Here is a 446,842-nt window from a genome sequence, read left to right on the forward strand (position 1 = left end):
GTTGTTGATCGCGTCGACCAGCATCGACACGCCGAGCACGTCGCTCAGCAGGATGAACTCCTGGCGCCAGTCGTCGGACATGTGCCCGGTCTCGGTCAGGAACTTGATCGCCTCCAGCCATTCGGCCTGCGTCGGCTCCATCTCCTTGATGGCCTCGTGCAGGTGCCGGATGATCGTCGCCATCAGCGCGGCCAGCCTCGGATCGGCCGTGTCGGCGATCCGCGCAATGACCACGTCGGCCGAGGTCTCTTCGGTGAAATAGCCGAGATTGTCTTCTCGCATCGTCGCTCTCCTATCGGGCCAGCACCGTGCCGAGCACCCGGCCGAGTTCGGCCTCGGGGTCGGTCGCCAGCGTGTCATGCCGCCAGCAGACATGCTGGTCGGGTCGCGTCAGGATGCAGCCGGTGTCGCCGACCTCGCGGGCGCGGGCCCAGTCGCCGGTATGATCGACATAAGGCTGGCGCGGCCCGATGACGTGGGTGTGGATCGTCACGCCCAGATCGCGCCCGACCGCCTCGGCCGCCGCGACCCAAGGCTCGCCGCCGAGCCCGGTGAACAGCGTGAACGCGCCGCCCCCGGCCAGATCGAGGGTCGAGACTTTGGCCCCGTCCCCGTCGAAGAGCCATGCATGCGGGATGCGCGCGCCGGGCCACGTGGTCGGCTGGTAATGAAGGTCCGCGTCGAGCGCGAAATCGGGCTCCATCTGGCCGTCGGTGACGATGGCGTCCGAGCTGTAGCGCTGGTTCATCTCGACCCCGTGGGCGTCGAACTCGTACTTTTTGAACGCGATCGCCTCGCGAAGCGCCGCCCGCTGGGCCTGCGCCGCGTCGGTCGCGTCGCAGCGGGCATCCATGTTGGCCTGCATCGTTTCGGGATCGTTGCTTTCGGTCAGGCCGAGCGCCTCGAAGATGGGACCGAACTCGCCGATGGACTGGTTGGCGCGGGTCACGATCTGCTTGGCCACGGGCGCGCGTTCGACCGAGTAGGTCTCCAGGAGCGCCTCACCCGCCTGCCCCTTCAGGACCGCCGCGATCTTCCACGCGAGGTTGAAAGCGTCCTGGATCGAGGTGTTCGAGCCCAGCCCGTTCGACGGCGGATGCCGGTGGATGGCGTCGCCCATGCAGAACACGCGGTCCTTCTGGAGATGCGTGGCGTAGAAGTTGTTGACGGTCCAGGTCGACCAGCTCGTGATATCCACCTCGAGCTCGGGATCGCCGACGAGGTCGCGGACCACCTTGGTGGCGAAGGCGTCGTCGACATCCGGTGGGGGCTGGTTGATGTCGTAGCCCCAGACGATCAGCCATTCGTTCCACGGCCGCACCATCCGCACGAGGCCCATGCCGATGCCGCCGACATCCGCGCCCGGCTGGACGACCCAGTAGAGGACCGACGGCCGGTGGGCGACATATCTGGACAGGTCCGCCTTGAAGAGGATGTTCATCGAACCGCCGACGCCCATCTTGCCCTCGAAGGGCAGATCGATCTGGTCAGCCACCAGCGAATTGCCCCCGTCGGCACCGATCAGGTATTTCGAGCGGATCGTCACCTCCTTGCCGCTCAGCCGGTCGAGGCAGGTCGTGGTCACACCCTCCGCATCCTGTTGGTGGCGGAGGTATTCCGTGCTCATCCGGGCCTGGGTGCCGCGCTTGCAGGCCGTCTTGAACAGCAGCGGTTCCATGAAGGTCTGCGGCAGGTCGTTCATGAAGGTGGGCGAACTGAGCAGGTGCTCGGCCTTCGACATCGGGTGGGTGCCCCAGCTCTTCATGCGGCCGATCTCCTCGCCCGCGAGGCTTTCGCAGAAGACGTTCTCGCCCATCAACTCCTGGTCGGCGGCGAAGAGGTAGGCCTCGTCCTCGACGTCGCGCCCCAGATCGCGCAGCACTTCCATCGTGCGCTGGTTGGTGATGTGGGCGCGGGGCGTGTTGGCCAGCCAGCGGTAGCGGTTGATGGCCATGTTCTCGATCCCGTAGGTCGAGAGCAGCGCCGCCGAGGCCGACCCGGCGGGGCCCGTTCCGATGATGAGAACGTCCGTGGTGATATCTGCCATGCTGGCCTCCCTCTTGGCGGTGGATCAGGCGCCGGCGGCGCCGATCGCGTCGGTGTGGTGTCGGGGCGCGCGGGTCATCGGGCGGCGTCGCGCGACGTGGGGATGTTCGGGCCGGAGAGCCGGCGCTGGATCGGGAAGAGCTGCAGGCCCGTCCGTTCGCTCAGCAGCCCCCAGAGGCCGCGGGGCGCCACGAGCATCACGGCGATGGCGAGGACGCCCAGCGTCATCAGGTACCAGCTTCCGAAATCCGCGAGCAGCGATTGGAGTGCGAAGAAGATCAGCACCCCGAGGATCGGGCCCTCGATGGTGCCGATCCCGCCGATGACCACGATGAAGATCACGTAGGCCGTCCAGTCGGTCAGACTGAAGGCCGCGTCGGGGCTGATGCGGGCCTTCTGCATGTAGATCAGCCCGCCCGCGAGGCCGGTGCCCAGCGCAGAGGTCAGGAACACGATCCACTTCATGCGGCCCGCATCCACGCCCACCGATTGCGCGGCCTGCGTGTTGTCGCGCACCGCCGCCAGCGCCAGCCCGCGCCGCGTCCGCAGCAGCCAGTAGATGCCCCCGATGGTCACGAGCGCCAGCGCCAGTGCCAGCCAATAGGCGAGGATATCGCGCGCCGCCGGGGCGCGGATGTCGAGAAGCGTCTGAATGCCCTCGACGAACCACATGTCGCGCGTCGCGTCGCGCGGCAGCGACGTGCCGGTGCCGCCGCCCAGCGCCTTCCACTGGGCGACCAGCAGGCGCACGACCTCGGCCAGCACCCAGGTTCCGATGGCGAAATATGCGCCGTTGAGGCGGAAGGCGAAGAAGGCGAAGGGCACGGCCAGCACGAGGCCCGCCAGCCCGGCCACGAGGATCGCCGGGACCGGGTCCATCCCGGCAAGGATCACGGCCGCGAACATCGCATAGGCACCGATCCCGACGAAGGCCTGCTGGCCCACGCTGACGAGGCCGCCATAGCCTGCGAGCAGGTTCCAGAACTGCGCCAGGACCAGCATCGTCAGGATGAAGAACATGTCCTGGATTGTGCCCCGCCCGGCAAAGAGCGGCAGGGCCACGAGGACGGCGACGAGCCCGATGGCGAGCGCGCCCGTGACGCGGGAGGCGGGCATGCGGGTGGTGACGGAATAGGCCATCAGTCGTTCGCCCTCGGGAAGAGGCCGCGCGGCCGCACGAGAAGGACGGCGAGGAAGGCGACATGACCCGCGAGGATCTGCCATTCGGGATTGATCGCGGCGCCGACGGTCTGCGCGACGCCGATGATGACGCCCCCCGCGAGCGTCCCCCAGAGCGAGCCGAGCCCGCCGATGATGACAGCCTCGAAGGCGTAGATCAGGCGCGCCGGGCCGATGCTCGGATCGAAGTTGGCGCGCAGCCCCAGATAGAGTGCGGCGATGGTGACGATGATCAGCGCGATGCCGGTGGCGGTCGCGAAGATCCGCGCGGGCTTGATCCCCATGAGGCCCGCGGTGGTCGCGTCATCCGAGGTGGCCCGGAAGGCGCGGCCCAGTTCGGTCCGGTAGAAAAGCTGGTTCAAACCGACGATGACGAGGATCGCGGACGCGAAGGTCAGAAGCGGCATGACGCCCAGCGCGATGGGCCCCACATCGATCGACGCGGTGGTCAGCGCGTTGGTGGGCAGGCGCTGGCTGTCGGCCGAGAAGGTCTCGAGCAGGACGTTCTGGAGCGCGATCGAAAGGCCAAAGGTCACGAGGAGCGGCGGCAGGATGTCGTCGCCCAGCGTGCGGTTCAGAAGGAACGTCTGGAGCACGTAGCCGAGCGCGAACATCAGCGGCATGGCGATCAGGACAGCCACGAAGGGCGACAGGCCGAGCAGCGTCACGAGGAGCAGGATCAGGTACGCCCCCATCACGATCAGGTCGCCATGGGCGAGGTTCACCAGCCGCATGATTCCGAAGACGAGGCTGAGCCCGGCGGCAAAGAGCGTATAGAGCCCTCCGAGCAGGATGCCCTGAAGGATGGTGTCGACCCAGATCATGCGGCGGCTCCGAAATAGGCGGCGTGGATATCGTCGCGGCTGATGGTGTCGGGGGTCCCGGTCAGGGTGATCCGCCCCTCCATCATGCAATAGATGCGGTCGGCTACGGCCAGGGCCTGACCGATATCCTGCTCGACCACGACGAGCGACGCGCCGGCCGCCTTGATCGCCGGAACGGCCTTGTAGATGTCCTTGATGACCACCGGCGCCAGCCCGAGGCTGATCTCGTCGCAGAGGAGGACGCGCGGATTGCTCATCAACGCGCGTCCGATCGCGACCATTTGCTGCTGCCCGCCCGAAAGCGCGCTGCCCGGCGATTGCCGCCGCTCGCGCAGGATCGGGAAGAGGTCGTAGATCGTGTCGAGGCTCCAGTGCCCGTCCACCTTGCGCCCATAGCGCCCGATCAGCAGGTTCTCCTCGACGCTGAGCGACGGGAAGAGCTTGCGGCCCTCGGGCACCATCGCGACACCCCGCGCCATGATTTCGTCGGCGGGCAAGGCGCCGATCGGGTCGCCATCGAAGGCGATGGCGTCGGGCGCACCCCGCAGCACGCCCGCGATGGCCCGCATCAGCGTCGTCTTGCCCGCGCCGTTGGCGCCGATGATCGCGACGGTCTCGTTTGCGGCAAGCTCGATATCGACGCCGAACAGCGCTTGGAAATCCCCGTAATGCGCCGTCAGGCCACGGGTCCGAAGAAGGGGTGCATGCGTGTCGACCATCAGACGTCGATCCCGAGATAGATTTCGCGAACCTCGCGGCTGGCCATGATCTCGGCCGGGTCGCCAATGCCGATGACGCGCCCGAAATCGAGCACCAGCAGCCGTTCGACCACCGAGGTCAGCGCATGGAGGACATGCTCGATCCAGATGATCGTCGTGCCCTGCGCGTGGATGTCGCGGATGGTGCCGATGAGCGCCTGGCATTCCGCGTCGGTCAGTCCGCCCGCGATCTCGTCGAGGAGCAGCAGCTTCGGCCGGGTCGCCATGGCGCGCGCCAGCTCCAGCCGCTTGCGCCCCAGAAGCGACAGCTGTCCCGCCGGCGTATTGGCCCGCGCGATCAGCTCGGTTCGCTCGAGGATGTCCGCGCAATCGTCGCGGACGGCCGCTTCGGAGAGGTCGCGCCCGTAGGTCGCCGCGACGAGAAGGTTTTCGTAGACGGTGAGGTTCTGGAACGGCTGCGGGATCTGGAACGAGCGCCCGATGCCCGACAGACACCGGTCCATCGCCGAGACCCGCGTCACGTCGCGCCCCTCGAACCGGATCGTGCCCGCATCGGGCGCGAGGTTCCCGGTGATCAGGTTGAATAGCGTCGACTTCCCCGCCCCGTTGGGTCCGATGATGCCCAGCGCCTGCCCCTCGGGCACGTCGAAGCTGGCATCGTCGGTCACGGTCAGCGCGCCGAAGCTCTTGGACACGGCATCAATGGCGAGAATGGTCATCGAAGGCTCCTGTGCGGACCCGCGCGGGAGGGCGCGGGCCCGGGGGTCGCTGGGGTCAGGACATGGGTTCCATCGTGCCGCCCGTCGGGATGTCCGGGTGGTCCGAATTGTCGACGATCACGAGGTCGTATCCGCCCCCGTCCTTCAGGCGCCACTGTCCGCCGACCAGCGGCGTCTTGGCGACGTTCTGCGCCGCGAAGGGCGGCAGGCCCGCGCCGTCGAACGCGATCCGCCCGACGATCGAGGACAGCTCGGTCGCGGCGATGGTCTCGGCCACGGCGTCCGGGTCGCCGGCATCCTCGGTCCGGCCCATCACGTCGGCGGCCATCTCGAAGAGCGCGTGGGCGAAGCCGATGGGCTGGGTCCACTGGCGGCCCGTCGCTTCGGAATAGGCGGCAGCCAGCTCGCCCGAGGATTGCCCCGTCAGGGTCGAGCTGAAGGGGTGCGACGGCGACCACCAGACCTCGGAGGACAGGTTGTGGCCTTCGTCGCCCAGCGCCTCGACGGCCTGCGGGAAGAGGATCGCCTTGCCAATGCTCGCGGCCATGGGATTGAAGCCCTGCTGCTTGGCCTGCGTCCAGAAGGTCGTGAAGTCCGGCGGGATCGGCACGCCCGTCACGATCTCGCAATTCGCGGCTTTGAAGGCGTTGATCTGGGCGCTGAAATCGTCCGTCAGGTTCTGGTAGCGCCCCGTGTCGGTCAGGCTATAGCCCTGCGCGTCGAGGACGGGCGGGAACCCTACGTTCTCGTCGCCCCAGGCATTTCCGTCGCCATCGTTGGGAAAGAGCGCGCCGACCGACTTGTTGGTGTCGAGTTGGTTCCACATGGCGGTGAAGACGCTGATGACGTCCTCGAGCCCCCAGAAGAAATGGAAGCTGTAGTCGAAGGGCCGCCAGGATTCCGGGTCGCCGGGATTGCCCTGCTGGCCGATGAAATAGGGCTGCCACGGGGCCACGGTCGAGATGACGGGAATGCCCTCGGCGTCGCAGGTCGTGGCGACGGGGTTCGTGGTCTCGGGCGTGGACGCCACCAGCATCAGGTCGATCTCGTCGTCGACGATCAGCTCGTTGGCGACCTCAGCGGCGCGGTTCGGGTTGGACTGGCTGTCCTTGACGATGACCTCGAAATTGGCCCCCGCCTCGGATCCGAGAAAGCCGTCGATGATGAACTGGTCGGCTTCCGAGAACGCCGCGAGCGGTCCCGATTGCGGGCTGACATAGCCCAGCCGGATGCGCGCGCCCTGCGCGATCGCGGGTGCGGCGAGGCCGCCCGCCGCGAGGGTCAGCCCCGTTGCGGCACTGGTCTTCATGAGGGTCCGGCGTGTGATCATGGTGTCCTCCCTGACGTCATGTCTCGTGCGTTAGCGTATCGGTTCGTCCCCGGCCCAGGCGGCCTGGAGCAGCGCGCGGATGTCGCCCCGCGTCACGGGGTGCGGGTTCGGATAGGGCTTCGTCGTCGCGAGGTCGGCGGCGCGGTCGAGATCGGCCTCCTCCAGTCCCAGATCGCGCAACGCCAACGGCGCGCCGAGCCCGGCGGCGAAGCGATGGAGCGCAGGCCCCGCTTGCTCGCCGCCCAGCAACGTGCAGATCGGCCGGAGTTCGGCCGCGGCGCTGCGGGCGTTGTAGGCGATGGCGTGGGGCAGGATGATCGCGTGCGTTTCGGCATGGGGCAGACCGAAGGCGCCGCCAAGGGTGTGGCAGAGCTTGTGATGCAGCGCCATGCCGACCCGTCCCAGCACCGTGCCGCAAGCCCAGGCGCCGCGCTGCGTGGCGGCGCGCGCGGCCACGTCGCCGGGCGCTGCGACCACCGCGGGTAGCCCGGTCACGAAGGCCTGCAGACCTTCGACCGCCAGCCGGTCGCTCTCGTCGGTGCGGTCTGGCGAATAGAGCGCCTCGGCCGCATGGGCCATCGCGTTAAGCCCCGACGTGACCGTCATCGCCACGGGCAAGGTCAGCACCATTTCGGGATCGTAGAGGATGGTTTCCGGCAGCACCTTCGGGTCGCTCAGCGTGGTCTTCACCCCGTCTTCGGTCTGGCCGAGGATCGGGGTCGCCTCGCTGCCCGCATAGGTCGTGGGGATCACGACCTGCGGCAGGTCGGTGCGGTAGGCCAGCGCCTTGCCGAGACCCGTGGTCGATCCGCCCCCGATCGCGACGATGCAATCGGCGCCAAGCGCGCGGAGTCGGTCCAGCGCGTCTTCGGTCACCTCCACCGGCGTATGCATCGCCGCCGCGGTGAAGAGCCCCGCCGCCCGCGTGCCCATCCGGTCCGCGATCTCACGACCCTCGGCCTCCTGCTGCGGGGTGGTGAGGACCAGCGCGCGCGTCGCGCCGAGGCGACGCATCTCGTCCGCGGCCGTTTCCCGGACACCGGGCCCGAACACGACCCGCACCGGACCGTCCGCCGCGACTTGGTGGCCAGCGGCGCTGTCGGGCATCGTGATATCGGTCTGACCTGCTCCCATGAACCGAGGCTATCATTCGAAATCGTTGGCTTGATCGAAATCGAGCGGCACAATATCACTTTGTGTTATGCAACTGGATCCAAGCCATCTCCGTCTGCTCGCCGCCATCGTCGACGCAGGTGGGTTGGTCGAGGGCGCGCAGAAACTCGGCAAGTCGCAGCCCAGCGTGTCGCGTACACTCTCGATGATCGAAGCGCGGCTGGGCTCGCGGCTCTTCGAAAAGGGCAAGCGCCCGCTCCGCCCGACGGAACTAGGCCTCAGCCTCGCCGTGCAGGGCCGCGTGATCGCCGAAGCCGCCGAGGCCGCCGGGCAGGCCGTCGCGCTCTATTCCGGCGGCAAGTCGGGCACGGCCCGGATCGCGGGCACGCCGGTCTTCATGGACGGCGTCGTCTCGAACATGATCGCCGCCTTCCAGACCGCGTTTCCGGACGTCACGATCAACCAGAGCTACGGCTATCTCGCGGATCTCACCGAACAGCTGGCCGTCGGCACCATCGACCTCGCGATCTGCCCGGTGCATCCCGACCGCGTGCCCGACGGGCTGTCGTTCAAGTCGATCCTGCCGGGGCGGAACGTCATCGCCTGCGCGCCGTCGCACCCCCTCGCGCGTCGCGCGACGCCCCGGCTCGCCGATATCGCGGCCTATCCCTGGATCGCGCCCCCGGTCGACAGCCCGCTCTACGAGGATCTGCGCTCGGCGCTGTCGGGGATCGGCGTGACCGAGTTCAACGTCAGCTTCACGGGCGGCTCGCTCACCTCGATCCTCAACGTGCTGGCGGGGTCGGAGGCGCTGACCGTGATGCCCTACTCGGTCGTGTTCATGCAGCAGCACCTGAAGACCGTGACCGCGCTGCCGATCCGCATCGACCACCCCGAGCGGGAGCTGGGCCTGCTCTGGCGGGCCGACCGGCAGATGCGGCCCGCCGTTCACCGGTTCATGGGGTTCGTCGAGCTTGAGTTCCGCGAAATGGCCCGGCGGATCGTCGAGAAGGAGAAGGCCGCACTTTGGCGGCGCTGAGGTCGGGTGAGGTTCCCCACGCGATCGTGTCTTCGCGCGCCGCCCTCGCTAGGCTAGGTCCGACCGAGGAGACCGCGCCATGCCCGACAGACCGACCCGACCCAACCGCCGCACCCTGATCCTCGGGGGCGGCGCCCTCGTCCTCGGGGGGGCGACCGTCGCCGCATGGGCGACCCGCGACCGCTTCGAGGGCGATGCCATGTCGCCCGGCGACGCGCTGGCCGCCGCGCGCGCGGGCGACATCCTCCTGATCGACATCCGCCGCCCCGACGAATGGGAGGCGACCGGCATCCCCGAAGGCGCGGCCCCGCTCGACATGCGGCGCGACGATTTCGCGGCGGCGCTCAGCGCACTCGCGGGCGCGCCGGACCGGCCCATCGCCCTGATCTGTGCGCGGGGCGTGCGGTCCGACCGGCTGTCCGCCCGACTGACCGAGGCCGGCTTCACCCGGATCATCGACGTCCCAGAGGGGATGCTGGGCTCGAGCGCCGGGCCCGGATGGCTCGCCCGCGACCTGCCGGTGGTGCGCCCGTGATCCGCGCCGCCACCCTCGCCCTCGCGCTCGCCCTGCCCGCCGCCGCGCAGGCCTGCGGCCCCGACAGCCCCTGCGACATCGAGGACGGCGTCTATCGCATCGCCCTGCCCGACGCCCCCGACGGCCCTGTCCCCGCCGTGATTTTCCTCCACGGCTTCGGCGGCTCGGGCGAAGGCACGATGCGCCAGCGCGGCACCATCGCGGCCTTCACCTCGCGCGGCTACGCCTTCATCGCGCCCGATGGCCAACCCCGTGAAGGGCGCGGGGGCCTGCGTTGGAACTTCCGCGACGACGGGCGGGCCCAGACCCGCGACGAGGATGATTTCCTGATGGCCGTCGCCGACGATGCCGCGGCGCGTCACGGGGTCGATCGCGACCGGATCGTGCTGGCCGGGTTCTCGAACGGCGCGTTCCAGGTCACCTATCTCGCCTGCCGCCACCCCGAGGCCTTCGCAGCCTATGCGCCGGTCTCGGGCGGGTTCTGGCGCCCGCATCCCGAGGGCTGCGCCGGACCGGTACGCCTTCTCCAGACCCATGGCTGGTCGGATTCGACCGTTCCGCTGGAAGGCCGACCGCTGCGCGACGGGGCCTTCGTGCAGGGCGACATCTTCGAGGGGCTGGGCCTCTGGCGGCGGGCGAATGGCTGTGCCTGGGACGATCCCGACGGCTACCGCGAGACGGGGCAGTTCCAGCGGCGCTTCTGGGAATGCGACGAGGGCTCGGCGCTGGACATGGCGCTGTTTCCCGGCGGGCACGGCGTGCCATCGGGCTGGGCGGACATGGCCGCCGACTGGTTCGAAGCCCTGCCCTGAGCGCTATTCGGCGGGCGTGGGCGCCAGCGCGTCCCGCAACTCGGACCGCCAGTGCCGCGCGCGGGTCGCGACCAGCGGCGCGCGCACCTCCTGCGGGGTGGCGAGCCAGCCCGCGAAGGGGCGCCCCGACAGATGCGAGAGCGGCACGGCGAGGACGAGGCTCGCCATGATCGGCAGAAGCCAGAGCGAGACGTAGCCGGTCGCCATCCCGGCGAGCAGGAGCGCGCCGAGCACCGTTTCGACCGCGTGGAACCGCGTGAGCGTGGCCCAACCGTGCCGCCCGCCCGATCGGTCCTGCGGGGTCCAATCGATCCGCCGCCCGGTCAACGCCGCGACCACGGCCATCGTCTGCTGCACCATCAGGATCGGCGCGTAGGCGACCGAAATCGCGATCTCGACCACGAGCGATCCGCCGAAGCGGCCGGCACCGCCGACCTGCGCCAGGGGCGTGCCCGCCGCCAGCAACGCCACCGCACCCACGAGCTTCGGCGCGAGCAGGAGGCCGTAGAGCGCGGCCATCAGCCATACATGGTTGACCGGCGACATTTCGGGCCAGCTCGGCATGGTCGGGTTGGCGGGGGAGAAGTAGTTGATGACGGACCGCTCGGCGCTGACCCCGATCATCGCCCAGAGCGTCAGGAGCAGGAACCAGAGCGGTGACAGAAGGTAGCCGATCGCCCCGTGGAAGAGGTGGAACCGCGACAGCGCGTGCAGGCCGCGGGTGCCCAGCAGGCCCAGATGCTGGAGGTTGCCCTTGCACCAGCGCCGATCGCGCAACACGTGGTCGATTAGCGTCGGCGGGGTCTCCTCGTAGGAGCCGCGCAGCCGCGGCAGGAAGCGCACCGACCAGCCCGCGCGCCGCAAGAGCCCCGCCTCGACGAAATCATGGCTGAGGATCAGCTGGTCGCCACCGCGCAGACCGCGCATATGCGGCAGACCCGCGCTGGCCGCGAAGGCCTGTACGCGCAGGATGGCATTGTGCCCCCAATAATTGCCCTCGCGCCCCGTCCAGCGGGCCAGCCCCTCGGCCAGCGCCGCGCCGTAGACCGCGTTGGCGAATTGCTGGCTGCGGGCGAAGACGGTGTCGGCGCCGATCAGTTGCGGGAAGGACTGGATCAGGCCGGCCGAGGGATCGCGGCCCAGCGCATCGGCCAGCGCGCCGATGGCCGATGCACTCATCAGGCTGTCGGCATCGAGGATAAGCATCGCGTCATGCGCCCCGCCCCAGCGGGTCAGCCAGTCGGCGAGGTTGCCGACCTTGCGGTCGGTGTTCTGCTCGCGCCTGCGATAATAGAGGGGTGCGTCGGGCATCCGGATGCGCAGGGCCGCGAAGGCATGGGCCTCCTGCGCGGCGCGGCCCGGATCGCGCGTGTCCGACAGGATGTAGAGCGTGAAGCGGTGCGCCCCCGGCTTCCGCGCCAACCGCTCTAGCATGGCGGCGGCATTGCCGAACACGTCCCACGGTGCTTCCTCGTGGACCGGCACTAGGAGCGCCACGTCGAGCGGCGTGACCGGACCGGTTTCGGGGGCCGCACGGCGCTGCATGGCGGCGGCCCCGGCAAGCACGGTCACGAAGGTCAACGCGATCCAGAAGAAGCCGACCGCGATCAGCGTCGCCAGCAGCCCCTCGGCCCAGGTCGTCCCGTCGGTCGCGAACCAGGCGAGAAACGCCCAAAGCAGCGCCCCCGTCGCGATGGCCGCCGGCAGGAACGTGCCCATCCGCCAGCGCGCGGCCACGGGATCGGGCGTCGCGCCGGGGGCGAGGTCGTCGCGGAAGGCGCGGCCGAGATCCTGACGCGGGTGGGCCAGCGGAGCTTCGGGGGGCATGCCGGTCCGCGTCATGTCGCCGTCCAGCGGTAGAGCCAGACCTCGGAGGCGGCCTGTCCGTCCCGCATGAGCTGGGCGCGGAGTTCGGCTGCGCCGCGCTCGCCCGGATCGAAGGTGAAGGCGAGGCGCGCGCCGCCGGTCTCTGGATTGCGCTGCAGGATGCCGTCGGACGTGTCCGCCTGGTTCGAGGAGACGTGCAGCGTGACGTCCGACAGGTCGCCCGAGAGCGCGGGATGGTCGGCGAAGTCGATCGCGGCCAGCCAGCGGTCGCCCTCGAAATTGCGCCCCATATGGGTGTCGCGGACCGGGGCCACGTCGGGACGACCGGGCGCGTTGCCATTGCCATGCCAGGACATGCGGTAGGCGAAGCGATGCTCCTCGCCGGCGGCCAGCGGAACGCGCGGACGCCAATAGGCTACAATATTGTCGTAGATCTCGCGATCCGACGGGATCTCGACCAGCCGGACGACGCCCGGCCCCCAGTCACCCATGGGCTCGATCCAGAGGCTCGGCCGCTCGTGGTAATGCGCCTCCAGATCGGCGAAATCCGAAAGCTTGTCGGCGCGCTGCCGCAGCCCGAAGCCAAGCGGGTTCTCGTCGACGAAGCTCGACACCTGAAGCTCGACCGGGTTGGCCAGTTGCCGCCACAGCATCTCGCCCGCCCCGTTCCAGATCGACAGGCCGTCGCTGTCGTGGATCGCGGGGCGGAAATCGTCGAAGCGCGGCCGGTTCGTCTGGTCATAGAGGAACATCGACGTCAGGGGCGCGATGCCCGCATGGTCAAGATCGACGCGCGGATAGAGTGTCGCTTCGACCTCCATCACGCAGGCAGGGCCGGGCTGGATCACGAAGCGATACGCGCCCGCGACCGACGGGCTGTCGAGCAGCGCGTGCAGGACGACGCGGTCGTCGCCCGGCACGGGCGTCTCGACCCACATGCGGGTGAAATCGGGAAACTCCTCGCCCTGCGGGTCGCCGGTGCGAAGGGCCAGACCCCGCGCGGACAGGCCGTATTGCTGCGCCGCCCCGATGGCGCGGAAATAGCTGGCACCCTGGAAGACGGCGAACTCGCGGGCATTGGCCTCGCCCGGAAAGACGTGGCGCAGGCGCAGGCCCGAGAACCCCATCGTCGCATCCACCGGCAGGTCGGGCGCGCGGTCGGTCCAGTCGAACAGGTCCATGTCGAAGGCGAGCCGGTGCGCGGTGGCGTTCTCGACCACCGCGACCTCGACGGCACGCGGGAAGTAGAGACCGGGATGAAAGAGATCCATCTCGAAGCCACGCGCCTCGCCCGCCCAGACGGCGCGACGGGTGTCGAACCAAAACTTGCGATACTGGTCGTAGGTCAGGTCGCGCCACGGCGCGGGAATCAGCGGGCGCGGTGCAAAGGGGCGCGATGCGAGATCGCGGGCCATCTCACGCACGGTATCCGCGTCGAACGGCATGGCCGAAACGTATTGCGGCATCGCGGCCAGCGGCCGGGCCAGCGCCAGCGCCGAGACGCCGGCGAGAAAGGCGCGCCGCGTCATCTCCGCATCCGCCACGGCTGCGATTTGAACCATCCGGCGGTGTAGGCGCAGAGGATCAGAAGGGCGAACACCGTCAGGTTCACGAAGGCCCAGGTCGCCGCGTTGCGCCCGATCACGTCGAGGACGAAGCCGCTCAGCCGCGCTAGAACCATCGAGAAGACGAAGACCGCGAGGCTCTGTTGCCCGACCTTGGTCACGAGGCGGATCAGGCCGTTCCAGACCCGTGCGCCCTTGCCCTGCCCGGCCGCCACGAGCCGCTGGCCGCCCGTGCCCGCCGCCGTCCAGAAGAGATAGGCGAGGCTGAGGAAATGGATGTAGTGAAGGGGTCCGAAATCCGACTTGTCGAACCACGCGCGGTTCGCCTGGCGCCAGTCGAAGATCGGATTACAGGACCCGAAGCCCGTCTCGGTGCAAGCGGTGAGCGCCGTCCACGCGTCCTTGACCGGCTCGGTCTGGAAGAAGCGAAAGCCGATCGACGAGAGCAGCATCGACACCAACACGACCGCGAGTGCGAGGCCCAGCAGCCACGCTTTTACCGGCGGCGCGGGGATCCAGCCGCGCATGAAGGCGAAGCCGGTGAAGAAGATCAGTTGCCAGCCGAAGGGGTTGAAGAACCAGTTGCGGTCCGACCACGGTTCGGCCGGAAGGGCCAGATGCAGGTGCCCGAGGCCGAGCCATTCGAGAAATGCGCCCTGCGCGAAAACCCAGACCGTCAGCGAGACCGCCGCGAGAAGCGGCAGCGACACGCGGGCCAGCGCCACGACCGCCGGCATCATCACGAGGACGACCATGTACATGGGCAGGATGTCGAAATAATTCGGCACGTAGGTCAGCGTCAGCAGGCCGATCATCTGCGGCGCGGGATCGGCGAAGAACTTCCACAGGTTCAGCGTGCCGATATACTCCTTCTCGAACGCGCCCGACGCGTCGATCGTGGCGAGGATCGTCGCGATGGCCACGAACATCGCGATATGCGCCCAGTAGATCTGCCAGACGCGGTAGCCGACGCGCGCCGTACCCATGATCCAGCCCAGCCGGTCGAAGGTGCGCCCGAAGGCGATGGCCGAGGCCATGCCCGAGCAGAAGACGAAGATCTCGGTCGCGTCCGAAAAGCCGAACCGCGCGGGAATCCAGAGCGTCCAGGCGTTTCCGGGCGTATGGGCCAGCAGGATGATGAACATCGCCAACCCGCGAAACACGTCGAGGCGCGGGTCGCGGATCGCCGCGCCCGCTGTCGCGGTCGTGGCGCCCGGCGTGGCGGCGAAGCCGGTCGCGGGTGCGGTTGTCGTCATGTCGGACAGGCCCTTGGCATCCCTCGGCATCTAGCCCGTTGCCGCACCGCGGAAAACGTGTTTCTGCGCCGCCGCGATTTTTTGGCGGCGGCTTGCCGCGTAGTTGTCCTCGGTCCCGCCGCGCCGGGCCGTGCGGTCGGCGATCAGGGCCTCGGTCTCGCCGAGGCGCCCTGCGCGCAGGCCCGCGTCGATGCACAGCCGCTCGAATACGTCGCGCTGCGCGTGGCTGCCGCCGGCATCGGGCATATGCGGGCGGGCACGGGACAGGGCCGCGAAGGCGGTGTCGTAGTCCCCCTCGCCGAAGGCCGCGACACCGCGCGCGGCATCCATCCCCGGCGTCGCCATCCGTGCGGCGACCCCGTTCTGACGACCTGCATCCGATGCGATCCGCGCGGCCAGCCGGTCGGCCGCATCGGGGCGGTGATCGCCCGCGAGCGCCAGCATGTAGTGCAGATCGGCGAAGATCAGGCAGCCATCGTCGGTCCGGCGCTCCGACAGATCGGCCAGTTCGACCCAGCGTTCGCCGACATCGACGCCCTCCAACTCCAGCCGGGACAGAAGCGAGGTCGCATTAGCAATGTCGCGGTAATCGTCGGTCTGCTCGGCCCGGACCTGCGCGTCGTAGGTCGCCAGCGCCTCATCGAGGCGGCCGAGATCGAGCAGCATCAGCGCGCGGTGCCACCAGACGTGGAAGCGGAAGTTGTTGCAATGCGCCCAGACCGCCTCGCGCCCGTCGAGCCAGCCTAGGCCCCCCGCCGCATCGCCGGTCATGTCGTGGACATGGGCCACCGCGTGCAGGCCCCAGGCGTCGTCCGGCGCGAGGTCCAGCGCCCCGTGCCCGGCCCGAATGGCGGCCCCGTGATCGCCGGTTTCCTCCAGCGCGAAGGCGTGACAGCCCAGAAGGTAGCCCCGTCCCGCATGGCCCTCGGAATGGCCCTGCAAGCAACGCTCGACGGACGCGCGCATCCCCGACGCATCCCCGATCACGAAGCGGATCGCATGTGAGAGCTTCATCAGGAGCGTGTCGCCCGGTGCCTGGGCCAACACCGCCTCCAACGCGCCGATGGCGCCGTCGTAATCCCCCGCCAGGAGCCGTTCGAGCGATGCGGTCAGCGCCCGCTCCCGGCCGTTGCCCTCGCCCTGCTTGGCGGCCACCAGCGCCTCCCCGGCGACGGCCATCCCCTCGCGCCGCCCGAGAAGCGCCATGAAGAGGCCCTTGAGCGCGTGACCCGAGGCGTGGTCGGGCGCCGCGTCCAAGAGGCGTCCCAGATGCACGGGCGTCGCCGCCCCGTGCGCGAGGAAGGCGCGGGCCGTGTCGTTCCAGTGACCGAGCGCCGCCGCGGGCAGCGTCACCGGCTGGTCGAAGATGTCGTGCAGGACGGGCATGGGGCGGCTCCGGGGCAAGTATCTCCACGGGCTTAGCCGGGGTGCCCGCGTCATCCTATAGCCGCAGGCCCCGTGTCACGGACACGTTACGAAACGCGAGCGGGGCGGCGCCCCGCCGCCGAGCCTTCGGCGCGTCATTCGGCGAAGGGATCGTCGCGCTCCAGCCGGTCGGTATGCGCCCCGAAGCGCGGCGGCGGGTGGCGATAGGTGACGGGCGTGCGCGACAGCTTCAGGGGATTGCCCACCAGCGGCAGGGTCGCGCCCCCCGGCCCCTCCATGTCGAGCGCCATGCCGCGCGCCGCGACCTGCTCGGTCTCGAACACTTCGGGCAACGTCTTGACCGGTCCGACGGGAACGCCCGCCGCCTCCAGCCCGTCGGTCAGGTCGGCCGACCGCATCGCCGCCATCGCGGGCTCCAGGATGGCCGCCAGGGCGTCGCGGTTCGCGATCCGCGCGGGGTTGGTGGCGAACCGCGCGTCCCCCGCGAGGTCGCCCAGCCCGAGCACACCGCAGAAGCGCCGGAACTGTCCGTCGTTGCCGACCGCGACGATCACGTGGCCGTCGGATGTCGCATAGACGCCGTAGGGCACGATATTCGGGTGATCGTTGCCCCGCCGCTTGGGTGCCTGGCCGGTCAGTCGCGTATTGACCGCCTCGTTGATGGTCCAGGCGATCTGGCTGTCGACGAGTGCGACGTCCACATGCTGCCCCTCGCCCGTCGCCTCGGCATGGCGGAGCGCGGCCAGGAGGCCCACGCAGGCATACATCCCGCACATCACGTCGGCGATGCCGACGCCCACCTTCATCGGCTGGCCATCGGGGTCGCCGGTCAGGGACATGATCCCGCCATAGCCCTGCGCCATGAGGTCATAGCCCGGCTTCGACGCGTTCGGTCCCGTCTGGCCGAAGCCGGAGATTGAGCCGTAGACGAGCCGCGGGTTCACCGCCGAGAGCGCGGCGTAGTCGAGCCCGTATTTCGCCAGTCCGCCCGGCTTGAAGTTCTCGATCACGATATCGGCCTGCGCGGCGAGGCGCTTGATCTCGGCCTGTCCGGCCTCGCAGGCGATGTCGATCCCGACCGAGAGCTTGTTGCGGTTGGCGCACATGAAATAGGCTGACAAATCCGTATCTTCCACGCCGTCCTTCACATAAGGCGGCCCCCATTGGCGCGTGTCGTCCCCGCCCGAGGCGGGGTTCTCGACTTTGAGGACCGTGGCGCCCAGATCGCCCAGGAGCTGCGTGCAGGTCGGCCCGGCAAGGATGCGGCTGAGGTCGAGGACGCGGACGCCCGCGAGCGGGCCCGCTGGTTCAGATGCGTCCGTCATAGGCTCTCCGGTCGATATGTGCGGCGATCAGCGTGAAGGTGTCGGCCGCCAGGGCGGTGTCCATCGCGGCGCGCAGGGCCTCGCGGTCATGGACATCGACGCCGTGGCCGCCGAAGCCCCGCGCGACGGCGGCGTGGTCGGTGCCGTCGAAATCGACGCCTGCATTGCGCATCTGGCGCTGGCGCTGTTTCAGTTCGATCAGGGCGAGCGAGCGATCGACGAAAACCACGATCACCACTGGCAGACCCAGCGAGGCGGCCGAGGCCAACTCGCCCGCCACCATCAGGAAGCCTGCGTCGCCCGTGAAGGCCACGACGGGCCGCTCGGGCGCCGCGCGCTTGGCCCCGAGCGCCAGCGGCAGCGCGCAGCCCATGGTACAGAGGCCCGAGGATTGCAGGAGCGTGCGCGGCGCGGGACAGTCCCACATCTGGCTGAGCAGGATGCGATGCGCGCCACTATCGACCGTCGCGATGGTGTCGGGCGGACAGGCGGCGCGGCAGGTCTCAATCACCGCGCCCGGCCCCCAGTCCTCGGCAGCGAAAGCGTCCTTCAGCGCCCCGCGGATCGCGGCCACATCCCAGACGGGCCCGGCCTCGATCTCGTCGCCGATGAAATCCAGCGTCTCGCCCACCGGGGCCACGACCTCCAGCGTCGCGCCGTGCATGCCGTGGGTGTTGGCCGCGTGGCAGATGTCGATGACGTTCTGCGTCTCGGGATCCCAGACCTCGCGCCAGCCGGTCCGCATCTCGATCGGGTCATAACCCGCGAGGATCACGAGATCAGCCTCGCGAAAGAGCGGCAGGAGATGGGTATCCGCCTTGGGCGAGAGCCCTGCGCCGCCAAGGCAGAGCGGATGATCCTCGGGGATGAGCCCCTTGCCCTTGTAGGTCGTGACCAGCGGCACGCCATGCGCCTCGCAGAAGCGGCGGATGGCGTCGCCCGCGTCGTCGCGGACGGCGTCGAGCCCGGCCAGCATGATTGGACGCTTCGCCTCGGCCAGCCAGTCTCGCGCCGTCTCGAGCGCGTCCACCCCGATGCTGCCCGGCGCGGTGGCGGGGCGACGGACGGGAGCATCCGACACGGCCATGTCCGCGACCGAGATCGGTACGTCGATCAGAACCGGACCGCAGCGCCCGCCCGTGCCGCCGCTGGCGATCCGGACGGCCTTGTCGGTTTGCACGGCCGCCGCTTCGGGGGCGAGTGTGAAGGTCGCGCGGGTGATCGGGGCCAGCACCGCGCGATGGTCGAGCACCTGGTGCGTGTAGGTCTCGGCCTCCGCCGCATCGACGCATCCGGTCAGCACGATCATCGGCACGCGGTCCTGATCGGCATTGGCGATCACGTTGACGCCGTTCATCAGGCCCGGCCCCACCGTCGCCACGAGGATCGCGGGCGCGCCGTCGACGTGATGCGCGCCCTCGGCCATGAACCCGGCCGCGTTCTCGTGGTGGCAGAGATGGAACGATATGCCCGCCGCCTCGAGCGCGTCGACGAGTGTCAGGACCTCGCCGCCGGGCATTCCGAAAGCGTGCCGGCAGCCGGCATCATGAAGTCGTCGGGCGAGGGCGTCTGCGGCGCGGATCGTGCTCATTGCGCCGCGATATCACTCCGGTCCGGGGCGTCAAACCCGTGGCGCGTCTGGTGTAGCCTCCTCCCGAGAACGTGACCGGCGATCTGGTTGCGCAACACTTGCGCCGTGCCACCGCCGATCGTGAACATCCGCACGTCGCGGTACATCCGCTCGAGTGGTGTCTCGCCGCCGTAGCCCCTGGCCCCGAACATCTGGAGCGCGCGGTCCACGACCCGCACCGCCATCTCGGAGGTCATCAGCTTGGCACGCGCGGCCTTCACCCGGTCGGGGAAGCGCTCGGTCGTCGCGGCGTCTTGGATCATCAGCCGTGCGGCGTGGATCTCGGTGTCCATGTCGGCCAGCATCCATTGCAGGCCCTGGAATTCGGCCAGCGAACGCCCGAACTGCTCGCGCTCCTGAAGGTACTCCGCCGCAAGGCGCGCCGCTCCCGCCGCCACCCCAAGCGCGATGGTCGCCGCCCCGACCCGCTGCGTGTTGTAGGCATCCATCAACGCGCCGAAGCCCGCATCCGGGATGACCATGTCGTCGCCAACGAAGAGGTTCTCGATGTGCAGCTCCGCCTCGGGCATTCCGCAAAGACCCATCGTGCGTTCCAGCCGCGCGACCCGCAGCCCATCGCCCCCTTCTGCCAGGAAGCCACGGATGCCGTCGGGCGTCTGCGCGAAGATCAGGTGCAGCTTCGAGACGCCGCCGCCGGTGATCCAGTGCTTGATCCCGTCGAGCCGCCAGCCGCCGGGCACCTGCATGGCCCGCGTGGTCATCGCCGTGGCGTCGGACCCAGCTCCCGGTTCGGTGATGCAGATGGCGGGCTTGTCCCCGGCCAGTACCAATCGGGCCGCGCGATGCTTCTGGGCCTCGGTGCCGTAGGCCATCACCGCGCTGAGCGCGCCCATATTGCCCTCGACCAGCACGCGCCCGGTCAGGGTGCAGGCGCCCGAAACCGCCTCGACGATCCGCACCACCTCGGTCAGGGGCAGGCCGGGCCCGCCATAGGCCTCGGGGATGGTCATCCCCATCAGCCCCGCGCGGGTCAGATCCTCGACATTGGCGTGGCAATACCGCCGCTCGCGGTCCCAGGTCGCCGCACGGTCCCGGAAGCGCGGCAGCAGCGCCTCGGCGCGGGCGAGGTGATCCGGGGGGGCGGTGTCGAGCATGGCGGGTCTCCTTGCGGGAGAATATCGACGCTGGACGTGTTCAGGACCATCGAATTAGATTGCCATCTGCATTCAAGGAACCTGAAGTTGCGCAATCGAGACCTCGCCACCCTTCGTATGATCGCCCGCGTCGGATCGTTCCGCAAGGCGGCGGAGCGGCTCAACATGACGATCTCGGCGGTCTCGATGCAGATGAAGGCGCTGGAGGCCGATCTCGGCGGCGCGCTCTTCGACCGAAGCCTGCGGCCGCCCCGGCTGACGGCGCTCGGCCGATCGGTCGCGGACACCGCGGGAGATGTGCTGGATGCCGAGACGCGGCTGCGCGCCCTCGCCCGCCCCGATGCGCGGCTGGCCGGACGCTTCCGGCTGGGCCTCGTGGCCAGCGCCGGGCCGCGACTCCTGCCCGGCTTCGTGACTCGCGCGCGCGCCCTGCCCCAGGCGCATTGGACCTTCCATACAGGCCTTTCGGAGACATTGGAGGCCGAGGTCGCGACGGGCGCGCTCGACGCGGCGGTGGTGACGGCCACGGGCGTGCCCCAGGGCGGTATGCGCCACCGCCTCCTGGAGCGCGAGCCCCTGGCGACCGCCCTGCCCGACCGCGCCGCGCCCGACCTGCCCTTCCTGCAGTTCGCGCCGCGCACGGGGATCGGGCGCATCATCGCCGACGAGCGTCCGCGTCATCCCGGCCTCGCCGCTCGGCCCGTCCTCGTCCTCGACCACGTCGCGACGATCCTCGCATTGCTCGATGCGGGCCACGGGGCGACCATGCTGCCGGCCCCCGACTTCGGACGGCGCGCGCATACGCCGCTCGAAAGGACCCGTGACTTGGTGCTGGTCACACGGGCCGGCACTATGCTCGACGCCGAGGCCGAACGGCTGGCCGCCCTTCTGGTCTGAGGCGACTTAGCGCGCCGCGTCGGCCACTGCGGCGAAGGCGGCGTCGAGTTCGGCGGCGATCGCGGCCAGGCCCGGCGCCTCGTCCATATAGGGCGCGAAGACGACCGAGGGCGGGACGTAGCTGAAGCTGGCCGTGCCGTCGGCATTCTCGGTGACGTAGATGCGGATCGGTGCCTCGATCATCGCCGCCGTCGAGAGGCGCAGCACCCGCACGGCGAAGTCGTTGTTGTAGAGGCCGATCACCCGGTTGCCGGGGATCTCGATGCCCCGCGCGGCGGCGGCCCCGGTCGGCCCCGCCATGGTCACCACGGCAAGGCCCGCGGGCTTTGCCGCGGCCCGCAGGTCCTCGACCAGCGCATCGAAGGTCTTCGCCGTCCGCTCGACCACCCAGCCCTCGCGCGGGGCGATGTCGGCGACCTCCTCGGCCGTGGTCGGGAGCGCGAGGCACAGGGCCCCGCAAAGCGCGAGCATCTGAAGACGGAGCATTGGCGGGTCCTTCTCGGGTCAGTCGCTCCGACCCTGCCCCCTGCGCCCCGCGCCGCCCAGCCCCGCGCGATCACGTCTGCGCCAGTTCCGCCCTTGCGGATCGCCTTCGCCCTGTTCTAGACCCGCCGGCGGAGCGGTGGCCGAGTGGTCGAAGGCGCACGCCTGGAAAGTGTGTAGGCGGGAAACCGTCTCGAGGGTTCGAATCCCTTCCGCTCCGCCACGCCACCATCTCGATGACTTTAGTTGGGCCTCTTTGGGCGGCCTTTTTTCTTACAGATCAGCGGCATGGCACGTCAGCTAAGCTGCACTGGATTTCGTTGGTTTTACCCTATATTCGTCTGTTGCGTGGTACGGATAGTGGTATGATCGGATGGCGCTGGACGGCAAGTTAACCAAGAAGCTCGTGTCGAATCTTGGCCCCGGCCGGCATGGCGATGGCAACGGTCTCCACCTAGTCGTCGATCCTTCCGGCGCGCGGCGCTGGATCGTGCGGGTGACGGTCAAGGGACAGCGCAATGCCATGGGCAAACCCCTGCGGACGGATTTCGGCCTCGGCAGCGCCGAACTTGTGACGCTGCCTCAGGCACGGGATCGGGCGCTCGAGTACCGCAGGATGGCGCGGGCCGGGCTCAACCCCCGCTTCAACGCGACGCGCGAGGTGCCGTCTTTCGAGGAGATCGCGGGACAGGTACATATCGAGCGTCTGCCGACCTTCAAGAACGCCAAGCATGGCCAGCATTGGATCAACACGCTGCGGGACTACGCCTTCCCGAAAATCGGCCGCATGCCGGTCGACAGTATCGGCCAGCCGGAGGTCCTGATGTGCCTGTCGCCGATCTGGACCGAGAAGCACGAGACGGCCCGGCGCCTGGCTCAACGGATCAAGATCGTGCTCGATGTGGCCCGCTCGAAGGGGTTCCGCGATGGGGAGAACCCGGTCACGACGATCAAGGACGCGGCCATTCTGCCGAGAGTTCGCGCGAAGCCGCAGCATCACGGCGCAATGCGCTGGCAGGACTTGCCGACCTTTTACGTCGCCTTGCGCGAGCGCAAAGCGATGGCGGCGCACGCGCTGATGTTCACCTGCTTGACCGCGTCGCGCACTAACGAGGTTCTCGGCATGCGCTGGGAGGAAGTCGATCAAGCCGAGCGGCTCTGGACCTGCCCTGCCGAGCGCATGAAGACCGGCGAGGCCCATCGCGTGCCGCTGACGCCGGAGATGCTTCAGATCCTCGACGAGCAGCGAGCCCTCGGGTCGGATGTCGTCTTCGAAGGTCAGAAGCGAAACCGTCCGATGTCGAACATGTCGATGTTGATGCTGCTTCGCCGGATGGGGGTGAAAGACGTGACGGTCCATGGGTTTCGCTCGGCCTTCCGCGACTGGGCGGCGGAGGCGGCGGGCGCGCCCCGCGAGGTCGCGGAGATGTGCCTCGCGCACCGGGTCGGCACAGCCGTGGAACGGGCCTACGCCCGGTCGGATCTGCTGGAGAAGCGGCGGGTACTGCTTGCGCGCTGGGCCAATCACGTATGTGGGGGCTAAGCGGATGTTCGCGCCTTTCGGGTATACATCACTCCATACGCTCTGGAAAGAATTCGTGGCTCGGCACGCCGAGCCTCTTTGTGAAGTCGCTCGAACGAAATATGCCGCGTCTGAGTCGATAGGGGACTTCATTCCGATTTCGGGTTTTGGACAGTTCGGCTCGCCAGCGGATTTCGTCGAACAGGCATTTATCGAAACGTTCGACGGCCGGGCAATTTCACTGGCCACTGCACATGGAGCGATTGGGCACTTTGCGGCAAAGGACGACAACAGTGGATTCCGCCTGCTCGACCGCCTAACGGTCTTCGAGGCCACCATGCATGTCTTCGAACACGATCCCGGAGCGATGCCATCATCGGTGCTCCATTCGGTCGGGTCCTATGAGTTCGATCCATGGCCGCATAAGTCGGAAGGCCTCGACGAATGGCGTATAGTGTACGTCGAAGGGCCGCAGGCCAACACGCCCTTCCGTCAGCTTCGCTTCCATACCCTGCCCTACACCTTCGAGCGAAACCGCTTCATCGTGCCTCGAGAACCGCCTCCTTGGGGGGACGATCTGATCGACGAGCTGTTCGCCCCACGCCTCAGGGAGCATGGAGGCCAATCCTTCGCCCTGACCGACGACGAGGCGAACGACTGGCGGCGGCGCATTCTGTCGCCTCGTTACATCAACGCTCAACGTGGTGGTTTACGTGTCACCTCTGCTCCGGGGCGGCCGTCGCGCCGCGAAGAAATCCGCTTAGCTTACCGGAGAGTCTTTCCGACCGGAGATCAATTGTCCTGGAAGCAGGCGCAAAGGGCTGTTGAGGACACAGGCGCTCCGACCGTAAGCTTGGACACCTTCAAGCGCGCCGTTCATGATCTGAGAAACAAGAAGCAACGTTAGTGCAAAACCCTTGGGCAAAAGCCCGGTACGGGTTTTGCACCTTTTGCCGCGGTTCCGACATCCATCGAATGCAGGCCAACGAACTCCTCGCAGTATCAGCGAGGAAGATCGAGCGATGCCCAGCCTATTCGACGACAATCGAACCTATGTCCTTGGGGACGCCGAACTCGAGCTGATCGGCGACCGCAACAAGCTCGCGCAATGGCGGCACAAGGGGATGGGTCCGGCCTACTACAAACTCGGCCGGAAGATTCTGTACTGCGGTGCGGACCTGAACGCCTGGGCGGAGACCCGACGCATGGTTCCCCTCGCCCGTGATGACCGAGGATCGGCACGCCGATGAGGGCCTCGCCGCCACCAGTTTGCAGCATCGCCGGGAGTACCCGCCGATGAGCCGCAACTACAACAAGATCCGGCCGAAGCTGCATCGGGTCTATCGCGTCGAAGACTTGATGGAACTCTACAACGTTAGCCGGAACACGGTGACGAACTGGGTCAATGCCGGCCTCCAGCCGTCGGACGGAAAGCGGCCCTACCTGTTCCGGGGCGCCGTCGTGAAGGCCTTCCACGAGGGCCGGCGGGAACGCGCGAAGGGTCGTCTGCGGCCGGGCGAGTTCAAGTGTCTCGGTTGCAAAATGGCGGTGGTGCCACCCCCCGAGACCGTCAGTGTGAACAGGAGCAGAACCGGATCTGTCATGCTTCAGAGCTGTTGTCCCGAGTGCGATGCGCAGCTCATGAAGGTCGCCTCCCCGGCCGATCGAGCGGTTCTGCGGGGTGAACCCATTCCAAATACCGAGCGGGACTGCGCACACGAAGGGAATCCTATGGTCCCAGTTCGTGTTGTGAAATTCCCGTCCCCCTCCGGTCCGAAGATCCATCTCCGCAATGACCGCATCATCCATCGATGGCAGGGCTATGCGGGCCGCTACGATCCAAAGACCCAGGACCGGCATCTGGCGGCCATCCGATTCATGGAAGAGCTGACGGACGGAAAAGCGTTCGCCTGCCTCGCGTGCGATAACGTCAACGGTGTCCGCGAAGCCTTGCGCTGCTCGCTCGGGGCAGCGGGTGATGCGCGCCGGTCTCGCTCGACGGTTTCGCATATGCTCTCCCATCTGCGCGCCTTCCTCGAATGGCTCCTCAAGCAATCCGAGTTCGAGCGTCTCCCGCGCGACCTGCCAGGCTATCTCGAACTCTCCCGCAAGGAGTATGCCGCCGCCCTGCCCCGGCCTTCCCGCGCCTATCCGGAGATTGCGGAGGCGGAGGGAATGCTGCGAGCGATGCCAAAGGGCACGCGCAAGGAACGCCGCGACCGCGCGCTCTTCGCGCTCGCCTTTCTCGGCGCGCTACGAGCCGATACGGTCGTCTCGCTGCGCAAGAAACACGTTCTTCGCGACCAGCGGAAGATCGTTCAGGATGCCTCCGTCGTCCGCGCCAAGAACGGCAAAAGTCAAACCATCATCTGGTTCCCGATTCCGGACCTGTTCGGCACGGTGGTCACAGCATGGATCGTCGAGCTCACCGAGCTGGGCGCGATCGCCGAGGATGCATTGTTCCCGAGTGACAGCTGGTTAAACGAGCCGAGGCGCATGGCCGCGCCGGATCGCGCCCCGATCGAACCGATGGCGACGAAGCACGCCGTCACCGGGGCCTTCCGCATTGCATGCCGGTCGGCGGGCACGAACTACACGCCACATGCCGCGAAGCATACGATCGCCGCGCTGCGCGACGAACGGCATCTTACCCACGAACAACGCAAAGCTTGGTCGGAGAACATGGGCCACGAGAGCGAAGCGATCACCGAACGGCACTACGGCAAGATGTCAGACGATCGGCGGGCAGCGCTCTTCGAGGAGATAGGAAAAGAGGGTCAGGCAGATTCGACCTTTGATCAGGATCAGAGGCGACGCGTGAGTGAACTGCTCGATGAGCTTAACAAGATAGTCCGGGGCTAGGTACCAGTAATAGGTCGCCTGTGAACGCAGCTAGTGATTTACTACGGTACGGAATGAGTAAATAATCGCGAAAATTTCGGAGCCATGAGGAGAGGCACGGTGCCACGTCCGTATTACGGCTCAATTTTACAACCGAAGCAGACCCGCTTTTTACCCCGCGAATGAATGTCATATTTTCGAGAATGCTGCGTAATGTAGTTCCAGCTAAGGCTTGCGTCGGGGCCTTACTGAATGGCTATGCACCCGAGATATAGAGCAGCCCTGGCGCTGTTGCATGAAGCGTTTGAAGGACGGGTTTATCCTTCCCAGCTATCCACCAAACAAAGCTGCACCTAATCCAAACTCCTGACGCGGCTGGGCCCGCGTGGTGCCGGCAGGATTCGCGCAGCTTCCTCGGCCGGCTTTGCCTCTCGCCGAACCGACCATTCTTCCCGGTTCCCCCAACAACCGGGGAGGTGCGTCGTGACCGACGAGCTCCGTTCCCTTCTGAACGTGTGACACAAGATGCCGCGGGAGCATCACGCCCGCGTCTACCTTGAGGGCCTGATCTGGTCGGCGGACCGCGTCTGCCCGCACTGTGGCTTAGTGCGGTCCATCCGGCTGCGTCGCATGAGCGTCCGACTAAGCCTTTACCAGTGCCGGAAGGCCGAGTGCCGCGGCACAACTCACCGTCACCATTAAGACCCCGCTGCAAGGCATTAAGCTCGACCTGCGAATCTGGATCCGCACAAAGATGCTCGTGCTGATCTCGTCGAAGGGGATCTCGTCGGTCGTCATGGTCCGCCTGCTCGGTGTGAACGAGAAAATGGGACGGAAGATGGGCCACGCGATCCGCGAGTTGATGGACGACCGCCATGGCGAGTATCCGCGCCTCGAAGGCGCGGTCGTTGTGGACAAGGGCTACCGCGGCGGCGCGCCGCGCCGAAGTCGCTGTCGGGCGCTGCGGCCGCACGCGGGCTCAGCACGACCCGGCCGATGGTCTTCGTCGCAGCCGACCGCGAAGGCCGCGCGCGCGCCGCGGTGGTGCCGGACGGCACAGGGGCGACGCTCGGGACGAAGGTTGCCGGGTGGAGCGACCCCGACACGCCTTGGCTGATGACCAACTGCAATTCCGCATACGCCGCGGTGAGCCGGCAGATGCAGGGGCATTCGGCGGTCATCCACCGCCGAGGACAGCATACCGACCCGATTACGGGCGCCCACGCGAACACGCCCGAGGCGTTGATCTCGTCCCTGCGGCGGGCGCTGGTATAGGTCTCCCACCTCCTGCCGCCGCCCCACCACCAGAACTACATCGACGCGGTTTTCTGGCGCTGGAACCTCCGCGAGCCGGCGAGCGAGAAGACCGTTTAGCGGGTTGGTGGCTATGGACGGGTGCGCACCAAGACCACCAAGATCTCGAAGCTCCTGCCGGTGGTCAAGCAGATGCGCGCTGCTACAGGGTGCGTTCGTGCGGCAGGTCCGGCGGCCGCCGTGCTACTGGCTCCGATGGCCGTGATAGAAGAAGGATGCAAGCGGTCGAGGTAGAAGGGGCGAGGGGGCGTTCCGGTGGGGCATGCCCAAACAGTACGTTCTCTAGGAATGATCGTTTCTCTGTTCTAACTGCGTCGCCGCGCGAGTTCCCGGTAGAGCGCTGCGGGCGTAACGCCGATGCCGTCGGCGACCGCTTTCCAGCCGCCTCGCTCCGGCGGGCCGTGAAGTTCGAGCCAGCCGTCGAGGCGGTCCGAGAGACGCTTCAAGCGCATCAGTTCGACGCGGCCCCGTAGCGCCTGAATCTCGAGCGCAGCGCGTTGCAGCATCCTGGCCGTGGTAGTCGGGTCGGCCATCAGCCGGTCCATGAGGACGCCGCGCTCCAACGATAGCACGGTCCCCGCAATGCGCATGACGGCGTCGCAGTGATAGCGCGGCGCGAAGAGCGACGCCTCGGCCAGCAGCGTGCCGGCCGACGCGACATGGAGGGTGAGATGGCCCCCGTCCGCCAAGGGACGCTCCAGCGCCACCGCACCATCCCGCACGAGATGGACCGTCGTCACAGGGTCGTCGCGGCGGAACAGGATCTGCCCGGCAGCCACATCGGACCGCCGGGCGTCCGCGAAGAGATCGATGAGTTCGGACATGATCCGGATCATACGTTCCTGTCCCGCCTCCAGGATAGGGTGCGACGCCATCCAATGGAGGTTCGCATGCGCACCCGTCTGCTTCTCGCCATCCTCGCCGCACCCACCGTCCTCGTGGTCACGTCCCCGCCGGCATCGGCGCAGTCGGCTCATTCCCACACCGCCGGCATGGCGCACGGGGCGGCGAGCGCCGCGGCCTTGACCGAGCCGGGCCAGGGGGCGTTCGCCGCGCTGTCAGAGGTCGTGCGGGTGCTAGAGGCCGATCCGGACACCGACTGGTCGCGGGTCGATCTCGACGGACTGCGCGCGCATCTAGTGGACATGGACCTTCTCGCGACAGGCGCGGTGGTCGAGACGACGGGCCTGCCCGATGGCCTACGCGCTCGGGCTACCGGTCCCGCGGCGGTCCTCGGCGCCCTCCGCCGGATGGTGCCCGCTCATGCGATACAGCTCCGGGCCGATCAATCCTGGACGGTCGAGGCGGTGGTGGGACCCAAAGCCGTCACGCTGAGGGTCACCGCGACCGATCCCGCGACCGTCGCCCGCATACAGGGGCTGGGCTTCTTCGGCCTGATGGCAAGCCAGGACCATCACCGCGCGCATCACCTCGCGATCGCGCGGGGCGACACGCCGCACGGGCACTAGGCGTAGCGGGCTTGCGCCGGCGCGATACCCCCAATAGGTATTGGATCGATGCGAGCCGTCCTTTGCTTTCTTCTAACCTGTGCCGTGCTCATGATGGCGAGCCTGTCGGCGTCGCACGTCTCCGCGCATGTCGGTCATGGTGGAGGGGACGACATTATGCGGATGGACCATTCGGACGATGCGTCCGCCTTGGCGGAATGCTGCGACGCGACGTCGGGGCGGACCGCGCCGGGCTGCGGGTTCGACGCTTCCCTCGAACGTGCTGCATTCGAGGTGGCGCAGACGGCAATGATCCTTGGGCACCGTATCGTGCAGGCGCGCGCGCCGGACGGTCTCGCCCCGGAGACGCCGCTCGATCCTCCGAAAATCTGAAGGCTCGCACGAGACCCTTCCAGGCGCATCGCCGCGCCCGACCTTCGATTGAGGATACGATCCCATGACCACACGCCGCAACCTGCTCGCCCTCCTGGGCGGAACGGCTTTCGCCGCCGCCTTGCCCCTCGCTGTCGGCGCCGAGATGCGCGCACCCCTCCACGTCCTCGCCGCCCCCGGCTGCGGGTGCTGCCATGCATGGGCCGACCTCGCCAGCGCGCGGGGCCACGCCGTCACGGTCGAGGAGATGACCGACCCCGACGCGCAGAAGGCTGCGCTCGGCGTGCCGATAAATCTGGCCTCCTGCCATACGGTCCGGGCTGGGGATTACGTGTTCGAGGGGCACGTGCCCTTCGCCGCGCTCGACGCGGTGCTGCGGGACCGGCCGAACATCGCGGGTCTCGCCGTGCCGGGAATGCCGATGGGCTCGCCGGGCATGGGGGACGATCCGTCCGCGCGCTTCGACGTCATCGCCTTCGGCGGTGCGGCAGGCGCGGGCCGCGTGTTCTACCGCGCCGGGACGCCGGACCCCTTCGCGGGCTGACGGCATGCGCCGGTCCATCGCCATCGGCGGTCTCGCGCTCGCAAGCGCGGCCGCCCTCTCGCTTTTCGTCCTCTCTACTTGGACGGCACGGGCGGAGATCGTGCGCCTGCGGGCGGACGACCCGTCCACCGTCGCCATCGGGGCACAGGTCTACGCCGCCGAATGCGCCGCGTGCCACGGCACCGACCTGGAAGGTCAGCCCGACTGGCGCGTGCGGGGCGCCGACGGCCTGCTGCCCGCCCCGCCCCACGACGAGACGGGACATACGTGGCACCATAGCGGCGACGATCTGTTCCGGATCGTGAAGCTGGGCCTGCCGACGCTGATCGGCGACCCGGACTACGCCACGGCCATGCCGGCCTATGGCGGCGTGCTGACGGACGACGAGATCGTCGCCGTCCTCTCATACATCAAATCCACATGGCCCGCGGAGATCCGCGCGGCCCACGACGCGAAGGTTCCCACCCGATGACCCGATCCCTCCTGCTCGCGGCGATCCTGTCCGCTGCCGCCGCGACCGGCGCGACCGCCCATGAGAAGACCGCCGCCACGACTCCGCAAGTCGGCGCGACCGTGGCCGAAGTGCCGATGCTGCACGTCGTGTTCGGAGGTCCCATGCGCGTGACCTTCGCGGAACTGACTCGCGCGGACGTGCCGGTCGCCATCACCCGTAAGGCGGGCATGGAGCCGGTCACCGAACTTCATGCAACGCCGGACGCCGCGCTGGCGCCAGGCGCCTACCGCTTCGAATGGCGCGGGTTGGCCGAAGACGGGCATCCGATGCAGGGCGAACTGCTCTTCACCGTGGCCGAGTAACGATGACGGGCCTCGCCCCCATGGACGCCTTCGCGGTCGCGAGCGCGCTGCTCAAGGCGGCGGGCTATGCCGCGGCGCTGCTCGCCATGGGGGGCGTGCTCTTCGCCGTGGCCTTCGACGACCGGGCGGAGGCGGACGTCCTGCGCCTCGCCCGCCGCCTTGCCGTCGGCGCGGCGCTGCTCGGCCTCGCGGTCCTCGCGGCGCGGTTCGGCCTGCGCGCGGCGCGCATCTCCGGGATGGGCTGGGATGGCGCAACGGATCCCACGATGCTGGGCTTCGTCTGGCAGAGCCCGCTCGGCACCGCGGCAGCCTGGCGCGGGCTGGGCGAGGCGGCGATCCTCGCGGTCCTGCTGCCGGGCATCGGGCGGTTCGCCGCAATCGGTGGTGCGGTGGCGGTGGCCTATTCCTACACGCAGGTCGGGCACACGCTGGCCGAGCCGCGTTGGATCCTGGCCGTGCTCTTGACCCTGCACCTCCTGGCTGCGGCGTTCTGGATCGGCGCGCTCGCGCCCCTCCATCGCGCCGCCCGAACATCCGACGGCGCGCCGCTGCTCCACGCCTTCGGGGTGGCGGCAGGCGTCGCGGTCGCGTTACTGGCTATGGCCGGGACGGTCCTCGCCTGGCTTCTGGTCGGCTCGCTCGAAGGGTTGTTCGGTACGGCCTATGGCTGGGGCCTGCTCGCCAAGGTCGCGGTCGTCTGCGCGCTGCTCGGCCTCGCCGCCCTGAACAAGTGGCAACTCGTCCCTGCCCTGCGCGAGGACACTCCCGGCGCGGCTGCGACTCTGCGCCGGTCCATCGCCGTCGAAGGCGCGACGGTCGCGCTGATCCTCGTTCTGACGGCGGCGATCACCACTGCGACCACGCCGCCGATCAACCTATGACAGGGGGCGTCGTCATACCGCTTGCCGCCGGCACCGCCTTTGCCGCCGCGACCATCGCTCTGCTGCGCTGGACGGGGATGGACCGGGATCGCGCGACGGGACCGCTGATGCTCGTCGCGATCGCCCTGTTCTATCCGGTCTTCGCCGTGGAGAACGGATCGCGCGCAGAGGTCGCGATCCATGCGGGCATCGCCCTGGCGTTTCTCGGAGCCGCCATCATCGGGCATCGCCGGGGCCTCGCCCTGGTCGGCATCGCCATGATGGCCCACGGCGCGTTCGACCTTGCTGCCCACGTCCTGACCGATGGGCCCGCGCCGCGCTGGTGGGGACCGTTCTGTCTCGGCGTCGATGTCGTCCTCGGCGCGTGGCTCCTGATCGCCCGGCCATGGGCGACGATCAGTCGCGAGCGCGATCGAGAAGCTGGATCAGCTCCATGAACTTCGCCCTCTGGTCCGTCCGGTCGCCCGAGGCGAGCGCATCCTCGATGCAGTGCGACGCATGATCCTCGATCACCAGCTTCTCCACGCCCTTGAGGGCGGCGCGCACGGCCGCGATCTGCGTGAGGATGTCGACGCAGTAGCGGTCCTCCTCGACCATCCGCGCCACACCGCGAACCTGGCCCTCCAGGCGCTTGAGACGTTTCAATGCGGCTTCGCGGTTCTCATGCATGGGCCAGATAAAGGCTTTGCGCCCGTCCATGTCGAGAGCGCGCGTGCCCGGCGGACCGACGGAACCGTTTCCCATAACCATCGTTCAAATACCCATAAGGGGTATAAGGAGGCCCTATGACCCATCACGACAACTCACAATCTGGCGGCTCCGGCTATGGCCGGTTCGCCGCGATGATCGCGGCCTCGACGGTCATCATGTACGGCCTGATGTATCTCAACACCTACGCGCTGGACCACGTGTTCTTCAGCCAGACGCGGATGTGGATGGCGCTCTACATGGGTGCGATGATGGCGATCGTCATGCTTGCCTTCATGCTCGGCATGTACGCGAACCGTACCATCAATATAGCGATCTTCGCAGGTGCCGCCGTGGCATTTGCGGCCTTTCTCTATCTTGTTCGCAGCCAGGATACCGTGGGGGACGTCGCATGGATGAAGGCGATGATCCCGCACCATTCCATCGCCATCATGACGTCCGAGCGGGCCGACATCTCCGACCCTCGCGTCCGCGAACTGGCCGATGCCATCATCGAGGCGCAGCGCGCCGAGATCGCGGAGATGAAGCGATACATCGCTGACATCGAGGCGAACGGCGATGCCGCGCCCGGCACGCCGCGCGCCGAGTGACCCCGCCACCCTGCAACCCGACAGCCCGGAGGCTATCATGCCCAAGGACACCCTGACCGACCCCGCAGCCACAGCGACCGGCAAGAAAGCCGTTCTTTACCGGATGGTAATGGACAAGCACACCTGTCCCTACGGGATCAAATCCAAGTACCTGCTGGAGAAGGAGGGCTTCACGGTCGACGACCGCTGGCTGGAGACCCGCGAGGAGACCGACGCCTTCAAGGCTGAGCATGGCGTGAAGACCACGCCGCAAACGTGGATCGAGGGCGAGCGCGTCGGCGGATACGACGACCTCCAGGTCCGCCTTGGCAAGAAGAATCCGAACGAGAGCGACACCTCCTACGTCCCCGTGATCGCGATCTTCGCCACGGGTCTGGGTCTGGCTCTGGCCTTCGCCACCTTCGCGGGCGTGCCGTGGTTGTCCTGGCAGGTGCTGGGCTGGTTCATCTCGATCAACATGGTCCTGCTGGGGCTTCAGAAGCTTAAGGACCTGGAATCCTTCTCGACCATGTTCCTGAACTACGACCTTCTGGCGAAGCGCTGGCCGCCCTACGGCTATATCTATCCCTTCGTGGAGACGGGTGCCGGCCTCCTGATGACGGCGATGGTCTGGACCTGGCTGTCCGCCCCTGCCGCCTTGATCGTGGCGACCATAGGTGCGGTCAGCGTGTTCAAAGCGGTCTATGTCGACAAGCGCGAACTCAAATGCGCCTGCGTCGGCGGCAACTCCAACGTGCCCCTGGGCTTCGTCAGCCTTACGGAGAACCTCGCCATGATCGGCATGTCGGTCGTCATGCTCGGGCTCCTGGTCCTGTGACCGGCATGCCTTCGACGCACGGGGTCACGGCGTGACGGCGACCCCAAGGCGCAACCTGCTGGTCGGGCTCCTCGCCCTCGGCGGCGGCTACGCCGTCCTGCGGACCGGTACGGCGGCCTATGGGCGACTGACCGGCATGGACCTCGCTTACGAGCCGATGGAATGGCCCGAGGGCTTCCGCAAGCTCGTCGCAGGGTCCACCAGTTCCGGCGGCTTCGACCCCTTCGTGGGGTTGGACGCACCGGCGACGCCAGACCGCGCGGTCGATACCGCCGCCGTGGAGGCCGATCCCTGCGGCGCCCTCTTCGGCGGGCCACTCGATTCCGGCATCGTCCCGATCGCATCGTTCTCCGACTACAATTGCCCCTTCTGCCGCGTCCTCACCCAGCGGCTCGCGGCCTATGAGGCGGCGGAGGACGGGGTGCGGGTCGTCTGGCACGAGCTGCCGATCTTGGGGGACGGCTCGCGCGCCGCCGCGCGCGCCGCGCTCGCGGCCAAGCGGCAGGGCGCCTATGTCGCGTTCCACGAGCGATTGATGCGCTCCCCCTTCGAGCCGACGGACGAATACCTCCGCGTGCTCGCGGCCGATTTGGGCATCGACGCGGACCGGCTCGCCGCGGACATGGCGAGCGATGCGGTCGCGGACGAGATCGCGACGAGCTTGGCACTCGCACGCGGCCTCGCCACGGTCGGCACCCCCGTCCTCGTGATCGGACGGACGGTGATCGAGGGCGCGCCCGACATGGATACGATCAAGCGGATCGTTGCCGAAGAGCGCGAGCAACCACCGATATGCGCATGACGAGTCATCTCACCGGGCGCCGAACGGCCGACGAGGCCACATACCCCTGTGAGGTATGTTGACACGATCCCCTATGTTCTCTAGCGAATGTGTCATGCGTGCTCTCATAGCCATTCTCGTGACGATTCGGACGACGGCCATCTTGGCCGTCATTGCCGTTCTCGCGTTTGGCTCCCTATCGGCATCCGTGTCGGCGGGGACGTATGATCATCATGCATTCGTTTCGATCGACGATCATTCGCTTCAGGGTGAGCGTCAGGCCGCGTCCTGCCCGTCCGGCGACGTTTCGGGCGGACACGGCATGGATGATGGCAACTGCTGCATCGGCACGTGCACCACGATCCTGACCGTCGCCGCACCGGTCGACGTCCCCGAACGGTTGCTTGTCCTGAGCGGTCCAGCATTCCGTCCGTTGTCCGCACGCTCGAGTTTTGTCGAGTTCGTTCGTCCGCCGTCTCTGAGCATCTGATCGCGGCCCGCACGCGGGCCTGACTTCAGATGACGGTCCCACAGCGCCGGGATCCGCTCGAGACGAGCTGGACAAGACATGACAATCAAGATTTTCGCGGTCGGGGCCTTGCCTCTGATCCTAGCCGCGTGCGGCACCTCGACGCCGTTGCCGGACGTGGTCGGCATCACGGCCCCCGCCAGCCCGACGGTCGCGGCGCGGCGCACCGGCTACGCGAACCCAATTCGTAACTACACGATACGCCCCGTGGTCGATCCGGCCGACTGGCGCGAATCCAATCGTTCGCAGGAGGGCAAGTGATGCGCCTTCTGAAGATGAGCGCGATCGTCCTGCCGTTCGCCTTGGGGGCCTGCGCCACGACATTGCCGGCGGGGATCACTGCCAGTGGAGCAGGGTTCGGCCTCGTCGCAAGCAAGACGCAAGGTGCCACCGGCAAGCGAACCGTCTGGGTGCAGAACGCGGCGCAAGCCCGCGAGGTCGCCGAAAGCGTCCATGCGATGACGCATCGCCGCACGATCTCCGCCGACACGGCCGTTCAGGTCGCCCTCCTCAACAACCGGGGTCTCCAGGCAGCCTATGCCGATATCGGGATTTCCGCAGCCGAGGTTTGGCAGCAGGCGACCCCGGAGAACCCGATCGTGTCCGTCGGACTTCTGGGCATCGGCGCGCCGGAACTCGGCCTCTTCCGAGCCCTCGAATCCGTCGTTGCGGTGAACCTGCTCGATGCCCCGACCCGCAGACGCCGGGTGGCGGTCGCGCAGGCGGATTATCAGCGCGCCCAAATGCAGGCCGTAGTCGATACCCTGACCCTGGCGGCGCAGACCCGCACCGCATGGATCGATGCCGTCGCCGCGTTCGAAACGGTGGCACTCCTGAACCAGGCCGCTTCCGCGGCGGACGCCTCTTCGGAACTGGCGGCACAGCTCGGACGAACCGGGGCGCTGAACCGCGCCGGTCAGGCGCGCGAACAAGTCTTCGACGCCGAACTCGCCGCGCAAGCGGCCGAGGCGCGTCTGGCGGCAGCGGCGGCCAAGGAGCGGTTGACCCGATTGATGGGACTTTGGGGGACGGAGGTCGACTACTTCGTTCCGGATGCACTGCCCGCCCTGCCGGGCGGCCTCAAATCGACCGCGGGGATCGAGGCGCGCGCGCTTCAGAACCGCGTCGATCTTGAAGTGGCCCGCCTGAGCTTGGCGGCCACAGCCGCTGCCTATGGCCTGACCGACGCGACGCGTGTCCTGACCGATCTCGAAGTCATCGCCGGGGCCGAGCTGGAGCGTGAGCGTGAGGACGGTGACATCGAAGAGGAGGTTACGCCGCAGGTCGAGCTGGAGTTCCAAATCCCGATATACGACAGCGGCCGCGCCCGGTTGCGCAAGGCGGAACTCTCCTACCTCCAGGGCGCGAACCTCCTGGCCGAGACGGCCGTCGCGGTCCGCTCCGAAGCGCGCGACGCGGAGACGCAGTACCGCGGCAGCTATGCCGTGGCGCGCCAATACCGCGACGTGATCCTGCCGCTCCGCCGAACGATCAACGAGGAATCGCTGCTGGCGAACAACGGGATGATCACCAGCACGTTCGAGCTTCTCGCCGACGTGCGCGAGGGGCTTGGCAGCCAGCTCGATGCGGCCGAAGCCAAACATCAGTTTTGGCTCGCAGCAGCCAATCTCGATGCCGCGATCTACGGCGGTGGCGGTGCGGGTGGCGGCGGCGGCGAGGGCGGCGGTGTCGATCTCGGCGGCGGCGGCGCGCCTCACTGAATCCCTGAACCCGACAAGAAGGAACGGATAGATGCTCAATCGACGTCAACTCCTGGGAACCGGCGCAGCAGGCGCCGCCCTCGTCTCCACCCAAGCGTGGTCTCAGACCTCGAACCGCAGCTTGCCCGAAGCTGTCCTAACAAACGCCTCGGGAACGCAGGCCCCGATAGTTCCCACCACCGGGCCCGACTACAATCCCGTCGTCACGCTAAACGGTTGGACCTTGCCGTTTCGCATGAAGGACGGCGTGAAGGAGTTCCATCTCGTCGCCGAACCGGTCGAGCGTGAGCTGGCCGAAGGCACGACGGCCTACCTTTGGGGCTACAACGGCACCTCGACGGGGCCGACGATCGAGGCGGTTGAGGGCGATCGCGTCCGCATCTTCGTGACCAACCGCCTGCCGGAGCCGACGAGCGTCCATTGGCACGGACAGATCCTGCCATCGGGCATGGATGGCGTGCATGGGCTGAGCGGGCCCGGCATTCCGACCGGCAAGACCTATGCCTACGAATTCGACCTCAAGAAGTCAGGCACGTTCATGTACCATCCGCACGCCGACGAAATGGTTCAGATGGCCATGGGGATGATGGGCATGTTCGTCGTCCATCCGAAGGACCCGAGCTTTCGCCGCGTCGATCGGGACTTCCTCATCATGTTGAACGCCTTCGATCTCGATCCGGGCACCTACGTGCCGCGGATCATGGAGATGACGGACTTCAACCTGTGGACGTGGAACAGCCGGATCTTTCCGGGCATCGATCCGCTGGTCGTAGGCCGGGGCGACGACGTGCGCGTGCGGGTCGGCAACCTGACGATGACGAACCACCCGATCCACATGCACGGCTACGACTTCAAGGTGTCGTGCACCGATGGCGGTTGGGTCCCGCCGGAGGTCGCCTGGCCAGAGGTCTCCATCGACATCCCCGTCGGCGCGATGCGCGCCTTCGATTTCAAGGCCGACCATCTGGGGGACTGGGCGATCCACTGCCACAAGTCGCACCACACGATGAACGCCATGGGCCACGACATCCCGACCTTCATCGGTGCGAACAAGACCGACGTGACCGAGCGCATCCGTCGGCTGCAGCCCGAATACATGCCGATGGGCACCGCCGGCATGGCCGATATGGGCAAGATGGAGATGCCGATCCCCCGCAACACCGTTCCGATGATGAACGGATGGGGCAAGTACGGCCCGATCGAGATGGGCGGCATGTTCTCCGTCGTGAAAGTCCGGGAGGGCATCGCGTCGGGCGATTACTCCGATCCCGGTTGGTACGACAGCCCACCGCACGAGACCGTGGCCGAATGGACCGGCGACGTGCCTGCCCCCGTCGAGGTGACCGACCCGGCGACCCGCTACACCGATCTGTCCAAGATCAGCGGCTGAACCCCAATCGAGCAGCATTCCAGGAGTCTTACGATGAAGAAGACACTGATGCCGATCGCGGTGTTCGGAGCGCTCGCCGCTCCGGCCCTTGCGGACGGCTACCACCGCGGACCGCATGACGGACCGGTCCTCCATGCCGACGCGATGGCGATCGGCCACCCGGGCAGTCCGGACCTGGTCGACCGGACGATCGACGTGTCCATGCTGGATGCCTCCGATGAGGCGATGGCCTTCGACGTCGAGGCGCTAGAGATCGAGCGCGGCGAGACGATCCGATTCGTCCTGACGAACCGGGGCGGCGAGCCGCACGACTTCGTCATGGCGACGCCCGAGGAGATCGCGGCGCACCGCGCCGAGATGTCCGGCATGCCGGATATGAACCACGAGGCGGTCTATGCCGCGCGCGTGGAACCCGGCGAGACCGCGACCCTCGTCTGGACCTTCGCCAACGAAGGCGCCTTCGCCTTCGCCTGTCTGATTCCAGGCCACTACGAGGCCGGAATGCGCGGTCGCCTGACCGTGAGCTGACCACCCCAAAACCCAACGGAAACCACGAGGAAGACCTATGAGCAGACTATTGATCCTTTCGGCAGCGATGCTGTCGTTCGCCGCGCCTACCTTCGCCGCAGGCACCCACAAGGATGGCCATGGCGATGGTCATGCCGATGAGCACCATGCCGAGATGGCGGTCGGGATGCCCGGCGATGCGCATCACGCCACGCGGACGGTCGAGATCTCCATGCTGGAGACGGATGACGGCGAGATGCTGTTCGAGCCGCGCGACCTGACCTTCGCAGAAGGGGAAACCGTCCGCTTCGTCATCACCAACGACGGTGAGCAGGAGCACGAGTTCGTCCTCGATACGCCAGAAGCCAATCAGGAGCACAAGGACCTGATGGCGCGGTTCCCCGAGATGGAGCACGACGATCCGAACGCGATCCGCCTCCAGCCGGGCGAGGGCGGCGAGATCGTCTGGACCTTCGCCAACGAGGGCGAGTTCGAGTTCGCCTGCCTCATCCTCGGCCACTACGAATCCGGCATGCACGGACCCGTCGTCGTTCGGTGAACCGCCGTCCCTTCCCCATCATCAAGGAACACACGATGAAAACGCTTATCCGATCGATCACCATGGCGATCGCTCTCGCCACCGCGCCGACCGCCATGGTGGCGCAGGAAACGACCTATACCAAGGGCAGCGTCAAAGCGATCGACGCCGAGGCCGGCAAGGTCACCATCATCCACGAGGAACTGCTAAACCTCGACATGCCTGCGATGACGATGGTGTTCCGCGCCGACGAGGAGACGTTGGCCGAACTGACCGAAGGCGAAGAGATCGAGTTCGTCGCCGAGCGCGTCGAAGGCAAGCTGACGGTCGTCGACCTAAAGGAATAATTTCGCCGCATTGCAGCCTATCGTCACGGGGTCGCCGGCATGCCCGGCGGCCCCGATCTCCGGAACGGGGCGTATCTCCTGCCTCCGGACCGATCCCGCCTATCCATGAAAGGTCATCCCTGTGACGGACATTCTCCCGATGCGCGGCGCGCTCGGACTGGTCGTACTGTGCCTGATCGGCGCCGCTTCGTATGCCGACCCCGTCTTCTCCTCGACCGACGTCGGCGATCGGCCGACGGGTCGCATCACCCAGCTTACGGACACGATGGGCGAGATGACGGTCGACTTGCCGGCCTCGACGGCCGAACGCTTGCCAGCTCGGATCGAAGAGGATGGTCCGCAGGAACGCGCGGCCTTGCGCTTCGAGCCATACCAGATGCTGGACGAACTCTTCCGTCCCGACATCGTCTTTCTGATGCGGCACGGTCCGACGGACTGGTCGCAGCGTGACATCAAGGACGTGGCGCCGACCGATTGCGCCAACCAGCGTCTGCTGACCCGAGACGGGACCGATGACATGATCGATCTCGGCCTGCTGCTCGCAGCGAACGACATCCGACCGTCACGGATCGTGACGAGCGAATGGTGCCGCAACCAAGCTACTCGGGACGCTCTTCTCGAAGGCATGTCGGTGATCGATCCTGTCTATGTGGAAGGCATCGATCTGATCACCGACCCGTCACTCAACCTTCTCCTGTCGCTTCGAGGTGCGCCCGACGTGGATGAGCTGCGCGAGCTGATTTCCGCATGGGATGGCGGTGACGGCACCGGTCCGCTTCTCGTGATCTCTCACTTCACCAACATCGAGGAGCTGACGAACTTCACCGTCTTCGAGGGAGAAATGCTGATGATCGATCCCAAGCGAAACAACCGTGTCCTGGGCTATTTGCGATTGAGATCGGCAGGCCCCGATGTGGGGCATTTCGAGTAACGTCAAAAGATGGATGCTCGGTAGGGTGCATCCGTGTACGACGCTGATATGCGACGGTTGCAATGTCGCAAAAGGGTTTGCCTCAGCATTTGGAACACCAGCCGACGAGGGTCTAGATCCAAATGGGACGCTGCGTGGCAACCGTAGCACGGCTCGTCAATGCCCCGGTCGTGGATGACGCAGCGTCCGGCTAATTGAGGTCACAAGCGTTCGTGGAGACGGTCTCAATGAATTTGCCGGTCGGGTCCGGTCCTTACGGATAGGGACCGACCCAATACTGCCATTTGCGCCAGGAAGCTGTGCTGTGGTGCGGAATCCTTAACCCGACCGCTGAGCTCACAATAGCGAGAGCAGAAGCCTAGCCGTTAAGTCCTTTGGATTGGACATCTTTAATGCCTAAACCCAAACCGCTGCAACTGATAAATCCAAAGTCATCCGAGGATTGTGAAGGGCCCCAGCTGAACAAGCCAGTGGGGCCCCATTCTGCAATTCGATAGTAGTGGCTTGATAGGTTTAGTGGACGCCTGCTCACGTCGACGTCTTCACTGACACATCAAGGTTTATAACTAATGAATGATCACCGACTGGAGTCCTCCATAGACTATTTGGTAATGAGAATTCCTATCGCCGTACTTGGATCGAGAGCTTGCCTTCTCTCGCAGATCGAAGGGCTGAGTACTTGCTCTTCCGCCAGGATCAGGCCTGACGTCTCAGACGGCGAAGCTGGGTCCGCTTAGGACTCAGATCCACGAGCCTTCGACGAGTATCATGAACGACAAGCCGGCGCAGCTAAGCTGCCTTGTCCGAGCGACACATTGCACGCAACTGCCGCGCTCTGGCGGCTTTACAGGATGTGGTCCGCATTTTTCGGCCAGCTCGGACGCATGCTGCGGTGGCGACTTCGTTGAGTGACAGTCGAAGGCTCTCGCCCGCACCGTTGACGAAAGATGCGTTCTGGACGCGTTTCTGCCTTAGTTGTGTCGCAATTCCCATGTCGGCAACAATATGCCGAAAGAGAACCGATTCGTTGCCAGCATCCTGAAGACGCCCAACTTCGGCTCTTTTCATCAAACCGATCAAAATAGACCGGCCTACCAATTATGGGCATTTTCTCATTTCGTGCACCAGATCATGTGTGAAATTTGGTATTTGTGCGGGGGCAGTGCACGCTCAAAACACGGTTAACGATCTATTAGGTTATGAGCGAAATATTGCCGGTAACATTTATTTGCCCCAACACGAGCGTCCGCGATGTGTCTCACCTGCTTCTCCATCGGCCTCGTAGACGAAGTCATCGGCTTACCTATCAGATACGCCAGAACGATCTTATGTCCCGAAAACTGCCAGGAGGCTGCGGTCAATCGTAAGTATCTGTCGACCGAGGATAGCGAGTGGCGGGACGTCTGCCCGTGTGACCCAGTGCACGCTCGTGTCGTGGAAGGGTTAAGATATATTCCGCTTACGGCTGTGATAAATCCTGCGCGTCAGGCAAGGACCCGTGGTGCAGGCGTGGTTCGAGCGCCGGCATCTGACGCGTTCAATGTGCAGATACTCGTTCATCCTATTCGGAGCAGAGCTCGGACGAAGCGTTAACGTCTGTGCTTTGGCCGCCGTCTTTACTCCGCTGAACAAAACCTGACGTATATCGAGAACATGTATGGGCTCAGGCCACAAGGCGCCAAATTAGCCAGCACAATTCGCTAGCGACATTCAGGTGCAGTGTCCGGTTCAGCCGCATGTCACCCCTAGATGAAGTGTGATGGCGACCGCCTCTATTGATGCGCCATGTCGGATATTCTGGAGAGCATTGCCAACCTGTTCAAAGAAATATCCAAACAGGAGCGCGCCTCGGCAATTCGCCATCTCTAAAAAGTTGGCAGAAGATACAAGCCGAATTACGCAAAGCAGAAATCAGATGCATCAAGCTGCGATCCATCCGCAATGCCATCCAATACGATGCCACCACTCGCCCAGTCTATTTCGCCCGCGTCGCCCACAAACCGGATCAACGTCGAGGCGCCGTTCTCATAGGAGATGAGGCGTAGATCCTCAAGCCCAGTTACGCCAGGCGAAGAGAAGCAGAGTAGATCGACCCCGAATTCGAAATCTGTAACCCGATCAAACCCAGCGTCGAATTCCGAGAAGACGAACCGGTCTGCACCCCTGCCTCCGGTCAGGCTGTCCGTGCCGGCCCCTCCAGTGAGGATGTCGTCGCCGTCCCCACCTTCAAGCCAATCCGCGCCGCTAGAGCCATTCAGCTCGTCCTGCCCGCTGCCTCCGAATAGGCTGTCATGCCCCAACCCGCCAGACAACGCGTCTGAACCCGCACCCCCTTCGATACGATCATGGCCTGGCCCACCAGAGAGAATGTCGGCCTGATCTCCGCCAAGCAGTATATCGTCCCCGAATCCCCCCATGAGCGTATCGTTTCCCTGCTCGCCGTGAAGGATGTCATCACCAACATTACCCTCCAGCCAGTCTGACCATGTGCCGCCATGAATGACATCATCTCCTGCTCCGCCCTGCAGGGTATCAGCGCCGGTGCCACCGATAAGAAGGTCCGCTCCGTCTCCGCCGCCAAGAAGATCTCCCGCGTCGCCTCCCCAGAGGGTATCGTCCCCTAGACCTCCCGAAAGGGTGTCTGACCAAGTTCCGCCAAGGAGAATGTCGGAACCCTCGCGCCCGACCAGGAGGTCCGCACCGGCTCCGCCCTCGATCCGATCCGAACCCTCTCCACCATATATCGTATCAGCGCCGTCGGACCCGTTTTGGATAACGTAGTCCGGGATCTCCGGCGCCTGGAGTGTCTCCTCGAACCTGAGCTGAACGACTTCGTAGGCGTCGAGTGTAAATGAGCCGACCCCATCGACCAGCTCAGTCAGGTCGATCCCGCTGACGATGGCGTTGCGCTGGTCGCCACCCGTATTCTCGTAGCCCACTCGGATTCCAGAGACAGCGAGCCAGCCACCCGTGAACTCGGTAAGATCGATAGTTGTCTCGATCGCGACGTTTGTGCGGGACGACAAGTACACCACACGTTCACCGGGCGTCGTTGCGTCCAGATCGTCCCGTGCCTCCCAAGCCGTTACTTCAATGTTGGAAGGCGTCTCGGGGCTTGTCCATTGGATATCAATAAGCTCGTGGTCTGCGACGGTTTGCCGAATGAGGTCGAACATCGCAGCACGGGTCGTGTTTGTGGCTATGGAAAGCCCGTCCAGCTCCAATACCTCTAGCGGCTCATCCTTGTGAAGAAGGGCATTCCGCGTATTGTGCAGCATCGGCCAGACGAACGCTGTATCGACATCCGCTTCGACGAGATTGGTGTAGTGCTCCAAGAACATCGAGGCACCATGCACGCCAAGATCAATGCCATCCTCGCCGAGGGAGAGGTTCAGATTGATGTTGTACTCACCCACCATCCGGTCGATTTCGCGTCCGAGCCACTCATCCCAACCTCCTATGCCGGAACCCGCCAAATTCTCCGAAAGCGCGCGGTCTTCCCTAAATGCGCCGGTATCGTTGTCGAACCCTCCTTCTGCAGGGTCCTTCCAGTAGAAGTTTCGTATAACGCCGTCGAGTTCGTCAACCGCGCCATTCAGCGAGGCAAAAGCGTCTTGAATTGCTACATTGGCAAGCCGCGGGTCATTGTCGTAAGCGCCGCGAAGATTTCCGGAAGCTTGAAGAAAAATATCGGCGTCCGTGCCGGCGAGATCCAAACCCGCTGAGATCGCCTTCGTCGCTTTCGCTGCAGCTTGCCCATAGGCTGCCTCCAGGCTGGCATCGCCGATCGTCCGTCCACCCCAGTATTCATTTCCGAGTTCCCAAGACCGGATCGTGTCAGGGAACTGGTTCGAGGCGGCTGTTACGAAATCCTTGAGATCGCTGAGGAACTGCTCCTCTGACTGCCCGGGTGGAGGATCAACCGGTATGACGAAGCTCACCGTGATGCCGAGTGATGTAGCCTGCCCGAGAAAAGTCGCCACGCCCTGGGGAAGTTCTCCCCCGATCAACATGCCGTCTTCGAAGACCTTGTCGGGCATACCGCCCGGATATCGGACATGGCCTACCCCGAAGTGATCCAGCGCGGATTCCGCCGCATCGGTCAGGACTCCATCGGGCCTGTCTGTGGGCGCAGAAAACGTGGGAGAACCCGTGTGGGCCTTCGGAAGAAGATTGCTCCCAAAGTGGTCCACCGAAGAGAAATTACCCGTCGAAGTCGAACTTTGAATCCGCAACATTTTCGCCTCTGGTCCTGTGTTCTCTACGGACAGAAGCCACTCCGGTCCGGTCGACATCCGGACGGCATTGTGTCGAGAGCAAGGCGAAAGATGCAGGTTTTCGGAGACTCAGACTGGACGGGACGTTTATTGTTGCAAGGACCATGCCAAACTAGCGACTACCATTTTCGTGTGTAGGCGCGACGGCGCAGTCATCATGTACCTTTGGAATGCTGGCAATCGGCCCATAGCTGCCGTTGAATAGGCCTGCTGTAACTGCGGCGCAGTTTCCCCTGACCGGAGATTGAAGGTCTACGGCTTGTGCTCTCCGAGTGATCATGGACCAATCTTGAAAGCTAGCGGCATTAGTGCGACGCGCAGCATCAGACATAATGATCCCTGGTCCCAACCATCGCCGCAGTAGATATGGAGGTCGCCTGTAGCCTGGTCTCCGACCGTTTCTCTTCTGATCGAGCCAGAGCATCTTTAGACCTTCTACGACGCCAACGCGGGACCGGTTCGTTGAACTATTTCTTGGGCTGCTCGCTGCATCCCGCTCGAAGATCAGCTCTCATCAGGCATTTTCTTTCAGCCGTTTCAGACAGTTGTTGTAATTGTGCCGCATGCGAATTGGCGAACAATAAGGCCATCCGGTCCAGTCCCCGCGCCATTGCAGGTCCCCGCGTACTGAGCTGCAACTTATGTCAAGGGTCTTAGAACCGGGTCACCCCAGTAACCGTAATCTGCAGCGTTTTCTCGTTTGGTGAAAGCTCGCTCTCGCTATTCGAAATGTCGGCCCTGCCGATGTGCACTGCGACGTCGGTAGCGTGGTCCATTCCCGCCTTGCAGATACAGCGCGGACACCTCGGTGGTTCATCGCGAGAGGCCGGATCAGTCGAGCTCAAGAGACTTCAGCACCGAAACCTCTAGACTTGAGGCACGTGCCTCATTTACCGTCGGATAAGCGGGCGATTCGGATGGGAGCCGGGTCAAGACCCGCCAACGGGAGGATAATTATGAACAAGATCAAGCTGACATCGGTCAGCGCGCTCGCCCTAGTCGGCGCGACACTCGGCACGCAGGCAGCGGCCGACGACCTGACCCTTTGCTGGGCCGCATGGGACCCCGCCAACGCCCTTGTCGAGCTCTCAAAAAACTTCGAGGAGCAGTCCGGCCACACGATGAACTTCGAATTCGTGCCTTGGCCCAATTTCGCCGATCGGATGCTGAACGAGCTGAATTCGGGCGGGCAGCTCTGCGACCTGCTGATCGGCGACAGCCAGTGGATTGGTGGTGGGGCTGAGAACGGCCATTACGTCAAGCTGAATGACTTCTTCGATGAGACGGGGATCAGCATGGACGATTTCGCGGATGCCGCCGTCTATGCCTATTCGACCTGGCCCAAGGGCACGCCGAATTATTACGCGCTGCCCGCAATGGGCGACGCGAACGGCTGGTTCTACCGCAAGGACTGGTTCACCGATCCCGAGATCATGGCCGCCTTCGAGGCCGAGGTCGGCCGCCCCCTGGGCGAACCGCAGACCCAGCGCGAGCTGATGGAGATCGCCAAGTTCTTCCAGGGCCGCGAGATCGACGGGCAGGAGCGGTTCGGCGTCTCGATCTTCACCGAGCGCGGGTCCGAGGGCATCACCATGGGCGTGACGGGCGCGCTCTACGCCTGGGGCTTCAAGTACGAGAACGAGCCGGGCAGCTACGACATGGTCGGCGCGGTCAACTCGCCCGAGGCGGTCGAGGCGCTGGAGTTCTACAAGGAGCTCTACGAGTGCTGCACCCCGCCGGGCTACACCAACTCCTACATGGGAGAATCGCTGGACGCGTTCAAATCCGGTCAGGTGGCGATGGCGATGAACTGGTTCGCCTTCTTCCCCGGCCTTTACGCGGACCCGGAGATCGGCGGCGACAAGATCGACTTCTTCGTGAACCCCGGCCAGAACCAGGCCGCCTCGACGCTCGGCGGCCAGGGCATCTCCGTCGTCGCCTATTCGGACAAGCAGGACGCGGCGCTGGAGTACATCCAGTGGTTCGCCCAGCCCGAGGTCCAGAAGCAGTGGTGGGCGCTCGGCGGCTACGCGGTGCATGACGCCGTGCTGGAGGACCCGTCCTTCGTCGACAGCCAGCCCTTCGCGGGCGACTTCCTCGAGGCGATGAAAGCGGTGCAGGACTTCTGGCAGGAGCCGACCTACGCCGAGCTGCTGCTCGCCATGCAGGAGCGCATCCACAACTACGTGGTGGCCGACCAGGGCACCGCGCAGGAGGCGCTGGACGCCCTGATCGAGGACTGGACCGAGGTCTTCGAGGACGACGGGAAGCTGTAGCGGCAGACCTCGCGCGCCCCGGGCTCGACCCGGGGCCTCGCGGAGCCGGGCAACCCGGCTCCGCGCCCCCTCCCGCCCATCGAGGCCCCGGAACAGGTCCGGGGCGTGCCGCGCCCGCGCGACCGGAGACCGCATGTCCGACACCCTCGCAGACCGCGCCGCCGCCAAGACGCCGCCCCGTGTCGCCCGCAAGGTCCGGGGGCTGAGCGACCGCGCCATCGCGTGGATCTTCGTGGCGCCGACGATCTTCCTGCTGCTGGCGGTGAACATCTTTCCGCTGATCTGGACGGTGCGCCTGTCCTTCACCAACTTCCGCGCCAACCGCCTCAACCGCGAGCCGGAATGGGTGGGTCTGCGGAACTACGAGCGCATCCTGACCGACGGCGACACGTGGCTGACGATGCAGGCCACCGCGCATTTCCTGTTCTGGACGATCGCGCTGCAGGTGCTGATCGGCTTCACCCTGGCCTACCTGATCAACAAGAAGTTCAAGGGCAACGACCTGTGGACGACGATCATCGTGCTGCCGATGATGCTGTCGCCCGCCGTGGTCGGCAACTTCTGGTCCTTCCTCTACCAGCCGCAGATCGGCCTCTTCAACTACGTGGTCGCCTTCCTGACGGGGCAGGATCCGTCGAGCTTCGACATGCTGGGCAGCGTCGACCTCGCGCCGTGGTCCATCGTCATCGTCGACACCTGGATGTGGACGCCCTTCGTGATGCTGATCTGCCTCGCGGGGCTCAGGTCCATCCCCGACTACATCTACGAGGCCGCCGCCATCGACCGCGCCTCGCCGCTGCGGCAGTTCTTCACGATCACCGTGCCGATGGTCCTGCCCTTCCTGATGCTGGCGGTGCTGTTCCGGGGGATCGAGAACTTCAAGATGTTCGACCTCGTGGTCCAGCTCACGGGCGGCGGGCCCGGCAACATCACGACGCTCACCTCCATCGACCTCAAGCGCGAGGCCTTCGAGAAATGGCGCACGGGCTACGCCTCGGCCTACGCGATCATCCTCTTCGTCACGGTGTTCGGGCTGGCCAGCATCTACGTGAAGGCGCTCAACAAGGTGAAGGAACGCTAGGATGAGCAGCTATTCCATCACCGAGCCGTCCCAGCGCTCCAAGACCGTCGCCGCGATCCTCGTCGTCACCTACGCGCTGATCACGATGGTGCCGCTGGTCTGGATCGTCATGACCGGCTTCAAGTCGCCCGCCGACGCCATCTCCTACCCGCCCAAAATCCTCTTCGAGCCGACGCTGGAAGGCTACGTGAACCTGTTCACGACGCGGACCCGCATCTCGCCCGAGGCGCTGGCCGCGCTGGACGAGCCCGCGACGTGGTACGACCGCATCGTCCGGCAGTACGACATGATCATCGCCGGGCCGTCCAAGTTCGGGGAGCGGTTCGTCAACTCCGTCGTCATCGGCTTCGGCTCGACCTTCCTGAGCGTGTTCCTCGGCACGCTGGCGGCCTACGCCTTCTCGCGGTTCAAGATCCCGCTGGCCGACGACCTGATGTTCTTCATCCTGTCCACCCGGATGATGCCGCCCATCGCCGTCGCGATCCCGATCTTCCTGATGTACCGCCAGCTCGGCCTGTCGGACACGCATCTGGGCATGATCCTACTCTACACGGCGGTGAATATCTCGCTCGCCGTGTGGCTACTGAAGGGCTTCATCGACGAGATCCCGCGCGAGTACGAGGAGGCCGCGCTTATCGACGGCTACACGCGGTTCCAGGCCTTCTACAAAGTCGTGCTGCCGCAGGCCGCCACGGGCATCGCGTCCACGGCCATTTTCTGCCTGATCTTCGCGTGGAACGAGTACGCCTTCGCGGTCCTGCTCACCTCGGCCAACGCGCAGACGGCGCCCCCCTTCATCCCCACGATCATCGGCGTCGGCGGCCTCGACTGGCCCGCCGTCGCGGCGGGGGCCACGCTGTTCCTGCTGCCGGTGATGATCTTCACCGTCGCGCTGCGGAAGCATCTCCTGCGCGGCATCACCTTCGGGGCGGTGCGGAAATGACCGGGTTCCTCAAAGGCCTCCTCCGCCTGCGCCGCGGCCCGTGGGAGTTGGTGGCCACCATCCTCATCGCGGCGGGCGTCTTCATGCTGATGCAGCCCTTCGCCCTCGCGCTCTTCACCTGGAGCTTCCTCGTCACGCTGGTGGGCACGGTGATGTTCATCGTCGTCAGCCACTTCCCGGAGTAGCGCGCATGGCCCGCATCGAGATCACGGACCTGCGGAAGGAGTTCGGCGACTTCACCGCCGTGCGGGAGTCGTCCTTCACCATCGAGGACGGGGAGTTCTTCATGCTGCTCGGCCCCTCGGGCTGCGGCAAGACGACGACGCTCAGGATGATCGCGGGGCTGGAGCTGCCCACGTCGGGCACCATCGCCATCGACGGCGAGGACGTGTCCCAGCGCCCGGCGACCGAGCGGGACATCGCCTTCGTGTTCCAGATGTTCGCGCTCTACCCGCACATGAACGTCCGCAAGAACATCACCTACCCGCTCGTCTCCCAGGGCTGGGACAAGGCACGCGTGAAGGCGAAGCTTGACGAGGTCGCCACGATCCTTGGCATTCACGACATCCTCGACCGCCCCGTGGGCGGGCTCTCGGGCGGCGACAGGCAGCGCGTGGCGCTGGGACGCGCCATCGTGCGCGAGCCCAAGGCCTTCATGATGGACGAGCCCTTGGGCGCGCTCGACGCCGAGTTCCGCGAGCGCATGGCCGAGGAGCTGCGCGCGCTGCACGACCGGATGGGCGCCACGACCGTCTACGTCACCCACGACCAGCTGGAGGCCATGCAGATGGGCGACAAGATCGTGGTGATGAACAACGCCGTGGTCGAGCAGTTCGGCACCCCGCGCGAGATCTACGACACCCCCGCGACCATGTTCGTGGCGGACTTCATCGGCGACCCGTCGATGAACTTCCTGCCTTTCGATGGTACCGTGGCCAAACGGGCGACATCCGTTGACCTTGCGGGTCGCGCGGTCGCGATCCCGGCCGCACGAGAGGGCGCCGAGGGTCGCCTCGTGCTGGGCGCGCGGCCCGAGCATATTTCGCTGACCGATGACGGCCCGCTTCGGGGGCGCGTCGTGGCCACTGAATATCTCGGCACATCGCAGGTGGTCACTCTTGAGACCGATTTCGGCGAGGTGAAGGTCCGCACCGGCGCCGACCGCCGTGCGGCCGCTGGGGAGACGGCTGCGTTGGCGATCGACGGCAAACGGGTGACGCTGTTTGACGAGAGCTCCGGTCGCGCTCTCCGCTCCGAACTGAACGAGGGGGTGGTCTGATGGCCGAAGTCCGCCTGACCTCTGTCACCAAGCATTATGGCCGCGATATCGGCGTCGAAGGGATCGACCTGACGGTGGAGGATGGCGGCTTCGTCGTCCTGCTGGGGCCGACCGGCGCCGGAAAGACCACGACGCTGCGGTTGATAGCTGGGCTCGAGACGCCCGATGAAGGCTCGATCCACATTGCCGGACGCGACGTCTCGGGCGAGACCCCGGCAAGCCGGGACGTTGCGATGGTGTTCCAGCAGTATTCGCTCTACCCGCATCTCACCGTGCGTGAAAACCTGGCCTTCCCTCTCAAGTCCCCGATCCTCAAGACGCCCCCCGATGTCGTAGAGGCGCGGGTGCGGGAGGTGGCCGAGGTCCTGCGCATCCCCCATAAGCTCGACAACAAGGCGACCGAGCTCTCTGGCGGCGAGATGCAACGCGTATCCATCGGGCGGGCGTTGGTGCGCGACCCGGCGATCTTCCTGATGGACGAGCCGCTCAGCTCGCTCGATGCCAAGCTGCGCTCGGACCTGCGGATCGAGCTGAAGCGCATCCATTCCGACCTGAAGGCGACGCTGCTTTACGTGACGCATGATCAGGTGGAGGCGATGACCATGGCCTCCAAGATCGGCGTGCTGGATCGCGGCCATTTGGTTCAGGTCGGGACCGCGCGCGAGGTCTACGAAGATCCTGCTTCGGCTTACGTCGCCGCCCGGCTGGGCTCCCCCCGGATCAACCTCTTGCCCGCCGACCTCTTCGGCGACGCACCGCCCGACGCACATGTCGTGGGGTTACGCCCCGAGCACATCACGCTGGGCCACGGGCGCGAGGCGCAGGTCACCCGCGTCGAGCATCTGGGCGATCAGACCCGCCTGCACCTCAAGCTTGCCGGGCAGGACTTCGTGACCCTGGCCGATACAAGGATCCCCGACGTGGGCGAAACCGTTCAGATCGCCCCCCGAAACCCGCTCTGGTTCGCCGCCGACGGCGCCCGTCTCTGAGGGAGGACCCCTATGCAGTTCATCAACGACAAGGCCGATCTGGTCACCGAGGCCATCGACGGGCTGATCGCGGGCTCGGGCGGGGCGCTCGCCCGCCTCGACGGCTATCCGCATATCAAGATCGTCATTCGCGCCGACTGGGATCGCTCGAAGGTCGCTCTCGTTTCCGGCGGCGGATCGGGGCATGAGCCCGCCCATGCGGGCTTTGTCGGCCCCGGTATGCTGACGGCGGCTGTCTGCGGCGAGGTCTTCGCCTCGCCCTCGGTCGAAGCGGTACTGGCGGGCATCCTCGCCGTCACCGGCGAGGCGGGCTGCCTTTTAATTGTCAAGAACTACACCGGCGACCGGCTGAACTTTGGCCTCGCCGCGGAACGGGCCCGCGCGCAGGGCAAGCGGGTCGAGATGGTGGTGGTCGATGACGACGTTGCGCTACCCGACCTGCCGCAGGCGCGCGGCGTTGCAGGTACGCTTTTCGTCCACAAGATCACCGGCGTCATGGCCGAACGGGGCGACGACCTTGACACCATCGCCGCCCGCGCGCGCGACCTGATCCCGCGCATCGCCTCCATCGGCAAGTCGCTGTCGACCTGCACCGTCCCCGGCTCCCCGCGGGAGGATCGCATCCCCGCCGGCAAGGCAGAATTGGGCCTCGGGATCCACGGCGAACCGGGGGTGGAACAGATCGACTTTAAGGGCGCAGACGATGCGGTCGCGACTATGGTCTCGCGCCTTCCGGACGGGAAAGCCGACCGCGTGGTCCTCATCAACGACCTCGGCGCGACGACGCCGCTGGAATTGTCGGTTCTGACCCGCGCTGTTCATCGCGCGGGACTGGCCGCCCACGTGATTGGCCCGGCACGGCTGATGACGTCGCTCGATATGCACGGGGTGTCCCTGTCTGTCCTAGATCTGAAGGATGACGAGGCCGACCTGCTGGCCGCGCCCACGCCGCTATCGGCGTGGCCCGGGCTGTCTGCCTTCGCCGATCCGACGATCAAGCCCCTCCCGGACGGACTGACGCCGATCGCACCGATCCGGTCGGACAATCCTCGCACTAAGTCCATTATCAGAACCGTCTGCGACCTTCTGGTCGACGCCGAAGCAGAGCTGAACGCGCTCGACGCGAAGTCCGGCGACGGCGACACCGGCTCGACGCTCGCGACCGCCGCTCGCGCCCTGAAATCGGACCTCGACGCGATGCCGCTGGCCGATTTGACGCAGCTCTTTCCCGCACTCGGGAATGCGCTCAGCCAGACGATGGGCGGCTCGTCGGGGGTGATCCTCGCGATCTACTTCAATGCCGCGGGGGACGCCTGCGCCAATGGCGCCTCGGTTCCCGACGCGTTGCGCGCGGGTCTCGACCGGGTGATGGAGGTGGGCGGCGCGCGTCCCGGAGACCGCACCATGATCGACGCGCTGGCTCCGGCGCTGGACGCCCTGCCGCGCGGACTGGACAAAGCGGCTGAGGCCGCACGCGAAGGCGCGGATGCGACGGCTCGGATCGGGCGCGCAAAGGCCGGGCGCGCCGCTTACGTGCCTGAGGCGAACCTGACCGGCCATGCCGATCCGGGAGCCGAGGCGGTGGCGCGCGTTTTCGAAGGGCTCGCCTGCGCATGACCGGCGGCGCGGGCACCTCCGCGCCGACCACGCTTGACGTGGCCGAGGCGGCGGGCGTCAGTCTCGCCACGGTCGACCGCGTCCTGAACGGCAGGCCCGGTGTGCGCGAGGCAACCGTCGCCCGCGTCCGCGAAGCCATCGACCGTATCGGATATGTCCGCGACACCGCCGCCGCCAACCTCGCCAAGCGGCGCGTCTATGATCTGTCGTTCATCCTGCCCGATACCGACAACGAATTCGTGGCCAGCCTGCGCGCCGAGATCGAAACCCGCCGCGCCCAGCCCGCCATTCACCGCACCCGGTTGACCGTCACGCCGGTCGCCGCCTTCGATCCGCAGGCCGTGGTCGCCGCGCTTGACGCGGCCACGGGCGACGGCGTGGCGGTCTTCGGGCCTGAAACTCCATCGGTTCGCGACGCCGTGCGGCGCGCACGGGTGCGCGGCCTCGCCGTGGTGGCGCTTGTCTCGGACCTGCCGTCGTCCGAGCGGGATCATTTTGTTGGCATCGACAACATCCGGGCGGGCCGCACCGCCGCCCAGCTGATGGCGCGCTTCGTCGCCGGCCCAGGCCGTGTGCTGGTCATCACGGGGTCCCGGCTTGCCCGCGATCACTTGGAGCGACGGCAGGGCTTCGATCAGGTCATGGCCGAGACGCCGGGCATGAGCGTCGGCGCCTCGCTCGAGGGTCGCGATGATCCCGAGCGGGTGAAAAGCCTGCTGGCCGAAGCGCTGACCGACGACGTGGTGGGCATCTATTCCTCGGCTGCAGGCAATGCGGGCCTGATCGCTGCGCTGGAAGGTCGGGACCTGACCGTGATTGCTCACGAACTGACGCCCACGACGCGCGCCGCGCTGATGGACGGCACGTTCGACGCGCTGATCACCCAGGATGCAGGGCACCTCGTCCGATCGGCCATCCGGCTGCTGCGGGCCACCGCCGACGGAGCGCCCTTCGACCCCGCGCAGGAACGTATCCGAATCGATATACACCTGAAAGAAAATGTGCCCGATCCCGGGCCGGAGGGAGGACAGACATGAAAACGATCAAGGGCCCGGCGCTGTTTCTTGCGCAGTTTGCGAGCGACGAGGCGCCATTTGATTCGTGGGACGGGATCACGAAGTGGGCGGCGGACTGCGGCTATATCGGCGTGCAGGTCCCCAGCTGGGACGCGCGCCTCTTCGATCTCGCCAAGGCCGCCGAGTCCAAGACTTATTGCGACGAGTTCAAGGGCCAGGCCGAAGCGAATGGCGTCGCCGTCACCGAATTGTCGACCCACCTTCAGGGACAACTCGTCGCCGTCCATCCCGCCTATGACGACGCCTTCGACGGCTTTGCCGCACCAGAGGTCCGCGGCAATCCGAAAGCCCGTCAGGACTGGGCCGTCGATCAGGTGAAGAAGGCGCTGACAGCGTCGCGAAACCTCGGCATCACCGCCCACGCCACGTTTTCTGGCGCACTCGCCTGGCCTTATGTCTACCCCTGGCCGCAGCGCCCCGCGGGCCTGATCGAGACCGCTTTCGATGAATTGGCCCGACGCTGGCGTCCAATCCTAGACCATGCCGAGGAATGCGGCGTGGACGTCTGCTACGAGATCCACCCGGGCGAGGATCTGCACGACGGGGTCACCTACGAGATGTTCCTCGAACGTGTCGGTAACCACGCCCGTGCCATGATGCTCTACGATCCCTCGCATTACGTGCTCCAGGCCCTCGATTACCTCGACAACATCGACATCTACCGCGACCGGATCGGCATGTTCCACGTCAAGGATGCCGAGTTGAACCCAACCGGTCGGCAGGGTGTCTATGGGGGCTACCAGTCATGGGTCGACCGTGCGGGCCGCTTCCGTTCGCTTGGTGACGGTCAGGTCGATTTCGGGGCAGTCTTCTCCAAGATGGCGGCCAACGATTTCGACGGCTGGGCCGTGGTCGAATGGGAATGCGCGCTTAAACACCCCGAGGATGGCGCGCGCGAAGGCGCGGCCTTCGTCCGTGATCATATCATCTGCGTCACCCCCCACGCCTTCGACAACTTCGCGGATGGAGGCACGGACGAGGCCGCGAACCGCAAGATGCTGGGCCTCGACTGACTGCGGCACGGTAGACAGGCGCTCCTTCGCCGACCGACAAAACTCCGGGCAATGCGCGCCGGACCACGTGACAAAAGGAACCGACACCATGGTCACAGGACGTAACGAACAGCTCGGCCGCCGCATCCGCCTCGGCATGGTGGGCGGCGGGCAGGACGCGTTCATCGGCGGCGTTCACCGTATCGCCGCCCGCGTCGACGACCGGTTCGAACTGGTCGCCGGCGCGCTGTCCTCAACTCCCGAACGTGCCCGTGCCTCGGCAGAGGCGCTCGGCATTGCCCGCTCCTACGATGATTTCCAGACGATGGCGCGGGAAGAGGCTGCGCGGAACGACGGGATCGAAGCGGTCTCGATCGTCACGCCGAACCACGTTCACCGCGCCGCGGCCGAGGCGTTTCTGAAGGCCGGGATCCACGTGATCTGCGACAAACCGCTGACTTCTACACTCGAGGATGCAAAGGCGCTCCATGCTGCCGCGCAAGCGTCAGACGCGCTTTTCGTCCTGACGCACAACTACACCGGCTATCCGATGGTCCGTCAGGCCCGTGAGATGGTCGCAAGCGGCGCCGTGGGGACGATCCGCGTGGTTCAGGTCGAATACCCGCAGGACTGGCTGACAGAGCATCAGGACTTCAAACAGGCCGAATGGCGCACCGATCCCACACGGTCCGGCGCGGGCGGGTCGACGGGCGATATCGGCACCCACGCCTACAATCTCGCATGCTACGTGACCGGCCTGCGCGCGACCGAGCTTGCCGCCGATCTCGACGCGTTCGTCGACGGCCGCCGTGTTGACGACAACGGTCATGTGTTGCTGCGGTTTGGAGGCGGGGCGAAGGGGATGCTTTGGTGCAGCCAGGTCGCGCCCGGAAACGAGAATGCCCTTCGCCTGCGGGTCTATGGCGAGAGGGGCGGGCTGAACTGGGCGCAGGAGGATCCGAACTATCTCTGGCACACACCTCTGGGCGAACCGAAGCGCCTGCTGACCCGCAACGGGGCTGGGGCGACGGAGGCGAACTCGCGCCTGTCCCGCATTCCGCCAGGCCATCCCGAAGGCTATCTAGAAGGTTTCGCGAATATCTACTCCGAAGCCGCCGAAGTGATCCTCGCAGCCCGTGACGGCACAGCATCGCCAGACGCCGTCCATTTCCCCGACATCGAAGACGGCTTAGACGGCGTCCGCTTCGTCGACGCATGCGTTCGATCATCGAACCAGAACGCCGCGTGGGTCGCGATGCGGGACTAGGTGGTGGGAGGCAGGTACATGGCCAATATGCCGCCGGGTAAGAGAGAGCCAACGCTTATTTCGGATCATCTTGTTCTTGAAATGGTACTTTATCTTTGGCGTTCCAACCAAAGAAGGCGGACCTTCTAGTCGAAATGCGACAGTGTCGGCAAGCGGCCCAAAGCGGACAGTCCTCCTAGCGAGATATGCTGCCGCGCAGCATTCGAATTGGCCTCCGTAGACCTCTAAGGTGGACACGGTACAGGAGACCAACGCCAACCGTGCAAGTCATATTTCGCCCAATCCCAATCGATACTATCAGCCCGTCCCACCCCGAAAGCTGATGCGGCTTTGGGCCATCCTCGCGCCTTCGTCATTTCGAAAGTTCCAGACGGAATTGCCCGCATCTTCGTAAGCGAATGGAGCTTCCTCAGACAGCGACTTAAGGCGAGACAGACCATGGGGCGTCAGACACCCATTCGTGATCTTCAAGCGATCGGTTTGGCGGCGGGTGGGTTGGCCCGGCCGGCCGATCGACCACCTTGAATGTTGGATAATCCAACACTAATGTCCGCAGCAAGGTTTCTTATCGGACACATCAGATGACGACAGCAACGAAGACCAAGAAGGCGCCGTTTCCGACGGCAGATGTTGAGTTAGTTCTACGCGACGAGCTCACGCAGGCTGCTGAAGTTGAGGCGGCGATCCAAGGCACCACACTACCAGCCTCGCCCGCAGCAGCCGCTGTCGCGGCGGTGCGGCTCGACTCCCTTGGGGTTGTCGATCTGCTTTGTGCTCTTGAACCTGTGCTGGGGTTCACGCCGAAAGATGCCACGGTTCGCACCGGGGGCTACGGGTCGATCCAAGACGCTCTTGATCACCTGATGCCGCGTCTTGAGGCGCAGTGGAGGAAGCAGGGGGCCAAAGGCTGTGAGTGACAAGGGTGGAATGGAACCGGTTGATCAAGAAGCCCGCAAGGCTCTTGGAGAGCGCCTACGGGAGGCTCGTAAGTATCTCGGGCTGAAACAGGGGGAGGTCGCCGAGTATCTCAAGATCCAGCGCACGGCGCTGTCGGAGATCGAAGCTGGCAATCGACGTGTCGAAGCGTTCGAGTTGCAACGTCTCGCGAAGCTCTATCGCCAGCCTGTGGCGTACTTCGTGGGGGAAGACGAAGCAGCGTCGAGCCTCCCGATCGATGTCGCGCATCTCGCACGTCGCGCGGCCGACTTATCGAGAACGGATCGGGACGAACTGGGCAGGTTCGCCGAGTACCTACGCGCCCGTTCCGGCGTCGAGCAGGACTGATCCAATGGCGACGCCGTATGCGAATGCCGTTCGGAAGGGCGCCTTGGCCGCGGGCAGACTACATCGTCGGTTCGGCCTTCGAGAGCGGCTGGAAGCGTCCGGCGGGTCGGTTAACGTCTTCTCATTGATTAGCCAACTCGACCTGCCACTGATGCTTCGACCGCTCGACGGGCTTCTCGGTGCCTACTTTAATGTGCCGACGAAGGGGATCCTCGTCACGACTCAGCGAAGGCTGAGCATCCAGCGGTTTACGGCGGCTCATGAACTCGGACACTGCGAGCTCGACCATCAAATCAGTCTCGATAATGAGGACAGCATGCTGCGGCGGATGCCGACGAGCTTCCAGCCGGCGATAGACCAGCAAGAAGTCGAGGCGGATGGCTTTGCCACCGCGCTTCTGATGCCGAAGTGGTTGTTGGCCATCCATATGAAGAGGCAAGGATGGACCCAACCCGACCTACGGCGCCCGAGTGTGGTTTATCAGTTCAGCCTCCGATTGGGGGTGAGCTACGAGGCGCTATGTTGGACGATGGTGCGTCTCAAGATGCTGCAGCAGAAGGATGCTCGTGCGCTTCTTCAGGTACCCCGTCGCGACCTCAAGCAGGCGCTTCTCGCTGAATATCGACCCCAGGATTATCGGGGAGATGTCTGGCTCCTGACTGAGCGAGATGCAGGGGGGCTCGTAGATGGCAGCCGGAACGATCTCTTCGTGTTGAAGCTGACCGAGCACAGCAACGGCGGATATCTGTGGAACATCGACGAGCTTCGGGCGAGCGGCTTCGTCATCGTGCAGAACAGCGTCGAGGCAGCGGATCAACGAAGCGTCGGCGATCCTGGTTTGCGGCGCGTGACCGCATTTCCGCCGGACGAGTTTCGCGGCCGGATGATCTTGGAAGAGACGCGCCCTTGGGACGCAAGCCAGCGCCTATCTCGCTTGGAGCTGGAGATGGACATGAGCGGTCCTGAAGAGGAGGGGCTGTCGCGCGCAGAGCGCCGCCGCCGTCTGGAGGCCGCGTAATGACGATCTCGACTGTAGTCGATCTACGGGATCGACTTGGACCGGTGCGCGATCAGGGCGCCCGACCGACCTGCCTCGCCTTCGCAGCGAGCGACGCACATGCCGCTTTGAGGCAGGGTTGGACGCCGCTGTCCTGCGAGTACGTGTTCTATCACGCGCAAAGACGTGCGAACCGTTCGCCTGACGAAGGCGCCTATCTGGATGATATGCTCGCGACGTTGCGCGAAGAGGGCCAACCGGCCGAGACGGGGTGGCCCTACCTTGCGAAGACTCCGATCGATCCCGCCGCATACCGACCTCCGAAAGCAGTCGGCGAACTGTATCGACGCGAAGCGGACCAACCGACGCGCAATGTCGATCTGATCTGCCACTCACTAGATTGCGGGCGCCCGGTCATCGTGCTGTCGGTGTTGACTCGTAGCTTCTTCAGTCCGCCCGCGGACCGGGTGATCGATGTAGTCGCGAATGATGAAGTGTTCCCGGTTCCTCGCCATGCGTTAGTCGCAGTCGGATACGGACGGAGCGCTTGGGGCCGGGCCGTTCTCGTACGGAACAGCTGGGGTCCCACCTGGGGCGACCACGGCCATGCATGGCTGACCGAGAGCTGGCTCGCCACGCACATGTACGACCTCGCATGTCTGACGGAGGAGTGTGATGTCCCTCGTAGTTCAGCAGCCTGATTGCATCAGCACTTGGCGAGAGGCCGTCCGTCTCGTGGATGCCGAACCCGGCCATGAAGCCCATAACGTATTGCTGGCGGTCGCAAACCCATCTGCGGGGGCTGCGCTCGATGATCCAGGGGTCGCGGCTGTAGATGCGTTCCTACGCGTTCACGATAAGTCGGTCAGAACGATCTCGAACACAATCTTTCCGGAATCTCTGTATCGGCGGCATGGGGCACCCGCGTTCTTCGACCGGTTCCATGATCGGGTCCTCCCGACCGTTCGAAAGGGAGAGCGATGGTCGGGCTATTATTTCGACCGGATGACGCACTGGCCCGGTGCACCGGGAGAGAACCCCCTGTGGGATATCGTCGACCGGATGCGCGACCCGAAGGTCGCCGCACGTAACAAGTTCGAGTTGGCGACGTTCGACCCCGCGCGCGATCTTGATCGCAGCCCCTATGGCGGTCAGTGTCTCAGCTTTTTGAGCTTCAAGCTGCTGAAAGGCCCTGACCGGGTCGCCCTGACGGCGCTCTACCGCAATCACTACTACTTGGAGAAATTGCTCGGGAACCTGATTGGCCTCGGTCAGCTGATGTCGTTCGTGGCGACGGAGACCGGTATGGAACTCGGACCGCTAACGGTCCTATCGTCTCATGCGGTCATTGACCTGCCGAAGTCTAGCGGTGGCGGCTCGACAACGCGGGCGGACCTGAAGCAGCTTCTGAACACGATAGACGGCCTCACCTGAAGGTCTAGCCCCATCACAAGCTATCGAACGAAAGCTGGGGTGCGGCTGACGCCCCCGCCGGGGGCAGCCCGTAGATCGATTGGATCCCAGCAGAAAACTCGCTTTGTCCGCCGTAGCTTGGATGCCGGACAGGAGAAACGGGGACGTCAAGATCACCGAGAGCCGCGGCGGCATCACGGCCGATCGTGACTAACCGTGCGGGCGCCAGCATATCTAGAAGTGCGACGATGAAGCAGCGGGTCGCCTCCCGTTCCAGGCGGCTGTGACAGCGGTTCGACATCGGGTCATCCCGGCCATGGGGATGAAGGGGGAAGACGTTCCAAAGCATGACCGGTCGACCGATCTGGCGGAGCAGGTTCCATGTGACGGTAGCGGTGCGCTCAGCAACGACCGGACCACGCGTCGCTCGCACAAGAGTCGCGTTCCCGAAGAGATGGCCCGCGTCGGCGAGATGAGCTTCATCGGTCAATGGGATTCCCGTACGACGACCGCCACGGTAGCCAAGGTCTCGCGCGACCCAAATCGTGTCTGCCCGCTTCGCCACGGCAGCTTCGAGACACCGTTGAAGGTTGTCTCGACGGATGCGCGCGGCATCCGGGGCGTCGTGCAGCGGACATATATCCCTGTAGGGATTAAACGTGTCGGGCAGATCGAGATGTGTGAGGGCGTCGACGAAAGTCCCGGGCGTTCTCATGGTAAGGGTTCGATGCTCAGGCGACGGTTTTCGGTGTCGAGATAGACCCTGCCACGTCGGTGTTCACGAAGATAGCGGAACGCGGCGTAGCCCTGCAGGATCGCTTCCTCCCATAGCCATGTCGGACACGCCTCGGCCTCATACCCGCTGACGAACTGACGGACCTGCTTAAGCAGGTCGAAGGGAAGCCCACCAGACTCGACGCCATCGAAGAAGTTCATCTCGACGGCCTGGCCAAAAATCCAAGTCGCGATTCCTTCCTCGATCAGCGCAGCTCGCGCTCCGTCCTCTGCCTCGTCCACTTTCGGCATGCTTTTGCGCTTTAGCTTGAAGAGCCTGCGCGTGACGGGCGACCAGCCAAGAACGGCCACATAGGCGTAATGGAAGACGTCGTGGTAGCGATAATCATCAGCTTTCATGGCGTTGTCGGTGAGACGATCGCCGATGTTGATGCCGTTACAGGTCTGGAAGACGTAGAGCTTTCCGCCGACGTCGCGTTCGAAGACGTCGATCGTCAGCGAACGGGGCAGGCACTCCTCGGGCGGCGCAGCAGCATCGAATAGAGGCGGATACGTTTTCTCGACCGGCCACCGATCCCGTGTCTTGGAGAGGTTGGCGACCGCGGCGGCTTCGAGGGTTACTCCCGCTTCGGTCGCAGCGCGGATCAAAACCCCAAGAATGATAACCAGCCGTGGCCGCAGCCGCAGCCGGTCTCGAGCGAGATCGCCAATATGCTGGTCGTCCATGAGAAGTCCGACGGCCGCTGCAAGTTCGATCAACGTCGCTTCGAATGCTGCCGTTGGGTTCTGACTAGTCGGAAGGACGGGAGGCTGAAGAGCTTCGAAGGTCAGAGGTTCCGTAGGCGCGTCGACCCAGCCGTCCTCTTCGGACGTCGCCAAGTTGGCGACGATCTCCGCGAGGGGTACACCGGCCTTCGTCGCGACGAGGTTGAAGTACCATAGGACATCCCCGAGCTCTTCGTTGACGGCCGCGGCGTAGGCTCGATACGCGATCGGGTCTCGCTGCTTCTTCTTGACCTCGGAGAGAAGGCTTCCGACTTCGCCGAAAAGGCCTAGCAATGGGAAGCTGAGCGCATCGACACCAGGCCGAACATCGGTGGCGAGTGCATTGCGCGAATAGTCTTGCACCGACAACGGTACGAAATCATCTGGCAAGATGTCTCTCCCTCAACTGCTCCGCGACCCCTCTACCACACCTCTAAGCATTGTAGCATGGGTCAAAGTCTTTTTGTTGTACGATCCCGTAGCGATGAGCGCCTGACACCAGTCTAATCTACAATAAAAGGGTCACATCTCGATAAGGAGGCCTTTGCCCTCGGCCGGGGGAAGGTCCCAGCGATAATCCCATGAATGGTTAATGATATTACCAATGGAAGCATTGTGATAGTCGCAGAGCCAATTATATTTCCGCCTAACAGCGCCGGACGGCATAGAAAGGCCGCGCTCGATAAGAGCTTTATGCTGAGATAGAAAGCCGACCATCTCTACATCTCCACTGTATCTATTGTCCGAGACGACTTTAAGATAGTCGACATAGTAGAGGCCAAGTCCATCACGCGATAAGAGGACCTCAAGCATGAAATTGTCGTGCTCAAATGATTCGACGAGGTGAGGATCTGCCGATTTCCTATTTCTCGCAATAACATCTGCATGAATAGCAACGCGCGGGTATACTACTTCCCTAGATTCCATTTCAAACGCCTCAACTAGCGCTGGCCCGAAGATTGGGCCTTCATGACCGCGGGGTATATGAACAGAACCAAAGGCGGTAGCACCTCGAACGAGGAGGCCGCGTTGTAGGCACTCGATCTGTATCTCGACAAGACTAAGAACTTCATCGTAGATTCTAGAGCCGGTATAACTGTCGTGCTCTTGGTCGGGCACAATTCGCACGATTGCGTCAGAAATAGTCTCGATGCGTGTCGCGCTTTTGTGTTCTGTATCCGTACCTTGCCGTTGGCCATTTTTGACGCCGGAGACGCGACGAAATAACTGCAAGTGCTCTGCGATTTGTGACGCAGGCTGTGTTGCCAAGAGTTCGCGGAAGCCAAGAATATCGATAAACGTGACGAGGCAGTCTTGGTATTCAGTTGCGATCTCGCCCATAGTTAGTCTCGATTTCCGGGGGTAAGCGTACGGTTGCGCGGTGAGGATGTGCTTCTATTGGTTCTAGGGGTGCGGGGATGAATTGCAGCGATACAGACTAAGTACACAGAATATTTTTTCCATTCCTTCATGCGACATAATTAGGCGCCCTCCCGGATCGGCCTGTCTAGATCGGACGCCGGTCGTGAAGCCGTAGTGCCAGCGCCAGTAAGTCGGTCCAGTCGCCGTTTCCTTTAGCTTCGATGATGCGGGGCGTGAGGGCAAGCGTAGCTGCGTATGCAGCCACCATCGTGCAAGTGGCGGGCGGCGGATCGCATGGCCTGGTGTGGCATGCGTTGGCGACCGCATACAGGCTGGCGCCAGGAGGCATTGCCTGCTTCGTACAACTTGCTGTCAAGCCAAACCTAGACTGATTGGCCTAAGGTAGTCATTGATACGGGACTCAGATCTCTCGTTCAAGCCTTGTTCCTGCAGTTCGCACCCGCAGCGAACGACCGCTTTCCGCCCTTGGCGTCTACAGGATCTTCTACGGCATTTCTGCGTCTCGAAACCTTGCCCGCACCGGCCGGTCGCCTAGGAACGGCATCTGCCTCGGCGTGGTAGAGTATGTGGTATGAGGAGTCTATTCGAAAGTGTTTCTTATCTTGTTACAGTATGTTATCAGTATTTTTACGCGGACTTCCGCTCCGCCACCACCCGCTGTTCCTGATGTCTCTCGTCGCGCCCTCGGCGGTCAGATCTTCATCGTTCCTGATGTTTGGCTGGCACGCGGACGGGCGCGGGCTTTGTCGTGGCGTCGATCCAGCCGGGGCGCGGCGCCGGGTCGCATCGGGCTGCTGGGCGGCCTTTACAAGGTATTCGAGGCCCGGCACGGAATCTTGCGCGACCCTTGCCGAGACGGCCGATCCTCACGGCCTCCCGCGTGCAGGACATTCGCCAGCACAGGTGCCGTTGAATCTGGTAAACGCCCATGGGCAGATCGGAACGGAGGAGGTCGCGCCTGGCACCCCGCCTGCGCCACGCGGCAAGTCGAAGCGGTCGAGACACCGAGGACGGGCTGATCCGGGCTGACGCCCGCCAACCGCACTCGAATCGAGTGGCTGCTATGGCCCGCCGCCCGGACGGCAGGACGGCATATCCCGCCTGTCGAGCGAAGAACCGCCGTCACGAAATCTGGGGCGTCCAACCCGTCAGCGCGTGAGCGGGCCAGGTCGGACTTCGTTAGATTCCAGAGGGCTAGGTCGTGGCGCGCACGGCTCGGATCCGCCCGCGCGGGCCAGCGTTCGATCCGTCGCAGGCGCCGTCACCGTCGATGGCACTGGGCCGTCCGGGGTCGACATTGCCTGACTTCGGGGCCGGCGATAGGCTCGAACGATCGAAATGACCGCGTTGTCTGCTGCCCTGTCGCTTCGTGTCCGCGCCACCCCTCCGGGACCGCGCGTGCCAGGGCAACCCGGTCCCCGAAGTAGTGTCACGATTATCGCCATGGGGTCCAAATCAACGCAGGTTCAGGTGGCGCCCGAACGAAGCCGGCCCGGCAGCGACGGCTGACCGTGCTTGAATGGCTCCTCCGCTGCGTCCTCGTCACGTTCCTCCTCGTGACCGGCACAGCCGTCCTCGGCCAGGATGCCGCCGAAGCCCCAACCGATTTCTCTGACTTCGATCATAGTGCGACCGGGTTCGACCTGACTGGGGCGCATCGCGGCGCGACCTGCGAAAGCTGCCATATCGACGGCAATCTCGTCGACACGCCGCAAACCTGCGTCGGCTGTCACGACAACCAGATGGTGGCCGGAAAGCCCGCCGCGCACCCGCCCGCCTCCGATAGCTGCGCCCAATGCCACACGGCGGAGAACTGGCGGCCCTTCGCCTTCGATCACAGCCTCGCGGATCGGGACTGCGTGGCGTGCCACAACGGCGCGAACGCCAGCGGCAAGTCTGCCGATCACCTCGAGACCGCCGATACCTGCGACAGTTGTCACATCACGACCACCTGGACGGATGTGCGTTTCGACCACGCCGCCGTCTCGGGCGCCTGCGCCAGTTGCCACGATGGCGGCGCCGCCATCGGCAAGCCCGGCAACCATATCCCCAGCAGCAATACCTGCGACGACTGCCACGTCACGATCACATGGACCGACGTGCGTTTCGACCATGCGGCCGTCTCGGGGGCCTGTGTCACCTGCCACAACGGCAACACGGCCACGGGCAAGCCCGGCAATCATGTCCCGAGCAGCAATAGCTGCGACGATTGCCACGTCACGACCACCTGGACGGATGTGCGCTTCGACCACGCGGCGGTCACCGGGGCCTGTGTCGCGTGCCACAATGGCGGTACGGCCACCGGCAAACCCGGCAACCATATCCCGAGCAGCAACTCCTGCGACGACTGCCACATCACGACGAACTGGACCGACGTCCGCTTCGACCACGCGGCGGTCACCGGGGCCTGTGTCGCGTGCCACAACGGCGGCACGGCCACCGGCAAGCCCGGCAACCACATCCCGAGCAGCAACTCCTGCGACGACTGTCACATCACGACGAACTGGACGGACGTGCGCTTCGACCATGCGTCGGTCACCGGCGCCTGCGTCAGTTGCCACAACGGCAGCACGGCGACGGGCAAGCCGGGCAATCATATCCCCAGCAGCAACTCATGCGACGATTGCCATGTCACGACCACCTGGACCGATGTGCGCTTCGACCATGCCTCGGTCACCGGCGCCTGCGTTACCTGTCACAACGGCAGCACCGCGACGGGCAAGCCGGGCAACCACATCCCCAGCAGCAATACCTGCGACGATTGCCATGTCCCCAGCACGTGGACGGACGTGCGCTTCGACCATGCCGCCGTCACCGGGGCCTGCGTGACCTGTCACAATGGTAGCACCGCCACCGGCAAACCCGGCAACCATATCCCGAGCAGCAACACCTGCGACGATTGTCACCGACCCACGTCCTGGACCTCGGTTTCGGTCGATCACAGCTCGGTCGTCGGGGCGTGCGTCACCTGTCACAACGGCGGCTTCGCCGAGGGCAAGCCCAGCGATCATCCCCGGTCCTCGAACGCGTGCGACGACTGCCACAACACGTCGGACTGGGATGATTGACGTCACCCGAAACAGGCCCGGCGGACGGATGCGCCGCGCCGGCGCGCTGGCCGTCCTCTGTGCCACGTTGGTCGGGGCACCGGCGGCGAAGGCGCAGTCCCTGCTGGTCGACGCGGAGGCAGGCTTCGACGCTGCCCGCGTGTGCCCAACCCTCGTGGTGCGCTTCGCCGCGCCGCTCGACCTGCTGGTGCAGTCGGGCGGCCAGGGCGCATCGCGGATAGACCTGATCCTGCGCCCCGACGGCGACGACACCACCGAGATCCTCGAATTCGATGCGCCGGTCACCGTCCCCGCGCCGGTGTCGTCCGCGGTGGCCGCCACGGGGATTGCCCTGGAGCAATCGGGGGCCGATCTCGTCCTCAACATCACCTTCGCGCGACCGGTCGTGACCGACGCGACGATGGCCCCCGATGGGCGGAGGGTGACGGTCGCGGTCGCCGAGGCCGGGGGCGCTAATGCTTGCCTCACCTCGCTGACGGGCGGCGGGGACGCGCGGCCGGTCGACCCGTCGACGCCCGCGAGCGACGACGGCGACGACGGCGACGACGGCGACCTGTCCGGGATCGAGGCCGACTTCGTCGAGGCTCGCGCGGCCATCACCGCGCAGAACTACAACCGCGCGATCCAGTTGCTGACCCGCATCCTGTCAGCGCCGGAGAACGCGCGGAGCGCCGAGGCGCAGGAGCTGTTGGGTGTCGTCCGGGAACGCAACGAGCAGTTCGCGCAGGCCCAGGCGGAATACGAGATCTACCTGGAGCGCTATCCAGACGGCGACGGCGCGACCCGCGTCGGCCAGCGCCTGACCGCACTGCTGACCGCGCGAGGCGCGCCGCCCGCGCCGCTGCGCACCGCCACTGACGGCACATTGGCGCGCCCCGACGACGACGAACCCGCAGGCGAAGACATCTCCCTTGCCCTCGATCAAGCGGCGGCGCGGCCGCGCCCGGCCACACCAGCCCGCGACACCCGCCGCCCCGTCGGCGATCCAGATGACGCAGAAGAGGAGGAGAGCCTGCCGAAGCTCGAATATTCGGGCAGCTTCACCAGCCGGTATTTCTTCCGGCAGGAAACGGCGCGCATCTCGGATTTCGATACGGCCCGCCGGTCGGTGGACGATTTCGTGCTTCAGAACTCGCTGGTGAACGGCGTGAACTTCCGCGGCGTCTACGAGACCGCCGACTACATCCTGTCATGGCGGGCGGACGGCGCGCTCGAGTTCGCGTTCGACGACGAGGAAGAGAATGTCCGCGTCTCGCGCCTCTACGTGGACTACGATCCGAAACGCTCCGATCTCTCCTATCGGTTCGGGCGCCATCTCGTCCGGTCGGGCGGGGTGTTCGACAGGTTCGACGGCCTGACCGCAAGCTGGCGCAGGGACGAGGCGTTCAGCGCCCATGTCCAGATCGGCTCGCCGGTGGACAGCGTTCGCGATCCCCTCTTCGAGTTCGACCGCCTGACCTACGGCATCAGCCTGGAGTTCGAGGAGGTCTTCTCGCACACCGACCTCAGCATCTACGCCTTCGAGCAGCGGGCGGGATCGGAGGTGGACCGCCGCAATATCGGGTTCGAACTGGAATACGAGGACGACGTCTTCTTCGCCAGCGCCGCCGTGGACTACGACATTTCTCTCGACAAACTGAACTACGCGCGGGTCTCCGCGACGCGCCGGTTCGAGGACCGGTCCACGCTGACCTTCAGTCTCGATTACGTCCAGTCGCCGACGCTCGCGCTGACCAATGCCGAACAGGGCCAGGCGGGCCAGACGCTGGACCAGTTGCTCGAGACCTTCACCCTGGCCGAGGTCCGGCAATTCGCGCTCGACCGCACCACCGCGTCGCGATCGGCCACGCTGTCCTATTTCCGGCCTTGGAACGACACCTGGCTCTTCAACGCGGATGCCACGGTCTTTCGGACCGAGGGAAATCCCGCCTCGGGCGGCGTGCCCGCGATCGCCGCGCCGGGCACGGATGTCTATGCCTCCATCGGTGTCTTCGGATCGGGCGTCTTATCGGAATCCGACGTGCTGAGCGCGTCCCTGCGCTACGCGGACACCTCGTCTGCGACGCTCGGGCTGATCGATGCCTCCTACCGCTTCAGGCCAACCGAGCGGCTGCGCGTCCGGCCGCGCCTGCGTCTGGGCCACCGCGACCTGAAGGCGAGCGGCGGCACGGAGATCTTCGCGGTGCCGACGGTGACGATCGATTACGAGGTCCGGGACAGCACCCAACTGGAGCTGGAGGTTGGAGGGCGCCTGTCGCGGACGCGCACGCCCACCACGCTCGACAACCGCACCGAGACCTATGCCTTCCTGGGGATCCGGCAGGAGTTCTGAGGCCCGCGCCTAGTCCAGAAGCGCCACGACCACCGGATTGCCGGCCGCAAGGGCCAGATCGCGGGCCCGGTGCCGATCCTGGTTGCGCAGGCCCTTGTCGGCACCCGCGTCGATCAGCATGCCGACGACCTCGCGCGCATCGGCCTGCGCGGCCAGCATCAGCGCCGAATTGCGCTTGGCGTTCCGAAGGTCGACCTCGGCCCCGGCATCGAGCAAGCTCTGGACGGCATCGGCATTTCCCTGGCGGGCCGCGATCATCATGGCGGTGTTGCCGCTGGCGGTGGCGGCGTTCACATCCGCCCCGGCCTTGAGCAGCATGCGCGCTGTTGCCGTCTGCTCGAAGCGGAGCGCCGCGTGGAGTGCCGTCTCGCCCGTTTGATCCGCTTGGTCGATCGCCACGCCGGTTTCGAGCAGGAACGATGCCGCGGGCCTATTGCCCGCTGCCGCCGCATGCCACAACGCCCCGCGCCCGTCCGCGTCGATCAGGTCGAGCGGCAGCCCACGTTGCAGGAGCATGTCGAGGATCTCGGGCCCGCCGCTCTGCGCCGCGGTCATCAGGAGATCCATCCGCAGCTCGGGATCCTCGGCCGGGAAGTCGTGCTTCAGGAGGAGCAGGGCCACCCGCGTCTGACCGGCGCCTAGGGCATGGCCCAACGGGCGCGTGCCGTCGGCATCGGCCAGATAGCTCCGCGCGCCGTGTTGCAGCAGGTGCCAGACCACCGTGTAGTGACCCGCCTGCGCCGCGAGGGCCAAAGCGGTCCGGCCCTCCGCGTCCCGAAGGTCGAGATCGGCCCCGGCTTCGACCAGGGCGACGGTCGCCGTGATCTGACCCGTCTCGGCCGCATGCATCAGCGCGGTGCGCCCCTGGTTGTCGGCGCCGTCGATCTCCGCACCCTCGTCCAGCAGGGCTTCGGTCACCTCGTCTTCGCCGCGCCGCGCCGCCTCGATCAGCAGGGTCCAGCCCAAGTTGCTGGCGATCTCGGAGACCTCGCGCTCCGTCTCCTCGACCGCCTCCGCCGACGAATGTTCCGCCTCCTTCTCGGCGACCAGCGCGCGGTCCAGCGTCGTCAGCAACCGCGCGGCCAGCGCGTGCCCCTCGGCGGCCGCGGTGGCGATCCATGTCCGGCCCGCCGTGACGTCCGGTTCGGTGCCGCGTCCATCCAGCAAGAGGTTGCCGAGGCTGTATTGCGCGTCGAGATGCCCGGCCTCGGCGGCCTGCTTGGTCAGGTCGAAGGCCAGCCGTTCGTCCTGCCGCACGCCGCGCCCATCGCGGTAGAGCGTGGCGAGGATGAAAGACGCCTCGGCATTCCCCTCCGCCGACAGGTCCGTCAGGGTCGCGGCCGCTTCGGTGTAGTTGCGTTGCCGGACCGCCGTCTCGGCCGCCTGCATCCGCAGCGCGTCGCTGGGACGCTGCTGCACGTTGGCGGCGGCAGGCGCGGCCAGCAGGACGAGCGCGAGGAAAAGTGTGGTTCTATGCAGTGCCATGTTTTGTCTCGACCGTGATTCCGATGGATTTGAGAAACGCGGTCGGCAGGATGCCCCCCGCACAGACGATGACGGCATCGTTGGACAGGCGCGTCATGTCGCCCGCCTGCTCGATCTCGACATGCGCCGCGTCGATCTTCTTGACGTTTGAGCCGAGGATGACCTTCAGGCTGCCATCCGCCTCGGCGGCTTCCAGCTTCTTGCGGTTCTTCGGCTTCACGCGCGAGAACGCGGCGCTCCGATAGGACAGGGTCACGTCGCTCTGCGGCAACTCGGCGATGCTGGTCGCGGCCTCGATGGCGCTGTCGCCGCCGCCGACCACCAGCACCGACTGGCCCTGGTACTGTTCCGGGTCGGTCAGGCGATAGACGACCTTGCTCTGCTCCTCGCCCTCGACGCCGAGCTTCCGGGGCGTCCCCCGCCGACCGATCGTCAGCAGGACGGCGCGGCCGCGATGGGTGCCCGCGGTCGTGGTGACCTCGAACCCGTCGCCATCGGGTTCGATGGCCGTGACGCGTTCCTCGAAATTGATCTGAAGGCCCGTGTCGGCGACGACCGTCTCCCAGAATTCCATCAGGGCTTCCTTGGTCGTCTCGCGGAAATTCGCCTTGCCGTAGATCGGCAGCGTAACCGGAGCCGTCATCACCAGCTTGCCGCGCGGGAAATGCGAGACGGTGCCGCCCAGCGTCTCCTGCTCGACGACGACGTAGCTCAGGCCCTTCTCCATGGCGCCCAGACCGGCCGCGAACCCGGCGGGGCCGGCACCCACAATGACGACGTCGACTGCACCCGGCGCGGCAGGAGCCTTGTGCTTCGCGATTTCGCCAAGCGCCTGCCGCCCCTGTTCGATCGCGTTGCGGATCAGGCCCATGCCGCCGAGTTCACCGGCGATGTAGATGCCGGGCACGTTGGTCTGGAAATCCGGCCCGACATGGGGAATGTCCATACCCCGCTCCGCCGTTCCGAACACCAGACTGATGGCGTCCATCGGGCAGGCCTGCGCACAGGCGCCGTGACCGATGCAATTGGCCGGCTCGACCAGTTCGGCCTTCCCGTTCACGAGGCCCAGGATGCGCCCCTCGGGACAGGCCCGCACGCAGGCGCCGCAGCCGATGCAGGTGGTCGGATCAATCACCGGATGCAGCGAGGCGGGCTGCGTCAGACCGGCGGCCTGCGCCTCCTCTTTCTGGGTCTGCGCCGTCCGTTCGCCGCGTTGCCGCAGGACCACGAAGACGACCCATACCAGCGCAAGCGGCACGGCATAGACGAGGAGTGTCGATACAGGCAGGTCGTCGGTCCTCTGCTCATTCCACCCCCAGCTCCAGCTCTCGGGCCTTGTCGTCGATCCGGGACCGGATCTCCGACGATGCCCCGAAATGCTGCACCGCGCCGAGGTAGGCCTCCCTCGCGGCCTCGGGGTCCCCCAGGACCATCCGCGACTGCATCAGCCTCATCCATCCATCCGGGTCATCCGGATCGCTATCCAGTCGAGCCTCCAGCTGATCGACCATGCCCTGGATCATCGCCTGACGATCCTCGGGCGCCATTCTCTCCGCCGCTTCGACCTCTTCCCGCGACGGGGCGGGCAGGACCGAACGGGGCGGTAAAAGCGTTTCGGTATCGGGCAGCCTGGCGGCCACATCGATGCCGTTTCGGCTAGCCAGTTCCCGAATTCGCTGCAACACGCCCGGCGCCCAGTCGGCATCGGGCCGCGCATCGTTCAGAAGCGCGATCCAGATCTCGAGCGCCCCATCGACGTCACTGGCCTGTTCGGCGGCCATTCCGGCAAAGAATCGCGCACGGGCGTCCGAAGGGTTCAGCGCCAGCGCCGACGCGAAGGCCGCCTCGGCCGCCTCGGTGACCCGACCGCTCGCGGCACGCGCCAGCGTCTCGCCATAGAGCGACCAGAGTTCCGGGTCGTCATCGACCAGCGCGACGGCCCGCCCATAGGCCGCGGAGGCCTCGGAATAACGGCCCACGTTGAAGTAGGACCAACCCAGCATCCGCCATCCATCGGCATCCTCGGGCGTCGTCTCCAGCCGGGCAGCGAGGTTGGCGATGGCCGTGTCGACGGTCCCTACGGGGGGTTGATTCGCCGGTGTGGCGACGTCGCGCGCCACCGGTTCAAGCCCCCCGGAGACCGGCAGATTGCCGCCACCGGACACGAGATGCGGCGCCGCGGGCAAATCGGGTCGGCCGATTACCGCGTAGAGCGCCGTAGCGCCGATCACCACCCATCCGCTGAGGATCGCGACCGCCGACAGGCGCACCTTGTCCGACGACAGGCGCAAGGACGCCTTGGGCTCGCGGGCCAGCGCCACGATTCGCCGCTCGATCTCGAGCCGGGCCGCCAGCCCTTCGCGCGGATCCAGCACGCCGCGTGCGACATCAGCCTCGATCTCGTCGATCTGGCTGCGGGCCAGCGCGATGGACTGGTCCGTCCCGGCGGACGGGTCCGTCCCCCGGCGCAGGAACGGCATCGCGATGACGACGGCCGCCACGCCGATCATGGCCACGAGAACGATCCAGAGCGTCATGGCGCCCCCTCCCCGTCATAGACGCGGCGGAGCACCGCCCGCTCCTCGTCGGACAAGTCATCCGGCTCCGGCACGGGCGCCACGCGGCGTCTCCAGAGGACCGAGAACCCGGCGAATGCCGCGAAGAGCATCGCCAGCGGGGCCAGCCAGAGCGCAATTGTGTAGGGCTCGAATTGCGGGCGGAGCAGGATGAACGCGCCGTAGCGGGCGACGAGGTAGTCGGTCACCTCCCGGTCGCTGTCACCGGCCACCAGCCGCTCGCGGATCAGGACGCGCAGGTCGCGGGCGAGCTCGGCGTTGGAATCGTCGATCGACTGGTTGCGGCAGACCGGACAGCGCATTTCCAGCCCGATCGCCCGCGCCCGCGCCTCGAGCGCCGGATCGGCGAGGATCTCGTCGGGTTGCACCGCATGGGCCGGCGCAGGCGCAAGCATGAGCGCCGCGGCTAGCAGCACCGCCGCCGCGACGATCAGGCGGAGGGCGTTCACGATTGTGCCTCCAGCTGCCGGACGAGCGGCCCGAGGATGTCGCGCCAGACCTCTTCGGTCAGGGCGCCGACATGGCGATAGCGGATGCGCCCCTCGGCATCGATCACGTAGGTCTCGGGCACCCCCGTCACCCCGAGCGCCGCACCGATCCGTCCATCCGCATCCGCGCCGGTCGCCCGGTAGGGGTCGCCGAGATCGCCGAGGAACACACCGCCCGCCCCCGGCGCGTCCTTCCAATTCAGCCCGAAGAGCGCGACCTCGCCCTCGGCCCCCAGCCGCGTCAGCATCGGATGCTCGCTCCGGCAGATCGTGCACCAGGAGGCGAAGACATTGATCAGCGCCACCTCGCCGCGCAGGTCCTCCGACGACAGCCCCGGCCCCGTGCCTGCCAGCGCCGGCTGCGCGAAGACCGGAAGCGGGCGGTCGAGATAGCCCGCGCCGTCCTGCCGGTCCCCACCTGCGGACCCGAATACGAGAAGACCCCCGAGCAGCAGGAACGCCGCGGGCGGGATCAGCATGGCCTTACGGATGCGGCGCGCCATCATGCCTGCACCGTCGGCGGGTGGCGGGCCCGCTGCGGTGCCCCGACGCGCATCCGGCGATCCGAGAGCGACACGAACCCGCCAAGCGCCATCGTCATCGGCCCGAGCCAGATCAGCAGCGCAAGCGGGTGATGGTACAGACGCGCGACCCATTCGCCGCGGTCGTTGGGCGCGCCGATCGCGACATAGAGGTTCGACAGGAACACGGCCTTGATCCCCGCCTCGGTCGTTGTGGTGCGGCTGACGGTGTAGAAGCGCCGCTCGGAGGTCATGGTCGCGACCGGCTCCCCGTCGCGGGTCACGGTGAACCGCCCCTCGTCCGAGATGAAGTTCTCGCCACTGACCTGCGCCACGCCCGCAAGCGTGACCTCGTACCCGGCCAGCGCCACGCTGTCGCCGGGCACCATCGACACGATGTGCTCCTCCTGGAACGCGGTGACAGCCGTGATGCCGGCGACGGCAAGGCCCAGCCCGGCATGGGCGAGCACCATGCCATAGACCGAACGCGGAATGTTGCGCGCGAACCGCGCGCTCCGGCCCGGCGAGACGTCGAAGAGCCGCGTCCAGATCGCCAGCGTCCAGAGCGATCCCGCCACCAGCCAGACCGCAAGCCCGAGGCCCGCGGCGGCGAAGGGATGCGCCCCGCCGCCCCAGACGAAGACCCCGAGTGCCGTAACCAGCGCGATGGCGGCGGGGGGGCGAAGCTGCCCCAGGACGCGGCGCAGGCTGTCGCGCTTCCACCGCAGGATCGGACCGGCGGCGACCGCGATCAGCAGCGGTATCATCAGCGGCACGAAGGTCTGGTTGAAGTAGGGCGGCCCGACCGACATCTTGTCCGGTCCCATCAACTCGACGACCAGCGGGTAGAAGGTGCCGACGAACACCGTGCCCGCCGCCACCAGAAGGAAGATGTTGTTCAGGATCAGCCCGCCCTCCCGGCTGACCGGCGCGAAGACGGCGGGCTTGTCGAACGTTCCGGCGCGCAGTGCGAACAGGGTCAAACCGCCCCCCGTCGCCGCGAAGAGGATCGCCAGCACGCCGACGCCGCGTGACGGATCGGTCGCGAAGGCGTGCACGCTGGTCAGAAGGCCGGAGCGTACGAGGAACGTGCCCACGAGGCTCAGCGAGAAGGTCAGGATGGCCAAGAGGACCGTCCAGACGATCAGCGTCTGCCGCCGCTCGACCACCAGCGCGGAATGCAAGAGCGCCGTCCCGACGATCCACGGCATGAAACTCGCGTTCTCGACCGGATCCCAGAACCACCAGCCGCCCCAGCCCAGTTCGTAATAGGCCCAGTAGCTGCCCAGCGTGATGCCGATGGTCAGAAAGCACCACGCGGCCAGAACCCAGGGCCGCACGAAGCGGGCCCAGCTCGAATCGATCCTGCCTTCGAGAAGGGCCGCGACGGCAAAGGCGAAGGTCACCGAGAACCCGACATAGCCGAGATAGAGAAACGGCGGATGGATCGCCAAGCCGATGTCCTGCAGGAGCGGGTTCAGTTCCCGCCCGTCGCTCGGCGAAGGCGACATGCGCGCGAACGGGTTCGAGGTGAAGATCATCAGCGCGAGGAACGCCGCCGAGATCATCCCCTGCACCGCCAGCACGCGCGCCTTCAGCGTCGCGGGCAGGTTGGCCCCGGTCAGCCCGAGTGCCGCGCCGAAGAGCGCGAGGATCAGCACCCAGAGGAGCAGCGAGCCCTCGTGGTTGCCCCAGACGCCCGTCAGCTTGAAGAGCGTCGGCATCGTCGAATTGGAATGCATGACGACGACCCGCAGCGACAGGTCGGTCACCGCAAAGGCCTGCACCAGCGCGGCGAAGGCCAGCACCACGAAGCCGCACAGCACCACCGATGCGGTGTTGGCGAAGGTCATCAGGTGGGATTCGCCGCGGCTGGCGCCGATCAGGGGCACGACCGCCTGCGCGACCGCGATCAGCAGTGCCAGCACCAGGGCGAATTGTCCGATCTCCGCCACCATCGCCGCACCCCCACAGTCTTAAGCGCGCCCGGCGAGACGCGTCGCATGTGACGGCTCGCCTGAGTCGCCATAATACCACCTTGCCGCCGGGGCGGTCCCCCGTCCCCTGAGCGGCGCAGACGCCTGCAGTGTTGGCGCAAGACCGCGCCCTGTCCAGAACGACCTTCGCCGCCCGCTTGCGGATTCCCGCCGGGGCCTCGCGTGAATCTGCCGGTTTGGCGGGCGCGGCGAGACGCGGAGTCGCCCGAGCGGTGCGGAGCGGCTAACGAATGGCGTTCGCCCGATGACACGCGGTCCGAGGTTCAGAATGACGATTGCCACGCCCGAGCAAAGCTTCGCGACATCGACCGCGGCCAAGCCCGGCCCAAAGCCCGCCCCAGACACGTCGCGCGGCCGCAAGTCCGGCGCGCCCGAACTGATCGTCATGCTGAGCCTGTCGGCGGCGGCGATCGGGTATGCCTGGACCCGGCGCCTCGAAGGCGATCTCACCGCGGAAACCGGTTGGGGCTATGCGCTCGGGATCGTCGGCGCGCTCGCGATGCTGACCTTGCTCCTTTATCCGCTACGCAAGCGGATCGTGAAGCTCCGGGTCATCGGCAACGTCCGAAGCTGGTTCCGGATCCATATGATCCTCGGCATCGTCGGTCCGACCCTGATCATCCTCCATGCCAATTTCGCGCTCGGCTCGCTCAACAGCTCCGTCGCGCTCTTCGCGATGCTCGTCGTCGCCATCAGCGGCCTGATCGGGCGCCTGTTCTACGCCCGGATCCATCGCGGCCTCTACGGTCGGCGCGCCTCCGTGCGGGAATATCTCGACGACATGGAGACCCTGAAGCACGAGTTCGACACCGACATGCCCGACCCCGCATGGCTGCTGCAGACGCTCCGCGACTACGAATCGTGCCGGCTGGCACCGACCCAGGCGCTCTGGACCAGTCTCGGGCGGGCGCTGAGCGGTCCCGCCTCGCGGTTTCGCCTGCGCCGGGAGGTGATGCGCCGCTACGCCCGGACCGTCGAACAAGCGGGCGGTCCGCGCCGTGATCGCAGCCAACTGGTCCGCCGCCATCTCGACAGCTATCTGCACGCCGTCGCGCGGGCCCAGTCCTTCGCGCTCTACGAACGGCTCTTCGCGCTCTGGCACCTCTTTCATCTTCCGCTGTTCGTGATCCTCGTGATTGCTGCTATCGTGCACGTCGTGGGAGTTCACCTGTACTGAATGCACGTCACCGGCCGCACCTGTCGTCACGCAGCACGCCTTCTTCTGGCCGGGGCTCTTCTGCTGACCGCGCCCTCCGCCGCACCCGCCCAGACCCTTCTGGAACGGCTGGTGATGCCCGGCGATCTAATCGAGGGCCACGCCGAGTTCGAGAGTGACTGCGCCAACTGCCACGTCTCCTTCTCGGAGGAGGGCGAGACGGCGCTCTGCCTGGATTGCCACACGGCCGTCGACCGCGACATCACCGACCGCCGCGGCTTTCATGGCCGCAGGCCCGAGGTGCTGGATCAGGATTGCCGCGTCTGCCACACCGACCACGAGGGGCGCGACGCCGATATCGTGCAGCTCGACACGGCCGCCTTCGATCACACCGATACCGATTTCGCCCTCGATGGCGCGCATGAGATCCTGCCCTGCGCCTCCTGCCATGTCGAAGGCGCGCAGTTCCGCGACGCCCCGACGATGTGCGTCGATTGTCACATCGAGGATCAGCCCCACGAAGGCCGCCTCGGGCGCGACTGCACCGCCTGCCACGCGCCGACCGACTGGGTCGAGCTGCGCCCCTTCGACCATGATGCGACCGACTTCGCGCTGGTCGGCGCGCATCAGAACATCGACTGCATGTCCTGCCATGTGGGCGAAATCTATGACGACCTGCCGACGGATTGCATCGACTGCCACCGGATTCAGGACGTCCATGCGGGGGCCTTCGGCGAGGACTGCGCCACCTGCCACATCGTCGAAGCCTGGACCGAGGTCCGGTTCGACCACACGCGCGACACGACGTTCACGCTGGTGGGCGCGCATGACGAGAGCGGCTGCGAATCCTGCCATACGACCAATGCCTACGAGACCGTCCTTGCAACCGACTGCTACGCCTGCCACGCGGAAGACGACGCCCATGCCGGTCAGTTGGGCGAGGCCTGCGAGACCTGCCACAATCCCGTCGACTGGTCCGAAGACGTCGCGTTCGACCACGACATCACCCGGTTCCCGCTCCTCGGGCTGCACACGCTCGTTCCCTGCGAGAGCTGTCATCTCGACGCGACGTTCCGCTCCGCCGAATTGGCCTGCGCAAGCTGCCACAGCGAGGATGACGTCCACGGCGACAACCTCCCGGACCAGTGCGAGACCTGCCACAACCCCAACGGCTGGGACTTCTGGACGTTCGATCACGACACACAGACCGAGTTCGCGCTGACCGGGGCGCACGAGGGTCTGACCTGCGAAGCATGCCATGCCGCGGACGCGCCCCTCGAGACGTCGCAGGACTGCGCCTCCTGCCATGCCGAAGACGACGTTCATGGCGGACGCTTCGGTCGGACCTGCGACCAGTGCCACGCGACGGACAGCTTCGAGGGGGCCCGGCTGCGCTGACCGCCGCGCAGCCCGAACCGCGCCCTACAGGATCTCGGCGATCATACGCGCCGCTTGGACGGCGCCGCCGGGCGCGACGGGTGCGGGGCGACGGGGCGCGCGAAGCTCGGCCAGCATGGCCGTCGCGATCTGTTCGGTGCCCGTCTCCGCATAGGTCATCCGCCGGCCGGCCCCGTAGCGGTCGAGCCGGGCGGCGACGTGGAAGTTCTGCTCGAAATGATTGCGAAGCGGGAAGTAGAGGAACGGTGTCGCCGCCGCCGTCAGCTCCATGCAGGTGCTCAGCCCGCCTTGAACGAGCGCCAGGTCGCAGGCGGCGAGGTGGCGATCGAGATCGGGCACGAAGGCGCGCATCTCGACGCCAGCGGGGACATCGAACCGGGCCGGGTCCAGCCGCGGCCCCGTGACCACGATCATGCGCAGATCGGCGATCCGTTCGCGCGCGAGTGGATAAGCCTCGAGAATGCGGGCGATGAGCGGCGCGCCGACGGCCGAGCCGCCGACCGCGACGATGCAAACCGGTCGCCCGTCATCATAGCCCAGCTCGGCCCGCAGGTCGTCGCGTTGCCCGAATTCGGACGGATGCCGCCCGAGGATGTAATCGGCGAACTCGTAGTGATCCGGCACCCAGTCGCGCATGCGCGGCAGTCCGTCGCCAAGGCTCAGGTCGGCGATATCGTCCCGCCCGCCCACGAAGATCGCCCGGTCACGGATCTGGGGGCGACCCTCGACATGCTCGATCATCTCGGCGTTGTAATCGGTGGTCAGCGCTGCCTCCGAAGGGCCGTTCTCCTCGAAAGGCACGAACCCGACGAAATCGGTGAGCCAGGCCATCGGCGCGCGCTTCAGGTCGGGGTGCTCGTGCCAGTGGTGGTCGACGTCCCAAGCCTCGTCGGCGATGACCACGTCGTATCGTGTCTCCTCCAGCGCCTCCTGGAAAATCATGAAGTTGAGCGCGAGGATCTCGTCCATCGAACGGATGGCCTGGAAGGCGTGAAGCTCGTGGCGGCCTGCCTCGGATTCGATATGCGCACTTTCGGAGGCGAGGCGCCGGCTCATGGGATGAACATGTTCGCCCTCGGCGCCCAGAAGGCGCGTCACGGGATCCTGTGCCAGCCAATCGATCTCGAGATCCGGGTGCAGCGCCCGCAATTCGCGTGCGATGGCCAAGTCGCGCCGCGCGTGACCGAGGCCGATGGGCGAAGACAGGACCAAGGCGCGCCGCTCGGTCGTCGCCCGCCGCTTCGGGGTCGGCGCCCCCAATTCGGCGGCGAGGAAATCGCGCATCGTCAGGTTGAAGCGGGCCGGGAAGCGGGCATGCAGGCCATGGCCCGCGTCGTCCCATTCATGGAGCGTGCCCCCCGTCAGCTCCGCGATACGGCGCGACCCATCGGGCGGCGTGATCTCGTCCTCGGTGCCGACCACGACCAGCGATGGGCATCGCACGCGACGATACATCTCCTCGTCGATCGCGTATTGCCCAGGCTCCCGCGCCTGCGTCATCAGCAGCATCTCGGGATCGCCCTCCATCGCCCAGGCGACGGCATCCTCGCGCTGCTTGGTGGAATGCGGCTCGTTCTGGACGCGGCCCAGGAAGAACTCCGCGAAGTCGCGATAGTCGCGGCGCCAGTGCATGGCGTTGTACTTGTCCCAGCCATCGGGCGCGGGTCCGGGGTCGGCATCGAACCCGGCGGCCCGGTGATCGTAGGGCGGCACGATCGGGGTCCACGCGCCGGTCGAGACGACCGCCTCGACGCGTTCGGGAAAATGGGCGGCGACCGCGAATGCAATGGCGCTCGAGAACGACAGGCCGACCAGGGTCGCGCGTTCGATCCCGAGCGCGTCCATCACCGCGGGCACGTCCTCGATGATCCGGTCGACCGCGTAACCCTCTGGCGCGTCTGGGCGGTCCGACTTGCCGTTGCCGCGCGGATCGAAGGTCACGACGCGGTGGGTCTGGGCGAAATACGGCACCTGTCCCTTCCAGCAGCGCGAATGGATTAGCGCCCAGGTCGGCACGAACAGGATGGTGCCCGGCCCCTCTCCGAATACTTCGTAGGCGAGCCGTGTACCGGGGCGGTCGACCATGCCGGTCGTGTGGGGTTCGAGTGCGCGCATGAGCCTAGTCCTTCTCGAAGCTTTCGATGAGGGTGCCGAAGCGGCGAAGGGCGCGGATCGCGGGAAAGCGATCGGCCGGATAGCCCAAGAGGATATGGGTTTCCGCGCCCATGAAGGCCGAGGCCACCAGCGCCGCGACATCGTCTGCCGCAAAGGGTCCGAGCGCGCCGTGTTCGCGCTCGAACTGGCGGACCAGCCTGAGGATCAGCTCGTACCAGCGCCGGAGCGCCGGACGCACGACGCCGCCGACCGCCTCGTCCGACCAGCCCGCCGCGATCAGCTCGTTGATGACCCGGACGAAACCGGAGGCGAGGTCCGCTTCGAGATAGTCGCAGGAGAGCGCCCATTTTCGCGACAGCGGCAGGTCCGGGTTTTCGAAGGTCGCGGCCTGACGCGCAATGAGGTCGTCGTTCATGCGCTCGAACAGCGCGAGGATCAGCCCCTCCTTCGATCCGAAATGGTAGCGGATCTGGCTCATCTGCGTGCCCGCCTTTGCAGCCACGCTTCGGGTGGAAAGACCCGCGTAGCCCTGGGTCAGGAGCACGGTCTTGGCGGCATCGAGCAGCACCGTCCGCGTATCGACCCGTCGCCCGGTCGTCGCCGTCATGATGTCCACCAAGCAATGCGTTGCGAGTGCGAGGTTTGAAGGCATCTTGCGACAGACATGGCGGGAGAGCCGGGATGCGTGCGTGGCCGAGTGCGGTCACGCGCCACCTGACGAAAGGCTTCGCAGGGCACCACAGTGGTCCGACTCTTGGTAATCGGCCTGCTGGCCGCACGTTCGGCTAGGGCCATGCAGCATACGGTCACGCAGTGGGCGGCACCATCACATCCCCTACCGATCATCGGGCCACAATTCGATGGCATCATCGGCTCCTCCTCTGACGGCCCCTCGAGACGTTATTCGTTCGAACGAACTAAATCAAGGCCGGCCGAGGTCCGCCCCCTCGCCCTTTCATCAATCGTCCGGCCGAATCGTCCGCCACTGGATCTCAAGTCGGCACACGACAACCGGGGGCTTTCCTGGCCCCATGGGTGCGTTCACCTCACCCACGAACCGTCCCGGTGATACGCACCGCCTCTCCCGCTCGAACCCGATATCCGCGAGGAGATGGGGCGCTGCGGCCGCCAGCCGCTCCACCTCCGACCTCGTGACCGCATCGAGGTCCGGCGCCCTCTTCCACCGCCACTGCAAGCGGTAAAATGCCCTAGCCCCTTCCAGAACGCACACGCCCATACCGCCGAGCCACCGCATCGCATATTCCTATCGTCAAACGCGATCAGACCGAAAGGCAGGCTTGATGGCAAACCAGACTTCGTCCAGTCTAGGATCACTAAATATCACCCTACAGAACTCTATGCGCTTGCCCTCGCTCAACGCCCTCCGCGCCTTCGAGGCTGCTGCCCGCCATGGCGGCTTCGTCGATGCGGCAGCGGAGCTTCATGTCACCCGAGGCGCGGTCAGCCGCCACGTAAGGGGGCTGGAGGCCGATCTCGGCGTGGCGCTCTTCGCGCGGCAAGCGCAGGGCGTGCGCTTGACGGCGACCGGCGCGCGCCTTCTGCCGGTGTTGACCGAGGCGTTCGGCCACGTCGGTCGCGAACTTGACCGCATCCGGGCGGACGCGCAGGACCTGCGCATCCTCTGCCCGCCGGCCACGTCGGTCCGATGGCTGATCCCACGGCTCGACGGGTTTCGCCGCGCGCATCCCGATCTTCGCGTCCGTCTGACCACCGGCTTCCACGGGCAGGACGGCTTCGACGCGGCGGAATACGACGTCGCCTTCTCGGTCGAAAGCTGGCTGGCGCGCTCCGACGCCATCGTCTCGCAGACGCTCTTTCCCTTCCGGCTGACCCCGGTCTGCGCGCCGCAGTTCCTGGCCCGCACGGGCCCACTCGACACGCCAGCCGACCTGGCACGCTGCGAACTCCTGCACGAGACGCCGCAGCGGCACGACTGGACCGCCTGGGCGCGGGCCTTCGATCCCGGGGGCGCGTTGGACCTGCGGGGCGGCCTGGAGTTCCCGAACCTCGATACCGCGATGCGCGCGGCCGTCTCGGGGGCCGGGGTCGTGATGGCCGACCTGGTTCTCTGCCGGGAGGAACTGGCCTCGGGCGCGCTGGTGACGCCCTTTCCGCGGATGGTCTGCGACGGGCCGTTCGGCGGGGTCTCGCTGCTGGCCGCGCGGGACGCCTGGCACGAGCCGAAGGTCGCGCGGTTCCGCGACTGGGCCGTCGCCGCCGCCGAAGACGAGGCGCCGTTCGAGCCGCAATTGTCGGACGGATAAGGACCGCGCCACCCAAGCAGCACCCGGACGGTCAGAGGCCGGTCCGAGGTCATCGCCTCTTCGTTGCGCTGGCTTCCCGACGAACGCGCGGCTTGCGCGACCGAAGCATGTCGTGAAATAATGATCTATATTTTCACGGAGTCGAATCCATGTCAGCCTTGGGTGCCGATCTGCGGGCGTTGCGACAGTCTCGGGGCCTGACCCTCGCGGCGCTGGCGGACCGGCTGGATCGCTCCGTCGGCTGGATGAGCCAGGTCGAGCGCGACCTCTCGACGCCCGACGATGCGACCCTCGCGCGGATCGCCGAGACGCTGGACGCTCCGCTCTCGATGCTGACCGACCGCGCGGCCGGCGAGGTCGTCCGCGCCGACCGGCGTCGGCCGATCGGCGAGCGGGTGCCCGGCCTGACCGAAACGCTGCTGTCGCCGGACCTGACCGACGGGTTCGAGGTGATCCATTCCACCTTCCGGCCCGGCGCCCGGAGCGAGGGGCGCGTCTCCCGGCACACGACCGAGATCGCGCATCTTCTGTCGGGGCGGCTGACGGTCTGGCTGGGAACGTCGCGCCACGACCTCAACGCCGGGGACACCATCCGCCTGCGCGGGCAGGCTTTCCGCTGGAGCAACCCGCATCCCGAGGCCGCCGTCGCGATCTGGATCATCAGCCCCGCCATCTACACCCAAGGAAGCACCGCATGACCGAGACCGCCCGCGTCGTCATCATCGGCGGAGGCGCGGTCGGCGTGTCCTGCCTCTACCACCTGGCGTTGGCGGGCTGGACCGACTGCACGCTTCTGGAGAAGAACGAGCTGACGGCCGGGTCCACCTGGCACGCGGCGGGCAATTGTCCGACCTTCTCGACCTCGCTGGGGATGACCAAGCTCCAACGCTATTCGATGGAGCTTTACCGCGGGCTGGAGGCCGCGACGGGCACACCCTTCACCTATAACGTCACGGGCGCCGTGCGGTTGGCCCATACCGCCGACCGGATGCGTGAATTCGAACATGTCGCCGCGTGGGGCCGGAAGCTCAAGATGCCGACGGAAATGATGTCCGTCGACGACATACGGGACGCCTATCCCTTCCTCGAGACGCACGACCTCGCCGGCGGCTTCTGGGACGCCCATGACGGCGATGCGGACCCCGCCTCGCTGACGCAGGCCCTCGCGGCGGGGGCGCGGCAACTGGGCGCGACGATCCATCGGTTCCGCCCCGCGACGGGGGTCAGCCGCAACCGGGACGAATGGGTCGTCCATACCGACAAGGGCGACATCCGCTGTGCCTATGTCGTCAATGCGGGCGGCTACTACGCACAGCGCATCGGTGAGTGGTTCGTGCCCCATGGCGGGCGGCGGGTGCCGATGACCGTGCTCCAGCATCAATACCTGCTGACCGAGGAGATCCCAGAGATCGCCGACTGGACGCGGACGCATGGCCGCAAGCTGCCGCTTTTGCGCGACCCGGACGTCTCCTACTACCTGCGGCAGGAGAAGACCGGTCTGAACCTCGGACCCTACGAGCGTGGGGGCCAGCCCTACTGGACCGATGGCTCCATGCCCGAGGACTTCTCGTTCCAGCTCTTTCCCGACGATCTCGAACGGTTGGAGCCCTATATCGAGGACGCGATGGCGCGCGTGCCGCTTCTGTCGACGGCGGGTATCGGAAAGGTCATCAACGGTCCGATCCCCTACGCACCCGACGGGTTGCCGCTGATCGGCCCCATGCCGGGCGTGCCGAACGCGTTCGAGGCCTGCGTCTTCACCTTCGGGATCGCGCAGGCGGGCGGCGCCGGCAAGCTTCTGACCGACTGGATCGTCGAGGGCGCGCCGGAATGGGATGCCTGGGCGATGGATCCGCGCCGCTTCACCGGATGGGCCGATCAGGACGCGGCGGACGCGATGGGGTTGCAGGTCTATCGCCACGAATACGCGCTGCACCATCCGTTCCACGCCTGGCCCGAGGGGCGCGACAAGCGGCTGTCGCCAGTCCATGACCGGATCGTCGCGGTGGGCGGCCAGATGGGCGCGTTCGGCGGTTGGGAGCGGGCGCTCTGGTATGCGCGGCCGGGCGACGACACCACCGAAGTTGCGACCGAGACCTTCGACCGCGCGGGCCCGTGGTGGGGCGCCGTGGCCGAGGAGGTCGCGGCCGTGCGCGACGGGGCGGGCGTGATCGACATCTGCGGCTTCACGCGCTTCGACCTTGAGGGAGACGGCGCCGCGGACTGGCTGGCGGGTCGCATCGCCGGACGGATGCCCCGGACGGGACGCATGGGGCTTGCGTATTTCGCAGATGCGCGCGGTCGTTGCCTGACCGAGATGTCGGTGATCCGCCGCGACGCGGACGCCTTCACCCTGATCACGGCCGCCGCGGCGCAATGGCACGACCGGGACGTCCTGCGGGACGGCCTGCCCGACGGCCTGACCCTGGCCGACCGGACTGAGGCGGTCTCGACCCTACTCGTCACCGGCCCCGAGGCCCGCGCCGTCCTGACCGCTGCCGGGACCGAAGCCGATCTCGCCCTGCCCTGGCTCTCGCACCAGCGCGTCGAGGTCGCGGGCCGTCCCGCCATGCTGGCGCGGGTGTCCTTCGCGGGCGAGCTCGGCTGGGAGATCCATGCCGGGCCCGAGCACATGCCCACCATCTGGGATGCCGTCACGGGGGCGGGCGCGCAACCCTTCGGTATGATCGCCCTCGACTCGATGCGGATCGAGAAGGGCTGGCTGTCCTGGAAGGGCGACCTCTCGACCGACTACACCCTCGAAGAGCTGGGGCTCGAACGGTTCATGACAGATCCGGGCACGCCCGCGCGCCGCCTCGTCCTTCTGGCGCATGAGGGCGAGCGCGAGCCGCCCTACATGGCCAACGTCCTCTCGGACGGGGAGATCGTGGGCGAGGTCACCTCGGCCGCATATGGTCACCGCGCCGGGATGCCCCTTGCGCTGGCAATGGTGCCCCTGGCGCAGGCCGGTCCCGGAACGAGACTGTCGCTGGACATCTTCGGTGAGCGCGTGGCCGCGCGGGTGCTGGACGGCCCTGCCTGGGACGCCGATTTCGCGCGGATCCGGGCATGACCGCCCTGCCCGCCTCGGCCCGCGCGGTCGTCATCGGCGGCGGCGTCATCGGCTGCTCGGTCGCCTACCACCTGGCCAAGCTGGGCTGGAACCCGGTCCTCCTGGAGCGCAAGCGCCTGACCTCGGGCACGACCTGGCACGCGGCGGGCCTGATCGCGCAACTCCGTGCGACGCCCGCCATGACCCGTCTGTCGCGCTACAGTCAGGAACTCTATGGCACGCTCGAAGCCGAGACCGGCCTCGCGACCGGCTTCCGCCGCTGCGGGTCGATCACCGTCGCACTGACCGACGACCGCCGCCAGGAGATCGCGCGGCAGGCCGGGATGGCGCGCGCCTTCGGCGTCGAGGTCGAGGATATCGGCCCGACCGAGATCGCGGCGGCCTATCCCCATCTCAACCTGGAGGGCGTCCGTTCGGGCGTCTGGCTGCCGAAGGACGGTCAAGGCGATCCGACCGGCATCGCGCTGGCCCTCGCCAAGGGCGCGCGGCAGGCTGGGGCGACCATCGCCGAGCAGACGGAGGTCAGGGGCGTACGCAGCACGGGGAGCCGTATCACGCATGTCGAATGGCAAAGCGGTGCCGAGACGGGCGTCATCGCCTGCGACCACGTCGTCAATTGTGCGGGCATGTGGGGCCGCGACGTGGGCGCGATGCTGGGCGCGCCGGTGCCGCTTCAGGCCTGCGAGCATTTCTACGTCGTGACCGAGACGATCGAGGGCCTCGGCACGCTGCCCGTTCTGCGGGTGCCCGACGAATGTGCCTACTACAAGGAGGATGCGGGCAAGATTCTGCTGGGCACGTTCGAGCCCGTGGCCAAGCCATGGGGGCCGATCCCGCCCGCGTTCGAGTTCGACCAGCTCCCCGAGGATATCGACCATTTCGAGCCCATCCTCCAACGCGCCATCGCGCGCATGCCGATGCTGGCCGAGGCAGGCATCCACACGTTCTTCAACGGCCCCGAGAGCTTCACGCCCGACGATGCCTACCATCTTGGCCCCTGCCCCGGCACCGACAACGTCTGGGTCGCGGCGGGCTTCAACTCCATCGGCATCCAGTCGGCAGGCGGCGCGGGTCTGGCGCTGTCGCAATGGATGGAAGATGGCGACATGCCGTTCGACCTGAAGGATGTCGACATCGCGCGGATGGAACCGTTCCAGGCGAACCGACGGTATCTGCGGGCCCGCGCGTCCGAAAGCCTCGGGCTCCTCTATGCCGACCATTGGCCCGCACGGCAGAAGGCTACGGCGCGCGGCGTCCGCCGCTCGCCGCTCCACCGCGAGCTTCTCGACCGGGGCGCGGTGATGGGCGAGCTTGCGGGATGGGAGCGGGCCAACTGGTTTGGGCACGAGGGCGCTTCGTACGAGTACGGCTGGGGGCGGCAGACATGGTGGCAGGCGCAGCGCGCCGAACATCTCGCACTCCGCGCGGGCGTCGGCCTCTACGACATGTCGTCCTTCGGCAAGCTGCGGATCGAGGGGCGCGATGCGCCCCGCCTCATGGCGCAGGCCTGCGGGGCGGATCTCGACGTGCTGCCGGGGCGTATCGTCTATACCCAGATGCTCAATACCCGCGGCGGGGTCGAGGCGGACGTCACCGTGACCCGGCTGGCCGAGACCCGCTTCCTGATGGTCACGCCCGCGGCCACGCGCCTGCGCGACGAGACGCGGCTGCGGCGGCTCGCGGCGGGGATGGAGGTGGCGATCACCGACGTGACCGCGGGCGAGGCCGTGATGGCGGTCATGGGGCCGCGGGCGCGCGATCTTCTGGCCGCCGTCGTGGCCGAGGACATGGACGACGCGGCCCATCCCTTCGGCACCGCCTGCGAGGTCGAGCTGGGCCTCGGCCTCGCCCGGCTGCACCGCCTGTCCTATGTCGGCGAACTGGGCTGGGAGGTCTATGTCTCGGCGGACATGGCCATGCATGCCTTCGAGACGATCCTCGACGCCGGGCGCGATCACGGGCTGACGCTTGCGGGGCTGCACGCGATGGACTCGCTCCGGCTGGAGAAGGGCTTCCGGCATATGGGTCACGATATCACGCCGGCCGACCACGTGATCGAGGCGGGGTTGGGCTTCGCCTGCCGCAAGACCGGCGGATATGTCGGGGCCGACGCCGTGGACGCGATGCGCAGCACCGGCCCGCCCCGCCGGCTGCTGCAATTCCGTCTGGACGATCCCGAGCCGCTTCTGTTCCACGCCGAGCCGATCCTGCGGGACGGCGAGGTCGTGGGGCATACGACCTCGGGCGGCTACGGCCACAGCATCGACCGGGCGATCGGTCTCGGCTATGTCCCCTGTCCCGACGAGACGGCGGCCGCGGTGCTGGCATCGACCTACGAGATCGAGGTGGCGGGCGTCCGCGTCCCCGCAACTGCGTCCCTGAAGCCGATCTTCGACCCCAAGGGCGAGCGGATGCGGGGCTGACGCCAGATCAGGGGACAGGAAGGCCCATCGCGGCACTTCGGCGCGCGGGCGCGTTGCCCGTTGTGGCCGCCCCCGAGGCTGCTAGAACGGGCCGCGATGATGTCTGATGATGCCAATCCGGCGCGACGCTGGCTCCCGATCGCGCTGGCCCTCGCGGCCTGCCTTGCGCTGGCGGCCGGGCTGGCCGCGTGGACGGGACGCTCGGCGGCGTCCGCGCCCCTGCCCGCGCCCGGCCTCGGGGCACCGGTGACAGCGGAGGGCCTGCGCGGGAACGGGTATTACGTGACCGTCGCCGTGCTGGAGGCCGTCTATGCCGCCTTCGCGCAGACCGACGAGGCCGCGATCTACGACGGCTTGGCCGAGGTCGCGGCGGCGGAGGCGCTGGAGGCGCTCTATCTCGAACGGGCCGGGGCGCTGGCGACCGGGGGATTGCCCGACCAGGTGGTTCATGAGTTGAGCCTGACCGACGGCACCTGGCGCATCGCCGACGGGGCCATGACCGCCGATGTCCGCTGGGCCGTCCTGGGCGAGGTCGGCCATTCCGAACACACCCATATGCGCGGCAATGCCTATGGCGCCGAACTGACGATCGCTCCTGCCGACGGTGCGTGGCGCCTGACGGAATTTAGCCTGACCGAGGTGGACCGCACCGGGGCCGGGACGCTGACGACCCTTTCGGAGGCGGACCAGCCGGCATCCGACGACGCCCCCGCCGTGGCGCCGCCGGGATGATCTCGGTCCGTGACTTGCGGTTCGGCTATGCCGGGGGGTTCGCGCTCGACGTGCCCGAACTCGACGTCGCCGCGGGTGAGCGGGTGGCGATCGTCGGGCCGTCGGGCTCGGGGAAGACGACGCTCCTGAACCTCGTCTCGGGGATCGCCGTGCCGCGCGAGGGCCGGGTGACGCTGGACGGCCAGGAGGTCGGCCCCCTTTCGGACCGGGCTCGCCGGGCGCTGCGTGCCGCCTCCATCGGTTTCGTGTTCCAGGAATTCGCGCTGGTCGATTACCTGACCGCCGAGGGCAACGTCCTCTACCCCTACCGCGTCGGCGCCGGGTTGCGGCTGGATCGCGATGTTCGGGATCGGGCCCGCGCGCTGCTGGCCGATTTCGGGCTGGGCGAGAAGACCCGCCGGCGACCCGCAGAGCTCAGCCAAGGCGAGCGGCAGCGCGTGGCGATCGCCCGCGCCCTCGTGACGCGTCCGAAGGTCATCCTGGCCGACGAGGCGACGGGAAATCTCGATCCCGCCAACAAGGCCGCGGCGCTGGACCTTCTCTTCGCGCAGGCCGCCGAGACCGGCGCGGCCCTTCTTTGCGTGACCCATGACCACGAGCTTCTGCCCCGCTTCGACCGGGTGATCGACTTCGCGGATCTGAGGATGGCGGCATGAACGCGGTCTACCTCGCCGCCGCCAACCTGCGGTTTCACTGGGCGCGCACGCTGGTCCTGATCATGGCCGCGGCACTGGTCTTGGCCGTGCCCGTGCTGACCCGCGCGCTGCTGGCCCAGGGCGAGGCCGCGCTGACCGCCCGCGCCGAGGCGACGCCGCTCCTTCTGGGCACGCGCGGCAGCCGGTTGGACCTCGTGATGGCGGGGGCCTATTTCACCGACGACCTGCCCGAGCCGACGACGATGGCCACCGCCGAGGCCGTCTGGGACTCGGATCTCGGCATCCCCGTGCCTCTGCATACGGCGTTCACCTCGGACGGGGCGCGCATCGTCGGCACGACGCTCGACTATTTCGACCTACGCGCGCTGGATCTGGCCGAGGGCCGCCCCTTCGCGCTTCTGGGCGAGGCGGTGCTGGGCTCGGCCACGGCCGCCCGACTAGGGACCGGCAAGGACGCGACGATCCTGTCGGATCCCGAAAGCCTCTTCGACCTCGACGGGGCCTACCCGCTGGAGATGACGGTCGTGGGCGTGCTGACGCCCACGGGCACGCCGGATGACGACGCGGTCTTCGTGGACATCAAGACGGCCTGGGTCATCGCCGGCATCGGGCACGGCCATGACGACATCATCGCCGAGGGCGAGGACGCCGCTGCGGCCGCCGCCCGCGTGGTTCAATACGCCCGCATCACCGAGGCCAATATCGACAGCTTCCACTTCCATGGCGACCCGGCGGATTATCCGGTCACCGGCGTCATGGTCGCGCCCCATGACGCGCGCGCGGCCACGATCCTCCGGGGCCGCTATCTCGACGCCGACGGCCCGGTGCAGGCGGTCGTGCCCTCGGACGTGATCGACGCGCTGGTCGCACGGTTGCTGCGCATCGCGTCGCTGGTGGACGCGGTGACGGTTGTGGTGGGCGCGGCCGCCGCATTGGCGCTGGGGCTGGCGCTGTTCCTGTCGTGGCGGCTGCGCGCGCCCGAGATGCGCACGGCCTTCGCACTGGGCGCCGGGCGCGGCATGATCGCGCGGCTGGCACTGGCCGAAGTGGGGCTGATCCTGCTGGGCGCCGTATTGCTGGCGCTGCCACTTGTCATTGCACTGCAATCATTTGCGCCTACCATTGCCGCACGCCTCATCGCACTTGGTTCCTGAAGGAGATCGCATGTTTCGCCTCGCCCTTGTCGCCTCTCTCGCCGCCGCCCCCGCGGCCGCGCATTACGGCATGATCATTCCGTCCGATCCAATGCTGTCGCAGGAGGACGGGCGCGCGATCGACCTGACGCTCTCGTTCTCGCATCCGTTCGAAGAGGACGGCATGGTGCTGGAGCGGCCCGAGGCCTTCACCGTGACACATGACGGCACGACGACCGACCTGCTGGGCGATCTCTCGGAGGCCACGGTCATGGATGAGCCGGGATATACACTGACCCACGAACTGGATCGGCCCGGCACCCATGTCTTCGCCATGACGCCCGTCCCCTATTGGGAGCCCGCTGAGGACGCGTTCATCCAGCATTTCACCAAGACCTACGTCTCAGCCTATGGCGACGACGAGGGGTGGGATGCCGAACTCGGGCTGCGCACCGAGATCGTGCCGCTGACCAAGCCGTTCGGTCTCTGGGCGGGGAACGTCTTCCAGGGGATCGTCCATCTGGACGGCGCGCCTGTGCCCTATGCCGAGGTCGAGGTCGAATTCTACAACGAGGGCCAGGGCGCCGGCGTCCCCTCAGACCTGATGATCACCCAGACCGTCAAGGCCGACGGCAACGGCGTCTTCACCTACGCCGCCCCGGCAAGCGGCTGGTGGGGCTTTGCCGCGCTCAACACCGCGCCCGAGACCATGGCCTTCGAAGGCGAGGACAAGGCCGTCGAGCTGGGCGCTGTGATCTGGGTCCGCTTCGAGGAATGGATGTCCCGGTGATCCGCACTGCCCTTACATTTGTATTCCTTCTGGCCCTGACGGGGCCGGCACTTGCCCACCGCGTGAACGTTTTCGCGTCGGTCGAAGAGGACACCGTGACAGTCGAGGCTCGATTCTCGACCGGGCGCATCCCGGTCTCTGGGGAGGTGCGCATCGAGGATGCCAATGGCCAGACCGTCGCGACCTACCCTCTGGGCGCGGACGGCACGATGCAGTTCTCGCTCGCCGGACTTCCCTACGAGGACGGTCTCGCCATCAGCGTGCGAACCGGCGACGATCACGAGGGGTACTGGCTGCTGACGCCCGCCGACATCACCTCGGGGGGCGAAGGGTCGTGATCCGGGCCCTCGCCGCGCTGGCCGTCCTGAGCGGGCCTGCATTCGCGCAGGATCGCCCCGTCATCGTCGCCGACAGCTATCCCGTGGCGTTCTTCGCCGGCGCGCTGGCAGGCGATGCGGCCGAGGTGCGGCTGGCCGTCCCCGAAGGGCGCGATCCGTCCTCCTGGCGGCCCGGCCTGTCCGAGATCGTGGCCATCCAGGCGGCCGACCTGATTGTTTTGAACGGCTCGGGCCTGTCGGACTGGACGACGCGCGCGGCGCTGCCCCGGTCCCGCACCGTCGACACCGGGCGCGGCATAGCGGACGACCTGATCGCAACCGACACCATCACCCACAGCCACGGGCAGGAGGGCAGCCACAGCCACGAGGGCGTGGCGACCCATACCTGGCTCGACCTCGACCTCGCCGCACGGCAGGCCGAGGCGCTGGCCGCCGCGATGGCGCGCGCCCTGCCCGACGCGCCGGTCGCGGCCAATCTCGACGCCCTGCTGGCCGATCTGGATGCGCTCGACGCGACCGGCGACGCGCTTGTCGAGGGCGCGCCCGTCCCCGTGATCGCGAGCCATCCCCGATACGAGTATCTCGGCCGCGCCTACGGCCTCGACATCGCGGCGCTCGACTGGACGGCAGGCGTCGCGCCGGACGCGGCGCGACTGGCCGCCCTGAAGGCCGCGCGGGCCGAGACCGGCGCGCGCATCTTCATCTGGGAGGCCGAACCGCCCGAAGCGGCCCGCGCGGCTGTCGCGGCCCTCGGCCTCGCGCAGGCGGTCATCCCGCCGCTCGCGACGCCTCCGGCCGAGGGCGACTTCCTTTCGGCGTTCCGTGCGGGCCTGGCCGAATTGGCCGCTGCATTGGACGCGCTCGGCTGAGCCGACGGTCGCCGCCTGCGATGCGCGGGGGGCTGATGCGACAGCGATTTGCGGCCGCGTGACCGACCTGTCGATCTGCCAAGAGCTTACGTCCATTCCGACACGGCAATCGACGCTCCGGCCTGCACTCGCCCGGAACGCGAACACCACTCGCCTCAGCCGAATTTTCGTTGTAGCTCAAGCGACATGACCATCGTCGAAGACCCCATCGAACTCGAACAGACCAACACGCATGAATGCCCGATCATCGGCATCGGCGCCTCGGCGGGGGGGCTGGAGGCGATCCGCGACATGTTCGCCTCGGTCGGCGCAGCCAGCGACCAGGCCTTCGTGATCGTCCAGCATCTCGACCCCACCCATGTCAGCATGATGGCCGAGCTGATGGACCGCCATACCGGGCTCGAGGTGCGCCAGATCGAGGGCGGCGAGCGGGTGCAGCCGGGCCGCGCCTACGTGATCCCGCCGGGTGCCTCGCTCACGATCGACGACGGCGTCCTGACGCTCAGCCCATTCGACGAGCCGCGCGGCGTCCGGCGTCCGATCGACGACTTCTTCCATTCGCTCGCCCGCGACCAGGGGCCGAACGCGGCTTGCATCATCCTGTCGGGCACCGGCTCGGACGGGTCGGCGGGCCTGCGCGCCATCAAGGAGCGGGGTGGCATCTGCGCCGTCCAGAAGCCCAGCACCGCGCGGTTCGACGGGATGCCCATGTCGGCCATTGGCACGGGGCTGGTGGATTTCATCCTGCCCGTCGAGGAGCTGTGCCCGCGCCTCGCCGCCTTCTTCGAGAACAAGGAGGAGACCGAAAAGGCCGCCGAGCTCTCCTCCTTTGTCAGCGATCACGTTCAGGAAATCTGCCGCGCCCTGCAAAAGACGGTCGGGCATGATTTCACGGGCTACAAGCCCTCGACGATCATGCGCCGGATCGAGCGGCGGATGCACGTCCTCGAGATCCAGGAGGCCTCAAATTACCTCAAGCGGATCGAGGCAGACGAGCAGGAGTGCGAAGCACTGTTCCGCGACCTCCTGATCAACGTCACCAACTTCTTCCGCGACCCGGACATCTTCGAGAAGGTCCGCGAAATCGCAATCGCCGACACGGTGCGACGGGCCGAAACCTCGCGCACCATCCGCGTCTGGGTGCCCGGCTGTTCGAGCGGCGAGGAAGCCTACACCATCGCCATCCTCTTCGCCGAGGAGATCAAGGCGCAGGACAAGGTCTGCGACGTCCAGATCTTCGCCACCGATATCGACGAGCAGATGCTCTCGCAGGCCCGCGAGGGGCGCTATTCGCTCAGCGGACTCAAGCACATCCCGTCGGGCATCCGCGACGGCTACGTCTACGGGAGCGAGGGCCATTTCGAGATCACCTCCGCGATCCGCGACATGGTCCATTTCTCGACCCACAGCCTGATCAAGGATCCGCCCTTCTCGAAGCTCGACTTCGTGTCGTGCCGCAACCTGCTGATCTATCTCGGGGACGAGATCCAGAAGGCGGTGATCCCGCTCTTTCACTACGCGCTCAAGCCCGACGGCTACCTGCTCCTCGGCTCCTCCGAGAGCATCGGGTCGTTCGACGATCTCTTCGAGGCGGTCGATCAGAAGGCGCGGATCTACCGCCGTCGGCCGGGCAAGCGCGCCTATCCCCGAAACTTCCCCATCAGCACCGGCTATCCCGGCGACGGGACCCCCCAGCGCCGGGCCCGGCGTCCGAGCCACGCGCAGGAGCCGGTGGTCGCCAACGCGGCCAGTGAGAAGCTCCTGTCGGCCTACGCGCCCGCGCATATCATCATCGACCGCCACGGGGACATCGTGACGAGCCGGGGCAAGCTGACCAAGTTTCTCGATTTCCCGTCCGGCGAGCCCACGCGCCACCTTCTGTCGCTTGCCCGCCGCGAATTGCGCGACGCGCTCTCGCCGCTTCTGCGGCGCGCGACCGAGACGCAGAGGCGGCAGGCGCGGCAGGGCGTCGAGATCCGCTCGGAGTTCGGTGTCCAGACGGTGGACATCGTCGTCGATCCGATGGCCGACGGCACGGTGCTGATCGTCCTGCCAGAAGCGGATGCCTTCCGCCAGGAGATCGCCGGGGATGTGGTCGATGCGCCCGAGCCGGTCGATGTCGTCCACGACCTGGAGGAGGAGCTGCGGCTGACCCGCTTCCGCCTGCGCGCGACCGTCGAGGATCTCGAGACCGCGAACGAGGAGCTCAAGAGCTCCAACGAAGAGATGATGTCGATGAACGAGGAGCTGCAATCCTCGAACGAGGAACTTTCGACCGTCAACGAGGAGATCAAGTCGAAGGCCGACCAGTTGGCCATCCTGAACGCGGATATGCGGCATTTCCTCGAATCCACCGATTTCGCCCTGGTCGTGGTCGACGAGGCGCTGCAGGTCCGCAATTTCACCGCCAGCATCACCGAGATCTTCCCGCTCAACGCCGGCGACCGGGGTCGCAACCTGACGGAGGTCCGGTCCTTCGTGGATGACGACCGCATCTTCGAGGATTGCCGCGTGGTGCTGGAGACGGGACGTCCCGTGCAGCGCCTTGTGGTCCGGAACGACGGCACGAAGACCTATTCGATGAAGATCCGCCCCTACCGCACGACCCCGGAGACGATCGAGGGCGCGACGCTGACCTTCTCGGACGTATCGAACCTCGAAGAAACGAAGCAGGCGCTCGAAACGCAGTCCGAACGGTTGCGGATCGCGATCTCGGCGGCCGGGATGGGCGTGTGGGATTTCGAGACCGAGAGCGGCAAGACCAATGTCGATGCGACCATCCGCGAGTTCTATGGCATGCCCCCGACCGGCGAGCCGCTGCTGTCGGATTTCCTCGACGTGATCCACGAGGACGACCGGGACGAGGTGGCGCGCACCCTGTCCGAGGCAGGTGAGAGCGGTGCGCCGTGGAACAACTCCTTCCGCGTGCCCAAGCCCGACGGCAAAACCATCTGGCTGCAGGGATCAGGCCGCGTCGTCGAGACCCGGGGCACGCAGAAGATGTTCGGCGTCAATTTCGACATCACCGAGCAGAAGGAGGCGTTCGAGGCCCGCGACCTCCTCCTGCGTGAGATGAACCACCGGGTGAAGAATCTCTTCGCCGTGATTTCCTCGATGGTGAGCCTCGCGCGGCGCGACACCGACGATCCCGACCGCATCGTCACCCGCGTCCGCGACCAGATCAGCGCACTGGCCGCCGCACATAACATCACGCAGCAACGCCAGAGCTTCCGGACCATCCCGCTGCCGGAGCTGGTAGAGGCCATCATGTCGCCCTTCCGCGCGACCCACGCGATCGCGCTCGACGGCCCCCAGATCGACGTCTCGACGCAGGTCATCACGCCGCTGGGCCTGATTCTGTTCGAATGGGCGACCAACGCGTCGAAATACGGCGCGCTGTCGAATTCCGACGGCCGGGTGACGATCAAATGGTCCGTCCAGCCCCTGCCCGAGGGCCAGAGCGAAGTCGTCATCGGCTGGAGCGAAACCGGTGGTCCAGCGGTGACGGAACCGGACGCCGACCGACTGGGTTTCGGTTCCAGACTGATCGAAAGCTCTGCCCGTCAGCTCGACGGCCAACTGGCGGACAAGTGGCGAAAGGACGGGGTGCAACGGACCCTCGCCTTTCCCCTCAGCGGGCTGGACTGATCGGCGGCACGGCAACGACCGGGACGGGACATGCTGACGGGACGCAAGATTTTGCTGGTGGAGGACGAAGCCTTCATCGCGATGGACCTCGAACACCAACTGACCGACCAGGGGGCGATCGTCGTCGGCCCGGTCGCTACGCTGCGCAAGGCCGAAGATGCCGCCCGGCACGCAGAGATCGACGCCGCGATCCTCGACATCATGCTCGGCCGGGACGAGGTCTTTCCCGCGGCCGACATCCTGCGCGATCGCGGGGTGCCCTTCCTCTTCCATTCCGCTCATGCCGAGCTAGACCGTATCGAACGCGCCTATCCCGGCGTGGGTCTGGTCCAAAAGCCGGGCGGCCCGAACGAGTTGATGCGACGGCTCGCGGCCCTGCTCGACGCGCGCGCCGCCGCCTGAAAGAAGGACCGCCCGGTCGCGGGCCTTGGGGCCCTGCCTCAATGACCGTTCTGCACGAGCGCGCCGAGCAGTAACCACGCGGCGGCCAGGCACGCGACGGTGCGGACGGTGTTCAACCGGGTCCAGCGGGGTCCGTAGACCGTCGCCCACCAATCCCGCGCCTGCGGCGTGGATGCATCCATCCCGGCCAGCCGCTCGTTCAGCGGCACGTTGCCCGCCGCCGTCACCGCGAAGCAGCCGACGAGGTAGAGCACCGCCGCCGCCACCGGGCGCAGCGGGTCCGTCGCCGCGACCCAGCCGCCGATCGCGAGCACGAGCGAAAGCGGCACCATTCCGAGAAACAACGCTATGAAGGCGATGCGGAAGACCTCGCGGTTGATCGACTGCATCGCCTCCGCGCCACCCGAGGTCCGCCCGAGGGCGCGCATGATGAAGTCCGAGAACGCGAGGAATACGCCGCCAAGCACGGCATAGGCCAGGATCGCGAATTGCGTGAGGGTGAGAAGCCAGGGGTCCATATCGTATCTCCTTGGGTGGGGGTCAGGCCATGCGGCGCGTGCGGCGGGGCAGGAAGGCAAAGGCGAGCCAGAGCGCGATCGCGACCTCGGCAGCCAGCGCGGCGAGGATCTCGCTCGGCGGCAGCCCGTCGATGGCGATGCCGACCAGCCGCCCGAGCGGGTAGCCGAGATAGACGATGGCCGCCGCGATAAGCGCGGTGGGCCGCATCGCGGCATCCCGCAGGCCCGCGAGCATCGTGAGGCCTAGCGCGGCTAGGCCCGCACCGGGCGCGCGCAGCTCGCTCAGAAGGGCGGGATCGGGGCCGATAACGATGCCGGAGCCCGCGAGAAAGGCCGCGGGCGCAAGGGTCAGCGCCGCACCGATCGTGGTGGCGACGGTGCCCGCGGCGCCGAGGGCGAGGGTCTGGGATAGGATCATGCGATTTCTCCTTGATGACGACGGCGCGGACCGGACGCCCGCGCCGCTGGGGTCAGGCGGCGACGGGCGACCAGGCGCCGGCGCGCGCGGCGCGGGCCGCGTAATCGGCGAAGTCGGTGGCGGGTCGCCCCAGCGCGCGCTGCACGCCGTCGCTGACCTGCGCGTTGCGCCCGTCCAGCGTCTCACGCGCGATGGCCGTGAACACGTCGGCCACGTAGGCGCCCGCACCCTGGGCCAACCCCTCGTGAAAGTCTTCGAAGGTGATGGGGACGTGGCGAATCGGCCGACCCGTGGCCCGCGTGAGGGTCTCGGCCATCTCGGCGAAGCTCATGCAGCGCGGGCCAGTCAGCTCGTAGAAACGGCTCTCGGTGCCGTCATATGCCAGCGCCTTCGCGGCCACCTCGGCAATGTCCTCCACGTCGAGGATCGGCTCGACCACGTCTCCGCCGGGCATCGGCAGCACGCCCGAAAGGATCGGGTCACGCAGATACCCTTCCGAGAAATTCTGCGCGAACCACGCACAGCGCAGGCGCGTCGTCGGCACGCCCGCCGCGAGCACGGCCTCTTCGCCCATCCGGGCATGATGCTCGCCGCGCCCGGACAGGAGGACGAGGCGCTCGACGCCCACCCCCCGCGCCGTCTCCGCCAGCGCGCCCACGGCCTCCACGGCGCCGGGAAAAGCGAGATCGGGGAAATAGCTGATGTAGGCCGCGCGCGCGCCGTCGAGGGCCGGCGCCCAGGTCGCGCGATCCTCCCAGTCGAACGGGGTCTCGCTGCCCCGCGCGCCGCGGCGCACGGACACACCCGCGGTCTCGAGGCGGTCGGCGATGCGGCGGCCGGTCTTGCCGGTGGCACCGATGATCAGGGTGGGTCGGGTATCGGTCATGGTGGTCTCCTGTCCATGTCGGGGATCGACGGGGACGGGATGCCACGGGACGCGGGGGTGCGGCTTGACCCGGCGCGCCCGCCATTTGACGCGCGGCGTCAGCCGCCGCGTCGGGCCGCGCGAAAGGCCGCGGGGGGTACGCCGCGCCAGCGCCGGAAGGCCCGCGTCAGCGCGCTCTGCTCGGAAAAGCCGGCAAGGAAGGCGATCTCGGCCAACGCGTAGTCCGAATTGACCAGCAACCCCTCGGCCAGGTCCTGGCGCACGCGGTCGACCAACCCGCGGAACGAGATGCCCTCGGCCGCCAACGCACGCTGAAGCGCCCGTTCCGACCGGCCCATGGCGGCGGCGATGCGCGCCAGCTCGGGGACGCCATCGCTCAGGGACCGCTCGACGGCGCGCCGCACGTCCGAAGGAAGGTCGTCGCCCGCGCCGCGCACCCGGTCGAGGGCCACATCGAGCTGGGCGTCGAGATAGGCCGAGAGCCCTGCATCCCCCAGCCGGTTGGGTCGGTCAATCAACTCGCCCGACAGCAGCAGCCCATCGCGATCGCTGTCCCAGGTCACCGGGCCGCCGAACCAGCCCGCATGGGGCGCGGATGCACCCGGCGCCGGGTGGCGCAGATGCACCTCGAGCGGCTGCACTGCGCCGGGGGCGACCTCGCGCATGATCGTCAGCGCCGACGCGAGCGTGGCCTCGTTCGAGAGCCGCAGCCCCAGTCGCCGAGCGCCCGCGCGGTTCAGCATGAACCAGGCGCCCGGACCCTCGGGGCGGACCTCGAACTCGGCGACCGAGGTCAGCACCCGCCAGTAGCGGGCCGCCCGGCGAAAGCTGTCGCGCAGAGTCGGCGCCGTCTTCCAGGCCAGCCCGAACGCACCGTAATCGTCGCAGCGCATCGTCGCCCCCACCCGCAGCGCCATGTCGGTCGCATTCGGCAGGTCCCGGGCGATCCGTTCGAGCAGGTCGTAATAGGCCGTGTCCGCGATCATCGTCGCGACATCCGCCCGCGCGTCGGGGTCCAGCCCGACGGCGCGCAGGTAGGCAGGCCCGCCCGTTCCGCCCACGGCGGCGACGACCTTGCGCAGGTAGAGCGACGTCACGGAGCCCATGGGCCGCAGGCTAGCCGAGCCGTCTTGCGCTGTCATCGCAGGGATGTGGTGCGCCCCCCCGGCAGGCCGCGACGCCCCGGCCATCACACGCTATGACCGTCGCGTCCCCACGACCGCAGAGGAGCTTCGCGATGCCGTCCCCCACCCCGACCCTTCACATGCTCTGCGGCAAGATCGCTTCGGGCAAATCCACGCTCGCCGATACGCTGGCCGCCCGGCCGGATACGGTTCGCCTGTCCGAGGATGACTGGCTCCACGCGCTCTATGGCGACGAGATGCACAGCGTCGTGGATTACGTCCGCTGCGCGGCCAAGCTGCGCGCCGCCATCGGTCCGCATGTCGCGGACCTGCTCGGGGCGGGACTGTCGGTCGTGCTCGACGTTCCGGCGAACACGATCGAGGCCCGCGGCTGGATGCGAACGATCCTCGACGCCAGCGGGTCGGCCCATGCGCTCCATGTGATGACCACCTCCGACGCGACGTGCCTTGCCCGCCTGCGCGCCCGCAACGAGGAGGGTGATCACCCCTTCGCCGCGACCGAAGCGCAGTTCCACCGCATGTCCGCGCATTACGTCCCGCCCGGGCCCGAGGAAGGCTTCGACATCGTGCTGCACGAGCCCGACCAGGCCTGACGCGCGAACCGGAGGTCATGCCACGCGGGCGCCAGCGACCGGTCGGACCGGCCGCCTCCCGCCCCTCTGCTCTATCGACATTGACAAAGTACGGGTCTGCCGCGCCTACTGGTATTCTGGACGGACCAGTATATCAGTTGTCCGGATCAAGGGAGGATCACATGAAAGCCATCCGTTGCGCGGCCCTCGCCGCCAGCCTCGCCGTCTCACCGGCCTTCGCGCAGGACGCGAGCTACCCCGAGCCCGAGCGCGGGACCTACGTCATCGAGAATTTCGAGTTCGAGACCGGCGAGGTGCTGCCGGAAATGAACGTCAGCTACCTGACCATCGGCGACCCGGCGAACCCGCCGGTGCTCATCACCCATGGCACGACCGGCCAGGCCCAAAGCATGCTGGGCGACGCCTTCGCGGGCAATCTCTACGGGCCGGGCCAGCCGCTCGACGCGTCGAAATACTACCTGATCCTCGTCGATGCGATCGGCGCGGGGCAGTCGTCGAAGCCGTCCGACGGCCTGCGCGCGGACTTCCCCGAGCAGACGCTGATGGACATGGTCAACGCCCAGAAGATGCTGCTGGAAGATCACATGGGCATCGACCGGCTGCACGTGAAGATCGGCTTTTCGATGGGCGGGATGCTGACCTGGACGTGGCTGACGGAATATCCCGATTTCATGGATGGCGGCGTACCCATCGCCTCGCTGCCGGGGCCAATGGCAGGGCGCAACTGGATGATGCGCCGGATGGTGATCGACGCCGTGCGCGACGACCCGGCCTGGATGGAGGGCAATTACGAGGAACAGCCGCCCATGCTGCGCTACATGTCGGCCTGGTTCGGCATCGCGACCTCGAACGGCAACCTTCGCCTGCAGGAGATCGGGGCCACCCGCGCCGACGCCGATGCCTTCGTGGACGAACGCAAGGCGCAGCAGAAGGTCGGCGACGCCAATGACGTGATGTACATGTGGAACGCATCGCGGAACTTCGATCCGACCCCGAAGCTGGGCGACATCACGGCAGACGTCCTCGTGCTCCTGTCGCAGGACGACGAGCGCAATCCCGTCGAGCTGCCGATGCTCGAGGAGAACATGGCCAAGATCCCCAATGCCGAGGTCTATATCGTGCCCGAGGATGCCGAGACGCGCGGCCACGGCACGACCTACAAAGCCAGCTACTACGCGGACGTGCTGGCCGAGTTCATGGCCGGGCTGCCGAATGCGCCCGAGTGACGGCACCCTTATAGGATCGAACGGGGCGTCGCCCGGCGCCCCGTCATCCCCGCGTCAGGTGGCTCGCTCGCGCCGACCGTCGAGAAAGGCGCGGGTCGTCTCGTAGATGCGGGTCGCGTGGGTCTCGACCGCGGCGACCGCCGCATCGGCATCCCCGGCCCCGAGGGCGTCGAGGATCGCGCGGTGATCGGCGATGCTCTGGCCCACGGCTCCGGCGCGCGCGACGATGCGGCGCCGGTGGTCGAGCAGATGATTGTAGAGCGACATCGCCATGTCCGCGAAGACCTCGTTCCCTGCTGCGCGGTAGAGAATCGCGTGGAACTCCCGATCGCACAAAAGGAACCGCACCGGATCGCCGTCGCATTCCGTCTGCGCGTCGATCGAGGCGCGAAGCGCGGTCAACGTCTCGGGCGACATGCGCGCGGCGGCGGAAGCGGCGATCCGGCGTTCGATCAGCAGACGCGCGGCGTGTACGCTTTCCAGATCGTAGGGCCCGGCCCAGTCGATGGCCGACACCCCGGCGAGGACGGCGGAGACGTCGGCTTTGGCGACGCTGGTCCGCGCGCCGTGAGCCACGCGCAGAATGCCATGCGCCGCGAGGATCGCGATGGCGCCCCGGATGGTTTCACGACTGACCGAGAGCGAGGTCGCAAGCTCGCGCTCGCCGGGAAGCTCGTCGCCGACGGCAAGCACGCCCGACGCGATCAACGCCGCCAGCTTTTCGGCAATGGCTGCGCGCACCGATTGGCGCGAGACCTGCCCCATCAGCGCCTTGGTGTTCTCCGGCGGCAAGCGTCGAACCTGACCCATGCGTCGCGTGTCCTTCTCGTGCGTTTCAGCGGCGGATAACAGACTTGTCGCGGCGGGGGTAGCGCGGGGTCGGCGGGTTGGAACGCCGCCTGAGGCCTCCCTTCCACGCCTTGGCGACCACTGCCCCCCGGTTCGCCACATTGACTCGCCGACCCATGTGGTCCACTGTTCGGACCAGTAGTCCAAGGCCGCCCCGGCGGTCGTTGTCGGGAGGGAGGCCCCGCATGGATGCCCACCCCCTGCTTGCGGCGGACGGGTCCGGCCTGGGCCACCTGCCCCGGCGGTCCATGAAGGACGCCATCGCCGAAAAGCTCGCGACGCTGATCGGATCGGGCGCGCTTTCGGTGGGCGACCCGCTGCCTGCCGAGCGTGAACTGGCCGCCGCCATGGGCGTCAGCCGCGAGACGATACGGGGCGCGTTCCTCATCCTGTCGACGCGCGGGATCCTGTCGGTGGTCCAGGGCGCGCGCACTACCGTGGCCTCGGACGATGTGGGTGATCTGGGCCTCGCCGCCATGCCGCAGTCGCAGGTGACGGCCTACGGGCTCGACGACGTGCATGACGCCCGGCTCCTGGTCGAGGCGCGCGTCGCCCGGCTGGCGGTCGAGACGATGCAGGCGGACGACCTGGCGCGGCTGGACACGCTGATCGACGCGCAGAATGGCGCGCGTGACGACCCGGTCCGCTACCTGATCCTCGACCGCGAGTTCCATACGATCATCTACCGCGCCAGCGGCAATGCCGTCCTCTCGGACATCGCCGCCACGCTCTATTCCTACCTGCTCGGCCATCGTCGCCGGGCCGTCGCCCGACCGGGCGCCATCGATCGCAGCATCGCCGATCATCGCACAATCCTGGACGCCCTCGGCGCCCGCGACGGCGATGCCCTGGCCCACGCATTCGGCGTCCACGAACGCCGGATCTACGAGACGACCCGCCAGCTTCTGGGCGAGACGGGTCGCAACGACCAACACGGAGGAGACATCATATGATCAATCGCAGAACCTTTGCGAGAACCGCATCCGCCGGCCTGACCGCGGCCGTCCTGGCATTCGCCGCCCCGGCCAGCGCGCAGGACAACGGAGAGCTGGTCTACATGACGCCCGGCCTCGACCTCGCCTTTTGGCGCTACGTGTCCGAAGGCGTGAAATCCGTCGCCGAAGAGAACGGCTACGGCTTCTCGGCGCTCGACAGCACCAACGACCCGCAGACCCAACTCCAGAACGCGCAGGACGCGATCGCGCGCGGCGTCGCGGGCATCGTGCTCTCGCCCACCGACAGCTCGACCGCGCCGGCCGTGCTCCAACTGGCGCAGGACAGCGGCATCCCCGTCGTCATCGCCGATATCGGCACCGATAGCGGCGAGTTCGTCTCGGTCATCGGGTCGAACAACTACGAAGGCGCAAACGGCGTCGGCGAAGCGCTGGCCGCGGCCATGACCGAGGCCGGCAAGACGGACGCGACCGTCGGCATCGTCGGCATCAGCCAGGCGCGTCTGAACGGGCAGGCCCGGACCAAGGGCTTCAAGGACGCGCTGACGGAAGCGGGGATCGAGGGCGACGCGGGATTGCAGCAGATGCAGGCCTACACCGCCGACGAGACGTTCAAGTTCACGCAGGACATGATCACGTCGAACCCCGGCATGGGCGCGATGTTCGTCCAGACCGACGGGCCCACGCTGGGCGCGCTCCGCGCGATCAAGGCCGCGCGGATGGACGGCGACGTGCTGGTCGCGGCCTTCGACGGCATCCCGGAATTCGTCCCGCTTCTCCAGTCGGGTGAACTGGTCGTGTCGGGCATGCAGCAGCCCTACCTGATGGGCGTCCGGTCGGCCGAGGCGATGGTCGAGCATCTGGGCGGCGGCACCCCCGAGAAGGAGATCACCGTTCCGATCCTGATCGTGACGTCGGCGAACATCGAGGAGATGCTGCCGACGATCAAGGAAACGGTCTTCGCCAACGAGATCGAGTGACGCTATCGTCCGGGGCGCGGCAATGGCGCCCCGGACAATCTCGGACCCGCGATGAAAGATGCTCAGACACAGCCGGACCCCGCGGTCCGTGCCGACGCCCTTCTGGTCGCGCGGGGCGTGTCGAAGAATTTCGGCAAGACGCAGGCACTGACCGATGCTGCGCTGACCCTGCGCCCCGGCGAAGTCGTGGGCCTGCTGGGCGCCAACGGCGCGGGCAAGTCCACCCTGTCGCGCATCGTGTCGGGCCACATCCAGCCGTCGGGCGGTGAGATCGCCTTCGACGGGCGGCCCCTCGCCCTGTCGTCGACCCGCGACGCACTGCGCCAGGGCATCGCGCTGGTGGCGCAGGAGACGTCGCTCGCTCCCGATCTCTCGGTCCTCGAGAACATCTTCCTGCCCGATCTCGCCACGCCCGGCCGCCTGTCGTTCCGGGCGATGCGGCGAAGGGCCAACGAACTTCTCTCCGGGCTCGGGCACGAGCATGTCCTGCCGCTCGACGCCGAGGTCCGCACCCTTTCGGCGGCACAGCGGCAACTGGTCGAGATCGCCAAGGCGCTCGCCCTCGACGCGCGGCTGGTCATCTTCGACGAGCCGACGGCCTCGCTCTCGGCCACCGAGGTCGACCGCCTCTTCGACATCATGGCGCGGCTGCGCGACGGTGGGCACGCGCTTGGCTTCGTGTCGCACCGGCTGGAAGAGGTCTTCGCGATCACCGACCGCGTCACCATCCTGCGCGAGGGCCAGGTCGTGGCCGAGGACGTGGCGACCGGCACGCTGAGCCAGGGCGATATCATCCAGCACATGGTCGGCCGCGACATCGGCGCGATCTACGCCGCGCGCCGGGCCCCGCCCGAGGCGGCAGCCGACACCGTGTTCGAGGTCCGCAACCTGCGTGCAGCACCTTGGGTGCAGGACATGAGCTTCTCGGTCCGCAGGGGCGAGATCCTGGGCCTCGGCGGGCTGGTCGGCGCCGGTCGCTCCGAGGCGATGGAGGCGATCTGGGGCCTGCGGCCGCGCCAGGGCGGCGAGATCCTCGTGCGGGGCGAACCCGCCCGGCTGAGAAAGCCCGCCGACGCCGTGCGCGCGGGCCTCGGCTTCGTCGCCGAGGACCGCCGCGCGCAGAACATCGTCCCCGACCTCAGCGTCCGCGAGAACCTGATGATCGCGCAGATGGGCCAGCATCGCGGCTTCGGGCGCGGCTACGGCAAGCGGGCCGACAAGGTGGCCTCGCTGATCGCGGACCTGGGCCTGCCCCCCGACCGGCTGGACCAGAGCCTGCTGAACTACTCGGGCGGGATGCAGCAGAAGATCATCATCGCCCGCTGGCTCCTGACCGAGCCGGACATCCTGATCCTCGACGAGCCGACCAAGGGCGTCGATATCGGCACGCGCTCCTCGATCTACCGGCTGTTGCAGGACGCCGCCGATCGCGGGCTGGCCGTCATCGTCATCTCCTCCGATTTCGAGGAACTGCTCGGGATTTCCGAGCGCGTGGTGGTCGTCTCGGACGGCGTCACTATCGCCGACCTTCCCGTCGCGCGCCTGACCGAGGAGAAGCTGACGCTCCTGGCCGCGCCCCGCACCTCGACCGCGCGCAATCAGGCGCTTCTGCGCGCTTTGGTCGAGGTCCATGGCGGGGACGCCTTCTGGGCGCTGCTCGACGGCGAGGAGACGATCTGCCTCGCGCAGGCGGGAGACCGGCTCGCCGGCATGGTGCCGGGCGAAGCCGCGCTGGCCGAGGAAACGGCGATCCCCGAGGCGATCCGGGCGCGCGGGCCGGACTTCACAGCCGATGGCGACCGCCGCACGCTCCTGACCCAGATGACCGACAAGCGTGGCCACGATCTCGGCTGGATCGGCGTGACGCTGCCCGCAGCGTCCGACCCGCCCGACCCGGATGCCATCCGCCGCCGCATCGCCACCCTGACCGACCCTGCCGAAGAGGTATCCACGTGACCGACGCGACCCCCGCCGACACGCAGCAGGCCGGCGGCCCGAGCCTGATCTCGACCATCCTGCGGAGCCTCGAATTCCGCATGCTCTGCCTCGCGCTTCTTCTGGCGGTGGTGCTGTCGCTCTCGTCGGAGTTCTTTCTGACCGAGCGCAACATCTTCAATATCCTCGACCAATCGGTGGTCATCGGCATCGTCGCGGTGGGCATGACCTTTGTGATCTTGACTGGCGGCATCGACCTGTCGGTCGGCGCCGTGTTCGGGCTCACGGGCATCGTGCTGGCGCAGGCGTTGCAGGTCATGCCGATCCCCATCGCCATCCCACTCGCCGTGCTCGCTGGCGCGGGCATCGGGCTCTTCTCAGGCGTGCTGGTGGCGGTGTTCGGCCTGGCACCCTTCGTGGTGACGCTGGGCGTCATGGCCATCGGGCGCAGCCTCAGCTTCATCTTCTCGGGACAACGCTCGATCTCGGGCCTGCCGCCCGATCTCGACGCCATCGTCTACAGCACCTTCCTCGGCATCCCGACGAACGTCCTGTTCCTCCTGGCGCTCTACGTGCTTGCCTGGGCCTACCTGACCTACACGAAGGGCGGGCGCACGATCTACGCCATCGGCTCGAATTTCGAGGCGGCGCGCGCGGCGGGCCTTTCGACGATGTTCTACTCGATCCTGCCTTACGTCGTATCGGGCGCACTCGCCGCCGTCGCCGTGACCTTCAGCCTGGCACAGGTGATGTCGGCGGACCCCCTGGCGGGCAATGGGCTGGAGCTCGATGCCATCGCCGCCGTCGTGATCGGCGGGGCCAGCCTCTATGGCGGGCGCGGCTCGATCATCGGCACGCTGCTCGGGGTCCTCATCATGGTGATGATCCGCAACGGCCTGAACCTGATGGGCGTGTCCCCCTTCTGGCAGGGCACCGCCATCGGCTCGATCATCATCATCGCCCTTCTGGCCGAGCGTCTCATCAACTGGCGCTCCGCCCGCAGCTAGGAGCCTTCCATGTCCGATCCATCCCGCGCCATCGCGCTCTACGGCACCGACGAGACCGTACCGCCGCCCCGCATCCTGCGCGCGGGCAAGCTGTCGGCCGAACTCGAAGCGGGCAACCTGCGCTATATCCGCTGGGACGGGCACGAGGTGCTGCGCGCGGTGTCCTTCATCGTTCGCGACAAGGACTGGGGGACGTACAACCCGGAGATCTCGGGGCTCGAGATCACCGAGGATGATGGCGCCTTCACGGTTACGCTCCACGCCGTCGCGGGCGACGGGGACCAGAGCTTCGCCTATAACGCGCGGATCGAAGGACGGGCCGACGGCACGCTGACTTACCACGGCACGGGCGGGACCGAGGACGGCTTCCTGACCAACCGCACGGGCTTCGTGATCCTGCATCCGATCGACGGCATCGCGGGCGCCCCGGTCACCATCGAGCACACCGACGGCGAGACCGCCGAGAGCCTGTTCCCGGAAATCATCGACCCCGTCCAGCCGATGATGGACCTGCGCGCGCTGAGCCATACCACGCCCGCGGGGCTGAAGGTCCGCGTGCTGATGGAGGGCGACACCTACGAGATGGAGGACCAGCGGAACTGGACCGATGCCTCCTACAAGACATATGTGCGGCCCCTCGCGCGGCCCTGGCCCTACCGGATCGAGCCGGGCGAGCTCATCGACCAGACGATTACCGTGACCGTCACCGGCACGGCGGCGACAACCGAGACCGGCGGCGCGGTCAAACTGCGACCGGGCGCGGAGGTCGGGCCACTGCCGCCCCTGGGTCTCGGGCTTCGGCCCGAAAACACAGCGACGGCCAAAGCGGCGGCCGGGACGCTTCGCGCCCTCGCGCCCGCCTACATGGTGCTGCACCACGATCCCCGCGCCGGGCACGACCGCGCGACGCTTGAGGCCATGCTTGACGTCGCCCGCGCAACCGGCGCCACGCCGTGGCTGGAAGCCGTGATCGAGGCGACCGACGATGCGGGCGCCGCAGCCGAGATCGCGGCACTGGGCGCCACGGCCCAGGACCTCGGCCACCCGTTCCACACCGTGCTGGTCTCGCCCGCACCCGACCTCAAATGCACGCTCCCCGGCTCCATCTGGCCCGACGCGCCCGATGCAGCCACGCTCTACGACGCGACGCGGGCCGCCTTTCCCGAGGCCCGGATCGGCGGCGGCATGTTTTCCTATTTCACCGAACTCAACCGCAAGCGTCCGCCCGTGGACCGGCTGGACCTTCTGTCCTTCACGACCTCGCCCATGGTCCATGCCGGGGACGACCGTTCGGTCATCGAAACCCGCGAAGCACATCCCGCCATCGTCAAGTCCGTCGCAGAGATCGCGGGGACGACGCCCTGGGCCGTCGGTCCCTCGGCCATCGGGATCCGCGACAACCCCTACGGCGCGTCGGCCAAGGACAATCCGGGCAATATCCGCCAGGCGATGAACTGGAACGATCCGCGCCAGCGCGGCCTCTTCGGCGCGGCCTGGGCGCTGACCTATTTCGCGCATTTCGCCGAAGGCGGCGCGTCGTCTATCGCATTGGGGGCCGCGACCGGGCCGTTCGGTGCGATCGCGGCGCCGTCTGAGTTCCCGAAGCCCTGGTTCGACGGGGCGGGCGGCGTCTATCCCGTGTTCCACGTCCTCCGCGGTCTCGCCCGGCTGGAAGGAGCCGCGATGCACACGCTTGATCTTCCGGCCGCGGGGCCCGTCGCGGGGCTGGCGGTGCAGACGGATAACGGGATGGAAATCTGGGTCGCGAATGTCGGCCCCGAACCCGTCGAAGTGGCGCTCGCCGACGACGCCGAGATGCGGGTTGCCCGTCTCGATGCAGGCGGCTTCGCCGCCGCCGCCGCCAACGCGGCGATCATGGACGACCTCTCGCCCGCCTCCGGCGCGCTCACCCTCGATGCCTTCGCGATCGCGCGGATCGTGACCGGGTCCTAGCGCACACGGCCACGACCCCGACGGAACGCTTCGACGCCGGCCTCCGATCCCGGATCGCCGGCGTCTTCCTGCGACCTTAACCAACCGCACGCGCTTGTTATTCGACCTTCACGTCACCGTCGCACTAGCGTGGTCGGTGAGCTTTCGCACCAAGTCGCCCGACCCTGCCACAGGTCGACCGCCAGCCCCATCGACCGCGCCCAGACCGAGGATCGCCCATGACCCCCCTTCCCCATCCGTCATCGCTTGCCCCGTCCGAGGCGCAGACGCTGCTCGAGCGGACCCGCGCGCGCACGGCGGCCCTTGCCGCACCGCTGGCGCCCGAGGACATGATGCTGCAATCCATGGAGGACGCCTCGCCCGCGAAATGGCACCTCGCGCATACGACATGGTTCTTCGAGGAATTCATCCTCAAGCCACGCGTCGCGAATTACGTCTCGCCGGACGATCGCTTCGCCTTCCTCTTCAACTCCTACTACGTGCAGGCCGGTCCGCGTCATGCCCGCGACAAGCGGGGCCTGATCTCCCGTCCCGGATGCGAGGCGGTCGCCGATTACCGCGCCCATGTCGAGGATGCGCTCGCGTCCCTGCTGGCTGCAGCGCGCGACGATGCCGACGAGATCGCCGCGCTGGTCGAGCTGGGCTGCCATCACGAGATGCAGCATCAGGAACTCCTGGTGACCGACCTTCTGCACGGACTGAGCTTCAATCCCCTCCTGCCCGTCTACCGCGAGCCGAAACCGCTCCCCGTCACCTCCGAGACGCCGTTGACTTGGACCCGGCACGACGGCGGGCTTCGTGAAATCGGGCATGACGGGCGCGGCTTCGCCTATGATTGCGAGGGGCCGCGCCACCGGGTCTTCCTTGAGCCCTACGAGATCGCGGACCGACCCGTGACGAACCGCGACTGGATCGCCTTCATGGAGGATGGCGGCTATGGCGATGCCCGGCACTGGCTGATGGACGGCCATGCCGTCCGCGAGCGCGAGGGCTGGGACCACCCGCTCTATTGGTGGCGGCAGGACGACGCGTGGTGGACCTACACACTGCGCGGCCCACAACCCGTCGCGCTCGACGCCCCGGTCGTGCATGTCAGCTACTACGAGGCGGATGCCTTCGCCCGATGGGCGGGGTCGTCCATGGAACGGGGCGCGCGCCTGCCGACCGAGGCCGAGCACGAGACCGCCTTCGCCGATACCGCCATCGCGGGCAACTTCCTCGACGAGGGCGACGGTCTTGGCATGATGCGGCCGATGCCCGGGCCCGGCATCTGGGGCGGGGTGTGGGAATGGACCGCCTCGCCCTTCACGCCCTATCCCGGCTTTCGCGCCCCCGACGGCGCGCTTGGCGAGTACAACGGCAAGTTCATGGTCAACCAGATGGTGCTGCGGGGCGGCTCCTGCGCGACGCCGCGCGACCAGATGCGCCCGAGCTACCGGACGTTCTTCTACCCGCACCAGCGCTGGCAGATGATGGGCCTCAGGCTGGCAAGGGACGCATGATGGACGGCGCACCGCTGCCGCACACGAACCCGGACCTGCTGCGCGATGCGCTGGCGGGATTGACGGCCCCGAGAAAGAGCCTGCCGCCGAAATGGCTCTACGATGCGCGGGGTTCGGCCCTTTTCGAGGCGATCACCGAGCTGCCGGACTACGACCTGACGCGCACCGAGATCGCGATCCTGCGGGCCGAGGCCGCACGGTTGGCCCGCCTCGTGCCGCCGGGCGGGGCGCTTGTCGAGTTCGGCTCGGGCGCCAGCACCAAGACGCGGATGCTGCTCGACGCGGGGCCGCATCTCGGGGCCTATGTCCCCGTCGATATCTCGGAGGCGTTCCTTGCCAAGACGGCCACCGCGCTCTGCCACGACTATCCCCATCTGGCGATCCATCCCGTCGCCGCCGATTTCACCGCCCCCGTGGCGCTGCCCGCAGAATTGGCGGACCGTGCGAAGGTCGGCTTCTTCCCCGGCTCGACCATCGGCAATCTCGACCCCGCCATCGCGGCCCGCCTGCTGGCCCACGCGCGGGGATGGCCGGACGTCCGGGCCTTCGTGATCGGCGTCGATCTGGTCAAGGACGAGGCCGAGATGGTCGCCGCCTATGACGACGCTGCGGGCGTGACCGCCGCGTTCATCACCAACATCCTCATCCGGCTCAACGCCGAAGCGGCGGGCGAGTTCGACCCCGGGACCTTTGCCTATCGCGCGACCTGGAACGCGGCCGCGGCCCGGATCGACATGGAACTGGTGTCGCGCCGGGCGCAGACGGTCCGGCTGGCGGGTCGCGAAATCCCCTTCGCCGCGGGGGAGCCGATCCACGTCAGCGCCTCGCGGAAATACACGTCGCACAGCCTCGCCGCCCTCGTGTCCGAGGCAGGCTGGCACTTGGACGAGATGCTCACCGACCCGGAGAACCGCTTCACCGTCGCCATCCTCGCCCCGAGGGTGTGACCGCCGACGCGACCTACCGGATCTGCTCGACCAGGGTCAGGCGATCCGGCATCTGCCAGCTTTCCACGATGACGCCATCCTCGATCCGGTGGACGGCGATCGCGCTGAACTCGACCGCGCGCCCGGTCGCCGGATAGCCCAGCACCTCGCCCGAATGCGTGCCCCTGAGCGTGCCGATCACCGTGACCACGTCATCGGCGAAATGCAGGCTGTCGATCTCGAACGAGATGTCGGGGATGCCCGCGATGTAGCTGTCGATCTCGTCGAGATAGCTGTCGACCGTGCGGTTCGGGCGGGACGGCGACTCGCCGTGGACGAACCAGGCATCGCCCAGCACGCGCTCGAACTGGGCATCGTCGCGCGCGTTGAGCGCCGCGTAATACCGCTCGATCATGTTGAAGGCCCGCTCCTCGCCCAGAAGCGGCGAGGCCAGCGCGTCGGCGAAATGGCCGACATCGGGCGCCGCAGAACGCAGGCGAAGATAGCCCAGCACGAGGTTGTCGCGCTTGGGATCGACCACCAGCACCTCGCCCTCGAAGACCCGGAACTGCGTCAGCTCCTCGATATTGGTGTAATGCGAGACGATCAGAAGCGGGCCGGACCGCTCGGGATCGCCCTCCCAGGCCGAGATACGGTCGCGCAGGGGCGTCACGTCGGGCGACCCCTGGAGCGAAAGCAGCAGGTTCAGGTCGGGCGTCGTCTCGACCGGCATGGCCTCCGAAATGGCCGGATCGATCTCGGCCATGCCTTCCAGCAGGCTCTCGACCGTCTGCTGGTTGCGGCACCACTCACTGACGACGATCCGGGCGGGCACGACGCCGTTGGACGCCAGAAGCGCGCCCATATCCACCATGTTCGCGCGCCCTTCGGCCGCCATCACCCGCTGGTTGGCGCAATCCGTCGGCGCGACATTCGGCTCGTCCAGCTTGGACCAGTCCGTCGGCCCGTGGCGCATGAGGAACACGAGATCACCGCGCGTGAAGATGTCGACGAGCTGTTGATACGGCTCGAACCGCAGCCGGTCCTCGACCTCGCGCGGGCCGGCGGCTTCGACACTCATGGCCATCTCGCCCATATGGGTCGAGATCTGGGTGACGTTCGGGCGCGCGGCCTCCTGCGCGGAGGCGAACCCCGCTATGGTCAGGGCGGTGACCAAGGCCAGCGGCCTGAGCGGGTTCCTGATCCGTATCATGCGGTCAAATCCTTCGATGGTTTCACCAAGGGCCGGCGCCCCGACAGGCAGGGCGACGGCGCCGGGGAACGGTGCGTCCACGCCGCCCTCCCCGCATCATGCCGGCAGAATGGCCGCCCCGCGCGTCAATGTCGCGCGCAAATTGCGGGCATCGCGCCTTGGGCCGTGGCAGGCGGCCCGCACCCCTCCCCCCGCGGTCAGGCGTCGGGTGCTTCGGTCCCGTTCCATCCGGCCACGACAGCGGGCGCGCGGTCGCCCCGGATCTCGATTGCATCGAGCGCGGCGTTCAGCTCGCCCAGCTCCGCGTCGGTGAATGAGACCTGCGCGGCGGCGATGTTATCCCGCAGATGAGTGACCTGCGTGGTGCCGGGAATGGGAACGATGTCGGGCCCCTGCGCCATCAGCCAGGCCAGCGCGATCTGTCCGGGCGTTGCCTCCTTCCGCGCGGCCCAGTCGCGGACAAGATCGATCAGGACCATGTTCGCGGCGCGGTTCTCGGAATCCATCCGACTGGTCAGCGCGCGGAAATCGCTCGGCGCGAAGGTGGTCGCCATGTCGATCGCGCCCGTCAGGAACCCGTAGCCCAGCGGCGCAAAGGGCACGAACCCGATGCCGAGCTCGGCGCAGAGTGGCAGGATCTCGTCCTCGGGGCTGCGATAGAGCATGGAATACTCGTTCTGCACCGCCGCGACCGGCAGGATGCCATGCGCCCGGCGCAGCGTGTCCGGCCCCATCTCCGACAGGCCCCAATGCAGGACCTTGCCCTCGTCCATCAGGTCACGGACGGTTCCCGCCACGTCCTCGATCGGCACGTCGGGGTCGACCCGGTGCTGGTAGAGCAGGTCCACCCGATCCGTGCCCAGCCGCTGTAGCGAGCCGTCGACCGCGCTCCGGATGCGCGCCGGGTCCGAGATGACGCCCGCGATGCCGCCGGTCGCGGGGTCGATGTCGAAGCCGAACTTCGTCGTGATCTGCACCTCGTCCCGGACGGGCGCGATGGCCTCGCCCAGGATGCGCTCGCATTCGAAGGGGCCGTAGACCTCGGCGCAGTCGAAGAAGGTCACGCCCTCGTCGAAGGCGGTGCGGATCAGGTCGATCATGTCGCCCCGGTCGGGCACGATCGTGTGGAACGTGCGGTGCATGTTCTGGACCCCGAGGCCCAGTTCGGACACCTCCAGCCCGCCCAGCATGCGGCGGCCCGGCGCGGCCGTTTGCTGCGCGCCGGCCGCCCCCGCGCCGAGGGTGGCAGCCGCGCCGACGGCGGCAACGCCGGTCAGAAGGGCGCGGCGGGTCGTGTCGAGATCATCATCGCTCATGTTCGGTCTCCTTGGGTTGGATGGGAGTGGCGCGCCTCACCAGGGGATCGGCGCGCGGTTGCGGAAGAAGCCGCCGGACGGACCGTCCGACGGCAGCGTGGCGAGCCAGAGGGCGGTGTCCGCGCCCTCGGCCGGAGAGCGCGGCGCAGCGGCCCCGCCCATGCGCGTGCGCACCCAGCCGGGGCACATGGCATTGACCTTCACGTCGCCCCGCGCCCCGCGCGCGGCGAGGACCGTCGCGGCGTTCAGCGCGGCCTTCGAAATCGCGTAGGCGGCATGGCCCGACGCCAGCCCCTCGCCAAAGGACCCGCCGCCCGAGGACAGGTTCACGATCCGGCCATAGCCGCGCGCGGTCATGCCAGGTGCCATCCCGATCGCTGGCGGGTTCCCGTTGGTGGCAATGGTCCTAGCATCGATGCTCCTGCGCCGAGGACGTCGCGGTTCGAGCCGGAGCTAGGCCCCGCGATGCGCGTGACAGGTGAGCGGGCGCCAAGATCGGAGGATCGGGACAGGCGGATGCGATATTCGGAGAATTGGGACGGTCGCGCGCGGAAATTGCCGCTATGATCGCACCGACCCATGGTTGGACGCAGCGTAGATATCGATCTCGGCGGAGCATCCGCTGCCTGGTTTCGCATGCCCGCGACGACCGTCGAGCCCCATGCGTCGAATACCGCCGCGAACTCGCTCGGGATGTCGTTCACGGGGCATCGGAAGGCCCTGGTCCAGCGCGTCTCGGGCGCGCGTGACGAGATCGACGTGCCCTCCAACGCCGCCTTCGTCACGGGCGGCGAGGCCTTCTCGTGGGTCCGCGTGGGAGAGCCCTACGAGGGGGTGGAGATCACGCTCTCGCCCGCCCTGATCGCCGAGATGGCGCGGGAGCACGGCGTCTCCGCCGCCAACCCGCTGGGCGATCTGGTGATGGCGTCGGACCCCGTCTTCTGGGCCGCGGCGATCCGGCTCCGGGCCCATGCGCTCGGGGTCAATATGCTCTCGGATCTCGAGGCCGAGGCGATCGGTCGCCGCATGCTCGGACATATCATCTGCGAACGGTTCGGCGGCCGGACCCGCCGGCGGAACGCGCGGCCCCTCGACCGCACCCGGCTCGGTCGCGTGACGGGACATATCGACACCCATCTGGGCGAGCGGCTGTCGGTCTCCGCCCTCGCCGCGACCGCCTCGATGAGCGTCAACCACTTCCACCTGGCCTTTCGGCAGGCAACCGGGCTGACGCCCCATGAATTCGTCACCGCCCGGCGGGTGGAGCGCGCGCAGGCATTACTCCGATCCGGCCGGACGCGGGCACAGGTCGCGCGGACGGTCGGCTATACTGCGGGACACGCCTTTCGGCGGGCCTTGAAGCGGTTCGGCGGCTGAGGCGCGACGCCGCCCCGGGTCAGGCGATGTCCGACATGAATCAGGTCGGACAATGCGCGCCCGCGTCGATCCATGCCTGCGTCAGCTGACCGAACAGCTCCTGCGTGCCCGGCGCGGGGGTGCGGCCGTCGCCCGGCTCCCACGCCCAGCCCACCAGACCGTCCTCGGCATTGTGCTCGTGTATCTCAGCCAGCGTACGGTCGCCGTTGCGCGCGGGGTCTTTCAGCTGCACGCAGATCTCGGCCACCGACAGCCCCGTCCAGCCCATCGACGCGGGCGCGATATGCCAGGGCTCATGTCCCGGGATCGACCCCTCGCCGCTGACATAGGAGAGGTTCTCCGCCCCGTGGCAGGTCGTGCACTGCATCCCGACGGCGCCGAAATCGGCGACGCCGCGGACGACCGGCGGCTGGTGCGGCTCCATCAGGTCGCCCTGCAGCGGCGAGGCGCCGACCGGGTGGCAGTTCATGCAACGCGGATGGGTGATGACCTTGGCCATCTCGCCGAACAGCGCGGCCGCCCGTGCTTCGTCCCCTTCGATCCCGGCGAAGGTGTCGGGTCCGGCCAGTTCGGTCGCGAGGTCCTGCGCGGCGGCGGGCGCCCCCGCGAGAAGGAGCGCCGCAATCCATGTCGTGATCTTCATGGGTGTCTCCTCAGACGCTGTTGGCGCGGAACGGCAGGCGGGTCGACATCGAGCCGGTCAGCGCGCGCCAGGCATTCGCGACGGCGGGAGCGATGGGTGGCGTACCCGGCTCGCCCACGCCGGTCGGCGGTTCCGGACTGTCGAGGATCGCGACCTCGATCTGGGGCATCTCGTTCAGGCGCAGGATGCGGTAGTCGTCGTAATTCGACTGCTGCACGACACCCCCCTCGCCCAGCGTGATCTCGTCGAAGAGCATCGAGCCCAGCCCGTAGCCGATGCCGCCCTCCATCTGCGCGCGCACCACGTCGGGCGTCACGGCCAGGCCGCAATCCACGGCGCACCAGACGCGCGTCACATGCGGGATGCCGGTGCCGCGATCCTCGACCTCGGCGATCTGGGCGACGTAGCTGCCGAAGCTGCGCACGACCGCGACGCCCATCCGGCGGTCGCCGCTCCCGGGTCCGTTCCAGCCGGCCATCTCGGCCACCCGCTCCAGCACGGCGCAGTCGCGCGGCCGGTCGCCCTTCATCAGGTCGAGCCGTCCCTGCACCGGATCCTTTCCGCCCGCGACCAGAAGCTGATCGAGGAATGTCTCGACGGCGTAGCCCGTGTGCGTATGCCCGACAGACCGCCACCAGAGGACCGGCACGCCCGCCTCGACCTGCTTCCAGCCCATCCGGGTGGCGCCCAGATCGTAAGGCAGGTGGTTCGACCCTTCGAAGGCCGTGGGGTCCAGCCCGTCCTGCATCATCATCTCGAACGCGCTGCCCGCGATGATGGACTGGTTGGCGATGTTGTTCTCCCAGCCGACGACATTGCCATCGGCATCGAGGCCGCCGCGCAGACTGTGGACCGTCAGCGGGCGGTAATAGCCGCCGCGCATGTCGTTCTCGCGCGTCCAGACCAGCTTGTAGGCACCGGGACCCGCGGCCTTGGCCACGTTCGCCAGTTCTGCGGCGAAGTGGTTGTCGGGCGTGGCGCGGCGGCCGAAACTGCCGCCGGTATACATCGTGTTGATCGCCAGCGCCGACTGGTCGAGGCCGAGCACCGCGGCCATCGTCCCCTGGCTGGTCGTGGGGATTTGCATCCCGGACCAGATCTCGGCGCCGGTCTCCGTCAGCTCGATCACGCCGTCGAGCGGCTCCATCGCGGCATGGGCGAGGTAGGGGAAGACGTATTCCGCCTCGAGCACCTGTGCCGCGCCGTCGATGGCGGCGTCGACATCGCCCGATTCCTCGAAGGTCAGGGGATCCTCGCGCAGCGCGGCCGAGAAGTCCGCGATCATCTGCTCGGAGGAGCGAGTTTCGGCGCCGCTCTCGTCCCATTCGATCACCAGCGCGTCGCGCCCCTTGAAGGCGGCGAAGGTATTGTCAGCATAGACGGCCACGCCCGACGGCACCCGTCGGACGGCATTGACGCCTGAAACCGCCAGCGCGGCGGCATCGTCCACCGCGCCGACCGTGGCGCCGAATTTCGGCGGATGCGCCATCGCGACGACCTGCATGCCGTCTCGGAAGACGTCGATGGTGAACTTCGCCGTGCCCTTGGTCTTGGCCTCGGAATCGAGGCGCATGACGCCGTCGCCGCCGACCAGCGTGAAATCCGCCGGGTCCTTCAGTGCCACATCGACCGGCACCGGCGCGCGGGCCGCGGCCTGGGCCAACTCGCCGAAGGTGGCGGATCGGCCGCTCTCAACATGGGCGACGACCCCCTTCTCGACCGTGATGCCAGACGCGGCCACGCCCCACGCGTCGGCGGCGGCCGAGACCAGCATCGCGCGCGCGGCCGCCCCGGCCTGGCGCATGGTCATGTAGCTGTTGGACAGGCCGGTCGAGCCGCCCGTCCCCTGGATGCCGAAGGCGGTGTTGGCATAGATCACCGGGTCAGACGGCGCCTGTTCGGCCCGCATCTGCGACCAGTCGGCATCCATCTCCTCGGCCACGAGGATCGGCAGGCCCGTATTCGCGCCCTGTCCGATCTCGATATGCTTCACGAGGACGGTGACGGTGTTGTCGGGCGACACGCGGATGAAGGCATTGGGCTCGAAACTGCCGTCCTCCGCCACGGCGGGCGCGGTCTGCGCCCGGCCGCGTCCGGCAAGATGCAGCCCGAGGATCAGGCCCGCGGAGCCGGTCAGGAAACTCCGGCGCGAGGGCGTCGGGGCGAAGGCGAGTTTGGTCAGGGGATGCATGGCTCAGGCCTCCAGCGCGTCAGAGGCCTGGCGGATCGCCTGGCGGATGCGGACATATGTGGCGCAGCGGCAAAGATTGCCGGCCATCGCCTGGTCGATCTCCTCGTCGGTCGGCTTGGGGATCTGCTGCAACAGGGCCGTGGCGGAGACGACCTGCCCTGACTGGCAATAGCCGCATTGCGGCACGTTCACGTCCATCCACGCGGCCTGCACGGCCTCGGCCTCGGGGCCGTCCAGCGCCTCGATGGTCTGGACATAGGCGCCGTCCAGCGTGCCGATCGGGGTGACGCAGGCGCGCCGCGTCTGGCCGTCCAGCAGGACGGTGCAGGCCCCGCATTGCGCGATGCCGCAGCCGAATTTCGTACCGGTCAGGCGCAGCTCGTCGCGAAGCGCCCAGAGAAGCGGCGTGTCGGGATCGAGGTCCAGCGTCACGTCCTTGTCGTTCACGGTGAGGTTGATGCTCATGGAATGCCCTCCGAGGCTCATCGGGGAAGACGGTAGACCGCGCGGCGGCCGCTTCAACCGAAGGCTGCACGTTCGGCACGGACCCGCTCTCGCCGCGCAAGGGTCGGCACAACCCGAAGAAAAGGACTGCTGGCCCATTGGACCGGCTCGACGCGAATTCGAACAGTCGGCGGGTGGGGTTCGCCATCGACCGGTCACCGCCGCCGGCCCCCAGAGACCTCACGCTTCCGCCTTTCAGGAAGCCAAGCGGGATTCCAACGCATGAACCTCGCCGCGTAATGGTCTGACCTGGAAGGAAAGTGGCGCACCCATCAGGATTCGAACCTGAGACCTCTGCCTTCGGAGGGCAGCGCTCTATCCAGCTGAGCTATGGGTGCCTGTTGGGCGGAGTAGCCGAGAGCCCCGCCCCCCGCAAGTCACTTCGCCAGCCGCGCCATCACCGAGCGGGCGGCGCGCAGGCCCGGCATGTCGCCGCCGCGCCCCAGCCGCTCCATGGTCAGGGCCAGCGCCTCGCGCTGACGCTCGCGCTCGGAGGGGATCCGCATCAGCCGCGCGAGCGCGTCGCCCACGGGTCCGGGTCGACAGGCGTCGCCGAGGAATTCGGGCACAGCGCGCGTCTCGCTCACGAGATTGACCAGCGTCACCGTATCGACCCGCAGGAGCCGTGATAGGATGCGGCGGCTGAACCAATTCATGTCGTAGGCGATCACCATGGGCGTGTCGCTCGCCGCCAGCTCCAGGCTGACCGTCCCCGACGCGGCCAGTGCCGCGCGGGCCGCCCCGAAGGCCGCTCGCTTGGCCGTCGGATCGGAGGTGACGATCGGCCTGCCGCGCCAGCTTCGCGCCGCGTCGCGCAGACCCGCCTCGAGATGCGGCAAGGTCGGGACGACGACGCGCGCGTCGTCCGGCAGCTTGGCCAACGCATCGCCGAAGACCGGGGCCAGCCGCGCGACCTCGCCCCGACGCGACCCCGGCAGCACGAGCGCGACGGGTGCGTCGCCCAGGTCATGCTCCGCCCGGAACGCCGCGATCTCGTCGGCGCTGGCCTGCTGCTCGGCCACGACGGGGTGCCCCACGAAGTCGCAGGTCATGCCCGCTGCCTCCATATAAGGCGGCTCGAACGGCAGGAGCGCCAGAACATGGTCGACGACCCGCGCCATCCGCTCGGCCCGCGCCGGACGCCAGGCCCAGACCGAAGGCGCGACGTAATGGATCACCGGCAGGTCGGACCGTGCCGCCTTGGCGCGCGCGGCGACCCGCAGGCAGAAATCGGGGCTGTCGATCGTGATCAGCGCGTCGGGGGCGGCGGCGGCGACGGCGGCGACGGCCTGATCGCGACGGCGCAGCAGGTCCGGCAGGCGCGGCAGCACCTCGGCCAGCCCCATGACCGACAGCACCTCCATCGGAAACAGGCTCTCCAGCCCCTCGGCCCCCATCAGGGGCCCGCCGATCCCGCTGAACCGGATATGGGGGTCGAGCGTCTTGAGCCCGGCCATCAGCGCCGCGCCCAGCTTGTCGCCGGAGGGCTCGCCCGCAATCAGGAAGAGATGTCTCACGGGCTCCACGATGCGAGGAACAAGCCCGTCGCGCGCAGTTGGGCCGCGACATCCTCGCGCTCCAGGACGAGCACGCCGCCCGCCTCCACCGCGATGCCGTTCAACCCCGCCGCGGCCGCTGCGCGCACCGTCTGTGGCCCGATCGCGGGCAGGTCGATGCGGCGGTCCTGACCGGCCTTGGGCGCCTTGAAGAACACGCCACCCTCGGGCCGCGCGAAATCGGGCATTCCCTGCGCGGGGCCGCCGCCCGAGAGCCAGTCCGCCGCCCCGCCAAACAGGTCGCCGCCGAAGATCCCGCCACCGGAGGCGGGGCGCGGCGCGGTCGGACGTCGTGCGAGGCTCGCCAGCATCCAGTCCGTGCCCGGCGCAGCCTCGACGGCCAACACCTGCGCGCCCGCGACGACACAGCCCTGCCCGATGTCGAGATCGGCGAGGCCGCGATGCACTTCCGCCGCCCGCGCGATATCCGAAAGATCCCCTTCGGAGGGCGTGCCGGTCAGTGGCAGGTCCAGCAGTGCGGGCATCAGATCCTGCGCGCCAACGACCTCCAGCCCCGCCTCCTCGAAGAACGCGATCACGGTGCGGAGCGCCGCGTCATCCCCGGACTGCAGCGCCTGCATCATGCGGGGCACCAGCGGCATCGTCGCCGCATCGACCGCGCCTGCCTCCAGCGGCGGCCGGGCGATCCGGCCCGCGAAACAGACCCGTGTCACACCATCGGCGCGCAGGTCGGCGATGAAGGAACCCAGCGTCTCGATCCGAAAGCCGCGCGATTGGCCGACACCGGTCGGCGCGAACCCGTCGAGGTGGCAGGCGAACCAGTCCGTGCCCGCCAGCGCCGAGGCGAGGGTCCGGGGCAGCGCCCCCTGCCCCGCGATCAGCGCCGTGCGCGTCACTTGGGCACCAGGAACGACCGGTCGCTGGCGCCGGTGATGAACTCGACCATATCCTGCACGTAGGAACTCTCGCTCTCGTCACCCAGACGGCGCGCGCGTTCGAGGAACGTGCCCTCGCCCTGCTTCAGCGTCAGGAACGCGACGCGCAGCGCTTGGATGTCCGCCCGCGCCACGCCCCGCCGCTTGAGACCGACGAGGTTCAGACCGTCGAGCTCGGCCCTCGGACCGATGACGAGGCCATGGGGCAGCACGTCGTTCGTCACCATCGACAGCGCGCCGATAATGGCGCCCTTCCCGATCCGCACGAACTGGTGGATGCCCGAGAGGCCGCCGATGATGACGTCGTCCTCGACGATGCAATGACCGGCCAGCGCAGTCTGGTTCACAACGATCACGCGGTCGCCGACGACTACGTCATGGGCGATGTGACACCCCGCCATGAAGAGCCCGTCATCGCCGACCTTCGTTATCCCGCCCCCGCCCGCCGTGCCGGTGTTCATCGTGACATGCTCGCGGATGCGGTTGCGCGCGCCGATCACCAGCTTCGTCTTCTCGCCGCCGAATTTCTTGTCCTGCGGGATCTCCCCGATGGACGCGAAGGGGAAGATGACGGAGCCAGCGCCGATCTCCGTGTCGCCGGTGACGACGACATGGGACTTGATCTCGACCCCGTCGGCCAGGCGCACCTCCGGCCCGATGATCGAAAACGGACCGACCACGCAATCCGGCCCGATCGCGGCCCCGTCCTCGACCAGGGCGGAGGGGTGGATGCGGGCGCTGGCGTCGATCACTTCGGCAGGTCCATCATCGCGGTGAAATCGGCCTCGGCGGCCATCTCGCCGCCGACGCTGCCCACGCCGCGGAAGCGCCAGACCTTGGCGCCTGGCTTGCCGCGCGTGACCTCGATCTTGAGCTCGAGCACGTCGCCGGGGATGACCTTGCGGCGGAACTTCGCGCCGTCGATCCCCATGAAATAGACGAGGAAGTTCTTGTCGGCGAGGTCGTTGGACACGCCCACCATCACCGCCGCCGTCTGTGCCATCGCCTCGATGATTGTAACGCCCGGCATGATCGGCGCGCTGGGGAAATGACCCTGGAAATGCGGCTCGTTGAAGGTGACGTTCTTGATGCCCGTGGCACTGGTGTTGGCGACGATCTCCTGCACCCGGTCGACCAACAGGAACGGATAGCGATGCGGAATGATCCGCTGGATCATATGGATGTCGGCGTCCGTGGCGATCTCGTTCATGCGGGGCTCCCTTGGGTCGCGTCGGATTTACGTGCGGGCGTCGGGGCGCGCAAGCGATGGCGGCTCAGTCGTCGGGGGCCGGGGCCGCATCGGGTGCCGGCACCTCCTCCGGCACGGCGGGCGCATCGGGGACGGGGCGCGGCTGCGGCGGCGCGGTCTCGACCTGCTCGCCTTCGCCCAGAACGGCATCGACCCGTTCGGCAGCCAGCGCCGTGATGTCGACCTGGTCGCTGCTGGCCAGCACGAAGCGGCGATCGAGGATCACCAGCGCGCCCGTCTCGCGCGCGAGATCCACCAGAACGGGGTTCGCCTGCTCGAAGAAGATCGCCTGCGCGCGCTCGTTCTGCTGGGTGATCGCGCGGGCCTTGGCATCCTGCGTGGCGCGGATCTCGTTGACGCGGCTGTCGAAGGCCGCGGCCAGTTGGCGAAACGCGTCCGGCGTCTCATTGGCGCGGCGGGCGGTCAGCGCCTGCTCCTCGGCCTCGAGCGCGGCTTCGATCGCGCGGTTCTCCTGCGACAGCTCGTCCGAAGCGGCCTCGATATCGCGCGCGACGCGCTGGCCGAACCGGCTGTTCTGGTAGAGCGCGTCGCGATCGAGCACGACGACCGCCGATTGGGGGATGCCGACCTGCGGCTGTGGCATCGCCTGTTGCGCGCTCGCCCCGCTTCCGAGGCCAAGCGCCAGCGCGACCAGGAGGCCGCGCATCAGAACCGCGTCTGGATCGTCAGGTCGAAGGTCTGCTCGCGGTCATAGGTGCGCTTGTTGATCGCCCGCGTGAAGTTGAAGCGGAGCGGGCCGATCTGCGTGTCCCAGAGCAGGCCGACGCCGACGGCGGAGTTCAGAAAGAAACTGTCATCCACCGGGTTCGCGCCCGCGGGGCCGCCATTGACGTTGTCGAGGCCCCAGACCGACGCCATGTCGACGAAGGCCGCACCCGAGAGGCCGTATTCCTCGGGGACGAAGCCAAGCGGGAACTGCGCCTCGAAGCGGGCGGCGACGAAGAAGTTGCCGCCGAGCGCGCCGTTCGACGCGTTGAGGTCGCGCGGGCCGATGCCGCCGGATTCGAAGCCCCGGATGATCGACTGGTTGTTGAAGAAGCGGTTGCCCTGGGTCGAATTCGTGCCCCCGCCCGAGATCAGCGCGCCGCCTTCGAGGGTCGCGGCCAGCACGACCTCCTCGTTGCGGACGGCCGCCTGCCCGGTCAGCTCGAAGGTGTTCTTGACGAATTCCGCGTCGCCGCCGAGGCCCGCGAATTCCTGCCCGAACTGGGCGCGGATGCCGCGCGACGGGTCGAGACCGCGCCCGATCGTGCTGTAGGAATAGTTGTAGAGCACCGAGGACGTGGTCGTGCTGCCGAGATCCTGCACGAGGATGTCGGACAGGACCGTCGTGCCCGAGCGCGGGCTGAGCTTGTCGTCGGTATAGGTGTAACCCACGAAGAGCCGGCTGAACTCGCCGACCGGGAATTCCAGTCCCGTGCGGAAACCGGCGGTGCGGGTGTTGAACGTCAGGCTGGCGCTGTCGGTCTCGGTGTAGAAGATCGAGAAGGACAGCGCGAGATCGCGGTTCAGGAAGAACGGCTCGACGAAGGTCAGGTTGGACGAGGAACTGGTCGAGCCGGTGTCGAAGGCGAAGGAGAAGACCTGTCCGCGTCCGAGGAAGTTGGTCTCCGAGAAGCTGAGCGACACGCCCGCGCCGCTCTGCTCGGAGTAGTTGAGGCCGAAGCCCAGCGAGCCGGTCGGCTGTTCTTCGACATCGACGTCGACGATGACCTGCTCGGGGCCCGTGCCCTCGCGCGCGGTCACGTCGGCCTGGCTGAAATAGCCCAGGGCGCGGATGCGTTCGGCGGTGGCGCGGATCTCGCGCGGGTTGAATGGATCGCCTTCGACCGTGTCAAACTGGCGACGGATGACGCGGTCCAGCGTCGTCGCGTTGCCCTCGATGTCGATCCGCTCGACGAACAGGCGGTCCCCCCGCTCCAGCACGAAATCCACATCCAGCGTCAGGTCGCGGTCATTGCGGGTGATCTGCGGCACGGCGCGGATGAAGGTCAGACCCTGGCGCGTGGCCAGAAGCTCGAGCCGTTCGATCGTGCGCTCGATCGCCTGCGGCGAGAAGATGTCGCCCCGGTCGACGCGGATTGCGTCCTGGTATTCGGGCACATTGATCTGCGGCAGGTCCGAGACGGCGTTGACCTGACCGAAGCGGAACTGCTGCCCCTCCTGGATGCGGAAGGTCAGGAAGTAGGCGTCGCGGCCCGGCGCCAGCTCGGGCGTGGCCGAGAGAAGCTGGAAGTCGGCATAGCCGCGCGACAGGTAGAAATCGCGCAGAAGCTGGCTGTCGAAGGCGATCCGGTCGGCGACGAAGGTGTCCGACCCGATCAACGCCCGGAAGATTCCGGCCTGCGTCGTCTCGAGCACGCGGCGCAGACGGCGGTCGGAATAGGCGCGGTTGCCGACGAAGCTCAGGCGCTCAACCTCCGAGACGCGGCCTTCGGACACTTCGAAGACGAGGTCGACGCGGTTGTCGCTCCGGCGGATGATCTTGGGCTGCACCGTGGCCGACAGGCGCCCGGCCTGCGAATAGGCCTCGGTGATGCTCGCGGCATCGCGCTCCGCCACGGCGGGATTGTAGACGCGGCGCGGCTGGCTGGTGACGAGGGTGCGCAGGTCATCGTCGTCGATGCGGCGGTTTCCCTCGATCGAGATGCGGTTGATGGTCGGGTATTCCTGCACGATGACCAGCAGGTTCCCGCCCTGCGGCACGATCTCGACCGTCTCGAAGAGGCCCGAGGCCTGCAAGCGCTGGAACCCGTCGTTGAGCTGTCCCGCGCTGACGGCGGCCCCGCGCGCGACGCCGAGCTGCTGCAGGATCGTGGCATCCTCGATCCGCTGGTTGCCCTGGATGTCGACCGTGTTGAAGCGGAAGGTCTGCGCCTCGGCGGCGATGGCGCCCATGAGGACGAGAGCCAGTCCGATCAGGGCGATACGAAGTGTCGAGAGCGTGTTCCGGATCGAAGCCATCTGCCCCCGACCGACCCCGTCGAGGGCCTTGCCGTCGTCAACCATATCCGTCCCCACCGTCCCAACTCGTCTTGCGTCGAGTCACTACCGAAGGGCCGGTAGGTTGTCAAAGCGCCAAAGGCCCCGCGGAGGGGGCCTTCGACACGATGTGTGTTCTCGCGATGTCGGGCCGGGGGGAGCCCTGTCACGCCCGTCTCAGAAGGACTGGACCCAACCTGCCAGGACCATGGCGGCCGCGATCGCGAAGACCGACAGAAAGCGATCGATGTTCAGGCCCATGAAGACCGAGAGACCACGATATCCGTTCTGCATATGCCGCATGTGAATCACCCTTGAGGTTGGTCCTCACGGGATGGCGGCGAAACGGGGCGAGATTGGGGCGACCTTTGGGCCATTTTGTTGCCCGGCGGCGTCCCGCCCGCTTAAGACGGTGGCGTGACCCGTCAGGGACAGGTCAGGTCGTTCCAGAGCGCGAAGACCATCAGCGCACCCATGATCGCGAGGCCGAGCGTCATCAGCACCTTGACCGCGCCGTCCGAGGGCGGCTTGCCCGTCACCGCCTCGTAGGCGTGGAACACGAGGTGCCCGCCGTCGAGCACGGGAATCGGGAAGAGGTTCAGCATCCCCACCGCCGCCGACAGGACCGCGATGAACCAGATGAAGTTCGAGAAACCCTGGCTGGCCGCCGCGCCCGAAATCTCGGCGATGGAGACCGGCCCCGAAAGATTGCAGGTGCTGATCTGGCCGGTGATGATATGGCTCAGCGCCGAGATCGACCCCGCGAGGATGTCCCAGGTCTGGGTCACGCCGTAGCTGACCGCCTCAAGCGGGCCGGCACGTTCAGTCACCGGATCGAAGAACAGCGCGCCCGAGATGCCCATCAGGTAGCGCGTCTCGAACCCGCCCTCGGGCAGCGGCAGGTCCATGCTGCGCGGCGCGATCACGAAGTCCAGCATCTCGCCGTCTCGCCAGACCGACAGGGCCAGCGGAGCGCCCTCGCCCGCAGCGACCGCCGATTGCAGCTCGGCGAAGGAGTGGATGCCGGTGCCGTCGACGGCGCGGATCACGTCGCCGGGCCGCAGGCCGATATCCCAGGCCGCGGATTTCGGCTGCACCACCTCGACGCGGGCCGGCATCGGCAGGGCGGCATCGACGGTGATGATCGCGCCGTCGCGGCGCACCTCGTAGGGCACGGTCGGCGCCGCCGGAAGGTCGCGCGCGGCCTGCGTTAGCTCGGACATGCTGGCGACGGGCTGGCCCGCGATGGTGACGACCTCGTCGCCCTCCTGAAGCGTGACGACCTCGGTCGGGAGGGATTTCAACTCGCCGACCACCGCGTCCTCGACCGCCTGCCCGGCAAAGAGCACGAATCCCCCGAAGACCAGGATCGAGAGAATGAAGTTGAAGACCGGGCCCGCCGCCACGGTCGCCGCGCGCCGCCAGAGCGACGCGCCGGTCATCGTGGTGGCCCGCTCGGCCTCGGACATCTCGAAGACGGTGCCATCCGCCCCCACCGAGGCCGCGTTGGCGTCGCCCCGGAACTTGACGTAGCCGCCCAAGGGCAGCGCGGCAAGCTGCCACTTGGTGCCGTGCCGGTCCATCTTCGACCAGATCACCGGGCCGAAGCCGATGGAGAAGACGTCCGCCTTGATCCCGCACCAGCGCCCGACGATGTAATGGCCGTATTCGTGGATCGCGACGATGATGGAGAGCGCGACGACGAAGGCCGCAAGCGTCCCGATGACGCCACCGAATTGCGGGATGAGGCTGGCTTCCATGGAAATTCGTCTTCCTGCTCAGGTCTGGGCGATGGCGCGGGCGCGCGCCCGGGCATCGCGATCTGTTTGAAGCACCATATCGAGGCTCAATTCGGCAGCATCAAGGCAACCGGCGCGATCCATCGCTTCGAGCACCTGCTCCACGACCGGCGCCATGTCCGTGAAGCGGATCGCGCGGTCGAGGAAGAGATCGAGCGCCGCCTCCTTGGCCGCGTTGAACGCCGCGCCCGACAGCCCGCCCCGCCGCATCACCCAGCGCGCGAGGTCGAGCGCGGGATAGCGCGCCGCCTCGGGGGAATGGAAATCGAGGCAGGCCACGCGCGCCAGGTCCAGGCGGTCGACCGGCAGGTGCCGCCGCTCGGGCCAGTTGAGCGCGTAGCCGATCGCGTGGCGCATGTCGGGCGCGCCCAGATGCGCCATCAGCGCGCCGTCGGCGAACTGCACCAGCGCGTGCACCAGGCTCTGGGGGTGGATCACCGTGTCGATGCGCTCGGCGGGCAGGCCGAAGAATTCCTTCGTCTCGATCAGCTCCATCGCCTTGTTGAACATCGAGGCGGAATCGATCGTGATCCGCTGGCCCATATCCCAGTTCGGGTGGGTTCCGGCCTCCTCGGGGGTGGCCTCGGACAGCCGTTCCAGCGGCCAGTCGCGCAGGCCGCCGCCCGATCCGGTGATGATGACCTGCTCGACCGCCGCCCGGTCCTCGCCGACCAGCGCCTGGAAGACGGCCGAATGCTCGCTGTCGACGGGCAGGATGGTCGCGCCGTGGCGCGCCGCCTCGGCCAGCAGAAGCGGCCCCGCGCAGACGAGGCTCTCCTTGTTGGCCAGCGCCAGCGTGGTGCCGTGGCGCAGCGCCCGCAGCCCCGGCACCAGACCGGCCGAACCGACGATGGCACTCATGATCCAGTCGGCGGGCCGGTCGGCGGCCTCGGCCAGCGCGTCCGCCCCGGCCGCCGCCTCGACACCGGAGCCTGCCAGCGCGGTCCGCAGATCGTCCAGACGGTCGGCATCCGCGGTCACCGCAACCTCGGCGCCCAGTCGAACCGCATCCTCCGCCAGACGCGCGACATTGCCCGCCCCCGTCAGCGCCACGACGTCGTAGCCCTCGGGGTCGCGCGCGATCAGGTCGATGGTGTTCTGCCCGATGCTGCCCGTCGCACCGAAGATCGAGATGCGCCGCATCAGACCCCCGGAATGGGCGGGAATTCGGACAGGCTCTCGATCACCAGCAACATCAGGGCCGCGCCCAGCATCGCGTCGAACCGATCGAACAGCCCGCCATGACCGGGCAGGAGGTGCGAGCTGTCCTTGACGCCCATCTTCCGCTTCACCGCGCTTTCGGCGATGTCGCCCATCTGCGCCATCATGGCGAGGGCGACCGAGATGCCGATCGTCTCGGCGCCCGCATCCTGCCAGACCATCCAGACGACGCCCACGAGCCCCGCGCCGATCCAGCCCGCGATGGTGCCCGACCACGTCTTCTTGGGGCTGACGCGCGGCCAGAACTTGGGCCCGCCCAGCATCCGCCCCGCGAAATACCCCGCCACGTCCGACATCACGACCACCGCGATCAGCCACAGCATCCAGACCAGCCCGAAATTCGTCAGATGCTCGGTCAGGCTGAGCCCGGCCAATACGATCGCCGCCGAGAAGCTGACCACGATCCGGCGATGGGCGCGGATGAAGGCTACGGCGACCATCGGGACCGCCATCAGAAGCGGCAGCGCGAATCCGATCGGCAGGAAGTTCGACGCGAACAGCGCACCACCGCCCACGAACGCCATCAGCCGAGCCCGCTTGGGCCCGGTGCGCACCATCGTCGCCAGCTCCCAGAGCATGAGGCCGACGCAGATCGAGATCAGCGCCGCGAACCAGACGCCGCCCAGCCAGATCGCGACACCGCCCACGCCAAGCAGAAGCACCGCTGTCGTCAGCCGCGGCGCGAGATCCTGGAACCGGCCCGCGACCTGCGGCTCGACCAGGGGCACGTCGCCGAAATCGAGCAGCGGCGGTTCGGCTTCCGGCCGGTCCGGCGGCACCTCGTGCAGGCGGTCCTCGTCGGTCACGCCCGGACGCCCCCGAAGCGGCGGTCGCGCCCGCCGTAGCGCGCCAGCACCTCCTCGAAGCGGGCACGCGTGAAGTCGGGCCAGAGCGTGTCGACGAACTCGTATTCCGCATAGGCCGACTGCCAGAGCAGGAAGTTTGAGATCCGCGCCTCGCCGCTCGTGCGGATCACGAGGTCCGGGTCGGGCAGCACATGCGTGTCGAGATAGCGCGGCAGCGTCTCGTCGCAGACATCCTCGGGGTCGAGCCGCCCCGCAGCCACGTCGCGGGCCAGCCGCTTGGTCGCGCGCGCGACCTCGTCGCGGCCGCCGTAATTCAGCGCGATCGTCAGGTTGACCTTCGCGTTATGCGCCGTCAGCGCCTCGATCCAGTGCATCAGGTCGCGCAACTTCTTGTCGAGCCGCACGCGGTCGCCGATGAACCGAACGCGCACGCCCTCCTTCAGGAGGTTCTGCGCCTCACCCTCGATATAGCGCCGGAAAAGGGTCATCAGACCCGAAACCTCGGCCTGCGTCCGCTTCCAGTTCTCGGTCGAGAAGGCGAAGATCGTGACGTACTCGACCCCGAAATCCGGACAGGCTTCGACGATCTCGCGGACCCGGCGGGCGCCCGCGCGGTGCCCCAGAAGACGCGGCCGCCCCCGCTGCTGCGCCCAGCGGCCGTTGCCGTCCATGATGATCGCGACGTGGCGCGGGCCTGTGGGGGCGTCGGTCATGGGCGGGTCCTCGGGTCGGCGGTCGGTCGGGGCGGCTTAGCATGAATGGCGCAACGGATGGTAAATCCCGTCGGTGAGACGCCGGTCGGCGGCGTCTCAGACCTGCATGATCTCGCCCTGCTTGGCCTCCAGCGCATCGTCCACCGCCTTGATGTAGCGGTCGGTCATCTCCTGGACCTCCTGCTCCCACATCTTGCGGTCGTCTTCGGGCGGATCGCCCTTCTTGATCTGGTCCATCCCGTCGCGGCGGACGTTGCGCACCGCGACGCGCGCGCCCTCGGCGTACTGACCGGCGACCTTGGTCAGGTCGCGGCGCCGCTCCTCGTTGAGCTCGGGGATCGGCAGCATGATGATCGTGCCGTTGAGTTGCGGGTTGATGCCCAGCCCGCTCTCGCGAATGGCCTTCTCGACCTTGCCCACGAGGCTCTTGTCCCAGACGTTCACGGTCACCATCCGCGGCTCGGGCACGTTGACGGTGCCGACCTGGTTGATCGGCGTGGGCGAGCCGTAGGCGTCCACCATCACCGGCTCCAGCATCGAGGCCGAGGCGCGTCCGGTCCGCAGACTTCCGAATTCCTGCCGGAGGTTGGCCATCGCGCCGTCCATCCGGCGCTCCAGATCGGCGGTGTCGAGGTCGAAGTCGTCGGCCATTCTCGTGCGCTCCCGGTCGTTTCGGACGCTATAGCCCTCCGCGGCGCGGGTGGGAAGTCGGCAGGCACCGTTCACCGAATGTTCAGGAAGTGCTGCGATCCGTGCGCGCTCCGAACGGAGGCTGCCATGACCGTCAACATGATCTTTCTCGGCACCTTCGCCGATGTCGATACCGACGAGTCGAACTTCGTGACGGAAAACGCCCGCTCGCTCGAAGGGCGGTACGACGACCTGACCCTGACGCAGGTGGTCGAGAACGATCGCGACGGCGACGGCGCCATTCAGGACAACGAGGCGCAGGCCGGGGACTCGAACCCGGACTTCCTGAGCTACGACGTGGGCTTCGGCCCGGAGAGTTACGAACTCGACTCGACCTCCCGGTTCGAGGCTCTCGTCTTCCTCACCGACGGCACATCGCAACTGGTCGAGATCGCGGTCCTCCAGACGACCATCGGCGATGTCTTCGTGCGCGACGTCGACAACGCGCTGGATGGCCTCGACTTCCGGTCCATCGAACTCACCCGGTTCATCCGCTCGGATTTCTCCGGCTCGAGGACCGGCAACTCGATCGAGAACACGACCGTCGCCTGCTTCGCCGCGGGCACCGCCATCGCCACGCCGGCCGGGCCCGTCCCGGTCGAGAAATTGCGCCCGGGCGACCGCGTCCTGACGCGCGATCACGGGGCGCGACCGCTCCGCGAGGTGTTTCGCCGCAAACTGGCGCACGCGGGGCGGCACGCCCCGGTCGAGTTCGCGCCCGGCAGTCTCGGGCGGGGTCGGCCGTCCGCGCCCCTGTGCCTGTCACCGCAGCACCGCGTGCTGCTCGACTCGCCCATCGTGTCACGGATGTTTGGCCGGGCCGAGGTTCTGGTCGCAGCCAAGCGCCTCGTCGACGGCATCGCGATCCGGCAGGCCGACCCGGCGGCGCCGGTCTCCTACTATCACCTGCTTTGCGACCACCACGAATTGGTCCTCGCGGATGGCTGCTGGACCGAGACGCTGTTGACAGGAACGCAGGCGATCGCGGCACTGGGTCGGCTGGCGGCCTGCGGCGGTCCGGTGCGTGACATCCCGCCGAACGGGCGCGCAGACCGGCTGATCGCGCGCCACCGCCGGAACGGGCGCGCCCTCCAATCCCCGACGTGACGCCGCGCGCGCCAGTCGATCGAACGCGGTCGCCGGACCGACGCGCGGTCCGGGCTGAGCTTCAGCCCTCGACGCGCGTGTACGTCCCCTCGCCCGCGAGGATCGAGCGGAAGCCGCCCGGCGCGTCCAGCGAGAAGACGATGATCGGCAGGCCGTTCTCACGCGCCAGCGCGATGGCCGAGGCATCCATGACCTTTAGGTGCTTCGACAGGACCTCGTCATAGGTGATCGTGTCGAAGCGCTTGGCATCGGGATTCGTAACCGGGTCGCTGTCATAGACGCCGTCGACCTTGGTGCCCTTGAAGATCGCCTCGCAGGACATCTCGGACGCGCGCAGCGTCGCGGCCGTATCGGTTGTGAAATAGGGGTTTCCGGTGCCCGCCGCGAAGATCACGACGCGCTTCTTCTCGAGGTGGCGGACCGCGCGGCGGCGGATATACGGCTCGCAGACCTGGTCCATTGGGATGGCCGAGATGACCCGCGTATGCAGGCCCAGCGCCTCGAGCGCGCCCTGCATCGCCAGCGCATTCATCACCGTCGCCAGCATTCCCATGTAGTCGGCCGTCGTCCGCTCCATCCCCTGCGCCGAGCCTTGGAGCCCGCGGAAGATGTTGCCGCCGCCGATCACCATGCAGACCTCGACGCCCATCTCCTGAACGGACTGGACCTCGCGGGCGATGCGCTCGACCGTGGGGGGGTGCAAGCCGAAGCCCTGGTCGCCCATCAGCGCCTCGCCCGAGATCTTGAGCATGACGCGGCGCAGGACGGGCGTGGCGGCCTTCCCTTCGGTGACGACATCCGACATCTGAAGACCCCCGCGCAGTTGCGGCGCCACGTATGGCGGAATAGCCAAGGCGGGGCAACCGACTTGGGGGGCCATCGGATTGACGTGAAGATCGCCCTTCAAGATGCTGATACCTTTCGATATACCTGACGACCGACCGGTCCTGATCGCAGGCCCCACCGGCAGCGGCAAGTCGTCGCTCGCGCTGGCCTTGGCCGAGGCGCGGGGCGGCACGGTCGTCAATGCCGACGCGATGCAGGTCTTCGCCGATTGGCGCGTCCTGTCGGCCCGTCCGTCGCCGGAGGAGGAGGCGCGCGCGGCCCACGCGCTCTACGGCCATGTCGGCTGGACCACGGCCTACAGCACCGGTGACTGGCTGCGTGACGTGACACCCCTGATCGGCCCGGGCGCCGTGATCGTGGGTGGCACGGGGCTCTATTTCCGCGCCCTGACCGAAGGGCTGGCCGACATCCCCGCGACGCCGCCCGCGATCCGCACCGAGGCCGAGGCGCGGCTGGAGGCGATCGGGCTGGAGGAGCTGGCGGCGGAGCTGGACCCCGAGACGCGGGCCGGGATCGACACGGCCAACCCCAAGCGTGTGATGCGCGCATGGGAGGTGGCGCGCTCCACGGGTCGGTCGATCCGGGACTGGCAGGCCGACACGCCGCCGCCCCGCCTGCCGCTCGATGCGTGCACGCCGCTGGTGCTCGACGCGCCGAAGGACTGGCTGACGCCCCGGCTGGAGCGTCGCTTCGATGCGATGTTGGCCAGGGGCGCGCTGGACGAGGTGCGGGCCGTGCTGCCCCGTTGGGATCCGACCCTGAATGCGGCCCAAGCCATCGGCGCGCCCGAACTGGTGGCGCATCTGCGGGGCGAGATCACGCTGGACGCCGCCCGCGACCGCGCCGTCATCGCCACCCGCCGCTACGCCAAGCGCCAGCGGACATGGTTCCGCGCCCGCATGGCCGGCTGGACCCGGATCGACGCGACCGGGCTTTGACAGACCGGCCCGCGCCGTGATCCCCTGCCCGCGATGTCGCTCATACGCCTCTTCGAATCCCGCGACCTGACCGAGGCCGAACGTCTCGCGGGGCTGTCGCTCGAATCCGTATCGCCTCTGACGCGCCATGGCCGCTGGCGGCGCGAAACACCCCATGCCGAAGACCACCCCGTCCTGATCTGGATCGCGCGGGGCCATGGCCGCATCACCATTGACGCGCGCGCCCACGGCATCGTCGCGCATACCGCGATCGCCCTTCCGGCGGGCACGCCCTTCGCGCTGCAGCCCGGCCAGACGACTGAAGGCGTGCTGATGCGCATTCCCGAGCTTTTCGAGGCGCCGATGCCCGACAGCCCGCGCCTGCTGCGGTTGGTGGATGCGGGAACGCAGACCGAGCTGACGGGTCTCCTGGACCATCTCGCGCGGCCCGGCGACCTGGCGGTGCCCGCCGATGGGCGGGCGGCACTTGGGCGGCTGGTGCTGATCTCGGCGCTGCTGGAGCGCGAGGCCACCCGCCACGCCCCGCCAAAGGCCAGCGCGGGCACCCGGCTGGCGGCCGCCTTCGCCCGCGCCGTCGAGCGGGATCTGGGGCAGTCCAATGTCGAGGCGCTGGCCGCCACGCTCGGTGTCACGCCCACCCATCTGACGCGCACCGTCAAGACCGCCTGCGGCCTGACCGCGGCCCAATATGTCGGCGAACGCGTCATGCACGAGGCGCGCCGCCGCCTGGCCGATACCGACGCGCCCGCCGCCGGCATCGCCGCCGAACTGGGCTTCGGGTCGCCCGCATATTTCAGCCGCGCGTTCCGGCGGGTCACGGGCCAGACCCCATCGACCTTCCGCGCGGCCTCTCGCCGCACCCGCACGGTCTGAGCGATGCCGCGGCGCGGCAATCCCAGCGGTATAAAAACGACGTCAAGCGCCGTTCACAATGTCGCTTTTGAACCCTGTCAAGTCGATAAGCCCCGTTGACCGTGGGGTGCGAGTCGTCCCCTATGTGGTCCATCGCGCGGCCCGGGACGGGTTCGCGCCACCGATCCGCGTAAGACGGGTCGGCCGTGAATAACAGGGAGACGACACACATGACGAAGCACGACACCAAGATGGTGGACGGCATTCACCCCGGCGCCAAGATGTTCGCCGAGGAGCACAAGCGCGGCCTGATGGACCGTCGCGAATTCCTGACCCGCGCGACCGCGCTCGGGGTCTCGATCCCCGCGGCCTACGCCCTGATCGGCGCCACCCCCGCCCGCGCCGAAGCCCATGCCCAGCAGGGCGGCACGCTGCGGATGCAGATGGAGGTTCGCGCGCTCAAGGATCCGCGCACCTTCGACTGGACCCAGATGTCCTATGTCGCCGCCGGCTGGCTCGAGAGCCTCGTGGAGTACAATTCCGACGGCACGTTCCGCGGCATGCTTCTCGAAAGCTGGGAGACGAATGACGACGCCACGCAATACACGCTCAAGGTGCGTCCCGGCGTGACCTGGAACAACGGCGACGCCTTCACGGCCGAGCACGTGGCACACAACTTCCGCCGCTGGGCCGAAGCCGATGCCGAGGGCAACTCGATGGCGGCCCGCGTGACCTCGATCGTCGATCCCGACACCAACATGGCCGCCGAGGGCGCCATCGAGGTCATCGACGATCTGACGCTGGTGCTGAACCTCAACGCGCCCGACATCACGCTGATCCCGGGCATCGCCGACTATCCGGCGCATGTCCTGCATCCCGATCAGGACGCGACGGACCTGCTGGGCAACCAGCTCGGCACGGGCCCATATCTGAACGAGACGCACGAAGTCGGCGTCCGTTCGGTTCTGGTCCGCAACGAGGATCACGACTGGTGGGGCTACGACGCCGGCTGGGGCGCGCATCTCGACCGGATCGAGTATATCGACTACGGCACCGACCCGTCCGCGTGGCTCGCCGCCGCCGAATCCGAAGAGATCGACACGATCTACGAGAATGTCGGCGAGTACGTCGACATCTTCGACGGCATCGGCTGGGGCAAGTCCGAGGTCACGACCGGCTCGACCATCGTGATCCGTCCCAACCAGGACGCCGAGGTCAACGGTCAGAAGCCCTACGCCGACAAGCGCGTGCGCCAGGCCCTCGCGATGGCCTGCGACAACAACGTGCTGCTCGAGCTGGGCTACGCCGGTCAGGGCACGCCCGCCGACAACTGCCATGTCGGTCCGGTGCACCCGGAATACGACCCGTCGGTCACCCGCATCCCGCATGATCCCGCAGGCGCCAAGGCCCTGATGGAGGAAGCGGGCTTCGGCGATTTCGAGCACGAGCTCTTTTCGATCGACGACGACTGGCGCCGCAACACCACCGACGCCGTCGCGGCCCAGCTGCGCGATGCCGGTATCCCGGTGAAGCGGACGATCCTGCCCGGCTCGACCTTCTGGAACGACTGGACGAAGTACTCCTTCTCCTCGACCAACTGGAACCACCGCCCGCTGGGCACGCAGGTCCTGGGTCTCGCCTACAAGTCGGGCGTTGCCTGGAACGAGTTCGCATTCAACAACGCCGAGTTCGACGCCCTGCTGGCTGAAGCCAACGCCATCGCCGACGCCGACGCGCGCCGTGAGGTAATGTCGAAGATCCAGGCCATCGTCATCGACGAGGGCGTCACGATCCAGCCCTACTGGCGCTCGCTCTACCGTCACACGACGGACGGGTTCGTGGGTCTCGATATGCACATCGCGTATCTGCCCCAGCTTTATAAGTGGGGCGTCGCCGCCTGATCACACGACCGGGGCCGCACCGATGGTGCGGCCCCGCTCTTTTGGACGAGGGGCCCGCAGAAGGCTCCCGCGACGAATAATACGACCAACCGGGGGACCCTATGGGCCTGTTCATCCTGCGCCGTGTCGGAGTCATGCTCCTGACCGCGCTCTGCCTGACATTCGTGGTCTTCCTTCTGACCAATCTCGAGCCCAATCTCGAGAAGCTGGCCAAGAACCAGGCCAACAATCGCATGACGGACGAACAGGTCGAATCCTGGCTCGGCAATCGCGGCTATCTCGACGCGACCCCCATCAAATACGCACGCTGGCTGGGCCTTGCCCCCGCCTACACGCGCGAGGAAGGCGGCGAAGTCGTCTATTCCCGCTGCGCCCGGCCGGGCGTCGCCCCGGACGAGGCGCCGGCCTTCTGCGGCATCCTGCAGGGCAACTGGGGCTTCTCGACCGTCTTCAAGGCCGACGTGCTCGACATCCTCGCGGAACGCGGCGGCCAGACCGCCAAGCTGATGTTCTTCGTGATGCTGGTGATGGTGCCCGGCGCCCTGATCCTCGGGGTCCTCGCGGGCATGAAGGAAGGCTCCAAGCTCGATCGCTCGCTCTCGACCGTCTCCATCGCCACGACCGCCACGCCCGAATACGTCTCCGGCGTTATCTTCATCGCGGTCTTCGCGTCCTCCGCCGTCGGACTAAGATGGTTCAAGGGCACCGCGACATCGGCCATGGACGACATCACCTTCGCCAACTTCACCCTGCCGGTGCTGACCATCGCGCTTTACGGAATGGGCTACATCGCGCGCATGACCCGCGCCTCGATGACCGAGGTGATGACAGCGCAATATATCCGCACCGCCCGCCTCAAGGGCGTCGGCTTCGGCCAGATCGTCATGAAGCACGCGCTGCGCAACGCGCTGATCGCGCCCTTCACGGTCATCATGCTTCAGTTCCCGTGGCTCCTGAACGGCGTCGTGATTGTCGAGACCCTGTTCAACTTCAAGGGCTTCGGCTGGACGCTGGTGCAGGCCGCCGGCAACAACGACATCGACCTGCTGCTGGGCGTGTCGATCATTTCAGTCATCGTGGTTCTCGTGACGCAGCTGATATCGGATATCGGCTACGTCTTCCTGAACCCCCGCATCCGCATCGCCTGAGGAGAGACGCATGGAACCCCTCACCTGGACAGGCAGCCTCGGCGACGTGCTCGACCCGATCCTCGCCATTTCCGTCATCGCGCTTCTGGTGACGAGTGCGCTCGCCATCGTCACGAGCTTCTTCGTCACCGCCGACCGCGTCGTCATCAACCCCGACGGCACCGCCGCCATGGCCGAGGGCTTTCCCGGGCTGATCGGGCGCGCACAGACCTACGCGCTCTGGGCGACGCTTGCGACGGTGGTCGCCTACATCGTCGCGGGCATGGTCGTAGGTCACGAGGGCGCGGGCATCTTCGGCGGCATGTCGCGGGCCTTCACGCCCGTCTGGATCTCGCTCGTCGTGCTCTTCACCGCGAGCTTCCTCTACAAGCGCAAGCTCGGCCTCTACGGCAAACTATTCGACTCGACCATCGGCATGATTGGCTTCGCGCTGGTGATGTTCTGGGTCTTCACCGCCTTCTACGCGGGTGTCATGGACATGATCTTCACCCATGACCCGCTAAGCCAGGTGTCGGGCATGAAGAACGAGATCCCGGGCATGGCGCTCAACGGTGCCGAGGCGGGCGATTATCCGTTCTACCTCCTGGGCGGCGACAACCTCGCCCGCGACGTCTTCAGCCGCATGGTCCTCGGCTCGACCATCGTGATGCAGATCGCGCCGCTGGCGACGCTCTTCGCCTTCATGGTCGGTATCACGCTGGGCCTCCCCGCCGGGTATTACGGCGGCAAGCTCGACACGGTGCTGTCGTTCCTCGCCAACCTGATCCTCGCCTTCCCGGTGATCCTGCTCTTCTACCTGCTGGTGACCCCCGAAATCGTGGCGACGGGCCTGCCGAACTACATGGCGGCCGTTCTCTTCCTTTTCCCGCTGGCCTTCGTCGGCGTGCTCCTCAATTCGCGCTACCGAACGCAACCGGCGACGCGGAACCTCTATGTCGGCATCGCGGGCGTGGTGGGGCTTCTGCTCTACTTCTCGCTCATCTCCGACCAGAGCTCGCCCATCGCCCTTTTCCGCGCGTGGCCCGGCTTCCTCGATCTCTTCGACATTCCGGGCCAGGTCCTGATCGTCTTCGTGTCGGTCGTCTTCGTGAACTCGCCCACCGTATTCCGCATCGTCCGGGGCCTGACCCTCGACATCAAGACGCGCGACTACGTGGCCGCCGGCCAGACGCGCGGCGAGACGCCGTGGTACATCATGCTGTGGGAGATCCTGCCCAACGCCCGCGGCCCGCTGATCGTCGATTTCTGCCTGCGGATCGGCTATACGACGATCCTTCTGGGCACGCTCGGCTTCTTCGGCCTCGGCCTGCCGCCGGAATCGCCCGACTGGGGCTCGACCATCAACGAGGGCCGCAAGCTCCTGTCGGTCTATCCCCACGCCGCGATCGTCCCCGCCCTCGCCCTCCTGTCGCTCGTCCTCGGCCTGAATCTCCTCGCCGATGGCCTGCGCGAAGAGAGCCTGCGGGACTGACGTCGCCGATCCATACCTGTTCCGGGGGTCCGGGGGCATCGCTGCCCCCGGCGCGCTCAACCAGAGAGAACGCAAAGACATGAAGCAGAGCCCCGACTACACCGGCCCCATCCTTGAGATCGACAAGCTCTCGATTTCCTTCTTCACCCGCCTGCGCGAGATCCCGGCGGTGATGGACTTCTCCGTCGACGTGGCCCCCGGCGAAGCGGTCGGCCTCGTGGGAGAATCCGGCTGCGGCAAGTCGACCGTGGCGCTGGGCGTGATGCAGGATCTGGGCAAGAACGGCCGCGTCGTTGGCGGGTCGATCAAGTTCAAGGGCCGCGATCTGGGCGAGATGTCCGAAGAAGAGCTGCGCGACATTCGCGGCAACGAGATCGCCATGATCTACCAGGAGCCGATGGCCTCGCTGAACCCGGCGATGCGGATCGGAAAGCAGCTCATGGAGGTGCCGATCCTGCATGACGACGCGTCCGAGAAAGACGCCTACGACCTCGCGCTTCAGGTCGTCACCGACGTCAAGCTGCCCGACCCCGCGCGCATCCTCGACAGCTATCCGCACCAGCTCTCGGGCGGCCAGCAGCAGCGGATCGTCATCGCCATGGCACTGATGTCGAAGCCCGCCCTCCTCATCCTGGACGAGCCGACGACCGCGCTCGACGTGACGGTCGAGGCGGGCATCGTCCAGCTCGTGAAGGAGCTGGGCACCAAGTACGGCACCTCGATGCTCTTCATCTCGCACAATCTCGGCCTCGTGCTCGAGACCTGCGACCGCGTCTGCGTGATGTATTCCGGCGAGGCGGTCGAGGACGGGCGCATCGCCGAGGTCTTCGACAACATGCAGCACCCTTACACGCAGGCGCTGTTCCGCTCGATCCCGCTGCCCGGCGCCAACAAGAACGCGCGCCCGCTGGTGGCAATTCCGGGCAACTTCCCCCTGCCCCACGAACGCCCGCCCGGCTGCAATTTCGGTCCGCGCTGCGATTATTTCGAAGCGGGTCGCTGCGATCAGGGCACGATCCCGATGCGCGACGCAGGCCCCGGCCATCACTCGCGCTGCGTCAAGTTCGAGGAAATCGACTGGAACGCGCCCATCGCGGCGGCCATCGAAACCAAGTCGCGTGAGATCGGCGCGCCGGTCCTCAAGGTCGCAAACCTCAAGAAATACTACGAGGTCGCGGCCAACGCGCTCTTCGGCGGGGGTGAGGAGCGGGTGGTCAAGGCCAACGAGACCCTCGACTTCGAAGCCCGCGAATCCGAGACCCTCGCCATCGTCGGTGAATCCGGCTGCGGCAAGTCCACGCTGGCCAAGGTCCTGATGGGCCTCGAGACGGCGACCGACGGCACGATCACCATGGGCAATGCCGAGATCCAGTCGACCCCCATCGAGAACCGCTCGACCAAGCAGGTCGCGGACATCCAGATGGTGTTCCAGAACCCGTTCGACACGCTCAACCCGTCGATGACCGTCGGGCGCCAGATCATCCGGGCGCTCGAGGTGTTCGACTACGGCACGAACGATGCCGAGCGGCGCGAACGGATGCTCAACCTCCTCGATCTGGTGAAGCTGCCGCGCGAATTCGCGGACCGCATGCCCCGCCAGCTTTCGGGCGGCCAGAAGCAGCGGGTCGGCATCGCGCGCGCCTTCGCGGGCGATGCGCGGATCGTGGTCGCGGACGAGCCGGTCTCGGCGCTCGACGTGTCGGTGCAGGCCGCCGTGACGGACCTGCTGATGGAGATCCAGCGCGAGCACAAGACGACGCTCCTCTTCATCTCCCACGACCTTTCGATCGTCCGCTATCTCAGCGACCGCGTTATGGTCATGTATCTCGGCCACGTGGTCGAGCTGGGCACGACCGATCAGGTCTTCGCACCGCCCTATCACCCCTATACCGAAGCGCTGCTCTCGGCCGTGCCCATCGCCGACACCAAGGTAAAAAAGAAGCACATCGTCCTCGAAGGCGACATTCCCTCGGCCATGAACCCGCCGCCGGGCTGCCCCTTCCAGACGCGCTGCCGCTGGAAGTCCGAGGTTCCCGGCGGCCTGTGCGAGAAAGAGGTGCCGCCGATGCGGACCCTCGCGGGTGGACATCAGGTCAAATGCCACCTCGCCGACGACAAGCTCGCCGCGATGGAGCCCGTGATCCAGGTCGACGCCGCCGCGGAATGAACCGACGCTCCGTTCGGTGCGTTCGTTTCGCGAACCAACCGAAGAGGCGACGATGTCGGATTACAGCTGGGCCATTCCTGTCATGCGCGCGGGCTACGCAGGGCGCGGCGTCACCTATCTGGCCGTCGCGGGCCTGTCGCTCTGGGCGCTCTTCCAGGGTGGCGAGGCGCAGGGCACCGAGGCCGCGCTCGCTAATCTCTCCGACAGCGGATGGGGCGTCGCCGTGCTCTGGCTCATCGCCATCGGCCTCTTTGCCTACGCGATCTGGCGCGGCATCGACGCGGCCGAGGATCTCGAGGATTACGGCACCGACGGCGAAGGCATGATTGCCCGTGCGGGCATGATCGTCACCGGCCTGATCCACGGCGCGCTGGGCGCCGTCGCCCTGTCGCTGGCGCTGGGGCGCGGCGGCGGGTCCGGCGGCGAGGGAGGCGAAGGCGGCGTCTCATCGGTCACGGGCCGGGTGCTCGAATGGCCCGGCGGCCAGTGGATCGTCGGCTTCGCCGCGATCTGCACCATCGGCGCGGGCATCTACTACGTCATCAAGGGCTGGAAGGCGAAGTATCGCGAGAAGCTGATGGCCAACCACTTCACCCGCAACTGGGATTGGGCTCTGCGCGCGGGCGTCATGGCCCAAGGCGCGCTGGTCGGTATCATCGGCGTCTTTCTCCTCGCCGCCGCGTGGCGCGGCTCCGAGCAGGCCGCCGGCGGTGTCGGCGCGGCCTTCGACTGGGTCGCGGCCCTGCCGGGCGGCGGCATCCTGATCGTGATCCTCTGCCTCGGCCTCTTGGGCTTCGCGTTCTTCTGCTTCGTGAACGCCGCCTACCGGATCGTCCCGAAGGTCTCGGGCGGCGAGCTCACCTCGCTGAAGGACAAGCTGAAGTCGATGGCGTGATCTTCACGCCTTGTTAATCGCGCGGGCCCAGAACCCGATCCGTCGACATCAACCGAGACGACGGGTCCAATCCGGCCCGCCGGCATCACCTCCGGGGTGTGAAACCCTCGGAGCACGGATCGCGGGGTCTTTCCCGCGCCATGACCCGTCTGTCCCCACCGGGGACCGGCGCCGGTTTCCATCTTCGGGCGCTGAAACCACCGCCCCTCATGATCGAGATCGCGGAACGAGAAAGGGGGACCGACCGGCCCCCCTTCCCTGACTGCATGTCCGTATGGGTCAGCTACAACCCGACGTCCCTCCGCAGGTGTTGCACTTCATGCAGGTGCCGTTGCGGACCAGCGTATAGTTGCCGCATTCGCCGCAGGCTTCGCCCTCGTAGCCCTGCATCTTCGCCTTGGTGCGGGCGTCCATGCCGGCGGCCAGCGCGACGGTCGCCGTTTCGGTGACGGCAGCCTCGAACACGGCCTGCCCGTCATCCGAAAAGCCGGTCGAGGCGATTTCGGCGGCGACGCGGTCGGCCCCTTCGCGCAAGGCCACGAGGTCCGAGGGCAGACGCTTGCGCAGGTAGCCCGTCGAGGCGACCGACTTGAACATCTCCAGCGACTTCTGCGCGGCGCTTTCACCGAGATTGCCCAGATTGCCGTCCTCGGACTGCGCGGCCTCGGCCTCGCCGATGCTGTCGAAGGTCTGGCCCTGTGGCTTGACGTGGGCCAGGTCCTCGCGGTCGAGATAGCTCACGGCCAGCTCGCGGAAGATGTAGTCCAGCACGCTCGTGGCGTTCTTGATCGAGTCGTTGCCCTGGACCATGCCCGCCGGCTCGAACTTGGTGAACGTGAAGGCGTCCACGAACTCCTCGAGCGGCACGCCGTATTGCAGGCCGACCGACACCGCGATGGCGAAGTTGTTCATCATCGCGCGGAAGCCGGCGCCTTCCTTGTGCATGTCGATGAAGATCTCGCCGAGATTGCCGTCCTTGTACTCGCCGGTCCGCAGATAGACCTTGTGACCGCCGACGACCGCCTTCTGGGTGTAGCCCTTACGGCGCTCCGGCAGCTTCTCGCGCTGGGCCTTAAGGTACTCCTTGACGACGACCTTCTCGATCACCTTCTCCGCCAGCACCATCGCCTTGTCGTGCGGCGTGCCGCTTTCCAGAACCTCGGCGGCCTCGTCGTCATCCTCGACCAGCGAGGCGGCCAGCGGCTGCGATAGCTTCGAGCCGTCGCGGTAGAGCGCGTTGGCCTTGACCCCGAGCGACCAGCTGAGCTCGTAGGCCTTCTGGCAATCCTCGATCGTGGCGTCGTTGGGCATGTTGATCGTCTTCGAGATCGCGCCCGAGATGAAGGACTGCGCCGCGGCCATCATGGTGATGTGGCTGTCGACGCTGAGGAAGCGCTTGCCCTTCTTGCCGCACGGGTTGGCGCAGTCGAAGACGGTCAGGTGCTCGTCCTTGAGGTCCGGCGCGCCTTCCAGCGTCATCGTCCCGCAGACATGGTCGTTCGCCGCCTCGATCTCGGCCTTCGAGAAGCCGAGGTGCCGCAGGAGATCGAAGCTCGGATCGTTCAGCTTGGCCGCCGGGATGCCGAGGGTCTGGGTGCAGAATTCCTCGCCCAGCGTCCAGTGGTTGAAGACGAAGCGGATGTCGAAGGCCGAGGGCAGCGCCGCCTCGATCTTCTTGATCTCGGCCTGGCCGAAGCCGTGCCCGATCAGCGAGGTGTGGTTGATCCCCGGCGCCTGGCCCAGCGAGCCGTGGCCCACGGCATAGGCCGTGATCTCGCCGATCTGCGCCTCGCCGTAGCCGAGCTTGCGGAGCGCGCCCGGCACCGACTGGTTGATGATCTTGAAGTAGCCGCCACCGGCGAGCTTCTTGAACTTCACCAGCGCGAAGTCCGGCTCGATCCCCGTCGTGTCGCAGTCCATCACGAGGCCGATCGTGCCCGTGGGCGCAATGACGGTGGACTGCGCGTTCCGGAAGCCGTGCTTTTCGCCCAGCGAGACGACATCGTCCCAGACCGCCGAGGCGAGCTCGGTCAGGCGGGCGTCGGGGCAGCCCTCGATATCGAGGGCCACCGGCTTCACGGCGAGCTTCTCGTAGCCGCTGGTCAGGCCCTTGGCCGCGATGGCGTGGTTGCGCATCACGCGGAGCATGTGATCGGCGTTCTTGGCGTAGCCGGGGAACGGCCCCAGCTCGCCCGCCATCTCGGCCGAGGTGGCATAGGAGACGCCGGTCATCACCGCCGTCAGCGCGCCGCAGAGCGCGCGGCCTTCGCGGCTGTCGTAGCCCAGCCCCATGTTCATCAGGAGGCCGCCGATATTGGCGTAGCCAAGGCCCAGCGTGCGGAAGTCGTAGGACCGCTGCGCGATCTCCTTCGACGGGAACTGCGCCATGGCGACGCTGATCTCGAGCGTGATTGTCCAGAGCCGCGAGGCGTGCATGTAGAGCTCGTGGTCGAAGCTGCCGTCCGCCTTGAGGAACTTCAGCAGGTTCATCGAGGCGAGGTTACAGGCGGTATCGTCGAGGAACATGTACTCCGAGCACGGGTTCGAGCCGCGGATCGGGCCGTCCTCAGGGCAGGTGTGCCAGTCGTTGACCGTGTCGTGGAACTGGATGCCCGGATCGGCGCAGGCCCATGCGGCGTGGCCGACCTTCTCCCACAGCTCGCGGGCCTTGACGGTGCGGGCGACCTTGCCGTTCGTGCGGTTCAGAAGCTCCCAGTCGGCGTCCTTCTCGACGGCGTGGAGGAAGGCATTGGTGACGCGCACTGAGTTGTTCGAGTTCTGGCCCGCGACGGTGTTGTAGGCCTCGCTGTCCCAATCGGTATCGTAGGTCGGGAATTCGACCTCGGTGTAGCCTTGGCGGGCGTATTGCAGCACGCGCATGACGTAGGCCTCGGGGACCATGGCCTTCTTGGCGGCGCGGATGGCGTCCTTCAGGGTCTCGTTCTTCGCCGGATCGACGGCGTCGGCCATCGACCCGTCCCATGCCTTCACGGCGCCCATCACCTCGTTGAGCTTGCCCTGCGTCGCCTTCGAGCCCGCGACGATGGCCGCGACCTTCTGCTCTTCGACGACCTTCCAATCGATGAAGGCCTCGATGTCCGGGTGGTCCATGTCGACAATAACCATCTTGGCCGCGCGCCGCGTGGTGCCGCCCGACTTGATGGCGCCCGCCGCGCGGTCGCCGATCTTCAGAAAGCCCATCAGGCCCGACGACTTGCCGCCGCCCGACAGGGGCTCGCCCTCGCCGCGCAGGTGGCTGAAGTTGGTGCCAGTGCCCGAGCCGTACTTGAACAGGCGCGCCTCGCGGACCCAGAGATCCATGATGCCACCGTCGTTCACGAGGTCGTCGGAGACCGACTGGATGAAGCAGGCATGGGGCTGCGGATGCTCGTAGGAGGACTTGGAGCGGGTCAGCTTGCCGGTCGCCGGGTCGACATAGTGGTGGCCCTGCGCGGGGCCGTCGATGCCGTAGGCCCAGTGGAGGCCCGTGTTGAACCATTGCGGAGAGTTCGGCGCGCCCATCTGGCGGGCGAGCATCACGCGCATTTCGTCGAAATAGGTCCGCGCGTCGTCCTCGGTGGTGAAGTAGCCGCCCTTCCAGCCCCAATAGGCCCAGGCGCCCGCAAGCCGGTCGAACACCTGCTTCGAGGAGGTCTCGCCGCCGAAGCGCTCGTCCTCGGGCAGGTCGGCCAGTGCCGCCTCGTCGGGCACCGAGCGCCAGAGGAATTCGGGCACGTCCTTTTCACGCACGGTCTTCAGGCGCGCAGGCACGCCGGCCTTGCGAAAATACTTCTGGGCGATCACGTCGGACGCGACCTGGCTCCAGCCCTCGGGGATCTCGACGGCATCGAGCTTGAAGACGGTCGTCCCATCGGGATTGCGAATCTCCGATGTGGTCGTCGTGAAGGCCAGTGCCGCATAGGCATCCTGTCCCGCTTCCGTCAGTTTCCGCTCCAGCCGCATCTCGTGATCCCTTCCCAAAACTCGTTGTCTGCCTGACCGGATTGCAGCCCGGCCGATTCCCGTCATTTCCTGGGGTCCGTCCCGTCCGTCCGACCACACCGAGCGACCTGCGGGTCCATGCCCGCAAGGGCGTTTCGATCTGGCGGAGGCGGCTGCCCGGTCCCCTGCGCGGGGCCACTACATATGGTGGCACCTCTGCGCGTCCATACCAATACTCGCGTCTCTTCCGTCCGGTCAATTCGACAACAGGGGATAAATTCGAAAGAAATTTCTTGACCGATTTCGGCCCCGCGCGACTCGGTTCGCGCTGAACATCCGGCCCTCGGCGGACCCTTTTCAGACAGGGGTTTGGGGGGCGGATTTCACGTCATCCGGCGGCGCGCACGGGCCGTGGCACGGAGGACACGATGCCCCGCATACAGGTCTGTCCACAGCTTCTTCAGGAGATGTTCGGGACGGTCGCCCGAGAATCGGGCGGCGGGCGAACGGACCGAAGGAAATGGCCCCGCGATGCGACGTGCAGGTCACGGCGAACAGCCCCCGGACCCTACGCGGGATCCGGCGTCACGTGGTCGGGGCGAGAGGATTCGAACCTCCGACCCCCTGTACCCAAAACAGGTGCGCTACCAGGCTGCGCCACACCCCGCCCACGGGCCGCGCAGTAGCAGGGCGCGCGGATGGGCGAAAGCCCCCGGCGCACGCACGCGCGTGCATTACTCCGCGCAGGGCCAGGCGGCGCCGTCCTGCGGCATGACGGGCGAGCGCAGTTCGTCGCCGACATCGATCCCCAGCGTCGCGGCCATCCCGGCGTTCAGCTCCAGCACGCCGCGCGTCGGTGCGCCCGAACGGATCACCGTCTCGTCCAGGGGCACGGCGTCGGCATGGACCTTCACGACGCGGCCCGCCTCGTCGACGAAGATCATGTCGAGCGGGATGAGCGTATTGCGCATCCAGAAGCCGACCTCGCGGGTCTGCGGATAGACGAAGAGCATGCCCGACATGCGGGCCATCTCCTCGCGGAACATCAGGCCACGGGATTGGTCCTCGGGCGTCAGGGCCAGTTCCACGCGGAAGCGCACGGTCCCGAACTCGCCGCGGATATCGACGCGGTCCGGGCGGCATTCGGCCGCGGCTGTCCCGGCCCAGAGGCAGAGCGCCGCGGCTGCGATCAGGCGATGAAGAATTCCCAACGGCGCACCTCGACGGCCAGACGTCCCCGCGCGCCGTCCATGACGCGGATGCAGACTGCCTCGCCCATCTGGAGGTCTGCAAGGCCGAAGCGCCGCAGCACCTCGATATGGACGAAGACATCGTCCTCCTGGCCGAAGACATTCGCGAAGCCGAAGCCCTTGCCCTTGTCGAACCACTTCACGCGCGCCGGCTGATACGGCAGGTCGTCCGGAATCTGGCGCAGGTATTCGGGCGAATCCGGCCCGGTCTCGGGCGCCGTCAGCGACAGGATCTCGGTGACCTGGAGGCCCCGCTCGCCCGCTTGGTGCCGGAAGGTGATCAGGCTGCCATCGGCGACCGAGCTCTGGCCGAAGGCGCGTAGCACGTTGGCATGAAGCAGCACGTCGCGTTCGAGGTCCTCGGAGACCACGAACCCGAATCCCCGTACGGGGTCGAACCACTTAACGGAACCTTCATGCGCCACGGCAGTCTCGTCACTCGGCGGCTTTATCTCGTCATGGGCTGTCACGGGGGTCCTGCGGTCACGCTGTACGTATCAGTTTAGGGCAAAAAACCAGCTTTGGCCTTTAGACAACCCCGAGGAAACATGTTGCGCGAGGATTGGCCAGATGACCGCGCGTCACCGGCGTCGGCCCGCGCATTACGCTAGGTCAGGTAGCACAATTCGGAGCATGGCCCGAAAAACGCCACATTGTCAAAGCTCTGTCACGCGCCGCAATTGGGAAAGGCCGGCGCACGTCCCGACACGCGCCGATTTCTCTCAGGGATTGAGTCGAATCACATCCCATTCGGACCGGTCGGAATTGGTCCGCGTCCAACGAAAGCGGTCATGCAGGCGAAACGCCCCATCCGCCCAGAACTCGATTTCGACGGGGCGAATGCGAAAGCCACCCCAATGCGGCGGACGGGCGGGATTGGTCCCCTTCGTCGCCGTGACGCGGGCGACCTCGGCCATCAGGGCGCCCCGGCTCTCCAACGGGCGGGATTGCGCCGAGGCCCAGGCCCCGAGCCGCGATTTCAGGCTGCGCGAGGCGTAATAGGCATCGGCCTGGGCCTCCTCCACCCGCTCGACCGGTCCGCGCACGCGGATCTGCCGATGGAGACTCTTGTGGTGCATCACGAAGGCGGCCTTGGGCGTGGCGGCCAGCTCCTGCCCCTTCACGCCGTCGAAATTGGTGTAGAAGACGAAGGCGTCGGCCTCGATCTCCTTGAGAAGCACCATCCGCACATTGGGCAACCCGTCCGCGTCCACGGTGGCCAGCGCGATGGCGTTGGGGTCGTTCGGCTCGGAGACCTCGGCCTCGGCCAGCCAGCTGCGCGCCAGCGCAAAGGGGTCGTCGCCCGCGAAGATGCCGTCCCTGTCGCCCATGCCCGAGCCCTCCCGTGCGCTTGCCGCATATCGGGCAATCGCCTAAAGCCAATGCCAGCACAAGGCGGAGGGCAAGATGTCGGGGATCATGGCAGGCAAGCGGGGGCTCATCATGGGGCTCGCCAATGACAAGTCCATCGCCTGGGGCATCGCACAGGCCTGCGCCGCACAAGGGGCAGAGCTGGCCTTTTCCTACCAGGGCGAGGCGTTGAAGAAGCGGGTCGGTCCGTTGGCCGAAAAGGTCGGCTCCGACATCGTGATCCCCTGCGACGTGGCCGAGGGTGCGTCGATCGACGCCATGTTCGACGAGCTGAAGACCCATTGGGACCGGCTCGACTTCGTGGTTCACGCCATCGGGTTCTCCGACAAGAATGAGCTGCGCGGGCGCTATCTCGATACCTCGCTCGACAACTTCCTGATGACGATGAACATCTCGGTCTATTCCTTCACGGCCGTCATGCAGCGCGCCGAGACGATGATGACCGAAGGCGGCAGCGCCCTGACGCTGACCTATTACGGCGCCGAGAAGGTCATGCCGCATTACAACGTCATGGGCCTCGCCAAGGCCGCGCTGGAATCCTCGGTGCAATACCTCGCCGAAGATCTCGGCCGCGACGGCATCCGCGTGAATGCCATCTCGGCGGGCACGATCAAGACGCTGGCGGCCTCGGGCATCGGCGATTTCCGCTACATCCTGAAGTGGAACGAGAACAACGCGCCGCTGCGCCGCACGGTCACCATCGAGGAGGTGGGCGCCTCGGCGATGTACCTCCTCTCGGACCTGTCCTCGGCGGTCACGGGGACGATCCACCATGTCGACAGCGGCTACCATGTCGTCGGCATGAAGAACCCCGAGGCGCCCGACATGACGCTGGAGAAGAAGGACGGCTGAGGGCGTGGAGACCCTGACCCTCGCCCAGATCGGCGCCTTCAACGCGGCCCTCCTGATCGCCGTGCTGGGACCCGGACCCGCCTTTCTCGTGGCGGTGCAGGCCAGCCTGACGGGCGGGCGCGCGGCCGGGATCGTCACCGGCGCGGGGCTGGCCGTGATGGCCGCGCTCTGGACGCTGGCCGCCCTTCTGGGCCTCGAGGCGCTGTTCGAGCTTTTCCCTTATGCCTACACCGCGCTCCGTATCGGCGGCGCGCTTCTGGTGCTGGTCATCGCGGTGCAGGTCTGGCGCGGTGCGCGGCGACCCATCGAGACGGCGACGCCGCCCTCGTCGCGGCGGGCCTTCGCGCGGGGCTTCTTTCTGAACCTCGGGAACCCGAAGTCGATCATCTTCTCCGCGGGCGTTCTTCTGGTGATCTTCCCGCCGGACCTGCGCGCCGCCGAGATTGCCTTCATCACGCTCAACCACTTCGTCCTCGAACTCGTGGCCTATGCCGGTGTGGCCACGCTTCTGGCGCGCGATGGCGTCCGGGCGCGCTACCTCGCGGCGAAACCCCTCATCACGCGGGCGATGGCGCTGGTCCTCGGCGGGCTGGGTCTTCGGCTTCTGGTGACGACGTGACGCTCCTTGCTTTCGCCACGGTCGCCTTCGTGCACCTTCTGGCGGCGATCTCGCCGGGGCCGTCCTTCGTGCTGTCGATCAGGACGGCGGCCGCCGAAGGCTTCGCGCCGGCCTTTGGCCTTGCCGTGGGGTTCGGGATCGGGGCGGCGATCTGGGCGGCATTGGCACTTGTGGGGCTCTCGGTCCTCTTCGAACTGGTCCCCGTCCTCTTCACCGTGCTGCGGATCGGCGGCGCGCTGTTCCTCATTGCGCTGGCCGTATTGATGTGGCGGCACGCGGCCGATCCGATACCGCAGGCGGGCGAGATCGCGCCCCGGTCCATGCGCGCCGCAATCCGGCTGGGCGTTGTGACGATGTTCGCCAACCCCAAGCCCGCGATCTTCTTCGGCGCCGTCTTCCTCGGCTTCGTGCCTGCCGAGACCTCGTGGCTGGCCAAGGCGATCATCGTCTTCAACATCTTCTGGGTGGAGGCGGCGTGGTACATCCTCGTCGCGCGCGCTTTCTCGCTGCCGCGGGCCCGCGCCGCCTATATCCGCTTCAAGACCGTCCTCGACCGCAGCCTCGGCGCCGTGCTCGGCGCGCTCGGCATCCGCCTGATCGCGTCCTGACGACGCCCCACCGCCCGCTCTAGGAGATCCCGATGGCCGACACCCTGCCCCATGAAAAAGGCTTCCACATCAGCTGGGACCAGATCCACCGCGACAGCCGCGCTCTGGCCTGGCGGCTCGACGGCAAGGGTCCCGACGACGGCCACTGGCGCGCCATCGTCGCGATCACGCGGGGCGGCATGGCGCCCGCGATGATCGTCGCGCGCGAGCTGGACATCCGGCTCGTCGACACGATCTCAATCAAATCCTACGACCACCAGTCGCAGGGCGAGGCGCAGGTCCTCTCGAAGCCGGACGACGAGATGGTGGGCGACGGCACGGGCGTCCTCGTGGTCGACGACCTCGTGGATTCGGGCAAGACGCTGGAAGTGGTCCGCGCGCTCTACCCCAAGGCGCATTTCGCCACCGTCTATGCCAAGCCCAAAGGCGAGCCGATGGTGGACACCTTCATCACCGGCGTCAGCCAGGACACCTGGATCTTCTTCCCATGGGACATGGCTCTGCAATACGTGCAGCCCTATCGCGGCACCGACTGAGGCATTCGCCGGGCCAGGCGCAGGCGGATGCCATCGCGCGATCGCACGGTCAGATGCGCGACCGGGACGGGTTGCGGGCCGACCGCCTCCAGCCGGAACGCCCCGGCCAGACGCGCGAGCAGCAGCACCCCTTCGGCCATCGCGAAGCCCGCCCCGGTGCAGACACGCGGCCCCGCGCTGAACGGCATATAGGCCCGCCGTGCAGCCTCGGTCGTCTCGTCGCGGCCCCATCGGTCGGGATCGAAGCCGTCCGCGTCGGACCAGAGACGGGTGTGACGATGCAGATGCCACGGCGACAGCACGACCTGCGCGCCCACCGGCGCGTCGCGGCCCCGGAACGTCTCGGGGCGCGTCGTTTCGCGGACCATCATCGGGACTGGCGGGTAAAGACGCAGGACCTCGCGGAAGACGTCGCGCGTGAAGGGCAGTCGCGACAGATCGGCGAGGGTGAACGCGATCCAGTCGCGATCGGCCTCGGCCGCGACCCTCGTCTGGGCGGAGGGATGCGTCGCGAGAAGGTAGAGCCCCCATGCCAGCGCCGAGGCGCTCGTCTCATGGCCCGCCAGGAAGAAGATCGCGACCTGGTCAACCATCTCCTCGGGTGAGAAACGGTGGCCCGTCTCGGGGTCCGGGAAGGTCATGATCTTCGTCGCGAGGTCGTCCGGCGCGGTCCCGGTCGCGATTTCCGCCGCGCGCCGCTCGACCAGCGCCGCGATCGCGCCCCGGATGGACGCAGCCGCCCGGCGCGTGGCGCGCTTGTGCAGCCGCGGCACCAAGCGGGGAAGCGGGACGAGCGCCGCGACGTTCAGAAGGGGCTGCGTGCGCTGGTAGGCCCGAAACTCGTGGAAGACCTGCGCGGCCAGACGGTCCTCAATCGGGACCGAGAAGAGCGTGCGGAAGATCACGTCGGCCGCCGCGTATGAGGCCAGTTCCTCCACCTCCACCTCGCCCTCGGGCGCGCGGGCGATCATCTCCTCGGCCGCCGCCAGCATCGCCGGGAAGGCATCGCGCAGGCGGCCGCGGCCGAAGGCGGGGTCGATGATGCGCCGCTGCCGCTTCCACTCCTCGCCGTTCGTCACGAAGACCGACCGCCCCAGCAGCGGGGCCAGCCCCTCGCGGACGCGGTCGGATTTGGGGAAGTCGTCGGGGCGCTCTTTCAGAACCAGATCAATCAGTTGCGGGTCGTTCATCATGTAGCTTCGGAAGAACGGCGTGCGGAACTCGGCCATCCACGCGCGGTAGAGCCGGGCGGGCTGGGCGCTGAGGATGTCCTGCCGAAAGGCCCGCGCGTAACCCAGAAGGCCGATCCGTCCGGGACGCGACGCGGGCTTGGGCGGGATCACGCGGCCATCGCGGTGAAGCGGTTGACCGCCGCCGTCAGGCGCGAGGGGCTGGGCGCGCGCCCGGCGAAGCGCGCATCCAGCGTCATGGGACCAGCCGTGATGCGGAAATAGTCGTAATCGCCCGGCCGGTCGAAGGCGCAGAGATACTGGAAGTGCAGCCGGAAATAGCGCCGCTTCAACGCGTTCCAGCGCTCGGGGCTCAGGGTCTGGGTGAAGGCGGCGGAAATCACCAGCGGCCAGCGCTGCACCGCCGGGGCGACGCCCGACACCGCCACCGGATCGCAGAGCGCGAAGGCGCAGCCGTCGCCGGGCGCGGTCACGTCGACCCATGGGATCAGGTCCTGCCCGCCCATCAGGTTCAGGTCGGCGCGCAGCCGGTGCGCGTCCGGCAGGAAGCTGACCATGGGCACGACCTGTCCGAGGCTGAGAAACGCCACCCGGTCGTTCGGCACGCGTCCCGCGCGAATCAGGTCGGCGAGTACCGAGACGGCCAGATGCGCGCCCGAGGAATGGCCGACCACGAGCACCTCGTCGACATCGCTCGCGGCTGCGGCAGCGATGGTCTCGCCGAAGGCGGCCATCCGCGCCTCGAGCTCGGGCGGATTGGCGCCGCGCAAGCGCGCCGAGAACGCGTAGTCATGCATCAGGTAATAGGCGAAGACCTTCGCGTCCCGCGCCTTGAACCATCGCAGGAGCGCGATGCCGACCGCGATGCCGAGGAGCCCGGCAAGGATCGCGACGGTCGTCGGAAACCCCGCCAGGACCGGCGACAAGGCCGCCGTGAGCCCCCATGCGGCGAGCGCGCCCATGAGCACTGCCCCGACCAGTTGCGCCAGCAGGAACACCACCGGGTAGAGCGCCGCGATCACAGGCCCCTGCCGCAGCCGCATCAGCCTAAAGAGCGCGCCGGATCCGATATAGGTCCAGGCCGTCCGGGCCAGCTGCGCATAGGTGGCGGGGATCGAGTTCGACATGCTTTCCGAGACGATGTCCGACCAGACCAGCACCTCGATCCCGGTCTCGACGGTGACGCCGTCCATCCGGGCGGAGACGTCCCAGGAATAGGGCCCGTCGCCCTTCGCCTGCGACAGCTCGTAGCCCGAGATCGCGGCTTGCGCGGCTCCCTCCTTGCGGTAGAGCTCACGGTAGCGGCGGGGGTGGAAGGGGTCGAAGCCGGGAATATAGAGGACGCGGCGGCGTCGGACGGTCTGGGTCATGGCGGGCTCGGGCTTGCCGGGGTCGCACGGAGCATGGCAGATGTCCGCGGCGAAAATAAGGAGCACGCGGTGCCCGACCTCGAGATCGACGCCCTGGGCCTGCTCTGTCCCCTCCCCGTCCTGCGCCTGCGGAAACGGATGCAGCCGCTGGCGTCCGGCGCGGTGATCCTGCTCCACGCCGATGACCCGGCGGCCCATGTCGACGTGCCGCATTTCTGCGCCGAGGCCGGACACGCCTTCCTCGGGGTCGAAGGGCACGCGTTCACCATTCGTAAAGGTTAACACGCGCCATCGATGTTCCCGAAATATGCCGGGGTCCGGGGCAGCGCCCCGGCGCCCTCACTCGGCGGCCTGCGCCAGCGTCGGCCCGCCCGCGCGGATGCTGGCCAGAAGCTCCTCGCGCCGCTTGGCCGCGCGCTGCTCGGCGGCTGCCTTGACCGGGCCGAAGCCGCGGATCTGGAGCGGCAGCTCGGCCAACGCCACGATGGCATCGCGGGTATTCCGCCCCAACAGCGGAAGCACCTCGTCTATGTCGCGCTCGTATTGCGCGATCAGCGCGCGCTCCATCCGGCGCTCGGCGGTGTAGCCGAAGACGTCGAGCGGGGTGCCGCGCAGTCGCTTCAAGCGGGCCAGCCATGGATAGGCCGCCTCGATCCACGCTCCGAAGGCGCGCTTCTTCGGGCGCCCGTCCGGGCCCTCGCCCGTCAGCATCGGCGGCGCGAGGTGATAGGTCAGCGTCAGATCGCCCTCGAATGCCTCCGCCGCCTTCTCCCGCGTCGAGCGCAGGAGCCGCGCGACCTCGTATTCGTCCTTGTAGGTGAGGAGCTTGTGGTAACCCTTCGCCACAGCCTCGCGTAGCGCCGGATCGGTGATCGCGTCGAGCCGCTTGGTATAGCGCTTGGCGTAGCGGGCGGACTGATAGGCCTTCAGATGCTCCAAGCGGGCGGCGATCCGTGCCTCGGGCGTCTCGGGCAGGGCCACGACGTTCGGCGCCAGAAGGTCCGCCGCCGCTTCGGGGTTGAGGACGGCCCAGCGGCCCAGCTCGAACGCCTGCTGGTTCTTCTCCACGGCCGCCTTGTTTAACTCGACCGCCCTCAGGATCGCCTCGCGGGTCAGGGGCACCATGCCCTGCTGCCACGCGGCACCGAGGATCATCATGTTCGAGAAGATCGTATCACCCAGCGTGGCGGCGGCCAGCGCGCTCGCGTCGAACATCGTCAGTCGGTCGCGCAGCCGCGCCTTGAGCGACAGCGCAAGCTGGTCGGCGGGCAGCTTGAAATCGGCATTGCCGGTGAAATCGCCGGTGACGATCTCGTGGCTGTTGACGACTGCGCCCGTGCGCCCGGTGCTCGTCAGCGCCAGCGTCTTCGCGCCGGCGCTGACGACGAGGTCGCCGCCGATCAAGGCATCCGCCTCGCCCATCGCTACGCGGATGGCGCTGATCCCGTCGGGCGTCGCGGCCAATCGGCAATGGAGCGCGACGGCCCCGCCCTTCTGCGCCAGGCCTGCCATCTCCATCAGGCCCGCGCCTTTGCCGTCGAGATGCGCGGCCATGGCCATGACGGCGCCGATGGTCATGACGCCCGTGCCGCCGACGCCGGTGATGACGGTGTTCCAGGTGCCGTCGATCGCGGGCAGCGCGGGTTCGGGCATGTCGCCGGTGTCGACGGCGACGGTCGCGGCCTTACGCGGCGTGCCCCCCTCGACCGAGACGAAGCTGGGGCAGAAGCCTTTGACGCAGCTGTAATCCTTGTTGCAGGACGACTGGTCGATGGCGCGCTTGGTGCCGAATTCGGTCTCAACCGGCACGATGGAAACGCAGTTCGACTGCACGCCGCAATCGCCGCAGCCCTCGCAGACATCGGTGTTGATGAGGATGCGGCGGTCGGGATCGGGGAAGAGGCCGCGCTTGCGCCGGCGGCGCTTCTCGGCAGCGCAGGTCTGAATGTAGAGGATCGCCGAGACGCCCTCGACCTCCTTCATGCGGTTCTGGACGTTCATCATCTCGTCGCGCTCGTGCCAATCGAGACCCGAGGGGAAGCGCGATTTGTCGACGTCTTCCTTCTCGTCGTAGACGACCGCGATTTCCTTCACGCCCATGGCCTGAAGTTCGCGGGCAATCTGCTCGGGGGCGAGGTCGCCCTCGTTGTGCTGGCCGCCGGTCATGGCCACGGCGTCGTTGTAGAGGATCTTGTAGGTGATGTTCGTCTTCGCGGCCAAGGCGGCGCGAATGGCGAGAATGCCCGAGTGATTGTAGGTCCCCTCGCCCAGGTTCTGGAACACGTGACGACGCTTGGAAAACTGGCTTTCGCCCACCCAGTTGACGCCTTCAGCGCCCATATGGGTGTAGCCCTCGGTCGAGCGGTCCATCCAGAGCGCCATGACGTGACAGCCGATGCCCGCGCCCGCGCGCGAGCCCTCGGGGACCTTGGTCGACGTATTGTGCGGACAGCCCGAGCAGAACCAGGGCGTCCGGCTTGCGATCTCGGGGGCATTGTCGGCGCGCTTGGCCTCGGCGATGCGGTCGAGACCGGCCTGCATCCGGTCGGTGCAGCGATCCTCTTCCTTCAGCACGCGGCCCAGACGCTCGGCGATGTCGGTCGGGTCGAGCGCGAAGGCCTGCTTGAAGAGGCGGTTCCCCGCGCCGTCCTTGTAGCCATAGACGCGACGGCCCATCCGGTCGTCGAAGATCGCTTCCTTAACCTGCACCTCGAGAAGCTTGCGCTTCTCTTCGACGCAGACGATCAGGTCCAGCCCTTCGGCCCAGTCGTGCAGGCCCTTCATGTCCATGGGCCAGATCTGCCCGACCTTGTAGGTCGTGATCCCCAGCCGCTCGCATTCCGCGTCGTCGAGGCCCAGCAGGCCCATGGCGTGCACGAGGTCGAGCCAGTTCTTCCCGTGGCTGACGAAGCCGATCTTGGCCCCGGGCTTGCCGTGCATCCGCTTGTCGATCTTGTTGGCGTGGCTGAACGCCTCGGCGGCCCAACGCTTGTGGCCGAGCAGCCGCTCCTCCTGCGGAATCCAGTGGTCGTTGAGGCGGATGTTCAGCCCGTCCTCGGGCAGCGGGTAGTCCGGCGTCACGAAGGACAGCCGGTCGGGGCGACCGTCGACGACGCTGGTCACTTCGACCGTATCCTTGATGGTCTTCAGGCCGACCCAGACCCCGGCATAGCGGCTGAGCGCCCAGCCATAAGTGCCGTAATCGAGGATCTCCTGTACGCCGGCCGGCGACATGACGGGCATGTGCACGTCGATCAGGGCCCAGTCGGACTGGTGGCAGGTGGTCGAGGATTCGCCTGTGTGGTCGTCGCCCATCGCCATGAGGACGCCACCATGCTTCGACGTGCCCGCCATGTTGACGTGGCGCATCGCATCGCCCGAGCGGTCCACGCCCGGCCCCTTGCCGTACCAGAGGCCGAAGACGCCGTCGTATTTCCCCTCGCCCCGCAGCTCCGCCTGCTGCGAGCCCCACAGCGCGGTGACGGCAAGGTCCTCGTTCATGCCCGGCTGGAACGTGATGTCGTTCTCGGTAAGGACCTTCTGCGCCTTGGCCATGTTCAGATCGACACCGCCCAGCGGCGAGCCGCGGTAGCCGGTGCAATATCCGGCGGTGTTCAATCCCGCATCGCGGTCCCGCTGCTTCTGCATCAACATCAGGCGAACCAGCGCCTGCGTGCCATTCAACAGCACTTCGTCCTTGTCGAGATCGTAGCGATCGGAGAGCGAAACGTCGTGGCGCATGGATTGATCCTCCCGCCGCCTTTATAGGTCAAAGATGCTGACCCATAAAGGGGCATCTTCGTCACACCACCTTACCATTGGCGCGGTATCGTGCGAAGCACGCGTCACAGGACATACGAGGCACGCCGATGGACTGGGACAAGCTGCGAATCTTTCATGCCGTTGCCGACGCGGGGTCGCTGACCCATGCGGGCGACGTGCTGCACCTGTCGCAATCGGCGGTGTCGCGGCAGATTCGTGCGCTCGAGGATTCGCTGGCGACGACGCTGTTCCACCGGCACGCGCGCGGCCTGATCCTGACCGAACAGGGCGAGCTTCTGTTCGACGCGACGCAGCACATGACCAAGAGGCTCGACGCCGCCGCCGCGCGCATCCGCGACAGCGAGGAGGAGGTGTTTGGCAACCTGCGCGTCACGACCACGATCGGCTTCGGCTCAATCTGGCTGGCCCCGCGCCTGCCCAAGCTCTACGCCAAGTATCCCGACCTGAACCTCGACCTGATGCTGGAGGAGCGGGTGCTCGACCTGCCCATGCGCGAAGCCGATGTCGCGATCCGTATGAAGGAGCCGAGCCAGGCTGATCTGGTGCGCAAGCGCCTGATGGACATCCGCATGCAGCTCTTCGCGACGCCCGCCTATATCGAAAGCTGCGGGATGCCCGGCACCCTCCATGACCTGAGCGAGCATCGGCTGATCTGCCAGTCGACCGATGCCACGCAAGTCAGCGCCGGGGCCACACTGGTGCGCGAGATCATGTCCTACGAGATCGGGCGCACGATGACGGTGAACAACTATTTCGGCGTTCTGCAGGGCGTGCTGAGCGACCTGGGAATAGGCGTCCTGCCCGACTACTTGAGCCAGGACTTCCCGCAACTCGTGCGCGTTCTGCCGACGGTCGAATCCAACGAGGTGCCGGTGTTCCTCGCCTTCCCCGAGGAACTGCGCGGCTCGCGGCGGATCGAGGCGTTCCGCGATTTCGTCGTGGACGAGGTGGTGGCCTACCGGAAGGCCCGCCAGAGCAGCGCCGCGCGATAGCCATGCGCCCGGCGCATAGCCGGGTTGCACCGCTCGGTTCAGTTTCCGCCTTGCCGGACAGCATGGCGCACCATATTTCGGCAGATGAAGAACGGCCCCGTGCCTTCTTCACCTCCCTGTTGGACTTGGCCGGGCCTTTGGCTCGGCCTTTTTTTACGCGGTGCGCCGGATCGCGCGGCTACCCGGCCGCCGCATCAGCCGTCTCGCGGATGCGCTGGACCATCGCGCGCAGCCCGTTGGAGCGCTGCGAGGACAGGTGCTCGTCGAGACCCAGCCGCGCCAGTTCGGCTGGCGCGTCAACGGAGGTGATCTCGCCCACCGGCAGCCCGGCATAGAGGTCGTGAAGGACGGCGATCAGGCCGCGCACGATCATCGCGTCGCTCTCGCCCGCGAAGTCGAACCTGCCGTCCTCGATGCGCGGATGCAGCCAGACCTGGCTGGCGCAGCCGTCGACCTTCGTCGCGGGCACCTTCAAAGCATCGGGCAGCGCGGGGAAGGCTTTCCCCATGTCGATCACGTGCCGATAGCGGTCTTCCCAGTCGTCGAGGAACTCGAAGGTCTCGACCAGTTCCTCGAAGCGTTCCTGTGCCATGCCCGTCCCCTGCGTTCGCCGCCAGAGGTAGGCGCGCGCCCCGCGACAGTCCAGAGCGCGTGCCCACGCTTTCCATGACGATCCGTCTGGGCTAACCCTTGGCGCCAAGACGGGGACGGAGGGGCGCATGGGCCTGACGACACGGATCATCGCGGGCACGGCCCTTCTGGCGCTGGTGGGCTGCGGCGTGGGACAATCGCGGCTCAATCCGCTGAACTGGTTCGGGCGCGATACGTCCGAGACAATCGAGGTCGCGCGCGCCACCACGAGCCAGCCGGTCGTTGACCAGGTCCTGTCGCTCGAGGCTGCGCAGACGCCCGGCGGGGCGATCATCAGCACCGTGGGCCTGCCCCCGACCCAAGGCTTCTGGGAGGCCGAACTGGTGCAGGTGCCCGCCGACGATCCGGGCGTGCTTTTGCTGGAATTCCGCATCCTGCCGCCGGTCACCCGGCAACCCGTGGGCACCCAGCCCTCGCGCGAGGTGCTGGCGGGCCGGGTCTTCACGACGCAGGATTTGGCAGGCGTGCGCACGATCACCGTGCGCGGCGCGCGCAACCAGCGGTCGATCCGCCGCTGACGCCGCCCTAGCGGCGCGCGCTGGCCAGCGCGGCACCTTCGGACAAGCTGCCGAGCTTCGCATAGGCGATGTCGGGGTCGATCGTCCCGAAGCCTGCGAAGGTGCCGAAGCCGCAATCGCTCGACGCCTGCACCCGGTCCGCGCCGACGATATCGGCAAAACGCCCCAACCGCTCGGCCACGACCTCCGGGTGTTCGACGAAGTTCGACGTGGTGTCGACGACGCCCGGCACGAGGATCTTGTCGTCGGGGATTTCGGACGCGCGGTCGCGGAAGACCTGCCATTCGTGGGCATGGCGCGGGTTCGAGGTCTCGAACAGCAGATGAGACGCGCGGACCTTCAGGAAGGTCGAGAAGACCGTGTCCATCGGGATGTCGCAGACATGGGGGCCTTCGTAGTTGCCCCAGCAGATATGGACGCGCACGCGGGACGGGTCGATCCCGTCTAGGGCGGCGTTCAGCGCCTCGACATGGGTTTCCGCGATCTTGAGGAACTCGGCATCCGACAGGTCCGCGAAGAGCATGTGCCGCGAGAGCGCGAGGTCGGGGCAGTCGAGTTGCAGGAAGAGGCCCGCATCCACGATCGTGCGATACTCGTCACGCATCGCGTCCGAGAGGGCCGCAAGGTATTCGTCGCGGCTGGGATAATGGTCGTTCTGTAGAAAGAGCGAGATCACACCGGGGCTCGCCGCGTTCATGAACCCCTCCGCCGCCCCGTGCGCCGCCATCGCGGCCTTGAGGTTGGCGATGTCGGTCCCGAGCTCGCCCTGCCCCTTCGAGCGGACGTCGCCCGTGCACATGGGCCGGGCGTATTGCGGTGTCCCGCCCTCGTTCTTGAGCCGTTCGAGAAAGCCCGGAAAGCGCTTCAGGTCAGCGGGCGCATTCCGGGGGCTGTCGCCGGAAAAGCCAGTGTAGCGATCCTTGACGTAGGTCGCGTAGCTGATCTTCGAGGTCTCGCCATCCGAGACGATGTCGATCCCGGCCTCGACCTGGCGGCGCACGGTTTCGGCGCAGGCGGTGGTCATCTGGGCGTCGAAGGCGGCCGCGTCATAGGGCTCGCCCCGCTCGCGCGCAAAGATGAAGTCGACCGTCTCCTGCGTGCGCGGGAGGCTGCCAACATGGGTGGTGCGAATGGTCATGGACGTCTCCCCCCTTGCGGTCGCGATCTGGCTCGCATGGGGGCGATGCGGGGGCAAGTACGGGAGATCATTCGCAATCCTTGAATGGGGGTGATTCTGTCCCCCGTCGCTTCGATCGGAATGGATCAGCGATGGCCGACGCAGATGCCGCCACAACCTTACGTTGCGTAAGCCGCTGATAGCGAATGGGGAATCCGGCGGGGCCGTTCGGCGGATTCCGGATCATCGCAGCAGGCTGGCCAGAATTTCAGATTTTGTTAAGATTTGGGCCCTGAGGGGGCGCTGAAGGGCGAAAGTTCGGCGATTCCTTGTCACGATTGCGCGCTTGGGCCTGATCCAGTCCGACGCGATTTATTCCGCCGGGATCACCAAGAGGACATATTTCATGAACAACGCAAAATTCTACGCGACGACTGCCATCGCCGCGAGCTTCCTCGCCGGTGCGGCCTTCGCCGACGGCAACGAGGCCTTCCTCGTCCAGACCGACGACGGCAACACGGCGATGATCGACCAGACGGGTAGCAACAACGACGTCGGCACCGCGGCGCTCGTCGCGTCGCAGAGCGGCAGCGGCGCCGGCACGGGCGGCAACGACCTCGACATCCTGCAATCCGGTGACGAGAATTCCATCGGTCTCGCGGGTGGTCTGAGCCAGACCAACAACGGCCAACTGGCGACGCGCAACACCGCCTCGATTACCCAGTCCTCGAATAGCAACGAGATCGGGACCGTCAGCCAGCTTGCCAAGGGTCCGGGGGCGACGCCCGGAAACGAACTGACCGTTGTGCAGCAGACGGGCGACGACAACGTCATCGGGACGATCAACCAGGTGCGCGGCACGCCCGCCTCGAACACGATGAACATCACCATGTCCGGGTCGGACAGCAACATCACGCTGGCCCAGCAGGTGATCGGCAACAACAATATCCCCGCCATCACCAAGGCCAACCTGCTGACCATCGACATGACCGGCAGCGCCAACGGCAACGGCATTCTGACGGGTGCTGCCGCGATGACGAGCGCGACGGCCGCCGAGTTCGTGCAGAACGGCATCGGCATGTTCGCCGATATCGACATTTCGGGCACCGGCAACAATGTCGGGACCTTCCAGGCCGGGTTCGACAACACGGTCGGGACGCTGGACGTGGGCGGCACCAACAACCAGCTCGGCGCCTCCCAGATTGGCGAAGACAACGTGATCTTCGTGGCCGCCGTGACCGGCGACCTGAACAATGTCGGCGTGGCACAGGTCGGCGATGCCAACGACGCGAGCGTGACCGTCTTGGGCGATCGCAACGGCATCTATCTGGGTCAGATGGGCGTCAGCAACGAAGGCACGATCAACGTCACCGGGTCGGACAACGGCATGACGACCGCATTCACGGCGGCATCGCTCGCGGGAATGAGCTCGGGCGTGTTCGAGCAACTCGGCGATGACAACGATCTGATGGTCGACATCGTCGGCGACCTGAACGCCGCCGGCACGATGCAGAACGGCAATGACAACGGCATAATGGCCAACGTCATGGGCAATTCGAACCAGCTCGGCATCTCGCAGATCGGCGACAGCAACTTCGCGTCTGCCGTTCAGAACGGCAGCTTCAACGTGGCCGCGATCAACCAGTAATCCGGCCGTCCGGACATGCGAAGGGCCGCCCCTCGGGGCGGCCCTTTTGCGTGGCGGCTACAGGGCTCAGGCGGACCAGAGCGCCGAAGGACCGGCCGGATCGTCGGTGCCCACGATATGGTAGAGCGCGGCCTCGCCTTCCATCGACGGATAGGCCGCGTGCGGCAGCCCCGCCGGGATCGAGGCGGTGTCTCCGGGTGCGAGGCTGGCGTCGCCCGGCGCATCCCCCGCCCATTCGACGCGCCAATGGCCGCGCACGGGCATCAGGACCGACGGGCGGTCGTGTGCGTGATGATCCATGCTGGCGGAAGACCGGGTCATCAGCGCCACCTCGAAGCCCGGACGGTCGCGGATGATGCCCGTCTCGCCGATGACGGTGACCGGCGCGCCCTGTGCCAGCGCCACCATGTCCCAGTAGCGGCGCACGCCCCAGCCGACGACCTGCATGGGCGACAGCTCGGGGTAGTCCGCCATCTGCGCCTCGGTCAGGACCGGCATCGGGGCGACCCCGTCGGGCAGCGCCTGCCCGGCCTTGGTGTCGTAGAGCTTGCCCGTCTCGGCCAGAACCAGGCCGTGGTCCGCCGCGTCCTCGATCACCTGCGGGGCCCAGATGACGCCGCCGCCCGCATCGTCGCCGCCAAGCACGGCCATGATCATTCCGTAATCGGTTCCGATATTCTCGAAGCCGCGGAAGATGCCGGTCGGGATGTTGATGATGTCGCCCGGCTCCAGCACGACCTCGCCCGCGTCGCCACGCCGCCCCCAGAAGAAGCGCCAGCGGCCCGAGAGCACGAAGAACACCTCGGCGGTGCGATGCGAATGGAGCGAGTTGCGGCACTTGGGTGGCTGGCCGGCCGCGCCGATGTTGAAGCCGTGGGGCGTGGTGATGTGGACGTGCTGGTCGGCGCTTTCGCTGACGCCGCCGCCGATGATGGTGAAGTTCTCCTTCAGGTTCGAGCCGGGCGTGTGGGCGTCGATGAACGCCGTCTTGCAGGGCTTCAGCTCGCCGTAGCGGACGATCTCGGGGGTGGAGGCGGCACGGGTCATATCATCTTTCCGGTCGACGGCAGTTGGTTGAGGTATTTGGCGAAGGCGTCGAGCATGGCGTCCCAACCGGCGGCGACCTCGCCTTCGGAGGGGTGCTCGCCCAGCACGGCCATCTGGCTGGTGCCGGTCAGCACGCAGCCCGTGCCCTTGGGCGTGATGGCGATGCTGTTCTGCGCGGTCATGGTGGTCGCGCCGTTGAACACGCCGCGCCCCTGGGCGACCATCACATGGCCGGGCCGCAGGATGCGGATGGTATCGAACATCCGGCCGATCTCGCGACCGCCGGGTGCGATGAGGATCTCGCTCTCGACATCGGGATCGGCGTGGCAGGTGACATGCGACAGGCCCGATCCGGGCGGCGTCTCGAACGCGGCGCGCCCGGCCGGGTCGATCCAGGCCCGCAACGTGTAATCGGCCGCGCGATCGAAGGCGCGGCTGCGCGACACGGTGAAATGTCGAAGCACGTTCGGCATCGCTCAGCCTCCCCCGAGGTGGATCTGCTTCCAGATCGCGGTTTCGTCGTAGAGCGTGTATTCGCGCCGCAGGCCCCAGGGCCCGTATTCGGCATGGGTGATGCCCATAACATAGATCATCGCGCCGGTCGGCGCACCGAACCCGCCCCACCCGGAATGCCGCCCCCAGAGCGACCAGCGCACGGCGGCGCGCGGCGGCATCATCGGGTCTTCGCGGCCGATGACATGTTCGATGCGGAACTCGGCCTTGGGAAAGGACGCGCGAAGCTGCATCCAGAACCGGTCCGCCTCGGCGGGGCCGTGGGTCGTCACGCCGCCGGGATAGTGGAGCGTGGCGGCGCGGTCGTAGGTCTGCGAGATGACGCGCATGTCGGCGCCCATGATGCGGGTCAGCATCTCGGCTAGCTGCGCGCCCCACGGGTTGTCGTTGCCGCGTCCCGTATAGGGCCCGGCGCGGTCGCGGTCGGGGGTCAGCGGCTGGACGCAGTTCTCCGGCCCCCCTTCGCGCACGATCAGGTCGGCGGCGTAGTCGCGGGGCGTCTGGCCCAGTTGGCGCGCGATGGCGCCCTGGTCGCGGATCAGCCATTCGTCGTCGATCTGGATGCCGGTGACGTGGCAGTCGGCGAGGATGCGGTAGAGCAGCCGTTTGCCCGTCGCGGCCCCATAGACGCCGTCGCCCGCATGGGTTGCCTGGCTCAGCAGGCGGTGCGACGACAGCACGCCCTCTTCAGAGGACTGACTCCAGATGACGTCTTCACCCAGAAGCGTGCGGTCGGGAAACTCGGCCAGCGTTGCCATGGTCGCGCCGATGACATCGGCATTGCCCACGACGATCGAGGCAGGCGTGCGCACGACGATATCCTCGGAATAATAGTCGTGGAGCGTCGCGATGCCGCGATCCTCCCAGATCTCCTTGGTGATGCCGATGATGTAGTCGGGCACGTCCGCCCATCGGTCCATGTATCCGGTCATGCGCGTCCTTCCGCCGGCGCCATCGCGGGCCAGTCATCGGGTATGCGGGCCGAGCCGCGGACCACGAGGGGGCCATCGATCTCGGTGCGTTGCGGGTGGCGATCGGGCGAGGCGATCAGGGCCAGGATCTCGGCCACGGTCGCCGCGACCATCCGCCGCGCGGGCTGGCGTAAGGTCGTCAGGTCGTAGGTCGGCCAGGCGGCGGGCGCGATGTCGTCATAGCCGACGACCGAGACGTCGCCCGGAATCGAAAGCCCCAGATCGTGGCGCAGCGTGTCCATCACGGCCAGGGCCATATAGTCGTTGCCGACGAAGATCGCGTCGGGCGGGTCGCTGCGCGCCATGAGGTCGCGCGCGACCTCGGCGGCGGTGTCGCGGCGATACATGCCGTCGGGCGCGGCCAGCAGGTCCTGCCCCGCCTCGGCCAGCCCCGCGCGGAACCCGTCGAGCCGGTCGCGTCCGGTCGACGAGCCCTGCCAGCCGGAGATATGCGCGATGCGTGCGTGGCCGCCCTGGGCCAGGAACCGCGCCACCCGGCCCGCGCCCGTGCGGTTGTCCGAGGTGATCGCCGAAAGGCCCGAGCCCGCGATGCCCCGGTTGAACAGCACGACCGGCAGGCCCGCGGCGGCGCAGCGCTCGACCAGTTCGCCCGAAAGGTTGATCGAGGCCGCGACCAGCGCGTCGACCTGGTAGTCCATCAACTCGCCCACGACCCGGTCCAGGTCGGCGTCGGAATTGCCGACGGTGAACATCAGGAGGTGGTAGCCCTCGGCCTGAAGCGCGTGGGACAGCCGCTCGACCGCCTCGGCGAAGAACGGGTTGTCGAGATAGGCCACGACGACGCCCACGATCCGCGAGCGCCCCGTGATGAGGCTGCGGGCGAGGACGTTGGGCCGGTAGCCGAGCGCCTCGGCCGCCTTGCGCACGCGGGTCTCCATCGCGGGGCTGACCGACGCGCCTTCCGTGAAGACGCGGCTGACCGCCGACTGGCTGACCCCCGCCGCGCGGGCGACGTCGAGCGATGTGACCTTGCGCGCCATCAGGCCGCCGTCCAGCCGCCGTCGACCATCAGCGCGATCCCCGTCACCATCGCGCCCGCATCCGACGCCAGGTAGACGACCGCGCCCATGATGTCCTCGATCCGCCCGACGCGGGGCAGCGCGATCTTCTCCTCGATCCAGGCACGGCGCGCGGGGTCCGCGAAGGTCGCCGCGGTCAGCGGCGTGCGGATGAAGGTCGGACAGATCGTGTTCACGCGGATATCGCGCGGCCCCCATTCCAGCGCCATCGCCTTGGTCATGCCCTCGACCGCGTGCTTCGTGGCGCAGTAGACCGCCCGGTCGGGTCCGCCGACATGACCCATCTGGCTGGAGACCTGGAGGATCACGCCCGGCCCGATCATGCGGTTGGCGACGCCCTGGGCCAGGAAATACGCGGCCCGGACGTTGACCGCCATGACCGCGTCGTAATCGGCGGGCGTCGTCTCCGAGGCGGGGCCGTGGCGCGCGAGTCCGGCGGAGTTGCACAGGATGTCGTACGGCGCGGAGGCGTCCAGCGCCGCCTCGACGGCGTCCCGGTCCGTGACGTCGAGCACCAGCCCATCCGCGTCCCTACCCGCGTCGCGCAATTCGGCGACGGCGGCGTCGACCTGCGCCCCGCTGCGCGCCGCGATCGTCACATGCGCCCCTGCTCCAGCCAACGCCGATGCGCAGCCCAAGCCGATACCGCGCGACCCGCCCGGTACCAGCGCACGCCGACCGTCGAGACGGAAGGACGGCGTGACGGGAAGATCGGACATCGGAGCCTCGGGGTGGTGTGCATTCGTATGCAGACACCCTTCCCCGCGCCGGATCAAGGATATTCGGGAAACGGATGCCGCCGTCGTGCGTTCTCCGGCCGATACCCCGACCCGAGAGCCCGCGCCCCATGAGCCAAGCCGAAGATATCGTCGATGACTTGGACGAGGCCGCCGAGGGCCGGGACCGCGTCCGCGCGGGCGAGATCGCGGATACGATCGGCCATCGCGGCATCGGGGCGCTCCTGATGTTGCCCGCTGCGCTGGAGCTGACGCCGGTGGGCGGCATCCCCGGCGTGCCGACGGTGCTGGCCCTGATCGTGGCGACCTTCGCGGTGCAAATCCTGCTGGGGCGCGACGACATGTGGCTGCCCGACTGGATCGCGCAGCGCCGGATCGACAAGGGCAAGCTCGACGCGGCGGTCGACAAGATGCGCCCGGCGGCGGAATGGGCGGACCGGCATCTGGGTCGGCATGCGACGTGGCTCGTGGACGCGCCCGCGCCGCGCGTGGTGGCAGTGGCGATCCTCGCGCTCTGTGCCACGGTGCCGCCGCTCGAGGTGGTGCCCTTCGCCTCCAGCATCCCGATGGGGACGATCGTGCTCTTCGGGCTCGCGCTGACGATGCGCGACGGACGGGTGATGGCGCTGGCCTGGGTCGCCTTCGCGGCGGCGCTCTGGGGCGTCTGGACGCTCTGGCCCTAGAGAAGCTGCCGCATCCGGGCCAGCACGTCGACGCCCAGCTGGTCCCAGACATGCAGAAGATCGACCGTGACCCAGTTCTCGCGAATGAGATCACCCTCGACCCGCCAGAAATCGAGCGAACGCATGGTGATCCGCTGCCCCGCGGGCGCGATCCCCAGCCAGCCGTCGCCGGTGACGGTCATCGCCATGCCCGGCCAGGCGGTGAAGGCGGCATAGTCGCCCTGGCCGAAGAAATGGCCCGCTTCGAGCTCGGCCCGCCGGTCCGGCATCGCGTCGAGGAAGGGGATCTGGTGATGTGCGCGAAAGCCCGCGATGCCGCGCAGGTTGCCGATGCCGCCCGGCCCGTACCAGGTGCAGCGCGGATGCCAGGCGGCGGGCAGGTCCATCGCCGCCTCGCCCTCGGCGGATCGACCCAGCCGGTCGAGCATGTCGCCCACGATCCGGATCGCCGCCGCGCCGTCCCCTGTCTGGCATATGCCGTTCTGCGTCATCGGGCCGGGCACCCGGCCAGAAGCGCCCAGCGCGGGACCCATCGGCCAGACGCCCGCCGCGATCATCAGATCGGGTAGGTCCCAGATGACCTGCGCCTCGACCGCGCGATCCGCCTCGACGCGAAAGAACTCGTGGAACCGCAGCGCGGCCAGCCGACCGGTCCCCGGAATGTCGAGGAACGGGCCGTCGAAGCGCCCCGCGTAGTGCCCCGCCTGTCCCAGCCAGTCCTGCCCGTGCGCGTCGCGGCCCCTGACCGAGATATCGACCCGGCGCTCGGCATCCGGCATCGCGTCCCAAAGCGGGCCGAGCGCCGCCTCGACGAACCCCGCGCCGCCGGTGACGTCGCCGAACGGATGGCAGAGATGCACGACGGCCCCCTCGGCGAGGAACGCGCGCGTCGCGGCCTCCATCTCCTTGCGGTCGTGATCGGTCAGGTCGAGCATTCCGTCCTCTGGCCGCAAATACCTCGGAGAGCGCGAGAGGCGGCGCCTCTCGCCGGGCCGCGCGGGGCTCGATGCCCCCGCGGGGGCCGGGCTACTCGGCGGCGTCGCGATAGGGCGCGCCTTCGCCGTAGGGCACATTGATCCCGCCATAGCGCCGCACCCGGACGTTGCATTGCTCGGCATGGCCCACGAACCCCTCAAGCATGCAGAGCCGCGAGCCGTATTCGCCCACCCGCGTCGCCGCCTCGTCGGTCGTGATCTTCTGGTAGCTGTGCGTCTTGATGAACTTGCCGACCCAGAGCCCGCCGGTATAGCGCCCCGCCTTCTTCGTCGGCAGGGTGTGGTTCGTGCCGATCACCTTGTCGCCGTTCGATACATTGGTGCGCGGCCCGAGGAACAGCGCGCCGTAGCTGTGCATGTTCTCGAGATACCAGTCGTCGCGATCGGTCATGACCTGCACGTGTTCCGATGCGATGTCGTTGGCCAGCGCCAGCATCTCGTCATGGTCGGCGCAGACGATCATCTCGCCGTAATCGGCCCAGCTGACGCGCGCGGTATCGGCGGTGGGCAGGATCTCGAGCAGGCGGTCGATCTCGGCCAGGGTGGCTTCGGCGAGCTTGCGCGACGTGGTCAGCATCACCGCGGGCGAGTTGTAGCCATGCTCGGCCTGCCCCAGCAGATCCGTCGCGCAAAGCTCGGCATCGACGGTGTCGTCGGCGATCACCATCGTCTCGGTCGGCCCGGCGAAGAGGTCGATTCCGACCCGCCCGTAGAGTTGTCGCTTGGCCTCGGCGACGTAGGCGTTGCCGGGCCCGACCAGCATGTGGACCGGGTCGATGGTCTCGGTCCCGATGGCCATGGCGCCGACCGCCTGAATGCCGCCCATGACGTGGATTTCATGCGCGCCGCCCAGGTGCATCGCGGCGATCACGGCGGGGTTCGGGCGGCCCTTGAAGGGCGGGGTGCAGGCGATGATGCGGGGCACGCCCGCCACAGAGGCGGTGGCCACGGACATATGGGCGGAGGCGACCATGGGGAACTTGCCGCCGGGGACGTAGCAGCCGACCGATTGCACGGGGATGTTGCGATGCCCGAGGATGACGCCGGGCATGGTCTCGACCTCGACATCGAGCATCGAGTCGCGCTGGATCCGGGCGAAGTTGCGAACCTGCTCCTGGGCGAAGCGGATATCGGCCAGTTCGCGGTCGCTCAGCTCGGCGATCAGCGCGTCGATCTGGTCCTGCGACAGCCGGAAGCTTTCGGGCGTGTAGGCGTCGAACTTCTCCGACAACTCGCGAACCGCCGCGTCGCCCCGCGTCTCGATATCCTTCAGGATCGCCTCGACCGAGGCGCGCACCTTGGCGTCGTCCTCGGCGCGGTCGGCGTCGGATTTCGCGGTCTTCAGATGCTCGGCCATGTCGTGCCCTCCCGGTCCTCGGACTGAGGTTAGCCCTGCCTCCCGACCGGCGAAAGACCTTTTTGCATACGTTTGCAAGACCGCGCCGTCACAGCCCGCGCAACCAGCCTTCCATGGCGGGAATGGCGGTCTGCGTGCCCTGCGGCGACAGGATGTCGCCCGCGATGACATGGGCGAAGGGATCGTCGCCGTCGGGCACGGTGACCCGCTCGATGGTCACCGGCCCACCCCAGGCGGCGGCCACGGCCTCGGTCGCGGCGTGGTCGACCACCGCGTCGGCGGGCGAGAACCAGAAAAGGACCGGCAAATCGGCCCGTGCGTAGTCGAGCCCGGTGGCATGGTCGATCGCGGCCTGCATCGGCAGCAGGGCGACGGTCGGGTATTCGGTCGTCCAGTGGCGGCCATGGCGGTCGTTCTGGGGCGTGAAGCTTCGCGTCTCGCCCGCCACGAGCGGCACCCAGGATCGCGCCGCGGGCCATGACAGGAGCGCGCCCGCCGGGTTCGAGACCCGGAAGTTGGGCGAGACGAGGATCAGGCCCGCCAGCCCCTCGCGCAGGGCCGCGAGGTCGGGATCGGCGGCCAGAGCCGCGGCCAGCGTCGCGCCGGTCGAGGTCGCCATGACGACGACGCGGTCGCCGAGCGCGCGGCCCACGGCCATCGCCTCGGCCAGGTCCTCGAACCAGTCGCCCGCACTCGCCTCGGCCAACGCGGCGCCGTCCTGTCCGTGGCCGGTCAGGCGCGTGATGAAGACGTTCGCGTCCAGCGCCTCGCCCAACCGGTCAGGCACGGGTCGAAGCTCCCACCCGGTGGCCGAAAAGCCGTGGACATAGACGATGGCGAGGTCGGTGCGGCTCCCCGGCACCCCGGACCATAGGATGCGCTTGGTGTGCTCGGCGTCCACGTCGCCCACCTGCCCTTCGCGGTCGGCGAGCCAGCCCTCGACATCGTCGGGCACGAGCGCCGCGTCGAATGCGATGTCGGTGTCCACCGGCTCGTAGGGGCCGAGGACGAACATCGCCGCGATGACCACCGCCAGCGCCGCCACCACGAGGCCGAGCCCCTTCAGGATCCGTCTCATTCGCCGTCCTCCCGCGCGGGATGAGGCCCTTCAGGGGGACCTTGCGTCAAGTCGCGACGTGGCGTCCGCGGGCCGTGACCTCCTCGACCGAAGCCTCGACCAGCCGCAAGAGATCGTCGGTCGAGAAGCGATGGTCGGCCCCATCGACGAGGGTCAGGCGCATGTCCGGCCCGTCGGCATGTTCCAGCAGCCGGATGGCCGTCTCCACCGACACGTCCGCATCCGCGGTGCCCTGCAGGAAGCGGACCGGCATCGGAAGCGGTAGCGGATCACGCAGCACGAGGCGCGAGCGCCCCTCCTCGATCAGGTGGCGCGTGATGATGTAGGGGTCGCCATAGTCCGAGGGCACGGCGACGCGGCCCGTCTCGAAGAGCTGGACGCGCTCGGTCTCGGTGAACCCGGCCCAGAAGCCGTCCTCGGTGAAATCAGGTGCCGCCGCGATCGTCACGAGGCCGGCCACGCGATCCGGGTCGTCGCGCGCGATCGTGAGCGCGATCCACCCCCCCATGGACGACCCCACGAGGATCTGGGGCCCCGTGGTCGCATGCGCGATCACGGCACGGGCATCCTCCAGCCAGTCGCCGATGGAGCCCGCCTCGAAGCTTCCGCCCGACTGGCCGTGGCCGGAATAGTCAAGCCGCAGGAACGCGCGGCCATTGGCACGTGCCCAGTTCTCCAGCGCGATGGCCTTGGTGCCGTTCATGTCCGATTTAAAGCCCCCGAGGAACACGAGGCCCGGCCCCCGCCCCTCGGTCGCGTGATAGGCCAGCCTGTGGCCATGTCGGGTGATTGTCTGCATCGGCGGCCCCTCCTGCTTCGCTTCGATATAGGAGGATGCGCCGCGCCGGTCCACATGTGACCGTTTACTCACATGTCTTGACAGGTGACCCATCGGTCTCCTAATAACCTTCCATGGATTCGCTCTTCAAAGCCCTCGCCGACCCGTCCCGCCGCGATCTTCTCGACGCGCTTCGGGTCGAGGACGGCCAGACCCTGTCGCAGCTCGAGGCCGCCTCGCCGCTCTCGCGCTTCGGGGTGGCCAAGCATCTGGGCGTGCTGGAAGATGCGGGGCTCGTCACGCGCATCCGGCGCGGCCGGTTCACGCATCACTATCTCAACGCGATCCCGGTGGCCGAGGCGCTGACCCGCTGGATCGAGCCCTTCCGCGTGGCCCCGGCGGCGCGCGGCGTCCTCGACCTCAAGGCCCGGCTCGAAGCCGCGAGCCCCGCGCCCGACCTCACTTTCACCACCTATATCCGCTGCGCCCAGACCGATCTCTGGGCCGCACTGACCGAGCCCGCGCAGGTCACGTCCTATGCGTCGCTTACGCCATCGGGGCGCGATGCGGGTCTGCCCGACACCGCCCGGCTCGAGCCGATGTCGCGGATCGAAGCCACGCTCGCCCCCGAGGGGCACGCCGCCTCGCGCTATGTGGCACGCATCACTCCCGAGGGCGCGATCTGCGCGCTGACCATCGAACATTGGGACCTCGCCCCCGCCGACCGCGCCCGGGTCGCCGATGGCTGGGCCCGCACGCTCTCCGGGCTGAAGACCTGGCTCGAAACCGGGGAGGCCCTGGCCTTCGAGCCCTGACTCCCCGCCCCCGCAACCTGCGCCCCGCCCGTCGATCCGATCCCCGGACCGGCGACCGATCCCGGCTGACCTGAAAGGACACTACCATGACCAAACCCGACTACGTGATGCGGACGTTCATCCGCACGACCCAGGACGCGCTCTGGTCCGCACTGACCGATGCGGACGCGGCCGCCGCCTATCATCCGTTCACGCCCGAGGCCGACCGGGACGGCGACGCCATCGTCTACAAGCTGCCCGACGGGTCCGACATGCTTGTCTGCCGCGAGACGGAGCTGACGCCCAAGACACGCATCGAGAGCACGTTCGAGCCCCGATGGCAGCCCGGCATCCCGGTGTCGCGCTTCGTCTGGATCATCGACCCCGAGGGCGAGCACTGCCGCCTGACGCTCGAGCATTACGACATCCCCGAGGGCGGCGAGGGCTATGCCGACGGCTGGGAACGTCTGGTCGCGGGCCTCAAGACCTGGCTCGAAACCGGCAAGACCGCACGCTTCGGAGGAGAAGGCTGATGACCCCGGAACTCTGGTGGATGACCTGGACCGCGATCCTCGCCGGCTCGCTCTGGGTGCCCTACATCGTCGGCGTCAACACGGCGGGCCCGAACACCTGGCCCGAGGGAACGGACCCGTTCGTCACGCCGATGGACCCGAACCTGCAACGTCCCTGGGTCCGGCGCGCCTTCCGCGCCCATCTCAACCTGATCGAGCAGTTCCTGCCGATGCTGGCGCTGGTCCTCATCGCCCATGCGGCGGGGGTGGCGAACACCGTCACAATCTGGGCGACGGGGCTCTTCTTCGGCCTGCGCCTCCTCCACGCCGTGGGGATGATAACAGGCGTGGCCCGGATGCCCGCCCGGCCGCTGATCTTCGTGGCGGGCTGGCTCTGCATCCTCGCGGTGGCGGGGGCGATCCTGATGGGCGCGTGAACCCGGCGGGGGGCCAGGACGTTGGCTCCCCGACCACAGGAGACGCGACCATGACCGACCGTTCCGACAAGGCCCCGGGCCAGCAGCCGCTACCAAAAGGCGACGACGCCCCCGGCCCCGACAAGGCCAATCCCTTCAGCGAGAGCGCGGCCGAGCCGCAGCCCCAAGGCGGACGGACGAAATACGACAGGCCCGCGACGGGTGCCGAGGATTTCGCCATCGACGAGCTTCGCCAGAAGCGCATCCGCGGCAACGAGAGCAGTCGCGACGCGGACTGACCGGCCTTCGATGTTCCATAAATATGCAGGCGTCCGGGATCCGCATTCGACCCGCTACCCCGGCGCGCGCCGCTCGTCGCCGGGGGTCCGGGGGGCGTCCCCCGGCGCTCTCAACCCGGGCGGCCGCGGAACCCCTGCGCCACAACGAACTTCTCCGACGAATCCGACCGGGACGCGCCCGGCTTGACGTTCGCCACCTTCTCGAAGGCGACCTTGAGCTGCTTTTGGAGATCCCCTTCGGCCCCGCCCGCCAGCACCTTGGCGACGAAGGTTCCGCCCGGGGCGAGCACGTCGAAGGCCAGCTCCGCCGCCGCTTCGCAGAGCGCCATGATCCGCAGGTGATCGGTCTGCTTGTGCCCCGAAGACGCGGCGGCCATGTCCGACATCACTACGTCCGCCTTGCCGCCCAGCCACGCCTTGACCTGCGCGTCGGCCCCGTCCGCGAGGAAGTCGAGCACGTGGATCTCGGCGCCCGGCACGGGGTCGATCTCCTGCAGGTCGAGGCCGATGATGCGGCCCTGCGGCTTCTTCGCCGTCTCGCCCAGCGCGTTGATGCGCGGCACCGCCACTTGCAGCCAGCCGCCCGGCGCGCAGCCCAGGTCGACGACGCGGGCACCGGGGACGAGGAAGCCGTACTTGTCATCCAGCTCCATGATCTTGAAGGCCGCGCGTCCGCGATACCCCTCGGCCCGCGCCCGCTGGACATACGGGTCGTTGAGCTGTCGTTCGAGCCAGAGCTTCGAGCTGAGCTTGCGGCCCCGCGCGGTCTTGACCTTCACGGTCAGGTCGCGGCGTCCGCGACCGGAGGTGTTCTTGGGTGTCTGTGCCATGGGGGGCAATTAGGCCCTTCGGGCGGCCGTGGGAAGGCCCGCCCCGATCAGAACGGTCCGTCGTCCAGCACGCCATCCTTCGACATCTGCGCATAGAGCAGCCCTTCCCGCAGGCCGCGGTCCGCGACCGAGAGCCGGTCCGTCGGCCAGACGCGCAACAGCGCCTGCAGGATCGCGGCGCCCGACATGATCAGGGCGTGACGGTCGCGGCCGATGCGGGGATCGTTGCGCCGCCCGTCGGGGCCAAGTGCGAGGTAGCTGCGGATCACACGGTCGATCTGGTCGGTGGTCATGCGCAGGCCATCGACCTTGTTGCGGTCGTAACGACGCAGGTTCAGGTGCGTCGCCGCGACGGTCGTGACCGTCCCGCTTGTGCCGATGATCTGGAAGCCCGGATCGCTGTCGCCCGCGGCGTCGGCATAGGGCGAGAACTCGGCCAGGCATTCCTCGAAATGCCACGACATCAGAGCAAAGCGCGCGGCGTCATCGGTCACGTCGCGGAACTGGTCCTTCAACGTCGCCACACCCAACGGGATCGAGATCCAGTCCACCACCTTGGCGCGCGGGAACGGATCGTCGGCCGCGCCCTGGAACCCGGCATGGAGCCGCATGATCGCCCGCGCCCGGTCGTGGCGCGGCACGCGGGTCAGGTCGATCCAGACGAGTTCGGTGGACCCGCCGCCGATATCGACCACCAGAAGCTGTTCGGCCTTGGCCGACACCAATGGCGCACAGGACACGACGGCGAGGCGCGCCTCCTCTTCGGGCTCGATGATCTCGAGCGGCAGGTCGGTCTCGCGCTCGACGAGGCGGATGAATTCCGAGGCGTTGGTCGCGCGGCGGCAGGCCTCGGTCGCGACCAAGCGCATCCGCGTCACGTCATGGGTCTCGAGCTTCCGGCGGCAGATCTTGAGCGCCCCGATGGTGCGCGCCATCGAGGCGCGCGACAGGCGGCCCGACTGCTCGAGCCCGTTGCCGAGCTGGACCGATTTCGAGAAGCTGTCCACGACATGGAGCTGGTTGCCCTTGGGCTGCGCGATCAGCATCCGGCACGAATTCGTGCCGAGATCGAGCGCCGCGTAGAGCTCCGCCGAATCGGGGCGGGTCCTGTCTCTCGGTGGCGCGACGGGCGCGGGCCCCTTGCGCGACGGCGCCGCGGGGATGCGGTCGTCGTTCGACAGGGGACCGGGCCGGTCGGCCGGGTCGTCCGGTGGCATCGCCGCCTCCGCATGTCTGGTTGCCCCGACCATAGGGGGGCCGCGGGCCATCGCGCAAGCATCCTTCATGTCCGACATGAGGGATTCGATGCCCCGCGCGGCTGGCCCGCGCCCGCCCGCGGGGCTAGGTCGGAGGCGCGTGTCGCCATCGGGCGCATGCAGGTCGAATTGGGGCCGCACGCCCCGCCCCCCGCCGCTATGAGTGGGCAAAACCCGAGGGAGGGCCCGATGCCGCAGATCACTGTCGTCTATTGGCGGGACATCCCCGCCCAGGTCATCGCCGGAAGCGGCCGCAGGGCGGCGAAGGTGCAGTTGAGCGAGCGGTTCGAGCAGGCCATCGACCGCGCCGCGATGCGCTCCGGCGCGTCCGAGACCGACGCCTACCTCGCCGATTGGCGTAAGGTGCCCGAGGGCGAGGTCGACGGCGCCGATGCCGAGATCGCCGCCGCGCGCGCCGCCGAGCTGGAGGCCGATTGGAGCCCCGAGCGCCTGAAGGCCGCGGCACTGGCCGGCGGCACCGAGGCGGCCTGATGGCGATCCTCGGCTTCCGCAAGCCCGCGCCCGCGCCCGCCACCGCCGACCCGGTGCTGGCCGAATTCCTCGGCGGCAGTTCCCTCGAGGTGATGCCCCGCACCGCCGATAAGATCGACGATTTCGCCGCGATCCTGCCGCGCGGCACTCGCGTCTACATTGCCCATATCGACGGCACGCCGATCGCGGACATGGTCGCGACCGCCGCGCGCCTGCGCGCCGAGGGCATGGAGCCGATGCCCCATTTCCCGGCCCGCATCATCGCCGATCGCGCAACGCTGGACGACTGGATCGCCCGCTATCGCGGCGAGGCGGACGTGCGCCAGGGCCTGATCCTAGCCGGCGGCGTGGCCGAAGCCGCGGGCGACTACGAGACTTCGATGCAGCTTCTAGGCTCCGGCGCCTTCGACGGGTTCGAGCGTCTTCATGTCGCGGGGCACCCCGAGGGCAACCGCGACATCGACCCCGATGGCAGCGACGCGAACGTGTCCGAGGCGCTGCACTGGAAGACCGCCTTCGCCGAGCGCACGGACGCGAAGATGGCCATCGCCACGCAGTTCTGCTTCGAGGCCGCGCCCGTCATCGCCTGGGCCGACGCGATCCGCGCCGCCGGGGTCGACCTGCCGGTGCATATCGGCGTCGCCGGGCCCGCGAAGCTTCAGACGCTGATCAAGTTCGCCATCGCCTGCGGCGTGGGCCCCAGCCTGCGCGTCCTGCAACGCCGCGCGGCGGACGTGACCAAGCTCCTCTTGCCGTTCGAGCCGACCGAGATCCTGACCGATCTCGCCCGGCACAAGGCCGCCCATCCCGACTTCAATATCGAAGCGGTCCATATCTTCCCGCTGGGCGGGATCAAGACCTCCGCCGATTGGCTGCGGGTTCATGCAAAGGATGAAGAATGACCCGTACGGTTCTGGAATCGAAGACGAAAACCGTCACGATCGGCTTCGACGAGCCGTTCTGCGTGATCGGCGAGCGGATCAACCCGACGGGCCGCAAGAAGCTGGCCGCCGAGCTGGAGCTGGACGATTTCTCGACCGTCGAGCGCGATGCGCTGGAACAGGTTGCCTGCGGCGCGATGGTGCTCGACGTCAATTCGGGCGCGGTCTTCACCAACAAGATGGCCGAGGATCCGCGCTACGCCGACAACAACTTCGTCGAGCCGACGCTGATGAAGGCGCTGGTCGAGCGGGTGCAGGCGCTGGTCGACGTCCCGCTCTGCATCGACAGCTCGGTGCCCGGCGCGCTCGAGAACGGGCTGGCCGCCGCCGAGGGGCGCCCGCTCCTGAACTCGGTCACCGGCGAGGAAGAGCGGCTGGAGATCGTGCTGCCGCTGGTCAAGAAATACAACGTGCCCGTCGTGGCCATCTCGAATGATGACACGGGCATTTCCGAAGACCCCGACATCCGCTTCGCCGTGGCCAAGAAGATCGTCGAGCGGGCCGCGGATTTCGGGATTCCCGCCCATGATATCGTGGTCGATCCGCTGGTGATGCCCATCGGCGCGATGGCCACCGCCGGGCACCAAGTCTTCACGCTTGTCCGACGCCTGCGCGAGGAGCTGGGTGTGAACACGACCTGCGGTGCGTCCAACATCAGCTTCGGGCTGCCCAACCGGCATGGTATCAACGCGGCCTTCCTGCCGATGGCGATCGGTGCTGGCATGACGAGCGCCATCATGAACCCCGTTCGCGCGCAGGAGATGGAGGCCATCAACGCGGCCAACATGCTGATGAACCACGACCCGAACGGGGGCACCTGGATCGGCTTCACGCGGGTGCTCGACGCGGTGCGCGAGGGCGCGAGCTTCCCCGAAGCGGCGCGGGCCGCCCAGTCGGCGGGCGCACGGACCGGCGGGCGCCGGGGTGGGCGTCGTCGGGCCTGATGTTCGGCGATTACCCGATATTCACGCCCGGCGGGGCATCGTTCCGCCATGAACATGCGACCTGCGATTCCCCCGCCTCGCCCCGCCTTTCCCGCCACGACAGCCGCGCCGTGGCTGGCCAAGCTCTTCGGGTCCCGATCCGCGCAGTCGGGGGGCGTGGTGCGACGGTCGACGGCCTGGGTCGAACGGGAAGTGGGGCGCGCGGCCTTCGTGGCCGAGGTGCGTCGGCGCGGCTTTCACATTCTGGAAACCGGCGGGCAGTTCGTGGTGATCTGTCATCGCGGCAGCCTCCGCGTCGTTTGCTGAAGCGATTGTTCGTACGAACAATCGCGAAGATTGTTCGTACGAACAATCTCGGACACGGGGCAGCGGCGTGAAGCTCCACAGCGTCGTCTTCATGCCGTCGGGCAAACGCGGCAGCTTTGCCGCCGGAACGCCCGTCCTGACGGCCGCCCGCCAGCTCAGCGTCGACCTCGACAGCGTCTGCGGCGGTCGCGGCATCTGCTCCAAATGCCAGGTCCAGCCCGGCACCGGCGCCTTCCCGAAGTTGGGCCTGACGGTCGGTCCTGACGCACTCTCGGAGTTCAACGCGGTCGAACGGCGCTACGACGAGAAACGCGGTCTGAAGCCCGGACGCCGTCTCGGGTGCCAAGCCAAGATCCAGGGCGACGCCGTGATCGACGTGCCCGCCGAAAGCCAGGTTCACCGACAGGTGGTCCGCAAGGCCGCGTCCGATCATCCGATCACCATGGATCCGGCCACGCGCCTCCATTTCGTGACCGTCGAGGAGCCGGACATGGACGCGCCCTCCGGCGATCTCGAGCGGTTGCGCACGGCGCTGCGGACGCAATGGGATCTCGACGGTCTCGATATCCCCCTTTCCTTTCTGCGCGGGCTCCAGACGGCGCTGCGCAAGGGCGAGTGGCAGGTCACCGTCGCCGTCGATCACGACAGCGAAAGCGTCACCGCAATCTGGCCGGGCCTGCGCACCGTAGCCCCGCTGGGCCTCGCGATCGACCTCGGCTCGACGACCATTGCGGCCCATCTCTGCGACCTCGGCGACGGGCGTGTGCTGGCGTCGGGCGGCGTCATGAACCCGCAGATCCGCTTTGGCGAGGACCTGATGAGTCGGGTCAGCTATGCGATGATGAACACCGGTGGCGATGTCGAGATGACGTGGGCCGTGCGGGCGGCGCTGGATGCGCTGGCGCTCGAACTGGTTGCCGAGGCGGGCGTAGCAGCGGGCGACGTGCTCGAGGCGGTGATCGTCTGCAATCCGGTCATGCATCACCTCCTGATCGGCGTCGATCCGGTCGAACTGGGGCAAGCGCCCTTCGCGCTCGCCACCTCCGACGCGCTGCGGCTGGCCGCGTCCGAGGTCGGGCTTGCGTCGATCGGAGCGGGCGCGCGGGCCTATATCCTGCCCTGCATTGCGGGTCATGTCGGTGCGGATGCGGCGGCGGTGGCGCTGGCGCAAGCGCCTGATGAAGCGGAGGCGATGACGCTGATCGTCGATGTCGGCACCAATGCCGAGCTGATTCTGGGTAATCGCGACCGCATCCTGGCCTGCTCCTCGCCCACGGGCCCCGCCTTCGAGGGGGCGCAAATCTCGGCAGGGCAGCGCGCGGCGCCAGGCGCCATCGAACGGGTCGAGATCGATCCGGCGACGAAGGAACCCCGGTTCCGCGTCATCGGGAGCGAGCTCTGGTCCGACGATCCGGCCTTCGAGGGCACCGAGATCACGGGCATCTGCGGCTCGGGCATCATCGAGGCGGTGGCCGAGATGCGGATGGCCGGGCTGGTCGATGCAAAGGGCCTGATCGGCTCGGCCGAACAGACCGGCACGGCCCGCGCCATCCCCGAAGGGCGGACGCATGCCTACCTCCTCTGGGAGGGCGAAGACCGGCGGATCGCGGTGACGCAGGGCGACATCCGCGCGATCCAGCTTGCGAAATCGGCGCTCTACGCCGGCGCGCGGCTCCTGATGGACGTGGCCGAGATCGACAGTGTCGAACGGGTGACGCTGGCGGGGGCGTTCGGCGCGCATATCTCGCCCAAGCACGCGATGGTGCTGGGGATGATTCCAGATGCGGCGCTGGACCACGTGACGAGCGCCGGGAACGCGGCAGGGCACGGCGCGCGCATGGCCCTGTGCAACCGGGCCGCGCGCGCGCATGTCGAGGATCTGGTCCGTCGGATCGAGAAGATCGAGACCGCCGTCGCACCGCGCTTCCAGGAGCATTTCGTCAATGCCAACGCGATCCCACATGCAACCGACCCATTCCCCAACCTGATGTCCGAGGTGACGCTGCCGGAAGTCAGCTTCAACGCCGCAACTGAGGGCCGACGCCGCCGCCGCTGACGGGGCTCAGCCCAGCGTAACGACCGCGCCGCCCGCCGTTTCGGCATCGGCGGCATCATGGGTCACCATGAGGATCGGGACACCGGCGGCGCGCGCCCGGTCGAACACGAGCGCACGGGTGCGGGCCCTGAGATCGGCATCGAGCTTGCCGAAGGGTTCGTCGAGAAGGAGTGCTGCTGGCCGCGACAGAAGCACCCGCATCAAGGCCACGCGCGCCGCCTGCCCCCCGGAAAGCGTGGCGGGATCGCGGGGGCCGTAGCCCTCGAGCCCGATCTCGGCCAGCGCGGCGGCGACGGTCTCGCGCCGCGTACTTCGGCCCCCGCCGCGCGGCAGGCCGAAGGCGAGGTTCGCGGCCACGTCGAGATGGGGAAAGAGCAGCGGATCCTGGTAAAGAAGGCCGACATGCCGACGTTCGGGCGGCAGATCGCCGAGGTCGCGCCCGTCGAGAATGGCGCGCCCCGTCGCGGTGAACGGCGCACGCAGGTCGCCCATCACGAATGCCAGAAGCGTCGACTTGCCGACGCCCGACGGCCCCATGACAGTCAGGACTTCGCCCGGCGGAACGGCGGCGTCGATCGCCAGAAGCGGGCGACCGGCGCGGGCGATCCGGACGTCGTCGAGGATCAGCCCGTCAGGCATCGCGCATCCCTCGCCTGTTGCGGAAGACGAGCGCGGGCACCGCGAGCGCCAGCGCGAAGGGTGCGAGTGCCGCGAGGCTCTGGCCGAGGCCCCAGACGCCGATGGCGCGGCGGTCGCCGCCCGCCGCGAGGGCCACGGCCTCGGTCGCGAGGGTCGAGACACGGCCGCCGCCGAGGAGGAGCGTCGGCAGGTATTGCCCGACGCTGACCGCGATGCCCACCGCGGCGGCGGTCAGGACGGGGGCCAGCAGCATCGGTATCCGGATGTGCCAGAGAACGCGGTCGCGCGAGGCGCCAAGCCCGCCCGCGACACGCGCGAGCCGCGTGTCCCAGGCGCGGAAGGGGCCCGACAGGCTGAGAAAGACGTAAGGGATGACGAAGACGATATGGGCCGCAAGGACAGTCGCGATCGGGGGCTGACCGAGCCGAGCCGCAAGGACCTGGAGCCCCGGCAGGAAGGCGACCTGCGGAATGAGAAGCGGCAGGTAGAGGAGCCAGATCGCGCGCTGATCGGGGGTGAGGCCGAAGCGGTGTTCGGCCTCGAGACAGCCGATAACGAGGATGAGCGAGGCGGCGGTGGCGGCGAGCGCGATCCAGATCGTGGTGCCCGCCGTCGCGGCCATCTCGGGACCGAAGCGCATCCAGCTCCGCGCCGTCAGGGCGTCCGGCGCAAGATCGGGAAAGCGCCATGCCGCCGCGACGGACCAGAGTGCGAGCGCCCCAAGGCCACCGAGAACGGCGAGGGCCGAGAATGTGCCCAGCGCGAAGCCGGCCGCGCGCGCGGGCGCCTCGGGCAGGCCCCGGCCCGACCAGATCCAACGCCGCCCGAGGGCGGCGACCACCCGCTCCAGCCCCAGCCAGAGCGCGAGGGCGGCGAGCGTGGCGCCGAACTGCACCAGCGCGCCGGCGGCCGCGGTGGCCCGAAGCGCCAGATCCGGGTCCAGCATCCAGCGCGTGACCTGTACCGACAGGGTCGGCGGCGTGTTCGGCCCAAGGATGACCGCCACGTCCACGTTGGTCATGGCATAGACCAGCACCACAAGGACCGGCAGGCGGACCTGCGCATAGAGACCGGGAAAAACCGCCTTGAACCAGCCCGCGACGCGCCCCTGCCCCAGCGCCCGCGCGATCCGCAGGCGTGCGGCGGGGATCTGGGTCTGTGCGGCCAACATCATCAGGAGGAGAAACGGAAGCTCCTTCGCGACGAGGCCCGCCGTCAGCGACAGGCCCCAGCGGTCCTGGAGGATCAGAAGGTCCGGCGGCACCTCCCATCCGAGGGGGATGGCGACCAGCCGCATCAGCCAGCCCGAGGGCGCCACAAGGAACGCGAGCCCGAGGGCGGCGGCGGCGTGGGGCACGGCGAGGAGCGGCGAAAGAAGCCGTTCGAGCCATGCGAAGGCGGGCGTCCCGTGCCAGCCCGCGAGGATCAGCGACGCGATGGCGAGCGCCCCGATGGTCGAGAGGAGGCCAGACGACGCGCTGACGGCCAGCGCGCGCGGCAGACCCGGCCAGTTCAGCACCGCCATCAGCGGACCCGCCGAAGGCCCCTGCCCCGTCGGCCCGTAGCCCAGCGCGGGAAGGACGGTGCCCGCCACGCCCAGAAGGACCGGCCCCGCGAGCACGAGAACCGTTAGGAGGGGAAGCGGGCGCAGCATGGCGGCGCGGACCGGCGCGCGGCCGCTACTGTGCGACGCCGTAGCGGGCGACCCAATCAGCGCTTAGACGGTCGGCCCAGCTCGGGTGCGGCTCGGGCTGGGCGGGGCCGAGCTCGGCCGGCGAGAGCGTCGCGGGGCCGATATCGAGCGCGTCGAAGGCCGCGCGGTCGGCCTCGGAGAGTTTGCCCATGTCGAGGACCGTGCCGTAGCCGAGGATGCTCGGATCCTGCGCGCGAAGCTGTGCGGCGGGCGACAGGACAATGTTCGCGACGACCATCGCGCCCTCCTTGGCCGAGGAGTTGTAGGGGATGGCGAGGAAGCTCGCATTGCCGAGCGTGCCCTTGCGCAGCACCGCCGTGCGCACCGTGTCCGGCAGCTGGAAGTTGGCGATCGCGGTCGACGCCTCGCCCGGCGAGAAGCTGATGGCGAGATCGATCTCGCCATCGTTCATCAGCTGGAGCTGGCGTGGCCCGGTCTGGGGATAGGCGCGCCCTTCGCGCCAAAGGACCGGCGTCAGCGCATCCATGAAGGCCCAGAAGCTGGCCGTGACCGCGTCGTAATCGTCGCCCACCGGGGCCTGCAGCAACGCCGGATCCGCCACGAGGTCGATCAGCATCTGCTTGAGAAAGGTCGTCCCGAGGAAGTCGGGCGGCTGCGGGAAGGTAAAGCGGCCGGGATTCTGGGTGGCGAAGTTCAGGATCTCCTGCGCACTGTCCGGGGCATCGGGAAGGCGGGCGGTGTCGTGGATGAAGACGACCTGCGCCATGGCCCAGGGACTCTCGTAACCTTCGGTTGGGATGGTGAAGTCGACGGTGACGGTCTTGGCCTCGACATCGACGAGCGACCAGTTGGGCAGATCCTCGGCCCAGGGCCCGAAAAGGAGGTCCTGCTCCTTCATGGCGGCGAAGTTGGCGCCGTTGATCCAGATGAGATCGACCGAGCCGCCCTCGTCGCGCCCCGCCTGCCGTTCGGTCAGGACCGCGCCGACGGCATCGCCGGTGTCGGCGAGCTTGACGTGTTCCAGCGTCACGCCTTGTTCGGCGGCCCGGTCCCCGATCCAGGCGATGAAGTCGTTCGTGGTCGTCGAGCCGCCCCAGGCGTGCCAATAGACCGTCTGGCCCTTGGCCGCGGCGGTCACGGCGTCCCAGTCGGCGGGATCGGGATCGGCGAAGGCCGGCAGGGCGGCGAGCGTCAGGGCAGCGGTCAGAAGGCGCATGGAGAGGGTCTTTCAGTCAGGCAGGAGATGGCGCGCATTGAGGACGCGCGCCGTGGCGGTGAAGAGGCACAGCACTCCGAAGGCCCAGGCCAGCGGCGCGAAGTGTTGAGGGAGAAGGCAGAGAAGGACGAAGAAGACGATCGTCTCGGTCCCCTCGAGCAGTCCGGCCGAATAATAGAGCGACTTCTGGCCCTGCGCCTCGGTCGAGATATCGCGCTTGGCGGCCATCGCGGCGAGCCCGAGGAACGAGGTGCCGTTGACGTAGAAGGTCAGCAGAAGGAACGCCGCCGGGAGCGCGTTGGCCGGGTCCATCACGGCGAAGGCGAAGGGCACGGCGCCGTAGAACAGGAAATCGGCCCAGATATCGAGATAGCCGCCGAAATCGGTCTTGCGCGTCGCCCGCGCGACCGCGCCGTCGAGCCCGTCGGCCAGCCGCGACGCCAGAAGCGGCAGGAGCGCCCAACCGGGTGAGCCGAGCGCGATGGTCAGCGCCGCCAGTAGCCCCAGCCCCAGCCCCGCGAGGGTGACGCCGTTCGCCGTCGCGCCCCGTGCCGCCAAGGCATGGCCGAGCCGGTTCAGCGGCGGATCGATCAGGCGGCGGGCACGGGCGTCGAGCATGGGCATTGGTGCCGCGAAATCCCGCCCGCGTGCAAGGCACCTTGCCGTGAGGTTCAGGCCGGCGCGGGGATGGTGCGCGTAGCCACCGCCGCGAGGATCAGGAGCCCGGCCGAGGCGGCCAGCGCCATCGGCAGGCCGCCCCATTGATAGGTCAGCCCCGAGAGGAGCGTGCCCAGAAGCCGTCCGCCCGCATTCGCCATGTAGTAGAAGCCGACATCCATGGTCACGCGCTCGGCCCGCGCGAAGTCGAGGATGAGGAAGGAATGGAGCGACGAGTTGATCGCGAAGACCACGCCGAAGACCAGAAGGCCCGCCATGACGATCCACGTGGCGTCTGGGGCGGCGGCGTTGGTCGCGGCCAGTACGGCGGGGATCACGGCGAGCGCGGCGACCCAGGCCAGCGCGTCCGACGGCGTCCCGCCGCGCACGACGCGCGGGGCGAGCGCCTGCACGCCCCCATAGCCGATGATCCATGTCGCCATGAAGCCGCCGGTCACGAAGAAGGCGGTGCGCGGATCGAGCGTCTGGGCCAGCGTCGCGGCCAGCCAGATCGGGAGGGCGACGACGAACCAGACGTCCCGCGCGGCAAAGAGAAAGAGCCGCGCCGCCGCGAGCCGGTTGATCCTGGGATCGCGGCTGAAGACCTGCGTGAAGCGCGCCGTTGCGTCCCGCGCCGACATGTCCCGCGGCAGGGCGAGGACCACGGCGACGAGGATCGCGGCGAGCCCGGCCGCCATTAGCCAGAGCGCAGGGCCGAAGCCGACCGTCGCCAGAAGCGCGGCGCCGACGAAGAAGCCGAGCCCCTTGATCGCGTTCTTCGACCCGGTCAGTACCGCGACCCAGCGAAAGAGCCCGCCTTCAGGGGCCAACAGCTTGACCGCCGACTTGCTGGCCGTCTTGGCGAGGTCCTTGGCCACCCCCGACGCCCCCTGCACCAGCATCACGAAGACGACCGAGGCCGCGACGCTCCAGGCCGGGTCGAGCTGCGTCAATGCCGCGAGCGCCGCGATCTGGAGTGCCAATCCCGCGATCAGGGTCGAGGCCAGCCCGTAGCGCGCCGCGAGCCAGCCCGCCGTCAGGTTGGTGACCACGCCCGCGAGTTCGTAGAGCAGGAAGAGCCACGCGAGTTGCAGCGGAGAGAAGCCGAGGCCGTGGAAATGCAGCAGCACCAGCATCCGCAGCGCGCCGTCGGTCAGCATGAACGCCCAATACGCCGCCGTGACGGCCGCATAGGCGCGCAGCGAGGTCACGCGGCGATCATCCGGGCGATATCGGCCATGCGGACGGCATAGCCGAATTCGTTGTCGTACCAGACATAGAGCTTCAGATGCGTGCCCTGCACGACGCGAGTCGACAGGGCGTCGACGATCGCCGACCGCCGATCGTCTAGGAAGTCGGACGAGACGAGCGGCCGGTCCTCGACCCCGAGGATGCCTGCCATCGGCCCGGCTTCGGCGGCGCGGAAGGCGGCGTGGACCTCGTCGACGGTCACCTCCCGCGCCATCTCAAACGCGCAATCGGTCAGCGACGCATTCAGGAGCGGGACGCGCACGGCATGGCCCGTCAGCCGACCTTCGAGTTCGGGGAAGATCTGCATGATGGCCTTGGCCGACCCGGTGGTCGTCGGGATCAGGTTCATCAGGGCCGACCGGGCCCGGCGCGGGTCCTTGTGCGGCCGGTCGACGATGGTCTGGGTGTTTGTGACGTCGTGGATCGTCGTGAAGCTGCCATGGCGAAGGCCGAAGCTGTCGCGCAGCACCTGCACCACGGGGGCGAGGCAGTTGGTCGTGCAGGACGCCGCCGTCACGATGCGCTGGCTGCCATCCCAGCGGTGGTGATTGACGCCGTAGACGAGGTTCAGCGCGTCGCCGTCCTTGACCGGTGCCGAGACCACGACGTGGCGCACCCGGTCGAGATAGGCGGCGAGCGCAGCACCCGTCTTGAAGGCGCCCGTGCAGTCGAGGACCATGTCGACCCCGTCGAGATCCAGCGCCTCGGGGCGGCGATGCGCCGTCAGCGGCAGCCTGCGGTCGCCCATCACCAGCGCATCGCCCTCCGCGCGGACGGGCGTGGCCCAGCGGCCGTGGACGCTGTCGAATTCCATGAGGAGCGCGTGCTGCTCGGGGTCGTCCGACGCGTCGTTCAGCGCCACGACCTCGATCCCCTGCGGCCGGTCGATCAGCTCGCGCAGCACGAGCTTCCCGATCCGACCCAGCCCGTTCAGCATCACCCGCATGCGACATCCCCTGCTCTGCCCGCGCGCCCGCCGCTAGCGGGACCATATGACGATCTCATGACACTTTCCCCCGCGCGCCCCTGCGTGTAGCCCAGGCCCATTGGAAGCGTGGCCGAGCGGTCGAAGGCACCGGTCTTGAAAACCGGCAGGCGTGAAAGCGTCTCGTGGGTTCGAATCCCACCGCTTCTGCCAGACATCCGGCGACGATGTGTCGATCGACCCGCGCCACGCGGGGGACGCGGCATCCCGACCCCGCCGAACGATATCGGAGACATGCCCGTGCAGCCCCCGCCCATCGCCTACACGAAGCCGTCGATCACCGAGCTCGAGGTCGAATTCGCGACCCATGCCACCCGGACCGGCTGGGGGGCGGATTGCTACGCTTATATCGCGCGGTTCGAACAGGGGTTCGCCGCGCATATCGGGGCCGCCCACGCAATCGCGACGTCCAGTTGTACCGGCGCAATGCAGATGGGGCTTGCGGCGCTCGGAATCGGACCGGGCGACGAGGTCATCCTTGCCGATACGAACTGGATCGCGACGGCCGCTCCGATCGCCCATCTCGGGGCGACGCCGATCTTCGTCGATATCCGCCCGGATACCTGGTGCATCGATCCCGAACGCGCTGCCGCCGCCGTGACGCCGCGCACACGCGCCATCGTCGCCACGCATCTCTACGGCAACCTCTGCGACATGGACGCGCTTCTGGCGCTCGGAGATAAGCACGACATCCCCGTCATCGAGGATGCCGCCGAGGCGATCGGCGCGCAGTATCGCGGACGCGCGGCCGGGAGCATGGGCCGGTTCTCGACCTTCTCGTTCCACGGCACGAAGACGCTGACCACCGGCGAGGGCGGCATGTTTTTGACCTCGGACCCGGAGCTCTACGCGCGCGTGGGCACGCTGGCGAACCACGGGCGGGATCCAGCGCAGACGCGTCAGTTCTGGGCCGATGTGATCGGCTACAAGTTCAAGATGTCCAACGTGCAGGCGGCGATCGGCTGTGCGCAGCTGGAACGGATCGACGACCTGACCCGGCGGAAGCGCGAAATCCTCACCACCTACAAGGGCCGGCTCGGCCATCTTGCCGGTGTCGCGATGAACCCCGAGCCCGATCACGTCGTCAACGGCGCCTGGATGCCAACGGTCGTGTTCGCGCCCGAGACGGGCCTCACGCGCGAGCGGCTTCAGGCGGCCTTCGCGAAGGTCCGGATCGACGCGCGCGTGTTCTTCTGGCCGCTATCCGAGCAGCCGATGTTCACACCGGTTCCCGACAACAGGGTGGCGCGGGACATCTGCGCGCGGGCCATCAACCTGCCCAGCTATCACGACATGACCGCCGAAGAGATCGACCGCGTCTGTGCCGTGATCGAAGGGCTTCTGGCCTAGCCGTCCAGCCAGATCAGCCGCGCGCCCTCGGGCCGCCAGGCACTCGTATCGGCGAGGATCGTGCGGGCGCGGGCCGGGTTCAGGCCGACCACGATCGAGGCGATGTCGGCCGGGCAATCCTCGGGGGTCAGGACGGGCGCTCCCATGTGGTCGTGGCCTTGCAGATAGGGGTTTCGGTCCAGGAAGCAGCGCGGACCGCCCGCGATCCGCGTGGCGATGAGCGTGCCGTAGAACCCGGCGCCGTAGATCGCCACCGGTTCGGCCGGCGCTTCGGTGCGGAGCCGGTGCAGGATCGCGGTCCAGTCGCCGAGAACCGTGCGCAGCGCCCCTGTCTCGCGTGCCGGCACCGTGCCGGGCGTCCCGCCGGTGGCCACGACGATGAACGCACCCGCGAAGCTCGCCTGGTCGAGGCTGTCGATCCGCAAGCCGGCTTCGGTGAAGGCTCGGGTCAGGCTGGCGGCGGTGAAGTGGTTCAGGTGATCGACCACCAGAAGGTCGCCCGTGTTCGAACCGCAATCGGGGACCGATAGGAACAGGCGTCCGCCGGGTGCGAGGCAGCGGGACAGCTCGCGCAGGATTGCCACCGGATCCGGCACGTGCTCGAGGACGAAATGCGCCGTGATCAGATCGAAGCGGTCCGTCCAACCGTCGGGCAAGGCATAGGTCGCCTGCTGGTCCTCGGGTACCCAGCCGGCCCAATGCTCGGTGTAATCGCGGCTGACATCGAAGACATGCGGCCGAAGATCGGACCGCTCGGCCATCAGCCGTTGCAGGGTCGTGGCCTTGCCCGCGCCGAAATCCAGCACCTTGGCCCCGTCGGGAATGTCCAGTCCGGCGACAAGTTCGGCCTGGTAGGCCGTGCGAAACACCTGCTCGCCCGCCGCGTTCTCGTAGAGCTGGTCATGCCCGTCGATATCGAGCGAAATGCGGTACTGCGTGTCGTAGAAATCCGTCAGCTCCGGCAGATCGGGGCTTTGGGCGTGGCCGCAGTTTTCGCAGAGCCACACGCGCGTCGGCAGGTCGAGAACGGTTCGGATCGAGGTCAGCGAAGGGCCCGGATCGTCGAAGTCCGCCGCGCCGAGCGAAGCCGCGCAGACCCGGCAGGACGGCGCGCTCATGCCACCAGCTCCGGCAGGATCGCCTCGAAATCGACGCCTGCCGCAAAGGACCCGGCCCATGCGATCCGGCGGCCAATGGGGTCGTCGAAGTTGAACCAGCGGAACTGCATCGACCAGCGTGGGTGCGACGCGCGGTTCACGCCCGATTGGTGAAGGGTCAGGAAATCCATGGCAATCAGGTCTCCGGGTTCGGTCAGGGGCGCGACCTTGTCATAGGCCGCGACGCGTTCGGCTTCGCGGGCCAGACGCAGCGAATAGGCACCTGTCTTACCCACGCCCCCGTCATCCCGCTCGACCGGGATGATCCCTTCGGCATGCGAGCCGGGGCAGAGTTCGACCGGACCCAGATCGGCGGTGACGGACAGAAGCGGGCTCCAGTAGACGACCCCGTCGACGCTGCGAAGCTGGGCGGGGAATTCCTGATGCCAGAAGGTCTTGAACTTGTCCTCGGAGGGGAAGTCGATCCGGATGCCGTACCCGCCCGCCGCGATGCCCGGGTTGGCGCCGGGCCGAAGGTCTCGAAACAGCGCGTCGTTCTTCTCAAGGGCCACGAGTTGCATGAAAGCCGGGATCTGCTTGACCGCATCGTAGACCCGACCCGCCAACGCCCGATCGGCCCGCGCGATCGCCATGATGCCGTCGGTCATCGCGGCCTCGGGCGTGGCGCAATCGGCGTCGATCCCGTTCTGCGCTGCGATCAGCTCGACGATCCGGCGGATGCCCTGCCGGATCGGCTCGATCTCGGAGGCGACGTCGTAGAACCCGCGGCGGATGCAGTAGCCGTCCGTCTGGAATTGATCGCTCATCAGGGCCTCCTCAGGGTTCACCAAGAAACGTTTGCCAGTCTACGGTCCGGGGCGCCAGATGCGCCGCCCGGTCGACGGCGGGGACATGCGCGATCAGGTCGAGCGCCGTCACGTAGGGTGTGAACGCCCCATGGTCCTGCGGCCAGGGACGGACCGCGTAGTCCATGTAGCGGACGGCGATGCCGGCTGCTTCGAAGGCCGCATGATCGAGATAGTCACGCGCCCCATGTCCCGTGATGTATTCGGTCCCGCCCGCCGCCTGAACGAGCGCCAGCACCCGATCCGATCCGGCGCCGCCAATCCCCATCCCGCTGCTCCGACGGGTGACCCGTGCCGGCAGCCCGATCTCGGTCGCAACCGCTTCGGCACTTGCGATGAGGGTCTCGACCAGCGGGGCGTCCCGCTGCCACGCAAGCATGAACGTCGCCAGCGCATCGGCGCCATGGAGCGCGCGACGCCAGGTGTTCGCCACGAGCGCGCGGTGGGCGTCCCGGACTTCCGGGTCGCTTGCCTCGAGGTCGCGGATCGCCACGCCCCGGCCTTTCCCGACCAGCGGCACCGACATCCATGTTCGACCCGTCGGCGTCTTGACCTGGATCCGGTTGGTGAAACTGCCCTTCGAAAAGATCGCATCGTCGAGCCAGATCATCACATCCGCCAAGGACATCTGCGCCACGAACCCCGGCCACGGGAAATACATCGGCTGGGAGATCACGACGCGGGTCACGCCGGGAGCCGGGGCAGATCGGCTAGAAGGCGCGAGGCGGCGCGGGCATGCGCCTCATCGCAAAAGCCCGGCGTGCACAGCGTGTCGCCTTCGGGGGCACGGTCGAGATCGAACGCCGCCCGTCCAAGCCGCGTCGGATCGACGAGCCCCGCGTCGCACCAGTCGAGAAGCGCGAGCGTCACGACGACCTTCTGTCGATAGGCCAGAGCCTCGCGCCACGCCGCGTCCGCGCGTCGGGGAACCGCCGCAGCCGTCTGCGCGAGGATCGGACCCGTATCCATACCCGCATCGACGACGTGCAGCGTGGCTCCCTGGATCCGCGTGCCCGCCCGCGCCGCGTCGCCGACGCCGTCGAGGCCGGGAAAGGCCGGCAGGAGGGCGGGATGGACGTTGACGACCGGCATCCGGTCGAAGAGTTCGGGACCCACCAGCCGCGCGTAGTGCAGCACCACGACGTCGCAGCCCTCATCGCGGAACCGCTCTGCCGCCGCCTCGGAGAGCGCGGCGCGTGATGCGCCGTCGATCCGTGCGCGCCCAATACCCAGTGCATCCGCCTTGTCCTCTGCACCGCAGGCCCGATCGGTGAGCACGAAGAAGCGGGGGGCCGGCCAACCGGACAGCTCTGCCGCACGCGCGAACGCCGCCCCGCCCGCCGAGAGCAGGAAGCCGACCTTCACGATGCGTCCGGCCCCGCGATGCAGCGAAGATACCCGCCCGGCGAGGACGACAGCACGAGCTTGCCGTTGAGTTCGGCGTCGGGCTCGAACCGGTCCGTTTCGGCGAGGTAGTCGTTGAGCGCGGCCAGTGGCTCGTTCCCCTTGGACCAGTGCTTGGAGCGGTTTGCGGGGGCATCCTCGGCCTCGATATGTCCGACGAGCGTGTCGGCGACCACGAGGAAGCATCCTTTGGTGACCAGCGGCCCGTAGGCCCGGCACTCGGCCAGGACGTGATCGCGGCTGTGATCGCTGTCGAGGACGACCATCACGCGCGCGCCCTCGGGGATTTCGGCACGGACCTTCGCAAGCACGTCGTCATCGGCCGATCCGCCCTCGATCAGCGTCACACGTTTGGCCATCGGATGCGCCTCGATCGACTCGCGATTATGGGCGCGGATGTCGATATCGACGCCGATCACTTGCCCCGTGCCGAGCACTTCGAGGATCGAGGCCATGAACAGGACCGACCCGCCCCGCGCGACACCGGTCTCGATAATGATGTCGGGCTTCGTCTGCCAGATCACTTCCTGCGTGGCGATGACGTCGGCGGGCAGCTGGATGATCGGCACGCCCATCCAGGTCCAGAGGTAGGAGTAGTCGTGCTTGTCGAGCGCGTAGACGAACTCCGTCGAGCGCCGGAACAGCGCCTCGTCCGCGCCGAGGGCACGGGACTTCGCCGCCCTGTTGTCGAGGAACGCCTGCCTGTCGTCGGGATGTGTCATGTCTGGCCTTCCTGTTTTGTCTCGCCTGCGCCGGTCCGTATCGGTGCTTCGTTGCGCCGTCGCGTGTTCGTCCATGCCGCGCCGCGTGCAAGGTCACCGGAAAGGACCGCGCGGTAATCCGCTCCCAGCGCCCGGTCCAGTGCGGCGACCGCCGTCGCGATGGTGTTGACGCCGTCCGCCGCACCGTCGACCCGGATGCTGGCGAGCTTGTCGGCATTCTTGTGCCAGAGCGCGCGCGCCTGCACGAGCCAGCTTCTCGGCCGCGCCCTGGCCATGTCGAGTGCGGCATCGGTGCCGGTCGCCTGTGCGTGGGCGGTCATGACGGCCATCACCTCTTCCGCCGTGTCTGGGTCCTTCTTGCGCAAATCGTTGATGACCGTGCGATACCAATCGACATGCGCGATCCGAACATCCTCGTCCGGGAAATGGAGGCGTAGTGTCTCGAGCGTGCTGAGAAACCCCAGCGGGACCGAACCGGCTAGCGGTATGACGTCCTCGACCGGATCGGCCTGGCTTTCGGCAACGAAGGCCGCATTGGCCGAGGCATCGTGGCTGCCCTCCGCGCGGCCGCGGGCCCCGAAGCTGGTGCCCGTGCTGCGCGTTCCGAACCCGTTGAGCGAGAACGGATGGCGACAATGGAGGAACCGTCCGCCATGCTGGATCGCCCGCATCGACACCCAGGTGTCCGGGCTGCGGGCGAGGATCATCGTTCCATCGGGGGCGGCCAGCGTCTCGCGCAGGAAGCGCCGGGACATGCAGGCATGGTAGATGCCCGGCGCGGGATGGAAGCGGTGCAGCTGGCCACGCGCGAGCATCGTCCGGCGGTCCCCCAGGTCGAGTGGCTCGGGCCCGCCGAAGGTCCGTCCCCGCACCAACCGAAAGCTGCCCGCCTTCGCGCCCCGCCCGAGTGCCGGCCAGCCATAGACCGGATAGTCCCAGCTCAGCCCATCCGGCGCGTCCCGTTCGAGGATCGACAGAAGGTTCGCGAATTGCGCGGGGAGGATGCCGTCATCGTCGCCGAAGACGATCACGTAGTCGCCGCGTGCTTCCTCGAGGGCGAATTCGAAGTTCTGGCGCATCGAGACGCGGCGCCCGGTCGCGATCGCGCGAAATCGCGAGTCGGTCTGTGCGGCGATGATGTCCGGCGTGGCGTCGGTCGACGCATTGTCGCTGACGAGGATCTCGATTTCGCCGTCGGGAATGGCGAGCGCCGTGGCCAGCGCATGCGGCAGATATTCTGCCCGGTCCCTCGTGGGGATGATGACTGAAACGCGCATCCGCCCTCCTCCTCTACATGACCGCAGGGGATAGGCGCCGGGCCGATCCCGCACGACAGGTCCAGCGTGTCGTATCGACCCGGAACCATGCGCATTGCGAGATGCGGCCGAGTGCGGCCTCGACACAGATCCCTGTCAACAGCGCCCGCCTCACTCGAGCACCTGCAACGACGGGATCGCGGTGACGAAGCGGGTGCCGGCGGCTTCGAGGTCGGCGAGCTGGGCCCGGATCTCGCGTGTCAGGTTCCAGGGCAGGATCAGGATGTAATCCGGCCGATCCTCGCGCAGGGCGGATGGCGCGCGGATGGGGATGTGGCTGCCGGGAAGGAGGCGTCCGATCTTTGACGGGGCGGCGTCGCAGACGAAAGAGAGAAGATCGGGGCGGATGCCCGCGTAGTTCAGGAGCGTGTTGCCCTTGGCCGCCGCGCCGTAGCCCGCAACCCGCGCGCCCTCGGCCCGAGCGTCCAGAAGGAAGCGCAGGACGCCGTCCTTGATCGCGTCGGCGCGGGATTGGAAGGCGGCGTAGAAGGCATCGGTGTCGATCCCCGCCTCCGCCTCGGTCGCGCGCATCGCGGCGACGGACGGTCCGTCGGCATGGGCCGCGCCCGCGTCGCAGGCATAGATGCGCAGACTGCCGCCATGGGTGTCGAGCGTCTCGACATCGAAGACCCGCAGACCTTCCGCGCCGAGGATGCGCTCGACCGCGAAGAGCGAGAGATAGGAGAAGTGCTCGTGGTAGATCGTGTCGAACTGGGCCTCGGCCACGAGGCGCAGCAGGTGCGGGAATTCCAGCGTGACGACGCCGTCCGGTTTCAGCGCCGTGCGCAGACCGGCGGTGAAGTCGTTGATGTCCGGGACATGGGCGAAGACGTTATTGCCCGCGATCAGGTCGGCGGGTTCGAGCGTCTTCGCCAGCGCTTCGCCGAAGAACGCCTGCTCGACGGGGATGCCGAGGGCGCGGGCGGCGTCGGCGGTGCCTTCGGTCGGCTCGACGCCGAGGCAGGGGATGCCGGCTTCGACGAAGTTCCGCAAAAGATAGCCGTCATTCGAGGCCACTTCGATCACGTGGCTGTCGGCCCCGAGACCGAGGCGTTCGGTGATCATGGCCGCGTAGCGCGCGGCATGGTCCAGCCAGCTTTGCGAGGTCGAGGAGAAATAGGCGTAGTCGTCCGAGAAGAGTGCGTCGGCCTCGGCGAAATCCTCGGTCTGCACGAGGCGGCAGGTCCCGCAGGCCAGCACGCGCAGGGGATAGGTCACCTCGGGGCGCGAGAGGTCCGCGGGGTCGAGATACGCGTTCGAGGGCGGCGCGAAGCCGAGGTCGACGAACGGGATTTCGAGCGGCGCGCCGCAATGGCGGCAGGGTTGGGTCATAGCGGATCGACCTCGGCGAGCGGTGGCAGGTTGCGGTCGCGGTCCGAGCGCATCGCGGGCGGCAGGGGCCAGTCAAGACCGAGCGCGGGGTCGAGCGCGTCGACGCCGCCCTCGTGATCGGGGGCGTACCGTGCGGAATGGAGGTACTGCAGCTCCACATCCGTGGTGAGCGTCTGGAACCCGTGGGCCACGCCCGGCGGCACATAGACGGAATTGCGGTCTTCCGCATCGAGGGTGATTGCCGCGTGCCGCCCGAAGGTCGCGGACCCGGACCGCAGGTCGAGGATGACGTCATGCGCCCGCCCCTTCAGGCAGCGGACGAGCTTGGCTTCGGGCACGGGACCGGCCTGGAAGTGCAGGCCCCGGATGGTGCCCTGCCCGATCGTCACCGAGACATTCATCTGGACCCAGTCCGTCACCAGCCCCTCGGCGCCGAACTCGTCGTCGCAATAGACCCGCGAGAAGAGCCCGCGCGCGTCGCGCCGGGGCTCCAGCCGGACCTCGAAGGCGCCAGCGATGGGGAGCGGGTCGAAAATCATGCGGCCTCGAACGCGCTGATCTGCGCGCGGGTCTCGGTGGCGGGGTCCGCGCCCTCGTGGACGGCGCGATACCAGCCGACGGTGCGCGCGATCGTCTCCGCAAAGTCCCAGCGCGGCGCGACCCCCAGAAGGCGCCGCGCCTTGGACGGATCGAGCGACAGGAAGCCCGCCTCGTGCGGGGCATCGGGATCGGGCGTCTCGGCCCAGTCACCGGGCCAGTGCCGCAGCGCCTCGGTCACGACGTCGCGGACGGGGCGGATCTCGGCGGGATCGGGTCCGAAGTTGAAAGCGCTCGCGATTTCGGGGGCGTCCGTCGTCCAGAGGGTTTCTGCCAATGCGAGATAGCCGGCCAGCGGCTCCAGCACATGCTGCCACGGTCGCACGGCGGCGGCGTTGCGCACCTCGACGGGACGCCCGGCGGCCAGTGCCCGTGCGATGTCGGGGACGATCCGGTTGCGCGCCCAGTCGCCGCCGCCGACCACGTTGCCCGCCCGCGCCGACGCGATGCGAAGACCACCCTCGCCCGGAAAAGCCCGCCGCCAGCTTGCGACCGCGATCTCCATCGCGGCCTTGCTGGCGCTGTAGGGATCGTGGCCCCCGAGCGGATCGCCCTCAAGAAAGGCGCGCCCGTCCTCGGGGTTCTCGTAGACCTTGTCCGTGGTGACCATCACGGCGGCGCAGCGGTCATCGAGCCCCCGCAACGCCTCGAGCAGGTGGGCGGTGCCCATGACATTGGTCTGCCACGTTCGCAGCGGGTCGTCATAGCCATCGAGAACGAGCGATTGCGCGGCAAGGTGGAAGACGATCTCGGGGCGCGCATCGTCGACATGGGCGGCCAGCGCGCCCGCGTCACGTATGTCGCAGATACGGTGGTCCACGAGGTCGGCCATTCCGAGCTGATCGAAGAGGTTCGGCGCACCGTCGGGGGGCAGCGCCAGCCCGGTGACGCGCGCGCCGCGCCGCGACAGCCAGAACGCGAGCCAGGCGCCCTTGAAGCCTGTATGCCCCGTCACGAGGACGCGGCGATCCTGCCAGAACGTCGTCACGCCCAGGTCTTCCACGGGGCGTCGCCCCGCGCCCAGAGGTCTTCGAGGTGGTTGCGGTCGCGCAGCGTATCCATGGCCTGCCAGAAGCCGCCATGACGCCAGACCGAAAGCTCTCCATCCGCGGCGAGCCCCTCGAGCGGGCCCTTTTCGAAGACGCATTGGTCGCCGTCGAGACGCGCGAAGATCGACGGGTTGCAGACGAAGAAGCCGCCGCTGATCCAGCGCCCGTCGCCCTCGGGCTTCTCTTGGAACCGCGCGACGCGCATCCCGTCGAGGACCAGCGCGCCGAACCGGCCGGCGGGCTGCATCGCCGTGACCGTCGCCTCGCAGCCCTCGGTCCGGTGATGCGCGATCAGCGCGGCGATATCCACATCACCGACACCGTCGCCATAGGTCAGGCAGAACGGCCCATCGACATATTCGCGGATCCGCGCGATGCGACCGCCGGTCTGCGTCAGCTCGCCGGTGTCGATCAGCGTGACCTTCCAGTTCTCGGCCCGCTGGCGATGGACATGGCTCGTATTTGCCCCCAGGTCGAAGGTGACGTCGGACATGTGCATGAAGTAATTGGCGAAATACTCCTTGATCGCATAGCCCTTGTAGCCACAGCAGATAACGAAATCGTCGATGCCGTACTGGCTGTAATGCTTCATGATGTGCCACAGGATCGGTCGCCCGCCGATCTCGATCATTGGCTTGGGCTTGAGGTGGGATTCCTCGCTGATCCGTGTCCCGAGACCGCCCGCAAGAATGACTGCCTTCATGTCGCGTGCCCCTCCCGGGCGGGTTCAGTCGTGCCGCATCGGCCACCCCGTCCGGCTTCGGGTCTATGCGCATCGCCGCGCGGCGGAAAGGGCGGCTGCGACATTCTGACCGATGCGGGCGCCTGTCGGCCGGTCTTTGGGCTCAGGCCTCCAAGGTGATCGAGATGCGCCGGTTCGACTTTCCCTTGTTCTCGATCTTGCCGACATGCACGGACCGGATCTCGCCGGTGCTGCGGACATGGGTGCCGCCGCAGGGCTGCAGGTCGACGGGGTCGGCGCCTGAGCCGATGCGGACCAGGCGAATGTGGCCCGCCCCGCGCGGTGGCTTGACGGTAAGCGTCTTGACCAGCGCCGGGTTGGCGTCGAGCTCGGCCTCGGTGATCCATTCATCGGTGACAGGGCTGTCGGCTGAAACGAGTTGCCCGAGACGGGCCTGGATGAACTCGCGGTCGTGGATCACCTCGGGCATGTCGAAGTCGAGGCGCGACTTCTCGGCCCCGATCTGACCGCCGGTTACCGGCAGAGGCACGACGACGGACAGAAGATGCAACGCCGTGTGCATCCGCATGAACCGGTAGCGGCGGTCCCAGTCGATCCGGGTCTCGACCGTGGCGCCGACGGGCGGCAGCGGGGCTTCTTCGGCGGGGACGAGGACGAGCGTGCCGTCGGGCGCCTTGACCGCGCCCGCGATCTCGGTCCGGCCGCCCGACCAGCGCAGCGCGCCGCTGTCGCCCGGCTGCCCGCCGCCCTTGGGGTAGAAGATAGACCGGTCGAGCACGATGCCGCCTTCGGGCGTGACGCCCGTGACCACGGCCTCGACGGTCTTGAGATAGGGATCGGTGCGAAAGAGCGGCTCGGTCATGGGGTCTCCGGTCGGGGGGCTCGCAGGGCCTCGGGGTTGCGCAGCCAGACATCGCGCTGCGCGAAGGGGATCTCGATGCCTTCGGCGGCGAAGCGCTCGGCGATCTGGTGGTTCAACTCGGTGCGCGTGACGACGATCCAGAGGATGTCGCGCAGCACGACCCGCATCTGGAAATCGAGGCTGTCGGCGCCGAACCCCTCGAACGAGATCAGCGGCGGGGGATTCAGGACGACCATCGGATGCGCTTCGGCGATCTCGCGCAGGATGGCTTCGATCTTCCGCGTGTCGGTGCCATAGGCCACGCCGACCGGGACGATGAGGCGGCCCGAGGAGTTACCGAGCGTGTAGTTGGTCACCACGCCCGAGATGAGGTCCGCGTTGGGAATGATGACGTCCTGGCGGTCGAAGGTCTCGATCCGGGTCGAGCGGACGGAGATCTGGCGCACGAAGCCGTGGGTCCCGTTGACGTCGATCCAGTCGCCTAGCTTGATGGGGCGCTCGATCAGCAGGATGATGCCGGAGACGAAGTTCTGCACGATCGTCTGGAGGCCGAAGCCCACCCCGACCGAGAGCGCGCCCGCGACGATCGCGAGACCGCCGAGGTTGATCCCGGCCGCCGTGATCGCGAGCAGCGCGGCAAGCGTGATCCCGACATAACCGGTGCCCGACAGGATCGCGTTGGTGCCGCCGGTGTCGAGCCGCGTCTTCGGCAGAACCGAGCGTCCGAGCACGGCCTTGACCGCCCGCGTCACGAGATAGCCGATGGTGAAGACGAGGGCGAAGGTCAGGAAGTTCGCGGGCGAGATCTGGGTATCGCCCAGCGAGAAGCCCCGCAGGAAGGTCTGCCACCATTCGGTCAGAGTCGAGAAGCGCACGCCCCAGATCAGCGCGAGGATCGGCAGCGCGGCCACGGCGAGGGCGAAACCCACGAGCGTCGGCAACAGCGCCTCCTCGCCCGCGTCGGGGCGGCGGCGGATCGCGGCGTAGATGTCGAAGATCGCGCGCTGCGCCGTCCCGAGCACGGTCAGGAGGGCCAGCGACAGAACCGTCGACCAGAGGAGCGCGATGCCCAGTTCCACGAAGCCGAGCCCCGCGGCGATGGGCGCGACGATGGCGACGACCAGAAGGCCCCGCGCGAGAATGCTGAGGGGCCGCGCCCAGAAGCCCTCCTCGCTCTCGGTGTCGCTGCGCAGGACGCGCAGCTCCGACAGGAGGAGTTGGCCTAGCCGCAAGAGCGTGAGGCCCGCGACGACCAGAAGGGCGAAATGCAGCACGCCCAGATGGTCGGTGAGCGACAGCGACGACTCGACCGAGACCGACAGCGCGAAGAGGATGCCGAGGACGAGGACATGGAGCCGACCTTCGCGGCGGCGCGCCACCGGGATCGGCAGGAGCGTGGGGCTCGTCTCGCGCGGGGGGAATGCCTGAAGACCCAGCCAGTGCGAGCCGAAGATCACGAGCCCGACGACCGGCAGAAGGAACGAGAAGGTCGCCGCACCCGGCCCCGCGACGCCCAGCAGCACCAGGATGCGCGTGACGACGACGAGGCCGATCACCGGCAGCACGGTGCGCGCCAGCGAGATGGCGATGAGGCCGAGGCGGGCGCCGGGGCTCGTGGCCTCGTGGCGAGCGATGCGGTCGCGCAAGCGGCCCAGCCAGACCCGCGAGCGCCAGAGGAGCATCACCGCGATGAAGACCAGGATCCCGAGCTGAACCCCGCGCCCCATCCAGACGGCGCGCTCGGTCGGGGTGACGAAGGGCGCGGCGAGTTCGTCGCCGACGCTGCGGATCGCGGCCCCGAGTGCCGCGATGGCGGGCGGCCAGCGCGCCGGATTGATGGGCGGCGAGACCTGCGCCAACAGCTCCTCGGTGCGGCCCGCGTCGATCAGCGTATCGGTTTCTCGCACCAGCCCGTCGGCGCGCGAGAACGCGGCCTGCGCCTCGCGGACGGGGGCCAGAAGCGTGTCGAGCCGACCTTCGAGGTCGGCGCGCTGATCGGCGATCTCGGGCGCCTCGGTTTCGCCCTCGGCCGGCGGTTCGCCCAGCGCGGCGATCTGGGCGCGCAGCGTTTCGATGCGGGTGGCGTTCGCGCCGGTGGCCGCGTCGAAGCGGCCGCGCCAGTCGACCAGCTCCGAGCGAAGGACGGCCAAAGCCTCGGGCGCCGCGCGGCCCGCCTCGAGGACGGTCTCGGCCCGCTCGGCCAGTTCGATCCACTCGGGATCGAGCGCAATCGGGGTCTCTTGTGCCGCTGCCGCCGTCCAGACGAGGACGGCCAGCACGAGCCCGGCGAGCGCGCGGATCATTCGAAGACCGTCGGCACCTCGCGCGACGGGCCGTCCAGCCAGTCGGGCACCGGAAGATCCTTGGACCGCAGGAATTCGGGGTTCCAGAGCTTCGACTGGTAGCGCGTGCCGTAGTCGCAGAGGATCGTCACGATCCTGTGCCCCGGCCCCATCTCCCGCGCCATCTTGACCGCGCCGCCGATATTCACCCCGGTCGAGCCGCCCATGCAGAGGCCCTCGTCGCGCAGCAGGTCGAACACGATGGGCAGCGCCTCCTCATCGGTGACCTGGCAGACGAAATCGGGCGTGAAGCCCTCCAGGTTGGCCGTGATGCGCCCCTGCCCGATCCCTTCCGAGATCGACCCGCCCTCAGATTTCATCTCGCCATGTTCGTAGAAATTGTAGAGCGCGGCACCCATCGGATCGGCGAGGCCCACCTTCACGCCCTTGGGTTGCAGGACCTCGGCCACGCCCGCGACGGTCCCGCCCGATCCGGCGGCGCAGATGAACCCGTCGATCTTTCCGCCCGTCTGGTCCCAGATTTCCGGCGCGGTCGTCTCGACATGGGCCTGCCGATTGGCGGTGTTGTCGAACTGGTTGGCCCAGATCGCGCCATTGGGCTCGGACCGGGCCAGCGCCTCGGCCAGGCGACCGGAATAGCGGACATAGTTGTTCGGGTCGCGGTAGGGCTTGGCGGGCACCTCGACCAGCGTCGCGCCCGCGAGGCGCAGCATGTCCTTCTTTTCCTGGCTCTGGGTCTCGGGGATGACGATGACCGTCTTGAAGCCCATCGACGCGCCCACGAGGCTGAGGCCGATCCCGGTATTGCCCGCGGTCCCTTCGACGATCGTGCCGCCGGGCTTCAGGTCACCCCGCGCGATGGCGTCGCGGATGATGAAGAGCGCCGCGCGATCCTTGACCGACTGGCCGGGATTCATGAACTCCGCCTTGCCCAGGATCTCGCAGCCCGTCGCCTCGGAGACGGCGTTCAGGCGGATGAGCGGCGTGTTCCCGATCGCGTCGGCAAGGTTCTTGTGGATGGTCACGGGCGCGCCCCCTCTGGTTCTCCCAACGGTCTAGACCCGCCCCCCGCCGCCTTCAATGCGCATGCGCCCGCGCGTGGGCGCGCCGGAGTGCGATCCACTGCGCCGAGATGACCAGCGGCGCGTTCGCCGCCTCGCCCGACGCCACCATCTCGATCAGGTCGTCGACAGGGACGATATGGGTGCGGATATCCTCCTGCTCGGCCTCGAGCCCGTGCAGTCCCGCCGCATCCTCCGGCAAATCGCATCGCGCGACGTAGCTGTAGAGGATCTGCGCGAGGCCGCCGGGGCTGGGGTAGTAGCGCGACACGAGGTGCAGGTCCTCGGGCCGCGCGACCAGCCCCGCCTCCTCGGTCAGCTCGCGCAGGGCCGAGGCCTCGGGCGTCTCGCCCGCATCGACCAGCCCCGCGACCGGCTCAAGCAACCAGGGATACGGGTCGCCCTTGGCCAGCGCGCCCATGCGGATCTGCTCGACCACGAGGACGCAATCGCGCACCGAGTCCCATGGCAGGACGGTCGCGGCATCGGTGACGTTCGAGACGACGCGCCCGATCGGGCCGGAGCGTCCGCCGTCGAAGCGGGGATGGTCGATGGACCACTCCTCGACCCGGTGGAAGCCCTCGTAGACGTAATCGGTCGCCAGAATGCGCAGGTCGCTGGCCCGCCCTTCCTGCCCGACGGTGCGCGTACGGCGGTCGCGGGCGGCGAGGTCCATTGCATGGGCGCGGGCCTGGATGACGCCGCGCATGGCGGCGACCTCGGCCGGTGTCAGGCGGTCCATGGCGCGCATCACCTCGGCGGCGGCACGGCGGGTGCGCCCTCCATGCGCCGCACGCCAGCCCTCGAGATCCCATGCGATCCCGGATCCGGCATCGTCGGTGCGGTAGACCCGGGCGTCGGTGCCGTCGATCTCGATCGTCTCGGGGCGGCAATCGAAGGCGGTCTCGTACCAGTCGAGCCGGGCCACGGTCGCGCGGTCGAGCGGTTCGGTCAGAAGGGCGTCGGTGCCAGCGCCTGGCACGAGGACGGGCCAGTCCCCGGCAGCCGCCCGCTCGACCGCGAACCCGGGCAGCGTGACGGGCGTGCAGGCGACAGTGCGGCCCGCGACGACTTCCAGAAGGGATATCCAGCGCAACGTGCCGAACAGCACGTAGCGCGTCATCGTGCGATGCGGCCCACGAGACCTGCGATCAGGCCGATCGCGGCCGATCCCGCGAAGGCCACGACGAGGAGCAGCGGGTTCGCCGCGAGCTTGGCGTCGGCGACCGCGTATTCCATCCACGCCTCAGCGGCGAGCCCGACCTCGGTGTATTTCGAGGACAGGCTTTCCTCGAGCGTGGCATAGGCCGAATGCAGCGCGAAGGTCAGAAGGAACATGATGACCGCGCCGCCGATCCCGGCCGTGATGCAGTAGGCGAGCCGGTTGCCGCGCCCCATCGGCCCGGTCGCGGTGCGGCCAATATACTTCCACCCGACCACGAGGCCGCCCGCCGCGAGGATCTCGCGGAACCAGCCGATCCGCGCCCCCTCGGGCATCGACTCGGTCCACAGCAGATGCCCGCAATACCAGCAGAGACCGGCAAAGAGCAGAGCGGCGACCAGCTTGGCGGGGGTGGGCATCAGGCGGGCTTTCGGACGGTCATCTGGATCACGTCGCACATTCCGTATTCGAACGCGCCCGCGCAACCCGTCAGATAGAGGTTCCACATCCGGCGGAAGCGCTCGTCGAAACCCAGGGGCGCGACCTCGTCCCAGCGGGCGTTAAAGCGGTCGAACCAGCGGCGGAGCGTGATCGAGTAGTCCTTGGCCAGCGTGATCGAGCTGCCCTCCTCGAGCCCGGCGCGTGCCACTTCCTGCGTGAGGCCCGCAGGCGACGGCAGCATGCCGCCGGGGAAGATGTACTTCTGGATGAAGTCGACCTGCTTGGAATAGATCGGCCAACGGCGGTCCGGCACGGTAATGATCTGTAGCGATGCCTGACGCCCGGGGTTCAGCCGCTCGCGCAGGGTGTCGAAATAGACCGGCCAGTATTTCTGGCCCACCGCCTCGAACATCTCGATCGAGGCGATGCCGTCGAAGGTACCAGTCTCGTCGCGGTAGTCCTGAAGCTTCAGCTCGACCTTGTCGGACAGGCCCGCCCGCGCCATCCGATCGTTGGCATAAGCCAGCTGTTCCTTCGACAGCGTCAGCCCCGTGACCCGCAGCCCCCGCTCGCGCGCGGCGTATTCGGCGAAGCCGCCCCAGCCGCAGCCGATCTCGAGGACATGGTCGCCCGGCGAGACGTCCATCCGGTCCACGATAGACGCGTATTTCGCGATCTGCGCGGCCTCCAGATCCTCCTGCCCCGTGGCGAAGATGCCCGAGGAATAGGTCATCGTCTCGTCCAGCCAGAGCCCGTAGAAGTCGTTACCCAGATCGTAATGCGCCGCGATGTTGCGCTTGGCCTGGACCTTGGTGTTGCGTCGCAGGAAGGCGCGCAACTTCTCGAACGCCTGCACGAGGGCGAGACCCGGAAACTGCTGGATCAGCGCGTCGCCTTCCTTGTTGATGTAGTCGAACACGGCCTGCAGGTCGGGCGTGATCCACTGCCCGTCCATGAAGCTCTCCATGAAGCCGATATCGCCATCACGCACGAGACGGCCGAACACCTCCGGGTCGCGCACCTCGATCTCGGCGACGGGACCGGGGGCGGCCCCCTGGTGGCGGAAGCGGCGACCGTCGGGCAGTGTGACGTCGATGCGACCGGACCGGGCCCCCTTGGCCATCTCGAAGACGCGGCGGAAGTAGCGCGGCAGATCGGCCTGCCCCTCGGTCGAATTCAATGCGTCCATACGTCCCCCGGAACCTTGGCCCGATTGAAACCATCCCCGCCCCCCCGTTTACAAGGGAAAAGCCGCCCCCCGGCCGCCCCGGCCGCATGACGCAGGGTCAGGCGGCGGTGTTGCGCATCTTGTAGGCGTCGAGCGCGCGCTGCCGTCCCTCGCCCAGATCGACGATCGGCACGCCGCGCCCATCCGACCCCGGCGCGAGGTCCCAGGCCCGCGGCACGGCGTCGAACCAGCCCGCGGCCCCCTCGCCCGACAGCCAGCGCGCGCGGTAGGCGCCCTTGGGGTCGAACCTCTCGGCCTGCGTGTCTGGATTGAAGATCCGGAAGAAGGGCGACGCGTCTGGGCCCGACCCGGCCACCCATTGCCATCCCATCGCGTTGGACGCCGGGTCCCAGTCCACGAGGCAGTCGGCGAACCATTCGCAGCCGACCCGCCAATGTGTCATCAGGTGCTTGGTCAGCAGCGACGCGGTGAGCATCCGGGCACGGTTGTGCATGGTGCCGGTGACGTAGAGTTCGCGCATGGCGGCGTCGACGATGTCGATACCCGTCGCCGCGCGCCGCCAGGCCTGCGCGTCCGCGTTGTCGTCCCGCCACGGAAAGGCGTCCCAGTCGGGCTTCCAGTTCTCGGTCGTCAGGCGGGGCGTGTGATAGGCGAGGTGATGGGCGAAGTCGCGCCAGACGACCTCCTTCAGGAACACCTCCGCGTCGCCCACCCCGTCCTGCAAGGCGCGCCAGCCCGCGAACCAGCACTCCCGCGCGCTGATCTCGCCGTAGGTGAGGTTCTCCGACAGGCCGGAGGTGCCGGCTTCGGCCAGCATGTCGCGGGCGCGGGCGTAGCCTTCGAGCCGTGTCTCGATGAAGTCGACGAGGCGGTCGCGCGCGGCCAGCTCGCCCACATGCAGGTGCGGGCGCACGACATCGGCGCCACGCCGCATCGCGCGCGCCATGTCCCACCCGGCGAGGTCCTCGCCCGCAGGCCACGTCTTCGGGGCCGTCAGCGCCTCGACCGGGGCCAGCGGCGGGTCGAGATCGCGGTCTCGGACGTTCTTCCAGAAGGGCGTGTAGACGCGGTAATAGCCGCCCGTCCCCGTCTCGACCGTCCAGGGCTCGAAGAGGACATGGCCGCGGAACGACCGGGCCTCCAGCCCGTCGCCGCGCAGCGCTTCCTTGACCCCGGTGTCCCGCGCCCGCTCGTCAGCGACATAGAGCCGGTTCCAGATCACGGTGTCGGCGCCCGTCTCGGCCACGAGCGCGCGCAGCACGTCCAACGCGGGGCCACGGCGGAAAACGAGGCGCGACCCGATCCCTTCCAGCCGCTCCGCGAAACTCTCCAGTCCCAGACCGAGACGCCAGCGCGGCGCGGCCCCCCAGGTCTCGACCACCTCGTCATGGATGAAGACCGGGATCACCGGGCGGCCCTGCTCGGCGGCCCAGGCCATCGCGGGGTTGTCGGTCAGGCGAAGGTCGCGGCGGTGCCACAGGAGGATCGGTTTCGTCATGCCGGTCGATCTGGATCACGGGGATGCCGCGTCAAACGAAAACGGGGGCCCGAAGGCCCCCGCATCGATGGATCGTCGCGACCCTATTCGGCGGCGACGGCTTCCTTTTTCTTGACCATCTGGCGCTCCGAGCGGAGCCCCATGAAGATCGAGACGCACATCACGACCAATACGGCGCAGAACAGAAGGCCGGTCGAGATGACCATGGCCTGCAGGCTCTGCAATCCGGCCGTGCCCGCCGCACCCAGCAGAAGGACGGCCGCGACCGCGCCTTCGAAGATGCACCAGAACACGCGCTGGATGACGGGCGCGTCGACCTTGCCGCCTGCCGTGATCGTGTCGATCACGAGCGAGCCCGAGTCCGACGAGGTGACGAAGAACACGATCACGAGGATGACCGCGAGGGTCGAGGTGATCGCCGCCAGCGGCAGCTCGCCCAGCATCGCATAGAGCGCGATCTCGGGCTTGTAGGACGCGATGACGTTCTGGAACACGCCGCTCTCGGAGGCGCCGGTGACGACCTGGCTGATCGCCGTGCCGCCGAAGGTCGCCATCCAGAGGACGCAGACCAGCGACGGGATCAGCAGCACGCAGACGATGAACTCGCGCACCGTCCGGCCCCGCGAAACGCGGGCGATGAACATGCCGACGAAGGGGGACCAACTGATCCACCAGGCCCAGTAGAAGGTCGTCCAGCCATGCAGGAAGCCCGTGTCGTCGCGCCCGATCGGGTTCGACAGCGGCACGATATTCGCCGCGTAGGCCGCCAGCCCGCCGAAGAAATCGGCCAGGATGTCGCCGGTCGGGCCGACGAAGAACACGAAGAACAGCAGGAGGCCCGCGAGAACCATGTTGATCTCGGAGAGGACCTTCACGCCGCCATCGAGGCCGCGCACGACCGAGATGAGAGCGAGGACCGTGATGCCCGCGATGATCAGCGCGAGGAGCACCGAGCTGTCGTTGGCCGTCTCGACGTTGCCCCAGAGGAAGCCCGCGAAGTTGCGCGTGCCGTCCTCGGGGATGCCGGAGCCGAATACCTCGGTCAGGCCGGATGCGACCTGCGTGGCGCCGATCCCCAGCGATGTGGCGAGGCCGAACAGCGTCGCGAAAGCCGCGATGGTGTCGATGGCGTTGCCCCAGAAGCCCCAGATCCGCTCACCCAGGAGCGGGTAGAACGCCGAGCGCAGCGTCAGCGGCAGGCCCTTGTTGTAGGCAAAAAGCGCCAGAGCCAGCGCGACCACCGCATAGATTGCCCAGGGGTGAAGGCCCCAGTGGAAGATCGTCGCGGCCATCGCGAGAGAGCGGGCCGCCTCGACCGTGGCCGCATCGCCGACCACGCCCTCGGTGATCCCGATCTGGCCGTTCAGCGGCGAGTCGCCCCAGGGTGTGCCGAAGTAATAGACCGGCTCGAGCACGCCGAAGAACATCAGGCCGATGCCCATGCCGGCCGCGAAGAGCATCGCGAACCATGCCGGGTAGGTGTAGTCCGGCGTCGCGTCCGTGCCGCCCAGCCGGACGGAGCCCCAGGGCGTCACGATCAGCAGGAGCGCGAAGATCACGAAGAGGTTCGCCGCCGACAGGAAGAACCAGTCGAAGGTGGATTTCACGTAGTTCCGGATCGCGGTGAAGGTCTCGGCGGACCACTCGGGGGCAATCAGCGCCAGAAGCACGAAGCCGACCACCATGACGCCCGAGATCAGGAAGACGGGGTTGTGGATGTCGAGCGCGAAAGGCCCGATCTTCGTCTCGATATTGTCCTGACCGATCTCGTAATCGGTGTCGATCGGCGCCGCGTGGCCTTCAGGATCCGGTATGCCCGGATCGTCAACCGTGTCGGTCGTCGTCATGTCTGTGTCTCCCTCTGGCCGTTTGGCGGGCCGCCCGAGGGTGGCCCGACTCCACCGTGGGGCCACTCTAGGCGAGCGGGGGGCGAATTGCGACGATTCCGTGACGGGGCGCGGCGTCCGGGTGGATTATTCGCCCCGCACCAGCAGGACGGACCGATCCGAATGCGATGCGAGCCGTCCGCCGTGGGAGGGCCAGACATACTCGGCGATCCCCGGTGCGTGAGTGGCCATCACCACGAGGTCTGCGTCCAGATCGGTGGCCGCGCGCGCCAGCAGGTCGTCGATCTCGGCGCGGGGGTCGTGGCTGGTGATGGGATGCGCGCCCGTCGCCATCCCGTGCGCCCTGGCCTGCCGGTCCGCAAAGTCCCGCAGCACCTCGGCGAAGGCTTCGGGATTGGCGGCCACGTCCGACGGCTGCGGCGCGGTCACCGAGACGAAGGTAACGGTCGCACCGTCCGCCTTGGCCATCGTCGCGGCGGCCGAGACCGCCTTCTCCATCGCCGCCGCGTGATGCAGGTCGACGGGCACCATGATACGTTCGAACATCCTCGGGCCTCCTCTCCGGGGGTGGCCCCGCCCGAAGGGGTCGGGCGGGCGCCACGGGGAAAAGCTAGACCACCGGGTGCGCGGCGGCCTTGACCGAGGACAAACCGGCGATCAGGCGTTCACGTCCACCACGACGCGCCCGCGGACCTGCCCCTCGAGGATGTCGGCCCCGAGCTTCGGCAAATCCTCCAGCGTGGCCTCGACGACCATAGCGTCGAGCTTCTCCATCGGCAGAAGCTCGGCCAGCCGGGTCCAGGCACGGACGCGGTTCTCGTAGGGCTGCATGACGCTGTCGATGCCCAGGAGGTTCACGCCGCGCAGAAGGAACGGGATCACGGTCGCGGGCAGGTTCGCACCGCCGGCGAGGCCCACGGCGGCCACGCTGGCCCCGTATTCCATCTGACCCAGCAGGCGCCCCAGCATGGCCCCGCCCACCGCGTCGACGCAGCCGCCCCAGCGCTCGCCCTCGAGCGGGCGCTTGACGGTTTCGGCCAGCTCCTCGCGGGCGATGATCTCGGTGGCACCGAGGCCCTTGAGGTAGTCGGCCTGCTCGGGGCGCCCGGTAACGGCCGCGACCTGACGACCCATCGCCGCCAGGAGCGCCACCGCGACCGAGCCCACGCCGCCCGCGGCCCCCGTCACTAGCACGGGGCCGGCCTTCAGCCCCTGATCTTCCAGCGCCTGTACCGCGAGCATCGAGGTGAAGCCCGCCGTGCCGACCGCCATCGCCTGCCGCGTCGTCAGCCCGTCGGGCAGCGGCACCAGCCAGTCGGCCCGCACGCGCGCCTTCTGGGAATAGCCGCCCCAATGCGCCTCGCCCACGCGCCAGCCGGTCAGCACGACCTTGTCGCCCGCCTTGTAGCGGTTGTCCGATGAACTCTCGACCGTGCCCGCGAAGTCGATGCCCGGCACGTGCGGGTAGTTGCGGACCAGCCCGCCCCCCGGCCCGATGCAAAGCCCGTCCTTGTAGTTGACCGTGGAGTACTCGACCGCGACCGTCACCTCGGTCTCGGGCAGGAGATCGAGGCCGATCTCCTGCACCGCGGCGGACGTCTTTCCGTCCTCGTCCTTCTCGACCACGAGTGCCTTGAACGTCATCTCACATCCTCCCGTTGGGGCGCGTCACGCCCAGAATTTCTCGCGCAGCCGCGCGTCGCGCGGGCCGTCCTGCGTTTCGACCGTCACCTCCGCACCCGCGCCCCAGCGCCGGTCGACCATCCCGATCGCCACGCCGCAGTCGAAGTCGTGCGACCACGCCGCCGAGGTCACGACCCCGATGCGCCGACCGTCCAGCATGATCGGCCAGCGCCGGTCGCATGTCGGCACGGGGGACGAGATCTCGACCGCCATCAGGCGGCGGTCGGAGACGTAGGATTTCAGCGCCGGGCCGCCGATGCAGTCGTAGACCTGCACGTATTTGTCGAGGCCCACGTCGAAGGGCGTATCGAGATCGGTGATGTCGTTGCCGTAGCTGAGCATCCCGCCCTCGATCCGCTCGACGAGGTTGGGACAACCCGCCCGCACGTCGAGGTCGTCCCCCGCCGCGAAAAGCGCATCCCAGAGCGGCATCGCGTCCTCTTCGCGCTCGACATAGATCTCGAAGCCGCCCTGCTTGGAGTAGCCGGTGCGGCTGACGATCATCTCGGTCCCGTTGAAGGGGAACCGGCCGTGGCGGAAGAACTTCAGGTCGCGCACCGCAGGACCAAAGACCCGTCCCGCCAGTTCGTTGGCCAGCGGGCCCTGCACGGCCAACGGCTGGACATCCGCCTCGAAGGCCCGGACGCCGTAGCCCCCCGCCTCGGCCATGCCCTCGATCCAGAGGCGAAGCTCGCCATCGGCCAGGCTGACCCACCAGGTATCGGGCCGGGGCTTGAGCGCGACCGGGTCGTTCAACATGCCGCCGTCATGGTTGCAGATCGGGACGTATGCGCATTGGTTCGGCTGAAGCTGCGACAGGTCGCGGGGCGTCAGGCGCTGCATCAGGGTGTCGGCGTCGGGACCGGTGATCTCGACCTGCCGCTCGACCGCGACATCCCAGACCTGCACCGCGCGCTTGAGATGGGCCGCGTCGATATCGACCCCGTCGAAACAGGCCGGCAGCATCATGCGATTATACACCGTATAGGCCGTGCACCCGGCGGCATCGACGGCATCGGTCCACCACGTCCGGCGAACGCGGTTCGAGCGCGCGAGCGTCGTCATGTGGCGTCCGGCATGAAGCCGAGATCCGTCGTTCCGGTCTCGCCCCCCGCTGCGGTCAGCATCGCGTGGATCTGGCCCCGATGGTGGGTCTGGTGGTTGAAGAAATGGCTGAAGATCAGGGTCTTCGGGCGCGAGACCTCGGCGTTGAGCACGGCCGAGTACCAGGTCACCTCGCCTTCGAGGTCGGAGAGGTCTTTCGCCCAGTCGATGATGGCCGCGTCGATGACGGGACGGCGCGCGGCCCAGTCGGAGACGTCCGCAGCCCAGTCGAGCGAGTCCGGGATCGTTCCGCCGTCGCGCGGCGCGCCGGTAAACCGCGAGAGCCAGATTTCGTCGCCCCAGAGGAGGTGCGACGCCGTCTTGCGGATCGACCCGAAGAAGGCCCCGCGGTCGGCTTCGACCTCGGCCTCGGGCAGCGATGTGACGGCGGGCACCAGCCATTCGTTCTGCCACGCGTTGTAGCGGGCCATCATGCGGACCCAGTCGGGGGTGATCATGGCAGCCTCCTCACCGCGGCACCTCGGGGCCGGACCAGTCGATCTGGCAGATCTCGGCCGAGCGGCCGTCGAAATCCCAGACCCGGCCGAAGGCGCGGACGCGACCCTTGGTGGCGGTGGCGACGGTGATGTCAGGTCCCATCCAGTACTCGGTGTTGGTGGCGACGATATCCTCGTCCTCGCGCTTGCCCTTCACCGGGATCACTTCGCCCTGGATCTTCTTCCCGACCATCAGGCGGCGCGTCTTGCCCTCGGTCTCGTAGCTGATGGTCGCGCGCTCGGCCCCAAGGAACTCCGACACGAGAAGCTTGAAGAGGCCCGTGGTCCCCCGCGCCCGGCCCGAGAAGATCTCGATCAGGCCGAGATAAGCGGCTTGGTCGGCGCGGTCGTCGATGAACGCCGCCGCCTTCCAGTTGCCCCGCGCCATGAGGCCGGGGATTTCCAGCAGGAGACCCACGTTCAGGCCCGACAGGTCGCTGTCGCCGTAATGCCCCTCGTCGATGCGGATGCCCGACCACGCCTGGCAGTAGCCTTCGGTCGGCGCATGCTTGCCCAGCGAGACGACGCAGGGGCAGAAGACCGTGCAATTGCAGTTCAGGATCAGCTCGCCCTTGATGGCCCAAGGGGTCTGCGCGCCGCCGGTCTTGGGCGACATGCGGCTGGAGACGACGGGGGCCGCGATGCGGTCGGGTGCGTTCATGGATCAGGCTCCGATCAGGAAGCCTGCCCCGGCGAGGCAGGCGATTGCGATGGCGACCGGGATCGCGGGACCCCGGCCGAGTTTTTCGAGCGTCATCAGCACCGTCGCCAGCGCCATGAAGGCGAGCGACATCGCGCCCCCGATCAGGCCCAGCGCCATCAGCGCCCAGCAGCAGCCGAGGCAGGTCGCGCCGAGGCGCACGCCCATGCGGAACGGTCCCTCGGCCCAGTGCTGCATGAAGAACACGAGCGGGCGGCGGCATTTCGACAGGCAGGCCGCCTTCATCGGCGAGACCTGGTAGGCGGCGGCTGAGATCAGAAGGGCCGCGGCGAAGGCCCCCGTGCGCGGAATGTCGGCCGTGGCGAGCGCCGTCTGCACGAGCGCCGCGGCCACCGCGAACCCCGCCCAGACGAGCGCGTATCCCGCGACGAGCGCCGCGCCCCCGCCCGTGCCCTGGGTGTCGGCGATATCGTCATGGGTGGCGAAGGCCGGGATCGCCGTCGGCAGCATCATCGCCGCCGACATCAGGAGCCACATGCCGGTCGTCGCCACGAGGCCCTGTGGCTCGGGCGTCGACAGGCAGAGATCGCGCAGGAGCGTGCCCCAGGAGGTCGGCGCCGACCACGCCCAGAGCGCAACCCACCCGCCGAGCAGGAGGCCATAGAGCGCCAGCCAGTGCGGTGCGGTCATGCGACCCAGATGCCTCAACGCGCCCTCCCCCGGCTTGCGGCGATGCGCCGTCGCCCGTAGTGCTGACACAGGATCAAATGTCCGACAATTGGAAAAGCGCCCATGACGTCCGCCCCCGCCCTGCCGACCCGCATCTCGGATCGGATCGCCGCCCGGATCGCGGCGGGCGACCTGATGGCGGGCGACCGCTTGCCCTCGGAAACCGAGCTTGCGGTGCAATTCGACTGCTCCCGCGCAACCGTGCGCGAGGCGCTCAAGCGGCTGGCCGCGCGCAACCTGATCCGCACGCGGCGCGGCGCAACCGGCGGCGCGTTCGTGGCGGACCTGACCTATGACGCGGCCGTCGCCCAGCATGTCGCGACCTCGACCCTGCTGCTGTCGATGAACGCCGTGGATTTCGAGACGGCCGCCCGCGCCCGGTTCGCGCTGGAGCGCGCCTGCGCCGATCTCGTGGCCGAGGCGCGGGCGGCCCCCGACCTCACCGCGATGGAGGATGCGGTCACGCGCCTTGCCGCGCCCTGCTCGGACGAGGATTTCTGCGCCGCCGACACCGCGTTCCACCGCGCCTATGTCGACGCCGCGCACAATCCCGTCCTGTCCTATCAACTGGCCGGCGCGGTCGAGGCGATGCTGCCCCTGATGAACATGGTCACCTATGCCGACCGCGACCGCGCCGCGATCCTCGATCTCTATGCGCGTCTGTCAGGCGCGGTGCGCGACCGGGACGCCGAGCGCATCCGCGATACGCTCTCCGCCCTCGAATCGACCATGCTGGATCTCTTCGCGCGCCGCGACGCGCGAACCCGCGCCGCCCGCTAGACGTCGCCCCGCCCCCGTCCTACCTTTCCGTCCGACGTCGAAAACGACGCGCACGCGATCCAACGGGAGTGATCCATGACACGATATGCCGCCCTTCTGACCGGCGCCGCCATCCTCGCGGCCCCGGCCGCCCAGGCCCAGATGACCGTCTTCGACTATGCGGGCTTTGAGGACCCGGCCTTCCACTCGGCCTATGTCGAGGCCCATGGCGCCTCGCCGGACTTCGCCTTCTTCGGCGACGAGGAGGAGGCGTTCCAGAAGCTCTCCTCCGGGTTCAAATCGGATGTCACCCATATCTGCGCGGGTTCGGTGCCCAAGTTCGTCGAATCCGGCCTCGTGGAGCCATGGGACCTGTCGCGCATCCCGGAATGGGAGAATCTCGACCGTGACCTGACCGGTCAGGACATCGCGGGCGACGGCGACGTCTATTTCCTGCCGATCGACTACGGCTCGACCGCGATCGCCTACAATGCCGACGAGGTCCCGGCCGAGGACGTGGCCTCGCTCGACGTGTTCCTGAACCCCAAGTACCAAGGCCGCATGGCGATCCCGGACAATGTGGATGACGCCTATGCGCTGGCCTATCTCGCGACCGGCGTGACCGACTGGGCCAATGCCACCGACGCGCAGTTCGAGGCGGCGTCCGACTGGCTGCGCCAGGCGCATGCGAACCTGCGCACCTACTGGGTCGATCCGGGCGAGCTGTCGCAGCTCCTCGCCTCGGGCGAGGTGCTGGTGAGCTGGGCGTGGAACGAGACGCTGCCGACGATGGTCGAGGAAGGCTTCCCCATCGGCTTCCAGCGCGAGGCGGCGGAAGGCTCGTCGCTCTGGCTCTGCGGTTACGTCAACATGGCCGAGGCCGACGGGTCCGAGGACCTGGCCTACGACTACGTCAACGCCATGCTCGACGCCTCCTCGACGCAGGCCTTGCTCGATTCCGGCTACGGGCAGTCGAACGCGGTCGCGATGGCCGGCCAGGGCGAGGAGGCGCTGGTCGCCTCGGGCCTCGGCCAGATCGACGCGCCGGTGCTGGCCCAGCTTCCGATGGCGGGCGAGCTTCGCCAGAAGCAGGCCGAGGCCTTCGAGCGGATCAAGGCGGGCTTCTGAGCCCCCGCACGGATGAGGAAGGCCCCGCCGGAGCTATCCGGCGGGGCCCTTTTTTGTTTGCGATCGGGATCGCGGCTCAACGCACGAGGCGCGCCTTGGTCGTCCCGGACGTGCCCGCGGTTTCGGTCTCGTCCTCGGTGACGGGCACGGGCTGGGCCATCGGGAAGTCCGAATCGAGCGGCGTCGCACAGGCGGTCATCGAATTGGCGCCACGGATCTTCACGTCGTTGCTCGCCTCGAAATAGAGGCCGCCCGTGACCGTCAGCGACCCGGTCGTGTCCATGACGGGGGCCGCCGTCACGAGGCCGTTCACCGTCGTGCCGCCACGATATTTCACCGAGGTGGGCGAGAACAGATAGCTGTCGAACTGCCCCGTCGAACAGAAGGTGTCGGCCCCGATCGTGCTGTTGCCGCGAACGTCGATGGCGTCCTGTGCGAAGAAGAAGTTCCGCTCGAGAATGGTCTTGTCGCCACCGAAGGCCGCTGTGCCGCGCACGATGAAGACCATGTCCCGGATGGTGGCTCCGTTCTGGATCTTCATGCCGTGGTTCACGAGGTAGATGCGGTCGGAAGCGGGCCGCTTGTTGGCCTTCTTCGAGATTTGCCACCAGCCCTTGTCGATCTTGACGATCTCGAGCGGGCCGTCGGTCAGCGTGCGCGGCACCAGCGGCCCCTGATACATGTGCCCGTCCGGCAGGGCCCAGAGCGTGTTCCAGGTGTCCACGAACTGGTCCGACAGCGTCGGCAGGATGACCGGGTCCATCACGACCTCGGCCTTGACGGCGTCGATGTCGTCGCTGCCGGACCGGAGCGCGGTGATCTGCACGTCGTCAAGTTCCTGCGAGGAGATCCGCGCGCCGTTGGTGACGAGATTGTTGTTGCCCGCCGATGCGCCGACCGCACCGTGGACGCAGACTCCGCCGTCCAGTTCGGCATTGCCCACGAGATCGGCACGCGCTTCGGTCAGGATGGTGATGTTGCCGCAGGGATGCGCCGTTCCGGTCACGGGCGGGGCCGCGACGACGATGGCCTCGGCGATGGTGAAGGTGTTCAGGTCGATGCTGTCCTGCGCAACGATCCCCAGGAGCGCCGTGCGGATCGGGTTGCCCCGCTCGAAGCTGCGCTGGCCGTCGACCTTCACGGCGGTCGGGTTATCCTCGTCGATGGTGAAGAACCCGGTGGTCGAATCGAAATGGCCGAAGGACACGTCCTCGATGCCAACGGGGGTGCCGTGCATCCGCGTCTCGAGGTTCATGGCCGCGATCTGGACCGCGGCGGCCCGCGCCGCGGCGGGGTTGTCGAGCCGTTGCGCGGCTGCGAGAGCGGCGGCGTCGGTCGCGTTGCGGACCTGCGCCTTGATACGCCACGAATTGGCGCCGTCGACCGCGACGGCGCCGATCGTCATCATCGCCAGCAACCAGTAAAGGCCGTGAATGGTGCCCGCGCCGTCTTCGTCGCGCAGGAATGTACGGAGGATGGATGCGGTCATGTCTCAGGCCTCCTTCGCCATGATGACGCGGCCTTCCAGCGTCCGCCCCGTCAGGAAGGCGTTGCCGAAGATCAGTACGTCCGCGAATTCGATGGTGACGGTCGCCGTCACGTAGGTGCCGTCATCGGCCACGTTGAGCGCGTAATCCGAGGGGCTGGAGAAGCGGGCCAGCAGCGCAGGCGTCTCGGCCGTCGTGAGCGAGCCCGTGGCCACCGCTCGCGCCGCGTCGCGCGACACGTCATAGAGCTGGGCGTGCTTGTAGAGCAGCATCGAGGTATCGGTCGACACCATCAGCATGATCGTCATCGCCACCATCCAGATGACGTATTCGACGGTCATGGCGCCGTCTTCGCGGCGAAAGAATCTGCTGATGTGGCGACGCATTCTGCACCTGTTCGAGATAAATCTGTCGCGTCTTGTCTGGACCGCGATTGCGACCGGCACCGGGACGACTTCTGGGCTTTGTCGTGACGCGGGCTAGCTCCGCGCGGACACGAACACCCAATGCCGGAGACCCCGAATGGACCTCGTCACGATCCTCAACGTGCTGATCGCACTTCTTTCCATCGGGTTCGGTGCCGCCGGTTGGCTTGCGCCGGGCTACACCATGAAAACGGTCGATCTGAAGGACGGCGGCTCGACCATGGGCACCTCCGAGGTGCGTGCGGCGTCCGGCGCGCTGTTTGTGGTGGCGGGAATCGGGGCCCTGCTCCTCTGGACCCCCGCCGCTTTCGCGATGCTGGGCTTCATCTGGCTGGGTGGCGGCGTCGGTCGTCTGACCTCGCTGGTCCTCGACGGGCGCACGTCGCTGAAGTGGAAATTCTTCGCCGCCGAACTTGTGATCGGCGTCCTCGGGATCTGGATCAACATCTGAGCTTTCGGTTGAAATCCGGGCGGGGCGCGCCTACATTTCACCCTGTTCGGACAACCGGACTATGGCGATAAACGCACCTGTAATAAGCGGCTCGGACCCGGGGGCGGTACCCGGCGACTCCACCATACACCCTTCGTTGGGGGATCATGGGGTCGAAATAGGATCGACGGACGTCTAAAGAGGCCAGCTTTCGCTCGGTGAGTTACCACCGTGATCGGTACGCTTTGTACAGTTGCCAACGACAACCGTGCTCCGGTCGCGCTGGCTGCGTAAGCAGTCCGCAAGATCGAAACTTAAGCCCTTGCGCCTAGCAGCGTAAGGCGGGGTTCGCAGGCACCTGGCAACAGAAGCCTGCACTTTCCCCTCCCCGACGATGCACCTTGCGCCCCGCCCGGATGATGGGCGGTCCGGGCGCGTCTTCGGCACGGCTGCGCCATCGCGCCGATTTTGGCATCGCACCCGGTTGTCCCGCGCCAAACCCTCTGGTCTATCATTGCTCAGACACGGGCGGGGCCAGGGCATGAGCGACGACACCGACGCGATCGACTACGGCGGGATGATGCACGACGCGATGCGCGGGTTGATCCGCCGCCTCCTGCAACGCGTCTCCGCGCAGGGCCTTCCGGGCGACCACCATTTCTTCATCTCGTTCGACACGACGCATCCCGGCGTGGCCATCGCCGACTGGCTGCGCGAACGCTATCCCGACGACATGACCATCGTGCTGCAGCATTGGTACGACGGGCTCGAGGTGCGCGACGACGGCTTCGCGGTGACGCTGAACTTCGGTGACCAGCCCGAGCCGCTGGATATCCCCTGGGCCGCGTTGCGGACTTTCGTCGACCCCTCGGTCGAGTTCGGATTGCGGTTCGAGACCCGCGACGAGGAGGATGACGGCGGCGGCGACGACGATCCCTCGGGCATCGAGGCACCCTTCGCCGAGCTCGACAGCGAGCCCGATCCGGCGCCGCGCCCGCCCGCCGAGGTCGTCAGCCTCGATCGGTTCAGGAAGTAGCCAGCGCCCCGCGACGGCGCCGCAGACGGCCGAGGCCGACGAGCGCGCCCAGACCCGTGAGCATCAGCCAGACGCCCGCCGGAAGCGGCACGGGGATCAGCGGGTTGCCCGGTCGCGTCACGAGACCGCCGATCGTGGCACGCTGTCCGTTCTGGTCGAAGACCAGAGCGCCCGTACCCTGCCACAGCACCCAGATCGCCGCGTTGAGGTTCCAGTTCCGGCGCGAGGTGCTGAACTCGACCGTGTAGGGCGTGAAGTCGGTGAATTCCGGGATCGCGTTGTTGGTCACGTCCGCGATGCCCGACCCGGCGTAGATCCCCAGGATCGTGCCGCTCGACGTGAAGCTCTGAAAGAGGTCGCTGTCGATCTGGTCGCCATCGTTGATCTGGCGCATGTCCACAAGCCCGAGGCGATTGCCGCCGATATCGTAGACCTGGTTGTCGCCCCGCTCCTTGGCATCGCGCAGCCGCCCATCATAGGGCTGCAACAGCGCAGCCTCCGCCAGCCCGGTCCAGAGCGTCAGGACGAGGGTCGCGAGAATCGTGGCGATGGGGCCGGTGCGGCCGGGCATGATATCGTCTCCTGCGGGGCCTTCCCGCGTTTCACGCGATGTTAACGTCAAAACATGGCCAAACTTCGACCGATGCCCCGGTCCGGCGGATGGACCCGCCGGGGGCCGCGCGCTAGACCCGGACCCGACCGCATCGCGACGAGCCCCGAGGGACCACGACCATGACCGAGACCCGCACCGAAACCGACAGCTTCGGCCCGCTTGAGGTGCCCACCGACAAGTACTGGGGGGCCCAGACCCAGCGCTCGATCATCAACTTTCCTATCGGGTGGGAGCGGCAACCGGTCGCCATCATCCGCGCGCTCGGCGTCATCAAGAAGGCGGCGGCGGCGGTGAATGCGGGCTTTGGCGACCTCGATGCCGACCGGGCCGCCGCCATCCAGCAGGCCGCGGGAGAGGTGATCGAGGGGAAGTTCGACGACAACTTCCCGCTCGTCGTCTGGCAGACCGGATCGGGCACGCAGTCGAACATGAACGCCAACGAAGTCATCGCGAACCGCGCGATCGAGATCATGGGCGGCACGATCGGGTCGAAGGATCCGGTCCACCCGAACGACCATTGCAACATGGGCCAGTCGTCCAACGACACCTTCCCGACGGCGATGCATGTCGCGACCGGCATGATGGCGCGCGATACGCTCCTGCCGGGCTTGCGCAAGTTGCACGCCGCGCTAGCGGCCAAGTCCGACGAGTTCGAAGACATCATAAAGATCGGCCGCACCCACACGCAGGACGCCACGCCCCTGACCCTGGGCCAGGAATTCGGCGGCTACGCCCACCAGGTCGCCAAGGGGATCGAGCGGGTCGAGGCCTGCCTGCCCGACATCTACGAACTGGCCCAGGGCGGCACGGCCGTGGGCACGGGGCTGAACACGCGCAAGGGGTTCGCCGAGAAGGTCGCCGCCGAGATCGCCGAGATCACCGACCTGCCCTTCGTCACCGCCCCCAACAAGTTCGAGGCGCTGGCCGCGCATGATGCGATGGTCATGTTCTCCGGTGCACTCAAGACCGTGGCCGCCAGCCTCTTCAAGATCGCCAACGACATGCGGCTGCTTGGGTCGGGGCCCCGCTCGGGTCTGGGCGAGCTGATCCTGCCCGAGAACGAGCCCGGATCCTCGATCATGCCCGGCAAGGTGAACCCCACCCAGGCCGAGGCGCTGACCATGGTTTGCGTGCACGTCATGGGCAACGACGCGGCCATCGGCATGGCGGGCAGCCAGGGGCATTTCGAGCTAAATGTCTACAACCCGATGATGTCCTACAACCTGCTCCAGTCGATGCAGCTCCTCGGCGACGCCGCATCGAGCTTCACGGACAACATGGTCGTGGGCACCCAGGCCAATGTCGACCGGATCGACAAGCTGATGAAGGAGAGCCTGATGCTGGTCACTGCGTTGGCGCCCACCATCGGCTATGACAACGCCACCAAGGTCGCAAAGACCGCGCATAAGAACGGCACGACGCTGCGCGAGGAGGCGATCGGGCTGGGCCTCGTGGATGCCGCGACCTTCGACCGGGTCGTGCGCCCCGAGGACATGATCGGCCCGAAGTGATGGCGAAGGTCGTCAACCTCAAGGCCGCCCGGAAGGCGCGCGACCGCGACGCGGCGCGCGCGGCGGGCGATGCGAACGCCGCGAGGCATGGCCGCACGAAGGCCGAGCGCGAGGCCGAGGCGGCGGCGAAGGCAAAGGCCGCGCGCGACCTCGACGGGCATCGCCGGGAATGAGTGACGCGCGGCCCCGTAAACGCTCGCTGACACTGCACGGCCACCGGACGAGCGTGTCGCTCGAGGACGCGTTCTGGGTCGCCTTCGTCGAGATGGCGCGGGCCGAAGGCGTGTCGGTCAACGCACTCGCGGCCCGGATCGACCGGGACCGCGGCGTCACCGCGGGGCTCGCCTCGGCGATCCGGGTCGCGGTGCTGAAATACGTCCGGGCCTCCACCGAAAATTAACCTGTCCGGGCGATCTTGGCGCCATGACACCCGTTCTCTCCGACCGCGCGGCCGCCTGGCTGCAATCCGTCTTCACCGCCAAGGCCGCACAACGGGGGGCATCGTCCGGCGCTCGGTCCGCGACGTCGAGGATCTGATCCATCGCGACGTCTTTCTCTCCGAAATCCGCGGCGCGGGTTCACCGCGGTCGAGAATGGCGGCCAGTTCGTCATCTTCTGCAACGCCGAACCGCTCTATCGCGTCGTCTAGAAGACCGTTCGGGGAACGGTCGTCCCCAAGTTTTCAACGAAAACTTGACGAAGGGCCTTCGGCAAAGGCCCTTCACCCCGCCCGCAGAATGGCCAGCACGTCTTCGGCGGGCACGGCGTCCGTCACGAAGGCCGCGCCGATCCCCCGTGCCAGGACGAAGCGCAAACGTCCGGCCAGAACCTTCTTGTCCTGTCCCATCAGGTCCAGCAGCGCCTCGGCCGAGGGCAGGTCGCCTGGGATCTCGGCGAGGTTGCGCACCATCCCCATCGCCTGAAGATGCGCGCGCACCCGGCTCGGGTCCTCCTGCGCGCAGAGCCCCAGCCGCGCCGACAGCGCGAAGGCCAGCGCGCAGCCGACCGCCACGCCCTCTCCGTGGAGCAGCCGGTCCGAATAGCCCGTTGCCGCCTCCAGCGCGTGACAGAAGGTGTGCCCGAGGTTCAGAAGCGCGCGGTCCCCCTGCTCGGTCTCGTCACGCGCCACGATATCGGCCTTCATCTGCACCGAGTGGCGCACCGCCTCGACCCGGAGATCGGCATCGCCCCTGAGCGCCGGGCCGTTCGCCTCGAGCCAGCCGAAGAAGGCCGCGTCCCCCAGCAGCCCGTATTTCACGACCTCGCCATAGCCCGAGAGGAAGTCGCGTGGCGGCATCGTGTCGAGCACATCGACATCGGCCAGCACGAGGCTCGGCTGGTGGAAGGCGCCCACGAGGTTCTTGCCGTGCCGCGTGTTGATCCCGGTCTTGCCGCCGACCGAGGAGTCCACCTGCGCCAGAAGCGAGGTCGGCACCTGCACGAAGCGGACGCCGCGGCGCAGGATCGCGGCCGCGAACCCGGCCAAGTCACCGATCACGCCCCCGCCGAGTGCGACGACGACATCGCCCCGCTCGGCCCGCTGGTCCAGCAACCACTCGACCACGCGGATCACGTTGACCCAATCCTTCGTTCCCTCGCCGGGCGGCAGTTCCAGCGCGGGCGCCTCGACCCCGAGCCCCGTCCGAAGCGACGCGAGATGCAGCGCCGCGACACGGCTTTCGGTGACGACGAAGACGCGCGGGCGCGCCAGAAGCGGCCCGACGAGATCGCCCGCCTGTGCCAGCAGGCCGCGCCCGACATGGACGTCGTAGGCCCGTTCGCCCAGCGGCACGTTCACCACCGCGCTCATGCCAGCACCCCTGCTTCCGCCAGCACGCGCACCACGCGTTCGACCATCTCGGGGATCGGGACGGGCGGCGCGCTGTCGACCACGATTTCGGCGGCGGCGTAGGACGGCGTGCGCTCGGCCAGAAGCTCCGTAAGCGTGGCCTTCGGATCGTCGGTCAGAAGAAGCGGCCGCGTGGACTTGTGGCGCACCCGGCTCCAGAGCAGCTCCGCATCCGCCTTCAGCCAGACCGAAACACCGGCCTCGGCGATGGCGGCGCGGTTCTCGGGGCGCAGGAAGGCGCCCCCGCCCGTTGACAGAACGCCCGGCCCCTCGGCCAGAAGGCGGGCCAGGACCTCGGTCTCGCGGGCCCGAAAGAACGCCTCGCCGTCGCGCGCGAAGATCTCTGGGATGGTCATGCGCGCGGCCTCGGCCATCGCGGCGTCCGTGTCGCGGAACGGCACGCCCAGCCGCTCGGCCAGCGCGGTGCCGACGGCGGTCTTTCCGCAGCCCATCATGCCCACGAGGACGACGGGCCGGTTGAGGCGCATGGCCCCCGCGTCCGGCATCTTGTCGCCCATCGCTTCCACAACCTCCGTCCGCGCTGTCGCTCGTGCGATTGCCATCTATAGCTCGCCCGGCCAGAATGGAAACAACCACAACAGGCAGGCAGGCATGATCCGGTTTCTCAAATATCTCCTGATCCTCGCGGTTATCGCGGTGGTGGGCCTGTTCGGCTACTCGTTCCTGCTGGAACCCGAAAGCGCCCCCGTGACCGAGCGGATCGAGATCGATGCGGGCTAGCCTCCTCGCGCTGGCCGTTCTCGCCGGACCGGCGCTGGCCGACGACGCCCCGCTCTCGGCCATTCCCTGGCTCTCGGACAGCCTCTCGGCCCCCGCGCCCCGCACCGACGAGCCGGCGGCGACCCCACTTACCGACACCGACGTTACCGTGATGGCGCTGGGCGAGACGCGGCGCGACGCGGTGGGCCTTCTGTCGGTGGGCCTGACCGGCTTGCCGCGCGACACCTTCGCCGGCTCGGACCCCGCGCGGCTCGCCCGGCTCATCGCCGATCAGCCCGCCGATGCGCTGCCCGCGATGCAGGATCTCGTGACGATGCTCCTTCTGGCCGAGCTCGACCCGCCCCGCGCCGCGACCGACCCCGACACGCTCTTCTTCGCGCGGATCGACGCCCTGCTGCGGCTGGGCGCGCTCGACCAGGCGCAGGCCCTGCTGGAGCGGGCGGGCGCGACCGATCAGGCCGCGTTCCGACGCTGGTGGGACACGTCGCTCCTGTCGGGCAACGACGTGCGGGCCTGCGACGCAATGACCGCCAATCCGGGTGTCGCCCCCACCCTGCCCGCGCGGATCTTCTGCCTGACGCGAGGCGGCGACTGGGCGGCCGCGGCCCTGACCCTCGACACCGGGCGCGCCATCGGGGTGATCGACGAGAACGAACAGGAGCTTCTGGGCCGGTTCCTCGACCCCGAACTCTACGAGGGCGAGCCGCCCCCCGTCCCGCCCCGACCGCTGACGCCGCTGGCCTTCCGCCTGCTGGACGGGATCGGCGAGACGCCATCCACCCGCGACCTGCCGCTGGCCTTCGCCGCCGCCGATCTGCGCCCGACCACCGGATGGAAGGCCCAGATCGAGGCGGCCGAACGCCTCGTCCGCGCCCGCAGCCTCGATCCCAACCGCCTGCTCGCGCTCTATACCGAGAACCGGCCCGCCGCGTCGGGCGGGGTCTGGGACCGGGCCCGCGCGATCCAGCGGCTGGACGCGGCCCTACTGGGCGGCGACCCCCAGGCCGTGGCCGACGCACTTCCCGGGGCGTGGACGCGGATGCGCGACACCGGTCTCGGCCCGGCCTTCGCGCAGCTCTACGGCGCCGCACTGGCGCGGATGGACCTGCCGCCCGCCTCGGGCGCGCTGGCGCTTCGCATCGGCCTTCTGTCGCCCGACTACGACCGAGTCGCGCGCGACGCGGAACCGTCGCTGGCCCGCGACGCCTTCGCGGTGGCCATCGCGCGGGGAGACGACCTCGTGCCCCCGGTTGGCCCGCTGACGCAGGCGATCGCCGACGGCATGACCGCCGACGCGCCCGCTAACTTGACGCGGCTGGCGACGGATGGGCGGCTGGGCGAGGCGCTGCTCGAAGCCGCGCTCATGCTGACCGAGGGCGCCGAGGCCGATCCGCAGGACATCGTCGACGCGCTGGCCTTCTTGCGTTCGGTGGGCATGATCGACGTCGCGCGGCGCACGGCACTGCAACTCCTGTTGGCGTGAGCTGGATCGACCTCTTCCTCGAGGCCCAGGCCGCCGAACGGGGCGCGGCGCTGAACTCCTTGATGGCCTATCGCCGCGATCTCGAGGATTTCGCCGCCCATCGCGCGGCGCAAGGTGGTGCGCTGGCGGATGCGACGCGTGGCGACATCGAGGCCTATCTCGTCGCCTGCGAGGCCGAGGGGCTGGCCGCCTCGACCCGCGCGCGTCGCCTCTCGGCGATCCGGGGCCTCTACCGCTTCGCCCATGAGGAGGGGCTGCGCCGCGACGACCCCGCCATCCGCATCACCGGTCCGTCAAAGCCCAAGACGCTGCCGAAGACACTGTCCGAGGGCGATGTCGACGCGCTGCTGGCCGCCGCCGGAACGCTCGGGCGGACCCCCGACGAGCGGCTGCGCGACACGGCGCTGATGCAGCTTCTCTATGCGACGGGGATGCGCGTTACCGAACTCGTGGGCCTGCCCGTGGCAGCGGCGCGGGGCGATCCCCGGATGCTTCTGGTGCGCGGCAAGGGCGGGCGCGAGCGTCTAGTACCACTCTCGCCGCCGGCGCGGGACGCGCTGGCCGCCTGGCTCGCGCATCGCGACGACGCCGACGACACCGCGAGGGTCGAGGCGGGCACCGCGCTGTCGCCGCATCTATTCCCGTCGCGCGGCAAAGCGGGCCACCTGACCCGCGTCTGGTTTCACGGCCGTATCAAAACCCTCGCTGCCCATGCCGGGCTCGACCCCGCGGGCGTCAGCCCACATGTCCTGCGCCACGCCTTCGCCACCCATCTCCTGTCGGGCGGCGCGGATCTGCGCGCGATCCAGACGATGCTGGGCCATGCCGATATCTCGACCACCGAGATCTATACCCATGTCCTCGAAACCCGGCTCCGCGAGCTCGTCCTGACGCATCACCCGCTGGCCGGGGATCCTTAGGCTCCCGCACGGCGTCCCCCGCTTGAACGCGACGCGCGCCGGCCCCATAAGCCGGCCATGGAAACCACCGTCACCACCCTGGGCTGGGGCACAGCGCTCGGCATCGCCGCCGCGATCGTCTGCCTGCTGGCCATGTCCGCCTTCTTTTCGGGCTCCGAGACCGCGCTGACCGCCGCGTCGCGCGGCAAGCTGCGCAACCAGGCCGACAAGGGGAATGCCGGGGCCGCCCGCGCCCTCGTCGTCACCGAGGACAACGAGCGCCTGATCGGCTCGGTCCTCTTGGGCAACAACATCGTCAACATCCTCGCCGCGTCGCTGGCGACGGCGCTCTTCACCGCGCTCTTCGGAGAGGGCGGCGTGGCCGTCGCGACGCTGGTGATGACGGCGCTCGTGCTCGTCTTCGCAGAAGTGCTGCCCAAGACCTACGCCATCTCGAACCCCGAGACCGCGGCCAGCCGCGTCGCCGCTCCGATCGGCGTCGTCGTCCGCGTCTTCGCGCCCATCGTCAGTGTCGTCCGCGCGCTGGTGCGGGCCATCCTGCGGGTGTTCGGTGTCGATATCGACCCCGATGCCGACATCATGTCCGCCCACGAGGAAATCGTGGGCGCCATCACGCTGGGCCATACCGAGGGCGGCGTCGAGAAAGAGGACCGCGACCGGCTGCTGGGTGCGCTCGACCTCGGCGAACGCGCCGTCGAGGAGATCATGCTCCACCGCTCGGGGATCGAGATGGTCGACGCCGACGCGCCCGCCTCCGACATTCTCGACCAGGCGCTCCACTCCCGTTACACCCGCCTGCCCGTCTATCGCGGCGAGCCAGAGAACATCATCGGCGTCCTGCATTCCAAGGACTTGCTCCGCGCCATCGACCGGCTTGTCCGGACCGAGGGCGGCGGGATCGAGGCGGTCGCCAAGCTCGACCTCTCGGACGTGATGATGGAGCCCTACTTCATCCCCGAGACGACGACGCTCGACGACCAGATGCGCCAATTCCTGCGGCGCCACACGCATTTCGCCCTCGTGGTGGACGAATACGGCGCGCTGCAGGGCCTCATCACGCTCGAAGACATCCTCGAGGAGATCGTGGGCGAGATCACCGACGAGTACGACCAGCCCGAGGCGCCCGTGCTCGATGCGGCCGCCGACGGGACGGTCCTGATCGAGGGCGCGATGACGATCCGCGATCTGAACCGCGCGACCGAGTGGAACCTGCCCGACGACGAGGCGAACACGGTGGCGGGGCTGGTCATCCACGAGGCGCAGACCATCCCGACTACGGGCCAGGTCTTCAGCTTCCACGGCTTCCGCTTCGAGGTCGCCGCGCGCGACGCGAACCGGATCACCCAACTTCGGATCCGGCCCCTGGGCTGAACCGGGCGGGCGACGAGAGCGCCTCGACCTGCTAGGGTGACCTTACGTCATCTGCAGGAGGTCCGATGTCCCGTATCCGAAGCGCCGTCCTCGCCCTCTCACTGGCCGCCGCCTGCCCCCTCCATGCCGACGGCCACGCGCAGGTCGATGCCGGACCCGGCGACCGCGTCGATATCATCGACGCCGAGGTCGATGCCGCTGACGAACGGTTCACCGCCGCCACGCCCGAGGATCCGGTCGTGGTGGTCGACAACGCCTTGCCCGGTGGCACGACCGGCGACGACCCGCTCCACGTCTTTCCGTTTCTCGCAGACGGCTTCGCGCCCGACGACGCGACGCGCGCCGCGATCCAGGCCGCCGTTCGCGCGCAATACGAGACGCACACCATCCAGCTCGAGCACCGCGTGTCGGTCTTCGCGTGGCAGCACGCATCGTCGCAGGTGCTGTTCGTCGCTGTCCTCGCCATCGTGGCGATGGGCCTCTATTTCTCGTGGATGCAGTTCCGGGCGGAGCGCGGGGGCGCGGTCGCGCCGACGACGACGCTCAAGGCCGGACAGAGCGGGATCGAAGTCTCGTCACCCGTGCTGGGGGTCGTGATCCTCGCGCTGTCGCTGGGCTTCTTCTACCTCTACCTCGCGCATGTCTATCCGATCACCGAGATCTAGCCGCCGCGTTCTCCGTCTCGGGTCGGACCCATGTCCGCAACTTCCCCGCCGCGCGGTGGCCCAGCGCCGTCGGGTGCAGGCTCTCGGATGGATCGAGCCCCACCTTCCGCCGGGCGCGCGTCAGGAACAGGCCCCCCACCCCGCGCCAGCTTCCGGCCGACGGCGCGGTGCCGTCGGTCTCGAACCGGTCCGACCAGTCGTGCGGCAGGGCCAAGCCGACGCTCTCGAGCCGTTCCAGCATCCACACGAGGGGCACGTTCGCGCGGGGGCGCGCGCGCCCGAACCCCATGAGCTGCCCGCCGAGATCTCCATGGGTGCCGCGAAACCAGACCTGCTCGACGCTCTCGGTCCGCTCCCCGTTGGTGCGCCAGCGATCGAGCGCGTAGACCCGCCGCGTCTCGTCGAGGGCCATGGCGTGGAAGCCGTAATCGACCGACGCTCCAAGCCGGTGCGACCGGAAGGCGTGGACCTCGGGAAAGGCCCGCCAGATCAGGGGCGCGCGGACGCCGACGGCCTGTACAGTGTCGAACACGCCGACCGCGCGGATGCGGACCTTCGGATGGCAGTATTTCGCGGCAAAGCTGCGCGCCTCCGCGCGGGTGGGGTCGTTGCGGTAGTGCTCGTAGGCGCGCAGGACATGCCCGATGGTGGCGTGTTCCGGCGTCAGGAGGCCAACCCGGTCGATCATCCCCGAGAGCGCGCGCACCGCGTAGGCGCCACGCGAATACCCCAGCAGCCAGATCGTATCGCCGGGGCGATAGACCTCGACCAGCCAAGCATAGGCGCGGCGGATCTGACGGTTGATGCCGACACCCGCCGCGACCTCGGGCGCATTGCGCCAGCCGCGCCATGCGATGCCCGGCTCGTAATGCAGGCCATGGCGATCCTGCGCCTCCAGCAGCCGGTAGATCAGGCCGATCGACGTCTCGAACCCCGGCTCGAGCGACGAGAGCGTGCCGTCGAGCAGGACGACATGGGCGCGGGGCTGGTCTGCCGGGCTATGGGCCACGACCTCGCGCGCGCCACCCCGCCAGCCACCCCGAAGGAAGGCCCCGAGGCGGCCTAGATGGCTCGGGGTCTCGTCATTCGGCGGCAATCGGTTGCTCGGCCTGTTGCAACAGCGCCCAGACGCGGCCCGGCGTGAACGGCATGTCCACGTCGCGCAGTCCCAGATCCCAGAGCGCATCGAGCGCCGCGTTCCCCACGGCCGCCATCGCGCCCACGGTGCCCGCCTCGCCGCAGCCCTTCATCCCGAGGACGTTGGCCGTCGACGGCACCGGTTCGGAATGGAAGTCGATCATCGGCAGCGACACCGCGCGGGGCATCCCGTAATCCATGAAGCTCGCCGTCAAAAGCTGGCCGTCCTCGTCGTAGACGACGTATTCCGACACGGCCTGCCCGATGCCCTGGGCCACGCCGCCATGCACCTGCCCTTCGGCCAGCATCGGGTTCATCAGGTTCCCGAAATCGTCGACCACGGTGTATTTTACCACGTCGAGCTGGCCGGTCGCGCGGTCGATCTCGACCTCGCAGAGATGGCAGCCATTGGGATAGCTGCGGCCCGGAAGCGTCGTCCGCTCCTGCGTCTTCAGAAGCTGCGTCTGGCCCTTGTCTCGCGCGGCCTCGGCGGCCTCCATCACGGTCATGACGGTGTTCGATCCGGTCGAGCGGAACTGTCCGTCCTCGAACGCCACCTCCTCGACCTCCAGAAGGGCCGCGACGAAGGGCGAGAACTTCTCGATCACCTTGTTCGCGGTCGCGCGGTTCGCGGTTCCCTGCGTCGTCACCGACCGCGAGCCGCCCGTGCCGCCACCCGTGGCGATCCGGTCGCTGTCGCCCTGCACGACGTCGATCAGCTCCGCGTCGATGCCGAGATCGGTGGCGAGGAACTGGCGATAGACGGTCTCGTGACCCTGCCCGTTCGACTGTGTGCCGACATAGAGCGTGACGCGCCCGTCCTCGGTGAACTCGATCTCGGCGGTCTCGGACGGATTCCCGAGGATCGACTCGATGTAGTAGCAGGCCCCCAGGCCGCGCAGCTTGCCGCGCCCCTCGCTCTCCGCGCGGCGCGCGTCGAAGCCCGCAACGTCGCCCTCGGCCAGGGCACGGTCCAGCACCCGGTCGAAATCGCCCACGTCATAGGTCTCGCCCATGGCGGTCAGGTAGGGGAAGGCGTCCGCCTTGATGAAGGACTTGCGGCGCAGCTCGAACCGGTCGACGTCCAACTCGCGCGCGGCGTAATCCATCGCGCGTTCCAGCACGAAAATCGCCTCGGGGCGGCCCGCGCCGCGATAGGCGTCGACCTGCGTGGTGTTCGTGAAGACGCCGACCGAGCGCATGAAGCAGGCCTGCACGTCGTAGACGCCGGGCATGACCTTCGAGAACAGCTCGGACTGGATGTTCTGGGCGAAGCCGGAATTGTACGCGCCCATGTTGGCCACGTTCGTCGTCCGGTAGGCCACGAGCTTCAGGTCCTTGTCGAACCCAAGCTCGGCCGTCTGGATCAGATCGCGGCCCGCATTGTCCGACAGCATCGCCTCGGAGCGGTCGCCCATCCACCGGACCGGCCGGTCGAGCGTGCGCGCGGCATGGGCCACGAGGAACATCTCGGGATAGCTCATCGCCTTCATGCCGAAGCCGCCGCCGACATCGGGGTTCGTCACCCGGATCGCATCCTTCTCGAGCCCTAGCACATCCGCGAGCGACCCCTTCGGCCCCCAGACCCCCTGCCCGTTGACGCAGACATGCAGCCGGCCGTCCTCGACCTCGGCCCAGACACCGCGCGGCTCAAGCGACGCGCAGATGATGCGGTTGTCCTCGACCGTCAGTGTCACGACCCGGTCCGCGGCCTTCAGCGCGGCCTCGGTCGCGGCCTCGTCGCCCTTCTCGTAGCGATAGGCCTCGTTCTCGGGCGCCTCGGGATGGATCGCAGCGCCGCCCACGGCCACGTCCACCTTGACCGGCAGCTCGTCGATCTCGACTTCGATCAGCTCGGCGGCATCGCGCGCCTGTTCCAGCGTATCGGCCACGATCATCGCGATCCCCTCGCCGACGAAGCGCACTCGGCCCTTCGCCAGAAGCGGCCGGTTCGGGTCGGCGCCCTTGGTGCCGTCGGCATTGTCCGCGGGCGTGGTGTCGATGTGGTTGCGCAACCCCGCCGCCTCGACCGCGTCACTGGTCAGCACCAGATGCACCCCCGGCGCGCCCTCGGCCTCGGAGACGTCCAGCGCGGTGACATCCCCATGGGCCACCGTCGAGCGGAGCATGTAGGCCCGTAGCGAACCCTCGGGCGCGGTGTCGTCGACATAGCCGCCCTGCCCGGTCAGGAGGCGCGGGTCCTCGGCGCGGCGGTTCGATTGGCTCAGGCCGAATTTTTCCATGGGTCTCTCCGGGCGACAGGGGGCGTCGGGCGGACATTAGCCGCGCCGCCCCCCATGTCCAGTGGCCGGGCCGTCAGGTCGCGGGTGGCGCGCAGGGTTCCGTTCGCCCGTCCCACGCGCTACGTCGGCCCCAAGCGACGGAGAGCACCGACATGGCGATGGAAAAGACGTTCGACGCGGGCACGGCCGAGGCCCGCATCTCGCAGATGTGGCTGGACGCGAAGGCGTTCGCCGCCGGCGCCAACAGATCGCGCGACGAGACCTTCTCGATCGTGATCCCGCCGCCCAACGTCACCGGCTCGCTGCATATGGGCCACGCGTTCAACAACACGCTGCAGGACATCCTCGTGCGCTGGCACCGGATGCGCGGCTTCGACACGCTCTGGCAGCCTGGCACCGACCACGCGGGTATCGCGACCCAGATGGTGACCGAGCGCGAGATGGCCAAGGAAACGAACGAGACCCGCGCCGAGATGGGCCGCGAGCGGTTCCTCGAGCGGGTCTGGCAGCAGAAGACCCAGTCGCGCGGCACGATCATCGGCCAGCTTCAGCGCCTCGGCGCGTCCTGCGACTGGGACCGCGAGGCCTTCACCATGGGCGGTGCGCCGGGCGATCCGGACCCGACCCAGCAGAACTTCCACGACGCGGTCATCAAGGTCTTCGTCGAGATGTACGAGAAGGGCCTGATCTACCGCGGCAAGCGGCTGGTGAACTGGGACCCGCATTTCGAGACGGCGATCTCGGATCTCGAGGTCGAGAACGTCGAGACGCCGGGCCATATGTGGCACTTCAAATACCCGCTCGCGGGGGGCGCGACCTACGACTATGTCGAGCGGGACGAGGACGGCGCAATCCTGTTCACCGAGACGCGCGACTACATCTCCATCGCCACCACCCGCCCCGAAACGATGCTGGGCGACGGCGCGGTCGCGGTCCATCCCGATGATGCCCGCTATGCGCCCATCGTCGGCCAGCTCTGCGAGATTCCCGTCGGGCCGAAGGCGCACCGCCGCCTGATCCCGATCGTCACCGACGAATACCCGGATGCGAGCTTCGGCTCGGGCGCGGTCAAGATTACCGGCGCCCATGATTTCAACGACTACGAGGTCGCCAAGCGTCAGGGCATCCCGCTCTACCGCCTGATGGATACCAAGGCCGCCATGCGCGACGACGGCGCGCCCTATGCCGAGGCCGCGGGGATCGCGATGGCCGTGGCCAAGGGTCAGCGCGAACTGACCATCGCCGAGGCCGACGCCATCAACCTCGTCCCCGACCACCTGCGCGGGCTCGACCGGTTCGAGGCGCGCGCGCGCGTCGTCGAGGAAATCACCGCCGAGGGCCTCGCCGTCATGGTGCCCGCGACCGATCCGCGTCTGGGAAAGGGCGCGGCCTCCGCCGGCAAGGCCGCCACGGGCGAGCCCCCGCTGGCCCCCGAGGAAGGCGGCGAGATGCGCGTCGAGGCAGAGGAACTGGTTCCGCTGGTCGAAGCCAAGCCTATCCAGCAGCCGTTCGGCGACCGCTCGAAGGTCGTGATCGAGCCGATGCTGACCGATCAATGGTTCGTGGACACCGCCAAGATCGTCGGCCCCGCCATCGAAGCGGTCGAGGACGGCACGGTGCGCATCCTGCCGGAGGCCGACAAGAAGGTCTATTTCCACTGGCTGCGGAACATCGAGCCCTGGTGCATCTCGCGCCAACTCTGGTGGGGGCACCGGATCCCGGTGTGGTACACGCTCGACCCCGATGGCGACGCGGACTGGCTTCCGATCTGTGCGGCGACCGAAGACGAGGCGCTGCGACATCTGCGGCTGATTCATGGCGAGGATGCCGACATCCGCTTCGTCGACACCGAGGCCGAGGCGCTCGACATCCTGAGCGACGACCTCGCCGGGCTGGACACGCGGACCGAGGGGATGATCCGGCAGGCGCAGGGGCCACAGACCATTCCCGCCTTCCGCGACCCCGACGTGCTCGACACCTGGTTCTCGTCGGGCCTCTGGCCGCTGGGCACGCTCGGCTGGCCCGAGGAGACCGAGGCGCTGGATCGCTACTTCCCGACCTCGGTTCTGATCACCGGCTTCGACATCCTGTTCTTCTGGGTCGCCCGGATGATGATGATGCAGCTCGCCGTCACCGACCCGGCGAAGCCCGTCGCCGAGCGCGTCCCCTTCCACGACGTCTACGTCCACGCCCTCGTCCGCGACGAGAAGGGCAAGAAGATGTCGAAATCGCTCGGCAACGTGCTCGACCCGCTGGACCTGATCGACGAATACGGCGCCGACGCCGTCCGCTTCACGCTGGCCTCGATGGCGGCGATGGGCCGCGATCTGAAGCTCTCGACCCAGCGCATCGCGGGCTATCGCAACTTCGGCACGAAGCTCTGGAACGCGGTCCGCTTCGCCGAGATGAACGGCGTGCGCTTCGCCCCGGATGGCGTTGATCTTCCGGCAGAACTCGATCTCACGGTCAACCGCTGGATCGTGGGCGAGACGGCGCGCGCCCGCATGGACGTGGACGCCGCCCTCGCCGCCTACCGCTTCGACGATGCCGCCAGCGCGCTCTACCGCTTCGTCTGGAACGTTGTCTGCGACTGGTATGTCGAATTCTCGAAGCCCCTCCTTCAGGACGAGGGGTCAACCGAGACGCAGGCGACCATGGCCTGGGTGCTCGAGCAATGCATGGTCATGCTCCACCCGTTCATGCCTTTCGTGACCGAGGAGCTCTGGTCGACCACCGGCCATGACGGGATGCTGGTCCATGGCGACTGGCCCGAGGCCCTGACCGACGCGGTGGTCGACCCCGCGTCCGAGGCCGAGATGCGCTGGGTGATCGGTTTCATCGAGGCCGTCCGCTCGGCACGCGCCCAGATGAACGTGCCCGCGGGCGCCGTCATCCCCGTCGTCGCGGTCGAATGGGACGACGCGGCCCGCGCGGCGGCCGACACGAACCTCAGCCTGATCCAGCGGCTGGCACGGATCGAGGGCATTTCCGAAGGCGCCGCCCCCAAGGGCGCGATCGCGGTCACGGCCGGCGGCGGACGCTTCGCGCTGCCCCTGGGCGACGTGATCGATGTCGCGGCCGAGCGCGCCCGGCTGGAAAAGCAGGCGGGCAAGCTCGCCAAGGAGATCAAGGGGATGGAAGGACGAGTGAACAACCCCAACTTCGCCGCCTCCGCCCCGCCCGAGGTGGTCGAGGAGACCCGCGCCAATCTCGCGGCGCGGCGCGACGATGCCGACGCGATCCGACGCGCGCTGGACAGTCTTGCGGAACTCGGGTGAATCCGGGGGGTGTCCTTCAACATCCTCATCATCGGCCAGCGCGGCCGACTGACCCACGAGGCCGCGCTCTTCGCCGCGACGCTGCGCCACAACGCGCCCGGCTGGTCGGGCCGCCTTCTCGTGGGCGAGCCGCAGCCGGGGCCGCGCTGGCCCGACGACCCGCGCATCCCCTCCGGCCCTCAGCGCGCGCTGCTGGAGGAGTTGGGCGCCGAGATCATGCCTTTCGAGACACATCACTTCGGGTCGTATTACCCGTATGGCAACAAGATCGAGGCGCTGGCCGCGATGCCGCCCGGCCCATTCCTCTTCATGGATACCGACACCGTTATCACCGCCGATCTCTCGGAACTGGAGATCGACTTCGCCCGCCCGGCCGCGAGCCTGAAGCGCGAGGGGACCTGGCCCACGCCTGAACTTTATGGCCCCGGTTTCAACGAGATATGGGGCGACCTTCATGCACGGCGGGGCGGACGGCTCGCCGACACGATCGACCCCGACCAGCCGGACGAGCACTGGCGGCGCTATCTCTATTTCAACGCGGGCTGGTTCTTCGGCGACGACCCGCAGGCCTTCCACCGCGCCTTTCTCAACGCGGCGCTGATGATCCGGGACGACCCGCCCGAAAGCCTCGTCTGCCAGGAGCTCGACCCCTGGCTCGACCAAGCCGCGCTGCCGCTGGCGATCCACGAATTGGGCGGCGGCCGACCGGGGTCGCGCCCGCAGGACAAGGGCGGCATCGCCGACGGCCTGCTCGATGGAAGCCACAGCTTCCACTACCGCTTCCTGCCGCTGATGTACGCGACCGCCCCCGATCACGTCATCGCCGCGACCGAGGCCGCGACCGCGCCGAACCGGGTCAAGAAGGTCCTGAAGGACTACGAGCCGTTCCGGCGGTTCCTCTACCAACCGAAGGGCGCGAAGGCGCGCGCGATGTTCGACCGCGACGACCTGCCTCGCAAGGAACAGGCGATCCGGAACCGTCTGAAGCGCGAAGGGCTCTGGCTGCGCTGAAAGGTCTTCGGAGAAGACCTTCCCGAGGCTTTTCGCCGAAAAGCCTCGGCCCCGCTCAGAAGTTCGATAGGCTCGCCCGGGCCGCGGTGCCGTAGCGTTCTGCGACGAGGGCCTGCATGTCGCCCGAGACCTTGCCCGCACCGCCCCAGTCCAGCGTCACGCGGCAGCCGTCCGGATCCGAAGCGAAGCCCGCGATCAGTTCGGTGCGCCCGCCCAGCCGCCAGTCGAGTGCGACGCGCGAGGCCGTCCGCGTCGTGATCCGCGCCCAGTCCGCGCCCGAGCCGTCATACATCACCTCGTGCAGCCGATCACCGCGCCAGCCGATCGAGCGTGGCAGCGCGCCTGCCCCCATGGCCGAGAACGACAGCTGCGCCACCGGCCACCAGAGGGCGACGTCGTCGATGAAGAGCCGCCGGGCGTCCTCGGGCGAGAGGCGCACGACGAGGCCGGGCAGATCGGATCGACGCTCGGTCAGGTCGCCCAGCCAGACGACCAGCGGCTCGGCCCCGCCGGGCGTCAGGCCGTAGATGTTGCGCGTCCCCTGACGCCGCATCGACACCAGCCCCGCATCGAGCAGGACCTTGAGATGCTGGCTGACCGCGGGGCGGGTGACGGGCATCGGCTCGGCGATCCGCGCGACCGGCAGAGGGCCGTCGCGCAGACGGTCCAGCACGGCGCGGCGGGTGGGATCGGCCAGCGCCGTCAGGATGGCGCCATGCGCTGTGTCGTCGTTCATGCGTCGAGGGTATTCACCCCGCGTCGGGGGTGGTCAACGGGCGCCGCCGCTGCGCTCACGCCACGGCACCCTTCCGCCCAGAGCATGGCGGAACGGGTCGTGAACCGCGACGTCCCGCCCCGCCTTGAAGCCCCCGGCGGCGACGCATAGGTTCGCGGTCAAGCACCGGCGCGACAGTCGCGACCGGTCGAGGCAAAGGGCAGCTCCATGCGCGATCCAGTCGACCACTTCCAGAACAACCTCGTGCCCATGGTGGTCGAGCAGACCAGCCGCGGTGAGCGGGCCTACGACATCTTCTCGCGCCTCCTGAAGGAGCGGATCATCTTCATCAACGGCCCGATCCACAGCGGCATGACCCATCTCGTCGTGGCCCAGCTGCTCCATCTCGAGGCAGAGAACCCGACCAAGGAGATCAGCATGTACATCAACTGCCCCGGCGGAGAGGTGACGTCGGGGATGTCGATCTACGACACGATGCAGTACATCCGGCCCAAGGTCTCGACGCTGGTCTGCGGCATGGCGGCCTCGATGGGGTCGGTCATCGCGGTTGGCGGCGAGACGGGGATGCGGTTCGCGCTGCCCAATGCCGAGATCATGATCCACCAGCCCTCCGGCGGCTCGCAGGGGGTCGCCGCCGACATCCTGATCTCCGCGCGCCATATCGAGCAGACGCGCGAGAAGCTCTACCAGCTCTACGTCAAGCACACGGGGCAGGATTACGAGACGGTGCAGAAGGCGCTCGACCGCGACAAGTGGATGACGCCGCAGGAGGCCAAGGATTGGGGTCATATCGACGAGATCGTCGAGACCCGCGCCGACGCCGCCGACGCCGTCAAGGACAGCTGATACGAAGGGTGCCCGGCCCGCGCCGGGCACCCGCGCCCCCTGATGCGCTTCCGCCACGGGAGACGTGCAGGCACGGGATTTCTGCATTGTGGCTCCGGGCGATCCTGCCTAGGCTTTCGGCAGAGAAGAGCTTTTTCATCCGCGGCACGGACCGCGCGGCCGATCGTCGGAGCAGGACGGTCAAGGCCAGGGAGGCACGACGATGGCCAATAACCAGGGGTCCGGCGACGGCAAGAACACCCTCTACTGCAGCTTCTGCGGCAAGTCCCAGCACGAGGTCCGCAAGCTGATCGCGGGTCCGACGGTGTTCATCTGCGACGAATGCGTCGAGCTCTGCATGGACATCATACGCGAGGAGACGAAGGCCGCCGGCCTGAAATCCGCGGAAGGCACGCCCACCCCGCGCGAGATCTGCGGCGTGCTGGACGATTACGTGATCGGGCAGGAGCACGCCAAGCGCGTCCTCTCGGTGGCGGTCCACAATCACTACAAGCGGCTCGACCATTCGGACAAATCCGACATCGAGCTGGCAAAGTCGAACATCCTGCTGATCGGTCCCACGGGCTGTGGCAAGACGCTGCTGGCGCAGACGCTGGCCCGCATCCTCGACGTGCCGTTCACCATGGCCGATGCGACGACCCTGACCGAAGCCGGCTACGTGGGCGAGGATGTCGAGAACATCATCCTGAAGCTCCTGCAGGCGTCGGAGTACAACGTCGAGCGGGCGCAGCGCGGCATCGTCTATATCGACGAGGTCGACAAGATCACCCGCAAGTCCGACAACCCCTCGATCACCCGCGACGTTTCGGGCGAGGGCGTGCAGCAGGCGCTCCTGAAGATCATGGAAGGCACCGTCGCCTCCGTGCCGCCGCAGGGCGGGCGCAAGCATCCGCAGCAGGAGTTCCTGCAGGTCGACACGACGAACATCCTCTTCGTCTGCGGCGGCGCCTTCGCCGGCCTCGACAAGATCATCGCGCAGCGCGGCAAGGGGTCGAGCATGGGCTTCGGCGCCGAGGTTCGCGCGCCGGACGAGAAATCCGTGGGCGAGTTCTTCAAGGAGCTGGAGCCCGAGGACCTGCTGAAGTTCGGCCTGATCCCGGAATTCGTCGGCCGCCTGCCCGTCATCGCGACGCTGACCGATCTCGACCAGGATGCGCTCGTCATCATCCTGACGCAGCCGAAGAACGCGCTGGTCAAGCAGTACCAGCGCCTGTTCGACCTCGAGGGGGTGACGCTCAGTTTTACCGACGACGCGCTTCAGGCCATCGCCCAGCGCGCCATCGAGCGGAAGACGGGGGCGCGCGGCCTGCGGTCGATCATGGAGGACATCCTGCTCGACACGATGTTCGAACTGCCCGGCCTCGACACCGTGGACGAGGTTGTCGTGAACGAGGAAGCGGTGCGACGCGAAGTCAAGCCGCTCCTGATCCACTCCGAGGACAAGGCCGAACCGGAGTCTGCCGAAGCCGGCTGACGGTGCCCGGAGGCCGGACGCGGACCGGCCCGCGCATGTTGCGGGCCATTATTTGTCGAATGACACATGCGCTTTTGCACAAACCGTGGTCCTGTGGGCTACGTCCAACCCCGTATGCCAGATCGTGCGAACTCTGCGACGTTTCGCGCCTAACCCCTCTGGCGCATTTGCATGAATCGAGATTGAGCTGCGCGCAGAAATCCATATCTGTCAACTCAACCTGACGGATCGGACCCCGGCAATGCTGGACACTCTATCCCTTGCGACCATGGCTGCCGTCTTCGACGACAGCACGGATTGCGTGAAGCTCATCGATACCGAGGGGCGCGTGCAGTGGATGAACATGAATGGCCGCTGCAGCATGGAGATCGACGATTTCGACGCGGTGCGCGGCACCGAATGGGCGCTGTTCTGGCCGCTGAAATACACCACGCAGGTGCAGTCGATCTACAGCCGCTCCGACCCGAAGGTGACGAACTTCTCGGCCTTTTGCCCGACCGCCAAGGGTTCGCCCCGCTGGTGGGACGTCACCGTTTCGCCGGTCAACGCGTCGGACGGGGCACCAGCCGGGTTCCTCGCGATTTCGCGGGACGTGACCGAGCGCGAGACGGCGGCCAAGCAGATGGAGCTGATGCTGGCCGAGATGCGGCATCGCCAGAAGAATACGGTCGCGCTGACGGCGACGCTGCTCAACCTGCACAAGCGCAAGTATCCCGAGGCGGCGCGCTTCGCCCGCGACATGACCGCGCGCCTTCAGGCGTTGATGTCCGCGCAGGAGACGATCGGCGTGGCCGGCCGCGATGGCGCCTATCTCGACAGCGTGCTGCCGCCGCTCTTCTACCCGTTGGCCGACCCCGCGAGCGTGGTGTCGATCCATATCGAGGCCGGCATGTTCATTCCGCCGCGCCAGGTGGATCTCGTCAGCATCATCTTCGGCGAACTGGCCATCAACGCCAGCAAGCACGGCGCATTGAAGGCGGGCGGCACGCTGCGCGTGACCGGCATGCCCTCCGGAGAGGGGATCGAGCTGGTCTGGACCGAGACCCTGCCCGAGGCGCGGACCGGGGATATCGGCCTCGGCGACGGGCTCGACCTGATGAACCGGATCGCCAAGATGAACGGCGTGCGGTTCGAGATGGACTGGCTCGAATACGGCCTGCGCGTCACGCTCGTCCTGCCCACGGGCACGCGGATCTGAACCGCCCCCCTGTCCGGGCCGCGCCGCCGGGCTAACTGGCGGCGCATGAAGGACAATCCCGCCCCCCACTTTCCGCCCAACCGCGACGCGGCACTCGCCCGGCTCGACGCGTTCGCGCCCAAGGCCGGACGCGACTATGCCGCCGGTCGCAACCACGACCTTCCGGGGCATCCGCATGTCTCGACCCTGTCGCCTTGGATCCGCCACCGCGCCCTGACCGAAGCCGAGGTGGCCGCCGCCACGCTCGACCGCTTCGCCGCATCCACCGCGCAGAAGTTCCTGTCGGAGGTGCTGTGGCGCACCTATTTTAAGGGCTATCTCGAACGTCGCCCGGGTCTCTGGTCGGGCTATCTGCACGGTCTCGACGCGGCGCGGAACCGGCTGGCCACGGAATCCGGCCTGCGCGCCCGCTGGGAGGCGGCCTGCGGCGGCGAGACCGGCATAGACGCGTACGACCATTGGGCGGCCGAACTGACCGGCACCGGATATCTGCACAACCACGCGCGGATGTGGTTCGCCTCCATCTGGATGCACACGCTCGAATTGCCATGGGAGCTGGGCGCGGACTTTTTCCTGCGCCACCTGCTCGATGGTGACCCGGCATCGAACACGCTGTCGTGGCGCTGGGTCGGAGGGCTTCACACGCGCGGCAAGACCTACCGGGCCCGCGCCTCAAATATCGGGAAATATACCGGCGGGCGGTTCGACACCGAGGCGTTGGGCCACCGGCTCGCCACCACGGCCGAGCCACAAGACGGGCCGCCGCCGCCCGACCCGATCGACATGCCCGAGGATGCGAACCTGCCCGGCGGCCGGATCGGGCTCTTGCTGCACGAGGACGATCTGCATCCCGATTTCCTGATGGCGCGCGGCCTCGACCCCACCGGTGTCGCGGTGCTGATCGCGCCAGCCGGGCGCTCGCCCCTGGCCGTCTCGCGCCAGGTCCACGACTTTACCCGCGCGCTGGCCGAAGATGCCGCGACGCGCCTTGGCGCGACCGGCCCCGTCACCGAAGATGGCGCGGAAATCGCGCGCTGGGCCACGGGGTTCGACCATGTCGTGACCCCCTATGCCCCCGTCGGTCCCGCACGGACGGCGCTCGACGCGCTGGACGTTGCGACCATCCGCCCGTTGCGCGCCTGGGACGCCGCGGCCTGGCCCCACGCGACCGCGGGCTTCTTCAAGTTGAAGGGCAAGATGGCCACGATCCTCGAGACAATCCTGCAGGATATGGGCGTCTGACACGCGACGGGTTCACAGGATTCCACTTATGCGCTACCGTCACGCCAAGGCAGGATCGATCAACGGTCCGCCAGAGGCAGTGGCAGAGCACGGGGCGCAGACAGTGCGACAGGCAACCATCGGGGCGTTCGCGCCCAATCCCACCATTCGTTTTCTCACCGGCGTCGCGCTGATCGCGCTGGTTGCGGGCTGTCAGGCCGCCAATACAGGCGGTGACGCGACCCGTGCCGCCCCGGCCTCCTCCAGCGTCCAGCTCATCGAACGGGACGTCGAGGCGCCCGAGGTCTTCCAGGCCAAGGACCGCGCGCTCTGGGACGGACGGCCGTCGCTGGGCGGCGTCTGGGTCGCGGCCCCCGACGTGACCGATCCCGAGCGGGTCATCATCCGCAACGAGGCGAACGGCAAGTTCGTCATCGGCGCGCTCTTCAAGCGCGAGCGGGCCAATCCCGGCCCCCCGCTGCAGCTTTCGTCGGACGCCGCCGCCGCCCTCGGCGTGCTGGCCGGCGCGCCGACCTCGATCGACGTCGTGGCCCTGCGCCGCGAGGAGGTCTCCGAGCCGAGCCCCGCCCCCGCAGCATCGGCCCCCGTGGCCGTCGCCGAAGCCGAGCCCGCAGCCCTCGAGGAAGAGATCGTCCAGACGGCCGAGGCCCCCACAGCCGACGCCGAGATCGGGGCCGACGCGCTCGACGCCATCGGGGCTGCCGCCGAGGCCGAGCGCGCCTTGGCCGCCGACGCCGCCGAGCGGACGCCCGCCGCCCAGCCGGAGCGCCGCCTGAATTGGTTCCAGCGCATGGCCCGCAGCCGTCAGGACCGTCGCGCCGCCCGCGAGGCCGCCGCCGCCGAACTGACCGCCGACGCCGTGCCGACCGAGATGAACGCCGGCATCCTCGAGCCGCCGGTCGCCACCGCGGCCGCCGCTCCCGTCACGACCAGCGCCATCGCCGCGACCACCGCGTCCGGCACGCCGACGCGTGCCCCCGCCCCCGTCGCCGGGATCGAGCGGGCCTATGTCCAGATCGGCATCTTCTCGGTCGAGGAAAACGCCCGCAACACCGCCACCGCGCTCTCGGGTGCGGGCGTCGTGCCGACGGTGCTTGAAGAAAGTAGCCGGGGCCGCACGTTCTGGCGCGTGATCGTGGGGCCGTCGACCACCTCCTCGGACCGGGCGGCGGTTATCCGCAAGGCCAAGGGTCTGGGCTTCACCGACGCTTTCGCCGTCCGCGGGTAGCGGCCATATCGGGGCGAAGAACCGTAACCCGCCGCCGACCGCGGCCGCACGACCGGAGAGCCCTGCCATGCTCCGCCCCCTTCTCGCCGCCCTTCTGATCTCCGCCCCCGCCTGGGCCCAGGAATTCGCCACCGAGGCGGGCTCCGCCTTCGTGGTCGATCACAACACGGGCCAGGTGCTTCTGTCGAAGAACGCGCAGGTGCCCCTGCCCCCGGCCTCGATGTCGAAGCTGATGACGCTCAACATGGTGTTCGAGGCACTGGAGGACGGGCGCCTGACGCTCGACACCGAGCTTCCGGTCTCCGAGGAGGCGGCGGCCTATGGCGGCTCGACCATGTTCCTCGACACCCGCGACCGCGTCCGGGTCGAGGACCTGATCCGCGGCGTCGTCGTCCTGTCGGGCAACGACGCGACCGCCGTCCTCGCCGAGGCGATCTCGCCCGACGGCACCGAAGACGGCTTCGCCCAGATGATGACCGACCGCGCCCGCGAGCTGGGGATGATGAATTCGGTCTTCCGCAACTCGAACGGCTGGCCCGCGCCGGGCCACGTCATGTCGATGGAGGATCTCGCGATCCTGGCCGAGCGTCTGGTGACGGAGTTCCCGCAATATTATCCCTACTTCGCCGAGCGGGAGTACGATTTCGACGGCCGCTCGCCGTCGAACCGCTTCAACCGCAACCCGTTGCTGCGGCTCGATATCGGGGCCGACGGCCTCAAGACCGGCCATACGCAGGAGGCGGGCTACGGCCTCGTTGGCAGCGCGGTGCAGGGCGACCGGCGCGTGACCTTCGTGATCTCGGGCCTCGAGACCGAGGCCGCCCGCGCCGCCGAGAGCGAGCGCATCGTGAACTGGGCCTTCCGGCAATTCGCCGAGTCGCGGCTTCTGGACGACACCTCGGACCCGGTCTTCGATGCCGAAGTCTTCATGGGCGAATCCCCCACCGTGGCCCTGGTTCCCGCCGATGGCGTGACCCTTCTCCTGCCGGTCACGGGCCGCGAGGCCGTGCAGGGCGAGATCGTCTATGACGGCCCGCTCGAAGCGCCGATCGCCGCCGGGGACCAACTGGCGACGATGACCCTGACCCATCCCGGCGTCGCCGATCACGAGGTCGCGCTGGTTGCCGCCACGGATGTCGGCCGCGCGGGCCCGCTCCGCCGCGTCCAGATCGCCGGGGGCCGGGTCATGGGCGAGGTGCTGGGCTCGGCGCTCGAACGCTTCGAATAGGGCGCGATCCGGGGGCCGATCGCCCCTCGCGCCCTGCCCGCGCCCCTGCTAACCCCTCCGCCTATGTTCATCTCGCTCGAAGGCATCGACGGGTCCGGCAAATCGACCCAGGCCCATCTCCTCGCCGACCATCTCGAGGCGTTGGGCCACACGGTCCTTCGCACCCGCGAGCCGGGCGGCAGCAGCGGCGCCGAGGCAATCCGCGCACTGCTGGTCGAGGGCGATCCCGGCCGCTGGTCGCCGGTTACGGAACTCCTCCTCTACAACGCCGCGCGGCGTGACAATCTCGAACGTCGCATCGAGCCGGCGCTCGCGGCGGGTCAGTGGGTCGTCACCGACCGCTGGACGGACAGCACGCGGGTGTACCAGTCGACGCGCGGCGGCGACCGCGCGATGGTCGACGCCATGCAGAACCTCGTCATCGGGCGCGAGCCGGACCTGACCTTCGTGATCGACATGGACCCGGATACGGCGCTGCGACGCGGCCTCGCCCGACCGGGCGCCGAGGACCGGTTCGAACAGCTCGGGGCGGACTTCCAGCGCACGGTTCGCGATGGCTACGCGGCGCTCGCGCGCGATTTCCCCGACCGGGTCCGGATCGTCGATGGCGACGCCGATCCCGAGACGGTCGCGGCCCGCGTCCGCGCTCTTCTGCCATGAGCGACGACGCCCTCCCCGAGCCGGATCGGCTGGGCGCGTTTCCCCGCCCGCGCGAGACGGCGCGTCTCTTCGGCCAGGACATCGCCGAGGCTGCGTTTCTCGATGCATGGAACACCGAGCGTCTGCATCACGGCTGGCTCCTGACCGGGCCGCGCGGGGTGGGCAAGGCCACGCTCGCCTGGCGGATCGCGCGCTTCCTGCTGACCGATCCGGCGCCGCAGGCCGAGAGTCTCGACGCACCAGACGGCCATCCCGCCCTGCCCCGCATCCGTGCGCTGTCCGAGCCGGGCCTGATGCTGCTGCGCCGCCCATGGGACGAGAAGACCAAGAAGCTGCGCGACGTCATCACCGTTGATGCCGCCCGGCGGCTGGGCGGCTTCTTCGCGATGTCGGCGGGCGGGCGGCGTGTCGTCATCGTGGACGCCGCCGACGACCTCAATCCAAACGCCGCCAACGCGATCCTGAAGCTGCTGGAGGAGCCGCCTGCCGGGGCCACCCTCCTCCTCGTGACGCATCAGCCCGCGCGCCTCCTGCCGACGATCCGGTCGCGCTGCCGTGTCCTAAGACTTGGACCCCTCGGGCCGGACGCACTCGACGCGGCGATCACGCAGGCCGGGGGCGATCCGGCCACCGCCGCCCTCGCGGACGGGTCCGTGGGGGCCGCGCTGATGCTGGCCGAAGGCGGGGCCGAGACCTACGAGGCGCTGCTGTCGCTGATGTCGCAAAGCCCGATGGACCGGGCGACGGCCCGCAGGCTCGCCGATGCCTGCGCGGGCCGCGCGGGGGCCGAGCGGCTGTCCCGCACGCTCGAAGCCATCGACCGGCTCCTGCACCGTGCGGCGCGCGCGGGCCTGCTTGGGCCGCCCGCCGACGCCCCCGAAGCCGAGGCGAAGGTCCTCGCACGCCTCGCGCCCCACGACCGCGCCGCCCGCGACTGGGCCGCGCTGGCACAGGCCGTGGGCGACCGCGCCGCCCATGCGCGCGCCGTGAACGTCGACCCTGCGGCGATCGTCTGGGACGCGCTGGCCGCCATCGACGCGCAGGCGCGCCGCGTCTGACGGGGTTGCGGCGGCGCAGCGCCTCGCCTAGCCCCGCGCCCATGGAACCGAAGATCACCGACAGCCACTGCCACCTCGATTTTGCGCAGTTCGAGGGCGAGTTGCCCGACCTTCTGGCGCGCGCCGCCGAGGCAGGCGTTCACCGCATGGTGACGATCTGCACCAAGCTGCGTCAGGCCGATCAGGTCCGCGCCCTGTCCGAATCCCACGCGCCCGTCTTCTGGGCCGCCGGCACGCACCCCATGTCCGCCGCCGACGAACCGATGGTTACGGTGGACGACCTCGTGGCACTGGCCGCACATCCGAAGATGGTCGGGATCGGCGAGACGGGGCTCGATTACCATTACACCGCCGAGAGCATGACCCTGCAGCAGGAGAGCCTGCGCATCCATATCGAGGCGGCGCGCCGCACCGGCCTGCCGCTTGTCATCCACAGCCGCGACGCGGATGACGACATGGCCCGGATCCTGACCGAGGAACATCGCGCCGCGCCGTATACATGCGTCATGCACTGCTTCAGCTCGGGCGCCGCGCTGGCCGAAGCGGCGCTCGACCTGGGGTTCTATCTCAGCATGTCGGGCATCGCGGCCTTCCCGAAGTCGCAGCCCTTGCGCGACATCTTCACCGCCGCCCCGCTCGACCGCATCCTCGTCGAGACCGACAGCCCCTATCTCGCCCCGCCGCCCCATCGCGGGCGACGCAACGAGCCGGGCTATGTCGCGCAAACCGCCCGCGCCGGGGCCGAGGCGTTCGGGATGGAATATGCGGCGTTCGCCGCGGCGACCGAGGCGAATTTCGAGCGTCTGTTCACCAAGGTGCGCGACTACTCGATGGCGCCGTAGACTGTCAGGTCCGCGATCCGGCGTTCGGTCAGCCGCGTCAGGCAGAGCGGACCGGCCAAATCCTCGGCCCGCGTGCCCGCCACCAGAAGCGCCTCGGCCGCGCAGGCCGCGTCGCGATAGGTCAGGAACACCTCCTGCGAGGCCCGGAGCGCATCTTCGGCGGTGACGTCCTCGGGCGCAGCCGCCGCCTCGTCCAGCACCTGTGCCTGCACGAGGGCAAGGCGGTAGGTCTCGTCCATGACGGCATCTGCCTCGGCCCAGCCGTTCTGGGCGCAGGCAACCATCTCACCCGGCATTAGGTCGCCCGCGGCACAGTCGAGCACGTCCTGGGCCGCCGCCGGCCCCGCCAGCACGAGCGCCAGCAGCAGCGCCGCCTTCACCGCCGCGCCCGCGTCAGACGGCGCGAATTCGCCCGAGTCGTCCGGCCGATCGGCGCCAACGCGGCCGAATAGACCGCGACCGGCGTCGCGCCAGCTATCATCGCCATCGTCGCGGCGCGCCCGGCATCGACGAAGGCCGTCTGCTTCTCGGTCACCATCCGCAGGTTCTCGCCCTTGGTCGCGGGCAGGACGCCCGCCATCCCGAGCATGCGCATCCCGATCACGGTCTGCGCCTCGGCCAGCATATGCGCGGTCCGCATCTGCAGTTTGATCAGGTCCCACATCGGAGATCGCCTTCATGTTGGGGGCCTCCCGAAGGGGAAACGCACCATGACTTCAATTGGTTCGCGCGAGGACGCCGGTCAAGGCTCGCCGCGCTGGATCCGGGCCCAGATGCGCTTGCCGAACAGCCCCAGCAGCGCCCCCAGCGCCAGCAGGAAGGCCGAGCTGTCGATCCCGAGGATCGCGCAGACCACGGCGGCCAGCATCAGGATCACCAGAAGCGCGGCGAGGTCGAACTCGTGCGGCGAGATCGGCATGTCGCCCAGCCAGAGGCTCTCGGACCAGTCCTTGATCCATCGTTCCATGCGGGGCACCGCAAGGCCGGTCAGGATGCCGATGATGAGATTGAGCAGGATCATGGTACGCGCCTCCGGGCAGAACGGGTCGGACAGCCCCCACCATGCGCCAGCGCCCCCGCCTTCGCAACGCGGCGCTGGCCAAGTCGCGCGACGGGCGCTAACCCGACGGCCATGGAGAGCCTCACGATCCGCCGCCCCGACGACTGGCACCTGCATCTGCGCGACGGCGACATGCTGCGCGCCGTCGCCCCCGAAAGCCGCGACATGGGACGGGCCATCGTGATGCCCAATCTCGTGCCGCCGGTGGTGACCCATGACGACGCGCGCGCCTATCGCGAACGCATCGTGGCCGCGGGCTTCGCGCGCCCCCTGATGACGCTCTACCTGACCGAAGGCACCAACCCGGACGATGTCGTCTCAGCACACGCAGCCGGCACGATCACGGCCGTGAAGCTATACCCCGCGGGCGCCACGACGAATTCCGCCTCGGGCGTCCGCTCGATCGAGGCGGTCCGTGCCGTCCTCGCGGCGATGGAGGCGGCGGGCGTGCCGCTCTGTCTCCACGGCGAGGTCACGGACCGCGAGATCGACATCTTCGACCGCGAGGCGCGGTTTCTCGACGACGTGCTGACCCCGCTCCGCGCGGCGCATCCCGAGCTGAAGCTGACGCTGGAGCATGTCACCACCTCCGAGGCGGTCGACTGGGTCCGCGCGCATCCGGGCGTGGGTGCCACGATCACGGTCCAGCACCTGCTGGCCAACCGCAACGACATGCTGGCCGGGGGCCTGCGCCCGCATTTCTACTGCCTGCCGATCCTCAAGCGCGGTCGCCATCAGGAGGCCCTTCGCGCGGCCGCCACCTCGGGCGAGTCTGCGTTCTTTCTAGGGACCGACAGCGCGCCCCATCCGACCCACGCCAAGGAAGCGACCTGCTGTGCGGCGGGCTGCTTCACCGCCCCCATCGCGCTGGCCTGCTACGCTCATGTCTTCGAAGAGGAGGATGCGCTCGACCGGCTGGAGTCCTTCGCCTCGCTGAACGGACCCGCCCATTACGGCCTGCCGCCCAACGCGGACACCGTGACCCTGACGCGCGGCGCAGCCCTGGACCTGCCGCCGCGCATCGACACCCATGGCCAGTCCGTCACGCTCTTCGATCCCGGCCACCCGCTCCACTGGCACATCCACTAGGCCCGATTATTCGTACGAATAATCGCCCCCCGCGCCCGAGGTATCCGCATGATCCCCACGACCTATCCCCCCGCCACCGAGATCGCCCGCCTGACCGCCCGCGCGCTGCTCGAAGTCGGAGCCGTGCATTTCAACGCCCGCGAGCCCTTCATCCTCGCCTCAGGCAAGCCCAGCCCGACCTATATCGACTGCCGTAAGCTCATCTCCTACCCACGGATCCGCGCGACGCTGATGGACTTCCTGACCGTCACCGTGATGCGCGACGCGGGGCTCGAGGCGTTCGACAACGTGGCCGGCGGCGAGACGGCGGGCATCCCCTTCGCGGCCCTCGTGGCCGAGCGGATGGCGCTACCGATGACCTATGTGCGCAAGAAACCGAAGGGCTACGGCCGCAACGCCCGCATCGAGGGCGCGATGACCGAGGGCCAGCGCGTCCTGCTGATCGAGGACATGACGACCGATGGAGGCTCGAAACTGAGCTTCGTCGACGCGATTCGCGAGACCGGGGCGACCTGCGCCCATACCGGCGTCATCTTCAGCTACGGCATCTTCCCCGAGATCGACCGCACGCTGGGCGATCACGGCGTGACGCTGCATGCCTGCGCGACCTGGTGGGACGTGCTGGCCGAAGTCAAGACCGAAGGCCGCTTCGACGCCGAGACGCTGACCGGGGTCGAGGCCTTCCTGAACGATCCCCGTGGGTGGCAGGCCGCCCATGCCACCGACGGGTCTTGACCGACGGCGCGTCGCGGTCTGCAAGTGACGGGCGGGCGGACACGGACCACCCGCGTTGCCCGCCCGAGGCCGCCCATGCGCATCGCCATCCTTCTGCTACCGCTCCTCGCCGCCTGCGCGCTCGCCCGGCCTTCGCCCGAGGCGGCGCGGGACGCCGCGCGGCGGATCAACGGGCTGTCGACCGCCGCGCTCTGGCAGATCCAGGCGACGACGCCGGACATGGTCGAGTTGTCGCAGGTCGAGGCCGAGCTGGGCAGCCGCGACGTTGTCGCCGCAGGCAACACCTATCTCGGTCGCCGCAGCCTCGCGCGGGCGCGGCCCGGACGCTACCGCCGGCCCGCGCAGGACGACCCCGCGCTCGACGGGATCGACTGTTCCGATTTCATCACCGGGGCCGCGGCGCAGGCTGAACTCATGGGCTCCGGCGGGCCCTGGAACGACCGCCACCGGCTCGACGAGGACGGCGACGGCCTCGCCTGCGGCTGGAAGGCGGATCTGGAGCGCATCCGCGCGGACGTCGCCCAACGCGGCTAGAAGTTTCGCATCCCTTCAAGGGCTTGTGGTCTTCTCCCCAGCAAAGATCGGCTTGCCCACAGCCTGCCCACAGGGCCCCGATTGTCGGGGCGCGGGCCCGTCTGATAGGTCGGGGCACGGCGACAGCAGTGGAAACAGCCGGGCGGTGAACGCCCGCGGGCGGGGGCAGTGTCATGAACGAGATCGCACGACTGGATCAGCAGGCCCCCGCGGCCACGGACGTCACGCTGCCGCACAATATCGAGGCCGAGCAGCAGCTTCTCGGCGCGCTCCTGACGAATAACGACCTCTACGACCGGGCCTCCTCGGTGATCCGGGCCGAGCATTTCTACGACCCGGTCCATGCCCGGATCTTCGATATCTGCGCCGCCCGCATCCAGAAGAACGCGCTGGCCTCGCCGGTGACGCTGAAGCCCTTCCTCGAGGAGGACGAGGGGCTGCGCGCGCTGGGCGGACCGTCCTATCTCGTGACGCTCGCGGCCTCGGCGGTCGCGGCCTACGCGGTGCGCGACTACGCCCAGATGATCTACGACCTCGCCATCCGCCGCGAGCTGATCGCGCTGGGTCGGGATATCGCCGCGCAGGCCAACGACGTCACCGTCGAGACCGAGCCCGCCGACCAGATCGTCGATGCCGAGGCCAAGCTCTACGCGCTGGCCGAACAGGGCAAGTCCGAGAAGGGCTTCCAGTCCTTCCTGTCCGCGATCAAGCAGGCGGTCGATGTCGCAAACGCCGCCTATCAGCGCGACGGGGGACTGGCGGGCGTCTCGACCGGCCTCGTGGACATGGACAAGAAGCTGGGTGGATTGCACCGCTCGGACCTTCTGATCCTCGCCGGGCGGCCCTCGATGGGAAAGACGTCGCTCGCCACCAACATCGCGTTCAACGTCGCCAAGGCCTACCGCGCCGGCAAGACCCATGACGGGCGCGACGGCGCGGTGACGGGCGGCGTCGTGGGGTTCTACTCGCTCGAGATGTCGGCCGAACAATTGGCCGCGCGCGTCCTTTCCGAGGCCTCCGAGGTGCCGTCCGAGCAGATCCGCCGCGGCGACATGACCGAGGCCGAGTTCCGCCGCTTCGTCGAGGCTGCCAAGGCGCTCGAGGCCTGCCCACTCTATATCGACGACACGCCCGCGCTTCCCATCGCACAACTCGCCGCCCGTGCCAGGCGCCAGAAGCGGGTGCACGGGCTGGACCTCCTGATCGTGGACTATCTCCAGCTCGTGACCGCGCCGGGCAAGGGGGACAGCCGCGTCAACGAGGTCTCGGCGATCACCCAGGGATTGAAGGCCATTGCCAAGGAGTTGGATATCCCGGTCATCGCGCTCAGCCAGCTCAGCCGCCAGGTCGAGAACCGCGAGGACAAGCGCCCGCAGCTGTCGGACCTCCGGGAATCGGGCTCGATCGAGCAGGACGCCGATGTCGTGATGTTCGTCTACCGCGAGGAATATTATAAGGAACGCGAGAAGCCGGGCGACCACCAGCTCGACAAGATGGCCGAATGGCAGGCCGCGATGGAGGCCGTCCATGGCCGCGCCGAAGTCATCATCGGCAAGCAGCGGCACGGCCCCATCGGTACGGTCGAGCTGTCCTTCGAGGGCCGCTTCACACGCTTCGGAAATCTCGTGAAGCCGTGGCAGGACGACCGCCGCTGAGCGCGGAATTCTTTTCCGGAAAAGAATTCGCCCCGCGGCCCGCACGGCGCCCGCGACCGAGGTCGGGCGGGCATATTCGAAGAGCAAAGACCCCGGCGGGCTGGCACTGCCCCGCGCGTCTGTGCTTGACCCGGCAAGCACGGGACGCGACACCGCGCCGATGGGTACGGGTCACCTTCATATCGATCTCGAGGCGGTCGCGGCGAATTGGCGGGCGCTCGATGCGCTGTCGGGCCCCGGCTGCGAGACGGCGGCGACGGTCAAGGCGGATGCCTACGGCCTCGGTGTCACCCAGGTGGCGCCCCGTCTCTTCCGCGAAGGCGTGCGCGCCTTCTTCGTAGCCACCGCCGACGAGGGGCTGGAGCTGCGCCGCGCGCTGGGCCCCGAGCCGCGCATCTACCTCTACTACGGCCATATGCCCGGCGACACCGCCACGATCGAGCGGGGCGACCTCGTGCCGCTCATCTGTTCGCTCGACCAGCTCGAGCGCCAGATCGCGCAACTCCCCCGCCGGCCCTTCGGGCTGCAACTCGACACGGGCATGAGCCGGCTGGGCCTGACCTTCGAGGAATGGGCGGCCGTGGCCGAGCTGGCCCTGCGCGCGGGCCCGGTCCTGGTGACCTCGCATCTCGCCGCCGCCGACGATCCGGGCAGCGACCAGAGCGCGCGCCAACTCGCGCGGTTCCACGAGATGACCGACGGCATCACCGTGCCGCTAAGCTTGGCGGCGACCGGCGGCACGCTCCTCGGGTCGGCCTACCATTTCGACATGGTGCGACCCGGCATCGGCCTCTATGGCGGCGCGCCCTTCGCGCAGGCCGAACCCGTGGCGACCCTCGACCTGCCGGTCGTGGCCTGCTTCGACATCCCGGCGGGCACCTCCGTGGGCTACAACGCCACCTGGACCGCTCCCGCGGCCACCCGCATCGCGACGATCGCGGGCGGCTATGCCGACGGGCTTCACCGCGCGCTGGCCCCCGGGATCGAGGTGATGGCCGGGCCGATCCCCTGCCCGGTCGTCGGGCGCGTCTCGATGGACCTGCTTACCGTCGATATCGGGCATCTCGATCGCGACCCCGACAGTTTGCGAATCCTCGGGCCGCATCACGGCATCGATGCCATGGCCGCCCGCGCCGGAACCATCGGATACGAGGTTCTGACATCGCTCGGACAGCGATACCGCCGCACCTATCGCGGGTGACGTAACGGCACTTCTAGCGTCAAGGCGCAGCGTGGCACCGATATCTGGGCGATTCTTTCTAAGTCTCTCGGAACTCCTGAAGATTCCGTTGCGTTCAATAGGCGGATTTCTGCTATGAGTTAATCGAGCAGCCAAGAAACCCGACCGCCACTGCCACAAAAGGGTTTGGCTATGACTGAGACGACCCGATCCGTTGCGATCGCCACGAGCCTGTTGCAACAGGTCTGCACCATTCTTCTCGTGCTTCTCGCACTGGGCGCCGTCGCGGTGACCGCAGGCGCGTTCCTGGGCCTTCTGCCCTGGATCGAGCTGCCGGTCGCGCTGGGCGGGGCCGAGGTCGTGAATGCGGGCATGATCGCGCAGATCGGCCTGACGGTGCTTCTTCTGATGCTGGTCGGCTACCTACCCTCCAACGCCCGCGTCCGCCGCCTCGAGGTGACGAATCGCGACTTCCATCTCTCGATGGCCGATGTCGCGCGGGCCTATGATTACGTCCACCGCGCCGACCGCGAGGGGACGTTCCAGCTCAGCCGCGAATTCGACGCGATGCGCGACCGGATCGAGTGGATGCGCAACCATCCCGACCTTGCCGATCTCGAGCATGACGTGCTCCAGATCGCCGCGCAGATGAGCGTCGAGAGCCGCGAATTGGCCGAGGTCTATAACGACGAGAAGGTCGACCGCGCGCGATCCTTCCTCAGACAGCGTCAGCAAGAGGTCGAGGACTACCGCCAGCGCATCTCGATGGCGCAGGCCACCGTGCAGGAGATCAAGCGCTGGATGCAGGCCGTCTCGGTCGAGGAAGGCCTGGCCGAAAAGCAGCTCGAGCGCCTTCAGGCTGACCTCGCCGAAGTCACCGACGCGCTCAAGCTGACCGGCCACGACCGCGGCCAGAACGTCGTCGGCCTGGGCCAGCGTCCCCGCCGCGAGGCGAATGGCGGCGACGCGATCGCGACCCCGGCCGAGTAGACCCAGCCGAGAGATCCAACGAGAAGGGCCCGGCGCATCGCACCGGGCCCTTTTTTCGTCCGCGCCCGCGCAGGCTCAGAAGCGGTAGACCAGCTTCAGGCCGCCCGCGATCTCGTCGGTGCCGGTGCCGATCCCGCCGAAATCCGCGTTCATCCGCAGCGACAGGCCGTCGGTCAGGTTCACGTCGGCGCCGAACTCGATCCGGGCGGACAGCTCGCCGCCATCCTCGAAGCCCGCAACAAGAGCGGTATCGGCTTCGGCGTAGTCGTAATCGGCATGCAGGCCGACGAAGCCCGTCCCCATCTCCATTTGGCTGGTGTAGCGGGCCCCGACCGACAGCGTACCGAACGTGGTCTTCGACGTCCCGGCCCCGGCCAGCGTACCGCCCGTGCCCTCGACCTCCTCCCGGCCGATCGAGAGCGAGGCCATCGGCGAGAGGATATCGCCGTCGCCCATCGCCATGTCATATGCGCCCGAAAGGGTCAGGGCGTAGAGCTCGGTGTCGCCGGTCCCGAGGCCGCCGGCAGTCACCTGGTCGAAGTCGCCGCGGCCCCAGATCAGGCTCGCCTCCCCGCGGTAGGCACCGGAGCGCATCGCGAGGTAGGGCTGCACGAACTGCAGGTCGCCCGAGATGTCGAAGCCCCCCTGCACCGAGGAGAGATCGGTCGTCCCGATCGAGAGACCCGCGACCATGTTCGGCGCGATCTCGATATCCGCGCCAAGCTGGAAGCCCGTTGCGGACTGGTCGATATCGGAGCCGCGCGCCGCGAAGCCGGTGAACTCGATCCAGCTATGGACCGGCGTGCCGGAGACGCCGCGCGTCGAGGCGAAGGTCAGCGGGTTCGTCCGGTCAAGCCCGACGCCCGCATTCGAGCGCGCCACGCCACCGGCCTGGACGACGAAGCGCCGCGCGAGCGTCGCGAAGGCCGCATCTGCGGCGGCGAGTTGAACCGGGACCGAGGGGCCCCAGCCGAGGACGGCGCCGGAACCGGCAAGGGAGAACGTGCCCGTGGCGGTTGACGAAAAGCCGAACACGACGACGCTGTAGTTGCCGTCGGGAACGTCGATCGTGAAGATCGACAGCCCTCCGAAGCCCAGCCCATCGTCATTATAGGCCAACGGCGTTGTTGCGACCGTAGGGTCGAACGCGCCGGAGACGAGGTAGATGACCGTGTCCGATGGCGCAAAGTTGTTGATCGTACTTGCCGCTGTCGTCTGAACCGTCAGCGTACCGCTCCCGTCAACGCGGATCGGCACGGCATCGAAGGCACGTGTGCCCGCGCCACCAACGCTGCCGGCCCCGGATCGATTGGTCGTATTCGCCGATGTCAGCGCGCCGTCATATGCGAATGTGCTCTGAGCCTGTGCATAACCAGCCGCCAGGATCGTCGTGGCGCCCAGCGCCAGCGTCGCGATCGTCCGTTGCATCCCTGCGTCCCTCGTCACTCAAAACATTAACAAACCGTTAACGGAATCCGGCCGGCGGAGATACGCCGACGGCCCGTTGCCGCCAAGGCACCCGATAGGTGTATCGGCCGCACCACACTCGGTCGCACCCGCGTGGACAATCGGACTTGTATGCGGCGATTAAACGGACCAAACCGGGAACATGGCCAAGCCCGTCACCCAGTTCGCCTGCACCGATTGCGGCGCCGTCCACAAAAAATGGACCGGTCGCTGTGATGGCTGCGGGGCGTGGAACACCATCCAGGAAGAGGTCCCGCTGAGCCAGGGGCCGTCGAAGAAGGCGCTGGGGACCGCGAAGGGCCGCAAGATGGCTCTGACCGATCTTCAAACCGAAGAGGCGCCACCGCCGCGCACGCTCTCGGGCCTGGACGAGCTCGATCGCGTGCTGGGCGGCGGCCTCGTGCCCGCCTCGGCGACGCTGGTGGGCGGCGATCCGGGGATCGGGAAGTCGACTTTGCTCCTGCAGGCGGCGGCGGCCTTCGCGCGCCGGGGCGAGAGCGTGGTCTACGTCTCCGGCGAGGAGGCGACGGCGCAGGTGCGGATGCGCGCGCAGCGGCTGGGCCTCGACGACAGCCCGGTCAAGCTCGCCGCCGAGACCAACCTGCGCGACGTTCTGACCACGCTGGAGGCCGAGCGCCCGTCCCTCGCCATCATCGACTCGATCCAGACCATGTGGGTCGACACCGTCGACAGCGCGCCCGGCTCCGTCAGCCAGGTCCGCGCCTCGGCACAGGAGCTGACCAGCTTCGCCAAGCGCTTCGGCACCGCCGTGATCCTCGTCGGCCACGTCACGAAGGAGGGTCAGATCGCGGGCCCCCGCGTCGTCGAGCACATGGTCGACACGGTGCTCTATTTCGAGGGCGAGCGCGGCCACCAGTTCCGGATCCTGCGCGCGGTCAAGAACCGCTTCGGTCCCGCCGACGAGATCGGCGTATTCGAGATGACGGGCGCCGGGCTGGCCGAGGTCGCGAACCCCTCGGCGCTGTTCCTGGGCGACCGCGACGCCCCGGCCCCGGGCTCCGTCGTCTTCGCGGGGATCGAGGGCACGCGTCCCGTGCTGGTCGAGATCCAAGCCCTCGTCGCACCGTCGCAGCTCAGCCAGCCGCGCCGTGCGGTGGTCGGATGGGACGGCTCGCGCCTGTCGATGATCCTCGCCGTGCTCGAGGCGCGGACGGGGATCAGCTTCGGGGGCCTCGACGTCTATCTCAACGTGGCCGGGGGCATCCGCATCTCGGAGCCGGCCGCCGATCTCGCCGTCGCCTGCGCCCTGCTCTCGGCGCGCGAGGATGCGGGCATCCCCCCCGAGACGGTCGTCTTCGGCGAGCTCTCGCTCTCGGGCGCGCTCCGCCCCGTCGCGCAGGCCGAAAATCGCTTGAAGGAGGCCGCCAAACTTGGTTTTACCGCCGCAATGGCGCCCAAGGGGTGCAAGACGGGGGATGCGGGCGGTATGGCCCTCAGGCTTCTGCCGGACCTGACCACGCTGGTGGGCGAGGTGTTCGGCGCGGGCTGACCCACCCCCCGAGCGAGGGACGGAATGGACGGTTTCACCTATGTGGACGGCGCGGTCGCGCTCGTCATCGTCGTCTCGGCCATCCTCGCCTACAGCCGTGGCCTCGTCCGCGAGACGATGGCGATCCTCGGCTGGGTCGCTGCCGCGATCCTCGCCTTCACCTTTGCAGGCGCGGCCGAACCGCTGGTCCGCGAGATCCCTTACGTCGGCGACATCCTCGGCGACAGCTGCGAACTGGCCGTGATCGCGGCCTTCGCGCTCGTCTTCGCGCTTGCGCTGGTGCTGGTATCGTTCTTCACGCCGCTCCTGTCGTCCGCCGTGCGCCATTCGGCGCTCGGGCCCTTCGACCAGGGCCTCGGCTTCGTCTTCGGCGTCCTGCGCGGCATCCTGCTGATCGCGGTGGGGTTCGTCGTCTACGACCGGGTCATCGTGAACGAGGGCATTCCGGCGGTCGAGGAAAGCCGGTCGATCAACATCTTCGGCCGCGCCAAGGGCAATATCGAGGAGAATATCCCCGAGGACGCGCCCGGCTGGATCCTGACCCGCTACGAGTCGCTGGTGGGCGAATGCTTCGAGCCCGCCGCCCCGGTCGAGCCCGTGACACCAACCGAATGACGCACCGCCCGACGGGGGCGTGACTCCGGCCGCGCCGGTCCGTATGTCGGGGCCACACCGCCCCTAGATTCGCAGGACATGTCCCGATGACCGATTGGCGCAGCTCCCCCTTCGATCCCGTCCTCGACGGCGACAAGTTGAAGGAGGAATGCGGCATCTTCGGCGTCGTCGGCGTGACCGAGGCCGCGAACTTCACCGCGCTCGGCCTCCACGCGCTGCAACATCGCGGGCAGGAGGCGGGCGGCATCGTCGTCCACGACTCCGATCACGGCTTCAACTCGGTTCGCCGCTTCGGCTATGTCCGCGACAACTTCACCTCGCAGGACGTGATGGACATGCTGCCCGGCAGCCTCGCCATCGGGCATGTCCGCTATTCGACCTCCGGCTCCAAGGGCGCGACCGCGATCCGCGACGTGCAGCCCTTCTTCGGCGAGTTCGCAATGGGCGGTGCGGCCATCGCGCATAACGGCAACATCACGAATGCCGACGCACTTCGGCGCGAGCTGATCGAGCGCGGCTCGATCTTCCAGTCGTCCTCGGACAGCGAATGCATCATCCACCTGATGGCGCGATCCCTGCAGCAGAACATCCCCGAGCGGATGAAGGACGCGCTCCGCCGGGTCGAAGGCGCGTTCAGCGTCATCGCGATGACGCGCACCAAGCTGATCGGCGTGCGCGATCCGCTGGGCGTGCGCCCGCTGGTGCTGGGCCGCGTCGGAGACGGGCCGAATCCCGGCTGGTGCCTCGCCTCCGAGACCTGTGCGCTCGACATCATCGGCGCCGAGTTCATCCGCGAGGTCGAGCCGGGCGAGATGGTCGTCATCACGCCCGACAAGCTGACCTCGCACCGCCCGTTCGAGCCGCGCCGTCCGCGCTTCTGCATCTTCGAGCATGTCTATTTCAGCCGCCCCGACAGCATCCTCGGCGGCCGCTCGGTCTATTCCACCCGCGAGGCGATCGGGCGCGAACTGGCCAGGGAAGCCCCCGTCGAGGCCGATCTTGTCTGTCCGGTTCCGGATTCCGGCACCCCCGCCGCCATCGGCTACAGCCTCGCGTCGGGCATCCCCTACGCGATGGGCATCATCCGCAACCAGTATATGGGCCGGACCTTCATCGAGCCGACCGAGAGCATCCGCAACATGGGCGTCCGCCTGAAGCTCAACGTCAACCGGGCGCTGGTGAAGGGCAAGCGGATCGTGCTCGTGGACGACAGCGTCGTGCGCGGCACCACCTCGCGCAAGATCAAGGAGATGATCCTCGATGCCGGCGCGGCCGAGGTCCATTTCCGCATCGCCAGCCCGCCGACCGCGTGGCCCTGCTTCTACGGCGTCGACACGCCCGAGCGCGAGAAGCTGCTGGCCGCGACCATGACCGAAGACGAGATGTGCGCGCATCTAGGCGTCGACAGCCTCAAGTTCATCTCGCTCGACGGGCTCTACCGCGCCGTCGGTGAAGCCGGCGGCCGTGACCCGGACGCGCCGCAATATTGCGATGCCTGCTTCTCGGGCGAATACCCGGTCGAGCCGTCGGATCAGGTGTCGCGCGGCTTCCAGTTAAAGGCCGCCGAATAAGCCGACGCCCCCGGCATTCGCACCGCGATCCGAAGGGCGGCGCGACGCGCCTCGACAGGCCGCGCCCGCGCCCTACCTCTCGCCTCCCAGAGCGGAGGGCAACATCTTGAAAATCCTGCACATCGCCGGTGCCACCACGACGCGCTTCTACCGCGACCTGTCCCTGACCTATCAGCGCAATTGCGTCACACCCGAGGACACGACCGCCGCCCTTCTCGTGGTCGAGCCGGATGGCGGGCTCGCGTGGAACGGGCGGCCCGTGACGCTGGCCCGCGCGATGGACCTGGCGGCGGGATACGACGTGGTCGTCCCGCATCTCTTCTGTCCCGACGGCATGACCACGTGGCGCAGCCTCTTCGAGACCGCGCTCGGCATTCCTGTCGTCGGCCCGCCGTTGGCCGCGACCGTCACCTCGACGTCGAAGCTGGCGACCAAGGCGCTTGCCGAGGCGTCCGGGGTGCGCGTACCGGCCTCGGTCCGCGTGACGGACGCCGCCGACCTGCCAGACGTCGCCCTGCCCGCCATCGTGAAACCCGACCGCGAAGACAACTCGCTGGGCCTGACCCTGGTGCGGACCCGCGACGACCTCGCCCCGGCGGTGGAGGCAGCGCTTGATCATGACGCGACCGCGCTGATCGAGGCCTACATTCCCGGCCGCGAGGTGCGGGTCGGCGTGATCGAGGACCCCGAGCCGCGCGTCCTGCCGATCCTCGAATACCACGTCACGCCCGACCACCCGATCCGCGAGCGGGCCGACAAGGTCGCGATCGACGGGACCGGAGCGGTGACCATGGACGCTTGGGAGCAGCCGACGCTCGAGACGACCTGCCCCGCCGCCTTGGCGGCAGACACGCGCGCCCAGCTTTGCGACGCGGCGCTGACAATGCATGCGGCGCTCGGCGGGCGGGACTACTCGCTCTTCGACTTCCGCATCCATGCCGAGACCGGCGCGCCCTACCTGCTCGAAGCCTGCAGCTTCTGGACTTTCACGCCCGTCTCGGTGATCTCGCGGATGCTGGCCGCCGAAGGCTCCGACCTGACCGATGCGGCGCTGGCGATGTGGCGGCGCGCGGCAGCCCGGCGTGCAAGCGCCACCTGTGCTGGAACTCGAGGCGCGGCGCGCGCGCGGGGCGTCGATGGCCCGACGCCGCCGTCCCTCGCCGCGATGGCAGGCGCGGGTCCCGTCCACCAGATCCCGCCGATGGTCTGAGCGCGCTCGGACCCGAAAAGAAAAGGGCCGCGCCAGCCCGGCGCGGCCCTCCGATGTCGAGGTCGGAACCGATCAGGCGTCGCGGCGCGCCGCCAAGGCCCGGCGACCGCCGGTCACGATCAGCGCGGCCAGCACGGCCTTGACCGCATCACCCAGCAGGAACGGGGCCACCCAGCCCGACCAGAGAGCCGCGGCGGAGGTCGAGGCCCAGCCGGCCTCGATGCCCGCGGCGCTGGCGACGGCATAGGGCCACGCCACGCCCGGAAGGTAGATCGCGGCGGCCGCCAGCAGCGACGCGCCGATCATCACAACAAGCCCGCGCCCGGCGGCGAGCCCGGCGATATAGGCCATCGCCACGAAGCCCAGGAGGAAGCCGCCCGTCGGCCCGGCCAGATAGGCGAGACCCGCGCCGCCATTGGCGAAGACCGGTAGGCCCATCGCGCCCTCGGCCAGATAGGCCAGGACGGTGACCGCGCCCAGCCGCGCGCCCAGCGTAAGGCCGATTGTCAGGATCGCGAGACCCTGCAGCGTCAGGGGCACCGGGAAGAACGGGATGCTGACCTGTGCGGCCAGCGCGATCAGCACAGTCCCCGCCGCCACGAGCGCGGCCTTCCGGCCGAGCGACCACTGGTTCGATGTCGACGCGACAGCCTGCATGTTCTGGGTCATCACGGACCTCCTGTTGACTATGTCGCGCATCTTTTCCGCCGCGCGCCGCCCCGTGTCAACGCGCCCCCGCTTGATGCCGCGCCCCGCGCGTGGCACGGGGCGGGCATGACTGATCGTCCCGACCTCGCCCTCGTCACCGGCGCCTCGCGCGGCCTCGGCGCCGCCATCGCCGAACGGCTGGCCGCCGCCGGCACCCATGTCGTCGCCGTCGCCCGCACCCAGGGCGCGCTCGAGGAGTTGGATGACCGCATCCAGGCCGCGGGCGGGGCCGCGACACTGGCCCCGATGGACATCACCGTGGCCGCCGCGATGCAGCAGCTCTGCAGGGGCATCCACGACCGCTGGGGCAAGCTGCCGCTCTGGGTGCACACGGCGGTGCACGCGACGCCGCTGACGCCTACGACGATGATCGACGAGCGGGACATGGCGAAGGCGGTGGACGTGAACGTCACGGCGCTGTCGCGGCTGATCCCCTATGTCTCGCCGCTCCTTCAGGCGGCAGGCGGGGGCACGGCGGTGTTCTTCGACGACCCCATGCCCCTGCCCTTCTCGGCGGGCTACACCGCGACCAAGGCCGCCCAGCGCGCGATGATCGAGGCGTGGCAGGCCGAGGCGACGACGGAGACGGCGGCGCGCGTCCACCTCCTGACGCCGAAGCCCATGGGCACGGCGGTCCGCGCCCGGTTCCATCCCGGCGAGGACCGCAGCAAGCTCGCGACCCCGGCGGACGAGGCCGCGCGGCTGCTGGGTGAGATCGGGTTGGGCTGACGCGCCCTAGCCGGCGAGTTCGGCCGCCTCGGCCGCCATCGCCTCGGCCTGTTCGGCCAGCTTGTCGAGCCGGGCCAGCGCGTCCTCGGGGATCACCTCGGTCGGCACCTCCTTGATGACCTCGACCGTCTTCGGCTCGGGGGCGGGATGAGCCCGCATCTCGTCGAGAAGCTGGGTCTGCTGGGCCAGCCGCCGGTCGAGCGCGCGCAACTCCTCGTCGGCCGAGATCGTCTTGTCGGCCAGCATCAGCCCCGCCATCAGCAACAGCCGGTCCTGGTTCAGCCGCGCGCCGCTCTGCGACAGCGCCTTGGCCTCCCGGTCGAGGAGTTCGGCGGCGGCGTTGAGATAGCCTTCTTCGCCGTCCTGGCATGCGACGATGAAGGTGCGGTCGCCGATTTCGATGGTCATGTCAGGCATTGGCCGCCTCCAGCATGGGTTCCAGTTCGGCCAGAAGCGCCTGCATCTCGGCGAGATCCATGGCGCGCGCGGCCCGGAGCGCGTCGTTCTCGGCCTTGAGCGAGGCATCGACGGCACCGTCGGTCTGGGCGCGCAGATCGGCGCTCGTGGCCGCCATCGCCTCGAGCGCGGCGCGCAGGCGTACGCCGTCGGCTTCGCCCGGCGCATGCGCAGGCTCGGCGGCGGGCGCGTCGGCCCCGGCCTCCAACTCGGCGATGCGGGCGCGCGCGGCATCGAGTTCGGCCTGCATCCCATTGGTATCGCCGCCCTTGTCATCCGCGGGGGCCGTGGCCCTGTCCTGTGCGGCCTTCAAGGCGCGGGCCGTGGCACCCAGCGCCGCCTGTATGCGCGCGATCCGCGCGTCGAGTTCCGCCTGCTCCGCCATCTGGTCCGTCCTCTGGATGGGTCGTGTGGGGCCAATCGACCCCAAACCGCCGCCGGTGTCAAAGCCCGCGCGCCCCTTGGCTTGCACGCCCGCGCGCCCCCGCCTAGGGAGAGGCACAGCCCGAGGGAGCACCAGACATGACCGACGAGACCACCGGACCCGACCTCGACGCGCTGCGCGCCGCGAACCCCGGCCACTGGCGCCGCGCCGCCGCGATCCGCACGCTGACCCTCGATGCCGTCGCGGCCGCCAATTCGGGCCATTCGGGGATGCCGATGGGCATGGCCGACGTCGCCACCGTCCTCTTCGAGAAGCACCTCAAGTTCGACGCCTCGCGCCCCGACTGGCCCGACCGCGACCGCTTCATCCTGTCGGCGGGCCACGGCTCGATGCTGCTCTATTCGCTGCTGCACCTGACGGGCTATCCCGAGATGACGCTCGACCAGATCCGCAACTTCCGCCAGTTGGGCGCCATCACGGCGGGCCACCCGGAATACGGCCACGCGCCGGGGATCGAGGTCACGACCGGCCCGCTGGGCCAAGGCATCGCCACCTCGGTCGGCTTCGCCATCGCCGAGGAGATCCAGCGCGCCCGCTTCGGCCGCAAGATCGTCGATCACCACACCTGGGTCATCGCGGGCGACGGCTGCCTGATGGAGGGCGTCAGCCAGGAGGCCATCGCGTTGGCCGGGCATCTTGAGCTGAGCCACCTGATCGTCCTCTGGGACGACAACGGCATCACCATCGACGGCAAGGTCTCGATCTCCGACAGCACCGATCAGCGGCAACGCTTCAAGGCCAGCGGCTGGGACGTGATCGAGGTGTACGGCCACGACCCCGAGGCCATCGACGCCGCCCTGACCGACGCCAAGAAGGGCAAAAAGCCCACGATGGTCGCCTGCAAGACGCATATCGCCATCGGGTCGAGCGCGCAGGACACCTCCAAGGGCCACGGCGCGCTGACCGATCCCGACCTGATCGCCGCAACCAAGCGCGCCTATGGCTGGGAGGCCGCGCCCTTCGAGATCGCGCCCGACCTCAAGGCCGAATGGGAGGAGATCGGCGCACGCGGCTCCGAGGCCCGCGCCGAGTGGGAGGTCCGCTTCGCCGAGCTGGGCCGGGGCAAGCGCGACCAGTTCGAGCGCGCCCTGCGCGGCGAGGCCCCGAAGAAGCTCTCGGCGACCATCAAGGCGATGAAGCGCCAACTGGTGGAGACCAAGCCCAAGGTCGCCACGCGCCGGTCGTCGGAAATGGTGCTGGAGATCGTGAACCCGATCATGCCCGAGACCATCGGCGGGTCGGCTGACCTGACCGGGTCGAACAACACGCTGACCGACGACATGGGCATCTTTACGGCCGACAATCGCGCCGGACGCTACATCTATTTCGGCATCCGCGAGCATGGGATGGCCGCCTGCATCAACGGCATGGCGCTGCATGGCGGCGCGAAGCCCTATGGCGGCACGTTCTTCGCCTTCACCGACTACGCGCGCCCCGCGATGCGGCTGGCCGCGCTAATGGGCATCCCGTCGAACTTCGTCATGACCCATGACAGCATCGGCCTGGGCGAGGACGGGCCGACCCACCAGCCCGTCGAGCACCTCGCGATCTGCCGCGCGACGCCCAACACCAACACCTTCCGCCCCTGCGACACCACCGAGACCGCCGAGGCGTGGGAATTGGCGCTGACCTCCACGCGCACGCCGTCCGTCCTCGTGCTGACGCGGCAGGGTCTGCCGGCCCAACGCACCGAGTTCTCCAACAAGAACCTCGTCGCGCAGGGCGCCTACGTGATGGCCGAGGCCGAGGGCAAGCGCATGGCGATCCTCATGGCCACCGGCTCGGAGGTGCATGTCGCCATGGCCGCGCGCGACCTGCTGCAACAGGACGGGATCGGCACGCGGGTCGTGTCGATGCCCTGCTGGGAGCTGTTCGAAGCGCAGGACGAGAAGTACCGCAAGAAGATCCTGCCGGCCGGTCCCGTCCGTGTGGCCGTCGAGGCGGCGATCCGCTTCGGCTGGGATCGCTGGCTCTACGGCGAGCGCGGCAAGCGCGAAAAAGGTGCCTTCGTCGGGATGCACGACTTCGGGGCCTCCGCCCCCGCGGGCGAGCTGTTCGACCATTTCGGCATCACCGCCGAGGCAGTGGCAAAAGCCACGCGGGAATTGCTCTGAAACCAGCAGGGCGGCGTGTCGGCGCGCCGCTTTCGCCACACGGCGATGGCCGATCGGCATCGGGACCTGGCAACCGGCAGGTATGGCGTCGGCCTCTTCATCGATGCGGGCGGTCTATCCGCCAGACATGGGGACGCAATGGGCGCCACGGCTCGTTGGTCTGACCCAGATCACGCGCGCCGGCCGCAGCGCCGCCCCAAGGGGCTGGCGGCGCTAACCGGACCCAATCGTCATGCAGCATCGGACAGCGATGTCCAACAGCTCGCCTTTCGCGAAGATTTGCACCGGGTTCTCGGTATCGAAGAAGCACCGACGCCGGATGAGAGTTAGCCTAGCGGCATCGCCGCATGACCCGGACTGTTCGCTCGCGACTTAGATGGCTCAGACGAACGGCGCTTCCTCGAAGCCTAATGCGCCGCGGCGTCGTCCTTCTTGCCGAGCGCGCCCATGACCGCACCGACGACGGGCATCAACAGCAGGCCCAGCACGACCCCGATGATCCCGTCCAGCACCGCCGTCGCGAGCCAGTTGAGGAACCCGCCCTCGGACACGGCCCCGGCCAGCGACTTGACCGTATCATAGGGCAGATGCCAGCCGATCTCGTGCAACGCGTGAACCACGATATTGCCGCCGACCCAGAGCATCGCGGCCGTGCCGACGATGGTCAGTCCGGTCATGAAGCCCGGCATGCCCTTTACGATGGCGACCCCCAGGCGGCGCCCGAAGGAGGTCCGCCCCTCTTCCGCCAGGTGCAGGCCCACGTCGTCCGCCTTCACGATCAGCGCGACCGCGCCGTAGACGGCGACCGTGATGACGACCGCGATGACACCGAGGACCGCGGCCTTCATCCAGAGCCCGGCCGTCGGATCGGTCGAAGCCAGCGCGATGGTCATGATCTCGGCCGAGAGGATGAAATCCGTCTTGATCGCGCCCTTGACGCGCTGCTCCTCGAGATGGGCGGCGTCGAGGGGCGTGTGCTCGGGGTCCTTGATCTTGGCCAGCGTGTCGTGCGGCACGAGCCAGTGCCAGACCTTCTCGGCCCCCTCGTAACAGAGGTAGAGCCCGCCGAGGATCAGGAACCACGGAATGAGCCACGGCGCGAAGACCGACAGGATCAGCGCCGCGGGCAGCAGGATCACCAGCTTGTTGAACGCGCTGGCGCGGGCGATCTTCCAGACGATCGGCAATTCGCGGGCGGCGGCGAAGCCGTGGACGTATTTCGGGGTCACGGCGGCGTCGTCGATCACCGCGCCCGCCGCCTTGGTCCCGGCCTTGGCGGCCTGCCCGAGGATGTCGTCGATGCTGGCCGACGCGACCTTGGCGATGGCCGCCACGTCGTCGAGCAATGCGAGAAGTCCACTCATGGCGCGCGAATCCTTCCTGTCGTCTGACGGGTGATCTAGCGCCCATCCGGCCGCATCAAGGTCCGGCTGCGCCGCGGCCCGGCCGTGGTTAGCGTCAACCGTTACCGCCACCGGCCCGGTTTAACGCTAACGGCATGCCGCCGCATGCCGATTGCCCGTTGCCCGCCGGGCCGCGCGCCGCCTATCCCGGCCGCGGGGCACAGGGGGGGCACGGCATGACCGTCACCATCGGGATCAACGGCTTCGGCCGCATCGGGCGCTGCACGCTGGCCCATATCGCCAGCGCCGGGCGCAACGACGTCACCGTCGTGGCCCTCAATGCCACCGGCCCGATCGAGACCAACGCGCACCTGCTGCGCTACGACAGCGTCCACGGCCGCTACGGCGGCACGGTCCGGGTCGAGGGCGACGCGATCGACCTAGGGCACGGGCCGATCCGCGTCCAGTCGACCTACGATCCCGAGACATTGGACTGGGAGGGGGTGGACGTCGTCCTCGAATGCACGGGCAAGTTCAACCGCCGCGACGCCGCCGCGATCCACCTGTCGCGCGGCGCCAAGCGGGTCCTTGTTTCCGCCCCCGCGACCGATGCCGACCTGACCGTGGTCTACGGCGTGAACCATCGCAGCCTCACGACCGACCACCACGTCGCGTCGAACGCGTCCTGCACGACCAACTGCCTCGCACCGCTGGCCAAGGTGCTGAACGACGCCATCGGCATCGAAAGCGGGATCATGACCACGATCCACAGCTATACCGGCGACCAGCCGACGCTCGACCGGCGCCACGACGATCTCTACCGCGCCCGCGCCGCCGCCATGGCGATGATCCCGACCTCGACCGGCGCGGCGAAGGCCATCGGCGAGGTGGTGCCGGAGCTTGCGGGCAAGCTCGACGGGACGGCGCTCCGGGTGCCGACGCCCAACGTTTCGGCCGTCGACCTGACCTTCCAGGCGGGGCGGGATGTCACCGTGGCCGACATCAATGCCATCGTCGCCGAGGCGGCGGCGGGCCATATGGGCGCGGTGCTGGCCTACGACCCCGAGCCCAAGGTCTCGATCGACTTCAACCACACGACCCAGTCCTGCATCTTCGCGCCCGACCAGACCAAGGTCGTCGGCCGCAGCGTCCGCGTGCTCGCGTGGTACGATAACGAATGGGGATTCTCGTGCCGCATGGCCGACGTCGCGGGACACATGGGCCGCCTGATCTGAGCGGCCGGGCCGTGGCGCGTCGCGCACACCCCGCGCCCGTCCAGCCCCAGCCCCCTGTCCATCGCTGCCGGGCCCTGCGAAGCTTCCCGGCATGACGAACCGTCCCGCCTTCGTGATCGGCCTCGCGCTTCTCGCCTGCGCGCTGGCCGACATCCTTCTGAACGACGCGGGCGTGATCGTCTTTCTAGGGCGTCAGCTGATCCGCCTGTCGGACTACATCTCCTTCTGGCGCTGAACATCCGGCGTATCCTCCGGTTGCACGGATGTCCCACGACATGCTAGCGCCGGAACCGTTAGCGGTAACGTCCGGTTGCCGCTCGAACGCATCGCCCATCCCCGGAGGACATCATGGTCAAGGTTGCAATCAACGGCTTCGGTCGGATCGGTCGGAACGTCCTGCGCGGCATCGTCGAGTCGGGGCGGACCGACATCGAGGTGATCGCGATCAACGACCTCGGCCCGGTCGAGACGAACGCGCACCTTCTGCAGTATGACAGCGTCCACGGCCGCTTCCCCGCCGAGGTGACGACCGGCGACGACTGGATCGACGTGGGCCGCGGTCAGATGCGCGTCACCGCGATCCGCAATCCCGCCGACCTGCCCTGGTCGGATGTCGACGTGGTGATGGAATGCACCGGCATCTTCACCTCCAAGGAGAAATGCCAGGCCCATCTCGACAACGGCTCCAGCCGCGTCCTGATCTCGGCGCCGGGGACGGATGCCGACAAGACCATCGTCTACGGCGTCAATCACGACACGCTGACCGCCGACGACCTGATCGTGTCGAACGCGTCCTGCACCACCAACTGCCTGACGCCCGTGGCCCACGTCCTGCACAACGCCATCGGGATCGAACGCGGCTTCATGACCACGATCCACAGCTATACCGGCGACCAGCCGACGCTGGACACGATGCACAAGGATCTCTACCGCGCCCGCGCCGCCGCGCTTTCGATGATCCCGACCTCTACGGGCGCCGCCAAGGCCGTGGGCCTCGTGATGCCGGAGCTCAACGGCAAGCTCGACGGCGTGGCGATCCGGGTGCCGACGCCGAACGTCTCGGTCGTGGACCTGACCTTCACCGCCGCCCGCGACACCTCCGTGGACGAGATCAACGACGCGATCCGGGCCGCCGCCGGGGGTGAGTTGAAGGGCATCCTCAACGTGACCGACAAGAAGCTGGTCTCGTCGGATTTCAACCACGACCCGCATTCCTCGATCTTCGCCACCGACCAGACGAAGGTGATGGATGGCGGCAAGATGTGCCGCATCCTGACCTGGTACGACAACGAATGGGGCTTCTCGAACCGTATGGCCGATACGGCGGTCAAGATGGGGTCGCTGATCTAGCGAGGACCGGATCGGGGTCGGCGGCGATGTGATCGTCCGCCCCGATCGTATCGGCTGGACAGACCGGAACGAAGCCCCGCCGCCCATCGATGTTCCATAAATATGCCGGGGTCCGGGGCGGAGCCCCGGCCTCCCTCCACAGGAGCCGCGCCATGCCCTTCAAGACCCTCGACGACATGGAACTCGACGGGCGCGTCGTCCTCACCCGCGTGGACATCAACGTCCCCGTCGAGGACGGCCGCGTCACGGATGCCACGCGCATCGAACGCATCGTGCCCACTGTGCGCGACATCCTTGCGAGGGGCGGCAAACCGGTCCTTCTGGCGCATTTCGGCCGGCCCAAGGGAAAGGTCGTCCCCGAGATGTCGCTGCGACAGCTCGTTCCGACCCTCTCCGAACATCTCGGCACCGAAGTAACCTTTGCCGATGGCGATTACGGCGCCGCCGTCGCGGCCATGAATGCGGGCGATGTCCTCCTCTTCGAGAACGTGCGGTTCCATCCCGGCGAGGAGAAGGACGACGAGGCCTTCGCCGCCCGCCTCGCCGCCGTGGGCGACGTCTATTGCAACGACGCCTTCAGCGCGGCGCATCGCGCCCACGCGACGACCCACGCCCTGGCCCGGAAGATGCCCGCCTGTGCGGGACGCCTGATGGAAGCGGAGCTGACGGCGCTGGAACGGGCACTCGGCGATCCGAAGCCGCCCGTGGCCGCGCTGGTCGGGGGGGCCAAGGTCTCGACCAAACTGGACCTGCTGGGCAACCTCGTGACCCGTGTGCAGCACCTCATCATCGGCGGCGGCATGGCGAACACCTTCCTCGCCGCACAAGGCGTCGACGTGAAGAAGAGCCTCTGCGAGCACGACCTCCTCGACACCGCCCGCGAGATCGCCGCCAAGGCCGAGGCCGCGGGCTGCGCGATCCTCCTGCCCCGCGATGTCGTCACCGCCTCAGAGTTCCGCGCCGATCCTCCGACCCAAACGGTCCGCGTCGAGGACGTACCCGACGGTCACATGATCCTCGATGCCGGGCCCGACAGCGTGGCCCATATCCGCACCGTGCTCGACGGGTGCGCGACGCTTATCTGGAACGGCCCCCTCGGGGCGTTCGAGATGACCCCTTTCGACGACGCCACCACCGCCGCCGCACGGCACGCGGCGGAGCTGACCCGGAAGGGCCAACTCGTGTCGGTCGCGGGCGGAGGCGACACGGTCGCGGCGCTCAATCATGCGGGCGTGGCCGAGGACTTCACCTACATCTCCACCGCCGGGGGCGCGTTCCTCGAATGGATGGAAGGCAAGACCCTGCCGGGCGTCGCCGCCCTCGAAGACTGATAGCGCGAACAGGATGGACGGCGCCCGGAGCGCGGCCTAGGTGCCGGGGCATCCCGTCCCTGCCAGCCCGGAGCCGTCCCATGTCCCAGACCGATCAAGCCGCCAAGATCCGCGCCGGACAGGGCTTCGTCGCGGCCCTCGACCAATCGGGTGGCTCAACGCCCAAGGCGCTCCGGCTCTATGGGATCGACGAGGACCGCTACGCATCGGACGCGGAAATGTTCGACCTGATCCACGCCATGCGCGAACGGATCGTGACCTCGCCCGCCTTCACCGGCGACAAGGTGATCGCCGCGATCCTCTTCGAGCAGACGATGGACCGCGAGTTCGACGGACAGCCCGCCGCGACCTATCTTTGGGAGACGCGCGGCGTCGTCCCCTTCCTCAAGATCGACAAGGGGCTCGCTCCCGAGAACCGTGGCGTCCAGCTGATGAAGCCGATCCCCGACCTCGACGCGACGCTGGCGCGCGCGAAGGCCAAGGGCATCTTCGGCACCAAGGAACGCTCGGTGATCGACGCGGCCGATCCCGACGGCATCGGCCGGATCGTCGACCAGCAATTCGAGATCGGCGCGCAGGTGCTCGGCCACGGGCTAATCCCGATGCTCGAGCCGGAGGTGTCGATCTCCATCACCGACAAGGCCGACGCCGAGACGATCCTGCGCGACCGGATCCTCCAGGGGCTCGACCATCTGCCCGACGGGGCCGAGGTCATGCTCAAGCTGACCCTGCCCGAGGTGGACGACCTCTACGCCCCGCTGGTGGACCATCCGAAGGTGCTCCAAGTCGTGGCGCTCTCGGGCGGCTATTCGCGGGCCGAGGCCAATGACCGGCTGGGGCGCAATCGCGGCGTCATCGCCAGCTTCAGCCGCGCCCTGACCGAGGGGCTGTCGGACGACCAGGACGAGGCCGCCTTCGACCGCCAGCTGGCCGAGACCATCGATTCGATCCACGCGGCCTCGATCGCTGGGTAGGCCGCCCGTGGCGCATCCGCCACGGCCGCGTCGCAGGGGGATTCACACACGCCCCGCCCCATGTCATAACGCCCGCGAGGCGCCCGTCAGAGGCACCCGAGCGAGGCACGGCAGATGACGACCACAGGCAGACGCGCGGGCTACGGCCTGATCCTTCCGATCCTTCTGATCCTGTTCGCCGGCTATTTCGTCTTCGCTGCCGTCCAAGGCGAATACGGCGTGTTCCGCCGGGTCGAGCTGGAGGCCGAGCGCGACCTGCTGCGCGCCGAGTTGGCCAATCTGGACATGCAAGCCGCGCGGATGCGCGACGCGACGCGGCGGCTTTCGGACGATTACCTCGATCTCGACCTCTTGGACGAACGCGCGCGTCTCGTCCTCGGCATGGCGCGGACGGACGAAATCCTCGTGGAATAACGGCGCGGACGCGTTTGCGGTAACAGGGTCTGTCCCTTGCGGAACGGATCGTGTAGCAGATTGTTTAACGTTGAACGATCCTGCAACCGGAGGACTGCCGCCCCATGGCCACACGCAAGAGTTCCGCCAAGCCGAACGTCTCGAAGGACGAACTGCTTCAATACTATCGCGACATGCTCCTCATCCGACGCTTCGAGGAGAAAGCGGGCCAACTCTACGGGATGGGTCTGATCGGCGGCTTCTGTCATCTCTATATCGGTCAGGAAGCCGTCGTCGTCGGTCTCGAGGCGACGGCCAAGGAAGGCGACAAGCGCATCACCTCCTACCGCGACCACGGCCACATGCTGGCCTGCGGCATGGACCCCAAGGGCGTCATGGCCGAGCTGACGGGCCGTGAGGGCGGCTACTCCAAGGGCAAGGGCGGGAGCATGCACATGTTCTCGAAAGAGAAGCACTTCTACGGCGGACACGGCATCGTCGCGGCTCAGGTGCCGCTGGGCGCGGGCCTTGCCTTCTCCGACAAGTACAAGGGCAACGACAACGTCACCTTCACCTATTTCGGGGACGGCGCGGCCAACCAGGGCCAGGTCTACGAGGCCTACAACATGGCCGAGCTGTGGAACCTGCCCTGCATCTTCGTGATCGAGAACAACCAGTATGCCATGGGCACCTCGACCAAGCGATCGACCCATTCGCCCAGCTACTGGGAACGGGGTGCGGCCTACGGCATCAAGGGCGAGGAGGTGGACGGTATGGACGTCCTCGCCGTCAAGGCCGCCGGCGAGAAGGCCGTCGCCGTCTGCCGTGAAGGCAAGGGCCCGTACATCCTCGAGATCAAGACCTATCGCTACCGGGGCCATTCGATGTCTGACCCCGCGAAATACCGCACCCGCGACGAGGTGCAGGAAATGCGCGAGAAGCGCGACGCCATCGAGATGGTCCGCCAGATGCTGCTGACCGGCAAGCACGCGACCGAAGACGACCTCAAGGCCGTCGACAAGGAGATAAAGGACATCGTCAACGAATCCGCCGAGTTCGCGAAGGAAAGCCCCGAGCCCGCGCTCGAAGAACTCTGGACCGACATCTACGCCGACGAAATCCCGCAGGAGACCGTGTGATGGCGACAGAAATCCTGATGCCCGCCCTCTCCCCCACGATGGAGGAAGGCACGCTCGCCAAGTGGCTCGTGAAGGAAGGCGACACCGTCGCCTCCGGTGACATCCTGGCCGAGATCGAGACCGACAAGGCCACGATGGAGTTCGAGGCCGTCGACGAAGGCACGATCGGCAAGATCATCGTGGCCGAGGGCACCGAGGGCGTGAAGGTCAACTCGCCCATCGCCGTGCTTTTGGAGGAGGGCGAGAGCGCCGACGACGTCACCACGACGCCCGCGGCCGAGAGCCAGCCCGCCCGCGAGGAGGCCGCCACGCCCGCGCCCGCCGCCGCCCGTGTCGCCGACGAGACCCCTGCCCCGCAACCCAACGCCGCGCCCGACTGGCCCGAGGGCACCGAGATGGTCCAGCAGACCGTCCGCGAGGCCCTGCGCGACGCCATGTCCGAGGAGATGCGCCGCGACGACACGGTCTTCGTGATGGGCGAGGAGGTGGCCGAATATAACGGTGCCTACAAGATCACCCAAGGCATGCTGGACGAGTTCGGCGACAAGCGCGTCATCGACACACCGATCACCGAACACGGCTTCACCGGCATCGGCGTCGGCGCGGCCTTCGGGGGCCTAAAGCCCATCGTCGAGTTCATGACCTTCAACTTCGCCATGCAGGCGATCGACCAGATCATCAACTCGGCCGCCAAGACGCTCTACATGTCCGGCGGCCAGATGGGTGCGCCCATGGTGTTCCGGGGCCCCAACGGCGCCGCCGCCCGCGTCGGCGCCCAGCACAGCCAGGACTACGCGGCGTGGTATGCGTCGATCCCCGGTCTCAAGGTCGTGATGCCCTACTCGGCGTCGGACGCGAAGGGCCTGATGAAGACCGCGATCCGCGATCCGAACCCGGTCATCTTCCTCGAGAACGAGATCCTCTACGGCAAGTCCTTCGACGTACCCAAGCTCGACGATTTCACCGTGCCCTTCGGCAAGGCGAAGATCTGGCGCGAGGGCTCCGACGTGACGCTGGTGAGTTGGGGGATCGGCATGACCTACGCCCTCGAAGCCGCCGAAAAGCTGGCCGCCGACGGGATCGAGGCCGAGGTCGTCGACCTCAGAACGCTCCGGCCGGTCGATTACAACACCGTGCTCGCTTCGGTCATGAAGACCAATCGCTGCGTCCTGATCGAGGAAGGCTTCCCGGTCGCCAGTTTCAGCGACCACATGGCTTCCACGATCATGCAGCGCGCGTTCGACTATCTCGACGCGCCGGTCATCACCTGCACCGGCAAGGACGTGCCCATGCCCTACGCGGCGAACCTCGAAAAGCTGGCGCTGGTGACGACCGACGAAGTCGTCGAGGCCGTCCGCAAAGTGACCTACAAGTAAGGGGCCGCGATCATGGCAACCGAGATCCTGATGCCCGCACTTTCCCCTACGATGGAGGAAGGCACACTCGCGAAATGGCTGGTCAAGGAAGGCGACACGGTCTCGTCCGGCGACCTTCTGGCCGAGATCGAGACCGACAAGGCCACGATGGAGTTCGAGGCCGTCGACGAAGGCACGATCGGCAAGATCATCGTGGCCGAGGGCACCGAAGGCGTGAAGGTCAACTCGCCCATCGCCGTGCTGCTGGAGGAGGGCGAGAGCGCCGACGACGTCGCCTCAGCCTCGACCCCGAAGGCACCCGAGGCGTCGTCCAACGCCGCCCCCGCCGATGCCACCCCCGCGACCGAGCCGCAGGCCGGTTACGGCCGTGAGGCTGGCGGTGCTGCCGACACAACGCCCGCCGCGCCCAAGGGCGACCGCATCTTCGCGACCCCGGTCGCGCGCCGGATCGCCAAGGACAAGGGGATCGATCTGGCCCAGGTCAAGGGCTCCGGCCCGCGCGGCCGCATCGTGAAAGCCGATGTCGAGGCGTTCGATCCCGCCAAGACCCCTGCACCCGCCGCTGCCGATGCCGCACCCACCGCCAAGACCGAGGGCCAGAAGCCCGCGATGGCCGCCGGCATGGGGGCCGAGACGGTCCTCAAGATGTACGAGGGTCGCGAGTTCGAAGAGGTCAAGCTCGACGGGATGCGCAAGACCATCGCCGCACGCCTCACCGAGGCCAAGCAGACGATTCCGCATTTCTACCTGCGGCGCGACATCCGGCTCGACAACCTGATGAAGTTCCGCAGCCAGCTCAACAAGCAGCTCGAAGACCGGGGCGTGAAGCTGTCGGTCAACGACTTCATCATCAAGGCCAGCGCCCTCGCCCTCCAGGCCGTCCCGGACGCCAACGCCGTCTGGGCGGGCGACCGGATCATCAAGCTGAAGCCTTCGGACGTCGCCGTGGCCGTGGCCATCGAAGGCGGGCTGTTCACCCCCGTCCTCAAGGACGCCCACATGAAGTCGCTCAGCGCACTCAGCGCCGAGATGAAGGACCTTGCAACCCGCGCCCGCGACCGTAAGCTCGCCCCCCACGAGTACCAGGGCGGCAGCTTCGCGATCTCCAACCTCGGGATGTTCGGAATCGACAATTTCGACGCGGTCATCAACCCGCCGCACGGCTCGATCCTCGCAGTCGGCGCGGGCGTCAAGAAACCGGTAATCGGCGCCGATGGCGAGATCACCGCCGCCATCGTCATGTCGGTCACACTCAGCGTCGACCACCGGGTGATCGACGGCGCGCTCGGGGCCGAGTTCCTAAAGGCCTTCGCCGACAATCTCGAAAACCCGATGACCATGCTCGCCTAAACTCCGGAATCGAAACGAAAAAAGGCGGCGCCGGGATACCCCCGGCGCCGCCTTTTCGTTCGTCTGTGTGGGGGTCAGCCGTCGTCGCTGCCGCGCACGCCGATCAACTGGTCCATCATCACCGACGGCTGCGCACAGCCCGCCTCGCCCACGACCCGCGCCGGCACCCCGGCTACGGTCTTCTTGGGCGGAATGTCCTCCAGCACGACCGATCCGGCCGCGATCCGCGAGCAATGCCCGACCCGGATGTTGCCCAACACCTTTGCACCCGCTCCGATCAGGACCCCGTCCTCGATCTTCGGGTGCCGGTCGTCGTCTTCCTTGCCCGTGCCGCCCAGCGTCACCGAATGCAGCATCGAGACGTTGTTGCCGACCACCGCCGTCTCGCCGATGACTATGGAATGGGCATGGTCGATCATGATGCCGCGCCCGATCCGCGCGCCCGGATGGATATCCACGCCGAACCGCTCGCTCACCCGCATCTGCACGTAATACGCCAGGTCCTTGCGTCCCGTCCGCCACAGCCAATGACCGATGCGATAGGCCGTGACCGCCTGGAAACCCTTGAAATACAACAGGGCCTGGATGAACCGGTGGCAGGCCGGGTCGCGTTCGAAGATGGCCACGACATCACCCCGCGCCGCCATCGCGATCTCGGGATCGGCGGCCATCGCGCCATCGGCGATCTCGCGCAGCACCTGCTCGCTCATCTCGTTGGAAGACAGCTTCTGCGCGAACCGATAGGCCAGCGCCGCCTCGAGCGACGAATGATGCAGGATCGACCCATGCACCAACCCGCCCAGCAGCGGCTCCTCCCGCAGAAGCGCGCGCGCCTCCTCGACGGTCTGCTCCCAGACGAAATCGACCGAATGGACGGCGTTCGGATTGACGGACATGGCGCGTTCCTCCGCGGTAGGGTTCACTAGCTAACCACCCGTGGACGCCGGCGCAATGACGCGGGTCAGGGAAGGGTCAGCCGCGCGGCATGCCCCGGTCCGAACTCGTCCGACACCTGCCGCACCTCGATCACCTGCGCGGTCCCCGGAACCACCGCGCCCGTCGGCACCACCCAGCGCGGCGCCTGGACCGTCGCCGCCGCCACCTCGCCGCCGAGGCTGTCGAGAAGCCGGACGTCATAGCTTTCGCGCCGCTCGGCCAGCGGGACCCCCGCCTCACCCCATCCGTCCACGAAACTGCGGCTGCGTCGGATCCACGTGACGACGTCCACGTCGTCCTCCTCGCCGAGCCGCATATGGGCGGGCGCGAACGGACGCAGCCCCTCGCCCACGACCGTCACCTGCCGATGGACGTAGGATTCGTGGTCGTAGGAGAACCGCGACGGCCCGATCCTGTAGTGCCGTTCCAGTCCCAGCGCCTCCTGAGGCAGGTCGAGCTGCACCGGGCCGCCATCCAGCATCACCACGCGACTGCCGATCGGCCACGGGTCGCGCATCTGCCCTTCCGTTCCGCGCTGCCCCCGCAGCCGCCCGCTCAGGGCCCAGACCTGCGGCGCCACCAGCCGCGCTTCGCGGAACTGGAATACCTCCCAGCCTCCCGCCGCGCCGTCGCCGATCGCCGCGGCATTCGCACCCGCCAGCACCGACGCCTCGGACGCGGAGGCCAGCGCCCCCACCGGCAGGCGCAGATGCAGCGCATCACCCTCGTCCCAGAGCCCCGGTCGCGCAGGTGCCATCACCGTCTCGGTCGTCCCGATGATCGACGGCGCGTCGATCACCTCGTCCAACCGGTAGCCCGTGTCCTCGATCGACGAATGGATCGCCACGCTGCCCGGCCACGGCCGCGCCGCGATCGCGGCATGGGGCGCGTGCGGCGACCCCGCCGAGGTCAGCTGCGGCAGGTCGAGGATCAGCGCCTCGACCGGCAGCGGTGCCAGCGGACGCGTGCGCCCCGAGCCGTCCTCGACGGCGTCGCTCGCCGCGTAGAGACCGCGCTCCGTTCGGATCGCCGTCACCGCGCGGGCGCCGCGATCCTCCAGGCGGTCCACCCGCCACAGATCACCCGACCCGTCGAGCCGCAGCAGATCGCCCGCCGAAACCTCGCGCCGCGACGGTGGCAGGATCACGGATAGCCCGTCTCGCGCCACCCGACCTTCGGCCAGAAACCGCTCCGCCAACGCGTGCCCCTCGCCCCGCGTCAACATCAACGGCAGCTCGGTCTCCGCCACCGGAACCGGCGCCTCGCCCGGCTGCGCGGCGTCGCCCACCCGCACCTCGAACGACCCACCCGCGTCGACATGGGTCACCCGCACCCGGCCCGACACCTCGGTCTCGGGCGCGCGGTTCAGCCCCACGACCGGCGCATCCGCCTCACGGACCAGTAAGTCCGTCTCCACGTCATGGACCGGCGCGCGCGCCCGCATGGTGAAGACCAGCCGACCGCCCGCCTCGTGGGCCTCGATCCCGTGCGCCAGCAGCAGCGGCTGCAGATCCGCACGACCGGACTGGACCTGGTCGACCGTATAGCCGCGCACCACGCCGTGCACCCCCGACACGTCCACCGCGCGCACGCCCGCCCGCAGGCAGATCGCCTTGATGACCGTCGCCAGCGGCTGCGCCGCGGACCGGCCAGATATCCAGTGCCCCCGCGCGTGGTTCGCCCCGTCGCTCCAATAGTCGCTCAGCTCCGGAAAGGCGGGCCAGGGTCGCGTGTCCCAGGCCCAGGCGAAGGAATGCCCGAGATCGACCATCGGGCGCCCATCCACATCCGACAGCGGGTTCACCCCCGGCGCAGACCAATGCGACAGGAATGCTCGCAGATATTGCATCTGCATCGCATCGTCGCGCCGCCCGTCCGAGTAATGCGGCAGGCCCGATTCCGACGATTTCGGGTCGACGAAGCGGTTCGGTTGGTTGGCCCCCTTGTCGATCGCGGCACAGCCGTACTCCGTGAACCGGATCGGCTTCGATTGCGGGACCCAGGCCGTCGGCTCGTCCGACCGCAGGCCATCCACCCGCTCGTGATGCGGCTTGCTCCACCACGATCGGATATCCTTGTAGCGCCAGACCCACGGCTCGCCATACGCCCCGTCGGTGATCGGATCGCGGCGCTGCGCCGCCCGCGCCTCTGGCGAGCCGTAATACCAGTCGAACCCCTCGCCGCCCTCGATGTTCGACCGCAGGTAACCGAGGTCATGCACGGCGCCCGCGTCCGCATCCGCGTGCCCGTCCGACGCGCGCCAGTCCGCCATTGGCATGTAGTTGTCGATCCCCACGAAATCGATCGCGTCATCCGCCCAGAGCGGATCGAGATGATATCGCAGGTCCGCCGTGCCCGTTGGCTGGTACCCGAAATATTCCGTCCAATCCGCGGCATAGCCAATCTGGGCATTGGGCAAGAGGAGCCGCACTTCTCGCGCAAGCGCGATCATCTGCTCGGCCGCCGGGAACTGCCCGTCGGCCCCGCGGATCTGCGTCAGCGCGCGCATTTCCGATCCGATGCAGAACGCTTCGACCCCACCGGCGGCGGCACAGAGCGCGGCATAGTGCAGGATGAACCGGCGATAGGAGTTTTCGCTCGGCCCGTCGATCACCCGCGCCCCGCCCCAGAGCGTGCGCACCGAGAACTCCGCAGCCGTCGCCGTCCCGAAGAACGCCGCCACCTCCGCCTCGGCCTCCGCCGTGCCGTCACTCGTTCCGTCGATGCCCGGCGCAAGCTCGGTCGTGATCCGCCCCCGCCATGGCAGCGCGCCCTGCTCGGTGCCGCCCCAGGGGTCCGGCAACCCGTTCCCCGCCAGCTGATCCATCAGGATGAACGGATAGAAGGTCACGTCCAGCCCCTGCGCCGCCATCCCCTCGATCGCCTCGATCACGGCCGCGTCGGCGGGCGTGCCGCCATAGACGGGCCGCCCTTCCAGCTCGGGCACGACCCCCGCCGCAGCCCGATCCAGCCCCGCCACGCGCCAAGCCATCGGCGTGCCTTCGGAGCGGTCCTGCTCGGCGCGCGGCCGCACCTTGCACGACCCGCAGCGCAGATCGTCCCCGAACCACGACACCACCAGCGAGGCCGAGCGCACGCGCGGCAATTCCTCGACCAGATCGGTCAGAGCGACGTTAAAATCCGCGACCCCCTGTTCGGTGTTCACATTGACGGAATCCTTCGATCCCCCGCCATGGTCGTAATGCACCGCTGTCGTCGCCAGCGCGTATTCGCCCGTGCCCGGCACAAGGGCCACGCCCTCGATCAGTTCGGCAGGCGACGGGACCTCGCCGTCGGCCTCGACATGGCGCACCACCTCGAAGGACAGGTTCGGGACGCGGTTTCCGAACGGCGTCAGGTCCAGGTCCTCGAAAACGACGTAAGCCGTGCCGCGATAGGCCGGGGCGGCGCCCGCGCCCTCGATCGCCTCGATCAGGCTGTCGGGCAATTGGTCCTCGGTGCCCCTGTGGACGCGCATCTGCACGCTGTCTCGCGCCAGCTCGGTGCCGTCCGCCCAAATCCGTCCCACGCGCCGGATCTCGCCCTCGCAAAGCGCCATCGCCAGCGAGACGGAATAGGTGAAGCTCGTCGATTGCGGGGCCTTCGGCGCACCCTTGCCGCCCCCGCCCCCGGAGGTCGTGCGATGCTCCCTGAACCGCGTCGCCCAGATGACGTGCCCACCGGTCCGCACGCGGCCGATCACGCGCGGGATCGCCGCGCCCTCGGACGCGCCCGTTAGGCGGAACCGGTCGACGCGGCCATGCTCGACCGCCTCCGAGCCCGCGCCCATGATCGACTGGTCGACCAGCCGGCCCACCGTCGCACCGACCGCACGCCCGATCACGGCGGCGCTGACGCCGATGACCGATCCGCCGAGGGATCCGCCGATGGCGGCGCCGACTGCGCCGAGTACCAAGGTCGCCATGATCGAACCCCCGTCAGTTCAGGAAATTGGGAAGAGAAAGCGCGCCACCACGCGGCGGCGCCACGGGTGCGACAACGAGGATTCGACCACGCCGTGCCCCGAATAGGCGTGCACGAACGCCGCCGTCGCGCCGACGCGGCTGAGGATGCCCAGGTGCTTGGCGACCGACCGGTCCCGCATCCGGAACAAAAGCACCTGCCCCGGCGCCCAATCGGCCCCGGACGGCACCGCTCGCAGGTTCGCCACCCCCGCCGCCCAGAGCGCCTCGTCCCCCTGCGGCTCCGCCCAATCGGGCGTATAGGGCGGCACGTGCGCGGGCTCCCGGCCCACGACCTCGCGCCAGACGCCACGGATCAGCCCGAGGCAATCCGCCCCGGCCCCTTTGGCCGATGCCTGGTGCAGGTACGGCGTGCCAATCCAGCCGCGCGCGGCATCCACCACCGCACCGGTCATCGACGGCCCCCGTCGTTCTGACCCGCCGCTGTTGGATAGGCCATCAGCCAATCCTCCCCCGGCACGTCGGGAAAGCCCCTGAAATTCAGCACGTTGTCGAAGATGTCGCGGCAGGTTTCGCGCCGCTTGTCGCAACCCGCCTCGATCCGAACCCGGTCACCGGGCGCCACGGACAGCCGCAGTGACGACCAGAGCGTCAGCACGCGGGCGCCGTCCTCGATCCGGTCGGTCTTGATGCGCTCGGACTGGCCCTCGGCCGCGCCGCTCAGCACGATCAAGCGACCCCGTTCGAACCATTTCGGCGCGAAGTGGCGCAGCTCCGGCACCCGCAACGTCACACCTTCCCGGTCCGCCCCCAGCACCTCGACCTCTTCGGAATGGAGCGGTCCCAGCACCACGCCGCAGCGCGCGTCGCCCAGCGTGGCGTCGCACCGCGTCTGGAAGACCCGGCCCTGCACCTCGCCCAAGGGCTCGGCCAGACCGCGCAGATCGGCGGTGAACGCGCCATCCGGCCCCCAGCCGATCTCGCCCAGCGTGCCGCGAAACGTGATCTCGAACGCCGCCGGATCGCTCCAGTCCACGAGGTAGATCGTCACCTCTGCGGCGTCCCACTTGCCCGCCCGCAGGTCCTCGGACCGGATCGCGTCATGGCTCAGCGCGCCCGATGCCTCGGCATTGTCCACCGCGAGGCCGGTCGAACGCTGAAGCGCGCCCGCATTCATCCCCGACGCCGCCCGGCAGGGGACACCGTCGACCACAAGGTCCCGGTCATGATCCGTGAACCCGAGGATCAGGCCATCCGCCCGCCGAAGCACCCAGGCCCGGCAAACCGAACTCGCCCCGCCGGCCAGACTGTCGCGCAACCCGCTCATGCCCGCACCTCGATCACCGGCACGTCGGGCACCTCGCCCGCACGGAACGTCTCGACCGAGGTCAGTATCAGGTCCGTATCGAACCGCACCGGCACATCGAATTCGAACCCCGCCTGCACATCCACGCCGATATCCGGCGCGGTCGCGAACGTGATGATGCCCGTCGTGGCGTCGACCTCGTAATGCACCGTGTCGACCAACTCGTCATCGGCCACCCCGACCCGCACCGTGCCCGGCACCGGCTTGTCGATCGGCCGCCCATAGGTCTCGGTGCCCGACCGGTAGGTCTTCATCAGCGCGAATTGCGTCGTCTCGCCGTCGCCGACCCCGATCACCTGGTCGTCATAGGCCACGTCGGCCGAGCACTGGCACGATTTGAAATCCGCCCAATCCTTCCAGCGAAAGCCGTGCAGCCGGCCGCGCCGCGCCTCGAAGAACGCGATCACCTCGCCCACATCGTCGAGCGAGCGCAGCCCGACGCCCGCATCGTAGCGCCGCCGCGAATGCGCCCAGGGCGTGTTCCGCTCCTCGTGTCCATTGGCGAGCGTCACCACCTCGGTCAATCGCTCGGGCCCGCCGACCGACCCGAAGGACAGCCGCGCGGGAAACCGGATCTCGTGAAAGGACATCGGGATTGCTCCTCAGCGGTTGCGATTGCCGCGCGACAAGGCGCGGGACATCTCGGCGGCGATCTGGCCGCGCGATCGTCGGAACCCCGCCGCGTCGGGCGTCGAGATGTTCATGTTGACCGTCACGGCCCCGCCGCCACCGCCGCTGGCCTGCACGCCAAGCCGTCCGTCGGCGCCGCGGGCCAGAGGCATGATCGCCTCCGGCCCCGCCTCGCCCATCAGGCCCGTGCCGCCGCGCATCGGGAAGGCCGTCGCCTGGCTGACCACGCCACCCCGTGCGAACGGCATGACCCGACCCTGCGCGAAGGATGCGCCATCGGCGAACGGCAGCACCGCGTTCAGCCCGCTGGCGAGCGCACCGCCTAGCGCTGTCTGGATCGGCTTCATCGCCGTGTTGTAGGTCGCGTTCAGCATCGACTGCGCCATCGAGTTGAGCGCGTCCGACAGCTTCATGCCGTCGAAGACCACGCCGTCGAACGCGCTCTTGAGGCTGCCGCCGAACGACCGCGACAGCCCCTTCACCTCGCGCCCGGTATGGAGCATCTGCCCCTCCAGTGCGCCCAGCTCAGCCGTGAACCGCGCCACCACCGGCGCGGTGCCCGCGATCTGCGCCTCCAGCGCATCCAGTGCCGCGCCCTGCTCTGCGTCATCCATCGCCGTTCTCCTTCACATCCGGAAAGCGGGCCGCCAACGCGTCCAGCCCCGCCCGGTCCATCGGCAGCCGCCCGTCCCCGTGGCCCAGCAGGAACGCCAGCTCTGCCGGGGTCAGCGCCCAGAACGCGGCCGGGCTCAGGCCCAAACCGCGGATCCCCGCCCGCATCAGCGCGGGCCAGTCGAACGCACTCATGTCGTCGGAAGGGCGAAGGCCCGCCGGAGAAGCGCCGCAGCCACCCGCGTCGCCTCGGCGGGCCCACCCTCGATCTCGGCGGCCAGCAGGGCGTCCGGTCCCGCCCGCCAGCCGCCTGCATGCAACCCCGCAAGCAACAGACGGGCCACGTCGCGGGCCGTGAAGGCCCCCGTCTCGAAGCGCTCGACCAGGGACACCAAGCTGTCGGCCGCCATCGCGTCCTCCAGCTCCGCCAGCGCCCCGAGGGTCAGCTTCAGCACGCGGCGCTCGCCGTCGATCACCAGGGCGACCTCGCCCGCATAGGGGTTGCCGCATCCCATCAGATCGCCGTGAAGGTCAGCTCGCCCGCCGATGCCAGCGCGATCTCGTAGGTCGCCTCGCCGTCGTGGCTGCCGCCATATTCCAGCGACGTGATCTGGAACGCTCCCTCGACGATCCCGAAATCGGGGATGATCACCTGGAATTCCGGCACCTCGCCGTCGAAGAACAGCTGCCGCGCCCGTGCGTCGGTGTCCGCATCCCGAAAGATGCCCGACCCCGACACGGCCGCCGACTTCACGCCGCCCCCGCCCAGAAGTTCGCGCCAGCCGCCCGCGCTCTCGGTCGAGGTCACATCGATCGAGCCCGCGTTGAAGGTCAGCCGCGTCGCGCGCAGCCCCGCCAGCGTGCTGAACACACCCGTGCCGTCCAGATCGACCTTCAACAGAAGGTCCTTTCCGCTTTGAACGCTCATGTCTCGTCTCCTTGTTGGATGGCCGTCATCAGGCCGCCGGATCGTCCAGGCGTGCCCGGAACCACAGATCGATGCGTCGCGTGACCTCGCCCTCGTCGCGCCGCGCCCGCGCCAGCCGGAACCGGAGCGAGATCATCCGCCCCCGCGGCAGCGTCAAATCGGCATTCGACAGCAGGTCCGACAGCCGCGCGGCCACCCGCTTGGCGGTCACGTAGCCGGCCGTGCGCGTCACCACGCTCACCTTGAGATCGTGCGTCGTCACCTGGCCCGACGCGTCGCCCGCCGCGCGGGCGTTCTCCTGGCCCAGGGCCACGAACAGGTCCGGCGCCGCATCGGGCACCGCGTCGTAGATCGACGCGCCCACCAGCGACCCCAGTTCGGCATCCGCCGTCAGGCGCGTATAGATCGCCGCCTGCAATCCCTCGCTCAGCGCGTAGCTCATGCCCCCGCCCCCTCGTGGATCTCGGCGGCCATCACGACCAGCGCGTCATCCGCGCCGTCATGCACGTCCTCCACCTCGTAAAGCCGGGTGCCGTCGCGCAGCCGGTGACCCATCTCGGGCCGCGCGGGATGTCCCTGCGGCAGGTGATGGGTCCTTATCTTCACGCCCAGTCGCGGCGCGCGGCCGAATTCCGTTGTCTTCAGGCCCCCCGACCGCATCTGGATGCGACCCCAGATCACGCCCCGCGCGTCCCAGCTTTGCAGGATGCCGCCTCCGCCATCGGGCGTGCGCACCGGGACCAGATGCTCGAGCCGTCGCGTATAAGCCCCGCCGCTCATGCGCGACCACGGCCCAGGCGCCGCTCCCGCATCGGTGCGATCAGCGACGCGACATGCGCGTTGACGCCCGCGGGGACGTCGCCATCCGACGCCGCCGCCAGCAGGATGACGGCCTGCGCCACCCCCACCGGCACCGCGTCCCAGCCGCCGTATCCCGCCCGAATACGCAGCCGGACGACCCCGCCCTCGGGCACCGGATCGGCCAGCGCGACCACCGACCAATGCGGCTCGGATGCGACCTCGCCGACCGCTACCGGGATCGGACCCTCCGGCCCGTCCCGCTCGGCGCGCAGCACCTCGAGCACCGGCGCCAGCGGCAGCGCGATCCGACCGCCCTCGGCCACACCGGCCACGCGCACCTCGCGCGCGATCAGGATCTTGCCCAGCCGCGCCTCGATTTCCGCGATGGCCGCCAGCAGCGACAGCGCCAGCCGCCGCGTGGGATCGGCCTCGACCCCGTAGCCTTCCGGAAGACGCAGATGCGCCGCCAGTTGCGCGATCGGCAGCGCCCCGTCCGCGATGGCCTCGGTTTCCAGTATCGTCATCGCCATGGATGCCTCCGCGAATGTCTGCAATCTCAGGACGGAACCGCCACGCCGCGCGTGCGGACCAGACCGGTGACCTGACGGCCCCGCCCCCCCGTGCCGTCCTGTACGCGGCCCCGGGGATGTGTGGGCCGCCCCCCGCGCGGGGGGACGGCCCATGACGTCGTGTTCAGGTGATCGAGAACTTCAGCAGCTTGATCGCCGCGAAATCGGTCACGTCGCCACCGACCCGCTTGGTGGCATAGAACAGGACGTGCGGCTTGGCGCTGAACGGGTCGCGCAGGACCCGCAGGTCGGGGCGCTCGGCCACGGTGTAACCCGCGCCGAAATCGCCGAACGCGATCGCCGTGGCATCGACCCCTATATCCGGCATGTCCTCCGAGATCAGCACCGGGTAGCCCATGAGCTGCGCCGGCTGACCGGCCGCCAGGCTGTCGCTCCAGAGGAAGCGGCCATCGGCGTCCTTCATCTTGCGCACGGCACCCGCGGTCTTCGAGTTCATCACGAAGCTCGCATTGGCGCGGTACTTCGCACCCAGCGCATAGACGAGGTCGACGATCGCATCCGCCGCGTCGATGGCGGCGAAATCGCCCGCCTCGCCGGTCGCGACATAGCCGAGACCGCCCCAGCTCCAGGACGCCGCCTCGACCGCAGGATAGGTCAGGAACCCGGTCGGCTTGTCGACGCCGTCACCGCCGACGAAGGCCGCGGCCTCGGCGGTGGCGAACTTGTCGGCGATGCGCCCAGCGAGCCAGCCCTCGATGTCGAATGCGGCGTCGTCCAGCAGGCGCTGCGAGGCCTTCGGCAGCGCCGAGAGCTCGTGCAGCGGGATCGAGATGCGGTCGAAGAGCGGGCTGTCGGTCTCGCCGATGGGCCCCGCCTCCGAGGCCCAGCCCGCACCCATCTCGGTGCGGTCGACCAGCACGTCGAAGGACGTTGCCTCGACGTTCACGACCGTCGCGATCGAGCGGATCGAGGCCGACGAGGTCAGGACCGACTTCACCGTCTCGGCGGTCTGCGGATCGACCAGGTAGCCGCCTTCGGCGCTGACGGCCGTGTTCATCGACTTGCCGTCGAGCACGAGGCCCCGCAGCCCGTCATCGTCGCCCGAGCGCAGATAGGCATCCATCGCCTTCTGGTGGGGGGCGTCGCCGGCATCGGCGGTGGCAAGCTGGGGGCGGTGGGACGTGTGGGACATGGGGTTGCGCTTTTCCTGTAGTTCGATCCGTTGGGTGATATCTTGGCGGAAGCCCTTGAAATCGCTGACCAGACCGGCCAGCGCCTCGGTGACTTCCCCAACGCCGTCATGGCTCATCGGGTGTTCCTTCCTCGGTGTGTCAGGCGGCCATCAGTCGCGCGCCAGTTCCGCGCGGGCGGCTTCGATCGCCCGCGCCACGTCACGCAGCGGGTCCGACTTGGACCCGACCCGCGCACTGGGCAGCATCGGGAAGGTCACCAGCGACACCTCCCAAAGCTCCAGTTCCTTCAGGAGCCTGCGCCCCCCCTCGTCCTTGGTGGCACGCTTCACCGTGTAACCGATGCTCAGCCCGTCCAGCGCGCCCGCCTCGATCAGCTCGGCCGCCTCGCGCGCCTTCTCGACGCCCGGCAGCAGGCGGCCCTTCACGAACAGGCCCCGCCCGTCCTCGACCACCTCGTCCCAGACCCCGATCACGCAGGCCGGATCGTGTTGCCAGAGCATCTTGACCCGCCGCCCCTCGGCCGACATCCGCGCGAGGCTGTCGCAATAGGCGCCCGGCGAGACGACGTCGCGCCCCGTGTCCTCGATCCCGAACCACGAGGCATAGCCCGTGATCCGGACACCGTCCTCCAGCCGCACGGAGCCGTCCCCGTGCGCGAATTTCCGTTCCAGCCCCATGGCGGGCCCTCCTACAATGAGATCAGATACTTGACGCCCTGCGCGAGGATGGTCGCGACCACCCCCATCGCCGCGAGCCACAGCCGCTTCTCCAACCGCTCCAGCATCACCTCGATGCCCTTCAGCCGGAATTCGAGCCCGTCCCAGCGCTCGGCCAGGACGCGTTCGTTCGCGTCGATCCGGGCGTTCGCGGCGTCGAACGGGTCGTAGAGAAACCGCGACCCGCTGCCGCGGAGCCCGCTCATGTGGCCAGGGGCGCCAACCCCAGCATCCGGCGCTTCTCGTCCGCCGTCAGGAAATCGGCCGCCGCGATGCGCTGCCATTCCGCGTCCCGCTCGCCCTGAAGCGCCGGCACCCGGTCGCGATCCGCGCCCAGCGTCACCGGCACCTCCGCGTGAAGCCCCAGCCAGTGCCCCAGCGCCTCGCAGACCTTGCCCACCAGCGGCAGCACCGTCAGCCGATAGAAGGCCCGGTTCGCCTCGACATAGTTGGCGTAGGTCGCGTCACCGGGGATCCCCAGCATCATCGGCGGCACACCGAAGGCCGTCGCGATCTCGCGCGCCGCGGCCTCCTTGGTCTTCTGGAACTCCATGTCGGCGGGGCTGAAGCCCATCGGTTTCCAGTCCAGCCCGCCATCCAGCAGCATCGGACGTCCCGCGTTGCGCGCGCCTTGGTGATACGCCTCCATCTCGACCGCCAGCCGGTCGAACTGGTCCGGCGTCAGCCCCTCGCCGGTGTTGACGATTGCCCCCGACGGCCGCGCCGCGTTGTCCAAGAGGCCCTTCGACCAGCGCGACGCCGCATTGTGCACGTCCAGCGCGCTCGCCGCCGCCTGCATCGGGCTCAGTCCGTAATGGTCGTCCTGCGGATGGAAGGCCCGGACATGGCAGACCGGGCTGATCTCTCCGACGTGGAACCGGTGCTTTCGCCCACCCACGGTGTAGTCGTAAGCCACCGGCCAGCCGTCCGCGCCCGGCACGACCGACATCCGGTCGGATCGCAGCACGTGCAGCTCCACCGGCAGGCCACCGCTCCCCACGGCCTCGACATAGGCGTCGCCGGTCAGGAGAAGCTGCCCGAACAGCCCCTCCAGCCATTCCGACCGCCCCTGCGCGCCGTTGGGTCGCGACAAGAGCTCCAGCACCGGATGCACGTCGCAGCGCCCCTCCGCATCCGCGCAGACGATCGGCACCGCCGCCGCGGCCTCCGCGATCAGCTTCACCGCCCGGAACCCCACCGGGTTTCCCGTGAACCCCGTCCGCGTCAGCGAGCCGGTGTCCCGCGGCGACCAGACCGCGCGGCCCGCCGATCCCATCGCAGCCAGCCGCCCCGTGGCCGAGGCCTTTACCTGCCGCGCGTCGCCGCCGGCCTTCTTGCCAAATCCGAACATGCCGCCGGTCCTCCACCGTCATCCCAAAGAAAAAGGGGCCACCGGGGCCCCCGCTCATCCATCCGTTCCGCGCCGTCGCCGTCAGAGCGACCGCACCTTCGGCCGCGCCCGCGCCTTCGCCGGGTCCAGGATCGCCTCCCAGAGCGCCCAGACCAGCGCGTCAACCCGGTCCGGTGACCCGGCCCCCGCATGGCCAAGCCGCGACATCCGGCACATCTGGTCCTCCAGCCGCCCCAGGTCGCGCAGATGCTTCACGCGGTTCTGCTCGTACAGCGCCGCGACCGGTTCGGCCCGCGCGCCCTTGGCTTCGCGCGCCGTTACCTTCCGATAGGCGATCGTCGGCGCCACCTGCCGCAGCACCGCCTCGATCATGTCGCCGCCTTGGTTGCCCTCGGCCACGACGCGATCCGCGCCCCAGCGATCATAGGCCGCCGCCACCGCCGCGGCCCATTCCGTCGGCGACGCCGCGGCCACCGTCGCATCCTCCAGCACCCACGCCCGCCATTCCGCGGGTGGCCCCTGCGTGGTCACCCCGACCACCACGATACCCGTCTCGTCGGACGCCGCGCCCGAACTCACTGCAGGATCCACGCCCACGACGATCCGGTCGAACGCCGGACAATCCTCGGTCCGGCACGCGTCCAGCGCCGCCGTCGTCCAGAACGCTCCCTCGACATCGTCCAGCAGCACACCGTCCAGCTCCTGCCGCCCGATCCGCGTACCGCCGTAGCGCGCCCGCACCTCCTCCAGGAACCCGTTTGCCAGATGCGCCCGGTTCGCCTCGGTCGGCGCATGCGTCACCACCGTGCTCTCGCGCCCGAGAAGCAGCTTGAGCACGTCGACGTTGCGCGGCGTCGTCGTCACCACCGCGCGCGGGTCGTCCCCCAGTCGCAAACCGAACTGCAGCATGTCCCACGTGGCCTCCGCACGGCCCCATTTCGCCAGCTCGTCCAGCCAGGCCGCATCGAATTGCGGCCCCCTGAGCGCCTCGGGGTCATAGGCCGAGAACGCCTGCGCCTCCGCCCCGTTGGGCCAGATCAACTTGCGCTGCCCGGCCTTCCAGACGGGCCGCCGGTCGGGGGGCGAACAGGCCAGGATCCCGCTCTCGCCCTCGACCATCACGTCGCGGACCTGCTCATAGGTCTCGCCGACCAGTGCCACGCGGCGCGCGACCCCGGCCTGAAGCGGCCGCGATCCCTCGACCTGCGCGCGCACCCATTCGGATCCGGCCCGTGTCTTGCCCGCGCCGCGCCCGCCCATGATCACCCAGGTGCGCCAGTCACCGCCGGGCGGAAGCTGATGCTCCATCGCCCAGAAATCGAAAAGCCACGGCAGCGCCGCGGCCTCCCCATCCTCAAGGTCCGCAATCCACGCCGCGCGGTCCTCCGGCGCGAGCGATGCGATCAAGGCGGCCCCGTATCGCAGATCGTGCAGCGTCGAAGTCGATTCCGTCGCCGCCACTGCCAATGCGTCTGATCTCATAGGCCTTGCCTTCCTCTTCCAGAGCGACGCGATGCGATTTGGCCACCTCCTTGGCGGCCGCGATGGCCTCCCTCGGATCGCTCGCAGCCGCAGGCACCGCCCGCAGCTCCGTCACCTTCGCGTCCAAGACGTCGCGGAGCGCCTCCATGCTTCGCCACGCCTGTGTTGAACGTTGCTGCGCGCGGGACAGTGCGTCACGCGCGCCTTGGTCGTCCTCCTCGGTATCCGTCATATCGCCAGCCCCATGCAGGTATCGTCATGGTCCGCACGCTCGGAAACGAGAAAGGCGGGCCGGGTTCCCCCGGTCCGCCTCGCCCATTTCTTCCAGCTTGCCCTTAAAGTGTTTTTGAGCGTTCGGTGGGTCAACACCCTAAATCACCGAATGCCCCGAATAATGTCAAGGCACTGAGTTCGCATCATAAATCAGGTCGCGCGCGCCGCGCGCCCGACCGCCTCAGTTCCCGCTCGTCGCCTCGCGCGCCGCTTCGATGGCCCGCCATTCAGCCACGTTCGCGTTATGCTCGGCCAGCGTCTCGGCAAAGGCGTGCCCGCCGGTGCCGTCCGCCACGAAGAAGATGTAATCCGTCTCCTCGGGGTCCAGCGCCGCCCGGATCGCCTCGGCACCCGGATTGGCGATCGGCGTCGGCGGCAGCCCGTCGATGACGTAGGTGTTCCACGCCGTCTCGGCCCGAAGCTCGCTGGCCCGGATGCCGCGTCCCAGCGGTCCCTGCCCGCGCGTGATCCCGTAGATCACCGTCGGGTCCGTCTGCAGCCGCATTCCCTGCTCGATCCGGTTCGTGAAGACCGCCGCGACCGTGCGCCGTTCCTCGGGCACGCCGGTTTCCTTCTCGACGATCGACGCGAGGATCAACGCCTCCTCCGGCGTCGTCACCGCCACATCGGGCGAGCGCGAGGCCCAGGCGTCGGCCAGGATGCGCTCCTGCGCCACCCGCATCCGCCCCACCAGGTCCGCGACATCCGATCCGCGCGCCACGTCATAGGTGTCGGGCGCGAGCGTCCCTTCCGGCGGAACCGGCACCTCGCCTTCGAGGAAGTCGGCGCCCTTCAGCCCCTCGATCACCTCCCACGAAGTGAGGCCGGGTGCCACCGACACGCGCCATGTGATCGGCACGCCCCGCTCGATCAGCGCCGTGTAGTCCTCTGGCACCGCGTCACCCGGCGCGAAGGTCGCGATCTCGACCAGCGTCTCCTGCCCCGGCACCCGCTCGCGCACCCGGACCTCGGGCCCCTGCGAGCGGAGCAGATACGTCACCGTGTAGGGGAAGACCGACGGCCCGCCCGCGGTCACGATGTCCAGCACCTCCGGCATCGAGGCCCCGGCCGGGATCTCGTAGGTCCCGAACTTCAGGTCGTCGCCCCGCTCGGTATAGCTCGCCCCGATCCGGAACAGCGTCGCCGACGACACGATCCCCGCCTCGGCCAGCCCCTCGCTCACCCGGCGCAGAGACGCGCCGCGCGGCACCTCGAAGAACGCGGCCTCGGCCAGCGGTCCGGCATCGGACCAGCGCGCCTGCTGGATGCCGATGATCGCGGCGAGACAGGCGATCCCGACCACGCCCAACGTCAGGACATTGGCGGCAATATGCTTCCACATCAGTCGGTTCTACCCCGAAGTTAATCCAGCTTCGCCATCACGAGCGACGCGTTCGTACCCCCGAACCCGAACGAGTTCGACAGCGCCACCGAGATCGACCGCCGCTCGGCAGCTTTCGGCGCGAGCGACAGCTTCGGCTCGACCGCCGGGTCGTCGAGGTTCAGCGTCGGCGGCGCCACCTGGTCCCGCATCGCGAGGATGCAGAAGATCGCCTCGACCGCGCCCGCGGCCCCCAGCAGATGCCCGATGGCCGACTTGGTCGAAGACATCGTAGCCTTCGCCGCGTGGTCGCCCATCATCCGCTCCACCGCGCCCAGCTCGATCGTGTCGGCCATAGTCGAGGTGCCGTGCGCGTTGATGTAATCCACGTCCGCCGGCTCAATGCCTGCGTTGCGCAGCGCCGCGCGCATCGAGCGTTCGGCCCCATCCCCGTCCTCGGACGGCGCCGTGATGTGATAGGCATCGCCCGACATCCCGTAGCCCTTGATCTCGGCATAGATCTTCGCGCCCCTGGCCTTGGCGTGCTCGTATTCCTCCAGCACGACGACGCCCGCGCCCTCGCCCATGACGAAGCCGTCGCGATCCGCCGAATAGGGCCGCGACGCCTTGGTCGGATCGTCGCTCCATTTCGTTGACAAAGCCTTACAGGCGTTAAAGCCCGCAATGCCGATCTCGCTGATCGGGCTCTCGGCGCCGCCCGCGACCATCACGTCCGCATCGCCCAGCATGATGAGCCGCGAGGCGTCACCGATGGCATGCGCGCCCGTCGAACAGGCCGTCACGACCGCATGGTTCGGCCCCTTGAACCCGTACCGAATGCTGACCTGTCCGCTAACGAGGTTAATCAAAGCCGACGGAATGAAGAACGGCGACACCCGCCGCGGGCCTCGCTCCTTCAGCGTCACGGCCGTCTCGGCGATCGTTGACAGCCCGCCGATCCCCGACCCGATCATCACGCCGGTCCGAAGCTTGCCCTCCTCGCCGGGCGTCCATCCGGAATCCTTAACCGCCTGCTCGGCTGCGGCCATCCCGTAGAGGATGAACTCGTCGACCTTGCGCTGCTCCTTCGGCTCCATCCAGTCGTCGGGGTTGAACGTCCCGTCCGACCCGTCGCCCCGCGGCACCTCGCAGGCATAGGTCGTCGCCAGATGGCCCGCATCGAACCGCGTGATCGGGCCCGCACCCGACTGCCCGTCGATCAGGCGCCGCCACGTCTCCTCGACCCCGGACGCCAGCGGCGTCACCATTCCCAGTCCGGTCACCACCACACGGCGCATCTGCATGATCCGATCTCCCTGACGATCTGCCGGATCACCTACCCAAACGCGGCGGGCGGGCGCAAGCCGCCGCCGTTGCATCGGCGCCACGCCGAAACTGTGCTATCCGGGGACGGACGACCGCTACCTGTTCCGAGGATACACCATGTTCCGATTGATCTTCGTCGCCATGATCGCCGCCGCCGCACCCGCAACGGCCGAGATCATCGAGTCCTACTACGCCGAGATCGGCCCCGAGGATCGCCGCAACTCGCGCGGCGTCGGCCTCTCCGACCCCGGCGCAATCCTCCAGCAGGACCGCGCGAACTACCATCGGTTCGGCATTCGCCACTCCGGCGACGAGGGCGACGTGTTCTTCGCCAATCGCGATCTGCGCGCACAGATCCCCGGCCTCTACGCGCGCGGTCGCCGCGACGCCTGGTCGGACGGCGTGCTGACCGGCAACTTCAACGTCGGGATCATCGTCTTCATCTGCGGCGGCCGCAGCCAGCCGACGCATCTCAACGTCGAACCGGCGGATGGCGACGGCTATTTCGGCTGCTGAGCGCTCCTACCGGCCTTCGAACTTCGCCGCCCGCTTCTCGAGAAACGCCAGCACGCCTTCCTGGAAGTCGCGGCTGTGCCCGGCCTCGCCCTGCAGCTTCGCCTCCAGCGCCAGCTGCTTGTCGAGTGTGTTGTCCATGCTCCCGCGGATCGCGCGCTTGACGTTCCGGTAGGCGACCGACGGTCCCGTCGCCAGGTGGCGCGCCCGCTCGGCCCAATGGGCCGCGAATGCGTCATCCGGCACCGCCTCCCAGATCATGCCCCACTCGCTCGCCTGATTGGCCGTCACCGGCTCGGCGAAGAGCGCGGCGCCCATCGCCTTGGCCGTCCCCATCTGCCGCGGCAGCCAATAGGTGCCGCCCGCATCCGGGATCAGCCCGATCCGCGTGAACGCCTGCAGGAACACCGCGCTTTCGGTCGCGATCACCACGTCGGCGGCCAGCGCGAGGTTCGCCCCCGCCCCCGCCGCCGGGCCGTTCACCGCCGCGATGGTCGGGATCGAACAATCGAAGATCGCGCGCAGCATCGGCTCGTACTCGTCCCGCAGCGTCCGCTCGAGGTTGAGGTTGCCGACATTCGCCCGGTCGCCCAGGTCCTGCCCCGAGCAGAACGCCTTGCCCTTGCCCGTCATGACCAGCACCCGCGCGGTCTTCTCGGCCGAGCCGACCGCGTGCAGGATCTCGGCCCGCATCTGCGTGTTCAGCGCATTCATCTTCTCGGGGCGGTTCAGCGTCAGGACGGCGACCCCGTCGCGTTCGCTCAAGCGGATCGTCTCATAGTCCATGGCGCATCTCCTGTGTCGGCGGCGACCCTAGGCCGGGCCGCCGCCGCAGAAAAGCCGGAACGTCAGGGCAGAACCAGACGGATCAGCGCCCGCGCGGTCGGGTCGGGCGCGCGGTTCACGCGCCGGTATTCCGAGCCGTCCAGCGTCCGGGTCAGCATCCCTTCGCCCACCATCTCGCGCCGGATACCGGCGGCGTCGCGGAAGGTGCAGAGCGCGTGGATATCGGCGCTGATCGCGCGTTCGTCCTTGACCGCGCCCGCGTCCAGCCGCGCCCAGATCGGCCAGAGGCACAGCAGCCGCAGCGACCGCTTGACGGGCCATCCGGTGAAGCGCCCCTCGGCATCGAACCGCGCGGCGGCCCGCTTGACGCGGTCCATCTCGGGCGGCGGCTTGGGCACGGTTTCGCCCCAGCCTTGCGCGGCCTTCAGGTGCTGGAAGTTGCGAAACCCGGCCGCCTTGGCCACCGCGTTCAGCATCGACTGATGCGAGGGCGGGTCGGGCAATTGTCCGCGCAGGGTTCGGGCGAAACTGTTCACGTCCTCGAGGACGAGTGGAAGGGAATCCCTCGGCATGATCTCTCTCCTGCCGTCATCGCTGCCCCGTCGGGGTGGGGGGACCGCCCTTGCCCTCCGGATGCGGCGGAGGGGATCGTGTCGTGCATTCGCGCGGGGTTCAGCATGACCTCTCGGCCGGCGGTGCCTCGGTTCCCACGGACCGTGCCGGGGCCATAGCGCAACCGCGCCCGATGCGCCAGACCGCAGCCGCGCCTCAGCCGTCGCGGCCCTCGTCCAACAGCACCTTAAGCCGCGCCTCGTCCGCGTCCGACAGACCGTCATCCGCTACGGCGCGCTGCCGCGTGACATGCGCCGCGGCCAGCCCACCACCGAGCAGCAGGAGCGCCAGCGGGGCACCCCAGAGCAGAAGCGTCGACCCGCTCGCGGGCGGGTTCAAGAGGACGTATTCGCCGTAACGATCCACCAGATAGGCGATCACCTCCGCATCGCTGTCGCCCGCCACCAGCCGCTCGCGCACCAGAAGGCGCAGGTCGCGCGCCAGCTCGGCGTTGCTCTCGTCGATCGACTCGTTGCGGCAGACGAGGCAGCGGATGTTCTTCGACAGATCGCGCGCCCGCTCCTCCAGCGCCGTGTCCGCCAGTACCTCGTCGGGCTGCACGGCCAACGCGGGGGGCGCGGCCAACAGCGCCGCCAGCACGATCGTCCCGAGCCTCACTCCGCCGGCACTCCGCCGGATGGCACCGGGCGCTTCCTCCGCGCGCCCGCCGCCACGCGATACCTCCGGTCCGACAGCGACACGAGCCCGCCCAGCGCCATGATGATGGCACCGCCCCAGATCCAGTTGGCGAACGGCTTGATATAGACCCGCACCGCGTAGCCGCCCCCCTGCTGCGGATCGCCGATCACGGCATAGACGTCGCGCGTGAACCCGTTGTCGATCCCGGCTTCGGTCGTCGGCATCTGCGCCACCGGGTAGACCCGCTTCTCGGCCGGAAGGATGCCGATATCGCGGCCATCCTCGTAGACATGCATCTGCGCCAGCGTCGAGATGTAGTTCGGCCCCTGCACGCGCCGCACATCCTCGAGCACGATCTCGTAGTGCCCGAGTGTCATGCGGTCGCCCACATCCATGACCTCGATCTTTTCCTGTTGCCACGCGGTCAGCGCGGCCACCCCGAAGATCGTGATCCCGAGGCCGCCATGGGCCAGCGCCTTGCCCCAGTCCGCACGCGGTAGCCGCGTCAGGCGACCCAACCGCGACGCGACCGACCCGCGCCCGGTCCGCGACCCGAGGTCCACGCCCGCCGCGACCACGAGCCAGACGCCGAGCGCCACGCCCAGCGGCCCGCCGAGCGAGCGCCCGGTCTGCAACGCCCAGACCAGCCCGGCCAGCGCGAGCGCCAGCACCGCGACAGGCACCATCCGCCGCAACGTGGCCCCCCGCCCGCGCTTCCACGGCAGGATCGAGCCCAGCGGCAGGATCACGGCGAGCGCGATTACGAAGGGCGTGAAGGCCGCGTTGAAGAAGGGCGGGCCGACCGACAGCTTCCGGTCGAAGGCCATCTCGGCCACCAGCGGCCAGATCGTTCCGATGAAGACCACGAAACACGCGACCGCCAGCAGGAGGTTGTTGGCCACGAGCGCCGATTCCCGCGACACGACGCCAAACACGCCCTTGGCCTGCATCGCCGGCGCGCGGATCGCGAACAGGAGCAGCGCACCGCCCGTGAAGATGCCGAGGATGGCGAGGATATAGACGCCCCGCTCGGGATCGTTGGCGAAGGCGTGAACGGAGGTCAGGACACCCGAGCGCACGATGAACGTGCCGATCAGCGAGAAGCCGAAGGCCAGGATCGCCAGAAGGATCGTCCAGGCCTTCAGCGCCTCGCGCTTCTCGACCACGATGGCCGAGTGCAGCAGCGCCGCCGCGATCAGCCATGGCATGAAGGACGCGTTCTCGACCGGGTCCCAGAACCAGAACCCACCCCAGCCCAGTTCGTAATAGGCCCACCAGGAGCCCAGCGCGATGCCCACCGTCAGGAAGAGCCACGCGGCCAGTGTCCAGGGCCGCACCCAGCGCCCCCAGGCGGCGTCGACACGCCCCTCGATCAGGGCCGCGACCGCGAAGCTGAACGCCATCGAAAGGCCGACATAGCCGAGATAGAGAAACGGCGGATGAAAGGCCAAGCCCGGGTCCTGCAGCAGCGGGTTCAGGTCCTCGCCGTTGAAGGGTGGCGTCGCCAGCCGGGTGAACGGGTTCGAGGTGAAGAGGATGAAGGCGTAGAAAGCCACGCCGACGCTCGCCTGCACGGCCAGGACACGGGCCCGCAGGGTGTCGGGCAACTGCCCGCCGAACCAGGACGCCGCCGCCCCGAAGAGCGCGAGAATCAGCACCCAGAGGAGGAGCGACCCCTCGTGGTTCCCCCAGACACCCGTGACCTTGTAGAGCATCGGCTTGTCGGTATGCGAATTGAGCACCACCAGCTTCAGCGAGAAATCCGAGGTCACGAAGGCATAGGTCAGTGCCGCGAAGCTGAACCCCACCAGCAGGACCTGCACGGTCGCGGCAGGGTTTCCGACCGCCATCCACCCGGTCCAGCCCTTCCAGGCTCCGATCAGGGGGACCGTCATCTGCACGATGGCGACGGCGAAGGCGAGGATGAGGGCGAAATGGCCGAGTTCTATGATCATGCGACCGGTATATGGGTCGGGACCGTCCGGGCCAATGGGGCGTCTGCGCGCATCGCCGGGACGTGATGGCCGACGGCCCGCACGCCCTGTCGTCCTCTGGCCCGAACTACCTCGGGGTGCGCGAGGGGCTGGCCCCTCGCTCCTGCGCTTGACCCAGCCGTGCGCTCGTCCGGGTCGCACGCCACGCCAGCCGTCGGGGGTCCGGGGGTCGTCCCCCGGCCCGCGAGGCCTGGGCTCAGCTCCGTCCCGAGCGCCACTCCGCCAGCGCGGGGTTGTCGGCATCCACCTCGGTCTCGGGCGCCGGTCCCGCCTCCCACGCGGAATGCACCGCCGCGGGTCGTGGGCGCGCCGAGGTGCGGCGGAGGTAATGCATCTCGCGCGCGCCGAAATAGAACGACACAATCGCCCCGAGCAGCCACCAGAGCGGGTCGGGCACGTAGGACAGCCCCTGCATCCGCGCCGCAAACCCCACCGGCGCCGACATCGCGTAGACGAAGAGGCCCAGCGTCCCCAGCGCCAGAAGCGGGCGCGGCAGGCGGTTCAGCCCGTCGACGGCGTGATCGAACCCGCCCCGCCCCGACCGTCCGAACTCGGCCTCAAGCTGGTCGAGCGCGGCGCGCTGCGCCTCATGGTCCAGCGCTTGCGCCGCCGTGCGGTTGGGCACGAAGACCTCGGTCAGTCCTTGCGCCACGCGTCCGATCTCGGCGACCCCCTTGATGCTGCTCGTCAGGCCCATGTCTTCGTCCTCTCGCGATGCTGCGCGTCCGTCAGATGATGGCGCGCCGAGATGAACTCCTCGGCGCGGCGGATCCAGCCGCCCTTCCCGCCATCCCGCCGTCGCGCGTATTTGCGCGAGGTCGGGCGCCGGTCGGCCAAGGCGTAGTAGTAGTTCCGCCGCGCGATCCCGTAGGCATCGGCCAAATGCGCGGGCGCTCTGCCCGCAACCGCGCGCGCGGCCCCCGCCGTCTGCGGCCCGATCCGCCCGTCGACCGCCACCGGGTGGCCCATGCGGCCCAGCAGCCGTTGCAGGATGCGCACCGCGTTGGCGCCCGAATTGACGTACATGTCGAAGACCGACGCGTGCAGCGCCTCGGGCAGCGCGTCGACGCGCACCCGGTGGAAGTAGTGATCCACGAAGATGTCCACCGCCCGCGACCGCGACAGCGCGCGCACATCGCCCACATCGACGTCCCCGTCGCGGTCGAGGTCCAGCCCCAGCCGCCGCATCGTGTGGATCGTGACCCCGTGCTTGGTCGCCCCGCCGGGATCGTCGGGATCGTCCACGAACCCGCCCTCCCGCGCGACGATCGCCTCGGCGATCTGTCTGACTGTCTGCATGTCGGCCCCCTAGCCCGTTGTGCGGGGACAGGCGTCGGGCCGGGCGGTTGCCCAAATGTTAAGGCCGCAGGCGCTGGGCGGCGAAGGTTAAGGAAGGGTTGCGGGTGGGCGGGGTGCGAACGGTGGACCCCGCCTTAGTCGGCCCGGAGTGCCGTCAGATCCACGTCGATCGTGACGCCGAAGCCGACATTGGTCTCGTCGGGATAGGCGGTCCCCATGCCGAAATCGCGGCGGTCCAGCGTGGCGGCCCCCGTCATCGCCGCGCGGTCGCCCTCGATCTCCAGTGTGAAGGGCAGCACCAGCGGCACCTCGGCCCCGCGCAGCGCCAAGGTGCCGTCGGCGACATAGCCGTCGCCCTCGGCCCGGATGACCGCGTCGTAGCCGGCCGTCGGAAAGCCGCCCGCGTCGAGGAACTCGGCCCCCGTCGCCTGCGCCGTGACCGACCCCAGTGTCAGCGACCCCGTTGAGACCGCGACCTCGACTGCGCCCAGCGTCCCGTCGGCGCGCGGCTCGGGGTCGAAATCGATCGCCGCCGACCAGTCCGCGAAGCTGCCCGTCACGGGCGCGCCGAGCTGTGTGACCGTGATCGACAGCGTGCCGTCCCCAACCGTCCAGTTCGACGCAGCGGTCGTGGTGGCGGCGACCTGCGGCCCGGCGGGCGGCTCCGCCGGAACGAGCGTCAGCCCCACGACCAGCGTCGCAGCCCAGACGCCGACGGCGGCCAATGCGGGCAGGATATGGGGGCGCGCGGCAGGCAGCGGCCCCGGATCGGTGCCGCGGACCATCCGGCCCAACGTCGCGTCGCGGTCGATGACGGCATGCTTGATCGCGCCCAGCACATGCAGCACCACCGACCCGATCAGCACCTTGACGAATGTCGTGTGTAGCGTGGCCAGCGTCTTCGCCAGTTCGGGGTCCTGCGGCACGAAGGGCAGGCCTTGACCGAAGGGCCACCAGATCGGCGCGAAGCCCGTCGTCGCCGCGTGTTCGGTCCAGCCCAACAGCGGCACGATCACCAGCGACCCGTAGAGCAGCCAGTGTACGACGGAGGCCAGCGTCGCCTCCCACCCGCCATGGAGCGGGCGCGGGCGCGGCTGCGACAGGGCCCATGCGATGCGTGCCAGCGCCACGAAGAACACCGTGACGCCTACCGTCTTGTGAAACGAGAAGAGCCACGCCTTCCGCGCCAGCTCGGCATCCGTGGCGAAGGGCGCATGGTGCGCCTCGCGCCCAAGGATGACGGCAGTGACGATCAGCACCGCGACCGTCCAGTGGAAGGTCCGCGCGACCCAGCCATAGGTCTGGACGGTGTTGCCGGGGGCAGTGTGGCGGGCGGTGGTCATGGGCGCGGGCCTCTCGTGGTGTCGTCCGGACCTTAGCCGGATCGGCGCGGGTGACCACGCTGCGGGGCGCACAGCCTCCGTGCGCCGCTTGATGCAGGGGCGCGCGGCGGCTAGACCGGCCCGCAACCCAAGGGAGATCACCATGACCCGAGCCTTCGTCTTTCCCGGCCAGGGTGCCCAGACCATCGGCATGGGGGCCGAACTGGCCGAGGCCTATCCCGCCGCGCGCGCCGTCTTCGACACCGTCGACACCGCGCTGGGCGAGGATCTGTCGGGCCTGATCCGGTCGGGCGATATCGAGACGCTGACCCTGACCCGGAACGCCCAGCCCGCGCTGATGGCGACCTCGATCGCGGCCCTCCGCGCGCTGGAATCCGAGGGCGTATCGGTCGCCGAGCACGCCGCTTTCGTGGCCGGGCACTCGCTGGGCGAGTATTCCGCGCTGGTGGCGGCCGGCGCGCTGGATCTCGGCGACGCCGCCCGGCTGTTGCGCGTGCGCGGCGACGCGATGCAATCGGCGGTGCCCGTCGGCGAAGGCGCGATGGCGGCGCTGCTGGGCCTCGGGCTCGACGAGGCGCGTGCTGTCGCCCGCGAGGCCGCGCAGGGTCGCGTCTGCGAGGCCGCCAACGACAACGACCCCAGCCAGGTCGTCATCTCCGGGCACCGCGATGCCGTCGAGCGCGCGCTGGACCTCGCCAAATCCCACGGCGCCAAACGCGCGCTGCTGCTGCCCGTGTCCGCCCCGTTCCACTGCGCGTTGATGGGGCCGGCCGCTTCGGCCATGGCCGAGGCGCTGGACGACGTGGAGATCGCCGACCCGGTCGTTCCGCTGGTCGCCAACGTCACCGCCGCACCGGTCCGCACCGGCACCCATATCCGCGCGCTGCTCGTCGACCAGGTCACCGGCGCCGTCCGCTGGCGCGAGAGCGTGATGCGAATGGCCCAAGAGGGCGTCACCGAGATCTGGGAGATCGGGGCGGGCAAGGCCCTGTCGGGCATGATCCGGCGCATCGACAAGAGCCTCGCGACCCGCAATATCGGCCTGCCCGCCGATGTGGCCGACGCCACGCAATCGCTTTAAGGACGACCCGCATATGTTTAACCTGACTGGAAAATCCGCCCTCGTCACAGGCGCATCCGGCGGCATCGGCGCCGAGATTGCGCGCACGCTCCATGCCGCGGGGGCCACGGTCGGTCTTTCGGGCACGCGCAAGGATCCGCTGAACACGCTGGCCGCCGAGCTAGGCGAGCGGGCGCATGTCCTGCCCTGCAACCTTTCGGACGGCGATACGGTCAACGCCCTGCCGAAGCAGGCGACCGAGGCGATGGGTTCGGTCGACATCCTCGTGAACAACGCCGGGATCACCCGCGACAACCTCTTCATGAGGATGTCCGAGGAGGAGTGGTCGGACGTGCTGAACGTCAACCTGACTTCGGCCTTCCGGCTGTCGAAGGGTGTGATGCGCGGCATGATGAAGGCCCGCTGGGGCCGCATCGTGAACATCTCGTCGATTGTCGGAACGACGGGCAATCCGGGGCAGGCGAACTATGCCGCGTCGAAGGCGGGCATGGTGGGCATGGCCAAGTCGCTGGCCTACGAGGTGGCGTCGCGCGGCATCACGGTGAACGCCGTCGCCCCCGGCTTCATCGCGACCGCGATGACCGACAAGCTGACCGACGACCAGAAGGCCAAGATCGACGCGCAGATCCCCGCGGGCCGCATGGGCACGCCCGAGGAAATCGCGGCCGCGACGCTCTATCTCGCGTCGCCCGAGGCAGCCTACGTCACCGGCACCGTGCTGCATGTGAACGGCGGGATGGCGATGCTCTGATCGACGCGCAGGCCGCGCCGCCATGCCTGATTCCATTCGCTGAATCGGCCCGGCGGAGCGCCGCATACGTCATCCGACAAAGGATTTGCCATCGCCCGCCCCCATGATATAGGCGGCGCACGAACGTCCGGGGGCCTTGTGCCGTCCGGTATCCGGCCCCAGATCCGGATGGCCCGGCATGGGGCACACACATGCGAGATTGCCCCCGCCCGGGGGAACGAAGACGAGGTAGAGACATGAGCGACAACGTCGAAGAGCGCGTCCGCAAGAAAGTCGTCGAGCATCTTGGCGTCGAAGAGGACAAGGTCACCGAGAATGCGTCGTTCATCGACGACCTCGGCGCCGACTCTCTCGACACGGTCGAGCTGGTCATGGCCTTCGAGGAAGAGTTCGGGATCGAGATCCCAGACGATGCCGCCGAGTCGATCCAGACCTTCGGCGACGCCGTGACCTTCATCAAGGCCAACACCTGATCGCACCCGATCGGTGAACGGTTTCGGAAGCGCCCCACGGGGCGCTTCTTTGCGTTCGGGGGGCTCGCGGAGCGGCATTTGGCCCATGGGTGCGCACCCGCCCCATGGCCCTCGACGATCCGAGTTGTTACATCCCGGCCCAAGCAATGAGCGGAGCGCGCGATGAGCGTCGGCATCTTCGATTCGGGCCTCGGCGGCCTGACGGTCTGGGACGCGGTAACGCGCCGCCTGCCCGACCTCGCGGTCAGCTACTACGGCGACAACGCCAACGCGCCCTACGGCGTGCGTACGGCCGATGACGTCCACGACCTGACGCAGGCCGCCGTGACCCGCATGTGGGAGGAGAACGACCTCGTCGTCCTCGCCTGCAACACCGCCTCGGCCGCGGCACTCCGCCGGATGCAGGAGGCGGGCGTCCCCGAAGGCAAGCGCGTGCTCGGCGTGTTCGTCCCCTTGATCGAGGCATTGACCGAACGCGGCTGGGGCGACAACTCGCCGCCGCGCGAGGTCGCGGTGAACCAGGTCGCGCTCTTCGCGACGCCCGCCACCGTCGCCAGCCGCGCCTTCCAGCGTGAGCTGAGTTTCCGCGCGGTCGGTGTGGATGTCGAGGCGCAGGCCTGCGGCGGCCTCGTGGACGCGATCGAGGATGGTGACATGATCCTGGCCGAGGCGCTGGTGCGATCCCATGTCGACGCCCTCAAGCGCAAGATGCCGAAGCCGCAGGCCGCGATCCTCGGCTGCACGCATTACCCGCTGGTGCAGGAGGCGTTCCAAGCCGCGCTCGGGGCCGACGTCACGGTCTTCAGCCAGGCCGATATCGTCGCCGACAGCCTGTCGGACTACCTCTCGCGCCGCCCGGCCATGGCGACGGGCGGATCGGCGCGGATGCTGACCACCGGCGACCCCGCGCGCGTGTCGGACCGTGCCACGCAATTCCTCCGCCGCCCCCTGACCTTCGAGGCCGCCTGATGCGCTCGCTCAAGAAAACCCGCCGGATCCAGGTTCTCGTCCTCGCCGCGGTGGCCCTCGCGGGATCGGCGGCCCTGATCGGCTACGGCTTTCGCGACGGGATCAACTTCTTCCGCTCGCCCAGCCAGGTCGCCGAGGCCCCGCCCCCGCCGTCGGAGGTGTTCCGCATCGGCGGGCTGGTCGAGGACGGCACGCTGGTGCGCGGCGCGGGCACCGAGGTCACGTTCAGCGTCACCGATGGCGGCGCGTCGGTGCCAGTGTCGTTCACCGGCGTGCTGCCCGACCTCTTCGGCGAGGGCGAGGGCATGGTCGGCACCGGCACCTTTGACGGCACCACCTTCCGCGCGACCGAGATCCTCGCCCGCCACGACGAGACCTACATGCCCAAGGAAGTGATCGACGCGCTCAAGGATCAGGGCGTCTATCAGGCCCCAGAAGGCTGAGATGACCGCGTCCGCGCCGCCGCGCGGCCTGTCCGACACGGTCCGCGCCTGCCTCTGGATGCTGGGCGGGATCGCGTCCTTCACGACGATGGCCGTCGCGGGGCGCGAAGTGTCGGTCACGCTCGATACGTTCGAGATCATGCTCTACCGCTCGGTCGTGGGCGTGATCGTCGTGCTGGCGATCGGCACCGCGACCGGGTCGCTGCGGACGGTGACGACGCGCAACCTGCCGCTCCAGACGGTCCGCAACATCGCGCATTTCACCGGCCAGAACCTCTGGTTCCTCGCCATCACGCTGGCCCCCCTCGCGCAGGTTTTCGCGCTGGAATTCACTTCGCCGCTCTGGGTGCTGCTGCTGGCGCCGCTCCTCTTGGGCGAGCGGGTGCGCGCGGCGCAATACGCCGTCGCCGCAATCGGCTTCGGCGGCGTGCTTCTGGTCGCGCAGCCCTTCTCGGGCAGCATCTCGCCCGGCCTTATCTGGGCGGGGCTCGCGGCCATCGCCTTCGCGGTGACGAACCTGCTGACGCGCCGCCTCACGCGGACCGAGACGGTCACCGGCATCCTCTTCTGGCTGACGGTGCTGCAATTGATCTTCGGCCTGGTCGCGGCAGGCTACGACGGCGTTATCGCGCGGCCCGACGCCGCCGCCCTGCCCTTCGTCGTTCTGATCGGGTTCGCCGGGCTGACCGCGCATTTCTGCCTGACCAACGCGCTCCGACTCGCCCCCGCGGCGACGATCATGCCGATCGACTTCGCGCGCCTGCCGCTGATCGCGGTGATCGGCGCGCTGTTCTATGCCGAACCGCTCGATCCGCTGGTCCTCTTCGGCGGCGCGGTCGTCTTCGGGGCGGCCTGGGCGAATCTCCGGTTGGCCGAACGGGCCTGAACGCGACGGGCGGATCGGCGCAGGCGGATGCGAAATTGTTGCCACTTCGCAACGATTTGCAGGGTGACCCTATGTAAAGAAGTTGTGACGTAGGGTCCGATTTGACCGAACCGGACTCTTTTGCGCATCCGTCCCCATCACATGCCGTAACCCCCGGAGGAGGGGGGCCAGGGCGCAGGGCACGGCGAGCCGGATCTCACCTCCGCACCGTTGCCCCACCAGAGGGAACAGACACACCATGAACCGCTTCGCACTCGCCGCCGCCGCGACCATCGCCGCCACCGCCGCCGCCCAGGCCGGTGGCATCGACCGTTCGGGCCAGCCGATCGGCATCATCTTCGAAGAAGGCACGCATGCCGAGCTGTCCTTCGGCGCCATCTCGCCCGACGTCACGTCGACCTTCGTGGGCGGCAACACCTCGGACGCGACCCGCAGCTATCTGCAGGTTGGCATGGGCTACAAGGAGCAGCTCACCGACGCGCTGAGCTACGCCATCACCTATGACCAGCCCTACGGCGCGGATATCGGCTATGTCGACGGGCCGTTCGCCGGTGGTTTCGCCACGATCGACTCGCATGCTCTCACCGTGCTGGGCCGCTACCAGTTCGGCAACGGCTTCAGCGCCCATGGCGGCCTGCGTATCCAGAAGCTCGAGGGCGCGCTGGCCAGCATCGGCCAGCTCAACGCCGAAAGCGACTGGGCCGCGGGATACGTCATCGGCGGCGCCTACGAGCGTCCCGACATCGCGCTCCGCGTCGCGCTGACCTACAGCTCGTCGATCACCAACGACTTCACCGGTACCGAGACCTCCGGCGCCGTCGGCCTCAACGCGCCGACCGCCTTCTCGGTCGATCTGCCGGAAAGCGTGAACCTCGACTTCCAGACCGGTGTTGCCCCCAAGACGCTCGTCTTCGGCTCGATCCGCTGGGTCGGCTGGGAAGGCGTCAACCTGACCACCGCCACCGGCACCTACGTCAACTTCGACGAGGACACGATCACCTACAACATCGGCGTCGGACGCCAGCTCACCGAAAACTTCGCGGCGTCCATCTCGGTCGGCTACGAAGGCGGCGACGGCACCGGCACCACGCTCGGCCCGACCAGCGGCTTCCGCAGCGTCGCCCTCGGCGGCAGCTACACGATGGACAATGTCGAGATCTCGGGCGGCATCCGCTACATCGATATCGGCGACGCGACCGCCAGCGCGGCGAACGTGCCCTTCCAGGACAACGACGCCGTCGCCGTCGGCATGAAGATCGCTTACAAGTTCTGATCGCGTCCGCGATCCGACCTGCAAGCGCCCCGCCCTCACCGGCGGGGCGCTTTGCGTTTCGGCCAATCGCATCTTCCGGGTCGCGCCGGGCCCGGGCGGTCGCTAAGCGGGGCGCATGAATTCCGCCGCCCCCTCCTCGCGCATCTGGGCCGAGATGGCGCTGCTCGGCCTGATCTGGGGCGGCAGCTTCCTCGCCATCCGCACCGCGCTCGACGAAATCCCCTTCGTGACCAGCGTCGCGTTCCGCGTCGGCCTGGCGGCGCTGGTGCTCTGGATCTGGGTGCTGGTGCGGCGGCTGTCCCTGCCCCGCGATCCGCGGATCTGGGCGTCGCTCCTGATCATGGGCCTGCTGAACAACGTGCTGCCCTTCCTGCTGATGGCTTGGGGCCAACTCCATATCGAGACGGGCCTGACCTCGATCCTGAATGCGGGCACGGCGATCTTCGGCGTCCTGGCCGCGGCGATCTTCCTCGCCGACGAGCGTCTGACGGCGCGGCGTGCCCTGGGTGTCTGCACCGGGTTCCTCGGGGTCGCCACGGCGATCGGCCTCCACAACCTCGCGGCGTTCGACATCCGGTCGCTGGCTCAGCTCGCGGTCGTCGGCGGAACAGTCTGCTACGCGCTGGCCGGGGTCTGGGCGCGGCTGCGCCTGAAGGGCCTCGCACCGCAGGTGCAGGCGGCGGGGATGCTGACGGGCTCGACGCTGGTGATGGTCCCGGCCGCGCTCTGGATCGACGGGCTCGTGATCCCGACGCAGGGCGCGACTTGGCTCGCCATCTTCTACTATGCGGTCGTCGCCACCGCGCTCGCCTATCTCCTCTATTTCCGCATTCTCGCCGCCGCAGGCAGCGGCAACACGATGCTCGTGACCCTCCTCGTGGCGCCCGTGGCGATCGTGCTGGGCGCGCTCGTCCGGGACGAAGTGCTGGCCCCGTCGGTCTATCTGGGCTTCGCGCTGCTGGCGCTGGGGCTCGTGATCCTCGACGGGCGGCTGTTGCGGCGACGGCGACGGACGTCTAACCCCTCGGCATGATCTACGAGACGCCACAGGACTGGACCGACGCGACCGACCGGCGGGTGACGTTCTTCGGGATGTCGGGCCTCGGCAAAACGCACCTGTCGCAGATCCTGCGCGCGGGCGGCGACTGGTTCCACTACTCGATCGATTATCGCATCGGCACCGCCTATATGGGCGAATACATCGCCGACGAGCTCAAGCGCCATGCGATGACTGTGCCCTATCTCGCGCGGCTCCTGCGATCCGACAGCATCTATATCGGCTCGAACATCACCTTCGAGAACCTCACGCCGCTTTCGACCTATCTGGGCAAGCCCGGCGATCCGTCGAAAGGCGGCCTGCCCATCGCCGAATACGCCCGCCGCCAGCAGCTTCACGAGCGGGCCGAGGTGAATGCCCTGTTGGACACGCCCGCCTTCATCGAACGGGCGCGCGCGCTCTATGGCTACGGCAACTTCGTCTGCGACACCGGCGGGTCCATCGTCGAGGTGGTCGATCCCGACGACCCCGCCGACCCGGTGATGGAGACGCTGGCCGCCCATACCCTGCCGGTCTGGATCGAGGGGCGGCCCGACCATGCCGACACGCTGATCGACCGGTTTACGCGCGACCCGAAGCCGATGTGCTACCGCCCCGAGTTCCTGACCGAGCACTGGGACCGCATCGGGGGCGACGACGTCGATCCCGACGCCTTTATGCGCGACACCTACGCCGCCGCGATCCACGCACGCGAGCCGCGCTACGCCAAGATGGCGCGCTGGGGGGTCAAGGTGTCCTCGGCGGATGTCGAGACGGTGCGCGATCCCGGCGACGTGATCGACCTCGTGGCCCGCGCCATTGGCAATCGCGAGACGGACGCTTAACTCCGTCCGTCCAGCCCCGGAGACCCGCCGATGCCCATCACCCTGCCCCGCGACCTGCCCGCCTACCGCGTCCTGTCGGACGAGGGCGTCATGGTCATGGGCCAGGAGGCCGCCTTCCGGCAGGACATTCGCCCACTGCGCATCGGCCTTCTCAACCTGATGCCGATGAAGATCGCGACCGAGACGCAGTTCGCCCGGCTGATCGGAGCGACTCCGCTCCAGATCGAGCTGACGCTGATCCGCATGTCCGAGCATCGCTCGCGCCACACCGCGCCCGAGCATATGGAGGCGTTCTACCACACGTGGGAGGAGGTTCGGGAGCAGCGCTTCGACGGCTTTCTCATCACCGGCTCGCCCATCGAGCATCTGCCTTTCGAGGAGGTGACCTACTGGGACGAGCTGCGCCGCATCATGGACTGGACCCAGACCCATGTGCATTCGAGCTTCGGCGTCTGCTGGGGTGGGATGGCGATGGCGTGGCATTTCCACGGGGTCGAGAAGCACATGCTGGACCGGAAGGCGTTCGGCTGCTTCCGGGTGACGAACGAGGCGCCCGCCTCGCCCTATCTGCGCGGGTTTTCGGACGAATGCGTCATCCCCGTCTCGCGCTGGACCGAGATGCGGCGCGACGCGATCGAGGCGGCGGGGATGGATGTCCTCCTCGACAGCCCCGAGACCGGCCCCTGCCTGATCGAAGACCGGGCGCATCGGGCGATCCATATCTTCAACCATTTCGAATATGACAGCGACACGCTGAAGCGCGAATACGATCGCGACATCGCCGCCGGGACGCCGATCAACGTGCCCGGCCATTACTATCCGGGCGACGATCCCACCAGGCCGCCGCAGAACCGCTGGCGCAGCCACGCGCACCTGCTCTACGGCAACTGGATCAACGAGATCTATCAGACGACGCCCTTCGACGACGCGCTGATCGGCACCCATCGCCAGACCTTGGGCGAGGCGCCGGAACGGGTGTGACGCCGGGTCGGGTCTTGTTGAAGCGTCCCGTTTTACGCCTAACTTCAAGGGCGACCACCCGCCACGGACCAAGCCGATGTACCTGCCCCCCTTTGCCACCGCCGGTGTCACCGCCCTCGGGCTGACCGCGGTGGCCGCGCGGGCACGGGCGCGGGAGCGCGCGTTCGAGGCCCGCTTCCCCCCCGAGGGCGAGATCCATGATATCGACGGCGTGCCGGTCCATGCGGTCGTCCGCGGCACCGGCCCTGACCTCGTGATGATCCACGGCGCCAGCGGCAACAGCCGGGACTTCACCTTCTCGATGATGGGTGCGTTGGCCGACCGATATCGCTGCATCGCCATCGACCGGCCCGGCATGGGCTATACCGGGCGCACGGACCCCGCCTATGACGACGCCTTCTCGACCCGCGCCGAGAGCCCGGCCGAACAGGCCGCGCTCCTCAAGGCCACCGCCACGCGGCTGGGGGCACCCGATCCGCTGGTGCTCGGGCAGTCCTTCGGCGGGGCCATCGCGCTCGCATGGGCGTTGCAGGGCGGGCCGCGCGCGCTTGTGCTGGTCGCGGCCGTTGCGATGGAATGGCCCGGCGGTCTGGGCCCGCTCTACCCGTCCCTCGGGTCCGCGCCCGGCGGGGCGGCCCTGGTGCCCGCGCTGACCGCCGGTATCCCCGAGACCCATGTCGACCACGTGATCGAGCGGACCTTCCGGCCCCAATCCGCGCCGCCCGGCTATGCCGCGCATATCGGCGGGCAACTGACGCTCCGCCGCCGGTCGCTCCGCGCCAATTTCCGGCAACTCAACAAGCTCAAGCCGCAGGTGGCCGAGATGCAGCGCCGCTACCCCGCGCTCGACCTGCCGATCGAATGGGTCCACGGCACCGCCGACGAGACCGTGCCCGCGAAGATCCACGCCCATCCCTTCGTCGCGCTCGTGCCGCAGACCAATCTCGTGATGCTCGACGGGATCGGCCACGCGCCGCATCACAGCGCCGAGTCCGAAGTGATCGCCGCCATCGACCGCGCCCGAGCGCGCGCCGCCTGAGCGTCCCGCATTGGACGGCAGGCCCGGCATCGCCTAGATGCAGTGGGCCAGAGAGGACGCGCCATGCCCAAACCCTTCGACGCCGCCATCACCAGGTTCTACGAGGACAAAGCCCCGGACGAAGTGCGCGCGCTGATCGAGGATGCCAAGAAGAAGGATATCCTCGTCGACGGCTATCCCTATGACAAACGCATGTCCCGCGACGACTACGACGAGGCGATGGCCGCGCTCCAGATCGAGCTGGTGCGCTGCCAATCCTGGATCCGCGACACCGGGGCACGCGTGGTCGTCGTCTTCGAGGGCCGCGACGCCGCCGGCAAGGGCGGCACCATCAAGCGCGTCCGGGAGAACTTGAACCCGCGCGTCGTGCGCACCGTCGCGCTGTCGAAGCCCAGCGAGCGGGAGATGGGCGAGTGGTATTTCCAGCGCTATATCGAGCATCTGCCGACGAAGGGCGAAATGGTCCTCTTCGACCGCTCCTGGTACAACCGCGGCGTGGTCGAGCATGTCTTCGGTTTCTGCACGCCCGAACAACGCGAACGCTTCTTCGCCCAGGCCCCCCGCTTCGAGGAGATGCTGGTCGAGGACGGCATCATGCTGGTGAAGCTCTGGCTGAACGTCGGACAGGCCGAACAACTGCGCCGCTTCCTCGCCCGCGAAGACGATCCCCTCAAGCAGTGGAAGCTGAGCATGATCGACGTGAAGGGCCTGTCGCGCTGGGACGCCTATACGCAGGCGATCTCCGAGACCTTCGACCGGACTCACACGACGACCGCGCCCTGGACGATCGTGCGCTCCGACGACAAGCGGCGGGCGCGGTTGAACGCGATCCGCTCGATCCTGACGCGCATCCCCTACGAGGGGCGCGACGACGCGGCGCTCAAGATCGACGGCGGTATCGCGGGCGGCCCGGAGCTTTGGCTGCACGGTGCCTAAACGCGGCTACCACCACGGGAACCTGCGCCAGGCCCTGGTCGACGCGGCGTTGACGCTGATCGAGGAGAAGGGTCCGACGGGCTTCACCCTTTCCGAGGCCGCGAAATCGGCGGGCGTCACCCCGGCGGCCGTGTACCGGCATTTCGAGGGCCGCGAGGAGCTGATCATCGAATGCGCCTTGCAGGGCCACGCGATCTTCGGTGACCTCATGGAATACGCCTACGAGACGGGCCAGCCCTCGGCTCTCTCGGCCTTCGAGGCGACGGGCCGGGCCTACCTGGCCTTCGCCCGCCGTTATCCGGGGCACTACATGGCGATGTTCGAAAGCGGGCTCAGCCGCAACGCCACGCCCGAACTGGCGCGCGCGGTCACCCGGTCGCGCGGGGTGCTGGAAAAAGCGGCCGAGGCGCTGTCCGAACACATCCCCGCCGACCGCCGTCCACCCGCCACGATGTTCTCGTCCCATGTCTGGGCGATGTCGCACGGCGTGGTCGAACTCTTCGCGCGCGGCAATCCGGGCGGCAACGCACCCTTCCCGCCCGAGGACCTGCTCGAGGCCGGGATCGGGATCTACCTTCGGGGTCTGGGACTGGTGGCGCCGGATAGCTGAGTGGCGGCACGACGCCCAAGGCTCCGCACTCACCCGGAGGCCGGGGGGCCGGCCCCCCGGACCCCCCGGCATATTTCCAGAGCAAAGACGGGGCGGGCGGGTCGCAGGCGCGGTCGGCCGGGTTTATGTCGATTTCTCCGCATGTCGTCACGCCTGCGTTAGCGCCCGTCGCGGGCGCGTGAGGCCGGTGCGGCAGGGGTGCAGATGCTGTGCATGGATGCACTTATTTCGCGCCGATCTCACGCGTCCGTGCATTGCGGCAGCGGCCTCGGACGCGCATCTTCATCCCATCAGCAGGGCATGCACCGCCCCGCCGCATCGCAACCGGGCCGAACACAACCACGGGCCCACACCAAGGACAGAACACATGAAAACCCTCATCGCCTCCGCCCTCGTCGCCGCCGCCGCCTTCGCCGCCCCCGCCACCGCGCAGGTCGGCGCCGGCACCGCCGCCGCCATCGCCATCGCCCATTTTAACCAGTCGCACGACACCCAGGACAACCGCACCGCGCTCCGCGGCGGCGTCTCGAACACCTTCGTCTCGACCCGCTCGGCCTCCAGCGACCGCGCCTACGCGATCTTCAACGCCCAGGCCGACAACGTGAACGCGCTCCGCGGGCTCTACGGCCAGGCCGGCGTTTCCGGCACCCCGGCCTACGGCGCCGAGATCTTCGCCCGCATCCAGGCCGAAAGTCTCGAGAACGAGTGACCCCCGGACCGGGCCGCGCCCCCGACAGGTCTCTCCCCCCGCCCCCGCGCGACCCGATCACGACCCCCGGTGCAAGCCGGGGGTCGTGTCGTCGTATGGCTCTCGCCGGGGAATTGAGATCGGCCCGCCTATGATGACGCAGCGTCACTCGGCCCGATCCTGCGACAGAACGAACCGTTTCGCGTTCCACACTGGATTCAGGGGTTAAGCCGCGCTAGACTGGCCGGACGGCATGGGGATGTGTGTGTTATGGTTGATTACGGGGCCGGTCTGGACCGGGCGCTTCGGGCGCTGCATGACGAGGGACGTTACAGGACCTTCATCGATATCGAGCGTCGGCGCGGCCAGTTTCCGCGCGCCGTCTGGACGCGTCCGGACGGGTCCGAGCAGGACATCACCGTCTGGTGCGGCAACGACTACCTCGGGATGGGCCAGCACCCCGTCGTCCTGGAGGCGATGCACGAGGCGATCGACGCCACCGGCGCCGGGTCGGGCGGGACGCGCAACATCTCGGGCACCACGGTCTATCACAAGGCACTCGAGGCCGAGCTGGCCGACCTGCACGGCAAGGAGGCGGCGCTCCTCTTCACCTCGGCCTATATCGCCAACGACGCGACGCTGAGCACGCTGCCGAAGCTCTTCCCCGGTCTCATCATCTATTCCGACGCGCTCAACCACGCCTCCATGATCGAGGGCGTGCGCCGCAACGGCGGGGCCAAGCGGGTCTTCCGGCACAACGATGTCGACCACCTGCGCGAACTGCTGGAAGCGGATGACCGCGACGCCCCGAAGCTGATCGCCTTCGAGTCGATCTACTCGATGGACGGCGATTTCGGCCCGATCGAGGCGCTGTGCGACCTGGCCGAGGAATTCGGCGCGCTGACCTATATCGACGAGGTCCACGCGGTCGGCATGTACGGCCCCCGCGGCGCGGGCGTGGCCGAACGCGACCGGCTGATGCACCGCATCGACATCATCAACGGCACGATGGCCAAGGCCTACGGCGTGATGGGCGGCTATATCGCGGCCAGCGCGCGGATGTGCGACGCCGTCCGCTCCTACGCGCCCGGCTTCATCTTCACGACCTCGCTGCCGCCCGCGGTGGCCGCCGCGGCCGCGGCCTCGGTCTCGCATCTCAAGCGCGACCAGGCCCGGCGCGACCTGCATCAGGAGCGGGCCGGCGTCCTCAAGCTGCGGCTGCGTGGCCTCGGCCTGCCGATTATCGACCATGGCAGCCATATCGTGCCCGTCCATGTCGGCGACCCCGTGAAGTGCAAGATGCTCTCGGATCGGCTGCTGTCGGACCACGGGATCTACGTCCAGCCGATCAATTTCCCGACCGTGCCGCGCGGCACCGAGCGGCTGCGGTTCACCCCCTCGCCGGTTCACACCATGCCCATGATCGAGGCGCTGGTGCGCGGGATGGACGACCTGTGGTCCCATTGTGCGCTGAATCGCGCGCAAGCCTCCGCCTGACAAGACCCGTGCATTGCGGCCCGGATGCTGCTACGCTAGTGGCGGCAGTAGGGCGTCGGTCGGGAGTCGATGCCTCATAATTCGGGACGGAAACGCGCACGCAGAGGCGCGTCCACAGATCGCGGGGCAGGCCCATGTTCGGCCGGAAATCGAAATTCCTTTCACGTGTCGAGAACCCCGCGCGGGGTTACGACAGCTTCGATCTCAAGCTCGGGGACGAGATGCGCGGCGAACGCGCCACGCTCGGCAAATCCCTGATGGACGTGCAGCGCGAGCTTCGGATCAAGGCCAGCTATATTGCCGCCATCGAGAACACGGACCTGTCGGCCTTCGACAGTCTGTCCTTCGTGGCCGGATATGTCCGCTCCTACGCCCGCTACCTCGAGATGGACCCGGAGATCGTCTTCGCGCGCTTCTGCGAGGAGTCGGGCTTCGGCGGCGCGACCACCCTCAAGCCGATGGAATCCGAGGTCTCGCGGCGCACAGCGCTCGGGCCCGACCTCGCGGCGCCCGGCCCCGGCTTTGCCATCAAGGCCAAGCGCAAGCCGCAGCGCCCCGTCGATCCGCTGATGGGCGCGGGCAATCCCTTCGCCAACAAGGCCACGCCTGTCTTCGCGGGCTTCGAGCCGGGCGCGCTGGGCAGCCTCGCGGTGCTCGCGCTCCTGATCGGCGGCATCGGCTATGGCGGCTGGACCGTCGTGCAGGAGATCCAGCGCGTGCAGGTCGCACCGGTCGAGCAGGCGCCCGAACTGGTGGCGGAACTTGACCCGCTGGTCCCGTCCGCCCCGCAATTGGCCGCGCCCGACGGCGCCGGGATCGAGGCACCCGCGCAGGACGCGCTGGCCCGCCTCTATCGCCCGCAGGCACTCGACGCGCCGATCCTGACGGCCCGCGACGCGCCCATTTCCACCATCACGCCCGGCACCGTCGGCGCGCTGGCCTCGGCCGAGCCTGCGGGTCTGGCCGGACCGGACGCCGCGCTGGCCGACGGCACGCAGATCGCCTCGGCCGTGGATGCCGTCCTCGAGGAAGCGCTGGGCGACGATCTTCCCGCCACCCCGCGCGTGCTGGCCGATGCGCCCGACGCCGTGGTCCTCGTGGCCGCGCGCGAGGCTTGGGTCCGGGTCCGCTCGGCCGAGGGCGACACGCTCTTCGAGAAGGTGCTCGCCCCCGGCGAGACCTACGAGATCCCCGCAGGCGAGGCGCCCGCCTCGTTGCGCACGGGCAATTCCGGCGCCGTCTACCTGTCGGTCGCGGGCCAGACCTACGGGCCCCTCGCCCCCGGCCCGCAGGTCGTGACGCGCGAGGTTTCCGCGGCCCTCGTCTCGCAGGACTACGCGCTGGCCGACATGGAGCAGGATGGCGATCTCGCCCGCGTCGTGGCCGAGTTGGAAGCCGCGCCCGTCCTGCCCGGATCCGAGCCTGCCCCAACCGAATGACGCGCGGGGCGGTTGCGCCCCCGCCCGACCGGTCCTAGCTGTCGTCCAAGCACCACCGGACGAGGCCCGCCCCATGTCGCTGCACTCCATCCGCCCTTGGCGCCAGATCGACCGCCGCCCCTCGCGGCAGATCATGGTGGGCAACGTGCCCGTGGGCGGCGACGCCCCGATCACCGTCCAGACCATGACCAACACGCTGACGACCGACGTGGCGGCGACGGTCGCGCAGGTCCAGGCCGCGGCGGATGCGGGGGCCGATATCGTCCGCGTGTCCGTCCCCGACGAGGCGTCGTCCAAGGCCCTGCGTGAGATCGTGGCCGAAAGCCCTGTGCCGATCGTGGCGGACATCCATTTCCACTACCGGCGCGGGATCGAGGCCGCCGAGGCGGGCGCGGCCTGCCTTCGCATCAATCCGGGCAATATCGGCTCGCCCGAGCGGGTGGCGGAAGTCATCAAGGCGGCCAAGGATCACGGCTGCTCGATCCGAATCGGGGTCAATGCGGGCTCGCTCGAGAAGCATCTCCTCGACAAGTATGGCGAGCCCTGCCCCGACGCGATGATCGAGAGCGGGCTCGACCATATCCGCATCCTCGAGGACAACGACTTCCGCGAGTACAAGATCAGCTGCAAAGCCAGCGACGTCTTCATGGCCGCCGCCGCCTACCAGGGTCTGGCCGAACAGACCGACGCGCCGATCCATCTCGGCATCACCGAGGCCGGTGGATTGACCTCCGGGACGATCAAGTCGGCGATCGGGCTGGGCAACCTCCTGTGGATGGGGATCGGCGACACGATCCGCGTCTCGCTCTCGGCCGATCCGGTCGAGGAGGTGAAGGTCGGCTATGAGATCCTGAAGTCGCTGGGCCTGCGCCACCGCGGCGTCAACGTCATCTCCTGCCCCAGCTGCGCGCGGCAGGGCTTCGACGTCATCAAGACCGTCGAGACGCTGGAGAAACGGCTGGAGCACATCAAGACGCCCATGTCGCTGAGCATCATCGGCTGCGTCGTCAACGGCCCCGGCGAGGCGCTGATGACCGATGTGGGCTTCACCGGCGGCGGCAACGGTGCGGGCATGGTCTACCTGGCCGGCAAGCAGAGCCACAAACTCTCGAACGAGGCGATGGTCGATCACATCGTCGAGCAGGTCGAGAAGAAGGCCGCCGAGATCGAGGCCGCCGCCGCGGAACAGACGGCCGCCGAGTAACTGGTCCTACGCCGCGACCGTCCTGGACCTATCCTTCGTCCTTGCCCGTGCGACCGATCCGACGCCCTCTGATCCCATCACAGGGCGAGGGATCGGACATGCGGGATCAGGCACGGGTCGTCGTCATCGGCGGCGGCATCGCGGGATGCGCCACGCTCTACAACCTGACGCGCGAGGGCTGGACAGACGTCATGCTCATCGAGCGCGACGAGCTGACCTCGGGCACGACATGGCACTCGGCCGCGCAGGTCACGAATTTCGGGATGACCCAGACGATGGTCGGGCTGAAGTCCCATTCCATCGCGCTCTACAAGGAGTTGCGGGACGATCCCGACTATCCCGTCGGCTACAATCACGGGGATGGCGGCATCCGGCTGGCGAACACGCAGGCGCAGATGGACGGCTACCGGCATTTCGCTTCGATGGCCGCCGGGATGGGCGTGGAATTCGAGGTGCTGGACGCAGAGGAGTGCGCGAGGCGCCATCCCCTGATCTCGACCGAGAACCTGCTGGGCGGGCTTTGGGACGGAACGGACGGGCATATCGACCCCGCGCAGCTCTGCCAGGCGCTGGCCCGGCGGGCGCGGCTTGCCGGGGCCGAGGTCAACCGCCACACGCCCGTGACCGGGCTCACGCAGCACGACGATGACGGTTGGACAGTACACACGGAAAAGGGCGACGTGCGCTGCGAAATCGTCGTGAACGCAGGCGGCTACCGCTGCAACGAGATCGGCGCGATGATGGGTGTGACGCATCCGGTCGCGTCGATGGAGCATCAGTATTTCCTGACCGAGGACATCCCAGAGATCCTCGCCTCCGACCGCCGCATTCCCCTCCTGCGCTGCCCGATCAGCGACTTCTATTCCCGGCAGGAGAAGGGTGGGTTGCTGATCGGCTTTTACGAGCAGAACTGCCGGACGTGGGGGATGGACGGGATCGACCCGAACTTCACCAACGCGCTCTGCCCCGATGATCTGGACCGCGTGACGGACGTGCTGGAGGGCGCCTTCGCCCGGATGCCGGCGCTGATGGAGACGGGCATCCGCGAAGTCGTGAACGGGCCCATCACCTACACGATCGACGGGGCGCCGCTGGTCGGCCCGATCCCCGGCACGCCCAATGCCTTCTGCATCATCGGCCTGCGCGCGGGCCTGGGCGAAGGCGGCGGGCACGGTCGGATGCTGGCGCAGATGATCGTCCATGGCGAAGCCGAATACGACACATGGGTCATCGACCCGCGCCGCTTCACGGGCCACGCGACGGTCGAGCTGACCGCCCTGAAGGCGATCGAGGATTACCGGAACGAGTTCCGCTTCCACTTTCCCCACGAACATCGCCCCGCCGGGCGCCCGATGAAGACCACACCCCTGACTGCCACGCTGGCCGCCGAGGGCGCGGCCTTCGGGACCGTCAACGGCTGGGAGCGGGTCGATTACATCAAGCCCGATCCCGATTTCACCGAGACGCTGGGCTACGCCTTCAACGAGGTCCACGACGTGGTCGCAGCCGAAGTGCGGGCCGTGGCCGAGGGTGTCGGGCTGACGGAGGTGTCGGGCTTCAACCGGTTCGAGCTGACGGGCGCGGATGTGGGCCCGTTCCTCGACCGAATGGTCTGCGGGCGCGTTCCGACGCGTCGCGGCCGCGTGGGGCTGGCCTATCTCCTCAACGACCACGGGATGCTGAAGGCCGAGGCGACGCTGGCCAACCTACCCGCCTCGGATCGCGGACCGGCGCGCGTCTGGTATGGCTCGGCGGCGGCGGCGGAATATCACGACATGGATTGGCTCCGCGGCCACCTGCGCCCCGGCGAGGACGTCGCGATCCGGTCGCTGACCAATGCGCAGACAATCCTCGTGCTGGCCGGCCCGAAGGCGCGCGCGGTGCTGTCTGCGGCGGCGCGCGGCGACTGGTCGGCGGCGGCAGTCCCGTGGCTCTCGCTGCGCGAGACGCATATCGGCATCGCCCCGGCGACCGTGCTGGCGGTCAGCTTCTCGGGCGAGCTCGCCTACGAGATCCACGTCCCGAATGAGAACCTCGCCGCCGCCTATGCCGCCCTGCGAGAGGCCGGGCGTGCGCATGACCTGAAGCTCTTCGGAGCGCGCGCCGTCGACTCGATGCGGTTGGAGAAGGGCTTCCTGCACTGGAAGGCGGACATCCTGACGGAGTTCGATCCGTTCGAAACAGGGCTCGACCGGTTCGTCCGGTTGGACAAGGGGCCCTTCGTGGGTCGCGAGGCGCTGCGGATGCGGGTGGCTGAGGGGCCGCGCAAACGTCTCGTGACGCTGGCGGTCGACTGCGACCACGCCCCGGCCCATCCCGGCGCGTCGGTGCGCGCCGACGGGGGCATCGTCGGCACCGTCACCTCGGGCGACTGGGGCCATCGGACGGGTCTGAACCTCGCCTATGCGTTCGTCGACCCGGACCGGGCCGAAATCGGCACGGCGCTGACCGTGGACGTGATCGGCGTGCCCGTGGCCACGCGCGTCATCGCGCCCTCGCCCTACGACCCGGACTTCGCGCGGCTGCGGGCCTAGCGCTCGGGCAGAAGGCCGCGCGGCGAGAAGCGGAGGACGAGGAGCAGGATCAGCCCCATCGTCAGCAGGCGCATATGCGCCACCGCGTCGAGCAGGTGACCTTTCAACCACGTGCCGTCCGCCATGCCCGCCGTGATCCCCTGCATCAGGAGGGCGCCCAGCGGCTCGACCTGGACCCAGAGCCACCAGATCAGGAACCCGCCCAGGACCGCGCCCCAGTTGTTGCCCGACCCGCCGACGATCACCATTACCCAGATCAGGAACGTGTAGCGCAGCGGCTGATAGGTACCGGGCGTGAGCTGACCGTCGAGCGTGGTCATCATCGCCCCCGCCAGCCCGCAAACCGCCGAGCCGAGGATGAAGATCTGCAGGTGCCGCGCGGTGACGTCCTTGCCCATCGCCTCGGCCGCAGTCTCGTTGTCGCGGATCGCCCGCATCATCCGGCCCCAGGGCGAGGCGAGCGCGGCCTGGGCGAGCCAGATCAGGATGCCCAGCACGATGATGAAGAGACCGGCATAGGCGAGCTTCACGGCGATCGTGGAACCGGTCACCGGGTCGAGACCCAGATCGGTGACGCGCTCGACGAAGGACGGATCGTTCTGGAGGTCGATCTCATAGGGAACGGGGCGCGGCAGGCCGATGACGTTCTTCACGCCGCGGGCCATCCAGTCCTCGTTCTTCATGATCGCGATGATGATCTCGGCGATGCCGAGCGTGGCGATGGCGAGGTAGTCCGACCGCAGCCCCAGCGCCGTCTTGCCCACCAGCCACGCGGCGCCGGCCGCGAGAAGACCACCCACGGGCCAGGCCAGGATCACCGGCAGGCCGAGGCCGCCGATATTGCCCGCGTTGGCCGGGTTCACAGCCTCGACCGCGGCCACGCCCGGATCGAGCACCGCGCGGTAGATGAAGAAGCCCACCAGCAGGATCGCCGCGACGACCAACCCGCGATACCGTCCGATCCGCTGCCACGCGAGGATCGCCGCGACGACCGTCGCCGCCCCCAGCAAAAGCGCCCCGATGACGCGGAAGCCACCCGCGCCGAAGGCCTCGGCATTGGGCGGCATCGACACCAGTACGGCGCCTAGGCCGCCCAGCGCCACGAAGCCCATGACGCCGACATTGAAGAGGCCCGCATAGCCCCATTGCATGTTGACCCCGAGCGCCATGATCGCGCTTACCAGCCCCATGTTGAAGATCGTCAGCGCCACGTTCCACGACTGCACGAACCCCGTGCCCACGAAGAGCAGGAGCACGAGCGTGAAGAGCAGGAGCCTGCGCGTGTTCATCGAACCGGTCATACCGCTTTCCCCGCGAAGAGGCCCGTCGGGCGGAACAGGAGGACGACGATCAGTATCACGAAGCTGACCGCGAACTTGTAGTCGGTCGAGAGAAGCTGGACGAGGCCGTCGGGCTCGAGGCTTTCGGGAAGCGCGTAGCCCAGCACCTTTTTCAGGGGATAGGTGATCGTGACCTCGGCGAAGGCGATGACGAACCCGCCCGCGATGGCCCCGATGGGCGAGCCGAGGCCCCCGACGATGGCCGCCGCGAAGATCGGCAGCAGAAGCTGGAAGTAAGTGAACGGCTTGAACGACTTGTCGAGCCCGTAGAGCGTGCCCGCGATGGTCGCCAGTGCCGCCACCATCAGCCACGTGTACATCACCACCCGCTCGGGGTTGATGCCGGAGAGAAGGGCGAGGTCCTCGTTGTCGGAATAGGCGCGCATCGACTTGCCGGTGCGGGTCTTGTTGAGAAACCAGAAGAGCACGACCACGACGATCACCGCGACGACGACCGTGATCGCCTGCGTCGAGCGGATGGCCAGCCCCTCGTCGAGGCCCGTCGCCTCGCGGAAGCCGCGCGCGGTCACGAGGAACCGCTCGCCATCCGCGAAGCGCTGGTCGTCGGCGCCGATGATGAAGCGCACCAGCCCGTTCATGATGAACATCACGCCCAGCGAGGCGATCACGAAGGTCACCGGCACCGCCTTCTTCGATCGGTAGAACTTGTAGACCGCCTTGTCCGTCCCGAGCAGCAGGAGCGCCGTCGCCGCGATCCCCACCGGCAAGGCCAGAAGCGCTGTGGGCAACGGTCCGAACGAGATCCCCAGCGCCTGGAAGCCCCAGGTCGTCAGGATCACGATGGTCGTCCCGAAGGCCATCGTGTCGCCATGGGCGAAGTTCGAGAACCGCAGGATGCCGTAGATCAGCGTTACGCCCAGCGCACCCAGCGCCAGCTGCGCACCATAGGCGGTTGCGGGCACGAGGACGAAATTGGCGAAGGTCACGAGGGCGTTGAGAGGTTCCATCAGCCGATCTCCTCGCAGGGGCCTTCGTAGTAGAGTGCGAGGCCCTCATCGCGCATGTGGACGGAATAGCGCCCCAATCCTTCGGTAATCGTCAGGAGCCGCTGGGTGCCCTCGGTGTTGAACGCGACGAACCCCTCCATCGGGGCACCGAAGGCGCCATCGGTGATCGGTGCGGCGAGGAAATCGCCGCTCACGTCCGAGACCTCGACCGTAAAGGGGTCGGGCGGCGTCATGGTCGGGTTCGCCTCGACGAAGGTCTTGCCCGAGGGGTCGGGCATGTAGGTCATCGCCATCTCGTATTCCGTCTCGGTGCACGCGTCGGTGTCGAGGCACTCGACCGTGAAGGCGCAGGCGATGCGTTGAAGCCCGTCGGCGGCTGCCGTCATGGGGGCCAATGCGGCGGCCAGGGCCAGGGCGACAGGTCTCATCCTCATCCCCCCAAGAACGACCGGCGGACTTCGTCATCCGCCAGAAGTTCCTTGCCCGTGCCGGTATGCGCGTTGCGTCCCTGAACCAGCACATATCCGCGATCCGCGATCTCGAGCGCCTGCCGGGCGTTCTGTTCGACCATCAGGATCGGGATGCCGGTGCGCGACACCTCGATGATCCGGTCGAAGAGTTCGTCCATCACGATGGGCGACACGCCGGCCGTCGGCTCGTCCAGCATCAGGACCTTCGGCTTCGTCATCAGCGCGCGCCCCACGGCGACCTGCTGACGCTGGCCACCCGACAGCTCGCCCGCCGGCTGAAGCCGCTTGTCCTTAAGGATCGGGAACAGGTCGTAGACCTGCGCCATCGTGTCCCGGAAATCGTCGCGCCGGATGAACGCGCCCATCTCGAGGTTCTCCTCGACGGTGAGCGAGGTGAAGATGTTCGACGTCTGCGGCACGAAACCCATGCCCTTGGCCACGCGGTCCTGCGGGCTGAGTTCGGTGATGTCCTCGCCGTCCAGCCGCACGCTGCCCTGCCGCAGGTTCAGCATTCCGAAGACCGCCTTCATGCCGGTCGACTTGCCCGCGCCGTTGGGGCCGACGATGACCGCGATTTCGCCCGGATCGACCGCGATGGTGCAATCGTGCAGGATGTCCGGCCCCTGCCCGTAGCCGCCGGTCATGCTGTCGCCGACGAGGAAGGCGTTGGTCGTCTCGGGCCGCGCGCCCTCGGCGGTGCCGGCGCTGAGCGTGCCGCCGGGTGGCCGTGTGATCGAGCGGTCCTTGTTGCCCCGGGCGTCGGCGTAGGGGTTGTCGGTCATGCCGGCCCCTCCGCCAACTGGTCCTTGTTCTTCAGGCCGGTGCCCAGATAGGCCTCGATCACCTGCTCGTTGGCCTTGATATCGGCCAGCGAGCCTTCGGCCAGCACGTGACCCTCGGCCATGCAGATGACGTGGTCGCTGATCTTGCCGATGAAATCCATGTCGTGCTCGATGACGACGAAGGTATAGCCCCGCTCGGTGTTGAGCCGCAGGATCGCGTCGCCGATCGTGTTCAGAAGCGTGCGGTTCACGCCGGCCCCGACCTCGTCGAGGAACACGATCTTGGCGCTGACCATCATGGTCCGGCCCAGCTCAAGAAGCTTCTTCTGCCCGCCCGAGACCTGGCCCGCCCGCTGATCGGCCAGATGCTCGATCGTCAGGAACTCCAGCACCTCGTCGGCCTTGGCGGCCAGCGCGCGCTCCTCGTCGGCGATGCGGCGGCGGCCGAACCACGTGTTCCAGAGCGTCTCGCCCGACTGGCCGCCGGGCACCATCATCAGGTTCTCGCGGCAGGTCATCGAATGGAACTCGTGGGCGATCTGGAACGTCCGCAGGAGCCCCTTGTGGAACAGCTCATGCGGCGGCAGCCCGGTGATATCCTCGCCCGCCATCGTGACCCGCCCGCTGGTCGGCGGCAGGACACCCGCGATCACGTTGAAGAGCGTGGTCTTCCCCGCACCGTTCGGCCCGATCAGCCCGGTAATGGAATTCGGCTCGATGGACAGCGACGCGCCATCCACGGCCCGAAAGCCGCCGAAATGCCGATGGAGATCGTGGACTTCGATCATGAGTACCCTCTCGACGGAACGGCCCCGCCCCCTAGCGGAACGGCCCCGGAAAACCGGGGCCGTCCATTGTCCGTCAGGTCGCGATCAGCGGTAGCCGACCACTTCCAGCGTGCCGTCGGTGAAGGTGATCTGGCGGTAGTTGCCTGCCGATTCACCGGGGCCGATCAGCTCGACGGCGCTTGCACCGACATAGTCGACGTCACCGCCATCGGCGATGATCTGGAGCGCCTTGGCCAGCTCGCCGGGCAGGATCTGCTCTCCGGGGGCGTTGGCCACGTCCATGACGTGATCCTTGTAGGCCGCCGGATCGGTCGAGCCCGCCGCCTGCATGGCCAGCATGATCAGGGCTGCCGCATCGTAGCTTTCGGCCGAGAAGGGCTGCGTGCCGTCGTAATCGGCGGCCGAGGCCATGTCCTGATAGAGCTGCGCGCCCGGCGAGTCGGTGCCGGGGTTCGCGCCGTAGGAGCCGTCGATCTCGGAGCCGAAATTGTCCTCGAGCGCCTGGCTGACCATGCCGTCGGGGAAGTAGAACTGGTCGAAGGCGCCGGAGTCGAGCGCCGCGCGCACGATGCCCGAACCGCCCTGGTCGACATAACCCGCGACGACCAGAAGCTCGCCACCGGCGGCCGAGAGCGCGCCGACTTCGGCCGAGTAGTCGGCCTTGCCGTCCTCATGTGCGGCCGAGATGGTCACGGTGCCGCCCGCGGCCTCGAAATTGGCCTGGATCGCGTCGGCGAGGCCTTTGCCGTAGTCGTTGTTGGTATAGGTCAGCGCGATCTCGTTGACGCCGTTCTCCTGCAGGATCGCGGTCACGATCTCACCCTGGCGGGCATCCGACGGCGCGGTGCGGAAGAAGAGGCCGTTATCCTCGGCGTCCGTGAGGCCCGGCGAGGTGGCCGAGGGCGAGATCATCACGACGCCGTTCGGCACCGCGACATTGGCCAGCATAGCGCCGGTGACGCCCGAGCAGTCGGCGCCCATGATGCCCGCGACGCCGTCGCCGGTGATCAGACGCTCGGTCGCGGAGGTCGCGGCGGCTGCATCGATGCAGGTCGAGTCGGCGCGGACCGGCTCGACGGTGACGCCGTCGAGCAGCGCACCGCTTTCGGTCACCTCGGACATCGCCATTTCGGCCCCGGCGGCCATCGTCGGCGCCAGCGATTCCAGCGGTCCCGTGAAGCCGAGAACGACGCCGATCTTGACCGGTGAATGGGCGTCGGCGAACGCGGCCGTGGTGGCCATCGCCGCGACGGACGCGAGAAGCAGTTTCTTCATGGTAGTCTCCCTGTTGGTGGCCCCTTTTTCGGGGCTTTTCCGCCGCGCAGCCTATGCCGCGCGCATTTCGGTGAAAAGTGGATTCGATGTGCGGGCGTCCGAATGCGTCAGACGCGAACACCGTGGCGACCGGCCAGATCGGTGAAGAACTGCCACGCGACGCGGCCCGACCGGCTGCCGCGGGTGGCCTGCCACTCGATCGCCTCGGCGCGAAGCGTGGCTTCGGCAATGTCGAGGCCGTAGGCGTCGCAATAGCCCCGGATGATGGCGAGGTAGTTGTCCTGATCGCAGGCGTGGAATCCCAGCCAAAGACCGAACCGGTCGCTGAGCGAGACCTTTTCCTCGACGGCCTCGGAGGGGTTGATGGCCGAGCCGCGCTCGTTCTCGATCATGTCGCGCGGCATCAGGTGGCGCCTGTTCGAGGTGGCGTAGAAGATCACGTTTTCGGGCCGCCCGGCCACGCCCCCGTCGAGCACGGCCTTCAGCGACTTATAGGCCGCGTCGTCATGCCCGAAGCTGAGGTCGTCGCAATAAAGGACGAAGCGGTGCGGCGCATCCCGGAGCAGGTCGAGCAGGCGCCCAACGGTGTGGATATCCTCGCGCTGAAGCTCCACGAGCTTGAGGCCGGTCCCCTCGAGCTCGCCATGCACCGCCTTGACGAGGCTGGACTTTCCCATGCCCCGCGCGCCCCAGAGCAGCGCGTTGTTGGCCGGCAGCCCATCCGCGAAGCGCCGCGTGTTGTCCAGAAGCGTGTCCCGCGCCCGGTCGATCCCGAGGAGGAGGTCGAGGGGGATGCGGTTCACACGCTCGATCGGGACGAGGCGGTCCGGTGCCGTGTCCCAGACATAGGCCGAGGCCGCGAAATCGGGCGCGGGCGCGGGCGCCGGGGCCAGCCGGTCGAACGCGTCGGCGATCCGCGTGAGATCGTCGCTCAAGAGGTCTCGTCCTCGTCCAGAATGCCTTCGGCGCGGAGCCGCTTGTCGCGCCGCGACTCGACCATCCGCACCAGCTGGATCGAGATTTCGTAGAGGCCGTAGACCACCACGAAGAGGATCACCTGGGTGATGACGTCGGGCGGGGTCACGAGCGCTGCGAGCACGAGGATGCCCACGACCGCGTATTTGCGCATGTTGCCCAGCCCCTCGGCCGAGACGAGCCCCGCCATCCCCATCAGCGTCAGGAGGACCGGAAGCTGGAAGCAGAGGCCGAAGGCGAAGATGAACTTGAGCGACAGGTCGAGGGATTCGCGTACCGAGCCGAGGAAGACGGTCCGCAGCTCCTCGTTCTCGACGACCGCCCCGCCCTCGCCCGAGATGATGTTTACCAGCGCCGGGATCGCGTCCGAGAAGCCGATGAAGAAGTTCATCGCCAGCGGCGTGACCACGTAATGCGCGAAGGCCGCGCCCAGCGTGAAGAGGAGCGGCGAGGCGAAGATGAACGGCAGGAAGGCGTTCTTTTCCGTCTTGTATAGGCCGGGGGCGACGAACCGCCAAAGCTGGTGCGCGATCACCGGGAAGGCGAGGCCGATGCCGAAGATCACCGAGATCCGGATCAGGACGAAGAACTTCTCCTGCGGGGCCGTGAAGATCAGCTGCGGGTTCTCGCCCCGCGCGCGCAGCACGTCCGCGATGGGCTGGGCGAGGAAGTTGAGGATCGGCTCGGCGACGATGAAACAGGCGATCATCGCGACGAGAAAGGCGACCACCGACCGGATGAGGCGGGTCCGCAACTCGGCCAGATGCTCGATCAGCGGGGCGGAGCTGTCCTCGATCTCGTCGGGAGTGTCGGTCGCGTCGGTCATGCGTCCGTCCCCGCGGCAGGCTTGGGCTTGGCGCGCGATTTGCGCGCGGCTTTGGGCTTCGCGGCGGCGCGGGGCTTCGGCGCGGCCCTGGGCTTCGCGGCTGCCTTGGTGGCGGCGGGCTTCGACGCGGCCTTCGGCTTCGACGCGGCCTTAGGCTTCGGCGCGGGCTTGGCGGGCGGTGCGGCGGCGGGGTCGGGCTTCAGCGCGTCGAGATCCGCCTGCGCCTCTGCCGCCTCGCGGGCCTTGCGCTCCTCGGCCATGCGGGACGCATTCTCGGCGATCCGGGCCTTCGCGTCCGCGCGCTTCTCGGCGAGATCGCGGGTATTCGGCCCGGTCTCCTCGTCCGGCGCCCAGGCCGTCAGGTCCGAGGTCGCCTCCTTGATCTTGTCGATCCCGTATTTCTTGGGATTGGCGATCTTGCGCAGGTCGCCCGCGATGTCGTTCACGCCGCTCTCGTCGGCGGCCTCGTTCATCGCGCTCTGGAATTCACGGGCCATGCGCCGGGCCTTGCCCGTGAACTCGCCCAGCGTGCGGAACATCTTGGGCAGGTCCTTGGGACCGACCACGATCAGCGCCACGATGCCGATGACGAGAAGCTCGCTCCAGCCGATATCGAACATGGATCAGGCCCCCCGGGGGCGCGGGCGGGTCGTCAGACCTTTTCGCGCTCGGTCTCGGCCTCGGGGGTGACGTCGCGGGCCGCGGTGCCGTCGGCCAGCGCGCCCTCTTCGGTCTCGTCGTCCTTGGAGCCGTCGCCGACGCCCTTCTTGAACGCGGTGATGCCCTTGCCGACCTCGCCCATGAGGCTGGAGATCTTGCCGCGGCCGAACAGCACCAGCACGACGACCGCGATGAGCAGGAGGCCCGGAAGGCCGATATTGTTGAGCATTGTCTGTCTCCCGTAAGGGGCGGCGCATGGGCCGCTCGTCCTGAAGTCCCTGACCTCTACTTACGCATCGCGACAGGGAGTTGAAAGCACCCTCGCGGGAAATTGCGCGCGCCCGGCCAGCGGGACGCGCGCGTCACCGCAGAAGCGGGGCCGGGTCGACCGCGTCGAAGCCGCGCCGGACCTCGAAATGCAGGAAGGACGGATCGCCGCCGCCGACGCTGGCGATGCGCTGGCCCGCACGGACCTCGGCGCCCTTCTGGACGCGGATATCCTTGATATTGGCGTAGACCGTCAGAAGGCCGTCGGCATGGCGCAGCACGAGGATCGGCACTTGGTCGGTGTCGCGCGTGATCGCGGCGACCGTGCCGGATGCGGCGGCGGCCACGGCACTGCCTTCGGCGGCGCGGAAATCGATGCCCTCGTTGCGGGCCGAGAACGGGCGCAGCACCTCGCCGCCGACGGGTCGGCGCAGGCTCGACGGGGCCGGTTCGGCCTCGGCCGTGCGGACGGGTTCGGCGACGGGCGCAGGCTCGGGATCGGCGCTGGCCTCGGTGCGGAACTGGTCGAGATTGGGGCTTTCGGGGAGGACTTCGGCCTCGACCGTCTCGGGCAGTGCCGACGCGGCCGAGGGCGGCACTGGCGTCGCGCTGCCCTGCCCCGGCGCGGTTGCGACCTCGGACGAGCCGTCGGCGCCGATCACAAGCGGAATCAGGAGGAACTGCCCCTCGCGCACCGACAGGTCGCTGCCGAGACCGTTCCATTCCGCCAGCGAGTTCGGCGACACGCCGTAGAGCCGGGCGATCGAGAACGCCGTTTCACCGCGTGCGACGCGGTGCCGCACTGGCTCCTCGCCGCCCTGCACGACCATCGGCCGCGCGCCGCCGCCATCGGCACGGTCGATCGCCGCACCGGCGATGGCCGTGATATCGGTGCGGCCGCCGCCCGCGCCGGGCACGACACGGCGCGGCAGGGCGAGAATGGCATCGGCGTTCAGACTGGTGCCGGGGGCGAGCCCGTTGAACTGCGCCAGCTCGGCGGCGGGAAAGCCGATCCGCTGAGCGACGCTCGACACGGTGTCGCCGCGCCGGGCGACCGCCACCTGGTAGTTCGGATAGGTGATGAGGCCGTTGGCATCCGCGCGCGGCCGGTCGGCCGGGGCCTGCCGGATGGCCTCGGATGTGTTGAGATTCCCGTCGCCGCCGCGCAGGTCGAAATCGAGCCCGCCGGATTCGAATTCCGAACAGCCCGCCAGCAGCGCCGCACCGATGAAAAGGCCCGCCACGCGGGTCCGCCTGCCTGTCCCGGACATCCCAGTCCCTCCGTCCTGCCCTTAGGTGTCACGCGCTTCAGTCGTGTTCCACCCCTTCGACCAGCGGCACGAAGCGCACCGGCCCGAGTTCGTCGTAGTCGTATCCGTGGTCCGATCGCGTCACCTTGATCAGCATCTGCATCGCGTCCGATACGCCCACGGGCACCACCATGCTACCCCCGATCCGCAATTGTGCCAACAGGGGGCCCGGCGGGTCCTCGGCGGCGGCGGTTACGAGAATGCGGTCGAACGGCGCCTGTTCGGGCAAGCCGTGGCTGCCGTCGCCGGTGATCTGCGTCACGTTGGTCAGCCCGAGCTTCGCATGGACCTCCCGCGCGAGCCGGGTCAGCGCACGGTGACGCTCGACGGTATAGATCCGCCGCGCCAGCTTCGAGAGGATCGCCGCTTGGTAGCCCGTGCCCGTTCCGACCTCGAGCACCTTGTCGCGCGGCTCGACACCCAGCGCCTGCGTCATGCGCCCCACGACCGACGGCTGGCTGACGGTCTGGCCCGACGCGATAGGCAGGGGCACGTCCTCGTAGGCGCGGATCGTGAACGTGTCCGACACGAAGGCCGCGCGGTCGGTCGCCTCCATCGCCTCGAGCACCCGTGCATCGGTCACCCCGCGCGAGCGCAGCGTCACCAGAAGCTTCATGGTGTCCTCGGGCGTCATCGCCACCTCAGCCTTCGTAGTCGGTGAAGACGGCGCGCAGGTCGCCCAGCGCCGCCTGATCCGTCAGGTCGCAGCGCATCGGCGTGACCGAGATCCAGCCGTCCATGTTGGCCTTCACGTCCGTACCGTCCGCCGTCGCCTCGCCCTGCGCGCTGCCCGAAATCCAGAGGTAGCGCCGGCCCGAGGGCGCGGTCTGCGGCGACACGCCCATGCGCCCGTCGCCGCGGTAACCCTGTGCCACTGCGGCGATCCCCTCGACGCGGTCGCCGGGGACGGGCGGAAAGTTGACGTTGTAGAAGAGCTTGTAGGTCTCGCCGCCCCAGGGCGCCTCCTCGACCAGGCGCCGCACGACGGTTGCGCCATGCCCGGAGGCCGCTTCGAACGGGTCGTCCAGGTCGACGTTGCCGGGTCCGTAGAACTGCGACAGGGCGATGCCCGGCACACCCTGCAGCGCGGCTTCCATCGCGGCGCCGATGGTGCCGGAATAGACCGTGTTCTCGCCGGCGTTGTTGCCCCGGTTCACACCCGACAGCACGAGGTCGACCGGACCGTCCACGATCTCGCCCAGACCGGCGAGGACGCAATCGGCGGGGCTGCCCTCCAGCGCGAAGCGGCGCTCGGCGATCTTCTGCATCATCGAGGGCTTGACGTAGTTGATGCAGTGGCCGACGCCCGACTGCTCGAAGGCGGGTGCGACCGTCCAGACCTCGCCATCCTCGCCCGCGACCGCCTCGGCGATGGCATGCAGCACCACGAGCCCCGGCGCGCCGATCCCGTCGTCATTGGTGATGAGTATCCGCATCTTCTGCCCCTTCAGCGTGTCCGAACCCGCTTAGGGGACGCGACTCACTGCGTCCAGCGGGGCGCGCGCTTTTCGAGGAAGGCCTGTATCCCTTCCGCCGTGTCCGGCTCGGCAAGGTTGGCCACCATCGCGTCCCGCGTCAGGGCGTAGGCCGCGTCGACCGGACGTTCCAGCTGGGCATAGAAGGCCCCCTTGCCGATCCGCACGGCGCGCCCGAGCTTCGAGGCGACCGTCTCAGCCAGCGCCCGCGTCTCGACCTCCAGCCGATCCGCCGGGACCGCGCGGTTCACCAGCCCCGCCGCCACCGCCTCCCCGGCCGACAGGAACCCGCCGGTCGTTAGCATCTCCATCGCCCGCTTGGCACCGACATTGCGCGACAAGGCCACCATCGGCGTCGAGCAGAATAGGCCGATATCGACGCCGTTCACCCCGAAGCGCGCATTATCCGAGGCCACGGCCATGTCGCAGGTCGCGACGAGCTGGCACCCGGCGGCGGTGGCGAGCCCGTGGACCTGCGCGATCACCGGCTGCGGCAGGGTGCGGATCGCGGCCATCGCGGCGGCGCAGCGATCGAAGAGATCCGCGAAGGCCGCTGCGCCGCCATCGGATGCCTGCCGCATCGCCTGCATCTCGCGCAGGTGGTGCCCCGCGCAGAAGGCCCGCCCTTCGGCCGCGAGGATGACGACCCGCGCGTCGGTCTCGGCGATCTCGGCCAGGGCTGCCCGCAACGCCGCCAGCATCGCGTCCGACAGCGCGTTGAGCGTGCCGGGATCGTTCATGGTCAGCGTGACCACGCCGTCCCTCACGTCGCGTAACAGGATGTCGGTCATTTGCGATCCCCCCTCCGGGCGCTAGCAAGGGTGCGGAGACGCGGAGAGGAATGCAATGTTGAAGATGGACGCTCCGGCGCTCGAGGCCTTCCTGCGCTCGGATTTCCCGCAGGTCTGCGACGAGTTCGGGATCGAGCGGGTCGACGAGGACGGCCTGACCGTGCGCCTGCGCGTGGCCGAGCGGCACTTGCGCCCCGGCGGCACGGTTTCGGGGCCGTCGATGTTCGGGCTGGCCGATGTCGCGGTATATCTCGCGATCCTGTCGCGGATCGGGCCGGTCGGCCTCTCGGTGACGACCAACTGTTCCATCGACTTCATGCGCAAGCCCGCCGCGGGCGTGGATCTTCTGTGCGACGTGCACCTTCTGAAGCTGGGGCGCGTTTTGGCCGTGGGCGATTGCCTGATCCGGTCGGAGGGAAGCGACGCCCCGGTCGCCCGCGCGTCGCTCACCTATTCGATCCCGCCCGGCGCGGTCTAACCCGCGCGACAGCGGAGCGCCGCGACCGCCTCGGGCTCGATCTGCTGGAAGAGGACGATGCCGTCATCCATCACGCCCGTCGCGTTGGCGATCGGCGTGCCCTCGGCGTCGATGGCCATGCAGAACGTCGCCGCATCCATCGTCTCGACCGTGCAGGCCACGCCCTCGCCCGTCGTCTCGCAGGACAGCGGCGCGATATCGTCCGAATGGGCGTCGGCGACGGCAAGGCTCGGCAACAGCATGAAGAGAACGGAAAGAATACGGGTCATGGGACGGCTCCGGGGTTGTGGCACCCTCGAAACCCCGCGGGGCCGATCCGGTTCGGCGCGTTGGACAAAAAAAGAGGCCGGGTGCCTCGCGGCGACCCGGCCCAGGGGGGAAGAGATCGAGACGTCAGGCGCGCCAGAAAGGCTTCGCGGCCTCGCGCATCGCGGCCCCGGCGGTCAGACCCACGTCGTACAATTGCGCATCCGTCAGCTCCTTGAGCGCGGCCCGGCTCCGAGCCCGGATCTCCCAGGTCGCGACCACGGTCGCGGCGCCGAAGAGAAGCGTCGAGAACGGCGCAGGCGTGCGCGTGTCGAGAGTGGTATGATCGAGGACGAGGGCGGCCATGGGATGTTCCTTTCGAGGACGAGACCTTCTACGGTTGTATTGATACAATCGCACCGTTAGGGTGCCTCTTATAGATACAATCCCGCCCCCTCCCTTTCCAGAGATACATTGTCATGGGTACAATTTTGAACGGCAATATCATCGAGGTCGATTTCGGCGCGGATGACCGCCCGAAATACCTCGTCCTCGATTCCGCTGTGCGCGCCGCCATCGCGCGGGGCGACCTGCCCGCGGGCACCCGCCTGCCGCCGGTGCGCGATCTCGCGTGGCGCGTCGGTGTGACACCCGGCACCGTCGCGCGCGTCTACCGCGCGCTGACCGACGAGGGCGTGCTCGAAGCGGCCGTCGGGCGCGGAACCTTCGTCGCGGCCCCGGCGGAATCCCCCCCGATCTACGGCGAGTTCCAGGCACTGGCCGTCGACTCGACGCCACATATGACAGGCGGCGACAGCTACGCCGTGAACCTGCTGTCGCCGCACCTGCCCTCGGCGGGCCAGGCCGAGCTGATCCGTCGCCTGCTGACCGAGGTGGCGGCCGATCCGCCCTCGGGGCTGATGCACTACCCTGTCCATGCCAGCGAGCGCCGCGCCCGCGAGGCCGCCTGCGCGTTCCTCGACAACCCGATGCTCGGCCCCCTCGCCCCGGACGACATCGCGCTGGCCAATGGCGGCCAGCACGCAATCTCGCTGGTGCTGCAATCGGTCCTGCGCGGACGCCGCCCGACCGTCCTCTTGGAGGAGCTGTCCTATCCCGGCTTCCGCCGCGTGGCCGAGATGCTGCGCGCGGACGTCCTGACCGTGCCGATCGACGATCACGGCGTCATCCCCGAGGCGCTGGCCGAGATCGCGAAGAAGCCCGACGCGCAGGTCCTCTGCCTCTCGCCGGATGTGCAGAACCCGACCTGCGGGCGCATGCCCGAGGCCCGGCGCCGCGCCATCGTCGAGGCGGCGCGCGCCGCCGATATCCAGATCCTCGAGGATGATTGTTACATGATGGGCAAGACCGAACTGCCCACCTTCCGCCTGCTTGCGCCCGAGCGGACGTGGCACATCGCGTCCATCGCCAAGACCATCACCCCCGCCCTGCGACTGGGCTTCGCGCTGGCACCCACGGGTCGGCAACTCGCCCTGCAACGCGCGGCGGAGTACAATTCCTTCGGCCTCTCGACCCCGATCGCCGATCTCGCGTCCCTCCTCTTGGTCCACCCCGAACTGCCTGCGCTAATGGACGAGACCCGCGACATGGTGCGCCGCTATGTCGAGACGGCGGCCCGCGTGCTGGATGGCCACGACCTGACCTGGCGACCCGACGTCTCCTTCCTTTGGCTGAAGCTGCCGGTGGGCTGGCGCGCCTCGGCTTTCTGCCGCGCCGCCGAGGCCGAGGGCGTGAAGCTGCGCGCCGCCGAGGAATACGCCGCCCGCGATGCCAACGCGCCCCACGCGGTGCGCTTCGCGGTGAATGCGGGCGTTTCGCTGGCCAGCTTCGAGGAGGCCATGAAGCGCATGCGCCGCCTGCTCGACCACCCGCCCGAAGGGCTGGGCGTCTGAGCGGCGCCAAATGCCGTGGGGTAAAATAAGACCCCAACCGTAATACACTGATTGCACGCGCTTTCCTCCGCACGACCCGCATTGACACCGCCTCCGCGCCGTCTATACACCGCCCGATCCGGGGCGTTCCTGCCCCTCCGTCATTCACACTCGATAGGGCAGCGATGAAAACCTTCACCATGACCCCCGACCAGATCGACAAGAAGTGGATCCTGATCGACGCCGAAGGCATCGTTCTTGGCCGCCTCGCCTCGATCGTCGCGACCCGCCTGCGCGGCAAGCACAAGGCCACGTTCACGCCCAGCATGGACATGGGCGACAACGTCATCGTGATCAACGCCGACAAGGTTCAGATCACCGGCAACAAGCGCGAGAAGCCGAACTATTGGCACACCGGCCATCCCGGCGGCATCAAGTCGCGCACGACGCAGCAGATTCTCGACGGCAAGCACCCCGAGCGGGTCGTCATGCAGGCCGTCAAGCGCATGCTGCCCGGCAACAAGCTGTCGCGTCAGGTGATGACCAACCTGCGCGTCTATGCCTCCGCCGACCACCCGCACGAGGCGCAGTCGCCCGAAGTGCTGGACGTCAAGGCGATGAACCCCAAGAACACCCGGAGCGCTTCGTAATGGCCGAGCAACTGAACTCCCTCGAAGACCTCAAGGGCGCCGTCGACACCTCCGGGGCCGAGGCCACGGGTGGCGAGGTCCTGCTGGACACCTCCGCCCCGGTCGAGCCGACCCGCGACGAGCTGGGCCGCTCCTACGCCACCGGCAAGCGCAAGGACGCGGTCGCCCGCGTCTGGATCAAGCCCGGCTCGGGCAAGGTCATCGTCAACGGCAAGGACGTGAACACCTATTTCGCGCGTCCCGTGCTCCAGATGATCCTCAAGCAGCCGTTCGAGATCACCGATCGCGAAGGCCAGTTTGACGTCATGGCCACCGTCAAGGGCGGCGGTCTGACCGGTCAGGCCGGTGCCGTGAAGCACGGCGTCTCGAAGGCCCTGCAGCTCTACGAGCCCGGCCTGCGCGGCGCGCTCAAGGCCGCCGGCTTCCTGACCCGCGACAGCCGCGTCGTCGAGCGCAAGAAGTACGGCCGCGCCAAGGCCCGGAAGAGCTTCCAGTTCTCCAAGCGCTGAACTCGTCGCCACGCAGATCGAAAGGCCCGCCCCTCCGGCGGGCCTTTTTCGTGGGGCGGCTCGTGCCGAAATCGGCTTGCCGCGCGGGTCGGCAGCCAAGGCGCTTGCCACGCCGGTCCCGCCGCGCGCCAATGCACCCATGCACGCCCCCTTTTCGCGCCTCCTCCTCTTCCTCGTGGCCACCGGCGGCTGGGCCATCGCGGGGTTCGGCGGGTGGATCGCGTGGCGGGGTGTCGCGCTTTATTCCAACGATCCGGTGCTGATGGGGACCGGCGGGGGTCTTGCCCTCGGCGGGCTGCTGGTCGTCGCGATGAGCGTGGGCGCCTGGGCGCAGCTTTCGACGGCGCGGGACACGGCGGCGATGCGTGCGATGATGGAGGCCTCCGGCATGGCCGAGGACGCGCGATAACGCTTGCCCCTTGCCCCGCCGCCGCGCCATCGTGGCACGGACGAACCGGGGGCGCCGTTGCAACAGGACACCAAACGCGGACTGACGCTCATCGCGCCGCCGCTCGTCTATGCGCTGGCTTTGCTGGCCGGGCCGCTCGCCGCCATCGTCGTCTTCAGCTTCTGGACGCAGGACTACCTGACGATCGACCGGACGCTGACCCTCGCCAATTACCGCGAGGCGCTGACCGACCCCATCTATCGCACGATCATGGCCCGCTCGCTCTGGATCAGCGGGGCGGTCACGGTGATCACGGTCATCCTTGCCTTCCCGGTCGCCTATTACGTCAGCTTTCGCGTCCGGCCCGACCGCAAGTCGCTCTGGCTCTTCCTGATCACGATCCCGTTCTGGACGAGCTACCTGCTGCGCATTTTCCTCTGGAAGGTGATCCTCGGCTATAACGGCGTGCTCAACTCGTCGCTGACGGGGCTTGGCATCATCGACGAGCCGCTGACCTTCATCCTCTACAACGCGAACGCCGTCATCATCACGCTCAGCCATGCCTTCGCGCCCTTCGCGATCCTGCCGATCTTCGTGGCGCTGGAGAAGATCGACCGCTCGCTCCTGGAGGCGTCGCGCGACCTGGGCGAAGGGGCGGTGACGACCTTCCTCCGCGTCACGCTGCCGCTAGCCGCGCCCGGCGTGGTCGCGGCGCTGCTGATCGTCTTCATCCCGACCGTGGGCGACTACGTCACGCCCGCGCAGGTCGGCGGCCCCGGCGGACTGATGATCGCCAACATGATCCAGACGCAGTTCCTGGGCCTCAACAACGCGCCGATGGGCGCCACGCTCGCGGTGATCGCGATGGCGCTGGTCACGATCATCGCGCTGGCGACCGTGTGGATCGCGCGCCGCCTGGCGGGGGGACGCTGAGATGCTGCGCGCCTACGTCATCGCCTTCCTCGCCTTCCTCTACGCGCCGATCCTGCTGCTGCCGGTCTTCGCCTTCAACGACGGCACGGTCATCGCCTTCCCGCTCGACGGGTTCACGACGCGCTGGTTCGCCGAGCTCCGGACCAATGCCGAGCTTCACGCAGCGCTGCTCAACTCGCTCTGGGTGGCGGCGCTGGCCTCCGTCCTGTCGGTCCTGCTGGGCCTCGCCGCGGCGCGGGCGAACGTGCGCTACCGCTTCCCCGGCAAGGCCGCGGCCATGGGCCTCGTGATGCTGCCTCTGGTGCTGCCCGAGATCATCGTGGCGACCTCGCTCCTGGTGGTGGCCGTGCGGCTCCTGGGGCTCGACCTGTCGCTCTGGACGGTGGTGGCGGCCCATGTCCTGATCTGCACGCCCTTCGCGATCGCAATCCTCAACGCCAGCTTCCAGGCCCTCGACCCCGCGATGGAGGAGGCGGCCGTCGACCTGGGCTGCACCCGCCCCGAGACCTTCCGCCTGATCACCCTGCCCCTAGTGATGCCGGGGATCGTCGCCGCCCTGCTGATCAGCTTCACGATCTCGCTCGACGAGTTCATCATCGCCTTCTTCCTCACCGGCTCGGACCCGACCCTGCCGGTCTACATCTGGTCGCTCCTGCGCTTCCCGCGGCTCATCCCCGTGGTCATGGCGCTGGGCACGATCCTGGTGATCGTCTCGATCCTCATCCTCACCCTCGCCGAATGGAACCGCCGTCGCGGGCTGGCCCGCGCGGGCGTCAAAGACACCGGAGGGTTCCTGTGACCGACCCGCTGATCCGCCTGACCGGCATCCAGAAATACTACGGCGACTACCACGCGCTCAGGGGCATCGACCTCGACATCGCTGAGGGCGAGTTCTTCTCGCTGCTGGGTCCCTCGGGCTGCGGCAAGACCACGCTGCTGCGCACCATCGCGGGGTTCGAGGGCGTGGACGCGGGGGCGGTGACCATCGGCGGGGCCGACATGACGCGGGTGCCGCCCAACCGGCGGCCGACCAACATGGTCTTCCAGTCCTACGCCATCTTCCCGCATCTGAGCGTCGCGCAGAACGTGGCCTTCGGCCTGCGCAAGCGCGCCGACCTGAATGCCCAGGCGCGCGAGACGCTGGTGGCCGACGCGCTCGATATGGTGGGGCTCGACGGCTATGGCGGGCGCGCGGCCCACGCGCTGTCGGGCGGGCAGCGGCAGCGGGTGGCGCTGGCCCGGGCGCTGGTGCTGCGGCCCAAGGTCCTGCTGCTGGACGAGCCGCTCTCCGCGCTCGACAAGAAGATGCGCGAGCAGATGCAGGTCGAGCTGATCCGCCTCCAGCGCCAGGTCGGCATCACCTTCATCCTGGTCACCCACGACCAGGAGGAGGCGCTGGTGATGTCCGACCGCATCGCCGTGATGTTCGAGGGCGAGGTCGCCCAGATCGCCGAGGCCGAGGCGCTCTATCGCCGCCCCGTCGACCGCCGCGTGGCCGAGTTCATTGGCGTGATGAACTTCCTGCCTGCCGCGGTCTCGGGCGACCGGGTCGAGGTGGCGGGCCTGGGCGCCTTGGCCCTGAACGAGCTGCAATCGACCGCCCGCACCGATGGCGACACGGTCGCGGGCTTTCGCCCCGAGACGGCGACGCTGCTTTTCGACGGGCAGACCGCGCCCGACCGCGAGGCCCATGGCACCGTCGCCGAAGTGGTCTATTACGGCGACATGACCTATTACGACGTCCGCCTCGACGACGCCGCGCAGCCCGTCCGCATCTCGATGCGCAATGTCTTCGGGAGGCCCGTGCTCGACATCGGCGCCCCCGCCCGGCTCGCCTGGTCGCCGGGCGCCGTCACCCTGTTCCGCTGAAGGGATGCCCATGCGCCGCCTCATCGCCGTCCTCGCCCTCGCCGTCCTCCCCGCCATCGCCGGGGCACAGGGGCTCTACGTCAAGAACACCGAGGACGGGTACCTGAACCTCCGCTCCGGCCCCGGCACCCGCCACGACATCCTGCGCCGCCTCACCCCCGGCGCGCGGGTCGAGATCCGCGAGACCGTCGGTCGCTGGGCGCGGGTCGAACTGCCCGACGGAACCTTCGGCTGGGTGTCGGCGACCTATCTCGAGCGCGAACGCCCGACAGGCGCGCAGGTTCTTTTCGTCAAGCAGACGAATGACGGGTATCTCAACTTCCGGTCCGGCCCCGGCACCGACCGCCCGATCTTGCGCCGCATCTATCCGGGCGACCGGCTGGAGGTGATCAGCCGCGCGGACCGCTGGGTCCAGGTCCGCCATCCCACGGGCGCGGTCGGCTGGGTCCACGGTGCCTACGTCGCGCCCTGACGAAACGGTGGCACCTGCGCCGCGCATCCCTTCGAATGATGCGGTTCACAAAATCGCAAGCTCCGACGCGCCAAGATTATTCGTACGAATAATCTTGGCGCCCGGGCGGCATGCGGTTCGCAATAGCGCCCGCCCGCGATCTGACCATTGAGGGGTAGCGCGGCTCAGGCCAGCGGCACGATCCGGACCTCGTGGCCCTTGCAGGCCAGCGCGATCTCGCCCTCGCAAAGCCGCAGCGCGTCGTCGCCGAACACCTCGCCCCGCCAGCCCCGCGCCCAGTCGCCGTCGCGTGTGCCCGAGGCGATATCGTCGAGATCGGAGGCCGTCGCGATCAGCTTTTGGGCCACGCCCGCCTGCTCGGCCTTAGCCTTCACCAGCACGCGCAAGAGATCGGCCAGCGCGCCGTTGATCTGGTCGCGCGCCTTTTGCCGAGGCGCCGCGGGCAACTCGTCCTTCGGGACGGCCAGCCCGGCGGCCACGGCGGCGAGGATGCCGTCGGCGATCGCGCCCTTCCGGGCCTCGCGTAACAGAAGCCGCGCCTTCGACAGCTCGCCCATGTCCTTCGGCTTCATCGCCGCCAGTTCCAGCAGCGCGTCATCCTTGTAGATCCGGGTTCGCGGGATGTTGGCGCTCTGGGCATGGCTCTCGCGGAAGGCCGCCAGCTCGCGCGCGACCGCGACATAGCGCGGGTTGGGGTTGCGCATCTTCAGGCGCTTCCACGCCTCGCGCGGCTCGACCCGGTAGGTTGCGGGATCGCGCAGGACGTCCATCTCCTCCTCGACCCAGCCGGTGCGGCCGGTCTTCTCCAGCTCGGTGGCGAGGTATTCGTAGATCACGCGCAGATGCGTGACGTCGGCCAGCGCGTAGGTCTTCTGCGCGTCCGAAAGCGGCCGACGCGACCAGTCCGTGAAGCGCGAAGACTTGTCGATCTGGGCTTTCGCGACCTTCCGGGCCAATGTTTCGTAGCCGACCTGTTCGCCGAAGCCGCAGACCATCGCCGCGACCTGCGTGTCAAAGAGCGGGGCCGGGATCGTGTCGCCTTCGATGGCGAAGATCTCGAGATCCTGCCGGGCGGCATGGAACACCTTCACGACGCCCGTATCGCGGAAGAGATCGTAGAGCGGGGAAAGATCGATCCCCTCGGCCAGAGGATCGACCAGCACGGCATCGGTCTCGCCATCGCCGGGATAGGCCAGCTGCACGAGGCAGAGCTTGGAGTAGTAGGTCCGTTCGCGGAGGAATTCGGTATCGACGGTCACGTAGGGCGCGGTGGCCGCCTGGTCGCAGAAGGTGCGAAGCGCGTCCGTGGTGGAGAGCGTCGTGATGGAAGAGTCGGAAATGGGAGCACCTATCGAATGGGTTCGCCCGGTCTAATCCATTCCCCCCGGAGGGGGAAGGTCGATGCGCCCCGTCTCGCCGTCCGCCACGCGCCGCAGCACGGCCGGATAGAGGCGATGTTCCTGCATCAGGACGCGCGCGGCCAGCGTCTCGGGCGTGTCGCCGGGCCGGACCGGCACGCGCGCCTGTCCCAGGACCGGCCCGCCATCGAGTTCGGCCGTCACCTCGTGGACGGAACACCCGGCCTCGGCATCGCCGGCAGCGATGGCGCGCGCATAGGTGTCGAGCCCCGGATAGCGCGGCAGGAGCGAGGGGTGGATGTTCAGGACCCGCCCCGCCCAGCGCGCCGTGAAGGCGGGTGTCAGGATGCGCATGAAGCCGGCGAGGCAGATGATGTCGGGTGCGGCGGCCTCCAGCACCTCGGTCAGGCGCGCCTCGAACGCAGCGCGGGCGGCGAAGTCGCGGTGGTCGACGACGGCCGTCTCGATCCCCAGCGCCGCCGCCTTGGCGAGCCCGCCCGCATCCGGGTCGTTGGCCAGCACGAGGACCGGGCGTGCCGGATGGTCGCCCCGCATGTCCTCGGCGAGGCGGACCATGTTCGATCCGCCGCCGGAGATCAGGATCGCGACGCGTTTCACCAGCCGGGCTGGCCCGCATAGGTCACGCCCGGCGTCACAGTGACCGTGCCGATCCGCGACACCGTCTCGCCCGCTTCGGTCAGGCGTTCGGTCACGGCCTCGGCCCGGTCGGCAGCCACGACGACGACCATGCCGATGCCGCAGTTGAAGGTCTTGAGCATCTCGGCCTCGGCGATCCCACCCGCGCGGGCGAGCCAGCCGAAGACCGGCGGCGCGGTCCATGCCGAAAGGTCGATCGCGGCCCCCAGCCCGTCCGGCAACACGCGGGGCAGGTTCTCGGTCAGCCCGCCGCCCGTGATATGGGCCAGCGCGTGGACGCCGCCCGCGCGGATCGCGTCCAGCACCGAGCGCACATAGAGCCGCGTCGGCACGAGGAGCGCCGCGCCCAGCGGCCCGTCCGCGAAAGGCGCGGGTTCGTTCCACCCGAGGCCGGCCGCCCCGGCCACGCGGCGCACGAGACTAAAGCCGTTGGAATGGACCCCGTCGGACGCGAGGCCCAGCAGCACGTCGCCCTCGCCCACGCCGGCGGGCAGGTCCGCGCCCCGCTCCATCGCGCCGACCGCGAAGCCCGCGAGGTCGAAATCGCCGCCCGCATACATCCCCGGCATCTCGGCCGTCTCGCCCCCGATCAGTGCGGCCCCGGACGCGGCACAGCCCCGCGCGATGCCCTCGATGATCCGCGCGGCGGCCTCGGTCTCGAGCTTGCCGGTCGCGAAATAATCCAGGAAGAACAACGGCTCCGCACCTTGGCAGACCAGGTCGTTGACGCACATCGCCACGAGGTCGACGCCCACGCCGTCGAGTTCGCCCGTATCGATGGCCAACCGCAGCTTGGTGCCGACGCCGTCGGTCGCCGCCACGAGGATCGGGTCGGAATAGCCCGCCGCCTTGAGATCGAAGAGCGCGCCGAAGCCGCCCAGACCCGCCATCGTGCCGGGCCGTTCGGTGGCTTTCGCGGCGGGTTTGATCCGGTCCACGAGCGCGTTCCCCGCGTCGATATCGACACCCGCATCCGCGTAGGTCAGTCCCGCCTTGCCATCGCCCATGAACGCCCCCTGTCCGGTCGCCCGCGACCTAGCAGGCACCCGGCGGCGCGGCAACGGGCGCACTTGACGGCGATGGCGGCGATGCGCACCCATGACGCGCAGGACGGTCGGAGCGCGAAATGGATTGGCAGTCGTTCTACGGGGCGGTGTTCGGGATGGGCGAGGTGATCGCGCCGGAATACCTCCTGATCTGCCTCGTCGTGGGCTTCCTGCTCTGGCGGCGGCGCAAGCCCGGCATCGGCTTCTGGGCGTGGTTCACCCCGCGCCGCATCTGGACGCACCGCTCGCACCGCCTCGACCTCGCGCTCTTCGGGATGAGCCGCCTTCTGATGATGTCCGGCCTGCTCGCGCGCCTCACGGTCACGCCGGTCGTCGCGCTCGCGTTGGCCGACGCGATGGGCACCGGCGCGCGCGAGGATGTGGCCCCCTGGGTGCTGGCCGCGCTGGCCTTCGTGGCGATGGATTTCGCGAAATACTGGCTGCATCGCGTGTTGCACGGCTCGCGGCGGCTTTGGCCGATCCATGCGCTGCACCATTCCGCCGAGGTGATGACCCCGATCACGACTTACCGGCAGCATCCGCTCTGGATCATGGTCAGCACCGTGATCCTAACCGCGCTGCTGGGTGTCGTGCTGGGCCTCGTGGTCGGCACGCTGGCACCCGACGCCACCATGACCGAGGTCGCGGGCATCAACGCCTTCATCGTGCTGGCCAATGCGGGCCTCGCGACGTTCCACCACAGCCATGTCTGGATCGGCTTCGGTCCAGTGCTCGAGCGGATCGTGATCTCGCCCGCGATGCACCAGATCCACCACTCGACCCGCCCCGAGCATCACGACCGCAACTTCGGCGAAACGCTCGCGATCTGGGACTGGGCCTTCGGCACGCTCTACCTCACGCGGGGCGAGGAGGACGTGGAGTTTGGCCTCGAGGGACGGGACGGCCGGGAATACGCCGCCCACGGGATCGGGACCGCGCTATTGCTTCCGTTGCGGCGCCTGATGGCACCGCGCGGTTAGGCCGTCACTCGCCCGCGGCCCCCGCGCCGGCACCCGCGCCCGTCGCCGCGGCGATGCCCGCGATGATCAGCACGACGGCCGCGACGATGATGCCCGCATCGCTGCCGCCGCCGGACGCCGTCGGAGCAGCCGCAACGCCGGCATTGGCCTGCGGTACCGAGAGACTGGCTGCGAGAAGGCCCGCGCAGAGGATCTTTTTCATGATATTCCCCGATAAATTGCGTGACCGCAGGCTAACGCTTGATGCGGCCGTCCAACAAGGACTTCCTGCGGGCGCGCCGCGCTTGACCCCGCAGCCGCATCTGCTAGCCCGGTTCCCGGCGGGCCTGTAGCTCAATTGGTTAGAGCAGGGCGCTCATAACGCCTTGGTTGCGGGTTCAAGTCCTGCCGGGCCTACCAGTCCCCCGCCGGTTCATCAGATGGCAACCCTTTCGTGGTGTCCTCGCCCGATGATCCGCCGCGTCCGTCCCCCGATCCGCGCGACCGCGCTCGCCATCGGTCTTGCCGCCTGCGGCGGACCTGATGGCATCTCCGTCACGCCGGTCACGCTATCATCGCGCGACATCGGGGCCGCGACGGCCCATGTTGCGGCCCGGATGCGCCGTCCCGATCAGGTCCAGTTCCGCGCACCGCAGGGGTTTCGCACCCGCGCGGGCGACACGATCCTCTGCGGTGAATACGACGCGGCGATCGGCCCCAACGACTGGGCCGGGTTCGCGCCGTTCTACGTCCGCCTTCGCGCGGGCGTCGTACGCGTCGCGCATCTGGGCGACGGGCTCGGCGGTCCCGCCTGCGCCGCCGCGCGGCGCGGCCGCGTCCGCGTGATGCCCGGCTGACCCTGCCTCAGCGCGGCAAGATGATCTCGGCCTTCAAGCCGCCCATCTCGGACGTGCCCAGCCGCAACGATCCGCCATGGGCGCGCGCCACGTCGCGCACGATGCTCAGGCCCAGCCCGACATTCCCGCGCGTATTCGTGCGCGCCGTATCCAGCCGCGCGAACGGGCGCACGGCATCGGCGCGCCGGTCTTCGGGGATGCCCGGCCCGTCATCTTCGACGGTGACGACGATCGTGCCGTCGGTGGCTGCAACCTCGACGCGCGCCCGCGTGCCGTAGGACATCGCGTTCCCGACGAGATTCGTGACCGCTCGCCGCATGCCGTCGGGAAAGAGACCCGCCTCCACCGGCACGCCCTCGACGACCACCCCGCCCCGCGGGCTGGCCGCTTCGGTCGCCTCGCGGACAAGCGCCAGCACCTCGGTCGCCTGCCGAACGTCGCCCGCATCCTCGCGCGCGAAATCGAGAAACGTGTCGATGATCCGCTCCATCGCGGCCACGTCGCGCGACAGCGCATCGGCCTCATCGCCCTCCATCATCGACAGCTCGAGCTTCATCCGCGTCAGCGGCGTCCGAAGGTCGTGACTCACCCCCGACAGGAGCAGCGTCCGCTGCTCGATATGCCGCTCGATCCGCGCCCGCATCGCCAGGAAGGCCGTCCCCGCTGCGCGCACCTCTGTCGAACCCGTGGGCCAATAGGCGATGTCCTGTCCCCGCCCGAACCCTTCGGCTGCACGCGCCAGCCGCCGGATCGGCCGGATCTGGCCCCGCATGAACAGCAGGCTGATCGCGGTCATCATGATCGCCACCCCGAACATCAGCACCAAAAGCTGGTGCGGGTTCGAGGCCGACACGCTGCTCCGCGCGAATTCGAGGCCCGTTCCGTCGGCGAAGCGCAGCGCCACGCTCCGGCGGTTCGAGACCGTGTCGACGGCCACCAGGTCCGGAAAGACCTCGACCAAACGCTCGCGCATCGCCCGCCCCGACAGGTCCCAGGGCCGGATCTGCGTCACCTTGGGCCCGGCCACCGCCGCGATCCCGAGGCTTTCGCCCAGCTCCGGCCGCGCCCGGACCAGCGCGATCTCGCGCGACGTATTGGACGTCATCTGAACCGTGACGTCCTCGTAATGGCGTTGTAGGAACATCAGCGCCACGGCAAGCTGCAGCACGATGATCGGTACGATCAGGATCAGGAGCGCGCGCCAATAGAAGCTGCGCGGCAGCCAGCGCCGGGACGCGGCGCGGTGGGCGAGATCGGGAGGCGCAGCCATGACCGAGGACTACCGCGCGACGCCATCCGGCGAAAGCCGCCTGCTGCGCATCGTCGCGCCGAACCCCTCGCCGATGACGCAGGCCGGAACGAACAGCTACATCCTCGGCCATGATCGGCTGGCCGTGATCGACCCCGGTCCCGCGATCCCGGCCCATCTCGACGCGCTGTCCGATGCTCTTGGCGGCCGCCCGGTCGCCGCGATCCTCGTCACCCATTCCCATCTCGACCACTCGCCGGCGGCCCGCCCGCTGGCCGATCGCGTGGATGCGCCCGTCCTCGCCTTCGGTCCCTCGGATGCGGGCCGATCCGAGACGATGCGCCGCCTCCCGGATCTCGACGGCGGCGAAGGTGTCGACGGCGATTTCGCACCCGACGCGCGGCTCTCGAACGGCGACACGATCGCAGGCGGCGGCTGGACGCTCCGCGCGGTCCACACGCCCGGCCATATGGCCAACCATCTCTCGTTCCACTGGGTCGAGGCGAACGAGACCTTCACCGGCGACACCGTCATGGGCTGGGCCAGCACGATGATCTCGCCGCCCGACGGCGATCTGGGGCAATTCATGCGAAGCCTCGACCGACTCGAGGCCCTGGGCGCCGCGCGCTTCCATTCCGGCCATGGCGACGTCATCGACGCCCCCGCCGCCCGCTGCGCCGCGCTGCGCGCGCATCGCCACGACCGCGAGGCCGCGATCCTCGCCGCACTCGATGCCAGCGATACGATTGACGGCATCGTCGCCGCAGTCTACCGCGACACGCCCCCGGCCCTGCACGCCGCCGCGGCCCGCAACGTCCTCGCCCACCTGATCCACCTGGCCGAACGCGGCACCGTCGCCCCGGACGGCCCCATCGGCCCCGACGCCCGCTGGCGCCGCCGGTGATTTTTCCCCACGCCCCTCTTGCGCGCCGCGCCCGGCCTCGCTAATCCCGCCCTCGGTATTCCGGCGTAGCTCAGCGGTAGAGCAGTTGACTGTTAATCAATTGGTCGTAGGTTCGATCCCTACCGCCGGAGCCAACTATCCCGACATCGCGATCCTCATGCGCAGTGCGCGCCCCTAAGGTGCGCTTGCGATCTTTGCGCTTGCATCCGCACCGGGCGGGGGCTAGCACCACTCCCCGCGCGGGTATGGTGAAAAGGTATCACGCGAGCTTCCCAAGCTTAAGTTGCGGGTTCGATTCCCGCTACCCGCTCCACACGAAACCAACGGTTTAGAGGACGTTCTTCAGAAAATGGATGAACGATGACGCTGCCGTTCCTGACGCCGTTGCCCGTCGATGCCCTGCGCCGCGCGGGCGTGCCGGAGCCCTTCGGGTTCGGCCATGCCGACAAGGTCCGCTTTCACGAGCTCGACGTGCTCGATCACGTCAACAACGCCCGCTATCTCAGCTGGTTCGAGACGCTGCGCATCGCCTATCTGCGCGCCTACGGCATTTCCGACTATGCCGGGCGGGAGGATCGCCCCGTGCTGGTCCTGAAGTCGGTGGCGGTCGACTACCACGCGCCGCTGCATCTCGAGGACGTCTACGTCGTCGCGGGCCGCACCCGCGCCTATCGCACCACGTCCTGGTCGATGGAATACGGCGTGTATGCGGGGGGCCGGTGCTGCGCGACATCGCGGGCGGTGATCTGCCTGATGGAGGCCGATTTCACAACCAAACGCCCGCTACCCGACGCTTACATCGCCGCGTTCCGTGACCGCGACGGTGCAGCGTTCGAGGGCTGAGCTAGCCGCGCCAGTCGCGCAGCCGGTCCAGAAGTGCGCGCGTCGAGGCATCCTTGTCCGACGCGTCGCCGCCCTCGATCAGGGGGCCAAGCGAGGTCGCGAGTTCCTTGCCCAGCTCCACGCCCCATTGGTCGAAGCTGTTGATCCCGAGAACCTTGCCCTCGACGAAGACGCGGTGTTCGTAGAGCGCGACGATCCCGCCCAGCACCGCAGGCGTGAGCTTCGGATATATCAGCGTGGTCGAAGGGCGGTTGCCCTCGAAGACACGATGCGCCGCCTGCCGGTCCAGTTCAGCGCCCGAGAAGCGATCCCCGAGCAGGGCGCGCGCCTCATCAAGCGTCCGACCCTTAAGAAGCGCCTCGGATTGTGCGAGGCAGTTGGCGATCAGCAGGCGGTGATGGTGGTCCAGATCGGGCTCGTGCCCTTCGGCGGCGACCATGAACTCGCACGGCACCGGCACGCGGCCCTGGTGGATCAGCTGGTAGAAGGCGTGCTGGCCGTTGGTGCCCGGCTCGCCCCAGACGACGGGCCCTACGGGTCCGGGCAACGCCTCGCCCGCCATAGTCACGCCCTTGCCGTTCGATTCCATCTCGAGCTGTTGGAGATAGGCGGGCAGTCGCGCCAACCGGTTGTCGTAGGGCAGGACCGCACGGGTCGGGTAGCCGCAAACCTGGTGGTTCCAGATCCCCACGAGCGCCAGTAGGACGGGCATGTTGCGCGCCAGCGGGGCCTCGCGGAAATGGTCGTCCATCTCGCGCGCGCCGGCGAGGAACGCGTCAAAGGCATCTGGCCCGATGGCAATCATCAGCGACAGGCCGATCGGCCCCCACATCGAATAGCGCCCGCCGACCCAATCCTCGAAGCCGAACACGCGGGAGGGATCGATTCCGAAGGCGCCGGTCTTGTCCTCGGCCGTCGAGAGCGCCGCGAACTGCGCCGCCGGGTCTTCCACTGTCCGGCCCATCCAGGCCTTTGCTGTCTCGGCGTTGGTCAGGGTCTCGATGGTCGTGAACGTCTTCGACGCGACGATGACAAGCGTGGTCGCGGGGTCGAGATGCTTCGCCGTCTCGGCCCAGTCCGCGCCGTCTACATTCGAGACGAAATGCGTGCGCGGCCCGTCGTGATAGGGGGCGAGCGCCAGCGTCGCCATGGCAGGCCCCAGATCGGAGCCGCCGATGCCGATATTCACCACATCCGTGATCGCACCGCCCGCCCCCGTGAAGCGTCCGCTCCGCACGTCTTCGGCGAAATCGCGCATTCGGCCGAGCGTGTCGCGGACCTCCGGCATCACGTCGACGCCGTCGACCGTGACGGGTCGCGTCCCCCGCAATGCGGTATGCAGAACGGCGCGGTTCTCGGTCTCGTTGATTTTGTCTCCACGGAACATCGCGTCCCGTCGTTCGGGCAGGTTTTCCGCGAGGGAGAGTAGGCCGGACAGCGCGTCCTGCGTGATCGAAGACTTGGACGCATCGAACAGGAACGGGCCGATCTTGGCCCTCAATCCCGCGTTACGATCCTCATCCCTCAACAATTCCGTGATGGAAGCTCCAGTGTGGTGCCGCAGGGATTCGATCTCGGTCCAGGCTTTCATCACTTGTCCTTTTCAGGGCGCCCAGTGAACGATGGCGTCGTCGAGGAACGCGGCCACGGGCATGTCCATCTCGTCGGCCGAGCGAGCCGCGTCCAGCACGCGGCGCTTCTCGTCGCCCATGATCAGGAGATGGGTTTCCATCGCCGATTTGAGCGCCGGGGCGGTCAGCGTCACGCGCGGCTCGGGCGCGCCATCGGCCCGCATCGCCAAGAGCAGCGGCGCGTCGGGCGCCAGCCCCTCCGCCAGCCGGTCGCCGCCGGGAAAGAGGCTCGCCGTATGTCCGTCCGTTCCCATCCCGAGCAGAAGAAGCGAGATCGGCAACTCGCCCTCGAACCCGGCCTCGAGTGCGGGGATCCCCTCCTCGGGGGTTGGGGCGTCGTTGACCAAGGGCACGTGTACGGCGGCGGCAGCCTTCCCGGTCAGAAGGCTGTGCTTCAGAAGCGAGGTGTTCGACCGTTCGTGTCCCTCGGGCACCCAGCGTTCGTCGTTGAGGAACACGTGGACGCGGGACCAGTCCAGCTCGGCCGCCGAGAGGAGGTCGAACGTCTCGCCGGGCGACGATCCGCCGGGCACGCAGAAGCTCGCATGCTCGTGGACGAGGAGGCAGTTCTTGAGGGCCGAGGCCAGCGTGTCGGCCAGACCCATCGCCAGCATCTCGCGGTCGGGGTATTCGACGAGCTTCACGATCCGCCCTCCAGGTCGCGCCAGCGCCGCCCGTCGCGATGCAGCAGCATCAGCGCCTCCTCGGGGCCGACGGAGCCTTGCGCGTAGGCGTGCGGCCGGTCGCGCCGCTCCTCCCAGGCGTCGATGATCGGATCGGTCCAGGCCCAGGCGGCCTCGACCTCGTCGCCGCGCATGAAGAGCGTCTGGTTGCCCCGGATCACGTCCATGATCAGCCGCTCGTAGGCGTCGGGGATCTCGTCCTCGGCACCCAGGGCATCGGCGAAGGTCATATCGAGCGGGACATTGACCAGCCGCATGCCGCCCGGCCCCGGCTCCTTGATGGTGACCGACAGGTCCATGCCTTCGTCGGGCTGGAGCCGGATGGTCAGGGCGTTCGCCTTCGACCCGCCGTCGCGCTCGAAGATGGAATGCGGCGTCTCCTTGAACTGGACGACGATCTCGCTCAGGCGGCGCGTCATGCGCTTGCCGGTGCGCAGGTAGAAGGGCGTATGCTTCCAGCGCCAGTTCGAGATACCGACCTTCAGCGCGACGAAGCTCTCGGTCAGGCTGTCCTCGTTCTCGGCATCCTCGCGGTAGGACGGCTCCTTCCCGTCGGCCTTGTATTGGCCGCGTACGACATCCTCCGCCGGCACGGGATCGAGGGCCTTGATGACCTTCAGCTTTTCGTCGCGCAGCATGTCCGGGTCGAAGCGCGTCGGCGGCTCCATCGCGGTCAGGCAGAGAAGCTGCATGAGGTGGTTCTGCACCATGTCCCGCATCGCGCCCGAGGTGTCGTAATAGCTGCCGCGGCCGCCGACGCCGACCGTCTCGGCGACGGTGATCTGGACGTGGTCAATATAGCGCTCGTTCCAAAGGGGCTCGAAGAGGACGTTGGCGAACCGAACCGCCATCAGGTTCTGGACCGTCTCCTTCCCGAGGAAATGGTCGATGCGGTAGATCTGGTGCTCGTCGAAGCTCGCCGCGAGATCGGCGTTCAACGTCTTCGCGGTCTCGAGATCGGTGCCGAAGGGCTTTTCGACCACGAGGCGGGAATTCTCGCAGGCAATGCCGTTCTCGCGGAGCTTGGCGGCCAGCGGGCCGAAGAGGCTGGGCGCGACCGAGAAGTAGAACGCCTTGATCGCCTCGTCGCGGACGGCCGATTTCAGCTCGGACCAGCCACCGTCGCCCTTGGCGTCGATCGCGATGTAGGAGCACCGCTCGACGAAGGCGTCGATGGTCGGGCCGTCGCGCTTGGCCTTCGAGACGAACTCGTCGATCGCGGCGCGGATGTCCTTGCGGAACGCGTCGTCGGTCAGGTCCGATCGGGCCGCGCCGATGATGCGCGCGTCCTCGGGCACCTGCCCCGCGTGGAAGCGGCGGTAGAGCGAAGGCAGGATTTTGCGCCGCGCAAGATCGCCGGTCGCGCCGAACAGCACGAGATCGAAGGTCTCCACGGGGATTGTGCGTGACACCATGGGAAGCTCCTGCGATTGGGCCTCGCGGCCACCTGTTAACGCTAACGGGCCTTGGCTACCCGCCGCGTGGCCTTCTGTCTAGCGTTTGCGGATACGGTGTCCACCGCGCCGGGCGGGTGGCTGACCTGTCCGCCGCCGACCGCCGCCTTGACGCCCGTCGTGCCGGGAAAGCTGGTCGGCAGGCCGTGCCGGACGCGGACGGCGAGATAGGCGAAGGCCTGCGCCTCGAGCATGTCGCCATCGAGGCCGACCGCCTCGACCGGGTCGACCGCACATGGCAGCGCCGCGGCCAGCGCATCCATGATCGCCGGATTGCGCCGCCCGCCCCCGGTGACCAGAAGACGCGCGGGCCGCGTCGGGCACTGCTCCAGCCCATGCGCGACCGAGGCCGCGATGACCGCGACCCAGGTCGCCGCGCCGTGGCTGGGCGGCAGCGCGTCGATCGCGGCGCCTGCCCGGCGGAACGCGTCGCGGTCGAGAGATTTCGGAGGCATCCGGTAGAAGAACGGGTGCCGAATGAAATCCTCCACCAGCGCGGTGTGAACCTCCCCCTCCCGCGCAAGGGCCCCGTCCCGGTCGAAGGGCTGGCCCAGCCAGTCCATACAGAGATCGTCGATGGGCGCGTTGGCAGGCCCCGTGTCGAAGGCCAGTAGCGCGCCCTCGGCCTCGGGCGGGCGGGTCGGATCGAGCCAAGTCAGGTTCCCGACGCCCCCGAGGTTGAGGACGGCCAGCGGCACCTCGGCGCCGATATGCCGCGCGCAGGCGTGGTGGAACACGGGCGCCAGCGGCGCGCCCTCGCCGCCCAGCGTGACGTCCGAGGTCCGGAAATCCCAGACCACCGTGCGGCCCAACACCTCGGCCAGCACGGCCCCGTCGCCGCATTGATGGGTGCGCCGGTTCTCGGGGTCATGGGCGAGCGTCTGGCCGTGGAAGCCCACCAACTCCGCATCCGCGAAGCGCGACAGGAGGCGGGCATGGGCCGTCTCGACCGCCTCGGCGGCGGCGGCCACGGGTGCATCGCCCGGCCAGCATCCCAGCGCCGCCCGGATCGCCGCGCGGTCGGCATCGGAATAGGCAAGGTAGTCCGACGGCCCGAACCCCGTAATCGTCTCGCCGTCGGTCAGCACGATGGCGGCATCGACCCCGTCCATGGAGGTGCCCGACATCGCACCCAGCGCGCGAACGACCGCCATATCCCTTCCCCTCGCGTGGTGCCCGCGCTAAGCGGACCTGGCGTCAGAGATACCGGAAGTGCCATGACCTACCACCCCAAATCAGACTTCATGCGCGTGATGATCGAGCGCGGCTTCCTCGCCGACTGCACCGATTACCAGGGGCTGGACGAGGCTTTGATGGCGGGCGTGGTGCCGGGCTATATCGGCTTCGACGCGACGGCGTCGTCGCTGCATGTCGGGTCGCTGATCCAGATCATGATGCTGCGTTGGCTGCAGAAGACGGGGCACAAGCCGATCGTGTTGATGGGCGGCGGCACGACGAAGGTCGGCGACCCGAGCTTCCGCGCCGACGAACGCCCCCTGCTGACGCCCGAGCAGATCGACGCGAACATCGCGGGCATCAAGGCCGTGTTCTCGCATTACGTCGACTTCGGCGAGGGCGCGTCGGACGCGATCATGGCCAATAACGACGCGTGGCTCGACGGGCTGAACTACCTCGGGTTCCTGCGCGATGTCGGGCGGCATTTCTCGGTCAACCGGATGCTCAGCTTCGAGAGCGTGAAGTCGCGGCTGGATCGTGAGCAGAGCCTCAGCTTCCTCGAATTCAACTACATGATCCTGCAGGCCTACGACTTCCTCGAGCTGCATCGCCGCCACGGCTGCCTTCTGCAGATGGGCGGGTCGGACCAATGGGGCAACATCGTCAACGGCATCGACCTGACGCGCCGCATTCTCGACGATCAGGTGTTCGGCCTGACCACGCCGCTCCTGACGACGAGCGACGGCAAGAAGATGGGCAAGTCGCAGTCCGGCGCCATTTGGCTGAACGCCGACCTGCTGAGCCCCTACGAGTTCTGGCAGTTCTGGCGCAACACGACCGACGCCGATGTGGGTCGGTTCCTCAAGCTCTACACCGAGCTTCCGATCGAGGAATGCGACCGGCTGGGCGCGCTGGAAGGGTCCGAGATCAACGATGCCAAGATCGTGCTTGCCGGTGAGGTCACGGCGCTTCTGCATGGCCGCGCCGCCGCAGACGCCGCCGAGGCGACCGCCCGCGAGGTGTTCGAGCGGGGCGGCGCGGGTGACGACCTACCCACGGTGCTGCTGACCGACATGGAGGTCGCCGCCGGCATCTCGGTCGTGCAGCTGATCGTGCGCGCGGGCCTCGCGGGCTCCGGCAAGGCCGCCAAACGCCTCATCGCCGAAGGCGGCGCGCGGATGAACGACGAGGCGCTGACCGATCCGGGCCTCGTGCTCGACGCGGGTGCGCTGGCCGTGCCCCTGAAGCTCTCGGCAGGCAAGAAGCGGCACGCGCTGGTCAAGCTGGAATAGGTCGGGCGGCGGCGGGCGCGGCGCGGAACCTTCCCCTCGGCCCGCGGGTTGGTCGCATGACCACACAACCACACCCACCGCAGGAGGATCGCCATGAGCGCCCCCAACACGAACCTCGAAAAGCAGGAAAAACGCCATGCAGGGCCGCTGATCGGCATCGGCGCGGGCGTCGTTCTGGCGCTCGTCCTGCTGATCGCGTTCATCTTCTTCATGGGCGACGCGCCCGGCGAGGGCGAAGCCGATGTCGTGGCCAGCCCCGATGTCGAGACGGTCACGGACTGATCCCCTACCCCAAACGCGAAACGGGCCGCCCCATCGGGCGGCCCGTTCTCGTTTCGGGATGGGTCCGCGCCCTATTCCGTGACGCGCACGTCCTCCATGACGTCGGGTGTGCCGTCGACCTGACCACTGTTGGCATCGCCGCGCTTGATGCCGTCGACCACGTCCATGCCGGACGTGACCTCGCCCACGATGGTGTATTGACCATCGAGGAAGCGCGCGGGCGCGAAGGTGATGAAGAACTGGCTGTTGGCCGAATTGACGTTGTGCGACCGCGCCATGCCGACGATTCCGCGCTCGAACGCGCGATCCGAGAACTCGGCGTCGATATTGCCCAGATCGCTGCCGCCCGTCCCGGCGAGTGCCATGTTGCCGCCGATGCGCCCGTGCTGGACGTCGCCGGTCTGCGCCATGAAGCCGTCGATCACGCGGTGGAAGACCACGCCGTCATAGGCGCCCGCCTCGGCCAGCGCGGTGATCTGCTCGACATGCTTCGGCGCGATGTCCTCGTAGAGGTCGATCACCACGGTGCCGTTCGCCTCGCCCATGACGTCGATCTCGAGGCCAGTGGCGAGCGCCGGGCCGGTGAGACCGAGCGTGGCGATGAGAGAGAGAAGCTTACGCATCGGCCGCCACCTTCACCGAGATCATCTGGTCGGGATCCGCGGGCGGCTCGCCACGGGTGATCTTGTCGACATGCTCCATCCCTTCGATGACGCGGCCATAGACCGTGTACTGACGGTTCAGGAAATGGTTGTCGGCAAAGTTGATGAAGAACTGGCTATTGGCGCTGTCGGGGTTCTGCGACCGGGCCGCGCCCAGCGTGCCGCGATCATGCGGCAGGCCGGAGAACTCGGCCTTGAGGTCGGGCTTGGACGACCCGCCGGTGCCCGCACGCGACGTGTTGCCGCCAGCCTTGCCGTGCTCGACATCGCCGGTCTGCGCCATGAAGCCGTCGATGACGCGGTGGAAGACCACGCCGTCATAGGCGCCTTCGCGGGCCAGTTCCTTCATGCGGTCGGCATGGCCCGGTGCGACGTCCGGCAGCAGCTCAATGACGACGCGGCCGTCCTTCAGCTCGATGATGACGGTATTCTCGGGGTCTTTGATCTCGGCCATTCTGGGTCTCCCTGACGCTTCGCGGGATACCTAGTGCCGTTGTCGTCCGAGGGAAAGCGCGCGGGGCCCAGGCGGCGCGACCTCGCCCGCCGGATGGCCGGGTGTCGTGGCGTCAGTCCTGCGTCGGCTCATCCGAGGCGTCGCGGCGGAGCTTCATCGGCAGGAGCGCGAGCGCGCCCGCCAGGCCGATCGCCAGCATCCCCCACCCCACGGGCGTGCCCATGGTCGAGGCGAGAACCGCGAGGCTTACGCCGAGAAGCAGCATCTGCTGCTCGCGCTTGCCCGAGAGCACGGCGAGCGTCGCGTTGACCATCCAGATCACCACCAGCACGAGGACGAGGCCCGGCGCCTGCACGTCATCGAAGAGCGCGGGCAGCGTGAAGGAGGATAAGCTCGTCTCCGCCTTAGCCGCGCCCGGAAGGACGAGGGCCGAGAGCACGAGGCCGATTGGTGCGAACTGTTTCGTCATCGGGGGTCTCCGATCCGACAGGATGCGTTCTATCTCCGAATTGGCGACGCAAACGTGTTCAAAGCAGGGCGCGATTGCGCCGGAACCGGCACAATCGTCATTTTTCTTCGTTTTTTCCGCAAATGGCGGGGGCCGTCACAGTGCCTTGCCCGCGGCCTCATGCAGTTGCCGCAGCTCGGCATCGCGCAGACGCAGGGCCTTCGCGAAGCGTCCGAGGAAGTCGCGCTCGGCCGGGTGGTCGGGGTCGATCGCGGTCAGGGCGGCCGCATAGACCTGCCCTTCCGAGCCATGGGGCACGTCGCGGGCCAGCGCCTCGGGATCGACCGGCTCGGAAAGCGCGAAGTCCAAGGCGGCGCGGTCCTCCTCGGTATTGGCCTCGCCTAGGATGTCATGAAGGACCGCCCGTTCGTCCGCGTCGATCTGGCCGTCGGCGCGCACCGCCTGCCCGATGGCGCGGACCATGGCGTGGGCCGTCTCCTCGTCGTCGGGACCGTCGTCGATGATCCGGCTCTGCGCGGCCTCGGGCTGGCCCAGCGCCGCCGAGCCGCCGGCCATGGCCGCCAACCCGCCCAGAAGGCCGCCCATGCCGCCGCCGCCCATACCGCCCGCACCGCCAGCGCCGCCGCCGGTCAGGCCACCCAGAAGGCTCGACAGGCCGCCGCCGCCCGCGCCGCCGGCACGACCGCCGCCCGCACCCGCCAGCATCGACTTGACGCCCTGCATGCCGCCGCGATTGCGGAAGGCCTCGACGCCTTTGGCGGCCGCGAAGGCCAGCGCCATTTTCATGGCCATTCTCTTGAGGGACATCGGGGGCTCCTTCGCGACGTTGTTCGTGACGCAAGGGAAGGTAGCGCGGCGTCCCGCCCGCGCAACCGTCGGTCAGCCATTCAAGCGTTCGACCTTGCCCGTCCGCTGGCCTTCGGCATCGCTGAGGATGCGGCGGCCATCCGCCTCGAGGCTCGTGTCGATGGGATTGTCGAGCTGGACCGTCACGATGGTGCCGGAGCCGGTCGACGTGACCGTCATCTCTGCCCCGAGATCGCCCGCCAGGCCCCGCACGATGCGGGCGCCGAGATTGCCCTGCTCGGGCCAGTTGGACCCGCCCATACCCGTGCCGTCATCGCTGACCGTCAGCCGGAGGCGGTCGCCCCCCAACTCCTTCATCTGGACCGAGACGACCCCCTCGCTGCGCCCGTCGAACGCGTGGTTCAGCGCGTTCGACAGAAGCTCGGAGGTCAAAAGGCCCAGTTGCGCAGCCCGTTCGGTCCGCATGTAGACGGGATCGGTGTCGACGGTAACGCGCACGTTGCGGCGACCGTCCAACGCGCCGACGATCGACACGACCCGGCTGACATAGCCGCCCGCCGAGACGACGTCGTAGCGCGCCTCGCCGCTGCGGGGCGGGATATGGAACTCGTCGTAGAGCGCCGCCAGCGCATCGACCCGCCGCGCGAGGATCGGGAAGGCCGCGCGGGGATCCGCCTCCTTCGATTGCATCCGGATCATCGACGCCACCATCTGGAGGTGATTCTTCACCCGGTGCTGCATCTCCCGCAGGCGGTCGTCGAAGCTGGCGATATCGGCATCGTCGGGATGGGCATCCTCGGCGACGTCCTCGACCGCCGACTGGATGCCGATGAAGGCATAGATCGAGCCGTCATCGTCGAAGGCGGGCGCGATGATCAGGCGGTTGCGGAAGGACGACCCGTCCAGCCGCCGGTTGTCGAGCGTGACGGTCACGCTCTCGCGCGCCTCGATCGCGCGGCGCAGCACCTCGACCTGCGGCTGGTCGCGCGCGTCGCCCTGCAAGAAGCGGCAGTTCTGCCCGACGGCGGCGCTGGCGGCGTAGCCGGTCAGCTGCTCGAAGGCGCGGTTGACGTAGATGATCGGATTGTCCGGCCGGTTCGGGTCGGTCAGCACCATCGACAGCGGCAGGTTGGCGAGCATGGACTGCCCGGCCTCGACATAGATGCTCTCGATCTTCTTCTGGTCGTCCATGAGGCCCCCCGGGGATCGCCCAACATGGACGAGCCCCGGGGCCGAGGCAATGCGTCAATTCGACGGCAAGAGGTTCGGCACGATGGTCACGATGGCGGGGAACATCCACAGGATCGCCAGCCCGACCACCTGGATCAGGACGAAGGGAATGACGCCCCGGTAGATATGCCCGGTCGTCACGGCCTTCGGAGCCACGCCGCGCAGGTAGAAGAGCGCGAAGCCGAAAGGCGGCGTCAGGAACGAGGTCTGGAGGTTCACCGCGATCATGATCGTCACCCATTTCGGATCGAACGTGCCGCCATAGATGACCGGGCCGACGATCGGGATGACGATGTAGATGATCTCGAGGAAGTCGAGCACGAAGCCGAGAATGAACAGCACGAGCATGACGATCAGGAAGACCTTGAACTCGTTGTCGAAGCTGCGGAGGAAATCCTGGATGTAGTGCTCGCCCCCGAAGGAGATGAGCACGAGGTTCAGGAGCTGCGAGCCGATCAGGATGGTGAATACCATCGACGTGACCTTGGCCGTTTCGCGCACCACGGGCCCGAGAACGCCGGTTCGAAGCAGGACCCAGCAGGCATAGAGCAGTCCGAGGAACGCAGCGTGATAGGCGATCTGGGCGATGACCGTCGCGATCACGTCGCCGGTGGTCGTCGTCTCGAGCCCGAGCCGGAGGTCGAAATTGATACCGAAGAGCATCATCACGACCAGCATCAGCGTCGCCAGCAGGATGATCGACGAGCGGCCCCCCTCCTCCTGCAGCTTGCGGTACGCGGCGAGCATGATCGCGCCACCCGCGCCAAGTGCTGCGGCGGGCGTCGGGTTGGTGATGCCGCCCAGGATCGAGCCGAGGACGGCGACGATCAGAATCAGGGGCGGGAAGACGACGCGCAGAAGCTCGTTCTGTGACAGGCGTTTCAATGCGGGCATGACGCCCCAGAGCGTGATGGCGAGCGGGATCGCCATCAGCGCGAAGGTCGCCCCGGCGGATGTGTTCGGTCGGATCACGAGCACGTCGACCACGAAGGCCAGCACGATCCCCGCCGCCCCGATCAGGAGCGGGCGCGCATCGGCCAGCGGGTTCACCCCGCGCGCGGTCGTCAGCACGAGCGCGAGGCCGATGAAGAGGACGGCGATGCCGGTGCCGATGGGGGCCGCGTTGGTGATCGCGGCGGCGCGGGCCTCGACCAGTTCCTCCTCCGAGAGCTGACGGGCCAGTTGCACGCCGCCGCCCTCGTCGATGACGGCCTGTTCGGCCAGCGCCATGTTCCACGCGCCCTGCCCGTGCAGCTCGATCATGGCCTCGGCGCATTGCGGCGAGACGTTGGTGCGCAGCGATGCGGTGGCCCCGGCCTCGGAATAGCTGGAGACGGTGGCGTTCTGCGTGCCGATCAGCCCCGCCTGCCCCAGCGCGATCGCGCCGAAGATCAGAAGGACCGGCGCGGCAAGGAACCAGGTCAGCGCGTCATTGCGCGTGATGACCGAGCCCGCGCCGCCGTCGAGTTGCACTGCGGGCGCCTTCGACGGGTTCAGGAGCGCGTAGCCGAAAGCGTAGGCGCCGTAGAGGAAGGCGAGAAAGATGCCCGGCAGGAGCGCCGCCTGAAAGAGCGTGCCGACCGAGACGACCGCCGGTTCACCCAGGTAGGTGAGCGCGTCCGAACAGCCGACGGACGAGGCGCGGGCCTCCTGCGCGGTCGAGTAGATGTCGCCCGCAAGCGTGCCAAGCAGGACGATCACGATCGACGGCGGAATGATCTGGCCCAGCGTGCCCGAGGCGGCGATAACGCCGGTCGCGAGTTCGGGCGAGTAGTTGTTGCGCAGCATCGTCGGCAGGGCCAGCAGGCCCATCGTCACCACGGTCGCACCCACGATCCCGGTCGACGCGGCGAGGAACGCGCCGACGATGACGATCGACACGGCGAGGCCGCCCGGCAGCGGACCGAACACGCGCGCCATGGTCGTCAGGAGGTCGTTGGCGATCTTCGAGCGCTCCAGCGTGATGCCCATCATCACGAACATGAGGACGGCGAGCAGGGTCTCGATGGAGGCGCCCGCGATGACGCGCTCGTTCATGCGGTTGACGATGAAGCCGATATTGCGGTCGAGCGCCGTCTCCCAGCCCTGCGGGAACAGGGCTTCCTCGGCCCGTGGCAGTTCGGGGTATCGGAAGATCGAGATGGTGTCGCGCGCGACACCTTCGGCGATGAGCGCCGCGTATTCCGCGCTGCCGGTGTCGATTGCCTGGTGGATCAGGATGCCCGCGCTGTCGAGCGCGGCGATGATCGCGAAGCTGATCGTGCCCGCGCCCGCGATGGCGAAGGCGACCGGGAAGCCCGACATGATCCCGCCAAAGAGGCAGAGAAACACGATGATCAAGCCGACCTCGACGCCGTCCAAACCGAAAATCATAGCGTTCCCCTCGTATCGGCCCCGCGCATTCTGATGGCGCGTGGACCGGGATAAGTCGTCAGTCCGGGCGGACCCGGATGGATATGGCGGCGAGCCGTATCAATGGATCTCGGCTGTCTTCTGTGCGTCCTCGTCGCCGAGGATGTCGCGGTCCAGATAGCGGCCCGCGTCGATCTCGCCGCCCCGAAGCTCCAGCCAGGAGCGCCAGAAGAACACGCAGGCCTGCGCGAAGGCGGTCGCTACGAAGAGCAAGATGAGCACCTTGAAGAGGAAGTAGGCGTCGAACCCGTTGGGCGAGAAGCCGATCGTCTCGACGTTCCAGCGCATCGCGCGGGCTTTCATCAGCATCCGGTCCAGCGGGTCCGAGGCCGAGGTCGCGGGGGTGATCATGCTCCGCCAGAAGAAGAACCACGAATAGAGCCACATCAGCAGGAGCGCGGGCATCATGAAGACCAGGGCGCCGAACATGTCGATGATGCGCTTGGTGCGGTGGCCGACGGCGGAATAGACAAGGTCGACGCGCACATGCCCGCCCTGGATGAACGTCCAGGCGACGCAGAGGCAGACGATCATCGCGTTGTAGAGCTTCAATTCCTCGGAATACCACGACAGGTCGCGGGTGAACGCGCTTCCGAACGGGCCGATGGAGATCTCGGAGACGCGGAAGATGCGTTGCAAAAAGACGATCATGATCTGCTGCAGGACCATCAGGAGGCCCGCCCAGGCGGCGATGCGCCCGATCCAGTTCAGCACGAACTCGGAGCCGCGCACGACGGCCCAGCCGAAGTCGCGCGACAGGCCGATGGCCACCGTCACCGCGAGGAGGATGACGAGGAGGACGAAGAACAGCTCGACCGATGCGCCGTAATAGACGAAGCGCATGACCGCTTCGCTGTCGCCGAAATTCAGCCAGGTCGACGGGTGCGTCAGCGCGTAGCCGAGGTTGTAGACAGCCATGAGGAGGTTCGTGATGAACCAGCTGATCGCGTCGAGCATGGCGTCCCCCCGAATGCCGTGTCGGAGCGCGCGGGCGCCCCGGTCCTAGGTCGGTGCGGCCCCGCCACGCGGGATCGCGCCTGTGTTGCGAACGGCCCGCCCCTATGTCGGGGACGGGCCGGACCCGGCTCAGCCGAGGAAGCGGTCGCGCTGCTGGCGGTAGGTGCCCTCGGACGCGTTGATCCACTCCGACGACTTGCGCATCGAGTCGAATACGCTGTCGTTGATCCGCTTGAAGAGCTCGTCGCCCATGTTCTCGTCGAGAACCGATTGCGCGGCGGTGCCCATCGCGTCCCAGACGCTGTCGGGGAAGGTGCGCATGGTGACGCCGCCCGACTGCAGACGCTCGAGCGCCGAGCCGTTCTCGGACAGGAACTGCGCGAGGTTCCACTGGTGGCACTCGGCAGCCGCGATTTCGATGATCTTCTGATGCGCGGGGCTCAGGCTGTCGTAGACGTCGCGGTTGGTGGCGACCGACAGACCGGCGCCCGGCTCGTGGAAGCCGGCGGTGTAGTAGGTCTTGGTGATTTCCTGGAAGCCGGCCTTCTCGTCGGCCCAGGGACCGATCCACTCGGTGCCGTCGATCGCACCCGAGGCCAGCGCCTGGTACACTTCCGATCCGGGCAGGTTCTGGACCGAAGCGCCCATCTTGCCCAGCGCCTGGCCACCGAGACCGGGCATGCGGAACTTGAGGCCCTGGAAATCCTCGGGACCGGTGATCTCGTTGCGGAACCAGCCACCGGCCTGCGCGCCGGTGTTGCCGCCGAGGAAGGACTTCAGACCGAAGATCTGGCCGAGCTCGTCATGCAGCTCCATGCCGCCCATGTGGTAGTACCAGTTGGCCAGCTCCTGCGCGGTCATGCCGAAGGGCACCGCAGTGAAGAAGGCGTAGCCCGGATGCTGACCCACGAAATAGTAGTCGGCGCCGTGATACATGTCGGCCTGACCGGAGGTCACGGCGTCGAACACCTCGAACGCGCCCACGAGCTCGCCCGCGGCCTTGAGATCGACGGTCAGCGAGCCATCGGACATGGCGGTGATGCTGTCGGCGACGCGCTGGGCACTGTCATGCACACCGGCGAGGCCACGGCCCCAGGTGGTGACCATGGTCAGCGTGCGGTTGCCCTGGGCATAGGCGGGCGCGGCGAGTGCGGCGGCACCGGCGGCGGCACCCGCACCGATGGTGGAATTCTTGAGGAATGAACGGCGGTCCATAATTCCCTCCCTTGGAATGTTGGTGTCGTCCGGGCCCTCCCGGCACGGATAACGGCCCTCGTGAGCGGGGCGTGCGGCGACCCTAGGGATTGGGGGGGCGGAGTCAAATACCGGATAACCCGTAGAAGACGCCCCGAACGGCGCCGCGTCCGGGGCCCCGTCCGGTCCCGGCGGTCAGCCGATCACGCGGTCGCGTTGCGCGCGGTAGACGCCCTCGGATCGCGACAGCCACGCCGAGGAGGCGACCATGCTCTCCATCGCGGATTCGTGGATGCGCGCGAAGAGGTCGTCGGACATATTGTCGGCCGTCACCTCGGCCGCCGCTGCGCCCATCGCGTCCCAGACCGGGTCGGGGAAGGTGCGCAGCTCCACGCCCTCGCCCTGAAGCCGGGTCAGGGCCTTGCCGTTCTCGGTCAGGAATTGCGCGAGGTTCCAGGCATGGGCATCGCCCGCGGCGGTCTCGATGATCGTCTGTTGCGCGGGGTTCAGGCTTTCGAAGACCTCGCGGTTGACGGCCAGCGAGTTGCCCGTCCCGGGCTCGTGGAAGCCGGCGGTGTAGTAGATCTTGGTGATCTCCTGAAAGCCCATCTTCTCGTCCGCCCAGGGCCCGATCCACTCGGTCCCCTCGATCGCGCCCGAGGACAGCGCCTGGTAGACCTCCGGCCCCGGCAGGTTCTGGACCGACGCGCCCATCTTGCCCAGCGCCTGCCCCCCGAGACCTGGCATGCGGAACTTGAGGCCCTGGAAGTCCTCGGGCGTCTCGATCTCGCGCGCGAACCAGCCGCCCGCCTGGACGCCGGAATTGCCCGCGAGGAAGGATTTCAGGCCGAAGATCTGGCCCAGCTCGTCATGCAGCTCTGCCCCGCCTGCGTGATAGTACCAGTTCGCCTGTTCCTGCGCGGTCATCCCGAAGGGTGTCGAGGAAAAGTAGGCATAGCCCGGATGCTGGCCGACAAAGTAGTAATCCGCGCCGTGATACATGTCGGCCTGCCCCGCCGTCACCGCGTCGAACACCTCGAACGCGCCGACCAGCTCGCCCGCGGCCTTGAGGTCGATGCTCAACGTGCCGTCGGACATCGCCGTGATGCGGTCGGCGCAACGCTGGGCGACGTCGTGGACGCCTGCGTTGCCGCGCCCCCACGTCGTCACCAGCGTCAGCGTGCGGTTGCCCTGGGCATAGGCCGGGGCGGCCAACGCCGTGGCCCCCGCGCCCAGGGTCGAGGCCTTCAGAAACGATCGGCGATCCATCACAACTCTCCTGTCGAACTGTTCAATTTCGGGTTGGTCACAGGCCCGTGGCGGACCGCGACCCTTCGACAGGTCGCGCGGGGTCCGGCACATTCCAGCGCCACGCCGCCCGCGCGCATCCGAAAGAATGACGTATGGTCAACCGGCTGGCACTTCGCGCCGATATGCCGTTGAAATGGGCGCCATGCGACTGCCCCGCCTCTCCTATGGCCAGCGCCTGCTGGTCCTCGCCGCGCTGCCGCTGATGGTTGCGGTCTCGGCGATCGCGGTGCTGGTCGCGATCCAGGCGGAGCGGACCGCCACCCGCGAGATCGCGGCACTCGAGACGGCGATGATCGACGCCAAGCGGCGCGAGCTTCGCAACTACGTGCAACTGGCGCGGACTTCATTCATCACGATCTACGGCAACGCGGCACCCGACGATGATGCGGCGAAGTTGCGGGTGACGCAGATCCTCTCGGCGATGGTCTACGGACAGGACGGGTTCTTCTTCGTCTACGACTATGACGGCCGGAACCTCGTGGCCCCGCGCCAGACCTGGCTCATCGGGCGCGACTGGTCGGGGGCCGAGGATGCCGACGGCGTGCCCGTGACCGACAGGCTGATCGATCTCGCGCGACAGGGCTCGGGCTATCACAGCTACGAATGGCGGCGGCCGTCGACCGGGCAGGAGGCGACGATCCTGACCTACGTGATCGGATTGCAGGACTGGCAATGGGCCATCGGGACGGGCGTGTTTCTCGACGACATCCTGGCGCAGGCCGCCGTCGCCCGCGCCGAGCTGCAGGACCGGGTGCGCGAGCAGTTCCTCTGGATCGGGGGCATCACGCTGGCCGCGCTCATGGTGGTCTTCGCCAGCGGCCTGACGATCACCGTGCGCGAGCGTCGGCTGGCCGATGCCAAGCTCAAGGCCCTGACCCAGCGCGTCCTCGACACCCAGGAGGAGGAGCGCCGCCGCGTCGCGCGCGAACTGCATGACGGGATCAGCCAGCTTCTCGTCGGCATCCGCTACAAGCTCGAACTCGCCCGTCGCCTGACCGCGAAGGGCGACCACAAGGCCGAAGGCGCGGTCGACGGCGCCATCGGCGGACTGCAGGAGGCGCTGGGCGAGGTCCGCCGCATCAGCCACGACCTGCGGCCCGGCGTGCTGGACGACCTTGGCCTCGGGCCCGCGCTCCGCACGCTCTGCGAGACCTTCGAGACGCGGACCGGCATCCCGGTCACCTTCCGCACCGTTGTCTTCCGCAACCGGCTCGACATCGAGGCGAAGACGGCCCTCTTCCGCATCGCGCAGGAGGCGCTGACCAACGTGGAGCGCCATGCCGATGCCAGCCGCGTCGACGTCCAGATCTTCGGGCACCGCAAGGGAGCGACGCTGCGCATCACCGATGACGGGCGCGGGCCCTCCCGGCGGGGCAGCGGGCCCGGCCTCGGGCTGCGCAACATGGCCGAGCGGGTCGAACAGCTCGACGGACATCTGAGCATCGAGCCCGCGCCCGGCGGCGGCACCGTGATCGAGGCGACGGTGCCCCTAACCCACCTGCTGGCCCCGGGCGACGGGACCACGGTCGCCGCGGCCGCCGAATAACGCTTACGCTGGACAGCGGGTCACCCGGACCTTACCCAAGCGCCCCATGACCGAACCCGTCCGCGTCCTGATCGTCGACGACCACCCGATGGTGGCCGAGGGCATGCGTGCGCTGCTCGAGACCTATGACGACCTCGAGGTGGTGGGCACGCTGCATGACGGGCGCGAGGCGGTGGACCGGGTCGGGGCGCTGGCCCCCGACGTGATCCTGCTCGACCTCAACATGCCGCGCATGGACGGCCTCTCGGCGACCGAGATCCTACGCGAGCGGCATCCCGGCATCGCGGTCCTGATCCTGTCGATGCACGACGCGCCCGAATACGTGGCGACCGCGCTGCGCCACGGGGCGGCCGGCTATTGCCTCAAGGACCAGTCCACCGACGAGATCCGCCGCGCGATCGACACGGTGCTGGCGGGCGAACGCTATCTCTGCCCCGGCGCCGAAAGCGCGCTCGAGCCCGCCGCCGACGGGTCCGAGCCCCTGACCTCGCGCGAACAGACGATCCTTCTGCAACTGGCGCAAGGCAAGTCGAACAAGGCGGTGGCCCACGACCTCGATATCTCGATCCGCACGGTCGAGACGCATCGCAAGAACATCAAGCGCAAGCTGGGGATCAGTTCGACCGCCGGGCTGACCCGCTACGCGATGGAACACGGCGTGCTTCAGGGCACGGGGTTCGTGCGGGGCTAGCCGCGCCCCATGATAACGCGGACATAGTTGCGCGTCTCGCGGTAGGGCGGGATCCCGCCATGCTTCTCGACCGCGCCGGGCCCCGCATTGTAGGCCGCGAGCGCCAACCGCCACGTCCCGAACTTGCGGTACTGCATCGCGAGATAGCGCGCGCCGCCCTCGAGGTTCTGCTTGGGATCGTTGGGGTTCACGCCGAGGACGCGAGCGGTGCCCGGCATGAGCTGCGCCAGCCCCATCGCGCCCTTGACCGAACGCGCGTTCGGGTTCCACCCGCTCTCCTGACGCACGAGGCGCAGGAACAGGTCCTCGGGCACGCCGTGACGGCGGGCGGCGGCGCGGGCATCCCCGATATAGGCCGAGCGCTGCGAGCCGTTATAACGTGGAATGTTCTCGCGGCCGGGGACGGCCACGGCGGCGGGCGAGGTCGGAATCAGGCGCTTGGAATGGGCGTATTGCGACGACAGGCGACGATCCATCAGCGCCGTCTGCGAGCTGAAGAGATCGGTCCGGGACCGCGAGGAATAGGTCTGAGCCTCGGCCATCGTGGCCAGGATCAACGTGGCGCCCGTCAGCGAGGCGGCCCAGCGCAACTTGCCCATGCAATCGTTCCCATCCGTCCCAAAACACGACGCGGCCCAGTCTGACGCGGGCCTCCGCCGCGGGGAAGTTAACGCAAGGCCCGCGCGTATGGAACCCTTTCGCTCCGCGCGGTTAACCACTACGAAACCTTCGCGGTGTTCAGGTGCCGCGACGGATTCGACGAATAGTGGGGGCGACATGGCCGGCAGCGTGAACAAGGTGATCATCATCGGCAATCTCGGCCGCGACCCCGAGGTGCGCAGCTTCTCGAACGGCGGGAAGGTCTGCAACCTGCGGATCGCCACCTCCGAGAGCTGGCGCGACAAGAATTCCGGAGAGCGCAAGGAGCGGACCGAGTGGCACTCCGTCGCGATCTTCTCGGAGCCTCTGGTGCGCGTGGCCGAGCAATATCTCAAGAAGGGCTCGAAGGTTTATATCGAGGGCCAGCTCGAGACGCGCAAATGGCAAGACCAGTCCGGCCAGGACCGGTATTCCACCGAGGTCGTGCTGCGGCCCTACCGCTCCGAGCTGACCATGCTCGACGGGCGCGGTGACGGCGGCGGCGGCGGTGGTGGCGGCTATGGCGGCGACGATCGCGGCGGCTCCTACGGGGGCGGCGGCGGCCAGTCGGGCGGCGGCAACCAGGGCGGCCCCGCGGATATGGACGACGAAATCCCGTTCTGAAACCCCCGACCTGATGCGATCCCCGCCCGGCCCCGTGCCGGGCGCGTCGCGTTTCGGCCGACGCGCTTGCCCCGGCCCGCGCCGCGCCCTACCCCTCTGGCCATGACCAGTCCCTACAATCCCGCGCTCCTCGCCACCGACCCGCCCCCCGTGATGGAGGCGCGCCGCTGGATCGAGGGCGCGAACTTCACGCCCGATCGCCCGCTTCTCAATCTCAGCCAGGCCGCACCCGCCGACCCGCCGCCGCCAGAGATGCTGGCCGCGATGGCGCGGATCGTGACGGACGACCCGGACGCGCATCTCTATGGCCCGGTCCTCGGGCTGCCCGGCCTGAGGGCCCGCGTCGCATCGGATTGGTCAGCGGGATATGGCGGCACGGTGAAGGCCGCGCAGGTCGCGATCACGTCCGGTTGCAACCAGGCCTTCGCGGCGGCCGTCGCGACGCTGGCCGGTCGAGGCGACGACGTGATCCTGCCGACGCCCTTCTACTTCAACCACAAGATGTGGCTCGACATGGAGGGGATCGGCGCGACCCTTCACGAGACCGGTCCCGACCTTCTGCCCGACGCCGAGGCCGCTGCGGCGCTGATCGGGCCGCGCACCCGCGCAATCGTGCTCGTCTCGCCCAACAATCCCGGCGGCGTCGAATACCCCGCCGAGACCCTCGCCGCGTTCCGCGATCTCGCCCGTGCGCGGGGCCTCGCGCTGATCGTGGACGAGACCTATCGCGATTTCGACGCCCGCGACGGCGCGCCCCACGCCCTCTTCGCCGATCCGGACTGGGACGACGTGCTGATCCAGCTCTATTCCTTCTCCAAGGCCTACCGGCTGACCGGGCACCGAGTCGGCGCCATCGTCGCCTCCGAGGCCCGGCTGGCGCAGGTCGAGAAATGGCTCGACACGGTGACGATCTGTCCCAACGGCATCGGTCAGCGCGCCGCGCTCTGGGGGATGGAGCACCTGGGCGACTGGCTGGCGGGCGAGCGGGCCGAGATCCTAGACCGCCGCGCCGCGATGACCGAGGGCTTCGCCGACCTGCCGGGATGGGAACTGATGGGATGCGGCGCGTATTTCGGCTATGCCGCGCATCCGTTCGACGACCCGTCCGACATGGTCTGCCGGATGCTGGTCGAGCGCGCGGCCCTCCTTACCCTGCCCGGCACGATGTTCGGCCCACGCCGCGACGCGGGGGGATCGGGCCGCGCCGAGGCGACGCTGCGGATTGCCTTCGCCAATGCCGACCGCACCGGACTGTCCGAGATGTTCGACCGGCTGCGGAAGCTGGACTGACGCGCGCGCCGGGCCTGCGCCCGGCCCCGCTTGCCCCGCCCCCATGGCCCGCGTAGGAAGCCCGGCGACAGACATGCCACGGGGAGACGCGACATGGCCGAAGACCGTCCGAAGAAGAAGACCAGCCCGGTCGTCTGGGTCGTTCTCGGCCTTTTGATGCTGTCGCTCGGCGGCTTCGGGATCGGCAGCTTCGGCGGCTCGCTCTCGTCCGTGGCCGAGGTCGGGGACCGCGATGTCACGGTCGAGGAATATGCCCGCGCCCTGCAATCCGAACAGGCCCGGCTCAGCCAGCAGACCGGCCAGCCCCTGACGCTCGCGCAGATGCAGGCTTTCGGGCTCGACCAGCAAATCATGGAGCAGCTTCTGGCCCGCGAGGCGCTGGCCTACGAGGCGGCGCGCATGGGCGTGTCGGTGAACGATGCCGAAGTCGCGCGCCGCATCCGCGCCACACCGGCCTTTGGCGGCATCGCGGGCGGTTTCGACCGCGAGGGCTATGCCTTCGCGCTGCAATCGGCGGGCCTGAACGAGCGGCAGTACGAAGCGCAGGTCCGCGACGAGGCGGCTGTCGAACTGCTCCAGACCGCCGTCGTCGGCGGGGTCGCGGCCCCCGCGACGCGGGCCGACCGCCTGACCGAATGGCTGGCCGAGACGCGGGACGCGACGCTGGCGACGGTGACCGTGGCCGAGCTGCCCGCCGGGCCCTCCGCCCCGAGCGCCGAGGAATTGCAGGTCTTCTACGACGGCAACCTCGCGGCATTCGAGACGCCTGAGCGCCGCGAGATCACCTATGCCTGGATCACGCCCGATCTCCTCGTGGACGAGGTGGAGGTCGACGAGGCCGCGATCCGCGCGCTCTACGATGAACGCATCGCCGAATTCAGCCAACCCGCCCGCGTCCTCGCCGAACGGCTGGCCTTCGCCGATGCCGCCGCCGCAGAGGCCGCCCGCGCCGCGATCGAGGCCGGGGAGACCGACTTCGAGACGCTTGTCGAAGAGCGGGGCCTGAGCCTCGACGATGTCGATCAGGGAGAGCTGGCCGAGGCCGATCTCGATGCCGAGATCGCCGCCGCGCTTTTTGCGCTGGACGAGCCGGGGGTCGTCGGGCCGCTGACCACCGACCTGGGCCCGGCGCTCTTCCGGGTGAACGCCCTGCTCGACGCCACCGAGACGCCCTATGACGACGTACGCGACGACCTGGCCGCCGGGTTCGCCGAGGATGCCGCCCGGCGCCGCATCGATGCCGCGCGCGACGCCATCGACGACCTGCTCGCGGGGGGCGCCACGCTCGAGGAGTTGGTGGCCGAGACGGATCTGCAACTCGGCTCGCTCTTCTGGGACGAGGGCGTGAGCGAGGGGATCGCGGGCTACGATGCCTTCCGCGCCACGGCCGCCGACGTCTCCGAGGGCGATTTCCCCGATCTCGAAGCACTGTCGGATGGCGGGCTCTTCGCGCTGCGCCTCGACAGGATCACCGCCGCCGCAACGCCGCCCCTGGACGAGATCCGCGCCGAGGTCGAGGCCGCGTGGCAGGCCGATACGCTGCGCCGTCGCCTGTTCGAGCGGGCCGAGGCCATCGCGGCCGAAGCTCCCGAGACCCTGCCCGGCGCGCCCGAGACCCTGACCGACCTCGCCCGCGATGCGCCGCTCGAAGGTGTGCCGCCGACGTTGCTCGACCGTCTCTTTGCCGCCGAGGCCGGGGATGTCTTCGCCGTCGAAGGCGACGACCGGCAGGCCTATGTCGTGCGGCTCGACGCTGTGAACGCCGCCGACCTCAGCACCGGCGAGCCGGCGGCTCTGCGCGAGGTGGTCGACCGCCAGCAGCGGCAGGAGGTCGCCTCCGACCTCTTCGAGATGTATGGCCGCGCCGTGCAGGCCGAGGCGGGGTTCAGCGTCGACGCCCAGGCCGTGCAGGCCGTCCAGTCGAGCCTTCTGGGCCAGTGACACCGGGGACCGCGCCGTGATCCAGCCCGACTTCAAGCACTTCGAGCCGATCCACGCGCGGGGCGAGAACCAGGTGCTCTGGACGCGCCTGCCCGCCGATCTCGACACGCCGGTCTCGTTGATGCTGAAGCTGGCCGAGGCGCAGCCCTTCTCCTTCGTGCTCGAATCCGTCACCGGCGGCGAGGTGCGCGGGCGCTATTCGATCGTGGGCATGAAGCCGGACCTGATCTGGGAGTGCCGGGGCGAGACGAGCCGCGTGAACCGTGCCGCCCGTTGGGATCCCGATGCCTGGACCGATGCGGGCGCGCCCCTCGATGCGATCCGCGCGCTTCTGGACGAAAGCCGGATCGACCTGCCCGAGGACCTGCCCGCCGCGTCTGCGGGGCTCTTCGGCTATCTCGGCTACGACATGATCCGGCTGGTCGAGCACCTGCCGGACGTGAACCCCGACCCGCTGGGCCTGCCCGACGCGATGCTGATGCGTCCGTCGGTCGTCGCCGTGCTCGACGGCGTGAAGGGCGAGGTCATCCTCGTGGCCCCGGTCTGGGCCTCCGACACGACCCCGCGCGCGGCCTACGCGCAGGCCGCAGAGCGCCTGCAGGACGCGTTGGGCGCGCTGGGCCGCGCGGTGGCCGAGACGCGCGACATGGCCGAGCCGTTCGACCTGCCCGATCCGGTCTCGAACTTCACCAAGGACGGCTATCTTGCCGCGGTCGAGACGGCCCGCGACTACATCGCGGCGGGCGACATCTTCCAGGTCGTGCCGTCGCAGCGCTGGACCTACGACTTCCCGCTGCCGCCCTTCGCGCTCTACCGCGCGCTCCGGCGCACGAACCCGTCGCCCTTCATGTTCCATTTCGACATGGGCGGCTTCCAGATCATCGGCGCCAGTCCCGAGATCCTCGTCCGGGTCTTCGGCGACGAGGTCACGATCCGGCCCATCGCGGGCACCCGTCCGCGCGGTGCAACGCCAGATGCCGACCGCGTGCTGGAAGCGGACCTGATGGCCGACGAGAAGGAGCTGGCCGAACACCTGATGCTGCTCGATCTCGGGCGCAACGATGTCGGGCGGGTCGCCAGGATCGGCACGGTGCGCCCGACCGAGAAGTTCATCGTCGAGCGCTACAGCCACGTGATGCACATCGTGTCGAACGTGGTGGGCGAGCTGTCGGAGGAGCATGACGCCCTGTCCGCCTTGCTGGCGGGTCTGCCGGCGGGGACGGTCTCGGGCGCGCCCAAGGTCCGCGCGATGGAGATCATCGACGAGTTGGAGCCCGAAAAGCGCGGCGTCTATGGCGGCGGGGTCGGGTATTTCTCGGCCGGGGGCGACATGGACATGTGCATCGCGCTGCGGACCGGCGTGGTAAAGGACGGCAAGCTCTACGTGCAGGCCGGGGGCGGCGTCGTGTTCGACAGCGACCCCGAGGCGGAATGGCAGGAAACGGTCAACAAGTCCCGCGCTCTGAAGATGGCCGCCGAGGAAGCCGGGCGCTTCATGCGGCGGGGCAATGGCTGACCCAGGCGCGCCCGCCGCCCGGACGGCAGCGCATGGACGGTCGCTGATAAGACGCCCCGATCCTCTGGCCGGAAATACCTCACGGGGGTCCGGGGGTGTGAAACCCCCGGCCCTCTCCGTCAAAGTACCCGTCGCAGCATGTTCTCCAACGCCGACTTGAACGCCGCGCGATCGGTCCTGGCATAAGGGCGCGGCCCGCCTGCCGCCCCGCCGGTCATGCCCTCCATGCCGGGACGCAGCTCGGCCATCAGGTCGCGCGTCGCAACGGTGTCGCCGATGCTGGCGGACGTATATTCGCGCCCCCGCGGGTCGAGGGCCGCGCCGCCGGCTTTCAGCACCCGTTCGGCCAGAAGGATGTCCTGCGTCACCGTCACCGTGCCGGGGCGCGCGACCTCGGCGATGGCATCGTCGGCGGCGTCGAACGCGTCGCCCGCGACGAAGAGCTTGATCCTCGGATGATTGGTCAGGCGCAGGAAGGTCGCGGCAACAAAGATGGCGGTCACGTCGTGGCGGAGCGCGATCTCGGTGATCTCTGACTTCACGGGGCAGCTGTCGGCATCCACGAGGATCATGCGAAATGGCCTCCATCGAAGGGGATCGTGACGGGCGCGCCGCCGGTGTCGAAGGTCGCGCGGTCGGGTGCGAGCGTCACGCCCGCGATATCGTGGCGTCCGGGAACGCGCACGATGGCATGGACGATGGCGTGGCGCCCGGGCGGCAGCGCGGTGGGCACGCCCTCGGCGCCGACCCGGCTCTCGCCCAGTGCGGCGGCGAAGCCCTCGGCCCCGGCGCAGATGGCATCCTCGATCCCCAGAAGGCCGCGCGCGGCCCGCCACATGCCCGAGCGCGCACCGTTCGACAGCCACAGGTTCGTCGCTGGCAGCTGTTCGGCGCGCTTGAGCATGATGATCGTGTCGTCTTCGGCGGCGCGCGCGACGGCGGTCCAGGCGAGACCGGGCGCGTGGACCAGCGTCGCGAAGTCCTCGGCGAGGCCGGTCGGGTAATCCCGCAGCCCATGAATCCAGCCCTCGGCCCGCGCGCCCTGTTCGAGGACCGGAGCTTCGGCGGCGAAGGTCAGGCTCGCGCGCGGGTTGCCCGAGAGCCGTCCGCCCCCGGCCAGCGGCACGATCGGGTGATGCGCGAAGGTCGTGGGCGCGTCGAGCTCGAGGACATGGGTCTGGTAGAGCACCGGGTGTTCGTCGCGCAGCGCCAGCGTCGCGGTGATGTGGCCGCGCGCGAGGGCCCGGCCCGCCGTCAGGGACGCGGGCGCGGCGCGGTGCAGGTGCCAGGGCGCGTTGGCGCAGGCGCCGTGGGGCGGGCCGTCATCGACATCGTCCCGGCCGAAGGGCGCGCAGACGAAGGTGCCGCCGAGGCGACGGTCGACATACGGGATGGCCGCGTCGGACTGAACGTCCGTATCGCCGCGCCACGGGGCGGCCCACAGGACCGGCGCGCCGCCGATCTCGAGCAGCGGGAGATGGCCCGAAGACGGCTCCCACGCGGCGCGGATGCCGCTGGCGGCGAGCTGGATCACGCGAGCGCCCGCAACGCCGCCATCAGCACCGTGCCGTCCGATCCCATCGAGACGACATTGGCCCCGGCGGCGATCCAGCGTTCGGGGTCGGCGGCGAAGATACCCGCGGCGACGCCGTGGCCCCGAATGCGCGCGATGGCATCTTCCATGGCCACATGGACCGCAGGGTCGGCCGCGGTCGTCCCCATGTCGGCGGCCAGATCGGCGGGGCCGAGAAAGACGCAGTCGACGCCGTCGACGCCGCAGATCGCGTCGAGATCGGCCAGCGCGGCCCGGCTCTCGGCCTGAACCCAGACGCCGACGTCCGCATTGGCCCGCGCGACGTAATCCGCGTCCGCCCCGTACATCGCGGCGCGCGCGACATAGGCGCCGTTGCCCCGGATCCCCTCGGGTGGATAGCGGCAGGCGGCCACGGCGCGGCGGGCCGCATCGGCATCGTCCACCATCGGCACAAGAATCGTTCGCGCGCCGAGGTCCAGAGCCTGCTTGATCAGCCAGGGCTCGTTCGCGGGCACCCGGACCACCGCGTCGGGCGCAACCATCAGGCGGCGGCGGATGTCGCCCGGATCCCAGGGCCCGTGCTCGCCATCGATCACCAGCCAGTCAAATGCCGCATGGGCCGCGATCTCGGCGGCCTCGGGTCCGGGGAGGTTCTGCCAGAGGCCGCGCAGGGTCTCGCCCGAGGCGAGGCGTGTCTTCAGATCGGTCATGCCCCCGGCGTCGCATGGGGGCCGGGATCGGGCAAGCCCGCTTGCTCCCCCGCCGCCCCTGCCCTAGCGTTCGGCGCATAGAGGTGCGGAGGGAGCCGCGCCCATCAGGGAGTTATCGCATGAACTATCTTACCGGCACCTGTGCCGCCATTCTCGGCTTCACCCTCGTTGGCGAGGCCGCCGCGACCGAGTGGAACGTCTCCGTCTGGGGCACCCGTCGCGCCTTCACCGAGCATATCGAGAAGATGGCCGAGCTGGTCTCCGAGAACTCGGGCGGCGAGTTCACCATGAACGTCAGCTACGGGGGTCTCTCGAACAACCGCGAGAACCTCGACGGGATCTCAATCGGCGCCTTCGAGATGGCGCAGTTCTGCGCGGGCTACCACCGCGACAAGAACCGCGCGATCACCGTGCTGGAGCTGCCGTTCCTCGGCGTCCAGAACCTCGACCAGGAGGTCGCCGTCGCGCGCGCGGTCTATGCCCACCCCGCCGTCGCCGAGGAGATGGCGCAGTGGAACGCGCGTCTTCTGATGACGTCGCCCATGCCGCAATACAACATCGTCGGCACCGGCGAGCCGCGCGTCACGGTCGAGAGCTTCGACGGCATGCGCGTCCGCGCCACGGGCGGCATCGGCTCCGTCTTCGAGAGCGTCGGCGCGGTGCCGACCTCGGTGACCTCGTCGGAAGCCTATAACGCGATGGAATCGGGCGTCGTCGACTCGGTCGCCTTCGCCCAGCATGCGCACCTGTCCTTCGGCACGATCGACATTGCGGACTGGTGGACCGAGAACCTGAACCCCGGCACGGTGAACTGCCCCGTCGTGGTCAATATCGACGCCTACGAGGCCCTGTCGGACGAGCATCGCGACATCCTCGACGCCGCCGTCGAGGAATCGATCGCCTATTACCTGACGAACTACGCCGAGCTGCTCGAAGGCTGGGAGGCCACGCTGGCCGAGAAGGGCGTCGAGAAGGTGACCGTGTCCGAGGACGAGATCGCCAAGCTGCGCAAGAACGCGGCCCCGATCCACCAGGCTTGGATCGAAGAGGTAACGGCGAACGGCCTTCCGGGTCAGGAGCTCTATGACCTGACGGTCGAGGCGGTCGCGGCGAACGCGCCCGAGTAAGGCGCCCGGCCGGGGCGCGATCGCCCCGGCCCGGCACCCGTCCGCATCAGGCGCGGCCCGCAACCGGGCTGCGCCGCCCCGGCGCGCGGCGCCGATGCACCGCGAGGCCCCATGTCCACCACATCCTCCGTCCTGACCGACGATACCCTTCTCAGTCGGATCGACCGCGCGGTGCTGCGCGTGGAATCGGTGCTCAACCTCGGCTCGGGCATCGTGATCTTCGCACTGGTGGTGCTGGCCATCGCCAACGTGCTCCTGCGAAAGCTGCTGAACGCGCCGGTGCCGGGCTATATCGACTGGACCGAGCAATTCATGGCCGTGTTCGCGTTCCTCGGGCTGGCCTACGTCCAGCGCGAGGGCGGGCATATCCGCATGGACCTCCTCGTCGGCAGCTTGCGCGGCCGGATCCTGTGGCTCTTCGAGTTCCTCTCGGTGATCTTCATGCTCTTGGTGACGACGGCCCTGATCTACGGGACGTGGTTCCATTTCCTGCGCTCGTTCGACTTCGGCGCGCCCAACTGGTCGACCGACAGCTCGATCGACATCTCGCTGCCGCTCTGGCCCGCCAAGCTTGCCGTGCCGGTGGCGCTCGTGCTGCTCTGGGTCCGCCTCGCCATCCAGATCTGGGCCTATGGCCGCGGTCTGCGAACCGGGGGTGACGATATCGTGGCCGTCCCCCTGCCCGAGGACCCTGCCCAGCAGGCCACGAAGGAGGCCGCGACCGTCGGGGCCGTCAGCGGCGACCCCTTCGGGAAAGGCGACACCCGTGGATAACATCATCGACATGAAGGCGCTGCTCGAAGGCGTCTCGATCTTCGAGGTTTCGCTCTGGCTGTCGGGTCTGCTGCTCGTCCTCGTGCTGATCGGCGTGCGGGTCGCGTTCGCGGCGGCCTTCATCGGGTTCTTCGGCCTCTGCCTCTTCTTCATGCAGAAACAGGGCTTCGACCGGGGCCTGATCACCGCCGCCAAGCTGACGGGCCAGATCCCGCATTCGAAGTCGACGACCTATGCGCTGTCGCTGATCCCGACCTTCATCCTGATCGGATACCTCGCGTATTATGCGGGTCTGACCGGCTATCTCTTCGAGGCGGCCAAGCGCTGGATCGGCTGGACGCCGGGCGGCCTCGGGGTGGCCACGGTCTTCGCGACGGCGGGCTTCGCCGCCGTGTCGGGCGCGTCGGTCGCGACCTCGGCGGTCTTCGCGCGCATCGCCATCCCGGAGATGCTCAAGAACGGCTACGACAAGGCCTTCGCAGCCGGCGTCGTGGCGGCGGGCGGCACGCTCGCATCGCTGATCCCGCCTTCGGCCATCCTCGTGATCTACGCGATCATCGTCGAGCAGAGCGTCGGCAAGCTGCTGCTCGCGGGGTTCCTGCCGGGGCTGGTCTCGGCGTTGATCTATGCGGGACTCGTCATCGGGCTCGCGCGCCTGCGCCCCAGCCTCGGGCCGGCCGTGGGCGGCTATACATGGGGGCAGCGCTTCTCGAGCCTGCCCGGCGCGCTGCCGATCCTGCTCGTGGTCTTCATCATCGTCTACTCGATCTATTTCGGATGGGCGACGCCGACCGAGGCGGGGGCCTTGGGTGCAGGCGTCGTGCTGGCCATGGCGCTCTGGCAGGGGATGCGCTGGCGGCAGCTTCAGGGCGCGCTGATGGAGGCCGCGAAGCTGACGGTGATGATCTTCGCGATGATCTGGGGCGTGCTGATCTACGTGCGCTTCCTCGGCTTCGCCAAGCTACCCGAAGCCTTCGCCGACTTCATCACCGGGCTGGATATGGGACCCTACCAGATCCTGCTCCTGATCCTTCTGGCCTATGTCGTCCTCGGCATGTTCATGGACGCGATCGGAATGCTGATCCTGACGCTGCCGATCACCTTCCCCGCCGTCATGGCGCTGAACGGCGGCGTCGGCGATGCGCCAGGCGCGCTGGGCATGACGAACGAGGAGGCGGCGATCTGGTTCGGCATCATCGTGGTCAAGATGGCGGAGCTCTGTCTCATCACGCCGCCCATCGGGCTGAACTGCTTCGTGGTCGCGGGCGTGGCACAGGACGCCAAGATGGACATCTCCGTCCAGGACGTCTTCCGGGGCGCGTCGCCGTTCTTCGTGGCCGACGTGGCGACGGTCGCGGTGCTGATCGCGTTTCCGGGAATCGTTCTCTGGCTTCCGGGGCTGATTGGCTGAGGACCGGAACAGTGGCGCACGCGACCGGCGAACACCCTGATCCGTAAGGGTTTGCTGCCCGTCAGCCATGGCCGACCGAGGGCCCCGACCGGCGGAGACGGGCCGGTTTCACCCTTTGCGGATCGGCAGTTTCCGCCCATTCGGATGCCCCCGGTTTCGCCCTGCGGATCGTCGCGGACGCGGACGGGTGAAACGGGCATTCCGCCGCGCGAAACCCGCCCGGACCACCGCCCCCCTCGGACCCGACGCCGCGATCTGGTCTCTCGGCTGCGGGCGGACCCAAGCCGCCCTCAACCCAAGAGAGTGAGAGAAAACATGACACGTATTCTGACCACGACCGCCGCGATGCTGGCCCTGACGGCACCGGCCTTCGCGCAGGTTGCCATGGACACCGACGCCGATGGCAACGTGACCTACGAGGAGTTCATCGCGGCCTATCCCGACAGCGACGCGGACATGTTCGCGAGCATGGATTCCGACGGCGACAGCGTGCTGAGCGCCGCCGAAGTCGAAGCCGCGGTTGAAGCAGGCCTCCTCCCCTCCTGACGACGCGGCCGACGGCGCCCGGTCCCCTCGTGGGGCCGGGCGTTCGCATGACGGCTCACGCAACAAACGCAAAGAATGCGCCGGACGGGTGCAATTTTCTCCTGCGCCCTGTTGACCCCTCGCCCGGCATCGGTATGGATAGCGCCATCAACGGAGACGGGCGATGAACACGCTTCTCGTAATTGTGGATCAAGGGTGCATGGGTCGCTGACGCGACGGACCATAACGGTAACCATGTGCCCCCGGAGCTGGCCCCTCCGGGGGTTTTTCGTGGACGGAGGAAGACGACGATGACCAAGCAGACGAATGCGAAGCAATTCACCGGAGCCCAGCAGCTCGTGAAGGTGCTTCGCGATCAGGGCGTGGACACCGTCTTCGGCTATCCCGGCGGGGCCGTCCTGCCGATCTATGACGAGATCTTCCAGCAGAACGACATCCGCCACTTCCTCGTCCGTCACGAACAGGCCGCCGTCCACGCGGCCGAAGGCTATGCCCGTTCGACCGGTAAGGTCGGCGTGGCGCTTGTGACCTCCGGGCCCGGTGCCACCAACGCGGTCACCGGCCTGACCGACGCGCTGATGGATTCGATCCCGATCGTCGTTCTGACAGGTCAGGTCCCGACCTTCATGATTGGCTCGGACGCATTTCAGGAGGCGGATACCGTCGGCATCACCCGGCCCTGCACCAAGCACAACTGGCTGGTGAAAGAGACGGAGAAGCTCGCCCCGGTCCTGCACGAGGCATTCCACGTCGCCACCTCCGGCCGCCCCGGCCCCGTGCTGGTCGATATCCCGAAGGACATCCAGTTTGCATCCTCGGCCTATACCGGCCCGAAGGATGTGAAGACCTCGCATTACCAGCCGCGCCTCAAGGGCGACGCGGATGCGATCGAGCAGATGGTCGAGCTGATCGAAACGGCCGAGCGGCCCGTCTTCTACACCGGCGGCGGCGTCATCAATTCCGGCCCCGCCGCGAGCCAGTTGCTGTGCGAGTTGGTCGAGGCGACGGGCTTTCCCATCACTTCGACGCTGATGGGGCTGGGCGCCTATCCGGCCTCGGGCGACAAGTGGCTGGGGATGCTCGGGATGCATGGCCTCTACGAGGCGAACATGGCGATGCATGGTTGCGACCTGATGCTCAACATTGGGGCGCGGTTCGACGACCGGATTACGGGGCGGCTCGATGCATTCAGCCCCAAATCCCAAAAGGTCCATGTCGATATCGACCCCAGCAGCATCAACAAGGTCATCAAGGCCGACGTCCCGGTCCTCGGCGATGTCGGTCACGTGCTCGAGGACGTGCTGCGGGTCTGGAAGGCGCGGGGCCGCAAGGTGAACCGCGAGGGTCTCCAGAAATGGTGGTCGCAGATCGAGCAGTGGCGCGCGGTCGACTGCCTCGCCTTCACGCAGGACGGCCCCAACATCCGCCCCCAGCACGCCGTCGCGCGGCTCGAGGCGCTGACCAAGGATCACGACCGCTACATCTGCACCGAGGTCGGCCAGCACCAGATGTGGGCCGCGCAATACATGGGCTTCGAGCAGCCGAACCGCTGGATGACCTCGGGCGGGCTGGGCACGATGGGCTACGGTCAGCCCGCCGCCATGGGTGTGCAGGTGGCGCATCCCGAGAGCCTCGTGATCAACGTCGCGGGCGAGGCGTCATGGCTGATGAACATGCAGGAGATGGGCACGATGGTGCAGTACCGTCTGCCCGTGAAACAGTTCATCCTCAACAATGAGCGGCTGGGCATGGTGCGTCAGTGGCAGGAGCTCCTGCATGGCGAGCGCTACAGCCAGTCCTGGTCCGAGGCTCTGCCCGATTTCGTGAAGCTGGCCGAGGCCTTCGGGGCCAAGGGAATCCAGTGCAGCGATCCCGCCGATCTCGACGACGCGATCATGGAGATGATCAACCATGACGGGCCGGTGATCTTCGATTGCCTGGTGGAGAAGCACGAGAACTGCTTCCCGATGATCCCGTCGGGCAAGGCCCATAACGAGATGCTGATGGCCAATGCGCAGACGCAGGGCCAGATCACCGCGACCGGCGCCGTCCTCGTCTGACCGGAACGACGAAGGCCCCGCATCTGCGGGGCCCGTCCGTGTTCCGTTGGCGTCAGATCACTCCGGCAGCGGATAGACCCCTGCGGCGGCAAGGCCCGTCATCGCGTCCAGCTCGGCCGTATCGAGATAGCCGTTGTCGTCGCGGTCCCAGATCGCGAACAGCGCTTGCGTGATCTCGGGCAGGTCGAACATCCCGTCACCATCGGCATCGACGCCGAGCGGCATGACGGTGCCGCCGATCTCGGCCTGGGTGAAGCGACCGTCATCATCGCGGTCGACGCCATCGAGGGCGGGCAGCATGGCCCAGACGAGTGTGGCGTCGTCCCTGAGAGGTGCGGGCGCGTCCTGTGCGACGGCGGGGGTCGTGAGCGCGACGGTCAGAGCGAATGCGGTGCGGATCATGGGCTCAGTCCACCGCGATGATCTTGGGGCCGGGATTGCTGCCCGCGAGGGTCGGATTGGCCCCCACCACCGCGTCTTCCAGCACGGCGGCGTTGTCGTCGGCTGCGATGATGAGGGCGATCGCCTCGTATTCGGCAGCGCTGACGAGGCCGTCACCATCCTGGTCGGCATCCGCGAAGGTCACCTCGCCGATGTCGTATTCGTCGGCCTCGAGAAAGCCGTCCCCGTCAAGGTCGGACCAATGGTCGTGGGCGAAGGCGGGCGCCGCGGCGAAGGCGGCGATCAGGGCGAGGCGGAACATCTGGTGGTCTCCCGTGCAGGTCAGGTCGGATATTAAACGCCGCGACCCGCCCCATGGGTTCCCCGCCGCGTCAGGGGGCGAGCATCCCGCCGGGCGCGAGGTCGCCCTCGATCATGTCCATCTCGGGGCCTGCCAGCACGCCCGATCCGTCCCGGTCGTAGCGGTTGAACAGAAGGGCGCGGTATTCGTAGGCATCGACACCGCCATCGCCGTTGAGGTCCATGTTGACGTATTCTCCGACCTCGGACAGCGGCCGCCATTCCGCCTCATCCAACTGCCCAGACCCGTCGCGGTCGAAGGCGGCATGGGTCCGCATCGGCGCGAAGCCCGCGGCGAACTCGTCGGGGTTGAGACCGCCGCTGCCATCGGTGTCCCAGTCGACATGCCCCATGGCGACGGCCCCCGACGTGGCGGTGGCGGCGATTATGGTCGACAGGCGCAGGATCATGGCATGTGCTCGTTCTCCGGGGCGGGCGGCAAGGCCCTGATGACGGCTCTACAATGCCAGTAGGCCGCCGCCATTGGCGACGGGCGGCGACCGCGAACAGCCGTCCCGGCCCTCCCCCGCCGCTTTCGGACGGTCGGGCCTGCGACGTTCCGCCGGTCGGGGCCGGGCGGGCGTGTACTTGCAGATTTCCGCCCGCGCCCAGCCCGGTTCGCGCGATCCTCCGCCGCCCTACTCGGCCCAGAAGAGCCCGCCCTCGGCACGGTCGAGGTCGATCCCGGCGCGTTCGGCATCGTCGATAAAGCCCGAGCGGTCGCGGTCGTAATCGGTGAACCAGCCCGCGCCGTATTCGGCGTCGTCCACGACCCCGTCGAGATTGGTGTCGTAGTCGCGGAACGTCGCCATCGCGGCCCCCCGCCGGTTCCAGTAGGCGTCGTCGCGGTCGAAGGCGCCGAATTCGGCCTCGTCAATGGCGCCGTCAGCGTTGCTGTCATAGCGCGCGAAGCTGTCAGTGGTGGACCAGCCGGCGAGGAATTCCGCGTCGCTCAGGAAGGTATCGCCATCGCCGTCCCAGTCTCCGGCAATGGATTGGGCGATGGCGGGCGCGGCCAAGGCGGCGATCAGCGCGGCGGCCGTCAGGATGGGGCGGGTCATTGCAGGTCTCCTGTTCGATGCATCATGCCTCCCCGTTCAACCCGCAACCCCGGGGGCCGTGTTCCCACCGGGGAATGGAAAAAGGGCGACCCCGGGGGGCCGCCCTGTCGTCATCGCGTTCGGTGGGCTTAGCCCGAGAACGGGCCGTCGATGCCGAAATCGGCTTCGATCTGGTCCAGCTCCGCGCCTTCCAGCGCGCCGGATTCGTCGATGTCGTAGATCACGAGGAAGCTCTGGGTGAACTCGTCCTCGGCCACGAGGCCATCTGCGGTCAGATCCCAGTCCTGGAACGTGCGCTCGGCATAGCCCAGCTTGCCCCAGTGGACTTCGGCGTCGCCGAACGCGGCGGTGTACTCGGCATCGCTCAGGTAGCCGTCGCCATCGGTGTCGTAGGTCGCGAAGGTGTTCACTTCGGCCATGGCGAGGTTCAGCTCGTCATTCGTCAGAATGCCGTTCTGATCCGCGTCGTAGCCGCGCAGCACCATCTGGGCGGAGGCGGGGACGGCCAGCGTCAGGGCAATGGCCGATGCAGCAAGAGTGGTCAGGGTCTTCATAAAAGACATCTCCTTGTTATAACGATGTTATCCGGGCCGTTCATCGCCCGGTCGGAGCAATAATGCGGATGCCCCCCCGTTCGGTTCCGGGGAAAATGCGGCGGCTTCACACCGCCGGCGAAAACCTGCACAAGCGTTCCAGACCGCCGCCAGGGAGACCGCTCAATGTCACCGCTCAAGCTCAAGAAGGGCTCCACCAGCCATTCCGCCTACAATCTGCGTCCGAACTTCTCGGACGTGCAGGAACGGCATACGCTGGCCGTGCTCGTGGACAACGAAGCGGGTGTCCTTGCGCGGGTGATCGGCCTCTTCTCGGGGCGCGGCTACAACATCGAGAGTCTCACCGTCGCCGAGGTCGATCACGAGGGCCACACCTCGCGGATCACTGTCGTCACGACCGGCACGCCACAGGTCATCGAGCAAATCAAGGCGCAGCTCGGGCGCATCGTCCCCGTCCACGAGGTCCACGACCTCACCGTCGAGGGCAAGCCCGTCGAGCGGGAACTCGCGCTCTTCAAGGTGCAGGGCTCCGGCGATCACCGGATCGAGGCGCTGCGCCTGGCCGAGATCTTCCGCGCCAACGTCGTCGACAGCACGCTCGACAGCTTCGTCTTCGAGATCACCGGCGACGTGGGCAAGATCGATGCCTTCGCCGAGCTGATGCGCCCCATCGGCCTTCTGGAGATGGCGCGGACGGGCGTCGCGGCGCTGTCGCGCGGCAGCTGAGGTCCGATTGCGGCGGCCATCCGGTCGCTGCGGGAACAGACGCGCCCCCGAACCGGCCTCCACCCTGACGGCATCAGCCGCAGGGAGGACGCATCATGAAGGATCTCGACGCGCTTGCCGCCGTCCGCCAGCCCATCGGACGGGCCCACGGACTGCCCAACGCGCATTACGCCGACCCCGCGACCGTCGCGGCGGAAACGGCGGCCATCCTGCACGGGCAATGGGCGGGCCTCGCCGTCGCGTCCCAGGTGCCCGCGCCGGGCGACGCGATCCCAATGGATTTCGCGGGCGCGCCGCTTCTCCTCCTGCGGGATCGCGAGGGGGCCGTGCGCGTGTTCCAGAACGTCTGTCGCCACCGCGGCATGATCCTCGTGGCCGAGCCGAAGCGGATCGAGGGCGCCATCCGCTGCCCCTACCATTCGTGGTGCTATTCGACGACCGGCAAGCTGGTGGCGACGCCCCATATCGGCGGCCCCGGTCGCAATTCCGACGACCGCGTCGACCGCGACACGCTGGGCCTCGTGGAGGTCCGAAGCCATGTCTGGCGCGATGTCGTTTTCGTCAATCTCGACGGCAGCGCCCCACCCTTCGAGACAGCCAACGCCGCCGCCATCGCGCGCTGGGCCGAGTTCGACCAGCCGCTGCACCATGACGGGCGGTCCTTCACCCTGGACGTGGCCTGCAATTGGAAGCTCGCCGTCGAGAACTATTGCGAAAGCTACCACCTGCCGTGGATCCATCCCGGCCTGAACGCCTATTCCCGCCTCGAGGATCATTACCACATCGAAGATGACGGCCCCGAGGCCAGCCATTCCGGTCAAGGCACGCTGGTGTACCGCCAACTCACCGACGGCGCGACGCGGTTCCCGGATTTCGCGGGTCTCTCGCCCAAGTGGGACGAAGCGGCGGAATATCTGTCCATCTTCCCGAACGTCCTGATGGGGACGCATCGCGACCATGCCTACGCGATCATCCTGCAACCCGTGGCCCATAACCGCACGGCCGAGCATGTCCATATCTACTACGCCACGCCCGACTTCGACGCGGACCTCGCCGACCGCAACACCGCGCTTTGGCGCGGCGTGTTCGAGGAGGACGTCTTCGTGGTCGAGGGGATGCAGCGGGGGCGCGGTGCGCCGGGCTTCGACGGCGGGCGGTTCAGCCCGGCGATGGACGGGCCGACGCACCGGTTCCATGCCTGGGTGGCGCGACGCCTCGGTGCGTGACGCGGCCCTCCACGACGCGATCCTCGCGGCCCATGCGGCGGGGGACGGCGCAGCGCTGGTCGATCTCTACGGCGCGGCGGCGGCGCGCGTATCGCCGGAGGCGGTGCCATTCTTCCTGACGCAGGCGTGGGTTCACGCGCTCGAGGCCGGGCACCCGGCGGAAAGTGACCTGGCCGACCGTCTGCGCGCGCTGCATCGCCTTTGACACGCCGTTCCAAGCCGGGGCGTTAGCTGTCGCCCGCCGTCCCCTTGCCGAACTTTTCCATCAGCCCCGCGCGCACCTTCGGCGTCACGAAGGCCGATACGTCTCCGCCCAGCCGCGCGATCTCCTTCACGAGCTTCGACGCGATGGCCTGATGCTCGGCCTCGGCCATCAGGAACACCGTCTCGATCTGGTCGTCGAGGATGCGGTTCATGCCGACCATCTGGTATTCGTACTCGAAATCCGCGACGGCGCGCAGGCCGCGCACGATCATCTGGGCTCCGACCTCGCGGGCGCAGTCGATCAGCAGATTCTCGAACGGGTGGGCCACGATCTCGCACCCGGTCTGGCGCGACCAGTGGGCCGCCTCCTCCTCGACCATGGCGACCCGTTCTTCCAGCGAGAAGAGCGGCCCCTTGTCGCGATTGATTGCGATCCCGATGACCAACTTGTCGACCAGCGTGCAGGCCCGCCGGATGATATCGCTATGGCCCTTGGTGATCGGGTCGAAGGTGCCGGGATAGAGAGCCGTGCGCATGGGGGTGCCCCGCAAGATTATTGCGCCATGGGTGGCATGGCCGACCCTGCGGATCAAGCGCGGGTGCGCGCGGGTCCGGTCTTGCCGCGCCAGTCGAGGCTCTGGCGGTTGAGAGCGTGCAGGTCCGCCCGGCCGGCGAGCACGTCCTCGCCCAATGCCACGGCCCGTCTCAGGATCGCGTCGGACGCATGGGCATAGGCGGGACGCTTGGGGATGACATCGTACCAGACGCCGCCCGTCGCGTGGTCGAGGAGGATGCGCTGAAAGCAGTGGTCCAGATGGACGGGCCAGCCGGGCCCCGCCGCGCGCGGCAGGTCGCTGTGCGTCAGATCCTTCCAGCGGGTCTCGAGTTCGGCACGGTCCATGACGCCCGAGCTAGGGCGCGCGCCGAGGCGGGCGAGCCTCAGCCGTGGCCCGCGATCATCGCCTGGAGCGCGTCCTTTTCCATCGAAACCTCGCTCAGTCGTGCCTTCACCACGTCCCCGAGCGAGATCATCCCGACCAGCAGGCCGTCCTCTTCGACGGGCATGTGGCGAAAGCGGCCTTCGGTCATGCGCTCGAGGATCGCCTGCGCGTCGTCGCCCGGCGCGCAGACCTGCACATCGGTGGTCATCAGGTCCGCGACGATCCGGTCCAGCACGGTCTGTCCCGCGCGACCCAGCTCGCGCACGACGTCGCGCTCGGACAGGATGCCCGCCGTGCGCCGCCCGTCGGTCGACACCACGAGCGCGCCGATCTTGCGCGCGCCCAATTCGGCCACGGCATCGGCTACGGACGCGTTGGGGTCGATCGTCAGCACACCGGTCGTCGCCTTGGACTTTAGGATCTGGGTCACGAACATGGGAGGCCCTCCTGCGGCTCTGGACGTCCAGCGAACGCCCGACCCCGCCCCCCTGTCAAGCCTGCGCGTCCCGGTCGCGCACGGCGGCACTGGCTTCGAGCTGGGCGATCTCGGCGCGAATGCCCTCGGCCAGAAGGTCGGCGACGGCCCCGAAGGGCGCGCCGTCGGCATCGGCGTGGCGCACGAGGTGGAAGCTGCGGCTGAGGCGCGCTGTCTCGGGCAGGACGGGCACCAGTTCGGGCGCCTCGGGGCGCATGAAATCGTGGACGACGCCCACGCCCGCGCCCGCACGGATCAGCGCCCATTGCAGGTTCGCCGAGTTCGAGGCGATGTCCGGCGCGCCCAGCCCCAGCTCGGCCAGGTGGTCGAGTTCGGGGTCGAAGATCATATCGGGGATGTAGCCCACGCGATCCGCCTCGCGCAGGCTGTCGCGCGTGACCGGGCCATGGCGCGCCAGCCAGTCGCGATGGGCGGCGAGCCCGAGGCCGTAATCGCAGATGCGGCGCACCACGAGGCGCCCCGAGACCGGCGCCGAGATGGTGATCGCCAGATCCGCCTCGCGGCGCGACAGATCGAGCAGGCGCGGCAGCGCCACGATGTCGAAGCGCAGCTCGGGGTGGGCGGCGCGCAGCGCGGTGCAGACCCGCGGCAGGACATGGGTGCCGATGCCGTCGGGCGCGCCGACGCGCACCCGGCCCGCAAGACGCTCGGTTCCGGTCAGTGCGGCCGTCCCGGCGCGCGCCTGCGCCTCCATCCCCTCGGCATGGGGCAGAAGCCCCTGCCCCGCCCCGGTCAGCGCATAGCCCTGGGGCGATTTCAGGAACAGGGCGGCCCCCGCCTCGCGCTCCAGCCGCTTGATGCGACGGCTCAGCGTGGCGGGGTCCAGCCGCAGGGTCCGCGCCGCCTCGGTCAGCGACCCGGCGCGAGCCACGTTCAGGAAAATGCGCAGGTCACCCCAGTCCATGGCGCCTGCCATACCTACAAATCCGCAAGACCGTCCAGCATGATCGGCCCTGTCGCCGGACCCGTCCGCGCCCTATCCTGCGCCCAAAAAGGGAGGATCACATGCAAGAGATCGGACATTGGATCGACGGCGCAGCTGTTGCGGGCTCGGGTCGGAGCGCGGACGTCTACAACCCCGCCACGGGCGAGGTGCAGGCCCGCGTCGCGCTGGCCTCGGGCGCCGAACTCGACCGTGCGGTGCAGGTCGCCGCCGCGGCGCAACCGGCCTGGGGGGCGACCAACCCGCAGCGCCGCGCGCGCGTCCTGATGAAGTTCGTCGACCTTCTGAACCGCGACATGGACAAGCTGGCCGAGGCCCTCTCGCGCGAGCATGGCAAAACCCTGCCGGATGCCGCGGGCGACGTGCAGCGCGGCCTCGAGGTGGTCGAGTTCTGCATCGGCGCGCCGCATCATCTGAAGGGTGAGTTCACCGACAGCGCCGGTCCCGGCATCGACATGTACTCCATGCGTCAGCCGCTGGGCGTGACGGCGGGAATCACGCCCTTCAACTTCCCCGCCATGATCCCGATGTGGATGTTCGCGCCCGCCATCGCCTGCGGCAACGCGTTCATCCTGAAGCCGTCCGAGCGCGACCCCTCGGTGCCGATGATGCTGGTGGAGCTTCTGGAGGAAGCCGGGCTTCCGAAAGGCATCCTGCAGGTCGTCAACGGCGACAAGGAGGTCGTCGACGCGATCCTCGATCACGAGGTGATCCAGTCCGTGGGCTTCGTCGGCTCGACCCCCATCGCGGCCTATATCTACGAGCGCGCCAGCGCCTCGGGCAAGCGCGCCCAATGCTTCGGCGGCGCCAAGAACCACATGATCATCATGCCCGACGCGGACATGGACCAGGCCGCCGACGCGCTGGTCGGCGCGGGCTACGGCGCCGCGGGCGAGCGCTGCATGGCGATCTCGGTCGCCGTGCCGGTGGGCGACGACACCGCCGATCGCCTGATCGAAAAGCTGGCCCCCCGCGTCGAGGCGCTGAAGGTCGGCCCCTATTCAAGCGGGACGGATGTCGATTTCGGCCCGGTCGTGACGGCGGCGGCCAAGGAGAACATCCTCGCCCTCATCCAGTCGGGCAAGGATGCAGGCGCCGAAGCGGTGGTCGACGGCTCGAAGATGAGTGTGCAGGGCTACGAGGACGGGTTCTTCGTCGGCCCGGTCCTCTTCGACCGGGTGACGCCCGACATGGACATCTACCGCAAGGAGATCTTCGGGCCGGTCCTGTCCACGGTCCGCGCCCAGACCTACGAGGAGGCTCTGGGCCTCGCCATGGACCACGAATACGGCAACGGGACCGCGATCTTCACCCGCGACGGCGACGCCGCGCGCGACTTTGCCAAGCGGGTGAATGTCGGGATGGTGGGGGTCAACGTGCCGATCCCGGTTCCGCTGGCCTACCACACGTTCGGCGGCTGGAAGAAGTCGATGTTCGGCGACCTGAACCAGCACGGACCCGATGCCTTCCGGTTCTACACGCGCACCAAGACGGTCACGGCGCGCTGGCCGTCGGGCATCAAGGAAGGCGGCGAATTCTCCATCCCCGTGATGGAATGACGCGGTGCGCGGCCCCGCATCCCGGGCCGCGCGACGTTCAATTGTTCATGCGCGACAGGCGAAGCGCGCGGGCCTCTTCGGCCCGGCGGGCGGCATCGACATTCGCGCGCGGCACCGCCGGGACATCGCTCAGCGACGAACGCACGGGGGCTGGGCCACCGGGCGGTGAGCCGTAGTCGTTGCGGCCCGAGTCGCCCGGAATGATCATCAGAATCAACAGGATGATCGGGCCGACCATCGGCACGAGGCTGATCCAGTACCACCACCCGCTGCGGCCGGTATCGTGAAGCCGGCGGACCGTCACCGCGAGGGAGGCGAAGGACGTCCAGATCGTGAACACGGCCAGGATCGGTGTCGCGGCCCCCGCGAACACCGCGTCGACGCGGGCCTGCGACATGGCCGCGATGTCGTAGGGCACGCCGGCCGCGGCCGCAGCCTCGGCTTCGGCCGCGATCATCAGAAGCGGCCAGGCCACCGCTACGATCAGTACGATCCAGAAGATCGTCAGCGCCAGCGCGAACCACCAGTATTCCGACGGGGCGGCGCGGCCCCGCCAGCGAAACGGCTTCGTCATGCAGGAGATCGTGGCGTCGACCGGACCCATCATGTTGTTATCCCTCGCGAGTTCGCTACGCATGCCATTATGCGAAGAATTGCGGCGAAGGTCGGGTGTTTGCGGGGAAACACATCGGCAAGCCGCCGCCGACCGATGCGCACCCGCGAAGAAGTGAACGCGCGGCCCTTTTCGCCGCGCATCGCCCGTAATAACTGAGGCGCAAGCCAGACGGAGCAGGATTGATGACCGACCAGACCCGCCGCCTTTTCCTTGCCGGCACCGCCGCGACACTCGCCGCGCCGGCGCTTGCGCAGACCCGCACCGCCGAGGATTTCGGCGGCGTGACCGGCCCGACCGAGAGCCGCCGCAACACCTCGAGCTTCCAGATGATCGACTGGCGCGATCACTTCTCCGATCTCGGGCGGGCGACGATCATCTGCGACACGACCAGCCGCGCGCTGCACTACTGGGACAGCACCGGCAGCGACTACCGGCTCTATCCGACCAGCGTGCCGATGACGGACGAGCTGACGCGGCGCGGTTATACCGAGATCGTGCGCAAGAAGGTCGGCCCGACCTGGACGCCGACCGCGAACATGCGCGCCCGCGACCCGTCCCTGCCCGAGTTCATGGAGGCCGGTCCCGGCAACCCGCTCGGCACCCACGCGATGTATCTCGCCTGGCCCGCCTACCTGATCCACGGCACGCATGACACGCGCAAGATCGGACGGCGGTCGTCGTCGGGCTGCATTGGTCTCTACAACGAGAAGATCGCAGAGCTGTTTGCGATCACGCCGGTCGGCGCGCAGGTCCGCGTCATCTGACGCCGCCAGTCCGAGCCCAGCACCCGGACCGCCCTCCCCCAATTGCCGCTTGCGATGCGACGCCGCTCCGCCGACCCTGCGGGCCGGGGGGTGGCGCATATGGCCGAGCCGGACTTCACGATCGGGATCGAGGAAGAGTACCTTCTCGTGAACCGCGAGACCGGCGCGCTGGCCGAGGCGCCGGACGCGTTGATGCGGGCGGCCTCGGATGTCCTGGGCGAACAGGTCAGCCCCGAATTCCTGCAATGCCAGATCGAGGTCGGGACCGGGATCTGCGCCACCGTGGCCGAGGCGCGGGACGACCTCGCCCATCTGCGCCGCACCGTTTCGCGGCTGGCGGCCGAGCATGGGCTCGCCCCCATCGCGGCCTCCTGTCATCCGAGTTCGGACTGGAAGGACCAGAGCTTCACCGACCGCGCCCGCTACCGCGACCTCGAACGCGATCTGCGCGGCGTGGCACGCCGGATGCTGATTTGCGGCATGCACGTCCATGTCGGCCTGCCCGACGAGGCGACGCGCATCGACCTGATGGCGCAGTTCACCTATTTCCTGCCGCATCTCCTGGCGCTCTCGGCCTCGTCGCCCTTTTGGCAGGGCGAAGATACCGGCCTCGATAGCTACCGCCTGACGGTCTTCGATAACATGCCGCGCACCGGCCTGCCGCCGCGCCTTTCGGGCTGGTCGGACTGGACGGGCGCGGTGGGCGCGCTGACCGAGCTGGGCGTGATCGAGGACGGCTCCAAGATCTGGTGGGACCTGCGCCCCTCGCACCGCTTCCCGACGCTGGAGACGCGCATCTGCGACGTGGCCCCGCGCCTCGAGGACACGCTGACGCTGGCCGCGCTGGTGCAGGCGACGCACCGGATGCTCTGGCGGCTGGGGCAGTCGAACCAGCGCTGGCGCATCTACGACCGCTTCCTCGTCGACGAGAACCGGTGGCGCGCCCAGCGCTACGGCGTGCGCGAAGGGCTGATCGATTACGGGCGGCGGGCCATCGTGCCGGTGCCCGACCTGGTGGAGGAATGGCTCGACCTGCTCGCGCCCGATGCCGCGGCGCTGGGCTGCGGGGCCGAGCTGGCCCGCGCCCGCGACATCGCCGCCCATGGCAATGCCGCCGACCGCCAGCGCGCGGTGCATGCGGAGGCGCTAGCGGCGGGCGCGTCGCCCGAGGATGCGCTCCGCACGGTGACCGCGCATCTGATCGCCGCCTTCGACGAGGGGCTTTGACACCCGGCCTCCGGGCGGGGTAATTGAACGAGCGTTCGATTAAAGGGGAACGGCCATGGATTTCGCACTCTCCGAGGAAAGCACCGCCATCTTCGACATGGCCCGCGACGTCGGCCAGTCCGAGATCGCGCCCCACGCCCGCGACTGGGAGGCGGCGGGCGACATCCCCAAGGAGCTCTGGCCGAAGCTGGCCGAGCTGGGCTTCGGCGGGCTCTACGTCTCCGAGGAAGCAGGCGGATCCGGCCTGTCCCGGCTCGACGCGACGCTGGTCTTCGAGGCGCTGTCGATGGCCTGCCCGAGCGTCGCGGCCTTCCTGTCGATCCACAACATGTGCGCCAAGATGATCGACGGCTTCGGGTCGGACGATCTGAAGGCGCGCTATCTGCCCCGCGCGCTGACCTGCGAGACGGTGTTCAGCTATTGCCTGACCGAACCCGGCAGCGGGTCGGACGCGGCCGCCCTGAAGACGAAGGCCGTGAAGTCCAACGCCGAGTATCGCCTGACGGGAACGAAGGCGTTCATCTCGGGCGGGGGCTATTCGGATGCCTATGTCGTCATGGCGCGCACCGGCGAGGACGGGCCGCGCGGCATCAGCGCGCTGGTGGTCGAGGACGGGGCCGAGGGGCTGTCCTTCGGCGGGCTCGAGGACAAGATGGGCTGGCGCTCGCAACCGACGCGGGCCGTGCAGTTCGACGACTGCGCGACCCCGCTGGGCAACCTTCTGGGCGAGGAGGGGCGCGGCTTTCGCTACGCCATGGCCGGGCTGGATGGCGGGCGGCTGAACATCGCGGCCTGCTCGCTGGGCGCGGCCCAGCAGGCGCTGGACCAGACCGTCGCCTACATGCGCGAGCGCAAGGCGTTCGGCGCCAGCCTGACCGAGTTCCAGGCGCTCCAGTTCCGCCTTGCCGACATGGAAATCGAGCTTCAGGCGTCGCGCATCTTCCTGCGGCAGGCGGCCTGGAAGCTGGATAACGGTGCGCCGGATGCCACGAAATACTGCGCCATGGCCAAGAAGATGGTTACCGAGGCCGGCAGCCGGATCGTCGATCAATGCCTGCAGCTTCATGGCGGCTACGGCTATCTCGCCGATTACGGGATCGAGAAGCTGGTGCGCGACCTGCGGGTGCACCAGATCCTCGAAGGCACCAACGAGATCATGCGGATGATCGTCGCCCGCGACATGCTGGCGACGTGACGGACCGCGTTCGAATCGACTGCGTCGATCCGACCGGCTGGGGGCTCCGCCCCCAGACCCCCGAGGTGTTTTCGGCCAAAGGAGGAGCGCGGCCCGGCGCGCTGACAGGACCGGAGCAGGCCTCCCGATGAGCGAGATCAATATCCGCATCGAAAGACGAGCCGGTCGGATCACGCTCGACCGACCCGACGTGCTCAACGCGCTGTCCTGGAACATGTGCCTCGCGATCGAGGCGGCGCTTGATGAGTGGCGGACGCTGGACGACGTGGCGCTGGTCGTGATCGACGCGGCGCCGGGGCGGGCCTTCTGCGCGGGCGGCGACATCCTCGAGATGCACCGCGCGGGCACCGAGGGGCGCTACGAGTACGGTCAGCGGTTCTGGGCGGACGAATACCGCATGAATGCGAAACTGTTCCACTTTCCGAAGCCCGTCGTGACCTTCCTTCACGGCTTCACAATGGGTGGCGGCGTCGGCGTCGGGTGCCATGCCTCGCACCGGGTCGTCGATGCGACCTCGCGGATCGCGATGCCCGAATGCGGGATCGGGCTGGTGCCGGATGTGGGCGGCTCGCTTCTGCTGGCGCGGGCGCCGGGGCGGCTGGGCGAGTATCTCGGGGCGACCGGCGCGCGGATGGGACCGGGCGACGCGATCCACGCGGGGTTCGCGGATTATTTCGTGGCGGAGGGCTGGGACGCCCTGAAGGCCGCGCTCTGTGAGACGGGCGATCCAGGCGCGGTCGACGCGGCGGCGGGCGAGGTGCCGGACGCACCGCTGGCAGACGCCCAGCCCGAGATCGAGAGGCTCTTCGCGGGCGAGACTCTCGCCGATATCTGGCGCGGGCTTCAGGGCGTCGACACGCCATTGGCCGAGGACGCCCGCGCGGCCCTGTCGCGCAACGCGCCGCTTTCGATGGCCTGCGCGATCGAGATGCTGCACCGGCTGGGCGACGACCCGACGATCGAGGCGGCGCTGGGCATGGAATACCGCTTCACCTTCCGCGCCCTGGAGCATTCGGATTTCGTCGAGGGCATCCGGGCGCAGATCGTCGACAAGGACCGCGCGCCGCGCTGGTCCCACCCCGGCCCCGACGCGGTGCCGACGCTCGCGGTATCGCGGATGCTGCAACCCCTCGGGGCCGACGCCCTGACGCTGGAGGAGACGACATGAAGATCGCGTTCATCGGATTGGGCAACATGGGCGCGCCCATGGCCCGCAACCTCGCCGCTGCAGGGCACGAAGTCACCGGCTTCGACACCGCCGCCGCCCCGCCCGAGGGCGTCGCGATGGCCGCAAGCGCCGCCGAGGCCGCAGCAGGCGCCGAAGTCGTGATCACCATGCTGCCCAATGGCGAGATCCTGCGCGCGGTGGCGGGCGACGTGATCCCGGCGATGGCCGACGGCGCGGTGCTGCTCGACTGCTCGACCGTCGACGTGGCCTCGGCCCGCGCGGTGGCCGAGATGGCCGAAGCGCGCGGGCACGGGTCGCTCGACGCGCCGGTCTCGGGCGGGATCGGCGGCGCGGATGCCGGGACGCTGACCTTCATGGTGGGGGGCTCGGACGCGGCGCTGGCGGCGGCGGCCCCTCTGCTCGATATCATGGGCGCGCGCACCGTGCATTGCGGCCCCGCGGGCAACGGGCAGGCGGCGAAGATCTGCAACAACATGATCCTCGGCGCCACGATGGTCGCAACCTGCGAGGCCTTCGCGCTGGCCGACAAGCTGGGGCTGGACCGGCAGGCGATGTTCGACGTGGTATCGACGTCGTCGGGTCAAAGCTGGTCGATGAACACCTATTGCCCGGCGCCGGGCGTCGGCCCGACCTCGCCCGCCGATAACGGCTATGCGCCGGGATTCGCGGCCGACCTGATGCTGAAGGACCTTCGCCTGAGCCAGGAGGCCGCCGAAGCCGTGGGCGCGCCGACGCCCATGGGACAGGCGGCGACGGCGGAATACGAAGCCTTCGTCGAGGCCGAGGACGGCCGGGGGCGGGACTTCAGCGCAATGCTGCCGCGATTCTCGGGGAAGGCGCGGGGCTGAGCCACATCAGGCCGGCCCGCAAACCAAAAAGCCGGCCCCGAGGGGCCGGCTTTCGGACAAGCGGTGGCGCGGTTGACGGGGCTCGAACCCGCGACCCCCGGCGTGACAGGCCGGTACTCTAACCAACTGAGCTACAACCGCCCGCTTGCACACCGTTTCCGGCGTGTTGCGGGGTCTATTGCGGCCCCGACATGCCGTCAAGCCGGTCCGACGGAATTCTTCACCAGCGGTGGGATCGCCTCGGCCAGAAGGTCGAACACGGCCCGGATGCGCGCGCTGGTCCGAAGCTCCCGCGCGGCACAGAGCCAGATCGGGAACGGAAAGAGCGGCGGGTCGGGCAGGATCGGGACAAGCCGCGGATCCGCCGCACCGGCGGTGATCGGCCCGAACCCGATCCCGAGCCCCGCGCAAACGAAATGCCAGTGCACGAGATGGCTCGACCCGGTCGAAAGCATGAAATTGCGGTCGCCGACCGTGAAGCCCGTGCTTTCCAGCGCGCCCAGGAGGGGTCCGTTCTCGGAAAGGCCGAGAAACTGCGCCGCGCCGAAATCGGCGGGACCTTTCACGGGGCCGAGCGTCGCGAGATAGGCAGGCGTGGCCCAGAGCGTCGCGGTGTCGGTGCAGAGCCTTCGCGCGATCAGGTCGGGATCGCTCGGCTCGGCGTTACGGATAGCGATATCGGCCTCGCGGCGGCGCAGGTCGGCGAGGTCGTTGGTGACCACAACGTCGACGCGCAACTCAGGGTGGCGGGTGCGCAAGAGGCCGATGACGCGCGGCATGACGAGCGCGGCGTAGAGCTCCGAGACGGTGATGCGGATCGACCCCTCGATCGTCTGGGACTGGCCGGACGCGGTCAACGAGACGCGCGCGGCTGCCTCGCCCATGGCGCGGACCTGTTCGGCCAGCGCCACGCCGGACGGCGTGAGGATCAACCGCTTGCCGACCCGGTCGAAGAGGCGCACGCCAAGCTCTGCCTCGAGCGCGGAAACCTGCCGCCCGATGGTCGGCTGGGTCTGGCGCAGCGCACGGGCCGCCGCCGAGAGCGACCCGCGTTCGACGGTCGCGAGAAAGGCGCGCACGTGGTTCCAGTCGAAGGCGACGGCATCCCAGTTCATGCATCCATGCATATCAGAAGAGCGAATTCTTCCAATCGAGAAGCATCGATGCATGACGTATTTCGGCGCATCACCTGAAAGGAGCCCGTATGACCGCCACGACCCCCACCGCGTTCTGGAACCGTATCGCGCCCGGATATGCCCTGAAACCCATTGCCGACCCCGATGCATACGAGGCGACGCTGGCGCGCACTCTGGCCTATCTCCACACCGATGACATGGTGATCGAACTGGGCGCCGGGACGGGCGGCACCGCGTTGCGGCTGGCGGGCGCCGTCCGATCCTACTGGGCCACCGATATCGCGCCCGCCATGATCGAGATCGCCCGCGAGCGCGTGTGGGACGCGTCGCCCAGCAACGTCACGCTCGGGGTCGAAGAACCCGGATCGGACGCGTTCCTCGGCGTGTCCGTCGATGCGGTGCTGGCGTTCAACCTCTTTCACCTGCTGCCCGACCCCGAGGCGGGTCTGGCGCATGTCGCCCGCATGGTGCGGCCCGGAGGCACGTTCATCTCGAAGACGCCTTGCCTGGCCGGGCTCGGCTGGCGGACGCCGGTCTACCGCACGATGATCGCGGCGATGCGCCTGTTCGGCGCCGCCCCGTCGGTGACCTTCATGGACGTTCGCGCGTGGCACCGGATGATCCGGCGGGCCGGGTTCGAGATCGTGGAGGCGGGCGACTACCCGGCGGCGCCGCCCAACCGGTTCGTGGTGGCGCGGCGGATCCTGTGACCCGCCGCCCTCCGCCGCCTCAGGCGGGGCGCGCCGGGTCCAGTTCGACGGACCACAGCTCGACATCTTCCACGTCCATAAGGCGCACGGTCATCACGCCGGTATCGGCGGCGATATCGACCAGCCCGAAGAACTGAAGGCCCATCGAGGGCGGCAGGTTCCGGCCCTGCGCCTCGGACGGATGACGCGCGAAGCGCACCTCGGGCCCGAACGTATCGTCATAGGTCGAGGGGCCGAACGTCCCGGCGTGAAGCGGGCCGGACACGAACTCCCAGAACGGCTCGAAGTCCTGGAACTGGGCGCGTTCGGGGCTGTAGTGGTGCGCGGCGGTGTAGTGGACATCCGCAGTCAGCCAGACGGTGTTGGCGATGCCGCCATGCTTGATAAAGGACAGCACCTGGGCGATGTCCTGCTCGCGGCCCAGGGGCGGGCCATCGCCATTGGCCCCGTTTTCCATCGCCGCATCGCCGTCGCGCACCATCATCCCGATCGGCATGTCGGAGGCGATCACCTTCCAGAGCGCGTTCGAACTGGCCAGCTCGCGCTTGAGCCAGGCCAGTTGCTCCGCCCCGAGGAACGGCGCGCCATCGGCCTCGGTATTGGCGGTGTTCGGGCCGCGATAGGTCCGCAGATCGAGAAAGAAGATGTCCAGCATCGGCCCGTAGGCGACCTTGCGATAGATGCGGTTCGGCTCCTCCTGCGACTGCCGCGTGGGCATCATCTCGTGGAAGGCGCGGGCGGCGCGGGCCGCCAGCAGATCGGCCGATTTCACGCTGTATCGGTCATCGGCCGCGAGGTCTTCGGACGGATACCAGTTGTTGGTGACCTCGTGGTCGTCCCATTGCGCCAGCACGGGGACCGCGGCGTTGAACGCGCGCACGTTGTCGTCCATCAGGTTGTAGAGATACTGGCCCCGGAACTCGTCGAGCGTCTCGGCCACCTTCGCCTTCGCGTCGATCATCACGTTGGTCCAGACCGTCCCGTCGGCCAGCTCCACCGTCGGCTGGAGCGGGCCATCGGCATAGATCGTGTCGCCGGAATGGATCATGAAATCGGGCTGGTGCCGGGCCATGGTGGCGTATGTCTTCATGCCGCCGCGATCCGTGTCGATGCCCCAGCCCTGCCCCGCGGTGTCGCCCGACCAGACGAAGCGGATGTCGCGAGCCGCATGGGGCGCGGTGCGGAAACGGCCGACCACCGGCTCGGAGGCGGCGTTCAGGTCGACGAGATCGAGCATCGTGACCCGGTAGTGAATGTCCTGGTCCGACGGCAGCCCGGTCAGCGCCAGCTTGCCCGAAAGATCGGTCGGCGCTCCGAGGTCGAGAGGCTGCACCCGGTGCGCGTCGGTGAAATCGTCGGTGGTGGCCCATTCGACGACCATCCGCGCCTCGCGGTCGGCGCGCGACCAGATCACCGCGCCGTCATGGGCGATATCGCCCGACTGCACGCCATGGGTGACGATCGGGCGTCCGGCGGCGCGCACGAGCGACGGCATGGCGAGAACGGATGTGGTGGCGAGCGCGCCCTGCAAGGCGGTGCGTCGGGTCAGCTTCAGCGTCATGTCGAAGGCTCCTGTGGCAGATGGGGTGCCGACAGCGTGGGGGCGCTTCGTAACGCCTCCGCTTCGTGTCCATGACGCTTACGCGAAGGTTTGGTGACGGGCGGCGAACCGCCCGTCGTCGTCTCAGCGGTCCGGCAGCGGGATATGCTCCGCATCGTCGCCGGGCGGCAGCTGGAAGCGGCCATGGGCCCAGTCGCCCGCGCGCCACGCCTCCTTGGCGGCGTCGATCCGGTCCTTCGACGAGGCCACGAAATTCCACCAGATATGGCGGGGTCCGTCCATCGTGTCGCCGCCGAGCAGGAGAAGCCGCGCCCCGCTTTCACCCGCGGTCACCGAGATCGCGTCGCCCGGCCGGAAGACCAGCATCCGGCCCCGCTCGTAGGTCTCGCCCGCGACCGTGATCGCGCCGTCCATGACATAGACGCCCCGGTCCTCGTGATCGTCGGGCAGCGGGATCGCGGCCCCGGCCTCCAGCAGCGCGTCGGCATAGAACATCCGGCTGGGCGTATCGGCGGGAGCCTGTTCGCCGTAGGCGTCCCCGAGGATGACGCGCACCCGCTTGCCCTCGCCCTCGAGCATGGGAAGCTCGGCCTTGGTCACGTGCTTGAAGTCCGCCGCGTCGTCCTCGTGATCCTTCGGCAGGGCCATCCAGGTCTGGATGCCCGACAGCCGCACCGTCTCGTCGCGATAGGGGCCGTCCATCCGCTCGGAATGGGTGATCCCGAGGCCCGCCGTCATCAGGTTCACCGCGCCGGGCTCGATCCACTGGTCGGTCCCGAGGCTGTCGCGGTGGTGGATCTTGCCCTCGAAGAGATAGGTCACCGTGCTCAGGCCGATATGGGGATGCGGGCGGACGTCGATGCCGTCACCGGTCAGGAACTCCGCGGGGCCCATCTCGTCGAAGAAGATGAACGGCCCGACCATCTGGCGGCGGGGGGCGGGCAGTGCGCGGCGCACCTCGAAGCCGCCCAGATCGCGGGCGCGGGGAACGATGACGGTCTCGATGGCGTCGACCTCGTCGCCGATGGGGCAATGGGGGTCGAGTGCGGGATTCCAGGACATCGGCTGACTCTCCTTCTGCGATGCCCCATCAATACGGCGCCCGGCGATGGTGTCGACCGGCGGCGGCGCAGGGCATCTGTGCGCGTCAGCCCCCGACCTCGTCCCCCGTCGTCTGACCGACATAGAGCGTCAGGTCGCCCGCGCCGGGATGGCCGTCCCCCTGGACGAAGGATCCCCGGTTCCGCGCCGCGCTGGTATTGGCGTCGCCGACCGTGCCCGCATTGCCGCCGGCCAGCGTGGTCCCCGAGAAGGACGACTGCGAGACGACCTCGCCGTTGATGTAGAGCGCGAGCCCCGTCGAGGCGTCGAGCGACCCCTCGATGCTGTAGGTGCCGTCTTCCACCGTCCAGAGCGCTTCGCCCCGGTCCGACGCCTCGCCGAAGCCGTTGCCCCTGCCGCCCTGAAGGTAGAGCACGCCCTCGTGCTGGTAGAGGATCGTGCCGGTCCCGGTGCCGCCCGCCTCGAAGAGGATACCCGAATCCCCCGCCGACAGCGTCGCGTCCATCTGGAACGAGAACGCGGTCTCGTTCCTGAGGTCCGAGAAGGTGTCACCGGCAGCGTGGGTCGCGGTCGCCGTCATCGCCTCGGTGACGTTGGCGAAGATCGCGGCGAAGGACGTCTGGATGATGTCATTGCCCTGAAGCGTCGCGTCGATATCCCCCGACACGTCCTGGACGCCGCGCGAGACGACGGATGAGACGGCGAGACCGAGGCCGACCAGCGCGGCGGTCAGGACGACCCAGTCCACCGTGACGGCGCCGTCCTCTGCGGAAGTGAATGTCGGGCTCATGGGTCGGCCTCGTGAAACGGTAAAACAAGTTGTCGGGGATCGAACCTGACCCAGAAATCCGCCACGCGAAGGGAGCGAAGGGGGCGATCCTGTGACCCTCGCCGGGCCGATCGGACGGTGCTAGACCGCGAGGACCGGAGATCGGGGAGGACGGATATGGGTGAGACGGCGATCGTGACGGGGGCCGCGCGGGGCATCGGGCTGGCGACGACGAAGCTGTTCCTCGCCGAAGGACGGCGCGTGGTCATGGTCGACAACGATGCCGAGGAATTGGCGCGCGCCGCCGCGGATCTGGAGGGCGCGACCGCCCGGCCCTGCGACGTCTCCGACCCGGAAGCGGTGGCGGCCTTGGCGGCCGAGCTCGACGGCACGGGGATCGACGCGCTCGTGAACAATGCGGGCCTCGCGGATTTCGGGCCCATCGAGGAGACGGACTTCACCCGCTGGCGCGCGGTGATGGCGACCAATCTCGACGGCGTCTTCCTGATGAGCCAGGCGTTCACCCCCGCCCTGAAGACCACGCGCGGCGCCATCGTGAACATCGCCAGCATCTCGGCGCTGCGGGCCTCGACGCTGCGGGTGGCTTACGGGACGTCTAAGGCCGGGGTCGCGCACCTGACGCAGCAGCAGGCGGTCGAGCTGGGCGAATACGGCATCCGGGTGAACTGCGTCTGCCCCGGCCCGGTGCGCACCAAGCTGGCCATGGCCGTCCACACGCAGGACATCATCGACGCCTATCACGATGCGATCCCGCTGAACCGCTACGGGCGCGAGTCCGAGATCGCCGAGGCCATCGCGTGGCTCTGCTCGGAGAAGGCGAGTTTCGTGACGGGGCAGCGGCTTGCCGTCGATGGCGGGTTCGAGGCGACGGTGATCGGTCTTCCGGCGCTGCGCGGCTAGGTCGGGGCGCCCGCGAGCCAGAGGATCGCCGCCGCCAGAAGGGCCAGCGCCATCAGCACGTGATGCGGCCGACGGACGTTGCGATAGAGCGCGAATCCCAACTCCTTGCGCCACACCGGCAGGTTCCGGAGCCAGATGCGCTGCGGCCAGCCCGCATCGGCATCGACCTCGGGGCGGTCCGCATCGAGCGCGGCCTGGAAGGACGACGAGATGCGCGGCCCGTCATAGGGCGCGCCCGCGGCCATCAGCTCCTCCAGCGCGGTCAGCCGGATGCGATGGATCGCCTGATAGCGCTTCCACCGCGCCTCGGTCGCCCAGAAGATTGCGCTCGACGTGGCCGCCAGCAGGCAGAGCGACGGCAGGTCGCGATAGGCCGCCGCCGCGATGAGGGCGGCGCTGACGGTGATGCTCCAGCTCTTGATGCCGTGGGTTAGCGTGTCAAAGCGTCCGACCTCGGATTGCAGCGCGTAGTACTCGGCCTCGGGGTCGAGCGTGTAGGTCGCATCCCTCGCCTTCTCCGCGTCCACATGGTCCTCCGGGGTTGCCGCCGGACCGACGCTAGCGCCCCCGCGGCGGCGGACCAAGGGCGAGGCGCCCCGCCCCGCGGCCCGCGTCAGGCCGCGGAATCGTCCGCCCCCGCGCCCTCGGCCAGCCGCAGCAGGCGATCGGCCATCAGGATGAGGCCCGGTGCCTGCCGATGCTCGCCCGAGCGCGCCACTTCGAAGGCCGCCATCTCGACCGCGCGGGCCGCGACCGTCAGCGATCCCGCCGCACGCTCTTCGAGCGGCAGGCGGTCGATCGCCAGCGCCACCCATTCGGCGATGTCGCCGGCGGTATCGGGTGCGAACTTGTCCATGCGGGCCTCCGGGCGCGATCACTCGTAACCCACCGCAGATGGATGCGCGCTGCCCTCAGGTCACGTCCCGCGATTGCGTGACGGGCATCCGGCGGTCGAGTACGATCAGCCCCGCGCCCAACCCGCGCAGCACGGCGGTGGTGCGGTCGCCGACCTCGAGCTTCTGGAAGATCCGCCGGACCAGCGTGTCGACCGTATGGCGCGAGACCCCCAGGATCTCGGCCATGACCGAATTCGACTTGCCCCGCGCGATCCAGGACAGGATCTCGGTCTCGCGGGGCGACAGCTCGCGATGCGACAGCGGCCGGGTCTCGTCGAGTTCGCAATAGCGCAGATGCGCAAGCTGCACCGCCGATTTCAGCTCGAAGATTTGCGCCTCGTTGAGCTCGGGCCGGGGTCCGCCGAAGCCCAGGCCGACATAGGCCGACCGCATCCGGGGGCCATAGACCTGCATCGCCAGCCCATCGCCCAGATGCGCCGTCTCGAGCTCGCGGACGAAGGCACGTTCCTCGGGGGTCAGCCGGACGAGGGTTTCCAGCTCGCTCCAGAAGAAGGGCTTGGTGCGACGCGCGGCCAGCGCCGGGATGGGATCGATATCCGCGAGATCGTTCTCGATGTAATGCGCCACCCAATCCTCGGGGAAGCCTTCGGCCCGGACGAGCGGCGCGCGCCCACCCGTCGGGTCGAGGAAATGGTAGCTCATCCGCACGATGCCCCGCGCCCGCAGGAACTTACGGGCCATCCGCCAGAGCGTCAGGCCATCGGGCGCATCGGTCACATCGATCGAATAGGTCGTGAGGTTGTCGTCGGGCATGATCGGACCCCGCCGGGCCGAAGCGACCCTGCGCCATTGGTGACAGCCAAACCGGGGCGGGGCAAATGCTATAGTGACCTAGCGTCACTGCGCGCGCGGGCGATGCGCAGCCTGACAAGGGCCGCGGGTGATCCCCGGAGAGCACAGGACTGGCGGCGGCGCGCCGGACGATGCATCTCGCGCCCGCGTCACTGGGCAGATCGCGGCCATGGAACAGGGCGCGGCCTCAAGGAAACGGTGGTGGGTGGTGAGGGGCTCGAACCCCCGACATCCTCGGTGTAAACGAGACGCTCTACCAACTGAGCTAACCACCCGCAGGCGCGGATCTAGACCGAGGCGCGCAGGCCCGCAAGCGTCAGGTCAGCACGGTCTCGCGGCCTGCGGCGATGCGGATGACCACGCCCTGCGGGTCGTCGATCCGGTCCCAGTCGGGGATGCCTCGCCCCGCAAGCCGCGCGCGGAGCGCGATGGCCACGACGCCGTGGGTCACGAGGATCGTCGGCCCCCGCCCCCGCAGATCGTCCAGAAGCGCCGTCACCCGCCGCACCAGCGCGTCCGGCGGTTCCGCGGCCGGGGCCCCGAATTTCCACAGGACCCCCGCACCGCCGCCGACGTCTCGCGCAAGACGGCCCTGCCACGCGCCCATATCGATCTCGGCCAGGCGCGCGTCCTCTGACGCGTCCAGCCCCGCCAGCCGTGCCGTCGCGACGGCACGCCCGCGCGGGCTGACCCGTGCTGCGCTGCCGGACGGTGCCGCGCGGCGCAGGATCGCGCCCTGCCGCGCCGCCTGCACATGGCCAAGCGCCGTCAGTTCGGAATCGAGTGTGCCCTGCATGCGCCCGGCGACATTCCACGCGGTCTGGCCATGTCGCAGGATGTAGAGGGGCGGCAGATCGGCCATCGGCACCCCGCACGGGACGCGGCGGCGTCGCATCCGAGGGGCTGGTGACGCGGCCGGGAATGGTGGGTGATGAGGGATTTGAACCCCCGACATCTTCGATGTGAACGAAGCGCTCTACCACTGAGCTAATCACCCGTCCGGCGGCGGTTTAGCCGGGGTTCGGGGGGCCTGCAAGGGTCTTGGGATACCGCGCCGTTCGGTCGGCATTCCGCCGGATTTCCGCGCTTCGGCCACAAACACGTCCGATTGTTCCTGCAATGGCAACGGTAACCCAGTCCATCCGAGGCCGAACCGATGACCGACGCGACCCAGCCCGCCCCGCTTTCCCGACCCGGCACCCGGCGCGTTCCGATTGCCGCGATCTTCACGCTGACGATCTTCCTCAGCGCCAGCCTCCTGTTTCTCGTGCAGCCGCTCTTCGCCAAGCTCGTCCTTCCGCTTCTCGGCGGCGCACCGGCGGTCTGGACCACGGCCATGCTGTTCTTCCAGACGGTGCTGATCGGCGGCTATCTCTATGCCCATCTCCTCGTCCGCTACGTGCCGCAGCGCGGCCAGATCGCGATCCATCTGGGAGTCTGGGCGCTAGCGCTGACATTCTTGCCGCTGGCCGTGCCGGCAGGCTGGACGCCCGAGCCGGGCGGGTCCTTGCCATGGCAAACGCTGATGCTCTTTGCCGCCGGTGTCGGCGTGCCCTTCGCGATGCTCTCGGCCAACGCGCCGCTCATCCAGGCGTGGTACGCGCGCACCGACGGGCCATCGTCGCAGGACCCGTATTTCCTCTATGCGGCGTCGAATTCCGGCTCGCTCATCTCGCTCCTGGCCTTCCCGCTCCTCGCCGAACCGTTTCTCGGCGGGTCCGCGACCGGCCTCGTCTGGGCCGTGGGCTTCGTCGCACTGGGCGGCATGGTGCTCGTCTCGGGGCTGAGCGCGCGGCGCGGACCCGTTTCCGCCGTCACGGCCGGAGCCGCCGCCCCTGCCGCGCCGATCGACCTCAAGCGGGTCGCGCTGTGGCTGGGCCTCGCCTTCGTACCCTCCTCGACCATGCTGGTCGTAACGACGAAGATTAGCATCGACCTCGGGTCGATGCCGCTGGTCTGGGCCGTGCCGCTGTCGCTCTACATCCTGACCTTCGTTCTGACCTTTACGAACCGGCCGCTGATCTCGGACCGGGCCATCGACGCGCTCTTTGTGGTGGGACTGGCGATCGTGGTGTTCCTGACCAACCGCCTGATGGTCCAGAGCTTCTCGCCCGCAGGTGCGGCGCTTCTCTGCCTCGGCCTCTTCTTCGTGGCGCTGAAGGGCCACCGCGCGCTTTACCTCGCACGCCCCGAGGCAGCGCGGCTGACGGTGTTCTACGTGGTCATGTCCGTGGGCGGCGCGCTGGGCGGGCTTTTCAACTCGCTGCTCGCACCCGCCGTGTTCGACACGCTGCTGGAGATCCCGCTGACCGTGGTCGCGGCCTCGCTCCTGGTGCTGGGCGGGCCGATCGCGCGCATCCCGCGCGCCGCCGCCTGGGGCCTCGCGGTCGCGACCGTTGCGATCGTGCTCGCCACGTCCGGGGCCGATCTGGGCCTTGGCGGTCGGGCGCTGGACGTCGTGCTGGCGGCGACGGTCTTCTCCGGCCTCTGGATCGGGCGGCGCCTTCCGCTGGCCATCCCGGTCACGGTCGCGGCGCTGGCCGTCGGCACGGCGATCATCGGCAACGGCAGCCCGCCGCTTCTGCAGGACCGCAGCTTCTTCGGGGCCCATGTCGTGCGCGATGCCTCGGGCCTGCGGCTCTATACGAACGGGACGACGATCCACGGGATGCAATGGACCGGCGACGAAGGACGCCTGATCCCCCGCTCCTACTATCATCCGCGCAGCCCGATGGCCGAGATGGTCACCGACCCCGCCCTGCCGGCGGATGCGCGGATCGGGGTGGTCGGCCTCGGGATCGGTGCGCTGGCCTGCTATGCGCAGCCGGGCCAGGCGTGGGATTTCTACGAGATCGACGCTGAGGTCATCCGCATCGCGACGGATCGCTCGCTCTTCACCTTCGTGCCCGATTGCGCGCCCGAGGCTCCGATCCACCTGGGCGACGCGCGGCTCGTGCTCGAAGGACAGGACATGGCGTTCGACGTGCTCGTGCTCGACGCCTACAGCTCGGACTCGGTGCCGGTCCACTTGCTGACTGCCGAGGCGATGGCGATCTATCTCGACCGTCTCGCGCCCGAGGGCCGTCTCGTGTTCCACATCTCCAACCGCTATTACGACCTCCTGCCGCCGCTCAGCCGGCTGGCGCGGGATGCGGGCCTGACCGTCGCCTACCGCGAGGCCGAGGTCGATCCGGACGTCGATGTCGCCGGGGCGAATGGCAGCCAGGTGGCCGTCATGTCGCGCAGCGCCGCGTCCATCGCCGCGCTGACGGATCGCGAGGGCTGGGACGCGATCCCTGCAGCCGAAGGCACGGCCTGGACCGACGATCACGCCAACCTGATCGGGGCCATCGCCCGCTGACGACGGCGATCGGCCGCGCGAAGGCACAGTTTTCGGCCGGATCGGGCGAATTCTCCGCAAGGGCTTTTCCGACAATGGGAATTGGGCAATTCTGTGGCAAGAGCGCCGAATCAGCAGAAATTGCCCGTCCGCCCCATTGGAACAGCCCGGAGATAGCAGCATGAGATCCATCCTGACCGCCGCCGCGATCGCGACGATGCTTGCGACGCCCTCCGTTGCGGGCAACCTCGCCCCCGCCCCGGTCGACCCGGTCGTGATCGTCGAGGATACGAGCTCCAGTTCGCAGGCGATCCTGGTGAACGTCCTGACGATCATCCTGTTCGCCGCAATGCTCGACTGAACCGCCGACCTCGCCCGCGCGGCGTGGACGGACGAAAAGGGGCGCGACCTGCCGGTCGCGCCCCTTCGTTGTTCAGGTCAGGCGCATCGCCTCAATGGGCGGTCGCCCCCGGTCCGGTCTGGGCCGCCCGCGCGGCGAGCGCCGCGGCCTCTTCGGCGGCCTCGTCCCAATCCACCGGCTCCGGCGTCTCGGTCAGCGCGAGCTTGAGCACTTCGGATACGTGGCCCACGGGCACGATCTCGAGCCCGTCCTTCACGCTATCGGGCAGCTCGACAAGGTCCTTCTCGTTCTCCTTGGGGATCAGGACGGTCGTGATCCCGCCGCGGAGCGCCGCGAGCAGCTTCTCCTTGAGGCCGCCGATGGGCATGGCATTGCCGCGCAGCGACACCTCGCCCGTCATGGCGATGTCGCGCCGCACCGGGATCTGCGTCAGCGACGACACGATCGAGGTCACCATGGCCAGACCCGCGCTGGGCCCGTCCTTGGGCGTCGCGCCGTCAGGCACGTGGACGTGGATGTCCATCGTGTCGAACTTGGGCGGCTTGACCCCGATCTCGGGCGCGATCGAACGGACGTAGCTGGACGCCGCGTCGATCGATTCCTTCATCACGTCGCCCAGCTTGCCGGTGGTCTTCATCCGACCCTTGCCCGGCAGGCGCAGCGCCTCGATCTGGAGCAAGTCCCCGCCCACGGACGTATAGGCCAGCCCGGTGACGACACCGATCTGATCCTCCGCCTCGGCCAGGCCGTAGCGGTACTTCTTGACCCCGAGATAGTCGTCGAGATTGTCCGTCGTGACCGTGATCGACTTCTCGCCCCGACCGACGATCTTGGTGACCGCCTTCCGCGCCAGCTTGGCGATCTCCCGCTCGAGGTTCCGCACGCCCGCCTCGCGGGTATAGGTGCGCACCATCTCCTGCAGGGCCTCGTCGGTGACTTCGAACTCGCCCTTGCGCAGGCCGTGGTTCTTGACCTGCTTTGCCACGAGGTGACGCTTGGCGATCTCGACCTTCTCTTCCTCAGTGTAGCCGGCCAGCGGGATGATCTCCATCCGGTCCATCAGCGGGCCCGGCATGTTGTAGGAGTTCGACGTGGTCAGGAACATCACGTTCGAGAGGTCGTATTCCACCTCCAGGTAGTGATCCACGAAGGTGCCGTTCTGCTCGGGGTCGAGGACCTCGAGCATGGCCGACGCCGGATCGCCCCGGAAATCCTGGCCCATCTTGTCAATTTCATCGAGCAGGATCAGCGGGTTCGTGGTTTTGGCCTTCTTCAGCGCTTGGATGATCTTGCCCGGCATGGAGCCGATATAGGTCCGGCGGTGGCCACGGATCTCGGATTCGTCGCGCACGCCGCCCAGCGAGATGCGGATGAACTCGCGCCCCGTGGCCTTGGCGACCGACTTGCCGAGCGACGTCTTGCCGACGCCCGGCGGGCCGACGAGGCACAGGATCGGGCCGCGCAGCTTGGTCGAACGGGCCTGGACGGCGAGGTACTCGACGATCCGCTCCTTGACCTTCTCGAGGCCGTAGTGATCGCGGTCGAGCACGTCCTGCGCCTTGACGATGTCCTTCTTGACGCGGGACTTCTTGCCCCACGGGATCGACAGCATCCAGTCGAGGTAATTGCGCACGACGGTCGCCTCGGCGGACATCGGGCTCATGTTGCGGAGCTTCTTCAGCTCACCCTCGGCCTTCTCGCGCGCTTCCTTCGAGAGCTTCGTCGCGGCGATCCGCTCCTCCAGCTCGGCGACCTCGTTCTGGCCGTCCTCACCGTCGCCCAGCTCCTTCTGGATCGCCTTCATCTGTTCGTTGAGATAGTACTCGCGCTGCGTCCGCTCCATCTGGGACTTCACGCGGGACTTGATGCGCTTCTCGACCTGCAGGACGGACATTTCGCCCTGCATCATGCCGTAGACCTTCTCCAGCCGTTCGCTGACGGTCAGCATCTCCAGAAGCTCCTGCTTCTGGGCGACCTCGATCCCGAGGTGGCCGGACACGAGGTCGACCAGCTTGGCGGCATCCTGGCTCTCGGCCACGGCGCCCATCGCCTCCTCGGGGATGTTCTTCTTGACCTTGGCGTAGCGCTCGAACTCCTCGCCGACGGACCGCATCAGCGCGTCGATCGTGGCGGTGTCGCCCATCTCCTCGGTCAGGCCCTGGGCCTCGGCCTCGAAGAACTCGGCATTCTCGACGAACTTGGTGATCTTCACGCGCCGCCGCCCTTCGACCAGCACCTTCACGGTGCCGTCGGGCAGCTTGAGCAGCTGGAGCACGTTGGCCAGCACGCCGACGCGGTAGATGCCGTCGGCATCGGGCTCGTCGGTGGCGGGATCGATCTGGCTGGACAGCAGGATCTGCTTGTCGTCGGCCATCACCTGTTCGAGGGCGCGCACGCTCTTGTCGCGGCCCACGAAGAGCGGGACGATCATGTGCGGAAACACGACGATGTCGCGCAATGGCAGGACCGGATGGGTCGAGAGAGTCATGTCTGTTCTATCCTTTCGCAAAGGTCCCCGGCCCCGGATCGGCAGCCATGGAGACCTTCCGTCATCGGGTCCAAACGTGGGGACGCCTGGTCTTCGCGTCAATGTCGCGGGTGTTCCCGTCTTGTTTCCCTCACTCTGACCGTGGCCCTGCCAAGGCGCAAGGGGGCCCGGGCGTCAGGGGCATTGACGCCGCGTGACGGCAACAGAACGGCATGACCGGCGATCCGTGCAGCGTCGACGGCGCATGGCGCGCCCGGGAGGGCATCGGGGGCCGTCGCGTCGGGGTCTCGCGAAGGCATGGGTCGGGGGCGCAGGTTCGCCCCCGTGCGCGGTTTCAGCGCTTCTCGAACGTAACGAACCGGAGGATGGAGATCGGCTGGCCATTGGCCTGGATCAGCTCCATCTGGTGCGCGCCATAAGCTTCCTCGGTGCTCAGCACGTAGAGCCAGAGGTCGAATTCACCCACGCCCTCGGGCAGGTTGATCGGGCCCTTGGCCTGCAGGCGCGGCAGATCGCCCGCCTCGCAGTCGAGCGGCATGGTGTTGAGCGGGGCGACCAGCACGTCGCCGGCCGCGAATGTCACCGAGCCGTCGGCGTTGAAGGGCCAGGATTGGCCCTTGTGGAACTGGAGCAGGACGACTTCCGGCAGCGGCGCGCCGTTGATGACGATGCCCTGCCCCGTCTGGCGCGACACGACGATCTCGGTGACGATCTCGTCGGTGAGGTCGGTCTGGACCGAGCCCACGGTCGAGATGCCGTAGCCGTTGGTCATGTCCCAGTCGCCCGTCAGCAGGTCGCCCAGCGTGTCGTCCCAATCGCTTTTGGCGACGTCGCAGAGGTCGAGCCCCTTGGGCGGCAGTCGGTTGTCGAGCGTGTCCTCGATGGCGGTGATCGTGGCGAGGTCGAGATTGGTGAGCTGGGCCGCGGCCGGTTGGGTGGCAACGGCGGCGCCAGCGGCGACGAGGAAGGTCAAGGCACGGAACGGCAGCACGGGCAGGTCCTTTCTGGACGGACTACGAATCAGGTCTGGGACCGACCGTAGGACCGTGCCAGGGCTCGAATGTGGCCAAGCGTGGCCCATTTCGGGTCGGCCGCCGGGAACGTCAGAGGAGCGGGATGTCGCCTTCAGCCCGGTCCGCGTGGAACCGCGCCTGCCAGGACGCGAAGGTGCCGCCCGCGATCGCGTCGCGCATCCCCGTCATCAGGTCCTGATAATAGTGCAGATTGTGCCAGGTCATCAGCATCGAGCCGATGATCTCCTTGGCGCGGCTGACATGATGCAGGTAGGCCCGGCTGTAGCCCCGGCAGGCCGGACAGCCGCATTGTTCGTCCAGCGGGCGCGGATCGTCGGCATGGCGCGCGTTGCGGATGTTGACGACGCCGGTGCGCGTGAAGGCCTGCCCCGTGCGCCCCGACCGAGATGGCAGCACGCAGTCCATCATGTCGACGCCCCGCGCGACCGCGCCGACGATGTCGTCCGGCTTACCGACCCCCATCAGGTAGCGGGGCCGGTCCTCGGGCAATTGATCGGGCGCGTAGTCGAGGCAGGCGAACATCGCCTCCTGCCCCTCGCCCACCGCGAGGCCGCCGATAGCGTAGCCGTCGAAGCCGATATCCCGCAGGGCGGCGGCACTCTCCTCGCGCAGGTCCGGCTCCAGCCCGCCTTGCTGGATCCCGAAGAGCGCATGGCCCGGCCGGTCGCCGAACGCGTCGCGCGAACGCTGAGCCCAGTCCATCGAAAGCCGCATCGAGGCCGCGATGCGGTCGCGGTCGGCGGGGAGCGCGGGGCATTCGTCGAAGGCCATCACGATGTCCGAACCCAGGAGCGCCTGTATCTCCATCGAGCGGGCGGGCGTCAGACGGTGCTTCGAGCCGTCGATATGGCTGCGGAAGGTCACGCCGTCGGGGTCGAGCTTGCGGAGCGCGCCGAGGCTCATGACCTGGAACCCGCCGCTATCCGTCAGGATCGGACGATCCCAGTTCATGAAGCGGTGGAGCCCGCCCAGCGCCGCGATGCGCTCGGCCGTCGGGCGCAGCATCAGGTGATAGGTATTGCCCAGAAGGATATCCGCCCCTGTCTCGCGCACCGAGCCGGGCAGCATCGCCTTTACCGTCGCCGCCGTCCCCACGGGCATGAAGGCGGGCGTGCGGATGTCGCCCCGAGGCGTGCGAATCGTGCCGAGGCGGGCGCGGCCGTCCGTGGCATGCAGATCGAAGGTCAGATGGGTCCGGGTCATCGGCGGCGCCTAGCACGCACCCTGGAGGCCGAAAAGCGGTCCCTCAAACGCGAAACGGCACCGACGGTCTGACGTCGATGCCGTTCGCGGGGGCAAAGGCCCTCGAATAATCAGGAACTTGTAACGAACCGCTGCGTGTCTATCTTGAAGGACTGGAATGGTCAGTCCCCCCGAACGAAGGGGGCGACCCCGGGGAGACTGGAATGCTGATCGACGACGCGCGCCGGATCGAGGCGCTCGATACGCCGCGCGCCGTGTGGGATGCGACCGTGGAGACGCTGGCGACCGAAGGCGTCGGGACCGTCCTTTACCTCATCTCCGACAAGGAGCGCCGTGACGTCCGCGTCATGACGACCGCGCCCGAGATCCATGCCGACGATCAGCCCGAGAAGGATCCGTTCCTCGACCACTGCTGCGACAGCTACGCGATCACCCGCACCGGGGCCGCCTTCATCGACGAGCACGAATATCTCTGCGCGACGGACCGCGCCTTCATCCTGCGCGCGCAGGACCACGGGTTCGTCAGCGGGTTGGGCATACCGACGCGCCTGCAGGGGTCGCTGCATTACGGCGGTTTCAACCTCGGCACCCCGCTGGACCGCGCCGCCTTCGAAGAGGAGATTGCGCCCCGTCAGGAGGAGTTCCGCCTCTTCTGCCTTCTGGTGCATCGCCGGTTCGAGGAGCTGGGCATCCTGACCGCCCCCTGTGGCGTGCTGCCCGCGCCCCTGCCGCCCCGCGCCCGGATGGTGGCCCCCGAAACCGAACGGCTCGCCGCGCTGTCGCCGCGCGAACGCGAGGTGATCTGGCTTCAGTCGCAGGGCCTCCCCCGCAAGGAGGTGGCGCGGCTCTGCGGCATCTCTCCCAACACGGTCGCGGAATACGCCTCCAAGGCCTATCGCAAGCTCGGCGTGCGCAATCGCACGGAAGCGGCCCGTATGGTGTTCGAGGCCTGAACGTTCCGCCTCGCCTCACGAAATTCGCGGCGAGCGCCTGGCATCTGTAACCTCGACCGGCAGACTTGCGCCGATCCCCGGCCATGCGCCGCCATCGCTCGCACGCTGCCGTGATCCATCTTTTGCCCAGCGCGCGGCGGCCTACATGAAGGATCGACGGACCCGCACGGTTCGCCGATTCCGACAACCCGAGAGGCACCCATGCAGACCAAACTCATCCTCCCCGCCCTGGCCCTCGCCTTCGGCGTCCCGGTCGCCGCGACCGCGGGCAACCTCGAGCCCGTGGCCCCGATCGCCACGCCCGTCCCGGCCACCGTGGTGGCGACGCCGGTCTATGACTGGTCGGGCTTCTATATCGGTGGCGCCGCCACCTATGCCGATGTCGATACCAGCGTGGCCGGTATCGGCGGCGATGGCGCGCTGGCCGGTCTCCGGTTGGGCTTCGACTACGATTTCGGCTCCTACGTTCTGGGTGCCCGCCTCGACTACGACGGCGGCAGCATCGACCTGGGCGGCGGTAACGAGATCGAAAGCATCACCCGCCTCGGCGTTCGGGCGGGTCTCGATAGCGGTCGGAACCTCTATTACGGCATTCTCGGCTATGCCGACGCCGACACTAACCTCCTCGGCTCCGGCGACGGTGCCTTCGGCGGTCTGGGTTACGAGGTCTTCGTGACCGACGCGATCACGATCGGCACCGAGGTGCTCTATCACGATCTCGACGGGTTCACCGGCGGCGCCGATGCCGACGCGACCACGGCGTCCCTTTCGGTCAACTGGCGGTTCTGACGACCGCGGACCGGGCGGCCTTTACCCCGCCCGGTCCAATCCCTATTGTTTCGGTCGACAACTCGCTCCGGAGCAGACATGACCGCCGAGACGCCCGAACGCCTGGAAGGCGCGCCCCTGATCGCGCCCTCGACCACGGACCATCCGCTGCACGAGGCGGTGGTCGATGCGTGCCGCTCGGTCTTCGATCCCGAGATCCCGGTGAACATCTTCGATCTCGGGCTGGTTTACACCATCGACATCAACGCCGAGAACGAGACGAAGGTCATCATGACGCTGACCGCGCCCGGCTGTCCCGTGGCGGGCGAGATGCCCGGCTGGGTCGCCGATGCCGTCTCCTCGGTGCCGGGGGTCAAGACGGTCGATGTCGACCTGACCTGGGAGCCGCCTTGGGGCATGGAGATGATGTCCGACGAAGCCCGGCTGGAGCTCGGCTTCATGTGATTGCCATGCGCCCGGTGTCACACCAGGCGCAGCGCCCGTCCGACCGCGAACCAACGCCGCAGCCGCTTGCGCCGCTGCAACCGCATTTTCATTTCCGAGAATAGCGCCTGTTCCGCCGCATAGCCCGTCGCGGGCTGGCGTACAGCGCCGCGCATCACGTCCGTGCTGTGTATGGTGTATCCGTTGAGTTCCTGCATGGTCGATCCTCCGTCTGGATGGTCCGGATCTAGACGATGAGGCGGGACTTGTTCAGCCGCCAGGACCGAGCCTAGACTTCCATCCATGAAAGGCGCCGCCGCAGACTGGTCCGATCTCGCCCTCTTCTCCGCCGTGGCGCGGGCCGGTGCGCTGGCGCCCGCCGCGCGGTCCACGGGCGTCTCCGTCCCGACGCTCTCGCGGCGCATGAAGGCGCTGGAGGCGCGGATGGGTCGCCGCCTGTTCCTGCACGGCGCGCAGGGCTACGCACCGACCACCGAGGGCCGCGACCTGCTGGAGCGGACCGCGCGGATGGAAGCCGCCGCCGCCGATATCGCCGCGTGGCAGGCCGCCGGGCGCGGCCCCGCGCGCATACGCGTCACCGCCGGCACCTGGACCGCGCGCCACCTCGCCGCGAACCTGCCCGCCTTCTGGACGCCCGACGCGGCTTGGCTGCCGGAATTCGTGCATTGCAACATCGACATGGATATTGCCCGTCGCGAGGTCGATATCGGCATTCGAAACCGGCGTCCGTCGCAGCCCTGGCTGGCCGGGCGGCGCACCGGCACGACGACCCACGCTGCCTATGCGGCGAATGCGGGCGTCACCGCCTGGATCGGCGCCAGCCACGAGACCCGCGCGTTGCCATCCGAGACCTGGGTCGCCGAAACCCATGGCGACAGCATCGTGACGACCGCCAACGACCCCGCGCTGCGCCTGATCCTGGCGCAGGCGGGGATCGGGCGCGTCGTGCTGCCGACCTTCGTGGGCGACACCGCCCCCGGCCTCGTGCGCGTGTCGGACATCATCGCCGAACTGACGCGGGAGGTCTGGCTCGTCTGTCATCACGAGGCGCGTCACGATGCCCCCATACGCGCCGCGCTGGACGCGATCGGCGGGTTTCTCGACCGGGACGGCTAGGCCGCGAGGCCCGGAACATCCCCGCGCATCGCGGCGTTCGATTCCCATGCACCGCCTCCACCGCCTGTTCGCGCCGCTTTTCGTCCTCATCCTCCTCCTCACCGGGCCCGCCCGCGCGGAGGATCCGTGGTACATGGTCGACACGCTGAACCCGGGCCTCGGGTCGGTCCCCGCCGAGGTCGACCGGCGCACGCCCCGCGCCGCGATATCGACATTCCTCGTGGCCGCGGAAGAGGGCGAATGGGCCCGCGCGGCCCATGTGCTCGACCTGTCCGACCTTCCCGATGCCGAGCAGCGCGCGCAGTCCGAGATCCTCGCGCGGCAGCTTCATTCCGTGCTCGACCGCAAGGCCGTGTTCGATTGGTCGGCGATCAACGACCGGCCTGACGCGCTCCAGACCGTCGGTGGACAGTCGCAGGCGCAGGCGGGCGAGCCGCGGCGCTCGCTCCTTATCCGCGAACTCGCCCTCGACCCGGTGCCCGCCACGATCCGCCTCGAGCGCGTCAAACCCGGCGAGGACGCGACGCCCGTCTGGGTCTTCTCGCGCGAGACGACCGCCGACCTGCCCGCACTCTATGCCGCCTACGGCCCCTCGCCGCTGGAGGCGCGGCTGCCGGACGATCTCAGGGACGACGCATTCTGGGGTCTGATGTGGTGGGAGTTGATCGGCCTGCCGCTGCTTCTGGGCGCGGCGCTCCTGCTCGGCCGGATCGTCCATGGCGCGCTGAAACGCGCTGCGCAGTATGCCGATGGCGACCTCGGTCAGCGGGTGCTCAAGGCGATCTCGACCCCGCTTATCATCGCGTCGGTCACGACGCTGGTCTGGTGGGTCACGGACAATGTCTTCGTCTTCTCGGGCGCCATCGACATCTGGCTGGCCCCGCTGATCGCCGCGGGGTTCGTGACGGCCACGCTCCTCCTGATCGTCAATGTCATCGAGGCGATCCTCGAACACCTGATCGCGCCGGGTGACGACATCGACCTGACATCGGCCCATCGCGACAAGGCGCGCGAGATGGCGACGAAGCTGAATGCGGCCAAGCGCATCCTCGTCATCGTCTTTACCCTCGTGGGCGTGGGTATCGTGCTCTCGACGGCGGATGCGTTCCGCTCGCTCGGGCTGTCGCTCCTGGCCTCGGCCGGGGCGGTCACGCTGATCCTGGGTTTCGCGGCGCGTAACGTGCTGGGCAACATCATGGCCTCGCTCCAGATCGCGATGAACCAGTCGGCGCGGGTGGGCGACCGGGTCGTCTACAAAGGCGAGCTGTGCCATGTCGAGCGCATCCACATGACCTACGTGCAGCTCAAGGACTGGGATGGCACGCGCGTCGTCGTGCCGGTCGAGGAATTCGTCTCGGAGACATTCTCGAACTGGACGCTTGGCGAGCCGGACATGCTGCGCATCCTCAAGCTGAAGCTGGCGCATACCGCCGATGTGCAGGCCGTGCGCGAGGCGTTTCTCGATGTCCTCCAGGCCGTGAAGGACGATACCGACCTGACGGACGACCTGGGCGAGATCGAGGAGGCGGGCGTCAACGTGGCGGGTCAGGACGTGTTCGGCATGGATGTCTGGTTCAGCGTGCCCTGCACGGATCCCAACACCTCGTGGGAGGTGGCGTGCACCGTCCGCGAGCGCCTCTTGGCCGCGATCACCGAGATGCAGCGGAACGGCGACGAACAGCTCTTCCCCGAGGCGCAGGCCGCCGAGGCCGCCTGACGACAATCCGCCGATAGGCCCCCCGATGTCGCGCAACCTTCGTTCCAGCGTCGCATCCCTGTCATTCTGTGCGTGTCCGCTAACCCGCGGAGACTGACAGGAGAGACCACCATGATCCCCCGCCCCCTGACCCTCGCGGCGCTGCTGACCGCGACCGCCGCCGGACCCGCGCTGGCCCAGACCGCCGATGGCGTGACCTACGGCCCGCGCCCGGCCTATCTGATCGACGCGATGGACGCCTCGCCCCTGAAGGACCGGCTGGCGGCCTGCGCGGGCCAGACGCCCGCACGCTCCAAGTTCTCGATCGGGCATCGCGGCGCGCCGCTGATGTTCCCCGAACATACGGTCGAATCGAACGTCGCGGCCGCGCGCATGGGCGCGGGCATCCTCGAATGCGACGTGACCTTCACCGCCGATCACGAACTGGTCTGCCGCCACGCGCAGAACGACCTGCATACGACGACCGACATCCTGACCACCGATCTCGCCTCGACCTGCACGACGCCGTTCACCCCGGCAGCGGGCGACACGAACGCCACCGCAGAGTGCCGCACCTCCGAGATCACGCTGGCCGAGTTCCGCACCCTGACGCCCAAGATGGACGCCTCGGACGGTTCCGCGACGACGCCCGAAGACTACCAGGGCGGCATTGCATCCTATCGCACGGACCTCTTCACCGCCGGGGCCAGCACGATGACCCATGCCGAGAGCATCGCGCTCTTCGACAGCCTCGGCGCGGATTTCACGCCCGAATTGAAGAGCCCGTCGGTCGAGATGCCCCATGACGGCTTCAGCCAGGAGGATTACGCACAGAAGCTGATCGACGAGTACAAGGCCGCCGGCATCGATCCGTCGCGGGTCTGGGCGCAGAGCTTCAACCTCGACGACGTGCTCTACTGGATCGAGAACGAGCCGGAGTTCGGCGCGCAGGCGGTCTACCTGATGGACGAGTACGACATCGAGGGCTACTCGCCGATGGATCCGGCGACCTGGCCCAACACCATGGCCGAGCTGAAGGGCATGGGCGTCAACTGGATCGCGCCGCCGACCTGGATGCTGGTCACCGTCGAGGGCGGCGAGATCGTGCCGTCCGCGCTGGCCGTCGCGGCCAAGGAGGCCGATCTCGGGATCATCACCTGGACCCTGGAGCGGTCCGGCCCGCTGGGCGGCGGCGGCGGCTGGTACTACCAGTCGATCGAAGAGGTCACCGACAATGACGGCGTGACCTACGAGCTTCTGGACGTGCTGGCGCAGGATGTCGGCGTGGCGGGCGTCTTCGCCGACTGGCCCGCGACTGTGACCTACTACGCGAACTGCGTCGGGCTGGACTGAGGCCCGGGGGATCGGACCGCCTGCGCGGTCCGATCCGGCGGGGGGCGTTGCCCCCCGCACCCCCCAGCATATCTTCGGAACATCGACGGGACGGGCGCGCGTCTTGAGCCTTCGATCCCGCACGCCTATCTTGACGGAGAAGGAGCCCGCCCATGTTCGCCATTCCCGGCCAGTCCCCCGTGACCGTCACCGCCGCCGCCGCGGCGCAGATCGCGCGGCTGATGGCCAAGCAGGACGCCGCCGGTCTGCGGATCGGCGTGAAGAAGGGCGGCTGTGCGGGCATGGAATACACGATGGACTACGTGGCCGAGGTCGAGCCCCATGACGAGGTGGTCGAGGTCGCGGCCCCCGACGGGACCGACGCGCGCGTCATGATCGCGCCGATGGCGCAGATGTTCCTCTTCGGGACCGAGATCGACTACGAGACGTCGCTGCTGGAATCCGGGTTCAAGTTCCGCAACCCGAATGTCACCGAGGCCTGCGGCTGCGGCGAGAGCATCAAGTTCGACGCCGCTCTGGGCACGCCCGGCTGACGTGCTATCCCTTCCCGCAACAGGGAGGGCCTCATGCCGCAGAAGATCGCCGCCGGAAACTGGAAGATGAACGGGCTGCGCGCCGCGCGCGCCGAGGCCGAGGCCATCGCCGCGGGCGCGCCCGAGGGCGTGGTCACGCTGATCTGCCCGCCCGCGACGCTGCTGGGCGCGATGCCAGAGGGCCTGACGCTGGGCGGACAGGCCTGTCACCCGGCCGAATCCGGCGCGCATACCGGCGACCTGTCGGCGGCGATGCTGGCCGATGCGGGGGCCGCGTGGTGCCTCGCAGGGCATTCCGAGCGCCGGACGGATCATGGCGAGACGGACGCGGACGTCGCGGCGCAGGTTTCGGCCATCTGGACGGCGGGCATGGCCGCGATCCTCTGCATCGGCGAGACGCTGGAGGAGCGCGAGGCCGATCGGACGCTGGACGTCCTCTTCGCCCAGCTCGACGGCGCGCTCCCCGAGGGTGCCACGGCTGCGAACACGGTCGTCGCCTACGAGCCCGTCTGGGCCATCGGCACGGGCAAGGTGGCCACGCCGGATCAGGTCGACGCGGTGCATGACGCGCTGCGCGGACGGCTGGAGGACCGGTTGGCCGATGGCGGGCAGGTCTCGCTGCTCTATGGCGGATCGGTGAAGGCCGGGAACGCGGCGGAGCTCTTCGCGCTGGATCACGTGAACGGTGCGCTGGTGGGCGGCGCGAGCCTCAGGGCCGAGGACTTCCTGCCCATCGCGCGGGCGCTCGCCGCCTCCTGACCTGCGCCCCGGATGATGCGAAGGGCCGCACCGGATCATCCCGGCGCGGCCCTATGTCGTCGCGGATGGGTATGACGCCCCCCGGCTAGCGTATGATGATCTCGGGGCCCATCAACATCGTCGGCAGCCAGAGCGAGATCGCCGGGATGTAGGTCACCATGATGAGGAAGACGAACAGCACCGCGAGGAACGGCAGGGCCGCGCGCACGACCTCCATCATGCCCATGCCCGCGACGCCCGAGGTGACGAAGAGGTTCAGGCCGACGGGCGGCGTGATCATCCCGATCTCCATGTTCACGACCATGATGATCCCGAGATGGATCGGGTCGATCCCGAGCTCGATGGCGATGGGGAAGACGAGCGGCGCGACGATCACGAGAAGGCCCGAGGGCTCCATGAACTGGCCGCCGATCAGGAGGATTACGTTCACCACGATGAGGAAGGTGATCGGCCCCAGTCCGGCGCCGAGCATCGCCTCGGCGATGTGCTGCGGGATCTGCTCGTCGGTGAGGACGTGCTTGAGGATCAGCGCGTTGGCGATGATGAACATCAGCGTGATCGTCAGCTTGCCCGCGTCGAGCAGCGTGTTGCGCGTATCGCGGTGCCAGAAGGCCGTGAGGATCGCCCACGGTGCTTGCAGGATCGATTTCGGCGTCCCCGTCACCGGCCCCGCGACCGCCGCCGACAGGCTCTGCGCCTCGCGGGGGGCGAGCGGGCCGATGTCGCGGTAGACGAACATCGCTACGAAGAACGCGTACATCGACGCGACCGCCGCCGCCTCGGTCGGGGTGAAGATAGCGGAAGTGATGCCCGGCACGCCGTAGATTCCGACCATGATGATGACGATCAGCATGAGGCCCCAGAACGCGTCCTTGAACGAATCCCAGATCTCGCCCCAGCCCGCGAACGCGCCTTTGGGCATGTTGCGGATGCGCGCGAAGACATAGATCGCGATCATGAGCATGCCGCCCGCCATCAGGCCGGGAATGACGCCGGCAAGGAACATCCGCCCGACCGAGACGTCGGTGGCCGAGGCGTAGACGACCATCACGATCGACGGCGGGATTAGGATGCCCAACGTGCCCGCGTTGCAGATCACACCGGCGGCGAATTCCTTGGTGTAGCCCGCCTGCTTCATCGCCGCGATGACGATCGTGCCGATGGCGACCACGGTGGCCGGGGACGAGCCCGAGAGTGCCGCGAACATCATGCAGGCGAACACGCCCGCGATGGCGAGGCCGCCGCGCAGGTGCCCCACGCAAGCGATGGAGAAGCGGATGATCCGCCGCGCGACACCGCCCGTGGACATGAAGCTGGAAGCGAGGATGAAGAACGGGATCGCCAGGAGCGTGTAGTGCCCCGCCATCGCCTGGTAGAAGCTCTGCGCGATCGAGGCGAGCGAGGTATCGGAGAAGGCCAGCAGGAAGAAGATCGAGCTGAACCCGAGCGCCACGGCGATCGGCACGCCGATCAGTAGAAGCCCGACGATCATCGAGAAGAGAAGGACGACGTCCATGGATCAGGCCCTCCCGGCCGGGGGCGTGGCGCCCGTGTAGATCTCGGCGGCCTCGTCCGCGGCGCGATGCTGGGCGGCCACCTCCTCGACGGCCTCCTCGGCCTCGTGGCTGACGATCAGGCTCTTGCGGGTGCCGCGTGCGATGGCGATCACCGCCTGCACGACGCGCAGCAGGATGAGCGCGCAGCCGAAAGGCAGTATCGCATAGGGGATGACACGGGGCAGCTTCTCGTATTCCTCGCCTTGGTTGATCAGCGGCTCGAGCCAGCCGAAGAGCCAGCGCATCGGCGGCACTTGGTCGGTGACGAACCAAGCCTGGTCGCGGGTCTGCTCGAAGCCGGTGGGGAACCACGCGCCCGAGGTCCGCTGGAGGGCCGCGAAGGGCGCCCAGTAGTCCCAGGCCCCCTTGAGCAGCAGAAGCGCGTAGATGATGGTCACCAGCCCCGCGAGCAGCGCGCAGATGCGCTTTGCCGGCGTGGGCAGGATGTTCGTCAGGGCATCGACGCCCAGATGGGCCGTGATCTTGAAGCCGTAGCTCACACCAAAGATCACCAGCCACGCGAAGAGGATCAGGATCACCTCCAGCGACCAGATGAGCTGCGAGTTGAAGACGTATCGCAGCACGACCGCGATGAAGGTCAGGAGCGTCATCGATCCCAGGAGGATCGCGATGGCCGTCTCTTCGAGCGAATGAATGGCGCGCCCGAAGCGCCCTGTGGGTTCATAGCGCGCGGCCATGGTGCCCCTCCCCTCCCGTTGGATGCCCCGGCCCGCGCGATTGCGGGCCGGGGCGGGTCACGATCAGCTGTCGCCGGAGTTGTAGCTGACGGCCGCGTCGATGTTCTCCTGACCGATGGAGTCGGCGAACTGGTCCCAGACGGGGCGCATGGCGTCGACCCAAGCGGTGCGCTGCTCGGGCGTCAGCTGGCGCACGACGCCGCCGGCATCCATGATCGCCTGCTTGGCCTCGTCGTTGACGCGGGTGGATTCGGCGTTCCGGACCTCGGTCACTTCGGACAGGATCGTCTCGAACTGCTCGCGGACGGCCGGGTCGAGGCTGTCGAGCCAGTCGACCGAGGACACCACGAGATAGTCGATGATGCCGTGGTTGGTCTCGGTCGTGCCATCCTGCACCTCGAAGAACTTCTGGCCGTAGATGTTGGACCAGGTGTTCTCCTGCCCGTCGACGACGCCGGTCTGCAGCGCGCCGTAGACTTCCGAGAAGGCCATCGGCTGCGGAGACACGCCGATCGCTTCCATCTGGGCCACGATCACGTCCGAAGGCTGGACGCGGAACTTCAGGCCCGCGGCATCGGTCGGCATCTCGAGCGGCTTGTTGGCCGACATCTGCTTCATGCCGTTATGCCAGAAGGCCATGCCCTGAAGGCCACGACGCTGCATCGAATTGAGCATCGCCTGCCCGTCCTCGGACAGCTGGAAACGGTCGACGGCGTTGATGTCCTCGAACACGAAGGGCAGGTCGAACACCTGGAAGACCTTGGTGAAGGCCTCGAACTTCGACAGCGAGGGCGCGGCCAGCTGGACGTCGCCCTGCAGCATCGCCTCGAGCACCTGGTCGTCGTTGTAGAGCGTGGAGTTCGGGAAGACCTCCATGCACATCGTGCCGTTCATCTCCTCGTTCACGCGCTCCTGCAGCAGCGAGGCGGCGATGCCCTTCGGGTGCCGGTCGGTGTTGGTGACGTGGGCGAATTTGGCGACGATCTCGCCCTCTTCGCAGCTGGCGAAGGCGGCGGGCGCGATGACGGTCAGCGCCAGCGCGGTCGCGGCGGTTGTGAGGTATTTCATATATTTTTCTCCCTGTCGCACCCCCCCTCGGGATGCGTCCGCAGGCACGGTAACGCAATCGCGAGGTCGGTAAAGCGGCAACTTACGGGGTATCGTTCTTATTCGTTATCAACGATTTGGCGATCGACGTTGAAGTCCAGTGGTCGGCCTGTGCGACTTTTCGCACGGTCTGTGAGCGGTATCAGTGCGGGAACTCGCACACCGCCCACCTGCGGCTCAGGGGGCACGGTAATCCTCGGCCCTGAGGCCATGGCGGGCGAGTTTGTCGTAGAAGGTCTTGCGCGGCAGATCGAGATCGCGGGCCGCGACGCTCGCCTGTCCCCCGTGATGGGTCAGCGCCTCGATCAGGATGGCCCGCTCGACCGCGCGCATCCGGTCGGCCAGCCCGGCGCGGGCGTCCCCGGTCCGGTCCTCCAGCCCCATCGCGAAGCGCATCGCGTGGTTCATCAGCGCGCGCGAATTGCCCCGCCAGTCCCGCGCCATCAGGCGCGCCTGCATCTCGGGGGGGACGCGGGGCACGGGGATGTCGGCCTGTTCGCAGGCCAGCGTCAGGTAGTGGGCAAAGAGAACCGGAATATCGAGCGGGCGGTCGCGCAGCGGCCGGATCGGCACGCGAAGGCCTTCCAGCCGGTAGAAGAGGTCCGGCTCCAGCCGGGTCATCAGGTCGTGCGGATCGCTGTTGGTCGCGGCCAGAAGGCGGATGCCCCCCTCCTCGGGCAGAAGGTGCTGAAGGTCGCGCGGCATGGTTTCGATGTGATCGAGGAAGAGACTGCCGCCATCGGCAAGGCGCAGCGCCTCCTCCAGCCCCGCGCGGTCGAGCGCGGGGGCCGCGCGCTTGACGAAGGGGCCCGCGCCGCGTGCCGAGAGAAGGTGGATCACCTCGGCCACCTTGCTGGTGCCGCTTCCGGTCTCGCCGTGGATCAGGACAGGGCCGGTCGCGCGCGCCACCGTCCGCACCATCTCGCGCAAGGCATGGGCCTGTGGCGACACCCCGCGCAGCGCCCGCGCAGCAACGTCGCCGCCCTCCAGCAGGCCCCGGTCCCGTCGCGCCGCCAGCGTGGCACGCCTAAGGTCCAGCGCACGGCGCACATGGCCCACGAGGTCGCCCGGATCGCAGGGCTTCTCGAGGAAGGCGAAGGCCCCTTCGGACATGCCGCGCACCGCCGTCGGCACATCGCCCTCGCCCGTGAGCAGGATCACCGGCAGATCGGGATCGAGCTGCCGCACGACGCCCATCAGGTGAAAGCCGTCGCGCCCCGGCATCCGCACATCGCTGACGACGACGCCGGCCATATCGCGGGTCAGGCGGGGCTGGGCCGCGACGAAACTGCCCGCCTGCGTGACGGTCAGGTCCTCCAGTTCCAGCGTCTGGGCCAGCGCCTCGCGGACATGGGCATCGTCCTCGACCAGCAGGACGTCGGTCATGCGGCGGCCTCGGCGGCGGGTGCAGGCGGCAGGGCCACCTCGAACTCGGCGCCCGTGCCGGTGTTGCGGCCCCGGATCGTGCCGCCGAAGCCCGAGACGATGCCGTAGCTGATCGAGAGGCCCAGCCCCAGCCCCTCGCCCACCTCCTTGGTGGTGTAGAACGGATCGAAGATATGCTCCGGGCTCTCCAGGCCCGGTCCCGTGTCGCGCACGACGATGCGGGGCGGCGCCGTCGCCAGCTCCACGGTCAGGACGGCGCTGTCCTGCCCCGCCATCGCGTCGACCGCGTTTGAGATCAGGTTCACCACGACCTGCCCCAGCCGCACCTCGCCCCCCATCGCCAGAACCGGGCCGGGGGCCAGATCCAGCCGCGTCTCGATCCCAGCCTCGCGGCGGCGCGTCTCGGTGATGTCGAGCGCGGCCTCGATCACGGCGCTGAGGTCGGTGACGACCGCCGGCTCGGGCTCGGCGCGGGCGAAGGCGCGCAGGTTGCGGATGATGCGGCCCGCGCGGTGGGCGAGCTGGCCGATCTTCTCGAGATTGGCCGAGGCGGCGTCGACCTTGCCGCGCGCGAGGAAGGTCGCGCCATTCTGGGCGAAGCTGCGGATCGCCATCAGGGGCTGGTTCAACTCGTGGCTGATCCCCGCCGACATCTGTCCCAACGCCGACAGCTTGCCCGCCTGCACGAGATCGGCCTGCGCGCGGTTGAGCGCGGCTTCGGCCTCGCGGCGCTCGCCGATCTCGGCGGTCAGGCGACGGTTGGCCTCGCTGAGTTCGCTCGTCCGAGCTTCGACCCGCGCCTCGAGCAGCGCGTTGGCGCGGGCGAGGACGCGCCGCCGCTCCCACAGGGCGCCGAGGATCGCCCCGAGGACCAGCACCGCCGCCGCCGCCGCGATCGCGCGCGCCTGCGCCAGCGCGCGGGCCGGCGCGATGTCGAGCAGAAGCTCGGCCGTGAGGTCCAGCACCGGCAGCGGCAGCTCCAGGTGCAGCGCCTGTTCGGGCACGTAGCGCCCGGCCGAGACGCGGCGCACGTCGAAGCCCTGCACCGGCGTCAGGTCCTGGCGTACCGATCCGGCCAGAAGCTCCTCGCGGTTTGTCAGGACGATGCCGCCGGTCGCATCGGTGAAATAGATCGCCTGCGGTTCGGCACGCCAGCCACGCTCCAACACCGTCAGGTCGCGCAGCACGCCGACCACGCCCACGACGCGCCCGCCCCGGAAGATGGGCGCGGCATGGACGAAGCTGCCGCCATCGGGCGTCGTCCCGATCCCCAGCGCGCCCTGCATCGCGCGCCGGAACCAGTGGCGGTCGCCCCGCTGGCCCTCGGCCCCCGAGGCGGACACCACGACCCGCCCCGACCGGTCCAGCAGGAGCACGTCGGACGCGCCCGCCCGGTCGGCGAAGCGTTGCAGGGTCAGTGCCTCGGCGGCGTCGAGCCGGGGGTCGTCGGAGAGGAGCACCGACAGATCGCGCGTCCGCTGAAGTTCCAGCCGCAGGCGGTCGGCGGCGAGGCTGAGGTCGGCGCGGCCCTTGGCCTCCAGCGTGGCCAGCGTCGTGCCCAACGTCATCCACCACACCAGCCCGGCGACCAGCGCCGCCGAAGCGGCCGTGGCAAGGATGAGGACGAGGCGCGACATGGCGTCGAGCGTAGGCCATACGCCCCCCCTTTCGGAAGCCTTGACCGTCCGGCACCGCGCGGGCACCCCGGTCCCCATGCAGCGCTTCGACCAATCGCCCGTCGATCCCGCCTTCGTGCAGGACCCCTATCCGTTCTACGACCGGCTGCGCGCGGCGGGGCCGCTGGCGATCTGGTCCGACTACGACATGCCCGTGGCGTCATCGCGCGCGGTGGTCGATGCGCTCCTGCGCGACCGCCGGTTCGGACGCGAAGATCCGTATCCCCCGGCGCGCCCGGACCACCAGGCGTCGTTCTGGGCCGTCGAGGCCCATTCGATGCTGGAGCTTGAGCCGCCGCGCCACACGCGGCTCCGGTCGCAGGTGCTGCGCGCCTTCACCTCGCGGCGCATCGCGGCACTCGGCCCCGAGATCGCCGCGCTGGCCGCCACCCTGATCGACGCGTTCCCGGCGGGCGAGTTCGACCTGCTCGATGCCTTCGCGCGCCCCCTGCCCGTCCTCGTGATCGCGCGCCTTCTCGGCGTGCCCGAGGGCGATGCGCCAGACCTGCTGCGCTGGTCGAACGCGATGGTCGGCATGTATCAGGCGGGGCGCAGCCATGCCGACGAGGTGGCGGCCGCGACCGCCGCCGCCGAATTCACGGCCTATCTGCGAGACGTCTTCCGGCGCCCGGTCGCAGACAGCCTGATCGCCCGGCTGCTCGAGGTGGCGGCCGAGGGCAAGCTGGCCCCCGAGGAGGTCGAGGCGACCTGCATCCTTTTGTTGAACGCCGGTCACGAGGCGACCGTGCACACCATCGGGAACGGCGTCGTGGGGCTGATCTCGGCGGGGGTCTGGGATCGTGGCGTCGGTGCCGCTGCCGTCGAGGAGGTGCTGCGCCACGACCCGCCGCTCCACATGTTCACCCGCTACGCGATGGAGGATGTCGAAGTCTTCGGCCATCGTTTCGCGCGCGGCGATCAGGTGGGGCTGCTGCTCGGGGCGGCGAACCGCGACCCGTCGGCCTACGCGGATCCGACGCGGTTCCATCCGGACCGCTACCCGGACGCGCCGCCTCCCGTCAGCTTCGGCGCGGGTCTGCATTTCTGCATCGGCGCCCCACTCGCGCGGCTCGAATTGGTCGAGGGTCTGGGCGCGCTGGCCGCCCGATGCCCAGACCTCGCGATCGTGGAGCCGCCGCGCTATGCCGACATCTACCACTTCCACGGGCTCGACCGTTTGATGGTCCGACCCTGAGGGCTCGCACGGGGACGTCGGCCCAGGCTCCCGCACTGGATGTCACCCGCGGAGACGGATCAGGTGACGCAAACCTCGAGCCCTCCGGGACGACCGATACCTGCCCGCGTCCAGCCTTGCCACCTGTCGCCCCACGGCACGCGCGCGTGGGCCCTTGATCCATGTCATCGCGCGCGATGCGTCCGGCAAGCAAGATGCGTGCGGATGCAATGGAACCGAAAGGACATGACATGCTGAGCAAGAACATGGGTGGGACCGACCGCCTTCTGCGCGCGGTGATCGGCGCGGGCCTTCTGATCCTCGCCTTCGCCGCGCTCGCCGGCACATGGGCGTGGATCGCCGGGATCGTGGGCCTCGTGCTGCTGGCGACGGCGGCGATCGGGTATTGCCCGCTCTACGCGCCGTTCGGGATCAAGACCTGTCGGACCGGCACCTGATACCGCCGCCGGTCACTCGGCGGCGATGGTCCGCCCGGCCAGCATCGGCTTGAGATAGCGGCCCGTGTGGCTGGCCTCGATCTCGGCGATCTCCTCGGGGGTGCCGGTGGCGACGATCTCGCCGCCGCCGTCGCCGCCCTCGGGGCCGATGTCGATCACGTGGTCGGCGGTCTTCACGACGTCGAGGTTGTGCTCGATCACGACGACCGAATTGCCCTGGTCGACCAGTTCGTGCAGCACCTCAAGCAGCTTGCGCACATCTTCGAAATGGAGGCCCGTCGTCGGCTCGTCAAGGATGTAGAGCGTGCGCCCGGTCGAGCGCTTCGACAGCTCCTTCGACAGCTTCACGCGCTGCGCCTCGCCGCCTGACAGCGTCGTCGCCTGCTGGCCGACCTTGATGTAGCCGAGACCCACCCGCATAAGCGCGTCCATCTTTTCGCGGATCGACGGCACGGCCTTGAAGAAGGTCTGCGCATCCTCGACCGTCATGTCGAGCACGTCCGCGATCGACTTGCCCTTGAACAGGATTTCCAGCGTCTCGCGGTTGTAGCGCTTGCCTTTGCAGGTCTCGCACTCGACGTAGACGTCCGGCAGGAAGTGCATCTCGATCTTGATGACGCCGTCGCCCTGGCACGCCTCGCAGCGCCCGCCCTTGACGTTGAAGCTGAACCGGCCGGGCTTGTAGCCCCGCGCCTTCGCTTCGGGCAGGCCCGCGAACCAGTCGCGGATGGGGGTGAAAGCCCCCACATAGGTCGCGGGGTTCGACCGGGGCGTGCGACCGATGGGCCGCTGGTCGATGTCGATGACCTTGTCGAGATGCTCCAGCCCCTTGACCGTCTCGCAGGGCGCGGGCGTCTGACGCGCGCCGTTGAGCTTCATCGACGCCGTCTTGAACAGTGTCTCGATGGTCAGCGTGGACTTACCGCCACCCGACACACCCGTCACGGCGACAAACTTGCCCAGCGGGTAGTCGACCGTGACGCCCTTGAGGTTGTTGCCCGTGGCCTTCACGACGGTCAGCTTCTTGCGGTTGCCCTTTCGCCGCTTCGAACCGACCTCGATCATCCGCCGCCCGGCGAGGTAGTCGCCGGTCACGCTGGCCGGGTTCGCCTCGAGCTCGGGCGGCGTGCCCTGCGCGACAACGGTGCCGCCATGGACGCCCGCGCCGGGGCCGATATCGAAGACGTAATCCGCTTCGCGGATGGCTTCCTCGTCATGCTCGACGACGATGACCGTGTTGCCCTGATCGCGCAGGTTCTTGAGCGTGGTCAAAAGGCGGTCGTTGTCGCGCTGGTGCAGACCGATGGACGGCTCGTCGAGGACGTAGAGCACGCCGGTCAACCCGCTTCCGATCTGGGAGGCGAGACGGATGCGCTGGCTCTCGCCGCCCGACAGCGTGCCCGCGTTGCGGCTGAGCGTCAGGTATTGCAGCCCGACATTGTTGAGGAACCCCAGACGTTCGCGGATCTCCTTGAGGATCGCGGCAGCGACCTGGTTGTTCTGCTTGGACAGCGCGTCCGGCACGTCGTCCACCCAGGTCAGCGCCTCGGCGATGGACATCTGGACGACCTGGCCGACATGCAGCCTCGCCTTGGGCGGGCCGATCTTGACGGCCAGCGCCTCGGGACGCAGCCGGTAGCCTTCGCATACACCGCAGGGCCGGTTGTTTTGATACCGCTCGAATTCCTCGCGGACCCAGGCGCTGTCCGTCTCGCGGTAGCGGCGCTCCATGTTCGGGATCACGCCCTCGAAGACGCGCGTCACCTCGTAGATGCGCCCACCCTCGTCGTAGCGGAACTTGATCTTCTCCTTGCCCGACCCGCGCAGGAACACCTCCTGCACCGTCTCGGGCAGGTCCTTCCACGGCGTTTTGGCGTCGAACTGGTAATGCCTGGCGATGGCCTGGATCGTCTGGGTGAAATAGGGCGACTTGCCCTTGTTCCATGGCGCCAGCGCGCCCTTCTCCAGCGTCAGCGTGACATCCGGCACCACCAGCCGCTCGTCGAAGAACAATTCGGCTCCGAGCCCGTCGCAGGTCGGGCAGGCACCGAAGGGCGCGTTGAAACTGAAGAGACGCGGCTCGATCTCAGGGATGGTGAAGCCACTGACGGGACAGGCGAATTTCTCGCTGAACGTGTGCCGCTCGGGCTCGCCCTCCTTCGGCGCCGTCTCGAGGATCGCGATCCCGTCGGCGAGGTCCAGAGCCGTGCGGAAACTGTCCGCCAGCCGCGTCTCCAGCCCCTCGCGGACGACGATCCGATCGACGACGACGTCGATGTCGTGGCGGAACTTTTTGTCGAGCTCTGGCGGGGTGTCGAGGTCGTGGAATTCGCCATCGACCTTCACCCGCTGGAAGCCCTGCTTGCGCAGCTCCAACATTTCCTTGCGGTACTCGCCCTTCCGGTCGCGCACGATGGGCGCCAGCAGGTAGCCGCGCGTCCCCTCCTCCATCGCCATGACGCGATCGACCATGTCCTGCACCTGCTGCGCGGTGATCGGCTCGCCGGTGGCGGGACTGTAGGGCGTGCCGGCGCGCGCGAAGAGGAGGCGCATGTAGTCGTAGATCTCGGTCACCGTGCCGACGGTCGAGCGCGGGTTCTTCGACGTCGTCTTCTGCTCGATCGAGATCGCCGGGCTGAGGCCGGAGATGTGGTCCACATCCGGCTTCTGCATCATGTCGAGGAACTGGCGCGCATAGGCCGAGAGCGATTCGACGTAGCGGCGCTGGCCTTCGGCATAGATCGTGTCGAAGGCCAGCGACGACTTGCCCGACCCCGACAGACCCGTGATGACCACCAGCCGGTCGCGCGGAATGTCGACGTCCACACCCTTGAGGTTATGCTCGCGCGCGCCGCGCACCTCGATGAACTTCTGCTCGGCCATGGACTACCCTCGAACGGTCAAGGCCACGACCTAGGGACGCATCGCCGCGAGACAATGGCGGCGTCCCGAAACGCCGCGGAACATTTACGGAACGTCTACCGTATCGCCCGCCGATGTGCCAGAGGCCGCGTGCCCCGACCAGAGCGTCAGCGCAAGGCCCAGTGCGGCGACCGTGACCGTGATCCCGATCACGCCCGCCAGCCCCCACCCCAGCAGGAGTGCGACGACCGGCGTCCCCGTCACCGTGCCGAGATTGCCCAGCTGCGCGATCGCGCCCGTCGCCCGTGTGCGGTCGCGCGGATCGGGGTTCAGATGTGGAATGGCGGCGAAGGACGCGCCCGGCACGACGCCCAGCGCCGCGAAGGCCAGATGCGCGGCGCCCGGCACGCCCGCCGCAAGGCCCAGCATCCCGAGGATGGTCCCGGCATAGCCGACGGCGGCGACATCGTGGGGCGCGAACCGGCGGCAGAGCGCGCCGCCGAGAAGCGTCGTCATCAGCGTCACGAGGGGCAGCGTCGTGGCGAGGATCGGCGCACCGAGCAGACCCGGCAGGAAGGTCAGCATCGCGATGAAGAGAAAGGTATAGGGCACGAAGCCCAAGCCCGGCGCGACCGTCCGCAGGCGACCGTAGATCGCGTGGTGCATCGCCACGGGATCGATGGACGGGCGGGTCACCGGAATGCGCGGCACGCTCCGCCAGAGGGCGGCCGCCGTCGCCAGCATCAGAACGCCATGCGCCGCGAAAAGCAGCGGCAGGCCGCCCGCATTGGTCACCAGCGGGAAGAGCCGGGCCGCGATCGCGAAGGCCAGCCCGAAGAACACCGCCCAGAGACCCATCGCCAGCGGTCGGTCCCGGTCGCTCGCGGCGGCGGCCATCAGGGGCGGGCCGCCCACGACGAGGGCGAGATGCGCGAAGCCTTCCAGCACGCGCAGCGCCGCGAAGCCGCCATAGCCGGGCATCGTCGCCTGGATCAGCGAGAGCGCACCGCCGAAGACCAGCCCGCCGAGAAAGGTCCGCCCCGGCCCGAGTGCCGCGGCGATGCCGCCGGCCATCGCGCCGAAGACCAGACCGACCAGCCCCACCATCGACACGAGCACGGCCACCGACGCGAGGTCGCGCCCGAAGGACTGCGCCAGCAGCGGCAGGGTGAGCGAGACCTTGGCGAACTGCACTGCCGCCATCAGCCCGCCGAAGAAGACGAGGGCCACCAGCCCCCAGCGCGTGCGATCCATGCGCCCTCTTTTTCAGCTCCGTCCCGGGATGGCCATCACCGATCGCCGGCCGGGCCATAGTCTCGCCACGGGATGGTGGTCCGATGATCCCGAACGAACCATCACCACAGGCCCGAGACCCGCTCCATGGACCCCGTCACCCGCGCCGTCGCGCTCTACAAGTCCAGTATCCTGATCGAGATCTTCCTCGTCCCGGCGCTCCTCTGCCTGATCCTCGCGCTGGTCTTCCAGCGCCGCGCCGAGCTGTCGTGGCACGCCGTCCAGAACACCGCGGCGACCCTCGTGGTGGTCTTCGTGAACTACGGCTTCGCGCTCTGGTTCTTCCGCGACATCGCCGCCGTGCTCCAGACGGGCTACGACCTGCTGCGCATCCCGCAGCTCGACGCCGCGATCTGGAACGGGTGGCCGATCTGGCTGCTAGCGATCCTCGGCCTCGCGGCGAAGGACCTCGTGGATTACTGGAACCACCGGCTGATGCACACGCGGCTTGGCTGGCCGACGCACGCGGCGCACCATTCCGACACCCATGTGAACGCCTTCACCGCCTTCCGCATCCACGCCATCGAGATGGTGATGATGACCGCCGGGCACATCATGATGCTGACCTGGCTACAGATGCCCCACGTCATTCCCGCCGCCCTGATCCTCTCGGGGCTGCACACGATGTATGTCCATATGGACCTGCCGTGGCGCCACGGTCCATTGAAACTGCTGGTCGCATCGCCCAGCTTCCACCGCTGGCACCATGCCGACGTGCCCGCGGCCTATGGCAAGAACCTCGCCAATCACGTGCCGCTCTGGGACAAGCTCTTCGGAACGTATTACGACCCCGGCCCCTGCCGCGACGTTCCGATGGGCGCGACCTCGAGCGGGGTCGAGGACAAGGATCCCGTGGCGATCCTCACCTACCCGGTGCGCGAATGGGCGCGGATGTGGTCCGCGCGCCGGTCGGCGAAACCCGCCCCCCCAACGCATTCGCATATCTGAGCGCACCGGTCCGGCGCGGGTCTGAAACATCCGCGCCCCCGGCCCCGACCGCGAAATCAGCGGCTTGGCCGCGCCGCCCCCGTTCGCCGTGATCGGACCGGCCGCCCGGCTCAGGGTCGGGGGCCGATCGTGCTATGCTGGGCGCACCGACCGGTCGCACCGGTGCGACGGGCGGCACACCCTTGGGGGAATATTCATGTTTGCACGAGTGACACCATTCAAGATGAAGGCCGGCAGCCGCGACGCCGCGATCCGGGACATGCAGGCCATGAAGGAGGACATCATGGCCCTGCCGGGAATGCAGCGCTTCGTGAACGTCATGGCCGAGGATGGATCGGGATACGTGATCTCGCTGGTCGAGAGCGAGGAGGTCTCGAACGCCAATGCCGACAAGGTCGCGGCGCTCTGGAGCCGGATGCGGGACCACCTCGAGTCGCCGCCCGAAAGCGCGGGCTTCAACGTCGAGGCCGACTGGGCGATGTAGCCGCAGGCACGGGGGCGCCCCGAAAGGCGCGCCCCCGTCTTTCAGAAGTGGATCGCGCGCCCGTCCGCGTCGAGCACGCTCTCGTGCATCATCTCCGACAGGGTCGGATGCGGGAACACGGTGTGCGCGAGGTCTTCTTCGGTCGTCTCGAGCTGGCGGCCGACGACATAGCCCTGGATCAGCTCGGTCACTTCCGCCCCGATCATGTGGGCGCCCAGCAGCTCGCCCGTGGTCTTGTCGAAGATGGTCTTCACCATGCCCTCGGGCTCGCCCAGGGCGATGGCCTTGCCGTTGCCGATGAAGGGGAAATGCCCGACCTTGATGTCGTGCCCCGCCTCCTTGGCCTTGGCCTCGGTCATGCCGACGGACGCCACCTGCGGATGGCAGTAGGTACAACCCGCGATGCTCTCGGGACGGACCGCATGCACGTCGTTCTTGCCCGCGATCAGCTCGGCCACCATGACGCCCTCGTGGGACGCCTTGTGCGCCAGCCACGGCGCCCCCGCGATGTCGCCGATGGCATAGACGCCCTCGACCCCGGTGCGGCAGAACTCGTCGGTGACGACGTGGCTGCGGTCGATCTTCACGCCCGCCTCCTCCAGGCCCAGGTCCTCGACATTCCCGACGATGCCCACGGCCGAGATCACGGTGTCGAACTCGTGCGTCTCGGCCTTGCCGCCGCTTTCGATGGTCGCGATCACCTTGGTCTTCTGACGATCCAGCGACTTGACCACGGCCTTCTGCAGGATCTTCATCCCCTGCTTCTCGAACTGCTTCTTGGCGAATTTCGAGATCTCCTCGTCCTCCACCGGAAGGATGCGGTCCATCACCTCGACCACCGTCGTCTCGGCGCCCAGCGTATTGTAGAAGCTGGCGAATTCGATGCCGATGGCACCCGACCCGATGACCAGCAGCTTCTTCGGCATATGCGGCGGCTGGAGCGCGTGCTTGTAGTTCCAGACCCGCTCGCCATCGGCTTCCAGCCCCGGCAGGTTCCGCGCCCGCGCCCCGGTGGCGATGACGATGTTCTTCGCCGTCAGCTCTTCGGTGCCCTTGTCGGTCGTGACGCTGACCTTGCCCTTTCCGGCCAGCTTGGCCGCGCCCATGATCGTGGTGACCTTGTTCTTCTTGAAGAGGTGCCCGATCCCGCCAGAGAGCTGCTTGGCCACGCCGCGGGACCGCTTGACCACCGCGTCGAGGTCGTAGTCGATCCCCTCGGCCTTCAGCCCGAACTCCTTGGCGCGGTGCATCAGGTGGAACACCTCCGACGAGCGCAGCATCGCCTTCGTCGGGATGCAGCCCCAGTTGAGGCAGATGCCGCCCAGATGCTCGCGTTCGATGCAGGCGACGTTCATGCCGAGCTGGGCCGCGCGGATGGCGGCGACATACCCGCCGGGGCCTGCACCGATGACGATCAGGTCGAATTGCTTGGCCATCTGCGGCGCCTCCGTGAAAATCGTTCAGTGTTAAACTATGCCGACGATCCCCCAAGGGAAACCCCGCCGCCCCGGCGGTTGCGTCAAAGCCGCCATGCGACGGGCGGCGCGGCGGTCAGTCCTGCAATTCGCGTAGGATCGCGCCGTAGGCGCCCTCGTCAAGGAACGCCCGCTCGCGCGGCGAGGTCGTCCGGCCCAGTGCCTCGTTGCGAAACGGGAAGCGGCCGAAGCGTCGGATGATCTCGCGGTGGGCGCGGGCATGGAGGAGGTTCTCGGGCGAATCCATCCGCGTCATGATCAGGCGCACGGCCCGCTCCTGGTCGGCGAGGTTCTCGGAATGCTCCAACGGCATGTAAAAGAACTGCCGCTCGGGCTCGGGGATGGCGAGGTCGTGGCCCCGGTCGATCGCCCCCTTCGCCACGCTGCGTGCCAACGGATCGGTCTCGAATGCCCGCCCGGAGCCGCGATGCATGTTGCGCGAGAATTGATCCGTCAGGATCAGCAGGGCCAGCGCGCCCCGCGCCGAGGTCGCCCAGTGGTTCAACTGCCCCGCCGCCGCCGCGTCCCAGGCGTCCCGGAACCGCTCGCTGATGGTGGCGTCCAGCTCGTCGCCACCCTTGTACCAGTCGTCCGGCCCGCATTCCTTAAGCCAGAACGTCAGCACGTCCTCGGGGTCGTGTTCCATAGGTCCCTCCCTCTCTTCTGCAACGCCAACCCCCGTGGGCACCGGTCGGTTCACTTCGCCTCGGCCTCGACCCCATCGGCCGATGTCTCGTCCCACTCCCATTCGTCCACGAGATTGCCGATGGTGACCGGCGTGGCGGCCATCGCGGGCACAGGCACGTATTGCGCCGCATCGTCCGAGGACTCGATGGCGGGCCGCTGCGTCATCCGCCAGACCGCGTAGGACGCAAGCCCGGCCATTAGCACGGCGATGAAGACGAAGAACCCGCGCGGGCCGACCACGTCCATCAGGGCACCGGTCACGATCGGGCCCCCGATGGCACCGAGTCCGTTGATGAATAGGAGACGGGCCGATGCCGCCGCCATGTCCTCGTAATCGAGATGGTCGTTCGTATAGGCCAGAAGAACCGAATAGAGCGGGTTCGCCATGCCCCCGATCACGAAGGCTGCCACCAGAAGCCCCGTGAACCCGGCCAGCCCCGTCGCGCCCAGCACGCAGCCCAGGAAACCGATCAGCGCGGTAATGACGATCAGGCGGCGGCGGTCCAGCCGATCCGACAGCCAGCCGATCGGGTATTGCACCAGCATCCCGCCCACGAAGATCATCGAGATGAAGAGCGCGATCTCGCCGCTCGTCAGGCCAGACTGCGCGCCGAACACGCCGCTCATCCCGAAGAGCGCCGAGAACATGCCGCCCATCAGGAAGATGCCGATGCAGCCCAGGGGCGAGACCGCGTAGATTTCGCGGAAGCTCATCGCCTTGGTGGTCTCGAAGGGCGGAACCGGCGTGGCCGACAGCAGGATCGGCGCGAAGCTGAGCGACACGAGCACCGAGACGAGGATGAAGAGCGTATAGCCCGCTGCGTCCCCGACCGCGAAGAGACCCTGCGCAGTCACGATCCCCAGCATCTGCGCGATCATGTAGAGCGACAACGCCCGTCCCCGCGTCTCGTTCGTGGTCGTGTTGTTGAGCCAGCTCTCGGCGACAATGTAGACGCCGCAGAAACAGAACCCCAGAAGGAAGCGGAGGCCCGTCCAGCTGACCTCCTGCACGAGGGCCGGATAGAGGATCAGGCCGGCGGAGGCGAAGCTGCCGAGGGCGGCGAAGACGCGGACATGGCCGACGCGGCGGATCATCTCGGGCACGACCTGCGAGCCCAGGAGGAAGCCCGCGAAATAGGCCGAGACCACGACCGACATCCATGCGGTCGAGAAGCCTTCGAGTTCGCCGCGCACACCGATCAGCGTGCCCTGCATCCCGTTGCCGATCATCAGGAGCATGATCCCCAGCAGCAGCGCCCAAGAATTGCGGATGACGGTGAACATGGGCGACCTCCGGGCACGCGACTTTTCCGGCGCCTACGCCCCGTATGGCCCGCCGTCCATTCCGAAAGCGAAGCGCCCTGTCGGGAACGCGCCTCACGCCTCAGGGCAGCAGAAGCGAGGCGTCCCCGTAGCTGAAGAACCGGTATCCCTGCGCGACCGCGTGGGCATAGGCGGCCAACATCCGGTCGCGCCCCATCAGCGCCGAGACCAGCATCAGGAGCGTCGATTGCGGCAGGTGGAAATTGGTCATCAGCCCGTCCGCCGCGCGGAATTCGAAGCCGGGATAGATGAAGATGTCCGTGTCGCCCCGGAACGGCGCAATCGGCCCGCCTTGCGCCGCCGTCTCGATCAGGCGCAGCGCGGTCGTCCCCACCGGGATCAACCGGCCGCCATCCGCCTTCGTGTCCGCCATCGCGGCCGCCGCCTCGGGCGTGACCTCTCCCCACTCGGCATGCATCCGGTGGGTCGTGACGTCCTCGACCGTGACCGGCAGGAAGGTGCCCGCGCCGACATGGAGCGTGACTTGCGTGAAGGCGACGCCCCGCGCGCGCAGCGCTTCAAGCAGCGGCCGGTCGAAATGGAGGCTCGCCGTCGGCGCGGCCACCGCACCCGCATGGCGCGCCCAGACGGTCTGGTAATCGTCGCGGTCCGCCGCGTCGGGCGCCCGCTTGGTGGCGATATAAGGCGGCAGCGGCATCGTCCCCGCGCGCGTGATCGCCGCGTCCAGCGCGTCGCCCGTGGCGTCGAACCGCACGACGACCCGCTCGCCCAGGCCCTCGACCGTGCCGGTCAGCCCGTCGAATTCCAGCCGGTCGCCGACACGCATCTTGCGCTGCGGCTTCCCCAGCGCCGCCCACGCGCCGTCGGGGCGCGCCTCGGTCAGCGTCAGCTCGACCCGCGCGCGGCCCGATCCGTCCCGCGTCTCGCGCACCCGTTCGCCCACCAGCCGCGCGGGGATCACCTTTGTGTCGTTCAGAACCAGCCGGTCGCCCGGCCGCAGCAGGTCCACGAGGTCGGTCACAACGCGGTCCGCGATGCCGTCGCCGTCCACGACCATCAGCCGTGCCGACGACCGGGGGCGTGCGGGCCGCGTCGCGATCAGCCGCTCGGGCAGGTCGAAGTCGAAATCGCTCAGGTTCATGCCGCGCCCCTATCAGGAGGGCGGCGGCCGACGGAAGATCTCGCGGAAGATGCCGGGCGTCAGGATCGACAGGGGATCGACCGAGACCTGCGGGTTCGCCGCGGCCCCGCGCAGCTGGTAGGTGAACCCGAACAGCCCCTCGTCGCGCCGCGAGAAGAGCGCCCCGAACAGCCCGTTGACGAGGTAGATCGGCGAAATCACACCCTGCAGGTCCATCCGCCTGGTGCCCAGATCGAAGGTCCCGTCGGCCGTGATCGACATGGACGGCCCGACCGCGCTGGCCCGCTGGATCACGATATCCCCGGGGCGGAGCGCGAAATCGCTCTCGACGGTCTGGAAGACAAGACCCTCGCCGCCGAGCTGTTCGAGGATGCCGACCACCGAAAGCGTCTGAAGAAGCGAGGCCAGCGCCGGCGCGTTGCGCACCCGGATATTGCTGCCGCGCAGGGTGCCGCCATAGACACCCTCCTGCGCCGTCGGGCGCAGCGTCAGCGTCAGCACGCCGCCGCGCGCATCCTGGAAGAGCCCCGCCGACCGCAGGACGCCGCCGCCGTCGCCGGTGCGGATCTGGACGGCGGCGCCCCCGGCCTGCGGCGCCAGCACGCCTTCGATCGGGCTGCCGCCATTGACCCGCGCGGTGAACTGGCCCGTGGCCCCCCGCAGCTCGGCGCGCAGATCGGTCAGGGCGATCCCCTCGGTCACGGTCAGCCGGTCGAGCGCAATGGCCAGCGGCGACGGGTTCCCGCGCCCGCCATCGCGATCCTGGGCGAGCAGCGCACGACGCAGATCGGCCTGCCCGCCCCGGATCGCGATGGCGGGCGCGGCCCCCTGCCCCCGGCCGGTCAGCGACAGCGGCCCCGTGAAGAACGCCGTCTCGACCCGGTCGAACCGCGCCACCCCGAGACCGCCGCCCTCCCGCAACGTGACCGTGCCGTCTGCCGAGAGACCCGGCGCGTCGAGGGCCAGCCGCGTCACCTCGGGCGTAGCACCCAGCACGACGTCGAGCGCCAGCGACGCGGCCCGGTCGCGGCCCTTCGACCAGCCGATGGCGGGCAGCGACAGCCCGGCCCCCCGCAGGTCCGAGGTCAGCGTCAGCCGGGGCGGCGCGCCCGGCGGGAGGGTGATCGCGACCTCGGCGGGGGTCTCGCCCGACATCTGGACGGCGCCCAGCGCGATGCCCAGCCGGTCCAGCCCTTCCGGTGTGAGGCGGACCGTGCCACTGACCCGCCCCGGCTCGGGCAAGGGGCGTGGCGGCGGGGGCGTCGCGTCGGGGTCGATCGGGACGTCCGACGGCGGCGGCAGCACCTGGCGCCAGCGCCCCGAGAAGGGGATGCCCTCGAAGGCCGCGTCGCCCGCGATCTCGACCAGCCCCGGCAGCGCTCGCAACTCCAGCCGATCGGCCGCGATGCGGCGCCCCGGGACGATCTCCTCGGAGACGACGTCCCGCAGGGTCGCGGCCACGTCATACGTGATATCGGCGGGCGCATTGCCCTTCCGCAGCGGCAGCGTGACCGCGACCCGCGCCTCGGCCCGACCGGAGGCAAGCGTCCGATCCTTGCGAAGCCGTTCCAGCAGCCGGAAGGGCCGGTTGTCCATCAGCGCGAGGAGGTCGCCGACCGCGCCCCGCGCCAGCAGGTCCAGCTCGCCCGTCGCGGGCCGCTCGGTGGCGTCGAGGATCACGAAGCGCGACCCGGCGAGGTCGATGCGCCCGGCCGCGGCCGCGTCGCCGCCCGGTCCGATCCCCGGCACCGTGCCCGCGTCGAGCCGGATCGAAAAGCGGCGGTCGTCGAGCTGTGCCGCGCCCGCAGCCCCCTCGGCCAGCGGCATGTGGCGCATGTAGCGAAAGCGCCCGCCCGAAAACGCGAAGGACCCGAGCACCTCGGGCGCCGCCTCCGGCCGCAGGCGGATCGCCGCATTGGCGTCGGTCGCGATACCGCCGCGCAGGTTCGACGCGTACCAGTTGCGCGCCTGCGGGGCGACGTCCGGGGGCCAGAGCGCGGTCAGGTCGTCCACCGCCATTTCGGGCACCGTCAGCCGGAGCGACCCGTCGAGCCCGCCCGCCACGAAGCCGATCCGCCCCGTCGCGCGCGCCGTGCCCGACGGCCCCGTCACCATCGCCTGCCCGATGCGCAGCGCCAGCGGCGCCTGCGTCACCCGCGCCTCGACCAGACCGTTGTCGAAGGCGACGGAGCGGTCGAACATGCCGTCCGGATCGAAGAGCGTTCGCCCGAGCCGAAGCTGTATCTGCGCGGGGCCGGTGATGCCGTCCTCGAGCAGGATCTGCCCGCCCGCCTGGACCGACAGGTCGTCGGAGCTGGCCGCGATGTCCTCGAGCGCGATGCGGTCGGTTCCCGGCAACCAGGCGAAGCCCAGCGTCGCGCGGTCGAGCGCGTAATCCGGCCGGTCGACCATCCGCCCGTCCCGAAGCGCGATCTGTCCCCGGAGCGGCCCCGGCTCACCCGCCTCGGTCAGCGTGACGCCGGCGCTCGCCGAGAGATCGCCCATCGCCAGTGACAGGGCGGGCACGCGCGGCAGCGCCTCGGCCAGTGCCGCCACCGGCAGGTCGGTCAACGCGAGGCGGGCCAGCGCGCCCTCGCCCGCCGCCAGCCGCTGCATCGTCGCCGCCAGCCGTGCGGTCCGACCGCCCGGCAGCGGGATGTCCGTCCCGAGGTCGAGCGTCACGGCATCCTCCGCGCGGGTCAGCGTCACCGCGCCGTTCTCGATCCGCTGCGACAGGCCCGTGACCGCGTCCGAGAGCCTCAGCCGCACGCCGTCGATGCGAACACGGTCGAGATCGGCCAGCACCGGCACCGCGAGCGCGGCATCGAGCGCGGCAAGCCCCTCGACCCAGTTCGATGGAAGGGCGCCGCCGCCCCCGCCGAACGCGAGGTTGAAGCGGCCATCCGCGTCACGTGCGATGTCGAGCGAAAGGTCTACCACCGTCACCTGCCGGGGCCGCAACTTGCCGCGCATCAGGGCCGCACCGTCGAGCGCGACCTGCGCGTCCGGCAGCGCCAGGAGGTCGGTGCCGTCATCCGAAAGCCCGGCATCCCGCAACCGAAGCCGCAGCGCCTGCGCGCCCAGATCGTAGCCCAGCGCCACCGACCCCAGCCGCACCGCTCGTCCGCCCAGGTCCCGCGACAGCCGCGCCTCCAGCCGCGACACCGCCCAGTCCGGCAGGGCCACCGGCCCCTCGGTCAGGCGCCAGGCGCTGCCCGCAAGCAACGCCGCCACCACCAGCAGCACAACGCCCATGGCCCGGAACGGACGGCGGCGTCGGGCAGGGGTGTCGGGCATGGGTGCAGGCTCCGCATCGGGGACCCCGACCTTGACCCGACCCCGTCCGGGTTCCAAGTCCCGACGCAGCGCACCCCTAATGGAGAGACCTCATGACCATCGAACCCGGACAGGACGCCCCCGCCTTCGCGATGCCCACGGGCGGCGGCGGCGAGGTGTCGCTCGCCGACCTCAAGGGCAAGCAGGTCGTGCTGTATTTCTATCCCAAGGACGACACGCCCGGCTGCACCAAGGAGGCCATCGCCTTCACCGAGGCCGCCGCCGAGTTCGAGGCGGCGGGCGCGGTGATCGTCGGCGTGTCGAAGGACAGCGTCGCCAAGCACGACAAGTTCGCCGCCAAGCACGACCTGGGCGTGATCCTCGCATCCGACGAGGATGGCACGACGTGCGAGGATTACGGCGTCTGGGTCGAGAAGAACATGTACGGCAAGACCTACATGGGCATCGAGCGGGCGACCTTCCTGATCGACGAAGGCGGCGTCGTGAAGCAGGTCTGGCGCAAGGTGAAGGTGCCGGGCCATGCGGACGCGGTGCTGGAGGCCGTGCGCGCATGACGGCCGTGGCCGGACGGGGCCGCGCCACGTGATCCCGCTCGCGCAGATGGCGGTCGAGGTGCTGGGCACCGCCGACCCCCGTGCCAAGACCGATCTTTCGCGCACCCATGCGGCCGCGTGGCTTGACGCCCGCGCGGACGGCACCCTGCCCGAGATCGGCACCGGGACGCCGCCCGACCGGCCCGCGCGCCCCGACCGGCCCGAACTTCTGCACCCGCGCGACGTGCCGCGCCGCAAGCCCGGCACGCCCGAGGGACGGATCGCGCTCCTGCATGCCGTCGCGCATATCGAGCTGAACGCGGTCGACCTCCATTGGGACGTCATCGCGCGGTTCTCACACGTCCCCCTGCCGCCGGGCTTCTTCGACGACTGGGTGCGTGCGGCCGATGACGAGTCGAAGCATTGGGGTCTGATGTCCGACTGCCTTCAGGCCGCGGGGTCGCATTACGGCGCCCTGCCCGCCCATGCCGGCATGTGGCGTGCCGCCGAGGAGACGGCAGGCGACCTGATGGCCCGGCTCGCGGTCGTGCCGATGGTGCTGGAGGCGCGCGGGCTCGACGTCACGCCGGGCATGATCGAAATCTTCCGGCGGGCGGGCGAGGACGGCGCCGTGGCCGCGCTGGAAACGATCTACGCCGAGGAGGTGGCCCATGTCGCCTACGGTTCGAAATGGTTCAACTTCCTCTGCGGGCGGGACAATCTCGATCCGCGCCCGACCTTCCACGACCTCGTGCGGACGCATTTCCACGGCCTCCTGAAGCCGCCCTTCAACGAGGAGAAGCGGGCCGATGCGGGCCTGCCGCCGGACTTCTACTGGCCCCTGACCGAAGAGGCGTGACCCGTAACCGGCGGGATTTTGCTCACAGGGGGGGCCACAGGCCGGGCGAAAAGGCCCTCCGGTTGCGAGAAGGGTCACATCTGACTAGAACGCGACGACTTGTGCCGCTTGGATCGGCGCCTGGGGAACGGAACGCGCGAACGCCCATCAGAGGTGGCGCACCACAGACGAGGGGAGACGGGGTTTGAAGCAACGCCTGTCCGATAGACTGAACGCGCGCCTTGAGCGCTACCTTCCCGAGCAACGCCTCTTTCTCAAATCCGACGATGGAACCCGGTTCATCCGGATGCGTCCGCTCACGCAGGCCACGATCCTGTCCGGCGGCGCGCTGGTGTTGGGCTGGATGGTCGTCGTAACCTCCTTCTTCCTGATCGGCGCGATCACCTCCGGCTCGAGCCGCGACCAGATCGCCCGCGCCCAGCTCGCCTACGAGACGCGTCTCCAGGCCCTGTCGGACGAGCGCGACGCCCGCACCCGCGAGGCCGAACAGGCGCTCGGGCGCTTCTACATCGCCCTAGACGAGGTCTCGAAGATGCAGGGCACGCTGCTCGCCTCCGAGCAGCGGGTCCGCGAACTGGAAACCGGCATCGAGGTCATCCAGCGCACGCTCCGCCGCACCGTCGCCGAGCGCGACACGGCCCGCGACGAGGCCGAGACGATCCTCGCCCGCATCGAGGACGCCCCCGAGGCCGCCGCCACGGCCGAGCGCCGCGCCGCCGATGCCTCGGCGACCGCCGCCGCGCTGGCCGAAGTGCTCGACGCCACCGCGCTCCAGCGTGACGAGGCCGTCGTCGTGGCCGAGGGCGCCGATGCCGAGATCGACCGGATGGAGGCGATGGCCGCCCTCATGGCCGATCGCAACGACCGCATCTTCGGCCGGCTGGAAGAGGCCGTGCAGGTCTCGCTCAGCCCGCTGGAGAAGGTCTTCGCCCGCTCCGGCATTTCGACCGACGCTATTCTCGACCAGGTGCGCCGCGGCTATTCCGGCCAGGGCGGCCCGCTCGAGCCGCTGGTCCTTTCGACCCGCGGCAACCCGAGCGAACTCGACCTCGACACCCAGCGCGCCAACCGCCTGCTGAACCGTCTGGAAGAGGTCGAACTCTACCGCATTGCCGCCGAGAGCCTGCCGCTCGCCCATCCCGTGCCCGGACCGCATCGCCGCACCTCGGGCTTCGGGCCGCGCTGGGGCCGGATGCATTCGGGCATGGATTTCGCCGGGCCGCGCGGCTCGACGATCCTCGCCACCGCCGAGGGCACCGTCACCCATGCCGGCTGGCAGTCGGGCTACGGCAAGCTGGTGAAGATCCAGCACCCGCTGGGCTTCGAGACGCGCTATGCGCATCTTAACTCCATCAACGTGCGGCAGGGCCAAAGGGTCTCGCGCGGGCAGAATATCGGTGGTATGGGGACCACCGGACGTTCGACCGGGGTGCATCTTCACTACGAAATTCGCCGCGGCGGGCAAGCCCTGAACCCAGTCACTTTCATAAACGCAGGTCAGGATGTTTTCTAAATCCAAGCTGAACCAGCCCGGCGGCGACGCCGACAAGCCCAACACGCCCAGCTCGGGCTCGCCCGCGCCGTCGTCCCCGCCGTCCAAGCCCGCCGGGCTGGAACTCGGCGCCGGCGCGCAGGCGATGAAGCCCAAGGTCGCGCCGTCGACCCTGTCGGGTGACCTGCTCATCAAGGGCGACCTGAAGACCTCCGGCGACATCCAGATCGAGGGTGAGGTCGAGGGCAACATCCAGGCCCACCTGCTGACCGTCGGCGAAGGGGCCGTTGTTCGCGGCGAAGTGATCGCCGACGACATCGTGGTCAATGGGCGCGTCATCGGACGCGTGCGGGGCCTGAAGGTCCGGCTCACCTCCACCGCGCGGGTCGAGGGCGACATCATCCACAAGACCATCGCCATCGAATCCGGCGCCCATTTCGAGGGCGCCGTCCAGCGGCAGGACGACCCGCTCGGCCAGGCCGGGTCCTCCAAGCCGTCGGCCGCCGCGAAGCCCGCGGCCTCCGGTGGATCGTCCAAGCCCGAGGGCGCCGGCTCCTGAGTTCCGCCCACCCGTGACGAACGACGCGACGACCCCGCCCCGACCCCGGAGCGGGGTTTCGCGTCTTCCGGGCCTCGAAGGCCGTATCCCGCGCCCGCGCCGCACCGCCGTCGTCCTTTCGACGATGGGTTCGCTGGGCGACCTCTATCCCGTCCTCTCGATCGCGCGGCACCTCGACCAATCGGGCATCGAGGTGCGTCTCGCGCTGAGCCCCGACGATTGCGACATGGCGCGCCGCTGGGGCCTGCTCGCGACACCCGTGGGCCCGTCCGAGGCCGAGATCTGCGACCGGTTAGGCGTCACCCGCGACCAGATCGCGCGCGAGGTGCTGCGCGACCCCGGCCCGCTGATCCGCGACGTGCTGATCCCGATGCTGCCCGCCCTGACCGAGGAGCTGGCACCGCTGACCCATGGCGCGGCGGTCGTCGCCGCCACCGCCTTCGCGCTCCACGCGCCGCTGGCAGCCGAGCGGGCGGGCCTTCCTTACGTCCCGTTGATCCTGCAACCGATGATGCTCTTCTCCGCGCTCGATCCGCCCAGAAGCCGCCGCTTCGGCGCGACGGTCCCGGCCCCCGCGAACCCGCTGACCCGCGCGTGGAACCGCGCTTGGATCGGCACGGCCCGCGCCGTCCTCCGCGCCCGTCATGCCGCCGACCTGACCCGCGTGCGCGCGGGCTTCGACCTGCCACCACAGCCCGGCACGCCGCTTCTGGATCACGGCGCGACGGTGCCCCTGCGGCTCGGGCTCTGGTCGGACCGGTTCGCGCCCGCCCCCGCCGACCGGCCCGCCGATTTCGAGGTGGTGGGCTTTCCCGCCGCCCCTGACGGCGACCTGCCCCAGCCCGTGATCGACTGGCTCGACGCGGGCCCGGCACCGCTCGCGGTGACGCTGGGCAGCGTGGCGCAGCGCCTGGGCGGCGAACGCTTCTGGGCCGAGGCCGTCGCGCTGGCTCGGCGGATGGGGCTTCGCGCGGTGCTTCTGCGGGGCGAGGCCGAGGTGCCCCAAGGCCCCGACATCCTGTCGCTGCACTACGCGCCCCATGCGCCTCTCTTTCCGCGCGCGGCGGCGGTCCTGCACCATGGCGGGATCGGCAGCACTGCCGAGGCGCTCCGCGCCGGACGCCCCCAGCTCGTCGTGCCGGTGGGCGGGGATCAGCCCGACAATGCCGCGCGCCTCGAACGGATGGGTGTCGCCGTATCGATCGACGCTAAGCGCTTCCGCGCGGACCGCGCCGCCGCACGACTGACGGACCTGCTGGGCCGGTTCGACTACGGCGCGGCGGCGACGCTGGGCGAGGCGATCGCGGGGCGCAACGGGGCCAGCATCGCCGCGCTGCATCTGGCGCGGCTGGCGCTCCAGTCGCGGCCGCGCCCGCTCGCCGTCGTGTCCTGAACCTCAGCCGGCGGCGTCGGCCCGGCTCTTGCCGCTGGCGTTCGAGGCCAGGACGCTGGCCATCACGCCATCCAGCGCGCCGTCCAGCACGCCCGACGTGTCCGACGTCTCGTAGCCCGTCCTGAGGTCCTTCACCATCTGGTAGGGCTGCAGGACGTAGGACCGGATCTGGTTGCCCCAGCCCGCATCGCCCTTGGCTTCGTGGGCGGCGTTGATCTCGGCGTTTCGGCGATCCAGCTCCATCTGGTAGAGCCGCGACTTCAGCGCCTTCATGGCGATATCGCGGTTCTGGTGCTGCGATTTCTCGGACGAGGTCACGACGATATTCGTCGGGATATGGGTGATCCGCACCGCCGAGTCGGTGGTGTTGACATGCTGGCCGCCCGCGCCCGAAGACCGGTAGGTGTCGATGCGGATGTCCGAGGGGTTCACCTCGATGTCGATATTGTCGTCGACCACCGGATAGACCCAGACGCTGGCGAAGGACGTCTCGCGCGTGCCTTTCCCGAAGGGCGAGATGCGGACCAGCCGGTGCACGCCGCTCTCGGATTTCAGCCACCCATAGGCGTTCTTGCCGCTGATCTTGTAGGCGACGGACTTGATGCCCGCCTCGGACCCGGCCTCCTGGCTCTGCAGTTCGACGTCGAAGCCACGCTTGCCGGCCCAGCGGACATACATTCGCTGCAGCATCTCGGCCCAGTCGCAGGCCTCGGTGCCGCCCGCGCCCGCGTTGATCTCGAGGAAGGTGTCGTTGCCATCGGCCTCGCCGTCGAGCAGCGCCTCGAGTTCCTTCTCGGCGGCGACCTCGACCAGCCGGGCGATGGCGCGCTCGGCCTCGGCCACGACCTCGGCATCGTCCTCCATCTCGCCCAGCTCGATCATCTCGGCATTGTCGGAGGTGTCGCGCTCCAGCGTCTCGATCGCCTCGATAGCGTCGATCAGGCCCTGGCGGTCGCGCATCAACTTCTGGGCGCGCGCGGGATCGTCCCAGAGCGTCGGGTCCTCGATCATCGCATTTGCCTCCTCGAGGCGATGCGGCGCCGTCTCCCAGTCCAGCCGCCGCTTCAGGAGCGCGACGGACTTGGCGATGGCGTCGACGTTGTTCTGGACTTCTGCGCGCATGGGGCCTCCGGGGATGCGACGCCTCACCTAAAGCGCGCACGCATCCGCGACAAGGCGGCGCGGGATCGCGCAGGCCGCATCGACGGCCCGCCGCGTGTCAGTAAAGGCCGCCCGACGACAGCTGCCCGAAGGTCGCGCGCTTGGGGACGACCACCTGCCGCCCGGTCGAGGTCCGCACCTGGCTCGGGGCGGATTGGTCCTCGCTCTCGCCGCGCCCGAAGAGCGGCAGGTCGCCCGCCATCGCGAAGCCACCGTCGATCACGAGACCGCCGCCGAGGCCGACGAACGGATCGGCCCCTTCGCGGAAGTACTCGGCCACGACATGCTCGCCCGTCGCAGAATCCGGCAGGCGCGCGCCGGTGTAGCGGTCGATCTTCACGAAATACCCGCCCTCGGGCACCTCGAAGGGTCCGCCGCCATATTCCTTGATGGCCTCGCGCATGAACTCGGTGAAGACCGGGCCGCACATGCCGCCGCCCGACGCACCGCTGCCCAGCGAACGCGGGCGGTCATGGCCGATATAGCAGCCCGCGACGATGCGCGACGAGAAGCCCACGAACCACACGTCCTTGGCATCGTTGGTCGTTCCCGTCTTGCCCGCGATCGGCACGGGCAGGTTCACGGTGCGCGCGGCGGTGCCCCGCTCGACGACGCCGGTCATCATCGAGGTCAGCTGATAGGCCGTGATCGGGTCCATCACACGCTCGCGGTTGGACACGATCCGGGGGCCATAGCCTTCTGAGAGCGCGGCGAACTCCTCGCAATCGACGCAGCGCCGCTGATCGTGCTTGTAGACGGTGCGGCCGTAGCGGTCCTGAATGCGGTCGACCAGCGTCGGCTCGACCCGTTCGCCGCCATTGGCGAACATCGCGTAGGCCGAGACCATCTTGTAGAGCGTCGTCTCCTGGCTGCCGAGCGAGTTGGCCAGAAGCTCGTCCATCCGGTCGTAGACGCCGAAGCGCTCGGCGTAGCTCGCGACCGTGCCCATGCCGACATCCTGCGCCAGCCGCACGGTCATCAGGTTGCGCGACCGCTCGATCCCGGTGCGTAGCGGAGCGGGCCCGTAGAAGCGGTTAGACGCGTTCTTCGGGCGCCAGACCTCGCCGTTGCCCTGGTCGATCTCGATCGGGGCATCGACGACGATCGTGTTCGGCGCGTAGCCGGAATCGAGCGCGGCGGCATAGACGAACGGCTTGAAGCTGGAGCCCGGCTGCCGAGTCGCTTGCGTGGCGCGGTTGAAGACCGAATGCTGGTAGCTGAACCCGCCCTGCATCGCGATCACGCGGCCGGTATTGACGTCCATCGCCATGAAGCCGCCCTGCACCTCGGGGACCTGGCGCAGCGACCAGCGGATCAGGTCGCCGCTGTCGTCTTCGGTCATCCGGCGGACATGGACGACCTGCCCCGGCTCGAAATTGTCGACGAAGCTGCCGCGCATCCAGGCGATGTCGTCGCGGGGCACGTCGACCGTGCCCTCCACGTCCTCGACCCCGAGCGTCAGGGTCTGATCGCCGACGCCGGTGACCACGGCGGCATGCCACCGGTTGCCGAGGTCGATATCGCGGGCGACATCCGCCTCGGCCAGGGCTGCGCGCCACGAAGCCTCGTCCGAGAGCGTCTCGACCGGGATCGTCTTGCCGGTGCCCCGCCAGACGCCCGCGTTGCGGTCGAACTGCTCCAATGCACGGCGCAGCGCGCGGGCCGCGACCTCCTGCATCTCGGCGTCGATGGTGGCGCGGACGCTGAAGCCCTGGGTGAAGAACGCCTCCTCGCCGAAATCCTGCGTCAGCTGGCGCCGGATCTCGTCGGTGAAGTAATCGCGCGGCGGAAGGGCCGCGCGGAACGGCGCGAAATGACCCGACTGCACCGTCAGGAGGGGCGAAAGCTGCGCCTCCTGCATCTCGGAGCGCGTCAGGTAGCCGTTCTCGAACATCTCGCGCAGCACGAAGTTACGGCGGTCGATGGCGCGCTCGGCCTGACGGACGGGGTGATAGTCCGACGGCGCCTTGGGCAGGATCGCGAGATAGGCCGCCTCCTCGACCGTGAGATCGGCGAGCGGCTTGTTGAAATAGGTCTGGGCCGCGGCGGCGACTCCGTAGCTGTTCTGACCGAGGAAGATCTCGTTGAGATAGAGCTCGAGGATGTCGTCCTTCGACAGTGTCTCCTCGATCCGGGAGGCGAGGATGATTTCCTTCACCTTGCGCTCGGCGCTCCGGTCCGAGGACAGAAGGAAGTTCTTCATCACCTGCTGGGTGATCGTGGACGCGCCGCGCAGGCGCCCGCCCCGCGCCGCGTCGACGGCGGCGGCGACCATCCCCATCGGGTCATAGCCCGCATGGAGGTAGAAGTTCTTGTCCTCGGCCGAGATGAAGGCCTGCTTGACGAGGTCCGGAATCTCGTCGGCGGGGGCGAAGAGACGTCGCTCCTGCGCGAATTCGTCCATCAGGCGCCCCTCGCCCGAATAGATGCGGCTGATCGTCGGCGGCGTGTACTGCGCGAGCTGTTCGTGGTTCGGCAGGTCGCGGCCATACATCCACAGGATCGCGCCCACCGTCAGCGCTCCGGCGATGACCCCGAGCGTGATCGCCGAGAAGAGCCCGCCGACCACCGACAGGACGAACATCACCACGCCCTGCGCACCGCTCCACGCGAGGCCGCCGGTGGCTTTCATCACCTTCGTCACCATGTCGTTCGTTCCCTGCCCGTTCGGGGTCCGATATACGGATCGCCCCGGACCGCGTCAAAGCGACGATGCGTCCCGTGCGCGGGTCGCCGCCCAGTTTCTGCAATGAAAACCGTCAACATCCCGTGAACGGCGCGTTGCGGTCAGTCTTCGGTCTTCTTGCCGGCCTGCACGGCCTCCAGCGCGTCGTGATCCACCAACGTCCAGGGCAGGCCCGCGTTGCGGAAGATGCGCTTGGCCTTTCGAGGATAGTCGGCCACGTCATGGGGCAGACGCTGGCCGATTACGAGCACCCGCAGCGGCTCGGTTCCTGTCGCCTCCAGCGAATGCGCCACACCGCCCGCGCGGTAACCGAGGAAGTCGCCCGGCCCGACCGGCTCCACCGCGTCGCCGATATGCGCGTCGGCCGTCCCCGAGAGGATGTAGCAGGCCTCGTCCTCGTGGTGATGGACGTGATGCTCGGTCGTCACGTCGCCCGGCCGCACCTCGATCAGGTGAATGCCCAGCCCGTCCAGCCCCGTCGCATCCCCGAGCGAGCGGTTCACGCGCCGTGCGCGGTCATTCAGAAAATGCGTCTTCGCCAGACCCGCCATCGCCGCGATCTCGGCGGCGCGCAGCAGGACGCGTTCGGTCAATTGTCGCCAGCCAGCGTTTCGCCGACATTGATGCGGCCGAAGTTGCGGATCAGCTGCTGGATAAAGCCGAAATCGCGGATCGACGTCTCGGTGATGCGACGCGACAGGGTGACGACCCGGCCCCGCTCCAATCCGAAGCGCTCGATATTCTCGATCGTGCCGCCCTCGGTGAAGCTGATCGCGACCAGTTCGCGTTCGATCGTCTGGGGGGCGCGCCAGGCGAAGTTCTTCCGGCGGCTCTGGACGTAATACCACGCATCGTCGCGCAGCACGCCGTTCGCAGTGGGCCGACCGACCGTCGAGGCCACCGTCTCGCGCGTGTCGACGCCGACCGTGAGCAAGGCGAGGTCCTCGTCGTTGGGGACGTAGCCATGATTGCGGTAGGTCGCGGAACACGCGCCGACCGCGATCAGAAGGAGGGCCGCCAAGGTGCCCCGGATGATGGCGGTCATAGTCATTCCCCGTCCCGTCCGTCGTGGGGCCGTTGCGGGCCCTCGCGGTTTCCGCCTATGGCTTAACCGCCCCGCCGCGCTGCATCAAGTCCGCCCCGGAGACCCGTCATGAGACCCGTCCTGTCCCACCCCCTCCGCCTCGCGGAGCTGCCCCAGCGAAAGCCCACCGCGATCCGGCTCGTCCCCGACGCCGGAGAACTCGAGACCCTGGCCGACCGGCTGGGCGTCGACGCGTTCCGCAAGGTCCGGTTCGAGGCGGTGCTGGCGCCCGACGGGGGGCGCGACTGGCTTTTGAAGGGGCATCTGGGGGCGACGGTCGTCCAGCCCTGCCGGGTGACGACGGATCCGGTGACAACGCGGATCGAGGAGGATGTCGTCCGCCGCTACACGCCCGACATGGCCGAGGTGACAGAGGAGGAGATCGAGATGACCGAAGACGAGAACGTGGAGCCGCTGCCCGCCGTTCTCGATGCGGGCGATCTTCTGGAGGAGGTGTTGGCGCTGGCGGTGCCCGACTTCCCGCGCGCCGAGGGGGCCGAGGATATCGACCTGACCGCCGCGCCGCCGGGGGCCGAACCCCTGACCGAGGAGAGCGTCAAGCCTTTCGCGGGGCTCGCGGCGCTCCGGGACAAGCTGGGCGGCCCCAAGGACGAGTGACGGGCTACTGTGCCATCATCTGCTGAAGCTCGGCCAGGCGGTCGGGATGCAGGTGGCTGTTGGGCGTGGTCTGCGCGGTGACGGCGGCGGTGGTGCCGCCGGCGATGATGGCGACGGCGAGGACGGCGGCGAGGGCCTTGATGCGGGTCATGTCGTTTCCTTTCGATCCGGTTGCATGCACAACCAACCATCGCGCGGCGAAGTTCCTGTGAGTTCGCGCACAGTTGGGTGATCGTCCGTGAAGGCCCCCGTGTCCGGCTTGCATCCCGGTCGAATCTCGCTATGAGGCGCCTTCCGCCCACACGGGCCGCGAAATGGCTGGACCCCTGCCCCCGAAGGGACTAGGGACCGCCCGAAGATTTATTGACACCTGCGGGACGCAGCCACGCGCGCGGCCCCAAACACGATCCGAGGTTGAGACATGGCCGTTCCGCAGAACAAGGTCACCCCTTCCCGCCGCAACAACCGCCGCTCCCACGACAGCCTGACGCCGGGCAATCCGGCCGAATGCCCGAACTGTGGCGAGCTCAAGCGTCCGCATCACGTGTGCGGCGCCTGCGGCCATTACGCGGACCGCGAAGTCATCGCGG

441 protein-coding genes, 10 tRNA genes and 1 other RNA gene (2 of these 452 running past the window's edge) are annotated in these 446,842 nt (G+C 68.3%); 223 read left to right on the forward strand and 229 right to left on the reverse strand.

The window, feature by feature from the left end:
* The 8 genes from ACK8OR_RS03335 to ACK8OR_RS03370 all read right to left on the reverse strand — a co-directional run.
* A protein-coding gene (locus tag ACK8OR_RS03335; protein WP_410188046.1) for an intradiol ring-cleavage dioxygenase crosses the window boundary here: on the reverse strand, positions 1–282 show its 5' end (the start). Its footprint begins 600 nt before the window's first position; only the first 282 of its 882 coding nucleotides appear in the window; it begins with the start codon at positions 280–282; its stop codon lies off the left edge, out of view.
* A gap of 10 nt (positions 283–292) precedes the next feature.
* Positions 293–2,047, reverse strand: a complete 1,755-nt coding sequence (locus ACK8OR_RS03340; RefSeq protein WP_410188047.1) for an FAD-dependent oxidoreductase — start codon at positions 2,045–2,047, stop codon at positions 293–295.
* 74 nt (positions 2,048–2,121) lie between these two features.
* On the reverse strand, positions 2,122–3,186 hold the full coding sequence (locus ACK8OR_RS03345) for a branched-chain amino acid ABC transporter permease (RefSeq protein WP_410188048.1): 1,065 nt from the start codon (positions 3,184–3,186) through the stop codon (positions 2,122–2,124).
* A complete protein-coding gene (locus ACK8OR_RS03350) occupies positions 3,186–4,049 on the reverse strand; it encodes a branched-chain amino acid ABC transporter permease (protein WP_410188049.1) in 864 nt (287 codons plus the stop codon). The genes ACK8OR_RS03345 and ACK8OR_RS03350 overlap by 1 nt, the downstream gene beginning before the upstream one ends.
* Positions 4,046–4,768 (reverse strand): ABC transporter ATP-binding protein, encoded by a 723-nt coding sequence (locus ACK8OR_RS03355; protein WP_410188050.1) that lies wholly within the window; start codon positions 4,766–4,768, stop codon positions 4,046–4,048. Before ACK8OR_RS03355 ends, ACK8OR_RS03350 begins: the two co-directional genes overlap by 4 nt.
* Positions 4,768–5,487 (reverse strand): ABC transporter ATP-binding protein, encoded by a 720-nt coding sequence (locus ACK8OR_RS03360; RefSeq protein WP_410188051.1) that lies wholly within the window; start codon positions 5,485–5,487, stop codon positions 4,768–4,770. Before ACK8OR_RS03360 ends, ACK8OR_RS03355 begins: the two co-directional genes overlap by 1 nt.
* Positions 5,488–5,542: 55 nt before the next feature.
* Positions 5,543–6,817 carry an ABC transporter substrate-binding protein gene (locus ACK8OR_RS03365; RefSeq protein ID WP_410188052.1) on the reverse strand — a complete coding sequence of 425 codons (1,275 nt, stop codon included), beginning with the start codon at positions 6,815–6,817 and terminating at the stop codon, positions 5,543–5,545.
* A 30-nt stretch (positions 6,818–6,847) separates the two neighbouring features.
* On the reverse strand, positions 6,848–7,924 hold the full coding sequence (locus tag ACK8OR_RS03370) for a maleylacetate reductase (protein WP_410188053.1): 1,077 nt from the start codon (positions 7,922–7,924) through the stop codon (positions 6,848–6,850).
* Between the two features lie 94 nt (positions 7,925–8,018).
* On the opposite strand from ACK8OR_RS03370, the gene ACK8OR_RS03375 reads away from it, so the two are divergent.
* From ACK8OR_RS03375 to ACK8OR_RS03385, 3 genes are all read left to right on the forward strand, one after another.
* The gene (locus tag ACK8OR_RS03375; RefSeq protein ID WP_410188054.1) at positions 8,019–8,969 is read left to right on the forward strand and encodes a LysR family transcriptional regulator; all 951 of its coding nucleotides are present in this window, start codon (positions 8,019–8,021) and stop codon (positions 8,967–8,969) included.
* A gap of 79 nt (positions 8,970–9,048) precedes the next feature.
* Complete coding sequence (locus tag ACK8OR_RS03380; protein WP_410188055.1) at positions 9,049–9,504, forward strand: rhodanese-like domain-containing protein; 456 nt, start codon at positions 9,049–9,051, stop codon at positions 9,502–9,504.
* Complete coding sequence (locus ACK8OR_RS03385) at positions 9,501–10,316, forward strand: CE1 family esterase (protein WP_410188056.1); 816 nt, start codon at positions 9,501–9,503, stop codon at positions 10,314–10,316. The genes ACK8OR_RS03380 and ACK8OR_RS03385 overlap by 4 nt, the downstream gene beginning before the upstream one ends.
* Positions 10,317–10,319: 3 nt before the next feature.
* Here the strand turns inward: ACK8OR_RS03385 and mdoH are convergent, their stop codons facing one another.
* The 7 genes from mdoH to ACK8OR_RS03420 form a co-directional block, all read right to left on the reverse strand.
* Positions 10,320–12,158 carry a glucans biosynthesis glucosyltransferase MdoH gene (mdoH, locus tag ACK8OR_RS03390; protein ID WP_410188057.1) on the reverse strand — a complete coding sequence of 613 codons (1,839 nt, stop codon included), beginning with the start codon at positions 12,156–12,158 and terminating at the stop codon, positions 10,320–10,322.
* On the reverse strand, positions 12,155–13,672 hold the full coding sequence (locus tag ACK8OR_RS03395) for a glucan biosynthesis protein (protein ID WP_410188058.1): 1,518 nt from the start codon (positions 13,670–13,672) through the stop codon (positions 12,155–12,157). The genes mdoH and ACK8OR_RS03395 overlap by 4 nt, the downstream gene beginning before the upstream one ends.
* Complete coding sequence (locus ACK8OR_RS03400) at positions 13,669–14,964, reverse strand: OpgC family protein (RefSeq protein ID WP_410188059.1); 1,296 nt, start codon at positions 14,962–14,964, stop codon at positions 13,669–13,671. The genes ACK8OR_RS03395 and ACK8OR_RS03400 overlap by 4 nt, the downstream gene beginning before the upstream one ends.
* 30 nt (positions 14,965–14,994) lie before the next feature.
* Positions 14,995–16,350, reverse strand: coding sequence for a tetratricopeptide repeat protein (locus ACK8OR_RS03405; RefSeq protein ID WP_410188060.1), 1,356 nt, complete (start codon positions 16,348–16,350; stop codon positions 14,995–14,997).
* A 134-nt stretch (positions 16,351–16,484) separates the two neighbouring features.
* Entirely contained in the window at positions 16,485–17,675 is a 1,191-nt protein-coding gene (locus tag ACK8OR_RS03410) for a CaiB/BaiF CoA transferase family protein (protein ID WP_410188061.1), read from the reverse strand.
* Positions 17,659–19,266, reverse strand: coding sequence for a thiamine pyrophosphate-binding protein (locus ACK8OR_RS03415; RefSeq protein ID WP_410188062.1), 1,608 nt, complete (start codon positions 19,264–19,266; stop codon positions 17,659–17,661). The genes ACK8OR_RS03410 and ACK8OR_RS03415 overlap by 17 nt, the downstream gene beginning before the upstream one ends.
* Positions 19,263–20,420 (reverse strand): acyl-CoA dehydrogenase family protein, encoded by a 1,158-nt coding sequence (locus ACK8OR_RS03420; RefSeq protein WP_410188063.1) that lies wholly within the window; start codon positions 20,418–20,420, stop codon positions 19,263–19,265. The genes ACK8OR_RS03415 and ACK8OR_RS03420 overlap by 4 nt, the downstream gene beginning before the upstream one ends.
* 87 nt (positions 20,421–20,507) lie before the next feature.
* On the opposite strand from ACK8OR_RS03420, the gene ACK8OR_RS03425 reads away from it, so the two are divergent.
* Positions 20,508–21,317 (forward strand): LysR family transcriptional regulator, encoded by an 810-nt coding sequence (locus ACK8OR_RS03425; RefSeq protein ID WP_410188064.1) that lies wholly within the window; start codon positions 20,508–20,510, stop codon positions 21,315–21,317.
* A 6-nt stretch (positions 21,318–21,323) separates the two neighbouring features.
* Here ACK8OR_RS03425 and ACK8OR_RS03430 read toward each other — a convergent pair whose 3' ends face one another.
* On the reverse strand, positions 21,324–21,803 hold the full coding sequence (locus tag ACK8OR_RS03430; protein WP_410188065.1) for a DUF302 domain-containing protein: 480 nt from the start codon (positions 21,801–21,803) through the stop codon (positions 21,324–21,326).
* Positions 21,804–21,933: 130 nt separating this feature from the next.
* Here ACK8OR_RS03430 and ACK8OR_RS03435 point away from each other — a divergent pair.
* The 7 genes from ACK8OR_RS03435 to ACK8OR_RS03465 all read left to right on the forward strand — a co-directional run bounded on the left by ACK8OR_RS03435 (position 21,934) and on the right by ACK8OR_RS03465 (position 27,438).
* Positions 21,934–22,023: transfer RNA gene (locus tag ACK8OR_RS03435), tRNA-Ser, on the forward strand.
* A 150-nt stretch (positions 22,024–22,173) separates the two neighbouring features.
* Positions 22,174–23,343 carry a tyrosine-type recombinase/integrase gene (locus ACK8OR_RS03440; protein ID WP_410188066.1) on the forward strand — a complete coding sequence of 390 codons (1,170 nt, stop codon included), beginning with the start codon at positions 22,174–22,176 and terminating at the stop codon, positions 23,341–23,343.
* A gap of 4 nt (positions 23,344–23,347) precedes the next feature.
* On the forward strand, positions 23,348–24,229 hold the full coding sequence (locus ACK8OR_RS03445; RefSeq protein WP_410188067.1) for a hypothetical protein: 882 nt from the start codon (positions 23,348–23,350) through the stop codon (positions 24,227–24,229).
* Positions 24,230–24,344: 115 nt separating this feature from the next.
* A complete protein-coding gene (locus tag ACK8OR_RS03450; protein WP_410188068.1) occupies positions 24,345–24,572 on the forward strand; it encodes a MerR family transcriptional regulator in 228 nt (75 codons plus the stop codon).
* 46 nt (positions 24,573–24,618) lie between these two features.
* Complete coding sequence (locus ACK8OR_RS03455) at positions 24,619–26,184, forward strand: tyrosine-type recombinase/integrase (protein WP_410188069.1); 1,566 nt, start codon at positions 24,619–24,621, stop codon at positions 26,182–26,184.
* A 504-nt stretch (positions 26,185–26,688) separates the two neighbouring features.
* The gene (locus ACK8OR_RS03460) at positions 26,689–26,865 is read left to right on the forward strand and encodes a transposase (RefSeq protein ID WP_367274941.1); all 177 of its coding nucleotides are present in this window, start codon (positions 26,689–26,691) and stop codon (positions 26,863–26,865) included.
* A gap of 249 nt (positions 26,866–27,114) precedes the next feature.
* A complete protein-coding gene (locus tag ACK8OR_RS03465) occupies positions 27,115–27,438 on the forward strand; it encodes a transposase (protein ID WP_298435055.1) in 324 nt (107 codons plus the stop codon).
* 344 nt (positions 27,439–27,782) lie between these two features.
* Here the strand turns inward: ACK8OR_RS03465 and ACK8OR_RS03470 are convergent, their stop codons facing one another.
* Positions 27,783–28,301, reverse strand: a complete 519-nt coding sequence (locus ACK8OR_RS03470; protein ID WP_410188070.1) for a Crp/Fnr family transcriptional regulator — start codon at positions 28,299–28,301, stop codon at positions 27,783–27,785.
* A 66-nt stretch (positions 28,302–28,367) separates the two neighbouring features.
* On the opposite strand from ACK8OR_RS03470, the gene ACK8OR_RS03475 reads away from it, so the two are divergent.
* From ACK8OR_RS03475 to ACK8OR_RS03505, 7 genes are all read left to right on the forward strand, one after another.
* A complete protein-coding gene (locus tag ACK8OR_RS03475) occupies positions 28,368–28,946 on the forward strand; it encodes a hypothetical protein (protein ID WP_298432266.1) in 579 nt (192 codons plus the stop codon).
* Between the two features lie 162 nt (positions 28,947–29,108).
* The gene (locus ACK8OR_RS03480; protein WP_410188071.1) at positions 29,109–29,318 is read left to right on the forward strand and encodes a hypothetical protein; all 210 of its coding nucleotides are present in this window, start codon (positions 29,109–29,111) and stop codon (positions 29,316–29,318) included.
* A 64-nt stretch (positions 29,319–29,382) separates the two neighbouring features.
* Positions 29,383–29,862, forward strand: a complete 480-nt coding sequence (locus ACK8OR_RS03485) for a DUF411 domain-containing protein (RefSeq protein ID WP_298432269.1) — start codon at positions 29,383–29,385, stop codon at positions 29,860–29,862.
* A 4-nt stretch (positions 29,863–29,866) separates the two neighbouring features.
* Positions 29,867–30,334, forward strand: coding sequence for a c-type cytochrome (locus ACK8OR_RS03490; protein ID WP_298432271.1), 468 nt, complete (start codon positions 29,867–29,869; stop codon positions 30,332–30,334).
* Entirely contained in the window at positions 30,331–30,678 is a 348-nt protein-coding gene (locus ACK8OR_RS03495; protein WP_298432273.1) for a copper resistance CopC family protein, read from the forward strand. The genes ACK8OR_RS03490 and ACK8OR_RS03495 overlap by 4 nt, the downstream gene beginning before the upstream one ends.
* A gap of 2 nt (positions 30,679–30,680) precedes the next feature.
* Positions 30,681–31,559, forward strand: a complete 879-nt coding sequence (locus tag ACK8OR_RS03500) for a CopD family protein (RefSeq protein WP_298432275.1) — start codon at positions 30,681–30,683, stop codon at positions 31,557–31,559.
* Positions 31,556–31,996 (forward strand): hypothetical protein, encoded by a 441-nt coding sequence (locus tag ACK8OR_RS03505; RefSeq protein WP_298432277.1) that lies wholly within the window; start codon positions 31,556–31,558, stop codon positions 31,994–31,996. Before ACK8OR_RS03500 ends, ACK8OR_RS03505 begins: the two co-directional genes overlap by 4 nt.
* Here the strand turns inward: ACK8OR_RS03505 and ACK8OR_RS03510 are convergent.
* A complete protein-coding gene (locus tag ACK8OR_RS03510; protein WP_410188072.1) occupies positions 31,956–32,303 on the reverse strand; it encodes a metal-sensitive transcriptional regulator in 348 nt (115 codons plus the stop codon). The genes ACK8OR_RS03505 and ACK8OR_RS03510 overlap by 41 nt on opposite strands.
* Positions 32,304–32,344: 41 nt before the next feature.
* Here ACK8OR_RS03510 and ACK8OR_RS03515 point away from each other — a divergent pair, with 41 nt between their 5' ends.
* The 11 genes from ACK8OR_RS03515 to ACK8OR_RS03565 all read left to right on the forward strand — a co-directional run bounded on the left by ACK8OR_RS03515 (position 32,345) and on the right by ACK8OR_RS03565 (position 40,418).
* A complete protein-coding gene (locus ACK8OR_RS03515) occupies positions 32,345–32,857 on the forward strand; it encodes a DUF305 domain-containing protein (RefSeq protein ID WP_298432281.1) in 513 nt (170 codons plus the stop codon).
* Positions 32,858–32,894: 37 nt separating this feature from the next.
* Complete coding sequence (locus ACK8OR_RS03520; protein WP_298432283.1) at positions 32,895–33,674, forward strand: glutaredoxin family protein; 780 nt, start codon at positions 32,895–32,897, stop codon at positions 33,672–33,674.
* A 31-nt stretch (positions 33,675–33,705) separates the two neighbouring features.
* Positions 33,706–34,476 (forward strand): DsbA family protein, encoded by a 771-nt coding sequence (locus ACK8OR_RS03525; protein ID WP_410188073.1) that lies wholly within the window; start codon positions 33,706–33,708, stop codon positions 34,474–34,476.
* 94 nt (positions 34,477–34,570) lie between these two features.
* Positions 34,571–34,945: a hypothetical protein gene (locus ACK8OR_RS03530; protein ID WP_410188074.1), complete on the forward strand. Its 375-nt coding sequence runs from the start codon at positions 34,571–34,573 to the stop codon at positions 34,943–34,945.
* 78 nt (positions 34,946–35,023) lie between these two features.
* Entirely contained in the window at positions 35,024–35,245 is a 222-nt protein-coding gene (locus tag ACK8OR_RS03535) for a hypothetical protein (RefSeq protein WP_298432289.1), read from the forward strand.
* Complete coding sequence (locus tag ACK8OR_RS03540) at positions 35,245–36,705, forward strand: TolC family protein (RefSeq protein ID WP_298432291.1); 1,461 nt, start codon at positions 35,245–35,247, stop codon at positions 36,703–36,705. The genes ACK8OR_RS03535 and ACK8OR_RS03540 overlap by 1 nt, the downstream gene beginning before the upstream one ends.
* Positions 36,706–36,736: 31 nt before the next feature.
* The gene (locus ACK8OR_RS03545; RefSeq protein ID WP_298432293.1) at positions 36,737–38,095 is read left to right on the forward strand and encodes a multicopper oxidase family protein; all 1,359 of its coding nucleotides are present in this window, start codon (positions 36,737–36,739) and stop codon (positions 38,093–38,095) included.
* A 33-nt stretch (positions 38,096–38,128) separates the two neighbouring features.
* Positions 38,129–38,623, forward strand: a complete 495-nt coding sequence (locus ACK8OR_RS03550) for a cupredoxin domain-containing protein (protein ID WP_298432295.1) — start codon at positions 38,129–38,131, stop codon at positions 38,621–38,623.
* A 37-nt stretch (positions 38,624–38,660) separates the two neighbouring features.
* Positions 38,661–39,161, forward strand: a complete 501-nt coding sequence (locus tag ACK8OR_RS03555) for a cupredoxin domain-containing protein (RefSeq protein WP_410188075.1) — start codon at positions 38,661–38,663, stop codon at positions 39,159–39,161.
* A gap of 35 nt (positions 39,162–39,196) precedes the next feature.
* A complete protein-coding gene (locus ACK8OR_RS03560; RefSeq protein WP_410188076.1) occupies positions 39,197–39,487 on the forward strand; it encodes a copper-binding protein in 291 nt (96 codons plus the stop codon).
* A gap of 139 nt (positions 39,488–39,626) precedes the next feature.
* Complete coding sequence (locus ACK8OR_RS03565) at positions 39,627–40,418, forward strand: hypothetical protein (RefSeq protein ID WP_298432297.1); 792 nt, start codon at positions 39,627–39,629, stop codon at positions 40,416–40,418.
* Positions 40,419–42,313: 1,895 nt separating this feature from the next.
* On the opposite strand, the gene ACK8OR_RS03570 is transcribed toward ACK8OR_RS03565, so the two are convergent.
* Positions 42,314–44,458, reverse strand: a complete 2,145-nt coding sequence (locus tag ACK8OR_RS03570; protein ID WP_410188077.1) for a calcium-binding protein — start codon at positions 44,456–44,458, stop codon at positions 42,314–42,316.
* A 1,193-nt stretch (positions 44,459–45,651) separates the two neighbouring features.
* Here ACK8OR_RS03570 and ACK8OR_RS03575 point away from each other — a divergent pair.
* The 15 genes from ACK8OR_RS03575 to ACK8OR_RS03645 all read left to right on the forward strand — a co-directional run bounded on the left by ACK8OR_RS03575 (position 45,652) and on the right by ACK8OR_RS03645 (position 59,930).
* Positions 45,652–46,971: an ABC transporter substrate-binding protein gene (locus tag ACK8OR_RS03575; protein ID WP_410188078.1), complete on the forward strand. Its 1,320-nt coding sequence runs from the start codon at positions 45,652–45,654 to the stop codon at positions 46,969–46,971.
* A 133-nt stretch (positions 46,972–47,104) separates the two neighbouring features.
* The gene (locus tag ACK8OR_RS03580; protein ID WP_410188079.1) at positions 47,105–48,052 is read left to right on the forward strand and encodes a carbohydrate ABC transporter permease; all 948 of its coding nucleotides are present in this window, start codon (positions 47,105–47,107) and stop codon (positions 48,050–48,052) included.
* A gap of 1 nt (position 48,053) precedes the next feature.
* Positions 48,054–48,995: a carbohydrate ABC transporter permease gene (locus ACK8OR_RS03585; RefSeq protein WP_410188080.1), complete on the forward strand. Its 942-nt coding sequence runs from the start codon at positions 48,054–48,056 to the stop codon at positions 48,993–48,995.
* Positions 48,992–49,180, forward strand: a complete 189-nt coding sequence (locus ACK8OR_RS03590; RefSeq protein WP_410188081.1) for a hypothetical protein — start codon at positions 48,992–48,994, stop codon at positions 49,178–49,180. Before ACK8OR_RS03585 ends, ACK8OR_RS03590 begins: the two co-directional genes overlap by 4 nt.
* Positions 49,181–49,185: 5 nt before the next feature.
* Positions 49,186–50,274: an ABC transporter ATP-binding protein gene (locus ACK8OR_RS03595; RefSeq protein ID WP_410188082.1), complete on the forward strand. Its 1,089-nt coding sequence runs from the start codon at positions 49,186–49,188 to the stop codon at positions 50,272–50,274.
* Positions 50,274–51,263 carry an ABC transporter ATP-binding protein gene (locus ACK8OR_RS03600; RefSeq protein WP_410188083.1) on the forward strand — a complete coding sequence of 330 codons (990 nt, stop codon included), beginning with the start codon at positions 50,274–50,276 and terminating at the stop codon, positions 51,261–51,263. Before ACK8OR_RS03595 ends, ACK8OR_RS03600 begins: the two co-directional genes overlap by 1 nt.
* A gap of 12 nt (positions 51,264–51,275) precedes the next feature.
* Complete coding sequence (locus tag ACK8OR_RS03605; RefSeq protein WP_410188084.1) at positions 51,276–52,880, forward strand: dihydroxyacetone kinase subunit DhaK; 1,605 nt, start codon at positions 51,276–51,278, stop codon at positions 52,878–52,880.
* Positions 52,877–53,917 (forward strand): LacI family DNA-binding transcriptional regulator, encoded by a 1,041-nt coding sequence (locus tag ACK8OR_RS03610; RefSeq protein ID WP_410188085.1) that lies wholly within the window; start codon positions 52,877–52,879, stop codon positions 53,915–53,917. The genes ACK8OR_RS03605 and ACK8OR_RS03610 overlap by 4 nt, the downstream gene beginning before the upstream one ends.
* Entirely contained in the window at positions 53,914–54,969 is a 1,056-nt protein-coding gene (locus ACK8OR_RS03615) for a sugar phosphate isomerase/epimerase family protein (RefSeq protein ID WP_410188086.1), read from the forward strand. The genes ACK8OR_RS03610 and ACK8OR_RS03615 overlap by 4 nt, the downstream gene beginning before the upstream one ends.
* 88 nt (positions 54,970–55,057) lie before the next feature.
* Positions 55,058–56,215, forward strand: coding sequence for a Gfo/Idh/MocA family protein (locus ACK8OR_RS03620; RefSeq protein WP_410189859.1), 1,158 nt, complete (start codon positions 55,058–55,060; stop codon positions 56,213–56,215).
* 581 nt (positions 56,216–56,796) lie between these two features.
* Positions 56,797–57,132 carry a hypothetical protein gene (locus ACK8OR_RS03625; protein WP_410188087.1) on the forward strand — a complete coding sequence of 112 codons (336 nt, stop codon included), beginning with the start codon at positions 56,797–56,799 and terminating at the stop codon, positions 57,130–57,132.
* A 10-nt stretch (positions 57,133–57,142) separates the two neighbouring features.
* Positions 57,143–57,499 carry a helix-turn-helix domain-containing protein gene (locus ACK8OR_RS03630; RefSeq protein WP_410188088.1) on the forward strand — a complete coding sequence of 119 codons (357 nt, stop codon included), beginning with the start codon at positions 57,143–57,145 and terminating at the stop codon, positions 57,497–57,499.
* Positions 57,500–57,503: 4 nt separating this feature from the next.
* On the forward strand, positions 57,504–58,517 hold the full coding sequence (locus tag ACK8OR_RS03635; protein ID WP_410188089.1) for an ImmA/IrrE family metallo-endopeptidase: 1,014 nt from the start codon (positions 57,504–57,506) through the stop codon (positions 58,515–58,517).
* On the forward strand, positions 58,517–59,197 hold the full coding sequence (locus ACK8OR_RS03640) for a C1 family peptidase (RefSeq protein ID WP_410188090.1): 681 nt from the start codon (positions 58,517–58,519) through the stop codon (positions 59,195–59,197). The genes ACK8OR_RS03635 and ACK8OR_RS03640 overlap by 1 nt, the downstream gene beginning before the upstream one ends.
* On the forward strand, positions 59,172–59,930 hold the full coding sequence (locus ACK8OR_RS03645) for a thymidylate synthase family protein (RefSeq protein WP_410188091.1): 759 nt from the start codon (positions 59,172–59,174) through the stop codon (positions 59,928–59,930). Before ACK8OR_RS03640 ends, ACK8OR_RS03645 begins: the two co-directional genes overlap by 26 nt.
* 13 nt (positions 59,931–59,943) lie before the next feature.
* Here ACK8OR_RS03645 and ACK8OR_RS03650 read toward each other — a convergent pair whose 3' ends face one another.
* From ACK8OR_RS03650 to ACK8OR_RS03660, 3 genes are all read right to left on the reverse strand, one after another.
* On the reverse strand, positions 59,944–60,624 hold the full coding sequence (locus ACK8OR_RS03650; protein ID WP_410188092.1) for a uracil-DNA glycosylase: 681 nt from the start codon (positions 60,622–60,624) through the stop codon (positions 59,944–59,946).
* The gene (locus tag ACK8OR_RS03655) at positions 60,621–61,799 is read right to left on the reverse strand and encodes a nucleoside triphosphate pyrophosphohydrolase family protein (RefSeq protein ID WP_410188093.1); all 1,179 of its coding nucleotides are present in this window, start codon (positions 61,797–61,799) and stop codon (positions 60,621–60,623) included. The genes ACK8OR_RS03650 and ACK8OR_RS03655 overlap by 4 nt, the downstream gene beginning before the upstream one ends.
* Before the next feature lie 132 nt (positions 61,800–61,931).
* Positions 61,932–62,750 (reverse strand): hypothetical protein, encoded by an 819-nt coding sequence (locus tag ACK8OR_RS03660; protein WP_410188094.1) that lies wholly within the window; start codon positions 62,748–62,750, stop codon positions 61,932–61,934.
* Between the two features lie 1,553 nt (positions 62,751–64,303).
* On the opposite strand from ACK8OR_RS03660, the gene ACK8OR_RS03665 reads away from it, so the two are divergent.
* Both ACK8OR_RS03665 and ACK8OR_RS03670 read left to right on the forward strand, forming a co-directional pair.
* Entirely contained in the window at positions 64,304–65,860 is a 1,557-nt protein-coding gene (locus tag ACK8OR_RS03665; RefSeq protein ID WP_410188095.1) for a hypothetical protein, read from the forward strand.
* A gap of 28 nt (positions 65,861–65,888) precedes the next feature.
* A complete protein-coding gene (locus ACK8OR_RS03670) occupies positions 65,889–68,192 on the forward strand; it encodes a tetratricopeptide repeat protein (RefSeq protein ID WP_410188096.1) in 2,304 nt (767 codons plus the stop codon).
* A 9-nt stretch (positions 68,193–68,201) separates the two neighbouring features.
* Here ACK8OR_RS03670 and ACK8OR_RS03675 read toward each other — a convergent pair whose 3' ends face one another.
* The 6 genes from ACK8OR_RS03675 to ACK8OR_RS03700 are packed head-to-tail and all read right to left on the reverse strand — an operon-like array spanning position 68,202 to position 75,220.
* Positions 68,202–69,677 carry an ankyrin repeat domain-containing protein gene (locus ACK8OR_RS03675; RefSeq protein ID WP_410188097.1) on the reverse strand — a complete coding sequence of 492 codons (1,476 nt, stop codon included), beginning with the start codon at positions 69,675–69,677 and terminating at the stop codon, positions 68,202–68,204.
* Positions 69,664–70,935 carry an NAD(P)-binding domain-containing protein gene (locus ACK8OR_RS03680; protein ID WP_410188098.1) on the reverse strand — a complete coding sequence of 424 codons (1,272 nt, stop codon included), beginning with the start codon at positions 70,933–70,935 and terminating at the stop codon, positions 69,664–69,666. Before ACK8OR_RS03680 ends, ACK8OR_RS03675 begins: the two co-directional genes overlap by 14 nt.
* A gap of 46 nt (positions 70,936–70,981) precedes the next feature.
* Positions 70,982–72,214, reverse strand: a complete 1,233-nt coding sequence (gene ccmI, locus ACK8OR_RS03685; protein ID WP_410188099.1) for a c-type cytochrome biogenesis protein CcmI — start codon at positions 72,212–72,214, stop codon at positions 70,982–70,984.
* Complete coding sequence (locus ACK8OR_RS03690) at positions 72,211–72,648, reverse strand: cytochrome c-type biogenesis protein (protein WP_410189860.1); 438 nt, start codon at positions 72,646–72,648, stop codon at positions 72,211–72,213. Before ACK8OR_RS03690 ends, ccmI begins: the two co-directional genes overlap by 4 nt.
* 50 nt (positions 72,649–72,698) lie before the next feature.
* Positions 72,699–73,247, reverse strand: coding sequence for a DsbE family thiol:disulfide interchange protein (locus ACK8OR_RS03695; protein ID WP_410188100.1), 549 nt, complete (start codon positions 73,245–73,247; stop codon positions 72,699–72,701).
* Positions 73,244–75,220: a heme lyase CcmF/NrfE family subunit gene (locus ACK8OR_RS03700; protein ID WP_410188101.1), complete on the reverse strand. Its 1,977-nt coding sequence runs from the start codon at positions 75,218–75,220 to the stop codon at positions 73,244–73,246. The genes ACK8OR_RS03695 and ACK8OR_RS03700 overlap by 4 nt, the downstream gene beginning before the upstream one ends.
* 307 nt (positions 75,221–75,527) lie before the next feature.
* Here ACK8OR_RS03700 and ACK8OR_RS03705 point away from each other — a divergent pair, with 307 nt between their 5' ends.
* Both ACK8OR_RS03705 and ACK8OR_RS03710 read left to right on the forward strand, forming a co-directional pair.
* Positions 75,528–76,436: a hypothetical protein gene (locus ACK8OR_RS03705; RefSeq protein WP_410188102.1), complete on the forward strand. Its 909-nt coding sequence runs from the start codon at positions 75,528–75,530 to the stop codon at positions 76,434–76,436.
* On the forward strand, positions 76,437–77,813 hold the full coding sequence (locus ACK8OR_RS03710) for a hypothetical protein (protein ID WP_410188103.1): 1,377 nt from the start codon (positions 76,437–76,439) through the stop codon (positions 77,811–77,813). It abuts the gene before it with no gap.
* Between the two features lie 24 nt (positions 77,814–77,837).
* Here ACK8OR_RS03710 and ACK8OR_RS03715 read toward each other — a convergent pair whose 3' ends face one another.
* Together ACK8OR_RS03715 and ACK8OR_RS03720 are read right to left on the reverse strand one after the other, a co-directional pair.
* Positions 77,838–79,928, reverse strand: a complete 2,091-nt coding sequence (locus ACK8OR_RS03715; protein ID WP_410188104.1) for an alpha/beta fold hydrolase — start codon at positions 79,926–79,928, stop codon at positions 77,838–77,840.
* Positions 79,929–79,932: 4 nt separating this feature from the next.
* Positions 79,933–80,535, reverse strand: coding sequence for a TetR/AcrR family transcriptional regulator (locus tag ACK8OR_RS03720; protein ID WP_410188105.1), 603 nt, complete (start codon positions 80,533–80,535; stop codon positions 79,933–79,935).
* 751 nt (positions 80,536–81,286) lie between these two features.
* Here ACK8OR_RS03720 and ACK8OR_RS03725 point away from each other — a divergent pair.
* The 12 genes from ACK8OR_RS03725 (at position 81,287) to ACK8OR_RS03780 (ending at position 96,277) form a co-directional block, all read left to right on the forward strand.
* Positions 81,287–82,213: a LysR substrate-binding domain-containing protein gene (locus tag ACK8OR_RS03725; RefSeq protein ID WP_410188106.1), complete on the forward strand. Its 927-nt coding sequence runs from the start codon at positions 81,287–81,289 to the stop codon at positions 82,211–82,213.
* 149 nt (positions 82,214–82,362) lie between these two features.
* The gene (locus ACK8OR_RS03730) at positions 82,363–82,911 is read left to right on the forward strand and encodes a helix-turn-helix domain-containing protein (RefSeq protein ID WP_410188107.1); all 549 of its coding nucleotides are present in this window, start codon (positions 82,363–82,365) and stop codon (positions 82,909–82,911) included.
* The gene (locus tag ACK8OR_RS03735) at positions 82,908–85,286 is read left to right on the forward strand and encodes a GcvT family protein (protein WP_410188108.1); all 2,379 of its coding nucleotides are present in this window, start codon (positions 82,908–82,910) and stop codon (positions 85,284–85,286) included. Before ACK8OR_RS03730 ends, ACK8OR_RS03735 begins: the two co-directional genes overlap by 4 nt.
* A complete protein-coding gene (locus ACK8OR_RS03740) occupies positions 85,283–87,709 on the forward strand; it encodes a GcvT family protein (RefSeq protein ID WP_410188109.1) in 2,427 nt (808 codons plus the stop codon). The genes ACK8OR_RS03735 and ACK8OR_RS03740 overlap by 4 nt, the downstream gene beginning before the upstream one ends.
* Positions 87,710–87,805: 96 nt before the next feature.
* On the forward strand, positions 87,806–88,441 hold the full coding sequence (locus tag ACK8OR_RS03745) for a hypothetical protein (protein ID WP_410188110.1): 636 nt from the start codon (positions 87,806–87,808) through the stop codon (positions 88,439–88,441).
* A complete protein-coding gene (locus ACK8OR_RS03750; protein ID WP_410188111.1) occupies positions 88,438–89,097 on the forward strand; it encodes an ABC transporter ATP-binding protein in 660 nt (219 codons plus the stop codon). The genes ACK8OR_RS03745 and ACK8OR_RS03750 overlap by 4 nt, the downstream gene beginning before the upstream one ends.
* Positions 89,094–90,251: an ABC transporter permease gene (locus tag ACK8OR_RS03755; RefSeq protein ID WP_410188112.1), complete on the forward strand. Its 1,158-nt coding sequence runs from the start codon at positions 89,094–89,096 to the stop codon at positions 90,249–90,251. The genes ACK8OR_RS03750 and ACK8OR_RS03755 overlap by 4 nt, the downstream gene beginning before the upstream one ends.
* Positions 90,252–90,261: 10 nt before the next feature.
* Positions 90,262–91,020, forward strand: coding sequence for a DUF4198 domain-containing protein (locus tag ACK8OR_RS03760; protein ID WP_410188113.1), 759 nt, complete (start codon positions 90,262–90,264; stop codon positions 91,018–91,020).
* Entirely contained in the window at positions 91,017–91,358 is a 342-nt protein-coding gene (locus ACK8OR_RS03765) for a hypothetical protein (protein WP_410188114.1), read from the forward strand. Before ACK8OR_RS03760 ends, ACK8OR_RS03765 begins: the two co-directional genes overlap by 4 nt.
* On the forward strand, positions 91,355–92,227 hold the full coding sequence (locus ACK8OR_RS03770) for a metal ABC transporter solute-binding protein, Zn/Mn family (protein WP_410188115.1): 873 nt from the start codon (positions 91,355–91,357) through the stop codon (positions 92,225–92,227). Before ACK8OR_RS03765 ends, ACK8OR_RS03770 begins: the two co-directional genes overlap by 4 nt.
* 186 nt (positions 92,228–92,413) lie before the next feature.
* On the forward strand, positions 92,414–95,875 hold the full coding sequence (locus ACK8OR_RS03775) for a chemotaxis protein CheB (RefSeq protein WP_410188116.1): 3,462 nt from the start codon (positions 92,414–92,416) through the stop codon (positions 95,873–95,875).
* Positions 95,876–95,905: 30 nt separating this feature from the next.
* Positions 95,906–96,277 carry a response regulator gene (locus ACK8OR_RS03780; protein ID WP_410188117.1) on the forward strand — a complete coding sequence of 124 codons (372 nt, stop codon included), beginning with the start codon at positions 95,906–95,908 and terminating at the stop codon, positions 96,275–96,277.
* A gap of 38 nt (positions 96,278–96,315) precedes the next feature.
* Here the strand turns inward: ACK8OR_RS03780 and ACK8OR_RS03785 are convergent, their stop codons facing one another.
* The 4 genes from ACK8OR_RS03785 to ACK8OR_RS03800 form a co-directional block, all read right to left on the reverse strand.
* Positions 96,316–96,795: an anthrone oxygenase family protein gene (locus ACK8OR_RS03785; RefSeq protein WP_410188118.1), complete on the reverse strand. Its 480-nt coding sequence runs from the start codon at positions 96,793–96,795 to the stop codon at positions 96,316–96,318.
* A 22-nt stretch (positions 96,796–96,817) separates the two neighbouring features.
* Entirely contained in the window at positions 96,818–97,213 is a 396-nt protein-coding gene (locus ACK8OR_RS03790; RefSeq protein ID WP_410188119.1) for a DUF4345 domain-containing protein, read from the reverse strand.
* 52 nt (positions 97,214–97,265) lie between these two features.
* Positions 97,266–98,099: a Rossmann-fold NAD(P)-binding domain-containing protein gene (locus ACK8OR_RS03795; RefSeq protein ID WP_410188120.1), complete on the reverse strand. Its 834-nt coding sequence runs from the start codon at positions 98,097–98,099 to the stop codon at positions 97,266–97,268.
* 98 nt (positions 98,100–98,197) lie between these two features.
* Positions 98,198–99,241 carry an AraC family transcriptional regulator gene (locus ACK8OR_RS03800; RefSeq protein WP_410188121.1) on the reverse strand — a complete coding sequence of 348 codons (1,044 nt, stop codon included), beginning with the start codon at positions 99,239–99,241 and terminating at the stop codon, positions 98,198–98,200.
* Between the two features lie 95 nt (positions 99,242–99,336).
* Here ACK8OR_RS03800 and ACK8OR_RS03805 point away from each other — a divergent pair, with 95 nt between their 5' ends.
* Both ACK8OR_RS03805 and ACK8OR_RS03810 read left to right on the forward strand, forming a co-directional pair.
* Positions 99,337–99,837 carry an AAA family ATPase gene (locus ACK8OR_RS03805; protein WP_410188122.1) on the forward strand — a complete coding sequence of 167 codons (501 nt, stop codon included), beginning with the start codon at positions 99,337–99,339 and terminating at the stop codon, positions 99,835–99,837.
* Positions 99,838–99,998: 161 nt separating this feature from the next.
* On the forward strand, positions 99,999–101,063 hold the full coding sequence (locus ACK8OR_RS03810) for an alpha/beta fold hydrolase (RefSeq protein WP_410188123.1): 1,065 nt from the start codon (positions 99,999–100,001) through the stop codon (positions 101,061–101,063).
* A 54-nt stretch (positions 101,064–101,117) separates the two neighbouring features.
* Here the strand turns inward: ACK8OR_RS03810 and ACK8OR_RS03815 are convergent, their stop codons facing one another.
* Positions 101,118–101,873 (reverse strand): FadR/GntR family transcriptional regulator, encoded by a 756-nt coding sequence (locus ACK8OR_RS03815; RefSeq protein WP_410188124.1) that lies wholly within the window; start codon positions 101,871–101,873, stop codon positions 101,118–101,120.
* A gap of 224 nt (positions 101,874–102,097) precedes the next feature.
* Between ACK8OR_RS03815 and ACK8OR_RS03820 the strand changes: the two genes are divergently transcribed.
* From ACK8OR_RS03820 to egtD, 7 genes are all read left to right on the forward strand, one after another.
* Positions 102,098–102,865 (forward strand): FadR/GntR family transcriptional regulator, encoded by a 768-nt coding sequence (locus ACK8OR_RS03820; RefSeq protein WP_410188125.1) that lies wholly within the window; start codon positions 102,098–102,100, stop codon positions 102,863–102,865.
* Positions 102,862–103,845 carry a substrate-binding domain-containing protein gene (locus ACK8OR_RS03825; protein WP_410188126.1) on the forward strand — a complete coding sequence of 328 codons (984 nt, stop codon included), beginning with the start codon at positions 102,862–102,864 and terminating at the stop codon, positions 103,843–103,845. Before ACK8OR_RS03820 ends, ACK8OR_RS03825 begins: the two co-directional genes overlap by 4 nt.
* Positions 103,846–103,896: 51 nt before the next feature.
* The gene (locus ACK8OR_RS03830) at positions 103,897–105,801 is read left to right on the forward strand and encodes a sugar ABC transporter ATP-binding protein (RefSeq protein ID WP_410188127.1); all 1,905 of its coding nucleotides are present in this window, start codon (positions 103,897–103,899) and stop codon (positions 105,799–105,801) included.
* A complete protein-coding gene (locus tag ACK8OR_RS03835; protein ID WP_410188128.1) occupies positions 105,798–106,787 on the forward strand; it encodes an ABC transporter permease in 990 nt (329 codons plus the stop codon). Before ACK8OR_RS03830 ends, ACK8OR_RS03835 begins: the two co-directional genes overlap by 4 nt.
* Positions 106,788–106,796: 9 nt before the next feature.
* Complete coding sequence (locus tag ACK8OR_RS03840) at positions 106,797–108,740, forward strand: hypothetical protein (RefSeq protein WP_410188129.1); 1,944 nt, start codon at positions 106,797–106,799, stop codon at positions 108,738–108,740.
* 218 nt (positions 108,741–108,958) lie between these two features.
* Positions 108,959–110,242, forward strand: coding sequence for an ergothioneine biosynthesis protein EgtB (gene egtB / locus ACK8OR_RS03845; RefSeq protein ID WP_410188130.1), 1,284 nt, complete (start codon positions 108,959–108,961; stop codon positions 110,240–110,242).
* The gene (gene egtD, locus ACK8OR_RS03850) at positions 110,239–111,189 is read left to right on the forward strand and encodes an L-histidine N(alpha)-methyltransferase (protein WP_410188131.1); all 951 of its coding nucleotides are present in this window, start codon (positions 110,239–110,241) and stop codon (positions 111,187–111,189) included. Before egtB ends, egtD begins: the two co-directional genes overlap by 4 nt.
* A gap of 13 nt (positions 111,190–111,202) precedes the next feature.
* Here egtD and ACK8OR_RS03855 read toward each other — a convergent pair whose 3' ends face one another.
* From ACK8OR_RS03855 to ACK8OR_RS03865, 3 genes are all read right to left on the reverse strand, one after another.
* The gene (locus tag ACK8OR_RS03855) at positions 111,203–112,381 is read right to left on the reverse strand and encodes an ester cyclase (RefSeq protein ID WP_410188132.1); all 1,179 of its coding nucleotides are present in this window, start codon (positions 112,379–112,381) and stop codon (positions 111,203–111,205) included.
* Between the two features lie 197 nt (positions 112,382–112,578).
* The gene (locus ACK8OR_RS03860) at positions 112,579–113,697 is read right to left on the reverse strand and encodes an aldo/keto reductase (protein ID WP_410188133.1); all 1,119 of its coding nucleotides are present in this window, start codon (positions 113,695–113,697) and stop codon (positions 112,579–112,581) included.
* Positions 113,698–113,733: 36 nt separating this feature from the next.
* Positions 113,734–114,054: an SDR family oxidoreductase gene (locus ACK8OR_RS03865; RefSeq protein ID WP_410188134.1), complete on the reverse strand. Its 321-nt coding sequence runs from the start codon at positions 114,052–114,054 to the stop codon at positions 113,734–113,736.
* 279 nt (positions 114,055–114,333) lie between these two features.
* On the opposite strand from ACK8OR_RS03865, the gene ACK8OR_RS03870 reads away from it, so the two are divergent.
* Positions 114,334–115,074 (forward strand): helix-turn-helix domain-containing protein, encoded by a 741-nt coding sequence (locus ACK8OR_RS03870; RefSeq protein WP_410188135.1) that lies wholly within the window; start codon positions 114,334–114,336, stop codon positions 115,072–115,074.
* Positions 115,075–115,114: 40 nt separating this feature from the next.
* Here the strand turns inward: ACK8OR_RS03870 and ACK8OR_RS03875 are convergent, their stop codons facing one another.
* The 16 genes from ACK8OR_RS03875 to frr all read right to left on the reverse strand — a co-directional run bounded on the left by ACK8OR_RS03875 (position 115,115) and on the right by frr (position 130,306).
* Positions 115,115–115,717 (reverse strand): Isoquinoline 1-oxidoreductase subunit, encoded by a 603-nt coding sequence (locus tag ACK8OR_RS03875; RefSeq protein ID WP_410188136.1) that lies wholly within the window; start codon positions 115,715–115,717, stop codon positions 115,115–115,117.
* A 10-nt stretch (positions 115,718–115,727) separates the two neighbouring features.
* Entirely contained in the window at positions 115,728–117,908 is a 2,181-nt protein-coding gene (locus tag ACK8OR_RS03880; protein WP_410188137.1) for a xanthine dehydrogenase family protein molybdopterin-binding subunit, read from the reverse strand.
* A 3-nt stretch (positions 117,909–117,911) separates the two neighbouring features.
* Positions 117,912–118,373 (reverse strand): (2Fe-2S)-binding protein, encoded by a 462-nt coding sequence (locus ACK8OR_RS03885; protein ID WP_410188138.1) that lies wholly within the window; start codon positions 118,371–118,373, stop codon positions 117,912–117,914.
* Between the two features lie 300 nt (positions 118,374–118,673).
* Positions 118,674–118,750, reverse strand: a tRNA-Arg gene (locus tag ACK8OR_RS03890).
* A gap of 39 nt (positions 118,751–118,789) precedes the next feature.
* Entirely contained in the window at positions 118,790–119,929 is a 1,140-nt protein-coding gene (lpxB, locus tag ACK8OR_RS03895; protein ID WP_410188139.1) for a lipid-A-disaccharide synthase, read from the reverse strand.
* Entirely contained in the window at positions 119,926–120,825 is a 900-nt protein-coding gene (locus tag ACK8OR_RS03900; RefSeq protein WP_410188140.1) for an LpxI family protein, read from the reverse strand. Before ACK8OR_RS03900 ends, lpxB begins: the two co-directional genes overlap by 4 nt.
* On the reverse strand, positions 120,822–121,616 hold the full coding sequence (lpxA, locus tag ACK8OR_RS03905) for an acyl-ACP--UDP-N-acetylglucosamine O-acyltransferase (RefSeq protein ID WP_410188141.1): 795 nt from the start codon (positions 121,614–121,616) through the stop codon (positions 120,822–120,824). Before lpxA ends, ACK8OR_RS03900 begins: the two co-directional genes overlap by 4 nt.
* A complete protein-coding gene (gene fabZ / locus ACK8OR_RS03910) occupies positions 121,613–122,074 on the reverse strand; it encodes a 3-hydroxyacyl-ACP dehydratase FabZ (protein ID WP_410188142.1) in 462 nt (153 codons plus the stop codon). The genes lpxA and fabZ overlap by 4 nt, the downstream gene beginning before the upstream one ends.
* 64 nt (positions 122,075–122,138) lie before the next feature.
* Positions 122,139–122,780, reverse strand: a complete 642-nt coding sequence (locus ACK8OR_RS03915; protein ID WP_410188143.1) for an OmpH/Skp family outer membrane protein — start codon at positions 122,778–122,780, stop codon at positions 122,139–122,141.
* Positions 122,780–125,143, reverse strand: a complete 2,364-nt coding sequence (gene bamA / locus ACK8OR_RS03920; RefSeq protein WP_410188144.1) for an outer membrane protein assembly factor BamA — start codon at positions 125,141–125,143, stop codon at positions 122,780–122,782. The genes ACK8OR_RS03915 and bamA overlap by 1 nt, the downstream gene beginning before the upstream one ends.
* 150 nt (positions 125,144–125,293) lie before the next feature.
* Positions 125,294–125,419 carry a hypothetical protein gene (locus tag ACK8OR_RS03925; protein WP_410188145.1) on the reverse strand — a complete coding sequence of 42 codons (126 nt, stop codon included), beginning with the start codon at positions 125,417–125,419 and terminating at the stop codon, positions 125,294–125,296.
* Between the two features lie 122 nt (positions 125,420–125,541).
* Entirely contained in the window at positions 125,542–126,876 is a 1,335-nt protein-coding gene (rseP, locus tag ACK8OR_RS03930; RefSeq protein ID WP_410188146.1) for an RIP metalloprotease RseP, read from the reverse strand.
* A gap of 18 nt (positions 126,877–126,894) precedes the next feature.
* Positions 126,895–128,058: a 1-deoxy-D-xylulose-5-phosphate reductoisomerase gene (gene dxr, locus ACK8OR_RS03935; RefSeq protein ID WP_410188147.1), complete on the reverse strand. Its 1,164-nt coding sequence runs from the start codon at positions 128,056–128,058 to the stop codon at positions 126,895–126,897.
* Positions 128,058–128,942 carry a phosphatidate cytidylyltransferase gene (locus ACK8OR_RS03940; protein ID WP_410188148.1) on the reverse strand — a complete coding sequence of 295 codons (885 nt, stop codon included), beginning with the start codon at positions 128,940–128,942 and terminating at the stop codon, positions 128,058–128,060. The genes dxr and ACK8OR_RS03940 overlap by 1 nt, the downstream gene beginning before the upstream one ends.
* A complete protein-coding gene (gene uppS / locus ACK8OR_RS03945; RefSeq protein WP_298432650.1) occupies positions 128,939–129,655 on the reverse strand; it encodes a polyprenyl diphosphate synthase in 717 nt (238 codons plus the stop codon). Before uppS ends, ACK8OR_RS03940 begins: the two co-directional genes overlap by 4 nt.
* Before the next feature lie 96 nt (positions 129,656–129,751).
* A complete protein-coding gene (frr, locus tag ACK8OR_RS03950) occupies positions 129,752–130,306 on the reverse strand; it encodes a ribosome recycling factor (RefSeq protein ID WP_298432711.1) in 555 nt (184 codons plus the stop codon).
* A gap of 126 nt (positions 130,307–130,432) precedes the next feature.
* Between frr and ACK8OR_RS03955 the strand changes: the two genes are divergently transcribed.
* On the forward strand, positions 130,433–131,452 hold the full coding sequence (locus ACK8OR_RS03955; RefSeq protein ID WP_410188149.1) for a Hint domain-containing protein: 1,020 nt from the start codon (positions 130,433–130,435) through the stop codon (positions 131,450–131,452).
* Positions 131,453–131,513: 61 nt separating this feature from the next.
* Here ACK8OR_RS03955 and pyrH read toward each other — a convergent pair whose 3' ends face one another.
* Positions 131,514–132,257, reverse strand: coding sequence for a UMP kinase (pyrH, locus tag ACK8OR_RS03960; RefSeq protein ID WP_410188150.1), 744 nt, complete (start codon positions 132,255–132,257; stop codon positions 131,514–131,516).
* A gap of 103 nt (positions 132,258–132,360) precedes the next feature.
* Between pyrH and miaA the strand changes: the two genes are divergently transcribed.
* The 7 genes from miaA to ACK8OR_RS03995 all read left to right on the forward strand — a co-directional run bounded on the left by miaA (position 132,361) and on the right by ACK8OR_RS03995 (position 141,670).
* Entirely contained in the window at positions 132,361–133,236 is an 876-nt protein-coding gene (miaA, locus tag ACK8OR_RS03965; RefSeq protein WP_410188151.1) for a tRNA (adenosine(37)-N6)-dimethylallyltransferase MiaA, read from the forward strand.
* A 33-nt stretch (positions 133,237–133,269) separates the two neighbouring features.
* Positions 133,270–134,109, forward strand: coding sequence for a helix-turn-helix domain-containing protein (locus ACK8OR_RS03970; RefSeq protein ID WP_410188152.1), 840 nt, complete (start codon positions 133,270–133,272; stop codon positions 134,107–134,109).
* A gap of 209 nt (positions 134,110–134,318) precedes the next feature.
* On the forward strand, positions 134,319–135,989 hold the full coding sequence (locus ACK8OR_RS03975; protein ID WP_410188153.1) for an ABC transporter substrate-binding protein: 1,671 nt from the start codon (positions 134,319–134,321) through the stop codon (positions 135,987–135,989).
* A 101-nt stretch (positions 135,990–136,090) separates the two neighbouring features.
* The gene (locus ACK8OR_RS03980) at positions 136,091–137,137 is read left to right on the forward strand and encodes an ABC transporter permease (protein ID WP_410188154.1); all 1,047 of its coding nucleotides are present in this window, start codon (positions 136,091–136,093) and stop codon (positions 137,135–137,137) included.
* Between the two features lie 10 nt (positions 137,138–137,147).
* The gene (locus tag ACK8OR_RS03985) at positions 137,148–138,608 is read left to right on the forward strand and encodes an ABC transporter permease (protein ID WP_410188155.1); all 1,461 of its coding nucleotides are present in this window, start codon (positions 137,148–137,150) and stop codon (positions 138,606–138,608) included.
* A 79-nt stretch (positions 138,609–138,687) separates the two neighbouring features.
* Positions 138,688–140,775, forward strand: a complete 2,088-nt coding sequence (locus tag ACK8OR_RS03990; protein ID WP_410188156.1) for a dipeptide ABC transporter ATP-binding protein — start codon at positions 138,688–138,690, stop codon at positions 140,773–140,775.
* 52 nt (positions 140,776–140,827) lie between these two features.
* On the forward strand, positions 140,828–141,670 hold the full coding sequence (locus tag ACK8OR_RS03995; RefSeq protein WP_410188157.1) for a DUF1206 domain-containing protein: 843 nt from the start codon (positions 140,828–140,830) through the stop codon (positions 141,668–141,670).
* A 279-nt stretch (positions 141,671–141,949) separates the two neighbouring features.
* Here the strand turns inward: ACK8OR_RS03995 and ACK8OR_RS04000 are convergent, their stop codons facing one another.
* From ACK8OR_RS04000 to pdxH, 5 genes are all read right to left on the reverse strand, one after another.
* Positions 141,950–145,633, reverse strand: a complete 3,684-nt coding sequence (locus tag ACK8OR_RS04000) for a vitamin B12-dependent ribonucleotide reductase (RefSeq protein ID WP_410188158.1) — start codon at positions 145,631–145,633, stop codon at positions 141,950–141,952.
* A gap of 569 nt (positions 145,634–146,202) precedes the next feature.
* Positions 146,203–146,279, reverse strand: a tRNA-Pro gene (locus ACK8OR_RS04005).
* Positions 146,280–146,346: 67 nt separating this feature from the next.
* Entirely contained in the window at positions 146,347–146,823 is a 477-nt protein-coding gene (locus tag ACK8OR_RS04010; protein ID WP_410188159.1) for a DUF192 domain-containing protein, read from the reverse strand.
* The gene (locus ACK8OR_RS04015; protein WP_410188160.1) at positions 146,802–147,287 is read right to left on the reverse strand and encodes a cold-shock protein; all 486 of its coding nucleotides are present in this window, start codon (positions 147,285–147,287) and stop codon (positions 146,802–146,804) included. Before ACK8OR_RS04015 ends, ACK8OR_RS04010 begins: the two co-directional genes overlap by 22 nt.
* Before the next feature lie 297 nt (positions 147,288–147,584).
* The gene (pdxH, locus tag ACK8OR_RS04020; RefSeq protein WP_410188161.1) at positions 147,585–148,193 is read right to left on the reverse strand and encodes a pyridoxamine 5'-phosphate oxidase; all 609 of its coding nucleotides are present in this window, start codon (positions 148,191–148,193) and stop codon (positions 147,585–147,587) included.
* A gap of 76 nt (positions 148,194–148,269) precedes the next feature.
* Between pdxH and fabI the strand changes: the two genes are divergently transcribed.
* The 4 genes from fabI to gpt are packed head-to-tail and all read left to right on the forward strand — an operon-like array spanning position 148,270 to position 150,848.
* A complete protein-coding gene (gene fabI / locus ACK8OR_RS04025; RefSeq protein WP_298432753.1) occupies positions 148,270–149,085 on the forward strand; it encodes an enoyl-ACP reductase FabI in 816 nt (271 codons plus the stop codon).
* A gap of 4 nt (positions 149,086–149,089) precedes the next feature.
* Positions 149,090–149,704 (forward strand): LysE family translocator, encoded by a 615-nt coding sequence (locus ACK8OR_RS04030; protein WP_410188162.1) that lies wholly within the window; start codon positions 149,090–149,092, stop codon positions 149,702–149,704.
* On the forward strand, positions 149,701–150,312 hold the full coding sequence (locus ACK8OR_RS04035; RefSeq protein WP_298432759.1) for a LysE family transporter: 612 nt from the start codon (positions 149,701–149,703) through the stop codon (positions 150,310–150,312). The genes ACK8OR_RS04030 and ACK8OR_RS04035 overlap by 4 nt, the downstream gene beginning before the upstream one ends.
* Positions 150,313–150,344: 32 nt before the next feature.
* The gene (gpt, locus tag ACK8OR_RS04040; protein ID WP_298432762.1) at positions 150,345–150,848 is read left to right on the forward strand and encodes a xanthine phosphoribosyltransferase; all 504 of its coding nucleotides are present in this window, start codon (positions 150,345–150,347) and stop codon (positions 150,846–150,848) included.
* On the opposite strand, the gene ACK8OR_RS04045 is transcribed toward gpt, so the two are convergent.
* Positions 150,830–152,191, reverse strand: a complete 1,362-nt coding sequence (locus tag ACK8OR_RS04045) for a cytochrome P450 (protein WP_410188163.1) — start codon at positions 152,189–152,191, stop codon at positions 150,830–150,832. The genes gpt and ACK8OR_RS04045 overlap by 19 nt on opposite strands.
* Positions 152,188–153,408: a hypothetical protein gene (locus tag ACK8OR_RS04050; RefSeq protein ID WP_410188164.1), complete on the reverse strand. Its 1,221-nt coding sequence runs from the start codon at positions 153,406–153,408 to the stop codon at positions 152,188–152,190. The genes ACK8OR_RS04045 and ACK8OR_RS04050 overlap by 4 nt, the downstream gene beginning before the upstream one ends.
* A gap of 69 nt (positions 153,409–153,477) precedes the next feature.
* Between ACK8OR_RS04050 and ACK8OR_RS04055 the strand changes: the two genes are divergently transcribed.
* Complete coding sequence (locus ACK8OR_RS04055; protein ID WP_410188165.1) at positions 153,478–153,690, forward strand: sulfurtransferase TusA family protein; 213 nt, start codon at positions 153,478–153,480, stop codon at positions 153,688–153,690.
* Between the two features lie 57 nt (positions 153,691–153,747).
* Here the strand turns inward: ACK8OR_RS04055 and ACK8OR_RS04060 are convergent, their stop codons facing one another.
* Positions 153,748–157,149 (reverse strand): indolepyruvate ferredoxin oxidoreductase family protein, encoded by a 3,402-nt coding sequence (locus tag ACK8OR_RS04060; RefSeq protein ID WP_410188166.1) that lies wholly within the window; start codon positions 157,147–157,149, stop codon positions 153,748–153,750.
* Positions 157,150–157,277: 128 nt separating this feature from the next.
* On the opposite strand from ACK8OR_RS04060, the gene ACK8OR_RS04065 reads away from it, so the two are divergent.
* Positions 157,278–158,183: a LysR family transcriptional regulator gene (locus ACK8OR_RS04065; protein ID WP_410188167.1), complete on the forward strand. Its 906-nt coding sequence runs from the start codon at positions 157,278–157,280 to the stop codon at positions 158,181–158,183.
* Positions 158,184–158,361: 178 nt separating this feature from the next.
* On the opposite strand, the gene ACK8OR_RS04070 is transcribed toward ACK8OR_RS04065, so the two are convergent.
* A complete protein-coding gene (locus ACK8OR_RS04070; RefSeq protein WP_410188168.1) occupies positions 158,362–158,775 on the reverse strand; it encodes a SufE family protein in 414 nt (137 codons plus the stop codon).
* Between the two features lie 127 nt (positions 158,776–158,902).
* Between ACK8OR_RS04070 and ACK8OR_RS04075 the strand changes: the two genes are divergently transcribed.
* Complete coding sequence (locus ACK8OR_RS04075) at positions 158,903–159,352, forward strand: hypothetical protein (RefSeq protein ID WP_298432784.1); 450 nt, start codon at positions 158,903–158,905, stop codon at positions 159,350–159,352.
* A 7-nt stretch (positions 159,353–159,359) separates the two neighbouring features.
* Here ACK8OR_RS04075 and ACK8OR_RS04080 read toward each other — a convergent pair whose 3' ends face one another.
* Complete coding sequence (locus ACK8OR_RS04080) at positions 159,360–160,490, reverse strand: cobalamin-independent methionine synthase II family protein (RefSeq protein ID WP_410188169.1); 1,131 nt, start codon at positions 160,488–160,490, stop codon at positions 159,360–159,362.
* 385 nt (positions 160,491–160,875) lie between these two features.
* Between ACK8OR_RS04080 and ACK8OR_RS04085 the strand changes: the two genes are divergently transcribed.
* A complete protein-coding gene (locus tag ACK8OR_RS04085) occupies positions 160,876–162,117 on the forward strand; it encodes a hypothetical protein (RefSeq protein ID WP_410188170.1) in 1,242 nt (413 codons plus the stop codon).
* Positions 162,118–162,183: 66 nt separating this feature from the next.
* Here ACK8OR_RS04085 and ACK8OR_RS04090 read toward each other — a convergent pair whose 3' ends face one another.
* The 5 genes from ACK8OR_RS04090 to ACK8OR_RS04110 are packed head-to-tail and all read right to left on the reverse strand — an operon-like array spanning position 162,184 to position 166,407.
* Entirely contained in the window at positions 162,184–163,164 is a 981-nt protein-coding gene (locus tag ACK8OR_RS04090; protein WP_410188171.1) for a cupin domain-containing protein, read from the reverse strand.
* Complete coding sequence (locus ACK8OR_RS04095; protein WP_410188172.1) at positions 163,161–163,637, reverse strand: SRPBCC family protein; 477 nt, start codon at positions 163,635–163,637, stop codon at positions 163,161–163,163. The genes ACK8OR_RS04090 and ACK8OR_RS04095 overlap by 4 nt, the downstream gene beginning before the upstream one ends.
* 3 nt (positions 163,638–163,640) lie before the next feature.
* Entirely contained in the window at positions 163,641–164,609 is a 969-nt protein-coding gene (locus ACK8OR_RS04100) for a nuclear transport factor 2 family protein (protein WP_410188173.1), read from the reverse strand.
* On the reverse strand, positions 164,606–165,649 hold the full coding sequence (locus tag ACK8OR_RS04105; RefSeq protein WP_410188174.1) for a LacI family DNA-binding transcriptional regulator: 1,044 nt from the start codon (positions 165,647–165,649) through the stop codon (positions 164,606–164,608). Before ACK8OR_RS04105 ends, ACK8OR_RS04100 begins: the two co-directional genes overlap by 4 nt.
* Positions 165,649–166,407, reverse strand: a complete 759-nt coding sequence (locus tag ACK8OR_RS04110; RefSeq protein ID WP_410188175.1) for an SDR family NAD(P)-dependent oxidoreductase — start codon at positions 166,405–166,407, stop codon at positions 165,649–165,651. Before ACK8OR_RS04110 ends, ACK8OR_RS04105 begins: the two co-directional genes overlap by 1 nt.
* A 128-nt stretch (positions 166,408–166,535) precedes the next feature.
* Between ACK8OR_RS04110 and ACK8OR_RS04115 the strand changes: the two genes are divergently transcribed.
* Positions 166,536–167,108 (forward strand): exopolysaccharide biosynthesis protein, encoded by a 573-nt coding sequence (locus ACK8OR_RS04115; RefSeq protein WP_410188176.1) that lies wholly within the window; start codon positions 166,536–166,538, stop codon positions 167,106–167,108.
* On the opposite strand, the gene ACK8OR_RS04120 is transcribed toward ACK8OR_RS04115, so the two are convergent.
* From ACK8OR_RS04120 to ACK8OR_RS04135, 4 genes are all read right to left on the reverse strand, one after another.
* Positions 167,105–168,043, reverse strand: a complete 939-nt coding sequence (locus ACK8OR_RS04120) for an ester cyclase (protein WP_410188177.1) — start codon at positions 168,041–168,043, stop codon at positions 167,105–167,107. The genes ACK8OR_RS04115 and ACK8OR_RS04120 overlap by 4 nt on opposite strands.
* Before the next feature lie 91 nt (positions 168,044–168,134).
* A complete protein-coding gene (hisD, locus tag ACK8OR_RS04125; RefSeq protein ID WP_410188178.1) occupies positions 168,135–169,460 on the reverse strand; it encodes a histidinol dehydrogenase in 1,326 nt (441 codons plus the stop codon).
* Positions 169,461–169,548: 88 nt separating this feature from the next.
* Positions 169,549–170,538 carry an alpha/beta hydrolase gene (locus ACK8OR_RS04130; protein ID WP_410188179.1) on the reverse strand — a complete coding sequence of 330 codons (990 nt, stop codon included), beginning with the start codon at positions 170,536–170,538 and terminating at the stop codon, positions 169,549–169,551.
* Positions 170,539–170,584: 46 nt separating this feature from the next.
* Positions 170,585–171,337 (reverse strand): alpha/beta fold hydrolase, encoded by a 753-nt coding sequence (locus ACK8OR_RS04135; RefSeq protein WP_410188180.1) that lies wholly within the window; start codon positions 171,335–171,337, stop codon positions 170,585–170,587.
* Positions 171,338–171,450: 113 nt separating this feature from the next.
* On the opposite strand from ACK8OR_RS04135, the gene ACK8OR_RS04140 reads away from it, so the two are divergent.
* The 4 genes from ACK8OR_RS04140 (at position 171,451) to ACK8OR_RS04155 (ending at position 173,337) form a co-directional block, all read left to right on the forward strand.
* Positions 171,451–172,131: an ArsR/SmtB family transcription factor gene (locus ACK8OR_RS04140; RefSeq protein ID WP_410188181.1), complete on the forward strand. Its 681-nt coding sequence runs from the start codon at positions 171,451–171,453 to the stop codon at positions 172,129–172,131.
* A gap of 86 nt (positions 172,132–172,217) precedes the next feature.
* Positions 172,218–172,643, forward strand: coding sequence for an SRPBCC domain-containing protein (locus tag ACK8OR_RS04145; protein WP_410188182.1), 426 nt, complete (start codon positions 172,218–172,220; stop codon positions 172,641–172,643).
* Positions 172,643–173,059, forward strand: a complete 417-nt coding sequence (locus ACK8OR_RS04150; RefSeq protein WP_410188183.1) for an MAPEG family protein — start codon at positions 172,643–172,645, stop codon at positions 173,057–173,059. The genes ACK8OR_RS04145 and ACK8OR_RS04150 overlap by 1 nt, the downstream gene beginning before the upstream one ends.
* Positions 173,060–173,109: 50 nt before the next feature.
* Complete coding sequence (locus ACK8OR_RS04155; protein ID WP_410188184.1) at positions 173,110–173,337, forward strand: hypothetical protein; 228 nt, start codon at positions 173,110–173,112, stop codon at positions 173,335–173,337.
* Positions 173,338–173,447: 110 nt separating this feature from the next.
* Here ACK8OR_RS04155 and ACK8OR_RS04160 read toward each other — a convergent pair whose 3' ends face one another.
* Together ACK8OR_RS04160 and ACK8OR_RS04165 are read right to left on the reverse strand one after the other, a co-directional pair.
* Positions 173,448–174,167: an RlmE family RNA methyltransferase gene (locus ACK8OR_RS04160; protein ID WP_410188185.1), complete on the reverse strand. Its 720-nt coding sequence runs from the start codon at positions 174,165–174,167 to the stop codon at positions 173,448–173,450.
* Positions 174,168–174,214: 47 nt separating this feature from the next.
* Positions 174,215–175,384: a Ppx/GppA phosphatase family protein gene (locus ACK8OR_RS04165; RefSeq protein ID WP_410188186.1), complete on the reverse strand. Its 1,170-nt coding sequence runs from the start codon at positions 175,382–175,384 to the stop codon at positions 174,215–174,217.
* Between the two features lie 228 nt (positions 175,385–175,612).
* Here ACK8OR_RS04165 and ACK8OR_RS04170 point away from each other — a divergent pair, with 228 nt between their 5' ends.
* The 5 genes from ACK8OR_RS04170 to ACK8OR_RS04190 all read left to right on the forward strand — a co-directional run bounded on the left by ACK8OR_RS04170 (position 175,613) and on the right by ACK8OR_RS04190 (position 180,162).
* Positions 175,613–175,915 carry a virulence factor gene (locus tag ACK8OR_RS04170; protein ID WP_410188187.1) on the forward strand — a complete coding sequence of 101 codons (303 nt, stop codon included), beginning with the start codon at positions 175,613–175,615 and terminating at the stop codon, positions 175,913–175,915.
* A complete protein-coding gene (locus ACK8OR_RS04175; RefSeq protein ID WP_410188188.1) occupies positions 175,915–176,817 on the forward strand; it encodes a methylenetetrahydrofolate reductase in 903 nt (300 codons plus the stop codon). The genes ACK8OR_RS04170 and ACK8OR_RS04175 overlap by 1 nt, the downstream gene beginning before the upstream one ends.
* Complete coding sequence (locus ACK8OR_RS04180; RefSeq protein ID WP_410188189.1) at positions 176,814–177,800, forward strand: methyltetrahydrofolate cobalamin methyltransferase; 987 nt, start codon at positions 176,814–176,816, stop codon at positions 177,798–177,800. Before ACK8OR_RS04175 ends, ACK8OR_RS04180 begins: the two co-directional genes overlap by 4 nt.
* 159 nt (positions 177,801–177,959) lie before the next feature.
* A complete protein-coding gene (locus tag ACK8OR_RS04185) occupies positions 177,960–178,106 on the forward strand; it encodes a hypothetical protein (RefSeq protein WP_410188190.1) in 147 nt (48 codons plus the stop codon).
* Between the two features lie 91 nt (positions 178,107–178,197).
* Entirely contained in the window at positions 178,198–180,162 is a 1,965-nt protein-coding gene (locus ACK8OR_RS04190; protein WP_410189861.1) for an ASKHA domain-containing protein, read from the forward strand.
* Positions 180,163–180,168: 6 nt separating this feature from the next.
* Here ACK8OR_RS04190 and ACK8OR_RS04195 read toward each other — a convergent pair whose 3' ends face one another.
* From ACK8OR_RS04195 to ACK8OR_RS04220, 6 genes are read right to left on the reverse strand one after another with little or no spacing between them, the layout of a single operon-like run.
* Positions 180,169–180,801, reverse strand: a complete 633-nt coding sequence (locus tag ACK8OR_RS04195) for an ATP-binding cassette domain-containing protein (protein WP_410188191.1) — start codon at positions 180,799–180,801, stop codon at positions 180,169–180,171.
* Complete coding sequence (locus ACK8OR_RS04200) at positions 180,794–182,455, reverse strand: ABC transporter permease (protein WP_410188192.1); 1,662 nt, start codon at positions 182,453–182,455, stop codon at positions 180,794–180,796. Before ACK8OR_RS04200 ends, ACK8OR_RS04195 begins: the two co-directional genes overlap by 8 nt.
* 25 nt (positions 182,456–182,480) lie before the next feature.
* Positions 182,481–183,671, reverse strand: a complete 1,191-nt coding sequence (locus tag ACK8OR_RS04205) for an ABC transporter substrate-binding protein (protein ID WP_410188193.1) — start codon at positions 183,669–183,671, stop codon at positions 182,481–182,483.
* Positions 183,672–183,683: 12 nt separating this feature from the next.
* A complete protein-coding gene (locus ACK8OR_RS04210) occupies positions 183,684–184,289 on the reverse strand; it encodes a CDP-alcohol phosphatidyltransferase family protein (protein WP_410189862.1) in 606 nt (201 codons plus the stop codon).
* 53 nt (positions 184,290–184,342) lie between these two features.
* A complete protein-coding gene (gene arsJ / locus ACK8OR_RS04215; protein WP_410188194.1) occupies positions 184,343–185,539 on the reverse strand; it encodes an organoarsenical effux MFS transporter ArsJ in 1,197 nt (398 codons plus the stop codon).
* A complete protein-coding gene (locus ACK8OR_RS04220; RefSeq protein ID WP_410188195.1) occupies positions 185,536–186,525 on the reverse strand; it encodes an ArsJ-associated glyceraldehyde-3-phosphate dehydrogenase in 990 nt (329 codons plus the stop codon). The genes arsJ and ACK8OR_RS04220 overlap by 4 nt, the downstream gene beginning before the upstream one ends.
* 102 nt (positions 186,526–186,627) lie before the next feature.
* On the opposite strand from ACK8OR_RS04220, the gene ACK8OR_RS04225 reads away from it, so the two are divergent.
* Both ACK8OR_RS04225 and ACK8OR_RS04230 read left to right on the forward strand, forming a co-directional pair.
* A tRNA-Ser gene (locus ACK8OR_RS04225) sits at positions 186,628–186,717 on the forward strand.
* An 81-nt stretch (positions 186,718–186,798) separates the two neighbouring features.
* Positions 186,799–187,914, forward strand: coding sequence for a DegT/DnrJ/EryC1/StrS family aminotransferase (locus ACK8OR_RS04230; protein WP_410188196.1), 1,116 nt, complete (start codon positions 186,799–186,801; stop codon positions 187,912–187,914).
* On the opposite strand, the gene ACK8OR_RS04235 is transcribed toward ACK8OR_RS04230, so the two are convergent.
* The 24 genes from ACK8OR_RS04235 to ACK8OR_RS04350 all read right to left on the reverse strand — a co-directional run bounded on the left by ACK8OR_RS04235 (position 187,911) and on the right by ACK8OR_RS04350 (position 211,998).
* A complete protein-coding gene (locus tag ACK8OR_RS04235) occupies positions 187,911–189,032 on the reverse strand; it encodes a class I SAM-dependent methyltransferase (protein WP_410188197.1) in 1,122 nt (373 codons plus the stop codon). The two genes, ACK8OR_RS04230 and ACK8OR_RS04235, sit on opposite strands and share 4 nt — an antisense overlap.
* On the reverse strand, positions 189,029–189,838 hold the full coding sequence (locus tag ACK8OR_RS04240) for a phytanoyl-CoA dioxygenase family protein (protein ID WP_410188198.1): 810 nt from the start codon (positions 189,836–189,838) through the stop codon (positions 189,029–189,031). Before ACK8OR_RS04240 ends, ACK8OR_RS04235 begins: the two co-directional genes overlap by 4 nt.
* 10 nt (positions 189,839–189,848) lie before the next feature.
* Entirely contained in the window at positions 189,849–190,565 is a 717-nt protein-coding gene (locus ACK8OR_RS04245) for a WbqC family protein (protein ID WP_410188199.1), read from the reverse strand.
* Entirely contained in the window at positions 190,562–191,242 is a 681-nt protein-coding gene (gene purN, locus ACK8OR_RS04250) for a phosphoribosylglycinamide formyltransferase (protein ID WP_410188200.1), read from the reverse strand. Before purN (ACK8OR_RS04250) ends, ACK8OR_RS04245 begins: the two co-directional genes overlap by 4 nt.
* Positions 191,239–192,003: a cephalosporin hydroxylase family protein gene (locus ACK8OR_RS04255; RefSeq protein ID WP_410188201.1), complete on the reverse strand. Its 765-nt coding sequence runs from the start codon at positions 192,001–192,003 to the stop codon at positions 191,239–191,241. Before ACK8OR_RS04255 ends, purN (ACK8OR_RS04250) begins: the two co-directional genes overlap by 4 nt.
* The gene (locus tag ACK8OR_RS04260) at positions 192,000–193,280 is read right to left on the reverse strand and encodes a glycosyltransferase family 2 protein (RefSeq protein ID WP_410188202.1); all 1,281 of its coding nucleotides are present in this window, start codon (positions 193,278–193,280) and stop codon (positions 192,000–192,002) included. Before ACK8OR_RS04260 ends, ACK8OR_RS04255 begins: the two co-directional genes overlap by 4 nt.
* Positions 193,281–193,430: 150 nt before the next feature.
* Positions 193,431–194,651 (reverse strand): methyltransferase domain-containing protein, encoded by a 1,221-nt coding sequence (locus ACK8OR_RS04265; RefSeq protein WP_410188203.1) that lies wholly within the window; start codon positions 194,649–194,651, stop codon positions 193,431–193,433.
* Positions 194,648–195,190, reverse strand: coding sequence for a dTDP-4-dehydrorhamnose 3,5-epimerase family protein (locus tag ACK8OR_RS04270; protein ID WP_410188204.1), 543 nt, complete (start codon positions 195,188–195,190; stop codon positions 194,648–194,650). Before ACK8OR_RS04270 ends, ACK8OR_RS04265 begins: the two co-directional genes overlap by 4 nt.
* The gene (gene rfbG / locus ACK8OR_RS04275; RefSeq protein WP_410188205.1) at positions 195,187–196,251 is read right to left on the reverse strand and encodes a CDP-glucose 4,6-dehydratase; all 1,065 of its coding nucleotides are present in this window, start codon (positions 196,249–196,251) and stop codon (positions 195,187–195,189) included. Before rfbG ends, ACK8OR_RS04270 begins: the two co-directional genes overlap by 4 nt.
* Entirely contained in the window at positions 196,233–197,000 is a 768-nt protein-coding gene (gene rfbF / locus ACK8OR_RS04280) for a glucose-1-phosphate cytidylyltransferase (protein WP_410188206.1), read from the reverse strand. The genes rfbG and rfbF overlap by 19 nt, the downstream gene beginning before the upstream one ends.
* Positions 197,001–197,142: 142 nt before the next feature.
* A complete protein-coding gene (locus ACK8OR_RS04285; RefSeq protein ID WP_410188207.1) occupies positions 197,143–197,862 on the reverse strand; it encodes an alanyl-tRNA editing protein in 720 nt (239 codons plus the stop codon).
* Positions 197,859–200,165, reverse strand: coding sequence for a DUF3772 domain-containing protein (locus ACK8OR_RS04290; protein WP_410188208.1), 2,307 nt, complete (start codon positions 200,163–200,165; stop codon positions 197,859–197,861). The genes ACK8OR_RS04285 and ACK8OR_RS04290 overlap by 4 nt, the downstream gene beginning before the upstream one ends.
* Positions 200,162–201,190 (reverse strand): cysteine synthase A, encoded by a 1,029-nt coding sequence (locus tag ACK8OR_RS04295; protein ID WP_410188209.1) that lies wholly within the window; start codon positions 201,188–201,190, stop codon positions 200,162–200,164. Before ACK8OR_RS04295 ends, ACK8OR_RS04290 begins: the two co-directional genes overlap by 4 nt.
* A 52-nt stretch (positions 201,191–201,242) precedes the next feature.
* Positions 201,243–202,349, reverse strand: a complete 1,107-nt coding sequence (locus tag ACK8OR_RS04300; protein WP_410188210.1) for an NUDIX domain-containing protein — start codon at positions 202,347–202,349, stop codon at positions 201,243–201,245.
* Positions 202,346–202,807 (reverse strand): TrgA family protein, encoded by a 462-nt coding sequence (locus ACK8OR_RS04305; RefSeq protein ID WP_410188211.1) that lies wholly within the window; start codon positions 202,805–202,807, stop codon positions 202,346–202,348. The genes ACK8OR_RS04300 and ACK8OR_RS04305 overlap by 4 nt, the downstream gene beginning before the upstream one ends.
* Entirely contained in the window at positions 202,807–204,018 is a 1,212-nt protein-coding gene (locus ACK8OR_RS04310; protein ID WP_410188212.1) for a class I SAM-dependent methyltransferase, read from the reverse strand. The genes ACK8OR_RS04305 and ACK8OR_RS04310 overlap by 1 nt, the downstream gene beginning before the upstream one ends.
* 97 nt (positions 204,019–204,115) lie before the next feature.
* Positions 204,116–205,516 (reverse strand): cryptochrome/photolyase family protein, encoded by a 1,401-nt coding sequence (locus tag ACK8OR_RS04315; RefSeq protein WP_410188213.1) that lies wholly within the window; start codon positions 205,514–205,516, stop codon positions 204,116–204,118.
* An 83-nt stretch (positions 205,517–205,599) separates the two neighbouring features.
* Positions 205,600–207,363: a BCCT family transporter gene (locus tag ACK8OR_RS04320; protein WP_410188214.1), complete on the reverse strand. Its 1,764-nt coding sequence runs from the start codon at positions 207,361–207,363 to the stop codon at positions 205,600–205,602.
* Between the two features lie 126 nt (positions 207,364–207,489).
* Positions 207,490–207,909, reverse strand: coding sequence for a universal stress protein (locus ACK8OR_RS04325; RefSeq protein ID WP_410188215.1), 420 nt, complete (start codon positions 207,907–207,909; stop codon positions 207,490–207,492).
* A gap of 111 nt (positions 207,910–208,020) precedes the next feature.
* Complete coding sequence (acuI, locus tag ACK8OR_RS04330; RefSeq protein ID WP_410188216.1) at positions 208,021–209,007, reverse strand: acryloyl-CoA reductase; 987 nt, start codon at positions 209,005–209,007, stop codon at positions 208,021–208,023.
* A gap of 24 nt (positions 209,008–209,031) precedes the next feature.
* Positions 209,032–210,111, reverse strand: a complete 1,080-nt coding sequence (locus ACK8OR_RS04335; protein ID WP_410188217.1) for a dimethylsulfoniopropionate demethylase — start codon at positions 210,109–210,111, stop codon at positions 209,032–209,034.
* Entirely contained in the window at positions 210,108–210,608 is a 501-nt protein-coding gene (locus tag ACK8OR_RS04340; RefSeq protein ID WP_410188218.1) for a DinB family protein, read from the reverse strand. The genes ACK8OR_RS04335 and ACK8OR_RS04340 overlap by 4 nt, the downstream gene beginning before the upstream one ends.
* Positions 210,609–210,618: 10 nt before the next feature.
* Positions 210,619–211,263: a DUF1326 domain-containing protein gene (locus tag ACK8OR_RS04345; RefSeq protein ID WP_410189863.1), complete on the reverse strand. Its 645-nt coding sequence runs from the start codon at positions 211,261–211,263 to the stop codon at positions 210,619–210,621.
* Between the two features lie 48 nt (positions 211,264–211,311).
* The gene (locus ACK8OR_RS04350; RefSeq protein WP_410188219.1) at positions 211,312–211,998 is read right to left on the reverse strand and encodes a DUF2182 domain-containing protein; all 687 of its coding nucleotides are present in this window, start codon (positions 211,996–211,998) and stop codon (positions 211,312–211,314) included.
* A 102-nt stretch (positions 211,999–212,100) separates the two neighbouring features.
* On the opposite strand from ACK8OR_RS04350, the gene ACK8OR_RS04355 reads away from it, so the two are divergent.
* Together ACK8OR_RS04355 and ACK8OR_RS04360 are read left to right on the forward strand one after the other, a co-directional pair.
* The gene (locus ACK8OR_RS04355; RefSeq protein ID WP_410188220.1) at positions 212,101–212,817 is read left to right on the forward strand and encodes a FadR/GntR family transcriptional regulator; all 717 of its coding nucleotides are present in this window, start codon (positions 212,101–212,103) and stop codon (positions 212,815–212,817) included.
* A 75-nt stretch (positions 212,818–212,892) separates the two neighbouring features.
* Positions 212,893–213,924, forward strand: coding sequence for an ABC transporter substrate-binding protein (locus tag ACK8OR_RS04360; protein ID WP_410188221.1), 1,032 nt, complete (start codon positions 212,893–212,895; stop codon positions 213,922–213,924).
* A 76-nt stretch (positions 213,925–214,000) separates the two neighbouring features.
* Here ACK8OR_RS04360 and ACK8OR_RS04365 read toward each other — a convergent pair whose 3' ends face one another.
* Both ACK8OR_RS04365 and ACK8OR_RS04370 read right to left on the reverse strand, forming a co-directional pair.
* Positions 214,001–215,413, reverse strand: a complete 1,413-nt coding sequence (locus ACK8OR_RS04365) for a pilus assembly protein TadG-related protein (protein WP_410188222.1) — start codon at positions 215,411–215,413, stop codon at positions 214,001–214,003.
* Between the two features lie 3 nt (positions 215,414–215,416).
* On the reverse strand, positions 215,417–215,752 hold the full coding sequence (locus tag ACK8OR_RS04370; RefSeq protein WP_410188223.1) for a TadE/TadG family type IV pilus assembly protein: 336 nt from the start codon (positions 215,750–215,752) through the stop codon (positions 215,417–215,419).
* 181 nt (positions 215,753–215,933) lie between these two features.
* Between ACK8OR_RS04370 and ACK8OR_RS04375 the strand changes: the two genes are divergently transcribed.
* The 3 genes from ACK8OR_RS04375 to ACK8OR_RS04385 all read left to right on the forward strand — a co-directional run bounded on the left by ACK8OR_RS04375 (position 215,934) and on the right by ACK8OR_RS04385 (position 217,302).
* Positions 215,934–216,287 (forward strand): DUF4345 family protein, encoded by a 354-nt coding sequence (locus ACK8OR_RS04375; protein WP_298432949.1) that lies wholly within the window; start codon positions 215,934–215,936, stop codon positions 216,285–216,287.
* A gap of 4 nt (positions 216,288–216,291) precedes the next feature.
* Positions 216,292–216,645, forward strand: a transfer-messenger RNA (tmRNA) gene (ssrA, locus tag ACK8OR_RS04380).
* A 162-nt stretch (positions 216,646–216,807) separates the two neighbouring features.
* On the forward strand, positions 216,808–217,302 hold the full coding sequence (locus ACK8OR_RS04385) for an SspB family protein (RefSeq protein WP_410188224.1): 495 nt from the start codon (positions 216,808–216,810) through the stop codon (positions 217,300–217,302).
* Here ACK8OR_RS04385 and ACK8OR_RS04390 read toward each other — a convergent pair.
* Positions 217,292–217,873 carry a VPLPA-CTERM sorting domain-containing protein gene (locus tag ACK8OR_RS04390; RefSeq protein ID WP_410188225.1) on the reverse strand — a complete coding sequence of 194 codons (582 nt, stop codon included), beginning with the start codon at positions 217,871–217,873 and terminating at the stop codon, positions 217,292–217,294. The genes ACK8OR_RS04385 and ACK8OR_RS04390 overlap by 11 nt on opposite strands.
* Positions 217,874–218,034: 161 nt before the next feature.
* Between ACK8OR_RS04390 and fumC the strand changes: the two genes are divergently transcribed.
* The 3 genes from fumC to ACK8OR_RS04405 are packed head-to-tail and all read left to right on the forward strand — an operon-like array spanning position 218,035 to position 219,826.
* Positions 218,035–219,426 (forward strand): class II fumarate hydratase, encoded by a 1,392-nt coding sequence (gene fumC, locus ACK8OR_RS04395; protein WP_410188226.1) that lies wholly within the window; start codon positions 218,035–218,037, stop codon positions 219,424–219,426.
* Positions 219,426–219,599, forward strand: a complete 174-nt coding sequence (locus tag ACK8OR_RS04400; RefSeq protein ID WP_410188227.1) for a DUF4169 family protein — start codon at positions 219,426–219,428, stop codon at positions 219,597–219,599. Before fumC ends, ACK8OR_RS04400 begins: the two co-directional genes overlap by 1 nt.
* On the forward strand, positions 219,596–219,826 hold the full coding sequence (locus tag ACK8OR_RS04405; protein WP_410188228.1) for a ribbon-helix-helix domain-containing protein: 231 nt from the start codon (positions 219,596–219,598) through the stop codon (positions 219,824–219,826). Before ACK8OR_RS04400 ends, ACK8OR_RS04405 begins: the two co-directional genes overlap by 4 nt.
* Positions 219,827–220,147: 321 nt before the next feature.
* Here ACK8OR_RS04405 and aroB read toward each other — a convergent pair whose 3' ends face one another.
* Positions 220,148–221,236: a 3-dehydroquinate synthase gene (gene aroB, locus ACK8OR_RS04410; RefSeq protein WP_410188229.1), complete on the reverse strand. Its 1,089-nt coding sequence runs from the start codon at positions 221,234–221,236 to the stop codon at positions 220,148–220,150.
* Complete coding sequence (locus ACK8OR_RS04415) at positions 221,233–221,838, reverse strand: shikimate kinase (RefSeq protein ID WP_410188230.1); 606 nt, start codon at positions 221,836–221,838, stop codon at positions 221,233–221,235. Before ACK8OR_RS04415 ends, aroB begins: the two co-directional genes overlap by 4 nt.
* Before the next feature lie 49 nt (positions 221,839–221,887).
* Here ACK8OR_RS04415 and ACK8OR_RS04420 point away from each other — a divergent pair, with 49 nt between their 5' ends.
* The 5 genes from ACK8OR_RS04420 (at position 221,888) to ACK8OR_RS04440 (ending at position 226,455) form a co-directional block, all read left to right on the forward strand.
* A complete protein-coding gene (locus tag ACK8OR_RS04420; protein WP_410188231.1) occupies positions 221,888–222,016 on the forward strand; it encodes a hypothetical protein in 129 nt (42 codons plus the stop codon).
* Positions 222,006–223,499 carry a hypothetical protein gene (locus tag ACK8OR_RS04425; RefSeq protein ID WP_410188232.1) on the forward strand — a complete coding sequence of 498 codons (1,494 nt, stop codon included), beginning with the start codon at positions 222,006–222,008 and terminating at the stop codon, positions 223,497–223,499. Before ACK8OR_RS04420 ends, ACK8OR_RS04425 begins: the two co-directional genes overlap by 11 nt.
* Entirely contained in the window at positions 223,496–224,419 is a 924-nt protein-coding gene (locus ACK8OR_RS04430) for a site-specific tyrosine recombinase XerD (RefSeq protein WP_410188233.1), read from the forward strand. The genes ACK8OR_RS04425 and ACK8OR_RS04430 overlap by 4 nt, the downstream gene beginning before the upstream one ends.
* A gap of 57 nt (positions 224,420–224,476) precedes the next feature.
* Positions 224,477–225,790 carry an HlyC/CorC family transporter gene (locus ACK8OR_RS04435; protein WP_410188234.1) on the forward strand — a complete coding sequence of 438 codons (1,314 nt, stop codon included), beginning with the start codon at positions 224,477–224,479 and terminating at the stop codon, positions 225,788–225,790.
* 65 nt (positions 225,791–225,855) lie between these two features.
* On the forward strand, positions 225,856–226,455 hold the full coding sequence (locus tag ACK8OR_RS04440; RefSeq protein WP_410188235.1) for a hypothetical protein: 600 nt from the start codon (positions 225,856–225,858) through the stop codon (positions 226,453–226,455).
* Here the strand turns inward: ACK8OR_RS04440 and ACK8OR_RS04445 are convergent.
* Both ACK8OR_RS04445 and ACK8OR_RS04450 read right to left on the reverse strand, forming a co-directional pair.
* A complete protein-coding gene (locus tag ACK8OR_RS04445; protein ID WP_410188236.1) occupies positions 226,442–227,551 on the reverse strand; it encodes a DUF2235 domain-containing protein in 1,110 nt (369 codons plus the stop codon). The genes ACK8OR_RS04440 and ACK8OR_RS04445 overlap by 14 nt on opposite strands.
* Entirely contained in the window at positions 227,538–229,835 is a 2,298-nt protein-coding gene (locus ACK8OR_RS04450) for a xanthine dehydrogenase family protein molybdopterin-binding subunit (RefSeq protein WP_410188237.1), read from the reverse strand. Before ACK8OR_RS04450 ends, ACK8OR_RS04445 begins: the two co-directional genes overlap by 14 nt.
* A 152-nt stretch (positions 229,836–229,987) precedes the next feature.
* On the opposite strand from ACK8OR_RS04450, the gene ACK8OR_RS04455 reads away from it, so the two are divergent.
* Together ACK8OR_RS04455 and ACK8OR_RS04460 are read left to right on the forward strand one after the other, a co-directional pair.
* Positions 229,988–233,113, forward strand: coding sequence for a valine--tRNA ligase (locus tag ACK8OR_RS04455; protein ID WP_410188238.1), 3,126 nt, complete (start codon positions 229,988–229,990; stop codon positions 233,111–233,113).
* Between the two features lie 9 nt (positions 233,114–233,122).
* Complete coding sequence (locus ACK8OR_RS04460; protein ID WP_410188239.1) at positions 233,123–234,124, forward strand: hypothetical protein; 1,002 nt, start codon at positions 233,123–233,125, stop codon at positions 234,122–234,124.
* Between the two features lie 55 nt (positions 234,125–234,179).
* Here the strand turns inward: ACK8OR_RS04460 and ACK8OR_RS04465 are convergent, their stop codons facing one another.
* Positions 234,180–234,860 (reverse strand): ArsR/SmtB family transcription factor, encoded by a 681-nt coding sequence (locus ACK8OR_RS04465; protein WP_410188240.1) that lies wholly within the window; start codon positions 234,858–234,860, stop codon positions 234,180–234,182.
* A 207-nt stretch (positions 234,861–235,067) separates the two neighbouring features.
* Between ACK8OR_RS04465 and ACK8OR_RS04470 the strand changes: the two genes are divergently transcribed.
* The 9 genes from ACK8OR_RS04470 to ACK8OR_RS04510 all read left to right on the forward strand — a co-directional run bounded on the left by ACK8OR_RS04470 (position 235,068) and on the right by ACK8OR_RS04510 (position 244,636).
* Complete coding sequence (locus ACK8OR_RS04470; RefSeq protein WP_410188241.1) at positions 235,068–235,706, forward strand: ATP-dependent Clp protease proteolytic subunit; 639 nt, start codon at positions 235,068–235,070, stop codon at positions 235,704–235,706.
* Positions 235,707–235,908: 202 nt separating this feature from the next.
* Positions 235,909–237,180 (forward strand): ATP-dependent Clp protease ATP-binding subunit ClpX, encoded by a 1,272-nt coding sequence (gene clpX / locus ACK8OR_RS04475; protein WP_410188242.1) that lies wholly within the window; start codon positions 235,909–235,911, stop codon positions 237,178–237,180.
* 241 nt (positions 237,181–237,421) lie between these two features.
* Entirely contained in the window at positions 237,422–238,378 is a 957-nt protein-coding gene (locus ACK8OR_RS04480) for a PAS domain-containing protein (RefSeq protein WP_410188243.1), read from the forward strand.
* Between the two features lie 45 nt (positions 238,379–238,423).
* The gene (locus ACK8OR_RS04485) at positions 238,424–239,620 is read left to right on the forward strand and encodes an FAD-binding domain-containing protein (protein WP_410188244.1); all 1,197 of its coding nucleotides are present in this window, start codon (positions 238,424–238,426) and stop codon (positions 239,618–239,620) included.
* 103 nt (positions 239,621–239,723) lie between these two features.
* Positions 239,724–240,848, forward strand: a complete 1,125-nt coding sequence (locus ACK8OR_RS04490) for an SPOR domain-containing protein (protein WP_410188245.1) — start codon at positions 239,724–239,726, stop codon at positions 240,846–240,848.
* A gap of 67 nt (positions 240,849–240,915) precedes the next feature.
* The gene (locus ACK8OR_RS04495; RefSeq protein WP_410188246.1) at positions 240,916–242,076 is read left to right on the forward strand and encodes a D-alanyl-D-alanine carboxypeptidase family protein; all 1,161 of its coding nucleotides are present in this window, start codon (positions 240,916–240,918) and stop codon (positions 242,074–242,076) included.
* Positions 242,077–242,139: 63 nt separating this feature from the next.
* Complete coding sequence (gene tmk / locus ACK8OR_RS04500; protein WP_410188247.1) at positions 242,140–242,736, forward strand: dTMP kinase; 597 nt, start codon at positions 242,140–242,142, stop codon at positions 242,734–242,736.
* The gene (locus tag ACK8OR_RS04505; protein ID WP_410188248.1) at positions 242,733–243,794 is read left to right on the forward strand and encodes a DNA polymerase III subunit delta'; all 1,062 of its coding nucleotides are present in this window, start codon (positions 242,733–242,735) and stop codon (positions 243,792–243,794) included. Before tmk ends, ACK8OR_RS04505 begins: the two co-directional genes overlap by 4 nt.
* A gap of 41 nt (positions 243,795–243,835) precedes the next feature.
* Positions 243,836–244,636, forward strand: a complete 801-nt coding sequence (locus ACK8OR_RS04510) for a TatD family hydrolase (protein WP_410188249.1) — start codon at positions 243,836–243,838, stop codon at positions 244,634–244,636.
* On the opposite strand, the gene ACK8OR_RS04515 is transcribed toward ACK8OR_RS04510, so the two are convergent.
* The 3 genes from ACK8OR_RS04515 to ACK8OR_RS04525 form a co-directional block, all read right to left on the reverse strand.
* Positions 244,618–245,016 (reverse strand): lysozyme inhibitor LprI family protein, encoded by a 399-nt coding sequence (locus ACK8OR_RS04515; protein WP_410188250.1) that lies wholly within the window; start codon positions 245,014–245,016, stop codon positions 244,618–244,620. The two genes, ACK8OR_RS04510 and ACK8OR_RS04515, sit on opposite strands and share 19 nt — an antisense overlap.
* Positions 245,013–245,300, reverse strand: a complete 288-nt coding sequence (locus tag ACK8OR_RS04520; RefSeq protein WP_410188251.1) for an antifreeze protein — start codon at positions 245,298–245,300, stop codon at positions 245,013–245,015. The genes ACK8OR_RS04515 and ACK8OR_RS04520 overlap by 4 nt, the downstream gene beginning before the upstream one ends.
* Positions 245,301–245,378: 78 nt before the next feature.
* Positions 245,379–245,657, reverse strand: a complete 279-nt coding sequence (locus ACK8OR_RS04525; RefSeq protein ID WP_410188252.1) for a hypothetical protein — start codon at positions 245,655–245,657, stop codon at positions 245,379–245,381.
* Positions 245,658–245,768: 111 nt separating this feature from the next.
* Between ACK8OR_RS04525 and pyrC the strand changes: the two genes are divergently transcribed.
* From pyrC to ACK8OR_RS04555, 6 genes are all read left to right on the forward strand, one after another.
* A complete protein-coding gene (pyrC, locus tag ACK8OR_RS04530; RefSeq protein WP_410188253.1) occupies positions 245,769–246,785 on the forward strand; it encodes a dihydroorotase in 1,017 nt (338 codons plus the stop codon).
* A gap of 48 nt (positions 246,786–246,833) precedes the next feature.
* Positions 246,834–247,520 carry an orotate phosphoribosyltransferase gene (locus ACK8OR_RS04535; protein ID WP_410188254.1) on the forward strand — a complete coding sequence of 229 codons (687 nt, stop codon included), beginning with the start codon at positions 246,834–246,836 and terminating at the stop codon, positions 247,518–247,520.
* A gap of 75 nt (positions 247,521–247,595) precedes the next feature.
* A complete protein-coding gene (locus ACK8OR_RS04540) occupies positions 247,596–248,054 on the forward strand; it encodes a hypothetical protein (RefSeq protein WP_410188255.1) in 459 nt (152 codons plus the stop codon).
* Positions 248,055–248,227: 173 nt separating this feature from the next.
* Positions 248,228–249,709 (forward strand): replicative DNA helicase, encoded by a 1,482-nt coding sequence (locus ACK8OR_RS04545; RefSeq protein ID WP_410188256.1) that lies wholly within the window; start codon positions 248,228–248,230, stop codon positions 249,707–249,709.
* A gap of 160 nt (positions 249,710–249,869) precedes the next feature.
* The gene (gene alr / locus ACK8OR_RS04550; RefSeq protein ID WP_410188257.1) at positions 249,870–250,910 is read left to right on the forward strand and encodes an alanine racemase; all 1,041 of its coding nucleotides are present in this window, start codon (positions 249,870–249,872) and stop codon (positions 250,908–250,910) included.
* A 171-nt stretch (positions 250,911–251,081) separates the two neighbouring features.
* The gene (locus tag ACK8OR_RS04555; RefSeq protein ID WP_410188258.1) at positions 251,082–251,879 is read left to right on the forward strand and encodes a DNA repair protein; all 798 of its coding nucleotides are present in this window, start codon (positions 251,082–251,084) and stop codon (positions 251,877–251,879) included.
* A gap of 75 nt (positions 251,880–251,954) precedes the next feature.
* On the opposite strand, the gene ACK8OR_RS04560 is transcribed toward ACK8OR_RS04555, so the two are convergent.
* Entirely contained in the window at positions 251,955–253,307 is a 1,353-nt protein-coding gene (locus tag ACK8OR_RS04560; RefSeq protein ID WP_410188259.1) for a hypothetical protein, read from the reverse strand.
* Positions 253,308–253,488: 181 nt separating this feature from the next.
* Here ACK8OR_RS04560 and radA point away from each other — a divergent pair, with 181 nt between their 5' ends.
* The 4 genes from radA to ACK8OR_RS04580 all read left to right on the forward strand — a co-directional run bounded on the left by radA (position 253,489) and on the right by ACK8OR_RS04580 (position 258,252).
* A complete protein-coding gene (gene radA, locus ACK8OR_RS04565; RefSeq protein ID WP_410188260.1) occupies positions 253,489–254,856 on the forward strand; it encodes a DNA repair protein RadA in 1,368 nt (455 codons plus the stop codon).
* A 24-nt stretch (positions 254,857–254,880) separates the two neighbouring features.
* The gene (locus ACK8OR_RS04570) at positions 254,881–255,471 is read left to right on the forward strand and encodes a CvpA family protein (RefSeq protein WP_410188261.1); all 591 of its coding nucleotides are present in this window, start codon (positions 254,881–254,883) and stop codon (positions 255,469–255,471) included.
* Between the two features lie 86 nt (positions 255,472–255,557).
* The gene (purF, locus tag ACK8OR_RS04575; RefSeq protein WP_410188262.1) at positions 255,558–257,042 is read left to right on the forward strand and encodes an amidophosphoribosyltransferase; all 1,485 of its coding nucleotides are present in this window, start codon (positions 255,558–255,560) and stop codon (positions 257,040–257,042) included.
* A 106-nt stretch (positions 257,043–257,148) separates the two neighbouring features.
* The gene (locus ACK8OR_RS04580) at positions 257,149–258,252 is read left to right on the forward strand and encodes a D-alanine--D-alanine ligase family protein (RefSeq protein WP_410188263.1); all 1,104 of its coding nucleotides are present in this window, start codon (positions 257,149–257,151) and stop codon (positions 258,250–258,252) included.
* Positions 258,253–258,324: 72 nt separating this feature from the next.
* Here the strand turns inward: ACK8OR_RS04580 and ACK8OR_RS04585 are convergent, their stop codons facing one another.
* On the reverse strand, positions 258,325–258,921 hold the full coding sequence (locus ACK8OR_RS04585) for a biotin transporter BioY (protein ID WP_410188264.1): 597 nt from the start codon (positions 258,919–258,921) through the stop codon (positions 258,325–258,327).
* A 105-nt stretch (positions 258,922–259,026) separates the two neighbouring features.
* Here ACK8OR_RS04585 and ACK8OR_RS04590 point away from each other — a divergent pair, with 105 nt between their 5' ends.
* Positions 259,027–259,689 (forward strand): SDR family NAD(P)-dependent oxidoreductase, encoded by a 663-nt coding sequence (locus ACK8OR_RS04590; protein ID WP_410188265.1) that lies wholly within the window; start codon positions 259,027–259,029, stop codon positions 259,687–259,689.
* Between the two features lie 6 nt (positions 259,690–259,695).
* On the opposite strand, the gene ACK8OR_RS04595 is transcribed toward ACK8OR_RS04590, so the two are convergent.
* Both ACK8OR_RS04595 and ACK8OR_RS04600 read right to left on the reverse strand, forming a co-directional pair.
* The gene (locus ACK8OR_RS04595) at positions 259,696–260,106 is read right to left on the reverse strand and encodes a cell division protein ZapA (RefSeq protein ID WP_410188266.1); all 411 of its coding nucleotides are present in this window, start codon (positions 260,104–260,106) and stop codon (positions 259,696–259,698) included.
* Complete coding sequence (locus ACK8OR_RS04600) at positions 260,099–260,530, reverse strand: hypothetical protein (RefSeq protein ID WP_410188267.1); 432 nt, start codon at positions 260,528–260,530, stop codon at positions 260,099–260,101. The genes ACK8OR_RS04595 and ACK8OR_RS04600 overlap by 8 nt, the downstream gene beginning before the upstream one ends.
* A gap of 137 nt (positions 260,531–260,667) precedes the next feature.
* On the opposite strand from ACK8OR_RS04600, the gene tkt reads away from it, so the two are divergent.
* On the forward strand, positions 260,668–262,704 hold the full coding sequence (tkt, locus tag ACK8OR_RS04605) for a transketolase (protein ID WP_410188268.1): 2,037 nt from the start codon (positions 260,668–260,670) through the stop codon (positions 262,702–262,704).
* Positions 262,705–263,111: 407 nt separating this feature from the next.
* Here the strand turns inward: tkt and ACK8OR_RS04610 are convergent, their stop codons facing one another.
* Complete coding sequence (locus ACK8OR_RS04610; protein ID WP_410188269.1) at positions 263,112–264,068, reverse strand: DUF808 domain-containing protein; 957 nt, start codon at positions 264,066–264,068, stop codon at positions 263,112–263,114.
* A gap of 215 nt (positions 264,069–264,283) precedes the next feature.
* On the opposite strand from ACK8OR_RS04610, the gene gap (ACK8OR_RS04615) reads away from it, so the two are divergent.
* From gap (ACK8OR_RS04615) to ACK8OR_RS04655, 9 genes are all read left to right on the forward strand, one after another.
* Positions 264,284–265,282: a type I glyceraldehyde-3-phosphate dehydrogenase gene (gene gap, locus ACK8OR_RS04615; RefSeq protein ID WP_410188270.1), complete on the forward strand. Its 999-nt coding sequence runs from the start codon at positions 264,284–264,286 to the stop codon at positions 265,280–265,282.
* Between the two features lie 91 nt (positions 265,283–265,373).
* Positions 265,374–265,517 carry a glyceraldehyde-3-phosphate dehydrogenase gene (locus ACK8OR_RS04620; protein ID WP_410188271.1) on the forward strand — a complete coding sequence of 48 codons (144 nt, stop codon included), beginning with the start codon at positions 265,374–265,376 and terminating at the stop codon, positions 265,515–265,517.
* A gap of 110 nt (positions 265,518–265,627) precedes the next feature.
* Positions 265,628–266,632 (forward strand): type I glyceraldehyde-3-phosphate dehydrogenase, encoded by a 1,005-nt coding sequence (gap, locus tag ACK8OR_RS04625; RefSeq protein WP_410189864.1) that lies wholly within the window; start codon positions 265,628–265,630, stop codon positions 266,630–266,632.
* 152 nt (positions 266,633–266,784) lie between these two features.
* Entirely contained in the window at positions 266,785–267,963 is a 1,179-nt protein-coding gene (locus ACK8OR_RS04630) for a phosphoglycerate kinase (protein ID WP_410188272.1), read from the forward strand.
* Positions 267,964–268,043: 80 nt separating this feature from the next.
* Complete coding sequence (locus tag ACK8OR_RS04635) at positions 268,044–268,937, forward strand: fructose bisphosphate aldolase (protein WP_410188273.1); 894 nt, start codon at positions 268,044–268,046, stop codon at positions 268,935–268,937.
* Positions 268,938–269,051: 114 nt separating this feature from the next.
* Entirely contained in the window at positions 269,052–269,351 is a 300-nt protein-coding gene (locus tag ACK8OR_RS04640) for an FtsB family cell division protein (RefSeq protein WP_410188274.1), read from the forward strand.
* A 104-nt stretch (positions 269,352–269,455) separates the two neighbouring features.
* Complete coding sequence (gene pdhA / locus ACK8OR_RS04645; protein ID WP_410188275.1) at positions 269,456–270,469, forward strand: pyruvate dehydrogenase (acetyl-transferring) E1 component subunit alpha; 1,014 nt, start codon at positions 269,456–269,458, stop codon at positions 270,467–270,469.
* Positions 270,469–271,845 (forward strand): pyruvate dehydrogenase complex E1 component subunit beta, encoded by a 1,377-nt coding sequence (locus tag ACK8OR_RS04650; RefSeq protein WP_410188276.1) that lies wholly within the window; start codon positions 270,469–270,471, stop codon positions 271,843–271,845. The genes pdhA and ACK8OR_RS04650 overlap by 1 nt, the downstream gene beginning before the upstream one ends.
* 12 nt (positions 271,846–271,857) lie before the next feature.
* Positions 271,858–273,195, forward strand: coding sequence for a pyruvate dehydrogenase complex dihydrolipoamide acetyltransferase (locus tag ACK8OR_RS04655; RefSeq protein ID WP_410188277.1), 1,338 nt, complete (start codon positions 271,858–271,860; stop codon positions 273,193–273,195).
* A 74-nt stretch (positions 273,196–273,269) separates the two neighbouring features.
* Here the strand turns inward: ACK8OR_RS04655 and cysE are convergent, their stop codons facing one another.
* The 20 genes from cysE to fabF all read right to left on the reverse strand — a co-directional run bounded on the left by cysE (position 273,270) and on the right by fabF (position 290,555).
* Complete coding sequence (gene cysE, locus ACK8OR_RS04660; RefSeq protein ID WP_410188278.1) at positions 273,270–274,091, reverse strand: serine O-acetyltransferase; 822 nt, start codon at positions 274,089–274,091, stop codon at positions 273,270–273,272.
* A 65-nt stretch (positions 274,092–274,156) separates the two neighbouring features.
* Complete coding sequence (locus tag ACK8OR_RS04665; protein WP_410188279.1) at positions 274,157–278,056, reverse strand: baseplate multidomain protein megatron; 3,900 nt, start codon at positions 278,054–278,056, stop codon at positions 274,157–274,159.
* 18 nt (positions 278,057–278,074) lie between these two features.
* Entirely contained in the window at positions 278,075–278,509 is a 435-nt protein-coding gene (locus ACK8OR_RS04670; protein ID WP_410188280.1) for a C40 family peptidase, read from the reverse strand.
* Positions 278,506–279,381 (reverse strand): DUF2163 domain-containing protein, encoded by an 876-nt coding sequence (locus tag ACK8OR_RS04675; protein ID WP_410188281.1) that lies wholly within the window; start codon positions 279,379–279,381, stop codon positions 278,506–278,508. The genes ACK8OR_RS04670 and ACK8OR_RS04675 overlap by 4 nt, the downstream gene beginning before the upstream one ends.
* A complete protein-coding gene (locus tag ACK8OR_RS04680; protein ID WP_410188282.1) occupies positions 279,378–280,010 on the reverse strand; it encodes a phage distal tail protein, Rcc01695 family in 633 nt (210 codons plus the stop codon). The genes ACK8OR_RS04675 and ACK8OR_RS04680 overlap by 4 nt, the downstream gene beginning before the upstream one ends.
* Before the next feature lie 12 nt (positions 280,011–280,022).
* A complete protein-coding gene (locus ACK8OR_RS04685; protein WP_410188283.1) occupies positions 280,023–280,664 on the reverse strand; it encodes a phage tail tape measure protein in 642 nt (213 codons plus the stop codon).
* Positions 280,657–280,857 (reverse strand): rcc01693 family protein, encoded by a 201-nt coding sequence (locus ACK8OR_RS04690; protein WP_410188284.1) that lies wholly within the window; start codon positions 280,855–280,857, stop codon positions 280,657–280,659. Before ACK8OR_RS04690 ends, ACK8OR_RS04685 begins: the two co-directional genes overlap by 8 nt.
* Positions 280,854–281,177 carry a gene transfer agent family protein gene (locus ACK8OR_RS04695; protein WP_298433147.1) on the reverse strand — a complete coding sequence of 108 codons (324 nt, stop codon included), beginning with the start codon at positions 281,175–281,177 and terminating at the stop codon, positions 280,854–280,856. The genes ACK8OR_RS04690 and ACK8OR_RS04695 overlap by 4 nt, the downstream gene beginning before the upstream one ends.
* Positions 281,177–281,590 carry a phage major tail protein, TP901-1 family gene (locus tag ACK8OR_RS04700; RefSeq protein WP_410188285.1) on the reverse strand — a complete coding sequence of 138 codons (414 nt, stop codon included), beginning with the start codon at positions 281,588–281,590 and terminating at the stop codon, positions 281,177–281,179. The genes ACK8OR_RS04695 and ACK8OR_RS04700 overlap by 1 nt, the downstream gene beginning before the upstream one ends.
* 28 nt (positions 281,591–281,618) lie before the next feature.
* On the reverse strand, positions 281,619–282,032 hold the full coding sequence (locus tag ACK8OR_RS04705) for a DUF3168 domain-containing protein (RefSeq protein ID WP_410188286.1): 414 nt from the start codon (positions 282,030–282,032) through the stop codon (positions 281,619–281,621).
* The gene (locus tag ACK8OR_RS04710) at positions 282,029–282,370 is read right to left on the reverse strand and encodes a head-tail adaptor protein (RefSeq protein ID WP_410188287.1); all 342 of its coding nucleotides are present in this window, start codon (positions 282,368–282,370) and stop codon (positions 282,029–282,031) included. The genes ACK8OR_RS04705 and ACK8OR_RS04710 overlap by 4 nt, the downstream gene beginning before the upstream one ends.
* Entirely contained in the window at positions 282,367–282,921 is a 555-nt protein-coding gene (locus ACK8OR_RS04715; RefSeq protein ID WP_410188288.1) for a head-tail connector protein, read from the reverse strand. The genes ACK8OR_RS04710 and ACK8OR_RS04715 overlap by 4 nt, the downstream gene beginning before the upstream one ends.
* Before the next feature lie 163 nt (positions 282,922–283,084).
* The gene (locus ACK8OR_RS04720) at positions 283,085–284,230 is read right to left on the reverse strand and encodes a phage major capsid protein (protein WP_410188289.1); all 1,146 of its coding nucleotides are present in this window, start codon (positions 284,228–284,230) and stop codon (positions 283,085–283,087) included.
* 33 nt (positions 284,231–284,263) lie between these two features.
* Complete coding sequence (locus ACK8OR_RS04725; RefSeq protein ID WP_410188290.1) at positions 284,264–284,791, reverse strand: HK97 family phage prohead protease; 528 nt, start codon at positions 284,789–284,791, stop codon at positions 284,264–284,266.
* An 11-nt stretch (positions 284,792–284,802) separates the two neighbouring features.
* A complete protein-coding gene (locus ACK8OR_RS04730; RefSeq protein WP_298433170.1) occupies positions 284,803–285,036 on the reverse strand; it encodes a GTA head formation protein, RCAP_rcc01685 family in 234 nt (77 codons plus the stop codon).
* Complete coding sequence (locus tag ACK8OR_RS04735; RefSeq protein ID WP_410188291.1) at positions 285,033–286,181, reverse strand: phage portal protein; 1,149 nt, start codon at positions 286,179–286,181, stop codon at positions 285,033–285,035. The genes ACK8OR_RS04730 and ACK8OR_RS04735 overlap by 4 nt, the downstream gene beginning before the upstream one ends.
* 81 nt (positions 286,182–286,262) lie before the next feature.
* The gene (locus tag ACK8OR_RS04740; protein ID WP_410189865.1) at positions 286,263–287,606 is read right to left on the reverse strand and encodes a DNA-packaging protein; all 1,344 of its coding nucleotides are present in this window, start codon (positions 287,604–287,606) and stop codon (positions 286,263–286,265) included.
* Positions 287,536–287,895 carry a hypothetical protein gene (locus tag ACK8OR_RS04745; RefSeq protein ID WP_410189909.1) on the reverse strand — a complete coding sequence of 120 codons (360 nt, stop codon included), beginning with the start codon at positions 287,893–287,895 and terminating at the stop codon, positions 287,536–287,538. Before ACK8OR_RS04745 ends, ACK8OR_RS04740 begins: the two co-directional genes overlap by 71 nt.
* A gap of 222 nt (positions 287,896–288,117) precedes the next feature.
* Positions 288,118–289,278, reverse strand: coding sequence for an endolytic transglycosylase MltG (gene mltG, locus ACK8OR_RS04750; RefSeq protein WP_410188292.1), 1,161 nt, complete (start codon positions 289,276–289,278; stop codon positions 288,118–288,120).
* 20 nt (positions 289,279–289,298) lie between these two features.
* Positions 289,299–290,555 (reverse strand): beta-ketoacyl-ACP synthase II, encoded by a 1,257-nt coding sequence (fabF, locus tag ACK8OR_RS04755; RefSeq protein ID WP_410189866.1) that lies wholly within the window; start codon positions 290,553–290,555, stop codon positions 289,299–289,301.
* 145 nt (positions 290,556–290,700) lie between these two features.
* Between fabF and ACK8OR_RS04760 the strand changes: the two genes are divergently transcribed.
* A complete protein-coding gene (locus tag ACK8OR_RS04760) occupies positions 290,701–291,099 on the forward strand; it encodes a hypothetical protein (protein ID WP_410188293.1) in 399 nt (132 codons plus the stop codon).
* Between the two features lie 6 nt (positions 291,100–291,105).
* Here ACK8OR_RS04760 and ACK8OR_RS04765 read toward each other — a convergent pair whose 3' ends face one another.
* The 7 genes from ACK8OR_RS04765 to ACK8OR_RS04795 all read right to left on the reverse strand — a co-directional run bounded on the left by ACK8OR_RS04765 (position 291,106) and on the right by ACK8OR_RS04795 (position 297,769).
* Complete coding sequence (locus tag ACK8OR_RS04765) at positions 291,106–291,882, reverse strand: enoyl-CoA hydratase-related protein (protein WP_410188294.1); 777 nt, start codon at positions 291,880–291,882, stop codon at positions 291,106–291,108.
* Positions 291,883–291,944: 62 nt separating this feature from the next.
* Positions 291,945–292,454, reverse strand: a complete 510-nt coding sequence (locus tag ACK8OR_RS04770) for a DUF2087 domain-containing protein (protein ID WP_410188295.1) — start codon at positions 292,452–292,454, stop codon at positions 291,945–291,947.
* 196 nt (positions 292,455–292,650) lie between these two features.
* Positions 292,651–293,112 (reverse strand): cytochrome c-type biogenesis protein, encoded by a 462-nt coding sequence (locus ACK8OR_RS04775; RefSeq protein WP_410188296.1) that lies wholly within the window; start codon positions 293,110–293,112, stop codon positions 292,651–292,653.
* A complete protein-coding gene (locus ACK8OR_RS04780) occupies positions 293,109–295,088 on the reverse strand; it encodes a heme lyase CcmF/NrfE family subunit (RefSeq protein ID WP_410188297.1) in 1,980 nt (659 codons plus the stop codon). The genes ACK8OR_RS04775 and ACK8OR_RS04780 overlap by 4 nt, the downstream gene beginning before the upstream one ends.
* A gap of 235 nt (positions 295,089–295,323) precedes the next feature.
* A complete protein-coding gene (locus ACK8OR_RS04785; RefSeq protein WP_410188298.1) occupies positions 295,324–295,824 on the reverse strand; it encodes a holin family protein in 501 nt (166 codons plus the stop codon).
* Positions 295,815–296,426, reverse strand: coding sequence for a holin-associated N-acetylmuramidase (locus ACK8OR_RS04790; protein WP_410188299.1), 612 nt, complete (start codon positions 296,424–296,426; stop codon positions 295,815–295,817). The genes ACK8OR_RS04785 and ACK8OR_RS04790 overlap by 10 nt, the downstream gene beginning before the upstream one ends.
* 134 nt (positions 296,427–296,560) lie before the next feature.
* Complete coding sequence (locus tag ACK8OR_RS04795) at positions 296,561–297,769, reverse strand: cytochrome b/b6 domain-containing protein (RefSeq protein ID WP_410188300.1); 1,209 nt, start codon at positions 297,767–297,769, stop codon at positions 296,561–296,563.
* 142 nt (positions 297,770–297,911) lie between these two features.
* On the opposite strand from ACK8OR_RS04795, the gene fabD reads away from it, so the two are divergent.
* The 18 genes from fabD (at position 297,912) to ACK8OR_RS04885 (ending at position 316,454) form a co-directional block, all read left to right on the forward strand.
* Positions 297,912–298,850 carry an ACP S-malonyltransferase gene (gene fabD, locus ACK8OR_RS04800; protein WP_410188301.1) on the forward strand — a complete coding sequence of 313 codons (939 nt, stop codon included), beginning with the start codon at positions 297,912–297,914 and terminating at the stop codon, positions 298,848–298,850.
* A 13-nt stretch (positions 298,851–298,863) separates the two neighbouring features.
* Entirely contained in the window at positions 298,864–299,601 is a 738-nt protein-coding gene (gene fabG, locus ACK8OR_RS04805) for a 3-oxoacyl-[acyl-carrier-protein] reductase (RefSeq protein WP_410188302.1), read from the forward strand.
* A 236-nt stretch (positions 299,602–299,837) separates the two neighbouring features.
* Positions 299,838–300,074, forward strand: coding sequence for an acyl carrier protein (locus ACK8OR_RS04810; RefSeq protein ID WP_298433214.1), 237 nt, complete (start codon positions 299,838–299,840; stop codon positions 300,072–300,074).
* A 162-nt stretch (positions 300,075–300,236) separates the two neighbouring features.
* A complete protein-coding gene (locus ACK8OR_RS04815) occupies positions 300,237–301,043 on the forward strand; it encodes a glutamate racemase (RefSeq protein ID WP_410188303.1) in 807 nt (268 codons plus the stop codon).
* On the forward strand, positions 301,043–301,486 hold the full coding sequence (ccmE, locus tag ACK8OR_RS04820) for a cytochrome c maturation protein CcmE (protein WP_410188304.1): 444 nt from the start codon (positions 301,043–301,045) through the stop codon (positions 301,484–301,486). Before ACK8OR_RS04815 ends, ccmE begins: the two co-directional genes overlap by 1 nt.
* Before the next feature lies 1 nt (position 301,487).
* A complete protein-coding gene (locus ACK8OR_RS04825) occupies positions 301,488–302,372 on the forward strand; it encodes a DMT family transporter (protein WP_410188305.1) in 885 nt (294 codons plus the stop codon).
* A 238-nt stretch (positions 302,373–302,610) separates the two neighbouring features.
* Positions 302,611–303,645: an outer membrane protein transport protein gene (locus ACK8OR_RS04830; RefSeq protein ID WP_410188306.1), complete on the forward strand. Its 1,035-nt coding sequence runs from the start codon at positions 302,611–302,613 to the stop codon at positions 303,643–303,645.
* A 115-nt stretch (positions 303,646–303,760) separates the two neighbouring features.
* Positions 303,761–304,678 carry a DMT family transporter gene (locus tag ACK8OR_RS04835; RefSeq protein ID WP_410188307.1) on the forward strand — a complete coding sequence of 306 codons (918 nt, stop codon included), beginning with the start codon at positions 303,761–303,763 and terminating at the stop codon, positions 304,676–304,678.
* Positions 304,675–305,526: an ATPase gene (locus tag ACK8OR_RS04840; protein WP_410188308.1), complete on the forward strand. Its 852-nt coding sequence runs from the start codon at positions 304,675–304,677 to the stop codon at positions 305,524–305,526. The genes ACK8OR_RS04835 and ACK8OR_RS04840 overlap by 4 nt, the downstream gene beginning before the upstream one ends.
* Positions 305,527–305,556: 30 nt before the next feature.
* A complete protein-coding gene (locus ACK8OR_RS04845; RefSeq protein ID WP_410188309.1) occupies positions 305,557–306,507 on the forward strand; it encodes a homoserine O-succinyltransferase in 951 nt (316 codons plus the stop codon).
* A 76-nt stretch (positions 306,508–306,583) separates the two neighbouring features.
* Entirely contained in the window at positions 306,584–307,546 is a 963-nt protein-coding gene (locus tag ACK8OR_RS04850; protein WP_410188310.1) for an alpha/beta fold hydrolase, read from the forward strand.
* Positions 307,547–307,609: 63 nt separating this feature from the next.
* Positions 307,610–308,482: a polyphosphate kinase 2 gene (gene ppk2, locus ACK8OR_RS04855; protein WP_410188311.1), complete on the forward strand. Its 873-nt coding sequence runs from the start codon at positions 307,610–307,612 to the stop codon at positions 308,480–308,482.
* Positions 308,475–309,092 carry a TetR/AcrR family transcriptional regulator gene (locus ACK8OR_RS04860; protein ID WP_410188312.1) on the forward strand — a complete coding sequence of 206 codons (618 nt, stop codon included), beginning with the start codon at positions 308,475–308,477 and terminating at the stop codon, positions 309,090–309,092. The genes ppk2 and ACK8OR_RS04860 overlap by 8 nt, the downstream gene beginning before the upstream one ends.
* A 367-nt stretch (positions 309,093–309,459) precedes the next feature.
* Positions 309,460–309,801 (forward strand): hypothetical protein, encoded by a 342-nt coding sequence (locus ACK8OR_RS04865; protein ID WP_410188313.1) that lies wholly within the window; start codon positions 309,460–309,462, stop codon positions 309,799–309,801.
* Between the two features lie 249 nt (positions 309,802–310,050).
* On the forward strand, positions 310,051–311,277 hold the full coding sequence (gene hemA / locus ACK8OR_RS04870) for a 5-aminolevulinate synthase (RefSeq protein ID WP_410188314.1): 1,227 nt from the start codon (positions 310,051–310,053) through the stop codon (positions 311,275–311,277).
* Positions 311,278–311,411: 134 nt separating this feature from the next.
* Entirely contained in the window at positions 311,412–312,716 is a 1,305-nt protein-coding gene (locus ACK8OR_RS04875; RefSeq protein ID WP_410188315.1) for a helix-turn-helix domain-containing protein, read from the forward strand.
* A 73-nt stretch (positions 312,717–312,789) separates the two neighbouring features.
* The gene (gene ispG / locus ACK8OR_RS04880; RefSeq protein WP_410188316.1) at positions 312,790–313,920 is read left to right on the forward strand and encodes a flavodoxin-dependent (E)-4-hydroxy-3-methylbut-2-enyl-diphosphate synthase; all 1,131 of its coding nucleotides are present in this window, start codon (positions 312,790–312,792) and stop codon (positions 313,918–313,920) included.
* Positions 313,921–314,018: 98 nt separating this feature from the next.
* Positions 314,019–316,454 (forward strand): GcvT family protein, encoded by a 2,436-nt coding sequence (locus ACK8OR_RS04885; RefSeq protein ID WP_410188317.1) that lies wholly within the window; start codon positions 314,019–314,021, stop codon positions 316,452–316,454.
* Here the strand turns inward: ACK8OR_RS04885 and ACK8OR_RS04890 are convergent.
* The 14 genes from ACK8OR_RS04890 to ACK8OR_RS04955 form a co-directional block, all read right to left on the reverse strand.
* A complete protein-coding gene (locus ACK8OR_RS04890) occupies positions 316,451–317,755 on the reverse strand; it encodes a branched-chain amino acid ABC transporter permease (protein ID WP_410188318.1) in 1,305 nt (434 codons plus the stop codon). The two genes, ACK8OR_RS04885 and ACK8OR_RS04890, sit on opposite strands and share 4 nt — an antisense overlap.
* A complete protein-coding gene (locus ACK8OR_RS04895; RefSeq protein ID WP_410188319.1) occupies positions 317,752–318,762 on the reverse strand; it encodes a branched-chain amino acid ABC transporter permease in 1,011 nt (336 codons plus the stop codon). Before ACK8OR_RS04895 ends, ACK8OR_RS04890 begins: the two co-directional genes overlap by 4 nt.
* Positions 318,762–319,190, reverse strand: coding sequence for a hypothetical protein (locus ACK8OR_RS04900; RefSeq protein WP_410188320.1), 429 nt, complete (start codon positions 319,188–319,190; stop codon positions 318,762–318,764). The genes ACK8OR_RS04895 and ACK8OR_RS04900 overlap by 1 nt, the downstream gene beginning before the upstream one ends.
* Before the next feature lie 2 nt (positions 319,191–319,192).
* The gene (locus ACK8OR_RS04905) at positions 319,193–320,014 is read right to left on the reverse strand and encodes an ABC transporter ATP-binding protein (protein ID WP_298433268.1); all 822 of its coding nucleotides are present in this window, start codon (positions 320,012–320,014) and stop codon (positions 319,193–319,195) included.
* A complete protein-coding gene (locus ACK8OR_RS04910; protein WP_410188321.1) occupies positions 320,011–320,802 on the reverse strand; it encodes an ABC transporter ATP-binding protein in 792 nt (263 codons plus the stop codon). The genes ACK8OR_RS04905 and ACK8OR_RS04910 overlap by 4 nt, the downstream gene beginning before the upstream one ends.
* 84 nt (positions 320,803–320,886) lie before the next feature.
* The gene (locus ACK8OR_RS04915; RefSeq protein ID WP_410188322.1) at positions 320,887–322,077 is read right to left on the reverse strand and encodes an ABC transporter substrate-binding protein; all 1,191 of its coding nucleotides are present in this window, start codon (positions 322,075–322,077) and stop codon (positions 320,887–320,889) included.
* A gap of 107 nt (positions 322,078–322,184) precedes the next feature.
* Positions 322,185–323,012 carry an ATP-binding protein gene (locus ACK8OR_RS04920; protein WP_410188323.1) on the reverse strand — a complete coding sequence of 276 codons (828 nt, stop codon included), beginning with the start codon at positions 323,010–323,012 and terminating at the stop codon, positions 322,185–322,187.
* Positions 323,009–323,878, reverse strand: coding sequence for a twin-arginine translocase subunit TatC (gene tatC, locus ACK8OR_RS04925; RefSeq protein WP_410188324.1), 870 nt, complete (start codon positions 323,876–323,878; stop codon positions 323,009–323,011). Before tatC ends, ACK8OR_RS04920 begins: the two co-directional genes overlap by 4 nt.
* Complete coding sequence (gene tatB, locus ACK8OR_RS04930; protein ID WP_410188325.1) at positions 323,875–324,498, reverse strand: Sec-independent protein translocase protein TatB; 624 nt, start codon at positions 324,496–324,498, stop codon at positions 323,875–323,877. Before tatB ends, tatC begins: the two co-directional genes overlap by 4 nt.
* Before the next feature lie 32 nt (positions 324,499–324,530).
* Positions 324,531–324,767, reverse strand: a complete 237-nt coding sequence (locus ACK8OR_RS04935; RefSeq protein WP_410188326.1) for a twin-arginine translocase TatA/TatE family subunit — start codon at positions 324,765–324,767, stop codon at positions 324,531–324,533.
* A 133-nt stretch (positions 324,768–324,900) separates the two neighbouring features.
* Positions 324,901–326,076, reverse strand: a complete 1,176-nt coding sequence (locus ACK8OR_RS04940) for a peptidoglycan DD-metalloendopeptidase family protein (protein ID WP_410188327.1) — start codon at positions 326,074–326,076, stop codon at positions 324,901–324,903.
* Positions 326,077–326,113: 37 nt separating this feature from the next.
* Entirely contained in the window at positions 326,114–326,749 is a 636-nt protein-coding gene (locus tag ACK8OR_RS04945; protein WP_410188328.1) for a protein-L-isoaspartate(D-aspartate) O-methyltransferase, read from the reverse strand.
* Positions 326,750–326,756: 7 nt separating this feature from the next.
* Positions 326,757–327,551, reverse strand: coding sequence for a 5'/3'-nucleotidase SurE (gene surE, locus ACK8OR_RS04950; RefSeq protein WP_410188329.1), 795 nt, complete (start codon positions 327,549–327,551; stop codon positions 326,757–326,759).
* Between the two features lie 44 nt (positions 327,552–327,595).
* Positions 327,596–328,381 (reverse strand): enoyl-CoA hydratase, encoded by a 786-nt coding sequence (locus ACK8OR_RS04955; protein ID WP_410188330.1) that lies wholly within the window; start codon positions 328,379–328,381, stop codon positions 327,596–327,598.
* Positions 328,382–328,436: 55 nt separating this feature from the next.
* Between ACK8OR_RS04955 and ACK8OR_RS04960 the strand changes: the two genes are divergently transcribed.
* Positions 328,437–328,859, forward strand: coding sequence for a PaaI family thioesterase (locus ACK8OR_RS04960; RefSeq protein ID WP_410188331.1), 423 nt, complete (start codon positions 328,437–328,439; stop codon positions 328,857–328,859).
* Here ACK8OR_RS04960 and ACK8OR_RS04965 read toward each other — a convergent pair.
* Entirely contained in the window at positions 328,856–329,128 is a 273-nt protein-coding gene (locus tag ACK8OR_RS04965) for a hypothetical protein (RefSeq protein WP_410188332.1), read from the reverse strand. The genes ACK8OR_RS04960 and ACK8OR_RS04965 overlap by 4 nt on opposite strands.
* A gap of 124 nt (positions 329,129–329,252) precedes the next feature.
* Positions 329,253–329,471 (reverse strand): DUF1127 domain-containing protein, encoded by a 219-nt coding sequence (locus tag ACK8OR_RS04970; protein WP_410188333.1) that lies wholly within the window; start codon positions 329,469–329,471, stop codon positions 329,253–329,255.
* A 113-nt stretch (positions 329,472–329,584) separates the two neighbouring features.
* On the opposite strand from ACK8OR_RS04970, the gene ACK8OR_RS04975 reads away from it, so the two are divergent.
* The 8 genes from ACK8OR_RS04975 to ACK8OR_RS05010 all read left to right on the forward strand — a co-directional run bounded on the left by ACK8OR_RS04975 (position 329,585) and on the right by ACK8OR_RS05010 (position 335,818).
* The gene (locus tag ACK8OR_RS04975; RefSeq protein WP_410188334.1) at positions 329,585–331,018 is read left to right on the forward strand and encodes an aminotransferase-like domain-containing protein; all 1,434 of its coding nucleotides are present in this window, start codon (positions 329,585–329,587) and stop codon (positions 331,016–331,018) included.
* 164 nt (positions 331,019–331,182) lie between these two features.
* Positions 331,183–331,647: a 50S ribosomal protein L13 gene (gene rplM / locus ACK8OR_RS04980; RefSeq protein WP_410188335.1), complete on the forward strand. Its 465-nt coding sequence runs from the start codon at positions 331,183–331,185 to the stop codon at positions 331,645–331,647.
* Entirely contained in the window at positions 331,647–332,156 is a 510-nt protein-coding gene (rpsI, locus tag ACK8OR_RS04985; RefSeq protein WP_410188336.1) for a 30S ribosomal protein S9, read from the forward strand. The genes rplM and rpsI overlap by 1 nt, the downstream gene beginning before the upstream one ends.
* Before the next feature lie 139 nt (positions 332,157–332,295).
* On the forward strand, positions 332,296–332,565 hold the full coding sequence (locus tag ACK8OR_RS04990; protein WP_410188337.1) for a hypothetical protein: 270 nt from the start codon (positions 332,296–332,298) through the stop codon (positions 332,563–332,565).
* A gap of 57 nt (positions 332,566–332,622) precedes the next feature.
* Positions 332,623–333,477 (forward strand): ABC transporter permease, encoded by an 855-nt coding sequence (locus tag ACK8OR_RS04995; protein WP_410188338.1) that lies wholly within the window; start codon positions 332,623–332,625, stop codon positions 333,475–333,477.
* 1 nt (position 333,478) lies between these two features.
* Positions 333,479–334,276, forward strand: a complete 798-nt coding sequence (locus ACK8OR_RS05000) for an ABC transporter permease (RefSeq protein ID WP_410188339.1) — start codon at positions 333,479–333,481, stop codon at positions 334,274–334,276.
* Positions 334,273–335,346, forward strand: a complete 1,074-nt coding sequence (locus ACK8OR_RS05005) for an ABC transporter ATP-binding protein (protein ID WP_410188340.1) — start codon at positions 334,273–334,275, stop codon at positions 335,344–335,346. The genes ACK8OR_RS05000 and ACK8OR_RS05005 overlap by 4 nt, the downstream gene beginning before the upstream one ends.
* Before the next feature lie 10 nt (positions 335,347–335,356).
* Positions 335,357–335,818 (forward strand): SH3 domain-containing protein, encoded by a 462-nt coding sequence (locus ACK8OR_RS05010; RefSeq protein WP_410188341.1) that lies wholly within the window; start codon positions 335,357–335,359, stop codon positions 335,816–335,818.
* Positions 335,819–335,982: 164 nt separating this feature from the next.
* Here ACK8OR_RS05010 and rnd read toward each other — a convergent pair whose 3' ends face one another.
* Genes rnd through purM form a run of 3 tightly spaced genes read right to left on the reverse strand, consistent with a single transcriptional unit; the run spans position 335,983 to position 338,840 of the window.
* Entirely contained in the window at positions 335,983–337,143 is a 1,161-nt protein-coding gene (rnd, locus tag ACK8OR_RS05015) for a ribonuclease D (protein ID WP_410189867.1), read from the reverse strand.
* Between the two features lie 45 nt (positions 337,144–337,188).
* Entirely contained in the window at positions 337,189–337,794 is a 606-nt protein-coding gene (gene purN, locus ACK8OR_RS05020; RefSeq protein WP_410188342.1) for a phosphoribosylglycinamide formyltransferase, read from the reverse strand.
* Positions 337,791–338,840, reverse strand: a complete 1,050-nt coding sequence (purM, locus tag ACK8OR_RS05025) for a phosphoribosylformylglycinamidine cyclo-ligase (RefSeq protein ID WP_410188343.1) — start codon at positions 338,838–338,840, stop codon at positions 337,791–337,793. Before purM ends, purN (ACK8OR_RS05020) begins: the two co-directional genes overlap by 4 nt.
* A gap of 119 nt (positions 338,841–338,959) precedes the next feature.
* On the opposite strand from purM, the gene ACK8OR_RS05030 reads away from it, so the two are divergent.
* On the forward strand, positions 338,960–339,859 hold the full coding sequence (locus tag ACK8OR_RS05030; protein ID WP_410188344.1) for a sterol desaturase family protein: 900 nt from the start codon (positions 338,960–338,962) through the stop codon (positions 339,857–339,859).
* Positions 339,860–339,863: 4 nt separating this feature from the next.
* Here ACK8OR_RS05030 and ACK8OR_RS05035 read toward each other — a convergent pair whose 3' ends face one another.
* Complete coding sequence (locus ACK8OR_RS05035; protein WP_410188345.1) at positions 339,864–340,061, reverse strand: hypothetical protein; 198 nt, start codon at positions 340,059–340,061, stop codon at positions 339,864–339,866.
* Positions 340,062–340,181: 120 nt separating this feature from the next.
* On the opposite strand from ACK8OR_RS05035, the gene ACK8OR_RS05040 reads away from it, so the two are divergent.
* Both ACK8OR_RS05040 and ACK8OR_RS05045 read left to right on the forward strand, forming a co-directional pair.
* Positions 340,182–340,258: transfer RNA gene (locus ACK8OR_RS05040), tRNA-Ile, on the forward strand.
* A gap of 50 nt (positions 340,259–340,308) precedes the next feature.
* Complete coding sequence (locus ACK8OR_RS05045; protein WP_410188346.1) at positions 340,309–340,695, forward strand: hypothetical protein; 387 nt, start codon at positions 340,309–340,311, stop codon at positions 340,693–340,695.
* Positions 340,696–340,702: 7 nt separating this feature from the next.
* Here ACK8OR_RS05045 and ACK8OR_RS05050 read toward each other — a convergent pair whose 3' ends face one another.
* Positions 340,703–341,965: an ATP-binding protein gene (locus ACK8OR_RS05050; protein WP_410188347.1), complete on the reverse strand. Its 1,263-nt coding sequence runs from the start codon at positions 341,963–341,965 to the stop codon at positions 340,703–340,705.
* Between ACK8OR_RS05050 and ACK8OR_RS05055 the strand changes: the two genes are divergently transcribed.
* From ACK8OR_RS05055 to ACK8OR_RS05070, 4 genes are all read left to right on the forward strand, one after another.
* The gene (locus ACK8OR_RS05055; protein ID WP_410188348.1) at positions 341,964–342,848 is read left to right on the forward strand and encodes an MBL fold metallo-hydrolase; all 885 of its coding nucleotides are present in this window, start codon (positions 341,964–341,966) and stop codon (positions 342,846–342,848) included. The two genes, ACK8OR_RS05050 and ACK8OR_RS05055, sit on opposite strands and share 2 nt — an antisense overlap.
* A 59-nt stretch (positions 342,849–342,907) precedes the next feature.
* A tRNA-Asn gene (locus ACK8OR_RS05060) sits at positions 342,908–342,982 on the forward strand.
* 105 nt (positions 342,983–343,087) lie between these two features.
* Positions 343,088–343,161: transfer RNA gene (locus tag ACK8OR_RS05065), tRNA-Gly, on the forward strand.
* Between the two features lie 47 nt (positions 343,162–343,208).
* Positions 343,209–343,691 (forward strand): acyl-CoA thioesterase, encoded by a 483-nt coding sequence (locus ACK8OR_RS05070; RefSeq protein WP_410188349.1) that lies wholly within the window; start codon positions 343,209–343,211, stop codon positions 343,689–343,691.
* Position 343,692: 1 nt separating this feature from the next.
* Here ACK8OR_RS05070 and pgi read toward each other — a convergent pair whose 3' ends face one another.
* Genes pgi through ACK8OR_RS05090 form a run of 4 tightly spaced genes read right to left on the reverse strand, consistent with a single transcriptional unit; the run spans position 343,693 to position 348,613 of the window.
* The gene (pgi, locus tag ACK8OR_RS05075; protein ID WP_410188350.1) at positions 343,693–345,282 is read right to left on the reverse strand and encodes a glucose-6-phosphate isomerase; all 1,590 of its coding nucleotides are present in this window, start codon (positions 345,280–345,282) and stop codon (positions 343,693–343,695) included.
* Between the two features lie 12 nt (positions 345,283–345,294).
* A complete protein-coding gene (gene pgl, locus ACK8OR_RS05080; protein WP_410188351.1) occupies positions 345,295–345,966 on the reverse strand; it encodes a 6-phosphogluconolactonase in 672 nt (223 codons plus the stop codon).
* A complete protein-coding gene (zwf, locus tag ACK8OR_RS05085; protein ID WP_410188352.1) occupies positions 345,963–347,420 on the reverse strand; it encodes a glucose-6-phosphate dehydrogenase in 1,458 nt (485 codons plus the stop codon). Before zwf ends, pgl begins: the two co-directional genes overlap by 4 nt.
* Positions 347,421–347,461: 41 nt before the next feature.
* Positions 347,462–348,613, reverse strand: coding sequence for an anhydro-N-acetylmuramic acid kinase (locus ACK8OR_RS05090; protein ID WP_410188353.1), 1,152 nt, complete (start codon positions 348,611–348,613; stop codon positions 347,462–347,464).
* Positions 348,614–348,676: 63 nt separating this feature from the next.
* Between ACK8OR_RS05090 and tyrS the strand changes: the two genes are divergently transcribed.
* Complete coding sequence (tyrS, locus tag ACK8OR_RS05095) at positions 348,677–349,927, forward strand: tyrosine--tRNA ligase (protein WP_410188354.1); 1,251 nt, start codon at positions 348,677–348,679, stop codon at positions 349,925–349,927.
* 93 nt (positions 349,928–350,020) lie between these two features.
* A complete protein-coding gene (locus tag ACK8OR_RS05100; RefSeq protein WP_298433407.1) occupies positions 350,021–350,209 on the forward strand; it encodes a hypothetical protein in 189 nt (62 codons plus the stop codon).
* A gap of 71 nt (positions 350,210–350,280) precedes the next feature.
* Here ACK8OR_RS05100 and ACK8OR_RS05105 read toward each other — a convergent pair whose 3' ends face one another.
* The 9 genes from ACK8OR_RS05105 to ACK8OR_RS05145 form a co-directional block, all read right to left on the reverse strand.
* Positions 350,281–350,832: a peptidylprolyl isomerase gene (locus ACK8OR_RS05105; protein WP_410188355.1), complete on the reverse strand. Its 552-nt coding sequence runs from the start codon at positions 350,830–350,832 to the stop codon at positions 350,281–350,283.
* Complete coding sequence (locus tag ACK8OR_RS05110; RefSeq protein ID WP_410188356.1) at positions 350,825–351,325, reverse strand: peptidylprolyl isomerase; 501 nt, start codon at positions 351,323–351,325, stop codon at positions 350,825–350,827. The genes ACK8OR_RS05105 and ACK8OR_RS05110 overlap by 8 nt, the downstream gene beginning before the upstream one ends.
* A gap of 112 nt (positions 351,326–351,437) precedes the next feature.
* On the reverse strand, positions 351,438–351,794 hold the full coding sequence (locus tag ACK8OR_RS05115) for a hypothetical protein (protein WP_410188357.1): 357 nt from the start codon (positions 351,792–351,794) through the stop codon (positions 351,438–351,440).
* A gap of 135 nt (positions 351,795–351,929) precedes the next feature.
* Entirely contained in the window at positions 351,930–352,601 is a 672-nt protein-coding gene (locus ACK8OR_RS05120; protein ID WP_410188358.1) for a DUF533 domain-containing protein, read from the reverse strand.
* 72 nt (positions 352,602–352,673) lie between these two features.
* Positions 352,674–353,792 (reverse strand): PAS domain-containing protein, encoded by a 1,119-nt coding sequence (locus tag ACK8OR_RS05125; protein ID WP_410188359.1) that lies wholly within the window; start codon positions 353,790–353,792, stop codon positions 352,674–352,676.
* 54 nt (positions 353,793–353,846) lie between these two features.
* Positions 353,847–356,204, reverse strand: a complete 2,358-nt coding sequence (locus tag ACK8OR_RS05130; protein WP_410188360.1) for a TRAP transporter large permease — start codon at positions 356,202–356,204, stop codon at positions 353,847–353,849.
* Positions 356,205–356,303: 99 nt separating this feature from the next.
* Positions 356,304–357,200, reverse strand: a complete 897-nt coding sequence (locus ACK8OR_RS05135) for a TRAP transporter small permease subunit (protein ID WP_410188361.1) — start codon at positions 357,198–357,200, stop codon at positions 356,304–356,306.
* A gap of 129 nt (positions 357,201–357,329) precedes the next feature.
* The gene (locus ACK8OR_RS05140) at positions 357,330–358,415 is read right to left on the reverse strand and encodes a TRAP transporter substrate-binding protein (RefSeq protein WP_410188362.1); all 1,086 of its coding nucleotides are present in this window, start codon (positions 358,413–358,415) and stop codon (positions 357,330–357,332) included.
* Between the two features lie 174 nt (positions 358,416–358,589).
* Entirely contained in the window at positions 358,590–359,663 is a 1,074-nt protein-coding gene (locus ACK8OR_RS05145; RefSeq protein WP_410188363.1) for a TRAP transporter substrate-binding protein, read from the reverse strand.
* A 175-nt stretch (positions 359,664–359,838) separates the two neighbouring features.
* Between ACK8OR_RS05145 and ACK8OR_RS05150 the strand changes: the two genes are divergently transcribed.
* Positions 359,839–361,251, forward strand: a complete 1,413-nt coding sequence (locus ACK8OR_RS05150; protein ID WP_410188364.1) for a cache domain-containing protein — start codon at positions 359,839–359,841, stop codon at positions 361,249–361,251.
* Positions 361,252–361,297: 46 nt separating this feature from the next.
* Positions 361,298–361,942, forward strand: coding sequence for a response regulator transcription factor (locus ACK8OR_RS05155; protein ID WP_298433440.1), 645 nt, complete (start codon positions 361,298–361,300; stop codon positions 361,940–361,942).
* Here the strand turns inward: ACK8OR_RS05155 and ACK8OR_RS05160 are convergent.
* Positions 361,939–362,541 carry a lytic transglycosylase domain-containing protein gene (locus tag ACK8OR_RS05160; protein ID WP_410188365.1) on the reverse strand — a complete coding sequence of 201 codons (603 nt, stop codon included), beginning with the start codon at positions 362,539–362,541 and terminating at the stop codon, positions 361,939–361,941. The genes ACK8OR_RS05155 and ACK8OR_RS05160 overlap by 4 nt on opposite strands.
* Positions 362,542–362,719: 178 nt before the next feature.
* Between ACK8OR_RS05160 and ssb the strand changes: the two genes are divergently transcribed.
* From ssb to trpE, 4 genes are all read left to right on the forward strand, one after another.
* Positions 362,720–363,205, forward strand: coding sequence for a single-stranded DNA-binding protein (ssb, locus tag ACK8OR_RS05165; RefSeq protein WP_410188366.1), 486 nt, complete (start codon positions 362,720–362,722; stop codon positions 363,203–363,205).
* Positions 363,206–363,307: 102 nt separating this feature from the next.
* Entirely contained in the window at positions 363,308–364,495 is a 1,188-nt protein-coding gene (locus ACK8OR_RS05170) for an aminotransferase (RefSeq protein ID WP_410188367.1), read from the forward strand.
* Between the two features lie 93 nt (positions 364,496–364,588).
* Positions 364,589–366,436, forward strand: coding sequence for a peptidylprolyl isomerase (locus ACK8OR_RS05175; RefSeq protein ID WP_410188368.1), 1,848 nt, complete (start codon positions 364,589–364,591; stop codon positions 366,434–366,436).
* Between the two features lie 16 nt (positions 366,437–366,452).
* Positions 366,453–367,952 (forward strand): anthranilate synthase component I, encoded by a 1,500-nt coding sequence (gene trpE / locus ACK8OR_RS05180; RefSeq protein ID WP_410188369.1) that lies wholly within the window; start codon positions 366,453–366,455, stop codon positions 367,950–367,952.
* A gap of 119 nt (positions 367,953–368,071) precedes the next feature.
* Here the strand turns inward: trpE and ACK8OR_RS05185 are convergent, their stop codons facing one another.
* The 3 genes from ACK8OR_RS05185 to ACK8OR_RS05195 are packed head-to-tail and all read right to left on the reverse strand — an operon-like array spanning position 368,072 to position 370,196.
* Positions 368,072–368,524: a DUF188 domain-containing protein gene (locus ACK8OR_RS05185; RefSeq protein ID WP_410188370.1), complete on the reverse strand. Its 453-nt coding sequence runs from the start codon at positions 368,522–368,524 to the stop codon at positions 368,072–368,074.
* Positions 368,521–369,486, reverse strand: a complete 966-nt coding sequence (locus tag ACK8OR_RS05190; RefSeq protein ID WP_410188371.1) for a hypothetical protein — start codon at positions 369,484–369,486, stop codon at positions 368,521–368,523. The genes ACK8OR_RS05185 and ACK8OR_RS05190 overlap by 4 nt, the downstream gene beginning before the upstream one ends.
* Complete coding sequence (locus ACK8OR_RS05195; RefSeq protein WP_410188372.1) at positions 369,483–370,196, reverse strand: HpcH/HpaI aldolase family protein; 714 nt, start codon at positions 370,194–370,196, stop codon at positions 369,483–369,485. Before ACK8OR_RS05195 ends, ACK8OR_RS05190 begins: the two co-directional genes overlap by 4 nt.
* Before the next feature lie 119 nt (positions 370,197–370,315).
* On the opposite strand from ACK8OR_RS05195, the gene ACK8OR_RS05200 reads away from it, so the two are divergent.
* The 5 genes from ACK8OR_RS05200 to ACK8OR_RS05220 all read left to right on the forward strand — a co-directional run bounded on the left by ACK8OR_RS05200 (position 370,316) and on the right by ACK8OR_RS05220 (position 376,114).
* Positions 370,316–371,323, forward strand: a complete 1,008-nt coding sequence (locus ACK8OR_RS05200) for a C4-dicarboxylate TRAP transporter substrate-binding protein (protein ID WP_410188373.1) — start codon at positions 370,316–370,318, stop codon at positions 371,321–371,323.
* A gap of 111 nt (positions 371,324–371,434) precedes the next feature.
* Positions 371,435–372,097 carry a TRAP transporter small permease subunit gene (locus tag ACK8OR_RS05205; protein WP_410188374.1) on the forward strand — a complete coding sequence of 221 codons (663 nt, stop codon included), beginning with the start codon at positions 371,435–371,437 and terminating at the stop codon, positions 372,095–372,097.
* A 10-nt stretch (positions 372,098–372,107) separates the two neighbouring features.
* Positions 372,108–373,508, forward strand: a complete 1,401-nt coding sequence (locus tag ACK8OR_RS05210) for a TRAP transporter large permease (RefSeq protein WP_410189868.1) — start codon at positions 372,108–372,110, stop codon at positions 373,506–373,508.
* A 315-nt stretch (positions 373,509–373,823) separates the two neighbouring features.
* Positions 373,824–374,054, forward strand: a complete 231-nt coding sequence (locus tag ACK8OR_RS05215; protein ID WP_410188375.1) for an EF-hand domain-containing protein — start codon at positions 373,824–373,826, stop codon at positions 374,052–374,054.
* Between the two features lie 290 nt (positions 374,055–374,344).
* Complete coding sequence (locus tag ACK8OR_RS05220; RefSeq protein WP_410188376.1) at positions 374,345–376,114, forward strand: acetolactate synthase 3 large subunit; 1,770 nt, start codon at positions 374,345–374,347, stop codon at positions 376,112–376,114.
* Positions 376,115–376,171: 57 nt separating this feature from the next.
* Here the strand turns inward: ACK8OR_RS05220 and ACK8OR_RS05225 are convergent, their stop codons facing one another.
* From ACK8OR_RS05225 to ACK8OR_RS05245, 5 genes are all read right to left on the reverse strand, one after another.
* Entirely contained in the window at positions 376,172–376,516 is a 345-nt protein-coding gene (locus tag ACK8OR_RS05225) for an EF-hand domain-containing protein (protein ID WP_410188377.1), read from the reverse strand.
* A 4-nt stretch (positions 376,517–376,520) separates the two neighbouring features.
* The gene (locus ACK8OR_RS05230) at positions 376,521–376,817 is read right to left on the reverse strand and encodes a hypothetical protein (RefSeq protein ID WP_410188378.1); all 297 of its coding nucleotides are present in this window, start codon (positions 376,815–376,817) and stop codon (positions 376,521–376,523) included.
* Positions 376,818–376,887: 70 nt separating this feature from the next.
* Complete coding sequence (locus ACK8OR_RS05235) at positions 376,888–377,265, reverse strand: EF-hand domain-containing protein (RefSeq protein WP_410188379.1); 378 nt, start codon at positions 377,263–377,265, stop codon at positions 376,888–376,890.
* Positions 377,266–377,493: 228 nt separating this feature from the next.
* The gene (locus ACK8OR_RS05240) at positions 377,494–377,916 is read right to left on the reverse strand and encodes an EF-hand domain-containing protein (protein WP_410188380.1); all 423 of its coding nucleotides are present in this window, start codon (positions 377,914–377,916) and stop codon (positions 377,494–377,496) included.
* A 128-nt stretch (positions 377,917–378,044) separates the two neighbouring features.
* A complete protein-coding gene (locus tag ACK8OR_RS05245; protein WP_410188381.1) occupies positions 378,045–378,470 on the reverse strand; it encodes an EF-hand domain-containing protein in 426 nt (141 codons plus the stop codon).
* A 165-nt stretch (positions 378,471–378,635) separates the two neighbouring features.
* Between ACK8OR_RS05245 and ilvN the strand changes: the two genes are divergently transcribed.
* The 3 genes from ilvN (at position 378,636) to ACK8OR_RS05260 (ending at position 380,627) form a co-directional block, all read left to right on the forward strand.
* Positions 378,636–379,196 (forward strand): acetolactate synthase small subunit, encoded by a 561-nt coding sequence (gene ilvN, locus ACK8OR_RS05250; RefSeq protein WP_298433499.1) that lies wholly within the window; start codon positions 378,636–378,638, stop codon positions 379,194–379,196.
* Positions 379,197–379,291: 95 nt separating this feature from the next.
* On the forward strand, positions 379,292–380,422 hold the full coding sequence (locus ACK8OR_RS05255; RefSeq protein WP_410188382.1) for an aromatic ring-hydroxylating oxygenase subunit alpha: 1,131 nt from the start codon (positions 379,292–379,294) through the stop codon (positions 380,420–380,422).
* Positions 380,415–380,627, forward strand: a complete 213-nt coding sequence (locus tag ACK8OR_RS05260) for a hypothetical protein (protein WP_410188383.1) — start codon at positions 380,415–380,417, stop codon at positions 380,625–380,627. The genes ACK8OR_RS05255 and ACK8OR_RS05260 overlap by 8 nt, the downstream gene beginning before the upstream one ends.
* 22 nt (positions 380,628–380,649) lie before the next feature.
* On the opposite strand, the gene coaD is transcribed toward ACK8OR_RS05260, so the two are convergent.
* Genes coaD through ACK8OR_RS05280 form a run of 4 tightly spaced genes read right to left on the reverse strand, consistent with a single transcriptional unit; the run spans position 380,650 to position 382,979 of the window.
* Positions 380,650–381,162: a pantetheine-phosphate adenylyltransferase gene (gene coaD / locus ACK8OR_RS05265; RefSeq protein WP_410188384.1), complete on the reverse strand. Its 513-nt coding sequence runs from the start codon at positions 381,160–381,162 to the stop codon at positions 380,650–380,652.
* Between the two features lie 53 nt (positions 381,163–381,215).
* Positions 381,216–381,527, reverse strand: a complete 312-nt coding sequence (locus ACK8OR_RS05270; RefSeq protein ID WP_410188385.1) for a hypothetical protein — start codon at positions 381,525–381,527, stop codon at positions 381,216–381,218.
* A gap of 38 nt (positions 381,528–381,565) precedes the next feature.
* Positions 381,566–382,003, reverse strand: coding sequence for a CBS domain-containing protein (locus ACK8OR_RS05275; RefSeq protein WP_410188386.1), 438 nt, complete (start codon positions 382,001–382,003; stop codon positions 381,566–381,568).
* Positions 382,004–382,058: 55 nt separating this feature from the next.
* Entirely contained in the window at positions 382,059–382,979 is a 921-nt protein-coding gene (locus ACK8OR_RS05280) for a LysR family transcriptional regulator (RefSeq protein ID WP_410188387.1), read from the reverse strand.
* A gap of 89 nt (positions 382,980–383,068) precedes the next feature.
* On the opposite strand from ACK8OR_RS05280, the gene ACK8OR_RS05285 reads away from it, so the two are divergent.
* Positions 383,069–384,565: a CoA-acylating methylmalonate-semialdehyde dehydrogenase gene (locus ACK8OR_RS05285; protein WP_298433521.1), complete on the forward strand. Its 1,497-nt coding sequence runs from the start codon at positions 383,069–383,071 to the stop codon at positions 384,563–384,565.
* Positions 384,566–384,602: 37 nt separating this feature from the next.
* Here the strand turns inward: ACK8OR_RS05285 and ACK8OR_RS05290 are convergent, their stop codons facing one another.
* On the reverse strand, positions 384,603–385,172 hold the full coding sequence (locus ACK8OR_RS05290) for a DUF805 domain-containing protein (protein WP_410188388.1): 570 nt from the start codon (positions 385,170–385,172) through the stop codon (positions 384,603–384,605).
* Between the two features lie 191 nt (positions 385,173–385,363).
* Between ACK8OR_RS05290 and ACK8OR_RS05295 the strand changes: the two genes are divergently transcribed.
* From ACK8OR_RS05295 to mmsB, 5 genes are all read left to right on the forward strand, one after another.
* Complete coding sequence (locus ACK8OR_RS05295) at positions 385,364–385,945, forward strand: L,D-transpeptidase (protein ID WP_410188389.1); 582 nt, start codon at positions 385,364–385,366, stop codon at positions 385,943–385,945.
* A gap of 99 nt (positions 385,946–386,044) precedes the next feature.
* The gene (locus ACK8OR_RS05300; protein ID WP_410188390.1) at positions 386,045–387,172 is read left to right on the forward strand and encodes a carboxylate-amine ligase; all 1,128 of its coding nucleotides are present in this window, start codon (positions 386,045–386,047) and stop codon (positions 387,170–387,172) included.
* Positions 387,173–387,227: 55 nt separating this feature from the next.
* Complete coding sequence (locus ACK8OR_RS05305) at positions 387,228–388,367, forward strand: acyl-CoA dehydrogenase family protein (protein WP_410188391.1); 1,140 nt, start codon at positions 387,228–387,230, stop codon at positions 388,365–388,367.
* 127 nt (positions 388,368–388,494) lie between these two features.
* Positions 388,495–389,535 carry an enoyl-CoA hydratase/isomerase family protein gene (locus ACK8OR_RS05310; RefSeq protein ID WP_410188392.1) on the forward strand — a complete coding sequence of 347 codons (1,041 nt, stop codon included), beginning with the start codon at positions 388,495–388,497 and terminating at the stop codon, positions 389,533–389,535.
* Positions 389,532–390,404: a 3-hydroxyisobutyrate dehydrogenase gene (gene mmsB, locus ACK8OR_RS05315; protein WP_410188393.1), complete on the forward strand. Its 873-nt coding sequence runs from the start codon at positions 389,532–389,534 to the stop codon at positions 390,402–390,404. Before ACK8OR_RS05310 ends, mmsB begins: the two co-directional genes overlap by 4 nt.
* Positions 390,405–390,468: 64 nt before the next feature.
* Here the strand turns inward: mmsB and ACK8OR_RS05320 are convergent.
* Both ACK8OR_RS05320 and ACK8OR_RS05325 read right to left on the reverse strand, forming a co-directional pair.
* A tRNA-Asp gene (locus ACK8OR_RS05320) sits at positions 390,469–390,545 on the reverse strand.
* Between the two features lie 56 nt (positions 390,546–390,601).
* On the reverse strand, positions 390,602–391,519 hold the full coding sequence (locus ACK8OR_RS05325) for a LysR family transcriptional regulator (protein WP_410188394.1): 918 nt from the start codon (positions 391,517–391,519) through the stop codon (positions 390,602–390,604).
* An 89-nt stretch (positions 391,520–391,608) separates the two neighbouring features.
* Between ACK8OR_RS05325 and ACK8OR_RS05330 the strand changes: the two genes are divergently transcribed.
* Complete coding sequence (locus ACK8OR_RS05330) at positions 391,609–392,250, forward strand: class I SAM-dependent methyltransferase (protein ID WP_410188395.1); 642 nt, start codon at positions 391,609–391,611, stop codon at positions 392,248–392,250.
* A 19-nt stretch (positions 392,251–392,269) separates the two neighbouring features.
* Here ACK8OR_RS05330 and ACK8OR_RS05335 read toward each other — a convergent pair whose 3' ends face one another.
* The 3 genes from ACK8OR_RS05335 to ACK8OR_RS05345 all read right to left on the reverse strand — a co-directional run bounded on the left by ACK8OR_RS05335 (position 392,270) and on the right by ACK8OR_RS05345 (position 395,663).
* Entirely contained in the window at positions 392,270–393,811 is a 1,542-nt protein-coding gene (locus ACK8OR_RS05335; protein ID WP_410188396.1) for an alkaline phosphatase D family protein, read from the reverse strand.
* A gap of 123 nt (positions 393,812–393,934) precedes the next feature.
* Complete coding sequence (locus ACK8OR_RS05340; RefSeq protein WP_410188397.1) at positions 393,935–394,873, reverse strand: pirin family protein; 939 nt, start codon at positions 394,871–394,873, stop codon at positions 393,935–393,937.
* A gap of 85 nt (positions 394,874–394,958) precedes the next feature.
* Positions 394,959–395,663 (reverse strand): hypothetical protein, encoded by a 705-nt coding sequence (locus tag ACK8OR_RS05345; RefSeq protein WP_410188398.1) that lies wholly within the window; start codon positions 395,661–395,663, stop codon positions 394,959–394,961.
* Positions 395,664–395,819: 156 nt separating this feature from the next.
* Between ACK8OR_RS05345 and ACK8OR_RS05350 the strand changes: the two genes are divergently transcribed.
* On the forward strand, positions 395,820–396,563 hold the full coding sequence (locus tag ACK8OR_RS05350; protein WP_410188399.1) for an SDR family NAD(P)-dependent oxidoreductase: 744 nt from the start codon (positions 395,820–395,822) through the stop codon (positions 396,561–396,563).
* On the opposite strand, the gene ACK8OR_RS05355 is transcribed toward ACK8OR_RS05350, so the two are convergent.
* The 6 genes from ACK8OR_RS05355 to ACK8OR_RS05380 all read right to left on the reverse strand — a co-directional run bounded on the left by ACK8OR_RS05355 (position 396,560) and on the right by ACK8OR_RS05380 (position 399,269).
* Positions 396,560–397,090 carry a hypothetical protein gene (locus tag ACK8OR_RS05355; protein ID WP_410188400.1) on the reverse strand — a complete coding sequence of 177 codons (531 nt, stop codon included), beginning with the start codon at positions 397,088–397,090 and terminating at the stop codon, positions 396,560–396,562. The two genes, ACK8OR_RS05350 and ACK8OR_RS05355, sit on opposite strands and share 4 nt — an antisense overlap.
* An 86-nt stretch (positions 397,091–397,176) precedes the next feature.
* Complete coding sequence (locus tag ACK8OR_RS05360; protein ID WP_410188401.1) at positions 397,177–397,419, reverse strand: hypothetical protein; 243 nt, start codon at positions 397,417–397,419, stop codon at positions 397,177–397,179.
* Between the two features lie 55 nt (positions 397,420–397,474).
* A complete protein-coding gene (locus tag ACK8OR_RS05365; protein WP_410188402.1) occupies positions 397,475–398,233 on the reverse strand; it encodes a helix-turn-helix transcriptional regulator in 759 nt (252 codons plus the stop codon).
* Positions 398,234–398,471: 238 nt separating this feature from the next.
* Positions 398,472–398,547: transfer RNA gene (locus tag ACK8OR_RS05370), tRNA-Val, on the reverse strand.
* 41 nt (positions 398,548–398,588) lie between these two features.
* Positions 398,589–399,134: a histidine phosphatase family protein gene (locus ACK8OR_RS05375; RefSeq protein WP_410188403.1), complete on the reverse strand. Its 546-nt coding sequence runs from the start codon at positions 399,132–399,134 to the stop codon at positions 398,589–398,591.
* Between the two features lie 60 nt (positions 399,135–399,194).
* Positions 399,195–399,269: transfer RNA gene (locus ACK8OR_RS05380), tRNA-Val, on the reverse strand.
* Positions 399,270–399,428: 159 nt separating this feature from the next.
* Between ACK8OR_RS05380 and ACK8OR_RS05385 the strand changes: the two genes are divergently transcribed.
* Positions 399,429–401,633, forward strand: a complete 2,205-nt coding sequence (locus ACK8OR_RS05385) for a fused MFS/spermidine synthase (RefSeq protein ID WP_410188404.1) — start codon at positions 399,429–399,431, stop codon at positions 401,631–401,633.
* A 160-nt stretch (positions 401,634–401,793) separates the two neighbouring features.
* Positions 401,794–401,973 carry a hypothetical protein gene (locus ACK8OR_RS05390; protein WP_410188405.1) on the forward strand — a complete coding sequence of 60 codons (180 nt, stop codon included), beginning with the start codon at positions 401,794–401,796 and terminating at the stop codon, positions 401,971–401,973.
* A 91-nt stretch (positions 401,974–402,064) separates the two neighbouring features.
* On the opposite strand, the gene lon is transcribed toward ACK8OR_RS05390, so the two are convergent.
* The 3 genes from lon to tgt form a co-directional block, all read right to left on the reverse strand.
* Entirely contained in the window at positions 402,065–404,461 is a 2,397-nt protein-coding gene (gene lon / locus ACK8OR_RS05395) for an endopeptidase La (protein WP_410188406.1), read from the reverse strand.
* A 334-nt stretch (positions 404,462–404,795) separates the two neighbouring features.
* Entirely contained in the window at positions 404,796–405,452 is a 657-nt protein-coding gene (locus tag ACK8OR_RS05400; protein WP_410188407.1) for a hypothetical protein, read from the reverse strand.
* Between the two features lie 112 nt (positions 405,453–405,564).
* Positions 405,565–406,698 (reverse strand): tRNA guanosine(34) transglycosylase Tgt, encoded by a 1,134-nt coding sequence (tgt, locus tag ACK8OR_RS05405; RefSeq protein WP_298433573.1) that lies wholly within the window; start codon positions 406,696–406,698, stop codon positions 405,565–405,567.
* 203 nt (positions 406,699–406,901) lie between these two features.
* Between tgt and ACK8OR_RS05410 the strand changes: the two genes are divergently transcribed.
* The 3 genes from ACK8OR_RS05410 (at position 406,902) to ACK8OR_RS05420 (ending at position 408,884) form a co-directional block, all read left to right on the forward strand.
* Complete coding sequence (locus ACK8OR_RS05410) at positions 406,902–407,651, forward strand: helix-turn-helix transcriptional regulator (RefSeq protein ID WP_298433576.1); 750 nt, start codon at positions 406,902–406,904, stop codon at positions 407,649–407,651.
* A 201-nt stretch (positions 407,652–407,852) separates the two neighbouring features.
* A complete protein-coding gene (locus ACK8OR_RS05415; RefSeq protein ID WP_298433581.1) occupies positions 407,853–408,440 on the forward strand; it encodes an outer membrane protein in 588 nt (195 codons plus the stop codon).
* A 78-nt stretch (positions 408,441–408,518) separates the two neighbouring features.
* Entirely contained in the window at positions 408,519–408,884 is a 366-nt protein-coding gene (locus tag ACK8OR_RS05420; protein ID WP_298433585.1) for an SUF system Fe-S cluster assembly protein, read from the forward strand.
* A gap of 17 nt (positions 408,885–408,901) precedes the next feature.
* Here ACK8OR_RS05420 and ACK8OR_RS05425 read toward each other — a convergent pair whose 3' ends face one another.
* Positions 408,902–409,081: a hypothetical protein gene (locus ACK8OR_RS05425; RefSeq protein ID WP_298433588.1), complete on the reverse strand. Its 180-nt coding sequence runs from the start codon at positions 409,079–409,081 to the stop codon at positions 408,902–408,904.
* Positions 409,082–409,166: 85 nt separating this feature from the next.
* On the opposite strand from ACK8OR_RS05425, the gene ACK8OR_RS05430 reads away from it, so the two are divergent.
* The 5 genes from ACK8OR_RS05430 (at position 409,167) to tpiA (ending at position 414,341) form a co-directional block, all read left to right on the forward strand.
* The gene (locus tag ACK8OR_RS05430; RefSeq protein ID WP_410188408.1) at positions 409,167–410,000 is read left to right on the forward strand and encodes a LysR family transcriptional regulator; all 834 of its coding nucleotides are present in this window, start codon (positions 409,167–409,169) and stop codon (positions 409,998–410,000) included.
* Between the two features lie 46 nt (positions 410,001–410,046).
* Entirely contained in the window at positions 410,047–411,717 is a 1,671-nt protein-coding gene (locus tag ACK8OR_RS05435; protein ID WP_410188409.1) for a mechanosensitive ion channel family protein, read from the forward strand.
* A 111-nt stretch (positions 411,718–411,828) separates the two neighbouring features.
* A complete protein-coding gene (locus tag ACK8OR_RS05440; RefSeq protein ID WP_410188410.1) occupies positions 411,829–413,049 on the forward strand; it encodes a glycerophosphodiester phosphodiesterase family protein in 1,221 nt (406 codons plus the stop codon).
* A 152-nt stretch (positions 413,050–413,201) separates the two neighbouring features.
* Positions 413,202–413,582: a HesB/IscA family protein gene (locus tag ACK8OR_RS05445; RefSeq protein ID WP_410188411.1), complete on the forward strand. Its 381-nt coding sequence runs from the start codon at positions 413,202–413,204 to the stop codon at positions 413,580–413,582.
* 33 nt (positions 413,583–413,615) lie between these two features.
* Positions 413,616–414,341: a triose-phosphate isomerase gene (tpiA, locus tag ACK8OR_RS05450; protein WP_410188412.1), complete on the forward strand. Its 726-nt coding sequence runs from the start codon at positions 413,616–413,618 to the stop codon at positions 414,339–414,341.
* Between the two features lie 85 nt (positions 414,342–414,426).
* On the opposite strand, the gene ACK8OR_RS05455 is transcribed toward tpiA, so the two are convergent.
* The 5 genes from ACK8OR_RS05455 to ACK8OR_RS05475 all read right to left on the reverse strand — a co-directional run bounded on the left by ACK8OR_RS05455 (position 414,427) and on the right by ACK8OR_RS05475 (position 420,725).
* Positions 414,427–415,857, reverse strand: coding sequence for a TRAP transporter large permease (locus ACK8OR_RS05455; RefSeq protein ID WP_410188413.1), 1,431 nt, complete (start codon positions 415,855–415,857; stop codon positions 414,427–414,429).
* Between the two features lie 3 nt (positions 415,858–415,860).
* Positions 415,861–416,595: a TRAP transporter small permease gene (locus tag ACK8OR_RS05460; RefSeq protein WP_410188414.1), complete on the reverse strand. Its 735-nt coding sequence runs from the start codon at positions 416,593–416,595 to the stop codon at positions 415,861–415,863.
* A gap of 63 nt (positions 416,596–416,658) precedes the next feature.
* Positions 416,659–417,663, reverse strand: coding sequence for a DctP family TRAP transporter solute-binding subunit (locus tag ACK8OR_RS05465; RefSeq protein ID WP_410188415.1), 1,005 nt, complete (start codon positions 417,661–417,663; stop codon positions 416,659–416,661).
* Positions 417,664–417,879: 216 nt separating this feature from the next.
* The gene (locus ACK8OR_RS05470) at positions 417,880–419,088 is read right to left on the reverse strand and encodes a sigma-54-dependent transcriptional regulator (RefSeq protein ID WP_410188416.1); all 1,209 of its coding nucleotides are present in this window, start codon (positions 419,086–419,088) and stop codon (positions 417,880–417,882) included.
* Complete coding sequence (locus ACK8OR_RS05475) at positions 419,085–420,725, reverse strand: sensor histidine kinase (RefSeq protein ID WP_410188417.1); 1,641 nt, start codon at positions 420,723–420,725, stop codon at positions 419,085–419,087. The genes ACK8OR_RS05470 and ACK8OR_RS05475 overlap by 4 nt, the downstream gene beginning before the upstream one ends.
* Positions 420,726–420,801: 76 nt before the next feature.
* On the opposite strand from ACK8OR_RS05475, the gene ACK8OR_RS05480 reads away from it, so the two are divergent.
* Positions 420,802–421,959 carry a cytochrome P450 gene (locus tag ACK8OR_RS05480; RefSeq protein ID WP_410189869.1) on the forward strand — a complete coding sequence of 386 codons (1,158 nt, stop codon included), beginning with the start codon at positions 420,802–420,804 and terminating at the stop codon, positions 421,957–421,959.
* A gap of 230 nt (positions 421,960–422,189) precedes the next feature.
* Positions 422,190–422,396, forward strand: coding sequence for a YgaP family membrane protein (locus tag ACK8OR_RS05485; RefSeq protein WP_410188418.1), 207 nt, complete (start codon positions 422,190–422,192; stop codon positions 422,394–422,396).
* 12 nt (positions 422,397–422,408) lie between these two features.
* Here ACK8OR_RS05485 and uvrA read toward each other — a convergent pair whose 3' ends face one another.
* Together uvrA and ACK8OR_RS05495 are read right to left on the reverse strand one after the other, a co-directional pair.
* Complete coding sequence (uvrA, locus tag ACK8OR_RS05490; RefSeq protein ID WP_410188419.1) at positions 422,409–425,279, reverse strand: excinuclease ABC subunit UvrA; 2,871 nt, start codon at positions 425,277–425,279, stop codon at positions 422,409–422,411.
* An 84-nt stretch (positions 425,280–425,363) separates the two neighbouring features.
* On the reverse strand, positions 425,364–426,512 hold the full coding sequence (locus tag ACK8OR_RS05495) for an MFS transporter (RefSeq protein ID WP_410188420.1): 1,149 nt from the start codon (positions 426,510–426,512) through the stop codon (positions 425,364–425,366).
* Between the two features lie 126 nt (positions 426,513–426,638).
* On the opposite strand from ACK8OR_RS05495, the gene ACK8OR_RS05500 reads away from it, so the two are divergent.
* Positions 426,639–427,499: a sterol desaturase family protein gene (locus tag ACK8OR_RS05500; protein WP_410188421.1), complete on the forward strand. Its 861-nt coding sequence runs from the start codon at positions 426,639–426,641 to the stop codon at positions 427,497–427,499.
* A gap of 196 nt (positions 427,500–427,695) precedes the next feature.
* Entirely contained in the window at positions 427,696–427,983 is a 288-nt protein-coding gene (locus ACK8OR_RS05505) for a hypothetical protein (protein WP_410188422.1), read from the forward strand.
* 41 nt (positions 427,984–428,024) lie between these two features.
* On the opposite strand, the gene lpdA is transcribed toward ACK8OR_RS05505, so the two are convergent.
* The 5 genes from lpdA to ACK8OR_RS05530 all read right to left on the reverse strand — a co-directional run bounded on the left by lpdA (position 428,025) and on the right by ACK8OR_RS05530 (position 435,867).
* Positions 428,025–429,419 carry a dihydrolipoyl dehydrogenase gene (gene lpdA / locus ACK8OR_RS05510; RefSeq protein ID WP_410188423.1) on the reverse strand — a complete coding sequence of 465 codons (1,395 nt, stop codon included), beginning with the start codon at positions 429,417–429,419 and terminating at the stop codon, positions 428,025–428,027.
* Between the two features lie 115 nt (positions 429,420–429,534).
* On the reverse strand, positions 429,535–430,104 hold the full coding sequence (locus ACK8OR_RS05515; protein WP_410188424.1) for a DUF924 family protein: 570 nt from the start codon (positions 430,102–430,104) through the stop codon (positions 429,535–429,537).
* Positions 430,105–430,154: 50 nt separating this feature from the next.
* Positions 430,155–431,429, reverse strand: a complete 1,275-nt coding sequence (locus ACK8OR_RS05520) for an MFS transporter (protein WP_410188425.1) — start codon at positions 431,427–431,429, stop codon at positions 430,155–430,157.
* Between the two features lie 100 nt (positions 431,430–431,529).
* A complete protein-coding gene (gene queA / locus ACK8OR_RS05525; RefSeq protein WP_410188426.1) occupies positions 431,530–432,570 on the reverse strand; it encodes a tRNA preQ1(34) S-adenosylmethionine ribosyltransferase-isomerase QueA in 1,041 nt (346 codons plus the stop codon).
* 12 nt (positions 432,571–432,582) lie between these two features.
* Positions 432,583–435,867 (reverse strand): AsmA-like C-terminal region-containing protein, encoded by a 3,285-nt coding sequence (locus ACK8OR_RS05530; protein ID WP_410188427.1) that lies wholly within the window; start codon positions 435,865–435,867, stop codon positions 432,583–432,585.
* A gap of 92 nt (positions 435,868–435,959) precedes the next feature.
* Here ACK8OR_RS05530 and bcp point away from each other — a divergent pair, with 92 nt between their 5' ends.
* The 5 genes from bcp to ACK8OR_RS05555 all read left to right on the forward strand — a co-directional run bounded on the left by bcp (position 435,960) and on the right by ACK8OR_RS05555 (position 440,703).
* Entirely contained in the window at positions 435,960–436,421 is a 462-nt protein-coding gene (gene bcp, locus ACK8OR_RS05535) for a thioredoxin-dependent thiol peroxidase (protein ID WP_410188428.1), read from the forward strand.
* A gap of 28 nt (positions 436,422–436,449) precedes the next feature.
* Positions 436,450–437,259: a ferritin-like domain-containing protein gene (locus ACK8OR_RS05540; protein WP_410188429.1), complete on the forward strand. Its 810-nt coding sequence runs from the start codon at positions 436,450–436,452 to the stop codon at positions 437,257–437,259.
* A 184-nt stretch (positions 437,260–437,443) separates the two neighbouring features.
* On the forward strand, positions 437,444–438,772 hold the full coding sequence (locus ACK8OR_RS05545) for a DUF5930 domain-containing protein (protein WP_410188430.1): 1,329 nt from the start codon (positions 437,444–437,446) through the stop codon (positions 438,770–438,772).
* A complete protein-coding gene (locus ACK8OR_RS05550; protein WP_410188431.1) occupies positions 438,762–439,310 on the forward strand; it encodes a bactofilin family protein in 549 nt (182 codons plus the stop codon). The genes ACK8OR_RS05545 and ACK8OR_RS05550 overlap by 11 nt, the downstream gene beginning before the upstream one ends.
* Before the next feature lie 13 nt (positions 439,311–439,323).
* Positions 439,324–440,703, forward strand: a complete 1,380-nt coding sequence (locus tag ACK8OR_RS05555; protein WP_410188432.1) for a glycosyltransferase — start codon at positions 439,324–439,326, stop codon at positions 440,701–440,703.
* A gap of 3 nt (positions 440,704–440,706) precedes the next feature.
* Here the strand turns inward: ACK8OR_RS05555 and prfB are convergent, their stop codons facing one another.
* The 4 genes from prfB to ACK8OR_RS05575 all read right to left on the reverse strand — a co-directional run bounded on the left by prfB (position 440,707) and on the right by ACK8OR_RS05575 (position 445,595).
* Positions 440,707–441,825 carry a peptide chain release factor 2 gene (prfB, locus tag ACK8OR_RS05560; protein ID WP_410188433.1) on the reverse strand — a complete coding sequence of 373 codons (1,119 nt, stop codon included), beginning with the start codon at positions 441,823–441,825 and terminating at the stop codon, positions 440,707–440,709.
* 97 nt (positions 441,826–441,922) lie between these two features.
* The gene (locus ACK8OR_RS05565; protein ID WP_410189870.1) at positions 441,923–444,454 is read right to left on the reverse strand and encodes a penicillin-binding protein 1A; all 2,532 of its coding nucleotides are present in this window, start codon (positions 444,452–444,454) and stop codon (positions 441,923–441,925) included.
* Between the two features lie 197 nt (positions 444,455–444,651).
* Positions 444,652–445,143 (reverse strand): cupin domain-containing protein, encoded by a 492-nt coding sequence (locus ACK8OR_RS05570; protein WP_410188434.1) that lies wholly within the window; start codon positions 445,141–445,143, stop codon positions 444,652–444,654.
* A complete protein-coding gene (locus ACK8OR_RS05575; RefSeq protein WP_410188435.1) occupies positions 445,140–445,595 on the reverse strand; it encodes an outer membrane protein assembly factor BamE in 456 nt (151 codons plus the stop codon). Before ACK8OR_RS05575 ends, ACK8OR_RS05570 begins: the two co-directional genes overlap by 4 nt.
* Positions 445,596–445,703: 108 nt before the next feature.
* Between ACK8OR_RS05575 and ACK8OR_RS05580 the strand changes: the two genes are divergently transcribed.
* Positions 445,704–446,252 (forward strand): YceD family protein, encoded by a 549-nt coding sequence (locus ACK8OR_RS05580; RefSeq protein WP_410188436.1) that lies wholly within the window; start codon positions 445,704–445,706, stop codon positions 446,250–446,252.
* Positions 446,253–446,256: 4 nt separating this feature from the next.
* Here the strand turns inward: ACK8OR_RS05580 and ACK8OR_RS05585 are convergent, their stop codons facing one another.
* Positions 446,257–446,403, reverse strand: a complete 147-nt coding sequence (locus ACK8OR_RS05585; RefSeq protein WP_410188437.1) for a hypothetical protein — start codon at positions 446,401–446,403, stop codon at positions 446,257–446,259.
* 270 nt (positions 446,404–446,673) lie between these two features.
* On the opposite strand from ACK8OR_RS05585, the gene rpmF reads away from it, so the two are divergent.
* Positions 446,674–446,842, forward strand: the 5' portion of a protein-coding gene (gene rpmF / locus ACK8OR_RS05590; RefSeq protein ID WP_298433693.1) for a 50S ribosomal protein L32. It continues 35 nt past the right edge of the window; the window shows 169 of its 204 coding nt (coding positions 1–169); it begins with the start codon at positions 446,674–446,676; its stop codon lies beyond the right edge, outside the window.

Source organism: Jannaschia halovivens, assembly GCF_046452375.1.
GTDB classification, from domain to species: domain Bacteria; phylum Pseudomonadota; class Alphaproteobacteria; order Rhodobacterales; family Rhodobacteraceae; genus Jannaschia; species Jannaschia halovivens.

Excerpts from the sequence above, each read along its gene's own strand:
- fabF (WP_410189866.1), bottom strand. The coding sequence starts at position 290,555 with ATGCGCCGTGTGGTGGTGACCGGACTGGGAATGGTGACGCCGCTGGCG.
- ACK8OR_RS04135 (WP_410188180.1), bottom strand. The coding sequence starts at position 171,337 with ATGCAGACAATCACCCGACATGGCCACAGGCTGGCCTATCACGCGACC.
- ACK8OR_RS03470 (WP_410188070.1), bottom strand. The coding sequence starts at position 28,301 with ATGTCCGAACTCATCGATCTCTTCGCGGACGCCCGGCGGTCCGATGTG.
- ACK8OR_RS05145 (WP_410188363.1), bottom strand. The coding sequence starts at position 359,663 with ATGGATCGCCGATCGTTTCTGAAGGCCTCGACCCTGGGCGCGGGGGCC.
- ACK8OR_RS05205 (WP_410188374.1), top strand. The coding sequence starts at position 371,435 with ATGTCCACCACATCCTCCGTCCTGACCGACGATACCCTTCTCAGTCGG.
- ACK8OR_RS05430 (WP_410188408.1), top strand. The coding sequence starts at position 409,167 with ATGAAAGGCGCCGCCGCAGACTGGTCCGATCTCGCCCTCTTCTCCGCC.
- ACK8OR_RS03825 (WP_410188126.1), top strand. The coding sequence starts at position 102,862 with ATGATCAATCGCAGAACCTTTGCGAGAACCGCATCCGCCGGCCTGACC.
- ACK8OR_RS05460 (WP_410188414.1), bottom strand. The coding sequence starts at position 416,595 with ATGGCCGCGCGCTATGAACCCACAGGGCGCTTCGGGCGCGCCATTCAT.
- ACK8OR_RS04070 (WP_410188168.1), bottom strand. The coding sequence starts at position 158,775 with ATGGCACAGGAACGCTTCGAGGAACTGGTCGAGACCTTCGAGTTCCTC.
- ACK8OR_RS05470 (WP_410188416.1), bottom strand. The coding sequence starts at position 419,088 with ATGACCGACGTCCTGCTGGTCGAGGACGATGCCCATGTCCGCGAGGCG.
- hemA (WP_410188314.1), top strand. The coding sequence starts at position 310,051 with ATGGTTGATTACGGGGCCGGTCTGGACCGGGCGCTTCGGGCGCTGCAT.
- ACK8OR_RS03995 (WP_410188157.1), top strand. The coding sequence starts at position 140,828 with ATGTCGGATTACAGCTGGGCCATTCCTGTCATGCGCGCGGGCTACGCA.
- ACK8OR_RS05360 (WP_410188401.1), bottom strand. The coding sequence starts at position 397,419 with ATGGACAAGTTCGCACCCGATACCGCCGGCGACATCGCCGAATGGGTG.
- ACK8OR_RS03730 (WP_410188107.1), top strand. The coding sequence starts at position 82,363 with ATGTCAGCCTTGGGTGCCGATCTGCGGGCGTTGCGACAGTCTCGGGGC.
- ACK8OR_RS04940 (WP_410188327.1), bottom strand. The coding sequence starts at position 326,076 with ATGTCCGGGACAGGCAGGCGGACCCGCGTGGCGGGCCTTTTCATCGGT.
- ACK8OR_RS05035 (WP_410188345.1), bottom strand. The coding sequence starts at position 340,061 with ATGAAAAAGATCCTCTGCGCGGGCCTTCTCGCAGCCAGTCTCTCGGTA.
- ACK8OR_RS03955 (WP_410188149.1), top strand. The coding sequence starts at position 130,433 with ATGACCGTCAACATGATCTTTCTCGGCACCTTCGCCGATGTCGATACC.
- ccmI (WP_410188099.1), bottom strand. The coding sequence starts at position 72,214 with ATGACGCTCTGGATCGTTCTCGTGGCCATGATCGGCGTGGCGGCCGTC.
- ACK8OR_RS03725 (WP_410188106.1), top strand. The coding sequence starts at position 81,287 with ATGCGCTTGCCCTCGCTCAACGCCCTCCGCGCCTTCGAGGCTGCTGCC.
- ACK8OR_RS05010 (WP_410188341.1), top strand. The coding sequence starts at position 335,357 with ATGCGCCGCCTCATCGCCGTCCTCGCCCTCGCCGTCCTCCCCGCCATC.
- ACK8OR_RS03645 (WP_410188091.1), top strand. The coding sequence starts at position 59,172 with ATGTCCCTCGTAGTTCAGCAGCCTGATTGCATCAGCACTTGGCGAGAG.
- tkt (WP_410188268.1), top strand. The coding sequence starts at position 260,668 with ATGACCGACGAGACCACCGGACCCGACCTCGACGCGCTGCGCGCCGCG.
- ACK8OR_RS04935 (WP_410188326.1), bottom strand. The coding sequence starts at position 324,767 with ATGCTCAACAATATCGGCCTTCCGGGCCTCCTGCTCATCGCGGTCGTC.
- ACK8OR_RS05520 (WP_410188425.1), bottom strand. The coding sequence starts at position 431,429 with ATGTTCACCGTCATCCGCAATTCTTGGGCGCTGCTGCTGGGGATCATG.
- ACK8OR_RS03735 (WP_410188108.1), top strand. The coding sequence starts at position 82,908 with ATGACCGAGACCGCCCGCGTCGTCATCATCGGCGGAGGCGCGGTCGGC.
- ACK8OR_RS04385 (WP_410188224.1), top strand. The coding sequence starts at position 216,808 with ATGAGCGACGACACCGACGCGATCGACTACGGCGGGATGATGCACGAC.
- ACK8OR_RS03570 (WP_410188077.1), bottom strand. The coding sequence starts at position 44,458 with ATGCCCGACAAGGTCTTCGAAGACGGCATGTTGATCGGGGGAGAACTT.
- alr (WP_410188257.1), top strand. The coding sequence starts at position 249,870 with ATGGGTACGGGTCACCTTCATATCGATCTCGAGGCGGTCGCGGCGAAT.
- ACK8OR_RS04685 (WP_410188283.1), bottom strand. The coding sequence starts at position 280,664 with ATGGATGACGCAGAGCAGGGCGCGGCACTGGATGCGCTGGAGGCGCAG.
- ACK8OR_RS05410 (WP_298433576.1), top strand. The coding sequence starts at position 406,902 with ATGCTGATCGACGACGCGCGCCGGATCGAGGCGCTCGATACGCCGCGC.
- ssb (WP_410188366.1), top strand. The coding sequence starts at position 362,720 with ATGGCCGGCAGCGTGAACAAGGTGATCATCATCGGCAATCTCGGCCGC.
- ACK8OR_RS03560 (WP_410188076.1), top strand. The coding sequence starts at position 39,197 with ATGAAAACGCTTATCCGATCGATCACCATGGCGATCGCTCTCGCCACC.
- rseP (WP_410188146.1), bottom strand. The coding sequence starts at position 126,876 with ATGGAAGCCAGCCTCATCCCGCAATTCGGTGGCGTCATCGGGACGCTT.
- ACK8OR_RS03815 (WP_410188124.1), bottom strand. The coding sequence starts at position 101,873 with ATGGGTCAGGTTCGACGCTTGCCGCCGGAGAACACCAAGGCGCTGATG.
- ACK8OR_RS04835 (WP_410188307.1), top strand. The coding sequence starts at position 303,761 with ATGAATTCCGCCGCCCCCTCCTCGCGCATCTGGGCCGAGATGGCGCTG.
- frr (WP_298432711.1), bottom strand. The coding sequence starts at position 130,306 with ATGGCCGACGACTTCGACCTCGACACCGCCGATCTGGAGCGCCGGATG.
- ACK8OR_RS04365 (WP_410188222.1), bottom strand. The coding sequence starts at position 215,413 with ATGACCGCATCCATCCTCCGTACATTCCTGCGCGACGAAGACGGCGCG.
- ACK8OR_RS04630 (WP_410188272.1), top strand. The coding sequence starts at position 266,785 with ATGCCCTTCAAGACCCTCGACGACATGGAACTCGACGGGCGCGTCGTC.
- ACK8OR_RS03510 (WP_410188072.1), bottom strand. The coding sequence starts at position 32,303 with ATGGGAAACGGTTCCGTCGGTCCGCCGGGCACGCGCGCTCTCGACATG.
- ACK8OR_RS04945 (WP_410188328.1), bottom strand. The coding sequence starts at position 326,749 with ATGACGCCCGAGGACACCATGAAGCTTCTGGTGACGCTGCGCTCGCGC.
- ACK8OR_RS04675 (WP_410188281.1), bottom strand. The coding sequence starts at position 279,381 with ATGAGCGGGTTGCGCGACAGTCTGGCCGGCGGGGCGAGTTCGGTTTGC.
- ACK8OR_RS05385 (WP_410188404.1), top strand. The coding sequence starts at position 399,429 with ATGACCGACGCGACCCAGCCCGCCCCGCTTTCCCGACCCGGCACCCGG.
- ACK8OR_RS04110 (WP_410188175.1), bottom strand. The coding sequence starts at position 166,407 with ATGTCCGATCTTCCCGTCACGCCGTCCTTCCGTCTCGACGGTCGGCGT.
- ACK8OR_RS05330 (WP_410188395.1), top strand. The coding sequence starts at position 391,609 with ATGACCGCCACGACCCCCACCGCGTTCTGGAACCGTATCGCGCCCGGA.
- ACK8OR_RS04745 (WP_410189909.1), bottom strand. The coding sequence starts at position 287,895 with ATGACGGATACCGAGGAGGACGACCAAGGCGCGCGTGACGCACTGTCC.
- ACK8OR_RS03925 (WP_410188145.1), bottom strand. The coding sequence starts at position 125,419 with ATGCGGCATATGCAGAACGGATATCGTGGTCTCTCGGTCTTCATGGGC.
- aroB (WP_410188229.1), bottom strand. The coding sequence starts at position 221,236 with ATGAGCGCGGTGGTGAACGTGCCGCTGGGCGAACGGGCCTACGACGTC.
- ACK8OR_RS05505 (WP_410188422.1), top strand. The coding sequence starts at position 427,696 with ATGTTTGCACGAGTGACACCATTCAAGATGAAGGCCGGCAGCCGCGAC.
- ACK8OR_RS05155 (WP_298433440.1), top strand. The coding sequence starts at position 361,298 with ATGACCGAACCCGTCCGCGTCCTGATCGTCGACGACCACCCGATGGTG.
- ACK8OR_RS03800 (WP_410188121.1), bottom strand. The coding sequence starts at position 99,241 with ATGACAGCGCAAGACGGCTCGGCTAGCCTGCGGCCCATGGGCTCCGTG.
- ACK8OR_RS04735 (WP_410188291.1), bottom strand. The coding sequence starts at position 286,181 with ATGTTCGGATTTGGCAAGAAGGCCGGCGGCGACGCGCGGCAGGTAAAG.
- clpX (WP_410188242.1), top strand. The coding sequence starts at position 235,909 with ATGGCCAATAACCAGGGGTCCGGCGACGGCAAGAACACCCTCTACTGC.
- ACK8OR_RS03575 (WP_410188078.1), top strand. The coding sequence starts at position 45,652 with ATGAACAAGATCAAGCTGACATCGGTCAGCGCGCTCGCCCTAGTCGGC.
- coaD (WP_410188384.1), bottom strand. The coding sequence starts at position 381,162 with ATGCGCACGGCTCTCTATCCCGGCACCTTCGACCCGATCACCAAGGGC.
- ACK8OR_RS03360 (WP_410188051.1), bottom strand. The coding sequence starts at position 5,487 with ATGACCATTCTCGCCATTGATGCCGTGTCCAAGAGCTTCGGCGCGCTG.
- bcp (WP_410188428.1), top strand. The coding sequence starts at position 435,960 with ATGACCATCGAACCCGGACAGGACGCCCCCGCCTTCGCGATGCCCACG.
- pyrH (WP_410188150.1), bottom strand. The coding sequence starts at position 132,257 with ATGTCGGATGTCGTCACCGAAGGGAAGGCCGCCACGCCCGTCCTGCGC.
- ACK8OR_RS04525 (WP_410188252.1), bottom strand. The coding sequence starts at position 245,657 with ATGATCCTGCTCAATCTCATCATCGGCATCCTGACCGGCCTTGCGGTG.
- bamA (WP_410188144.1), bottom strand. The coding sequence starts at position 125,143 with ATGGTTGACGACGGCAAGGCCCTCGACGGGGTCGGTCGGGGGCAGATG.
- ACK8OR_RS04130 (WP_410188179.1), bottom strand. The coding sequence starts at position 170,538 with ATGAGACGGATCCTGAAGGGGCTCGGCCTCGTGGTGGCGGCGCTGGCG.
- ACK8OR_RS04415 (WP_410188230.1), bottom strand. The coding sequence starts at position 221,838 with ATGGCAATCGCACGAGCGACAGCGCGGACGGAGGTTGTGGAAGCGATG.
- ACK8OR_RS03475 (WP_298432266.1), top strand. The coding sequence starts at position 28,368 with ATGCGCACCCGTCTGCTTCTCGCCATCCTCGCCGCACCCACCGTCCTC.
- ACK8OR_RS04765 (WP_410188294.1), bottom strand. The coding sequence starts at position 291,882 with ATGGACTATGAGACGATCCGCTTGAGCGAACGCGACGGGGTCGCCGTC.
- ACK8OR_RS04470 (WP_410188241.1), top strand. The coding sequence starts at position 235,068 with ATGCGCGATCCAGTCGACCACTTCCAGAACAACCTCGTGCCCATGGTG.
- ACK8OR_RS04725 (WP_410188290.1), bottom strand. The coding sequence starts at position 284,791 with ATGGGGCTGGAACGGAAATTCGCGCACGGGGACGGCTCCGTGCGGCTG.
- ACK8OR_RS05515 (WP_410188424.1), bottom strand. The coding sequence starts at position 430,104 with ATGGAACACGACCCCGAGGACGTGCTGACGTTCTGGCTTAAGGAATGC.
- ACK8OR_RS03380 (WP_410188055.1), top strand. The coding sequence starts at position 9,049 with ATGCCCGACAGACCGACCCGACCCAACCGCCGCACCCTGATCCTCGGG.
- radA (WP_410188260.1), top strand. The coding sequence starts at position 253,489 with ATGGCCAAGCCCGTCACCCAGTTCGCCTGCACCGATTGCGGCGCCGTC.
- ACK8OR_RS04315 (WP_410188213.1), bottom strand. The coding sequence starts at position 205,516 with ATGACGAAACCGATCCTCCTGTGGCACCGCCGCGACCTTCGCCTGACC.
- fabI (WP_298432753.1), top strand. The coding sequence starts at position 148,270 with ATGTCGGGGATCATGGCAGGCAAGCGGGGGCTCATCATGGGGCTCGCC.
- ACK8OR_RS04235 (WP_410188197.1), bottom strand. The coding sequence starts at position 189,032 with ATGAGCGCGCCGTCCTGCCGGGTCTGCGCGGCTTCGCTCGGCGCGGCG.
- ACK8OR_RS03790 (WP_410188119.1), bottom strand. The coding sequence starts at position 97,213 with ATGATCCTATCCCAGACCCTCGCCCTCGGCGCCGCGGGCACCGTCGCC.
- ACK8OR_RS03500 (WP_298432275.1), top strand. The coding sequence starts at position 30,681 with ATGACGGGCCTCGCCCCCATGGACGCCTTCGCGGTCGCGAGCGCGCTG.
- ACK8OR_RS03630 (WP_410188088.1), top strand. The coding sequence starts at position 57,143 with ATGGAACCGGTTGATCAAGAAGCCCGCAAGGCTCTTGGAGAGCGCCTA.
- ACK8OR_RS04455 (WP_410188238.1), top strand. The coding sequence starts at position 229,988 with ATGGCGATGGAAAAGACGTTCGACGCGGGCACGGCCGAGGCCCGCATC.
- uppS (WP_298432650.1), bottom strand. The coding sequence starts at position 129,655 with ATGACCGACGCCCCCACAGGCCCGCGCCACGTCGCGATCATCATGGAC.
- ACK8OR_RS05340 (WP_410188397.1), bottom strand. The coding sequence starts at position 394,873 with ATGTCCTGGAATCCCGCACTCGACCCCCATTGCCCCATCGGCGACGAG.
- ACK8OR_RS05325 (WP_410188394.1), bottom strand. The coding sequence starts at position 391,519 with ATGAACTGGGATGCCGTCGCCTTCGACTGGAACCACGTGCGCGCCTTT.
- fabD (WP_410188301.1), top strand. The coding sequence starts at position 297,912 with ATGACCCGAGCCTTCGTCTTTCCCGGCCAGGGTGCCCAGACCATCGGC.
- ACK8OR_RS04095 (WP_410188172.1), bottom strand. The coding sequence starts at position 163,637 with ATGCCGAACGTGCTTCGACATTTCACCGTGTCGCGCAGCCGCGCCTTC.
- ACK8OR_RS04570 (WP_410188261.1), top strand. The coding sequence starts at position 254,881 with ATGGACGGTTTCACCTATGTGGACGGCGCGGTCGCGCTCGTCATCGTC.
- ACK8OR_RS03710 (WP_410188103.1), top strand. The coding sequence starts at position 76,437 with ATGCACGTCACCGGCCGCACCTGTCGTCACGCAGCACGCCTTCTTCTG.
- hisD (WP_410188178.1), bottom strand. The coding sequence starts at position 169,460 with ATGGCCGAGCATCTGAAGACCGCGAAATCCGACGCCGACCGCGCCGAG.
- ACK8OR_RS04195 (WP_410188191.1), bottom strand. The coding sequence starts at position 180,801 with ATGCCTGACGGGCTGATCCTCGACGACGTCCGGATCGCCCGCGCCGGT.
- ACK8OR_RS03975 (WP_410188153.1), top strand. The coding sequence starts at position 134,319 with ATGACGAAGCACGACACCAAGATGGTGGACGGCATTCACCCCGGCGCC.
- ACK8OR_RS04360 (WP_410188221.1), top strand. The coding sequence starts at position 212,893 with ATGACACGATATGCCGCCCTTCTGACCGGCGCCGCCATCCTCGCGGCC.
- ACK8OR_RS04400 (WP_410188227.1), top strand. The coding sequence starts at position 219,426 with ATGGCGAAGGTCGTCAACCTCAAGGCCGCCCGGAAGGCGCGCGACCGC.
- ACK8OR_RS04540 (WP_410188255.1), top strand. The coding sequence starts at position 247,596 with ATGCGCATCGCCATCCTTCTGCTACCGCTCCTCGCCGCCTGCGCGCTC.
- ACK8OR_RS04175 (WP_410188188.1), top strand. The coding sequence starts at position 175,915 with ATGGCGATCCTCGGCTTCCGCAAGCCCGCGCCCGCGCCCGCCACCGCC.
- ACK8OR_RS03455 (WP_410188069.1), top strand. The coding sequence starts at position 24,619 with ATGAGCCGCAACTACAACAAGATCCGGCCGAAGCTGCATCGGGTCTAT.
- ACK8OR_RS05295 (WP_410188389.1), top strand. The coding sequence starts at position 385,364 with ATGACCGACCAGACCCGCCGCCTTTTCCTTGCCGGCACCGCCGCGACA.
- lpdA (WP_410188423.1), bottom strand. The coding sequence starts at position 429,419 with ATGGCCAAGCAATTCGACCTGATCGTCATCGGTGCAGGCCCCGGCGGG.
- ACK8OR_RS05575 (WP_410188435.1), bottom strand. The coding sequence starts at position 445,595 with ATGACCGCCATCATCCGGGGCACCTTGGCGGCCCTCCTTCTGATCGCG.
- ACK8OR_RS03830 (WP_410188127.1), top strand. The coding sequence starts at position 103,897 with ATGAAAGATGCTCAGACACAGCCGGACCCCGCGGTCCGTGCCGACGCC.
- ACK8OR_RS04000 (WP_410188158.1), bottom strand. The coding sequence starts at position 145,633 with ATGCGGCTGGAGCGGAAACTGACGGAAGCGGGACAGGATGCCTATGCG.
- ACK8OR_RS04590 (WP_410188265.1), top strand. The coding sequence starts at position 259,027 with ATGACTGATCGTCCCGACCTCGCCCTCGTCACCGGCGCCTCGCGCGGC.
- ACK8OR_RS03650 (WP_410188092.1), bottom strand. The coding sequence starts at position 60,624 with ATGAGAACGCCCGGGACTTTCGTCGACGCCCTCACACATCTCGATCTG.
- ACK8OR_RS04715 (WP_410188288.1), bottom strand. The coding sequence starts at position 282,921 with ATGGCGATGACGATACTGGAAACCGAGGCCATCGCGGACGGGGCGCTG.
- ACK8OR_RS04680 (WP_410188282.1), bottom strand. The coding sequence starts at position 280,010 with ATGTCCTTTCACGAGATCCGGTTTCCCGCGCGGCTGTCCTTCGGGTCG.
- ACK8OR_RS03715 (WP_410188104.1), bottom strand. The coding sequence starts at position 79,928 with ATGCGCGCACTCGAACCCCACACGACCGGCATGGTCGACCGCCCCGGT.
- ACK8OR_RS04885 (WP_410188317.1), top strand. The coding sequence starts at position 314,019 with ATGCGGGATCAGGCACGGGTCGTCGTCATCGGCGGCGGCATCGCGGGA.
- ACK8OR_RS04730 (WP_298433170.1), bottom strand. The coding sequence starts at position 285,036 with ATGAGCGGGCTCCGCGGCAGCGGGTCGCGGTTTCTCTACGACCCGTTC.
- ACK8OR_RS04105 (WP_410188174.1), bottom strand. The coding sequence starts at position 165,649 with ATGGCGCGCAAGGTCACATCGCTCGACGTCGCCCGCGCGGCGGGGGTC.
- miaA (WP_410188151.1), top strand. The coding sequence starts at position 132,361 with ATGCTGATACCTTTCGATATACCTGACGACCGACCGGTCCTGATCGCA.
- ACK8OR_RS05240 (WP_410188380.1), bottom strand. The coding sequence starts at position 377,916 with ATGACCCGCCCCATCCTGACGGCCGCCGCGCTGATCGCCGCCTTGGCC.
- ACK8OR_RS03820 (WP_410188125.1), top strand. The coding sequence starts at position 102,098 with ATGGATGCCCACCCCCTGCTTGCGGCGGACGGGTCCGGCCTGGGCCAC.
- ACK8OR_RS04320 (WP_410188214.1), bottom strand. The coding sequence starts at position 207,363 with ATGACGACGACCGACACGGTTGACGATCCGGGCATACCGGATCCTGAA.
- ACK8OR_RS05070 (WP_410188349.1), top strand. The coding sequence starts at position 343,209 with ATGACGCTGCCGTTCCTGACGCCGTTGCCCGTCGATGCCCTGCGCCGC.
- ACK8OR_RS03595 (WP_410188082.1), top strand. The coding sequence starts at position 49,186 with ATGGCCCGCATCGAGATCACGGACCTGCGGAAGGAGTTCGGCGACTTC.
- ACK8OR_RS05255 (WP_410188382.1), top strand. The coding sequence starts at position 379,292 with ATGAAGGATCTCGACGCGCTTGCCGCCGTCCGCCAGCCCATCGGACGG.
- ACK8OR_RS05285 (WP_298433521.1), top strand. The coding sequence starts at position 383,069 with ATGCAAGAGATCGGACATTGGATCGACGGCGCAGCTGTTGCGGGCTCG.
- ACK8OR_RS05245 (WP_410188381.1), bottom strand. The coding sequence starts at position 378,470 with ATGAAGACCCTGACCACTCTTGCTGCATCGGCCATTGCCCTGACGCTG.
- fabZ (WP_410188142.1), bottom strand. The coding sequence starts at position 122,074 with ATGAACGAGATCGCCACGGACGCCGACATCCATATGATCCAGCGGATC.
- ACK8OR_RS05230 (WP_410188378.1), bottom strand. The coding sequence starts at position 376,817 with ATGTTCCGCCTCGCCCTGATCGCCGCCTTCGCCGCGGCGCCCGCCTTC.
- ACK8OR_RS03795 (WP_410188120.1), bottom strand. The coding sequence starts at position 98,099 with ATGACCGATACCCGACCCACCCTGATCATCGGTGCCACCGGCAAGACC.
- ACK8OR_RS04450 (WP_410188237.1), bottom strand. The coding sequence starts at position 229,835 with ATGGAAAAATTCGGCCTGAGCCAATCGAACCGCCGCGCCGAGGACCCG.
- ACK8OR_RS04545 (WP_410188256.1), top strand. The coding sequence starts at position 248,228 with ATGAACGAGATCGCACGACTGGATCAGCAGGCCCCCGCGGCCACGGAC.
- ACK8OR_RS03805 (WP_410188122.1), top strand. The coding sequence starts at position 99,337 with ATGCCGTCCCCCACCCCGACCCTTCACATGCTCTGCGGCAAGATCGCT.
- tatB (WP_410188325.1), bottom strand. The coding sequence starts at position 324,498 with ATGTTCGATATCGGCTGGAGCGAGCTTCTCGTCATCGGCATCGTGGCG.
- ACK8OR_RS05530 (WP_410188427.1), bottom strand. The coding sequence starts at position 435,867 with ATGCCCGACACCCCTGCCCGACGCCGCCGTCCGTTCCGGGCCATGGGC.
- pdhA (WP_410188275.1), top strand. The coding sequence starts at position 269,456 with ATGGCCACACGCAAGAGTTCCGCCAAGCCGAACGTCTCGAAGGACGAA.
- ACK8OR_RS04240 (WP_410188198.1), bottom strand. The coding sequence starts at position 189,838 with ATGAGCGATCAATTCCAGACGGACGGCTACTGCATCCGCCGCGGGTTC.
- ACK8OR_RS04510 (WP_410188249.1), top strand. The coding sequence starts at position 243,836 with ATGGAACCGAAGATCACCGACAGCCACTGCCACCTCGATTTTGCGCAG.
- ACK8OR_RS04440 (WP_410188235.1), top strand. The coding sequence starts at position 225,856 with ATGTCCCGTATCCGAAGCGCCGTCCTCGCCCTCTCACTGGCCGCCGCC.
- ACK8OR_RS04160 (WP_410188185.1), bottom strand. The coding sequence starts at position 174,167 with ATGGCACAGACACCCAAGAACACCTCCGGTCGCGGACGCCGCGACCTG.
- ACK8OR_RS03440 (WP_410188066.1), top strand. The coding sequence starts at position 22,174 with ATGGCGCTGGACGGCAAGTTAACCAAGAAGCTCGTGTCGAATCTTGGC.
- dxr (WP_410188147.1), bottom strand. The coding sequence starts at position 128,058 with ATGCGGCGCATCTCGATCTTCGGTGCGACGGGCAGCATCGGGCAGAAC.
- ACK8OR_RS03760 (WP_410188113.1), top strand. The coding sequence starts at position 90,262 with ATGTTTCGCCTCGCCCTTGTCGCCTCTCTCGCCGCCGCCCCCGCGGCC.
- ACK8OR_RS03755 (WP_410188112.1), top strand. The coding sequence starts at position 89,094 with ATGAACGCGGTCTACCTCGCCGCCGCCAACCTGCGGTTTCACTGGGCG.
- ACK8OR_RS05100 (WP_298433407.1), top strand. The coding sequence starts at position 350,021 with ATGAGCGCCCCCAACACGAACCTCGAAAAGCAGGAAAAACGCCATGCA.
- ACK8OR_RS05280 (WP_410188387.1), bottom strand. The coding sequence starts at position 382,979 with ATGGCAGGCGCCATGGACTGGGGTGACCTGCGCATTTTCCTGAACGTG.
- ACK8OR_RS04285 (WP_410188207.1), bottom strand. The coding sequence starts at position 197,862 with ATGACCGAGCCGCTCTTTCGCACCGATCCCTATCTCAAGACCGTCGAG.
- ACK8OR_RS03880 (WP_410188137.1), bottom strand. The coding sequence starts at position 117,908 with ATGCATCCCCTGACCAAACTCGCCTTCGCCCCGACGCCCTCGCGCCGG.
- ACK8OR_RS03450 (WP_410188068.1), top strand. The coding sequence starts at position 24,345 with ATGCCCAGCCTATTCGACGACAATCGAACCTATGTCCTTGGGGACGCC.
- ACK8OR_RS03555 (WP_410188075.1), top strand. The coding sequence starts at position 38,661 with ATGAGCAGACTATTGATCCTTTCGGCAGCGATGCTGTCGTTCGCCGCG.
- ACK8OR_RS04210 (WP_410189862.1), bottom strand. The coding sequence starts at position 184,289 with ATGCTCGACGCCCGTGCCCGCCGCCTGATCGATCCGCCGCTGAACCGG.
- ACK8OR_RS04655 (WP_410188277.1), top strand. The coding sequence starts at position 271,858 with ATGGCAACCGAGATCCTGATGCCCGCACTTTCCCCTACGATGGAGGAA.
- ACK8OR_RS04165 (WP_410188186.1), bottom strand. The coding sequence starts at position 175,384 with ATGCCACCGGACGACCCGGCCGACCGGCCCGGTCCCCTGTCGAACGAC.
- ACK8OR_RS04345 (WP_410189863.1), bottom strand. The coding sequence starts at position 211,263 with ATGTCGCCCAAGACCGGCGGCGCGCAGACCCCTTGGGCCATCAAGGGC.
- ACK8OR_RS03915 (WP_410188143.1), bottom strand. The coding sequence starts at position 122,780 with ATGCGCGGCCTCCTGGTCGCGCTGGCGCTTGGCCTCGGAAGCGGGGCG.
- mltG (WP_410188292.1), bottom strand. The coding sequence starts at position 289,278 with ATGTGGAAGCATATTGCCGCCAATGTCCTGACGTTGGGCGTGGTCGGG.
- ACK8OR_RS03785 (WP_410188118.1), bottom strand. The coding sequence starts at position 96,795 with ATGGACCCCTGGCTTCTCACCCTCACGCAATTCGCGATCCTGGCCTAT.
- ACK8OR_RS03970 (WP_410188152.1), top strand. The coding sequence starts at position 133,270 with ATGTCGCTCATACGCCTCTTCGAATCCCGCGACCTGACCGAGGCCGAA.
- ACK8OR_RS04845 (WP_410188309.1), top strand. The coding sequence starts at position 305,557 with ATGCCCATCACCCTGCCCCGCGACCTGCCCGCCTACCGCGTCCTGTCG.
- ACK8OR_RS03990 (WP_410188156.1), top strand. The coding sequence starts at position 138,688 with ATGAAGCAGAGCCCCGACTACACCGGCCCCATCCTTGAGATCGACAAG.
- ACK8OR_RS04270 (WP_410188204.1), bottom strand. The coding sequence starts at position 195,190 with ATGATTTTCGACCCGCTCCCCATCGCTGGCGCCTTCGAGGTCCGGCTG.
- ACK8OR_RS04465 (WP_410188240.1), bottom strand. The coding sequence starts at position 234,860 with ATGAACGACGACACAGCGCATGGCGCCATCCTGACGGCGCTGGCCGAT.
- ACK8OR_RS04815 (WP_410188303.1), top strand. The coding sequence starts at position 300,237 with ATGAGCGTCGGCATCTTCGATTCGGGCCTCGGCGGCCTGACGGTCTGG.
- ACK8OR_RS03625 (WP_410188087.1), top strand. The coding sequence starts at position 56,797 with ATGACGACAGCAACGAAGACCAAGAAGGCGCCGTTTCCGACGGCAGAT.
- ACK8OR_RS04830 (WP_410188306.1), top strand. The coding sequence starts at position 302,611 with ATGAACCGCTTCGCACTCGCCGCCGCCGCGACCATCGCCGCCACCGCC.
- ACK8OR_RS04695 (WP_298433147.1), bottom strand. The coding sequence starts at position 281,177 with ATGGGATGCGGCAACCCCTATGCGGGCGAGGTCGCCCTGGTGATCGAC.
- gpt (WP_298432762.1), top strand. The coding sequence starts at position 150,345 with ATGGCCGACACCCTGCCCCATGAAAAAGGCTTCCACATCAGCTGGGAC.
- ACK8OR_RS04555 (WP_410188258.1), top strand. The coding sequence starts at position 251,082 with ATGACTGAGACGACCCGATCCGTTGCGATCGCCACGAGCCTGTTGCAA.
- ACK8OR_RS03585 (WP_410188080.1), top strand. The coding sequence starts at position 48,054 with ATGAGCAGCTATTCCATCACCGAGCCGTCCCAGCGCTCCAAGACCGTC.
- ACK8OR_RS04840 (WP_410188308.1), top strand. The coding sequence starts at position 304,675 with ATGATCTACGAGACGCCACAGGACTGGACCGACGCGACCGACCGGCGG.
- ACK8OR_RS04665 (WP_410188279.1), bottom strand. The coding sequence starts at position 278,056 with ATGGCGACCTTGGTACTCGGCGCAGTCGGCGCCGCCATCGGCGGATCC.
- ACK8OR_RS04900 (WP_410188320.1), bottom strand. The coding sequence starts at position 319,190 with ATGAGACCTGTCGCCCTGGCCCTGGCCGCCGCATTGGCCCCCATGACG.
- ACK8OR_RS04075 (WP_298432784.1), top strand. The coding sequence starts at position 158,903 with ATGGGCCTGACGACACGGATCATCGCGGGCACGGCCCTTCTGGCGCTG.
- ACK8OR_RS04230 (WP_410188196.1), top strand. The coding sequence starts at position 186,799 with ATGCCCGTGCAGCCCCCGCCCATCGCCTACACGAAGCCGTCGATCACC.
- ACK8OR_RS04760 (WP_410188293.1), top strand. The coding sequence starts at position 290,701 with ATGTTCCGATTGATCTTCGTCGCCATGATCGCCGCCGCCGCACCCGCA.
- ACK8OR_RS05200 (WP_410188373.1), top strand. The coding sequence starts at position 370,316 with ATGAACTATCTTACCGGCACCTGTGCCGCCATTCTCGGCTTCACCCTC.
- ACK8OR_RS05580 (WP_410188436.1), top strand. The coding sequence starts at position 445,704 with ATGAGACCCGTCCTGTCCCACCCCCTCCGCCTCGCGGAGCTGCCCCAG.
- ACK8OR_RS03610 (WP_410188085.1), top strand. The coding sequence starts at position 52,877 with ATGACCGGCGGCGCGGGCACCTCCGCGCCGACCACGCTTGACGTGGCC.
- egtB (WP_410188130.1), top strand. The coding sequence starts at position 108,959 with ATGACCCCCCTTCCCCATCCGTCATCGCTTGCCCCGTCCGAGGCGCAG.
- ACK8OR_RS03365 (WP_410188052.1), bottom strand. The coding sequence starts at position 6,817 with ATGATCACACGCCGGACCCTCATGAAGACCAGTGCCGCAACGGGGCTG.
- ACK8OR_RS03460 (WP_367274941.1), top strand. The coding sequence starts at position 26,689 with ATGCCGCGGGAGCATCACGCCCGCGTCTACCTTGAGGGCCTGATCTGG.
- tpiA (WP_410188412.1), top strand. The coding sequence starts at position 413,616 with ATGCCGCAGAAGATCGCCGCCGGAAACTGGAAGATGAACGGGCTGCGC.
- ACK8OR_RS05120 (WP_410188358.1), bottom strand. The coding sequence starts at position 352,601 with ATGTCCCTCAAGAGAATGGCCATGAAAATGGCGCTGGCCTTCGCGGCC.
- ACK8OR_RS05440 (WP_410188410.1), top strand. The coding sequence starts at position 411,829 with ATGATCCCCCGCCCCCTGACCCTCGCGGCGCTGCTGACCGCGACCGCC.
- ACK8OR_RS03515 (WP_298432281.1), top strand. The coding sequence starts at position 32,345 with ATGACCCATCACGACAACTCACAATCTGGCGGCTCCGGCTATGGCCGG.
- ACK8OR_RS03505 (WP_298432277.1), top strand. The coding sequence starts at position 31,556 with ATGACAGGGGGCGTCGTCATACCGCTTGCCGCCGGCACCGCCTTTGCC.
- ACK8OR_RS04370 (WP_410188223.1), bottom strand. The coding sequence starts at position 215,752 with ATGACCGTCGAATACGTCATCTGGATGGTGGCGATGACGATCATGCTG.
- ACK8OR_RS04970 (WP_410188333.1), bottom strand. The coding sequence starts at position 329,471 with ATGGCCGCCCTCGTCCTCGATCATACCACTCTCGACACGCGCACGCCT.
- ACK8OR_RS04640 (WP_410188274.1), top strand. The coding sequence starts at position 269,052 with ATGACGACCACAGGCAGACGCGCGGGCTACGGCCTGATCCTTCCGATC.
- ACK8OR_RS04790 (WP_410188299.1), bottom strand. The coding sequence starts at position 296,426 with ATGCAGACAGTCAGACAGATCGCCGAGGCGATCGTCGCGCGGGAGGGC.
- ACK8OR_RS04140 (WP_410188181.1), top strand. The coding sequence starts at position 171,451 with ATGGATTCGCTCTTCAAAGCCCTCGCCGACCCGTCCCGCCGCGATCTT.
- ACK8OR_RS05000 (WP_410188339.1), top strand. The coding sequence starts at position 333,479 with ATGCTGCGCGCCTACGTCATCGCCTTCCTCGCCTTCCTCTACGCGCCG.
- ACK8OR_RS03480 (WP_410188071.1), top strand. The coding sequence starts at position 29,109 with ATGGACCATTCGGACGATGCGTCCGCCTTGGCGGAATGCTGCGACGCG.
- ACK8OR_RS04255 (WP_410188201.1), bottom strand. The coding sequence starts at position 192,003 with ATGACACATCCCGACGACAGGCAGGCGTTCCTCGACAACAGGGCGGCG.
- ACK8OR_RS03780 (WP_410188117.1), top strand. The coding sequence starts at position 95,906 with ATGCTGACGGGACGCAAGATTTTGCTGGTGGAGGACGAAGCCTTCATC.
- ACK8OR_RS03885 (WP_410188138.1), bottom strand. The coding sequence starts at position 118,373 with ATGAGCATCAACCTCACCGTGAACGACAAGGACGTGACGCTGGACCTC.
- ACK8OR_RS05480 (WP_410189869.1), top strand. The coding sequence starts at position 420,802 with ATGCAGCGCTTCGACCAATCGCCCGTCGATCCCGCCTTCGTGCAGGAC.
- ACK8OR_RS03690 (WP_410189860.1), bottom strand. The coding sequence starts at position 72,648 with ATGCTTGCGCCTGCGCCGGCCCATGCGGTGCAACCCGACGAGATCCTC.
- ACK8OR_RS04485 (WP_410188244.1), top strand. The coding sequence starts at position 238,424 with ATGAAGGACAATCCCGCCCCCCACTTTCCGCCCAACCGCGACGCGGCA.
- ACK8OR_RS03350 (WP_410188049.1), bottom strand. The coding sequence starts at position 4,049 with ATGATCTGGGTCGACACCATCCTTCAGGGCATCCTGCTCGGAGGGCTC.
- ACK8OR_RS05140 (WP_410188362.1), bottom strand. The coding sequence starts at position 358,415 with ATGGACCGCCGTTCATTCCTCAAGAATTCCACCATCGGTGCGGGTGCC.
- ACK8OR_RS05030 (WP_410188344.1), top strand. The coding sequence starts at position 338,960 with ATGGATTGGCAGTCGTTCTACGGGGCGGTGTTCGGGATGGGCGAGGTG.
- ACK8OR_RS05195 (WP_410188372.1), bottom strand. The coding sequence starts at position 370,196 with ATGACCGATCTGAAGACACGCCTCGCCTCGGGCGAGACCCTGCGCGGC.
- ACK8OR_RS03705 (WP_410188102.1), top strand. The coding sequence starts at position 75,528 with ATGACGATTGCCACGCCCGAGCAAAGCTTCGCGACATCGACCGCGGCC.
- mdoH (WP_410188057.1), bottom strand. The coding sequence starts at position 12,158 with ATGACGCGGACCGGCATGCCCCCCGAAGCTCCGCTGGCCCACCCGCGT.
- ACK8OR_RS03495 (WP_298432273.1), top strand. The coding sequence starts at position 30,331 with ATGACCCGATCCCTCCTGCTCGCGGCGATCCTGTCCGCTGCCGCCGCG.
- ACK8OR_RS04620 (WP_410188271.1), top strand. The coding sequence starts at position 265,374 with ATGACGAACCGTCCCGCCTTCGTGATCGGCCTCGCGCTTCTCGCCTGC.
- ACK8OR_RS03620 (WP_410189859.1), top strand. The coding sequence starts at position 55,058 with ATGGTCACAGGACGTAACGAACAGCTCGGCCGCCGCATCCGCCTCGGC.
- ACK8OR_RS04770 (WP_410188295.1), bottom strand. The coding sequence starts at position 292,454 with ATGCCGAGGGATTCCCTTCCACTCGTCCTCGAGGACGTGAACAGTTTC.
- ACK8OR_RS03695 (WP_410188100.1), bottom strand. The coding sequence starts at position 73,247 with ATGATGGCGCGCCGCATCCGTAAGGCCATGCTGATCCCGCCCGCGGCG.
- ACK8OR_RS03660 (WP_410188094.1), bottom strand. The coding sequence starts at position 62,750 with ATGGGCGAGATCGCAACTGAATACCAAGACTGCCTCGTCACGTTTATC.
- ACK8OR_RS04600 (WP_410188267.1), bottom strand. The coding sequence starts at position 260,530 with ATGGCGGAGCAGGCGGAACTCGACGCGCGGATCGCGCGCATACAGGCG.
- ACK8OR_RS04085 (WP_410188170.1), top strand. The coding sequence starts at position 160,876 with ATGAACAACGCAAAATTCTACGCGACGACTGCCATCGCCGCGAGCTTC.
- ACK8OR_RS04050 (WP_410188164.1), bottom strand. The coding sequence starts at position 153,408 with ATGACCCAGACCGTCCGACGCCGCCGCGTCCTCTATATTCCCGGCTTC.
- ACK8OR_RS05345 (WP_410188398.1), bottom strand. The coding sequence starts at position 395,663 with ATGAGCCCGACATTCACTTCCGCAGAGGACGGCGCCGTCACGGTGGAC.
- ACK8OR_RS03375 (WP_410188054.1), top strand. The coding sequence starts at position 8,019 with ATGCAACTGGATCCAAGCCATCTCCGTCTGCTCGCCGCCATCGTCGAC.
- ACK8OR_RS04145 (WP_410188182.1), top strand. The coding sequence starts at position 172,218 with ATGACCAAACCCGACTACGTGATGCGGACGTTCATCCGCACGACCCAG.
- ACK8OR_RS04710 (WP_410188287.1), bottom strand. The coding sequence starts at position 282,370 with ATGAGCGGCGGGGCTTATACGCGACGGCTCGAGCATCTGGTCCCGGTG.
- ACK8OR_RS05045 (WP_410188346.1), top strand. The coding sequence starts at position 340,309 with ATGATCCGCCGCGTCCGTCCCCCGATCCGCGCGACCGCGCTCGCCATC.
- ACK8OR_RS03405 (WP_410188060.1), bottom strand. The coding sequence starts at position 16,350 with ATGCCCGTCCTGCACGACATCTTCGACCAGCCGGTGACGCTGCCCGCG.
- ACK8OR_RS03520 (WP_298432283.1), top strand. The coding sequence starts at position 32,895 with ATGCCCAAGGACACCCTGACCGACCCCGCAGCCACAGCGACCGGCAAG.
- ACK8OR_RS03600 (WP_410188083.1), top strand. The coding sequence starts at position 50,274 with ATGGCCGAAGTCCGCCTGACCTCTGTCACCAAGCATTATGGCCGCGAT.
- ACK8OR_RS03370 (WP_410188053.1), bottom strand. The coding sequence starts at position 7,924 with ATGCCCGACAGCGCCGCTGGCCACCAAGTCGCGGCGGACGGTCCGGTG.
- ACK8OR_RS05350 (WP_410188399.1), top strand. The coding sequence starts at position 395,820 with ATGGGTGAGACGGCGATCGTGACGGGGGCCGCGCGGGGCATCGGGCTG.
- ACK8OR_RS04120 (WP_410188177.1), bottom strand. The coding sequence starts at position 168,043 with ATGCTCGACCTGACCGATCACGACCGCAAGGAGATGGAGGCCGCGACG.
- ACK8OR_RS05420 (WP_298433585.1), top strand. The coding sequence starts at position 408,519 with ATGACCGCCGAGACGCCCGAACGCCTGGAAGGCGCGCCCCTGATCGCG.
- ACK8OR_RS03430 (WP_410188065.1), bottom strand. The coding sequence starts at position 21,803 with ATGCTCCGTCTTCAGATGCTCGCGCTTTGCGGGGCCCTGTGCCTCGCG.
- ACK8OR_RS05365 (WP_410188402.1), bottom strand. The coding sequence starts at position 398,233 with ATGCCCGACGACAACCTCACGACCTATTCGATCGATGTGACCGATGCG.
- ACK8OR_RS05335 (WP_410188396.1), bottom strand. The coding sequence starts at position 393,811 with ATGACGCTGAAGCTGACCCGACGCACCGCCTTGCAGGGCGCGCTCGCC.
- ACK8OR_RS05125 (WP_410188359.1), bottom strand. The coding sequence starts at position 353,792 with ATGGACGACCAGAAGAAGATCGAGAGCATCTATGTCGAGGCCGGGCAG.
- ACK8OR_RS04200 (WP_410188192.1), bottom strand. The coding sequence starts at position 182,455 with ATGCTGCGCCCGCTTCCCCTCCTAACGGTTCTCGTGCTCGCGGGGCCG.
- pdxH (WP_410188161.1), bottom strand. The coding sequence starts at position 148,193 with ATGGGCGACAGGGACGGCATCTTCGCGGGCGACGACCCCTTTGCGCTG.
- lon (WP_410188406.1), bottom strand. The coding sequence starts at position 404,461 with ATGACTCTCTCGACCCATCCGGTCCTGCCATTGCGCGACATCGTCGTG.
- ACK8OR_RS03865 (WP_410188134.1), bottom strand. The coding sequence starts at position 114,054 with ATGACCGCGCGCGGCTATGGCCGGATCGTGAACCTGTCCTCGGGCGGC.
- ACK8OR_RS05310 (WP_410188392.1), top strand. The coding sequence starts at position 388,495 with ATGAGCGAGATCAATATCCGCATCGAAAGACGAGCCGGTCGGATCACG.
- ACK8OR_RS03720 (WP_410188105.1), bottom strand. The coding sequence starts at position 80,535 with ATGACGGCGACGACCGGGCGACGGGTCGATACGCGGACGGTGCTGCTC.
- ACK8OR_RS04910 (WP_410188321.1), bottom strand. The coding sequence starts at position 320,802 with ATGATCGAAGTCCACGATCTCCATCGGCATTTCGGCGGCTTTCGGGCC.
- purM (WP_410188343.1), bottom strand. The coding sequence starts at position 338,840 with ATGGGCGATGGCAAGGCGGGACTGACCTACGCGGATGCGGGTGTCGAT.
- ACK8OR_RS03535 (WP_298432289.1), top strand. The coding sequence starts at position 35,024 with ATGACAATCAAGATTTTCGCGGTCGGGGCCTTGCCTCTGATCCTAGCC.
- ACK8OR_RS04965 (WP_410188332.1), bottom strand. The coding sequence starts at position 329,128 with ATGACCCGTATTCTTTCCGTTCTCTTCATGCTGTTGCCGAGCCTTGCC.
- ACK8OR_RS04905 (WP_298433268.1), bottom strand. The coding sequence starts at position 320,014 with ATGACCGACAACCCCTACGCCGACGCCCGGGGCAACAAGGACCGCTCG.
- ACK8OR_RS03400 (WP_410188059.1), bottom strand. The coding sequence starts at position 14,964 with ATGACGACAACCGCACCCGCGACCGGCTTCGCCGCCACGCCGGGCGCC.
- ACK8OR_RS04825 (WP_410188305.1), top strand. The coding sequence starts at position 301,488 with ATGACCGCGTCCGCGCCGCCGCGCGGCCTGTCCGACACGGTCCGCGCC.
- ACK8OR_RS05130 (WP_410188360.1), bottom strand. The coding sequence starts at position 356,204 with ATGATTTTCGGTTTGGACGGCGTCGAGGTCGGCTTGATCATCGTGTTT.
- ACK8OR_RS03550 (WP_298432295.1), top strand. The coding sequence starts at position 38,129 with ATGAAGAAGACACTGATGCCGATCGCGGTGTTCGGAGCGCTCGCCGCT.
- ACK8OR_RS05050 (WP_410188347.1), bottom strand. The coding sequence starts at position 341,965 with ATGGCTGCGCCTCCCGATCTCGCCCACCGCGCCGCGTCCCGGCGCTGG.
- ACK8OR_RS05445 (WP_410188411.1), top strand. The coding sequence starts at position 413,202 with ATGTTCGCCATTCCCGGCCAGTCCCCCGTGACCGTCACCGCCGCCGCC.
- ACK8OR_RS04155 (WP_410188184.1), top strand. The coding sequence starts at position 173,110 with ATGACCGACCGTTCCGACAAGGCCCCGGGCCAGCAGCCGCTACCAAAA.
- ACK8OR_RS03640 (WP_410188090.1), top strand. The coding sequence starts at position 58,517 with ATGACGATCTCGACTGTAGTCGATCTACGGGATCGACTTGGACCGGTG.
- ACK8OR_RS03545 (WP_298432293.1), top strand. The coding sequence starts at position 36,737 with ATGCTCAATCGACGTCAACTCCTGGGAACCGGCGCAGCAGGCGCCGCC.
- ACK8OR_RS05090 (WP_410188353.1), bottom strand. The coding sequence starts at position 348,613 with ATGGCGGTCGTTCGCGCGCTGGGTGCGATGTCGGGCACCTCCATGGAC.
- ACK8OR_RS03635 (WP_410188089.1), top strand. The coding sequence starts at position 57,504 with ATGGCGACGCCGTATGCGAATGCCGTTCGGAAGGGCGCCTTGGCCGCG.
- cysE (WP_410188278.1), bottom strand. The coding sequence starts at position 274,091 with ATGTCCGTCAATCCGAACGCCGTCCATTCGGTCGATTTCGTCTGGGAG.
- ACK8OR_RS03415 (WP_410188062.1), bottom strand. The coding sequence starts at position 19,266 with ATGAGCACGATCCGCGCCGCAGACGCCCTCGCCCGACGACTTCATGAT.
- ACK8OR_RS03870 (WP_410188135.1), top strand. The coding sequence starts at position 114,334 with ATGCCCGCGACGACCGTCGAGCCCCATGCGTCGAATACCGCCGCGAAC.
- ilvN (WP_298433499.1), top strand. The coding sequence starts at position 378,636 with ATGTCACCGCTCAAGCTCAAGAAGGGCTCCACCAGCCATTCCGCCTAC.
- acuI (WP_410188216.1), bottom strand. The coding sequence starts at position 209,007 with ATGACGTTCAAGGCACTCGTGGTCGAGAAGGACGAGGACGGAAAGACG.
- ACK8OR_RS05150 (WP_410188364.1), top strand. The coding sequence starts at position 359,839 with ATGGGCGCCATGCGACTGCCCCGCCTCTCCTATGGCCAGCGCCTGCTG.
- ACK8OR_RS05115 (WP_410188357.1), bottom strand. The coding sequence starts at position 351,794 with ATGACGAAACAGTTCGCACCAATCGGCCTCGTGCTCTCGGCCCTCGTC.
- ACK8OR_RS03775 (WP_410188116.1), top strand. The coding sequence starts at position 92,414 with ATGACCATCGTCGAAGACCCCATCGAACTCGAACAGACCAACACGCAT.
- ACK8OR_RS04335 (WP_410188217.1), bottom strand. The coding sequence starts at position 210,111 with ATGACGACGCTCGCGCGCTCGAACCGCGTTCGCCGGACGTGGTGGACC.
- ACK8OR_RS05225 (WP_410188377.1), bottom strand. The coding sequence starts at position 376,516 with ATGATCCGCACCGCATTCGCTCTGACCGTCGCGCTCACGACCCCCGCC.
- ACK8OR_RS04180 (WP_410188189.1), top strand. The coding sequence starts at position 176,814 with ATGACCCGTACGGTTCTGGAATCGAAGACGAAAACCGTCACGATCGGC.
- ACK8OR_RS04795 (WP_410188300.1), bottom strand. The coding sequence starts at position 297,769 with ATGACCACCGCCCGCCACACTGCCCCCGGCAACACCGTCCAGACCTAT.
- ACK8OR_RS04170 (WP_410188187.1), top strand. The coding sequence starts at position 175,613 with ATGCCGCAGATCACTGTCGTCTATTGGCGGGACATCCCCGCCCAGGTC.
- ACK8OR_RS05275 (WP_410188386.1), bottom strand. The coding sequence starts at position 382,003 with ATGTTCGTGACCCAGATCCTAAAGTCCAAGGCGACGACCGGTGTGCTG.
- ACK8OR_RS03855 (WP_410188132.1), bottom strand. The coding sequence starts at position 112,381 with ATGATACGGATCAGGAACCCGCTCAGGCCGCTGGCCTTGGTCACCGCC.
- ACK8OR_RS03670 (WP_410188096.1), top strand. The coding sequence starts at position 65,889 with ATGCGCCGCGCCGGCGCGCTGGCCGTCCTCTGTGCCACGTTGGTCGGG.
- tgt (WP_298433573.1), bottom strand. The coding sequence starts at position 406,698 with ATGACCCGGACCCATCTGACCTTCGATCTGCATGCCACGGACGGCCGC.
- ACK8OR_RS04635 (WP_410188273.1), top strand. The coding sequence starts at position 268,044 with ATGTCCCAGACCGATCAAGCCGCCAAGATCCGCGCCGGACAGGGCTTC.
- ACK8OR_RS03745 (WP_410188110.1), top strand. The coding sequence starts at position 87,806 with ATGATGTCTGATGATGCCAATCCGGCGCGACGCTGGCTCCCGATCGCG.
- ACK8OR_RS03860 (WP_410188133.1), bottom strand. The coding sequence starts at position 113,697 with ATGAGCGATGATGATCTCGACACGACCCGCCGCGCCCTTCTGACCGGC.
- ACK8OR_RS05415 (WP_298433581.1), top strand. The coding sequence starts at position 407,853 with ATGCAGACCAAACTCATCCTCCCCGCCCTGGCCCTCGCCTTCGGCGTC.
- mmsB (WP_410188393.1), top strand. The coding sequence starts at position 389,532 with ATGAAGATCGCGTTCATCGGATTGGGCAACATGGGCGCGCCCATGGCC.
- ACK8OR_RS04690 (WP_410188284.1), bottom strand. The coding sequence starts at position 280,857 with ATGAGTGCGTTCGACTGGCCCGCGCTGATGCGGGCGGGGATCCGCGGT.
- ACK8OR_RS04780 (WP_410188297.1), bottom strand. The coding sequence starts at position 295,088 with ATGATCATAGAACTCGGCCATTTCGCCCTCATCCTCGCCTTCGCCGTC.
- ACK8OR_RS04585 (WP_410188264.1), bottom strand. The coding sequence starts at position 258,921 with ATGACCCAGAACATGCAGGCTGTCGCGTCGACATCGAACCAGTGGTCG.
- ACK8OR_RS03485 (WP_298432269.1), top strand. The coding sequence starts at position 29,383 with ATGACCACACGCCGCAACCTGCTCGCCCTCCTGGGCGGAACGGCTTTC.
- ACK8OR_RS05475 (WP_410188417.1), bottom strand. The coding sequence starts at position 420,725 with ATGTCGCGCCTCGTCCTCATCCTTGCCACGGCCGCTTCGGCGGCGCTG.
- ACK8OR_RS04705 (WP_410188286.1), bottom strand. The coding sequence starts at position 282,032 with ATGAGCTACGCGCTGAGCGAGGGATTGCAGGCGGCGATCTATACGCGC.
- ACK8OR_RS04915 (WP_410188322.1), bottom strand. The coding sequence starts at position 322,077 with ATGAAGAAACTGCTTCTCGCGTCCGTCGCGGCGATGGCCACCACGGCC.
- ACK8OR_RS05170 (WP_410188367.1), top strand. The coding sequence starts at position 363,308 with ATGACCAGTCCCTACAATCCCGCGCTCCTCGCCACCGACCCGCCCCCC.
- ACK8OR_RS05425 (WP_298433588.1), bottom strand. The coding sequence starts at position 409,081 with ATGCAGGAACTCAACGGATACACCATACACAGCACGGACGTGATGCGC.
- surE (WP_410188329.1), bottom strand. The coding sequence starts at position 327,551 with ATGCGGATACTCATCACCAATGACGACGGGATCGGCGCGCCGGGGCTC.
- ACK8OR_RS04850 (WP_410188310.1), top strand. The coding sequence starts at position 306,584 with ATGTACCTGCCCCCCTTTGCCACCGCCGGTGTCACCGCCCTCGGGCTG.
- ACK8OR_RS05300 (WP_410188390.1), top strand. The coding sequence starts at position 386,045 with ATGGCCGAGCCGGACTTCACGATCGGGATCGAGGAAGAGTACCTTCTC.
- rpsI (WP_410188336.1), top strand. The coding sequence starts at position 331,647 with ATGGCCGAGCAACTGAACTCCCTCGAAGACCTCAAGGGCGCCGTCGAC.
- ACK8OR_RS04435 (WP_410188234.1), top strand. The coding sequence starts at position 224,477 with ATGGAAACCACCGTCACCACCCTGGGCTGGGGCACAGCGCTCGGCATC.
- ACK8OR_RS04990 (WP_410188337.1), top strand. The coding sequence starts at position 332,296 with ATGCACGCCCCCTTTTCGCGCCTCCTCCTCTTCCTCGTGGCCACCGGC.
- fabG (WP_410188302.1), top strand. The coding sequence starts at position 298,864 with ATGTTTAACCTGACTGGAAAATCCGCCCTCGTCACAGGCGCATCCGGC.
- ppk2 (WP_410188311.1), top strand. The coding sequence starts at position 307,610 with ATGCCCAAACCCTTCGACGCCGCCATCACCAGGTTCTACGAGGACAAA.
- ACK8OR_RS03740 (WP_410188109.1), top strand. The coding sequence starts at position 85,283 with ATGACCGCCCTGCCCGCCTCGGCCCGCGCGGTCGTCATCGGCGGCGGC.
- ACK8OR_RS04065 (WP_410188167.1), top strand. The coding sequence starts at position 157,278 with ATGGACTGGGACAAGCTGCGAATCTTTCATGCCGTTGCCGACGCGGGG.
- ACK8OR_RS03675 (WP_410188097.1), bottom strand. The coding sequence starts at position 69,677 with ATGGCACTGCATAGAACCACACTTTTCCTCGCGCTCGTCCTGCTGGCC.
- ACK8OR_RS05485 (WP_410188418.1), top strand. The coding sequence starts at position 422,190 with ATGCTGAGCAAGAACATGGGTGGGACCGACCGCCTTCTGCGCGCGGTG.
- ACK8OR_RS04260 (WP_410188202.1), bottom strand. The coding sequence starts at position 193,280 with ATGCGCGTTTCAGTCATCATCCCCACGAGGGACCGGGCAGAATATCTG.
- ACK8OR_RS04390 (WP_410188225.1), bottom strand. The coding sequence starts at position 217,873 with ATGCCCGGCCGCACCGGCCCCATCGCCACGATTCTCGCGACCCTCGTC.
- ACK8OR_RS04520 (WP_410188251.1), bottom strand. The coding sequence starts at position 245,300 with ATGTGGGACCTGATCAAACTGCAGATGCGGACCGCGCATATGCTGGCC.
- ACK8OR_RS05390 (WP_410188405.1), top strand. The coding sequence starts at position 401,794 with ATGAGATCCATCCTGACCGCCGCCGCGATCGCGACGATGCTTGCGACG.
- ACK8OR_RS03445 (WP_410188067.1), top strand. The coding sequence starts at position 23,348 with ATGTTCGCGCCTTTCGGGTATACATCACTCCATACGCTCTGGAAAGAA.
- ACK8OR_RS04420 (WP_410188231.1), top strand. The coding sequence starts at position 221,888 with ATGATCCGGTTTCTCAAATATCTCCTGATCCTCGCGGTTATCGCGGTG.
- ACK8OR_RS03340 (WP_410188047.1), bottom strand. The coding sequence starts at position 2,047 with ATGGCAGATATCACCACGGACGTTCTCATCATCGGAACGGGCCCCGCC.
- rfbF (WP_410188206.1), bottom strand. The coding sequence starts at position 197,000 with ATGAAGGCAGTCATTCTTGCGGGCGGTCTCGGGACACGGATCAGCGAG.
- ACK8OR_RS04875 (WP_410188315.1), top strand. The coding sequence starts at position 311,412 with ATGTTCGGCCGGAAATCGAAATTCCTTTCACGTGTCGAGAACCCCGCG.
- ACK8OR_RS05185 (WP_410188370.1), bottom strand. The coding sequence starts at position 368,524 with ATGATCCTCGTGGATGCCGACAGCTGCCCCGTGAAGTCAGAGATCACC.
- ACK8OR_RS03875 (WP_410188136.1), bottom strand. The coding sequence starts at position 115,717 with ATGAAGATCACGACATGGATTGCGGCGCTCCTTCTCGCGGGGGCGCCC.
- ACK8OR_RS03565 (WP_298432297.1), top strand. The coding sequence starts at position 39,627 with ATGCGCGGCGCGCTCGGACTGGTCGTACTGTGCCTGATCGGCGCCGCT.
- ACK8OR_RS04955 (WP_410188330.1), bottom strand. The coding sequence starts at position 328,381 with ATGACCGACATCCTGTTACGCGACGTGAGGGACGGCGTGGTCACGCTG.
- ACK8OR_RS03345 (WP_410188048.1), bottom strand. The coding sequence starts at position 3,186 with ATGGCCTATTCCGTCACCACCCGCATGCCCGCCTCCCGCGTCACGGGC.
- ACK8OR_RS03615 (WP_410188086.1), top strand. The coding sequence starts at position 53,914 with ATGAAAACGATCAAGGGCCCGGCGCTGTTTCTTGCGCAGTTTGCGAGC.
- ACK8OR_RS04060 (WP_410188166.1), bottom strand. The coding sequence starts at position 157,149 with ATGCGCCACGACGTTTCGCTCTCCGATCGCTACGATCTCGACAAGGAC.
- gap (WP_410188270.1), top strand. The coding sequence starts at position 264,284 with ATGACCGTCACCATCGGGATCAACGGCTTCGGCCGCATCGGGCGCTGC.
- queA (WP_410188426.1), bottom strand. The coding sequence starts at position 432,570 with ATGAACCTGAGCGATTTCGACTTCGACCTGCCCGAGCGGCTGATCGCG.
- ACK8OR_RS03605 (WP_410188084.1), top strand. The coding sequence starts at position 51,276 with ATGCAGTTCATCAACGACAAGGCCGATCTGGTCACCGAGGCCATCGAC.
- ACK8OR_RS04375 (WP_298432949.1), top strand. The coding sequence starts at position 215,934 with ATGGACCTCGTCACGATCCTCAACGTGCTGATCGCACTTCTTTCCATC.
- ACK8OR_RS05270 (WP_410188385.1), bottom strand. The coding sequence starts at position 381,527 with ATGGACCGTGCCGAACTCGAGACCCGCTGGAAGGATCTGACGCACAGC.
- ACK8OR_RS04670 (WP_410188280.1), bottom strand. The coding sequence starts at position 278,509 with ATGACCGGTGCGGTGGTGGATGCCGCGCGCGGCTGGATTGGCACGCCG.
- ACK8OR_RS04700 (WP_410188285.1), bottom strand. The coding sequence starts at position 281,590 with ATGAGCGTTCAAAGCGGAAAGGACCTTCTGTTGAAGGTCGATCTGGAC.
- prfB (WP_410188433.1), bottom strand. The coding sequence starts at position 441,825 with ATGCGCGCAGAAGTCCAGAACAACGTCGACGCCATCGCCAAGTCCGTC.
- ACK8OR_RS04560 (WP_410188259.1), bottom strand. The coding sequence starts at position 253,307 with ATGCAACGGACGATCGCGACGCTGGCGCTGGGCGCCACGACGATCCTG.
- ACK8OR_RS05215 (WP_410188375.1), top strand. The coding sequence starts at position 373,824 with ATGACACGTATTCTGACCACGACCGCCGCGATGCTGGCCCTGACGGCA.
- ACK8OR_RS03540 (WP_298432291.1), top strand. The coding sequence starts at position 35,245 with ATGCGCCTTCTGAAGATGAGCGCGATCGTCCTGCCGTTCGCCTTGGGG.
- ACK8OR_RS04890 (WP_410188318.1), bottom strand. The coding sequence starts at position 317,755 with ATGACCGGTTCGATGAACACGCGCAGGCTCCTGCTCTTCACGCTCGTG.
- tyrS (WP_410188354.1), top strand. The coding sequence starts at position 348,677 with ATGACCTACCACCCCAAATCAGACTTCATGCGCGTGATGATCGAGCGC.
- ACK8OR_RS04960 (WP_410188331.1), top strand. The coding sequence starts at position 328,437 with ATGTTGAAGATGGACGCTCCGGCGCTCGAGGCCTTCCTGCGCTCGGAT.
- ACK8OR_RS03490 (WP_298432271.1), top strand. The coding sequence starts at position 29,867 with ATGCGCCGGTCCATCGCCATCGGCGGTCTCGCGCTCGCAAGCGCGGCC.
- tatC (WP_410188324.1), bottom strand. The coding sequence starts at position 323,878 with ATGACCGACGCGACCGACACTCCCGACGAGATCGAGGACAGCTCCGCC.
- ACK8OR_RS03580 (WP_410188079.1), top strand. The coding sequence starts at position 47,105 with ATGTCCGACACCCTCGCAGACCGCGCCGCCGCCAAGACGCCGCCCCGT.
- ACK8OR_RS04895 (WP_410188319.1), bottom strand. The coding sequence starts at position 318,762 with ATGGAACCTCTCAACGCCCTCGTGACCTTCGCCAATTTCGTCCTCGTG.
- ACK8OR_RS04810 (WP_298433214.1), top strand. The coding sequence starts at position 299,838 with ATGAGCGACAACGTCGAAGAGCGCGTCCGCAAGAAAGTCGTCGAGCAT.
- ACK8OR_RS04100 (WP_410188173.1), bottom strand. The coding sequence starts at position 164,609 with ATGACCGGATACATGGACCGATGGGCGGACGTGCCCGACTACATCATC.
- ACK8OR_RS03530 (WP_410188074.1), top strand. The coding sequence starts at position 34,571 with ATGCGTGCTCTCATAGCCATTCTCGTGACGATTCGGACGACGGCCATC.
- ACK8OR_RS04115 (WP_410188176.1), top strand. The coding sequence starts at position 166,536 with ATGAGCCAAGCCGAAGATATCGTCGATGACTTGGACGAGGCCGCCGAG.
- ACK8OR_RS04190 (WP_410189861.1), top strand. The coding sequence starts at position 178,198 with ATGCCGTCGGGCAAACGCGGCAGCTTTGCCGCCGGAACGCCCGTCCTG.
- ACK8OR_RS05235 (WP_410188379.1), bottom strand. The coding sequence starts at position 377,265 with ATGATCCTGCGCCTGTCGACCATAATCGCCGCCACCGCCACGTCGGGG.
- ACK8OR_RS03840 (WP_410188129.1), top strand. The coding sequence starts at position 106,797 with ATGTCCGATCCATCCCGCGCCATCGCGCTCTACGGCACCGACGAGACC.
- pyrC (WP_410188253.1), top strand. The coding sequence starts at position 245,769 with ATGGAGAGCCTCACGATCCGCCGCCCCGACGACTGGCACCTGCATCTG.
- ACK8OR_RS04610 (WP_410188269.1), bottom strand. The coding sequence starts at position 264,068 with ATGAGTGGACTTCTCGCATTGCTCGACGACGTGGCGGCCATCGCCAAG.
- rplM (WP_410188335.1), top strand. The coding sequence starts at position 331,183 with ATGAAAACCTTCACCATGACCCCCGACCAGATCGACAAGAAGTGGATC.
- ACK8OR_RS04080 (WP_410188169.1), bottom strand. The coding sequence starts at position 160,490 with ATGACCATTCGCACCACCCATGTTGGCAGCCTCCCGCGCACGCAGGAG.
- ACK8OR_RS03395 (WP_410188058.1), bottom strand. The coding sequence starts at position 13,672 with ATGACGCGGCGCGCCTTTCTCGCCGGCGTCTCGGCGCTGGCGCTGGCC.
- ACK8OR_RS04425 (WP_410188232.1), top strand. The coding sequence starts at position 222,006 with ATGCGGGCTAGCCTCCTCGCGCTGGCCGTTCTCGCCGGACCGGCGCTG.
- ACK8OR_RS05290 (WP_410188388.1), bottom strand. The coding sequence starts at position 385,172 with ATGATGGGTCCGGTCGACGCCACGATCTCCTGCATGACGAAGCCGTTT.
- ACK8OR_RS04975 (WP_410188334.1), top strand. The coding sequence starts at position 329,585 with ATGGGTACAATTTTGAACGGCAATATCATCGAGGTCGATTTCGGCGCG.
- ACK8OR_RS05375 (WP_410188403.1), bottom strand. The coding sequence starts at position 399,134 with ATGGCCGATCTGCCGCCCCTCTACATCCTGCGACATGGCCAGACCGCG.
- ACK8OR_RS04865 (WP_410188313.1), top strand. The coding sequence starts at position 309,460 with ATGAAAACCCTCATCGCCTCCGCCCTCGTCGCCGCCGCCGCCTTCGCC.
- egtD (WP_410188131.1), top strand. The coding sequence starts at position 110,239 with ATGATGGACGGCGCACCGCTGCCGCACACGAACCCGGACCTGCTGCGC.
- pgi (WP_410188350.1), bottom strand. The coding sequence starts at position 345,282 with ATGAAAGCCTGGACCGAGATCGAATCCCTGCGGCACCACACTGGAGCT.
- ACK8OR_RS03985 (WP_410188155.1), top strand. The coding sequence starts at position 137,148 with ATGGAACCCCTCACCTGGACAGGCAGCCTCGGCGACGTGCTCGACCCG.
- uvrA (WP_410188419.1), bottom strand. The coding sequence starts at position 425,279 with ATGGCCGAGCAGAAGTTCATCGAGGTGCGCGGCGCGCGCGAGCATAAC.
- ACK8OR_RS04350 (WP_410188219.1), bottom strand. The coding sequence starts at position 211,998 with ATGACCGCACCGCACTGGCTGGCGCTCTATGGCCTCCTGCTCGGCGGG.
- ACK8OR_RS05135 (WP_410188361.1), bottom strand. The coding sequence starts at position 357,200 with ATGCTCGACGCGATCAGCTGGTTCATCACGAACCTCCTCATGGCTGTC.
- fumC (WP_410188226.1), top strand. The coding sequence starts at position 218,035 with ATGACCGAGACCCGCACCGAAACCGACAGCTTCGGCCCGCTTGAGGTG.
- ACK8OR_RS04340 (WP_410188218.1), bottom strand. The coding sequence starts at position 210,608 with ATGATCACCCCCGACTGGGTCCGCATGATGGCCCGCTACAACGCGTGG.
- ACK8OR_RS04405 (WP_410188228.1), top strand. The coding sequence starts at position 219,596 with ATGAGTGACGCGCGGCCCCGTAAACGCTCGCTGACACTGCACGGCCAC.
- ACK8OR_RS05055 (WP_410188348.1), top strand. The coding sequence starts at position 341,964 with ATGACCGAGGACTACCGCGCGACGCCATCCGGCGAAAGCCGCCTGCTG.
- ACK8OR_RS03980 (WP_410188154.1), top strand. The coding sequence starts at position 136,091 with ATGGGCCTGTTCATCCTGCGCCGTGTCGGAGTCATGCTCCTGACCGCG.
- ACK8OR_RS05455 (WP_410188413.1), bottom strand. The coding sequence starts at position 415,857 with ATGGACGTCGTCCTTCTCTTCTCGATGATCGTCGGGCTTCTACTGATC.
- ACK8OR_RS03700 (WP_410188101.1), bottom strand. The coding sequence starts at position 75,220 with ATGGTGGCGGAGATCGGACAATTCGCCCTGGTGCTGGCACTGCTGATC.
- ACK8OR_RS03420 (WP_410188063.1), bottom strand. The coding sequence starts at position 20,420 with ATGCTCGACACCGCCCCCCCGGATCACCTCGCCCGCGCCGAGGCGCTG.
- ACK8OR_RS03355 (WP_410188050.1), bottom strand. The coding sequence starts at position 4,768 with ATGGTCGACACGCATGCACCCCTTCTTCGGACCCGTGGCCTGACGGCG.
- ACK8OR_RS05105 (WP_410188355.1), bottom strand. The coding sequence starts at position 350,832 with ATGCGTAAGCTTCTCTCTCTCATCGCCACGCTCGGTCTCACCGGCCCG.
- ACK8OR_RS04720 (WP_410188289.1), bottom strand. The coding sequence starts at position 284,230 with ATGAGCCATGACGGCGTTGGGGAAGTCACCGAGGCGCTGGCCGGTCTG.
- ACK8OR_RS05435 (WP_410188409.1), top strand. The coding sequence starts at position 410,047 with ATGCACCGCCTCCACCGCCTGTTCGCGCCGCTTTTCGTCCTCATCCTC.
- ACK8OR_RS03410 (WP_410188061.1), bottom strand. The coding sequence starts at position 17,675 with ATGACGGACGCATCTGAACCAGCGGGCCCGCTCGCGGGCGTCCGCGTC.
- ACK8OR_RS05175 (WP_410188368.1), top strand. The coding sequence starts at position 364,589 with ATGGCCGAAGACCGTCCGAAGAAGAAGACCAGCCCGGTCGTCTGGGTC.
- ACK8OR_RS04290 (WP_410188208.1), bottom strand. The coding sequence starts at position 200,165 with ATGATCCGCGCGCTCGCCGGGCTCGTGCTGGCCGTCCTCGTCTGGACG.
- ccmE (WP_410188304.1), top strand. The coding sequence starts at position 301,043 with ATGCGCTCGCTCAAGAAAACCCGCCGGATCCAGGTTCTCGTCCTCGCC.
- ACK8OR_RS04220 (WP_410188195.1), bottom strand. The coding sequence starts at position 186,525 with ATGCGGGTGATGCTGAACGGGCTGGGTCGGATCGGGAAGCTCGTGCTG.
- ispG (WP_410188316.1), top strand. The coding sequence starts at position 312,790 with ATGTCGCTGCACTCCATCCGCCCTTGGCGCCAGATCGACCGCCGCCCC.
- ACK8OR_RS04090 (WP_410188171.1), bottom strand. The coding sequence starts at position 163,164 with ATGACCCGTGCCGCCTCCACCCCCGAGATCGTCCGCTACGGCGAGCTG.
- ACK8OR_RS05550 (WP_410188431.1), top strand. The coding sequence starts at position 438,762 with ATGTTTTCTAAATCCAAGCTGAACCAGCCCGGCGGCGACGCCGACAAG.
- ACK8OR_RS05210 (WP_410189868.1), top strand. The coding sequence starts at position 372,108 with ATGAAGGCGCTGCTCGAAGGCGTCTCGATCTTCGAGGTTTCGCTCTGG.
- ACK8OR_RS05465 (WP_410188415.1), bottom strand. The coding sequence starts at position 417,663 with ATGAAATACCTCACAACCGCCGCGACCGCGCTGGCGCTGACCGTCATC.
- ACK8OR_RS04310 (WP_410188212.1), bottom strand. The coding sequence starts at position 204,018 with ATGGACGCATTGAATTCGACCGAGGGGCAGGCCGATCTGCCGCGCTAC.
- ACK8OR_RS04305 (WP_410188211.1), bottom strand. The coding sequence starts at position 202,807 with ATGCCCACCCCCGCCAAGCTGGTCGCCGCTCTGCTCTTTGCCGGTCTC.
- ACK8OR_RS04265 (WP_410188203.1), bottom strand. The coding sequence starts at position 194,651 with ATGACCCAACCCTGCCGCCATTGCGGCGCGCCGCTCGAAATCCCGTTC.
- ACK8OR_RS04480 (WP_410188243.1), top strand. The coding sequence starts at position 237,422 with ATGCTGGACACTCTATCCCTTGCGACCATGGCTGCCGTCTTCGACGAC.
- ACK8OR_RS05500 (WP_410188421.1), top strand. The coding sequence starts at position 426,639 with ATGGACCCCGTCACCCGCGCCGTCGCGCTCTACAAGTCCAGTATCCTG.
- zwf (WP_410188352.1), bottom strand. The coding sequence starts at position 347,420 with ATGGTGTCACGCACAATCCCCGTGGAGACCTTCGATCTCGTGCTGTTC.
- ACK8OR_RS05160 (WP_410188365.1), bottom strand. The coding sequence starts at position 362,541 with ATGGGCAAGTTGCGCTGGGCCGCCTCGCTGACGGGCGCCACGTTGATC.
- ACK8OR_RS04535 (WP_410188254.1), top strand. The coding sequence starts at position 246,834 with ATGATCCCCACGACCTATCCCCCCGCCACCGAGATCGCCCGCCTGACC.
- ACK8OR_RS05305 (WP_410188391.1), top strand. The coding sequence starts at position 387,228 with ATGGATTTCGCACTCTCCGAGGAAAGCACCGCCATCTTCGACATGGCC.
- ACK8OR_RS04355 (WP_410188220.1), top strand. The coding sequence starts at position 212,101 with ATGACGTCCGCCCCCGCCCTGCCGACCCGCATCTCGGATCGGATCGCC.
- ACK8OR_RS04300 (WP_410188210.1), bottom strand. The coding sequence starts at position 202,349 with ATGACGCGCTACGTGCTGTTCGGCACGTTGCGCTGGATATCCCTTCTG.
- ACK8OR_RS04785 (WP_410188298.1), bottom strand. The coding sequence starts at position 295,824 with ATGGGCCTGACGAGCAGCATCAAGGGGGTCGCCGAGATCGGACGCGTG.
- ACK8OR_RS03810 (WP_410188123.1), top strand. The coding sequence starts at position 99,999 with ATGAAAGCCATCCGTTGCGCGGCCCTCGCCGCCAGCCTCGCCGTCTCA.
- ACK8OR_RS04150 (WP_410188183.1), top strand. The coding sequence starts at position 172,643 with ATGACCCCGGAACTCTGGTGGATGACCTGGACCGCGATCCTCGCCGGC.
- ACK8OR_RS05495 (WP_410188420.1), bottom strand. The coding sequence starts at position 426,512 with ATGGATCGCACGCGCTGGGGGCTGGTGGCCCTCGTCTTCTTCGGCGGG.
- ACK8OR_RS04505 (WP_410188248.1), top strand. The coding sequence starts at position 242,733 with ATGAGCGACGACGCCCTCCCCGAGCCGGATCGGCTGGGCGCGTTTCCC.
- ACK8OR_RS05220 (WP_410188376.1), top strand. The coding sequence starts at position 374,345 with ATGACCAAGCAGACGAATGCGAAGCAATTCACCGGAGCCCAGCAGCTC.
- ACK8OR_RS04495 (WP_410188246.1), top strand. The coding sequence starts at position 240,916 with ATGCTCCGCCCCCTTCTCGCCGCCCTTCTGATCTCCGCCCCCGCCTGG.
- ACK8OR_RS04205 (WP_410188193.1), bottom strand. The coding sequence starts at position 183,671 with ATGCGCCTTCTGACCGCTGCCCTGACGCTCGCCGCCCTGCCGGCCTTC.
- ACK8OR_RS05110 (WP_410188356.1), bottom strand. The coding sequence starts at position 351,325 with ATGGCCGAGATCAAAGACCCCGAGAATACCGTCATCATCGAGCTGAAG.
- ACK8OR_RS04650 (WP_410188276.1), top strand. The coding sequence starts at position 270,469 with ATGGCGACAGAAATCCTGATGCCCGCCCTCTCCCCCACGATGGAGGAA.
- ACK8OR_RS03590 (WP_410188081.1), top strand. The coding sequence starts at position 48,992 with ATGACCGGGTTCCTCAAAGGCCTCCTCCGCCTGCGCCGCGGCCCGTGG.
- ACK8OR_RS03750 (WP_410188111.1), top strand. The coding sequence starts at position 88,438 with ATGATCTCGGTCCGTGACTTGCGGTTCGGCTATGCCGGGGGGTTCGCG.
- ACK8OR_RS04595 (WP_410188266.1), bottom strand. The coding sequence starts at position 260,106 with ATGCCTGACATGACCATCGAAATCGGCGACCGCACCTTCATCGTCGCA.
- ACK8OR_RS04325 (WP_410188215.1), bottom strand. The coding sequence starts at position 207,909 with ATGTTCGAACGTATCATGGTGCCCGTCGACCTGCATCACGCGGCGGCG.
- purF (WP_410188262.1), top strand. The coding sequence starts at position 255,558 with ATGACCGATTGGCGCAGCTCCCCCTTCGATCCCGTCCTCGACGGCGAC.
- tmk (WP_410188247.1), top strand. The coding sequence starts at position 242,140 with ATGTTCATCTCGCTCGAAGGCATCGACGGGTCCGGCAAATCGACCCAG.
- ACK8OR_RS05585 (WP_410188437.1), bottom strand. The coding sequence starts at position 446,403 with ATGACCCGCATCAAGGCCCTCGCCGCCGTCCTCGCCGTCGCCATCATC.